The following is a 461,373-nucleotide window of genomic DNA, read 5'->3' as shown; positions in this document are numbered from 1 at the left end:
GGCGGCTGAGCAGCCACGCCGCCGGCACCAGCGCGGCGAACCCCAAGGCGCGCTTGAGCACGGCACGGCGGCCGGGTTGCGGGCGGTCGAGGCTGGCCATGGCCAAGACCTGGGGTAACCCGCTGAAACGCTGGCGTAAGGTTTGGGCTTTTTGCCAGGTCTGTTCATGCTGGGGATGGCTATCGCGCCACTGCTGCAACGCAGCATGATCCCGTTCGGTCGCCGCGCCGGATTCGAGCAGCGCCAGCCACTGGGCGGCGGCGCGCGCAACGTCAGGGTTCACAGGTCCACCAGCAAGAGATGTTCGTAGGCCTGGGCCATGTAGCGTTTCACGGTGCGCTCGCAGACGCGGAGGCGCTCGGCGATATCGCGATACCCCAACCCTTCCAGCTGGCTCAATAGAAAGGCGCGGCGTACAGACACCGGCAGGCCATCGAGCAACTCATCCAGGGCCTGCAGGGTTTCCAGCACCAGCCAACGCTGTTCGGGCGACGGCACACTGGCCTCGGGCAGGCTGGCCAGGGCATTCAGGTAGGCCTGTTCGAGGCTGCGCCGCTGGTGGAAATTCACCAGCAAGCGCTTGCCGACGGTGACCAGGTACGCCCGCGGTTCCTGCATCTGCGCAAGCGGCTGGGCACTGGCCAGCACCCGCAAGAACGTATCCTGGCTCAGGTCTGCCGCATCCCAGGCATTACCCAGGCGCCGCCGCAGCCAGTTTTCCAGCCAGCTGCGATGGTCATGGTACAGGCTCGACAGGGTCAGCTCGGGGGCGTGGGTCGTGACAACGGCATCATTCATGGCAAGCAACCTGCGCGGCGCGAGTGAGTCTCAAATGAGATTCATTCTATTTAATATCCTGCCGCGACACCATGATCTTTTCAACATTGCGTCTAAGCGGATACCTCTGCGTCGAACACCTGCCCGCGCCCTACCACACTGGCAGGCGCCAACACTGCCCCCGGTGCCAGCACTGCATTGGCGCCAATCCGGCTCTGGTCGCCGAGCAACGCGCCAAATTTGTCGCAACCGGTGCGTTGCAATACCCCGTCAACCCGCACCAACACTTCCTTGTCCACGCGCTCATTGCGGTAGTTGGCGACGATGCTGCCCGCCTCCAGGTTGATACCGTGGCCCAGCACCGAGTCGCCGACAAAGTTGAAGTGCGCCAGCTTGCTGCCACTGAACATAAACGTGGTTTTCAACTCCGCCCCCGGGCCGATGATGCAGTGCGCGTCCACCCAGCAACCACCGCGCAGCAAAGCGCCGCTGGCGATAAAACACTCGGCACCGATGATCAATGGCCCCTTCAACAACGCGCCGGGCTCGACCGTGGCGTTACGGTGGACGGCGATTTCATTCTCGATGAGGTAGTCGTCGGCAGGCAGTTGCGCGAGCAACTGGCGAACCACCGCCGGGGCCTGGCTGACCAGCGCCCAGGGGGCCAGGTCAACCCAGGGCGCCAGCGGGGATTGGGAGATGTCGGCGATGTAGTCGGTCAGTCGGATCACTGTCGAACCCTCTGGAGTTCAGGGAAATTGAAAACGCTAGCATGCCGGCGCGCGCAAACGCACCTTTACTATTTGTCTTGTTATGGATATTTTATCCATAAATGCACACGAGGCCCGCCCCCATGCAATTGCCTACCTACCCTGATGTCATCGCCGCCGCCGAACGCCTAGAAGGGGTTGCGCACCGGACACCGGTTTTCACCTCACGTACCCTCGACGCCGAAACGGGCGCACAGGTATTTATCAAATGCGAGAACCTGCAACGCGCCGGTTCGTTCAAGTTTCGCGGTGCTTTCAATGCGCTGTCGCAGTTTGACGCATTGCAGCGCAAGGCAGGGGTGGTGGCCTTTTCATCCGGCAACCATGCCCAGGGCATCGCTCTGGCAGCGCGTTTGCTGGACATACCGGCGACCATCGTGATGCCCACCGATGCACCCGCCGCCAAGGTCGCGGCCACCCGCGAATACGGCGCCAGCGTGGTGCTGTATGACCGGTTCACCCAAGACCGCGAGCAAATCGGCCGCACCCTGGCCAGTGAACACGGCATGACCCTGATTCCCCCCTACGATCACCCCCACATCCTCGCCGGGCAAGGCACCGCCGCCAAGGAACTGCTTGAGTTCACCGGCCCCCTTGATGCCTTGTTCGTCGGCCTCGGCGGCGGTGGCATGCTCTCGGGCACGGCGCTCTCCACCCGTGCACTGGCGCCGCAGTGCCAGCTGTTTGGCGTCGAGCCCGAGGCCGGCAATGACGGCCAGCAGTCGCTGCGTACCGGCAGCATTGTGCATATCGACACCCCGGTAACCATTGCCGACGGCGCCCAGACCCAGCACTTGGGCAGCTACACCTTCCCGATCATCCGCGACCTGGTCACCGATATCCTCACCGTGTCGGATGCCGAGTTGGTGGCCACAATGCAGTTCTTCATGCAACGCATGAAGCTGGTGGTGGAGCCGACCGGCTGCCTGGGCCTGGCGGCGTTGCGTCGACTGGGCCAGCACTTCAAGGGCCAACGTGTGGGAATTATCGTCACCGGCGGCAATGTGGATATCGACAAGTACACCACCCTGCTCAGCGAGGCCTCATGAACGTCATCCACACCCCCACGGCAGCCACGCCCGCCGGCCATTACGCCCAGGCAATCGGCCACGCAGGCACGTTGTATATCTCCGGGCAGCTACCGGTGAGCGCAGATGGGCGGCATAACCCGTCGGCGCCGTTTGCCGAGCAAGCCCGGCTGGCGCTGGCGAATCTGCTGGCGATTCTAACGGCCGCCGGCGGCACGCCGGAGGATCTGGTGAAGGTCACCGTGTATGTGGTCGGCGTTCAGCACTGGCCAGCATTCGACCAGGTCTATGCGGCCGCGCTGGGCGAGCATCGCCCTGCCCGCGCGGTGGTGCCAGTGCCCGAGCTGCACCACGGTTATCAGGTGGAGATTGAAGCCGTGGCGCGTTATTTGGCGTAGGTGTAGACCGCCGCGCGCGACACGCCCAAGTGCGACGCCACAGTTTCCATCGCCCGGCGCACGTCCATGCAGCCCGAGTCTTTGAGTTCTTGCAGCAGCACCCGCCGATCCGCGGTCTTGAGCGCACGCGGCGTGGTGGCCAGGCGCGCGGCGAACTGATCGATGCGCGCGCGGATGGCGTCCGCGCCGGAGGGGTCCAGCGACTCACCAGGCGTGTCGCCGCTAAGCGAACCGAATTGCTCCAGCAGGCCCTGCAGGCCACGAAACAAGGAGAGGTCGACGTTCATGCACAAGGCGGCGACGTACTGGCCGCTGGCGTCCTTGATGCCGATTGAGGTGCTCTTGACCTGGCGCCCATCGGCGAACTGGTTCTGGTAATTGGCAATCACCTGCGGGTAGTCCGGGTCGGCGATGCGCGCCAGGCCCAGCTCGGTGGCAGGGTCACCGGGCTGGCGGCCCGAGAGGTTGTTGTGGATGGCCAGGATCGCGTGCTGCGGGTCGCGTAAATCGTGCAGCACCACTTCGCAGAACGGGCTGAAGGTTTTGCTCAAGCCTTCGGCGATCTGTTCGAGCTGGCTGATCAGGTGGGTTTCTTCGGGAGAGGTGTTTTTCATGCAAGACAACATATCCAGTCCTGGACAGGGCGTCAATTTTCGCCCTGCCCCTCATTGTGGAGCCCGCACCATGGACACCCCAGCCGTACTGATTGACGTGGTAAAAATGCAGCGCAATATCCAGCGCATGCAACAACGTGCCGACGACTTGGGCGTGTGCCTGCGCCCCCATGTCAAAACCCACAAGTGTGCCCAGGTCGTAGCCGCGCAAACCGCTGCGGGTGCGCGTGGCATCACGGTTTCGACGCTGAAGGAAGCCGAGTACTTCTTCGACCTGGGCATCCTCGACATCCTCTACGCCGTGGCCATGGCCCCGCATAAATTACCCCAGGCCCTCGCGCTGCGCCGCCGCGGCTGCGCGTTGACGCTGGTCACCGACAGCCTCGCCGGCGCCCAGGCCATCGTCGAGTTTGGCCGCCTGCAAGGCGAGACCTTTGCGGTGATGATCGAGATCGACTGCGACGGGCACCGTTCTGGGGTCAAGCCCCATGATCCGGTGCTGCTGGAGATCGCCCGCCGGCTGGGCGACAACCTCACCGGCGTGTTGACCCATGCCGGCGAAAGCTACGGCCTGGACACCCCCGAAGCCTTGCAGGCCATCGCCGAACAGGAGCGCGCGCGCTGCGTCGAGGCGGCTGAGCGTATTCGCGCCGCCGGCCTGCCCTGCGCCCACGTGAGTGTCGGCTCCACGCCCACCGCGCTGTCGGCGGTGAGCCTGGAAGGTGTCACCGAATTGCGCGCCGGCGTGTATGTCTTCTTCGACCTGGTGATGCACAACATCGGCGTCTGCCAAACCGATGAACTGGCCTTGAGCGTGCTGACCAGCGTGATCGGCCACCAGGCGGAAAAAGGCTGGATCATCACCGACGCCGGTTGGATGGCCATGAGCCGCGATCGCGGCACCCAGTCACAAAAGCAGGACTTCGGTTATGGCCAGGTGTGTGATGAACAGGGTGCAGTGATCGATGGGTTGTTGCTCCGCAGCGCCAACCAGGAGCATGGCGTGGCGCGCTTCAATCAACCCGGCGTGGATGTGGTCGCGCAATTCCCCCTCGGCACTCGCCTGCGGATTCTGCCCAACCATGCCTGTGCAACGGGGGCACAGTTCGGCAGCTACAACGCTGTTTTGCCAACCGATGACGTGCAGGTATGGGAGCGGTTACGCGGCTGGTAACCGACGTTGCAACGCCAGCGAAACAATCGCTGGCACGTTCTTGAACGTCAAGCATCCTGCAGGATCAGGTCGGCCCCCTTCTCTGCCACCATCAACACCGCCGCATGGGTATTACCCGAGGTCACGTTGGGGAAGATCGACGCATCGACAATGCGCAGCCCCACCAGCCCATGCACCTTGAGGCGCTTGTCCACCACCGACACTTGCGGGTCCGAGCCCATGGCGCAGGAGCCGCACAGGTGGTAGATGGAGCCGCTGTTTTCACGGAAGTATTGCAGCATCTGCTCATCGGTCTGCACCGCTGCGCCCGGCAATACCTCGGCCACGGTGACCCCTTTGAGGGCCGGGGCCTGCATGATCTTGCGCATCAGCCGGCTGCCCTGGATCACCTCGTCGATGTCCTTTTCGGTGCTCAGGTAGTTGGGGTCGATCAGCGCGGCATCACGCGGGTTTTTCGAGGCGATGCGCACCGTGCCACGGCTGGTGGGGCGGCACGGGTTGAAGCACAGCAGGAAGCCGGAATACGGCTCGGGCTTGAGGCTGGCCTTGTTGTTTTTCGGGATCTGGTACGACAGCGGGTTGAAGTACAGCTGCAGGTTCGGATCGGTTTGTTCAGCATTGCCGCGAAAGAACCCGCCGGCCTGGTTGACGCTCATGGCCAGCGCGCCCTTGCGGGTCAGCAGGTACTTGAGGCCGAGTTTCAACTGGCCGAACAACGAGCTGAGTTCGTCATTCAAGGTCGGGATATTGGCCTTGTAGTAGTAGCTGGCGCACAGGTGGTCCTGCAGGTTCTCGCCCACTGCCGGCAAGTGCTTGACCAGCGGGATGTTGTGTTCGGCCAGCAGTTGCTGGTCGGCCACACCGGACAGTTGCAGCAGCTTCGGCGTATCCACCGCGCCAGTGCACAGGATCACTTCCTTGCGCGCCGTGAATGTACGGGCCACGCCATGCTGGGTCACGGCAATGCCGGTGGCGCGTTGCTGGTCATCGAACAGCACGCGGTCGACCAGGGCATGCAGCTCCACGGTCAGGTTCGGCCGCCCCAGCGCCGGGTGCAAGTGCGCAAAGCTGCTGGAGCAACGTTCGCCATTGCGGGTGTTGACGTCGTACAGGCCGGCGCCCTCGAAATTCGGGCCGTTGAAGTCGTCGCTATGGGCGTAGCCCAGCTGTTCACAGCCCTTGAGGAACACATCGCAGATCGGGTGGGTCTGGCCCTTCATCGGCGTGATGCTGATGGGGCCGCTGCCGCCGTGGTACTCGGTGTCGCCCAGGGGGTGGTTTTCCAGCTTGCGAAAGTACGGCAGCACATCGGCGAAGCCCCAGCCGTCGTTGCCATTGGCCGCCCAGTCATTGAAGTCATGGGCCTGGCCGCGCACGTAGATCATCGCGTTGATCGAGCCCGAGCCGCCCTGCACCTTGCCCCGAGGCGCGTAGATTTCGCGCCCCGCCAGCTGCTTTTGCGGCTGGCTGTAATACATCCAGTTGAAGGTCGGGTTGTAATACATCTTGGCGAAACCGACCGGAATCTTGAACCACCAGGAGCTGTCCTTGCCGCCGGCTTCCAGCAGCAATACCGAGTACTCGCCCGAGGCGGACAACCGGTTGGCCAAGATGCAGCCTGCGGCGCCAGCGCCAGCGATGATGTAGTCGTATGTCATTCACGGTTACCGCGTAAGTCGTTTTTATTAGCCCTTGGCGGGCGAAGTGTCTTTGACATCAGCCGGGGTCGGCGCCATTTGCAGGTGCAGGCGCTCACCGGTGTAGGGCGTGTGCTTGCGCACCACGTCCATGTTCAGCTCCACCCCAAGGCCCGGCTCGGTGGACGGAATGATGTAGCCATCCTCCCACTGCAACGGTTTGGTCAGCACTTCGGCGTGGAAGCCGCCCCAGGTCATGATGCTTTCCTGGATCAGGAAGTTCGGCGTGCAGGTGGCCAGTTGGAAACTCGCCGCCGCGCCAATCGGGCCGTTGTACAAGTGCGGCGCGATTTGCGCGTAGTAGGCCTCGGCCATGCTGGCGATTTTCTTCGCCTCCAGCAGCCCGCCGCAGCGCGCCACGTTCATCTGCAGAATCGATGCGCCGCCGGCCTGCAGCAGCTTGAAGAACTCGTACTTGGTGGTCAGCCGCTCACCGGTGGCAATCGGGATGCTGGTCTTGGCCGCGACCTGGGCCATGGCGTCTTCCTGACCCGGCGGCACCGGCTCTTCGAACCACAACGGGTCGTATTTTTCCAGGCGCCTGGCCAGGCGGATCGCCGACGACGGCACCATCTGCCCGTGGGTGCCGAACAGCAGGTCACACTTGTCGCCCACCGCCTCGCGGATCTTGCGGCAAAAGGTTTCGCAGCGTTCCAGTACTTCCAGGGAGATCTGGTGGCCGGAATACGCGGTGTACGGCCCCGCGGGGTCGAATTTCACGGCGGTGAAGCCTTTGTTCATGTTCTCGACGGCGCACTCGGCGGCCAGGTCCGGGTCGTCGTAGTCGTACTCGCCGTTACTGTTGACCGGGTACAGGTAGGTGTAGGAGCGCAGACGCTCGTTGACCTTGCCGCCGAGCAGCTCATAGACCGGCTTGTTGGCGGCCTTGCCGATGATGTCCCAACAGGCCATTTCCAGGCCGCTGACCACGCCCATCATGGTCAGGTCCGGGCGTTGGGTGAAACCGCTGGAATAAGCCTGGCGGAAAAACCGCTCGATATGGTGCGGGTCATGGTTGAGCAGGTAGCGCTCAAACACATCCTCAATAATCGGCAGCATGGCCTTGGGGCCGAAGGTGGCGGCGTAGATCTCGCCGACACCTTCGATGCCGCAGTCGGTCTTGAGCTTGACGAACAGCCAGTACATGCCACCGATGTGCGGCGGCGGGACGGCAACGATATGAGTTTCGAGGGCGACGATTTTCATCTCAGGCACCTGTCTGGTTGAATTTTTTACGCTGGATTCGGGCGCGCAAGGTCAGCGCCGCGAGGGTGCCGAGCACGCCGATAAAGGCGATGTAGCCGAAATACAGGTTGTAGCCGGCCTTGCCTGGGTAGGTCTCGGTCAGGTAGCCGTTGATCAGCGGGATAAACGTGTCGGGCAGGTAGCCCACCACCGAAACAATCCCGATCGCCAGCCCGGTGATGCGCAGCGGGATGTCGCAGCTGTCGAGAATGGCCCAGTACAGGCCGCGAATCGCGTAGGTCATCAGGCCGATAAAGATCACCGTGCCAATCAGCAAGCCCAGGCTGTTGAACGCCGGGAACACGATCAGCCCGGCCATGGCCAAGGTCACCAGGGCCAGCGCGACAATCAGCACCGAGATATTCGAGAACTTGTCCCCCAGCCAGCCACCGCCGATGCCGCCGATAGGGCGCATCCACAGCTTGATGGTGGTGATGGTGCCGGCCATTACGGCGGTCATGCCGCTGCCTTGCAGGTAGTCGGAGAAGCTGTAGGTCGCCCAGAACATGTGATAACCGCAGAACACAATCGCGGTGACCAGCCACAGCTCGGGGATTTTCACCAAAATCGCGAGGTCGGCGAACAGGTTGAACCTACCCTTCTCCACCGCTGCCGTCTCGGCCATGGATTTGGGGTCTTTCAACAGCACCAGCACGCAGCCGATGGCAATGCAGGTGAAGGAGTACAGATAGACCACCTGTTTGAAGCCTTCGGCTGCGGTTTGGCTGCGGGTTTCGGTGGCGTAGGCGAACAGGCCCAGGGCCACGGTGGCCAGCAAGGCTTCCACCAGACCACGGCCGCCATCGAGGATGCCGAAAAACCGCCCCTGCTCGCGGTGATGGGCAATCATCTTCACGCGCTTGAGCACCGAAGCCCAGAACGTCAGGCCGGTGGTGAGGCCCCAGCAACCGAAGATGATCATCAGGCCGGTCATCGACGGCACGTTGGAGTACCACAGGCCCAACGCACCGGTGGCGACCAGCGAGAAAAAGATCAGGAAACGCGGCGGCAAACGGTCGGCCAGCCAGCCGCTGGGCAGGTAGCTAAGCAAGAAAATCGTGCCGAGCATGGAGTACAGGTAGCCCAGCTCGCTGTGGTTGATCTGGAACACGTCCAGCATGGTGGTCTGGTAGACCTGGCGCAGGTAGAGGATCGGGTAGATCGCCCCGGCGGCCAGCACCAGCAGCATCAATTGAAAGTAGCGACTGGCGGTGTCGCTGTTTGCCGCAGGCACGGCAACGGAAACCTGGGCAACGGGTGCAGGCTTGGACATCTTGAAGACCTCGGGCACCCACTGTGCAGGCGCCCTGATAATTGTTTTTATTGATGGTGCACGGGTGTTCGTAGATCAGTACTTCATGACCACCAGGCGGGTCTGGGTGAACTCAAGCATCCCGTGCTTACCGTCATCGCCGCCCAGCCCTGAGCGTTTCCAGCCGGCGTGGAAGCCCTGGTACGGGTCCGCCGGGGTGCGATTGACGTACAACTCACCGGCTTCGATGGCATTCGCGACTTTCATCGCCGTGCGGTAGTTCTCGGTGTACAGCACCGACGACAGGCCGAACTGATGGTCGTTGGCCATCGCCAGCGCCTCCTCGATGTCGCGGTACTTGAGCACCGGCAACACCGGGCCGAAGATTTCTTCCTGGATGATTTCCATGTCCTGGCGGCAGCCACTGAGCAGGGTCGGCGGGTAGAAATGCCCGGGGCCGTCGGGCAACACGCCGCCTGTTTCCAGTACAGCACCGGCGGCGACGGCGCGCTCGACCATGGCGTGGATGTTGCGTTGCGAGCTGGCGTTGACCAGTGGGCCCATCAGGCTTTCGTCGTTGGACCGGTCGCCGAACTTCACTGCGCTGATCTTGGCTTTCAGCAGGGCCAGGAACGCGTCGTAGACACTTTCGTGCACGTACACCCGCTCCACCGCCGTGCACAGCTGGCCGCAATGGGTGGTCTTGGAGGCGACGATAGCGCTGGCGGCTTGCTCCAAATCTGCATCAGCCTCGATGATCGCCGGGGTCTTGCCACCCAGTTCCAAGGATGGCTTGGCGATATTGGCCTTGCAGTAATCCAGCACGATGCGCCCGGCATTCACACTGCCGGTGAGGGTAATCAGGCCGACGGCCTTGTGGGTGCATACGCTGGCGGCGGTGGCGTGGTCCATGGTGAGGATGTTGATTACGCCCGCCGGGATGCCCGCTTTGACCACTGCCTTGGCAATTTCAAACGCCGACAACGGCGTGTTGTTGCTCGGGCGCACCACCACGGTGTTACCGGCGATCAAGGCCGGGGCGATCTTGCGCAGCAGGGTGTAGACCGGGTAGTTGAACGGGATCAGGCAGGCCACGACGCCAATCGGCTCGCGCTGCAGGAACAGGTTTTCGTCCGGGGTATCGCTGGGAATGATCTCGCCTTCGATGCGGCGTGCCCATTCGGCGTGGTAACGGGTGATCTGCGCGGCGTAGCGTGCTTCGTTGCTGGCATCGCTGCGGCTTTTGCCGGACTCGCTGGCCAGGGCCGTACCGATGGCTTCAGCGCAGGTGTCGAGTGCATCGGCAAAGGCCCGCAGGTGCTCGGCGCGCTCGATACTGGTGAGTTTGCCCCAGGTTTTCTGGGCGCTGGCAGCGGCGTCGACGGCGGCAATCGCCTCGGCAGGCGTGGCCGCGCTGACGTGGCCCACCAGGGTTTCGGTGGCCGGGTTGTAGACGGCGATCAGCGCATCGCTGGCCGGTTCGACAAAAAGACCGTTGTAAAAATTGCGCTCGAGTTGCATGTGGTTTGCCCAACGTTGTTGTTATCCGAGTGACATGCAGTCTTGTCATCGGCCAGCCGTTGGACAAACGATTTATTGCGTGGGGTAACGTGCAAAAAACGCAGGTTAGTCGGTTTTTCCCCTTACAAACCGCGCTTGCGCAGCCACTGCAGGAAGCCCTTCTTCACCGGCACCACCGGTGCCTCCTGGGTCAAGACCTGCGCGGCGTGCATGCGGAAATCCAACAGCGCTTTCATGGCCTCGCCGATGTCGTGGCGCGCATCCAGGCACGGCTTCAAGTATTCCTTCTCGATGCGGTACAGGGTGCAATAGGTCTTGGCGGAAAAATCCGCCAACGTGGCTTCGTCGGACAGAATCCCCGCCTCGCCAATCACCTCGCCCGGCCCCATGCGGCCGGCCTCGAACTTGTGGCCGCCCTTGGTCAGCATCACCGACACCACGCCGGACTCGACGATGAACAAATGATCGCTGACCTCGCCGGCCGGCAGGATCATCTCGCCGGCACGGTAGCTGTGCAGGGTCATGTTCTGGCTGAAGGTGTCTTTTTCTTCCTGGCGCAGGGTGGAGAAGATCGACGAGCGTTCCAGCAACGCCCGCGCTGCGGACATGGCTGGCGGCGCAGCGCTTTCGGTGGCCGACAACACCCCCACGCCTGCCGCCTGCAAGTGCCGGAAGGCTAAATCGTAAAGCTGGTTGCGCACCTCGCGCTTGAGGGCCATGGCGGGCACAAACCCGCTGATTTCATATTCCACGCCGCCGCTGCCCGAGGTCTTGAACGCCACGCTCGGTGCCGGTTTGGCCAGCAGTGGCCGGCAACCCTGCATGGCGCGTTCGAGCGCTTCGATCACGGTTTGCGGGCGTGCATGGGGGCTGACTTGCAGACTGACCGCCAGGCCGAACATGTCCGCCGGGCGCGAGAAGTTGATGATCTTGGCCTTGGCCGCCAAGGAATTGGGGATCACCGCCATGCTGCCCTGGGAAGTTTGCAGGCGTGTGGCGCGCCAGTCGATGTCGGTAACGCGGCCTTCGGTGCCGTCGATGGAGATCCAGTCATCCAGCTGATAAGGCTTGGTGGTGTTGAGCACGATCCCGGAAAACACGTCGCTGAGGGTACTTTGCAACGCCAGGCCGACGATGATCGCAACCGCGCCGGAGGTGGCGAGTACGCCCTTGACCGGCAGGTCGAGCACGTAGGCCAGGGCGGCGATGATTGCGATCAGGAAAATCACCGCGCCCATCAGGTCCTGCAACAGCCGCCCCGTGTGCCCGACCCGCTGCATCATCAGTGCACCGAGCAACACCGTAAGGGTACGCGCCGCGAACAGCCACCAGCCGATCTGCAAGGCCGTGGCGGCCAAGTGCAAGGCAGTGTTGTCGGCATACGGCGCGAGCTGCATGGGGTTCATGCCGTCGTTGAACAGCACGGCACTGAACACCGCAAAGATCACCAACCGCGCCGCCAGCTTCCAGTTGGCGAGGTTGGCGGAAATAAGGCGCCACACGGCGATGTCGATAAAGATCAGCGCCAGGGCGCACAACATCGGGTGATCAGCGATAAATGAGGGCATCCAGGCGACTCCAGGGCGAATGCCGAGAAGATCGCATGAATTGAGAACACTGGAAACAACCTGCAGTGAGTATAGGTTTGACCAATGCGCTTATGTGGCGAGCGGGCTTGCCCGCGTTGGGCTGCGCAGCGGCCCCAGTAAAGGCACCTGTTGTTTTCCTGAAAGAACTCAGTGCCTGGTTTTGGGACTGCTGCGCAGCCCAACGCGGGCAAGCCCGCTCGCCACAAAAGCTTTTTTGCCACAGGGTTTTGTGGCGAGCCGTCAGGCGTGCATCTGGCCGAACTTGCCGGACTGGAAGTCGGCAAACGCCTGATGAATCTCCTGCTCGGTGTTCATCACGAACGGGCCGTGGCCGACGATGGGCTCGTCGATCGGTTCGCCGCTGAGCAGCAACACCTTGGCGTCGTCGTTGGACTCCAGGGTGAGTTGGCTGCCATCACGCTCGAACAGCGCCAATTGCCCAGGCCGTGCAACCTCTTCGCCGTTGACCAGCACCGCGCCTTGCAGGATGACCAGCGCGGTGTTGCGGCCGGCGTGCAGGTCCAGGGTCACGGGCTTGCTGGCGTTGAGGCGCAGGTCCCACAGGTCTATCGGCGTGAAAGTGCGCGCGGGCCCCTGGGCGCCGGCGAATTCACCGGCGATCAAGCGCAAGTGCCCGGCGTCGTTGGCCAGCGGCAGCACGGGGATGTCCGCATCGAGGAGGGTCTGGTAGCCCGCATCGGCCATTTTTTCCTTGGCCGGCAGGTTGACCCACAGTTGCACCATCTCCAGCGCGCCACCTTTGCGGGCAAAGGCTTCGGAGTGGAATTCCTCGTGCAGGATGCCCTTGGCGGCGGTCATCCATTGCACATCGCCCGGGCCGATTTTGCCGCCACCGCCAGTGGAATCGCGGTGTTCGACTTCGCCGGCGTAGACGATGGTCACGGTTTCAAAACCTCGATGGGGGTGCTGGCCGACACCGCGACGCTGATCTGTCGGGGTGAAATCGGCCGGGCCGGCGTGGTCCAGCAACAGGAACGGGCTGATGTGCTTGCCCAGGTTGTCGTAGGAAAACAGCGTGCGCACCGGGAAACCGTCGCCGACCCAATGGCCGCGAGGGCTGGTGTAAATGCCGATGAGTTTTTTCATGGTGGTCCTCCAAAGTGCATACACCTTAAAACCCAGATCAATTTAGCGCTAGACAGCAAAAACAGCCTTGAGCGTCCCACTGATGGGACGGTATACAGGCTCATCGCTACAAAAACAGCGTTAATGATAATGACTCGTAGTAGTATCCACCCTCTCCCGCTCAACCCTCCGAGGGCTGCAATGCCGTTTGCCCCTGCGCCTGCCGCGCCGCGCGTACTGGTGGTGGATGACCACCGCAAAATTCGCGAACCCCTGGCCACTTACCTGCGCCGCCATACCTTTGAGGTACGCACCGCCGAAGATGCTGCCGGCATGTGGCAATTGCTCAAGACCCAGGCGTTCGACGTGGTGGTGCTCGACGTGCTGCTGCCAGATGGCGATGGCTTTGAGTTGTGCAACCAGTTGCATCGGCGCAGCAACACCCCGGTGATCCTGCTGACCGCCCGCGACACCGCCGCCGACCGCGTACGTGGCCTGGACCTGGGCGCCGACGACTACGTCACCAAACCCTTTGAGCCGCGCGAACTGGTGGCGCGCATCAACAGTGTGTTGCGCCGCCAAGGGCGCAACACCGGGCCCGCCGCCCCCAGCGGTGGCCCGCAGGCTTACCGGTTTGCCGGCTGGCATTTCAGCGTGAGCAGCGCCACGCTACGTCGCGACGCCAGCCCGGCGATCCAGCTGAGCACGGTGGAAAGCCGCTTGCTGCAAGTGTTCCTCGCCCACCCCAACACCCTGCTGCCCCGCGAGCGCCTGATCGACCTTACCGCCGCCGCCGACAGTGATGTGAGCGACCGCGCCATCGACCGCCAGGTCAGCCGCCTGCGCCGCAAACTGGCCCAGGGCGATGCCAGCCTGGACCTGCTGCGCACCGTCTGGGGCGGCGGTTACCTGCTGGCCGCCGAGGTCAGCGCATGCACACCCTGAGCCGCCTGTGGCCGCGTACCCTGGCCCGCCAGTTGAGCCTGTTGCTGCTACTGGCGCTGCTCGCGTCAAACGCCATCGCCATGCTGTTCCTGCAACGCACCGGCAGCCTGATCCACCCGTTGTCGCGCAGTTTCAGCCTGGAACGCCTGAGCATCGCCCATCACACCGCGCTGGACCTGACCCCAACCGAAACCGCCCACTTGCTGGCCGCCATGAGCACTGATGGTGCGCACTTCTGGGTGGCGCCGACGCCAGACGTGGCGCCGTTTGAGCCGCGCGCGGAGGAGCGCCGCCTGGCCAGTGAATTGCGCAGCCGATTGCAGTTGGATAACAACGCCGCTGTCGGCGTGCAGTTGGAACGCATCAGCGGCGCCGACGCCCGCACCCATGTGTTCAGCCCCGCCGGCTGGGCACCGTTGCGCCTGCGCAGCAGCATCGCCCTGCCGGGCGGGATGTACCTGAACGCCGTGCAATTTCCCGCCGGCGCCTACGAATGGGGCCGCGTGTTGGCGTACAGCCTGCCCGTGACCACCCTGCCGGTGCTGCTGATCGTGATGTTTTTCATCGCCCGCGTGGTGCGCCCGGTCAAAACCCTGGCCCAGGCCACCGAACGCGTGAGCCGCGGTGAATGGATCGCCCCGCTGCCCGAGCGCGGCCCACAGGAGGCGCGCGACCTCACCGCAGCGTTCAACACCATGCAGGCCAACCTCGCCCGGCATGTGGAGGGCCGTACGCGGATGCTCGCGGCGGTCAGCCATGACCTGAACACGCCGATCACCGAATTGCGCCTGCAAGTGGAGTTGCTGGAGCCCGGCGCGGCCCGCGACGACATGCTCGAAAGCCTCGCCGAGTTGAGTGCGATGGTGCGCGAAACCCTGAATTTCGTGCGTGATGACGCCGTGCAGGAAGCCACCGCCACGGTGTCCCTGAGCGGCCTGCTGGATGATCTGGCCAAACGTTACCAGCGTCTGCAACAGCCCGTGGCCTGGGCCGGTGCGCCGCCGCTGATGCTGACGTGCCGCCCGCTGGCACTCAAACGCGCGCTGACCAACCTGATCGACAACGCCCTGCACCACGGCGGCGACACCCACCTGAACCTGTCGCACGAGGACGACGGCTGGCTGCGCGTGGAGATTCTCGACCACGGCCAAGGCCTGCCCGAGGACTGGCTGAGCAAAGTCTTCGAACCCTTTGTACAACGCGGCGTCAATGACGGCGGCGTGGGGTTGGGCCTGGCGATTGCACGTTCGTGCATCCAGGCCCATGGCGGCGAGCTGGTGTTGGAGAATCGCCCGCCGGCCGGCCTGTGCGCGGTGGTGCGCTTGCCCGCCGCGCTTTAGAAGTTGAGCGTGGCGCCCATCCACAGCGTGCGTCCGTAGTTCACCGTGCCGTAGGTTTCATCGTCCAGGCGCTTGTCGGTGAGGTTGTTGAGGGAGGCGTTGAGGGTCAGCGAATCGGTCACATCAAAGGAGCCGCCGAGGTCGGCGGTGGTGTAGCCCGGGGCGGGCTCGTCGGTGAGGGTATTGCCGGTTTCTTCGCCGTAGTAACTCAGCGACGCCCAGGCCTGGGTGCGGTCATTGAGGGTCCATTCGGTGCGCACATTGGCTTTTTGCTCGGGCGTGAGGGCCAGGGGCGCGCCTTTGTTGGCACCGCTTTTCTGCTCGGAATCGGTGTAGGTGTAGTTGGCCTTGAGCAGCACGCTGGGGTTGATGTCCCATTGGCCGTTCAGCTCCACGCCCTGGATGATCGCTTTGTCGACATTGACCCGCTCCATGATGATGTAGTTGTTCCAGCGCTGGTCGGTGGTGACCGTCGAAAGCTTGTCCTGGAAGTCGTTGTAGAACAGCGTCACGCCGCCCGACAGGTTGTCGCGGTTGCTCCACAACGCCGACATTTCATAGTTGGTGCTGGTTTCGGGCTTGAGGTCGGGGTTGCCGAACATCACGAAGCGATTGCGCCGCAGGTAGGCGTAGTCCTCGACCACCGCGCGCAGCTCCGGCGCCTTGAAGCCACGGGCGATGCCGCCCTTGAGCGTCCACTGCTCGGTGGCCCGCCACACCCCGTAGACCCGCGGGCTCAGGTGGGCGCCATACTCTTCGTGTTCATCCAGGCGCAGGCCGGTGGTCAGGGCGAAGCTGTCGGTGACCGACCATTCGTTTTCGGCGAACAGGGCTTTTTGCACCACCGAGAATTTATAGTCGACGCGATCCCCCAGGCCCTGGTTCCAGTCAGTCAGCTCGCTTTCATTCCATTGCAGGCCCACGGTGCTGACGTTATGCGCGGTGGGCACCACCAGCTTGGCGTCGAATACGGTGTTCTTGATCTCGGGTTTGCGCCCGTAGATATCGGTTTGCGCAGGCGTGGCCTTACCTTCGCGGCTGGAGGTTTCCTGGGACAGCGCGATGTCCGAGGTGGCCCAGCCCCAACGCCCCTGGTGCGACAGCGACCAGTGATCGCGGTTGTTTTCCTGCTCACGGGTAGCCCAGTTGGCGCTGATGCCGTCGCCATTCTTGAGCCGCGTGGCACCGGCTTCCAGCAGGATGTCGTGGTCGATCGTCGGAGTGAAAGCCAGGCGCGCAGTGAGGTCGCGGTGGTCGGCCTTGCTGAAACCATTGGTCTGTTCGAGGTCGTTGTCCGCCTGGCGATCCAGGTAACGGCCCCATACCTGCAAGCCGAGGAAGTCTTCCTTGAGCGGGCCGCTGAGGTAGAACTGGGTCTGGCGCGCGTTGCCCTGGTCGCTGTGCTGCCGCGCCGAGTAGTCATAGCCAATAGAGCCGCCCCAGGTCGGCGAAACCTTGCGCGTGATCACGTTGATCACCCCGCCAATGGCGTCCGAGCCGTACAGCGACGACATCGGCCCGCGCACCACTTCAATCCGCTCGATGGCGGCGGCCGGCGGCACAAAGCTCTGCTCGTAACCGCTGTTGCCGTTGACCCGTGATTCCCGCGCGCTCTGGCGTTTGCCGTCAACCATGATCAAGGTGTAATCGGCCGGCATGCCACGGATCGAGATGTCGGTTTCATTCGCGCCGCCGTTAACCGTCACGCCTTCCACATCGCGCACTGCATCGCCGAGGTCGCGGTAGGACTTGCGCCGCAGCGTCTCGCCATCAATCACCGTGACCGAGGCCGGGGCATCTTCCACACTTTGGGCAAAACCGGACGCCGTCACCACGACGTCATCGAGCGCCAAAGGCTCGTCGGCATGGGCGTTGAAGCTACCGGCCACCAGCAGGGCCAGGGGTGTGAAGCGAAAAGCAGGAAGCATGGGCGTGGACCTTAGGATTCGTCTCAAAAGAGAATCGTAATCATCCAGCCCCGAATAACTTGGACAAAGTGTGACAACTCAAGCCGCCGGCGCCAGGACCACGCGCCGCTCGCGCAACAGGTGAAACGCCACGAAGGCGGTCAGCGCAAAACACGCCTGAAGGGTGATCATGGGCGTAGCACTGCCGTCACGTAGATGGCTCAGCAGCACACCGCTGCAGGTCGCGCCAAACATCTGCGCAAAGCCCATCAACCCCGCCGCCAGGCCAGCGCGGTGCGCATTGGGCATCACCCCGCCGGTGACCGCCCCCGGCAATACCAGGCCGCCGCCGAGGGTAACCAGGGCCACCGGAATGTCCAGGCCGAGTACCGACAGACCGAACAGCCGGTAAATGACCAGCGCAGAAATGCCGCCGATCGCCACCAGCATCACGCCCATCGCCACGATCCGCTGCGGCCCCAGGCGCAGGATATTGCGCCGGGTGTAGGTGGAACCGACGATCAGCATCGACACAATCACGCCAAAATTGACGCCGTACTCAAGGCTGCTGAAGCCCAGTAGGTTGATAAACACCGCCGATGAACCGGCGATCACCGCAAACATGGCGCCATAGGTGCACGCCAGGGCCACGGCGAACGCACGGTACTGGCGGCCCTTGAGCAAATCCAGGTATTGCCCGCCGAGGGTGCGCCAGTGGCCGGCCTTAGGGTCGAGGTAGCCGTTGCTCTCGCGAAAAAACAGCAGCGCCAGCAGCAACACCACGCAGCCGATAGACAACGCGAGGAGGATGGGCGCACGCCAGCCCAGCAGCTTGATCAGCAGCCCTCCCACCATCGGCGCCACCACAATGGCGTAGAGCATGCCGATCATGGTCAACGCCAGGGCCGGCCCCGCTTCGGCCTTCCACACATCACGCACCACAGTGCGCGCCAATACCAGCGCAGCGCAGGCGCCCAGGCCTTGCAGCACACGCGCGGCGATGAATTGCTGGATGTCGTTGACCAGCAGCATCGACAAGGTCGCCAGCACATATAACGCCAGGCCGCCGAGCAGCACCGGGCGGCGGCCGATACGGTCCGACAGCGGCCCGAACAGCAACTGCCCCAGGCCAAAGGCGGCCACAAACGCCGACAATGCCATCAACGCTGAACCCGCCGGCGCCAATAGTGCCTGCTCGATGGCACCCAGGCCGGGAATGATCAATTGGGTCGAGACTTCACCGAGTGCCGTGAGGGCCACCAGTAGCAACAGCAAATTTCTCGAGGGGGCCGGGGCGTTCGACATGGGGATTATCCGGGGGCTGGATTAATTTATATTTCGACCATAATATGAGCGAAAAATTATGTCCATAATTTTTTGCCTAATGGTTACCCCCGGAGCCCGCCATGCACCCTCTTCCCCTGCGTCTTCTCACGCCCCTGGCGCTATTGATCGTCCTCAACGGTTGCAACAGCCAGGCCGACACCGCCGCCCAAGTGCCGCAGCCACGCCCGGTCCTCGCGGCCAAGGTCGAATCCGCCGGTACCCAGCAAAGCGCCTACACCGGCGTGGTCGCAGCCCGCACCGAAAGCGACCTGGGCTTCCGAGTCAGCGGCAAGGTCATCGAACGCAAAGTCGACCCCGGCCAGCACGTCTCCCGTGGTGACACCCTGCTGATACTCGACATCGGCGACTTCGAACTGGCGCTGCGCTCGGCAAAAAACCGCGTCAACGCCGCCCAGGCCCAACTGCGCCAGCGCCGAGACGATGAAAACCGCTATCAACGCCTGGCCAACACCGGCGCGGTGTCGCGGCAGATCTTCGATCAGTCGGCGACCAACCTGCGCGTCGCCGAAGCGGAACTGGCCTCAGCCCAATCGGATGCCAGCCAGATCGAAAACCGCCGTACCTACTCGGTGCTCAAGGCCGATGGCGACGGCATCATCACCGACGTGCGGGTCGACCGTGGCCAGGTGGTCGCCGAAGGGCAGATCGTCGCGCGCCTGGCCCATGACGGCGCCCGCGAAGCCATCGTCAACCTACCGGAAAACCAGCGCGACCAGGCCTCGCAGAAAGCCCTGGCCTTCCCCTTCGGCGCCTCCGACCAGGCGGTGACGGCCAGCCTGCGCGAATTGTCCGCCAGCGCCGACCCCACCACCCGCACCTACCGCGCCCGCTATGTATTGCACGGCGCGGTCGACCGCTTCGCCCTCGGCTCGACCATCACCGTGCGCCTGCAAGGCAACGGCCAGGCCCAGCAAACCCGCGTGCCCATCGGCGCCTTGCAGGATGCCGGGCAAGGCACCGGCGTGTGGCTGATCGGCGCCGACGACAAGGTCAGCTTCGCCCCAGTCAAGGTCGCCAGCCTGGGCCAGGAAGATGCCCTGCTCGACAGCGGCGTAACGCCCGGCCAAACCATCGTCGCCCTTGGTGCGCACCTGCTGCACAGCGGTGACGCGGTACGCCTGCTGCCCGCCCAGGTGCTGGCCCTCAACCGCAAACAGGACAACTGAGCATGCGCGGGATCAACCTCTCCGAACTGGCGGTCAAGCACCGCGCGGTCACGCTGTTTCTGATCATTGCGATCCTCGCCGCCGGGATCTTCTCGTTCGGTAAATTGGGCCGCGCCGAAGACCCGTCGTTTACCGTCAAGGTCATGACCATCACCGCCGCCTGGCCCGGCGCCACCGCCGAGGAAATGCAGGAACAAGTCGCCGACCGCCTGGAAAAACGCCTGCAGGAACTGGACTACTACGACCGCGTCGAAACCATCGCCCAGCCGGGTTTTGTGTCGATGCGCATGACCTACAAGGAGTCCACGCGCCCCAGCGAAATCCAGGACCTGTTCTACCAGACCCGCAAAAAGCTCAGCGATGAAGCGGCAAAACTGCCCAATGGCGTGATCGGGCCGTTCTTCAATGACGAATATTCCGATGTGTACTTTGCCCTGTACGCCCTCGAAGCCGAGCACCTGCCCCATCGGCAACAAGTACAGATGGCCGAGGAACTGCGCCAGGGCCTGCTCAACCTGCCGGGGGTGAAGAAGGTCAATATCCTTGGCGAGCAGGCGCAACGGATCTTTGTCGAGTTTTCCTACGAGCGCTTGGCAACCTTGGGTATCAAGCCCGACCAGATCTTCGCCGCCCTCGCCGCGCAGAACGCCGTGGCGCCGTCGGGTTTTGTCGAAACGGCCGGCGCGCGTGCTTATATTCGTATCGACGGCGCCTTTGACAGCCTGGCGCTGATCGAAAACGTGCCGTTGGAAGTCAACGGCCGCGTGCTGCGGATCGCCGATGTGGCTACGGTCAGCCGTGGTTATGAAGACCCGCCCAGCTACCGTATCCGCCATCAGGGCGACCCGGCGCTGATGCTTGGCGTGATCATGGAGAAACACTGGAACGGCCTGGAGCTGGACAAGAGCCTCAAGGCCCAGGAAGCCCGGATCCAGGCAGACCTGCCGCTGGGGGTGAACTTCGCCAAAGTCTCCGACCAGGCCAAAAACATCAGCCTGGCGGTGAATGAATTCATGCTCAAATTCTTCGTCGCCCTGGCAGTGGTGATGGTGATCAGCCTGTTGGCCCTGGGCTTTCGCGTGGGCCTGGTGGTGGCGGCCGCGGTGCCGCTGACCTTGTCGGTGGTGTTTGTGATCATGCTGCTGACCGGGCGTGAGTTCGACCGCATCACCCTCGGCGCGCTGATCATTTCCCTTGGCCTGCTGGTCGATGACGCGATCATCGCCATCGAGATGATGGTGGTAAAACTCGAAGAAGGCTTTGACCGGATCCACGCCGCCACCTTCGCCTGGAGTTCCACGGCCGCGCCGATGCTGACCGGCACGCTGGTGACCATCATCGGCTTTCTGCCGGTGGGTTTTGCGCGCTCGGGCGCTGGCGAATACGCCGGTAATATCTTCTGGATCGTGGGCTTTGCGCTGATCGCCTCCTGGCTGGTGGCGGTGGTGTTCACGCCGTACCTGGGAGTGAAACTGCTGCCAGCTATCAAGCCGGTACCCGGCGGCCACGATGCGATCTATGCCGGGCGTTACTACCAGAAATTGCGCAGCCTGGTGGAAGCCTGTGTCCGTCGCCGCTGGCTGGTCACCGGGCTGGTGGTGGCGGCGTTTGTGCTGTGTGTAGTGGGCATGGGCGTGGTGAAGAAGCAGTTTTTTCCCAACTCCGACCGCTCCGAGCTGATCCTTGAGGTGTATATGCCGCCCGGCAGCGCCTTCAAAAGCACCGAGGCGGTGGCTGCGCAACTGGAAAAAGCCCTGCTGCAAGAGCCGCAGACCGCCATGGTCGACACCTATGTGGGCGGTGGCGCACCACGCTTTTTCCTGTCGTTGAACCCCGAGCTGCCCGACCCGGCGTTTGCCAAGTTGATCGTACAGACTCCGGATTCCCACGCCCGCGACGCACTCAAGCTACGCATGGGTGAGCGGATCGCCGCAGGTGAATTCCCTTCGGCGCGGGTCCGCGTGACGCAACTGCTGTTCGGCCCGCCAGTGCCATTCCCGGTGGTGTTCCGCGTCTCCGGGCCGAATGTGGATGTGTTGCGCGGGTTGTCCGAGGACGTGCGCCAGGTGGTCGCGGCCAACAAGCTGACCAAGGACGCCTTCCTCGATTGGGGCGAACGCACCAGCGGCTACCGCCTGGTACTCGATCAGGACCGCCTGCGCCTGCTGGGATTTACCCCCAACGAGGTCAAATCCCAGCTCAACGCCCTGCTCAGCGGCAACCCGATCACCGAAGTGCGCGAGGGTAACCGCACCGTGTCGGTAGTCGCCCGTGCCCAAGGCAACCAGCGCGAGAACCTCGGCAACCTCAACAACATGACCCTCACCAACAGCGCTGGCACTTCAGTGCCGCTGGCCCAGGTCGGGCATTTCCAGGCGGTGATGGAGGAACCGATCCTCAAGCGCCGCAACCGCGCGAGCACCGTGGAAGTGCGCGCCGACATCGTTGACGGCGTGCAACCGCCCGACGTGGAAATGGCCGTATACAAAGACCTGCAACCGCTGATCGCCAAGCTGCCCGCCGGTTATCAGATCGACATCGGCGGCCCGGTGGAAGAAAGCGCCAAGGCCAACGTGGCCCTGGCGGCGCTGTTCCCGATCATGATCCTGCTGACCCTCACGGTGATCATGTTCCAAGTGCGCTCCTTTGGCGTGATGTTCATGGTCTTCGCCACCGCGCCGTTGGGCCTGATTGGCGCGGTGCCGACGCTGCTGCTGTTCAACCAGCCGTTCGGCTTTAACGCGATTTTGGGGCTGATCGGCATTGGCGGGATTCTGATGCGCAACACGCTGATCTTTACCGACCAGATCCGCCAGAACCAGGACCACGGCATGGCGATCCGTGAGGCGATCATCGAAGCCACCGTACGCCGCGCCCGCCCGGTGATATTGACGGCGTTGGCGGCGGCGCTGGCGTTTATCCCGCTGACGCTGTCGGTGTTCTGGTCATCCCTGGCGTATGTGCTGATTGGCGGGGTGCTGGTGGGCACGCTGTTGACGCTGCTGTTCCTGCCGGCGCTGTGCAGTCTGGTGCTTGGGCGGGAGAAGACAAAAGCTGTCGATGAATCCCACGTAACGGCCGGATAAGCACTACAGATATCGCCTGAAAACCTCTGCAAAGTCCTTCGCCTGATCACACAGCGCGAGGGATTGCAGATGGTTTTTCTGGCGGGTGTTTGGGTTGATGGGGCTGGCTCTTGATCGTCGCGACGGGCCAAACCATTGGCTTGCTGGTGCGCGCGGCCATGGCTTCGAAGACCCGAGACGTCGAATCAGTTTTTGGCGATTTCAAGCGCTGCTTGAACAGCTATGAAACCTGGGCGGAGAGCTATTACGACAGAGAACAAACTAAAGGCGTGGAGCTTTCCCATTACGACCCCAGAGGCTTCTTCGCCGACATTTATCGCTTAGCCAACGAGGCCTGAAAAGACGATCTCCAAAAAGCCAGCCACGAAGACCAATCAACATGGTGAGCCCCCCCCCACCTCACTGCTCCCCACTCCCCGTGGCGAGCGAGCTTGCTCGCGTTGGGCTGCGAAGCGGCCCCAGTCGGGACACTGCGGTGCTTCAGGAAGATTGGCGGTGTCTGATTTGGGGCTGCTGCGCAGCACAACGCGAGCAAGCTCGCTCGCCACAAGAAGCTCAGTGGCAAGCTCACTCGCGCTAATCAAATCACCGCTTCGACAACTCCATAATCATCCGGATCAACAAGTAAATCCGCGGCGCCACACTGCCCTCCCCACTCCATGTGGCGAGCGAGCTTGCTCGCGTTGGGCTGCGAAGCGGCCCCAATAGGGACAATGCAGTGTTTCAGGTAGATTGGCGGCGCCAGGCCTGGGGCTGCTGCGCAGCCCAACGCGAGCAAGCTCGCTCGCCACAAGAAGCTCAGTGGCAAGCTCACTCGCGCTAATCAAATCACCGCGTCGACAACTCCATAATCATCCGGCTCAACAAGTAAATCCGTGGCGCTACACTGCCCTCCCCACTCCCCGTGGCGAGCGAGCTTGCTCGCGTTGGGCTGCGAAGCGGCCCCAATAGGAACAATGCAGTGTTTCAGGTAGATTGGCGGCGCCAGGTTTGGGGCTGCTGCGCAGCCCAACGCGAGCAAGCTCGCTCGCCACAAGAAGCTCAGTCGCAAGCTCACTCGCGCTAATCAAATCACCGCTTCGACAACTCCATAATCATCCGGCTCAACAAGTAAATCCGCGGCGCTACACTGCCCTCCCCACTCCATGTGGCGAGCGAGCTTGCTCGCGTTGGGCTGCGAAGCGGCCCCAATAGGGACAATGCAGTGTTTCAGGTAGATTGGCGGCGCCAGGCCTGGGGCTGCTGCGCAGCCCAACGCGAGCAAGCTCGCTCGCCACAAGAAGCTCAGTCGCAAGCTCACCCGCACCAATCAAATCACCGCGTCGACAACTCCATAATCATCCGGCTCAACAAGTAAATCCGTGGCGCTACACTGCCCTCCCCACTCCATGTGGCGAGCGAGCTCACTCGCACCAATCAAATCACCGCGTCGACAACTCCTTAATCATCCGGCTCAACAAGTAAATCCGCGGCGCTACACTGGCCTCCCCACTCCATGTGGCGAGCGAGCTTGCTCGCGTTGGGCTGCGAAGCGGCCCCAGTCGGGACACTGCGGTGTTTCAGGAAGATTGGCGGTGTCTGATTTGGGGCTGCTGCGCAGCCCAGCGCGAGCAAGCTCGCTCGCCACAAGAAGCTCAGTCGCAAGCTCACTCGCACCAATCAAATCACCGCGTCGACAACTCCATAATCATCCGGCTCAACAAGTAAATCCGTGGCGCCACACTCTCCACCTCGGCATACTCCTCTGGGGTATGAATGTTCCCGCCGACAATCCCAAACCCGTCCAGCGTCGGCGTGCCCACCCCGGCTGACAAGCTGGCATCCGCCGCCCCGCCGCTGCCTTCAATGGTGAGTTTTTTGCCCAGTTCGCCATAAATCCCCTGGGCAATCGCCACCAGTTTGTCAGACTCCGGCGTCTGCGGCATGGGCGGCAGACCACGTTGCAGGCTGGTCTTCACTTCGGTTTCGGGGATCAGTTTGTTGGCCGATACCCGCGCCAGGTCTTTTTCGATGCGATCGAACTCTTCCGGCAATGCCGCGCGCACGTCCGCCTTGGCGGTGGCCTGGTCGGGGATCACGTTAGTGCGGTCGCCGGACTTGATCACGGTGAAGTTGATGGTGGTTTTCTTTTCTTCGTCGCCCAATTTGCCCAGTTGCAGGATCTGGTGCGCGGCCTCCATGGCGGCGTTGCGTCCCAGTTCCGGGGCGACGCCGGCATGGGCGGCCTTGCCTTTGACTTCGACCACCGCCGTGGCGCTGCCTTTACGCCACACCACCAAGCCGTCTGCCGGGCGGCCAGGTTCCAGGTTGAGGGTCACGTCGTGGGCCTTGGCGGTGTTGCGGATCAATTCGGAGGCGGCGTCGGAGCCGGTTTCTTCACTGGCGTCGAGCAGGAAGGTGATTTGCGCGTAGTCGTTGAAGCCCTGGTTCTTCAGGACTTTGAGCGCGTAGATGCCGGCAACGATACCGCCCTTGTCATCCATCACGCCGGGGCCGTAAGCGCGGCCGTCCTTGATGTGGAATGGGCGCTCGGCGGCCGAGCCTTCCTTGAACACGGTGTCCATGTGCGCCATCAGCAGGATCCTGGCCTTGCCGGTGCCCTTGAGGGTGGCGATCACATGGCTGTTGTTGGCGGCCTTGTCGGGCACCAGCTCAATCGTGAAGCCAAGTTGTTTGAGTTCATCGACGGCGATGTCGCGCACTTGGGTCAGGCCCGGCTCGTAGCCGGAACCCGAGTCAATGTTCACCAGGCGCTCCAGCAGTTTAAGGGCCTCGGCCTTGTACTGCTCGGACTGCGCCTGGATCTGTTTATGCGGTTCGGCGCTGTAGGCCGGCATGGCGAAGGACAAGGCCAGCGTTGCGGCCAGGAGCGTGCGTGGAAAGTTGAAGAGCATGAACCGATCCTTGTTTTTTGTTAGCGGGGACCGCCACACCCTACCCCACTAGACCGATCGCAACCAGCTCCCCTGTACCGAACTGACGCGGTTACGCCCGCTGCTCTTGGCTTCGTACAGCGCCTGGTCGGCGTCGTTGAGCCAACTGGTGGAATCGGCATGGTCGGGTTGATACGGCGCCAGGCCAATGCTCAGGCTGGCGCGCAAGGTCGGGTCCTGGGCATAGGCCAGCGCGTTGAAGCGGTTGCGCAAGGCGTCCATCACTTCCGCCGCGCGGTTGAGGGGCATGCCCGGCAGGATCACGCAGAACTCATCGCCGCCATAACGCCCGGCCAGGTCGGTGGCGCGCAAGTTCTGGCGCAGCACTTTGCTGAGTTGGCGCAAGACGATATCCCCGGTGACATGCCCGTAGGTGTCGTTGATGGTCTTGAAGTGGTCGATGTCGATCAACGCAATCGCCGCGCCCTGTTGCTCGCGACGGCAGCGCTGGAACTCGATCTCCAGGTGGTCTTTCCAGGCACCATGATTGAGCAGGCCGGACAGGCTGTCGGTGCGGCTCAGGGCCAGCAGTTCACGTTTGTGGCGGGCCAATGTCACGGCCTGGCGGTAGCAGATCCAGCCGAGGGCCAGCGGATACAGCATCAGGATCGGCAGGCACGCATACAGCTGGGCCTGGGTGGTCACGGCAATAAACGCCGGCGCGAATATCAGCAGCGCGGCGCCGATGCCCAGTGCCTGCGCCACCCAGCCTGCAAGCATGAACCGAGGACCGCCGATGGCCACGTTATTCATGGTCATCATCGACAATGTGGTCACGCCGGGCAGCGGGTTGAAATGCATGGCACCGACCCAGAACCCGCCGCAAAACGAATCGAACAGCAAGTGGCGCCGCTCGCTGCGCAGTGCGTGGGCGCTGCGCTGCGACATGCGAAAGGCCAGGTGCGGCCAGACAAATGCGTTGATCAGCATCCAGGCCCACACCCACCAGGCCGGGTTCAAGGGGTACATGGCGAACACCACGCACACAAAGCCGAGCGTCAGCCCCAGCGTGCGGGATTTGTACAGCCGTGAGGCGAGTTGAAGTCCGTTTCCTTCTGCAGCTGACATGGTGGGATGACATCCTGAAGGAATGCCTGGAGTCTATCAGGGCACCGGCAAATCGCCACTACCACTCATAAGCCCACAACCCTCAGTGCGAGAACCCGCGCGCCAGCATCAGCGCCACGCCCAACAGCAATACAGCGGTGGCCCGCTGCAACAACACGCGACGCTTGGGGTTCTCCAGCAGGTGCTTGATGCGTTGCCCGAAGTAGCAATACAAGCAGCCACTGGCAAATTGCAGCAGCAGAAAAGTCAGCCCAAGAATGGCGATATCCGCCATCGAACTGTGCTCCCCTGCCCCGGCGAACTGCGGGAATACGGCGCTGAACATGATGATGGTCTTGGGGTTGGAAAACCCGGTCAACAGACCTTTGCCGAACAGGCTGCGCGCGCCCTCCACCGCGCTGGCTTGGTCCAGCGACATGCCACTGCTGGTCCACTGTTTGTAGGCCAGGTACAGGATATAGGCCACACCGACGAACTGGATAGCCTGGGTAATCGCCAGGTTGCCCTTGATCAATTCCGAGAAGCCCACGGCAAACACCAGGATCGAAATCAGGTACGACACACTGGCGCCGAGCTGCGCCGGGATCGAGCTGCGCAAGCCGGCCTTCAGGCCCAGGCTCAACAGCAGCAGGGTCATGGGGCCGGGGCTGAAGGTCATGGTGAGGCAAAACAGCAGGAAGTAGAGAAACGAGGAAAGCGTCAATGCGCTGGTCATGGCCTTGGACCTTGATGAGAAGGCCTGCAGTCTAGGCAAGCGCCATTGCACAGGGCAGGTAAAGTGAGGCTTAATCCGGCCAGACTTTACCGGTAAAATCACCGGCAAACACAGGGAAGGTTTATGTTTGTATCCGCCATCGCCTTTGCGCCAGGCACCCCCAAGGTGCAGCAGATTGTCGACGCATTCAGCCAGGCCATCGAAAACGGCGAATGGGCGCCCGGCAGCAAGTTACCGTCGGTGCGTGAGTTGACCGCGGTATTGGGCGTGAGCAAATTTACCCTCAATGAAGCGCTGGACCGCCTGCGCGGACGCAACCTGCTCACGTCCAGCCAGGGTCGTGGGTACTTCGTGGCGATGCATAGCGTGCGGCCCGCCTCGTCGGCGTGGGTCGAGTTGCTGCCCCAGGACTTGCTCAGCGTGTTGCGCCGGCCACTGGCCACGGTCTATGGCGACCTGCGCCCCGGCGGTGGCCACCTGCCGGAGCAGTGGCTGGATACGGACGCGATTCGCCAGGCCATGCGCAGCGTGGTGCGCGCGTCCGCGTTGCGCATCGCCGGGTTAGGTACGCCAGCGGGGTTGTTGCCGTTGCGTCAGGCCTTGCAGCAGAAGCTGCATGCCGACGGCCTGTCGGTACCGGTGGAACAGATCATCACCACCCCCAACACCGTGCAGGGCCTGGACATGCTCATGCGCCTGCTCGTCAGGCCCGGCGACAGCGTGCTGCTGGACACGCCGTGCTACTTCAACTTCCACGCCAACCTGGCGTTGCACGGGGTCAAGGTGGTGACGCTGGAGCGCCGCCCCGACGGCTTCGACTTCACCGCCCTCGAACAGCTGCTGAGCGAACACCGGCCCAGCCTGTACCTCACCACCAGCGTGCTGCAGAACCCCACCGGCCATTCTTTCAGCCCCAGCCAGGCGTTTCGTCTGCTGCAACTGACCCGCCAGTACCACTGCCATATCGTCGAGGATGACCTCTACGGCGACCTGCACCCCAACCCACCGCCGCGCCTCGCCGCGCTTGCTGGCCTGGAGCAGGTTACCTACCTGTCGGGGTTCTCGAAAATCCTCAGCGCCAACGCCCGCGTCAGCTACGTGGTGGCCGCGCCGCAATTGGCGGCCAACCTGACCAATATGAAATTGATGAGCGGCGGCGTGACCTCGGAGCTGTTCGAGCAGATCGTGTACCGCATGCTCAGTGAAGGCAGCTACGCCCGGCACCGCAAGCGCATGGTCCAGCGCTTGCTGGAAGCCGGTGCGCGCGTCGAACAATGGCTCAAGCGCTGCGGCTGCGAACTGCCGATGGGCTATGAAGGCGGGATGTTTATCTGGGCGCGCCTGCCACCGGCGGTGAACGGTGAGCAACTGGCCCAGGCTGCGCTCACGCAAGGCATGGTGCTGGCGCCGGGTACGTTGTTTGGCTATGACCCGGCGCACCGCGACTGGATGCGTTTCAATGTGGCCCACAGTGATGAGCCACAGGTGCAGCGGGTGTTCGAAGGGTTGCTCAGGGCCTCGCGCGCCCCTTGAGCACGTTGCGTTTATCGACGATGCGCCAACGAGCGCACACAACGATCCCCCAGGCTCTGCACGCCTTGCACCAACACCACCAGCACAATCACCGTGACCACCATGATCTGGTTATTGAAGCGTTGATAACCGTAGCGAATCGCCAGGTCGCCCAGCCCACCGCCGCCGATTACCCCCGCCATCGACGAGAAGCCGATCAACATCACCAGGGTCAAGGTCACCCCGGCCACCAGCGCCGGCAACGCTTCGGGCAGCAACACCTTGGTAATCACGTGGCGGATATCACCGCCCATGGCCACGATGGCTTCGATGCGCCCCTTGTCCACTTCATCCAGGGCGGTCTCGACAATGCGCGCAAAAAACGGAAACGCGCCGATGGTGATCGGCACCACTGCGGCGGTGCTGCCCAAGGTGGTGCCGACAATCAGGCGCGTCAGCGGTATCAGCGCGATCAGCATCACCACAAACGGCAACGAGCGCCCGAGGTTGATCACCCCACCCACCGCCCGGTTGAGGCGCGGCAACGGCAACAGGCCGTCGCGCCGGCTGATAAACAGCAGGACGCCCAGGGGCAAGCCGATCAACAAGGTAAACAGCCCGGCCAGCAACACCATGTACAGGGTTTCGCCGGTGGCGTTGAGCAGCAGTTGCAGGATGTCATTCCAATCGGTCTTCATACCGCCCTCACCACGGCTAGGTTGGGTGTCAACGAACGGCCCAGGCGTGACGACGGGTCTGCCTGCAGTTGCACCAGGCTGCCGCTTTCGACCACGCGGCCATCGGCCAGGGACACGGCACTGTCACAGATCGCCTTGACCACCTCCAGCTCGTGGGTGATCAGCACTATGGTCACACCGAGCTGGCGGTTGATGTCGCGCAGCAGTTCCAGGATCGACGCGGTGGTTTCCGGGTCGAGGGCACTGGTGGCTTCATCCGACAGCAGATACGCCGGGCGCGCCGCCAAGGCGCGGGCGATGCCTACACGCTGTTTCTGCCCGCCGGACAGCTGCGAGGGAAACGCCTGGGCCTTGTCGCTCAGCCCCACCAGTGCAAGCAGCTCGGCCACTCGCGCGGCGCGTTCGGCCTTGGGCACCTTGGCGATCTCCAGCGGCACCGCGACGTTATCCGCCACGTTGCGCGAGTGCAGCAGGTTGAAGCCCTGGAAGATCATGCCGATGCGCTGGCGTTGCTGGCGCAGGGCCTTGTCACTCAACAGGGTCAGGTCCTGGCCGTCCATCAGGATACGACCGCGGGTAGGTCGCTCCAGCAGGTTGAGGCAGCGCAGCAAAGTACTCTTGCCCGCCCCGCTGCGCCCGACAATGCCGAAGATCGAACCTTCGGCAATCTGCAACGACACGTTATCCAGCGCCGGCGGCTGGCCGTCGGCGTAGGTTTTACTGACGCCCTCGACGACGATCATTCGGCCGCCACCGGGATCACCGAACCGGCGTATTTCTCACTGATGAACTTGGCCACCGCCGGTGAACGCAGGTCTTTGGCCAGTTGCTGCACGCGTGGGTCTTCGAGCAATTTGGGCGTGGTCACCAGGATGTTCGCGTACGGGTTGCCCTTGGCCTGCTCCAGGCCGAGGGCATCCTTGGCCGGTTCCAACCCCGCTTCCAGGGCGAAATTGCCATTGATCACCGCCAGGTCTACATCATCCAGCGCGCGGGGAATCTGTGGCGATTCAATCTCAAGAATCTTCAGGTGCTTGGGGTTTTCCGCGATGTCCTTGGGCGTGGCCTGGTCCTTGGACGCGTCGTTGAAGCCCGGCTTGAGTTTGATCAAGCCATTGGCTTGCAGCAGGTACAGCGCGCGGCTGAGGTTGGTGACGTTATTCGGTACGGCGACGGTGCCTTTGTCCGGCACCTGGGCCAGGCTGGTATGGCGGCGGGAATAGATGCCCAGCGGCTCGATATGCACGGTGGCGGCCACCGCAAACTTCTGGCCGAGCGCCTGTTCCTGCGAGTTGAGGTACGGCAAGTGCTGGAAGTAATTGGCGTCGACATCGCCATGGGCCAGCAACTCGTTGGAGTTCACGCCGCTGGGGATCTCGATGATTTTAAGCTTCAGGCTTGGGTCGAGCTTTTGTACGAACTCAAGAATCTGCGCGTGGGGAATCGGGTCGGCGGCGACGCGCAAGGCCTCGGCGGCCGACACATTGAACGTGGCCAGCAACACTGCCAGGGTCAGTGCGGATTGCTTCAACATGGGGTGATCTCCTGATCAGGCGGACAGTGCTTGGGGAAGAATGGCGTCGGCGTAGAAACGTTGCGCGACATCAGGGTGGGAGCGCAGGCGGCCCTTGAGGTAGTTCCAGCCCACATCGCGCAGCAACGGGTTGCGCGGGTCGCTGGTGGGGCCATGGGCATCGCGCAGCAGTTCGGAGGCCAATTCATACACCGGCACCACCGCGTCCAGCTGCGCGCCGAGGAAAAACGCCAGGGATAAACGCTCGCTGCCCACCGGCGGCGACACCACCCGGTGTACGGTGGCCCGCAGGTAACCGTTGCTGGCCAGTTCCAGCAGTTCGCCGATATTCACCACCAGGGTATCGGGCCGTGGCGAGGCATCGATCCAGCGGCCGTCCTCCACTTCCACCTGCAAGCCGGCCTGCTGGTCTTGCAACAGGAAGCTGAGGAAGCCGGAATCCTTGTGCGCGCCCACGCCCTGGCGGCTTTGCTGGGCATGGCGACCGGGGTAGCGGATCAACTTGATGTGTTCATTGGGTTTGTCGCCGTACAGCGCATCAAACGCCGTTTCCGGCAGGGACAAGGCCTGGGCGAACGCACGCAACAGGCGCAGGGCCATTTGCGTCATCGCCTGCTGCCAGCCGAGCACCAGCGGTTTCAACTCGGGCAAGGCCGCTGGCCATTGGTTGGGGCCCTGCAGGCGGGCCCAAGCGGCCGGGTGTTGTTCCACGGTCAAGGGCGCGCGCTCGGCGCCGACGTCGAACTGTTCGCGCAGGTCGGGCTGGCCACGGGTGATCTCCGAAGCCGCGCGGTTGTAACCGCGAAAATGCGGCGAGTTGAGCATGCCCACCGCCAGTTTGTCCGCCTCAGGCAGGGCAAAAAACCCGCGCGCCTGCTGCTGCACCTGGCTCAACAGCGCCGGGTCGATACCATGCCCGGTCAGGTAGAAAAACCCGATGTGCCGGGCGGCCAGCCTGAGTTCATCGAGAAACTGCTGGCGCTGCTGCGGGCTGCCGTCCAGCTGCGACAGGTCCAGCAGCGGCAAGGTGGTGATGGATTGCACGTGGGACATCGGCGGTTCGCTCCATGAACAAGCGTCTTCAGAAGCATCCAAGCTAAACGATCTTAAAAACCATTAATAAATATCTTTTTAGCATTAGCTTAGGCAGGTCGAGACACCTCAATCGACGGTTTTTTGCTTCGGCGTGTATCTCCTTATCGCCAGATACACTGCAATACAAAGGGCACAAGGCAAGCGCCGCGACAGTCGCTAGACTGCGCCCCAATGAGCATTTAACGAGGGAGTCAGCATGGATCATGTCGATCACATCCTGATCGTCGATGACGACCGGGAGATCCGCGAACTGGTGGGCAATTACCTGAAAAAAAACGGCATGCGCACCACCGTGGTCGCCGACGGCCGCCAGATGCGCAGCTTCCTCGACACCACCCCGGTCGACCTGATCGTGCTGGACATCATGATGCCTGGCGACGACGGCCTGCAGCTGTGCCGCGAACTGCGGGTGGGCAAGCACAAGGCCACGCCGGTGTTGATGCTGACCGCGCGCAACGACGAAACCGACCGCATCATCGGCCTGGAAATGGGCGCCGACGATTACCTGGTCAAGCCCTTCGCCGCTCGCGAACTGCTGGCGCGCATCAACGCGGTATTGCGCCGTACGCGGATGCTGCCGCCAAACCTGGTGGTCAGTGAAACCGGGCGCCTGATCCGTTTCGGGCGCTGGCGCCTGGACACCACCGCGCGTCATCTACTCGACGAAGACAACACCCTGGTCGCCCTCAGCGGCGCGGAATACCGCCTGCTGCGGGTGTTCCTCGACCACCCCCAGCGCGTGCTCAACCGCGACCAGTTACTCAACCTGACCCAGGGCCGCGACGCCGACTTGTTCGACCGTTCCATCGACCTGCTGGTGAGCCGCCTGCGCCAGCGCCTGCTGGATGACGCCCGCGAACCGGCCTATATCAAGACCGTGCGCAGCGAGGGTTATGTGTTCTCCCTGGCCGTGGAAATCCTCGAGGCCGATCAATGACCGTTCGGTTCGGCTGGCCACGCACCCTGGCGTCGCAGTTGTCGCTGATCTTTCTGATCAGCCTGGTGTGCGCCCATGGCTTGTCCTTCAGCGCGCAGTTCTACGAACGCTACACCAGCGCGCGCAGCACTATGTTGGGCAACCTGGAAAACGATGTCGCCACTTCCGTAGCAATCCTCGACCGCCTGCCAGCCAACGAGCGCGCCAGCTGGCTGCCGCGTATCGACCGGCAGAACTACCGTTACCTGCTCAACGCCGGCGAGCCCGGCCAGCCCTTGCGCAGTGACGACATGCCCATGGCCGCCACCTCGATTGTCGATGCGCTGGGCGAACACTACAGCCTGAGCTTTCGCGAGATTCCCGGTGGGCAGAAGCATTTCCAGGCGCACCTGACCCTGGCCGATGGCAGCCCGATCACCCTCGACCTGCGCCCCGCCGCCATGCCTGTCGCCTACTGGCTGCCGGTGGTGCTGGTACTGCAACTCGCGCTGCTGCTGGGTTGCACGTGGTTCGCCGTGCGCCTGGCCATCCGCCCGCTGACCCGCCTGGCGCGCGCCGTGGAAACCCTGGACCCTAACGCCCATCCCACGCCGCTGGATGAGCAGGGCCCCACCGAAGTGGCCCACGCCGCCGCCGCCTTCAACGCCATGCAACAGCGCATCGCCGAATACCTCAAGGAGCGCATGCAGATCCTCGCGGCGATTTCCCACGACCTGCAAACCCCTATCACGCGGATGAAGCTGCGCGCCGAATTCATGGAAGATTCAGTCGATCGCGACAAACTCTGGAGCGACCTCGGCGAGATGGAACACCTGGTACGCGAAGGCGTGGCCTATGCCCGCAGCGTGCACGGCGCCACCGAAGCCAGCCACCGCATCGACCTCGACGCGTTCCTCGACAGCCTGGTGTTCGATTACCAGGACATGCAAAAACAGGTCAGCCTCAGCGGCAAAAGCGCCGTGGTCCTCGTCACTCGTCCCCATGCACTGCGCCGGGTGCTGGTCAACCTGGTGGACAATGCCTTGAAATTCGCCGGCGCAGCCCAGGTGGAAGTCGGCTCGACGGCCAATGGCGAGCTGTCGATCAAGGTGCTGGATAACGGCCCGGGCATCGCCGAGGATGAACTGGAGCAGGTGCTGCAACCGTTTTACCGGGTAGAAAGCTCACGCAACCGCGGCACCGGCGGCACCGGGCTGGGGTTGGCGATTGCCCAGCAACTGGCCGTAGCGATTGGTGGCTCGCTGACCTTGAGCAACCGCCCGGAAGGTGGGTTGTGTGCGCAGATCAAAATCAGCCTGTGATGCCGAGCACAATCTAAATGTGGGAGGGGGCTTGCTCCCGATGAGGGTGTGTCAGTTGATCAATCTGTCACTGATCCACCGCCATCGCGGGCAAGCCCCCTCCCACCTTTGAATTGCGCCCAACTTCAATGATCAGTTCGCCGCCGTAGACGGCTCCAACTGCCGCTGCGCCAACCAGATTTCTTCCTGCAACCACTGGCTGAACACCTGCAACTGCGGCAGATCGGTCTGCTCCGGCCGGGTCACCAGCCAATATGATTGGTGGCCCTCTACATGCACGTTGAGCACCTGGGTCAACTGCCCGGACGCCAGCTCCGACGCGACCATATGCCAGTCGGCAATGGTAATGCCCAACCCATCGGTGGCCGCGCGAATGGCCAGGTCCAGCAGGTCGAACTCATAGCCGCCCTGGGTATCCACCCCGTGGATGCGTGCGGCATCCAGCCAGTGTTTCCACGTGAGGTAACGCTGATCCTCGCTGGCCAGCACATGCAGCAAGGTCATGCGATTGAGGTCCACGCCGTCATCGCTGCACTCGCGGGCATACAGTGACGGCGCGCACACGGCGATATGCCGCTCCTGCACCAGCAGTGAACTGTCCAGGCCATCCCACTCACCGTTGCCAAAACGGATCGCGCAATCGAGGGTGCTGGTCTGCGCCAAGCTGTCCTGCAAACAAGTGGTGATGCTCAGTTCCAGCTCGGGATGGGCCTCGCGCAGGCGCCCCAGGCGCGGCATCAGCCAGCGGCTGGTAAAAGTTGGCGGGGCGTTGACGTGCAAGCGGTTGGAATGGGTTTTCTGCTGGATGCTGCGCACCGTCAGCTCGATCTTGTCGAACGACTGATGCAACGCGCGCAGCAACACCCGGCCGGCACTGGTCAGTTCCAGGTGATGGTGACGGCGCTCCAGCAGGTTCTCGCCCAGCTGTTCTTCCAGTTGCCGCACCTGGCGGCTCACCGCGCTCTGGGTCACATTCAACAGTTCTGCAGCGCGGGTAAAACTGCCGGTGCTGCCGGCCACTTCGAAGGCCTTGAGGGCATTGAGACCGGGCATTTTGCGTTTCATGGGAGGCACTCGAAGGCGGCTGACGAGGTGCCAAGCATCCCACGAGCCAGCGGTTTTTTCCTAGCCAACATGATTTTTTGTATCGGGCTGCAACGATGTATGCCTCACCGGCGCGTCTATCTCGACAGCTTTCCCTGCCCCCGCTGACTAACATGCGTTTAACGAACGTTTAAGCGCTGAATTTATCGTTTGTCGATCGCGGCAACGATGACAAAAACTGCGGCCATCTCTAATAAAAACAACATGAGAGCAGCCCCATGTCCGATTCCAACGTTCTAACGACCCTGGACGGTAACGCGCCGCACACCGCCGTCGATGCGCTGTGCAAGCAGGTGCAAATTGGCGAGATCAACCGCCGTCAATTCCTGCGCACCGCCACTCTCCTTGGCATCACTGTGGCCAGCGCCTCCAGCTTCATCGGCTCGGCCGTGTTCGGCAGTGCTGCCCAGGCCGCCGACGGTACCCCGGCACGTCAGGGCGGCAGCCTGCGATTTGCCTGCGCCATCCAGGAAATCCAGGACCCGATGCTGATCACCTGGATCGAAGCCTCTAACCTGTTGCGCAATTCCCTCGAATACCTCACCTGGGTCGATGCCGACAACATCACCCACCCATACCTGGCCGAAAGCTGGAGCCCGTCCGAGGACCTCACCACCTGGACCTTCAACCTGCGCCAGGACGTGAAGTGGAGCAACGGCGACAGCTTCAACGCCGACGACGTGCAACACAATATCCAACGCTGGATCGCCGCCGACTCCAAGTCGGTCAACCGCACCGCGTTCCAGGACATCAAGGCCTTCGAAAAAGTCAGCGACTACCAGTTCCACCTGCAACTCAAGCGGCCGATCCTGGCGATTCCGGAGATGCTCAACGCGTTCACCTGCGCCCTGGTCCATCGCAGCTTCAAGGCCGGCGATGACTGGGCGAAAAACCCGTTGGCCACCGGCCCGTTCAAGCTGGTGTCGTTTGCGGTGAACAAGCAGGCGACCTTCTCCAAGCGCGCCGATTACTGGGGCAATCCCGCCAACCTCGATGAGCTGCGCTACATCGACATGGGCACCGACGTGTCCACCCACCTCGCCGCCCTGCAAGCCGGGCAAGTCGACGTGCTCTACCGCGTCACCGTGGCCGAGCTGGACCTGGCCAAGCGCCTGCCCGGTGCGCAATTGCTCAGCTGCAAATCCGCGCAGACCGTGGTGATGCGCATGGCCTGCGACCAGAAGCCCTTCACCGACGTGCGCGTGCGTAAAGCCGTGGTGCTCTGCGCCGACAACGCGCAGATGCTCAAGGTCGCCTATCGCGGCATGGGCACCCTGGGTGAAGACCACCACGTGGCGCCGTCCCATCCCGAGTATTTCCCACTGCCCAAGCGCGAGCGCGATGTGGCGGCAGCGAAAAAACTCTTGGTCGAAGCCGGCTTCCCCAATGGCCTGGACATCGACCTGATCGTCGGCAACACCCAGGGCCGTTATGAGCAGGACTGCGCACAGATCCTGCAACAGAACTGCCTGGAAGCCGGCATCCGCATCAATCTCAAAGTGGTGCCCGCCGCGCAGTACTGGCCGATCTGGGACAAGGCCGCCTTTAGCCTCACCTATTGGGCCCATCGCCCGCTGGGGGTGATGTCCCTGGAGCTGGCCTATCGCGGCGGCGGCGCCTGGAATGAAAGCCACTACAGCGACCCGGCCTTCGATGCCGCCCTGGACAAAGCCATGGGCATCATCGACCCCAAGCAACGTGCGCAGGCCATGCACAGCGTCGAGCAGATCCTGCAGGACGCGTGCGTGATCGTGCAGCCGTTCTGGGGCGACAAGTTCACCGCCGTGAGCAAAAAGGTCCAGGGCTTCCAAGTGCACCCTTCCGACTTCTACCCCATGGGCAATGTCTGGCTGAGCGCCTGATTCCCAGACGCTACACCCCCTTCCCTGTCGGAGCATGCACCTGATGGTTCATTTTCTATCGCGAAAATTGCTGATGCTGTTGGCGACCCTGCTGTCGGTGTCGCTGATTGTGTTCCTGGCCCTGGAACTGAACATCGAGGACGTCGCAATCAACGTCCTCGGCCCCTACTCCGCCGCCGACCAGCGCGCGGCGTGGTTGCTGGAACACGGCTACAACCAACCGTTCGTGTGGCGCTACCTGGTGTGGCTCAAGGACTTTGTCAGCGGCGACTGGGGCACCTCGGTCTACTTCCGTGAGCCGGTGCTCAAGCTGTTGCTGCCCAACCTCTGGCAAACCCTGACCCTGGCCGGCCTGGCCTTGCTGGTGATGGTCCCGGTAGCGCTGACGTTGGGCATTCTCGCCGGGATTCGCCAGGGCTCGCCGGTCGACCGGCTGGTGTCGTTCCTGTCGATCGTCACCACCTCGATCCCGGACTTCGCCAGCGCAGTATTTGTCTCGGCGATCTTTGTGTTCTGGCTCAACTGGCTGCCCGGCGTGAGCAGCATGAGCGACGGTTTCAGCGCGGTACAACTGGTGCTGCCGCTGATGGTGCTGTGCCTGTTCGGCATCGGCTACCTGGCGCGCATCACCCGCGCGTCCATGGTCGAAGTGATGCAGGCACCGTACATCCGCACCGCCCGGCTCAAGGGCGCCTCGACCACGCGCATCGTGCTGCGCCATGCCCTGCGCAACGTGCTGATCGCGCCGGTCACGGTGATCATGCTGTACATCCCCTGGCTGCTGTCGAACGTGATCGTGGTCGAGGTGTTTTTCGCCTACAAGGGCTTCGGCTCGATGCTCTATACCGCGTCGCTCAACCATGACGTCTACCTGATCGAAGCCTGCGCGATGATCAGCGGCGTGGTGGTGGGCGTCAGCAAGATCTTCTCAGACCTGGCCTACACCTGGCTCAACCCGCGCATCACCCTGCGCAGTCTCGGCGGAGGCCGCCAATGAACCTGCTCAAATCCTTCAAGCACCCGTTGGCCCTGCTCGGCCTGTTGCTGGTTGGCGGCTGGCTGCTGATCGCCGTGTGCGCGCCGTGGCTGGCGCCCCATGACCCGCTGGAAAGCTTTACCCCGCTGCTCACGCCGATGACCGCCGGCGATGACGGCGCGAGCTTCCTGCTGGGCACCGACATGATTGGCCGCGACATTCTTTCGCGGCTGATCTGGGGCACACGCACCGTGCTGTTCTGGTCGGTGCTCGCGACCCTCACGGCGTTTGCCGTGGGCATCGCCATGGGCCTCTGCGCCGGTTACTTCGGCGGCTGGGTGGATGCGGCGCTGTCCTACCTGGCGGACACCGTGCTGTCGTTCCCGGTGCTGGTGCTGTACATCGTGATCATCATCGCCCTCGGCGCCTCGGCGCTGAATATCCTGATTGCGGTGACGTTCACCAGTGCCCCGGCGATCTTCCGCATCATGCGCGCGCTGACCATCGATATCCGCTCGCGCGACTACGTGCTCAGCGCCGTCACCCAGGGCGAAGGCGCGCTGCGCATCATGCTGGTGGAAATCCTGCCCAATTGCGGCGGGCCGCTGATCGTCGATTTCTGCCTGCGCATCGGCTACACCGCGATCATGATCGGCGCCCTCGGCTTCCTCGGCCTCGGCCTGCCGCCACCGACCCCGGACTGGGGCGGCATGATCAACGACGGCCGCGCCATGGCGATTACTTTCCCGCACCTGGTCATTTTCCCGTGCATCGCCATTTCCACCCTGATGCTCGGCCTGAGCCTGCTCGCCGACGGGCTGGATGAACACGCGCAGCAAGGCGCAAGGAGTTGAGCATGAGCAGCCATCAAACGGTGTTGCGGGTCGAGAATCTGTCCGTCGAACTGCCCAAGGGCGCGGACCGCAGCCATGCGGTGCAGGGCATCAGCCTGGACGTGCGCAAGGGCGAAATCCTCTGCGTGATCGGCGAGTCGGGCTCGGGCAAATCGGTGTTGTCGGCCGCGATCATGGGCGATTACGCCAAGGGCCTGCGGCATGCCGGTGGGGTCATCGACTTTCTTGGCGATGACATCTGCACCCTGGATGACACCCGCCTACGCGCACTGCGCGGCAACCGCATCGCGATGATTTTCCAAGAGCCCATGGCGGCGCTGAACCCGGCGATCCGCATCGGCCGGCAAGTCGAAGAAATCTTCGACATCCACGCGCCGCAAATGCCCGCCGCCGAACGTCGCGAACGCATGCTCGCGCTGCTGGCCTCCACCCATCTGCCGGACCCGCCGCGCATCGCCAACAGCTTCCCGCATCAACTCTCCGGTGGCCAATGCCAGCGGGTAGTGATCGCCATGGCCCTGGCGATGAACCCGGACCTGTTGATCGCCGACGAACCTACCACGGCCCTCGACGTGACCAACCAGGCCCAGGTGCTGCAACTGGTGCGCGACCTGCGCGGGCGCGGTCAGCACGGCATTCTGTTTATCACCCACGACTTCGGCGTGGTCGCGCAAATTGCCGACCGCATTGCTGTGATGGAAGGCGGCCGCCTGGTGGAAATCGGCACACGCGACCAGGTGTTGAACGCCCCCGCCCACGCCTATACGCGCAAGCTGATTGCGGCGGTGCCGGCCCTGCATCCCGAACTGCACGTGCCAAGCGCCGACGGCGATATGGCCCTGCGCATCGAGCACCTGACTAAAACCTACAACGTCGGCGGCAGCTCGGTAGCTGCGCTGCGAGATGTGTCGCTGAACCTGCCACGGGGCAAGACCCTGGCGATTGTCGGCGAGTCCGGCTCGGGCAAAAGCACCCTGGTCAAGGCCGCGATCCGCCTGGTGGACAGCGACAGCGGGCATGTGTGGGTCGGCGATACGGATTTTCTCGCCCTGCGCGGTGGCGCATTGGCGGCCAACCGGCGGCGCATCCAGATGATTTTCCAGGACCCGTACGGCTCGCTGAACCCCCGCCATCGGGTGGGCGACATCATCGCCCGCGCCGCGCAATTACGCGGGTTGTCCGCCAAGGATGCCTGGGCCGAGGCCGGTGATTTGCTCGAGCAAGTGGGGCTCAAGCGCGATGCCTTGCAGCGCAAGCCTCGGCAGTTCTCCGGCGGCCAGCGCCAGCGCATCGGCATTGCCCGCGCCCTGGCGATGCGCCCGGAAGTGCTGATCGCCGATGAAAGCGTGTCGGCGCTGGATGTGTCGGTGCAAAAACAGGTGCTGGAATTGCTCGCCGAGCTGCAACAGCAGTTGAACCTGAGCATCCTGTTTATCACCCACGACCTGCGCGTGGCAGCGCAGATCAGCGACCACATCGCGGTGATGCGCCAGGGCGAAGTGGTGGAATACGGCAGCGCCGAACAGGTGCTGCTGCGCCCACAGAATGCCTACACCCAGGCGCTGCTGGCGGCCGCCCCGGGTGCATCCGAACTGCCCGCCGGCGGGCCACCGCTGCGGCTGATCCGCCCCGCCGCGCACTGAGTTCGAACCTTTACCCCGCGTCGCAGCATTCGCTGCGGCAACGGGCTGCTGTTGCCTAAAAAAACTAAAAAGAGAGTAAAACCATGCGACCAACGATGCGCTACTTCACCCTCATCCCCGTGCTCGGCGCCCTGGCGGCACCGGCCATGGCCGTACAAGTCACCGACAACCTCGACCTCGGCGGCGCCATCCGGGCGCGCTGGGACTACGACCCGGACCGCGATATCCAGAAGTTCGGCCTCGACACCGTGTTCCTCAGCGCCAAGTACAACTCCGACAGCTGGATCGGCGAGGCGCAGTACCGTTTCTACGGGCGCTCCTACCCGTACCAGTACACCAAGAATTACGGCGATATCCAGTTCGCCAAATTCGCCTGGGTGGGCTACAAGTTCAACCCCGAGCAGCAGGTGCAAGTGGGCCTGAACACCGTGCCGTTCGGCCTGCAGCCGTACTTCGGCAGCACCTTCTACGAAACCCTGGGCAATGTGATCGGCCTGGAAGACGTGCAACAGGTCGGCGCCAAATACGTGCAGCAGAGCGGCGACTGGAATCTCCAGGCCGGCTACTACCTGCGCCCCGCCTGGCAAGGCAAGGGCACCAGCAAGGGCGTGACCTACTCCAGCGTGGTCTCCGGCGCCGACAGCTACGTGGCCGACGGCAGCGACAACCAGGAACGCAACACCGTGGTGTTGCGTGTGGCCAAGGCCTTGGACCTGGGCGACTGGAAATCCGAAGTGGGCGTTTCCGGCCTCACCTCCACCCTGGAAAACAAAGACACCGGCAACGACGGCCGGCGCAACGCGGTGGCCATCCACTATCTGGGCAAAAACGGCCCGTGGGGCGTGCAATTGCAAGCGGCGCGCCAACAAATGTCACCGCGCAACGCCGGCACCGACGAAGTCGTGACCCTGGGCGGCTACGACGGCACGTTCAACGTCGCCAGCCGTGGCAACCTGTATGTCGCGGACTTGAGCTACGACGTCGGCGGCAAATACCTGTGGGACCAGGTCAGCGGTGTGAAGCTGTATGCCAACTACAGCGCGTTTGATAAATCCGCGGATGAGTTCAAGACTTCGCAGCGGGTGATCCTCGGTACGTCGTTTTCGTTGAGCAAATTGTGGATCGCCACGGAGTGGTTGATTGGCAAGAACGACCCGTATATCGGCGGTAGCAGCTATACCCAGAGCTTGGCGGCTGGGGGGAGTAACCAGTGGGAGAATCAGCTGTATATGAATATTGGGTATTACTTCTAACTTAGCGGCGTTTGCACTGACGCCATCGGGGCGGTGCGACGATTCGACAAGCCCCCTCCCACACTTTGACCGCGCCGCCTATCAAATGTGGGAGGGGGCTTGCCCCCGATGAGGCCAGCAAATCCCTACAAAAATAAAGTATGGAACCCACCCATGCGCCACCTCCCCGCCCTCAACATGCTCCGCGTCTTCGAAGAAGTCGCCCGCCACCGCAGCTTCAGCCGCGCCGCCGTGACCCTCAACGTCACCCAAGGCGCCGTCAGCCGACAGATCAAGCAGCTCGAAGACTACCTCGGCGTTGCCCTCTTCATCCGCACCCCGCAAGGCCTGTCCCTGACCGAAGCCGGCTTCGCCCTTTCACCACACCTGAGCGATGCCTTTGACCATATCGAGCGGGCCCTGCACGCCGTACGCGTGCCCAACCTGCGCCAGCGCCTGCGCATCGTGGCGCCGCCGACCTGGGCCACGCGTTGGCTGTCCGCGCATTTGCGCCACTTTTGTGAGCGCTACCCGGATATCAACCTCAGCGTCACCCACCAGAACAGCCACGCGAGCCTCACGGAAATCGACTGCCAAATTCGCTTCGGCCTGGAGCCGGCGGCGCAGTGCAGCAGTGAGTTGCTGGTGATGGAACGCCACATCGCCGTGGCCAGCCCCGAGCTGTTCACGCACGGCCAACCGCCGGATCTGCGGCGCTTCCCCTTGCTGCATATCCTGCACGACGGCAAACGCTTGAAAGTTTGGGAAAACTGGTTGGCGGCGATGGGTCGGGATGATGTTGAAGCGGACCAGGGCCTGGAGTTCAGCACCCTCGACCAGGTGATCCACACCGCCCTGGCGGGCGGTGGGCTGGCCGTGATCGACCGGCAGATGATCGAGCGCGAGTTGGCCAATGGCAGCCTGCTGCCGATCACTCCCGTGGAAGTGATCGGCCCCTATGGCTATTGGCTGGATGTGGCGACGGACAAACAGGGTTTATCCAAGGTTCGGCTGTTTACCCAATGGCTGAGCCAACGGGTTACAGCCCACCCATCAACAGGTACTTGATCTCCAGGTAATCCTCCAGGCCGTACTTGGAACCTTCACGGCCCAGGCCCGACTCCTTGATGCCGCCAAAGGGCGCGACTTCGGTGGAGATGATCCCTTCATTAATACCGACCATGCCCGCCTCCAACCCTTCGGCCATGCGCCACACACGGCCGATATCGCGACTGTAGAAGTAGGCGGACAGGCCGAACGGGGTGTCATTGGCGCGTTGCAGCACTTCGGCTTCATCGCTGAAGCGGAAACAGGCGGCCACCGGGCCGAAGGTTTCTTCCTGCGCGATGAGCATGTCGCCATTGGCTTCGGTGAGGATGGTTGGTTCAAAGAAGGTGCCGCCGAGCGCGTGGCGACGACCGCCGCACAGCAGCTTGGCGCCCTTCTCCAAGGCGTCGCCGACGTGGGCTTCGACCTTGGCCAGCGCGGCGGCGTTGATCAGCGGGCCTTGTTCGGTGTCGCCGTGCAACGCGCTGCCGACGCGCATGGCGCTGACCGCTTCGGCCAGCTTACGGGTGAACGCCTCGTACACGCCGTCCTGAATATAGAAACGGTTGACGCACACGCAGGTCTGCCCGGTGTTGCGGAACTTGGAGGCCATGGCACCTTTGACGGCCGCGTCGAGGTCGGCGTCGTCGAACACAATGAACGGCGCATTGCCGCCCAGTTCCAGGGAGACTTTTTTCAGCGTGTCCGCCGCCTGGCGCATCAGCAGCTTGCCGGTGCGCGTGGAGCCGGTAAACGACAGCTTGCGCACCACACTGGAGGCTTGCAGCGCGCCGCCGATGGCCACGGCGTCACCGGAGACGATATTGAACACGCCGGCAGGAATGCCGGCCTGCTCGGCCAGCACCGCCAGGGCAAAGGCCGACAGCGGGGTTTCTTCCGAAGGTTTGAGGATCATGGTGCAGCCCGCCGCCAGGGCCGGGCCGACCTTGCGGGTGACCATGGCCAGCGGGAAATTCCACGGCGTGATGGCGGCGACCACGCCAATCGCTTCCTTGACCACGATGACGCGCGCATCGGCCTTGTGGCTGGGGATCACGTCGCCATAGGCGCGTTTGGCTTCTTCTGCGAACCACTCCAGAAAGCTTGCGGCGTAGACCACTTCGCCCATGGCTTCGGCCAGGGGTTTGCCCTGCTCCAGGCTGAGCAATTGGGCCAGGTCCTGCTGGTGACTGAGCATCAGCTCGCTCCAGCGCTTGAGGCGCTGGCTGCGTTCCTTGGCGGTGAGTTTGCGCCAGGCTGGCAAGGCCCGGTTGGCGGCGTCGATGGCCTGCTGGGTCGCTTCGGCAGCGGCGCGCTGCACCTCAACGATCAGCGCGCCATTGGCCGGGTTGTACACCGGGTAGGTCGGCCCACCGCTGGTCCATTGACCATCGATGTAGTTGCCAGTACGGATCAGCGCGTTCATGCCACGGCCTCGGTCAAGGTGAAACGGTCCTGGCCCGGGCGGGCCTCACGCAGGATGCGCTTGCCGGCGGTGTAGTCGTTGATCACGTCGCACGGCGTGTAGTTGCGTTCCAGTTCGTGCAGCTCTTCGGCGTCGAGATGGGTGTCGAGGGCCGCCAGCGCGCTGTCAAATTGCGCGGTGGTGTCGGCGCCCACCAGCATCACGTCGACGCCGGGGTGGTTGGCGACCCAGGCCTGGGCGATCTGCGCGTTGGACACGCCACGGGCCCGCGCCACGCGCTGTACCGAATGGGCAATATCGAACGAAGCCCGGTCGCTGTACATCTGCTGGGTAAAGAAGTCGGTCTGGTTGCGCGTCGACTGCACTTCGCCGGTGAGCAAACCCCGCGCCAGCGGGCTGAACACCGAGACGCCGAGGCCCTGGTCGCGGCAGAACGGGATCATCTCGCGCTCTTCTTCGCGGTAGGCGCAGTTCAGTTGCAGCTGCATATTGATCGGCTTGACCCAGCCATTGCGCTCGCAGGCCATGAGGATCCTGGCCAACTGGCCGGTGAGCATGGTCGACACGCCGATGTAGCGCGCCTTGCCGGAACGCACGATGTCGTTCATCGCGCTCATGGTTTCTTCGACCGGGGTGTTCACATCGAAGTAATGCAGCATGAACACGTCGACGTAATCCATCCCCAGGCGGCTCAGGGAGGCGTCGATGCTGTCGAGGATGTGCTTGCGCGAATGGCCGCTGGCGTTGATACCGCTGCGGGTGCCGTAGCCGACCTTGGTGGTGACCACAATGTCTTCACGCCGCGCCACGCGCTTGAGGATGCGCCCGACCACTTCTTCGCCGACGCCTGCGGAGTAGAAGTCGGCCAGGTCGATAAAGTTGACGCCGTTGTCCAGGGCGTGGGCAACGATAGGCTCGCTTTGCTTTTCGTCGAAGATCCACGGTTTCCAGTCCGGGGTGCCCATGTTCATGGTGCCCAGGCACAGGCGCGAGACTTGCAGGCCGGAGTTGCCCAATCGTGTGTATTGCATGGGGATGCCCTCAGGCCTTTGGCGTGTAGAAAGGGTTGCTGATGTGGTTGACCACATCCGCCAGTTGCGTGGTGTACGGCGTGCCGGTCAGGGCGGCGCGGATCGCGGTGCGGCAGGCGTTGTAGTTGTTGAGGTACACGGCGTCGAGGTCATCGCAGGCCGGGTTGACCCAGTTGGCGGTGACGATGGCCCACTCGTCTTCGGCTTCCGGCGGCAGGGTGCCGTCCAGCAGCGCTTCGAGCACGGCCTTGGCGATGCCGGCCTGGGAGGCGCCCCAGGTGGCGTTGCCGTGCAGGTCGCTGCCGATGGCCGCCTTGTTCACGTAGAGGGTCATGGGTTTGACCGGGATATTCGGCTGGGCAATCACCATGAACGGGCAATGGCCCTGGCTTGGGGAGGCCAGGCTGTTGGCGAATGCCTGCCCGGCCGGGCCATTGCGCGGGCCGATCAGGATGTTGATATGGGCCGCGTTGACGCCCGGGCCTTCGAAGCCTTCGCCGATGTACAGATCCAGTGTTTTCATTGCGCAAACGCTCGTTGTTGTTGTGGGGAGCTGGTTGGCGAATTTTTAGCACTGGCGGTGAAAGGGGCCGTAACCATTAAAAGTCATGGGGCTGTGAGTTTTGCTCATGGCGCCTGCGACGCTGGATGCCCTTCTTGTGCGTTGACCATCGTTATCACACACCATATAGTGTGCCCACAAACAGAACAGACCACTACATAGTGTGCAGTATCGGTATTTACCGACCACACTATGCGCAGTATTTCAATGCCTAGTAGCCTGCAAATCGCATATTTTTGGACGGGTTCACACACCGTCAGAACAGACCAGGAAGGAGTATTTCAATGCTGAGTTGGGATGAAGTCGACAACGAAGACACCGGTGCAGCGGTGATCAGGGGCGCCAACGCCGGCCACGCTACCGAAGCCAACATGGACCGCCTCGACGGTGCCGGCGCCGCTGCCGCCCTGGAAGCGCGCAACGTGACCGCCAACGACTCCGCCGCGATCATCCGCGCCAAGGCTGCGCTGGACAAACTCGACGTCGCCGAAGGCCTCGCCGAACTCGAAGGCTCCGCCGCCCGCGTCGCCGTTGACGAAAAGCGCATGATCAACTGCCGCGCCGACCTCAACCAACTCGTGCCCTTCAAGTACGACTGGGCCTGGCAAAAGTACCTCGACGGCTGCGCCAACCACTGGATGCCGCAAGAGGTCAACATGACCGCCGACATCGCCCTATGGAAAAACCCCGAAGGCCTCACCGACGACGAACGCCGCATCGTCATGCGTAACCTGGGCTTCTTCTCCACTGCGGACTCGTTGGTCGCGAACAACCTGGTCCTGGCCGTGTACCGCCTGATCACCAACCCGGAGTGCCGCCAGTACATCCTGCGCCAGGCCTTCGAAGAAGCGATCCACACCCACGCCTACCAGTACTGCATCGAATCGCTGGCCATGGATGAAGGCGAAATCTTCAACATGTACCACGAGATTCCATCGGTCGCCAAAAAGGCCGCATGGGGTCTGAAATACACCCGCTCGATCTCCGATCCGAAGTTCGAAACCGGCACCGTCGAGACTGATAAAGAGCTGCTGCGCAACCTGGTCGCCTACTACTGCGTGCTGGAAGGCATCTTCTTCTACTGCGGCTTCACCCAGATCCTCTCCATGGGCCGCCGCAACAAAATGACCGGCGTCGCCGAGCAGTTCCAGTACATCCTGCGCGATGAGTCGATGCACCTGAACTTCGGTATCGACGTGATCAACCAGATCAAAATCGAAAACCCACATTTGTGGGATGCCGAGATGAAGGAAGAAGCGACCCAGATGATTCTGCAGGGGACTCAGCTGGAGATTGAATATGCGCGCGATACCATGCCGCGCGGTGTTCTCGGCATGAATGCGGCGATGATGGAGGACTACCTCAAGTTCATCGCGAACCGTCGTTTGTCGCAGATTGGCTTGAAGGAAGAGTACCCAGGGACGACTAACCCGTTCCCGTGGATGAGCGAGATCATGGACTTGAAGAAAGAGAAAAACTTCTTCGAAACCCGTGTGATCGAATACCAGACCGGCGGCGCGCTGAGCTGGGATTAATCCAACACTGCCTTAAAAATGTGGGAGGGGGCTTGCCCCCGATAGCGGTGCATCAAACACAGGTGTGCTAACTGACACTTGGCTATCGGGGGCAAGCCCCCTCCCACATTGGTTATCGGTGATCCATCGACTTTACAATCACTCTCTTATGCCCAATCAAACCATCAAGACCCCCTGCGTCGGCCTGTGCTCCACCGTTTACGGGGACTTGGTCTGCCGGGGCTGCAAGCGTTATCACCATGAAGTGATCCAGTGGAATGGCTACAACGCCGAAGAAAAACAAGCAGTGTGGCTACGCTTGGAACAGCTGTTGGTACAGGTGATGGCCAGCAAGCTCGAAGTGTTCGACCCCCAGCGCCTGCGCCAGCAACTGGAAGACCGCAAGATCCGCTTTATGGCTCACCAGTCAGCGTATTGCTGGGCTTACCAGCTGATTGCCCGCGGGGCGCGGGTGATTTCCAAGCTGGACGCCTATGGGCTGGCGTTGCTGCCGGAATTCCGCGAGCGCAACCTCACGGAGTTGCGTGATGCGATAGACCGGGAATTTTTCCTGCTGTCCGAGGCGCATTACGAACGGTATATCGCGCCGGGTTTTCTCAAGGAAGCCTTTGGGCCGGCGCTGATCGCCACCTTCTAGCCTTGCCGTCAGCTATGCACCGGCAAGGCCAACCCGAACAGCACAAAAAAACCACCGCAGACTTTATTGAATCGACGCCCGGTTCGGGCCAACCACGGCCTGACTCGGTGAGCGGCGCTGGCCACCAGGTACTCAACGACAAATTCCACCACGGCATAGGTCAGCGCAATCGCGGCGGTCTGCGCGATGAGGTTTCTGTGTGGGTCCAGGAACGGCGGAATAAACGCGGTGAACAGCAGCAGCGCCTTGGGGTTGGATATCGCCGAGACCAACCCTTGGCGAAACAGCGACCCACTGCGCAGGCTGTTGGTAACGGGCGCCTCCAAACTCACCGGAGCCGCGCGCCACAACCCGAACCCCAGCCAGATCAGATACAGCCCGCCCACCACTTTCAAGACCATGAACCCGGTGGCCGACGCCTGGATCAGCGCGCCCAGGCCCAACGCGCAAAAACACAGCACCAGCGCAAACCCGAGCACCCCGCCGGAGATGGTGAACAGCGTTTTGCGCGACCCGTGCAGGGCGCCATGGGTGAGCACCAATAATGCATTGGGGCCTGGCACGACAGCGATGCCCAAGCAGGTAATGACGTAGAGCAACCAGGTGTCGAAGGGCATGATCAAGTCCGGCAGGCGTAGGTTCAGGCGAGGATTTTGCGAGTGAACAAGCTTTATGAAAAGCGCATAATTCACGGTATAGCCATTCGATAAACGAATAGAGGTCACCCCGATGCCTGCCAGCAATTTGCAGATTGATTGGCTCAAATGCTTCGTGGCCGTGGTGGATGCCGGTTCGCTGTCGGGCGCGGCCCATGAGGTCAACCGCTCGCAGTCCGCCGTCAGCATGCAAATGAAAAAGCTCGAGGCCGCCCTCGGCCGACCGTTGTTGAGCCGTGGCCCTCGGCACCTGCAACTGACGGCGGATGGCCAGACACTGCTGGGCTACGCCCGGCGCCTGCTGGCCCTGCACGCCGAGACACAGGCGGCGTTTCACGGCGAAGAACTGACCGGGCGCATCCGCCTTGGCGTGGCTGAGGACTATGCGGCGATGTACCTCACACCGGTACTCAAGCGTTTCTCGCCGCGCTACGCCGGTGTGGAAATAGAACTGACCTGCGAGCAATCGACCGCGCTGATCCCACGTGTACGCAGTGGCGACCTTGATCTGGCGCTGGTGTCGCGGGACAGCCCGCAAAGCGGCACTTTTCTGTTCAAGGAGCCGATGGTGTGGGTTGGCTCGCCCCAGTTCGAACTGTGGCGCCGCGACCCGCTGCCGATTGCCGTGTACGAAAGTGCCAGCCTGGCGCGGCGTTATGCGGTGAATTCGCTGAGCCAAAAAGGCCGCGAATTCAAGGTGGTCTACAATAGCTCCAGCCTTGCCGGCCAGGTAGCCGCCGTTGAAGGTGGGCTGGCGATTGCGGCGATCACCCAATGCACCGTGCAGGCCTCGCTGCAGGTGCTGAGCAGCGAACACGGCCTGGGCAGCATTGAGCCCATGGAGGTTTCAATCCTGCGCAGCCGCGCCTCGCGCGGGTCGGAGGCGGTCGATAGCCTGCATGCATTCATCATCGCCGCGCTGCGCCAGCCGGCGTAGCCGCTGCGGCTACCCAACGTCCGAGGCAAGGCAGGGCTTAAAGCCGGTTGCACGGGATGGCCCCATGCATCTATTTGGGTTCCCCCCCCACTGGCGACAATTGTGTTTAAAATGCCGCCCGCTCAACGACCGACGCTCAACGATGACCCCAGACGCACTTGCCACCCTGCACGCCCACCTGCTCACCGCCCTGGCCAACCCGCCAGCCGAAACCCGGCGCCTGTTCCACGGCCGTGGCCGCTGCTGGCCGGGCCTGGAGCAGTTGACCGTGGATTGGTTGCAAGGTGTGCTGCTGGTGGCGCTGTTCAAGGAGCCAGAGCCGGCGCACTTGGACGCCTTGAAGCAATTGCTGCAAGCAGAGTTCGCGGCTTATACCGTCGCCCTGCAACACCGCTACCTGCCGCAAAGCACCACCGAATGGCTGGTGGGCAACCCCGTCGATGAGCTGACCATCACTGAAGGTGGCCTGCGTTACCTGATCGACCTGGGTAAAAAACAGAATAGCGGGCTGTTCCTCGACATGCGCTATGGCCGCAACTGGGTACGCGAGCAGGCCAAGGGCCAGCGGGTGCTCAACCTGTTTGCCTACACGTGCGGGTTTTCCGTGGCCGCCCTCGAAGGCGGCGCCGAACACGTGGTGAACCTGGATATGGCCCGTGGCGCGCTGAGCCGTGGTCGCGACAACCATCGCCTGAACGGCCATGACCTGAGCAAAGTCGCGTTTCTGGGCCATGACCTGTTCAAATCCTGGGCCAAGGTGACCAACAGCGGCCCTTACGACCTGGTGATCATCGACCCGCCGTCCTTCCAGAAAGGCAGCTTCCTGCTGACCAAGGACTATCAGCGCGTGCTGCGCCGCCTGCCGGATTTGCTCACGCCACACGGCACGGTCCTGGCCTGCATGAACGACCCGGCCTTGGGCGAAGACTTCCTGATCGACGGTGTCACCCGTGAAGCGCCGGGCCTGCGTTTTGTCGAACGCTTACAAAACCCGCCCGAATTTCCTGATATTGACGCACAAAGTGGCCTAAAGGCGTTGGTGTTCCGCCAGGGCTGATGCCGAAACCTCCTACGCTTGCTACGCTAAGCAATACACCGGGGCGGTGAACCTTATCCCCCCCTTCCCGGTCGATACCTGCATTCCCCGGCCAGACTCGACGGTGTCACACCGTCGGCTGCCCTGTTTCACTTTTGGAGAACCGCCCGTGATATCGACCCTGCATGTAGCCAGACTCAAAGCCTGGGGCGCCCACGGCTTTACCGCCACCGGCGTGGTATTGGCCTTCCTGGCCACTCTGGCGCTGCTGGAGAACTCACCCAAGGCCTGCCTGCTGTGGCTGGGCCTGGCGCTGGTGGTGGATGGCGTCGATGGTTCACTGGCGCGACGGGTCAATGTCAGCACGGTACTGCCCAGCTTTGACGGCTCGGTGCTGGACCTGGTGATCGACTACCTCACCTACGTGTTTATTCCGGCGCTGTTTATCTATCGCTATATCGACCTGCCGGACTTCACCCACCTGTTCACGGTGTCGGTGATCCTGGTGTCGTCGTTGTTCTGTTTCTGCAATGTGAACATGAAGAGCAAGGACAATTACTTTGTCGGCTTCCCCGCCGCCTGGAATGTGGTGGCCTTGTGCGTCTACATCATCCAGCCGGATGCCTGGGTGACGTTGCTGACGGTGATCGGCCTGGCGCTGCTGACCGTGACGCCGATGAAGTTTCTGCATCCGTTCCGGGTGAAGCGGTTTATGCCGATCAATATCACCGTCACCACCATCTGGTTGCTGTGCAGCTTTCTGATGGTGGTGGATTATCCCAACACCAATCCATGGACGTTTGGGTTGTGGTCGCTGATGTCGGCGTACTTTTTGGGGATTTGTATCTGGCGTACGGCGCTGGAGTGGCTGGACAAACGTCACGGTTAAACGCGGTAATAATGTGGGAGCGGGCTTGCTCGCGAAGGCGGTGAATCAGTCAATGTATTAGCTGGCTGACACACCGCTATCGGGGGCAAGCCCCCTCCCACATTTGGATCTGGGTACATCAGGCAGGTAAGATGGCAGCCCTTCGCACAGCGCCCTGCCAAAAATAAGCCCTGCCCATGCCCTTCGAACTCAGTGTTGACCTGACCACCCTCGCCATCCTCGCAGTGGTTGCCTTTATCGCCGGTTTCATCGACGCCATCGCCGGCGGCGGCGGCCTGCTCACCACCCCGGCGCTGCTCACCGCCGGCATGCCGCCGCATCTGGTATTGGGCACCAACAAGCTCAGCTCCACCTTCGGCTCGGCCACCGCCAGTTTTACCTTCTACCGTCGCAAGCTGTTCCACCCACGCCAGTGGGTGCATGCCATCGTCGGTACCTTGATCGGTGCTCTCACGGGTGCGGTGGTCGCCCACTACCTGCCCGCCGAAACCCTGAACAAGATGCTCCCGGTGATCGTCTTCGCGTGCGGTGTGTACTTGCTGTTCGGCGGCACGCCCAAGGCGCCGTTGGACGCCGATGCGCCGATCAAGAAGAAATGGCAGGCCACCCAGGGCTTCGGCCTGGGCTTCTACGACGGCGTCGCCGGGCCCGGCACCGGCGCGTTCTGGACCGTCAGCACGATGCTGCTGCACCCCATCGACCTGGTGAAGGCCAGCGGCGTGGCGCGCAGCATGAACTTCGTCAGCAACGCAGCGGCGCTGACGGTGTTTATCATCAATGGCTCGGTGGACTGGATCGTCGGCCTGGCCATGGGCGTTTCGGTGATGTGTGGCGCGTTCTTTGGCGCTCGCAGCGCAATCAGCGGCGGCGCCAAGTTCATTCGCCCGGTGTTTATCACCGTGGTCCTCGGCCTGACCGTGCGCCTAGCCTGGCAGCACTGGTTCAGCGTGGCCTAAGCGGCGGGCCACGTAGAGGTCGATCAGGTACCGCGCAATCGAGCGTGACGCCGGCAACGGCGGCAGGTCGTGGATGTTGAACCACTGCGCGTCTTCGATCTCGTCGGCCTGGGGCACGATGTCGCCACCGGCGTACTCGGCATGGAACCCCAGCATCATCGAATGGGGGAACGGCCAGCACTGGCTGCCCATGTACTGGATGTTCTTGACCTCCACCTGCACCTCTTCGCGCACCTCGCGGATCAGGCAGTCTTCCGCCGACTCGCCCGGTTCGGCAAAGCCGGCCAAGGTGCTATAGACCCCGGTCACAAAGCGCGGCGATCGCGCCAGCAGGATCTCGTCGCCACGGGTCACCAGCACGATCATGCTCGGCGAAATCCGTGGGTAGCTGCGCAGGTCGCAGGCCTGGCAGAACATCGCGCGCTCGCGTGGCACCTGGACCATGGCCTGGCCGCAACTGCCGCAGAACCGGTGCTCCCGCGCCCAGGTGCCGATCTGTGCGGCGTAGCCGAGCACTTTGTACAGGGTGTGATCACCTTGCAGCATAAAGCCGCGCAGGCCCTGCCAGCTGCACCCTGGCACCTCGGTCGCCGAGTTCAACTCCAGCAGGTACACCGGCTCGCCATCGAGGTGGCCGATGCCATGTTCGGCGAACACCGCCAGGTCCTGGCGCTTGAGCCATTCCCTGGGGAACAACGGGCCGTTGTCATCATGCAAAAAGCCCTCGCGGCTGCGGGCGACGGCCCAGCCGCCTGGGGCGTCGTTGTCCAGCAGCGTTGTGGTAATCCAGCCTGGGGTCATGTCAGTCAATCCACGAAGTCGGGTTTCTGCTTACTCATATGGGCCGCGATGGCCACGCGCAGGTCGTTGGATTGCAACATAGCCGAGTTCCAGGTGGCAACGTATTCCAAGCCATCATTGACCGTATGGTCACGCATGTAGCTGATCATGGCCTTGGTGCCGGTTACGGCAATCGGCGACTTAGCGGCGATTTCGTGGGCGATTTCCATCACACCGGCCAACAGGCTGTCCTGATCGGGGTACACGCGATTGACCAGGCCGATGCTGTGCGCCTCCGTAGCACCGAACTGGCGACCGGTGTAGGCCAGCTCACGCAACATGCCGTCGCCGATGATGCGCGGCAGGCGTTGCAGGGTGCCGACGTCGGCGGCCATGCCGATGTCGATTTCCTTGATCGAGAACTGTGCCCCCTCGGCGGCGTAGCGCATGTCACAGGCGCTGATCAGGTCGATGGCGCCCCCAATGCAGTAACCCTGGATCGCCGCCAATACCGGCTTGCGGCAGTTGTCCACGGCGTTGAACGAGGCTTGCAGCTCAAGGATCTTACGGCGCAGCAGGCGCGCGTTGCGGCCCACGTCCTTGCCGAATTCGTTGGCCACCGAGGCCAGCATCATCAGGTCGATACCCGAGGAGAAATGCTTGCCGGCCCCGCTCAGCACCACCGCGCGTACCGCGTCGGTGTCTTCGACCCATTGGAAGATGTCGATGATTTCGGTCCAGAACACCGCGTTCATCGCGTTGATCTTTTCCGGGCGGTTGATCTGCACATGGGCAACGTTGCCGGTGAGTTCGACGACGAAAGCTTGGTATTCGGACATGGCAGTGATCCCTGACTGGCGAGTGATAAGGCCCGAACTATAACAAGGGTGCACCACGGCGCATCGGCCAAAAGCGGGACTGGCAAAGGTAATGAAATGTTGTGAACGCGCAGTTCATGCGGCGCCGATACATTTCACCCGGGAGGTGCACTTTATCGGCTATACAATCAGGGTCATTGCCTGGAGCCACGTATGCCGACCACCTTGCGTTCATCCCTGCTGTTGGCCCTGGTGGTCGTATTGACCGGCATTGGCGCGGGCTTGGGCGGCATGCTCCTGGCCTTGCTGCTGCATGGCATCCAGCATTTGGCGTACGGTTACAGCCTGGATAGCCTGGTCAGCCATGAGAGCTTTTTGTGGGGCGTGACGGCGGCCGCGCCGGAGCGCCGCCTGGCCGTGCTGGTGGTGTGCGGGTTGGTAGCAGGCCTGGGTTGGTGGGCGGTGTATCGCTATGGGCGGCCATTGGTGAGCATCAAGCAGGCGGTGTCGGAAAAAATCCCGATCATGCCACCCAAGACCACCCTCGCCCACGCCTTGCTGCAGATTATTACCGTGGCGCTGGGTTCGCCGCTGGGGCGCGAAGTGGCGCCACGGGAAGTCGGGGCGCTGGTCGGCAGTTGGTTGTCGCAGCGGGCACGCCTGGCGCCGGACATGCACCGCCTGATCGTCGCCTGCGGCGCGGGTGCCGGGTTGGCCGCCGTGTATAACGTGCCGTTGGGTGGCGCGGTGTTTGTGTTGGAAGTGCTGGTGGGTGCATTCAGTTGGCCGGCGGCGATCATCGCCTTGGCGACTTCAGCGATTGGCGCGGCGGTGGCGTGGATCGGGCTGGGCGCCGAGTCGCAATATGGCGTGCCGCATTTTTTGCTGAGCCCGGCGCTGATCACCTGGGCCGTCGTCTGTGGGCCGCTATTTGGCCTAGCCGCCTACGGGTTCACGCGTCTTACCGGCCACGCCCGCGCGCATGCCGCACGCGGCTGGCGCCTGCCGGTGCTGGCGCTGATCAACTTTACCATCATCGGCGGGCTGGCAATGCTGCTGCCGCAGATCCTCGGCAATGGCAAAGGCCCGGCGCAACTGGGTTTCGATAATCAACTGACGATCGGCCTGGCCGCGCTGTTGCTGCTGGTCAAGGTGCTGATCACCACCAGCAGCCTGCGCGCCGGGGCCGAGGGTGGCCTGCTCACGCCGGGCCTGGCCAATGGCGCACTGTTGGCGATTATCCTCGGCGGCGCCTGGAGCCTGGTGTGGCCCGGCGTGCCGCTGGGGGCGTTTGCGATCATCGGCGCAGCGGCCTTTCTCGCGGCCAGCATGAGCATGCCACTGACGGCCATTGTGCTGGTGGCGGAATTCACCCGTATCGAGCATGACTTTCTGGTGCCGATCATTCTGGCCGTGGTCGGTTCGGTGTGCGTGAAAGAGCTGCTGCAACGCTGGGAAACTGCTGGAAAAAAACCCGTCTAGGCGCCATCCTTCGCGCTTTAAGCCGCCCTGTCAGCGGCGCTCGACGTTTGAAGGATATGCCCATGCACGCCCAGCCCCTCGCCCCTGCCGATTTCGAATTCATCGAAGAAACCCTGCTCAAGTACGGCGACGACCATTCAGTGCTGAACCTGGCCGAACTCGACGGCTACTTCACCGCGCTGGTGTCCAGCCCGGAACAAGTGGATGTGGCCGAGTGGTTCCCGGCGATCTGGGGCGGGCAGAACCCGGAGTGGGACAACATGGACGAGGCCCAGCGTTTCCTCGAACTGTGCGTACGCCATATCAACACCCTGGCGGGCCAACTGGCGACGGATGCTCAGGGTTTCAAGGCGCGCTTCGATGACACCGAACACCAGGGCCACGTGGTCACCCTCGCCGAGGAATGGTGCTTCGGCTATATCCGTGGCGCGGCCATCGGCAACTGGCCAGCGCTGCCGGCCGCCCAGGCCGCGCTGCTGGAGAAAATCTCCTGGTGCGCCGAGCAGGACAATTTCGAATTGCCTGCCGACCTGGATGTAGCGGCCCACCAGCAACGCGTCAGCGAAATCGAACCGGCGGCGCGGGCGCTGCATGATTATTGGCTGGCCTTGCGCTAAGCCTCGACAAGCACCGCTGCTTTGGCCGATTATTCGGGTCCGCCCCGTCGGCCACTCCGTGCCACCTTGCCTTGAATCAGGAGCCTTGTACCTTGAGTTCGCAGAAAACCGTGACCGTTACACCGCCCAATTTCCCCCTCAATGGCAAGGTCGCGCCCCCCGGTTCCAAATCCATTACCAACCGCGCCCTGCTGCTGGCAGCCTTGGCCAAGGGCACCAGCCGCCTGAGCGGCGCGTTGAAGAGCGATGACACGCGCCATATGTCGGTGGCCCTGCGCCAGATGGGCGTGACCATCGACGAGCCGGATGACACCACCTTTGTGGTCACCGGCTCCGGCAAATTGCAGTTGCCGACGCAGCCGCTGTTCCTCGGCAATGCCGGTACGGCCATGCGTTTTCTCACCGCCGCCGTCGCCACCGTGCAGGGCACCGTGGTGCTGGATGGCGACGGCTATATGCAAAAACGCCCAATCGGCCCTCTGCTGGCGACCCTGCGCGAGAACGGTATTGCCGTCGACAGCCCGACCGGTTGCCCGCCGGTAACCGTGCACGGCGTAGGCACAGTGGCGGCCAAGCGTTTCGAGATCGACGGCGGCCTGTCCAGCCAATACGTCTCGGCCCTGCTGATGCTGGCTGCGTTCGGCGAAGCACCGATTGAAGTGGCGCTGACCGGCAAGGACATCGGCGCCCGCGGTTATGTGGACCTGACCCTGGACTGCATGCGCGCGTTCGGCGCACAGGTCGACGTGGTCGACGACACCACCTGGCGCGTCGCCCCTACCGGCTACACCGCGCATGATTACCTGATCGAGCCGGATGCCTCCGCCGCCACCTACCTGTGGGCCGCCGAAGTGCTGACCGGTGGGCGCATCGACATCGGTGTGGCTGCAGAGGCATTCACCCAGCCGGACGCCAAGGCCCAGGCCGTGATTGCCCAGTTCCCGAACATGCAGGCCACAGTGGTTGGCTCGCAAATGCAGGACGCCATCCCGACCCTGGCCGTGCTGGCCGCGTTCAACAACACCCCGGTGCGCTTCACCGAGCTGGCCAACCTGCGGGTCAAGGAATGTGACCGCGTGCAGGCGCTGCATGATGGCCTGAATGAAATCCGTCCGGGCCTGGCGACGATTGAAGGCGATGACTTGCTGGTAGCCGCCGACCCGGCGCTGGCCGGTACTGCGTGCAACGCGCTGATCGACACCCACGCCGACCACCGCATCGCCATGTGCTTTGCCCTGGCGGGGCTGAAAGTCGCCGGCATCCGCATTCAAGACCCGGACTGCGTGGCCAAGACCTATCCTGAGTACTGGAAGGCCTTGGGCAGTCTCGGCGTGCAACTGAGCTACTGAGGCAAACGCGTCGGAATGGGGAGGCAATGCACATGACAATTCGCCAACCCTGCCCACCCGGCGCGTGTGTCTGTGACCGCGAACAACTGCTGGAAAACCCCGGTGCCGACCTGCGCATCCTGCACCTCACGCGTCAGGAAGAGAAACGCCTGATCGAGCGCCTCGAAGACCTGCAAAGCCTGCAAGACCTCGAACGCATGCAACAGCGCATGTACGAGTTATTGGGCATTCGCGTGCATGTCGCGCCGGGCCACACCGAGGTCAAGAGCATGCGCGGGATCCAGATCGTCATCGACGACCTGCCGGGCATGTGCCGCAAAACCCGCCAAGCGATTCCGGCAGCGATTCGCCGGGGCATGGAAAAACGCCCGGAAATTGCCTACCGCCTGCTGGATGCCCACGACCTGTTTCGCGAAGGCTGAATCAACCGGCGACCGCCTCGGCCTGGAACAGGCCCCGCCCTACGGCATTGGCCTTGTCCAAATGCGCCTGCGCGCTGCCGTCTTCCGACTCCAGCAACAACTCCGACGTCAGCACCTGCGCCCCGCAGTAATCAAAGATGCCGTAATCGATCTGCGTGCGCATCGCCTTGGCGTAACCATGCCGATCAAACGCGCTGGCGTCGGCGGCGCCCAGGGCCAGCAGATGCACTTGCAAGTGCCGCAGTTTCTTCACCACCGGCGTGTCCGGGCCATAGTCAATCGCCCAGCCGTTGACGAACACCCTGTCGACCCAGCCTTTGAGCAGGCCCGGCAGCGACCACCAGTAGATCGGAAACGCCAGCACCACTGCATCGGCGCGGTCGATGCGCGCCTGTTCGGCCAGCACATCGGCCGGCGGCGTGGCACGGCTGCGGTGCACCCGCTGGTCAGCGGCGGTGTAGCGCGGGTCGAACCCTTCGGCGGCGAGGTCGGCGATCTCATAGGTGTGGCCGCCAGCACTGAGGCCGGCGCCGACTTGTGCGGCCACGGCATGGGTGAGCGAGTGAGGGTCGTGATGAGCAACAACGATAAGGGCGTGCATGACATTGACTCCATTTGCGCTTAATATACTTTTAGTAAGTTAAGCCACTAAGTTACTTTTGGTATATAAGCATGTCAAGCCCTGACTCCCCTGCCCCACGTCGGCGTTTATCCCGTGAAGATCGCCTGCGCCAGCTGCTTGATGTGGCCTGGCAACTGGTGCGTGATGAAGGCACCGAGGCCCTGACCCTCGGCCGCCTGGCGGAACTGGCCGGAGTGACCAAACCGGTGGTCTATGACCATTTTGTCACCCGCGCGGGTTTGCTCGCCGCCCTGTATGAGGACTTCGACGCGCGCCAGAACCAGGTGTTTAGCGAGGCCATCGAGGCCAGCCACGCCACCTTGCAGGACCGCGCGTGGGTGATCGCCTCGTCCTATGTTGATTGTGTGTTGCTGCAGGGGCGCGAGATTCCAGGGGTGATCGCCGCACTCAGCAGTTCACCGGAACTGGAAACCCTCAAGCGCGAATACGAGGCGATTTTCCTCGACAAGTGCCGCGACGCACTCTCGCCGTTTGCGCCGGGTGGCAACGTGTCCCAGGCCGGGTTGCGCGGCATGCTGGGGGCGGCGGAAGCCTTGTCCCAGGCGGCGGCCAGTGGTGAGGTCAGCCGTGAAGAGGCGCAGCAGGAGTTGCTGGCGACCATCCTGGCGATGGTCAATCGCGGGGGCGCTTGAGCCAGGGCGCAGCGCTCCCTTTTTTTGGGGCTACTGTGCAGCGCTCTTTTTTTGGGGCTGCTGCGCAGCCCAACGCGAGCAAGCTCCCTCGCCACAGGGTTGTGCAGTCAGCGTAGGTGTTCGTTCACGAACAACTGCACCTTGCGCGTCAGTTGATCCAAGTGGCGATCGCGCTGTTTCTCCGCATCCACCATCGCCCGCTTGCCATGCTTTTGCAGCAGGTAGGTGTGAATCTGCCGCACTTCCAGCGAGCTATAGATAGCCGCCACGTCCAGCACGCCCATCAGGCCATCGGTGGCATAATCGCGGGTATTCATCAGCACCTGGGTGCCCCGCGCGCCGCGCACCTGAAAGCCCATGGCTGCAAACACCGGCACTTTCTCCACGGCGCACGCCAGTTCGGCGTGGGGGTAACGCGCCAGTACGTCCTGCAGCATCCCGCGTGCGATGCCCTGGCGGCGATGCCCGGCCTGTACCGCCATGAAGGCGATGCCGCAGGCTTCGGGGTCGTCTTTAACCGGCAGGTACAGGCAAAAGCCCAGCACTTGATCGTCAACCGTCGCCACGACCAGCTCGACCGCAATGCCTTTCGAGCCGCCGAGGGCTTCCAGGTACAGGTGCACCTCAAAGCCAATGGCGTACTGGTAGATGTTGTAGAGCAGGTTGCTTGGCTGCAGGGCCACGCTGCTGATGTCGGTGAGGTTGTCCACCACCATCTGCAGGATCTGCGCGTTGATCGGCTCGGGGCACGGTGTGGTGTAGCGGGTAAGGCTGAACATGCAAATTCCTGGGGTTTCGCGTCAAGGCGGCGGGGATTGTACCTGCTCCGTGCACACCTCGCGCAAACAGCCACGCCACCTCGGCTTGATCCTCGACGCCTCGGCATTGGGTTTGAGCCTGCTGGCCACCGTGATGGCATGGGGCCGCATCCACGGGATGAGTGCAGCGCAGAACACCCGTTGAGGCAAAAAAACAAAAAAGGCGTTGCACCAGACCGGGTTACATCGCGCATCATGGGCGCTTTCAAGCTCAAGGGTAACGTCCATGCGCGTTCTGTCATTGATGATGGGTCTTACGACGCTGGCCGCCAGTACGGTGTTCTGCGCCAGCGCGATGGCGAATGAAGAAACTCAGCTGGTGCAACAGATCAATGCGTACCGCAGCCAAGTGCAGCGCTGTGGTAACCAGGGTTCCCAGGAACTGCCGCCGCTGGCCAGCGACACGCGGCTGGTGCTGCCGGCGACGAATGTCGGCGATTTGCAGCAGGCGCTCGCCCGGGCCGCCTATCCGATGGTCAACGTGCAGGCCATCAGCCTGTCAGGCCCCAAGGACGCCCAGGCGGCCATGAAGGCGGTGCGCGAGAGTTTCTGTCGCGTGGTGCTCGACCCGCAATTTGTCGATATCGGCGTGAGCAATAGTGGCCAGGACTGGCGTATCGTGCTCGCCCGCCCCCTGCTGTCGAGTGGCCTGGGAGATTGGCAAACCGAAGGCAGGCAACTGCTTACGCTGATCAACGCCGCCCGTTCGCAACCGCGCCAGTGCGGCACCCAGGCCTTTACCGCGACCACGCCGCTGTCGTGGAACGACGACCTGGCCGGCGCCGCCAACAGCCACACGCGCAATATGGCCAATGGCAACTTCTTCGACCACCTCGACCACGACGGCCGCACCCCCGGTGACCGTGCCGAACTGGCCGGGTATATCGCGAAAAACATCGGCGAAAACATTGCCGCCGGCCTGGATACGCCGCGCAAAGTGGTCGACGGCTGGCTCGCCAGCCCGGGCCATTGCGCCAACCTGATGAACCCGCAATTTCGCGAAGTGGGCGCAGCCTATGCCATGGACCCGAAGAGCGACGCAGGGATTTACTGGACCGGTTTATTCGGCAGCCAATAGGGTTTGGGCAAGTGCCCAATCCTGCGGCTGGGAAGCCCTCCAAATGAATGGAGCATCAAATTGCCATCTAGGCAATAATTGCGCTGAACTGGCAGCGTCCAAGCAGGTCTTTAGCTGTGCGCCAGGCATTTTCCGAGCGTGTTGAAGACCCTGCCACACAAGGTGTACCCGCAATGATGAATTGGCTGCAAAGCAGCAGCGATATGGCTGAACGGGTGCGCTTGCATGACTGGGCCGCAACCCCGCTGGGGCCATTGGACCAATGGCCCGACGTGTTGAAAACCACCGTCGCCCTGTGCTTTGCCTCAAGCTTTCCCCAGGCGATTGTCTGGGGCCCGCACTTGACCACGCTGTACAACGACGCGTTTATTCCGATCCTGGGTAACAAGCCGAGTGCGCTGGGCCGTCCATTCAGCGAGATATGGAGCGAGGCATGGGAGCACATCAGCCCCATCGCCGATGCAGCCTTCCAGGGCCATGCCACCTATATCGAAAACTTCCCGTTAGTGATCGAACGCGGGCTGGTGCCGGAACAGGCCTACTTCACCTTTTGCTACAGCCCGATCCGCGACGCTGAGGGCCGGGTGGTTGGCCTGCTCGACACCGTGTCCGAAACCACCGCAACCGTATTTCTGGCGCGCCGCCTGAGCGTGCTGGATGCTATCGGTCACGCCGTGGCCAACGCCGCCGATGCCGAAGCGATCATGACCAGCACCACCCAACTGCTGGCCGAACACCTGCAGGTGAGCAATTGCGCGTATGCCGACATGGACGCCGATGAAGACGGCTTCACCATTCGCGACAATTGGACCGCGCCCGGTTCACCGAGCATCATCGGCCGCTACAGCCTGGCGGCGTTCGGCACCACGGCGGTGAACTGCCTGCGTGCCGGCGAACCGCTGGTGATCCACGACAACCTACGCGAGCTGCCGCCCGACGAATCGGCGACCTTCCAGGCCTTGGGCGTGACTGCCACCATTTGCATGCCCTTGATCAAAAATGGCCGCCTCACCGCCTTGATGGCTGTGCACGACAAAAGCGCGCGCCTCTGGTCGCCTTACGACCTGGCGTTGCTGCGGGAGGTCACCGAACGCTCCTGGGCACACATCGAGCGGGTGCGCGCCGATGCGGATGTGCGTGAGGGTCTGGCGGCGTATGCCGAGCTGAACACCACACTCGAACAACGGGTAGAGGAGCGCACCCTCGCGCTGGCCCAGGCCGAAGCGGCGCTGCGCCAGTCACAAAAGCTCGAAGCCATCGGCCAATTGACCGGCGGCGTAGCCCATGACTTCAACAACCTGCTGACCATCATTCGCTCCTCGGTGGACTTCCTGCGCCAGCCCGGCCTGTCGGAAGAACGCCGCCAGCGCTATATGGGCGCGGTGTCCGACACGGTTGAACGGGCGAGCAAACTGACCAGCCAATTGCTCGCGTTTGCCCGCCGCCAGCCCTTGAGCCCGGAAGTCTTCGACGTGGGCCAGCGCGTGCAGAATATCGGCGAGATGCTCGAGAGTGTCACCGGCGCGCGCATTCGTGTGCAGGTCGAGTTGCCGCCGCAGCCGTGTTTTGCGCGGGTCGACTCCAGCCAGTTTGAAACCGCGCTGATCAACATCGCCCTCAACGCCAGGGACGCGATGGACGGCCAGGGCACATTGGCCCTGCGCGTCGCCGGCGACCGCACGCTACCGCGTATCCGAGGGGATGCAGGGTCGCACCAGCCCTATATCGTGGTGTCGCTTGCCGATACCGGGCCCGGCATCGCAGCGGATACTGTCGAGCGGATTTTCGAGCCGTTCTTCACCACCAAGGCCGTGGGCAAAGGCACCGGCCTGGGCCTGTCGCAGGTATTCGGCTTTGCCAAGCAGTCCGGTGGCAATATCGACGTGGCCAGCACCCTCGGCCAAGGCAGCGTGTTTACCCTGTACCTGCCACAGGTGGAAGCCCAGGCCGCTGCGCCCGCAAGCCTGCAGGAAACGCCGACGCCCACCCATGACACCAGCCAGTGCCGCGTGTTGATCGTCGAGGACAATCTGGAAGTAGGACGTTTCGCCAGCCAGATCCTGCAAGACCTGGGTTACCAGACCACCTGGGCAACCGACGCCGAACAAGCGCTGGCGCTGGCCGGTAAGGATGCAATGGCGTTCGATGTGGTGTTCTCGGACGTGGTCATGCCCGGCATCACCGGCGTCGCCATGGCCAAGCTGCTGCGCCAGCGGCGCGCGGATCTGCCGGTGGTACTCACCTCAGGCTACAGCGACGAGCTGGCGGAAGACGGCTACGAAGGTTTCGAATTCCTGGCCAAGCCCTATTCCGCCGACCAGGTGTCACGGGTGTTGATCAAGGCCATGCTCAAGGACTGAGCAGCGCCCTACTCCGCCACCGCTACCTGGTTGCGGCCCAACGCCTTGGCGCGGTACAGGGCTTTATCGGCAGTGTTCATCAGCGCATGCAGGTCTTGGTCGAGGGCATGGGTGGAGGCCACGCCGAGGCTGGCGGTCAGGCCGTGCACCGGCTCGGACACCAACCCGGAAATCGCCTTGATCAACTGCTCGGCGATCGCCCTGGCGGCTTCCAGCGAGGTATTGGGCAACAGCACCGCGAACTCCTCGCCTCCCAGGCGACCATACACGTCGGCCTTGCGGAACGACGTGCTGATCACCCCGCCAATCTGGCGCAGCACCTGGTCGCCAGCCTGATGGCCGTAGGTGTCGTTGATTTGCTTGAAGTGGTCCATGTCCAGCATCAGCGCACACAGCGGCTGCTGGTTGTGCCGGCATTGCGCGTACAACACCTGGGCATGTTCGAAAAATGCGCGGCGGTTCATCAGCCCGGTGAGTTCGTCGGTCTGTGCGGCGCGGGTGGAGATGTTGTGCGCACGCTCCATTTGCCGCGTCAGGCGAAAGGCCTTTTCCAGTGCATCGGACAACTTGCGCGTGGCGCTGACCACAAAGGTCGAGAACACCAGCACCGCAATAGCCACGCCCACTTGCATCGACGATGGCTGAAACAGCAGCCACAGTGTGCAGGGCAGCAATACCAAGGCCATGGAAGCCAGCGTCAGGTAGCGATACGCCGAGTAACACGACACCGCGCTCACCGACATGCCCACCGTGAACAACATGACCAACGCCTGGGACAAGCGATCATCCGTGGGCATCACCGCGAACGCGCCGAGGCCCCAGATACCGGCAGACAGCATCAGCGTGACGCAATAGCGGCGCTCCCAGCGATCCGGCGTTCGCTCGGCGTTGGGGCAACGGAACCATTCCATGAACATCTTGATGCGCAACAGAGACGAACCCGCCAATGCTACCAGCCACACCAGGATGACCTCATGGTCAAACCGGTCCCAACACAGCCAGCAAAGCATCACGGCGGCCAGGTAACTGCCGAAAATGGCCGCAAATGATTGCCGAAACAACTGGTGCAGACGGTCGGTCCGCACCTGCTCCTCGATAAAACAATCCTGGTCCTGCCCACGCCCAAGGCCATTCATGAAATTCGCCCGATTCAACCGCTACGACAAAGGCGCCATTGTGGCACCCTGCCAGTAGCGTGGACAACAAAATCCAGCATGCTTGAGCCTTTAAAGACCCTCCGGTCGCAGAATCAGCACCCCAAGCGGCGGCAGATTCAACGACAGCGACACCGCTTGTCCATGGCGTGGCTCATCACTGGTAAACACGGCGCCACCGTTGCCGTAATTGGAGCCCGCATAGTCATCGGCATCGCTGTTGAGCACCTCGCTCCAGCGCCCGGCAAAGGGCACGCCCACGGCATACGCCGCACGCGGCACCGGGGTGAAGTTGGCCACCACCAGCACCGGTTTGCCGTCCTTGCTCCAACGCAGCCAGGCATAGACGCTGTTGATCGCATCGTCGCCGATCAGCCACTGGAAGCCCTGGGGCGCATCGTCCTGCTCGTGCAGGGCCGGTTCCTCGCGGTACAGGCGGTTCAAGTCGCCGACCAATTTTTGCACACCTTTGTGTTCGGCATATTGCAGCAGGTACCAGTCCAATTGCTGGTCGTGGTTCCACTCGCGCCACTGGCCGAATTCGCAGCCCATGAACAGCAGTTTCTTACCGGGGTGCATCCACATGAACGTCAGGTAGGCGCGCAGGTTGGCAAATTTCTGCCAGCGGTCGCCAGGCATCTTGTCGATCAGCGAGTGTTTACCGTGCACCACTTCATCGTGGGAGATCGGCAGGATGAACCGCTCGGACCAGGCGTACACCAGGCCGAAACTCAGCTCGTTGTGGTGATGGGCGCGGTACACCGGGTCTTGCTGGATGTAGTGCAGCGAATCGTGCATCCAGCCCATGTTCCATTTGTAGTTGAAGCCCAGGCCGCCCTGTTGGGTGGGCTGGCTGACGCCCGGCCAGGCCGTGGATTCTTCGGCGATCACCAGCGCGCCGGGCGCTTCCAGGGCGACCACGTCGTTCAAATGGCGCAGGAAGTCGATGGCTTCGAGGTTTTCGCGGCCACCATGGCGATTGGGCACCCACTCACCGGCTTTGCGCGAGTAATCGCGGTAGAGCATCGACGCCACCGCATCCACGCGCAGGCCGTCGATGTGGAAGTGCTTGAGCCAGTGCAATGCCGACGCCAGCATAAAGCCATGCACTTCGGTGCGGCCCAGGTTGTAGATCAGGGTGTCCCAATCCTGGTGGAAGCCTTCCAGCGGGTTGGCGTATTCGTACAGCGCGGTGCCGTCGAACTGCGCCAGGCCATGGGTGTCCGTAGGAAAATGCGCCGGCACCCAGTCGAGGATCACGCCGATATCGGCCTGGTGCAGAGCATTGACGAAATAGGCAAAATCTTCCGGCGAGCCAAAGCGCGCAGTCGGTGCGAACTGTGACAGCGCCTGGTAGCCCCAGGAGCCACCGAACGGGTGTTCCATGATCGGCATCAGCTCGACGTGGGTGAACCCCAGCTGCTGCACATACGGCACCAACCGCTCGGCCAGCTCGCGCCAGGTATATTGGCGTGCCACCTCGCCCGCCTCGTCCAGCTCGCACTGCCAGGAGCCCACGTGCAGCTCGTAGATCGACAGCGGTGCCGTGGGCTTCTGGCGTTCGACCCGCGACTGCATCCATTCATGGTCCTGCCAGTCCACCTGCAACGGCTCGGCGACTTTCGATGCGGTGTCGGGCGGCAATTGGGTGGCCAGCGCCATCGGGTCGGCCTTGAGCGGCAGAATCCCATTGGCACCGAGAATTTCATATTTGTAGGCTGCACCTGGTTGCAGGCGTGGGATAAAGATCTCCCACACGCCGGAAGGATGCCGCAGGCGCATCGGATGGCGGCGGCCGTCCCAGATATTGAAGTCGCCCACCACCGACACGCGCCGCGCGTTGGGCGCCCACACGGCAAAGCGCACGCCGTCTATGCCATCGACGCTGGTCACCTGGGCACCCAGGCAACTGCTGAGGTCGCGGTGATTGCCTTCGGCAAACAGGTACAGGTCCATTTCACCCAGCAGCAGTTGCTGGAAGCTGTAAGGGTCTTCGGTGATCTGCTCACCGCCGGCCCACTGGATTTTCAGCAGATACGCCTGACGCGTGGCGAACTGCCCGACAAACAACCCCGGCACCTGAGTCGCATCGAGGCTGCCGATCTGTTCGCCGCTGTCGCGGGCCAACACCTGGACGCTCAAGGCCTCTGGCAGGAACGCGCGGATAAACTGGCCGCCCTGCTCGTCATCGTGCGGCCCGAGAATCGAAAACGGGTCGTGGTGTTCGGCGCGTACCAGCGCTTCGACGTCCTTGGACGCCGGCAATGCAGTCAACTTCGGCTGCAGCGGTTCTTTATGTGTAAAGCTCATGACGTCTCCCCACCGCGTGCAGTTTTCGAAAAAGGTATAAGCCCACTGAGCAAGCCGTGCAGCCCTTGCAAGGGCACCGGCAGCCAGGTCGGGCGGTTTTCTGCTTCATAAGCCACTTCATACGCGGCCTTCTCCAGGCTGAACAACGTCAGCGCCGCGTCCTGGCCTTTGGCATCCTGCCAGTCATGCGCAAGTGTAGACGTAGCTGCCTGATAAGCCTGGATAAATGCCTCGCGCGCTTCCTTCAGGTAACGATCGGTGACGCGTTTGCGCGCCACATCGGCCTCCGGTGAGTGATCCACCCCCTGCACATTCAGCGCCATCGCCGCCGCGTAATCGAAGGAGCGCAACACACCACTCACGTCTTTATACGGGCTGTGCTTGCCGCGTCGTTCATGCAGCGGACGCGCCGGCTCGCCTTCAAAGTCGATCAAATAAGCATCGCCCTTCACCACCAGTACCTGGCCGAGGTGCAAGTCACCGTGCACGCGAATACGCAAGCCGCCGACCGTGGCTTTGGCCAGCGCCTGCACATGGCTGGCGATGGCTTTTTTCTGCGCCAGCAATTCACTGACCCGCGCCTGATCGGCAGGGTTCAATTGGCTTTGATGCAGCTCGATTAATTGCAGCGCGCGGTTGATCTGCGCGCCGATATCCTTGGCCCAGGCCTGGGTGTCCTTGGCTGTAGTGACCTCGGGCTTGAAGTCTTTATTGGCCGTGGGCGCACCCAGCACCCCATGCATTTCGCCCAGGCGCTGCCCGAGCAAGCCAGCGAAATCCGCCAGTTCGCCTAGGGCGTTGTAATGCTGTTCCTGTTCGGAGATGGCCTCGGCCAGTTCGTCACGGATCGCGCGCTCGAGGTTGTTCTGGGTCCAGCTCCAGGCGTCGCCCTGGTTGCTCAAGTAGCCTTGGGCGATCATCAACAGGTTGTCTTGGTCATCGGCGTCGCGACGCACCATCGAACCCAGCAACGGCGAGATATTCGGGTAATCGGCAGCGGTAAGGTAGGCGCTCATTTCCAGCTCCGGGTGCACCCCGGCACCGACTTTGCGGATCAGCTTGAGCACCAGGCTCTCGCCCACTACCACCGAGCTGTTGGACTGCTCGGCCGACAAGTAGCGCACCGGCGACTCGTCCGTCAGTTGCAACTTGGCCAAGTGCTGGGTGCCTTCAAAGCGTAAATCGCCGTCACTGGAGTTCAGTACAGTGCCGGCTTGCATGCCCTGGATCACCGCGCGAATAAAGTGTTCAAGGCTGAAAGCATCCGTCACCAACCCCACCTGACGCACCCGCCGCACCCGGGCGAGCGCCAGTTGCTGCGGCAAGGCGCTGGTGAACTGATCCTCACCGAGGAAGCCGAACGGCAGCTGATAACGGCTGACCTGGCCACCGGCAGTCACCTCAAGCTCACTGAGCAACACCGGGTGCTGCGGGTCGCCAAAACGCACGCCGTACGCAATGCGCACGCTGTCGATGGCCGTGTCCTTGCCGGCAAACCAACGCCGCTTGGGCAGCCAGGCCGGCAGCGAGGTCTTTTCCAGGGAGGTGCGGCAGGGTTCATCGAGCAATTCTTCCATGCGTTTCTTCAGCACCAGGGTGGTGAAGTCCGGCATGCTTTGCGCGGGTTCCACATGCCAGCTCGGCATCTGGTTTTCCGCTGCCAGTACAAACCAATAGAAGCCATACGGCGCCAGGGTCAGCAGGAAATTCAGCTGGCCTATCGGCGGGAACGCATTACCGCCGAGCATTTCCACCGGCACCATACCGGCGAAGGCCGACAGGTCCAGCTCGGCAGCCTGGGCACTGCGCGACACGTTGGCCACGCACAGAATGATTTCGTTACGCCCGTCTTCACCGGTGAATTCGCGGGTATAGGCCAAGATGCGACGGTTGCTCGGCGAGAGCATTTTCAGGCTGCCGCGGCCAAACGCCTTGGACTGCTTGCGCACCGCGAGCATGCGCCGGGTCCAGTTGAGCAGCGAGTGCGGGTCCTGGGCCTGGGTTTCGACGTTGACCGACTGATAGCCGTATTGCGGGTCCATGATCGGCGGCAGCACCAGGCTCGCCGGGTCGGCGCGGGAGAAGCCGCCGTTACGGTCGATGGACCATTGCATCGGCGTGCGCACGCCGTCGCGGTCGCCGAGGTAGATGTTGTCACCCATGCCGATTTCATCGCCGTAATACAGGGTCGGCGTGCCGGGCATCGACAGCAGCAGGCTGTTGAGCAGCTCGATGCGCCGACGGTCGCGTTCCATCAACGGCGCCAGGCGCCGGCGAATCCCGAGGTTGATCCGCGCGCGACGGTCAGCGGCGTAGTAATTCCACAGGTAGTCGCGCTCTTTGTCGGTGACCATCTCGAGGGTCAGCTCATCGTGGTTGCGCAGGAAAATCGCCCACTGGCAATTGGCGGGAATCTCCGGGGTCTGGCGCAGAATGTCGGTGATCGGGAAACGATCTTCCTGGGCCAGCGCCATGTACATGCGCGGCATCAGCGGGAAGTGGAAGGCCATGTGGCATTCATCGCCGTCATCACCCTTTTTGTCGCCGAAATACAACTGCGTGTCTTCCGGCCACTGGTTGGCTTCGGCCAGGAGCATGCGGTCGGGGTAATGCGCATCGATCTCGGCACGGATCTGCTTGAGCACGTCGTGGGTTTCAGGAAGGTTTTCGTTATTGGTGCCGTCGCGCTCGATCAGGTAGGGGATGGCGTCCAGGCGCAGGCCGTCGATGCCCATGTCGAGCCAGTAGCGCATCACCGACAGCACGGCCTTCATGACCTGCGGGTTGTCAAAATTCAGGTCTGGCTGGTGGGAGTAAAAACGGTGCCAGAAGTACTGGCCGGCCACTGGGTCCCAGGTCCAGTTGGACTTCTCGGTGTCGAGGAAGATGATGCGGGTGCCGTCGTATTTCTGGTCGTCATCAGACCACACGTAGAAATCCCGCGCCGCCGAGCCCGGCTTGGCCTTGCGCGCGCGCTGGAACCATGGATGCTGGTCGGAAGTGTGGTTGATCACCAGTTCGGTAATCACCCGCAGCCCGCGCTGATGGGCCGCGGCGATAAACCGCTTGGCGTCGGCCATGGTGCCGTAGTCGCTGTGCACGCCGCGGTATTCGGCGATGTCATAGCCGTCGTCGCGGCGGGGCGAGGGGTAAAACGGCAGCAGCCAGATGGTGTTTACGCCGAGGTCGGCGATGTAGTCGAGCTTGGCGATCAGCCCGGGAAAGTCACCGATGCCGTCGTTATTGGAGTCGAAATAGGATTTGACGTGAACCTGGTAGATCACCGCGTCCTTGTACCAGAGCGGGTCTTTGATAAAGGTGGCAGCCTTGGGTTTCTTCGCCATTGGAAACTCCTGAAATTCTGAAATTTTTTGTGGCTGGATGCGGTCAATGTGGGAGCGGGCTTGCTCGCGAATGCGGTGTGTCAGTGAATGCACGTGCGACTGATCTACCGCATTCGCGAGCAAGCCCGCTCCCACATTTTTGATCTGTGCCAGGCTCAGGAAACGCTGATGCGCCAGATACCAAAGGGCATCTGCGGGTCCAGGCGGGTCCACTGGGTCTTGCCGTACCAGGTCCAGCGATGGCCATTCATCAGGTCTTCACCCTGGGTTTGGGCATCGTCGGGCAGACCCAACTCCCACAGCGGCAGTTCGAAATTGGCCTCCTGGGCGTTGAACGGGTCAAGGTTGATCGCCACCAGGATAAAGTTGCTGCCATCCTCGCTGCGCTTGCCGAAATACAGGATGTTGTCGTTCCAGGCGTTGTAGAGCGTGAGGCCCAGGTGCGTCTGCAAGGCCGGGTTCTGCCGGCGGATGCGGTTGAGCTGGGCGATCTCGGCGATGATGTTGCCGGGTGCGGTGAAGTCCCGAGGACGGATCTCGTACTTCTCCGAATCCAGGTACTCCTCCTTGCCCGGCACCGGTGCGGCCTCGCACAGTTCGAAGCCCGAATACATGCCCCATAGGCCAGAGCCCATGGTGGCCAGCGCGGCGCGGATCAAAAAGCCCGGGCGGCCGGATTCGTGCAGGAACGCCGGGTTGATATCCGGCGTATTGACGAAGAAATTCGGCCGGTAGCATTCGCGCCACGGCGACTGGTTCAACTGCGCGAAGTACTCACTCAACTCAGCCTTGGTGTTGCGCCAGGTGAAGTAGGTGTAGCTCTGCGAATAGCCGACCTTACCCAGGCGCGCCATCATCGCCGGCGTAGTGAACGCCTCGGCGAGGAAGATGACCTCGGGGTATTTCGAGCGCACATCGCTGATCAGCCATTGCCAAAACGGCAGTGGCTTGGTGTGGGGGTTGTCGACGCGAAAGGTCTTCACGCCCTCTTCCACCCAGCCCACCACGATGTCGCGCAGCTCGGTCCACAGGCTCGGGATCGCGTCGGCGGCGTAGAAGTCGACGTTGACGATGTCCTGGTATTTTTTCGGCGGGTTTTCCGCGTATTTGATCGTGCCGTCCGGGCGCCAGTTGAACCAACCCGGGTGCTGCTTGAGCCACGGGTGGTCCTGGGAACACTGGATGGCAAAGTCCAGCGCGATTTCCAGGCCGTGGTCGGCGGCGGCGGCGACCAGGCGACGGAAGTCTTCGCGGCTGCCCAATTGCGAGTGGATCGCCTCGTGGCCGCCCTCCTCGCTGCCGATGGCGTAGGGGCTGCCAGGGTCATCGGGGCCGGCGGTCAGCGAGTTGTTCTTGCCTTTGCGGTGGCTGCGGCCAATCGGGTGGATCGGCGGGAAGTACAGCACGTCGAAGCCCATGTCGTGGATCATCGACAGGCGTGAGTGCACATCGTTGAAGGTGCCGTGCCGCGCGGGATCGTCGGTGATCGAGCGGGGAAACAGCTCGTACCAGCTGGCAAACTGCGCAGCCTCACGCTCCACATCGATGGGGTACACGGTGCTGATGCTCAAATAGGCGCGATGGTCGGCCTGGGTCATCAGGTGTGCACTGTCTTCGTGCAGAAACTGTGCGACCTGCTCGGTTTCCAGCAGACCGGAAAGCTCGTGGTGCAACAGCATCAGACGGTCGCGCAGCTCATTGTCACTGCGCTCGGCGGCCTGCAGCACCAGGCTGCGGCCTTCTTGCAGTTCCAGGCTGACTGGAACACCGGCCTCGTGCTTTTTACGCAATTCGTAGCAGAAGCTGGCGAAGGTATCGATCCAGGCCTCAATGCAGTATTCATGCGGGCCTTGGCTGGTGACGGTAAACGCGCCTTCCCAGCCGTTGTTGCCGACGTCGGCCATGACCACGCTGTGCCAGCTTTCTTCGTGCAGCGCGCGCCAACGAATCAGCACGGCAAGCTTATCGTGGCCGTCGGCAAAGACTTTGCTGGTGACCTTGACCCGCTGGCCAACCACGGCCTTGACGGCAAATTCGCCGCCGTCGATCACGGGTGCGGTACTTTCGATTGCGATCCTGGGCAGCAACAATGCCTGGGACAGCGGTAAGAGAGATTCTTCTGGAGCCAGTGTTTCAGCAGTCATCGAGCATCTTCCCCTTACGCCCTGTGGACGCTCTTTGCTTGATCCGAATTCTGAGACGGCGACGCTCTCCCTGAGCAGGGCCGTATAAGGTCCGAGCCTGCCCCGGCAAGAAAAGTTCAGGTGGATGTGCCGCCATCGGGCGGGGAATCTATTCGCCCTGGCAAGTGTCCACCGATAGAGCAAAGCACAAAGGAGGCCACACCGATGAATATCCCGATCCCGGCTGAAACGCCTGACCCGAATATCGACAACCCCACCCTGCCGCCCACCGAGCCCACTCCAATTCCGGAAAAGGAACCGCCAGAGAACGAGCCGCCGCCGGTTGAAGAACCGCCGACGACCATGCCACCGGTGATCGTCAGTCCTTCTCAAAGCGCTTGACGATCTTCGGCATCACGCTGAACACCGCCAAGGCCAGCAACGTACTCAGTACCGCTGTCGATTCCCGGCCCAGCCCGGCCGAGACCCCAATCGCAGCGGTCATCCACAAGCCGGCTGCGGTGGTCAGGCCTTTGACATGGCCCTCTTCATCATCCTTGCCCTTGATGATGGTACCGGCACCCAGGAAGCCGATCCCGGCAATCACGCCCTGCACCACCCGACTCATGGCATCCGCCTGGTTACCGGACATCTGCGGCACCATCACGAACAGTGCAGCCCCCAAGGCCACCAGCATATGCGTGCGGACTCCGGCGGCCTTGCCTTTGCTCTCGCGTTCAAACCCCAGGATGCCGCCCAGGATCGCCGCGATCAGCAGGCGCACGGTGATCTGCGTAAGCTGCTTTGCGTCGCCGATATCCGCAAATTCGGCCTGCAGGGTTTGCCACACTTCATGCCACCAGGCGTCCATGGATCGCGTCCTTTGTCATTATTGGTAAAGGATGGACAGCGGCGACCGCCAGTCAGTTGCCTGGAACCCCTGCACATCGGTGCCGCCTAACGTTCATAGCCCATGAACAAGGAGAACGGCATGCCCATACGTATCGAAAACCAGCTGTGCTATTTCATGCTCGATGACAATGGCCAGGAACAGAGCGTGCCGGCGACCCGGGTCAATATCGTGACCGACATCGACAAATCCATGTCCTACGTGGAGCTGGCAGCAGAGCGCATCTATATCACCGAAGCCGAGGCCGACGCCCTGACAGTCGCCGGGGCCCACGATGGGCGCCAACATGTAAAGGCCGAAGAACCTGGTTCGCTGATCTAATTGATCTGTGTCAGCCTATCCAAGATAAGCCTGCACCCCATACGCCACGGGGTGCAGCAGATTGTCGCAGGACCTCGGCTACATCCCATCTGATCCGTTCTTTATCGCCATACCTGAGTCTGTTATGCAAACAGCCTGAGACGCATAGTTCATCCGCCTGATGGAGGCTGATGAGTGAACGACCATGAGCGAAAGAATCCCAACCGTGGAAACCTTTGTCCCCATTCACCCAAAGACGGTGAAGGCCAAATCCAGTGACAACCTGATTCATACCCGCAGTTTTACCGGCCTGTTCCGCACCTTGCGCGTGGGCGGTGCAGCCTTTCTGTTCCTGGCCTTTTTCGGCACTGTGTGGCTGGATTGGGGCGGACGCCAAGCCGTGCTGTGGGACCTGGCTGAAAGTAAATTCCACATCTTTGGCGCCACCTTCTGGCCCCAGGATTTCATCCTGCTGTCGGCGCTGCTGATCATTTGCGCCTTTGGCCTATTCGCCATCACCGTGTTTGCAGGCCGGGTATGGTGCGGCTATACCTGCCCGCAAAGTTCGTTCACCTGGCTGTTCATGTGGTGTGAAAAAGTCACCGAAGGCGAACGCAACGCACGTATCAAACTGCAAGCGGCGCCCTGGAGCCTGAACAAACTGGCGCGGCGTTCGGCCAAGCACACCTTGTGGCTGGGCATCAGCGTGCTCACGGGGCTGACCTTTGTGGGCTACTTCACCCCCATCCGCCCGCTGGCCAGCGAACTGCTGACCTGGCAAATGGGCGGGGTGAGCCTGTTCTGGGTGGTGTTTTTCACCGGCGCCACCTATATCAATGCCGGCTGGCTACGGGAAGCGGTGTGCATGCACATGTGCCCGTACGCGCGCTTTCAAAGTGTGATGTTCGACAAAGACACCCTGACCATCTCCTACGACACGACACGAGGCGAACACCGTGGCCCGCGCAAGCGCGAGGCCAAGCCCGCCGAGGTCGGCCTGGGTGATTGCATCGACTGCCAACTGTGCGTGCAGGTGTGCCCCACGGGTATCGACATCCGCGATGGCCTGCAAATGGAATGCATCGGCTGCGCGGCGTGTATCGACGCCTGCGATTCGATCATGGACAAAATGGGCTATGCCCGTGGCCTGGTGAGCTATACCAGCGAGCATCAACTGCAAGGCGGCAAAACCCACCTGCTGCGGCCGCGCCTGATCGGCTACAGTGCGGTGCTGCTGGTGATGATCGCCGCGCTGGTCGTGGCATTGGTGCAGCGGCCGATGGTGTCGCTGGATGTGACCAAGGACCGTGGCATGTTCCGCGAGAACGCCCAGGGCCAGATCGAGAACATCTACAGCCTCAAGGTCATCAATAAAACCCAGCAGCACCAGGATTACCGCCTGGAACTGGTGGACGCCGAAGGCTTCCAGCTGCAGGGCAAGACTGCGATCAGCCTGGCACCCGGGGAGATCAGCGATGTGCCGGTGTCCGTGGCATTGCTGGCCGATAAACCGACAAGCAGCTCGCAGACCCTGCGTTTCAAGGTCACGGATGTCGATGAGCCGTGGGTCTACAGCGCTGCGGATAGCCGCTTTGTGGCACCGCTGAACCGCTGAATCCGACGCTAGGGCACTCCAGAGGTGGGAGCGGGCTTGCTCGCGACAGCGGCCTGTCAGGTAACACATGTATATCTGATATACCGCTTTCGCGAGCAAGCCCGCTCCCACCTTTTTACTCGGTGTTCATTTTCAAAAAATTGCTTAAGGCCACCATGAAACGCTACGAAAAATTCGCCGACGACATCGCAGAACTGATCCGCTCCGGCGTGCTCGGCCCCGGCCAGCGCGTACCGTCCGTGCGCTATGCCAGCCAGACTTACGGGGTCAGCCCATCCACGGTGTTCCAGGCGTACTACCTGTTGGAGCGACGCGGGCTGATTCGCGCACGGCCGCGCTCCGGTTACTTCGTCAACACGCACGCGCCGAGCCCGTTTTCCGAGCCGGTGGTGAGCGAGCATGTGCATGAGTCCACCGAAGTCGACGTGAGCGAGCTGGTGTTCTCGGTGCTCGACTCGATCAAAGACCCGAATACCGTACCGTTCGGCTCGGCCTTCCCCAGCCCGATGCTATTTCCGCTGCCACGCCTGGCGCGCTCCCTGGCCAGCGCCAGCCGCGTAATGGACCCGCGCCTGGTGGTCACCGATATGTCGCCAGGCAACCCACAACTGCGCAGGCAGATTGCCCTGCGCTACATGGTTGGCGGCCTGATGCTGCCCATGGAAGAACTGCTGATCACCAATGGCGCCCTGGAGGCGCTGAACCTGTGCCTGCAGGCCGTCACCGAACCCGGTGACCTGGTGGCCATCGAAGCCCCGGCGTTCTACGCCTGCCTGCAAGTGCTGGAGCGCCTGAAGCTCAAGGCCGTGGAAATTCCGGTACACCCGCGCGATGGCATCGATCTCAACGCCCTCGCGCAAACCCTGGAGCGCTACCCGATCAAGGCTTGCTGGACCATGACCAGCTTCCAGAACCCCATGGGTGCCACCCTGCCGGAGGAGAAGAAGCAGGCATTGGTGGAGCTGCTGCGCAGCCATCAAGTGCCCTTGATCGAAGACGACGTGTACGCCGAGCTGTACTACGGCCAGCACGCGCCGAAACCGGCCAAGGCCTTCGACACCGAAGGCCTGGTGATGCACTGCGGTTCCTTCGCCAAAAGCCTGGCACCCGGCTATCGCGTGGGCTGGGTGGCGGCCGGGCGTTATGCGCAGAAGGTTGAACGCCTGAAGCTGATGACTTCGCTATGCCCCTCGATGCCGGCCCAGGCGGCGATTGCCGACTACCTGCAGCACGGCGGCTACGACCGCCACCTGCGCAAATTACGCTATGCGCTGGAGGAACAGCAAAGCGCCATGCTGGCCGCGATCGCGCGTTACTTCCCGGCGCAGACGCGGGTGAGCCAGCCGGCGGGCGGGTATTTCCTGTGGCTGGAATTACCGGAGCAGACCGACTCGTTGAAGCTGTTCCAGATGGCCCTGGCGCAAGGTATCAGCATCGCACCGGGGCCGATTTTCTCAGCCACGCAGCGTTTCAGGAACTGCATCCGCCTGAACTACGGCAGCCCGTGGACCGAGGCGTCGGAAAAGGCCATGGAAACGTTGGGAAGGATCGTGCGCTCGTTCTGAGTGGGAACCGAATCGCCGTGGGGACCACATAGGAGGGTGCGCTTTTCGCACATCAAAAAAGCGTCTTTCCATGTTCCATGTTGAGGTTTCCCATGTCTATGTCCTTACCCGTAGGGCTCCAGCCGCTGCCAGTGCCCCCCAACTACATGCCTGCGGAAGAACGCAGCCAGGTGCTGGAAATGACGGGCCCCATAGGCCGCCCTGCCGGCGACCATCGTTCGGCAGACAGAATTATCGAACAGAGCCCTGTGGCCACGCGGTTCCTGCAAAGCCGCGATCATTACGAAGTGGGTGACAACCTGAAGCGCCAAGTCGGTGACTGGACCGATGCCAACCCCGACCCGGAGGCCAGGGCCAATGCAGCCTACGACCTGGACAAGGTGCTACGGTTCATCGACAACGTCGACGAGCGTAGCTTGAATGGCAGCGACAGCCACAATGGGCGAATCGATGGTTTCCGCGATACCGGCCACAGCAGCCTCGACAACTCGGAAGCCCGGCTGCTTTCGCGGTTTGCTCAGAACGGCTACGAGGTGCTACGCCGTCTTTAGGCGTTAAGTCAAGGCGCCTCAGCGCCCGCCGCCCAAATCGACAAAGGTGCCCGTGGCGTAGGAAGCCTTGTCCGACAACAGCCAGATAATCGCCTCGGCCACCTCATCCGGGCGGCCGCCACGGGCCATCGGGATGCCGGATTCAAGTTTGCTGACCCGGTCGGGGTCGCCGCTCAGGGCATGGAAGTCGGTGAAGATGTAACCTGGGCGCACCGCGTTGACGCGAATACCCTCGCCCGCGACTTCTTTCGACAAGCCCAACGTAAAGGTGTCGACTGCGCCCTTGGAGGCGGCGTAGTCGACGTATTCACCCGGCGACCCCAGGCGCGCGGCCACCGAAGACACATTGACGATGCTGCCACCCTGCCCGCCATGCTTGGGCGACATGCGCAACACCGCGTGCTTGGCACACAGGATCGGGCCCAACACGTTGGTCTTGAGGATTTTCAGGATACGAAATTCAGACATTTCATCGACCCGCGATTTATGCCCCACGGTCCCTGCGTTGTTCACCAGCGCCGTGACACGCCCAAGCTCCGCGTCCACGCGACTGAACAGGGCAATCACTTCATCTTCGCTGCTGACATCCGCTCGCACGGCAATCGCCTGGGCACCCAAGGCGCGCACCTGTTCGAGTACGGCATGCGCCGCTTGCTCATCGGACTGGTAGTTGATGCAGATGCGATAGCCTTCGCGCGCGGCCAGCAATGCGGTCTCGGCGCCAATTCCGCGGCTGCCCCCGGTGATGATCACAACTTTGTCCATGCGTGCGGTCTCCTGATCCAATCGGGTGATAAGGCTTGGATCCAATACTAACCGTCACGCACGGCTTTTGTCAGGCGCCAACGCCTCTTCGGCACGCTGGATATCGGCCATGAAACCCTCGGCCGGCAGCGGATGGCCGAGCAGGAAACCTTGCAGGGAGTTACAGCCCAGCCGCGTCAGGAAACTTTGCTGCACATCGGTTTCCACACCTTCGGCGACAATCCGCAGCCCCAAGGCCTGGCCCAGGGCGACTATGGCCGACACAATCGCCGCGTCATCGCTGTCGTGCTCGAGGTCGCGTACAAACCCACGGTCGATCTTCAATTCGTTGGCGGGCAGGCGCTTGAGGTACATCAGGCTGGAATAGCCGGTGCCGAAGTCGTCGATGGACAGGTCGACGCCCATGTCCGACAACTGCTGCAACACGGTCATGCTTGCATCAGCGTCACTCATGGCGGTGGTTTCGGTGATTTCCAGGGTCAGGCTATTGGCCGGCAACTGGTGCCGCTCCAGCGCCGAGGCCACGCTTTTGACCAGCCCGGCGTGGCAGAACTGCAATGCCGACAGGTTGACCGCAATGCGCCAGTCTTCGTAGCCTTGGGCATACCACACGCGCATCTGGCGGCAGGCTTCGTTGAGCACCCATTCGCCGATGGGAATGATCAAACCGGTTTTTTCCGCCAGTTCAATAAACGTCGCCGGCAGCAGCAGGCCCTGTTGCGGATGTTCCCAGCGCAGCAAGGCTTCGGCACCCACCGGGATACCGCTGAGCGCGTCGAACTTGGGCTGGTAGTAAAGACGGAACTGTTGTTGCTCAACGGCGTTGCGCAGGTCTTGCAGCAACTGCAATTGCTTGCGCGCGTTGGTATTCATCGACACATCAAAGAAGCTGTAACCGTTCTTGCCCATGCCCTTGGCGTGGTACATCGCGGCATCGGCGTTCATCAGCAATTCCTGGGGGTTGCCGCCGTTGCCCGGGTACATGGCAATGCCGACACTGGCGGAGATTTTCAGCTCATGCTCGGCCACCTGGAACGCCCGATTAATCAGCACCACCTGGCGCTCGGCGAGGCCGAGGGCGTCATCCGGCTGGTTCAATTGCACCAGCAATACAAACTCATCCCCACCAATGCGGGCCAGGGTGTCGTGCCCACGCAGGTCTTCCCGCAGGCGCAGGCCGACCTCACGCAACAATTGGTCACCCATATGGTGGCCAAAGGCATCATTGACCGGTTTGAAGCCGTCCAGGTCGATAAACATCAAGGCGAAACAACCGCCCTGCTCCGTCACCGCCTGCATGGCCTGCTGGATACGGTCAGCGAGCAACGTGCGATTGGGCAGGCCAGTGAGCATGTCATGCAAGGCCAGGTGGGTCAGCTCCTGGTTGGCCAGGGTCAGGGAGTCGGCGAGCACGGCGGTGCGCGCTTCCAGGCGCGCGTCGAGCAGCGAGGTCAACAGCGCGATGGCCAGCACGGCCAGGGTGGTGACCAACACCAGGTTATCCAGGCCTTTGCCGCTGAGCCCCGACAAGGCCGCGCCACAAAAACTTTCATCAGCAAACTGTGCCGCGGCCATGCCGGTGTAGTGCATGCCGACGATGGCAAAGCCCATCACTACCGCCGCGCCGCCGCGCACCAGGCGCACATAGGGTGTGCTGCGGCGCAGGTTGAACGCAATCCATAACGCGGCGCCGGAGGCGACTACGGCAATCAGCAACGAGGCGCCAAACAAGGTCGGATCGTAGTCGATGCCCGGCGTCATGCGCATCGCGGCCATGCCGGTGTAATGCATGCTGGCGATGCCGGCCCCCATGACCAAGGCGCCAAAGGCCAACTGCCAGGCAGGCAAACGCGGCTGGCTGACCAGCCACAATGCAAAGCCGCTGGACAACACCGCAATCAGCAATGAGAGCGCGGTAATGCCGACATCAAAACCAAGGGCAAATGGCAAGCGCAGCGCGAGCATGCCGATGAAGTGCATCGACCACACACCGATGCCCATGGCGATGGCCCCGCCGGCGATCCATAAATAGACGGCACGGCCCTTGGCGGTCGAGATACGGCCAGAGAGGTCCAGCGCGGTGTAGGACGCGAGGATCGCGACGCACAGGGAAATCGCGAGCAGAGAGGGGGAATAACTACCGATGAGCATGGGGCTTCTCGTGCACAACGGGTCTGGAACGCCCGTGCAAAGTGGCAAAGCGGGCGATTGTAGCGAGAATAATAATTGGGTAGTTGATTAATTATCAGACGGCCATTATTGGCAATTTGACGTCAATTGCTTGGCTTTCGAGGGATAACAATCTGGGAGGGGCTTGCGCCCGATAGCGGTGTATCAGCCAATGAACGCCTGGCTGAAAGACTGCTATCGGGGGCAAGCCCGCTCCCACACTGGGCTTGAAAATCCGGGTGAGTTCAGTCTTTTTCGGCGACAGGCGTTTGCCCATCCCACCCGCCGCCCAGCGCGGCGATCAGTTGCACACTCGCCACCAGCCGCGTCTGCAACAAGGTCAACACCGTCCGCTCATTGCTCAACGCTGTCGCCTGCACCGTGACCACATCCAGATAAGCGATCAACCCGGCCTTATACTGGTTCTGGGTCAAGCGCAGTGATTCCCGCGCCGCATCCAGGGCCTCGTTACTGACCACCGCCTCGTCTTCCAGCACCTTGAGCTGAACCATGTAGTTTTCCACTTCACGGAACCCATCCAGCACCGTCTGCCGATACTTCGCCACCGTTTCATCGTAGGAAGCCACGCTGCGATCAACCTCTGCCGAACGCTGGCCGCCGTCAAACAGCGTCATCGCCAGTTTCGGCCCCACCGACCAGAACCGGTTCGGCAAGCTGATCCAGTCGGCATAGGTACTGCTGGAATAGCCACCGGCCAGGCTCAGGCTCAGGTCCGGGTAGTAAGCGGCCTTGGCCACCCCAATATTCGCGTTGGCGGCGATCACCGAGCGCTCGGCCGAGGCGATATCCGGGCGGCGCTCCAACAATTGCGACGGCAGGCTCACGGGAATCTGCGGCAGGGCCGGAATGTCCTTGCTCACCGCCAGGTTGAAGTTGGCCGGCGCCTCGCCGATCAACACGGCAATCGCATTTTCCAGTTGGGCACGCTGCCAGATCAGGTCGATCAGGCTCGCCTGGGTGGTCTTCAGCTGGGTCTGCGCCTGGGCGACCGCGTCCTTGCCGGAGACACCGGCGCGGTACTGGTTCTCGGTCATTTGCAGGGAGCGCTGATAGGTTTCCAGGGTGGCTTGCAGCAAGCGCGTCTGTTCATCCATCACCCGCAGTTGCAGGTAGCTTTGCACCAGTTCCGACTGTTGGCTTAAACGCATCGCGGCCAGGTCGGCCGAGCTGGCTTCGGCGCTCGCCTCGTTGGCCTCCAGGCCGCGGCGCAGCTTGCCCCAGATATCCGCTTCCCAGCTCACGCCCAATTGCGCGTTAAGGGTGTCGCGGATACCGCTGCTGGAACTGCTAAGGCTGGCGCTACTGCTGCCGGTACCCTGGCTGGCGCGGGTTTTACCGGCGCTCAGGTCCACCGTGGGGTAAAACGCCCCGCGCGAGCTGCGCACCAGCGCCTGGGCCTGGCGAAAGCGCGCCTCGGCCTGGGCCACGGTCTGGTTGGACGTGTTCAGGCGCACCACCAGGTCATTGAGCTGACGGTCGCCGTACAACTCCCACCAGGCGCCGCGGGCCAGCGAATCGCTCGGCGTGGCCTGGCGCCAGCCCTGGGCCTCCTTGAATTGCGCCGGCTCAGTGACTTCCGGGCGCTTGTAGTCGGGGCCGACGGCGCAGGCGCTGAGCAGCACGCCGCAGAGCACCAGGCTTACAACACGGGAACCACGGGGCATGCTCATGGCCAATTTGGTTAAGGTTGAATCGGTCATAGCGCAGTGTCCAGGGCAGCATCGGTACGCACGCCGCGCCAGGCATTGAAGCGATGGCGCGCGCGGTCGAGATAGAGGTAGACCACCGGGGTGGTGTAAAGGGTCAGGACCTGGCTGAACACCAGGCCGCCAATGATGGTCAGGCCCAGGGGGTGACGCATTTCCGCGCCATCGCCCGTACCGAGCAGCAAGGGCAAGGCACCGAGGATGGCCGCCAACGTGGTCATCAAGATCGGCCGCAAACGCAACAGGCAGGCACTGCGAATCGATTCCAAGGGGCCCAAACCGTCGTTGCGTTCCAGTTGCAAGGCCAGGTCAATCATCAAGATCGCGTTTTTCTTCACCACGCCGATCAACAGGAACAGGCCCAGCAAGGAGATCAGGCTGAATTCACCGCCCGTGAGGTAGATGGCGAGCATGGCGCCGACACCCGCCGAGGGCAGCGTCGAAAGGATCGTCAGCGGGTGAATGTAGCTTTCATACAGAATGCCCAACACCAGATACACCGCCACCAGCGCGCCAAGGATCATGAACGGCTGGCCCTTCTGCGTCGCCGCGAAGGCATCGGCGGTCCCGGCCATCTTGGCGATCACGTCTTCGGGCAGCCCGACCTTGGCAATTGCCCGCTCGATAGCGGCCGTGCCCTGCTCCACCGTCACGCCAGGGGCCATGTCAAAGGCGATGTTTTCCGAAGCGAACTGGCCTTCATGGCTGACGCGGTCATCCGCCAGGCTATTTTCGTAATGGGCGATGGTCGACAGCGGCACCCGCGCGCCGGTAGAGGTGATCACCTGCATCTGGTTGAGGGTGATCGGGTCCTGGGCGTATTTGGGGTTGACCTCCATCACCACCTGGTACTGGTTGAGGCTGTCGTAGATCGTCGAAATCTGCCGCTGGCTGTAGGCGTTGTTCAACACCGCCGTGACCATGTCCATGTCGATGCCCAGGCGTTTGGCCTGGTCGCGGTCGACAATCAGCGTGACCTGGGCGGCACCGCGGCCTTCGCGGGCGTCAATGGCGGTGAGTTCCGGCAACTCACGCAAGGCGCTCACCACTTTCGGGTACCACAGGCGCAACGCAGCCAGGTCGCCACTTTGCAGGATGTAGGAATACTGTGCGCTGGTCTGGTCACGGCTGCCGCCGAATTGCAGGTCCTGGTCGGCCATCAGGAACAGGCGCCCGCCCGGCACCAACGGCACATCCTTGCGCAGACGCTCGATCACCGCTTGCGCCGAAATCTTGCGCTCGCTGATAGGCTTGAGGCGCACCAGCATCACCGCGTTGTTGGTGCCATTGTTGCCGCCGATAAAGCCGGCCACACTGAGCACCGCCGGGTCCTTGAGCACGGCCTTGCGGAAGGTTTCCATCTTCGGCTGCATCACACTGAAGGACAGCCCGTCATCCCCGCGCACGAAGCCGATCAATTGACCAGTGTCCTGCTGCGGCATAAATGTTTTCGGCACCACCACATACAACGCCACGTTGACACCGATGGTCAGCAACAGGCTTAGCAGCGTCAGGCGGCGATGGCGCAGCACCCAATCCAGGCTGGTGGCATAACCGGCCACCATGCGGTCGTTGATCTTCTGGCTCCAGCGCTGCAAGCCGGTCATTTGCCCTTTGACATGGGGCTTGAGCCAACGCGCGCACAGCATTGGAGTCAACGTCAGCGACACGATCAGCGACACAATGATCGCCGCCGACAAGGTGATGGAAAACTCACGGAACAGGTTGGTGACGATCCCGCCCATAAACAGGATGGAGAGGAACACCGCCACCAGCGACACGTTCATCGACAGCAAGGTAAAGCCGACCTCCTCGGCCCCCAGGTACGCCGCCTTCATCGGTGGCACGCCTTCGTCGATATGCCGGGAGATGTTCTCCAGCACCACGATGGCATCGTCCACCACCAGGCCGGTGGCCAGGATCAGCGCCATCAATGAGAAGTTGTTCAGCGAAAAACCGTACAGGTACATCACCGCAAAGGTGCCCACCAGCGATACCGGCACCGCCAGGGTCGGAATCAACGAAGCGCGGAAGTTGCCTAGGAACAGGTAGACCACCAGGATCACCAGCCCCACCGCGATCAACAGGGTCATCTCGGCTTCGTGCAGGGTGGCGGTGATCACCGGCGAGCGGTCCATGGCCAGGCTGAGTTTGACGCTCGACGGCAGCACCGCCTGCAACGCCGGCAACTGCGCCTTGATCTGCTTGACGGTCTCGATGATGTTGGCGCCCGACTGGCGGTTGATCACCAGCAACACTGCCGAATCATTGTTGAAGAAGCCACTGTTGTAGCGGTCTTCCACGCCGTCGCTGATCTTCGCCACATCGCCCAGGCGCAGGGCCGCGCCGTTCTGGTAGCGAATCAGCAGCGGTTCGTAGTCCTTGGCCTTTTCCAGCTGGTCGTTGGCCTGGATCTGCCAGTTGCGCTCGCTGTCTTCCAGGGAACCCTTGGGCCGGCGCTGGTTGGCATTGGCGATGGTGTTGCGCACATCGTCCAGGGCCACGCCGTACTGGTCGAGGGCCTTGGGTTCCAGCTCGATGCGCACGGCCGGCAGGGAGCTGCCGCCGATCTGCACTTCGCCCACGCCCGGCACCTGGGACAGGCTTTGCGAAAGGATGGTCGAGGCCAGGTCGTACAATTGGCCCTTTTGCAACACGTCCGAGGTCAGTGACAGCACCATGATCGGCGCCTGGGACGGGTTGATCTTCTTGTAGGTGGGCATGCTGCGCATGCCACTGGGCAGCAGGTTGCGCGAGGCATTGATGGCCGCTTGCACTTCCCGCGCCGCGCCGTTGATATCGCGGCCGGAATCGAACGCCAGGATGACCCGCGTAGAACCCTGGCTCGACGAGCTGCTCATGGTGGTGATGCCGGAAATCGCGCCGAACGAACGTTCCAGCGGCGTCGCCACCGTGGACGCCATCACCTCGGGGCTGGCGCCGGGCAAGCTGGCCGACACCACGATCACCGGGAAGTCGATCTGCGGCAATGGCGATACCGGCAGCAGGTTGAAGCTGACACCTCCCAACAGCATGATCGCCAGGCTCAGCAGCATGGTGGCTACCGGCCGGCGAATGAACGGTCCGGACAGGTTCATGACTCAACCGGCTCCAGGCTTTGTGGCTCTTTGCGCCAGCGACGACCAAGGCGGTCGAAGTACAGGTAGATCACCGGCGTGGTGAACAGGGTCAATACCTGGCTCACCAGCAACCCACCGACCATCACCAGGCCCAGGGGCTGGCGCAATTCCGCGCCGGAACCGGTGGCCAGCATCAACGGTACCGCACCGAACAGCGCGGCCAGGGTGGTCATCAGGATCGGCCGGAAGCGCAACAGCGCCGCCTGGTAGATGGCGGTCTGCGGGTCGAGGCCCTGGTTGCGCTCGGCGTCGAGGGCGAAGTCGATCATCATGATCGCGTTCTTCTTGACGATACCGATCAGCAAGATAATGCCGATGATCGCGATCATCCCCAGGTCATTGCCACTGAGCAGCAAGGCCAGCAACGCCCCCACTGCTGCCGACGGCAAGGTCGAGAGAATGGTGATCGGGTGGATATAGCTCTCGTAGAGCACGCCCAGCACGATGTACATGGTGACCACCGCCGCCAGGATCAGCAGCAAGGTACTCGACAGCGACGCCTCGAAGGCCTGGGCCGCGCCCTGGAACTGAGTCTGTACGCCCACCGGCATGCCGATGTCTTTCTGCGCCTGGTTGATCAGCTCCACGCCTTTGCCCAGCGCCACGCCCGGGGCCAGGTTGAACGACATCATCACCGCCGGGAACTGGCCAATATGCGCAATCGCCAACTGGGCCTGGCGCTGCTCCACATGAGCCAGGCTGGACAGGCGCACTTGGCCGCCATCGGTGGTTTTTACATGGATCTGGTTCAGCGCCGCCGGGCCCAGGGTTTCCCCGGACTGGGCCTGCAAGACCACGCGGTACTGGCTGGCCTGGGTATAGATGGTAGAAATCTGCCGCTGGCCGAAGGCGTCGTAGAGCGCGTCGGTGATGGTCGACACACTTACACCCAGGCGCGAGGCCGCGTCACGGTCGATCACCAGGTACACCTGCAGGCCTTTGTCCTGCAGGTCGCTGGCGACATCGGTGAGTTCCGGCATCTGGCTCAGGGTGTGCACCAGCTTGTCGCTCCACAGCGCCAGCAGGTCGGCATCCGGCGAAGACATGCTGAATTGGTACTGGGTGCGGCTGACCCGGTCCTCGATGGTCAAGTCCTGCACCGGCTGCATGAACAGGCGGATACCCACCAGCTTGTCGATATTCGGTTGCAGGCGGGTGATCACCTGGGCCGCGCTCAGATCGCGCTGACCGTGGGGCTTGAGGTTGATCAGCAAGCGGCCGCTGTTGAGGGTGGCGTTATCGCCGTCCACCCCAATGTAGGACGACAGGCTTTCCACCGCCGGGTCGGCGAGGATGATCTTGGCCAACTCCTGTTGGCGCTGGCTCATGGCCGCGAAGGAGATCGACTGCGGCGCTTCGGAAATACCCTGGATCACCCCGGTGTCCTGCACCGGGAAAAAGCCCTTGGGCACCGCCAGGTACAGCAGCACCGTGAGGCCCAGGGTGGCGATGGCCACCAGCAGGGTCAGCGGTTGGTGCCGGAGTACCCATTGCAACATGCTGCCATACCGCGCGATCAACCAATCGATCCACGCACCGCTGGCCTTGTAGAAGCGGCTTTGCTCCTCGTCCTTGGGCTCACGCTTGAGCAAGCGCGCGCACATCATCGGCGTGAGGGTCAGGGACACCACCAGGGAAATCAGGATCGCCACCGCCAGGGTAATGGCGAATTCGCGGAACAGCCGCCCCACTACGTCGGCCATAAATAGCAGCGGGATCAATACGGCAATCAGCGACAGGGTCAGGGAAATCAGGGTGAAGCCGATCTGCTTGGCGCCCTTGAGCGCCGCCGCCAGCGGCGTCTCGCCTTCCTCGATGTAACGCGAGATGTTTTCCAGCATCACGATGGCATCGTCCACCACGAAACCGGTGGCGATGGTCAGGGCCATCAGGGTCAGGTTATTGATCGAGAAGCCGGCCAGGTACATCACGCCGAAGGTGCCCACCAGCGACAGCGGCACAGCGATCGACGGAATAAGGGTCGCACTGACCCGGCGCAGGAACAGGAAGGTGACCATCACCACCAGGGCGATGGCGATCAGCAATTCGTACTGTACGTCTTTTACCGAGGCGCGAATGGTCTGGGTGCGGTCGGTCAGCACCGTGACGTCAAGGCCGGCCGGCAGGTTATCGGTGATGCTCGGCAGCAGCGCCTTGATGCGGTCGACCACTTCAATCACGTTGGCGCCCGGCTGGCGCTGGATATTCAGCAGCACGGCCTGGTTTTCATTGGCCCAGGCGGCAAGGCGTTCGTTTTCGGCGCCGTCGACGATCTGCGCCACATCTTTAAGGCGCAACGGCGCGCCATTGTTATAGGCCAGGATCAGTTCGGCGTATTGCTGGGGCGAGACCAACTGGTCGTTGGCGTCGAGCATCGACACGCGAGTTGGGCCGTCGAAGTTGCCCTTGGGCTGGTTGACGTTGGACGCAGCGATCAGGGTGCGCACGTCCGAGAGGTTCAAGCCATTGGCGGCCAGGGCCTCGGGGTTGACCTTGATGCGCACGGCCTGGCGCTGGCCGCCGGCGATGCTGACCATGCCGACGCCGCTGATCTGCGCAATTTTTTGCGCCATGCGCGTGTCGACCAGGTCATTCAACTTGGGCAGCAGCATGGTCTTGGAGGTGATCGCCAGGGTCAGCACCGGGGTGTCCGCCGGGTTGACCTTGTTGTACACCGGCGGTGCCGGCAAATCCTTGGGCAGCAGGTTGGTGGCGGCATTGATCGCGGCCTGCACCTGTTGCTCGGCGACATCCATATTGATGTCGAGGTTGAAACGCAGGGTCAGCACCGACGCACCGCCGGAGCTGGTGGAGGCCATCTGGGTCAAGCCGGGCATTTGCCCGAACTGGCGCTCCAGCGGCGCAGTGACCGCGCTGGTCATCACATCGGGGCTGGCGCCGGGGTACAGCGTCATCACCCGGATCGTCGGGTAATCCACCTGCGGCAAGGCCGATACCGGTAGCAAGCGATACGCAATGATGCCGGCCAATACGATGGCCAGCATGCTCAGCGTGGTAGCGACCGGGCGGAGGATAAACAGCCGCGACAGGTTCATGAACCGACCTTTTGCGCCTTGCCGGCGGTGGTGCCGGTCTCCCCTTTAGCCGCCGGCTTGCCCTGCAGGTGTTCGGTCGGGGTGGTCGGCACTTCGGTGCTGTCGTTGACCACTTCGATCTCGCTGCCGTCCTTGAGGCGGTCGGTGCCTTCCAGCACTACGCGGTCGCCAGCCTTGAGGCCCTCTTTGATGACGGTGTTGTCGCCATCGGTGTCGCCCACCACCAGGGGTTGGACCTTGACCTTCTTGTCGCCGTCGAGCACATAGACAAAGGTGCCGGTGTTGCCGAACTGGATCGCCGCCGACGGCGCCAGCACCACGTTATGCAGGGTATCGGCCAGCAGGTGCACATTGACGAACTGGTTGGGGAACAGCGCCTGATCCTTGTTATCGAAGCGCGCCTTGAATTTCAGGGTGCCGGTGGTCACGTCGATCTGGTTGTCCAGGCTTTGCAGCACGCCCGCGGCTTGCTGCTTCACGTCGCCACGGTCCCAGGCTTCCACGGGCAGTTTGTTGCCGGCGTGATAACGGCTGAGCACAGTGTCCAGGGTATTTTCCGGCAGGGTGAAGGCCACGCTGATCGGCTGGGTCTGAGTGATTACGGCCAAAAACGTAGTGTCATTGGCTGCTACCAGGTTGCCCACGTCGACCTGACGCAGACCAACCCGGCCGCTGATCGGCGCGCGGATCTTGGTGAATTCGAGGTTGAGCTTGGCGTCATCCACCGCGCCCTGATTGGTCTTGACCGTGCCCTGGTATTGCAGCACCAGCGCTTCGGCGGTGTCCAGGGTCTGCTTGGCGATACTGTCCTGGGCGTACAGGCCACGGTAACGCTGTACATCGACCTGGGCGTTTTTCAGTTGCGCCTGGTTTTGCATCAGCGTGCCCTGGGCCTGGAGCAAGGCGTTCTGGTAGCTGCGCGGGTCGATTTCCGCCAGCAGGTCGCCGGCCTTGACCATTTGCCCCTCTTCAAAGGCGATTTTCACCAGCTCACCGCCCACCCGGCTGCGCACATTGATGGTGTTGAGCGCCGTCACCGTGCCCAAGGCCTTGTAGTACACCGGAAAGTCCCCCAACACTGCCGGCGCCACGCGCACCGGCACCGGGCCGGTGGAACCGCCGAAGCCCGGGCGCATCATCCCCGACTTGCCGGCATGCCCGGCTGGCGTCTGCGCGGCACCCTCTTTGTGGCTGCCGGGCCAGAATTTCCAGCACAGGCCGGCGATAACCAGCAGCACAAGCAGGCCGAACAGCCAGCGGCGGGACTTACGGGGGGAGGATTGCATGGATTGATCAACCATTGGGCGCGAGAGCTTCTTCTTTGGGAGGCTGAAAGATAAGCACTGGAGCGCATTAAGAAAAGCGCCTTTACCGGCTATTTACCTTGGGCTTACAACTTTTAACTGTTGGCGTTTAGTGTATCGGCTATTTCGCTAAGCACCTGAAGCGCAAATGAAAACGGCCTGGACTAGGCCAGGCCGCAATCATGTAGCAAGCGTGTTACTGCAAAACGACAGTAACGCGCAGAAACAGTTACTTCAAAACAGCCAGGGCTGCTTCGTAGTTTGGCTCCTGGCCAATTTCCGCCACCAGCTCGCTGTGCAGCACGTTGTTGTTTTCGTCCAGTACCACCACGGCGCGGGCGGTCAGGCCTTGCAGCGGGCCGTCAGCCAGGGAAACACCGTAGTCGACAGCGAAGTCGGCGTTGCGGAAGTCCGACAGGCTCAGCACGTTGTCCAGGCCTTCGGTACCGCAGAAACGCTTCTGGGCAAACGGCAGGTCGGAGGAGATGCACAGCACCACGGTGTTGCTGACATCGTTGGCCTGGGCGTTGAATTTACGCACCGAGGTGGCGCAGGTCGGGGTGTCGACGCTTGGGAAGATGTTCAGTACCTTGCGCTTGCCGGCGAACGTTTCCAGGGTTGCTTCAGACAGGTCGACGGCGACCAGGCTGAATTCTGGGGCGGTGGAACCGGTTTTCGGCAATTCGCCTTCAACCTGGACAGGGTTACCACGAAGGGTGACTTGAGCCATGAACGGAATCCTTATGCTGGGTTTTGGTTAAACGAATTCGAGAGGCCGAAGTTAACCACAAAGTGCCGTGGCTACCTACCGCCAGACACAAATTGTCATGTCGCCGGGTTGTGGTTTAATTGCGCGCTTTGCGCCTGCCCTTGAAGGAAACCGTTGTTGATGAATCAGCCCGCCACCAAAGTCCTGGTCATTGGTTACGTCTGGCCGGAGCCGCGTTCCTCGGCCGCGGGCGGGCATATGATGCAGATTCTCGAGAGCTTTCTTACGCAAGGTTGGGACATTACGTTCAGCAGCCCTGCCGCACTCGGCGAGCACAAGGCCGACTTGCTCACCCTGGGCATCGCCGAATGCGCCATCGAGTTGAATAACAGCAGTTTTGATGACTTTATCCGCGAACTGGCCCCGGATATCGTGCTGTTCGACCGTTTCATGATGGAAGAGCAATTCGGCTGGCGCGTGGAAAAATGCTGCCCCGACGCCTTGCGAGTGCTGGAAACCTCCGACCTGCAAAGCCTGCGTGACGCGCGCCACCAGCGCCTCAAGGACCACCTCAAGGCTGACAGCGAGGATTTCACCGCGCTGTTCGCCCCGGCGCTGGAAGAAGAATTCCAGCGGATGGCCGACACCGACCTGGCCAAGCGCGAAATCGCGGCGATTTATCGCTGTGATATCAGCCTGATGATCTCCGACGTGGAAATCCGCCTGCTGACTGAACAGTTCAAGGTGCCCACCGCGCTGCTGCACTGGTGCCCGCTGATGATGGCGCCGCCGGCCGAGGCCTTCGCGCCGTTTGAAGACCGCGCGCACTTCCTCAGCATCGGCAACTTCCGCCACGCACCCAACTGGGATGCGGTGCTGTGGATGAAGAACAGCGTCTGGCCGCTGATTCGCCAGCAACTGCCGGGCGCCCAACTGCATATCTATGGGGCCTACACCCCGCCCAAGGCCACGGCCTTGCATAACCCGGCGCAGGGTTTTCATGTGATGAACTGGGCCGAGGATGCCCTGCAGGTGATGACCGCCGCACGTATCTGCCTGGCGCCCCTGCGGTTTGGCGCGGGCATCAAGGGCAAACTGGCCGACGCGATGCTGTGTGGCACGCCGAATATCACCACGCCGATCGGCGCCGAGGCCATGGGCGATGCGCAGCCCTGGCCGGGTGTCATCGAACAGAGCGCCCCGGCCCTGGCAACGGCGGCCGTGGCGTTGTACCAGGACCGCGAACGCTGGACCCAGGCTCAGGAAGATGGCCGCCAGTTGCTGGCCCGTCGTTATGACCAAAGCGTCCACGGACCGGCGCTGGTAGCCTGCCTGGACCATTGCCGCAGCCGCCTCGCCGCGCATCGTCGGGATAACTTCACCGGCAGCATGCTGCGCCACCATGCGCATAAAAGTACTCAATACATGTCCCAGTGGATCGAGGCGAAAAACCGCACGGTATAAACACCGAGGCTGGCGAGGTTGTGCGCAAGGGGGCATTATCCTACGCAGCAACCACAATAAAGCGACGGCAGCATGACCCGAGCAACGCGTATCACCGACCCTTCCTACGAGCTGATGGACGATCACAACGGTCTGTCCATCATCTATCGCCAACACGGCTTCCCCTGCCCGCTGGTGCGCTGGCATTTCCACAAGGAATACGAGCTGCACCTGATCGTCGCCAGCTCCGGCAAGGTATTTATCGGCGACTACATCGGTAATTTCTACCCCGAAAGCCTGTTCCTCACCGGGCCCAACCTGCCCCACAACTGGATCAGCCAGGTCGAGGAAGACGAGGTGGTGCCCAAGCGCGACATGTTGGTGAACTTCACCGACGAACTGTTCGAAGGCGGCAGCCATATTTTCGCCGAACTCAAGAGCCTCACGCCCTTACTGGAACGCGCGCAGTACGGCATCGAATTCCGCTGCAAAAAGACCATCGCCCAGGCCATGACCTTGATGCAGCGCATCGAGGACGCCCAAGGCATGGCGCGCCTGGGACACTTTTTTATCTTGCTGGAAGTGCTCAGCGCGTGTGAGGACTACCAACTGTTGTCCGGCGTGAACACGCCGCAGGTGGCCGACGAACATAGCGTCGACCGCACCAACCGCGCAGTGGACTATATCTTCGCGCACTACGCGCGGGAATTGCCGCTGGAGGAAGTCGCGGAACACTTGGGAATGAAGCCGACGTACTTTTCCCGTGTGTTCAAACAAGCCACAGGCCGCACGTTTATCGAGTTCGTCAATCGCTTGCGCATCAGCAAATCCTGCGAGTTGCTGGCCGATGGGGACAAGGCGGTAACCGATGTGTGTTTTGAGTCGGGGTTCAACAATATCTCCAACTTCAACCGGCGCTTCCAGCAACTCAAGGGGATGACCCCGTCCCACTATCGCCGCCTGGCGGTACAGCGCTTGACTGAGCAGAACATGGTGTAGATAGGCGCCTGCTATTTACCCCCATGCCTTAAAGCCTTCACCGCCACGCGCCCATAGCCACCCGCCACTACCCGCCACTACCCGCCTAATAGCTTGTAACACCAGGCGAGGAACTTCCGTGGGCGCTTAACCAATCAATCAACGATTTAACAACCCACCACTACGCAAGTCGACCCCAACCGCATCGAGGCTTTTTGATCGTCAGGCGCTGAGGGCATTGATTTCAACCTCCCTTAGAGCAAAACAACCACGACTTACTTACCAACGGATGCCGCCTCCATGAGTGACGAGTCATTACGCAGTAGCGTTCTCAATCCTTATGTCGCCCCCGCCTATCTCCCCTCCGAACAGACGATTATCAAGCCCGCACGGATCAAGCGTGCCAGTGCAGTGGTGAGCCTGGAAACCCAAAAGCTGGCAACTGAACTGATCAGAGCCGGCGACAAGGCGCTTTCATTCAAGTACAGCGTTGCGCTGAAGGATCGAGCCCTTTTCGGTCAAGGGCAAAGGCAAGGCAGGCCGGCCGCCAGGACCATTTCCGATATCCCGGCCTTCTCGACGTTCGGCATGGCCTGGGCCGAGCTGACGCATGCGATTCAAAACGAGCCATTCGCAAGCTTCGCCAGCAAACACAAGATCGACACTTCAACCCTGCGGTTGAATACTGAGTCGGGATGGCAGCTCGAATGCATTGCAGACGGCAAACGTGCGACCTTTTCTAAATACGATCCCGGCTGGTGGCAGGCGACCGCAGCGGTGACCGCCGCCGCTCAAGCACTCACGCCGACGCTCAAACTGAACATTGACTATACCGACGCAAACCATGCACCTGCGGATGTGATCGGCGACTTCTACGCTGCAAGCACCAACGGTTCAATCGGCGAAAATTTATACTCAATCTTCCAGCAGAACAAAAACCAAACGTTCGAAGCGCTGCGCGAACCTGACGCCACAGCACCAGAGTTCAACCGCCCGGCCTATAGATACGTCCGCCAACGACAGCAGGAGGCGATAGCCGATCTTTCTGTTCAAATCGCAAAAAACCCGAAACTGTTTGCACCCTCTCAACCCTCGCCCATCCCAGGCACGCCTAACCCCCCCTCCCCGGCCATCAACCCGATGGCGGCGATTGCACGCCGCCAGTTTGCCGGTGAGCCCACGCTGCACACGGTGATTGCTCGATTGCTCGGCGATAAGCTCAAAGCAAGCGCCCCGGGGCTGGACATCGACGTCAACCGACTCGCCATTGCAACACCCGACCCGGATCACCCGGGGCAATTCAAGCAAACGCACTTGATGACACTTGCCTGGGATTACCTCACAGGTGGCGACGCCCCAGTTTTCGGCACCACCCATAGAGTGCTGGATACCCGCCCTGATTTACTCGAACGAACGGGCAACCCTGCTGGCGTTCCGTTGCCCCTCGACCTATCAGCCCTCAGCACCGCCATACGTGCGCTTCCCGGCCAATTGAACGCGGCCTTGGACACTGACTCGCGGGCCTATTGGAGCCAACCCGCCTTCAGCACCCCAAGCGATGCCGGCACTGTCTTCCCAGGCAGTCACCGCGCATTGGTCAGCCATATTCTGCGCAGTAACCTGCAACAAGCCGGCCTGAAACAACCCGGGCTGGACGACGAGCAGCGCAAAACCGTGGACATGCTCGTGAGACACCCTCAAGGTTCGACGCGCCCCGCACCCCTTGGCCCCAAGACATCCGGCGCCAGCGTGTATGCCTTGCCCGGCGCCTCGCCGGACCTGCTGATTCATCGCGGTTTGTCGCAACCCGACCGCGAGATTCTCTTGCGGGTGGAGCCCAGCGGGAACATCACCCCCTACAGTTCCTGGGATCAACTGCCCAACGAAAAGCGCCACCTGGAAGCGCTGACCGGCAATATGTTCGACGCTCAGGCCGACATCGTGATCAAACAGCATCAAGGCAACAGCCTGGTCAACGCCCCACCCCTGATTGGCGCACAGCCCTCGCCGCAAGCAAAAACCACGCTGCCCGATTGGCTGGGTACAGCCGGCGAAGCCGAACGTTTTGTGATGCATGAGCTCAGTCTCGGCCTGGCCAGCTTCACTCAACTGAACAAGGGGCGCGGGTACAACAGCGACATCCCGGACATCCGCACGTTTGCGCAGGCGCAATTCGACAGGTTGCCCGAAAGCCAAAAACTGACGCAGTACGCTGCCAAGGACTTGGAGGTGGTCTTCAAGGTGCCCTACGGGACGCTGAGTTCCGGCGGTATCGACCGCCAGACCATGAGCCTGACCGACATGCTCCTCAACAATCTGTCGGGCCTGCCGGATGGCCAGATAGAAGTCTTCTTCAAGACCGGGCTCAAGGAGAACGGCGTAGAAATAAAAACCAGGGTACCCGCGCTAGAGAAAGAGCTGGTGCTCAAGGCCCTGGTCGACAACCTTGATATCGGCAAGACCTACCCCGCGTTGCTGAAGGAAAAACTGCTCGATAACCGCGCAAAAAAATCCGAGCGCCAGGCGCTGTTTGCCCAACAAGTGCCTATCGAAACACAGATGAAAGCACTGGAACTGAGCATCAAGGGCGAAGCCGGTTTCAACCCCACAGGGTTCCGCTACGTGCAGGAGATCCTCAAGCCGGGCGCCGGCCCCAGGACCGTCGACGGCAAGGACATCACCCTCCGGCCGCTGGCCTTCGATAACCAGGCCAATGGCAAAATCGATGTGGTTGAAGGCGCCTACCTGATCGAGCCCAAGGACAGTAGCACCGGCCCGCATATTCTCTATCGCCCGCTGATTGCCGATGCGCCGCTGCTGCAGTTTGCGTCGCGCCAGGCACTGCTGGAAGCCATACAGAAAAAGGGCAAGCTGCAAAACGACACCCTTGCCTGGCTGCCCGACGAAAACACGCGGCAACTCTATAGCGGCAATGGCTTCAAGCACCCCAACCTGGTGTTATTCGGCTTTAACCTTGGGTCTGTGCCCCTCAATGAGACCATCCCCCTGGCGCAGGACAGCCGTCTGCAGCAGACGCTGCAAGCCGGGACATTGATGGAGCACCTGTACGAAGACAACGCCCGGAACCTGATAAGCCTGGCTGAACACCACTCCACATCCGACGCAAAAAGCCGCTGGGCGTCCCTCAAACACGGTGGTTTCCTGCTGCTCAATGCGCTGCTGCCAGCGCTGCGTGGCCCCGCCGCCACACTTGGACTGCTGCTGCAGGCGCCGGGCACCCTCAAGGACATCGAGGCCCTGGGCGGCGATAACACCACGGACAAAGAGGCAGCCCTGACTGACCTGCTGCTCAACCTGGCGACCTTATTGGTGCATTTCAAGCCACGCTCATCGAGCGGCGCCACTAAGATGGCAAACGCCGGTTCGGTATTGGTCGAGAATACTGCGCCCTTCGCCACACCCCCGAAAAACCGCATCGTGCTGGGCGGTCCGGCGGAGATCAAACCGCTGGCTGGCGACATTCAAGCCTTTGTCGACACTTACAACGGCAAACAACGACTCAATATCATGGGTCATGGCGAGAAACCTATCGGTGAGCAGCCGGCACACATCTATGGCGAAGGCGGCAAGCAGTACACCGCTGAAGATATTGACCAGGAGTTGTTGGCGCGCGGCATAGACATTCGAAGTTATCCCGAGGTGCGGTTATTGGCCTGTTATTCCAGTAACGGCGGAGAGCAGTCCCTCGCAGCGAAACTCAACGCACTGACTGGCGTGCGCGTAAAAGGGTTCGAGCAGGAAATCATTACCGACTACGAAGGCATTGACGACGAAGATCCCTACAAGCTCTACGCCAGCGCATTGGCGCATTACCGCAAACAATACGCCGGCCTCAGTGACGCTGACATCCACCTCCTGGCCGAAAGACAACTGGACCGCAAACTTGCCGGGCGTGACATCAACTTCAACATCTTGAAAGACAACGGTACGCAAATTGAACTGAATATAGGCAGCGCGGAAAAACCGGTCTTCTATAGAACCCAGGTTGATTACCAACCGCGCACCTATGGGCCGCCAAAGATCAAACCGGTGTCCGCAAAACCGGTTGAAGTGCTGATGGGTTACTCCCACACGGCTGAAGATGCGCACTCGGTATTGTCGACTCGCAGCCTCACGGATTGTTCTGCACTTGCAGTGCTCAGCGACCTCAAGGACGGTGTCTACCAAAAACGCACCCTGATGCACCTGACCGGCAGCAATCTGGAATACGGTTTATTCGATAATGATACCTACCAACTGCTGGATGAGCTGGATCGGTCGTTGGCCAATGGTGGCAAGGTCATATTCGTTGGCGGTGTGGAGTCCCAATCCACAGCGGGCATGGGAAGTGTCCTGGATCAAAGCTACCAAGGTAAGAAACCGCTGCTGGACCTCCTGAGAAAACCGGGTGTGGACACCGTAATCGCCAGCTCACTGGGCGTTGATATCAACCCGGACGGAACCTTCAAGTTGATAGAGGGGACCGGCAAGGGCACCTTCAGCCAACCCATGATCGAGGCCGTCTTCGACTTCGCAGAGTAATCCGGGCAACCGCCTCCCCCGCGTCGGTTTTTGCAAACGGTGCGGGAACGGTGCGGATTCAGCAGTGCAAAAAAGTATCAGTCCAAGTGCGCCCAAGGATTTGTCTTATGTCTATTTGAAGGCTGTAATCAACGCACACTCTTCCTGACTGTTCGTAGGAAGACACAACAACAATAACTGTCCTTCTGTAGCCCCCTGGGCGCGGAAATGGAGTGCGCGATGAAGTTCACAGCAAAAACTCTGCTTGCCTCTACCTGCATGACAGCATGCATGACCCTCAGCGCCGTCAGCTTTGGCGCGCAAACCCTGACCATTGCCACCGTCAACAACAGCGACATGATCCGCATGCAAAAGCTCTCGAAAACCTTCGAGACCGAGCATCCGGAGATCAAGCTGAACTGGGTGGTGCTCGAAGAAAACGTGCTGCGCCAACGCCTGACCACCGACATCGCCACCCAGGGTGGGCAGTTCGATGTGTTGACCATTGGCATGTACGAAGCTGCACTGTGGGGCGCCAAAGGCTGGCTGGAGCCGATGAAAGATCTACCCGCTTCCTACGACCTTGATGATGTATTCCCGTCGGTACGTGATGGTTTGTCCGTCAAGGGTTCGCTGTACGCCCTGCCGTTCTACGCCGAAAGCTCGATCACCTATTACCGCACCGACCTGTTCAAGGACGCCGGGCTGACCATGCCCGAGCACCCGACCTGGAGCCAGATCGGCGAATTCGCGGCCAAACTCACCGACAAAAGCAAAGAGCAATACGGCCTGTGCCTGCGCGGCAAAGCCGGTTGGGGTGAGAACATGGCGCTGATCACCACCTTGGCCAACGGTTATGGTGCGCGCTGGTTCGATGAAAAATGGCAGCCTGAGTTCACCGGCCCTGAGTGGAAGGACGCGCTGAACTTCTACGTCGACAACATGAAGAAATCCGGCCCGCCGGGTGCTTCCAGCAACGGTTTCAACGAAAACCTGGCGCTGTTCAACAGCGGCAAGTGCGCGATCTGGGTCGACGCCAGCGTGGCCGGCTCGTTCGTCACCGACAAGACCCAAAGCAAAGTGGCTGACCACGTTGGCTTCACCTTTGCCCCGCACGAAAAAACCGACAAGGGCACTTCGTGGTTGTACTCCTGGTCCCTGGCGATCCCTACCAGTTCCAAGGCCAAGGATGCCGCCAAGGTATTCACCAGTTGGGCCACCTCCAAGGAATACAGCCAGCTCGTGGCCAAGACCGACGGCATTGCCAACGTACCGCCAGGCACGCGCAAGTCGACCTACAGCGACGAGTACATGAAGGCCGCGCCTTTCGCCAAGGTGACCCTGGAATCGCTGAAAGTCGCGGACCCGACCAAGCCAACCCTCAAGCCGGTGCCGTATATCGGCATCCAGTTGGTGACCATTCCTGAGTTCCAGGCGATTGGCACCCAGGTTGGCAAGTTCTTCTCCGGCGCGCTGACTGGCCAGCAAACCGTGGAGGCCGCATTGACCGCCGCGCAGACCACCACCGAGCGTGAAATGAAGCGGGCCGGTTACCCCAAATAAAGCGGGTACACCCCTTTAAATGTGGGAACTGCTTTATGTGGGAGCTGGCTTGCCTGCGATGCAGGCGGCGCGGTCTGTCAGGCAGACGGCGCTGATGCCATCGCAGGCAAGCCAGCTCCCACACTGACCGCGTTCCACCCCAGATTCTGTATGCATCTGACTGGCCATGATCACTATGAATACACCCTCCAAAAACCGCCTGGCCAACCCCGGCTGGTTTCTCGTCAGCCCCTCGGTGGCCTTGCTGCTGCTGTGGATGATCGTGCCGCTGGGCATGACCCTGTACTTTTCATTGATCCGCTACAACCTGCTCTACCCTGGCGAAAACCAATTCGTGGGGCTGGAAAACTTCACCTACTTCATCACCGATTCGGGCTTCCTGCCCGGCGCCACCAACACCTTGTTACTGGTGGGCAGCGTATTGCTGATCAGCGTGGTGTTTGGCGTGTTGATCAGTGCCCTGCTGGAAGCCAGTGAGTTCTTCGGCCGTGGCCTGGTGCGGGTGTTGCTGATTTCGCCGTTCTTCATCATGCCCACCGTCGGTGCGCTGATCTGGAAGAACCTGATTTTCCACCCGGTGTCAGGGATTCTGGCCGCCGTGTGGAAGTTATTCGGCGCCGAGCCGGTGGACTGGCTGGCGCACTACCCGCTGCTGTCGATCATCATCATTGTGTCGTGGCAATGGCTACCCTTTGCCATTCTGCTGCTGATGACCGCCATGCAGTCCCTCGACCAGGAACAAAAGGAAGCCGCACGCCTGGACGGTGCCGGCGCCATCGCGATCTTCTGGCACCTGACCCTGCCCCACCTGGCCCGCCCGATAGCCGTGGTGGTGATGATCGAAACGATCTTCCTGCTTTCGGTGTTCGCCGAAATCTTCACCACCACCAACGGGGGCCCCGGTTACGCGTCCACCAACCTCGCCTACCTGATCTACAACCAGGCGCTGGTGCAGTTCGACGTAGGCATGGCCTCGGCCGGCGGCTTGATTGCCGTGGTCATCGCCAATATCGCGGCGATCATCCTGGTGCGGATGATCGGCAAAAACCTGACTGACAAGCCTTGAGGGCCGCGCCATGACGCTTCAACAATCCCGCCGCCTGCAAAGCCTGTTGCTCGGCACGTTGGCCTGGGCCATCTCGATCCTGATTTTCTTCCCGATCTTCTGGATGGTGCTGACCAGCTTCAAGACCGAAATCGACGCGTTCGCCACGCCGCCGCAGTTCATCTTCACGCCGACGCTGGAGAACTACCTGCACATCAACGAACGCAGCAACTATTTCAGCTACGCCTGGAACTCGGTGCTGATTTCCTTCAGCGCCACGGCCCTTTGCCTGCTGATCTCGGTACCGGCCGCCTACTCCATGGCGTTCTACGAAACCCAGCGTACCAAGGGCACCCTGCTGTGGATGCTGTCCACCAAGATGCTGCCACCGGTGGGCGTACTGATGCCGATCTACCTGCTGGCCAAGAGCTTTGGCCTGCTGGATACGCGCATTGCGCTGATCATCATCTACACGCTGATCAACCTGCCGATTGTGGTGTGGATGGTTTACACCTACTTCAAGGACATCCCCAAGGACATCCTCGAAGCGGCGCGCCTGGACGGCGCGACCCTGTGGCAGGAAATGGTCCGCGTGCTGCTGCCCATCGCCAAGGGCGGCCTGGCGTCCACGGTGTTGCTGTCGCTGATCCTGTGCTGGAACGAGGCGTTCTGGTCGCTGAACCTGACCTCGTCCAACGCCGCGCCTCTGACCGCGCTGATCGCCTCCTACTCCAGCCCCGAAGGCTTGTTCTGGGCCAAATTGTCTGCCGTGTCGACCCTGGCCTGCGCGCCGATCCTGATCTTCGGCTGGATCAGCCAGAAGCAGCTGGTGCGTGGTTTGTCCTTCGGCGCCGTTAAATAATAATTCCAAGCGGAGGGCCCATCATGGCCAACCTGAAAATCAAGAATTTGCAAAAAGGCTTCGAAGGTTTCTCGATCATCAAGGGCATCGACCTGGAAGTGAACGACAAGGAGTTCGTGGTGTTTGTCGGCCCCTCGGGCTGCGGTAAATCCACCCTGCTGCGCCTGATCGCCGGCCTCGAAGAAGTCACCGAAGGCACCATCGAACTGGATGGCCGCGACATCACCGAAGTCACCCCGGCCAAGCGCGACCTGGCCATGGTATTCCAGACCTACGCGCTGTACCCGCACATGAGCGTGCGCAAAAACATGTCGTTCGCCCTCGATTTGGCCGGCGTCGACAAGAAGCTGGTCGAGAGCAAAGTCAGCGAAGCTGCGCGCATCCTGGAGCTGGGCCCGTTGCTGGAGCGCAAGCCCAAGCAGCTGTCCGGCGGCCAGCGCCAGCGCGTGGCCATCGGCCGGGCGATTGTGCGCAACCCGAAGATCTTCCTGTTCGACGAGCCGCTGTCCAACCTCGACGCGGCCCTGCGCGTGCAGATGCGCCTGGAGCTGGCACGCCTGCATAAAGAATTGCAGGCGACCATGATCTACGTGACCCACGACCAGGTTGAAGCCATGACCCTGGCCGACAAGGTGGTGGTGTTGAACAGTGGCCGTATCGAACAGGTCGGCTCGCCGCTGGAGCTGTACCACCAGCCGGCCAACCTGTTTGTGGCGGGCTTTCTCGGCACGCCGAAGATGGGTTTTCTCAAAGGCAAGGTCACGCGTATCGAGAGCCAGGGCTGTGAAGTGCAGCTGGACGCGGGCACGACCATCAGCCTGCCGTTAAGCGGCGCGACCTTGAGCGTGGGCAGCGCAGTGACCCTGGGCATTCGCCCGGAGCACCTGGAAATCGCCGCGCCGGGCCAAACCAGCCTGACCGTCACCGCCGACGTCGGCGAGCGCCTGGGCAGCGACACCTTCTGCCACGTGATCACCGCCAATGGCGAGCCGCTGACCATGCGCATTCGTGGCGACATGGCCAGCCAATACGGCGAGACCCTGCACCTGCACCTGGACCCGGCACACTGCCATCTGTTCGACACCGACGGCGTGACCGTGGCCCGACCACTGCGCGCTGCCGCCTGATTTCGCGAGATTTGTGATGAAACTGAATAAACAGAACCTCAGCCAATTGGCGCCGGAAGTGAAAATCCCGGCCTACGCGATTGCCAACACCACGCAAGGTATCGCCCATATCGGCGTCGGCGGTTTCCACCGCGCGCACCAGGCGTATTACACCGATGCGCTGATGAATACCGGCGAGGGCCTGGACTGGAGCATCTGCGGCGTTGGCCTGCGTGCCGAAGACCGCAAGGCCCGCGACGACCTGGCCAGCCAGGATTACCTGTTCACCCTGTATGAGCTGGGCGACACCGACGACACCGAAGTGCGCGTGATCGGCGCCATCAGCGACATGCTGCTGGCCGAAGACGGCGCCCAGGCATTGATCGACAAACTCGCCAGCCCCGAGATCCGCATCGTTTCGCTGACCATCACCGAAGGCGGCTACTGCATCGACGACAGCAACGGCGAGTTCATGGCCCACCTGCCGCAGATCCAGCATGACCTGGCAAACCCAAGCACCCCGAAAACCGTGTTCGGTTTTATCTGCGCCGCGCTGACCAAGCGCCGTGCTGCCGGCACCCCGGCATTCACCGTGATGTCCTGCGATAACCTGCCGCACAACGGCGCCGTCACACGCAAGGCCTTGCTGGCGTTCGCCGCCCTGCACAATGTCGAGCTGCATGACTGGATCAAGGCCAACGTGAGCTTTCCGAATGCCATGGTCGACCGCATCACGCCGATGACCAGCACCGCCCACCGCCTGCAACTGCATGACGAGCACGGCATCGACGATGCCTGGCCGGTGGTGTGCGAACCCTTTGTGCAATGGGTGCTGGAAGACAAGTTCGTCAACGGTCGCCCGGCCTGGGAAAAGGTCGGCGTGCAATTCACCGATGACGTAACGCCCTATGAAGAGATGAAAATCGGCTTGCTCAACGGCAGCCACCTGGCCTTGACCTACCTGGGCTTCCTCAAGGGTTACCGCTTCGTTCACGACACCATGAATGATCCGGTGTTTGTCGCCTACATGCGTGCGTACATGGACCTGGACGTAACGCCCAACCTGGCGCCCGTGCCGGGTATCGACCTGACGGACTACAAGCAGACCCTGGTGGATCGCTTCTCCAACCAGGCCATTGCCGACCAGCTGGAGCGCGTGTGCTCGGATGGTTCGTCGAAGTTTCCCAAGTTCACCGTGCCGACCATCAACCGCCTGATTGCCGATGGGCGTGAGACCGAGCGTGCGGCACTGGTGGTTGCAGCCTGGGCCTTGTATCTGAAGGGTGTGGATGAAAATGGCGTGAGCTACAAGATCCCTGACCCGCGTGCGGAGTTCTGCCAGGGGCTGGTGAGCGACGATGCGTTGATCAGCAAGCGCCTGTTGGGTGTGGAAGAGATTTTCGGCACGGCTATTCCCAACTCGCCTGAGTTTGTGGCAGCGTTTGAGCGGTGTTTTGTGAGTTTGCGCGATAACGGCGTCACCGCAACCCTACAACAACTCCTGAAGAAACCGGCTTAAAAAAATGTGGGAGGGGGCTTGCCCCCGATAGCGGTGTGTCAGCCAAAGATGCATCAACTGACACTCCCTCATCGGGGGCAAGCCCCCTCCCACATTTGACCGGGTTACCAATCCAACAATAATACTGCTGAGCACACCATCATGACCCAGCAAAACCTCTACCTCGGCATCGACTGCGGCACTCAAGGCACCAAAGCCATCGTCCTCGACGCCTCCAGCGGCAAGGTGCTGGGCCTGGGCGCTGCCAGCCACACGCTGCTCAGCGGCGCCAATGGCCGTCGCGAGCAACACACCCAGGAATGGCTGGATGCCTTTACCGAAGCCACCCACCGCGCCCTGCAACAGGCCGGCGTGGACGGCCAGGACATCCTCGGCATCGGCGTTTCCGGCCAGCAGCACGGCCTGGTCCTGCTCGATGACCAGGGCCAGGTGCTGCGCCCGGCCAAGCTGTGGTGCGACACCGAAACCGCGCCAGAGAACGAGCGCCTGCTGCAACACCTGGGCGGCGAAAGCGGCTCCCTGGAACGCTTGGGAGTGGCCATTGCGCCGGGCTACACCGTGTCCAAACTGCTCTGGACCCGCGAGCAACACCCGGAAATCTTTGCCCGCATCGCGCATATCCTGCTGCCCCACGACTACCTCAACTACTGGCTGACCGGGCGTGCCGTGGCGGAATACGGGGATGCCTCGGGCACCGGTTACTTCAATGTGCGCAGCCGCGAATGGGACGTGGCGCTGCTTCAACACATCGACCCCAGCGGTCGCCTGGAAGCCGCACTGCCGGAGCTGATCGAGGCCGACCAGGCCGTGGGCACGATCCTGCCGGCCATCGCCGAACGCCTGGGTATCAACCCCAATGCCCGCGTGTCCAGCGGCGGCGGCGACAATATGATGGGCGCCATCGGCACCGGCAATATCGCCCCGGGCGTGATCACCATGAGCCTGGGTTCGTCCGGCACCGTGTACGCGTTTGCCGACCAACCGAATGTGAGCCCGCAGGCCTCGGTCGCCACCTTCTGCTCCTCCAGCGGCGGTTGGCTGCCGTTGATCTGCACCATGAATCTGACCAACGCCACCGGGGTCATCCGCGAGCTGTTCGAGCTGGACTTGAACGCATTCAACGCCCTGGTCGACCAGGCCCCGATTGGCGCCGACGGCGTGAGCATGCTGCCGTTCCTCAACGGTGAACGCGTGCCCGCCCTGCCCCATGCCACCGGTAGCCTGCATGGCCTGACCATGACCAACCTGACCCGCGCCAACCTGTGCCGCGCCGTGGTCGAAGGCACCACCTTCGGCCTGCGTTACGGCCTCGACCTGCTGCGCCAGACCGGTCTGCAAAGCCTGCGCATCCGCTTGATCGGCGGCGGCTCGAAAAGCCCGGTGTGGCGGCAGATGGTCGCCGATATCATGAACACCGAAGTGGTCTGTACCGAACAAAGCGAAGCCGCCGCCCTGGGCGCGGCGATCCAGGCGGCGTGGAGCCAGTCCGGCGAATCCCTGGCCAGCCTGTGCGACAAATGCGTGAGTGTCGACCCGACCAGCCGTACCCTGCCGGTGGCCGCGCATGTCGCGGCCTACCAACAGGCTTACGAGCGCTATCAACAGCTAGTGGCAACCCTTTAAGAGCGAACGACTATGTATTTGGTGTGTGGTGAAGCGCTGTTTGATTTTTTCAGCGAGGAGGATGCCAGCGGGCAGGCTTCCAAAGTCACTTACAAGGCGATTGCCGGCGGTTCACCGTTCAATGTCGCGGTGGGTTTGCGCCGCCTCGGCATCGAGGCCGGGCTGTTTGGCGGGCTGTCGACTGATTTTCTCGGGCGGCGCCTGCTGCAAGTGCTCAGGGATGAAGGCGTGAGCGAACAGTTCCTGGTGGAATTTGCGGCGCCCACCACCTTGTCGATGGTCGCGGTGGGCGCCGACGGCTCACCGCAATACAACTTTCGTGGCGAAGGCTGCGCCGACCGGCTGCTGGAAGTCGCGCACCTGCCGGTGCTCGGCGATGACGTGCGCGGGCTGCATATCGGCTCGTTCTCCCTGGTGGTGCAACCGATTGGCGACAGCCTGCTGAGCCTGGTCAAGCGCGAAAGCGGCAAGCGCCTGATCAGCCTCGACCCCAACGTGCGCCTGAACCCGCAGCCGGATATCCAGCTGTGGCGTGACCGCGTGGCGGAGTTGGTCGAGCATGCCGACCTGATCAAGGTCAGCGATGAAGACCTGCACCTGCTCTACCCCGACCAGTCCCCAGAGAGCGTGCTGCAGGGTTGGCTGCAGCACCGTTGCCAGCTGGTGTTCCTCACCCGTGGCGGCGACGGCGCCAGCGTGTTCAGCCGCCAGCATGGCAGTTGGTCGGCACCGGCGGTAAAGGTGGTGATGGCCGATACCGTCGGCGCCGGCGATACCTTCCAGGCCGCGCTGATTGCCTGGCTGACCGAGCAGCAGCTGGATTCAGTCGCGGGGCTGCAACAGCTCAGCCGCGCGCAGATCGACAGCATGCTCGGCTTCGCCATCCGCGCGGCGGCGTTGACCTGCACCAAGACCGGGCCGGATCTGCCGTATCGTCAGCAACTGGGCTGAACACACCCGCGCCAGCCCGACTGTATAGCCGGGCATCTGCAGGTTTCAGCAGCAATCCCGGGGGCGGTCGTAGCAAGGAAGTTTACCCGCCCTGATTTACCCGGAAACCTTCTCGCCTACGGCAACGTGGCGACCACTGCATCGTCGGTGCCAGCGCTGTCTTCGGCGCCTCCTGCCACGTAGGCGCCATTCGCCGATATCGCTGTCAGCCCGCTTTCCTGACCTCCGGCGAATTGTGGGATAGCCACGGTTCCCCCCGCAGACGTCCAGGTGGCCGCCTGGGAGTGCTCACCCGCATTTTCGCTGGTGAGTGCGACGGTGTCGTTATCGCTCAACCCCACAAAGCGTATATGCGTGCCGCCCGGGATCTCCGCGATCAACTGGGTGGTGCCGGTCGAGGGTGTCCAAAATGCCAGTTGGGTCTGACCGTTATTGTCCTGATAAGACACAACGGCATGGCCGTTATTGTTCAACCCCTTGCTGCTGATTTGCGGTGTACCTGGCACCCCACTGATGGTGCTCAGTTGAATCGGCGCGGCGCTCGGGCTTGACCAGTACACAACGTGAGACACATCCGGAGCCGTGAAGTGGCAGGTGCCGAGCATCTGCACGGCATTGTTGAGACTGCTGACGGAACAGTGCGTGCTGCCGGCCGGAACGGGCAACGTCGTAGTGACCAAGGCGCCCAGCAGCCCGGTCTTTTGCACGATTTTTCCGACCAGGTTGCCGGTCGCGGGGTCCGGGCAGTTGATAGCGGTGCTCGGTACACCGCTTATAAGCGTGTTGTTAACGCTGACGGGAAGGCAGGCGTCATGCAAAGCGGATAATTGCAGCGGAACCGGACTCCCCGGAAACCACAACACAGCTGTCGCAACATGGGTCCCGCTAAAGCTCCCCCCTGCAAACACACCACTGTGGTTATAGGCGCTGATAAGCGTATACGTCTCAGGTAACAATCCCGTACCAAAAATCGACACAGCCGGCAACGCCACCGGAGCGGTGCCCGGCGCTGCGCTGTTCCACACCACCGCGGTGGATCGGTTGTCCGCCGTTTTGCACACCCCGCCAATTTGCCCACTGTTGTTGATCACCTGAGGGGCGCAGCTTTGGCCACTGACCAAGGGGGTTAACGGAGTTTCAACGCCGGGCGTGAGTGCCACCCAGGCCACAGATGGCCCCGATGAGTTACCGGGTTTGCAGTTCCCCACCACAATCCCCGCGTTGTTCACACCACGGGAAAGACATTGCGCACCGGCGGCTGTCCCCTCCCCGGTAAACGTGGCTGCGCTGGCCGGCCCCGTATAGGCGATCGAAGCCAGCATGGAGAAAGCGAGGCAACTTTTAATCAAGGTATTCATGGCTGTTCAGTCCCTGAAGCATAGATTTCATGGCCGGCAAATGCAGTTTCTCAGGCGCGGGTATACATAAGCTATGGCACAAATTTCAGCGCTGACAACTGTCAAAGTTGACAGGTTGTGCGCTGCGAAATAAAGGCGTATTGGGAGTACTACAGGCGTAGCAAACGGCAATTGCCATCTGCCAACTCGAGAGGAACCTTCCATGAAAAATGCAACGATCTGCTTATTGTGGTGCGTGGTGCTGGCGACATTGGCGGCACACGCTGAGAGCGCGAATGCAGATGGGTCAGACGATGGCGTTTACAACACGTACTTCGCTGTATTCGACTCGCAAATATTTATTGACGTGTTGCTCAAGGGCCCTTTACTTGGACTGCAGCCAACAATTGGAGAAGTCGGGATATATGGCGATATAGAGGCGGGCATCGAGAAAGACGACTTTTAACGACTTCCGCAGATGAAGCGTTGGTCGGTAAACCCAAGGCTATGCGCAGTTATTTGTACACAAACAGGACCGACTCATGGGCACAGAACGCGCTTGGGGTTACTGGGCCGTTTTAGCTGTCGGCATCCTCTCACTTCCTTACATAAATCCGCCTACGGCGCTCGCCGCCTGCACACTGACGCCTGGGCCGGGTGATGACACTTTTACCTGCGACAGCGGCAACAGCGCGGGCCTTACCGATCTGTTGGGCAACAACCGCCTGAACCTGCCGGCGGGTGGCACCGGCACTATCAATGGCAACGTCACTTTCGGCGCCGGCGTGGATGTCATCCAGATCGATTCCGGCCTGGTCACCGGCACCGTGCAGCAAGGCAATGGCATCGACACCTTCACCATCAGCGGCGGCCAGATCCAGGCCCTGGCCCAGGGCGACGGCCGCGACACGTTCCTGATGACGGGCGGCACCATTGTCGGCGCCTTCGAGGACGGCGACACCGCGCGGCAAACCGGCGGCAGCATCGGCCGGGTCGATATGAAACTCGACAACAACCTCTATGACCTGTCCGGCGGCACGATCCTTGGCAACCTGGTGACCGGTTTTGGCACCGACACCATCATCGTTTCCGGTGGTTTCATCGGCGGTAATATCAGCACCAGTGGTGGCGATGACAGCATCAGCGTCAGTGGCGGTGTGATCAATGGCGAGATTCGCGCCAGTATCGGCAATGACACCTTCAAGTGGACCCATGGCGGCCAGATCAACTCGGCGGTGCTGATGGGCGACGGCAACGACACAGCCGTGCTCAGCGGCCTGGGCGAAAGCCTGTTGAGTACCACCGCGTCGATCGACGGCGGGCTGGGCAACGACCAACTGAGCTTCGACAACAGCACCTCAAGCACGGCCGCGCGCTATATCGGCTGGGAAACCGTCAACCTCAATAACCACTCGCGCCTCGACCTGGCCGGGGATTTTTTCCTCGGTGACAGCGCCAGCAATACCGGCACGTTCAACATTGATGGCAGCAGCACGCTGGCCGTGAACCAAGGCAATCTGCGCGCTTATACGGCAGGCCAACTGACGACGCTGAACAACGCCGGCACCATCGACATGACCACCGGCAGCGCCAGTGCCAGCGACGTGCTCAGCGTGCATGGCAACTACGTGGGCAATAACGGCCAAGTGTGGCTGCAATCGGTACTCGGCGACGACACCTCCGCGGCCGACAAACTGGTGGTGGCCGGTGGCACGCTGACCGGCCACAGCCAGCTGGCCGTGAGCAACCTCGGCGGTGCAGGCGGTTTTACCCAGGGCAGCGGGATTGAAGTGGTGCAGGCGCTCAATGGCGCCGTCAGCAACGCTGATGCGTTTTCGTTGCGTGGCTCAGTGTCGGCGGGAGCCTATGAATACTTGCTGTTCAAAGGCGGCGTCACCGCCGGTACGGAGAACAACTGGTACTTGCGCTCATCGGTGGTGGCCGTGCAATCGCCGGCCGTACCGCCGGAGCCACCAACACCGCCGGTGGTGGTGCCGGTGCCTCCGATCCCGCCGACGGCACCGGTGGTTGACCCCGATGAACCGCCGGTGGAGCCGCCCACCTCGCAGCCAGTGGCCCCAATCGCACCACCGGCGCCGCCGCCCAGCCAGGTCGCGGCGGCCGCTTCACCGCAGTCTGCCGTCGGTAGCCCGGTGCTGCCGACCGCCATTGCCGGCGACGCGCCGATCCCGCTGTATCGCCTCGAAGTGCCGGTGTACTCAGTGGTCATCCCCGCCGCACAGCTGATGACAGTGCAGGCACTCGGCACCTTTCATGACCGCCAGGGAGAACAAAGCCTGCTGAGTGAAACCGGGGCGGCACCGGCCGGCTGGGGTCGGGTGTACGGCAGCGATTTCAACAAGCGCTGGTCGGGCACGGTGCAGCCGAGTTTCGACGGTTCACTCACGGGTTATCAGGTCGGCCATGACCTGTACGCCGCGCAAACCCTTGGCGGGCAGCTTCAGCGCGTTGGCCTGTTCGTCGGCCAGAGCCGCCTGCAGGGTGACGTCAAAGGCTTCGCCATGGGCTTTGCGGACAACCGCGCAGGGCGGGTAAAACTCGAAGGCGATAACCTCGGCGCCTATTGGACCCTCACCGACCCCGGCGGCGCGTATGTAGACCTGGTCGCCATGGGCACCCGACTCGACGGCCACAACACTTCCGTGCGTGGGGTGAAGCTCGATACCCAGGGGCACGCGTTGACGCTGTCCGCCGAAGCCGGCTACCGCATTACCGTTTCCGAACAGTGGGTGGTCGAACCCCAGGCTCAGGTGATCTATCAGAAGGTCGACCTGAATGACCAGAACGATGGCATTTCCACGGTTGCCTTCGATTCCCAGGACTACTGGACCGGCCGCCTCGGCGCCCGCATCAAGGGCCATTACCGGCTGCGCACCACGCCGATTGAACCCTACCTGCGGGCCAACGTCTGGCGCACTTTCGGCGGCACCGATACGGTGACCTACGCAGGCACCGACCGCATCAAAAGCGACCACGCCGCCAGCAGCGCCGCGCTCGGGGCGGGAGTGGTGGCGAGGCTGTCGTCATCGGTGAGCGTGTACCTGTCGGCCGACTACAACACCCACCTGGACGGCAACACGTTGGAGGGTGTGAGCGGCAATGCCGGCGTGCGCATGAGTTGGTGAAGATGAAGGTTTTGTCAGCCAGGCCGAAATTAATCGATGGTTAATCCCCCAAGCCGACAGTGAACCTGTACTCATTGACGGAGAATCACCATGAAATTGCGCACTGTGATGCTGTGCGGCGCATTCGCGCTGGCAGCCCTGTCGGGCCTGGCCCAGGCCGATGAGCAAAGCGCTGTAGTCAAACCCGTGCCCTACCAGTACGGCATGCCGATGAACATCGCCAAGGTCCTGGCCATGAATGAAACCCCCACAAACGACTGCAAAGTCATCAAGGCAGATATCAAGTTCCTCGACAAGGCCGGCAAAGTGGAGGACGTGAGCTATCGGAAAATGTCCGAAGCCTGCGACTTCCAGAACTGAGCCGGTGCAGCACCCACGACAAGCCCGCCTATAACGGAGTAGTCTTGCGGGCTTGTCCTACGGCTGAAAGGATTCACCATGCAGTTGAGCTTCCGCCCCCTCGCCACCTTTACCGCCCTGCTGTGCTTCGCCCTCGCCCTGGTCTGGGGATTGCGCCCCGACCTGCTGCTTTGGCTGTGGAGTGTCGAATACTCAAGCGCCACCGGGTTGGTTTCACGCCGCAACGCCGCGCTGTTCCTGGGCATCGGTATCATGTTCTACCGCGCTCGCCATACACCGCCCAGCGATACACGTCGCGCCATGACCACCGGGTTCATTGTTGGGTGCCTGGTGTTGGCCGTACTGGGATTCAGCGAATGGATCAATGGTAATGCCGGCCCTGGGATCCTGCTGGCCGTGGCAACAGAAACCGTATTGGGCCTGGCGTTTATCCAGGCCCACAGGTCTTCGGTCATCCACCCTCAAGCGTCTACCTAGTAGACGCCGCGCCCCGCCGCTCTTTGCAGGACGGGTGTGTGGGCATGCTTGAGGTCTTCGCGCAACCCGGCGATCAGGTTGCAAATGGCTCGACTGCTGTCGAGTTTGTCAGCGTTTATACCTTTGACTTCCAAATCCACCCGGTCACGGTCACGGTCGTCATAGACCTTGATCGTCAGCGAAGCATCTTCGGCTTTGGTGCATTCGCACCGTTTAGGCAGGAAACTTCCTTCAATAATACTGCGAAGTTCTAATTCCGAAAGCATGGTCAACCTCTCCTTTCTTGAGACTGCCAACAGGTTATTGTGTGTCTGGCGAGCCCTTGCCCGCCACGCCTTACCGACCCTGGCAGACGCTTACAAAACCCAGCGTACTCGGCAAAATCCAGTTCTGTTGTAACCATTCCTCATAAGCGCGTAGCGCCGTTATATAAGTAAAATCGCCATGTTCAAATTTTCGGCGAATGGCGTCGATTAATCGTTTAACCCGGCAGCTGGTATCAAACAGCGCCCTGCGCAGCGACTCTTTCGGCAACATGTCGCAAACTATCAAAGTTGATATTGGCACCCGAATTCACCGCCACCAGGGTCTGCCCCTGTACACCTCGGCCAGCTACATACTTGCGGATGCCCGCCACCGCCAGCGCACCGGAAGGCTCGGTGATCGAACGCGTATCGTCGTAGATCAGCTTGATGGCGCTGCACAGCTCGTCGTTGCTCACCGTGATCACTTCATCCACCCACTCCCGGCAGATCTCAAAGCCATAGGCGCCGATCTGCGCCACCGCCGTGCCATCGGCAAAGCCGTCGACACTCGGCAGCACCACGCGCTCACCGGCACGCAGCGCGGCCAATAGGCAACTGGAGCCTTCGGGCTCGACGCCGATGATGCGTATTTCGGGCCGCAGGTATTTGACGTAGGCGGCGATCCCGGCGATCAGGCCGCCACCGCCCACCGGCACGAAGATCGCGTCCAGCGGGCCCTGCTGTTGGCGCAGGATTTCCATGGCCACGGTGCCTTGGCCGGCGATCACCTCCGGGTCATCGAAAGGCGACACGAAGGTACAGCCGGATGCTTCGGCCAACTGCAGCGCGTGGGCCAGGGCAAACGGAAAGCTCGCACCGTGCAACACCGCTTCGGCGCCGCGCGAACGCACGCCGAGTACTTTCAACTCCGGCGTGGTGCTGGGCATCACGATGCGCGCGGCAATCCCCAATTCCCGCGCGGCCAGTGCCACGCCCTGGGCATGGTTGCCGGCGGAGGCCGTCACCACGCCGCGGCTTTTCTGCTCATCCGACAGTTGCACCAGCTTGTTGTAGGCGCCGCGGATCTTGAAGGAAAAGGTCGGTTGCAGGTCTTCACGCTTGAGCAACACCTGGTTACCTAGTAACGCCGACAACGCCGGGGCGGCTTGCAGGGGCGTGCGCACCGCCAGGTCGTAGACCGGCGCGGCGAGGATCTTTTTCACATAGTGTTCAAGTAAACCGGTGTCAGCGGTATCAGCAACGGGGTGGGCGTTCATCGGTGTCTCCTGGCTTTTTTGTACAGGGCCCTGGAGACGGAAAAACAAAACCCGCCTCTAAGGCGGGTTTGGGTGCAGCCGTGTGCTATCCCGCCAAATGAGGAATGGCGGTAATAATGCTTGGCTGGCTGCGGAAGGCTTGAAATGTCATGAGACGAAATTAACCGGCGGTTGCTGGGCAAGTCAATGGCCCAACGCCATTTAGCCGCTGGGGGTTTACGATGGATATACGAAACGTATACGCTTTGTATATCAACCCAGCACAGTGAACCCCATGGGCATCGTCAAGATTACCGACCAACTGCACGAACAACTCCGCCTGGCCAGTGCCGCCATGGATCGCTCCATCAACGCCCAGGCCGAGTTCTGGATCAAGATCGGCCTGCTTGCCGAATTGAACCCCAACCTGCCCTACAACGAGCTGATCAACAAACTGCTGCTCGACAAACCCGACCTGATCCGGGGGCGCAGTTGATGATCAAGACCGCCGCCCAACTGGCTGTAATGCGTGAATCCGGGCGCCTGCTGGCCCAAGTGTTCAGCATGCTCGACGGCTTTGTCGCCGCCGGCCGCTCCACCCTGGAGCTGGACAGCGCCGTCGAAGCGTTTATCCGCAATGACTTGAAGGCCCGCCCCGCCAGCCTCGGGCAATACGACTACCCGTTCAGCATCAACACGTCGATCAACGAAGTGGTGTGCCATGGCATGCCCAGCGCCAAGGACGTATTGAAGGACGGCGACATCATCAACATCGACATCACCCTGGAAAAAGGCGGCTACATCGCCGACTCCAGCAAGATGTACATGATCGGCACCGTCGCGCCCAAGGCCCGGCGCCTGGTGGAAATGACCTTTGAAGCCATGTGGGCCGGCATCCGCCAGGTCAAGCCCGGCGCGCGCCTGGGGGACATCGGCCACGCCATCCAGAGCCACGCGCAGGCCAACGGCTACAGCGTGGTGCGTGACTACTGCGGCCATGGCATCGGCAAACAGATGCATGAGGAACCGCAGGTGCTGCACTTCGGCCGCCCCGGCACCGGCCTGGAACTGCGTGAAGGCATGGTGTTTACCATCGAGCCGATGCTCAATCAGGGCGGCGCCAAGGTGCGCAGCCTCAAGGATGGCTGGACGGTGGTGACCAAGGACAACAGCCTGTCGGCACAGTGGGAACATACCGTGGCGGTGACGGCGGATGGGTTTGAAGTGCTGACGTTGCAAGCTTGACTCAGTGCTCTGTGGGAGGGGGCTTGCCCCCGAAAGCGGTGAGTCAGTTACAGATAAGCTGACTGACACCCCGCCTTCGGGGGCAAGCCCCCTCCCACATTGGATCGGCTCAGGCCCGGTGTCACACGACGTTGGCACCGCCGGCTATTCGCTTGAGCCCCAACACCATCAAACCCGCCCCCGCCCCCATCGCCAGCAGAAACAACGGGTACGACACCCACCACGGCGTACCCGCCGTCATCATGCTGAACTCCGACATGCCGCCAATGCTGGCAATCAGGTTGAGCGGCAGGAACACCACGTTGATCAACGTGAGTTTGCGCAGCAGGTTGTTCATGCTGTTATTCATCAGGTTGCCGCGCGCGTCGATCAGCCCGGAGAACACGTTGGAATAGATCTCGGCCTGTTTGTAGCACTGGTGGTTCTCGATGATCAGGTCATCGATCAGGCCGAGGATCTCCACGCCGAACTGCTCCTTTTCGGCGTGGTTGCGCAGCCGCGACAGCACGGCGCCGTTGCTGTGCAGGGCGTTGATGTAATAGATCAGGCTTTCGCTGAGGCTGAACATCTGCATCAGGTGATGGTTGCTCATGGACGCATTGAACTGTTGCTGCAACTCCCGCGCGACCAGCTTGATCACCTTGAGGTGGCCCAGGTAGTGGTGGATGTTATTGAGCAGCAGGTCGAGCAGCACATCCAGCGGAGTGTGCAGTGGCCGGCGCTGACCGAGGCCGGTCAGCGGGGTTTCATCGGTGGCGATCACCAACAGGCGCCCGGGTGAAAACAGCAGGCCGCAGGACGACACCTCGAACACCAGGTTGCCGCCGCCGGAATAGTTCTCCGGGCGCTTCCAGATCAGGAACAGGTTGTCGGGGTGGAATTCGATACGCGAGACTTCATCCGGGTCGAGCGCCGAGGCCAGCGCGTGTTCATCCAGCTTGTGGTGGTCGCGCAGCCACTCACGTTCGGCCAGGTCGGGGTTGTTGAACAGCATGATCGGGGCATCCAGATTGCCGCCATTGCGCAGTTTCCCATCGATCAGTTCAAAGCGCTGGATCATCGCGGCTCACCAGACCTGGCCTTGGCGCTTCAATTCCAGGCGCCGTACAAACTCCTCCAGCACCAGGCCATACAGGTCGTCCTGCAAGTAGGCATCTTCGATGCCCGCATCCAGGTTCGGGTTGTCGTTGACCTCGATCACCACCACCTTGTCACCACTTTGCTTGAGGTCCACGCCATACAGGCCGTCGCCGATCAGGTTGGCGGTCTTCACCGCCAATTCCACCACCGCCTTGGGCGCCTCATGCACCGCCAGCGTGCGGCACTCGCCGTTAATGGCCTGGCCGATGGCCTTGTGGTTGTAGATCTGCCAATGGCCCTTGGACATGAAGTATTGGCAGGCAAAGATCGGCTTGCGGTTGAGCACGCCGATGCGCCAGTCGTACTCGGTGTAGAAGAATTCCTGGGCCAGCAACAGCACCGAATGCTCGAACAGTTCGGCGGTGGCCTTGAGCAATGCCGCCTGGCTTTCGACCTTGATCACGCCCCGGGAGAAACACCCATCGGGGATCTTCAGCACCAACGGGAAGCCCAGACGCTCGCCGACCCGTTCGAAATCCTGCGGTCGCTCCTTGTAGAGGATTTCGGTGGCGGGCATGCCCAGTTGGTGACTTTTAAGCAAGTCGGTGAGGTAGACCTTGTTGGTGCAGCGCAGGATCGACGCCGGGTCGTCCATCACCACCAGGCCTTCGCTCTCGGCTTTCTTGGCGAAGCGGTAGGTATGGTTGTCGACGCTTGTAGTCTCGCGGATCAGCAAGGCGTCGTATTCGGCCAGGCGCGCGTAGTCCTTGCGCTCGATCAGCTCCACATCGATGCCCAGGCCCTTGCCCACCCGGATGAAATTTTCCAGGGCGCGGGGGTTGGACGGCGGCAGTTGCTCAGAGGGGTCATGCAAAATCTCCAGGTCGTAGCGGGCCAGGCGGCGTGAGCGTGGCTGGCGCCAGATCTTGCGGCTGAAGTTATCCAGGGCGTGGGCGAATTGATCTTCCTGGTCGTCACGCAACTTCTGCAACACGCCGGCCTTGACCCCTTCGATATGCCAGCCGTTATTCTTTCTAAACTCAACTAACAGGATCGGGCAGGCGAAGGTTTCAAACAACTGACGGGCCAAATCCTGCAACGGTTCAATATTGGTTCGACCAAAATACAGGGTCAGGGTAAAGCCTTCGGTATTACTGTAAAGATGGTGACTCAAGGCTTTATCGAGGGTTTTGTCGAGGTTATCCAGGGCCAGGCCATACAGCGACTTCCGGGTTAACTCGCTGATGGTGCGCACCGAGGGAATCACCTTGTGCCCGCGCGCTTCGGCCAGTAACGAACAGTAGTAGCCGTGCCCCAGGTACTTGTAGCTGCGGCACAGGTTGATCACCTGCACGCGCTTGCCAGACTCGTTCTGGCGGCTCTGCTCGAGGTATTCCTGGGCGGTGAGGATGTCTTCGCTGGGAAAGTAGGAGGCCCAATCTTCCTTGCGTTCAACAATGATCAACACTTGACTGGCGCCTTTGGGCGGCGTTGAAAAATAACTGCGGTCAGTTATTGTCGCCGCAAGAGTTTGCTCGGATACTTCACGCCAATGACCTTGTACCGCCGACATAATATTTGATCCGCTTTAGAGAACTCGACCTTTTCTATTAAGCACGATCATGTAGAGAAGTCCCGTTTCGTTACGCAACTTTTACGGCGGTTATATGGCTCTTTTCTTTCGCGTTGCATTACCCGACGACGTGCCGGCCTTATGCGCATTGGAGCAGCAATGTTTCAGCGGCGACCGCCTGTCCCGGCGCAGCTTCCATTGGATGATCCGCCGCGCCCACGGCCAACTGCTGGTGGCGCAAAGCGACGGGCAATTGCTCGGCTATGGGTTGGTGTTATTGCGCAAGGGCAACTCACTGGCGCGGTTATATTCCCTCGCCATCGCCGAGCACGCCCGAGGGCTGGGCGTGGGCACGCAGTTGCTGGCGCGCATCGAAACCTACGCGGCGGAGCACGCCTGCAGCCACTTGCGCCTGGAAGTGCGCACCGACAACCCCGCTGCGCTCAGCCTGTATGAACGCAACGGCTACCGGCGCTTTGCCAGGGTCGATGATTACTACGAAGACCACACCTCCGCGCTGCGGCTGGAGAAAGCCCTCTGTGGCTAGCGAGGCTTTTTGTGGTTGTGGCTAGTGGGCTTATGTGGCGAGCGGGCTTGCCCGCGTTGGAGTGCGCAGCGCTCCCAGGATTTTGGGGCCGCTGCGCAGCCCAACGCGGGCAAGCCCGCTCGCCACAACAAGCCCACTAGCACAACAAGCCCACTAGCCACAACCACAAGAGCCCGCCGGCCCCTCACGCCACCTGCTTGATCCCTGCCTTGGCCTCCAGCTCGCGCACCAGCGGCAACACACGTTTGCCGAAGTATTCGACTTCTTCCTGGAAGTGCAGGAAGCCCGCCAGCACCAGGTCCACGCCCACGGCCTTGAGTGCGACGATGCGCTCGGCGATCTGCTGCGGGGTGCCGATCAGGTTGGTTTTGAAGCCGTCGTTGTACTGCACCAGGTCTTCAAAGCTGGACTTGGCCCAGTTGCCCTCGCCTTCGGGGGAGGCCTTGCCGGCCTGTTTAGCGGCGTCGCCAAACGCGTTCACCGCTTCCGGGTCGGCCTTGTCGATGATTTCTGCCAGCACCGCACGGGCTTCTTCTTCGGTGTCGCGGGCGATCACAAAAGCGTTGACGCCGACTTTGACCGAGTGGTTATTCGCCGCGGCCTTGGCGCGAATGTCATCGACCTGGGCCTTGATGCCTTCGGGCGTGTTGCCGTTGGTGAAGTACCAGTCCGACACGCGCGCGGCCATGTCGCGTGCGGCGCGTGAGCTGCCGCCCTGGAAGACTTCTGGCTGCCCCAGCGGCTTGGGCTTGAGGGTGTAATTGTTGAAGCGATAGAAGTCACCTTTGAAGGTGAAGTCATCCTGAGTCCAGATGCCTTTGAGGGCACGGATAAATTCCTCGGAACGGCGATAACGCTCATCGTGTTCCAGCCAGTGTTCGCCGATGGCCTGGAATTCACCCTTGAACCAGCCACTGACGATATTCACCGCGATGCGGCCATTGGTGAGCTGGTCGATGGTCGCCAATTGCTTGGCCGCCAACGCCGGCTGCCACGGGCCGGGCAGGATCGCGGCGATCACTTTGAGGGTGGTGGTCGCGGCCAGCAGCGCATGGCTGAACGCCACGGACTCATGCTGGTTCTCGGCGCCGTAGCCGGCGGTGAAACGGATTTGCGTCAGGCCGTATTCGAAGCCGGCAGCTTCGGCCAGTTGCGCCAGTTTGCGGTTGTAGTCGATGCCCCAATGGGTGCGCTGCTCGATCTTGCTGACCACCAGCCCACCGCTGACGTTGGGCACCCAATAGGCAAATTTCACGGCTTGCTGACTCATCGAACGGTACCTCGTACAAAAGGGATGTACCGAGGGGTTGAGCAGCAAGCGTGCCAGCCCCGGGCAAACGCCCAGCCCAGCGGCGCCGCAGCGGAAAAACCCGGCAGGGCTGGGGTAAATTGGCCTGTTGAGGATTGCGCCGATTTGTCGGTTCACTGTTGCTGGCGCAACAGCAAGTACGCCCAACCCCCTGTAAACATTGGCCCTGACACCCGGCACGGACTGTGCAATTGCCTTTTGCATTGACCACTGCCCCGGAGCCATCCCCATGACCGAACACCATGTCATCAACCCACTGTCCATCGGCGTCGACTACCCCACCTTGGCCGCGCGTTTCCGCCCGATTTTCCAGCGCATCGCCGCGGGTGCCGTAGAGCGTGAACATAACCGCACCCTGCCCCACGCGCCGATCCAGTGGCTCAAGGAAGCCGGCTTCGGCGCGGTGCGGGTGCCGGTGGAATATGGCGGCGGCGGCGCGTCCCTGCCGCAGCTGTTCGAATTGCTGATCGAACTGGCCGAAGCCGATTCCAACGTGCCCCAGGCCCTGCGCGGGCACTTCGCGTTTGCCGAGGACCGCCTGAACGCGCCACCAAGCGCTGGCCGCGACCTGTGGTTCAAACGCTTTGTAGACGGCGATATCGTCGGCTGTGCCTGGACCGAAATCGGCAATGTGGCCATCGGCGACGTGGTCACCCAGGTCAGCCCGAACGGCGACAACTGGGCACTCAATGGCGAAAAGTTCTACAGCACCGGCAGCATTTTCGCCGACTGGATCGACGTGTACGCCCAGCGCAGCGACACCGGTGGCGATGTGATCGCTGCCACCCGCGCGCGCCAGCCCGGCGTGGTGCACAGTGATGACTGGGACGGTTTCGGCCAGCGCACCACCGGCAGCGGCACCTCGCGCTTTACCGATGCGGTGGTGGAGGCGGAAAACGTGATCGACTTCGCCACCCGCTTCAAATACCAGACGGCGTTCTACCAGTTGGTGCTGCTGGCCAGCCTGGCCGGTATCGGGCGTGCGGCGCTGCGCGATGTGGCCCATCAGGTGCGCAGTCGCAAGCGCATCTACAGCCATGGCAATGCGCCCCATGTCAGCCAGGACGCACAGGTGCAGCAGGTGGTGGGCGAAGTGGCGGCGCTGGTGTATGCCGCCGAAGCCAGCGCGCTGAAAGCCGCAGTGCCAGCACAGCGTGCGTACCTGGCGCGGTTTGCTGGGGATGACGCGGCCGAGCGCGAAGCCAATGTGGCGGCCGAGATTGAATCGGCGACGGCACAGGTGGTGGTGTCGGAGTTGATCCAGCGGGCTACCAGCGAATTGTTCAACGCGCTGGGGGCTTCGGATGTACGCCAGGGCAAGGCCCTGGACCGGCATTGGCGCAACGCGCGCACGGTGTCGTCGCACAACCCGGTGATCTACAAGGCGCGGATTGTGGGGGATTGGGTGATCAACGCGACCGAGCCGCCGTTTGTGTGGCAGATCGGTAACGGGCCGGCGAAAGGCTAGAGCCTATCACTGCTCAAAATGTGGGAGGGGGCTTGCCCCCTCCCACATTTAAATTGGGTACGGGCTTAGAACGCGAGTTTATAGCCGACGGCCATCAACATCACCGCCAGACACGGGCGCAATACGCCGTCCGGGATCTTGCCGGTCATGTGGCTGCCGATATAAATCCCCGGCAGCGAACCCATCAGCAAAAAGCCCAGCAGGTGCCAGTCCATATTGCCCATACCGGCGTGGCCCAAGCCCGCGACCAGCGTTAGAGGCACGGCATGGGCGATCTCGGTGCCCACCAGCCGGCGCGTGGCCAGGAACGGATACAGGATAAACAGCGCCACGGTACCGAGGGCGCCGGCGCCGATGGAGGTCAGCGCCACCATGGTGCCGAGGATCGCACCGGTGACAACGGTGAGCGCGTTGAGGTTGCGCGGGTGCATGTGGTAGCTATCGCCGGCATGGCGTTGAGCGAAGGCCAACAGGCTTTTCTTGAACAGAATCGCCAGGGCCGTCAGCAACAGTACGACACCGAGGGCTTGTTTGATCACCGCGTTCATCACGCTGGGGTCAGTGTGCAAGGTGGCCAGGAACCACAAGGTCAGCAGCACCGCGGGCACGCTACCGAGGGTGAGCCAGCCGGTGATGGTCCAGTCGATGTTCTTGTTCTTGCTGTGTACCAGCACCCCACCGGACTTGGTGATGGCCGCGTACAGCAGGTCGGTGCCCACCGCCGTGGCCGGGTTGATGCCAAACCACAACAGGATGGGGGTCATCAACGAACCACCGCCCACCCCGGTCATGCCCACGATAAAACCAACGATCAGGCCTGCAATCACGAAACCAAAATTACCCACTTCCATTGACGCTACCTGCGGCCTTATAAATTTCTGGCCGCAGGATAGCGATTTTTCTTATAACGACTTATATCAATATGATCTGACTTTAGATCTTTTTTTACTAAATCAATTTTTTTTGCCAACCACTGCATCCAATTGCGATGCCCATGGGTAGTACCTGCAGCAACCCTGCTGTTTCATCTAATGGAGAAACACCCATGAACGCTAAAGCCCTGCTCTGCTTCACCGGTTTGCTCATTGCCAGCCCCGCCGCCTTCGCCCAGGCCGGTTTGCCCGACAGCATCAAGGTGCCGGACGGCCATAAAGTCGCGATGGAAACCACAGGCGTCGGCGAAATCACCTACGAGTGCCGTGACAAAGCCAACGCCGCCGGCCAGACCGAATGGACCTTCATCGGCCCCAAGGCCGTGCTGAACGACCGCAGCGGCAAACAGGTGGGCACCTATTTCGGCCCACCGGCCACCTGGCAGGCCAAGGACGGTTCGAAAATCACCGGCACCCAGCTGGCCGTAGCGCCGTCGAGCCCCGGTAACCTGCCGTATCAATTGGTCAAGGCCAACCCGGCCGAAGGCAAAGGCGCGATGAGCGGTGTGAGTTATATTCAGCGGGTTGCCCTCAAAGGCGGCGTGGCGCCGAGCAGCGCGTGCACCACGGCCAACAAGGGCGCGCAGGAAGTGGTGAAATACCAGGCCGACTACATTTTCTGGGCGGCCAACTGAGTAAACCCGGCTACGCTGCCCTGTGGCGAGCACGTGCGCTTGCCACAGGGTCCGGCCATTGAGGGAAGTGTGTGTTCGATTACGAAGCCTGTCTGCTGGCCTGTGCCCGTGGCGATCAACGCGCGTTGCGCCAACTGTATGAGCAGGACAGCAGCCACTTGCTCGGCGTCGCCTTGCGCATTGCGCGGGACAAGGCCCTGGCCGAAGACATCGTGCATGACGCGTTTATCAAGGTCTGGCGCGGCGCCGGCAGTTTCGACCCCAGCCGCGGCTCGGCGCGGGGCTGGGTGTACAGCGTCACCCGGCACCTGGCCCTCAATGCCGTGCGCAACCATTACCGCGAAGTGCCGCTGGGCGAGGAACACGAACAGCTTGCCGCCGCCGACACCGTTGAATTCACCGCGCGTTCCGGGCAGATCCACACCTGCCTGGGGCAACTCGACCCGGCCCGTCGCACGTGCATCCTGCATGCCTATGTCGACGGCTATTCCCATCAAGAAATCGCGCAGAAAACGGGCACCCCGCTGGGGACCGTCAAAGCCTGGATCAAACGTAGCCTCGCCGCGCTGCGGGAGTGCATGGCATGAGTAACCCACTGGACGAACTGGCCAGCGAATATGTGCTGGGCACCCTGCCCGCCGAGAGCCGCGCCGAGGTCGAACAACGCCTCCCGCACGACGCCGAGTTGCGCGCCGCCGTCGACGCCTGGGAACAGCGCCTGCTGCCCCTCACCGCCCTGGCCGAACCGGTGCCGCCGTCGGCGCAACTATGGCGACGCATCGAACGCCACATCGGCAGCGCGAGCACGCCCTGGTGGGATCTGCTCGCGGTATGGCGCGGCCTGGCCGCTGCCGGGCTGGCGGCGAGTGTGGTATTGGCCACGCTGCTGCTGACCCGCCTACCTGCCGAGCCGAGTTTTGTGGTGGTGCTGGTGGCCCCGCAAACCCAGGCGCCGGGTTGGGTGATCCAGGCCAGCAACAATCAGCAGATCCAGTTGATCCCCTTGGGCGTGATGGAAGTACCGGCAGACAAGGCCCTGCAATTCTGGACCAAGGGCGATGGCTGGCAAGGCCCGGTCTCCCTGGGCCTGGTCACGCCTGGGCAAACCCTCTCGGTGCCGCTGGACAAGCTGCCACCGCTGTCGCCGAACCAACTGTTCGAACTGACCCTGGAAGACCCGCGCGGCTCGCCGACCGGCAAGCCTACCGGGCCGATCCAGGCGATCGGCCGCGCGGTCAAGGTGCTCTGATCAGCCGGCGCTGGGCAGCCAAACGCGGAACCGCGCACCGCCGAGTGGCGAGGCCAAGGCCGTCAAGGTGCCGCCCTGGGCCTCCAGGGCGCGGCGGCTGATCGCCAGGCCCAGGCCGAAACCGCCGGTGGCGCGGTCGCGGCTACGGTCGAGGCGGTAGAAGGGTTCGAAAATGCGTTCGCGCTGGTCCAGCGGAATGCCGATGCCGTCGTCATCCACCCAGATTTCACAGCCCTTGGGGCATACCTTGACGCCGACCTGGATGCGCTTGTCGCAGTAACGCGTGGCGTTGCGCAGCAGGTTCTGCAAGGCGCGGGCGGTGAGACGCGGGTCGAGGCTGAAACGCTCCACGGCGCAATCGAGTGCCACATCGATGACGATCTCGGGGTTTTCCAGCTCGTCATCGACGCTGCCCAGCACGCTGTCGATAAATTCGTCGAGTACCACCTCGACGCGCTCCGGCAGTTGCGCCGGGTTTTGCAGGCGACTGTAGGAGAGCAACTCCAGCACCAACTCATCCAGCTCGCGAATATGCGCCACCAGGCTTTGCAGGCGTTCGCGGCTGGCCTGGGGCAAGTCTTCGGACAGCGCCAGCGCCAGGCCGAAGTCGAGGCGCGTGAGCGGCGTGCGCAGTTCGTGGGAGACCGCGTTGAGCAGGTCGCGCTGCTGGTTGAGCAGGTGTTCGATATCGCCGGCCATGGTGTCGAATACCGCCGCCAGGCTGCCAATATTCGAGCTGGGCGGGATGCGCGTGCGCTCGGCAAGGTTGCCCTTGCCCAATTGCGCGGCGGTGCTTTTGAGGCGTTCCAGGTCACGCCAATGCGGGCGCAACCACATCAGCAGACAGGCCAGCAGCGCGGCGCCGATCAGCACATTCATTGACCAGTACAACAGGTTCATATCGAGCGGGTCCGGCGGAATGGTCAGCTTGACCACGAACTGCTGGTTGATCGGCGAACTGACTTCCTCCATCCAGCCCCACTCCCCCAGGCGAATCACCGACTTGCCCTGCTCCAGCTGCAGCGCTTCTGCGGGGGTATAGCTGGCGTCCTGGCGCAGCAACAGCTGCACTTTCAGCGGCGCAAAGTCTTGCCCCAACTGCTCGGTAACCTGCGACCAACGCTCCACCGGCGCCCGCAGGTATTGCTTGACGATCAGCTTCTGCATGCCTCGGGATTGCTCGAGGTTGTAATCCAGGTAACGATGTTCGAACAGTTGGATCACCAGCTTGGGAATCAGGAAGATCGCCGCGCTGTAAGTGACGATGGTGATCAGGTAGAGGCGTAGCAGCACACGAAACATGGCTCAGCATTCCCACTCGGAACGGCTGAACAGGTAGCCCTTGCCCCACACGGTCTTGATCTTGCGCGCCTCACCGGCGTGGTCATCGAACTTGCGGCGCAGCTTGGAGATGGCCACGTCCACCGAGCGGTCGGTGCCGTTGAACTCGATGCCGCGCAGGCGCTGCAGGATCTGGTCGCGGCTGAGCACCTCGCCGGCATGCCGGGCCAACACCACCAACAGGTTGTATTCGCCGCTGGACAGTTCCACCGCTTGGCCGCGCCAGGTCACGGTGCGCTCCGACAGGTCGATGCACAGGTTGCCCATCAGGATCTGGTCGTTGGCCGCCTGCGGCTCGGACAAACTGCTACGGCGCAGCAAGGTGCGCACACGGGCCAGCAGCACGCGTGGCTCGCAGGGTTTGGTCACGTAGTCGTCGGCGCCCATTTCCAGGCCCAGCACCTGGTCATGGCTGTCGTCGCGGGCGGTCAGCATCAGGATCGGCAGGCCCGCCGAGTCGGCGCGCAGCAGACGGCACACTTGCAGGCCGTCGAGGCCAGGCAGCATCAGGTCGAGGATCACCAGGTCCGGCGGGTTGAGGCGCGCACGTTCACGTACATGGTCACCACGGCTGAGCACGCTGACGTGGTAGCCATTGCGTTCCAGGTAGCTGGCAATCAGCTCGGAGAGCGCGGCGTCGTCTTCCACCAGAAGGATGTTGGGCATGGAGGTGTTTCCAAAAAATACAGTGATGTGTCTTACACAAATCCCACATGGGATCTTCAGTGTTTGCAGGATTGTGCAAGGATATACGCCCGCGCCGCCCCGCGCGCCGCCCCTTACATTTCTTCACACACCACCTACACAGCTTCACAGCACCACGGCGCAGGTGACCTTAGGATGCGTCAGTCAATATTGGGATAAGAGCATGTCGAAGAAACTGTTGGCGCCGTTTTGCCTGTTGGCCCTCGCACTGGCACTGAGCGCGTGTGACAAGTCCGCAGCCGAGGCGCCGGAAATGCCCCTGGCCAAGGTGCGCATCGAAACCCTGCAAGCCAAACCCCTGTCCATCACCAGCGAACTGAGTGGGCGCATCGCCGCGCCGCGCATCGCCGAGGTCCGCGCCCGGGTGGCCGGCGTGGTGATGCAGCGCGTGTTCAAGGAAGGCCATGATGTGAAACAGGGCGACGTGTTGTTTCGCATTGACCCAGCGCCCTTCAAGGCCGACCTCGACAGCGCCCAGGCCAACCTCAGCAAGGCCGAGGCCAATGCGTTTCAGGCACGCCTGCAAGAGCAGCGCTACAGCCAACTGGTAGAAGGCAACGCCATCAGTGGCCAGGACTACGACAACGCGCGCGCCGCCGTGCGCCAGACCAACGCCGAAGTCGCCGCCAATAAAGCCGCCGTCGAACGCGCCAGGCTGAACCTGGGCTATGCCACCGTGACCGCGCCGATCGCCGGGCGCATCGGCCGTGCGCTGGTCACCGAAGGCGCACTGGTGGGCCAGAACGAAGCCACGCCGCTGGCGATCATCCAGCAGCTGGACCCGATCCACGCCGACCTCACCCAGTCCACCCGCGAGTTGAACGACCTGCGCCGCGCCTTCCGCGCCGGCAGCTTGAAGCAGGTCGGCCAGGACCAGGCCAAGGCCACGCTGATCCAGGACGACGGCAGCCTGTACCCGCTGCCGGGCAAATTGTTGTTCGCCGAAATCAGCGTGGACCCCGGCACCGGGCAGATCATCCTGCGCAGTGAATTCCCCAACCCGGACCTCGACCTGCTGCCTGGCAGCTTTGTGCGCGTACGCCTCGAGCAGGCCGTGGATAAACACGGCATCAGCGTGCCGCAACGCGCCATCACCCGTGACAGCGCGGGCATCCCGATGGTGCTGCTGTTGAATGACGAGCAGGTGGTGAGCCAGCAACCGGTGGAGCTGGGTGCGGTGATCGAGGATCGCTGGATCGTCAGCAGCGGCCTCAAGCCCGGTGACCGCATTGTGGTCGAAGGCCTGCAACACGCGCGCCCCGGCGAAAAAGTCCAAGTAGAGGAATAAACCCGCCATGCCGCAGTTCTTTATTGACCGCCCGATCTTCGCCTGGGTGGTGGCCTTGTTTATCCTGCTGGCCGGCGCGCTCGCCATCCCCCAATTGCCGGTGGCCCAGTACCCCAACGTCGCGCCGCCGAAGGTGGAAATCTACGCGGTGTACCCTGGCGCCTCGGCGCAAACCCTGGATGAAAGCGTGGTCAGCCTTATCGAGCAGGAGCTCAACGGCGCCGACCACCTGCTGTACTTCGAATCCCAGAGCAGCCTCGGCTCGGCCACCATTACCGCCACGTTCCAACCGGGCACCGACCCGGAAATGGCCCAGGTGGACGTGCAGAACCGGCTTAAAGCCGTGGAGCCGCGCCTGCCCCAGGCCGTGACGCAGCAAGGCTTGCAGGTGGAGAAGGTGTCCGCCGGCTTCCTGCTGCTGGTGACCCTGACCTCCAACGACGGCAAGCTCGATGACGTGGCGCTCAGCGATTACCTGGCGCGCAACGTGATGAACGAGCTCAAGCGCCTGGACGGCGTGGGCAAGGCCCAGCTCTACGGCGCCGAACGCGCCATGCGCATCTGGATCGACCCGCAGAAGCTGATCGGCTTCAACCTGACCCCGGCCGACGTGAATGCCGCGATCAGCGCGCAGAACGCCCAGGTATCGGCGGGCAGCATCGGTGATCTGCCCGGCACTAAAACCCAGGAAATTACCGCGGCGATCCTGGTCAAGGGCCAGCTTTCGACGCCGGCGGAGTTCGCCGACATCGTGCTCAAGGCCAACCCGGACGGCTCCACCGTACGCGTCGGCGATGTGGCGCGGGTGGAAATCGGCAGCCAGGAATACCAGTTTTCCACGCGCCTGAACGGCAAGCCGTCCACCGCCGTCAGCGTGCAACTGGCACCGGGGGCGAATGCGCTGAACACCGCGACCCTGGTGCGGGCGAAGATGGATGAGCTGTCGCGCTACTTCCCGGCCAATGTGGAATACAAGATCCCGTACGACACCTCGCCGTTCGTCAAAGTCTCGATCACCAAGGTGGTCTACACCTTGCTGGAGGCCATGGCGCTGGTGTTTGCGGTGATGTTCCTGTTCTTGCAGAACGTGCGCTACACCTTGATCCCGACCCTGGTGGTGCCAATTGCGCTGATGGGCACTTTCGCCACCATGTTGTTGCTGGGCTTTTCGATCAACGTGCTGACCATGTTCGGTATGGTGCTGGCCATCGGTATCCTGGTGGACGATGCGATTGTGGTGGTGGAGAACGTCGAGCGCATCATGGTCACCGAAGGCCTGTCGCCCAAGGAGGCGACGAAGAAGGCCATGGGCCAGATCACCGGGGCCATCGTCGGCATCACGCTGGTGCTGGTGGCGGTGTTTCTGCCGATGGCGTTCATGAAAGGGTCGGTGGGGGTGATCTACCAGCAGTTCTCGCTGTCGATGGCCACCTCGATTCTGTTCTCGGCGTTTCTCGCCCTGACCTTGACCCCGGCGCTGTGCGCGACCTTGCTCAAGCCGGTTGCCAAGGACGAACACCACGCCAAGGGCGGCTTTTTCGGCTGGTTCAACCGGCGCTTTGATCAGTTTACCGACCGCTACGAAAGCTGGGTGGCCTACGCCCTTAAGCGCAGCGGGCGCTACCTGCTGATCTACCTGGTGTTGCTGGTGGGCCTGGGGCTGATGTTCAGCCGCCTGCCCTCCTCGTTCCTGCCGGTGGAAGACCAGGGTTACACCATCACCGATATCCAGTTGCCACCGGGCGCGAGCAAGAACCGCACGGTGCAGGTGGCCGAGCAGATCGAAGCCCATAACGCCGGCGAACCCGGGGTGGGCGATACCACCATGATCATGGGTTTCAGCTTCTCCGGTTCGGGGCAGAACGCGGCGCTGGCGTTTACTACACTCAAGGACTGGTCGACGCGCAGCAGCGACGATTCGGCCTCGGCGATTGCCGACCGTGCCAACGCCGCGTTCAGCGAGCTGAAAGACGCGATTGCCTACGCGATCCTGCCGCCCCCGGTGGATGGCCTTGGCACCTCCAGCGGGTTCGAGTTCCGCCTGCAGGACCGCGGTGGCGTCGGCCATGCCGCGTTGATGGCCGCGCGCACCGAACTGCTGGCCGCCGCCGAGAAAAGCCCGATTCTCGCCAACGTGCGTGAAAGCGCCCTGGCCGAAGCGCCGCAAGTACAACTTGAGGTGGATCGCAAGCAGGCCAACGCACTGGGCGTGTCCTTCGCCGATGTCGGCAATGTGCTGTCGTCGGCGATTGGCTCGGCCTATATCAACGACTTCCCCAACCAGGGCCGCATGCAACGGGTGGTGGTACAGGCCGAAGGTGACCAGCGTAGCCAGGTGGCGGACTTGATGAAGATCAACGTGCGCAACAACGCCGGGAAGATGGTGCCGCTGTCGGCGTTTGTCGAAGCCAAGTGGACCCAGGGCCCGGCGCAGTTGACGCGCTACAACGGCTACCCGGCCATCGCCATCAGCGGCGAAGCGGCGCCGGGGCATAGCACCGGCGAGGCCATGGAAGAGATCCAGCGCCTGGTCAACCTGTTGCCGGCAGGCCTGGGCCAGGAATGGACGGGTTTGTCGCTGCAAGAGCGCCTGTCCGGCGCCCAGGCCCCGTTGCTGCTGGGGTTGTCGTTGCTGATCGTGTTCCTGTGCCTGGCGGCGCTGTATGAAAGCTGGTCGATCCCGACCTCGGTGTTGCTGGTGGTGCCGCTGGGTGTGCTTGGCGCCGTATTGGCGGTGACCTTGCGCGGCATGCCCAACGATGTGTTCTTCAAGGTGGGCTTGATCACCATCATCGGTTTGTCGGCGAAGAACGCGATCCTGATCATCGAGTTTGCCAAGGACCTGGTCGACCAGGGCGAAGACCTGCTCGACGCCACCCTGAAAGCCGCGCGGTTACGGCTGCGGCCGATCATCATGACCTCACTCGCGTTTATCCTCGGCGTGGTGCCCTTGGCGATCGCCACGGGTGCCAGCTCGGCCAGCCAGCAGGCAATCGGTACCGGGGTGATCGGCGGCATGATCACCGCAACCCTGGCGGTGGTATTCGTGCCAGTGTTCTTTGTGGTGGTCATGAAGCTCGTAAGCAAACGCAACTAAACGCCGACGCTTAAGCCACAGGCCTGTTGTGGCCAACGGGCTTGCTGTGGCGAGCGGGCTTGCCCGCGTTGGGCTGCGCAGCAGCCCCAAAAAAGCCCAACTCCATTGTCTCAGCCAAAAACACGGCAACCCTGTTCAGGGCCGCTTCGCAGCCCAACGCGGGCAAGCCCGCTCGCCACAAGAATGGGTTATGGTGCTCACAACCGCCCTTACTGTGAGCCGCCATACCCTTCCTCGCCTGTCCGGCCTTGCCGTAGGCATCCTGGTGCCGGCCGAAACGCTTCAGTGAGCAGGCTTGTGTGGCCAACGGGCTTGCTGTGGCGAGCGGGCTTGCCCGCGTTGGGCTGCGCAGCAGCCCCAAAAAAGCCCAACGCCATTGTCTCAGCCAAAAACACAGCAACCCTGTTCAGGGCCGCTTCGCAGCCCAACGCGGGCAAGCCCGCTCGCCACAAGAATGGGTTATGGTGCTTACAACCGCCCTTACTGTGAGCCGCCATGCCCTTCCTCGCCCGCACTCACCCTCGCCTGTCCGCCGCCGCCGTGTTCGGCCTTGCCGTAGGCATCCTGGTGCCGGCCGAATCGCTCATCAGCAAAATTCTCATCGGCTGGAACGCCGGGGTCTGGACGTATCTGGTGCTGATGCTGTGGCTGACCATTCGGGCCAAGGCCGAAGACGTCAAGCGCATCGCCGAGATCGAGGACGAGAACGCCGGCCTGGTGCTGTTCATGGTGTGCATCGCCGCCATTGCCAGCCTGGCCACCATCACCTTCGAACTGGTCGGCAGCAAAGACCTGGCCACCTCCGAACGCCTGCTGCACTACGGCTTTACCGGGTTGACGGTGATCGGTTCATGGCTGTTGATCGGGGTGATTTTCAGCGTGCACTACGCCCGTCTCTACTACACCTGGCAAGGCAAGGAGCCGGCGCTGCGCTTTGCCGAAGGGCTGCTGACCCCCAATTATTGGGACTTCCTGTATTTCTCCTTCACCATCGGCGTGGCGGTGCAGACCTCGGATGTCGGCGTCGCCACCCGTGGCTTGCGCAAAGTGGTGCTGGGGCAATCGTTGATCGGGTTTCTGTTCAATACGGCGATCCTGGGCTTCTCGATCAATATTGCCGCAGGCCTGTTCGGCTAGGGCCACATCGACCTTACGTCTGTCTTTGTCCTACAACTCCTTGACGACTTTCCTACTTTGATGGTTTCCTGAAACCGGTTTCAGTCATTCCAATAAAAATAGAAGGTCGATGACCGTGAACAACTTCTCTGCCGCCCAGCGCAGCCGTGTGACCATGCTTGACGTGGCCCAGCGCGCCGGGGTTTCCAAGGCCAGCGTGTCGCGCTTTATCGGCGACGACCGTGCATTGTTGTCCGATGCCATCGCCCTGCGCATCGAGCAGGCCATCGAACAACTCGGCTACCGCCCCAACCAGATGGCCCGCGGCCTGAAACGTGGGCGCACGCGCCTGATCGGCATGCTGGTGGCCGATATCCGCAACCCCTATTCCATTGCCGTGATGCACGGTGTCGAAACCGCTTGCCGCCAGCACGGCTACAGCCTGGTGGTGTGCAACACCGACCGCGATGACGAACAGGAGCGCCAGCATCTCGCGGCGCTGCGTTCGTACAACATCGAAGGGCTGATCGTAAACACCCTCGGCCATCACCTTGACCAGTTGCTGGAACTGCAACGGGAAATGCCCCTGGTGCTGGTGGACCGCAAGGTCGAACCGCTGCACAGCGACCTGGTGGGCCTGGATAACCCCGCCGCAGTGCGCATGGCCGTGGAGCATCTGCAACAGCAGGGTTATCGCGATGTGTTGCTGGTGAGTGAAGCCACCGATGGCACCAGCTCACGCCTGGAGCGCCTGCACAGCTTCAAGGCCGAGATCTCCGCCCGCCCTGAGTTGACCGGCGCAGTGTTGGAACTGGATGACCAGTTGCACACCCATCTACACGCCTTTCTCGCCAAACCCGGCCCCAAGGCCTTGTTCTGTGCCAACGGCATCGCCGCGCTGGCCTGCACCCGCGCGCTCAAGGCCCTGGGCTGCGCACTCTTTGCCGACGTCGGCCTGATCGCCCTGGATGACCTGGACTGGTACCCACTGGTGGGCAATGGCATCACCGCCCTCGCCCAGCCGACCGAGGCCATCGGCGCCAGTGCATTCGACTGTTTACTCAAGCGCCTGCGTGGCGACGCTGCCCCCACGCGCACCCTGGATTTCTTGCCAGAGCTGATTATTCGCGGTTCGACTCAACCCATCTAAATTTTTTGCACAAAAATGAAACCGGTTTCAGAGGTAAACAACAATGCACAAATACCCCGTTTCCATCAGCCTCTCCAGCTACGGCGCCGACCTGGTACGCCAGCAGGGCCAACTGAGTTTTGTCCAGGTGCTGGCCGCCGCCGGTGCCCGGCGCATTGAATGGCGTGAAGAACTGCTGACCACCGAACAGCCCGCCGAGCTGGCCCACGCGGCCGCCGAGCAAGGCCTGGAATCGGTGTTCTCTTCGCCGCTGGAGTTGTGGGTCGCTGGCCGCGCGCAACCGAATGCCGAACTCAGCGCCACCCTCGACCGCGCCCAGGCCTTTGGCGCGCGCTGGCTGAAAGTCTCCCTGGGCTACTTCACCGACACCAACGACCTTGAGAGCCTGCACGCCCTGCTCCAGCGCCACCCGGTCAGACTGCTGGTCGAAAATGACCAGACCCTGCACGGCGGGCGGATCGAGCCGATGCAGCGTTTCTTCACTGAAGTTGAACGCCTGGGCTTGCCTGTGAAGATGACCTTCGATATCGGCAACTGGCACTGGCAGGACCAATCCGCCCTGACCGCCGCGCGCCTGCTGGGCCGGCATGTGGATTACCTGCACTGCAAGGCCGTGGCCCGCCGCCCGGACGGCAAGCTGGTGGCACTGCCGCCCGGCGCCACCGACCTGCATGTGTGGGAACAACTGCTCAAGCACATGACCCAAGGCATTACCCGCGCCGTGGAATTCCCGCTGCAAGGCGCCGACCTGGTCGCGGTCACCGCGCAGCAGGTCGCCACCCTCACCAGCCTTGGCCAACCCCATGGGGAGCACGCACATGTCTGAGATCGATATCCTCTCATTTGGCGAAACCATGGCGATGTTTGTCGCCGAGCAGACCGGCGACCTGGCCCAGGTGGCGCAGTTTCACAAACGCATCGCCGGGGCCGACAGCAATGTTGCCATCGGCCTGTCGCGCCTGGGCTTCAACGTGGCGTGGTTGAGCCGCGTCGGCAATGATTCCCTCGGGCGCTTTGTGGTCGACACGCTGCAAAAAGAAGGCCTGGATTGCCGGCATGTGGCGGTCGATCCGCTGCATCCCACCGGTTTCCAATTCAAGTCCCGCGAAGACGCCGGCGCCGATCCCCAGGTGGAATACTTTCGCAAGGGCTCGGCGGCCAGCCATTTGTCCGTCGCCGCCATCAGCCCCGCACTGTTGCAGGCGCGCCACCTGCACGCCACCGGCATTCCGCCGGCGCTGTCCGCGGCTACGCATGAATTGTCTGTCGAGCTGATGACGCAAATGCGCAAGGCCGGGCGCAGTGTGTCGTTCGACCCCAACCTGCGCCCGTCGCTGTGGGCCAGCCAGGCGCAGATGGTCCGCGAGATCAACAGCCTCGCAGGCCTGGCCGACTGGGTCTTGCCAGGCCTGGGCGAAGGCCGCCTGCTCACAGGTTTCGACGACCCGGCGGATATCGCCGCATTTTACCTCGACAGGGGCGCTGAAGCCGTGGCGATCAAGCTGGGCGCCGACGGTGCCTACTTCCGTACCCACATGGACCAGGGCTTTGTCGCCGCCGTGCGGGTGGACAAGGTGGTCGATACCGTAGGCGCCGGCGATGGCTTTGCCGTCGGCATGATCAGCGCCCTGCTGGAGAACCTCAGCTTCGCCGAAGCGGTACAACGCGCCAACTGGGTCGGCAGCCGTGCCGTGCAAAGTCGTGGCGATATGGAAGGCCTGCCCACTCGCGCGGAGTTACCCACCCGATCCGTCGCATGACCCACACCCTGTTGCCACAACTACAACAAGCTCAGGAGCAACCCCATGGAAACCGTGAAACTCGCCACCCGCCGTTGGTGGTACATCATGCCCATCGTCTTTATCACCTACAGCCTGGCGTACCTGGACCGCGCCAACTATGGCTTTGCTGCCGCCTCCGGGATGGCTGAAGACCTGATGATCACGCCGGGCATGTCGTCATTGCTCGGCGCGCTGTTCTTCCTCGGTTACTTTTTCTTCCAGGTACCGGGCGCCATCTACGCGCAAAAACGCAGCGTGAAGAAGCTGATTTTTGTCAGCCTGATCCTCTGGGGTGGCCTGGCCACCCTGACCGGCGTGGTGTCCAACGCCTACATGCTGATTGTGATTCGCTTCATGCTCGGCGTGGTGGAAGCGGCCGTGATGCCGGCGATGCTGGTGTACCTGTGCCACTGGTTTACCCGCGCCGAACGCTCGCGCGCCAATACCTTCCTGATCCTCGGCAACCCGGTGACCATGCTGTGGATGTCGGTAGTGTCGGGCTACCTGGTGCAGCATTTCAGCTGGCGCTGGATGTTTATCATTGAAGGCCTGCCGGCGGTGCTCTGGGCGTTTATCTGGTGGAAGTTGGCCGATGAGCGTCCCAAGGATGCCAAATGGCTGAGCGATGGCGAGAAACAGGCGCTGGAAACCGCGCTGGCCGCCGAGCAGGTTGGTATCAAGGCGGTGAAAAATTACGCCGAGGCGTTTCGCTCGCCGAAAGTGATCATCCTGGCGCTGCAGTTCTTTTGCTGGAGCATCGGCGTGTATGGCTTTGTGCTGTGGTTGCCGTCGATCCTCAAGAAAGGCTTGCAGATGGACATGGTCGAGGCCGGCTGGTTGTCGGCGTTGCCTTACCTGGCAGCGGTGATCGGCATGCTGGTGGTGAGCTGGGGCTCGGACAAGCTGCAAAAGCGCAAACGTTTCGTGTGGCCGCCGCTGCTGATTGCCTCCATCGCCTTCTATGCGTCCTACGTGCTGGGCGCCGAACACTTCTGGTGGTCCTACACCCTACTGGTGATTGCCGGGGCCTGCATGTACGCGCCCTACGGCCCGTTTTTTGCGATCGTGCCGGAAATCCTCCCGGCCAACGTGGCCGGTGGCGCCATGGCGCTGATCAACAGCATGGGCGCCCTCGGTTCGTTCGGCGGCTCGTACCTGGTGGGTTACCTCAATAGCAGCACTGGTTCGCCCGGCGCCTCTTATCTGCTGATGAGCGGTGCGCTGATGCTTTCGGTGGTACTGACAATTTTCCTCAAGCCCGGCGCCAGCGACCGTGAACGCGCGCCGCAGCCAACCCTCGATTTAAAGGTGAACACCCGATGAAAAAGTCTGTGGTTTTGTACAAAAAACTCTCCGCGCCACTGATGGCCCGCCTGCATGAAAAGGCCGAGGTCACGCTGATCGAGGCGCTGGATGAAAACGGCCTGGCGAAACTGCGCGAGGCCTTGCCCGGCGCCCACGGCCTGCTGGGTGCCAGCCTGCGTCTGGATGCGCAGTTGCTGGACCTAGCGCCGCAGTTGGAAGCGGTGGCCAGCGTGTCGGTGGGCGTCGACAACTACGACATCGACTACCTGACCCAACGCGGCATCCTGCTCAGCAACACCCCCGACGTGCTGACTGAAACCACCGCCGATACCGGCTTCGCGCTGATCCTGGCCACCGCCCGGCGGGTAGTGGAGCTGGCCACGCTGGTCCGCGCCGGCAACTGGAACCAGAACATCGGCCCGCTGCATTTTGGCAGCGACGTGCATGGCAAGACCCTGGGCATCATCGGCATGGGCCGCATCGGCGAAGCGTTGGCCCAGCGTGGGCATTTCGGCTTCGGCATGCCTGTGATCTACCACAGCCACTCGCCCAAACCGCTGGTCGAGAAGCGGTTTGGCGCGCAGTACCGCAGCCTCGATGACTTGCTGCAACAGGCCGATTTTGTCTGCCTGACCCTGCCATTGACCGCCGAAACCGAAAAGCTGATCGGCGCCGAAGAATTTGCGCGGATGGGCCCGGAGACGATCTTTATCAATATCTCGCGGGGCAAGGTGGTGGACGAAGCGGCACTGGTGGAGGCCCTGGAAAAACGCACCATCCGCGCGGCGGGGCTGGACGTGTTCGAAAAGGAACCGCTGGATCACAACTCCGCCCTGCTGCGCCTGAACAATGTGGTGGCCACGCCGCATATAGGCTCGGCGACACATGAGACGCGGGAGGCGATGGCTAAGTGTGCGGTGGATAATCTGCTACAGGCACTGGCCGGGGAGAAGCCCAAGAACTTGGTGAATCCCACTGCCTGGAAGCAGTAAACCCTGACACCATAAAAACCAATGTGGGAGCGGGCTTGCTCGCGAATGCGGTGTGTCAGTCGAAAGATGTATTGACTGATCCGCCGCATTCGCGAGCAAGCCCGCTCCCACAGTTTTGACCGTATTTCAGATCAGATCACAAAGCGCGCCACCATCCCATTCAAGTCCACCGCCAGGCGCGACAGCTCATGGCTGGCCGCGCTGGTCTGGTTGGCGCCTGCCGCCGACTGCGTGGCCAGGTCGCGGATGTTGACCAGGTTGCGGTCCACTTCGCGGGAGACTTGGGCCTGTTCTTCCGAGGCGCTGGCGATCACCAGGTTGCGTTCGTTGATCAGGCTGATGGACTGGGTAATTTGCTCCAGGGCCACACCGGCGGCGCGCGCCATTTCCAGGGTGTTCTGGGTGCGTTGGTTGCTCTGCTGCATGGACTGCACGGCTTCGCCGGTGCCGTTCTGGATGCCGGCCACCATTTTCTCGATTTCCTGGGTCGACTGCGCCGTGCGATGGGCCAAGGCGCGCACTTCGTCCGCCACCACTGCAAAGCCACGCCCGGCTTCACCGGCGCGCGCCGCTTCGATGGCGGCGTTGAGTGCCAGCAGGTTGGTCTGCTCGGCAATCGCGCGGATCACGTCCAGCACCTTGCCGATATCCCGGCCCTGGGAAGCCAGGCCTTCGATCAGCACCGCGGTATTTTGCACGTCCTGGGTCATGGTCTGAATCGCGCCGACCGTCTCCACCACCCGGTCGCGGCCTTCGCGCGCCGCCTGGTTGGACTGGCCGGACGCCTCGGAGGTGGACACCGCATTGCGCGCCACTTCTTCCACCGCAGCGGTCATCTCGTTGACCGCCGTGGCGGCCTGGTCGATTTCATTATTCTGCTGCTGCAAACCCCGCGAGGCTTCTTCGGTGACCGCGCTCAACTCTTCGGCCGCTGAGGCCAGTTGCGTGGCTGAGCCGGCGATGTGCTGGATGGTCTGGCGCAGGTTGGCTTGCATGGCCGACAACGCGTTGATCAGGCGCGCGGGCTCATCCTTGCCGTGATCTTCTATGACGTTGGTCAGGTTACCGCCGGCGATGGTTTCGGCCACTTCCACGGCCTTGCGCAACGGTGTGACGATGCTGCGGGTCAGCAGCCAGGCCAACAGCACGGTCAGCAATGCAGCCGCCACCGAGACGGCAATGACGCCGGTGATGGCGCCGTCGTAACTGCGCCCCGCTTCGTCATCGGCGCTCTTGGCGTCCGCCGCATTGATAGCGATCAGCTTGTTCAACTGCTCGCCCATCTGGTCGGTGCCGTCTTTGATGCGGCTGTTGATCAAGGCGCGCATCTCATCGACCTTGCCTTGCTTGGACAACGACAGCATCTCGGCCTGGGCCTGGGTGTAGTTGTCCAGGGTCGCGACGAACGTTTTGTACAGCGCCGCCTCCTCCGGACCTGCCGGCAACGCGGCATAACCGGCCTGGGCGGTCTTCACTTTGTCGGCCAGCACGCCCATGCGCACTTCGGCTTCCTGCAAGCCCGCAGGCTCGCGGTTGACCAATACACGAAATGACAGGATGCGCAGGCGCAGCACGTTCTCGGTGATGTTACTCAGGTAGGTGACGCTCGGTAGCTGGTTTGCGCTCATGTCCACCGACGACTGGCGGATCTGCGTCATGCGGTTGACCGCAAATACCCCCAACACAACCACTAACAACGCAATGAAGGCGAAACCCAGAAACGCGCGTGGGGCAATATTCAGATGACGAAGGGACATAGGGGGGTGCTCTCAGATGGAGTGTTTGCGAGCGTCCCTGCTGCGAAACGATCCGTCAGCGTCAACGCGCTGCTCAGACCTTGGTCACCACTGTTGTAATTGGTATGTGGGCCTATAGGAGGTATCGGCCGGGTCCGGGTTTTTATGCAGGGCTTTATAAATATTTTTTTACACTTCTGACGACTGGCTGTTTCTGGCATCCTGCGCCTCCATTTTCTGACCCGAGCCCTCATTTTGTCTGACGCTCAAGCCCCCCGCCCGCGCTATAAATCCGACCTGATCTACGGCCTGGAAGACCGCCCGCACTTCACCGCGGCGATTTTTGCCGCGCTGCAGCATGTGCTGGCGAGTTTTGTCGGCATCATCACCCCCACCCTGATCGTCGGCGGCGTGCTCGGCCTGGAAAGCGAAGTGCCCTACCTGGTGAGCATGGCGTTGTTTGTGTCGGGGCTCGGCACCTTCGTGCAGGCGCGTAAGTTCGGCCCCATCGGGTCGGGCCTGTTGTGCCTGCAAGGCACCAGCTTTTCTTTTATCAGCGTGATCCTGAGCGCGGGTTTCATGGTCAAGGCCCGGGGCGGCGGCACCGATGAAATCCTCTCGACGATCTTTGGCATCTGCTTTTTTGCGGCATTCATCGAAGTGGTGCTGAGCCAGTTCATCGGCAAGCTGCGCAAGCTGATCACCCCGGTGGTGACCGGCACCATCATTACCCTGATGGGCCTGTCGCTGATCAAGGTGGCAGTCACCGACATGGCCGGCGGCTTTGGTGCCAGCGATCTCGGCGCAGCCAGCAATATGGGGCTGGCCGCACTGGTGCTGCTGACCATCGTGGTACTCAACCGCTTCAACAACCCGTTCCTGCGCCTGGGTTCGATCGTGATCGGCCTGAGCCTGGGTTTTGTGGTGGCCTGGTGGATGGGCCGCGTCGACATGGCCGCCCTGCCCCACGTGCCGTTGATCAGTGTGCCGGTGCCGTTCAAGTACGGTTTTTCGTTCGACTGGGTGGCGTTTATCCCGGTGGCGGTGATCTTTCTGATTTCACCCCTGGAAGCCGCCGGCGACCTGACCGCCAACTCGATGATTTCCCAGCAGCCAGTCAAGGGCCCGCTGTATATCAAGCGCATCAAGTCGGGGCTGTTGGCCGACGGCCTCAACTCGGCCATGGCCGCCACCTTCAACAGCCTGCCGATGGTGACCTTCGCCCAGAACAACGGCGTGATCCAACTGACCGGCGTGGCCAGCCGCTACGTGGCTTACTTTATTGCCGGCCTGCTGGTGCTGCTGGGGCTGTTCCCGATGATCGGCGCGGTGCTGCAATTGATGCCCAAGCCCGTGCTGGGCGGCGCCACCCTGATCATGTTCGGCACGGTGGCGGTGGCGGGTATCAAGATCCTTGCCGAAGCCGGGCTGCATCGGCGCAATGTGCTGATCGTGGCGATCTCCCTGGGCATGGGCCTGGGCGTCGCTGCCGTGCCGGAGGTACTGCGCGATCTGCCCAAAGCGCTGCATAACATCTTCGAGTCGCCGATCACCGTGGGCGCATTCTGTGCAATCGTGCTGAACATTTTCCTGCCGGAAGAGTTCATAGAGCTGGAAGAAGATGAATTTGATCCGGAGTCCTCTACCCTCAAAGTGATGCAGGACCCGGACGTCACGAAAAAATAGGAGCACCGATCGATGCGCAAGCTCATGGTTCTATCGTTTTTGCTGCTGACCTTGAGCGCCTGCGCCCTGCTCCCCAACCGCGACCCGGTGACTATCAACGTGGTCGGCATCGAGCCGCTGCAAAGCCAGGACCTGGAAGTGCGTTTCGCCGTAAAGCTGCGGGTGCAGAACCCGAATGAAACGGCAATCGACTACAACGGCGTGGCCCTGGACCTGGAGGTCAATGGGCGGCCGTTGGCGTCGGGGGTGAGTGACCAGACCGGAAGCATCCCACGCTTTTCCGAGACGGTGCTGATGGTGCCGGTGAGCGTTTCGGCGTTTTCCGTGTTGCGCCAGACACTGGGCCTGAGCCAGACCCAGAGTTTGAACAACCTGCCGTATGTGCTGCGCGGCAAGCTGGCGGGTGGGTTGTTTGGCACTATGCGCTTTGTCGACCGCGGAACCCTGGACCTGCCTAATACAGCGACCTGGTAGACGGTTACTCCTCTGTATCAAGCAGGCTTGTGTGGCGAGCGGGCTTGTGTGGCGAGCGGGCTTGCCCGCGTTGGGCTGCGTAGCAGCCCCCAACAAGTACACCACGTTTTCCAGGTACACCGCAGCGCCTGGTTTTAGGGCTGCTGCGCAGCCCAACGCGGGCAAGCCCGCTCGCCACAACTGCACTTCATCTTTCACGGTGTTTCAGTCAGTGATGTAGCGCACGCCCGGCTTGGCGCGCTCATCCACCGTCAGCTCGAAGATGTCCGGCCGCGCATAATGCCCCACCACGTCATAGTCATACCGCGCGCGCACCAGGTCGTCGGTGTTGATCTGCGCGGTCAGCAGCCCGGCGTCATTCAGCAGCGGCCCGGCCAGGATGTCGCCCATGGGGCCGACGATCACGCTGCCACCGGCAATCAACGGGCGGTTCGCAGGCCAGTTGACCACCTCTACACCCAACGCCTCGGGCGACGCCTGCACCTGGCAGGCGCTGACCACAAAACAGCGCCCCTCATGGGCCACATGGCGCATGCTCACCTGCCACATCTCGCGCTCATCCACGGTCGGCGCGCACCACACTTCCACGCCTTTGGCGTACATCGCGGTGCGCAGCAGCGGCATCATGTTTTCCCAGCACACCGCGCCGCCAATACGCCCTACGGCGGCATCCACCACCGGCAAGGTCGAACCGTCACCTTTACCCCAGATCAACCGTTCGGTGCCGGTGGGCATCAACTTGCGATGCTTGGCCACCAGGCCGCCGAGCGGTTCGAAATACACCATCGTGCAATACAGGGTGCTGCCGCTGCGCTCGATCACACCGAGTACCAGGCTGGCCCCGGTGCGCGCCGACAGGCCGGCCAGGGCTTCGGTCTCCACGCCCGGCACGTCGATGGCATTGGCAAAATACCGCGCAAAGGCTTCGCGGCCTTCGGGCAGGCGGTAGCCCAACTGGGTACCGAAGCCTTCACCTTTGGGGTAGCCACCCAGCAGCGCTTCGGGCATCACCACCAGTTGCGCACCACTGCGCGTGATCTGGTCTTCATAGGCAAGGATTTGCGCCAGGGTGTCGGCCTTGCCGCCTGGCAGAGCGCCAATTTGCAGGGCGGCTACGGTAGAAATGGGCATCACGATCACTCCGAATCAGGGGGGTTGCCCATTCTCGCGCCAGCCTCGATCATGAATAAAGCCCACTTCAGTACTGAATGATATGAGCCAAACAAATATCGACCAGGTCGACCTGAACCTGCTGAAAACCTTCGAAGCCCTACATGACGAGTCCAGCGCCAGCCGCGCGGCGCTGCGCCTGGGCGTCACGCAGTCGGCCGTGAGTGCAGGCCTGCGGCGCTTACGCGAGGTATACGGCGACCCCTTGTTCGTGCGCACGGGCCGGGGCCTGGCGCCGACGCTGCGGGCCAATCAACTGAAACCGGTGATCAGCGAAGCGCTGGAGCGCTGCCGGCAAAGCTTGGCGATGGTCAACCCGGATAACCAGCAGTACCAGGGCCGGTCCGTGGTGCTGGGTTTATCGGATGATTTCGAGATTGCCTACGGCCGCCGGCTGATCGCTGCAATCGCCCGGCGTGCACCCAGGCTGCGAGTGATTTTCCGCCAGACCCACAGCCAGATCGTCGCCGGCGCCCTGCTCGACCGCAGCCTGGACCTGGCGATTACCGCTGGCGGCTTGGCACAGGGCCGGTTGAGTCGACAGGTGCTGGGCGAAGGCGATTATCGCTGCCTGCTGGACTCGGAGCAGACCAGCATCAGCCTGGACGAGTTCGTGAGGCGCGAGCATATATTGGTGTCATCCGGCGGGTTCATCGGGATTACCGATGAAGGCTTGGCGGCACACGGGTTGAACCGCCATGTGTGCGCGTCGACCAGCCACTTTGCCGCGCTGCCGTTTTTGCTCAAGGGCAGCCAGGCCGTGGCGACCATTCCCGGGCATGCCGCCCAGGCCATCGCCGCCATGACCGGCCTGCGCGTGCTGGCGTGCCCACTGGCATTGCCACGCTACCCAGTGGAGCTGGGCTGGCGCACCCAGGCCCAGCTTGACCCGATGTTGTTGAAGGTGCGCGAGGCGCTTGTCGAAAGTTTTACTTCGCCGCTGCCATCAGTTTGTTGACTTCACTGCGCACCATGTTGGAAAACTCTGGCGGCGACATGCCGTCGAGTTCCGCGCGGACCCACTCGGCCCACTTGCCCTTGCGCTTGGCACGCTCGCCGAACAACCGCGCGGCTTCGCCCTTGGCTTTGCCCAGGTTGGTCTGCCACAGGTCGTAGAGACGCGACTTTTCATCTTCCAGCTCGGCGCGTTCGGCGAGGGTCTTATCGGCCAGATTGAAGCTCATGTTGAATTACCTGCTACACAAATAGGTGACATCTTACACGCTAGGTCAAAAATTCCTGATTCGGATTTTGCTCGCAACCGCCCCTGTGGCAAAAAAACTGCAACTTTTTCCGCCGCCCGCCACTCCATTGTTCACTGTCACATTCACCCGCAAGGAGTCACACCATGGCCCGCAAAACTGCCGCCCAAGCCGTCGAAGATCAAATCAAGGATCAAGCTTTCAGCGAACTCACCGCGCTGATCGAAGAGTCGGACAAACTGCTCAAAAGCAGCGCCTCCCTGGTGGGCGAGGAAGGCGAAACCTTGCGTGAGCAAGTCGCCATCAAGCTCAAGCAAGCGCTGGATTCCGTGTCCAACGTGCGCGAACGCAGCAAGCCGGTCGTGGATGCCACCGAAACCTACATCGGTGGTCACCCATGGCAGACCGTGGCCATTTCCGCAGGCTTCGGCCTGGTGGTTGGCCTGCTGCTGGGTCGCCGTAACTGATACGCCGGGGCTGCGCCGCTCGCGCAGCCCCGCTTACCCAGCCAGTTCCTGCAACTGCTGAAGATCCTTGGCTTCAATCTCAATCCCGACTTCCTGCGACTTCGCCCGTGTGCGATGACGTCGATCCCCCGGCAACCGCCGCAACCCCGCCGCATGCATCTGCCGCACCAGCTCCTGGCTGCGCTCGGCGAAGCTTTGGCCAGCGGTTTTGCTCGGGTCAATGAGGATCAGCAATTGCCCGGTCCAGGGGGTACGAGCACCTGGGTGATCAGCCCAGTTGAATTCGAAGGAAAAGTTACCGCCAGTCAAGGCCGCCGCCAGCAATTCGACCATCATCGACAAGGCCGAGCCCTTATGCCCGCCAAACGGCAGCAGCGCACCGCCTTCCAGCACGGCCTTGGGGTCGGTGGTGGGCTGGCCCAGGCTATCCACGCCCATGCCGGGCGGCAGGCGCTCGCCCTTGCGCGCGGCAATCTGTACGTCGCCGTGGGCAATCGCGCTGGTGGCCAGGTCAAAGACAATCGGTGCGCCATCGGCACGTGGCGCGGCGAAGGCAATCGGGTTGGTGCCAAACAGCGGTCGGTCGGCGCCATGGGGCACCACGCAGGTCATGCTGTTGACCACGCTCAGGGCCACCAGGCCTTCCTCGGCGAACGGTTCGACATCCGGCCACAGCGCAGCAAAGTGATGGGAGTTATGGATCGCCAACAGCGCAATGCCGGCACTGCGGGCCTTGTCCACCAGCAGCGCGCGGGCGGCGGCCAGCGCCGGCTGGGCGAACCCATTGCCGGCATCCACCCGCACAAAACCCGACGCTACATCAGTTACCACCGGCACGGCCTTGCCGTTGACCCAGCCGCTGGCCAGGGTGCTGAGGTAACCGGGGATACGGAAGATCCCATGGCTATGGGCGCCGTCGCGTTCGGCACTGGCGCAATTGTGCGCGAGGATCGCGGCCACCTCGGGCGAGGTGCCGTGTTTCACGAACACCGTTTGCAACAACCCCACCAGGTCGTTGTAACAGATGAGCGCTGTAGCACGTTCAGCTATCGGGGACTGGGCAGACATCTGTAGCTCCGATTTTATAATTGGGAGAGGCAACAAGAATCCAGACCGTCGATTAAACAACGCCGCCCGTGCCTGCTGTCAACGGGTGCTTGTCAGTACGCGCCAGTTATCTACCGCAATCCTTGCTTGGCCGGCACCTAACGTGGGGCCTTCTAACCGCCGCAACGCAGGAGAACGCAACATGGCGCACGTCACCCCACCCTATTACTTTGAAGAATTCCTTCGCCCGGTCAGCCGTAGGGTGCCCACCCCACGGGAGCGGGAGCTTGGCTTCACGGTGAAGGATCTTGAATGGCTGAACACGGTGTACCACGCCACTGACTCGGCACGCAGTGACTCGACGGTTCGCGACCACCCCATGCGAGTAGAAAGGTTACTGGTCAACCTTAACGGCAAGCCCGCCCTTCCCCTGGCGGGCACCTTCATGATGAGCCCCACGCCCGACGACGCAAAAGCCGTGCTCTATACCCCTTACGGCGGCCTGGAGCTATTCGGCAGCCACGCCGACTTGCTCGATGCAGTGCGCAAGCGCCTCACACGTGCAACCCCGCGCGCTGAGTTGCTGCAATTTCTGTCAGTGGCCGAACGTCACGCGTTGGGGCCAAATGCTCAGCTGACGCTGACCACCACGGTTATCCAGGGTTCGGTAATGGAGGACCAGGAACAAGCCATCCTGGCTGGCCAACAGAAAAACGTCGAGATGATGCTTGACGAGTTGCGCCTACTCCCCAGCCTGAACGCGATGCTCGACACCTTGCTCGGCATCATGGCCCGCTCGTATTTCCCTGGCCTGGACCAAGCCGGCACGCGCGTGAACTTCTTTCGCCGCACTGCGGCTGGCGAGGACGGCCACTGGGTTGCCTCTGAAACACTGCGCGACGCACTGTTGGGGTTCTATGTCCAGCAAGCCTGGCCAACGGACCAGACACGGCGGTTTTTCAACGCCGCCCATGACACCCGCGCTTTCACCAAGAAACAACTGGCCCAGGATCAGCAACACTGGAACAGTCTGGTCGAGCAAACCAGCGGTGCGCTGTCGAAGTTGTTGATCAGCCTGCTGCAGACCTACTGGAATGAAGACGCCGCCGTTGGCCAATCGCGCCTGCAGTTTTTCGCCGAGGTGATGCGGGACAAATTCCGCGCCGACCTGCTGTTCAAACACCAGCAAACCATCGTGTCCGCTGATGAAAGCCAGACATTGCGCGGCACGATCCTGCCGGACCAAGCCGCGCGTATAGCCTTGAACAAGCACTTCAGCGTAGAAAAGGTGCGGGTTGATACAACCTTTCAGCACCCTGTCGACCTGGCCAGCACCCTGATGATCAGTCACTCCCAGGCCTATCTCTATACCCAAGCGCGCGGCTTGCAGGTGCTCGCCAACTTGAGCGACCTCAATGACACCCTGCTCAGCATGCTCAAAACTGCCGGCTATGAAGATGAGCTGCTCAATTTCCTGTCCCTGGATGAGCGCAGTGTGTTTGTGGGCATGGACCAGATACAGGTGACCGGCAAGCCTGTGGTCGGCGATGTGTTTCAGGAAATGCTCGAAGACATCATCACCAAGCAGTCCGACAACCTCGAGTATGCATTGGGACTGTATCGGCGCAGCGAGGGTGGTATCGACCTGGGTGCACTGCTCGAAAGCGCCTTGGATGTACGCAGCATGCTCGACAGTCGGCTGCTGGATCGCCAGGCAGACGGCCGCTGGAGCGTTCACCCGATCGCCAGCAGCAATGGCGGTTCCACTACAGTCCAGGCAGAAAAAGCTAACCTGCACCTGCAGCGCCTGCAGGTAGTCGAGGCGGCTTTGGCGCTGGACCGCAGCCAGTCTCCGACGTTTGCCAAAATCGGCCTGCACACGCTGCCGGTCACGCTGCTGGAGAATAACCGGGCAGGCCTGAGCCACGGAATGCTGCAGGGGCTGGCCGGTGAAATGCAGCTGAGGCAACTCAACAAAAGTCTGCCAGCCAACGCGCTGGCGCTGCTGGACAGCATGCTCCACGCCGACGGCATGACCCGGCAGAAACGCCACGGCCTGAACGGGTTTATACCGGACGCGTTTGGCCTGAGCCTGTTCGTGGGTCCGCAGACTACCGCCCACGCCCTTGCCAATTGCTTTGTGGTGACCGAACGTGGCGGCACCGACCCCGTCCATTCAGGCGCGGCGCTACTGTGGACGCCCCGTCGCGGCTATGAATTTTTTGCCTCGATCAAGGCCTTGCGCGACGCCCTCGAGCAACGCCTGCAGGGCCCTCAGCAGCGCCTACCGCTGATGGAGAACCTGCCGCCCTCCCAACGTGTGCCGCACCAGGCTTGCCGACTAGGGCCATTGCGCCGCATCGATGGCCACTTGCTGGACGGCCGTCAGCAGACCTACAGCGACTTCATACGTGACCAAATTGACTTCCTGCGCTCGATGGGACTGAGCAAAAAACGCTTTGCGGCCTGCATGGATGGCTTGATCCAGCGTTCGCCCCCAACCAACCTGCCCAGGGCGATAGCCATCGCGCAGGCCACCGTCCACCAGCAAGCATTGCCGGTATGGCTGGGCATGGCACGGCCGCACGAGCAGATCCTGCACGCCGAATTGCTTGAGCAGTACCGCATCAACGCACCCGACGAGCGCGACTACCTGCACAGCATCACCACCCTGCGCGAGCAGGCCTTCAGCAGCCTCTCGACGCTGCTCAATGCACGTTTTCCAGGCCAGGTGATCAACCCGGACAACGTACTGATACCTGGCCGTATCCACCTGGCGGGCAACACACTGACCCTGACGGACTTCGCCCTGCGCCACTGGCCCGAGCTACGCGCCGACGATATCCGGCCACACTCGCGAACGGCCACGCCGTTGCCGGCAGCACTGGACGGCAGTGCCGTGGTGCAACTGGTTCGCCAGCTGGACTTGAACAGCCTTTACCAGCAACAACTGACCACCCACCTCAAAGGCGACAGCGAGGATACCCGCGAGCGTCGCCGGTTGTTCTATCGGCAGTTGCCCTGGCAATTGCTGCAATATGCCCATCAACTCACACTCGATGATCAGCTGTCGGCGGCGGCCTGGGGTTTGATCCGGCAAGTCTTTGATATGCCGGATGCCGTCGCGCGTGCCGCAGTGGCTGATGCTACGGCGAGCATTCGCGCCCTTGAGCTGATAGCCACCCCAGGCGCAACGCCGGCCAAGGCGCTGGGCTGTTATGTCATCGCGCAAACCGATGCCACCGGCCCGCTTGTCCTGTATGCGCCCTATAGCCCGCGCCACCTGTTGACGGAATACGCGAGTGAAGCCGCGTTGCTCAATGCGTTCACCGCCGCCGGCGCATTGCAGGATTGGGTGACAGGGCAAATGGCGGCGCCTGATCAAGCCACCTATCGCAATTTACTCAGCCAGCCAGGCGGCCGAGGCGCCTCGGAGATCCGCCTCGGCACCGCCCCGATCGCCGGCAACCTGCTCACACAGCTGTTTGCGGACAATAGCGAGATGTTGCTGCGGATGCTCACGTGTCAGTTCTCGCAAACGGGCAAGGCACATTGGGATGCAATCACCAGCCTACTTGCCGAAGCGACCCCTAAAGGGTTGAAGTTCATGGCCGGTAAACTCGCCTACCCGCTGGTGGTGTGGCGCAGCTTTAAGCTGTTTAAAACCTCCGCCGAAGACCTGCAGCAACACCGCTGGCAACACGCGCTCAAAACCTTTGCCCAGGGGGTGGCCGAGCTGGCCTCTTTGCGCAAGGAATTGGAGCATCTGGTGCCGCCCCCAGCGCCTGCATCAACGCATGAAGTCACGCTGGAGCAATGGCTCAAAGCCCCTCCACCCGCCGCACCGACGCTGGCTGAGCTGGACCTGACCGCCCCTGGACGCACCCGGCTGCAGGCGTTTGAGGCCCACGATACGGCCCTGGCGGACCTCACGCTCAGCACGCTGCCCCACCTTTACCAGGAGAAAACCGGCAGCCGCCATTTTGTGCCATTGGCCGGCAAGGTTTACCCGGTAAAAAAAGCCGGCAAGCACTGGCGCCTGAGCCAGGGCGGATTAAACGGCCCTTATATACAAAGCAATGCCCAGGGCCAGTGGACGCTGGACCTTGACCGGCATCACCCACGCTACGGCGGAACCTTGGGGCGCTACGCAGGCAAGGTGCAAACCTGGGCCGCTGAACGCGAAGCCATCAATATCGAAGCGGTGGGCATGCCAGCGATTGCCGCGCTATCCAGCTGGAAAGCACAGTGCATCAATGAAGCACTCAACGTCGCGACCTACTATGCGGTTACCTGCAAACGCAACCTGCGCCACTTCGCGACCCGCCGCGAACCCCGCAGCCGTGTCGGGCAGTTTTTCACTGAGATGTTCGGTGTCGCCACATTGACGTCCGATCAAGTGCACAGGGTCGAGCGGCTTATCGACGCGGTACTCGATGAGTTGACCAACCACACATTGACCGGCGCTGACTCGCAGCGTTTTGTCTGCGGCACCCATCGCTACAGCCCGCGGGACACATTTGCCTTCGTGATACCCGACGATCCGGACCACAAGATCTACTTGCTGGATCGGTTCTTCGATCCGGGCCTGGACGTGTATCAAAACCGCATGAACACGCCGTTCAACATATCGGCCCATGCACGCGCGACCACCTTGATTCACGAGATCTCACACGTGAAATCCTTGACCGAGGACCTGGCCTACCTGGACAGCATGCGACCGTTCCAGGACCTGATCAATATCAACATCCAAGGCGCCGCGCGCTTGCAGACCGACCTCGCCAACCTGCGTAAAACCGCGCTATCGATACTGACGCCTGCCACACAGCTGTTCGCGACATGGGACCAATTCGTACAAGACTGGGAGGACTTCGGCAGCGACCAGGGCACCTCGGCGCAAAAGAAAAAAGTCCTGGGAATCACCGGCGGCCAGACCCTCCAAGAGGCGCGGAACATCTTCATGACCGATGAAAATAAACGTATCGACACGATCCTGGCCAATGCCGACTCCGTTACCTACCTGATCAGCCAACTCGGCCGGGCACTGGATGCGGGCGCCTGAAGCGCGGTGGTTGCACACAACCCGACTAAGGATTTCTTAAGCATTTTCGTATTCAATTGTAAGAACATCCTGGGATTTTCAGAGGTGGCATAAACGAGAATAAATTCCAATTGATGTGCAATCGCCATGATGGCTGTTCTCGCCGTCCACCTCGGGAGGTTAGAATGTACGAAATCAGGATGAGTTAATGAGCGAAAAGTCCATTTCAGAAGCCGAATATGACGCCATCACCGACGCCGCCGCGCATTGGTGCATGCGCCTGCACGCGGGTGATTGCACCACGGGTGAACGTCAGGCTTTTGCGCAATGGCATGATTCCGACCCGCTGCACGCCTTTGAATATGCAGCGATGCTGGAAATCTGGGACGTCGCCGACCACCTGCCACGCAGCGAAACTACGCCAGTGGTGGTGCCGTTCAAACCTCGCAGCCGGCTGCGCAACTATGCGGTAGCGGCGGCGATCTGCCTGACTGCATTGCCGCTGGCGGCTTTTACCGGCTGGGAAGCCGGTTGGCTGCCAAGCTCCTATGAGCGCTACCAGGCTACCAATAGTTTGCGCCAGGTCACCCTTGGTGATGGCAGCCAGGTGGAACTCAACCTGGGTACCGAATTGGTCTACAGCAATTACAAGGACCAGCGCCGGGTCACATTGAAAAAAGGCGAGGCGTTCTTCAAGGTGACCCACGACAGCGTGCATCCGTTTGTGGTGCGTGCTGGCACCGGCCAGGTGCGGGTCACGGGCACCCAGTTCAATGTGTGGAAGTATGAAGACCAAGTGCGAGTGATGTTGCTCGAAGGCTCGGTGCAGATTTCCAGCGACCAAGTGCACGGCAGCGTACCCCTCACCCCTGGCATGCAGGCCAGCTATCAACAGGGCGACGCCACGCCGCGCGTGCGCGAGATCGCGGCCAATGACCCGGCCCTGGCCTGGCGCCAGGGCAAGCTGATCCTCGACAACCTGGCCCTGGCCGAGGCCTTGCCGCTGATCAACCGCTACCTGAGCAAACCGGTCATGCTGGCAGACGCCAACACCGGGGCGATCCGCATCGGCGGCATCTACAACCTCGCCGAGGTCAACAACCTCGTCTCCTCCCTGCCCAAGGTTTTGCCGGTCTACCTGACCCAGAACCAGGAGGGCAACCCCGTACTCAATTCCATCCCGCGTAAAACGCCAAAAGGCTGAGCCTTGCCCGCAGGCCGGGGTTCACTCGCGCCTGCAGTGTCCATTTTTGAAACACCCACCCGCCCTGAACCGCCCGCCCCGAGCGGATTCATAGTTTTGTCACGCCGGGTGTTACAACGCTGATACAGCCGGGTGAAACGTTTGTGGTACGGCCGGTTGCGCAGGCCTGGACGGCAGGTGTATCAGCCATGAAACAACGCTTACATCACTTTGCCCATCTATAACCACAACCCATTGAATAACAAAGATAAATAAAAAGCGGCACGCCTTCTGCTCTATCCCTTACAGCGCTGTTTAGGGTCAGCGTGAAGAATAAGGAATGCCGCCGTGATCACACTCACTCAAGGTTCGATAAACGTACTGCTGATCAGCTGTGTACTCAGCGCTGGCATCAGTGCCCCGAGCTTTGCCGGTGACGGCGTGATCGTGACAGGCCGCAACGTACAGGCTCACATGTACGGGCGTGCCGCCTTCGGTAAAGACCCCTACCCCACCACTGCCAACGCCAACCCCAGCAAAGACATCATCGGTGCCACCGGTGAACTCAGCGATATGGACATCGGCGGTATCAGCAGCGGCTCAAGCATCGTCCGCGCCATTCAGTCCAACGGTACCTTGACTGGCCTGCACGCTACCCAGAACAGCATGTCGACCCTGGGTTCCGGCACCGCCGCCGCCCACGGCAGCGGCAGCAGCATGGGCGGGCAGATCAGCGACTCGATCCAGCGTGGCATGGCGCCCCTGAACAACATCGGCAGCATGATGGGGGGCAAATGATGAATCGCTCACTGCTAATCCTCGCCCTGCTGGCCAGCACCTCGGCATTCGCCGACGACACCGCCATGATCAACAACAGCGGCAAACAGTACGGCGGCGTCCTGTCGATCAACCAGGCAGGTGGCGACCAGAACCAAATGTCCAACAGCCGTGCCATCGCGCTCGGTGGCCAGGCCACCAACCTCAATATCCAAAGGCTCGACGGCAAGGTCGACCCGTCCCTGAACGCCAAGGCGGCGATCCAGGGCAACTCTTTTACCAATGGCAACGGTGTACTGGGCATCAACCAGTCGGCCGGGGCCAATAACCAACAAATCAACGCCGTGCGGATCAGCATCAACCCTGGCCCGCAAAGCATCGATGACAGCGTCTTGTTGCAACAGAACACGACGCAGTTGACCGACTCAGGGCTCACCCCCACCACTGGCAGCCGCCAGGTCGTTACCAGCGACCAGGCCTTCACCGGCAGCCGAGGAGTGATTCAGGTGAACCAGAGTGCCGGGGTGGGGAACCGAGTGGCTAACACCCTGGGCATCACTATCAAGTAAACGCTTGGTAGCACTAGTTAGACCGTACCAACACTTAACCAACTAATTAGAAGCAAGGAGAAACACCATGAAACCTCAAATGGCTCTGAAACCAATGGTTTTCGCTCTCGCCGCACTCATGGCTGCTGCTGCTCAAGCAGGTGGTGGCTGGCACCCTGCGCCTCAACCAACCGGGGTTGTCGCCTCTGTCGTCACCGATGTACAAAACAGCGGCGGCAATAAGTTCGATGACACCAAAACCGAAAACAATGCCTCTGCCGATAACTCGGTAAACGGCAACAGCGGTAACACCGGTGTTAACGTTCAGTCGGGCAGTGGTAACCAAGCAGACAACTCCGGTGCTATCTCCAGTGCCAAAGGTGACTTTGCAACCGTATTCGCGGTCGTCGATGTCAATCAAAACAGCGCGCTGAACAACTTCGTCAACAAAGGCACCCAAAACAACGCGTCTGCGGATAACGCCCTTAACGGTAACTCCGGCAACCTGGGTTACAACGGCCAGGCCGGTCAAGGCAACCAAGGTAAAAACAACCTTGCAATTACCACCGCTGATGGCAAAAACATCGCAGCGGCTGCCAACACCGAGCAAAACTCGCTCGCCAACAGCTACCTGAACACTGCTGCTACCAGCAACGGGTATGGCCATGGCAGCAAAGCTCAATACGTGTCCAACAACTCCAGCCTCGACAACTCGGTTAACCGCAACTCCGGTAACGTGGGTGTGAACCTGCAATCCGGCTCGGGCAACCAAGGCAGCAACAGCCTGTCGATCGGTCAAGGTTGCACCGTCTGCGCCAGCGGCGTGCGCTTCTGATCCAACGGGGCCTTGGCAACAAGGCCCTTCTTTCAGTGTCCAACAGGTCATTCGATCATGCGCCTCGCGACCCTCACCCTCCTGATGTTACTCACCGGCCCCGCGTGGGCAGGCACCATGGCGATCTCGGCCATGCCTGGCGGTGCAGTAATCTTCAAGAAGGTCGAGAGCATCCGTGAGCGCCGGTTCGCCAACCTGGTGGAACAGAAAACCGATTTCAGCTGCGGTGCTGCGGCACTCGCCACCATCCTGCGCCAAGCCTACTGGCTGGACGTCGACGAAGAACACATCATCAAAGGCATGCTGGTCACCGCTGACCAGGACCTGGTACGCACCCAGGGTTTTTCCATGCTGGACATGAAGCGCTACCTCGAAAGCATCGGCATGCGTGCCCGGGGCTACAAAATCGCGCCAGACACCCTGGTTACGGTAAAAATCCCCGTAGTAGTGCTGCTGGAAATTCGTGGCTACAAGCACTTCGTGGTGATGCAGCGCGCCGACAAGGACTGGGTCTACATTGGCGACCCGGTACTGGGCCACAAGCGCTATTCGCGTGACGACTTCGTCAAAGGCTGGAATGGCATCGTTTTCGCCGTGCTGGGTGAAGGTTACGACAAGGCCAACGTCTTGCTCGACCCGCCCACTCCGCTGACCGCCAAGAACCAGTTGAATGAGTTCAGGCCTGTAGGCGATGCCGAGCTGATGGACTTCGGTTTTATCCAGAGCGACTTCTTCTAGAAGCGCAATAAGGGGCAGGACGCTCCAGGAGCAGAAGATGAACACTTCCCGTTGGCTGACGGTCATGTGTCTGGCAGCCTCAATGCCCGCTTATGCTTCATCGGGGTTCAAACCCATCGAACTCAAGGATTCGGAAATGGCCGACTTGCGCGGCCGTTATGTCATGCCGGGGCGAATCATCAGCTTCGGCATTGTCATGAGCAGCACCTGGACCAATGCCATCGGTGACACCATTACCGGCAAGGCCAGCATGCAGATCGACTCATCGACCATCACCCCACAGTTCTACGTGCAAACCACTGGGTCGGCCGGTACCGGCACCAACCAGAACACCGGTACCGGCAACGTCACCGGCGGCGCCGGCCTCGGTAGCGGCCAGGGCGTAACACAAAGCGTGCGCACGGCCGGCGATGGCAACACCGCCTACAACAACGTTGGGATCAACGTGACCAACGGATTTGCCCCGGCCAATATCGTCGAATCGGGCAAAGTGCTGGTGGCTGGCGGCGTGGTCACCGGCGACAGCCCGGCCGGCCAGGTCAGCGTATCCGCCAACAACGGCGGCTTGCAGATGGCGATCCAGGCCAACCACAACCAGGGCAACAGCCTGCAACAGATCGGTGGCGGCACGGTACTGCAGGGCACGGTGTTAACCGGCAACACCAATTTCGTCAACAACATGACCCAGCTCAACGTCGTGATGAATAACAACGGTTTGAACAACGGCGCGTTGAACTGCAATTTGGACCAACTCAAAGGCCTACGCACCCTCGGATATTGAACTACGCTGACCACCGGCACTTACGCATTAGAAAAGGACGGCTTATTTCATGCATCGATCGTTATCACTTCGCGCGGTGGTCTGTTTAAGTACGCTCTTGCCCGCATCCATGTTGTATGCCGCGCCAGACGCCGATATCGAAACCCTCAAACAGGAACTCCTGGAACTCAAGCAGCGCTACGAAGTACAACAAAAAGCCCTGGCAGTTCTTGAGCAGCGTGTGCGCCAAGTAGAAGATCAACCGGCGACACCGGCCCCGAAACGCCTGGCCAAATCCCCGGCAGACTTCCAAAAAGCCAGCGGCGCTACGGTTGCAGGTACGGGCGCTGCTGCAGCCTCCGGCGGCGCGGGCGGTGGCGGCGGCAGTTCTTATGGCCAGTCGCTCAAAGACGACTCCGCTCCGGCGCAGAGCGTGAGCAACTTGTATAACGAAGCCAGCGGCTTTTTCGGCAATGGCAAATTCAGCTTTGAAACCGGCGTGACCTACGCCCGTTACGACGCCCGCCAACTGACCCTCAACGGGTTCCTGGCGCTGGACTCGATTTTCCTCGGCAATATCAACCTGGACCGGATCAAGTCCGACAACTGGACCCTGGACCTGACCGGGCGCTATAACGTCGATAACCGTTGGCAGTTCGACGTGAACGTGCCCGTGGTGTATCGCGAGTCGACCTACCAGTCCGCCGGCGCCGGCAACAACGGCACCGCAACCTCGGAAGCCTCAGTCACCCGCGACCCGACCATCGGCGACGTCAACTTCGGCGTGGCCTACAAGTTCCTCGACGAAACCCCGACCCTGCCGGATGCCGTGGTGTCGGTGCGGGTCAAGGCACCGACGGGCAAAGAGCCGTTTGGCATCAAGCTGATCGGGTCACCCAACAACGACAACCTGTTCGTGCCGGAAAGCCTGCCTACGGGCAACGGTGTCTGGTCGATCACGCCGGGGATCTCCCTGGTCAAGACGTTCGACCCGGCGGTGCTGTTTGGCTCGCTGTCCTACACCCACAACTTCGAAGAGTCGTTTGACGACATCAGCAGCGACGTCAACCAGAAAGTCGGCGGCAAAGTCAGCCTGGGTGACAGCTTCCAGCTCGGCGTCGGCGTGGCCTTCGCGCTGAACGAGAAGATGAGTATGTCGTTCTCGGTGTCCGACCTCATACAGCGCAAAAGCAAGCTCAAGCCTAACGGCGGTGACTGGCAATCGGTGGTTTCCAGCGATGCCAACGCCGGCTACTTCAACGTGGGGATGACCATTGCCGCGTCGGAAAACCTGACCATCGTGCCGAACCTGGCGATTGGCATGACGGATGATGCGCCGGACTTTACGTTCAGCCTGAAATTCCCTTACTACTTTTAACTGGAATGGCGGCGCATTTTTGTGGCGAGGGAGCTTGCTTGCGTTGGGGTGCGAAGTAGTCGGATTTTTTAGGGCTGCTTCGCAGCCCAACGCGGGCAAGCCCGCTCGCCACAGCGAGTCCGCTCGGCACAAGCCAGATCGTCACAGGGGGCCAGATCGCTACAGGAGGCGGCAGAGGGAGTACTTTTGGCACAAGGAAAAGCCCCGCAACGATAAGGGTCGTTGCGGGGCTTTTCGGTTTACCCGCCCTAGCGGATCTGGTGTTTGTGCAGCAACCGGTAGAACGTGGGCCGGGAAACCCCCAGCACGCGGGCCGCGACACTCAGGTTGTCGCTGTGCCGGTTGAGCACATCGCACAACGCCTGGCGTTCGGCGCGGTGCTTATAGTCTTCCAGTGTAGCCATGGGTGGCGAAATTGCCTGTTCGCCTTGCAAGCCCAGATCAACGGCCTCTATCTGGCGCCCTTCGGCGAGCACCAGGCCCCGGCGCACACGGTTGGCCAACTCGCGCACATTGCCCGGCCAGGGGTGCTGCCCCATCGCCACCAATGCATCTTCGCTGAAACTGCGCGGGCGTCGGCCGGTTTCCTGGCTGTAGAAGCGTGAAAAGTGGTTGGCGAGCATTGCCACGTCGCCATGACGATCGCGCAAGGGCGCGGTCATCACTTGCAGGACATTGAGCCGGTAATACAAATCCTCGCGGAAGGTGCCCTTCTCCACGGCAGCCTCGAGGTCAACGTGAGTGGCCGCCAATACCCGTACGTCCACCGGAATCGGCTGGCTGCCGCCGACCCGCTCGACCTGTTTCTCCTGAAGAAAACGCAGCAGATTGGCTTGCAGTTCCATCGGCAAATCGCCGATTTCATCCAGGAACAGCGTGCCGCCATTGGCCGCCTCGATACGCCCGACCTTGCGCTGATGGGCGCCGGTAAACGCGCCCTTCTCATGGCCGAACAATTCGGATTGGATCAAGTGTTCCGGGATCGCCCCGCAATTGATCGCGACAAACGGCTTGGCGTGGCGCTGGGACTGGCGGTGCAGGGTCTTGGCCACCAGCTCTTTACCGGTACCGCTGTCCCCACGAATCAGCACCGGGGATTCGGTTGGCGCCAACTTGGATAACAATTTACGCAATTCGCGGATCGGTCGACTGTCACCCAGCAGCTCATGCTCGGGTTCATCCACCGGCGTGTGGCCCTTGCCGCGCAGCCGCGCCATGCCGAAAGCACGGCCGAGGGTGACCTGCACGCGAGAGACGTCGAAGGGCAAGGTGTGGAAGTCGAAAAACCATTCACAGACGAAATCGCCGACGTTCTGCAGGCGCAGCACGTCCTGGCTGAGTACCGCGATCCATTCGGTGCCGCTGCGGCCGATCAGCTCCTTGACCGCTTCGGGGCGCTCCAGGTGGTAGGGCTGCAAACGCAACAAGCCAACGTCGCAGGTGCGTTCACCCACCGTCTCCAGGGCACAGCTGTCCACTTCCCACCCTGCGGTGCGCAAGCCGGGCAATAGCCCGTGGCAGTCGTCACAGGGGTCGACCACAAGCAAACGACGCTGCACGGGTGTAACAATCATGACTATTCCTTGGCGTCAAAATTGTTAAAGTTATTAATAAACAATGCTTTGTGACGCCTGGCGCTAACACTAGCAAGATCTTGACACAGCGCTTGTACCGTTTCGCTATAAGTGCGGGCAAAAAGCCACCAACCCACGCTTTCGGCAAAAAAGTTGCACCGCGCGGAAACTTTCATTCAGCTTTCAAAACAGCCGCTTACATGACTTTAATCAGGGAAAGTTAAAATTTCTGGCTCTAACATGTGACCCGTACCCGGTCATCGTGCATCAGTACAAGTAACCCGCCGCATGGTCAGCCCAACCACCGGCACTCACTTGAATGGGCAATAGAGAGAAGACTCACATGAACGCCCCGCTCCGCATCAACGAAGCTCTTTTGATCGCAGACCGTGCTTTCCAACCCTTTCAGTGCGTGGCCTGGCACGATGGCAATGGCGCCCTCAGCCTGAGCGTCATCGACCGCACCAATACCCGTATCGGCAGCAAACAACTGTCGTCGAGTGCCTATACCGACCCGGCGCAGTTGGAAGACTTGCTGTTGCAAGCCCGCGCCGAGCTCGATAAAGATGGCTACCAGTTGCAGTCCTGGGCAATGCCAAAGTAAACCCACGCGACAACTTCCGATCACTGCAAGAGTGATCGGAAGTTAAGCGTTAGAACCTGGGTTTTATCGCGCGGCGAGAATAAACCGTTCGATGGCTTCTGCGGCACCGTCGTCAACATTGCTACCAGTAACCACAGTAGCCTGGCGCTTGACGGTTTCTTCCGCCTGCCCCATGGCAATCGACAGTCCGGCCACGTGAAACATCGCGGGGTCATTGCCGCCATCGCCGATGGCCGCCGTCTGCTCCATAGGCACGCCCAGGTGCGCAGCGATGGTCTTCAACGCCTCGCCCTTGTTGGCCAGCATGGCCGTCACATCCAGATAGACCGGTTGCGAACGCGACACCTGGGCCAGCCCGTGCACCTTGGGCTGCAACTGCGCCTCCAGCTCCATCAGCAACTGCGTGTTGTTGCTGGCGGCGACGATCTTGTCGACCCGGTCCAGGTACGGCTCGAAACTCTCCACCACCACCGGCCCATAGCCGAGGCCATCGGCTTCGCGCTGCAGCATCGGCCCTGGCGGATCACGGCGCAGCCAATCACCGTCGGCAAACACCCACACTTCCACGTCCGGCTCGGCTGAAAACAGCGCCAGGGTCACCAGCGCCGCTTCCGCGGGCAGATGGTGGGCGACCAGAATGCTGCCGTCCGGGTTGATCAGCGTGCCACCATTAAAGCCCGCCACCGGCACATCGATACCAAACGTCTCGATCAAGTGCAGCATGGCCTTGGGTGGCCGCCCGCTGGCCAGGCTGAAAAACACCCCAGCGTCGCGCAAGGCACTGACCGCGTCGGCCGTACGCTGGCTGAGGCGGTGGTCCGGGTGCAGCAAGGTGCCGTCCACGTCACTGAGGATAAAACGGATGGGATGAATCGCTGCATCACTCATCCGAGGCTATGCCAGGTACGGCCATCGCGGGCCAGCAATGCATCGGCCGCTGCCGGGCCGTCTTCGCCGGCCTTGTAGGCCTGGATCCCATCGTCCTGCTTCCACGCGTCCAGGAACGGCTGCACCGCACGCCAGCCGTTCTCGATGTTGTCGGCACGCTGGAACAGGGTCTGGTCGCCAGTCATGCAGTCGTAGATCAGGGTTTCGTAGCCAGTCGAAGGCTGCATCTCGAAGAAGTCCTTATAGGCGAAACCCAGCTGGATGTTGGCCATGTCCAGGGTCGGCCCGGGCTTTTTCGCCAGCAGGTCGAACCACATGCCTTCGTTCGGCTGGATCTGGATCTTCAGGTAGGTAGGCTTGAGCTCATCAACTTCAGTGTCGCGGAACTGTGCATACGGCGCCGGCTTGAAGCAGATCACGATTTCGGTGTCGCGAACGCTCATGCGCTTACCGGTACGCAGGTAGAACGGCACGCCAACCCAGCGCCAGTTGTCGATCATCACTTTAAGTGCGACAAACGTCTCGGTGCTGCTATCCGGTGCGACATTCGCCTCCTCGCGATAACCCGGCAGCTGCTTGCCGCCGATTTCCCCGGAGGTGTACTGGCCACGTACCGAGTTTGCGCGGGCGTCCTCCAGGGACCATGGACGTACGGCGCCGATGACCTTGGCCTTTTCACCGCGCACGGCGTCAGCCCCAAAGGCCGCTGGCGGCTCCATGGCCACCATCGCCAGCAGCTGGAACAGGTGGTTGGGCACCATGTCCCGCAGGGTGCCGGTTTTTTCGAAGAAGTTGCCCCGCGTTTCCACGCCAACGGTTTCGGCGGCGGTGATTTGCACATGATCGATGTAATGGTTGTTCCAGAACGCCTCGAACAGCACGTTGGAGAAACGGCTGATGAGGATGTTCTGCACCGTTTCCTTGCCCAGGTAATGGTCGATGCGATAGATCTGCTTCTCGCTCATCACCTTGAGCAGGCTGGCGTTCAACGCTTCAGCGGTGGCCAGGTCGGAACCAAAGGGCTTTTCGATCACCACGCGACGGAAACTGTCGTCGGTTTCCGTCAGCAGGCCGGCACTGCCCAGGCGCTGCACCACATCGCTGAAGAAACGCGGTGCGGTAGCCAGGTAGAACACCGCATTGCCGGTGCCACTGTCGGCGATCTTCTTACCGATATCGGCGTAGGTGCTGTCGTCGAGGAAATCCCCCTCGACGTAGCTGATGCCCTTGGCCAATTGCGCCCACAAGGCCGGGTCCAACGCGTTGTCGGCGTTGCCCTTGACCTTGCTGGCGGCTTCGGTGCGAATGAAATCCTCGAGTTTCTTGGCGAAGTCGGCGTCGCTGATGGCGTTGTGATCAACGCCGACAATACGCAAGCCGTCGCCCAGCAGCCCATCACGACTGAGGTTGTACAACGCCGGCATCAGCAGGCGTTTGACCAGGTCACCATGGGCACCAAACAGAAACAGGGTGGTGGGTGGAGCGGGTTCGGCCTTGGATTTCTTGCCGTTGGCGGTCATTTTTTGGAAGTCTCCACGTGGCCACCGAAGCCGAAGCGCATGGCCGACAGCATCTTGTCACCGTAAGTGCTCTGCTGGCGCGAGCGGAAGCGGGCGAACAACGAGGTGGACAGTACCGGCACCGGCACCGCCTGTTCCATGGCGGCTTCAATGGTCCAGCGGCCTTCACCGCTGTCGGCCACGGAGCCGGAGTAGCCGTCGAGTTTCGGGTCGGTCGCCAAGGCATCGGCGGTCAAGTCCAGCAACCAGGACGACACCACGCTGCCACGGCGCCAGACTTCGGCGATATCGGCAACGTTCAGGTCGAAACGCTGGTCTTCCGGCAGGTTTTCCGAATTCTTGGTCTTGAGGATGTCAAAACCTTCGGCAAACGCCTGCATCATCCCGTATTCGATGCCGTTGTGGATCATCTTGACGAAATGCCCGGCGCCCGCTGGGCCGGCGTGGATGTAGCCCTGCTCGGCGCGCTTGTCAGCCGAGGCAGAACGGTCCTTGGTCCGCGGGATGTTGCCAAGGCCCGGGGCCAGGCTGGCGAAGATCGGGTCCAGGCGCTGTACGGTCTCGGTGTCGCCGCCGATCATCATGCAGTAGCCACGCTCCAGCCCCCAGACGCCGCCGGAGGTGCCGACGTCGACATAGTGCAGGCCCTTTTCCGCCAGGGCCTTGCCGCGACGTACATCGTCCTTATAGTTGGTGTTGCCGCCGTCGATGATCACGTCACCGTCTTCCAGCAGCTCGCTCAACTCATTGATGGTGTTTTCAGTGGGGTCGCCTGCCGGCAGCATCACCCACACGGCGCGAGGCTTTTGCAGCCCGGCGACCAGGGCTTTCAAGTCGGCAACGCCGGTGGCGCCCTCCTCGCTCAAGCCTTTGACAAATGCTTCGTTACGGTCGTAAACAACGGTGGAATGCCCATTGAGCATCAGGCGCCGTGCAATATTCCCGCCCATGCGGCCTAGTCCGATAATCCCCAGTTGCATGTGCTGATGCTCCTAACTACTAAATAAATGTGTGCATAGTTTATAGCGCAATGAGGCTAATGAGGGTTAGTCCAGAGCCGATCGTGGTAGTTTCATGACAAAAAAGTGGCCATCGTTTCACCATCACGGTACAAAAAGTCACACGACCATCAAAAATAAAAAAGTTCCATTGCTCGCAAAAAGAATTCAGAATTGTCCTGACTGCTGCCGAGAACCTCGACTCAAGCGTTCTGGCACACCGCGACACACCGGCTATTTGCGAGGTAAGCAATGAGCACTGCACAGATGACCCGCCCCCCACAGACCCTCTACGTCACTATGCGTCGCGACGAGTTGCGCCAGTTGAAAGACGAACGCGATCAATTGCAGCAGGAGGTCATGCGTCTACGTGCCCACATCATTCAAGCTCAGCTGGACCAGCCTTCCGGTGCGCAACCGGCACTCTGCTGAGCCCGGTAATCACTTTGTAAGATAACCGCTACAAAAATCTCACAAAGTTTTCACATGCCCCTCCCGATACTCCCGCCCCCAAGGGCCACCTACTTCAAGGGTGGCCTCTGTTGCGTGCAGCCCTGCGCGTCAACTGAAGAATTATCGGGTTGGAGCGCTGGATGGCAATGTTCAAACGCAGCACTAAGTCTGCGAAAGGCTTTGATTGGGCCGGTCTTGGCTGGTTGTTCCTGTTTTTCTGGTACTTCTCGGGCATTACCCAACTGCTGATCCAACTCAGCGGCACCTCCGGCTTCAGTGGTTTTCGCCAAGCGTTCTTCATGAGCGCGATCTGGCTCGCACCTCTCCTTGTATTCCCGCGCCGTACGCGCTTGCTCGCTGCCATTATCGGCGTGGTGCTGTGGGCCTGTTCCATGGCCAGCCTGGGTTATTTCTTCGTCTATCAGCAGGAATTTTCCCAAAGCGTCATCTTCATCATGTTCGAATCGAACATCTCTGAAGCCGGCGAATACCTCACCCAGTACTTCGCCTGGTGGATCGTGCTGGCGTTCATTGCCCACACCGCCGTCGCCATTTTCCTATGGACCCGAGTACGCCCGGTTTACCTGCCCCGTGCCCAGGCGCTGGTGGCGGCGACGGCGATCCTGGTGGCCATCATTGGTTACCCGCTGGTCAAGCAGATCGCCCGCAGTGACACCCTGGAAGATGCCATCGATCGTTTTGAAGCGCGCATCGAGCCGGCCGTGCCATGGCAGATGATTGTCGGCTACCACCGCTACACCCAACAACTGGACAACATGCAGGGCATGCTCGACAGCGCCAGCCAGATCCCGCCCTTGACCAACCTCAAGGACACCATGGCCGGCCAGCCCTCGACGCTGGTGCTGGTCATCGGCGAGTCCACCAACCGCCAGCGCATGAGCCTCTACGGTTACCCGCGCAACACCACGCCGGAACTGGACAAACTGCGCGACCAACTGGCGGTGTTCGACAACGTGATCACCCCGCGCCCCTACACCATCGAGGCGCTGCAGCAGGTGCTGACGTTCGCCGACGAGGAAAACCCCGACCTGTACCTGAAGACGCCGTCGATTGTCAGCGTGATGAAACAGGCGGGCTACAAGACCTACTGGATCACCAACCAGCAGACCATGACCAAGCGCAACACCATGCTTACGACCTTTTCCGAACAGGCCGACGAACAGGTGTACCTGAACAACAACCGCAACCAGAATGCCCGCCAATACGACGGCGACGTGCTGGAGCCGTTCTCCAAGGCCCTGGCCGATCCGGCCGAACGCAAATTCATTGTGGTGCACTTGCTCGGCACCCACATGAGCTACCAGTACCGCTACCCGCCGACATTCGACAAATTCACCGACCGCCAGGGCGTGCCCGCCGGCATCAGCGACGACCAACTGCCGGTCTACAACAGCTACGACAATGCGGTGCTGTACAACGACTTCGTGGTGTCGAGCCTGATCAAGGACTACGCCAAGACCGACCCCAATGGGTTCCTGCTGTACCTGTCGGACCACGGCGAGGACGTGTTCGACTCGGCCGGCCACGCCACCCTGGGGCGCAACGAAGGCAAGCCCACGGCGCCGATGTACACCATCCCGTTCATGGCCTATGCCTCGCCGAAATGGCGTGAGACCCACGACTGGAGCTTCGCTGGCGACTTGCAACGCCCCTACACCAGCTCGCAGTTGATTCACACCTGGGCCGACCTGGCCGGGCTGAGCTTCAACGAACTGGACCGCAGCAAGAGCCTGGTGAGCGACAGCTTCAAGCCACGCCCGCAATTGATCGGCAACCCCTACATGCGCCAGCAGAAGGCCCTGATCGACTTCAGTATGCTCACGCCGAAAAAGGCCAACCCGTTGAACGTGGTGCTTCAGGAACCACCGGCTCAGTAATAGGCCGGCAGCCATCACGACAGGTCCTCCCCTTTCCGGGGAGGGCCAGCGTCGAGCACCTTGCGCCCTCGCTTAACATCAATCGCCAATTTGATAAAAAATATTACCGGCGCGTCAGTCTTTATAACTGCATTTACCGGGGTAACCCGCGCGCCGTCACGCGTGCACTGATTTTATAGATCCAAGCGCCCCGCCGAAGTTAACGGAATATTTAACTTGGGGTCATCATCACGTTAATTCCCACTTAATAAGATCGCTCCATAGTTGCGCCATGAATCTGATCAAGGAGCGACTGGATACCGATCACTCTTAATGGGAATACTGCCATGAAACTCTCTACCGTACTGCTTGCCAGCCTGATGACACTGACCTCCGCCGCCGCTTTCGCAGAGGGCGGCGCGGAGCGTTCAAAACAGTTCTACAAGAGCTTCGCCTTCGAACAGAGCCAGATCCACAGCACTAACGAACGCATTGCTGCCGCCGACGGCAAAGACAGCAAAAAGGTAACGGCGGAACAAGCCACTACTGAGCAACAACCGAAAGGCTGATTTAACCGTACTACCCTCTGCCATTCCGCTCCGATGGCCAAGGTGAACTTGGCGCCATTTAATGGCGCCTTTTTTTTGCCTGTTATTTATTAAAGCGGTTTGTTCCAGAACAACATGCCACCGAACTCCGGATCAAACTTGGAATCATCAAAACCAAACTTCCGATAGGCCGACTGGGCCACGGCATTGCCTTCGAGCACTTCCAGCGTGATCTTGCAGCAACCCCGCTGCCGGGCGATTTCCTCGACCTTCTGCAGCATTTTCTGGCTCAGCCCCAGGCCACGAAACGAACTCATCACCACGACGTCATGCACGTTGACCAAAGGTCGGCAGGCAAAGGTGGAAAAACCCTCGAAGCAGTTCACCAGGCCCGCCGGTTCACCGCCTACAAAAGCCAGCACACTGAAGGCATGCGCACGCTTAGCCAGTTCGGCCGGCAATTGTTCCAGCAGATCTGCCGGCAGGCTATGACCCCCACCCATCGGGTCTTCGGCGTAATGGTTAAGCACCCGGCCAATGGCTTCGGCGTGCACTGGGTTGGTGTAGCTGGCTTGCAGCACCAGGATATCTGGGGTGTCCATTTCCTTCCTCGATCACGGCAACAAGGGAATCGGCTCCCTTTGAGGTGCACGATTGTAAGCGGGGAGCAGGCGTGGGATGAAGGAGATAAACTACAAATATCTGCCTGAAAACGCGAAAGGAATGCTGCGATTTTGTGTAGACCTGCCTCAGCCAAAGCGTTGCCGCTGCATCTCTTGCAGCCGGCTCAGGGTGCGGCGGAAGGGAAACTCGAGGTAGCCCTCGGTATACAGGCTGTCCAACGGCACCCGGGCCTCGATATACAGCGGCACCTTACGGTCATAACACTCGTCCACCAGCGCGATGAACCGCCGCACGCTGTCATCGTGTACCGACAGTTGCGGCAACTCGCGATCACCCGCCACCACACGCTCGGCACCGTCTTCAGTGCCACGGGCAATTCGGCCCGGACGTTTCTGCGCGCTCAGGTTGGGCACTTCGCCCAGCAGGATGGCGTTGAAACGATCACACAACAGCATGAAATCCATCGCCGCCAGGGGCTGCTCGCACAAGTCGGCGTAACGACACCACAGCACGCTGTCACTCGACTGCACCGTCACAATGCAGCGGTGGCCGACACTCACGGGCCCCGGGCGCAGCACTTGCCCTTCGGCCAACTGCCGGAACACGTGCGCGAGCGCGTCGGGCTGGTTCACCCAATAGCGCTGAATGCCAACACCTGGGTGCAAGCGATGGTCCGCTCCGCCGTCCACCGCCACCACCTGCATGTGCTGTTTGAGCGCAGCGATGCCCGGTAGAAAGCGCTCGCGGTTGAAGCCGTCGGCATACAACTGATCCGGCGGCTGGTTGGAGGTGCACACCATGACGACGCCTTCCTCGAACATCACCTGGAACAGGCGGCCGAGGATGATCGCGTCGCCAATGTCATTCACGAACAACTCGTCAAAGCACAGCACGCGCACGTCCCGGCTGAGTTCGCGCGCCAGGGCCTGCAACGGGTCATGGGTGCCGGTGAGCTGGAACAAGCGCTGATGCACCCACCCCATGAAGTGATGAAAGTGCTGACGCCGCGCCGGCACCCGCAGGCTCTGGTAGAACTGGTCCATCAACCAGGTTTTGCCGCGCCCCACCGGCCCCCATAGATAGACGCCATTGATCGGCGAACGCCGCTGATGCAAGGCTTCATGGCAGGCCTGCAGGGCCGCCACCGCCTGGCGCTGGGCGTCGTCGGCGAAAAAACCCTGCTGGGCGATGGCGTGTCGGTAGGCACTGAGAGGCGAGTCGAAAGTCATGCCCGCCAGTATGACCTACAGGGAAATATCCAGCCGCGAAATCTTGCCCTGCGCGTTCAGGCGAAAGGTGTAGCGCAGCTCCAGCGGGCTGCCGGGAAAATTGCCGGAGACGGCGTTGCTGACCAGCACCTTGCCGGTGCGATGCTGCACCTTCAGCACTTCGACCCGGGGCTGATAGCGGCGCCCGGTGTCCTCCATCCAGCGTGCAATGGCGGCGGTGCCGACCTGGTGTTCGCCTTCATCGAATACATGGGCATCGTCGGCGAAACAGTGGGCAATTGCCGAGGTGTCGCGGGTATTCGCTGCGGCAATATAGGCGACGATGGCCGGGGCCAATTCTGGGTGGTTACCGGACATGGCACAGCTCCTTTTTAGTGATGTATAGCGCCATGCTAAGCCAGGGTTGTGTCAGTTTTTGTCAGGAGTAAACGGCCCGGTTTCATTTTGCTCCATCAACTTGCGCCAGCCCCGCAGCCAGTCACTGCGCCGCCCCGGATAGCGTTCGCCGAGGGTTTCGGCAGTGGCTACGCGGTCGGTGCGAAAAGTGCGATACGCGCCGCGCAATTCACACCAGGCTACGATCACCCGCACCTCATTGAGAAACCCCAGGGCCAGGGGCCAGATCAGGCGCTGGCTCTGGACCTGGCTGGCGTCGGCGTAGTCGATATGCAACTTGGCCTGGGTACGAATGGCTTGGCGAAACACATCCAGCGGCACGCAGTTTTCCGGGTAGCCAAAGCCCGGCGGGCCGGGCAGCAACGTCGGGTTGCGCAGGGCTTCCTGGGCCGCCGGATCCAGCACATCGGCGATCTTGGCCAGGGCGTTGGCCGCCGCTCGGCTGAGCACATCATCGCCACGTTGATCCACATAACGCAGGCCCAACACGATGGCCTCGGTTTCTTCGGCATTCAGCATCAAGGGCGGTAAAAACAACCCACTGCGCAGCACATACCCTACCCCCGCCTCGCCGAAAATCGGCGCGCCCAGGGCCGTCAACTCGGCGATGTCGCGATACAGCGTGCGCGCTCGGACACCTCCAATTGTGCCGCCAGCACGGCGGCGGTCACCGGGCGTTTCTTGCCCCGCAGGGCCTGTAACAAGGTCAAAAGACGAGTGGTACGCGACACGTGGATCCCGCCAAAAATGAAAAGTCTCGCAGCTTAGCAGAGCCCCTTGTCAGAAAACGTCAGCAGTAAAAAAGCCCCTTGACCGAATAGATTACCAAGATCATATTAAATACATGTTGATAAACATGTAATAGCCATCACAGCCTCAGGAGTCCTCGTATGCACAATAAAGTCTTTGGCCGCCGCAGCGGTCTGCAGGTATCGGAATTGGCCTTGGGTACCGGTAATTTCGGCACGGGCTGGGGCCATGGCGCCGAGCGCGATGAAGCCAAGGCGATTTTCGACGGCTACCTGCAAGCTGGCGGCAACTTTCTCGATACCGCCAACGGCTACCAGTTCGGCCAGGCCGAACAGCTGCTGGGGGAATTTATCGCCACCGAGCGCGACAACCTGGTCGTGGCCACCAAGTACACCCTGCGCACCCAACCTTCCGATGAAGGCACGATCAGGCTGGGCAACAACCGCAAGAACCTGGTGCGCGCCGTCGAAGAAAGCCTCAAACGCTTGAACACCGACCGCATCGACCTGCTCTGGGCGCATATGAGCGACAACGTCACGCCCATGGAAGAGATCCTGCGCGGCTTTGACGACCTGGTCCGCGCCGGCAAGATCCACTACGCCGGCCTGTCCAACTTCCCCGCCTGGCGCATTGCCCGCGCCGACTTGCTGGCCGAAGTGCGCAACTTCGCGCCGATCATCGGCATCCAGGTGGAATACAGCCTGGTCGAACGCAGCGCCGACCGCGAGCTGTTGCCGATGGCCGAGGCGTTGGGCCTGGGCGCTACGCTGTGGTCGCCATTGGGCGGCGGCTTTCTCACCGGCAAGTACCGCGAAACCCAAGGCGACAACCGCGCCAACAAGATGGGCATCCTGGTGCACGCGGAGAAGAGTGCGCGTGAAACCGCGGTGCTTGACGCACTGCTGGCTGTCGCTGGTGAAGTTGACGCCACGCCCACCCACGTCGCCATCGCCTGGCTACGGGAAAAGGCACGCCGCTCCACCACCGCGCTGGTGCCGATCCTCGGCTCGCGTACCCGTGCGCAACTGGACAACACCCTCGGCGCTTTGAATGTGCAGCTATCGGCCGAGCAAGTCACCCGCCTCGACACCGCCAGCGCCATTCCGCTGGGCGTGCCTCACGGGATTATTGCCGAGCGTTTCCCCCTCGATAACGGTTCAGACACCCCTCGCCCGCCGGTTATCTGAGGCGAAAAAAAACGGCCTGGTGAACAGGCCGTTTTTTTATTCAACGATGCCGCTTAAGCAAGGCTTTTGCTGACCACCTCAAACACATCACTCGACAGCTCACCGGAAGCACGAATGCGCTCCAGCTCGCCCTTCATCAGCGCCTGACGTGCGCTGTCGTATTTGCGCCAGCGGGTCAGCGGCGCCAACTGGCGCGAAGCGATTTGTGGGTTGAAGCCGTTCAACTGGATCACCAGGTCCGCCAGGAAGCGATAGCCCGAACCATCCGCCGCATGGAAGTTGATCAGGTTCTGCCCGGCAAACGCACCAATCAATGCGCGCACCTTGTTTGGGTTCTTGATGTTGAACGCTGGGTGTTCCATCAACGCCTGGACCCGCGCCAGGCCGCCCGGCAACGTGCTGCCAGCCTGCACGCTGAACCACTGGTCCATGACCAATGGGTTGTCCTTGAAGTTCTCGGCAAACACCGCCAACGCCTGGGCCTTTTCTGCCTCGAACGGCGAATTCACCAACACGGCCAACGCGGTCAGGCGCTCGGTCATGTTGTCGCTGGTGTCAAACTGATCGAGGGTGGCCGCCAAGACTTCCGACTTGCCGCTGAGCATCAGGTACGACAGCGCAATGTTCTGCAGGGCACGCCGGGCGAAATGCTCGGCGGCGGCGACATACGGCGTCTGCTTGGACAGCTCGCGATTGGCCTGGTAACGCAGCCACAAGCCTTCGAACAGGTGGTCGGCCAGCTGCTTGCGGGCAAACTCGCGGGCGGCGTGGATGGCGTCTACATCCGCCACTTCGCTGATTTCGGTCAGGTAGGCTTCGCTCGGCAACGAGAGCATCTCGGCAACCATCGCCTGGTCCAGGCTGTCGTCGCTCAACACCGTGCGCAGCGCGTCGATCAGGCGCTGGTCCAATTTGAGCGGCTGGCCCGCCTGATGCTGGCCAATCAGCTCCTGCAACACCTGCACCGACAGTTGCTGGCCGGCATCCCAACGGTTGAAACCGTCGCTGTCATGCTGCATGAGGAACATCAGTTGGTCGCGGCTGTACGGGAAGCTCAGTTTCACCGGTGCCGAGAAGCCACGCAGCAACGAAGGCAAAGGCTGTTCGGCGATGTCGACAAAGGTAAAGGTCTGTTCGGCCTGGGTCACCGAGATCACCCGGGACGTAGCGCCAGCAGCCGCCTCACCGGCCAGGCGCAAGGCGATACCGGCGCCCTGCCCGTCCAGCAGGCCCAATGCCACCGGAATCACGAACGGCAGTTTTTCCACCTTGTCCGGGGTCTCAGGGCAGCTCTGGCGGAAGGTCAGGCTGTAGGTTTTGGCCGCAGCGTCGTAGGACTCACTCACCGCCAGGCGTGGCGTACCTGCCTGGCTGTACCAGCGTTTGAATTGGGTCAAGTCGGCGCCGTTGGCGTCTTCCATGGCCTTGATGAAATCATCACAGGTCACGGCCTGGCCGTCATGACGTTCGAAGTACAGGTCGCTGCCTTTACGGAAGCCTTCGGCGCCCAGCAAGGTGTGGATCATGCCGACCACTTCCGAGCCCTTTTCGTACACGGTGAGGGTGTAGAAGTTGGAGATCTCGATGAAGCTGTCCGGGCGTACCGCATGGGCCATGGGGCCGGCGTCTTCGGCGAACTGGTGGGTCCGCAGGTAGGCCACGTCCTGGATGCGCTTGACCGTGGCCGAGTTCATGTCGGCGGAGAAACCCGAATCACGGAACACCGTGAAGCCTTCCTTCAGCGACAGCTGGAACCAGTCGCGGCAGGTCACGCGGTTGCCCGACCAGTTGTGGAAGTATTCGTGGGCGACAATCGCCTCGACCCGCTGGTGCGCGGCGTCGGTGGCCGTTTCGGCACGGGCCAGCACGGCACTGGAGTTGAAGATATTGAGGCCCTTGTTCTCCATCGCGCCCATGTTGAAGTCGTTCACCGCGACGATCATGAAGATGTCGAGGTCGTACTCGCGGCCATAGGTTTGTTCATCCCAGCGCATGGATTTTTTCAGGCTGGTCATGGCGTGCTGGCACTTGTCGATGTTTTCCGGCTCGACGTAGATGCGCAGCGCCACTTCACGCTGGGTCATGGTGGTGAAACTGTCTTCAACGCACCACAAATCACCGGCGACCAAGGCGAACAGGTAGGCGGGCTTCTTGAACGGGTCTTCCCAGGTCGCCCAGTGGCGGCCGTCTTCACCCGGGCCGCTGGCGATCGGGTTGCCGTTGGACAGCAGCACCGGGTAGCTGTGCTGCTCGGCGATCACCGTGGTGGTGAACGTGCTCATCACGTCCGGGCGGTCGAGGTAGTAGGTGATCTTGCGGAAACCCTCGGCCTCGCACTGGGTGCAGAACATGCCGCTGGATTTGTACAGGCCTTCCAGGGCGGTGTTGGTTTCCGGGTGGATGCGCACGCTGGTGTCGACCGTGAAGGTCGCGCTGGTCGGGTGCAGCGTCAGGTGGCTGTCGGTCAACTGGTAGTCAGCCTCGCTCAGCTCACGGTCGCCGAGGTTGACGGTGAGCAACTCCAGTTGCTGCCCATCCAGCACCAGCGGCGGCAAGCCGGCGCCGCGCTCGGGGTTACGGCGCATCACCAGCTGCGCGTGGACCAGGCTGTGGTCCTCGAACAACTCGAAGGTCAGGTGCGTTTCCTCGATCAGGTAGTCCGGCGCCTGATAGTCCTTCAGGTAAATCATCTTCGGTTGTTCGGTGCGCATGGTGGCATCCTTCTACTGATGCACGGCGAGCTGGTAGGCCGTGTATTTACGAATATTGATAACGCCGGTGTCGAAGATCAGGTATTGGCCCTTGACCCCCAGCAGCGTACCTTCGGCAATCGGGTTCTTGTCCAGGTTGAAGCTGACGATCTTGGCCGGATACTGCTCTACCGGGTAGCGAATCTCAATCGGCTCGAGGTCGGTCACCGCTTGGATGGCTTGTAGGCCAAAGCGTTCCTGCAAGGCACTTATGCCTTCGGCGCAGGACGCAAACAACTCATCGCGCACCTGCTTGAGGTCCACCGCCGTTGCGTCGCCCTTGAGCAGTGCGCGCCAATTGGTCTTATCGGCAACCTGGCTGCGGAACACATCTTCGACGAAACCGGATTGCTGGCGCGTGGCCACGCGCATGATCGGCAACGCCTGGCTCGCGCCCTGGTCGAGCCAACGGGTTGGCAACTGGGTAGCGCGAGTGATGCCGACCTTGATCCCTGACGAGTTGGCCAGGTACACCACGTGGTCGGTCATGCAGAATTGTTCGCCCCACCCCGGATCACGGCAGGTGCCGGCGTCGTAATGGCAACGCTCGGGGCTCATGATGCACAGGTCACACTGGGCCAGCTTGGTCATGCAGGGGTAGCAATAGCCCTGGCTGAAGCTGGTCTTGGTCTTGCGGCCGCAATGGCTGCAATGGATGGCACCGAGGTACTCCAGGCGAATGTGGGTGCCGATCAGCGGGTTGACTGGCACCTCGGTTTCGCCCAGACGAAACGCATATTGAACGGTCGGCTCACCAAGTTGCGCCGACATTTTGCTGACTGCACCGCGACCGATTTCAATCAATGGATCGCATCCGACTTGAACAGGATGTTCGGTACTGGTTCGGACTTCGACGCGCATTCCTGCGGGCCCATGTAGCCGGTGCGCTGGTCTTCCGGCAGGTTCTGGATTTCCCAGGCGATCACCGCCTGCAACGACAGCTCGCGCTGCTCGGCGCTGAGCTTGCGGCCATCGGACCACTTGCCGATTTCCACGGCGAGCTTGAGGCTCTCGTAGATGTCCGGGGTAATGTTTTCAATCATTTCAGCAAAAGAGGACATTAGGCTCTTCCTTATCAAATAGACGATTTGCGACGGTTATACACACCGCCCAGCAAACCGGTCAGGCAACCGATTACCAGGCCGCCCACATGGGCCGCATTGGCGATTTCGCCGAAACCGATCATCGAGACCAGCCCCGACATGCACAGCACCAGCCATATCAGCATCATCGCCAGCACCCCACGGGGCAGGCGATAGGCCGGGTTGGGCGAGATCAATTGAAAGATCCAGCAATGCCCGAGCAGGCCATACAGCACGCCGGACAAGCCGCCGAACAGGCCCGGGCCGCCATAGGCGTACTGAGCGTAGTTGGAGACCAGGCTGAACAACAGGGTAAGCCCGAGCAGGTTGATGCTGCCCTGGCGCGCTTCGATGCGCCGGCCCAACTCCCAGTACCACATGCCGTTCATGGCCAGGTGCAGGATGCCGAAGTGGATCAGCATCGGCGTGACCAAGCGCCACCCCTGGCCCGAGGCCAACATGTCGGCAAACGGCGTGAACTGGATGTACTCGCCCATCACCCGGAACGGCAGAAACGTCAGCCAGCTCATGGCTTGCAGGTTTTCACCGAGCAAGGTCACCGCGCCGACGAGCATGCTCGCCAGCAGTACCAGTGCCGTTACCGGGCTATGGCGCACTTGCTGGGCAAAGCTTGGGCGCTTGACCGGCGCCTGCTCGGGAATGTCCAGTTGCTGGTCCGGGTCACCCGCGGGAAAACGCTGGTACAACACGCGCACGTCGTCGCTGATGGTCTCGGGCACCCACAGCACTTGCTCGCCAGCTTCCTCGCTGACGCGATGGGGCACTTGCATACGTTGCAGCAATTTGACGAAGCCGCCCAAGTCGACGCTCAGGGGCAAGCGCAGTACAGCCACGGCACTCATTGGATTACCTCAGGTCGCTCAACGTCGACCCATACGAATTTACGCGGATCCAGTTGGGTTTCCTGGTCCAGGCGGTACGCCACCAACTTGCCGTACAGCACTGCGCTGTAGTCCAGGCAGGCCAGGTTCGGGCGGATCGGCGCCGGTTTGCCGCTGCGCCAATAATGGCCGACGAACAGCAAAGGCTCGTCGACGCCATAGCGCAGCAGGGAGTTCTTTTCGGTGGACGACAACGGCGTGCGCGCCACCGGCTCGGGCAAGGCGTCGGGCTGGAACACGATGTCGCCGTAGGTTTTCGGGTCGTCTTCCCAGAACTTGGTCCGGAAGAACGAGCGGGTCAAGCCGTCGCCTCCCGTCAGCGTGAGGCCATCCGGCAGGCGCATATCGGTGCCGCGCAGCAGGCGGTCGAACGCGTTGCAGGCAAAACTGCCCGGCACGGCGGCGGCCTGCAGGAAGTGCTGATCGATGCAGCCGTCCGGGAAGGTGGCGCGCAACGGCTGGATAAAACCGTCATCCCAGCACGCGTGCACCACGCGGAAACGCCCGGCATCCACAAACAGCGGCATGTCATAGAACCAGCCGAGGAAGTCGTGCCAGTCGGCCGGGTGGTGTTCGAACTGGGTCAGGGTCTCGTGGATCAACCGCTCATGCCGTGGGGTATGTTCACGCACGAACTGTTTGCCACTGCCGGGCGGTGCCGGCGTGGCCCAGCCCAACGCATTGAACTCATGGTTGCCCATGATGCACAGCGCCTGGCCGGCCTCGGCCATGTCGTGGACGATATGCAGCGCCTCGCGAATGCGTGGGCCACGGTCGATGATATCGCCGAGGAACACCGCCATGCGCGATGGGTGGCGCCAGGTGCCGCCCAGCTTGTGGTAGCCCAACTGGTCGAGCAAGTGCTCAAGGGTATGAGCGCAACCGTGCACGTCACCAATCAGGTCGTAGCTACGCGCGGGATCGAGCATCAGTCGCCTCCACCCCCCAAGCGGCTGCCCCAGCCCAGCTTGGTGCGGCACACTTCGTAGTAGTTGTGGTCCAGCGGGTGGATCAACCGCAACTTCTGTGCCTTCTTGCTCACGGTGATGGTGTCACCGGGGGCGCAAGTGAAATGGTTCTGCCCGTCACAGGACACCTGCGGGTAGATCTGCATGTCTTTGGACACCACGATTTTCAGCTCACTGTTGCCATCGACCACAATCGGCCGGCTGGACAACATATGGGGGTACATCGGCACGATCACAATGGCATCCAGCTTGGGATGCATGATCGGCCCACCGGCAGACAGCGCGTACGCCGTGGAACCGGTAGGCGTGGCGACGATCAGGCCGTCGGCCTTCTGGCTGCACACGAACTGGCCGTCGATATACAGCTCGAACTCGATCATCCGCGTGGATTTACCGGGGTGCAGCACCACGTCATTGAGGGCGTCACCCTGGCCGATGGCTTCACCGTGGCGGCGCACTTCGGCCTGCAGCAGGAAGCGGTTTTCTACCAGGTAGTGGCCGTCGAGCACCTTGGCCACTTCGACTTCCAGCTCATCCGGGCGGATATCCGTGAGGAAACCCAGGCTGCCACGGTTGATCCCCAATACCGGCACGTTATGTCGCGCCAGGGCGCGGGCCGCGCCGAGCAGGCTGCCGTCGCCGCCGACCACAATGACCATGTCACATACTTCGCCGAGCATCTTGCGCGACGAGGTCTGCAGGCCGTGGCCGGGGAGAATCTCGGCGATGGTGTCTTCGAGGATCACATGCAGGTGGCGTTCCAGCAGGAACTTTTTCAGCCGGCGGACGGTGTCCAACACCTGGGTACTGCCCAGGCGACCGATAATGCCGATATTGCGAAATTGCTCCATGGGGCTCCTGCGGGATTTGGGGTGTGGCAAAAAAGAACGATTATGGGCGAAAGGCCGCGTCAGGCAAAACCCTTTGTCGCCGCGCAGCCTTGATGACAATGGTTCTCAGCCACCCGTACCACGCGTAAAAGGCTATGCTCGGACCATGACTGTGTTCCCGGATTTGCACACCCTACCCCGCCAATTGCGTCACCCTGAGGTGCGCGACCTGGCGTGGGTGATGCTTGCCCCGCCGATGCTCGCGCAAACGCCCTGGCCCCAGCGTCACCCGCTGGCCGGCAGTGATTGGGTGCAGGCGCCGCACCTTCTTGAGCACTGGCTGCGCACACTCGACCACGACAGCAGCGCCCTGCAACACTGGCTGAGCCAGTCACGCACTCGCCGCCTGGGCCTTTACTACGAACGCTTGTGGCAATTTGCCGTGCAGCATGCGCCCGGCGTGGAACTGCTGGCAGCCAACCTGCCGATCCGCCGCGCCGGGCATACCCTCGGCGAGCTGGACATGCTGCTGCGTGACAGCGATGGCGTGCACCACCTGGAACTGGCGATCAAGCTCTACCTCGGCCCGCAGGCCGGCAACGGCCAGGACACCGCCCAGTGGCTTGGCCCCGGCTGCCATGACCGGCTGGACCGCAAGCTGGCGCACCTGGCCCAGCATCAACTGCCGATATCCGCACGGCCGGAAAGCCGTGAAGCGTTGGCGGCGCTGGATATTCAGCAATTCGATGCGCATTTGTGGCTCGGTGGCTACCTGCTCTACCCCTGGCCAGGCCAGGCCGTACCACCCGAGGGCGCCCACCCGCAGCATTTACGCGGGCGTTGGTTGCACCAGCGCGATTGGCCGGACTTCGTACGCGCCAGCGCGCCGGGCCGCTGGCAGCCCCTGCCCCGGCATGCCTGGCTCGCGCCCGCGCATTACCTGGCGGACGACGTATGGAGTGAGGAACACATGCAAGGCTGGCTCACGGACCTCGACCCGATGGCACCGGCGCAGCTATTGGTGCGGATGGTTCAAGTCGGCGATGACTGGGAAGAAGCCGAGCGGCTGTTTCTGGTGGCGGATCTTTGGCCGAATGTGCCGGGGGCGGGCTGATGGTTTTGTGGGGTTGGTAAGGGCCTCATCGGGGGCAAGCCCCCTCCCACATTTGGAATGCATTGCAAAATGTGGGAGGGGGCTTGCCCCCGATAGCGAGGGTCCAGGCTCTACAATTTATCGATATGCCGATAATCCAATTGCAACTGCGCCGCCAGTTCGTGAGCGCGCCCTAACCGGATCGGCCCACGCTCAATATCCACCAACATCCCCGGGCACCCGAGCAGCGGCAAACCGCTGATGTCCTTGAGCCGGCCATCGGTAATCACTAGCAACCGCTGCTGCTCGGCCGGACAGCGCTTGCGCCGCGCCGCCAGCCACTGCCCGGCTTCGCTAAGCGCCGCGAGCAACGGCGTACCGCCGCCCGCCCCCAGCTGTTGCAGCCAACCTGCCAGGCTTTTCGCCGCTTTCAAGCCCTGCACCTGCCACGTCGGCGACTGCCCACTGGCCGTCAGCAATGCCATGCGCGCCCGCTGTCGATAAGCGTCATCAAACACCTGGGCCAATAACCCTTTGGCATCGGTCAAGGCACGATGGCGCCGGGTGGAGGCCGACGCGTCGACAATCACCAGCCATAACTCATGGGCCGATTGGCGGCGCAGTTGGTAGCGCAAATCCTCGCGGGACTGCGGCCGCCCACCAAGCAAGGTACCCGGCCAATTGATCGCGCCCTGCCTGGCACTGCGCGCCTTGCCCTGCCGCCCCCTGTCCAATCGCCCGGCCTTGGGGCGGGCATCCACCCCCGTGTCAGGTCGGGGGTGGATGCCTAGGGCTTTTTTGGCCAGGCGGGCACGTCTCGGCGAGCGCCCGTGGGCAGCGGCGGCGCAGGCATATCGCCCCATTGGCCTTGGCCGGGCGAGGTGTCCGACGGTTTGGGTGCCTGGCCTTCAGGTGGCGTACCGGCGGGCGGGGTTTGCGCCTGGCGACGGTGGCGCAAGGCAAACTCCGCGACGGCGTCTATATCGTCCTCGGTGATGGCGCTTGCCCCGCGCCATGCGGCATGCGCCCTGGCGCCGCGCAGCCAGACCAGGTCTGCACGCAAGCCATCAACCCCGGCGGCAAAGCAGCGCTCGGTGATCTGTGCCAGTGCCTGGTCATCCAGCACAATGCTCTCCAACCGCGCTCGCGCCTGGGTGCAGCGCTCACGCAGGGCCGCCTGCTGCTCGGCCCACTGCGTGCAGAACGCAGCCGGGTCGCTGTCGAAATCCAGGCGCCGACGGATAATCTGCCCACGCTCGGCCGGCAACGTCTGCCCGCTCAGCGCCACGTTGAAGCCGAAGCGGTCAAGCAACTGCGGGCGCAACTCGCCCTCCTCCGGGTTCATGGTGCCGATCAGCACAAAGCGCGCCGAATGCCGATGGGAGATGCCGTCGCGTTCGATCAGGTTGGTGCCGCTGGCGGCCACGTCCAGCAGCAGATCCACCAAATGGTCCGCCAGCAAGTTGACCTCATCCACATACAGCACGCCGCCATCCGCCTTGGCCAGCACGCCCGGGGAAAACTGCGCGCGGCCTTCGCCGAGTGCGGCGTCCAGGTCCAACGTACCGACCAGGCGCTCTTCGGTGGCACCCAACGGCAAGGTGACAAACTGCCCGCTGGCCAACAAATCGGCCAGGCCGCGCGCCAAAGTGGATTTGGCCATGCCGCGTGGGCCTTCGATCAGCACACCGCCGATCTTCGGGTCGATGGCGGTAAGGCACAGCGCCAGTTTCAGGTCGTCGGCGCCGACCACGGCGGACAGCGGAAAATGGGGAATGTCAGTCATTCAGGTTCTCTTCAAATTCTGCGGTGCAGATAAACACCCTTTAGTGAACGGCTTTTCGTGGCGAGCGGGCTTCTAGTGGCGAGCGGGCTTGCCCGCGCTGGGCTGCGCAGCGGCCCCTATAAGTGAAACCTATGCGTCCTGAAAAAACGCGCTGTGCAATTTTGGGGCTGCTGCGCAGCCCAACGCGGGCAAGCCCGCTCGCCACGGCAAGCCGGGGTCCGGCGCCTCTAGTCTTCTTCTATATCCAGCAACAGGTTTTCCAACGCCTCGCGGTACGCCCCCGGCTCCTGCCACAGGCCACGCTGCTGGGCTTCGAGCATGCGCTCGGCCATGTCGCGCAGTGCCGCGGGGTTGTGCTGCTGCACAAAAGCGCGGGTGTCGGGGTCGAGCAGGTAGGCGTCGGCGAGCAAAGCGTATTGATGATCGTCGATCAGCGCGGTGGTGGCGTCGAATGCGAACAGATTATCCACGGTCGCGGCCATTTCGAACGCACCTTTATAGCCATGGCGCTTCACGCCGTCGATCCACTTGGGGTTGGCGGCGCGGGAACGGATCACCCGGTTCAGCTCTTCCTTCAAGGTGCGGATCTTCGGCAGGTCGGGCTGGCTGTGGTCGCCATGGTAGCTGGCGGCCTTGTCGCCGCTCAGGGTTTCCACGGCAGCGAGCATGCCGCCCTGGAATTGGTAGTAGTCGTTCGAGTCGAGCAGGTCGTGCTCGCGATTGTCCTGGTTCTGCAACACCGCCTGCACTTGGCTCAGGCGCTGGGCGAATTGCTCACGGGCGGCGGTGCCTTCATCGGCACCGCCATAGGCGTAGCCGCCCCAGTTCAGGTAAACCTCGGCCAAGTCTTCGCGGCTTTGCCACAGGCGCCCGTCAATCGCGCCCTGCACACCCGCCCCATAAGCACCGGGCTTGGCGCCGAAAATGCGCCAACCGGCCTGTTTCGCCGCCGTGTCTTCATCCAGGCCAGACTTGCGCAGCGCCTCGCGCTCGCTACGCACCTTGGCGGCCAGCGGGTTCATGTCGTCCGGCTCATCCAGCGCCGCCACCGCCTGCACCGCCGCATCGAACAGGCGGATCAGGTTGGCGAAGGCATCGCGGAAGAACCCGGACACGCGCAACGTCACATCTACGCGCGGGCGGTCGAGCAAACTGACGGGCAGGATTTCAAAATCATCCACCCGTTGGCTACCGGTGGCCCACACCGGGCGCACGCCCATCAGCGCCATGGCCTGGGCGATATCGTCACCGCCGGTGCGCATGGTGGCCGTGCCCCATACCGACAGGCCAAGCTGGCGCAGGTGGTCGCCGTGGTCCTGCAGGTGACGCTCAAGGATCAGGTTGGCCGACTGGAAGCCAATGCGCCAAGCCGTGGTGGTCGGTAGGTTACGCACGTCGACGCTGAAGAAATTTCGGCCGGTGGGCAACACGTCCAAACGCCCACGGCTCGGCGCGCCACTTGGCCCCGCTGGCACGAAGCGACCACCCAAGGCATCCAGCAAACCGCGCATTTCCGCCGGGCCGCAGGCATCCAGGCGCGGCGCCACGACGATGCGCAGGCTTTCGATCACCGCCTTCACCGCCTCCCAGCCAGGCTCTTCCAACTGTTCCAGCGGCCCTTCCAGCGCCTGCTCGATCAAACGCGCGGCATACAATTCCAGGCGCTCGCGGGTATCACCGGCAGTGCGCCACAATTGCGCGTCGATCTTCTGCAATACCGCCGGACGGCGCCCGGTCCACGGCTCGGCCAACGCGCAATCGAGCGGGTCAAAGCCCAGCTCGAAGGCCTTGGCCAACACGCGCAGCAGGCTCGATTGCGGGCCACGGCCATCGCCACGCGGGATGCGCAACAAGGCCAGCAACGTGTCGATGCGCAAGCGGCCCTCCGGCGATTCGCCAAAGATATGCAAGCCGTCGCGGATCTGCGATTCCTTCAAGTCACACAGGTAGGTATCCAGGCGCGGCAGCCACACGGCGGCATCGGCGTCGTTATCCAGCTCAAGCTCCTGGTCGATGCGGGTTTCGCGCACCAGCTTGAGGATGTCTTTCTGCAGCTCAAGAGCGCGGCGCGGGTCGAGCAGTTGCGCCTCGTAGTACTCGTCCGCCAACAACTCGAGGTCGCGCAGCGGGCCGTAGGTTTCGGCGCGGGTCAGCGGCGGCATCAAGTGATCGATGATCACCGCCTGGGTACGACGCTTGGCCTGGGCGCCCTCGCCCGGGTCGTTGACAATGAACGGGTAGATATTCGGCAGCGGCCCGAGCAGCGCATCCGGCCAGCAGTTTTCCGACAAGCCCACGCCTTTGCCCGGCAGCCATTCCAGGTTGCCGTGCTTGCCCACATGGATCACGCCATGGGCGCCGTAGGTATGCCGCAACCAGAAATAGAACGCCAGGTACGCGTGGGGCGGCACCAGGTCCGGGTCGTGGTACACCGCGCTGGCGTCGACCTGATAACCCCGTGCCGGCTGGATGCCGACAAAGGTCAGGCCCAGGCGCAGGCCGGCGATCATCATGCGCCCGTCGCGAAACATCGGGTCGTTATGGGGTGCGCCCCAACGTTCCAGCACGGCTTGCTGGTTGGCGGGCGGCAGGCGCTTGAACATCGCCTCATAGTCGTCCAACGCCATGCTTTGATGGCAGGGGCGCAGGTCGAGGCTGTCGAGGTCGTTGGTCACGCCGCCGAGCAGATCATGGATCAGCGCGGTGCCGCTTTGCGGCAGCGTATCCGGCAGCGGGTAACCTTCGGCCTGCAGGGCACGCAGGATATTCAGCGCGGCGGCCGGCGTGTCCAGGCCCACGCCGTTGCCGATGCGACCGTCGCGAGTCGGGTAGTTGGCGAGGATCAGGGCGATGCGTTTGTCGGCATTCGGCACCCGCGCCAACTCGACCCAGCGGCGCGCCAGCTCGGCGACAAAATCCATACGCTCGGGCGCGGCGCGGTAGCACACCACGTCCGACTGGCTGCGCTCGCTGCGCCAGGCCAGGTCCTTGAAGCTGATCGGCCGACTGATAATGCGCCCGTCCAACTCCGGCAAGGCAATGTGCATCGCCAGGTCGCGCGGGCCCAGGCCCTGCTCACTGGCCTCCCAGCCGGGTTGGTTGTCTTGGGCGCAGATCGCCTGAATCACCGGGATATTGCGACGAAACGGGCGCAGGTGCGGCGCTTCGGGGCTGGATTGGGCAAAGCCGGTGGTATTCAGAATCACCGCCGCGCCTACTTCGTCCAGCAGGTCCTCGACCACCGCCAGGCAGCCGGGCTCCTTCAAGCTGGCCACCGCCATCGGCAACGGGTTGAGGCCCGCCGCCTGCAAACGTTGGCAGAACACGTCAATAAAACCGGTGTTGGCCGCCTGCAAGTGGGAGCGGTAGAACAGCACCGCCGCCACCGGCCACTCGGCGCGCCAATCCGCCTGCCAGTCAGGCAGGCTCGCATTGGCTGTATGCGGGTGATAAATCGCAGTGCGCGGCAGTGTCTGCGGCTCGGCCCAGGCATAGTCGCGGCCCAGATAGCCACTTGCGAGGCAGCGATAAAAATCCAGAGCATTGCCCAGGCCACCCTGGCGCAGGTAGTGCCACAGACGGTCGCGCGCCTCGACACCCACGGTACTCAGGCCGCTGAGTTCCGGGTCGGGGCGGTCATCGCCCGGCACCAGGATCAGCTGCACGCCGCGCTCGGCCAATTCCACCAACCGCTCGATACCGTAACGCCAATAACCGATGCCGCCATGCAGCGAAATCAGGATGACCTTGGCGTGGCGCAGCACCTCGTCGACGTACAAGTCGACCGAGGCGTGGTTCTGCACCTGCATCGGGTTGGCCAGGCGGAAACTGGGGTAATCCTCGGGCAACTGCTGCGCCGCTTCGGCCAGCAGTGCCAGGCTGGAATCACCGCTGCAGAGGATCACCAGCTCGGCGGGAGTTTGTCCAAGGTCGGCAATATTGTCGTCCGAGACAAAACCACCGGGCTGAGTCCTGAGCAGGTGCATGGGTTAAACGCTGAGGGCAGCGCGCAATTGCGCTTCAAGGCCTGCCGCGTCCAGCTCCTGGCCGATCAGCACCAGCCGCGTGATGCGGGCTTCGTCAGCGCCCCAGGCACGGTCGAAGTGCTTGTCGAAGCGCGTGCCCACGCCCTGGATCAGCAGGCGCATCGGCTTGTTCGGGATGGCAGCGAAGCCTTTGACGCGCAGGATGCCGTGTTGCACCACCAGTTGGGTCAAGGCGTCGAGCAGCAGCGCTTCGTCGGCTTGGGGCAGGTCAATGGAGATGGAATCGAAGGCGTCGTGGTCGTGGTCGTGGTCGTCTTCACCTTCGTGGTGATGATCGTGATGGCTGTGGCGACCGTCGATATGCTCCTCGGAGCCGGCGCCCAGGCCGATCAGCACGTCCAGCGGCAGGCGACCGCTGCTGGCTTCGATGATCTTCACCGCAGGCGGCAGTTCTTCAGCGACTTCCAGACGCACGCGGGCCAGGTCTTCGGCGCTGATCAGGTCGGATTTATTCAGGATCACCAGGTCGGCGCTGGCCAGTTGGTCGGCGAACAGTTCGTGCAGCGGCGATTCGTGATCCAGGTTCGGGTCGAGCTTGCGCTGGGCATCCACCTGGTCCGGGAACGCGGCGAAGGTGCCGGCGGCCACGGCCGGGCTGTCGACTACGGTGATCACCGCATCAACCGTGCAGGCGCTGCGGATTTCCGGCCACTGGAAGGCTTGCACCAAGGGTTTTGGCAGGGCCAGGCCGGAGGTTTCGATGAGGATATGGTCGAGGTCACCACGGCGGGCAACCAGCTCGCGCATCACCGGGAAGAACTCTTCCTGCACGGTGCAGCACAGGCAGCCGTTGGCCAGCTCGTACACGCGGCCGTTGGCTTCTTCCTCGGTGCAGCCAATGGAGCATTGCTTGAGGATTTCACCGTCGATGCCCAACTCGCCGAATTCGTTGACGATCACGGCAATGCGACGGCCCTGGGCGTTGTCGAGCATGTGGCGCAGCAACGTGGTCTTGCCCGAGCCGAGGAAGCCGGTAACGATGGTGACGGGGAGTTTGGCCAGTGTTTTCATCGGATGCCCTTTGGGGCGGGCATACGGGACGATAGGCCCTGCGGCGGCGCGCAGAAGCGGATTTCGTCACCGGATCACCCCGCCCGGTTAAAGTAGAAAATCGGTTGCGAGGCAGGTCTCCTGGCTTGGGGCTTACGGGTCTTGCGACCGGCGCTGGCTGCGCCTTCCCGCCGTATCGGCAGTGGCGTGGCAGTCAACTGAACCCTTCACAGTTGCGGGGGCAGCCGCGGCTTGAACCGCGTTCCCTTCTTAGCTCCGGCCTGGGCCGAAGAACCTCGAAGGTGCAAGGCTACAGGGGCACGCTGCATTTGACTACCGTCGCCCGCCCATGCTCTCCTACACATCTTGTTTCGGGTGCCCCTCACGGGGTGAAACGGGAAACCGGTGAGCCATGGTCTATGGTAAGTCCGGTGCTGCCCCCGCAACGGTAAGCGAGCGAAGCGTCATGGCCACTGTGCACGTGCATGGGAAGGCGATGCTTTCAGGACTCTAACCAGAATCCCCTCGCAAGCCCGGAGACCGGCCCGAAAAATTCAGATAACAAACCCGCGGTGGGCGGGCGCTGTTCAGAACCCTGCGTGCCTGGCTCGCGGGGTTTTCATGCGCCTGTGCACCCTGACACTCGTAAGGGACGCGCCATGTCGATCATCAGCAGCACTTCGCACACCGCCAGCAGCACCTCAACCCTGAGCCAGCGCCTGACCGCCGCCATCGGTGCGTCGATCCTCGGTGCGTGCCTGGTGTATTTCGCCGGTTTCTCGCATATCGAGGCGGTGCACAACGCCGCTCACGATACCCGCCACAGCGCCGCGTTCCCGTGCCACTGAGGCCTGCCGACATGATCAAGCGTATTGCCCAAACCGCAGGCTTCACCGGCCTGTTGGCCGCCCTGCTGCTGACTCTGCTGCAAAGTTTCTGGGTCGCCCCGTTGATCCTGCAGGCGGAAACCTTTGAAAACGCCCCGGCCGCCACCGAAGTGGCCCATGCACACGCCGCTGGCGCCGCCGAGCACAGCCATGACGCCGAGGCCTGGGAGCCGCAAGACGGCTGGCAGCGCGTGCTGTCCACCACCGGTGGCAACCTGGTGGTCGCCGTCGGCTTTGCCCTGATGCTGGCGGGCCTCTACACCCTGCGCACCCCGACCCGCACCGCCCAAGGCCTGCTGTGGGGCCTGGCCGGCTACGCCACCTTCGTGCTGGCGCCCACCCTGGGCCTGCCGCCGGAGTTGCCGGGCACCGCCGCTGCCGACCTGGCGCAACGCCAGATCTGGTGGATCGGTACCGCCGCCTCTACCGCCGTCGGCATTGCGCTGCTGGTGTTCGGCCGCAACTGGCTGCTCAAAGTGCTGGGCGTGGCGATCCTGGCCGTGCCCCACGTGATCGGTGCGCCACAACCGGAAGTGCATTCGATGCTGGCCCCGGAAGCACTGGAAGCGCAGTTCAAGATCGCGTCGCAGCTGACCAACGTGGTGTTCTGGCTGGCCCTGGGCCTGATCAGCGCCTGGCTGTTCCGCCGCAACCGCGACGACCACTACTCGGCATGACCCTGGTGGTCGGCCTGGGCTGCCAGCGGGGCTGCGAAGTGCACACCCTGCTGGCGCTGTTTGACCGCGCCCTGGCCGAAGGTGGGATCGACCGCCAGCGCATTACCGCGCTGGCGAGCGTCGATCTGAAGCAGGATGAGCCGGGGCTGCTCGCGCTGGCCGAGCGCCTGCAGCTGCCCTTGCAGTGCTTCAGCGTCGAGCAATTAGCCGTGTATGAAAGCCGCTTGAGCCATAAATCGGCCGTCGCATTCACCCATACTGGCTGCTACGGCATCGCCGAAAGCGCCGCCTTGGCCCTCGCCGAAAACCTCGCCGACGCCCCTGCCCGCCTGCTGATCACTCGCCAAAAAAACGCCCAGGCCACCTTTGCGTTGGCCTGCGCCGGCTAAAACCTCGATAATCGCCCTTTGCGAACATGAGCAGTCTTCATGCTCGCCCGTTTTTCGACAGGAATTTTGCATGACCGTCTACTTCATCGGCGCCGGCCCCGGCGACCCGGAATTGATCACCGTCAAAGGCCAGCGGCTGGTCCGTAGTTGCCCGGTGATCATCTATGCCGGCTCGCTGGTGCCGGCGGCGGTACTGGAGGGGCATCAGGCTGAACAGGTGGTCAACAGCGCAGCGCTGCACCTGGAACAGATTATTGACCTGATCAAGGCGGCGCACGCAAAAGGCCAGGACGTGGCCCGCGTGCACTCCGGCGACCCGAGCCTGTACGGCGCGATTGGCGAGCAGATCCGCCTGCTACGTGAGCTGGGTATCCCGTTCCAGATCATCCCCGGCGTTACGGCGGTGGCCGCGTGCGCAGCGTTGCTGGAGGCCGAACTGACGTTGCCGGATATCGCCCAGAGCGTGATCCTGACCCGCTATGCCGACAAAACCAGCATGCCCGCCGGCGAGGCCTTCGACAGCCTGGCGCAGCACGGCACGACCATGGCGATTCACCTGGGGGTCAACCATCTGGAGAAGATCGTCGCCGAACTGCTGCCGCACTATGGCGCAGATTGCCCGATTGCCGTGGTGCACCGCGCAACTTGGCCGGATCAGGATTGGGCGATTGGCACCCTCAGCGATATCGCTGAAAAAGTCGCGGCCAAAGGTTTCAAGCGCACGGCGCTGATTGTGGTGGGACGGGTGTTGGCCAGTGACAATTTCAGTGAATCATCGCTGTATCGGGCTGGGCATGCGCATCTCTATCGCCCATGAGTTTTTACTTTATAAAAACTAGACAAGACACTGATTTAATTGACTAAATACAAAACAAAATGTGGGAGGGGGCTTGCCCCCGATGGCGATGTATCAGGCTACTCATGAGGCGACTGACACACCGCTATCGGGGGCAAGCCCCCTCCCACAGTTGATCTGCTTTGTTAGGAAGATAGCGTAACCATTTGAAATACAAGCATAAAAAACGGCGCTCACGGGGCGCCGTTTTTTTGTTCGCAGTGAACGCCTTACTCAGTAGTAAGCGTTTTCTTTCTGCGTGTGGTCGGTCACGTCACGCACACCCTTAAGCTCCGGAATACGCTCCAGCAGGGTGCGCTCGATACCTTCGCGCAGGGTCACGTCCGCCTGGCCGCAGCCCTGGCAGCCGCCACCGAACTTCAACACGGCGATGCCGTCTTCAACCACGTCGATCAAGCTGACCTGGCCGCCGTGGCTGGCCAGCCCCGGGTTGATTTCGGTTTGCAGGTAGTAGTTGATGCGCTCGTTCACCGGGCTGTCGGCGTTGACGTTCGGCACCTTGGCGTTGGGCGCCTTGATGGTCAACTGGCCGCCCATACGGTCGGTGGCGTAGTCGACCACGGCGTCGTCAAGGAAGGCTTCGCTGAAGGCATCGATGTAGGCGGTGAAGCTTTTCAGCCCCAGGGCGGTGTCTTCAGGTTTCTCTTCCCCAGGCTTGCAGTAGGCAATGCAAGTCTCGGCGTATTGGGTGCCGGGCTGGGTGATAAAGACGCGGATACCGATACCTGGGGTGTTCTGCTTGGACAGCAGGTCAGCCAGGTAATCGTGGGCGGCGTCGGTAATGGTTATGGCAGTCATGGAAACTCCTCACAGGCTTGCCGGCAGTTTACGCCAAATTATTACCGAGGTACAAAGTCCTAGTGTTTTTGTCGGGATAGTTTTTGGCCGCGTGGAGTGCTGAGTACATATCCGTTATTTAGGCAATGGCGGATACGCACTCAACAACCCACTCACAAATTCTCATACCGATTCATGTCCAACACCCCCTCTTCCACCGGCGTGGTTTCACGAATGTACTGCGACAAATCGTGGAAATACTGCCAGAACAACGGGTGGCTGCGGCGTACGCCCCAGCGGTTGACAATCGCCTCAAAACGCTTGGCATCCTTGGCCCGCTCCATTTCGGCAACAAACTGCGGCACGTCCCCGGCCGGGATATTGAACATGAAATTCGGATAGCTACTGAGCACCCCAGGATAAATAGTCACGGTATCCAGCCCCGGCTGATAGCGATAAGCCTCGCCCAGCAGGAACGCCACATTACTGTGCGCACGGTTGCGCAACATGCTGTAGACCACCCGTTTGCCGTCGGCGGTTTCAATGCGCAGCATCGTGGCCTCGGGCAACTGCTCGATAACCTTGAGCCCGGCTGCCGGGCGAGATGTCAGGCGGCTCAGCGCTTGCTCGGCATCCTGCAACGCCGGATCGATACCATCCCGCGAGCAAAAAGCCCCGGAGCAGCGGTTGATCGGGTCGGGGCTGGCGTTCAGGTCGCCGTAACGGCTGAGCAACTGGTTGGCAAAGTCGCGCTTGGGATCCTTTTCATCCAGGTGCAAGCCGGTGGGCTTGTCGTCGTCAATGGCTTCATAGTCCAGCCACAGCTTGATCTTGCCACTGTTCTGGTACCAGTCGTCCATAAAGTCGTCGCGGCTGTCGGCCGGCATCAGCCGCAGGAAATTCTGCTCGGCGCCATTGCGGATCAGGTCGAAATACAAGCGCGTCTGAGCCTGGTGCGACACATTGCCGAACACATCAAAGTTCACCGCCAGTTGATAGTAGGTGCGCTCCAACAACGGATAGTCGAACAGCCACATCGTCTGTGGCACTTCGCCGATCAAGCCTTTGCTCACCGCCGCGCTGTCGAAGTGGCGGAAGATCGTCAGCAGCGCATTGTCATTGCCCGCCCACAGGCTCGACCAGCTTGGCGGCGGCAGGTCGGCGTAGCTGTCACGGCGCAAGGCCTCGTATTCATTGCGTTTATCCCGGTATTTGAGCCACAGGCTGAGCACACTGCCGACATCGTCGATCTGCCCCGGCATCGCCAGCAGTGGCGTGGCCTGGCCTCGATAGCGGGCATCGTTGACATACAGGTCGTGGTCCGGGTCTTGGAACAGGGTCCAGAAATTGTCGCGAATCACGTCCGTGGCGATCTGCCCACGGCACACCGGCCCGCGAATAAAAGTGCGCACGAAGTATTCGGCGTTATCCAGCATGAACTGGTAGCGCGCCTTGGCCGGGATCGCTTCGAAGGTCTCGAATGGGTTGGCGCGGCGCCCGGGACCGTAGCCCGGCAAGGCATTGACCTGCCAGTCAGCGGCGTAGAACAGCTGTTTGATCCGTGCCATTTTCGCCGCGCTGAACGGGTAAGTGATGTGGGTTTTGTGCACGATCACGCCCTGTACCGGCCACAAGCGGTAGTAAACCTGGGTACCCGGGTCATCGTTGGGGCGGCGCGTGGCGATCAGGTCGATGGGCTGGCCACTCGGCGTGCGCGAACGCACCCATTGGAAGAAATGCCCCGGTTCGCCATTCTCGAAATAGATATGGGCCAGAAACAAATGCTCGAACAACCAGCGTGCCACCAGGCTTTCACGGGCGCCCGGCTGGTTGAACAGGTTTTCCCACTGCTGCACCTGCAAGGCTTCCTTGGCGCTGGGCGCCAGGCCCTGCTCATCAATCGGCGCCCCGGAGGCCAGCCAGCGTTGCAGCGTCTGGTATTGCTGGTCGGTCAGGCCGGTGACCGCCAGCGGCATGCCTTCCTTGGGATGAGCGCCGGCGTAGGCGTTGAACTCGCCGGGCGTGGCGCACATGTTTTCACGGTTCAGGCCCAATACGATCTCGTCGGGCAACTTGGCGTTGGGCTGCAGCGGCGCGTTGTGGCCCAGCTCCAGCATGCGCGCCATCAGCGCCGCCTGGCTGCCCTGGGCGTCCAGCACGGAATAGAAGCCTTTCTGCTGCCAGGCCTGCTTGCCGAAAGCGTCATAGAATAACCGGGTGGTGGGTGTGGCCTGGCTGCGTTCGCCGTCGTAGACCGGTACTTTAGTGGCACCGCGCGCCGCCCCCTCGGCACTGCCCAGGTTGAGCTGGCAGGCGGAGTCGTAGCAGGCATGGCAGGCCACACACTTTTCGGTGAAGATCGGTTGGATGTCGCGGGTGTATGAAATGGAACCTTCTGCCAGAGCGGTACTGGCGACCAATGCCAGGACGGCGCTGACGATAAGACGAAGTGACATGTATCCGGTCCCGATTCAATGCGTGCGCTGAAAAATTGCCGACGATTCTACCGATGTCGACACGCCATCAACATGAACGATATTCATGCAAAACCTGGCCATGCTCCAAAACCACACAGGTTTGCTATGATCCACGCCCTCCGTAATACCTGACCAGAGTAGTCCCATGTCCGATCGTAGCGCTCGTCTGCAAGCCCTCCAACAAGCCCTCAAGGAACGCATCCTGATCCTCGACGGCGGTATGGGCACGATGATCCAGAGCTACAAACTGGAAGAGGAAGACTACCGTGGCAAACGCTTCGCCGACTGGCCAAGCGACGTCAAGGGCAACAACGACCTCTTGGTCATCACCCGCCCGGACGTGATCGGCGGCATCGAGAAGGCCTACCTGGATGCCGGCGCCGACATTCTCGAAACCAACACCTTCAACGCCACCCGCATCTCCATGGCCGACTATGGCATGGAAGAACTGGCCTACGAGCTGAACGTAGAAGGCGCACGCCTGGCGCGCAAGATTGCCGACGCCAAGACCGCCGAGAACCCGGCCAAGCCGCGTTTCGTTGCCGGTGTACTCGGCCCGACCAGCCGCACCTGCTCGCTGTCGCCAGACGTGAACAACCCCGGCTACCGCAACGTCACCTTCGATGAGCTGGTGGAAAACTACACCGAGGCCACCAAAGGCCTGATCGAGGGCGGCGCCGACCTGATCCTGATCGAAACCATCTTCGACACCCTCAACGCCAAGGCGGCGATCTTTGCCGTGCAGGGCGTGTTCGAAGAGCTGAACCTCGAACTGCCGATCATGATTTCCGGCACCATCACCGACGCCTCCGGCCGCACCCTGTCGGGCCAGACCACCGAAGCGTTCTGGAACTCCGTGGCCCACGCCAAGCCGATTTCCGTAGGCCTCAACTGCGCCCTGGGCGCCAGCGAACTGCGCCCTTACCTGGAAGAGTTGTCCAACAAGGCCAACACCCACGTCTCGGCGCACCCCAATGCCGGCCTGCCCAACGAGTTCGGCGAGTACGACGAACTGCCGTCGGAAACCGCCAAAGTCATCGAAGAATTCGCCCAGAGCGGCTTCCTCAACATCGTCGGCGGCTGCTGCGGCACCACGCCGGGGCATATCGAAGCCATCGCCAAGGCCGTGGCCGGTTACGCACCGCGGGTGATCCCGGACATTCCCAAGGCTTGCCGCCTGTCGGGCCTGGAGCCGTTCACCATCGATCGCAGCTCGTTGTTCGTCAACGTCGGCGAGCGCACCAACATCACCGGTTCCGCACGCTTTGCCCGGCTGATCCGCGAAGACAACTACACCGAGGCCCTGGAAGTCGCCCTGCAGCAGGTGGAAGCCGGCGCCCAGGTGATCGACATCAACATGGACGAGGGCATGCTCGATTCGAAGAAGGCCATGGTCACCTTCCTCAATCTGATTGCCGGCGAGCCGGACATCTCCCGCGTGCCGATCATGATCGACTCCTCCAAGTGGGACGTGATCGAAGCCGGCCTCAAATGCATCCAGGGCAAGGGCATCGTCAACTCCATCAGCATGAAGGAAGGCGTAGAACAGTTCATTCACCACGCCAAACTGTGCAAGCGCTACGGCGCCGCCGTGGTGGTGATGGCCTTCGACGAAGCCGGCCAGGCCGACACCGAAGCGCGCAAGAAAGAAATCTGCAAACGCTCCTACGACATCCTGGTGAATGAAGTTGGCTTCCCGCCGGAAGACATCATCTTCGACCCGAACATTTTCGCGGTGGCCACCGGCATTGAAGAGCACAACAACTATGCCGTCGACTTTATCAACGCCTGTGCCTATATCCGCGATGAACTGCCGTATGCGCTGACCTCCGGCGGCGTGTCCAACGTGTCGTTCTCGTTCCGTGGCAACAACCCGGTGCGCGAGGCGATCCACTCGGTGTTCCTGCTGTATGCGATCCGCAACGGCCTGACCATGGGTATCGTTAACGCCGGCCAGCTGGAGATCTACGACCAGATCCCGGCCGAGCTGCGTGATGCGGTGGAAGACGTGGTGCTCAACCGCACCCCGGAAGGCACCGACGCCCTCCTCGCCATCGCCGACAAGTACAAGGGCGATGGCAGCGTCAAGGAAGCCGAAACCGAAGAGTGGCGTGGCTGGGACGTCAACAAGCGCCTGGAACACGCACTGGTCAAGGGCATTACCACACATATCGTTGAAGACACCGAAGAGTCCCGGCAGTCGTTCGCGCGCCCGATCGAAGTGATCGAAGGCCCGTTGATGTCCGGCATGAACATCGTCGGCGACCTGTTCGGCGCCGGCAAGATGTTCCTGCCCCAAGTGGTGAAGTCCGCGCGGGTAATGAAGCAGGCCGTGGCCCACTTGATTCCGTTTATCGAGCTGGAAAAAGGCGACAAACCGGAGGCCAAGGGCAAGATCCTGATGGCCACGGTGAAAGGCGACGTGCACGACATCGGCAAGAACATCGTCGGCGTGGTACTGGGGTGCAACGGCTATGACATCGTTGACCTGGGCGTAATGGTACCTGCGGAGAAAATCCTGCAGGTGGCCAAGGAACAGAAGTGCGACATCATTGGCTTGTCTGGCCTGATCACACCGTCCCTGGATGAGATGGTGCACGTGGCCCGCGAGATGCAGCGCCAGGACTTCCACCTGCCGCTGATGATCGGTGGCGCCACCACCTCCAAGGCGCACACGGCGGTGAAGATCGAGCCCAAGTACAGCAACGACGCGGTGATCTACGTGACCGACGCCTCGCGTGCGGTGGGTGTAGCCACGCAGTTGCTGTCGAAGGAATTGAAGGCCGGTTTCGTCGAGAAAACCCGCCTGGAATACATCGACGTGCGTGAACGTACCGCCAACCGCAGTGCGCGCACCGAGCGCCTGAGCTACCCGGCGGCCATCGCCAAGAAGCCGCAGTTCGACTGGAGCACTTACACGCCGGTCAAACCGACGTTTACCGGCTCCAAGGTGCTGGACAATATCGACCTCAAGGTGCTGGCCGAGTACATCGACTGGACGCCGTTCTTTATCTCCTGGGACCTGGCCGGCAAGTTCCCGCGCATCCTTGAAGATGAAGTGGTCGGTGAAGCCGCCACCGCGCTGTACGCCGATGCCCAGGAAATGCTCGCCAAGCTGATCGACGAAAAACTCATCAGCGCCCGCGCCGTGTTCGGCTTCTGGCCGACCAACCAGGTGCTGGACGATGACCTGGAAGTGTACGGCGACGACGGCCAGCCGATTGCCAAGCTGCACCACCTGCGCCAGCAGATCATCAAGACCGACGGCAAGCCGAACTTCTCCCTGGCCGACTTCGTTGCACCTAAAGACAGCGGCGTGACCGATTACATCGGTGGTTTCATCACCACCGCCGGCATCGGCGCCGAAGAAGTCGCCAAGGCCTATCAGGATGCGGGCGACGACTACAACTCGATCATGGTCAAGGCCCTGGCCGACCGCCTGGCCGAAGCCTGCGCCGAGTGGCTGCACCAGCAGGTGCGTAAAGAGCACTGGGGCTACGCCAAGGACGAACAGTTGGACAACGAGGCGCTGATCAAAGAGCAGTACAGCGGCATCCGCCCTGCCCCGGGCTACCCGGCCTGCCCGGATCACACCGAAAAAGCCCAGCTGTTCCAACTGCTCGACCCCGAGGCGCGCGAAATGCACGCCGGCCGCAGCGGCGTGTTCCTCACTGAGCACTATGCGATGTTCCCGGCGGCGGCGGTCAGCGGCTGGTACTTCGCCCACCCGCAGGCGCAGTACTTTGCCGTAGGCAAGGTCGACAAGGACCAGGTCAACAGCTACACCGCGCGCAAAGGCCAGGATCTGGCCGTGACCGAGCGCTGGCTGGCGCCGAACCTGGGCTACGACAACTAAGCCGCGCTGGATTGTCTATGCTGTCCCTCACACACCTGGTGTCGAGGGACCCATGGACGATCAAAAGCCGCCGACCTTCTGGCAGATGCTCCACAGCGTGATGGCCGCCGCGTTTGGCGTACAGAGTGGCAAGAATCGCGCCCGCGACTTCACCCATGGCAAGCCCAGCCACTTTGTGATCCTGGGCATTTTGTTTACCGCCGTGTTCGCGCTGACGCTGTTTGGCATCGTCCTGCTGGTGTTGCACCTAGCCGGCGTGTGAACCCAATCAAAAATGTGGGAGCGCGCTTGCTCGCGAATGCGGTGTGTCAGCGAAAAAATTATCGACTGACACACCGCATTCGCGAGCAAGCGCGCTCCCACATTTGGGTCCTTATCTAACTTGAGATCGCATGTTGCCTACTGGTGGCTGACCCAGAACACGGCGGTTCCCACCACCAGAATTATCAAGAACAGAATCGCCCAGGCATCCACGGTACTGTCGGGTTTACGGGCTTTGGTCGGATTGCTCATGGCATCGCCTCTTATCGGTTTTATAGGTGATTGCACTCAAACACGCTCACAGTAAAGTCGACGATTGCCCGCATGACAAATGTGGGTATCGCGATAACCGTTCTCATTAGTCAATTTGGTTATTTGCATATACTCAAACATCACTTTTGCGCATAAACGCAAACTGGTATCGTGCGCCGGCTCCGTTGGGAGTGCGCGGCCGTGCGCGCAGATTTGCCGAGAACAGGACCTATATGTACGTATACGACGAATACGATCAGCGCATCATCGAGGACCGCGTCAAGCAGTTCCGTGATCAGACCCGACGCTACCTAGCAGGTGAACTGAGCGAAGAAGAGTTCCGCCCTCTGCGCCTGCAAAATGGCCTTTATGTTCAGCGCTTTGCGCCGATGCTGCGGGTGGCCGTGCCCTATGGCCAACTGACTTCGCGCCAGATGCGCATGATGGCCAAGATTGCCCGCGACTTCGACAAAGGCTATGCCCACATCAGTACCCGCCAGAACGTGCAGTTCAACTGGCCGGCCCTGGAAGATGTGCCGGACATCCTGGCTGAACTGGCGACCGTGCAGATGCACGCCATTCAGACCAGCGGTAACTGCCTGCGCAACGTGACCACCGACCAATTCGCCGGTGTTGCCGCCGACGAGTTGATCGACCCACGCCCCTGGTGTGAAATCGTGCGTCAGTGGACCACCTTCCACCCCGAATTCGCCTACCTGCCGCGCAAGTTCAAGATCGCCATCAATGGCTCGACCTCGGACCGCGCCGCCATCGAAGTGCACGATATCGGCCTGGAGCCGGTGTACAACGCGGCCGGCGAGCTGGGCTTCCGCGTCCTGGTGGGTGGCGGCCTGGGCCGTACCCCAGTGGTTGGCGCGTTCATCAACGAGTTCCTGCCGTGGCAGGACCTGTTGAGCTACCTCGACGCCATCCTGCGGGTCTACAACCGCTATGGCCGTCGTGACAACAAGTACAAGGCCCGGATCAAGATCCTGGTCAAGGCGCTGACCCCTGAGGTATTCGCGCAGAAAGTCGACGCCGAGATGGAACACCTGCGCGGCGGCCAGACCACCCTGACCGAAGCCGAAGTACACCGCGTGGCCAAGCACTTCGTCGACCCTGAGTACAAGGCCCTGGCCAACCAGGACGCCGAGCTCGCAGCGCTGGATAAAGAGCACCCGGGCTTTGCCCGCTGGCGTGGCCGCAACACCCTGGCGCACAAGAAGCCGGGTTATGTCGCCGTGACCCTGTCGCTGAAACCCACCGGTGTGGCACCGGGCGATATCACCGACAAGCAGCTGGACGCCGTCGCCGACCTGGCCGACCGCTACAGCTATGGCCAATTGCGCACTTCCCACGAGCAGAACATCATCCTCGCGGACGTTGAGCAGAGCCAACTGTTCACCCTGTGGGGCGAGCTGCGCGAAGGCGGTTTCGCCACGCCGAACATCGGCCTGTTGACCGACATCATCTGCTGCCCGGGCGGCGATTTCTGCTCCCTGGCCAACGCCAAGTCGATCCCGATTGCCGAATCGATCCAGCGCCGTTTCGACGACCTGGACTACCTGTTCGACATCGGCGAGCTGGACCTGAACATCTCCGGTTGCATGAACGCCTGTGGTCACCACCACGTCGGCCACATCGGCATCCTGGGCGTGGACAAGAAAGGCGAAGAATTCTACCAAGTGTCCCTGGGTGGCAGCGCCAGCCGCGATGCGAGCCTGGGCAAGATCCTCGGCCCGTCCTTCGCCCAGGAAGCCATGCCCGAGGTGATCGGCAAGCTGATCGACGTGTACATCGAACAGCGCACCGAAGATGAGCGTTTCATCGACACCTACCAGCGCATCGGCATTGACCTGTTCAAGGAGCGCGTCTATGCAGCGAATCATTAAGAACAACGAAGTCCTCGACGAAACCTGGCACCTGCTGCCCAAGGACGCGAGCTTCGACGGCATCTCCAACTGCGACGACCTGATCGTGCCGCTGAACCTGTGGCGCGAACATGGCCACGCCCTCAAGGCCCGCGACGGCGGCCTGGGCGTGTGGCTGGACGCCGATGAGGAAGCCGAGGAAATCGGCGAAGACGTGGAGCACTTCCAGGTTATCGCGCTGAACTTCCCGGCCTTCACCGACGGCCGCAACTACTCCAACGCGCGCCTGCTGCGTGACCGTTACGGTTACAAAGGCGAGCTGCGCGCGATTGGTGATGTGTTGCGCGACCAGTTGTTCTACCTGCGCCGCTGCGGGTTCGATGCCTTCGCCCTGCGCGCCGACAAAGACCCGTACGAAGCGCTGGAAAGCCTCAAGGACTTCTCGGTGACGTACCAGGCTGCAACGGATGAACCGCTGCCACTGTTCCGCCGCCGCTAAGACCGAATCTGCAGAACAAAGCAAAACCACCTGTGGGAGGGGGCTTGCCCCCGATAGCAAAGTGTCAGTCAACGGTTACATGACTGACTCACCGCTATCGGGGGCAAGCCCCCTCCCACATTTGGATCTGCTTACTGTCGACCAATCTTGATCGACGCCAGCACCTGCTTCTGCTCCATGGAGCACGGTACCCCTTCCGGTTGCGCCCGCACCGCCTCGATCACGCCGAGCAATTGCGCCTTGCTGTGGGCCAGTTGCGCCTGCATCCCTTCGATCTGCACCACCTTACGCTCCAGCGCCTCGATCAACGCTTCGCGCTTGTGCTCACCCGGCGCGGGCATCAATGCCTTGAGTTCCTGCAAAGTAAACCCGGCCTGCTGCGCGCTCTGAATCAATTGCAAGGTTTGCAAGGCTTCCGCCGGGTAACGCCGATAGCCATTGGCCTGACGCCCAACTTGGTTGATCAGCCCTTCAGCCTCATAAAAACGAATACGCGACGCCGCCAGCCCACTCTGTTTTGCCAGCTCACCAATGTTCATCCCGACACCTGCTTGACATTAAAGTTAACTTTAAGCTTAGCCTGAGGCCTCCCCCGTTCAGGAGTCAACCCATGTCACCCTTTGAAGCCTTGCAACTGCCCAACGGCCAAGTCATCGCCAACCGTATCGCCAAGGCGGCGATGGAAGAAAATATGGCTGATGCCAACCAGGCGCCGTCCCGCGAGTTGAAGCAGCTGTACAAGGCTTGGGCAGACGGTGAACCCGGCCTGCTGATCACCGGCAACGTCATGGTTGACCGCCGCGCCATGACCGGCCCAGGCGGCGTGGCCCTGGAAGACGAACAGCACCTGGCCAGCTTCCGCGAATGGGCCGACGTAGCCCGGGCCAAGGGCGTGCACTTCTGGGTGCAGCTCAGCCATCCGGGGCGCCAGACCATGGCCAACCTGGGTCAGCAGGCACTGGCACCGTCTGCCATCGCGCTGGACCTGGGCGGTTTTTCCAAGATGTTCGCCAAGCCGACGGCCATGACCGAAGACAACATCCAGGAGGTGATCAAGCGTTTCGCCACCAGCGCGCGCCTGGCCGAGAAAGCCGGATTTACCGGCGTGCAGATCCACGGCGCCCACGGCTATTTGCTCAGCCAGTTTCTCTCGCCTTTGAGCAACCACCGCACCGACCGCTGGGGTGGCACCCTGGAAAACCGTGCACGCCTGCTGCTGGAAGTGATTCACGCCGTGCGCGCCAGCGTCAGCCCGTCGTTTTGCGTGGCGGTAAAACTCAATTCGGCCGACTTCCAGCGCGGCGGCTTCGATGAAGCAGATGCCCATGCGGTGGTGGAAATGCTCAACCCGCTGCCCATCGACCTGTTGGAATTGTCCGGCGGCAGCTACGAAGCCCCGGCCATGCAAGGCGAAGCGCGGGACGGCCGCACCCTGGCCCGTGAGGCGTACTTCCTGGAATTCGCCGCACACATGGCCAGCGTCGCCGCCATGCCCGTGATGGTCACCGGTGGCATCCGCCGCCTGCCCATCGTGCAACAGGTGCTGGACAGCGGCATCGCCATAGCCGGCATCGCCACCGCCCTGACCCTGGAGCCACAACTGATCAAGCATTGGCGCGAGGGCCGCGACCTCAACCCGCAACTCAAGCCCATCGACTGGAAGCGCAAACCCCTGGCGTCCCTCGCCACCCTGGCCGTGGTGCGTGACCAGATGCGCCGCCTGAGCCGTGGCCGCCTGCCCAATGCCAACGCCTCCCCCTGGCTGGCGTTGGTGCGCGACCAATGGTTTATCGCGCGGCGCACCCGGCAATACCGCGCGGCCATGACGCAATCTTCATGATTTAAGGCGGAGCATTCGCCGTGATCGAACTGTCCCCTATTGATCAGCAGTTTTTAACCTCACTGACGATTGGAGTTCTTCATGGCGAAAATCAACCTGGCCCAGCAGCTGGCGACCACCCTTGAACAGGCGGGTATCAAGCGCATCTGGGGCCTGACCGGCGACAGCCTCAACGGCCTGACTGATGCGTTGCGCAGCATGGACAGCATCGAATGGATGCACGTGCGCCACGAAGAAGTCGCCGCCTTCGCCGCCGGCGCCGAAGCGGCCGCCACCGGTGAGCTGACCGTGTGCGCCGGCAGTTGCGGGCCGGGCAACCTGCACTTGATCAATGGTCTGTTCGACTGCCACCGCAACCATGTGCCGGTGCTGGCGATTGCTGCACAGATTCCGTCGTCCGAGATTGGCCTCAACTACTTCCAGGAAACCCATCCCCAGGAACTGTTCAAGGAGTGCAGCCACTTTATCGAGTTGGTGACCAACCCCGAGCAGATGCCCCAGGTGCTGCATCGCGCCATGCGCTCGGCGATCCTCAATCGCGGCGTGGCGGTGGTGGTGATTCCGGGGGATGTGTCGCTGCTCGAAGTGGAAGACAAACTCAAGCCGTGGCCAGCCCTGCACGCGCCGCGCACGTTGCCGGCGGAACCAGACCTGCAACGCCTCACCGAGATCCTGCAAAGCAGCCAGAAAGTCACCCTGCTGTGCGGCAGCGGTTGCGCCGGCGCCCATGATCAAGTGGTGGCCCTGGCCGACACGCTGGGCGCGCCCGTGGTACACGCCCTGCGCGGCAAGGAGCACGTGGAGTGGGACAACCCGTTCGATGTGGGCATGACCGGCCTGATCGGTTTCAGCTCCGGCTACCACGCCATGCTCGACTGCGACACGTTGATCATGCTCGGCACCGACTTCCCCTATCGCCAGTTCTACCCCACTGACGCCAAGATCATCCAGGTCGACCGCAACCCCCAGGCCTTGGGCCGCCGCGCCACGCTGGACCTGGGCATCGCTGCGGATGTGAGTGAAACCATCGACGCCCTGCTGCCGCGCCTGACGCGCAAGACCGATCGCAGCTTTCTCGACACATCGCTCAAGCATTACACCAAAGCCCGCCAGGGGCTGGATGACTTGGCGCAGCCGTCCAAGGCCAACCGCCCTATCCACCCGCAATACGTGGCGCGCTTGCTCAGCGAACTGGCGAGCGACGATGCCATCTTTACCGCCGACGTCGGTTCACCGACCGTGTGGGCCGCGCGTTACTTGAAGATGAACGGTAAGCGCCGCCTGATTGGCTCGTTCAACCACGGCTCCATGGCCAACGCCATGCCCCAGGCCATCGGCGCACAGGCAGCGTTCCCCGAGCGGCAGGTAATCTCGATGTCCGGCGACGGTGGCTTCGCCATGCTGATGGGGGATTTCATCTCGTTGGCGCAGCTGAAGCTGCCGGTCAAAGTCATCGTGTTCGATAACTCATCCCTGGGTTTTGTCGCCATGGAAATGAAGGCAGCGGGCTATCTGGACGCCGGCACCGAGCTGAAAAATCCGGACTTCGCCGCCATGTCCAACGCCATGGGTATCCTCGGCATTCGCGTGGAGCAATCCGAAGACCTCGAACCGGCCCTGCGCCGCGCCCTGGCCCATGATGGCCCGGTGCTTGTGGATGTGGTCACGGCCACTCAGGAACTGGTGATGCCGCCGAGCATCAAGCTGGAACAGGCCAAGGGCTTCAGCCTGTACATGCTCAAGGCGGTGATGAGCGGGCGTGGGGATGAAGTGATTGAGCTAGCGCGCACTAACTGGTTGCGCTGATCTGAAACTGTGGGAGGGGAGCAAGCCCCTCCCACGGTTGTTTTGATTGTCAGATCAGCCGTGTTGTTTTTCTACCCACTTGCTGTAGGCATCAATAAAAGCCTGCAAGAACGGCTTGGTCTTTTCCGAGACTTTTCCCGACTCGTCAAACACGCTGCCGGCGCCGCCCAGGTAGGCTTCCGGTTGCTGCATGCACGGTACATCGAGGAACACCAGCGACTGGCGCAGGTGATGATTGGCGCCAAAACCGCCAATGGCGCCCGGCGACACACTGATGATCGCCCCCGGCTTGCCACTCCAGGCGCTTTGCCCATAGGGGCGGGAACCCACGTCAATCGCATTCTTCAACGGCGCGGGCACGGAGCGGTTGTATTCGGGGGTCACGAACAACACCGCGTCGGATGAACTCACCTGTTGACGGAAAGTACTGTAGGCTGCCGGCGGTGTCGCACCGTCGATGTCTTCGTTGTAGAGCGGTAAATCGCCAATTTCCACAATGTTCAACTTCAGGTTGGCAGGGGCCAGTTCGGCCAATGCCAGCGCGACTTTGCGGTTGATCGAGTCTTTTCTCAAGCTGCCAACCAGGACGGCAATCGTGTAGACCTTGCTCATTGAGGTTTCCCGACGTCTGACTAAAGGAGCTTGTAGTTATAGAGGCTTCACGGCGCGATCACCAGAAGGTTGTGATAATTCGCCGGGCGCTTGTTTCGTTGTTCAATGCGTAGGAATCGTCTGAAAACATCAGCGAATTTTATTTTTCCCCATAGGTAAACTACCCCGCTCTATGACGGTCTACAGAACCGCAAATCGAGTGTTTATCTCCAGAGGTTCTAAACAGATGGCAGCAGTACTAGTCGGACAGTTTCATGCCAGAGACGCAGAAGGACGCGTGTACTCGGTGCATGAATTCCAGGAATCCAACCCGGCGCAAGGCGACCTGGCTGGCTCGGCCCCTACCACCACCTACAAGCTGGCCATTGGCGACCGTGTAGAAAAACTGGAAGGCGATGAGTTCAAACTGATCCAGTCGGGCACCATTCTCGTGCGCGAATCGCAAACTACCCTCGCGTCATAAGTTCGATCCCCCGAACGTACCTGCTCAGTCCTGGCCATTGACGGCATCGACTGGGCCGGGCGATCAGGGCTTGCGCAGCTCCGTCACTTCCAGCGCCTCACCCTCCACCTGCTTGAGCGTCACCAGCACCCGCCCCCGCTCGCCCTCCACCGCATACATCAAGCGCTTGTAGCCTGGCGAATTGTTTGCGGGATACGCAACTACCTGCCTGACCATTGTCATGCCCAGCACGGCACCGACCTGCTCGCCCACCTGCTCCTGGGAACGGATAAACGTTTCGAGCGCGAGGTTTTCCGGCGTGGTTTCGTCGTGATTGCTGAAGAGATAAGCAGCCACGCACCCTACGGTCACCAGGACCAGGAGTTGCTTGGCCGTTACCCCGAGGAAGCTCGAGGGCATAGGCATGTGGGACCGGACCTGTTTTTGTTGTAATGGTCGTCAGTGATCAGTCGAGCCATTCTAATGCGGTCTGGGCCGAACACCAGATCACCGCGCAGTCTTTTTTGCGCTGGCCGGCCTGTGCCATTGAAACCCCACCGCACTGCACATAGACTCCGGCGATGCGTTTACGTCATATCGAAGTGATTCAGGCCATCTTGCAGACCGGACACCTCGGCACGGCCGCCGAATGGTTGCAACTCCCCGTGGGCGATGTAGAGGCAGCGCTCAAGGACGCCGAGCAGCAATTGGGCTTCATGCTGTTCGCCAGCGTGCGGGGGCGCTTGCAAGCCACCCGCGAGACCCTGGAGCTGCAGGCCGAAATCGCCCATGTGTATGAAGCGCTGGAACCCGTGCAGCGCCTGGCCAGCCGCTTGAAACACCACCACGCCCCAACCCTGCGCGCCCTGTGCACGCCGCCCCTGGCCAATCAGTTGTTGCCGCAAAGCATTGCGTTGCTGCGTCGGCGCTTTCAGGACACGCCCTGCAACCTGTCGAGCCAGCCGACCCGGGACATCGTCAGGAGCCTGCTGCTGCGCGACGCCGACGTGGGCCTGAGCCTGCACGACCCGGAACACGCGCAAATCCACAGCCGCGTGCTGGCCCAAGGCAAACTGCAACTGCTCGCCCCCCACGGCTGGCTCAAGCCCAAGCAGAAGTACATTGCGCTGCAGGACCTGGCCGGCCAGTCGATGATCGGCCTTGAAGGCCAAGACCCGCTCAGCCGCCAGTTGGACGCCAAGCTGCAAGCCTTGCGCCCGCTGCCGGTGGTGCAGACGCGGGTGCAGACCTACCAGATGATGCGCAGCATGGTGGAAGCAGGAGAAGGCCTGGCGATTGTCGACCCGTTCACCGCTTACGGCGCGCGCGAGGCGGGGTTGGATGCGTGCCCGGTGTCGCCGCCGATAGCTGTGAGCCTGTATGCGCTGACGCTCAAGGAGGCCACGGCCTCACCGGCACTGAATGCGCTGCTGGAAATCGTTGCGCAGAAGGCTGAAGGCCTGATTCTTATGTAGCAGCGACATTGAACAGTCGGTACCAGAAAATCGCCACTTCACGGGTTTGCGGGTCGATGCCGCGATAGCGCAGGTGGTCGATCCCGCCCATCACATAGCCGCAACGTTCATACAAGCGGCAGGCCCCGAGGTTGTTGTTCTGGGTTTCGAGCATCATGCCCGGCAGGTTTTTCTTGCGGCTCCAGAACTGCGCCACATCCAGCAAGGCCTTGGCCACCCCGTGCCGACGCGCGGGCAAGACCACCGCCAACTCGTCGACATGGGCAAAACCGTTCCAATTGGTACTGACCACGATATGCCCGACCGCACGATCATCCAGGTAGGCCATGAAGATTGCACTGTCCGGCGCGTCGCGAAAACTGGCGAACTCTTCGGGGTCGATGCCGTAGCACTTGCGGTACGGCACGATGCGCTCCACGGGCCACTGATCGACGCGCTTGCCCATCTGCGGCTCACCGTAGGCGCTGACCTCAAAGCTGAAGTCATTGCCCCACACGTAGGCATCGAAGCCTTCGTCGGCGACGCGAACACTGAGCCCCGGATACTTCGGGTTCATTACAGCTTGCATAAACATTTTTAACCCTTGATGCAGTCGACGGTGTAACAACGACCACTGCCGTCATCTTCGTGTTGCAACCCATGCACATCGGCGACAAAACCGGGAAAACTGCTATCGAACGTCCGGGCAAAGGCCAGGTAGTCAATAATCGATCGCGTCGACTCGGTGAAACGCTCACCCGGCATGATCAGCGGAATGCCGGGCGGGTAAGGCACCAGCATCACCGCGGCGATACGCCCCGGCAAGGCATCGATGGACACGGCCTCCACTTCGCCCTTGACCAGTTGGTCGTAGGCATCTGCCGGTTTCATCGCGATTTCCGGCAACACCGTGTACATCCGCTTGAGGTGCTTGGCGGTCGCGTTGCTACGGTAACAGCTATGCAACTGATCGCACAGGTCGCGCAAACCCAGGCCCTGATAACGCAGTGGGCCTTGGGCAAACACCGATGGCAAACAACTGGCCAGGCTGACATTGGCGTCGTAATTGCGTTTGAACTCCAGCAACTCGGTGAGCAAGGTACTCCATTTGCCTTTGGTGATGCCCATGGAAAACAGCACGAGGAAGGAATACAGCCCGGTCTTTTCCACCACCAGCCCACGCTCCCAAAGGAATTTGCTGACCACTGCCGCAGGGATTCCGCAATCGCTCAAGGCGCCCCCGGCGTTCAAGCCGGGCATCACCAAGGTCACTTTGATGGGATCCAGCAGCACGTAATCCTCGGCGACGTCGCCAAAGCCGTGCCAGTCATCCTCGGGTTGCAGCAGCCAATCCGCCGTCGCCACCCGGTCGATACCGGCCACCGACGGCGGCTGCCAGATGGAAAACCACCAGTCTTCGGCAGCAATGTGCTGGCGCAGGTTGGCCAGGGCGCGGCGAAAACTCAGGGCCTCGTCGAACATTTCCTGCAACAGCGAGCGCCCCGCCGGGCCTTCCATCATCGCCGAGGCCACGTCCAATGACGCAATGATGCTGTACTGCGGCGAGGTGGAGATATGCATCATGAACGCTTCGTTGAAACGGTCGCGGTCCAACTGGCGCGCGCCGCCGTCCTGCACGTGAATCATCGAGGCCTGGCTGAACGCCGCCAGCAGCTTGTGGGTGGAATGGGTGGTGAACACCAACGGGCTGTCCGGGGTGCGCGAGGTGCCCATGCCGTAGCGCCCGGCAAAGAACTCATGAAACGCCGCATAGGCATACCAGGCCTCGTCAAAGTGCAACACCTCGACACTATTGCCCAATTGCTGCTTGATCAGCTCGGCGTTGTAACACAAGCCGTCGTAAGTGGAGTTGGTGACCACCGCCAGCTTGACCTTGGGCGGACGGCCACGGGCCAGCGGGCTGGCATCGATCTTGGCGCGGATCGACTCGGGGCTGAACTCGCTCAGCGGTATAGGGCCGATGATCCCCAGTTCGTTGCGCTCCGGGCACAGGTACAGCGGGATCGCGCCGGTCATGATGATCGAGTGCAACACCGACTTGTGGCAATTGCGGTCGACCAGCACCAGGTCATCGCGCCCCACCATGGAGTGCCACACAATCTTGTTGGCGGTGGATGTGCCGTTGATCACGAAGAAGGTATGGTCGGCGCCGAAATTGCGCGCGGCGCGGGCCTCGGCTTCGGCCAGGGGCCCGGTGTGATCGAGCAATGAACCCAGTTCGGGCACCGATACGGACAAATCCGAGCGCAGCGTATTTTCCCCGAAGAACTGATGAAACGCCTGCCCTACCGGACTTTTGCGGTAGGCCACGCCACCACCATGGCCGGGGGTATGCCAGGAATAGTTGGAGTCGGCGGTGTGTTGCACCAGGGCTTTGAAAAAAGGCGGCAACAGGCCATCCAGGTAGCTGCGCGCCGCACGGGCCACTTGCCGGGCCAAAAACGGCACCGTGTCTTCGAACAGGTACAGGATGCCGCGCAGTTGGTTGAGTTCGCTCATGGCATCGGCTGGCGCGTTTTCCAGGGTCACTTGTTCGCCCAAAGCGAAGATCGGCAGGTTTGGCGCCCGCAGCCGCGCCAGGCGGATCAGTTCGACCATGTTTTGCAGCAAGTGGGTGTTTTCGCCGGCGCCTTCGGCGGCAATCAGCATGCACGCGAGGCCATGATGGGTGGAGGCCACCAGCCGGCCTTCGGCGTAGTCCACCGCGGAAAAGATACTGAAGCCCTCCTGTTCCAGCTCTTTGGCGATGCCTCGGACCCGGTCACCGGCAACGGTGTCGGCCTTGATGTCACGGTGCACGATCAGAACGGGGAACTTCAGGTCTTTGTACATGAGTGCTTGTAGTCCTGAGGGCTATGCACTCAAGGGTAGAAGCTGGGACGGGATGTGGCGAATGAAGATTTTGCCGACGATGGAGATCAACTGTGGGAGCGGGCTTGCTCGCGAATGCGGTAGTTCAGTCGACTCATCCAGTGACTGGTATACCGCATTCGCGAGCAAGCCCGCTCCCACATTTTTGACCGTATTCAGTCAGGGGTTATTGCTGGGTCAGCTGGGACCACAACGCCGGTGCGCCCGCCGACTTCGCAATCGCTTCCAACCGCGCTGCGTGCTCGGCCAGGTCCTGCTCACTGGCGCGGATGATCGTGGTGGGCGTGCGGTCTGCCGGCAGGCGACGGATTTCCGAGGGACGGTTGCCCGAACCCTCTGCCGAGCCGCTGCCGTCGGAGGCATTACCCGCCAGCGACAGGCTGGTCTGCCCACCGGTCATGGTCAGGTAGACGTCGGCGAGAATCTCGGAGTCGAGCAAGGCGCCGTGCAGTTCACGGCCGGAGTTGTCGACGCCATACCGTTTGCACAACGCATCGAGGCTGTTGCGCTGGCCGGGGTGACGCTCCCTGGCCATCATCAAGGTGTCGAGAATCGAGCAGTGCTGGGAAATATCCGCGCGTTCCGTTTGCCCCATCAGGGCAAATTCGTTGTTGATGAAACCAACGTCGAACGCCGCGTTATGGATGATCAACTGGGCGCCGTTGATGAATTCAAAAAATTCATCGGCGACCTCGGCGAAGCGCGGCTTGCCCTTGAGGAACTCGTCGGTGATACCGTGGACGCCGATGGCACCTTCGTCACTGTCACGGTCCGGCTGCAGGTAGACGTGGAAGTGCCGCCCGGTAAGGCGCCGACCCATCAGCTCAACACAGCCGATTTCAATGATCCGGTGGCCGTCGGTCACCGGCATGCCGGTGGTTTCGGTATCGAGTACAACAGATCGGATGGCCATCAGGGTTCAGCTCTCAACGGTGGTATACAAAGGGCGTGATCTTAACACGTGACGGGCATCAGCTCTGCTTGTAGCCGCGCACTTCGTCCACGCCACGGTTGGCAAGCTGGTCGGCGCGTTCGTTACCCGGATGGCCGATGTGCCCGCGTACCCACTTCCAGGTGATGTCATGGCGATTGCATTGCTCGTCGAGCAATTGCCACAGGTCGGCATTTTTAACCGGTTCCTTGGCAGCGGTCTTCCAGCCGCGCTTCTTCCAGTTGACCATCCACTCGTTGATGCCCTTCATCACGTATTGCGAGTCGGTCACCAACAGCACATTGCAACGCCGCTTGAGTTCTTCCAGGCCGCGAATGGCGCCCATCAGCTCCATACGGTTGTTGGTGGTATTGGCTTCGCCACCCCACAACTCCTTCTCCACGCCCTTGCACACCAGCAATGCGCCCCAGCCGCCAGGGCCTGGGTTGCCTTTGCAGGCGCCATCGGTGAAGAGTTCTACGCTATCGGTCATCGGTTGCTCGGTCTGAATTCAAAAGAGGTTTTACGGTTCGCTTTGCTTGCGATTGACCTTGGCCATCGGCATCGGTACCAGCTTGCCCATAGGCTCACGGCGTACCTGGCGCACGGGGCGCAGGCCAACCACGATCTTGCGCGCGACCAATAAATAGAAGCCGCCACCCGACAGTTGCCAGGCACCCGCGCGGCGTTCCCAGCCGGCCAGGCGGCCTTGCCACTTGGTCGAGGCAAGCGGCGGACGATAGCACCCGAAGCGGCGTTTCTCCAGCGCGAAGCCCAGCAGGTTCAACCAGTCGCCCACTCGTGAGGGCGAGATGCAACGCGCCTGGCGCAGGCCGTCATGGGCGAACACGTGGCGCAGGCCCCAACTGCTCCAGGGGTTGATGCCGATAATCAGCAAATGCCCCCCCGGGCGCACACTGCTCGCCGCTTCGCGCAGCAAACCGTGAGGTGACAGGCAGAAATCCAGGCCATGCTGCAACACCACCACATCGGCGGCGTGCTCGCTCAGCGGCCAGGCCTGCTCCTCACAGACAATTTCCACCCCTGGCAACGGCGCGCCCAGGCGCACATTGCGCTGCACCTGCGGCGCGGCGGGCGGGGTCTGGGCCGACGGGCCGTAGTGCACCAGGTAACCGCCGAAGAACCGCCCCAGCTCGTCTTCGAGCATGCGCCGTTCTTCATCCAGCAAAAATTGCCCAATCGGCCCGGACAGCCATTCGCGGGCCGCACTGATCAGGGCCAGCCACTCAGGATCGGCCTGGGCGAACGCTTTATCAGTCATTGCATTCTCCAACTCGCCTAGACGTTCTAAGATGCACCAATGTGTTCAGCTTGGCGAATCGAAGAATGATACAGATCAGTGCCCTGCCCGCCTTCACCGATAACTACATCTGGTTGTTACAGGACCCGCACACCCAACGCTGCGTCGTGGTCGACCCTGGCGACGCCGCGCCCGTGCTGGCCTGGCTCAAACAGAACCCACAGTGGGCCTTGAGCGACATCCTGGTCACCCACCATCACCACGACCATGTCGGCGGTGTCGAACAGCTCAAAAGCCTGACTGGTGCCACCGTCTACGGCCCGGCCAATGAAAACATCCCGGCGCGGGACGTGGCCTTGCAAGATAACGACCGCATCAACGTGCTGGGCTGGGACTTCGATGTCTACGCCGTGCCCGGCCACACCTTGGGCCATATCGCCTTTTATCACCCGGGCGTGCTTTTGTGTGGCGACACCCTGTTCGCCGCCGGCTGCGGCCGTTTGTTCGAAGGCACCCCGCAACAGATGCACACCTCACTGGAGCGCTTGGCCGCCCTGCCCGCCGAGACACTGGTGTATTGCACCCACGAATACACACAAAGCAACCTCAAGTTTGCCCAGGCCGTGGAACCGGACAATGCCGATATCGCCGAACGGGTGGAACACGTCCAGCAATTGCGGGCCCGCGGCGAGATGACTTTACCCTCCAACCTGGCCCTGGAAAAACGTACTAACCCTTTTCTGCGCACCGCTGAAACATCCGTTAAAGAAAAAGCGGACGAACGGAATGGCCGCGACAACCGCTCTGGGGCCGAGGTGTTTGCTAGCTTGAGGGCGTGGAAAGATAAGTTCTAAGCGCACGCAATCTGATACGTAATTTCTGAATGGTTGACCGCAACCCAAGCGCTTTCTAGAATCGCCCGACATTTTTGCCCGGAACTTACTTCCAGCCAATGTCGTCATCTATTCGTAAATCCATTTCTTCAGACGCATTGACCCGCCTGGCTCAAGCTGTGGCGGTGGCTGTGTCCGCCACACTGGCGGGCTGCCAATCAAGCAATTTCACCGCACAATCCACCGTGCAACCCAAGCCTAACCTCAGCGCCAAGATCAAACAGAAACCGGTTATCTGGCTGTCGGAAAAGCCAGCTCCCGAAGTACCCCAGGATGTCTGGGAACGCATGCGACGGGGCTTCCAAATGCAGGAAGGCCTGGGCGTCAACCCGCGCATCGAGCAACAGCGCTTATGGTTCGCCAGCAACCCATCCTTCCTGGAGAACGCCGGTGAACGCGGCAGTCTCTATATTCATTACATCGTCGAACGCCTTGAAGAACGCAACATGCCCCTGGAGCTGGCGCTGCTGCCAGTGATTGAAAGTGCCTACAACCCGATGGCCTATTCGCGCAGCGATGCGGTCGGCCTGTGGCAATTCATCCCCTCCACCGGGCGCTACTTCAACCTGCGCCAGACCCGTGCCTACGACGGCCGCCGCGACATCACCGCCTCCACCACCGCCGCCCTGGACTATCTGACCCGTCTGCACGATATGTTCAACGGCGACTGGCTGCTGGCCCTGGCGGCCTATAACGCCGGCGAAGGCACGGTCAGCCGCGCCATCGAGCGCAACGAGAAGCTCGGCTTGCCTACCGACTACTGGAACCTGCCCCTGCCCCAGGAAACCAAGGACTACGTGCCCAAGTTCCTGGCGCTGTCCCAGGTGGTGCTGGCTCCCGAGGCCTATGGCGTGAACCTGAGCCCGATCGCCAACACACCGTATTTCGAAGTGGTTGAAGTCAAGCAAAGCATGGACCTGTCACGGGTTGCCGCGCTGGCCGAAATCGACGAAGACGAGCTGTTCCAGCTCAACCCGGCGCTCAAGCAACGCACCACCCTGGACGGCCCCCAGCATTTGTTGGTGCCCAGCTCCAAGGCGCAACTGTTGACCAGCACGCTTTCGACGATGAAGCCGGAAGAATTGCTGGCCATGCGCCCGAAAAAGCAGGTATTCGACGAAGTCGAGACGGCGCGAGTGGCCGGGCGCACCCGCAACTACAAGGTGCGCAGTGGCGACAACCTTACGTTGATCGCCAAGGCGAACAAGGTGGATGTGCATGACCTGCAGCGCTGGAACAAGCTCAACGGCCAGGCCCTCAAGGTCGGCCAGACCCTGGTGATGCAGGACACGCGCAAGCTGGTGGCCAAGGCCGACAGCAAGAAGCCGGTGCAATACAAGGTCAAGAAAGGCGACTCGCTGTACATCGTCGCCAAGCGTTTCAATGTCGAGATGCAACATCTCAAGCGCTGGAACCCGCGCACTGGCCAGGCGCTGAAGCCGGGGCAGATGCTGGTGGTTTCAGGGCCGCGTTAAAGCCTCAAGAGCACCGCCAAGCTAATTGTGGGAGGGGGCTTGCCCCCGATAGCAGTCTGTCAGCCACCCGATTCATTGGCTGATACACCGCTATCGGGGGCAGGCCCCCTCCCACATTGGATCTGCGCTGGTTCCGAGCGGCTTTTTCCAACCGGAACAAGCTGTTACTGTACCGATCATAAAGCCCAAGCCGCCTGGATCGGATCTCTGACTTGAAGCGTCCCCTCCTTCTACTAATAAGTCTGGCCTTGAGCTTTGGTGCGAACGCGACGATTACCGAAAGCCACGGTTACACGCAGTTCGGCACGCTCAAGTACCCGGCCAAATTCACCCACTTCGACTGGGTAAACCCTGCAGCGCCGAAAGGCGGGACCTTGCGGGTCATGGCATTTGGCACCTTCGATACGCTCAACCCCTACACCTTCAAGGGCTCAAGCCCGGTTTCCACGCCCAATTTCCTGCAATACGGCGTCAACGAGCTGAACGAGCCGTTGATGGTCGGCACCGGCCAGTACGCGCCGTCCGGCGATGAGCCGACGTCCAGCTACGGGTTGATCGCCCAGTCGGTGGAATACAGCGAGGACCGCAGCTGGGTGGTGTTCAACCTGCGCCCCGAAGCACGCTTTCACGATGGCAAGCCGATTACGGCCTATGACGTGGCGTTTTCCTATCGCACCCTGCTGACCGAAGGCCACCCGCAATACCGCACCAACCTGCAGGAAGTGGCGCGGGTCGACATCCTCAACCGCCATCGCATCCGTTTTGTCTTCAAGCGCGCCGGCAACCCGTTGCTGATCTTGCGCCTGGGCGAGCTGCCGGTGTTGCCCCAGCATTACTGGAAAGACCGCGACTTCAAGGCCACCACTTTCGAGCCGCCCCTGGGTAGCGGGCCCTACCGCATCAGCAAGGTCACCCCGGGCCGGCAACTGGTGTTCGAGCGGGTCAAGGACTACTGGGGCAAGGACCTGCCGGTCAACCAGGGCTTCTATAACTACAACAAGGTCGAGGTGGAGTTCTACCGCGACAGCGACGTGGCGTTCGAAGCCTTCAAGGCCGGCGAGTTCGATATCTATATCGAGCACCAGGCCAAAAACTGGGCCAATGGCTACAACTTCCCGGCGGTCAACCGTGGCGACGTGATCAAGGCGCAGATCGCCCACCAGATCCCGACCCAGAGCCAGGGCCTGTTCATGAACAGCCGCCGGCCGACCTTCAGCCAGACCAAGGTGCGCGAAGCCCTGGGGTTGATGTTCGACTTCGAATGGACCAACCGCACCCTGTTCAGCAGCGCCTATAAACGTACCTTGAGCTACTACCCCAACAGCGAATTTTCGGCGACCGGCGTACCCACCGGGCACGAATGGCTGATGCTCTCGCCGTATCGCGATCAACTGCCCGCCAACCTGTTCACCCAGCCGTTCAGCCTGCCCCAGACCGACGGGCGCGGCATCCCCCGCGACACCATGCGCCGTGCCCTGGGCCTGTTGGGCGACGCCGGTTGGAAGTTGTCGGGCCAACGCCTGCTGAACAAGGATGGGCAACCGCTGCGCTTCGAGATCCTGCTGGTCAACCCGAACCTGGAGCGCATCCTGCAGCCCTACGTCGAGAACCTGATCAGCATCGGCATCGACGCGCGCCTGCGTACCGTCGACCGCGCGCAGTACAAACAGCGCCTGGATCAGTTCGACTTCGACATTATCCTGATCACCCTCAACCAGACCTTGAGCCCCGGCCTTGAGCAGTGGCAGTACTTCCACTCCAGCCAGGCCGCGATCAAGGGCAGCAAGAACTACGCAGGCATCAACAACCCCGTCGTCGATCACCTGCTGGAACAACTGCTGGCCGCGCAGACCCGCGAAGAGCAACTGGCCGCCGGCCGCGCCCTCGACCGGGTGCTGCTGTGGCAGCACTACAGCATTCCCAACTGGTACCTCAACTATCATCGCCTGGCGTACCGCAACCGGTTCGCCTTTGTCACCACGCCGCCCTACAGCCTGGGCCTGAGCGCATGGTGGCTGAAAGCTTCGGAGAAAGCCCAATGATGTGTTTGCGCCAAGCACTGATCGCCAGCCTGTTGCTGTGTTCCGCGGCCCAGGCCGCGCCGCAACATGCGTTGACGCTGTACAACGAACCGCCGAAATACCCCGCCGACTTCAAGCACTTCGACTACGTCAATCCGAAGGCCCCCAAGGGCGGGACTTTCCGCGAATCGAGCATGGGCGGCTTCGACAGCCTCAACCCGTTTATCAGCAAGGGCGTGCCGGCCGACAACGTCAGCCTGATCTACGACACCCTGGCCATGCAAAGCCTGGATGAACCGATCACCGAATACGGGCTGGTCGCCGGCAAGATCGAAAAGGCCCCGGACAACAGCTGGGTACGCTTCTACCTGCGCCCCGAGGCGCGTTTCCATGACGGCCACCCGATCCGTGCCGAAGACGTGGTGTTCACCTTCCAGGAACTGATCAAGGAAGGCTCGCCGATCTACCGCACCTATTACGCCGACGTCGACGAAGTGGTCGCCGAAGACCCTTTGCGGGTGCTGTTCAAGTTCAAACGCACCAATAACCGCGAATTACCGTTGATCCTCGGGCAACTGCCGGTATTGCCCAAGCACTGGTGGGCCACGCGGGACTTTGCCAAGGGCAACCTCGAAGTGCCGCTGGGCAGCGGACCGTACAAGGTCGCCGAGGTCAAGGCCGGGCGCATGATCCGCTATGAGCGGGTCAAGGATTACTGGGCCAAGGACTTGCCGATCACCCAGGGTTTCTACAACTTCGACAACCGCATCACCGACTACTACCGCGACAGCACCGTGTCGCTGGAAGCCTTGAAGGCCGGGCAGTTCGACTATTGGCTGGAGTTCAGCGCGAAGAACTGGGCCAACGCCTACAACATTCCTGCGGTTGCCGAAGGCCGGCTGATCAAGGAAGAAATCCCCAACGGCAACCCCACCGGCATGCAGGGTTTCGTGTTCAACACGCGCAAGCAAATGTTCCAGGATGTGCGCGTGCGCAAGGCCATCAGCCTGTTGCTGGATTTCGAGTGGAGCAACAAACAGCTGTTCAACGGTGCCTACACGCGCACCCGCAGTTACTTCGAAAACTCGGAAATGGCCGCCACCGGCCTGCCCGGCCCGGATGAGCTGAAGATCCTCGAACCGCTGCGCGACAAGATCCCCGCCGAGGTCTTCACCCAGGCCTTTGCACCGGCCAAAACCGACGGCAGCGGCATGATCCGCACCCAACAACGCGAGGCCTACCAACTGTTGCAGGAGGCCGGCTGGCGCATCGTCGACGACAAAATGGTCGATACCACCGGCAAGCCGGTAACCATCGAGTTCCTGCTGGCCCAGACCGAATTCGAACGCATCCTGCTGCCCTTCAAGCGCAACCTGGCCGACCTCGGCATCGACCTGGTAATCCGCCGGGTCGACGTCTCGCAGTTCGTCAACCGCCTGCGTTCGCGCGACTTCGACATGCTGGTGGGCAGCTTCCCGCAATCCACCTCGCCGGGTAACGAGCAGCGCGAATTCTGGAAGTCCTCCAGCGCCGACAAACCCGGCAGCCGCAACTACATGGGGCTCAAGGACCCGGCCGTGGACCAACTGGTGGAAGAGTTGATCGACGCCGACTCGCGCCAAAGCCTGGTGGCGCATGCCAAGGCCCTGGACCGGGTGCTGCAATTTGGCTACTACGTGATCCCCAACTGGCACATCAAGACCTTCCGCGTGGCGTACTGGGACCATCTCGGCCACCCGAAAACCCCGCCGCGCTATGACGTCGGCACCGCCACCTGGTGGGCCAAGCCAGACGCCAAGCCGGCGGTCCCACTCGATACCACCCAGACCGCCGATCCGGCGAGCGGAGGCGATTAAATGCTGGCCTATATTGTTCGCCGCCTGTTGCTGATCATCCCCACGCTGTTCGGCATCCTGCTGATCAACTTCATCATCATCCAGGCCGCCCCCGGTGGTCCGGTGGAACAGATGATCGCCAAGCTCGAAGGCTTTGAAGGCGCCACCAGCCGCATTGCCGGCGGCGGTGCCGAGGTGTCGGTGGCCGGCTCCAGCAGCTACCGTGGCGCCCAGGGCCTGGACCCGGCGCTGATCAAGGAAATCGAGAAGATGTACGGCTTCGACAAATCGGCGCCGGAACGCTTGTGGATCATGGTCAAGAACTACGCCCGCCTGGACTTTGGCGACAGCTTCTTCCGCGACGCCAAGGTCATCGACCTGATCAAGGAAAAGATGCCGGTGTCCATCTCCCTCGGGTTATGGAGCACGCTGATCATGTACCTGGTGTCGATCCCACTGGGGATCGCCAAGGCCACCCGGCACGGCAGCCATTTTGATGTGTGGACCAGTTCGGCGATCATCGTCGGCTATGCAATCCCGGCGTTCCTGTTTGCGATCCTGCTGATCGTGGTGTTTGCCGGGGGCAGTTATTTCGACTGGTTCCCCTTGCGCGGGCTGACCTCCAACAACTTCGATGAACTGAGCTGGGGCGGCAAGATCCTCGACTACTTCTGGCACCTGGCGCTGCCGATCACCGCGCTGGTGATCGGCAACTTCGCGACCATGACCCTGCTGACCAAAAACAGCTTTCTCGACGAGATCAACAAGCAGTACGTGGTCACCGCCAAGGCCAAGGGCCTGACCAACCACCGCGTGCTCTACGGCCATGTATTCCGCAATGCGATGCTGCTGGTGATCGCCGGTTTCCCCTCAGCGTTCATTGGGATTTTCTTCACCGGCTCGCTGCTGGTGGAAGTGATCTTCTCCCTCGACGGCCTGGGCCTGATGAGTTTTGAAGCGGCGATCAACCGTGACTATCCGGTAGTCTTCGGCACCCTGTTTATCTTCACCCTGCTGGGGCTGATCGTGAAACTGATCGGCGACCTCACCTACACCCTGGTCGATCCGCGTATCGACTTCGCCAGCCGGGAGCATTGAGATGAACCTGTCCCCCCTCAATCGCCGTCGGTTCGAGCGTTTCAAGGCCAACAAGCGTGGCTGGTGGTCGCTGTGGCTGTTCCTGATCCTGTTCGGGCTCAGCCTGGGCGCGGAGCTGATCGCCAACGACAAACCGCTGGCCGTGCATTACGACGGCGACTGGTATTTCCCGGCGCTCAAGCGCTACCCGGAGACCACCTTTGGCGGCGAATTCCCGCTGGAGGCCAACTACAAGAGCCCGTATATCCAAGAGTTGCTCAAGGCCAAGGACGCCTGGACGCTGTGGGCGCCGATTCCGTTCAGCTACCAGAGCATCAACTACGACCTGAAAGTGCCGGCCCCTGCGCCGCCGTCCAGCGTCAACCTGCTGGGCACCGATGACCAGGGCCGCGATGTGCTCGCGCGGGTGATCTATGGCTTTCGCGTGTCGGTGCTATTTGCCCTGACCCTCACCGTGCTCAGCTCGATCATCGGCGTGATCGCCGGTGCCTTGCAGGGTTTCTATGGCGGCTGGGTCGACCTGGCCGGGCAACGCTTCCTGGAGATCTGGTCCGGGTTGCCGGTGCTGTACCTGTTGATCATCCTCGCCAGCTTCGTGCAGCCCAACTTCTGGTGGCTGCTGGGGATCATGCTGTTGTTCTCGTGGATGAGCCTGGTGGACGTGGTGCGCGCCGAGTTCCTGCGCGGGCGTAACCTGGAGTACGTGCGCGCGGCACGGGCGCTGGGCATGCAGAACGGCGCGATCATGTTCCGCCACATTCTGCCCAACGCCATGGTCTCGACCATGACGTTCATGCCGTTCATTCTCACCGGCGCCATCGGCACCCTCACCGCCCTGGACTTCCTTGGCTTCGGCCTGCCCGCCGGTTCGCCGTCCCTCGGTGAGCTGGTGGCCCAAGGCAAATCCAACCTGCAGGCGCCATGGCTGGGCATGAGTGCCTTCGCCGTGCTGGCGATCATGTTGAGTTTGCTGGTGTTTATCGGCGAGTCCGCTCGCGATGCCTTCGACCCGAGGAAATGAGATGAATCAGGACAATCTGATCGAAATCCGCGACCTCAGTGTCGAGTTCGTCACTGGCGAACACCAGCACCGCGTGGTCAACAACATCAGCTTCGATATCAAGCGCGGTGAAACCATCGCGCTGGTGGGTGAAAGCGGCTCCGGCAAATCGGTGACGGCCCATTCCATCCTGCGCCTGCTGCCCTACCCGCTGGCGCGGCACCCGAGCGGCACCATCGAATATGCCGGGCAAGACCTGCTGACCCTCAAGGAAAAAACCCTGCGGCATATTCGCGGCAACCGCATCGCGATGATCTTCCAGGAGCCGATGACCTCGTTGAACCCGCTGCACTCCATCGAAAAGCAGATCAATGAAGTGCTCGGCCTGCACAAAGGGCTCACCGGCAAGGTTGCCACCCAGCGCACCCTGGAGCTGCTGGAACTGGTGGGCATCCCCGAACCGCACAAACGCCTCAAGGCCCTGCCCCATGAGCTGTCCGGTGGCCAACGCCAGCGCGTGATGATCGCCATGGCCCTGGCCAACGAGCCGGAGTTGCTGATTGCGGATGAGCCAACCACCGCCCTCGACGTGACGGTGCAGTTGAAGATTCTGGAGCTGCTCAAGGAGCTGCAGGCGCGTTTGGGCATGGCACTGCTGCTGATCAGCCATGACCTCAACCTGGTGCGCCGCATCGCCCATCGGGTGTGCGTGATGCAGCAGGGTTGCATCGTTGAACAGGCCGAGTGCGAGACGCTGTTCCAGTCGCCCCAGCACCCTTATACCCAGGAATTGCTGGCGGCGGAGCCCAGCGGTGGGCCGGCCGGCAACGCGGTGGGGCCGCCGTTGCTGGAAGTCGATGACTTGAAGGTGTGGTTCCCGATCAAGAAGGGCTTTTTGCGCAACACCGTGGATTACGTCAAGGCGGTGGATGGCATCAATTTCAGCCTGCCCCAGGGCCAGACCCTGGGCATCGTCGGCGAAAGCGGCTCGGGGAAATCTACCCTGGGCCTGGCGATTCTGCGTTTGATCGCCAGCAAGGGTGGGATTCGCTTCGAGGGCCAGCAGTTGGACAAGCTGACCCAGCAGCAAGTACGCCCGCTGCGCCGGGAAATGCAGGTGGTGTTCCAGGACCCCTTCGGCAGCTTGAGCCCGCGCATGTGCGTCAGCGAGATCGTCGGCGAAGGCCTGCGCATTCACAAGATGGGCACCCCGGCCGAACAGGAAGCGGCGATTATTGCCGCGCTCAAGGAAGTCGGCCTGGACCCGGAATCACGCCATCGCTACCCCCACGAGTTCTCCGGCGGCCAGCGCCAACGCATCGCCATCGCCCGCGCGCTGGTGCTCAAGCCACGGCTGATCCTGCTCGACGAACCGACCTCCGCGCTGGACCGCACGGTGCAACGCCAGGTGGTGGAGTTGCTGCGCAGCCTGCAGGCCAAGTACAACCTCACCTACCTGTTTATCAGCCATGACCTGGCGGTGGTGAAGGCCTTGAGTCACCAGTTGATGGTGGTCAAGCACGGCCAGGTGGTGGAGCAAGGCGATGCCAAGGCGATTTTTGCTGACCCGCAGCATGCTTATACGCGGCAGTTGCTGGAGGCGGCGTTCTTGGTCCCCGCCTGACCTAACACGGTCAACAGGTGGGAGAGGGCTCGCCCCTCCCACCCTTGGCTCTGCCCGCTCAAGCCTGCCTGGGAGTAAACCAATATCATTTGCGCGGACCCTTTCCCTTTGCTTTAATCGCGACCAATTCTTATTTACGCCAATTCTTTTGCGCGGGATGGCTATTGTGTCGACCTCTTTCACCCACCTCTACGGCACCCACCACAGCTGGCTGCTCGGCCTGCTGCGCCGGCGCCTGAATGACCGCTGGGATGCCGCCGACCTGGCCCACGACACCTTTATCCGAACCCTCACCCGGCCCCCGATCGACACCGACCAAGTACGCCAACGTTCCTACCTCGCCACCATTGCCCGCGGCCTGTGCATCGACCACTGGCGCCGCCGGCAGTTGGAAAAAGCCTGGCTCGAGAGCCTGGCCCTGCGCCCACAGGACGTGCAACCGTCGCCGGAACAGCGCGCCATCATCGTCGAAACCCTCTACGAAGTAGACGCCATGCTCGCCCGCTTGCCCAAAAAGGTCAGCGAGGCCTTCCTGCTGGCCCAACTGCACGGCATGCCCTACAAAGAGGTCGCCGCGCAACTGGGCGTGGGTGAACGCATGGTCAAGAAGTACATGGCCCAGGCCCTGCTTCACTGCGCAATCCTGGAAGCCGAACTCGACGGGATGCTGGTGCAATGAAGCCGTCGGGCCAGCTCAGCCATGCCAGCCTGGAACAGGCCGCGCACTGGTACGTGCGCCTGCAGGATCAAGGCAGCGCCCAGGAGCAGCAACGCTGGCAGGCCTGGCTCGCGCAGAACCCCGACCACCTGGCCGCCTGGCAGTATGTGGAGCGAGTCAGCCAGCGTTTCGCGCCGTTGATGGAGCACACCCACGGCGCCGGCCGTGCCTTGCGCAGTTCGCGGCGCCAGACCCTCAAGACGTTGCTGGTGCTGTGCACCGGGTCGACGCTGGCCTGGGGCAGTTGGCGCCACACCGCCCTGCCCCGGCTGGTGGGCGGCTGGAGCGCCGACTACGCCACCGCCAGCGGCGAAACCCGCGACGCGCTGCTGGCCGATGGCAGCCACGTATGGCTTAACGCCCTGAGCGCGCTGGACGTGCGTTTTGATGCCGCGCAACGTTTGCTGCACCTGCGTTTTGGCGAAGTACTGATCGACACGGCCAAGGATGCCAGTCGCCCATTCCTGGTGGACACCGACCACGGCCGCCTGCAGGCCCTGGGGACCCGCTTCAGCGTGGTGCACGAAGACGAGCGCACGCGTCTCAATGTGTTTGAAGGCCGGGTACAGGTCAGTACGCGCAACCAGCAAGTGCGCATCATCGAGACAGGTCAACAAGTGGTGTTCACCGGCGACGGCTTCAAACCGACCGCCCCGGCCTCTCCCGCCCGCGAAGCCTGGAGCCGTGGCGTGCTGTTGGCCGACAACCTGCCGCTGGGCCAACTGGTGGCCGAACTGAACCGCTATCGCCCCGGCCACCTGGGCTGTGACCCGGGCGTGGCGCAACTGCCGGTGATGGGTTCCTTCCCGCTGATGGACAGCGACCACGCCTTGCACCTGCTGCAAGCCGCGCTGCCGATTCGGGTGGATCGGTTGATGCCCTGGTGGGTCACCGTAGGCCCGCGCTAAAAAACTTCCAGCCGCCGGTTCCCTTTTTCAACACTCGTTCGGTTAACCCTGCAGACGCTTTTATTTCGCCGATCGATTTGATCCAAAGGGAAACTTCATGCCGCAACCTGCTCGCTTCGCGCTGCGCCCACTCGCGCTGGCCACCTCGCTGTTTTGCCTCGGCGCACCTACGGCGCAGGCTGCCGAGGCACCTTCGACCCAGGAAACCAGCCGCAGCTACCACATTGCCGCCGGCTCCCTGGTCAGCGTGCTGAACAGCTTTGCCGAACAGTCAGGGGTGTTCATTGCCGGGCATAACAGCCTCGCCGCCGGCAAAACCAGCCCCGGCCTGAATGGAAACTACACCCCGGCCGGCGGCTTGCAGCGCCTGTTGCAGGGCAGCGGCCTGCAGGCCCAGCCCCAAGGCAACAACGGCTACGTACTGGAACTCATCCCGGCCAACACCGGCGCCCTGGAGCTGGGAGCCACCACCATTTCCGGCCAGGACCTGGGCGCCACCACCGAAGACACCCATTCCTACACGACGGGCTCCATGGCCTCGGCCACCGGCCTGCCGCTGTCGATGCGCGAAACCCCACAATCGGTCACCGTGATCACCCGCCAGCAGATGGACGACCAGGGCTCCAATAGCATCGCCGACACCCTGCGCCGCGCGCCCGGCGTCAGCGTGCAGAATTACGACAGCGAGCGTTGGGAGTTTTCCAGCCGTGGCCTGCCCATCACCAACTTCCAGTACGACGGTGTGAACTCCACCTACGACGGCGTGTACGACTACGGCACCACCAGCACCGACATGGCGGTATACGATCACCTGGAAATCATCAAGGGCTCGGCGGGCCTGTTGAGCGGCTCCGGCGACCCGTCGGCCACGGTCAACCTGATCCGCAAAAAGCCCACCAAGGACTTCAAGGCCTCGGTCACCCAGACCTTCGGCTCATGGGACAACTACCGCACCGAGGGTGATATCTCCGGCCCCTTGACCGAGTCGGGGAATGTGCGCGGGCGCTTTGTCGGCGTGTACCAGGACCGCCAGTCGTACCTGGACCACTACCAGAACACCAAGGATATTGCCTACGGCATCCTCGAAGCCGACCTGACACCCGACACCCTGCTGACCTTCGGCATCGACCAGCAGAACACCCGCTCACGCGGCGCCAGCTGGACCGGTTTCCCGATGTACTTCAGTGACGGCTCGCGCACGCATTTCTCGCGTTCGTTCAACCCGGCCGCCGACTGGAGCCGTCGCGACTTCCAGAACCAGACACTCTTCGTCTCGCTCAAGCAAACACTCGCGAATGACTGGTCGCTCAAGGTCAGCCTCGACCGCAAGCGCAGCCAACATGACACCCTGCTGGGCTCCGCCAGTGGCGGCAACCCGGACCCGGTCAGCGGCGAAGGCATGTACATGTTCATGGGTAAATACAAGGGCGACCAGGTGCAGAACACCCTGGATGTCAACATCAGCGGGCCGTTCAGCCTGTTCGGCCGCGAGCATGAATTGATCATGGGCTTTATGGCCACCCGCTCGAAGCAGGACGTGCCGGTGTACGGCTCGATCTACCCTGGCGTGGGCGGCAGCATCTTCGACTGGCAGGGCGAATACGCCAAGCCGGACATCCCCCGCACCGGCCAGAACGACATCGTGCAACGCCAGACGGGGGCCTACCTGGCCACGCGTCTGAAACCCACCGATGACCTGTCGGTGATCCTCGGCGCGCGGGTGAGTACTTTCAGCGGCTCCGACACTACCGATTTCTACGACCCGACCACCACCGACAATCGCACCACCTATCACCAAAGTGGGGTGGTCACGCCTTACGCCGGAATCGTCTACGACCTCAATGACACCTGGTCGGTCTACACCAGTTACACCCAGATCTACCAACCCCAAACCAGCAAGGACGCCGACCGCAAGCTGCTTGACCCGGTCGAAGGCCAAACCTATGAGGCCGGGCTCAAGGCCGCGTTCTACGATGGGCGCCTGAATGCCAGTGTTGCCGCGTTCCGCATCGAACAGGACAACGTGGCCGAGTATGTCTCGGGCTTCGAAACCGACTCGGTGTATCGCCCCATCGCTGGCGCCACCACCAAAGGCTTTGAGGCCGAACTGTCGGGCGAAGTGCTGGACGGTTGGAACCTGTCGGCCGGCTACACCTACCAACACACCCGTGACGCCGATGATGGCTACGTGTACAGCTCCGTACTGAAAACCACCACGCCGCAGCAGGTGGTGCGTCTGTTCACCTCCTATCGCCTGCCGGGTGCACTGGAGAACGTCACCGTGGGTGGCGGGGTGAACTGGCAGAGCGAATTCTTCGCCAATGTGTTCCAGCCCGACCCGAACGACACGGTCAACTTCGGCAACGACGCGCGTATCACCCAGGACAGCTACTACCTGGTGGACCTGATGGCGCGCTACCGCTTCAACGATCACCTGAGCACCACGCTCAACGTGAAAAACCTGTTCGATAAAAAGTACTACACCGGCCTGAACAACTTCAGCACCGGGTTCTACGGCGAACCCCGCAGCCTGCAGTTGGCGACCAGATGGGACTTCTAAGCTGACGGGCGTGGCGCTGTGTGCAATGATCGTCCCTCGTTCTGCCAAGGGATGGACCCACCGCCATGTCAATGCACAACACCGCATCCCCCTCGCCGCGCTTCTGGCGCGACGAGCGCCTGCCGTTCATTGAAGCGCGCACCATCGAAGACGGGCGCAAGGTCACTTACACCCGGCATGCCCACGAGCATTTTTCCATCGGTGCAATCACCGCCGGACGCAGCTATTACCACTACGGCGCCGAGACCTTCCAGATCGGCGCCGGCACTGTGGTGTTGATGAACCCCGGCGATGTGCATGCCTGTAACCCCATCGAAAACGAGCATTGGTCCTACCACATGCTCTACCTCGATACGCCGTGGCTGACCGACTTGCAGTACCAACTGGGCTTCAGCACCGACCAGGGTTACCGCCCGTTCAACACGCCCTACACCCAGGACAAGGCGCTCTACAGCGGCTTGCTGGCGTTGTACCGGTTACTGGTGGATGAGCAGGCCGATCTGCTGCAGAAACAGAGCGCGCTGGTGCTTTACTTCAGCGAGGTCCAGCAGCGCCTGAACCCATCGCCGACCCCGCCGCGTGAGGTCAACCACAAGCTTGAGCGCGCCGCCGACTACATCCGCGAACACTGCACCGAGGCCCTGAAGCTGGAGGATATCTGCCTGGCCGCCGAGCTATCGCCGTCGTATCTGATTCGCGCATTCAAGCGGTATTGCGGGCTGACGCCGCATGCCTTCCTGGTCAACCAGCGCATCCAGTTTGCCCGCAGCCAATTGCGCAATGGCGAGTTGATCGCGGATGTGGCCCTGGCCGCCGGCTTTGCCGACCAGGCGCATTTCCAGCGTGCCTTCAAGCTGCATTTTGCCGCCACGCCCGGGCAATACCGTGACCGGCTCAAGCCATCAGCAAATAACCCACACTGGCCACCAGCAACGCGGCCATTGAACGGTTGAACAGCCGCACGCCTTGAGGGTTGCCCAGGTAACGGCGCAGAAAGGTGCCGGCGTAGGCCCAACACGCCACCGACAGGTAGCAGATCACCAGGTAGAGGCCTGCAAACAGCCATACCTGCCCGGCGTCGCCATCGGCTACAAACAAGCCCATCCCCGCCACGCAAGCCAGCCAGGCCTTGGGGTTGAGCCACTGCATGATCGCGCCGTAGAGCATCGACGGTGCCGTGGCCGTGCCCTCGGCGTCCAGGCGGCCGTCGTCGACGGCCAGTTTCCAGGCCATGTAGAGTAAAAAAGCCACCCCGCCCCACTGGATCAACTGGGTCAATAGCGGCCAGCGCAGCAGCACTTCATGCAAGCCCAGGCCGATCAGCACCAGCAGCAAGGTGAAGCCGACGGCGGCGCCGAACACGTGTTTCTGGCTGGCGACAAAGCCGAAGCGCGCACCTGAACTCAGCGCCACCACATTCACCGGTCCCGGCGTAATGGACGTGGCCAAGGCGAAGGCGGCCATGGAAATGATCAAGCTCATTGCAGTTCCTTTTTATGATGCTGCGTAAAGAGGCTTGAACGGTATAAGACCCATCCAAAACGGTATTGAACAAAATCACCCTGGGCCCACAAACCTGGCTGGCGCCGGTGCTAGAGTTCACGACCAACTGTTCGATTGATCACTGCAAAAAGGAATCGCCATGTCACGTCGCCTCTTGGCAGTTGCCTGCCTGATGCTGTCCTTCACTGCGGCCCAGGCCGCTGAACGCTGGGAAACCCTGCCACCGACGCCTGCCCCGGTGGCTGGCGCAAAAACCGGCTACGCCGCCGTCAACGGCATCAAGGTCTACTACACCCAAACCGGCCATGGCTCGCCGGTGGTGCTGCTGCATGGCGGGTTGTCCAACTCCGACTACTGGGGCAACCAGGTCAAGGCCTTGTCGGCCAAGCACACGGTGATCACCCTCGACAGCCGTGGCCACGGGCGCAGTTCGCGCAACGAAAAACCCTACGGCTACGACCTGATGGCCGATGACGTGGTGGCCGTGCTCGACAGCCTGAAAATCCCCCGCGCCGATATTGTCGGCTGGAGCGACGGCGCCATCATCGGCATCGACCTGGCCCTGCGTCACCCGGACCGTATCGGCAAGGTTTTCGCCTTCGCCGCCAACACCCAGACCGCCGGCGTGAAGGACGCCGTGGAAAAAAATCCGACCTTCGCCGCCTTTATCGAACGCGCCGGCAAGGAGTACGCCAAGCTGTCGCCGACGCCCAAGGAGTACGACGCGTTTGTGGAGCAGATCAGCCATATGTGGGCCAGCCAACCGAACTGGACGGATGCGCAACTGGCGAGCATCAAGACGCCGATCCTGATTGCCGATGGCGACCATGACGAAGCGATCAAGCGCGAGCACACCGAGTACATGGCCGCGACGATTCCCGGTGCCGGCCTGCTGATTTTGCCCAACACCAGCCACTTTGCCTTCCTGCAAGACCCGGCGTTGTTCAATGCCGCCGTATTGGGCTTCCTCGATAGCAAATAGACCCTGTACCCTGTCGGCGCGCCGCTATGGCGCGCCTTCAGTTTCCAGCCAGGTCAGGATGCCAATGCCCAACCCGATTCCACGCCGGCGCGACGCCGTCGTCACCCGCGACGCCATTTTGTTGTCCGCGCGCAAAGCGTTTGCCCAGGCGGGCTATGACGCCGCCGGGCTGAGTGAAATCGCGGCGGGTGCGGGGGTGACCGTGATGTTGATCAACCGCTACTTCGACTCCAAGGAGCAGCTGTTCACCGAAGTGATCGCCAAGACCCTGGCCAAAACCGATCCGCAGGTAGTGATCGACTTGCTCAAGCCGCTGCTCCATCAAGGGGGGGACGGCGCTCCCGGCCCTACTTGACGAACAATTCGCGGTCCCGCGCCTTCACATGGCCGGGGCGGTAATAGGCGTCGAACCAGGGTTTTTCCCCCGGCGCCGGCGGTTTGGCCAGGCGCAGGGTTTGCAGCGCGCCGGGTTGGCTGGCGTTGACGCGAAAGTGGAAATGGTCGAACAGGCGCAACGCCTCGATGGCATACACCACGGCGATCTTGCGGTCTTCGATACGGATCAGGTGGTCGCCGTTGTTCTTCTCCCCGCCCCCGGCCAGGTTGGATGAGCCGGTGTACACCGTAGGGTTGGCGCCGTTGAAATCGGTGACGACAAACTTGTTGTGCACCATGTTCCCGGCATTGCCCGACCACTCGGCCTTGAACGGCGCCGGTGCGTTGCTGGCCAGGTAGGCGAACGGCAGCAACCCCACCGAGCCGTCCGGCTTGCGCACTGCCAGCTTGCCGGCGCGCTGCGCCACACCGTAGGAGAACAATGCGCGTTGCATCAACTCATCCAGTGCGGTGCGCACTTTGCCGTTGATCAGGTTGAGGAACACGATCGAGTACAACACGGAACTGGTGGCCTGCTCGATGCTGGTCGCGATGGGGTCCAGGGACAGCGCGCTGTCGGCATGCGGCGCAAAGCACAGCGACACCTTGGAGCCGGGCTCGTCGCGCACCACCCACCATTGCTGCGAAAGCGGATTTTTGCGAAACGCCGCGGGCGCGGTCCAGTAGGCGTCGAACACTTCGCCGAATTTACCGGCCACGCTTTCATCGTCAAACAGCAGCACGTTATTGGCCTGGATATACAGACCGCGCAGGGCAAAGTTGGTGGAGCCGCCCAGCACCCGGATCGCCTTGCCGTCACGGCGCACGATCAACACTTTGTTGTGCTGCTGGCTGGAGAAATGCAGGCGCTTGACCTGCGCGCCGGCGGCGCTCAAGCGCGCGGCACTGAGGCTTTCGCAACTGTCGGCGACGCCCTGCTCGCCATGGTCGTCGATGATCGTGCGCAGGCGTGGGCCGAGCTGCTCCAGGCGGCGCAGAATATCGGGTTCCTTGCTTTCGTAGATCAACGCATCAAGGGTCAGCCCGGGGTCGCTGGCGACTTGCTCCAGCACCTGCAAAATCAATTGCCGCGCCTCGAAACCCAGCCAATGGTAGTTGCGTTCAAAGGGCGCCATGTCCAGGTCCAGGTAGGCCCTGGGGGCTGAGCGCGCTGGCGGCAGGATGCGCGTTTCATTGTCGAAGCGATCGCCGTAGGCCTGGGACGACGCAAAGCCACGAGTAAAGCCGATATTCACAAAGCCACTGATGGTTTGCGCTTCGAGGGACACCTGCGCCTCCACGCTGACGCCCTTGCGCAGCGTGCCATCGACCTGCATATAGCAGGCAGTGACACGGTAACGGAACAGCCCCGGCAGGATCTCGCTGGGCACATGGATCCAGCGGAATTTCTGGAACGGCGCCTCGGTGGAGGGAAAGGTACGCGGCCGCTCTGGCGTGGGTGGGTAGTCAAAGTGCAGGCGGTTGTGCAGTACGCCCCAGTGGTCGGCACCGGGGTAGCGCACCTCGATGCTGAAGCCGACGAAATCGGCGGTGGCCAGGTCCGGCGCAAGGTCAAATGCCAGCAAGGCGGCCCCCTCTCCGCGATACAGCTTGAAGGTCAGCCCTTGAAACGTGGTCTTGCTCTCGAAATCGGCGCTCAAGCGATATCCCTTCTGCCGGCAGGCGGTGTGTTGAGTCTAGCGCCTGCGCCGCATCAAGCCACTGGTGCTTGCGTCACGATAGCTTCGATACCTAGCAGACGGCTGTGTTCGGCCGAGGATTTTGACCAGCGCTATCGCCTGGCGATGCTGCCTTAGCGCTGGGCCGGGATGCGGATTTCACCGGCGCGGCATTGGCTTTTCACACTGCGCGGGCAGCCGGTAAACGCCAGGTCCTTGGTCAGGCATACACGCACCTCCGACAGCACTTGGCCTTTGCAGATCACCGCCAGGCCATGGTTGCCCATACGCGGGTTGCTTTGGCGAAATAACGCCTCGATCTCGCTGGCCGGCAACGATGGCGGCGTGTTGAACGGCTGCAATTGCGTCGGGATGGCAACCACGCCCAGCGCCGTGTCGGTTTTCTCCAGATAAGCCAGCGGCTCAAGCCCCGTGCAGGTGCCGTGCTTGGCCCACTCATGCTTGAGCAGTGAGCGCGTCGGGAACAGCGCCGCGCCTTTGTCCAGTTCTTCGCGAGACAAGCGCGACTGCGGCGCACACGACGCCGGCCACCCGCCCTTCGCGTATTGCGGCCACAAGCCGTGCAACACAAAGCCGTAGCCCTTGCCTGAACACTGCTCGTTGTCCGGGTGCGTCAGGCAAAACGTTGGCGACCACGACAGCGACAACAGGTAAAAATCAAATTCCCCTGGTGTGCCCTGGCTACGTGGGGCCGCCATTGCGCTGGTGGCCAGCGCCAGCCACATCACCATCCAGTATTTCATCCGGCTACTTTCCTTGAACTGACTACGCAGGCAGGTTGGGGTTACGTTGCAGCACCTTGTCGAGGATGCGATCGGTCTTCAGCGCCTCGATCGCCAGTGAAGGATGCTCGGCCTCACCGCGAATATGCGCGTTCATGGCCAACACATGATGCCACTGGATATGCGTGTGGCACGGCACTTCCAGCACTTCGTCGGTGTCGGCTTCCAGGCGCAACGGTTGGTCTTCGAACACCGAAAACTGGATGCGCCCGTGGCTGCCGATCAGCTCGACCCGATCTTCCCGACGGTCCGCGACAAAATTCCAGCAGCCCATGCCCAGCGCGCCCGAACTGAAGGTCCAGCAGGCCGTCACCGCGTCTTCAGCCGCATACTTCCCGGCCTGGCGCGCGGTAAAACCCGACACTTCGACAATATCCCCGGCCAGGTACTGGAACAGGTCAAAACCATGGCTGGCGAGGTCGGCAAAGTAGCCACCGCCGGCGATGGCCGGGTCGGTGCGCCAATTGGCGGCGCTGGCATCCTCGGCGGCCGGTGGTTTGCACAGGGTCCAGGTGAGGTGGCGCAACTTGCCGATGCGCCCGGCCTGCAGCCACTCGCGCACTTGCTGGAAGCGCGGCAGCGAGCGCCGGTAATAGGAGACAAACAGGTGCAGCCCGGCGCGTTCGAAGGTGCGCTGCATCAGCGCGCTCTGCTCGGCATTCAGCGACATGGGCTTCTCGACGCAGCAATGCTTGCCGGCGGCCGCCACCATCAGGCTGTATTCCAGGTGGCTGGCGGGCGGTGTCGCGATGTACACCGCGTCCACCTCGGGGTCGTTGATCAGCGCCTGGGCGTCGGTATAGAAACGCGCGATGCCGTGGCGCGCCGCATAATCGCGCACGGCTTCCTCGCGGCGCCCCATCACGGCCACCAGGGCCGAGCCTGGCGCTTTGTAGAAAGCGGGTCCACTCTTCAATTCAGTGACACTGCCACAACCGATCATGCCCCAGCGTACGGTGCTCATCTGTTTTCCTCGTACATTTTGGTCAGTCGGGCAGTATCCACATCCCCACTCCATCGCGCCACACCCACTTAGCATGACAATTGCATTACACTTTTATGACAATCATCCCGCTGCGGGGGCACAGACGATGAAAATACGCGCAACGGTCATTTGCGAACACGAGGGGCATATCCTCTTCGTGCGCAAGGCCAGGTCAAAATGGGCATTGCCAGGCGGCAAGGTCGAACGCGACGAGCGCCCGGTCGGCGCGGCCGAACGCGAGCTGGAAGAAGAAACCGGGTTGAACGTGGACGGCATGCTCTACTTGCAGGAGCTCAAGGCGCGCGACACCGTGCACCATGTGTTCGAGGCCTCGGTGGTGAATATTGCCGATGCACGGCCTTGCAACGAGATCGTCGATTGCCGCTGGCATGCCTACGGCGCCGTAGACGAACTGGACACCACCGACGCCACCCGCCACATCGTCAAATCCTTTCTACGGCGCCTGTAACTGCGCGCTCTGCCCACTTTCGACCAACCCGCGTTTTACCAAGCCATTCTCTTTCTGCCGTTCGACAAAGGACCTGACGAACGCGGCAGCGGCTGCATGTGCCACCGGAACCGCCATGGCTTGGCGGATCGTCATGAAGTCATCGTCGACCAGGCGCCATTGCCCGGTGACTCGCGTGTGCAAAAAGTCCCGCACCCCTGCCGCGGCGTCCAGGCCCTGCTCGATAAACCAGTCCACCGCCGCTGCCGACGTCGGCGCGCGCACCAGCTCGGCGTGTTGCACCGTGCGGCTCAGGTACAGGTCATAGGCGGCGCCCTGGCCCACGGCAATGCGCTTGCCGGGCGCGTCCAGTTGCGCCACCTGGGTCAGCGGCGAATCCGCCGGCACCAGGTAGGTGCCCTTGATCGCCACGTAGGGCGCGCTGAAGGCAATCTCCTGCTCGCGTACCGGCTCAATCGCCAGGAACGCCACACGCCAAACGTCTTCAGCCAGCGCGGAAAACACCTTGCCTGCCGCCTCGAAGGTGACCAACTCCAGCGCCACACCCAACTCCTGCGCCAGCGCCGTGGCCAACACCACGGAAACACCCTCGGGCTGCCCACCCGCACCGCGTTGCGCGAGCACCGGGTTGCCGAAGTTGATGGCCGCGCGCAGCACACCCTCCGGGGCGAGTTGTTGCAGTACCTGAGGGTCAATCATCGAGCGCTCCTTGACGGGTCCGTTGCACGGTCTTGCGGATCAAAAACGGCAATACGCCGCCGTGCATAAGGTACCCAAGCTGTTGTAGCGAGTCGAGGCGCAGGGCGCATGCAGTGAGCTCCGCCCCCTGTGGCGAGGAAGCTTGCTCCCGTTGGGCTGCGCAGCAGCCCCAGTGAATGCTACAGCGTACTGCCAGACAGAATCAGGTCGCAGGTTTTGGGGCCGCTTCGCAGCCCAACGGGAGCAAGCTCCCTCGCCACAGGGGCGGGGCGGCATTTGTGTACTCAGCCCCTCGCCGCAGCGCAAAAAACTCAAGACCGCGGCTTCCCCCCCACCGCCCTGGCCTGCCCTCGCGTATACAACGCCTCCACCAATTTCTGCCGCTCCTCCTGTGGCAACCCGCTGGCAAACTGTGCCAACGTCGTATCCACCAACGCTCGCAGCGCCGCATCCGCCTCGCGGGCCTTGGCCAACTCGGCCACCAATACATCGCGGTCCAGGGTCGGCGCCTCCAGTTGCTTGATCACCCCCAGGCGCGCTTCACGCCCGGCCATGACTAACGGCTGGCTGTCCGCTCGGTTATGCCGCAGCAATTGGCGCAGTTCTCTACGACGCTCGGGCGGTAGCTTGACCATGGCCTGGCGCAGCCCATGCTGGTTGACCACCGCTTCGGCCGGCGCGGCACTGGTCTTCCAGTGATAAAGACCGCCTCCCACCCCGCCGATCAAAAACACATTGAGCAGTACCGAAACAAGCAACCACGGCTTCAGGGGTTGGGCAATCATTGCTCGGTTTCCTCGGCGTTGACGGTAAAGACGACTTCGGCGTCGCCCTGATCGAAGACGCTGGGCAGCACTTCGGATGACAACATCGGCAGCGGCACGCTCATGGACGCCACCAGCGTGCCGGTGACGACCCCGGCAATGCCCACGCCCACCAGGCCGGCGGGCGATAACCAGCTGGCATAGCGTGACCAGAATGAACGTGGGAAGGATTGACGTACCTGGCGGATCAAGGCCGCATCCGCCAAAGTCGGTTGATGGCTGTTCAACTGGCCGTCGAGCCAGCGCGCGTCGGACATGGCGTCGCGCACGTGCACATCACCGCTGTCGAGCAACGCCTGGGCGGCGACCTGTTCAGCGGCAGGCCAGCGATGCAGCTCGGCCCCGTAGGCGTCGGCCAGGTAAGCAAAACGTTCGGGTGTCATGGTTTTCCCCTTCCTGGGCGGGCAAGCCCGGGTGTGTCGGCAAGTTGGCTGCGCAACTGGCGTCGGGCCCGCGACAGCAGGCTCTCCAGTGCCTCGACGCTGATATTCATCAGGGCCGCGGCGTCGATATTCGACAGCTCCTGGTAGTACTGCAGCACGATGGCTTCGCGCTGGCGTTCGGGCAAGGCCGCCAACGCGGCGGCCATGCGATCACTGCGGTCCTGGCTGTCTAACTGCTCTTCGGCGCCGGGCGAGGTGTCCACCAGCGCGGCCGCCTCCTCGTCTGTCAGCGGGCGCGCCTTGCGCCGGCGCAAGCGGTCGTGGCACAGGTTGAGCACGACCCGGTGCAACCAGGTGTCGAATCGCGCCTCGCCGCTTCGCCAGTGGGCCGCCTGGCGCCAGATGCGCAGGAAACTTTCCTGGGCCACGTCCTTGGCCTCGTCGGCATCGCCCAATAGCCGACTGGCAAGCGCGAGCAGACGCGGGAGCTTGCGCGTGACCATTTCATTGACGGCGGCAGGTTCGTTATTGCCGATACGGGCCAACAGCTCAACGTCCGGATCAGTCTCTTTCAATCGGGCAACTCTCGGCTAAAGGTCAGGTTTCAGCGGTTCCAATGCCCTTCGCGCCAGTACCAGTTCGGACCATGGGCTTCCCAGTGGCCCGGCTCCCAACGCGCATTGCGCATCACCGGCTGCCAGTGGCCGGGTACCCAGGCGTAGCCACGTCCTTCCCAGCGCCAATGCCCACGGTCCCAGGCGTAGCCGGGGCGCTCGGCGGGGATCATCTCCACGCGCTGCGGTGGCGGCGCCTGCTGGATGATGATTTCGGTCTGGGCAAATGCCGGGGTGCTGACAAACGCAACAAGGGCCAGCGGAGCTAGCAAGGCAAAACGCAATGTGGCCAGAGGTTTCATGGCAACTCCTTCATGCAACGAGCGAAAGTGCAGGTTGCTGATGGGTTGAACGGCGCGTGTAGAAAAACCCGTCGCAGGCTGCGCAGATTTTTTCCAACCGAACTCGGGAGCAGTATTGCTCAGGGGATGGCGGGGCTTGATGAAATGTTTGAAAGCATCGCGACGGATTCAGCCCGGTGCCCGCGTTGAAGGATTAACGCAGGTAAACCCAAGAGGAAACACTATGTACCGTCGCCTTACCATGCTGGTTGCCGCCTTGCTGATCGTCAGCCTCAGCGGTTGTGTGATCCTGCCGGAACACCGCCATTGCTGCTGGCGTTACTACGGTGCGCTCGACACACCCACCCCCACCGTCAACGGCTAACCTACCGCCGCAAACCCACGGCGCCCGGCCTTGATCTCGGTGCGCAGTTCGCCGATCAGGTTTGAGATGGAACGGATGCTGTCCAAACCCTCGGGGGACACGCAGGTCAGCAGCAAATCGACGCGACCGGAAACCGGCTCGAACACCTTGATGCGCAACGAGCCGTCGCCGTTCACGGTGCAATCGCATGCAAGCGGCAGGAACCCCGAGGCCATGATGCGGTTGAATTCGACGATGGACATCATGATCAGCACCCTCCCCTGCGCCTCACCCAGTTGTGGTGATGCACCCAGCGTAGATGAGCTTTTGCGCGGGCTCGGACTATTACTCGAAAGTGCCAACCACGCCTCATTTCGCCGCAAAAACGCCGATTGGCTGACGCCAGAAAACCCACCGAACGACCTCCCGTCTGCTGCCCAGGCTGGGGCTTGACTCCGCACGCCGATCAAAAGAGGCTCTCGGCTATTCGCCATTTTCCCGAACATCCCCATGAGCATCGTGCCCCCGAGCCAGCCCGACAGTGACGTGTACAAAACCCTGCTGGAGTCGACCAAGGCCATCCCCTGGCGTATCGACTGGCAGACCATGACCTTCAGCTATATCGGCCCGCAGATCGAGGCGTTACTGGGCTGGACCCCGCAAAGCTGGGTCACGGTGGACGACTGGGTCGAACGCATGCACCCGGATGACCGCGAATACGTGGTGAATTTCTGCGTGTCGCAATCCCGCGCGGGCGTGGACCACGAGGCCGATTACCGCGCACTGACGGTGACGGGCGACTACGTGTGGATTCGTGACGTGGTGCACGTGGTGCGCAAGGACGGTGAAGTCGAGGCGCTGATTGGCTTTATGTTCGATATCAGCGAGCGCAAGAAAACCGAAGAACACCTGGTGCGTCTGCAAAAACAACTTGAGGAATATTCCTACCAGGATGGCCTCACCGGCATCGCCAACCGGCGCATGTTCGACACCGTGCTGGAACGCGAATGGGCCAGTGCGCAGCGCAGCCAGTTGCCATTGTCGCTGATCATCCTCGATATCGACTTTTTCAAGCAGTACAACGACCACTACGGGCACATAAAAGGCGACGAATGCCTGCGCCAGGTAGCTCGCACCTTGTCGCAGGCGGCCAACCGGCCACGGGATTTCATTGCGCGTATCGGCGGTGAGGAGTTTGTGTGGTTGCTGCCGGAAACCGATGCGGCGTCAGCCCGGCAAGTGGCGCGACGCTGCCTGCATCTGATCCGCCAGCAGCAGATCGAGCATGGTTTTTCGGCGGTTTCGAACCTGCTGACCTTGAGCCTGGGCGTGGGTACGCGAACCGTCACCCCCGACCAGCCCATGCTGGAATTTGTCGAAGCGGTCGACAAGTTGCTGTACCAGGCCAAACGCAATGGGCGGATGCGCGCGGAGTTTGCCGGGGATGAAGTTTGACGTCGGGGTCAAATCGCGGGCAAAAAAAATCCCAAGTAGCTGATGGAAACTTGGGATTTAAAAATGCATAAACCGTGGGAGGTGAACGCCCGGCAATAATACCCAGTGTAAAAAGGCGGAACAAGATTATTTTAATCCTTTCGTCGGATTAAAAGCGCTGTAAGTCATTCAATAACCACACATTTTTAAAGGTAGTGAGAGTTATAAATGCCACTTTTTGGTGCAACTAAGCGCATATATCCATTGATAAAAAGTGGTTATTGACCGATCTCTTCCGACAGTTCGCACCTCTATCGCGAAGTTCGAGACCGCCCCTAAGGCTCCCCATGTTGCTGCCGCCGGAACTGCCCCGGCGCCAGCCCATGGGCCTTGCGAAAACACCGGGAAAAGTACGCTTCATCGGTAAACCCGCAGCGATGCGCGATGACACCGATCATCTGCGTGCTGTTGAGCAACAGCGTACGCGCCAGTTGCATGCGCCGGTCGAGTACCAGTTGGGAAAAGGGTTTGCCGGTTTCCTTGCGCAACAGGTGGGTCAGGTAGTTGGGGGACAGGAAGGCCGCGGCCGCGGTGTCCGTGAGGTTAAGGGTCGGCTCGTGCACATGCTCGCGGATATGCGCCTGCACCCGCGCCAAGGCATCCTTGCGCCCGCGTCGGGTGGCATTGTTGGCGGCGAAGGCCTGCAACGGCTCGGCGTAGTGCTCACACACCAGGCCGATCAACTGAAACAGGTAACCCTTGAGGCGCTCGCGGGCGCCGAAGGTGCGGTGGGCGTCGAGCTCGCGCATATGCGCGAGCCAGGTTTTCACTTCGTCGAACGCCGCGTCGTCGAGGATGAAATCCAGCTGTTCCTGGAAGCGAAACGGCGACAACTCCGGCGCCTGGCCGATGGGAATGTCTTCCAGGTCCAGGGGGTCGCAGGTCAGTTGTGGCAGGAAAAACGCCTGGCTGAAATTGATCAGCATGAAGTCGCCATCCTCGGGATGGGGAATCACATGCAGCCGATGGGGCAGGATAAACGCCAGGGCTTTGCGCGGAAACGGCCGTACGGCGCCACCGATATGCTGCACGGTGTCGCCGCCGAGGTTGATCTGGATCTGGAAGTACTCATGGCGATGGGGGCTGGTCAGCGCCGCCCTTCCGCGCTTGTCGCGGATATAGAAGTCGGGGCGGTCGCTGCGTTGTTCCATGCCGTACGTGGTGACGCGGGTGCCTGGCATAGCGCTCTCTCGGGTGGCCTGGGCCTGAATCGAAAGGCACCACTGTAGCCTCAAGCCTGGCTGAGGGTAAAACTCAACTCGCCGACGCCGTCGATGCCGGCGCTAAGCACATCGCCCGGTTGCAGCGCACCGACGCCGGCGGGGGTGCCGGTGAAGATCAGGTCGCCGGGTTTGAGCGCCACCGATCGGGAGGCGTAGCTGATCACTTCGCTGACATTCCAGATCAGGTCGGCCAGGTCACCGACCTGGCGTTGTTCGCCGTTGACCTTGAGCCAGATTTTCCCGCGTGCGGGGTGCCCGATGGCGCTCACCGGTTGCAGTGCGGTGGTCGGCGCTGACTCATCGAACGCCTTGGCCCAGTCCCACGGGCGTGAGAGCTTTTTCGCCTCGGCCTGCAGGTCGCGACGGGTCAGGTCGATACCGACGCCATAACCCCAGACGTGGGACAACGCGTCTTCAACACTGATATCCACCCCGCCTTTGCCAATGGCTACCACCAGTTCGACTTCATGGTGCAGGTCGGCGGTCAGCGGTGGGTAGGCGATCACACCCGAGGCCGGGACCACGGCGTCTGCCGGTTTCATAAAGAAGAACGGTGGCTCGCGGTCAGGGTCGTGGCCCATTTCCCGGGCGTGCTCGCTGTAGTTACGGCCCACGCAAAACACCCGGCGCAGGGGGAAACGCGCAGCACCGCCCTGTACTGCCAGGGACGGTGTTGGCGCGGGGGTGAATACATAATCGGTCATGGCCTGTGCCTCTTGGTTTACCTGGCGCCAGTATGGCCAGGGCCCGCGGGGTGAAGTTGGACAGGCTTACGCAGATTTTGCACTGGGCGGTGCTTGCAGCTGCGGGGCCCGCGTCAACAGGCGATACAGCGGCAGGCTCGCCGCCTGGATCAGCAACATGCGGATCACCTGCATCGCCGTCACCAGGGTGACCGCCAGGCCCAACGCCTCGGCAGTCAGGCTCATTTCCGGCGCACTGCCGGGCATCATGCCCAGGGCCAGGGACAGCCATGGCAGACCCAGCCAGGTGCCCAACCCCAAAGCCGCCAGCGCCGTGGCCAGCACCGACCCCGCCAGCAACAGCAACACCTTCGCCAGAAAACCCGGCGCGCGGCGTAGGAAACTACGGTCAAACGCGACACCCAAAGCGCAGCCGATCAACAACTGGCCAGTGCCACTCAGCCAACCGGGCATGCTCATCGACAGGTTATTGCAACCCACGCCCACCGCGCAGATCAGCAACGGCCCAAACGTCCAGGGATTGGGCAGCTTGCAGTGTTTAAAGGCCAATGCGGCGAGCCAGCCCATCGCCAGGATAAAGACCAGCCACGGCCAGATCACCGGCAACGCAGGATGCGGCACCCCGTGGGGCACCCCGAAGGTGACGACGGCGGGTACTGTCAGCAGAATCAACAGCAGGCGGATGCTATGGGCGGCGGCGATAAACCCCGCGTCGGCCTGACGCTGGCGGCCCAGATGGACCATCTCCGAAGAGTTGGCCGGCATCATGGCGAAGAACGCCGTGCCCAGCGGCACGCCCCAGCGATGCAGGATCAGCACCGACCCCAGCGCCAGCACCAACGTGAGCAACACCGCCAGCACGATCAACCCCAGATGCGCCGCCACTTGCTGCATCACTGGCAACGTGAAGTGGCAGCCGATGGCGACCGCCACTATCACCTGCCCGGCTTGACGGCCGTAGGGAATTTCCGGCACCAGGCCGCCAGCGCAGCGGGTCAGCAACACCGCGACCAAGGCTCCGATCACCCACGGCAGCGGCCACCCGGCCCAACTCGCCAGGCTGCCGCCCAAGGCACCGACTATCAGGGTTATAAGCCAGTATTGGCGAAGATTGAGCATCATGTTGGACCCGGCATGGAGAAGGATGGCGCAAGGTTATAGACTTGCCTTCATCACAGAAAATATCCATTTGTGAAGCAAGCCATCACTCTTTGTTATGCGAGCCGATATGAACCTGAAAGCGCTGGAATATTGCGTCGAGATCGCCCGCCAAGGCAGCTTCACCAAGGCCGCGCAGGCGCTGCATGTGGCGCAACCGGCGCTGAGCATGGCCGTCAGCCGCTTGGAGGATGAGTTGGGCGTGGCGTTGTTCAACCGTGCCACCCGGCAGATCAGCGTGACCGCCGAAGGCCAGCTGTTCCTGGCCCGCGCCGAAGCCTGCCTGCAGGGCCTGGCCGGGGCCCGCCGTGAGTTGCAGGACTTGACCCAATTGCACAGCGGCGAAATCCGCATCGGCGTGCCGCCCATGTATGGCATCCGGCATATCCCGGAGCTGTTGATGCAGTTTCGCGCGCGCTACCCGGGCATTGCCATGCATGTGGTGGAAGGCAGCGCCGATGACATCAGCGAGCGCTTGGCCACACGGCAGATCGATGTGGCGTTGCTGGAGTCGCGACGGGTGGACCCGGGCTGGGAGTCGGTGTTGCTCGGCAGTGATGAGATGGTGTTGTGCGTCAACGTCCAGCACCCGCTGGCACGCCTGCGGTCAATCCCGGCTGAACGCTTGAAGGGTGAGGCGATGCTGGTGTTCGACAACACCTTTTTGCAGCGCCACCTGCTGGACGCCTTTTGCAGCCATGCTCGGGTGAGTTTCAACATCGCCCTGGAAAGCAACTTCGTGCCCCTGGTGATCGCCGCGACCCGCAGCGGCATGGGGGTTTCCACCCTGCTGCGTTCGGTGCAGGAGCAGGAACCCGGGCTGGTGGGTGTGTCGTTCGAGCCCGCGCAGTTCATGCACTTCAACCTGTGCTGGCGCGCCAGTGAATACCTGTCCCAAGCCAACCGACGGTTTATTGAAACGGCGCGAGTGTATTTCCAGGAAGACGCCAGCTCGCCGCTTACGCGTTAAGCCACTCGCCCGATCATTTACGCGCTACTTTGTAGCGCAGGCAATCCTGGTAGAAGCCCTGGCGAATCGCCTCGGGTTTCAGGCGTGAACGACTGTCATAGGTCTGCTCGGTGATGCCCATGGCCATCATGCGCATCCACGATTTGTTGAACTTGATGGTCTGGATCTTCTGCCGCGCGGCGTACAGCGACACCCCCGACAGCTTCAACTCCTGGGCCCTGGCGGCCGTACCGGCGCCCCAACTGCACATGTACTTGTCACCCTCGCGCAGCTCCCGTGCCTGCACAGCAGCTGCGCCGCCGGCCAGGGAACAGGCGATCAGCATGATTCCAACAGTGCGCATTTGCTTCCTCACCTAACCACCTGAAAATAAAAGCGATTCTGGCGAGGATTTGGTTACAGGGGGGCCATTAAATTGCCTTCTTACGCACAACATCCGCCACAAATAACTGAAGCCCCCCGCAAGAAGCTGAAGCCCCCCCCGCACAAAACTGTGGCGAGCGAGCTTGCTCGCGTTGGGGCGCGAAGCGGCCCCTCTTCAAGACAATCGTGTTCTTCAGGTAAACCGCGATCCCTGGTTTTGGGGCCGCTACGCAGCCCAACGCGAGCAAGCTCGCGCGCCACAACAAGCTTGCTTGCCACATTGACTGCGCTGGCTAGGACAAACCAGATCAGCGATCACCACTGATAGGTCGCACTCGCCTGCACGGTGCGCTGTGAGCCATACCAGCACCACGAGTAGGAATAGCACGACGCGACATACTCTTTATTCGCCAGGTTAGTGGCGTTGAGCGCCAGGCGCAGGTTGTCCTTGAGGTTGGCGATATTCGCAATGTCGTAATGCACCGCCGCATCGAACAAGGTGTAGCCCGGCACCTTCAGGGTGTTGGCGGTATCGCCCCAGGACGAACCGACATAACGCGCGCCCGCACCGGCACCGAAGCCCTTGAGGTGGCCGTCGTGGAAGGTGTAGTCGGCCCACGCCGAGGCGGTGTGGCGCGGCACACCATAGGTGGTGGTGCCTTCGGCCGGCACAGGCGCGCCGACACCAAGGTCCGTGACAGGCGCATACCGCACGGTGCTGTTGGACTTGCTGACGCGGTTATCCAGGTAAGCGTATGCCGCGGTTATATCCAGGTTGTCGTTGAGGCTGGCCTTGCCTTCCAGCTCAAAGCCACGGGATTGCTGTTCGCCATCCTGGATGCTGCAACGGCCGCTGCCGCACAGGTGGGTTGGGTCCGGGTCCATGGTCGGAACGTTGGTCTGGCGCAGGTCGAAAAGCGCCGCGGTAATAAAGCTGTTGCTACCCGGCGGCTGGTACTTGATGCCGATCTCATACTGCTTGCCTTCCGTCGGTTTAAACACTGAACCGCCGAACCCGGTGCCCGACTGCGGGTTGAACGACTCCGAGTAGCTGGCATACGGTGCCAGGCCATTGTCGAACAGATAAACCAGCCCTACGCGGCCGGTAAACGCCTTGCTGTCCAGGGACGACTGGCTCTTGACCCCGGTCCTGAGGGTTTTGGTGGTGCTGTCGGTGCTGGCCCAGTCGTAACGACCGCCCAGCAACAGCACCCATTTGTCCCATTTCATTTGCTCTTGCAGGTACACACCGGTTTGCTCGCTGCGCGAGGTGGCGTCGGTGGCGAACGCCGGCGTGACCACCGGGGCACCGTAGACCGGATCGAAGATATCCAGGCTCGGCCCAGTGCCGAACCCCTGCTTGGTATCGGTGCTGGTGTTCTGGTAATCGAGCCCCATCAACAAGGTGTGCTGCAGCGGGCCGGTGTCGAACTTGGCTTGCACCTGGTTATCCAGGGTGTAGGCATCCATGTCGACATCTGCGGCGATGGTGGACCGGTTGGAGGTACGGTAATCCGCCTGCAAGTTGCTGTTGTAGATGCTGCGGTACACCCCTTCTGCCCGCAGGTAACGCGCGTTCTGGCGCACGGTCCACACATCGTTGAAGTGATGTTCAAACGCGTAGCCGATGGAGTAATACTCGCGGTCGCTTTTCTCGAAGCTCTTTTCGCCGTCGTAGAAATCCACGTCGATATTGCGCCCGGTCGGGCTATGCAACACCGAACCCCACGCGGGTACCGAGCCGTAGGACGCACCCTTGGGGTCCTTCTGGAAATGCCCGAGCAGGGTCAGCGAAGTGTCTTCGTCCGGGCGCCAGGTGAACGCGCTGGATAATGACTGGCGACGGGTCTCGGTGTGTTCGACCTGGCCGTCGGCATCATCGAAAAGGCCGGCGACTCGGTAGGAATAAACGCCCTGATCGTCGATTGGGCCGCTCATGTCGAAGGTGGTGCGCTTCTTGTTGAAGGTACCGTATTCGACGCCCACTTCATGAAACGGCGTGTCCAGCGGGCGCTTGGTGACCATGTTGATCACCCCGCTCGGCGTGCCTTGCCCATAAAGCACCGAGGCCGGGCCGCGCAGCACTTCGACGCGCTCCAGGTCGAACGCATCTTTTTGCGGCAAGGCGTCACGGCTCGATGGCATGCGCAGGCCGTCGAGGTAGGTGGCCGGAGCGAAGCCGCGAATGGTCAATTGGTCCAGGCGCGAAGCGGTGGCGCCACGGGTTTCCGGGACTACGGCGGCGCTGTAGCGCAGGATCTGGTTGAGGCTCTCGGCGTTCTGCGCGCGCATCTGGTCTTTGGTGACGATGGAGATCGACTGCGGCGTCTCGATCAGCGCAGTATCGGTCTTGGTGCCCGACAGGCTGCGGGTGGCCACGTAGCCGGACACCGGCCCGGTCGGGCTTTCGCTCCGGTAGGCGCCGCTGATGGTGGTGGCCTGCAACTCCATGGCGCCGCCGTTATCCGGAAGCGCTTCCAGACGGTAGCGGTCCGCCGAGATTTTCAACGCTTGCAGGCCGCTGCCCGCGAGCAACTGCGTCAGCGCCACGTCGGTGTCGTATTGCCCACTCAGGCCATTGCTGTGTTTGCCGCGTGTGAGGCTTGCGTCGAATGCCAGCACCAGGCCCGCCTGCTCCGCCAGGCTATTGAGCGCCTGGCTCAAGTCACCGGCCGCAATCGAAAAGCCGCGCACCGTGCTGCTGTCTGCAGCGACGGCGGGTTGGACAGCCAGCAACGGCACGGCGGCAAAAGCTATCGCCACTGACAAGGCCAGTGGGTGCAAGGGACGAGCAAGGCGCGACATGGGAAATCCTGCGTAATAGAGGTTCTATTAACCATGACGGCCACCTCGGAAAATCGGGCAAGGATGCGAGGCGTTTTTATTTGAGAATCTTTTTGGCGGGTTACCACAATCAGCTACGTCGCTATTTTGTGTGGCCCTTGGGGCGCCCCTTTCGCGGATTTTTCCCTTTGCTGGTAAGCACTTTCTGATTTTTCCAACCGTTCATCCAGCCGCTTTTGGCTGCGGCAGACTCCGACACCTTGCCCCCTGTCGAGACGTCACGGATGACTCACACCGCCCACATTGCCTTTATCGAACATGAACTGGATGGCTTCCATCAGAGCCTGGCGGTGTATCGCCAGCAGATGAAGAGCTGGTATGGGCGTGCACTGGATTCGGTCAGCCACGCTGCGGATTTACCGTCGTTGCTGGGGATGGATCGGGTGTTGCGGGTGGGGGCTTCGCAGACCTCGGTGAGCATCACTGATCCGGACGTTCTCGGCAGTGTGGTCATGTGCCAGCTGGGCGGCGAGCTGAAGATCGAAAGCCAGTTCGAGTCTGTGTACGACGTGCCGATTGGCGACATTCCGGTGGAGGTGATCGGCCTGGATGACGGCAGTACGACCGTTGTGATGTTGGATGAGCACGGCAAGGGTTCGCACCCCTGTGCCGCTGGCAAGCGCTATCAGGTGCGCGTGCAGGGCGGCGTCTCGGCGCAACAGGTGGATGCACTGTTTGCCTCCTACGCCGGGCTGACGTCGGACCTTGAACAATGGCTCCGGGAGCAGTGGCAAGGTTTCAGGCCGCATTGGACAGCCTCTACCGCCAGCGCCATCGGCAGCGGTGTGCTGGCCGGCAGCTGGGCAGCGATCCGCGATGTGTGGGACAGCATCAAGCTGGTCCAGGCCATTCTTGAAGACCCGTTGAAATACGCCGAACAGTTGGGCGCCGAGGCGGCCAGGCTGGCGAAAATCGCCACTGATGCACCCAAGGTCATGGAACAGGCGATGTTGCTGGCCAGTGATGAGGCGGCGCTGTTCCTGATGATGCGCACGGCGATGCTGTGGCTGGACGCCCTGCCGCCCAGCGACATCGCCGAGGCCGCCGCCGGGTTTGTGGTGTCGTTGTTGGTTGACCTGGTGATCGCTGTGGTGCTGGCGATTGCACTGCCGGCGGCGGGCGTGGCCTACCTGAGCTTGCGGTTGGTCAAATACGGCAAGCAGATCATGGCGATGGCCATCGGCTTTGTTGAGAGCCTGTTCGCGATTCTTACCAGGTTCATGCAGGCGGTGGATCGCTACAAGGCCGTGGCGGTTCGCGGAGTGGTGGGTGGGCTGAAGCAAGGCACGATGCAGATGCGTTGGCGTGCGCGGCAGAACGCGGTTTTGAAGCAGAAAGAGCACGTTGATGACGTGCCCGTGTCGGCGAAAAACCCGAAGGGGGATGCGGCAGCTTCTGCGGATAAGACTGCGACCAATGGTTGCCCGGTGTCGATGGTTACCGGGGAGGAATTGCTGACGCTGACCGATGGGACGCTGGATGGGGTGCTGCCGTTTGAGTGGACCCGGGTGTATCGCACCAGTGCGGTGGAAGTGGATTGCGGGTTGGGGTTTGGGTGGAGTCATTCGCTGGCGCAGCGGCTTGCTGTTTCTGGCGAATCGGTGGTGTGGACGGACCACGAAAATCGGTCGACCACCCTGCCCTTGCCTACCGTTTCTCGACCGGCAATCACCAATAGCCTGGCTGAAGCGGCGATCTACCTGAGTGATTTGCCCGATGAGCTGATCCTAGCGCAGGCCACGCGTTTCTATCATTTTCGCGATGGCGTGCTGGTCTCGATCAGCGATGCGTATGACAACCGGCTGCGGATTTTTCGGGACTACTCCGGGCGTATTGAGCGTTTGGATAACGGTGTCGGGCGCTCGCTGTTTTTGCGCTATGCGTCGGGTCGCATCGTCGCGGTGGACTATCAGGTTCAGCGCGCCAAGGGCCATGAACCCTTTGAATGGGTTACCGAGTTTTGCATTGTTTCCTACGCCTATGACGACGCTGGCCGGCTGACCTCGGCGACCAATGCTGTAGGTGAATGTGAGGTTTATCGGTACGACGATCAGCACGTCATATTGGAACGTGGGCTGGCCGGTGGGGCGAGCTTCTTTTGGGAGTGGGAACGCGCGGGTAAGGCGGCACGCTGTGTCCGGCACTGGGCCAGCTTTTCGCAGATGGACACGCGCTATGCCTGGGACGACAACGGCCGCGTCACCGTGCATAACGCCGATGGTAGCCAGGAGGTCTATGTCCACGATGACCGCGCACGGCTGGTGCAGCGCATCGATGCGGATGGTGCCGAGCATTTCAAATCCTATGACGACAAAGGCCGGCTGACGGTTGAGCAAGACCCGCTGGGGGCGGTGACGGCGTATCAATACGACGAAGCCGGACGTCTGGTGGCGCTGTTTCCGGGGGATGACGAGCCGACTTCCTACGAGCATGACAATGGTTTCGTACGGGTCGTGCGGCGTGGAAAAGCAGTCTGGAAATATGAGCGCAATGACCACGGCGACATTACGCGTAAGACCGATCCCGACGGCCACATTACCGACTACAGCTACGACAAATATGGACAACTGATTGGGGTTTGGTATCCCGACGGCAGTTGCCATCGGCTGGTGTGGAATGAGCGTGGGCAGCTCATTGAAGAACAGCTGCCAAATGGTGGGATCAAGCGTTATCGCTATGACGATCTTGGGCGGCAAGTGGCGCGGGAGGATGAGCATGGCGCGCTGACCCAGTATCAGTGGAACAGCGTGGGTCGCTTGACTCGCTTGGTGTTACCAGGCGGCGCGGCGCGGGAATACAGCTACAACCCCTACGGAAAAATCACCGCTGAACGTGATGAACTCGGGCACGTCACCCGCTACGAATACGCCGATGGGCTGCACCTGATCAGCCGCCGTATCAACGCCGATGGCAGCCAGGTCAAATACCGCTATGACAATGTTCGGTTGCTGCTGACCGAAATTGAAAATGAAGTCGGCGAGACTTACACACTCGACTACCACCCCAACGGCCTGATCCAGCAGGAAACCGGGTTCGACGGCCAGCGTACGGCTTACGCTTACGACCTCAACGGCAACCTGCTGGAGAAAACTGAATACGGCGACGACGGCAGTCAGCTAATCACCCGCTACGCGCGCGATCACGCCGGCCGCCTCGTACGAAAAACCCTACCAGACGACACCCTTGTCGATTACGCCTACGACCGCCAAGGCAACCTCCTTAGCGTCGAGGACGGCCACTGGGCGCTGTCCTACGAGTACGACGCCCAAAACCGCCTCACCGCCGAGCACCAAGGCTGGGGCACCTTGCGCTATGGCTACGACGCCTGCGGCCAACTGCAAAACCTACGGCTGCCGGACAATAACCGTCTGGTGTTCAACCATTGCAAAGGCGGCCACCTCGCCACTGTCGAACTGAATGGCACAGTACTGACGTCCCACCTGTTCAAAGCCGGCCAGGAACAGCAACGCCAACAAGGCCAACTTCTCAGCCACTACCACTACGACGACCAACAGCGCCTGCACGCCCACGCCGTCACCCAACAGCAACACACCCTCTACCAGCGCCAATACGACTACGACAAATCCGGCAACCTCACCCGCCTGCTCGACACCCGCAAAGGCGAACACCACTACCACTACGACCCCCTCTCGCGCCTCACCCGCGCCGACCACTCCCAAGACATCCAGGAACGCTTCGCCCACGACCCCGCCGGCAACCTGCTGATGCAAGACCGCCCCGGTCCCGACATCGTCGCCGGCAACCGCCTGACCATCCAGGGCGACCGCCACTACGACTACGACGCCTTCGGCAACCTCATCCGCGAACGACGTGGCAAAGGCCACGCGCTAATCACCGAATACCGCTACGACAGCCAACACCGCCTGATCGGCCTCACCCAACCCAACGGGCAAACCGCCAGCTACCGCTACGACCCATTCGGGCGGCGCATTGGCAAAACGGTGGATGCCATCACCACCGAGTTTTTCTGGCAAGGCGACAAGCTGATTGCCGAACACCACGCGGGTCGCCATCGCAGCTATATCTACGAGCCCGACAGCTTCCGCCCACTGACACTCCTAGAAGGCTACGGCCCAAAGGAAACCAAACCCTACCACTACCAACTCGACCACCTGGGCACGCCCCAGGAACTCACAAACCCCGACGGCGAAATCGTCTGGTCCGCGCACTACCGCGCCTACGGCGAAATCACCCGCCTCGACGTGGGCAAAGTCGACAACCCGCTGCGCTTTCAGGGCCAGTACTTCGACCCGGAAAGCGGGCTGCACTACAACCGCCATCGCTACTACAATCCGGATATTGGTCGCTACCTGACACCGGACCCGGTGAAGCTGGCCGGTGGGATTAACGCGTACCAGTACGTGCCTAATCCTACGGGGTGGGTGGATCCGTTAGGGTTTTCCTGCGTCCGCGGTAACTGCCCAGGGCAACAAAATAAGCCGCAAAAGCGACATGGGGAATCCCCTCCGGATATAGGAGAGGCGATTCACTCATCAACTTATGAGCAAGCTTTGAACAAAGCGCTTGTATGGTTATTAGAATATGACTTCCGAGCAGAGAAACCAAAACTAGGTAAATTCGGGAACCGTAAAGGAGAACCCATAGGTATGCAAACCGCCGACAACAAAACCGGCTATCGTGTTGAACACGATGAAAAGAGTGGTGCACATATCAACGTATGGACACATAGAAAACACGGCCCTCATTACACATTTGAAGGCGACCACAAAATAGTATTCCAGATAACTAAAAGGTTTGCAAAAAAATGACCTATCTCGATGAAGAACTAATTGAAGACTTTAAAAAAATAAACACACCAATAGTTATTTTACCCAAGGAAAGACACAATTCAATTGTACAAAAAATAAACGACAACATTCCTTTTTCTGGAAGTCAGATTGCATGGAGCTTATTGGAAAAAAGCACGTACCTCGGTGCAACAACTTCGCAACCCGCCCTGAAATCACTTGATAAAAAAATCAAGCTGATTGCTGAAGGTGATGTGCTTTTGGTTGGCGATTCCACCGACAACGCCTACTCGATAAACGTTAAAGACCTTTTCTTGGCGCTTCGAATATTTTCGACAATACCGCAACACACCTACATAACTCAGGAAGATCAGAGCTGGATAGCGTGCATATCATTTGAGGGTGATATTTATTTTGCAATCTTATGAACCCAGCCTAAATCTCGAAACATTGACAACTAAATATTTAGCACAGGTAAAAAAAGCGACAGACCTGCTCGAGCAATCATTTGGAAGCAAAAATATTCTGAGATTATGGCGCGCAAAAAAATCCCGCGAAGAGGCTCAGTCACCGACTGACGTAACTTATGAGCCACATGGAATTGATTGCAGTGTTTACCTATCCGAAGTACGTGTCGCGTGAAACTTCATTCACCGATTGGAAATGGGATGGCGCTATTGAGTGGAACCGTCCCCAGAATTGATGACATTCTGGATGTAGAGGTCGACCTGGATGAAATCTTTTCCTGGGGACGAAATATCACAGCCTCATCTGGTAGAACCCCAAGCATCTCGGTTGCAAACGGCATCACTCAAATAACAGCTGAACTGATCCAAGGTACAGACGAAGAATGCACAGCATTACAATTCGGTGATTCAATACTTATTATTGAATTGGACACGCCAATAGCGGAAAAAACCGGGTTCGTTGACGTGATAACAACCAAAGTCCGCCTGCATCCAACAAACATTTAACCCCCCTCACCCCCACGCCACCACCAACAACCCCACCCCCAACACCAAACACAACGGCGAATAAAACCACGTATCCAACCTCGCAAACCGCGACCCGCTGACCTTCTTGAAAAACCCCACCAACTCCGAATCGCCAATCGCCCTGGCAAACATCACCACGGCAATCGCGCTGATCCCCCATTGCAACGCGCCATGGGACACTGCCGAAAAGTACAACCCTGCCCGCAGGCACACCAGCAGCGCAATCGCGACCAGGCCCATGGCCACGAGGAAGGTGCCCAACGCCGAGGGTTTGAACGCCGGGCGTGGCCCGCTGGCGAATTCGCCGGGCAGTTGGGGGATGGCGGCGAGGCTGCCGAGTTTGCCGCCGGCGGCCCAGTACAGGTGCACCATGCTGATGCAGGTAAACACCCCGACGATCCATCGTGCGATGACAAAGCTCATGGCTGGTTCTCCCTGAAAAGGTGCGAAACAGGATAGTCGCCCTGAGATTTTTTGCAGGCATTTCGTCGGCGGCTGATGGTAAAGTGCCGCCCCATGAAAATCGCCCGTGCCGACCGCTCGCTCATTGCCTGGATGCTTTATTGCTGCGTCCTGTTCAATGTGTTCGCTTGCAGTATTGGACATGGGCAGATGGTGGGGATGCAGCTCAACGGCATCGGCGGGCAGTTCTGTACCGTGGACCCGCGCACCCAGGCGCCCACACCGTCCAACTCCAGCGACGAGAACCTGCCCACCCTGGCCAAAGCGTTCGGCTGCCCGCTGTGCTCCACCGGCGGCATGGGCCCGGCGCTCAATTCCAGCCTGAATGTGGCGGTACTGCCGCAACCGCATGCACCGCCACCGGCAGTTGTCGCCGCCGCTGACATCCCCGCCCGGCTCACCTGGCCCACGGCCCATCCACGTGCGCCGCCCGCTTTTGCCTGATCCCTGCGCTTTTTGATCTGCACCGACCACCGTTTCCGCGAGGAAGTACGGCGGCCGTGCGTTGTTTCAAGCCAAGTTTTTCAGGATTCAACCATGAAACATTTACCCCTGTTGGCGGGCCTGTTCGGCTGCCTGCCTGTCTGCACCTGGGCCATCGAACTGGCCCCCACCACCATTGATGGCGAGCAAACTGCCGAGCCGGGCCTGGCCCTTGACCAATCCAGTGGTGTGGCGTCGCGGTTGGGATTGAGCGTGCGGGAAACCCCAGCGTCGGTGGCCATCGCCAATCGCAACGATATCGAGCGCCATGGCGCCAAGACATTTCGTGATGCGGCCAACACGCTGCCCGGCGTCAACGCCAGCGCGCCGCCGGGTTTTGGTGGGTTTGTGTCGTATCGCGGATTTACCAGCAGCCAGATCACCCAGATGTTCAACGGAATCAACGTTGCCACGGGGTTGGCCCGGCCGGTGGACGCCTGGATTTATGACCGGGTGGAACTGGTGGGCGGCCCCTCCTCCCTGATCAACGGCGCCGGCTCCGTCGGCGGCTCGCTCAACTACGTCACCAAGCTGGCCACCCGCGAGGAACAGGCCGCCGAAGGTCAACTCACCTATGGCAGTTATGACACGGCCGGCATGGCCTTTGGCGTCAACCACGCCCTGACCGAGCCCGGTGCCGACGTGCAGCATTACGCGCGCCTGGATGTAAGCCGCAATACCAACCACAGCTACATCGACCGCGACCAGCGCGACGCCTGGAGCCTGGCGTTTTCCCTGCTCAGCGACCTCACCCCCAACCTGTCCCATACCCTGGCGCTGGAATACCAGGATGAGCATGAAGACAGCCCCTATTGGGGCACGCCGGTGCTCAACCCCAAGGCCGGCGAGCTGAAGATCGACACGCACAACCGTTTCAACAACTACAACGTCGCCGATGGCCGCTACGAGCAACGCACGATCTGGGCGCGCTCGATCATCGACTATCGCCTTAATGACAGCACCACCCTGAAAAACACCCTGTACCACCTCGACAGCCAGCGCGATTACCGCAACCTGGAAACCTACCAGTACAACGCCAACAACAGCGCGGTGAACCGCTCTACCGCCTACCAGGTGCGCCATCAGGGTGAGCAGAACGGCAATCAGTTCGAGCTGCGCCATGACGCCAGCCTCTTCGGCCTGTCGACCACGTGGTCGGGTGGCTTCGAGTACAAGGTCAACAGCACCACCAACACCCCGCTGAATGTGCCAGGCAACAGCACGGTGGACCCGAACAGCTTCGACCCCGGCCACTTTTACGACATCCCGCGAACCCGGGAAAACTTCGGCAAGGACAAGACCAACGAGGTCACCACCAAAGCCTTGTTTGTGGAGAACCGCCTGGGCCTCACGGATAAATTGGCGTTGCTGACCGGGTTGCGTTACGACGCCATCGACCTGGATGTGACCAACCATCGCGTAGTCACCGCCACCAACCCACGCCACTTCAAGCGCAGCTGGGAACCCGTGACCGGCCGCGTGGGCCTGACGTACCAGCTCATCCCCTCGGCCAATGTGTATGTGCAATACAGCACGGCCGCCGAGCAACCGAGCAGCACTACCCAGGTGTTCGATGTCTCGACCGGCAAGCAATGGGAAGTGGGCAGCAAGCTCGATTATCTGGACGGCCGCGGCTCGGCCACGGTGGCTGCCTACAAAATCGAGCGCAAGGACTTTGCCGTCACCGATCCATTGGACCCCACCAGCAGTATTCCGGTGGGCGCGCAGTCGTCCAAGGGTATCGAATTGGCCAGTTCATTGCGCATCACCCCAAGGCTGTTGGCGGAGGGTAACTTCGCCTGGGTGGATGCCGAATACGATGAGTTCAACGAGAAAATCGCCAGCGGCGCCGTAGTCTCGCGCAAGGGCAATACGCCGACCAATGTCCCCCAGCGCGTGGGCAACCTGTGGCTGACCTATGATTTTGCCGAGGATTGGCAAGGCGGCGTGGACGCGCGGTATGTGGCGCAGGTGTATGCGGACAATGCCAATACTCAGACGGTAACGGCCTACACGCTGTTCGGAACATTCCTGCGCTATAAGGTTGACGCGCATACCTCGGTCACCGCTCGGGTACGCAACTTGACGAACGAGGTGTATGCCGAGTTTGCGCATGTGTCGCCAGCGTATTACCTGGGTTCTCCGAGAACATTCGAGGTGGCCGTGCAAACCCGGTTCTAGACCTGGAATGCAATAAAATGTGGGATGGGCGATGCGACGATTCGACTTGCTCCCGATGGCGGTGTGTCAGTTGACAAATTTTTATCTGACCCACCGCTATCGGGAGCAAGCTCCCTCCCACACTACTTCAAGCTCGCCTCAACCTTCTGCGCCACGTCCTCGGTCAACCAGGCTTTCCACACCTGCGGGTGTTCCTTGAGGAACGCCTGCGCCACATCCCGTGGCGCGGTGTGGTTCTCGCTCATGGTGGCCAAGGCTTTGTTCAGCGGCTCGATCGGAAACTCGACCTTCTCGAAGAACTCGGCGATCTGCGGGTGCGCCTTCTGGAACGGCGTGGACACCCCGATACTCAACTTGGAAGCCAGGGAACGGGTGGGCTTGGGATTCGGGTTGTCCGCGTCCGTGAGTGTTTTCCACGCTTCGGCATCAAAGGGTGGTTCCTCCAGTTGGATCAGCTTGTAACGGCCCATCAACGGAGTCGGCGACCAGTAATAGAACAACACTGGCTTGCCGCGACGGATGGATGAGGCGATTTCGGCATCCAGTGCCGCACCGGAGCCGCTGCGGAAATTCACGTAGCTGTCGTCCAGGCCGTAGGCCTTGAGCTTCTGCTTGTTGACCACTTCCGAGGTCCAGCCGATGGGGCTGTTGAGGAAACGCCCCTTGCCTGGAGATTCCGGGTCCTTGAACACGTCCTTGTAACGCGCCAAATCCTTCACGCTCTTGAGTTCCGGGGCCAGTGGCTTGATGCCTTTGGCCGGGTCACCCTTGACCACGTACTCCGGCACCCACCAGCCCTCGGTGGCGCCCTTGACCGTGTCGCCCAGGCCCACCACCTTGCCTTCGGCCTCGGCCTTGACCCACACCGGGCTGCGGCCGGCCCATTCCTCGCCGATCACCTGGATATCGTTCTTGGCCAGGGCGGTTTCCAGGGTGATGGTGGTGCCAGGCAAGGTGTCGGTGGGCAGGTCGTAGCCCTTCTCGACAATCACCCGCAAGACTTCGGTGATCAAGCTGCCGCTTTCCCAGTTCAAATCGGCGAAATGTATCGGGGCCTCGGCGGCCGAAGCCGGCAACGGCGCCACCGATAGCCCCAGGGTCGTCAGGGACACGGCCAACAGCGTTCTCAAACGTTTCATGCCTGCGCACCTCGCAATATCGCGGCCAATAGCGGACGGCTTTGCTGCGTGTGCGCGAAGCCTCTGAATAGTTAAGTCAACTCAACTGTAGTAGAGGTTCCGGGAGATAAAAATGTATCGGGTGTTTATGCATCACTCGCTGGCCTTGAAGGTTACCAATTCACCCTTGCGCCACTTGGCGGCCTTGCCGGTCACGGCCTTGAGGGTCTTGGTCAGGCCTTCCTGCAGTTGCTGATTGGCGGCGAACACCAGCATCACGCTGTGGCCTTCCTTAAACACAATGCCCTGGCCCTCGGTCGAGGAAACAAACGCGTAGTCGCCCAAGCCATACACCGTCAACTTGATGTCACGGAACTTCAATTCAAACTTGCCGCCTTCCCGGCTGGGCAATACCGCCGCACGAAAATGATCACCCACTTTGAGTTCAAGGCGGGGTTTATCATCAACCACCAACGCGGCCTCGGTATCGATTTCGGCAATGTAGATGCCTTCCGGCGTCTGCTCTGTGACGTAAACAAAACGGGACTGAAACAGTTTTACCAACTTTGCGCGCAAATCACCCAGCACGAACAACGCGTGCATATCCAGATTACTGACTGCCAAGGAAACGCCCCCACATCGAAAAAGGCGCCACCCGCCAACGCGGGCAGCACAAAAAACCGGCCATCACGGCACGAGCACACAGCGTATTTCTGAAAAAAAAACTGAAGGAGATCCCACTGTCGCGCCATAAGACTAGTACAGGTGTACGCGATGGACCTTGTGCAAGGTCATCAGGCATCACAGGAGATCACAGGTTCAACGGTCCGAGAATACGGGCCGACCAACTTCAGAGAATAACCCAATTAAAAATGCAGTTTTCCGACATCAACACAAAAACAAATACACGCTCATGGAACCAGGCGTCGGCTGCCGACGACAATACTAAAACAGCTACACAGGTCAAAACTACTCAAAACGCTACAGATGGGTCAACCGGATAGATCGAAAGGAGCAGGCCATGCAACGACCGCACTACCACGCTATGCCTTCGCACACTCGCTCATCAATTCAGCACGAGGCTCAATACTACCCTTTGCAGGGCAACGATGGGTGCCAGGATTCGGTTCTTTACCAAGTCGTACCTGCCGGCAGAAACTTTTTCCATATTCGTGAAGTGCTCAGCGGCCGAATCAAAGGCTTTCGCAGTGACCACATCCAGGCCTGTGAATTGGCAAAAAAACTCGAAGCCAGCCTGCATGAACCTCACGGTGGAATCGTTTCGTCACCCCGATAACTTTACTGCGCCGCCGACCCGCAACAACTGCCATACTGGCCCGTCCACTGAAGTTTGTGCCTTTGGCCCAGGTTTCTACCAGTGCAGTTATCTCCAAGGGAAGGCTCTACGTGACGGAATTTGATATCGGCGAATTTTTCATCCATGGCGACGCAAGAGAGGTTGAAGGCGAATTCCAGGCAGTTATCGTGATGCGGGCCAAGCCACCGCTGAACACCATCACCACGCACCAAGTGGAAAAAGATCGCTGGTTCAAAACTGTCGAAGCCGCCGCCATCGCCGGAAAAGAGGCCGCCCAGGCCCTTAAAAGCGCCGTGGATGCAGGCGCACTGAACGCCTGAAGACTTCCAACAGAACTATGCCGCGTCACAAGCCTCCCATGCATAACGCCCACACCCTTGCATGGAGAACGATATGGACGCGCCAATCCCTACCCTGGAAACCCTGTTCGAACAATTGGGCCTGGATTCATCCCCGGAAGCCATCGATGCGTTTATTGTCGCGCATCCTCTGCCGGAAGACGTGAAGCTGATCGATGCGCCCTTCTGGTCACCCCAGCAAGCCCAGTTCCTCAAGGAAGAGCTTCGCGACGACGCGGACTGGGCAATGGCGGTGGATGAGCTGAACCAACGCCTGCATCAGCCGCACTGAGCCCCCATCAATGCAGGCTGTCTGAACGCTCCAGACGCAACAGTGCCTGCCAGGCAGCCCTGCATTCCTCAGCCTCATCGCGGCTGGCGAACGCAGTGCCGCGCTGCTCACCGTTGAGCAGCACCACCCAACAGGCTCGCTGGCCCAATGCACGCAGGGTTGGTGGGACGCCACTGCCAATCATCACGGCGACATCGACTTTGGTTTGCATGGAGCTTCTCCGTAACATTAGTTAGCTGGCTAACAATGTTGGCCATGCTACGGTTTTCCTCCAGTTAGAAAAAGCTATCCCCGGAATAGCTCCATTGCATAAACGGCAATAATCCCTAGCGCCCGCCCTTGGCCCCTTCCGGTTTATAGCCCAGGCGCAACCCGCCCCAATGCCGGCCGTTGACCATGATCGGCACCGACAGGTCGTGCATCAGCTCGCCGGTGTCACGGGTATAGGTCTGCAACAAGACCGCTTGCTGATGGCTGCCGCAGCGGATGCCGGTACGGTCTTCGAATTTACGTTTGGTACGGTTTTGAACCGCGTCCACTTGGGCGTCGCCGGTCAGCGCCTGGGAAAACGCCTTGTTGTGCGTAGGCACATAGCCTTGGGGCGTGCAGGCGATGGCGAACACCAGGCCTTCGTGGCGTGGCAGCAACGCTTCCTGAATGGCCGGCAACACTTGGTCGGTGTAGCCGTCGAAACGGCTGTGGAATTTGCTTGGGTGGGTGTTGGGGATCGGCGTATAGCTGCGGTTGAACAAGTCATCCAGGCTGATGCGGTTTTGCTGCACATCGGCCTCGAATTGCGCAGCGATCCGGCTCGCGCCTTCGCGCGCCAGGTCGTAGACGCGCTGGTGATAGTCATCCAAGCCGACTTCCGCCAGACGCTCGCTGATGGTTTCGGCCTGCCCTTCCATCTGTACGGCAGCCTCGGCCAACTGGCGGGTTTGCTGGTCGCTCACGGCCAGGTCGCTGCGCATTTGCTCCACCGCATGGAACAGGCTGTCGAGCTGGGCACGGTTGGTGTCGGTGCCCTGGGCGATTTCATTGACCTGGCCTTCCACATCCGCAGCCAGGCTGGCGATGCTTTGCAGTTGCTCGCCGGCATGCTCAACCTGCTCGACGCCGGTGTGCAGGTCGGCCGAGAGCTGGCGAATCTGCTCCACTACCTGGGCGGTGCGTTGCTGGATATCAGCGACCATCACGCCGACTTCATCGGTAGCCGTGGCCGTGCGGCCCGCCAACCCACGCACTTCATCTGCCACCACGGCAAACCCACGCCCGTGTTCACCGGCGCGCGCCGCTTCAATGGCAGCGTTAAGCGCCAGCAGGTTGGTCTGGCTGGCGATGGACTGAATCACCAGGGTCACCCGCTGGATTTCCTCGCTGCGCTGGCTCAAGGCTTCGATCAGCTCGCGACTGGCATTCGCACGCTGGCTGAGCTGATGCATACGGCTGATCGACTGCGCCAGCACTTCCCGGCCTTCGGTACTGCGCCGATGCGCCTGGCTGGCCGCTTGCAGGGCCTCACGGCTGAGTTGCGAGGTGATCTTCTCGGTGCCGATCATCACCTCGGCACTGCTGACAATCTGCTTGGCCGCGCCCAGTTGTGACTGCAGGCGCGCCGCCAGTTGCTTGACCGAGAAGGCCACGCCGGCAGCAGAGAGCGCATTGTGGCTGGTGGTGTAGGACAGATCGCGAGTCAGCTCGCCAATCGCATCACTGGCCTCGGCCGGTGCAATGCGCGGGGCGCGGTGTTTAAGGTTGGGCAGCCAGATCACCAGCAAGGCCAGCGGCAGGCAGAGGTATATCGGCAGGCTGGCAAACGCCAGGCCCAGCAGTACCAGCACCAGGGCGATGCTCTGCATGAGCGGCGTCAGCCAGCCGGGCAACCCGCGCACCACCGGTTGCGGTGGCACTGCTGCGCCCATCAGAGATCCGTCTCCAGCCATCTTCGTCACCCCACTGCTTGTCATTATTGTCGCTGCATTAAACGCCACTATCGGGCCATTATCCATGGGCCTTTAGTGGGGTGGCTTGCAGCAGATCAATAGACGGGGTGTAACGGGGCATATCCCTGGGGCGCCGAATGCGCGGCGCCCCAGCTTCAGCGCATCAGGCTTGGCGCTGGTGCTTGTCGATCTGCTCGTGGCGCTCTTGCGCTTCGATGCAGTATTTGGTGGTCGGGCTGATCAGCAGGCGCTTGAGGCCGATAGGCTCGCCGCTGTCGTCGCACCAGCCAAAGGAGTCTTCCTTGATGCGTTCCAGTGCACGTTCGAGCTGCGGCAGCATGCGCTGGTCGCGGTCGATGGCGTTCACCAGCCAGGTACGCTCTTCTTCAACGGAAGCGGCGTCGGCCGGGTCAGCCGGGGTGTCCAGGCTTTCAATGGCGATACGGTTCTGTTCAATGCGCTCATGGTGTTCCACTTTCATGTCTTGCAGCAGCTGCTCAAAAAAAGCGTGCTGTTCGGCATTCATGTAGTCATCCGCCGGCATGGCCAGCAACTTTTCCTTTGTCATTGATTTCTCTATAAAAAATACGTGCATTAAGGCGAATAAGGGAGCGTTCCGGCCGACCTCTGCAGGTCTCGGAAAGGCGCCGTCCATTCCAAGCGCCACCCGGCACTCAATTTACGAGGGGCGGCAGTCTAAGGCCGACTTGAGGGCGCAGCAACTGAAAAGACAGGCATTTTTTCCGATATAACCCCAAAAGGCACCAGGACGGGCTTGGCGAATGGTTATCGGAGTGCGTTTATAGCAAGAAATTCAAGTTTGTGGAGCTATATAGAAGACAAACGGTTGGATCTGCCGGGTGATTATCAAATGTGGGAGGGGGCTTGCCCCCGATGACGGTATCTCAGCCAACAGATTTATCAACTGACCTGCCGTCATCGGGGGCGAGCCCCCTCCCACATTTAGACCTGCACCAGGCTCAAGTTCATTCAGCGCTTGAGTTTGCGCTTGTTACGGTATTGGTCGATCACCACAGCGACCACGATGATCAAACCCTTGATGATGTCCTGGATATACGCATCCACGCCTACAAAGGTAAACCCGCTGGCCATCACCCCGAGGATCAGCGCGCCGATCACGGTGCCGGTGATGCGCCCTACTCCGCCTGCCAGGCTGGTGCCACCGATCACCGCGGCGGCAATCGCATCCAGTTCATAGGACATGCCCATGCCCGCCTGGCCGGTCGCAGCGCGGGCCGAAGCCACCACACCGGCCAGGCCTGCGAGCAAACCGGCGATGCTGTAGACGATGATCAGGTGACGCTTGACGTTGATCCCCGAGGTGCGCGCCGCCTGCATGTTGCCGCCGATGGCGTAGGTGTACTTGCCGTACTTGGTGTAGCGCAGGGCAATGTGGAAGATCACCGCCACCACCAGGAAGATGATCACTGGCATCGCGCCATGGCCGATGGCCGTGTAGGAATCCGAGAGCATGCTCACCGGCTGGCCTTCGGTGTAGTAACGCGCCAGGCCACGGGCCGAGACCATCATGCCCAGGGTCGCAATGAACGGTGGGATACCGGTGACGGCAATGATGCTGCCGTTGATCGCCCCCGCCAGCAGCCCGACACCCAGGCCCATCGCCACCGGAATCCACACCGGCAAGTCGGTCAGGGACGGGAACACCGCGCGGGAAAAGTCGGAGGTCTGCGCCAAACTGGCGGCGATCATCGCCGACAGCGCCAGCACCGAGCCCGAGGACAAGTCAATCCCGGTGGTGATGATCACCTGGGTCACGCCGATGGCCAGCAGGCCGATGATCGACACTTGCAGGATCATCAGCACCAGGCGCTGGGAGTTCATCAGGAAACTCTGGTCGCGCACGATCCAGCCGAACACCTCAAACACCAGGCCGATGCCGATCAGCACCAGGAAGATGCTCAGCTCGGTCGGCAGTCGCCGCCGGTTCTTGACCGGGGCCGTGGCAGGCTTGTTGTCTGTTATTGCGTTCATAGCCAATCACCTTCTTATTCTGTGCAATTCTTCAGTGGACCGCGGTCATACCCGAGGCCAACTGCATGACTTTTTCCTGGGTCGCATCCGCGCGGTCCAGGGTGCCCATCAATTCGCCCTCGTGCATCACCATCACCCGGTCGCTCATGCCCAGCACTTCGGGCAGCTCCGAGGAAATCATGATTACCGCCATGCCCTCGCTGGCGAGGAAGGAGATCAACCGGTAAATCTCGGCCTTGGCGCCGACGTCGATGCCACGGGTCGGCTCATCGAGAATCAGCAAGCGTGGGTTGGTCATCAGCCAGCGCGCCAGCAAGGCCTTTTGCTGATTGCCGCCGGACAAGGTGTCGATGCACTGCTCCAGCGACGGCGTCTTCACCCGCAGCTTCTTGCACATGTCTTCGCACAGCGCGCGCAGGGCTTTCTGCTGGATAAAACCGTTGCCCGAATAATGCGGCAGCACCGCCATCTCCATGTTCTCCAGCACCGACAGGCACGGGAACAGGCCACTGAGCTTGCGGTCCTCGGTCAGCAGCGCAAAGCCTTTCTCGATGGCCATGTGCGGGTCGCTGATGCGCACCGGCTTGCCGTCGAGGCTGATTTGCCCGCCGTCGCTTGGGGTGATGCCAAAAATCGTTTCCGCCACATTGGTGCGGCCGGAGCCCATCAAGCCGGCGATGCCGAGGATCTCTCCGGCATGCAGGTCGAAGGACACGTCCTTGAACACCCCGTCCAGGCGCAGGTCGCGCACCGACAGCAACAGCTCGCCGATGGGCGTCTCACGCACCGGGAACAGCTGGCTCAGCTCACGGCCGACCATCATCGAGATCAGGCTGTCGCTGTTCATGCTGTCGGCGCGTTGCAGGCCGATGTAGTGACCGTCGCGGAACACCGCCACTTCATCGGCGATGGCAAACACTTCGTTCATTTTGTGCGTGATGTAGACGATGCCTTTGCCCTGGGACTTGAGGTCGGCAATGATCGAAAACAGGTGGGCCACTTCCTTCTCGGTAATGGCGGAAGTCGGTTCATCCATGATCAGGATGTCGGAGTCGTAGGACACCGCCTTGGCAATCTCGACCATCTGCCGCTCGGCAATGCTCAGGTTGCCCACGTGCTCTTCCGGGTCGAGGTTGATGCGCAGGCGCGCCAGCAACTCGGCGGTGCAGCGGTGCATTTCGCGGTGGTTGACCATGTGCAGGCTGTTGAGCTGCTCGCGGCCGATCCAGATATTTTCGGCGATGCTCATGTGCGGCATCAGGTTGAGTTCCTGGTGGATCATCGCGATCCCGGCCTTTTGCGCCGCCAGGGGTGTTTCAAACACGATCGGCTTGCCCCGCAGGCGGATTTCACCGGCGTCCGGCTGATAGATGCCGGCGATGATTTTCATCAGCGTCGACTTGCCCGCACCGTTCTCACCCATCAGCGCCAGCACGGTGCCGGGGCGCACCCGCAGCTGCACGTCGGCCAGGGCCACGACGCCGGGAAAGCCTTTGCTGATGTTGACGATTTCCAGCAGGTAGGGTTCGTCCAGCGGCAACGGCTGGACACCGGGGGGCTGCGACACAGCGGCATGAGCGAGCATAGGGAGGTACTCCATCGGCAAGGCGGGCACGACCGCCCTGCCGGTTTATTGTTGTTATGTAGGGGCTACTTGAAGTCTTTGACGTTGTCCGGCGTGATCAGCTGGAACGGGATCACCACGTTCTGCTCGATGGGCTCGTTCTTGGCCATCTTGCGCGCAGTTTCCACCGACTTGTCCGCCTGGCCCTTGGCATCCTGGAACGCCGACACGGTCATGTCACCCTTGGTGATCGCGTTCAAGCCGTCCGGCGTGCCGTCGACACCGGCAATCAATACGCCTTTTTTGCCTGCCGACTTCAGCGCCATGGCGGCACCGATGGCCATTTCGTCGTTATTCGACAGTACCGCCTGGAAGTCGCGGCCCTGGGTCAGCCAGTCGTTGACCAGGGTCATGCCCTTGTCACGCAGCCAGATACCGGTCTGTTCCTGTTCAACCTTGATGCCGGGGTACTTGGTCAGGACTTCCTTCACACCTTTGGTGCGGTTGGTGGTGGAGTTGTTCGCCAGGTCACCCAGCAGGATCACGATGTTGCCCTTGCCACCGAGTTTTTCGGCGATGTACTGCATTTGCAGCTTGCCGGCCTCGACGTCATCGGAGGTCACGGCGGCGACGCCTGGGGCCAGGGTTGGGCTATCCGGGCGGCGGTTGACGAACACCAGCGGGATTTTCGCGGCGGTGGCGGCCTTGATGATGTTGGCCGTCGAGGCGGTGTCCACCGGGTTGACGATGATCGCGTCGACCTTCTGGCTGATAAAGTTCTCGACCTGGCTAAGTTGCTTCACCACGTCGGCGCGGGCGTCTTCGAACTGCAGCTGCACGCCGTCACCCTTGGGGTAGGACTTGGCTTGCTTGTCCATGTCCTCGCGCAGGTAGGTCAGGAAGGTGTCATCGAAGGCGGACATACTCACGCCTATCTTCAGGTCGGCAGCCGCGGCAACTCCGCTGGCGAGCAGCATGGACAGGGCCAGCGCGGTAAAACGGATCGGGGTCTTCATGAACGGTCTGTCTCCACTTTCTTGTTGGTTTTTTGGACGTTGCGTTTATCAGAGCTCGGCGGGCAGTCGGACGACCGGGGCGCCAGGGATGCAGCAGACCAGCGCGCCGTGATTTTCGACGCACAGCACATTAAGGAAGGAGAAGTAGAACGGCCGGGCGCGGGGCAGACCGCGTGGCGTGTGGGCAGGGCGTAAAACTCGCAGTACAGCGTTGAAGATTTTCATCTGACGGTACCTGGTTGTTTTTGATCTTGTTTTTGTTGAGTCGCCGGGATCGAGTCCAAGACGTACTTTATGCAACCTGGAAAAGACTTTATTGGAAAATAATTTCCATATCAACCTGTTTTAGAATTTTATTCTATTTTTGTTGAAACCACTTGCTGGCGCTCGGCGCTGAGGCGTGCGGCGTCCAATATACGGGTGGTTTCCAGCGCGTCATAGGCATCCACCGGCAATGGCCCCTGCCCTTGCACAGCGGTTTGCAACTGGCGGTAGAACTGTGTCCAGCAGCCCTTCTCCGACGGCACGCGTTCGCGTTCCGGACCTTGCTCGAACCAGCCCCAGCGGCGATGCTCCTCGGCGCCCCAGTGCTCACCTTCGGTTTTCGGCGACTTGCCGGCCATCAGCGCCTCTTCCTGGCCATCCAGCCCGTCCACGGTGTAGCAGCCCAAACTGCCACTTACGCGAAAACGCGGGGCCTGGCTGTTTTGCAGGGCATTGCCCCATAGATGGGAAATCACCCCGTTGGCGTGGGTCAGGGAAACGAAGAAACCGTGGTCCAGCGTAGGGTGTTCTCTGCTGTAGTGCAGCTGCGCAAACACCCGGTCCACCGGGCCAAACAGTTGCAGCGCCTGGTCCACCAAGTGGCTACCCAAGTCGCGCAGCCACCCGCCGCCACTGGCATTGCCCACGGCCTGCGGGCTATAGCGCTCCACGCGGGATTCGAAACGGCTGATACTGCCCAGGGCGCCGGCATCGATGAGTTTGCGCAGGGTCAGGTAATCCGAGTCCCAGCGCCGGTTCTGGTAAACGCTCAGCAGCACCTCATGGCGCTCGGCGGCAGTGATCAGCGCCTGGGCCTGTTCAGCATTGGCGGCAAAGGGTTTGTCGCTGACCACGGCGACGCCATGTTCGATGGCTTCCAGCACCAGGGCCGGGCGGCCTTTGAGGGTGGTGGAGATGACCAACGCGTCAACGCCGGCTTCGACGATCTGGCCGATGGAATCGAAGGCCTTGAGACCTGGGTGGTCGGTTGCCAATTGCTGGCGACGCTCGGGGGAACGGGTGACGACACCGACGAACGTGGCGCCGGGCAGTGTTGCAATCAGCGGCGCATGAAAAAAGCGCCCTCCATGGCCGTAGCCGACTAGTCCGATTCGCATGATTAGATTCCCTCTTGAATTGGAAATCGGATCAAAGGTGGGAGCTGGCTTGCCTGCGATAGCGGTGTATCAGGCAACGAATCTGCCACTGACAGACCGCAATCGCAGGCAAGCCAGCTCCCACATTGACCGTATTTCGTCAGTGGAGCTGTGACTTAGCCGTAGAAGTGCGGACGCTCCGGCAGGCTGACTTTCACAATCTGCTCACTCGCCTGCGCTTCAATACACGCATCCGCCGCCACCGCCGCCGCAAACCCATCCCACGCCGACGGCCCACCGACTTGCCCGGCGCGCACGCTATCAATGAAGGCTTGCAACTCCACGTCATAGGCACCGATAAAGCGATCCTTCCAGTCCATCAGGATGGCATTGGACAACTTCGCCTCGCTGCGCAATTGCACCTGCGAAGGTTCCGGCAATTTGGCGATACCGGTCTCCCCCACCACTTCGCACTGGATGTCGTAGCCGTACTGACAGTTCACAAACACTTCCACGTCGATACGCGTGCCCTTGGCGGTTTCCAGCAGCACGATTTGCGGGTCGCGCAGGTGCGCCAAGGCCTTGCTGGTCTTGCGCGGGAATACCACCTGCACCGACACGTAATCGTCGTTGAGCAACCAGCGCAGCACGTCCAGCTCGTGGATCAGCGTGTCAGTGATCGCCATGTCGGTCTTGTAGTTCTCGCCCACCGTCGGGTTACGGTGCGCGCAATGCAGCATCAACGGTTCGCCGATCTGGCCGCTGTCGATCACGGCCTTGAGGGCGCGGTAGCCTTCGTCGTACGGGCGCATGAAGCCCACTTGCACCAGGCGCTTGCCGTGCGCCACTTCGGCCTCGACGATCTTGCGGCAGCCTTCGGCGGTGACGGCCAAGGGCTTTTCGCAGAACACCGGTTTGCCGGCGGCGATGGCCGCCAGCACGAATTCTTCGTGGCTCGGGCCCCAGGAGGTCACGAGCACCGCCTCGACCTGCGGCGAATTGATCAGCGCATGGCCGTCCGGGTACACCTCGGCGTCCAGCGTCAAATCAGCCACCACCTTGGCCGCTTGCTCAAGGTTAATGTCGGTGACCGCCACCACCTGACTGTTGAGCAGGGTCTGGCTGCAACGACGAATATGGTCACGGCCGATGGCACCGGTACCGATCACTCCAAGCTTCAACGACATACAAACACTCCTCTTGTTATTAGTACTGCCGGGCCTTCGCCAGGTGTTCATTGAGTTTTTTTGCCGCGGCGTTCGTGCGTTCGCTGGTGGACACCTGCGCCACGCCCACCCGCCACCACGACAGGTAGCCGTGGATCATGGTCTTGGGCAATACCTTGATATCGATCAGGGTGGACACGCTTTGCGTGCGCGCATCCGCCAGGGCGGCTTCCAACTGCTCCACGGTGCTGACCTTGTAGGTCTTGCAGCCATAGGCCGCCGCGCTCATGGCAAAATCCACCGGCACCAGGCCGCCGTCGAGCTTGCCGCTCTCGGGGTTGCGGTAGCGGAATTCGGTGCCGAAGCTGTCCATGCCATTGCCGATCTGCAGGTTGTTGATGCAGCCGAACGCCATGTTATCGAGGAGCACCACGTTGATCTTGCGCCGTTCCTGAATCGAGGTGGCCAGCTCCGAGTGCAGCATCATGTAGGAGCCATCGCCGACCAGGGCGTACACCTCTTTGCTCGGCTCGGCCAGCTTTACGCCGAGTGCGGCGTTGATCTCGTAACCCATGCACGAATAACCGTATTCGACGTGGTAGGTGTTCACGCCCTTGCTGCGCCAGGCGCGCTGCAAGTCGCCGGGCAGGCTGCCGGCGGCCGCGACGATAATTGCGTCGTCGGCCAGGCTTGCATTGAGCACACCGAGCACGCGGCTTTGGGTAAGGCAGGAGCCGGTCAACTCGATAAATTCGCGCAGTACCGCACGGTCCAGGTGGTCGTCGACCTCGGGGACGAAGCCATCACCCGCATATTCCACCTGATGCACGCGATCCACCTCGGCCTCCAGCTGTGCCTTGGCATACGCGATCTGCTCGCCCCAGCCGGAACGGTAATCGCCCAAGGCGTCGGCCAACGCTTCGAGGGCGACCTGAGCGTCGGCCAGTACCTGCACAGCGTCCAGCTTCAAGGCGTCGGCAGGGCTGATATTGAGGTTGAGGAACTTCACGTCGGCGTGTTTGAACAGCGATTTCGACGAGGTGGTGAAGTCGGTATAGCGGGTGCCGATACCAATGATCAGATCCGCCTCCGGCGCCAACAGGTTGGCCGCCAGGCAGCCGGTTTCGCCAATACCGCCGAGGTTCAGCGGGTGGCTTGAAACTACCGCGCTCTTGCCCGCCTGGGTTTCGGCGAAGGGAATATCAAAGCGCTCGGCAAAGGCCTGCAACGCGGCATTCGCACCGGAATACTTGACCCCGCCACCACAGATAATCAGCGGTTTGCGCTTGCCTCGGAAGGCGGCCAGCGCGTCGCCGATCATCGCCGCCGTGGCCGGGCGACGATCGATGCGGTGCACACGCTTTTGCAGGAAATAGTCGGGGTAGTCCCAGGCCTCGGCCTGCACGTCCTGAGGCAAGGCCAGGGTCACCGCACCGGTTTCCGCAGGGTCGGTGAGCACGCGCATGGCGTGGATCGCCGCCGTCATCAACTGTTCGGGGCGGTTGATGCGGTCCCAGTATTTGCTCACCGAACGGAACGCGTCGTTGGTGCTGATGCTCAGGTCGTGGAACTGCTCGATCTGCTGCAGCACCGGGTCGGGCTGGCGGCTGGCGTAGACGTCGCCCGGCAACAGCAGCAACGGGATACGGTTGGCCGTGGCAGTCGCGGCGGCGGTGAGCATATTCGCCGCCCCCGGGCCTACCGAGGCCGTGCACGCATAGATCTTGCGGCGCAGGTGCTGCTTGGCAAACCCGATGGCGGCGTGGGCCATGCCCTGCTCGTTGCGGCCCTGGTGCACCACCAGGTCACCACTGTCCTGCTCCAGGGCCTGGCCCAGGCCCAGCACGTTACCGTGGCCGAAAATGGTGAAGACTCCGGCGACAAACTTGCTCTGCACGCCGTCGACTTCGATGTATTGGTTATCCAGAAACTTCACCAGGGCCTGGGCCATGGTCAATCGTGTTGTGGTCATGTTCGCACCTTGTATGAATGCAAATCTGTCGATCAACAGTGATCCAATGTGGGAGCGGGCTTGCTCGCGAATGCGCTGTGTCAGATACAAATTCTTCAACTGATACAGCGCATTCGCGAGCAAGCCCGCCCCCACACTTTGGCCGGCGTCAGGTCCGGGGGGCTTGCAAATGGGCGATGCTTGCGCCGATGGCCTGCTGGATATCGGCCAGTTCATGCACGCTGGTCGCAAATGGCTCGAACGACAAGTAGCCGCTGTAACCGCTGCTGAGCAAGGTGTCGATCTGCGCGGCATTGCCGAGGATATCGCCCTCGCCCACCAGCACGCGGTGGCCGTCGCGGATCGAATTGAGCGGCGCCTCGGCATCCTCCACGCCGGAGATATGCACCAGCCCGGTCAGTTCGGGGAAGAACTCATGCTCGTTGGCCAGGTGGTGGTGGAAGGTGTCGTGCACCACGCGGAACACATCCAGGCCACCGATGGACTTGATCGCGTCCACCGCCACGCGTTTGCGGCGCAGGGCCGACTCTTCGAAGCCCAGGGGTTCGACGAACCCGAGAATCCCATGCTCGCGCAGGATCGGCGCCAGCTCGCTCAACGCTGTGCGTAAACCGGCGGCACGCTGGGCGTCGTTGCGGGTGTCGCCGGGTTCGTTGAGTGGGCACATCACCAGGCCCTGGGCCCCGCATTCACGGGCGTACGTCGCCAGTTCGAGCGCCTGGGCGCGGCGTTCGTCGTTCCACACATCAAAGGGGTACAGCGCGTTGATCGACAGCACCGTGATGCTCTGCTCAGCGCACAATTCACGCACGCGGCTGGCCGGGGTGCCGTACTCGATTTCGCGATTCTTGAGGTCGTTGCGGATCTCAATGGCATCGCACTTGAGCGCGGCCGCCAACTGGATGAAATCCGGCAGGGACAGGTTGGGCGCGACCATGCGGTTCAGGGCAAAGCGTAGAGGCGACTTCATTATTGTTGTTCTCCGTCCAAACCGGTTAAAGGTCCAGCAGCCAGCTGTGCTGCGGGTCGTTGTGGAAATGCCAGGCACGTTTGGGGCCGGCCATCACGTTCAGGTAGTAGGACTCGTAGCCATAGGGCACGCTGACCGGGTGATACCCCTTGGGCACCACCACCAGGTCGCTGTTTTCCACGGCCATGGCCTGGTCGATGCTGCGATCGTCGGTGTACACCCGTTGGAACACAAAGCCCTGGGGTGGGTTGATCTGGTGGTAGTAGGTTTCTTCCAGGAAGCTCTGGTGCGGCAGGTCGTCGGTGTCGTGCTTGTGCGGCGGGTAGCTCGACGAATGCCCGGACGGCGTGCGCACTTCCACCACCAACAGCGAGTGGGCCGGTGAAGTGTCCGGCAGGATGTCGCACACGTAGCGGGTGTTGGCGCCTTTGCCGCGCACGCTGCGCTTGCAGTCCTCGGGGCGGATCAGGCGAGGCGTGTACCCTTCGGCACCCGGCGCGGCGCAGACGGCAATCTGCACATCGCTCAAAGCGCTGACCTGGGCATCGGTACCGGGCGGCAGGTACGCAGCGAACGGCGATTTTTCTTCGAACACCGACTGGCGATCCCCGAGGTTCTGCCAGTTGAAACCTTCACCCTGGATATTCACCCGGCCGCTGAGCAGCACCAGGCACAGTTCTTGGTCACCGGCGCTGACCGGCAAGGTCTCGCCCAGGCTCAGGCGGTAGGCTTTGAACCCTACGTACTCCAGACGGCCTTCTTCCAGGGCAACCATGGTTTGCCCGCGTTTGCTGCTTTTAACCAACAGGCTCATCACTTAGTCCTCTCACTGAGAAGCGCGCGCAGGGTGTCATACCCCTTTTTCGCGTAGATATAGCTGGGCGCCACCGCCGGGTCCTGCTCGGCTTCCACCACCAGCCACCCTTCGTACTTGGCGGCCAACAGTTCATCGAGCAACGGCGCAAAGTCGATATCACCGTCGCCGGGCACAGTGAAGGTGCCGTTGACGATGCAGTCCGGGAAGCTCCACATCTGGTTGCGCGCCAGTTGCACCACCGGCTTGCGCACGTCCTTGAAATGCACGTGGCATACACGCTCGATGTGTTTGCGCAGCACCTCCAGAGGCTCACCGCCGCCCATGTAGCAGTGGCCCGAATCGAACAGCAAGCCGACTTCCGGGCCGGTACGGCGCATCAGTTGGTCGATGTCTTCCGGGGCTTCGACGTAAGCGCCCATATGGTGGTGGTAGGCCAGGCGCACGCCCTGGGACAGGGTGAATCGCGCCAGTTCAGTGAGTTTGTCGGCGTAGTCCTGCCAGGCCTGCTCACTGTGGAAACGCGGGCGTTCGATCAGACGGATGCGTGAGCCCTGGATCGAATCGGCAACTTCGCCGTACACCAGCACCTTGGCGCCGTTCTGCTTCAGCAGCTCGACGTGACCGGCGATGGCCTCGATTTCCTCCGCGACCGAGCGCCGCGCCAAGCGGCTGGAATACCAGCCGGACACCAGCGCCAGGTCATACGGGCGCAGCACGTCGCCGACGCCCTTGGCATCCTTGGGGAATTTGCCGTTGAGTTCAAAACCTTCGTAGCCGATCTCCTTGCCCTCGCTCAAGGCAGTGCTCAAGGGCGTTTCACCGCCCAGGGCCGGCAGGTCGTCGTTGCTCCAGGAGATCGGGTTGATGCCAATTCGGATTGCGGGCATGGCTGCACCTTTATTATTTTCAGGTATTACTGAGATCTGCTTTCTGCTTTCTGCTTTATGTGGGAGGGGGCTTGCCCCCGATAGCGGAGTGTCAGGCAACACTTCTGTAACTGAACTACCGCTATCGGGGGCAAGCCCCCTCCCACATTTGAATGTATTTCACATTAAGAAGCGTGTTTAGGTTCGAGCACTGCGCCAGGCGTTGATCAGCTGTTCGAACGTGGCCTGCACCTGCTGAATCAGGGTTTCATCATCAATTTCCCCCGCCATCCATGCCTTGCTCGGCGCCTGGAAAATCGTGCGGCCCACGGCAAACCCACGGCAGGTGGTGCTTTGACTGGCTTGCTGGAAGCCATCGGCAAGAAATTCGGCCGACGCATTCAGGCCCAACAGCACCACGCCACGGCAGTACGGATCACGTTCATGGATCAGTTCGTCGAGCTTTTTCCAATCCTCGGCCGACTGCGCTTCGATCTTCCACCACGCCGGGTAGATGCCCAGGTTGTACAGGCGCTTGAGGCTGCGGTAGAGCACATCGGGGTAAGTCGACGGGTGATCCTTGGGCGGGATGACTTCCAGCAGCAACTCATGGCCGCTGACCAGGGACGCCTCGTACACCGCCTTGAGCTGCGCTTCCTGCTCCAGGCGCAGCATCGGCTCGTCGTCGGGGTGGTATTGCACCAGGCACTTGATGATTTGCTCCTGGGGCCAGGCGATCAGGTTGCTGCCGATCGAACGACCATGCTCGAACGCCAGCGGACGTGAGTTCTGCACTTCTACCGGGCGCGCGATCCACCAACCACGACCGCTGGCGGCGTTGAGCGCGTCCTGGCCGAAGCGTTGGTCGGCCAACAAGCCCACGTCAGCCTCGACGCCCTGCTCGGCCAACTTGGTTTCCACGCGCTCGATGGCCTGGATAAACAGCTGCTTGATATCACTGATGCGTGCCGGGTCCTGGCCGCCTTTTTGCGCCAGGTCCACCAGTTGCCAGCGGTGGTCGAAGGCGAACACGAACAACTGCTTCCAGGCCTTGCGCGGCACGCTGACACGGTGCAGGCGTTGCAGGGTCAGGTCCTGGTCGGGCCGGGTAATCGGCACCGGGCTGTTGAACAGGTAATCCAGTTCGGCAGGGGTCGGCATCGCCGGTGCGCAGGCGTGGCGCGACACCACCAGGCCGCCGCAGGCATTGGCCAGCTGGCTGCAACGCTCATCGCTGGCATCGTTCAGCCAGCCACTGAGGAAGCCCGACATAAAGGCATCGCCAGCGCCCAGCACGTTGAGCACTTCAACCCGTACACCGGGGTAGATCGCGCCGTCTTCCAGGCGCGCAGGGATGGCGCCGTGGATCACCGTGCAGCCCTGCGGGCCGAGCTTGACTACCAGGGTCGCCGGGGTCAGTTCGCGCACGGTGCGCAGCGCGGTGAGCAGGTCTTCACTGCCGCCGGCGATCAAAAATTCTTCCTCGGTGCCAACGATCAGGTCAAACCGCGGCAGGATTTTCTGCACGTGCTGGCTGACATTCTGGTCGGCCACAAACCGCGTCTCGCCATCGGCCTTGCCCGCCAGGCCCCACAGCACCGGGCGGTAGTCAATATCGAGGACACGCTTGACGTTGTGCTTGGCCGCGTAATCCAGGGCCTGGATGCTGGCCTTGTACACGCTGTCGGTGGAGAAATGCGTGCCGGTGATCAGCAAGGCCTTACTGGAGGCAATATAGGCTTCGTTGATGTCTTCGGCGCGCAGGGCCATGTCGGCGCAGTTTTCGCGGTAGAACACCAGCGGGAAGGTTTCGCGGTCCTTGAGGCCCAGCAGCACCAGCGCGGTGAGGCGTTCCGGGTCGACCTTGATGCCGCTGACATCGCAGCCTTCACGGGCCAGGGACTCCACCAGGAAGCGACCCATATGGTCGTCCCCTACCCGGCTCAACATCGCCGAACGCAGGCCCAGGCGGGCCGTGCCGAAGGCGATGTTGGCGGAGGAACCGCCGAGGTATTTGGCGAAGCTGGACACGTCCTCAAGCCGCGCACCTACTTGCTGCGCGTAGAGATCGACGCCCAGGCGCCCCAGGCAAATCAGATCCAATTGACGCCCACTGGCAAAACGAGTCTGGCCCATGCTGGCTCCTGTTATTTTTATCAGCCTGCGTTGTGCCGCCGTGGCGACGGCAAACGCTCTTGGTGGGAGCAGACTAGAACGTCCGGCGGCCGCAATCAATATTTATTCCATAATTATTTTTAGTGGAATATTTTTTCCAATAAGCCAGCATAATGGCATGCCAGCCGCCGTGCATCGTTTCAGCAGGCCACGCGGGCCGTGATGCCGGGGTATTTTTTTGCGCCTACCCTGTAGACTTGCCCTACCCATCAGCGCATCAGAAGAACAACGCCAGAAGGATTGCCCATGTCCCGCACCGATCCCGAGACCACCCTGGAAGACACAGTCGCCAGCCCTCCGATCAATGCCGAACGTCTGTTGCAGCTGATTACCGACGAATACGAGAGCCTGCCGCGCCAGCTCAAACGCATCGCCAGCTACATGAGCCAGCAAAGCGACCGGATCATGGTGGACCGCATCAGCGATATCGCCCGCGAGTGTGAAGTGCACCCGTCGGCCATCGTGCGCTTTTCCCAGCGTTTCGGTTTCAGCGGCTTCAGTGAGATGCAGGCGCTGTTCCGCGAGGCCTACACCCACAAGACCACGCCGGTGCAGAACTACCAGCAGCGCATTCGCAGCATGATCGCCAACAAGTCGCAGAAGGCCAGCGGCGGTGACCTGGCGCGCGAATGCGTGAATGCCACCCTGTCCGGCATCGAACGGCTGGGGCTGGAGCTGGATGATGTGGCGTTCGACAAGGCCGTGGACCTGGTGGTCAACGCCGACAACATCTACGTGGTCGGCGTGCGCCGCTCCTTTGCCGTGGCCGATTACCTGGTCTACAACCTGCAGCACACCAACAAGCGTATCCACCTGATCTCGGGCCTGGGCGGCAGTTATCGCGAGCAGATGCGCAGCGTGCGCGCCAATGACCTGGTGATTGCGATCAGCTTTACGCCCTACGGCAAAGAGACGCAGCATTGTCTGCGCATCGCCCAACATCATCAGGCCAAGACCCTGATCATCACCGACAGCAACCTGTCGCCCCTGGCCAAACGGGCAAACGCGGTGCTATTGGTGAATGAAGGCTCATCGTTTGCGTTCCGCTCGTTGAGCGCCACCTTGTGCCTGTGCCAAGCGCTGTTTATTGCGGTGGCGTACCGGTTGGAATTGAAGGTGGATGAGATTCATGAGCAGGTCGGGTTTGATGACTGAGCCTGTGGCGAGCGGGCTTGTTGTAGCAAGTGAGCTTGTTGTGGCAAGTGGGCTTGTTGTGTCAAGTGAGCTTGTTGTGGCGAGCGGGCTTGCCCGCGTTGGGGGCGCGAAGCGGCCCTAAAACCAGCCGCCGCGTCCTACCTGGAGTAACGCGGTGGCCTTATTGGGGCCGCTTCGCAGCCCAACGCGGGCAAGCCCGCTAACCACAATAAGTCTGCTAACCACAATGAGCATGCTGACCACTACAAGCCTGCTGGCCGCGGTGAAGCCAGTTAAGCCACCATCAACAATTGCGTGAGCACTCGGCCATGAAAACGGATCTGCGCCAGCGTCAACGCGGTGTAGCCGATGATCACCGCCGGCGGCAGGCGCGCGTTGACGCAAAACTTGCCCAACCCTTGCAGGGTCAAGCCGACGGCCGCGGCGCGGGTGCAGAAATCCTCTTCTGCCACACCCGCTGGTAACCACAGCACAAAATGCAATCCGGCCTGTTGGCCGCTGACGGCCCAGCGTCCGCCGAGGCATTCGAGCAGCGTATCGCGCCGCGCCTGGTAAGCCTGGCGCGAGGCGCGCAAGTGGCGCACAAAGGCGCCGCTGCCGAGAAATTCGATCAAGCCCAACTGATCGGTGACGCCCACCGAATGCCCGGTCAGTTGCAGGGTGCGCATTAACGGTCGGCGCAAAGCGGTGGGTACCACCATGAACCCCACGCGCAAACCGGGAAACAGGTTCTTGTTGAAGCTGCCGCAGTAGATCACCCGGTCGCCGCCATCCAGGGATTTAAGGGCCGCCAGGGGCGCGCTGTTGTAGTTGTATTCGCTGTCGTAGTCGTCTTCCACCACCCAGGCATCGGCGCGTGAGGCCCAGTCCAGCAGCGCCAGGCGGCGCGATACCGACAAGGTCATGCCCAGCGGCGCCTGGTGCGCCGGGGTGACGTAGGCCAGCCGCGCGCGCTCGGGCAGTTGCGCGGTCTCGAGCCCCTCGGCCGTCACGGCAATCGCCTGCACCTGCGCGCCCGCCAACGCGAACAGACGCCGCGCCGGTGGGTAACCGGGGTCCTCGACACAGGCAATATCGCCGGGTGTGAGCAGCGTGCGCGCGATCAGGTCGAGGGCATGGCGAATGCCCGTGGTGACGATCACTTCATCCGCTTCGCAGTGCATGCCGCGATGGCTGCGCAAGTATTCGGCGATCTGCGCGCGCAGCTCAGGCAAGCCCGCCGGGTGCGCCGCCTCGAGCGCACCGGGGCCGACCGCGAGCAGGCCACGGGAGATACACCGGGCCCAGGTTTTCAAGTCGAACAGGCTGGCATCCGGGCGCCGCGCAACGAAGGGCACGTGGCTCTGCACGCCCGTTTGCGGGCGGTCCACTTGCACCTCGCGGCGCGGCTTGGGATGAGGGAGTGCGGCGGCGATAAATTGCTCGGGGATCACCGCACACACCCGCGTGCCCGACCCCGCCACCCGCTGCACATACCCTTCGCTGTGCAGCCGCTCGAACGCCGCTTCCAGCGTGCCACGGGACACCTGCCAGCGCTCGGCCAGGCTGCGGGTCGACGGCAAGCGGCTGCCCGCCGGCAACTGCCGGGTCAGAATAGCCGCGCGCAAGGCCTCGTAGGCACCCTGCTGCTTGCCTGTGTGCAAGCTGTCGGGACGTGGCAGGTCCAGGGCAGAAGCGGCTTTTCCTCGGCTCATAGTGGTCCAATCTTTATTGGGTTAAATGGCTCTAAGGATTAAACCACAAAGCCAATAGAGTGCGGGCTCTACCCTTGCGAAGAAACTTCCCATGACTCAACGCACCCTCTCCTCCGGGTTCTGGCTGGTGCTGCTGACCGTGCTGATCGGCCTGCCGCGCATCACCCTGGACATGCACCTGCCAGCCCTGCCCGCCATGGCCGACTACTTCCAGAGCAGTGACAGCCAGCTGCAACTGACCCTCACGCTGTACACCCTCGGCTCGGCGATCTCCCTGCTGGTCAGCGGCCCGTTGACCGACCGTTTCGGCCGGCGCCCGGTGCTGTTGGCCGGGCTGTTGCTGTATGTGCTGACCACCGTCGCCTGCGCCCTGGCCAACAGCCTTGGCGTGCTGATCGTCGCCCGCCTGTTCCAGGCGTTGGGCGGCTGCTGCACCACGGTGATTGGCCGCGTGATCGTGCGCGATTATTTCGACCGCCACGAACAGGCGCGTCTGCTGGGCCTGATCTCCATGGCCATGGCCATATCGCCCATGGCGGCCCCCGTGCTGGGTAGCCTGATGCTGCCGTTTATCAACTGGCGCGGCCTGTTTGCGTTGCTCGGCGTGATCGGCGCGGTGCTGTACCTGGTGGTGTACCGCCGCCTGCCGGAGACCCGCCCGCCGGAAGTCGCCGCTGCGCCGCCGAACAACCTGCTGCGCATCTACGGCCAATTGCTGCGTGACCGCCATTTCCTGCGCTATTCCCTGGCGATCGGCTGCGTGTACAGCACCTATTTTCCGTTTATCAGTGAGTCTTCGGCGCTGCTGCAACGCGGTTTTCACCTCTCTGCCACGGCCTATGCACTGGTGTTCGCCGCGACGATCAGCGGCTACATGCTGGGCGCCAACCTGTTTCGTCGGTGGGTGTTGCGCTTCGAGCCCGATCGCCTGATCAGCGCCGCCATCGCCCTCAATGTGTTCGGCAGCGTGATCCTCGCGGTTGCCACTACCACCTGGCCAGAGCAATGGCTGGCGATTGTGCTGCCGATGGTGGTGATCATGGTGTCGGTGGGGATGGTGATTCCGGCGTGCCAGCTGTCGGTGTTGCAGCCTTACGGTGCGATTGCCGGGACGGCGTCGGGGTTGTTCTTTTTTACCCAGATGTTCCTCACGGCGGTGAGCAGTTGGGCGACCGGGTTGTTGTCTGACGGCACGTCGCAACCCTTGGTGATCATGACTTCAGTGGCCTGTGCACTGCTGGTGAGCAGCTGGCTGACGCTCCAAAAAACAAAATGTGGGAGGGAGCTTGCTCCCGATGGCGGTGTATCAGTCGCCGGCAATACCGACTGACCTACCGCTATCGGGAACAAGCTCCCTCCCACAGGGGACCGAGCCAGGCTCAGGTTTAATGCATGAAGATCGCAATCAGGATGATCACAGGGATAGGCACACCGAGGAACCAAAGCAGTAATGAGCGCATAGTGTTCTCCTTGAATTAACGGACAAAGTGTTCGGTTTCGACATACACCACCGCATCCCGGCGGCGGCCGCCAAAGGTTGCAGCGAAGCTGGCAAAGAAGGCGCCAATCAACAGCGCAACGAAGGTCCACAGCGAGGCATAAGCGGCAGCTTTGGCGGCAGTGTCGGCGGCTTGCTTGGCTTTGAGCTTGGCGTCTTCGATGGCTTTGCGCGCATCACCATAAACCTTGTCGACACGCGCTTCGGCATCGGCCTGGCTGAGGTTGGTGCGCTGGCTGATCAACTGGGCCAGGTAGGCGCGGTCTTCAGCGGCGAGTTGGCCGTCGTTGCTCACGGTGCGGGCAAAGATGCGCGCCACCACCGCGTGGGCCGCATCATCACTGACAGCGGCTGGGCGGTCGTCGCGGAACAGGCTGTCGACGTAGTAGCCGAAGTCATCGCCCTTCACGCCCTGCGCAGCAGTGCCGGCAGCCTGGGCCACGCCCGAGGCCACGCTGGCACCCGCCTGCACGCCACCACCCACCACACTGCTGACCGAACCGACCACCAGGGTCGCCGTCACCAGCGTTGCCACGGCCCAGGCCAGGAAGCCATGGGCGGTGTCGCGAAAGTACACCTCATCGCCATGCATGTTTGCCCACTTCACCCGCAAGCGGCCGGCGATATAACCGCCCAACCCGGCGGCGACAATCTGGGTAAACGCCAGCCAGATAATCGTGGAAATGCCAAGGCCCTTGGCGCTGATGCCGCTGTTGGCCCACGGCGATACCGCCGAAAAGCCCAGGCCGAAGCCCAGCAATACCAGGATCAACGACAGTGCCGCCGCAGCCGCGGCCCCGGCAAAGATCGCCCCCCAGGAAACCCCGGAGTGCGTGCTCGATTCTTGTAGCGTGGATGACGATGTGATCATTGTTGTTATGCTCCCGGCAGGAAAAATGATGTTACAACTCTCAAAAGGGACAGTGCAGGCAACGTGCCAGCCGGGATTAAATTTAAAAACGTTATATTTCAACGAGTTAAGTAAATTGAACTTAGTCGAACCATGCAAGTTGCAAGAAATGCCGGTTAAGGGCGGGCGTTATGCAAGCCCCTCCCACACGGCCACTGCCCGGCATGAAACTTGTGTCAGTTTTGCCAACATGAAGTTTAATTTAGGAAGCGTTCAGGCAAACCTTGGCAAAATGTGTCCACTTCTAGTGTGAATCGCTCACCAGGTAATCCTATGACCCGTATTTTGACCATCGAGGATGACGCCGTAACAGCCCGCGAGATTGTCGCGGAGCTGAGTAGCCATGGACTGGAGGTAGATTGGGTGGACAACGGCCGCGAAGGCCTGGTGCGTGCAGTGAGTGGGGATTACGACCTGATCACCCTTGACCGCATGCTGCCGGAACTCGATGGCCTGGCCATCGTCACCACCCTGCGCACCATCGGCGTGTCGACGCCGATCCTGATGATCAGCGCCCTCTCCGATGTGGACGAACGCGTGCGCGGCCTGCGTGCCGGGGGGGATGACTACCTGACCAAGCCCTTTGCCTCCGACGAAATGGCGGCACGCGTGGAGGTGCTGCTGCGGCGTAAAAGCACGGTCAAGGAATTCGAAACCGCACTGCGCGTGGCCGACCTGGAACTGAACCTGATCAGCCGCGAAGCCAGCCGCGCCGAGCAGCCGCTGAGCCTGCTGCCCACCGAATACAAACTGCTGGAATTCCTGATGCGCAACACCGGGCAGATTCTGTCGCGGATGATGATCTTCGAGGAAGTCTGGGGCTACCACTTCGACCCGGGCACCAACCTGATCGACGTGCACATCGGCCGTCTGCGCAAGAAAATCGACCCGCCGGGCCTCACGCCGCTGATCCGCACGGTACGAGGTTCCGGCTATGTCATTGCTGAACCCCTCTAAGGGCTGGCGCTCTTCCAGCAGCCGCTTGCTGGCGCTGTACAGTTCATTGTTCGTGGCCTGGAGCTGCATCCTCATGGGGGTGCTGTACTACGAAGTCTCGGGTTACCTGGGTGACCTGTCGCGCCACTCCCTGATGCAGCGCCAGCACCTGTTCCAGCGTTTCGACGGCGAAGAACTGGTGGAAGCGCTGACCACCAGCATGACCTTCGACATGAAGGGCGTCGACGCCTACGGCCTGTTCGATGAGCAATTTCGCCCTCTAAGCGGGCCGATCCGCGCGATCCCGCCCGACCTGCCCCTGGACGGCAAGATCCACGCACTGGCCAATTGCGTCGATTCCGACGACCCCAAACTGCCCAAGGACAGCTGCGACGCCGTGGCCACCCACACCGACGACGGCCGCTGGCTGGTGCTGGTGCGCGCCAATGGTTCGTTGTTTGGCGTGACGCGGATCATCTGGCATGCGCTGCTGTGGGCGCTGTCCCTGACCATTATCCCGGGCGCCGCCGGTTGGCATCTGCTGCGCCGACGCCCGCTGCGGCGGATTCGTGGGATCCAGGCCAGCGCCGAGGCGATTGTCGCCGGCGACCTCACCCACCGCTTGCCACTGTCCAACCGGCGAGACGAACTGGACATGCTCGCGGCCATCGTCAACGCCATGCTCGACCGTATCGAGAAGCTGATGAACGAGGTCAAGGGCGTGTGCGATAACATTGCCCACGACCTGCGCACCCCACTGACGCGCCTGCGCGCGCAGCTGTATCGCATCCGCCAGGAGGCTGAGGAAGATTCCGGCTACGCGGTAAAACTCGACGACGCGATTGCCGAAACCGACACCCTGATGGCGCGCTTCCGTGGCTTGTTGCGCATCTCCGAGCTGGAAGACCACCAGCGCCGTTCCGGCTTCCTGGTGATGGACCCGCTGCCGCTGCTGCGCGAGTTGCATGACTTCTACCTGCCCCTGGCGGAAGAAGGTGAATTGCAATTGCGCCTGGAAGCCCCGGAATCCTTGCCATGGATCACCGGCGACCGCGCCCTGTTGTTCGAAGCCTTGGCCAACCTGCTGAGCAACTCGATCAAGTTCTCCCCGCCGGGCGGCGAAGTGATTTTGCGCGGGCTCAATGATGCCGGCAGTACGCGCATCGAAGTGCACGACTCCGGGCCGGGCATCCCGGCGGCGGAACGTGATGCGGTGTTCCAGCGTTTCTATCGCGTGGATGAAGGCGACCAGCAAGGCGGCTTCGGCTTGGGCTTGTCGATTGTGGCGGCGATCATCAACTTGCATGGGTTCAAGCTGGAGGTGGGTAGCAGTGAACAAGGGGGGGCCAGGTTGATTCTGGAATGCCGCCAGCAGCTGATGCCCGAGGCCTGATCCAGGAGACTGTGAGGTCAAAATGTGGGAGGGGGCTTGCCCCCGATGACAGTGTGTCAGTTAGCATTTCACTAACTGACCCACCGCTATCGGGGGCAAGCCCCCTCCCACATTTGGTTTTGCATCGGCTGGTAGATCAAGCCGGGAAGTTGGCCCGCAACGCCTCAAGCCCACCGCTGTACACACCGGCAAACAGCTCTTCCACCGCCTGCTCCGTGGTCCCCGCCGCCGGGGTGAACACACCCGACCACGTCACCTTGGCCGACGACTCGCTCAACGGCTCAACCTGCAACGTCGCCAGGTACGCACTCACCGGAAACGGCGATTCCTCGATGGTATAGCTGTAGCTACGGCCGACGTTATCAAAGCTCTGCAGACGCTCCACCACCACGCCACCGTCGGCGGTTTGCAGGTGACGCACGCGGCCGCCATCGCTGGGCTCGCTCTTGACGATAAGCGGCAGCCAATCCGGCAGGCTGTTGAAGCCGCCGACCAATTTCCAGACCTGATCGGCCGGTACCGGGATTTCAATCACAGAAGACGCTGTTGCCACGATACATACTCCAGAAGATAAACAAGCATTCAGATCGCCATGCTGTCGACGACACCGCCGTCGACCCGCAGCGCGGCACCGGTGGTGGCAGACGACAAGGGTGAAGCAATGTACGCCACCAGGTTGGCCACTTCATCCACATTCGCCGCGCGCTGGATGATCGAGGTGGGCCGCGCATTGCGCACAAACACATCGGCTTCATCCCGTGCACTGCGCCCGGACTTGGCGGTGGCGTCCTTGAGCATCTGCTCCAGGCCGTCGGTAAAGGTCGGCCCCGGCAGGATCGCATTGACGGTAACGCCAGTGCCCGCCAAACGCTTGGCCAGGCCGTGGGACACCGCCAGGTTGGCGCTTTTGGTCACGCCGTAGTTGATCATGTCGGCCGGCGTCGCCACCCCGGATTCCGACGACAGGAAAATCACCCGCCCCCAGCCCTGCGCCACCATGCCGGGTGTGTAAAACCGCGCCAGGCGCACACCCGAGATCACATTGACCTCGTAGAAGCGCGTCCATTCGCTGTCGGGCGCTTCAAAGAAATCCACATCGTTGAAGATGCCCAGGTTGTTGACCAGGATATCGGCGCGCGGTTCGGCGGCGAACAACGTCTCTGCGCCCTGTGCCGTACCGAGGTCCGCCACCAGGCCGCGCAGGTCGGCGCCGGGCACCGCCTGGCGAATGCTTGCCAGCGCGTCATCCACCTTGCCCGCTTCACGCCCGATCACCACCACGGTAGCCCCGGACTGCGCCAGGGCCTGGCTGATGCCCAGGCCGATACCGGCGGTGCTGCCGCTGACGATGGCTACTTTGCCGCTTACATCGATTTTCATCGGTAGAACTCCTGAAGTTAACGCGGCAGAGGTGCGCGGTCCGAAATCAAACGGGCATCACGCAGGGCCTGCCAAAAGGCCGCCGGAATGTTCTCTGACAACGCCGCGACGTCTTCGGCAATCCGCCCCGGACGACTGGCACCGGGAATTACAGCAGCCACCGCCGGATGTGCCAGGGAAAATTGCAGCGCCGCGGCTTTCACGCTCACGCCGAACGCCTGGGCAATCGCCTTGATCTGCTCGACCTTGCTGATGATCGCCGGGCTGGCGGGCTGGTATTCAAAGTGTGCGCCGCCGGCCAGGATGCCCGAGCTATAAGGGCCGCCCACCACGATCTCGACGTTCTGCGCCAGGGCCGCCGCCATCAACCGCTGCAACGCACGCTCGTGATCCAGCAGCGTGTAGCGGCCGGCCAGCAGGAAGCCGTCGGGCTGGGCTTCGCTCAGGTCCAGGGTCAGCTCGCACGGTTCAACGCGGTTTACGCCCAGGCCCCAGGCCTTGATCACGCCTTCTTCACGCAGGCGGGTCAGCACCTTGAATGCACCGGTGCGGGCCTGGTTGAAGTACTCCAGCCATTGGTCGCCGTAGAAGTCCTGGGCGATGTCGTGAATCCACACGATGTCCAGGTGGTCGGTTTGCAGGCGCTCAAGGCTGTCTTCGATGGAGCGCAAGGTGGCGTCGGCGCTGTAGTCGTTGAGCATCTTGTTCGGGCGGCCGTGTTCGAACACACCGCTTTTTTCGCCAAGGTCGCGGGCGCTCGCTTCGACTTCATCGAGAATCACCCGGCCAACTTTGGTGCTGAGCACGTAGTCATCGCGGTTGTAGCCTGAAAGGGCCTGGCCCAGGCGGATTTCCGACAGGCCGGAGCCATAGAACGGCGCGGTGTCGAAGTAGCGCACGCCGTGGTTCCAGGCGGCCTCGACAGTGGCCTGGGCTTCTTCTTCAGGGATGGCGCGGAACATGTTCCCCAGTGGTGCGGTGCCAAAGCCCAGAACGCCGGGCAGTTTGTCTTTCAAGCTCATGATGGATCCTCATTCGGTGCGGGGTCTCGGTGACCGTTGAGCAGATCCTAGATTGCAGAGATCGGACCGTCCAAGACATACTGCGACCAACTTGAGTCTCTACAGGTCTTAAACATGCTTGACCTCCGCCAACTGCGCTACTTCGAAGTGGTCGCCGAAGAAGAACACGTCGGCCGCGCGGCCGAGCGTCTGCACATTTCCCAATCGCCCTTGAGCCGGCAGATCGCCCAGCTTGAGGAACGCCTGGGCCTGACCCTGTTCGAACGCAGCCAGCAGCGCATCCGCCTGACCCGCGACGGCCAGACCTTCCTGGCCGAAACCAAGGCCCTGCTGACCCACGCCAACCGCCTTGAGTCCCTGGGCAAACGCCTGGGCCGGGGCGAAGAAGGTGGGCTGTGCATCGGCTATATCGAAAACGCCATGCATGCCGGCGTGTTGCCGAATGCCTTGCGCGTACTGCGCGATGACCGGCCTGGCGTGCATATCAAGCTGTACAACCTGCCCTCCCTCGAACAGCTGGAAGGCCTGCGCCAACGCAGCCTGGACGTCGCATTGGTGGCTGAACCACCGGCCGCCGACGACCCGGACCTGACCGCGCAGCAAGTGCTGGACGACCCGATGTTGCTGGCCCTGCCGGAACATCACCCGTTGGCCCAGCAGAAAGAATTACTGCCCGTGCACCTGGCCGAGCAGCAGTGGATCGGTGTGCAGCGCAAACCTGGCGCCAGCCCCGCCGATGACTTTGTCGCCGCCTGCATCCGCGCCGGGTTCACCCCGCAGATCCCCATGGAAGCCAGCGAACCGTTCACCGCCCTGGGCCTGGTGGCCTCCGGGTTGGGCGTGGCGATGGTGCAAAAAGGCCTGAGCCGCAATGCACCGCCTGGCGTGGTGTTGCGCGAGCTGCCGTGGCTGACCTACACCACGCCGCTGTGGGCGGCGTGGCATCGGGTCAACCTGCGGCCGCTGGTGGAAACGTTCAGGAAGGTGCTGACCGATCCCCAGGCTTGAGCCATCGCTCGTGGATACGCGTGGAGTTGACGAACAGCGCAATCCCGATAAACACCAGGGTGATGGCTATGCCCTGCTCGCTGCGCAGCTGTTCGTCAAAAAACAGGTACGAGGTCAGCAACCCGGACACCGGCACCATCAGCGACAGTGGGGCAACCGCCGACGCCGGGTATTTCTTCATCAGGTTGTTCCAGATCCGGTACCCCACGAGGGTGGTGACGTAACACTGGAACACAATCGAGAAGCCCGCCCCCCAGGTAAAGTCGGTGATCAGGTTGTACAACGGTTCGGCGCCCTCGAACCATAGGGTCATCAACAACAGCACCGGGATGGAAAACAGGCTGGACCACACGATAAACGCCACCATGTCCTCGGGTTTGCGCACCTTGACGATCAGGTTGCACAGCGACCACGAAAACGCCGCCAACAGCACCAGCACGATTCCTACGGTGGTCGAGACTGCGTCCGACAGCTGCAGCATGACCAGCAACCCCACCGCGCAGAAGGTCATGCCCGCGCCCTGTATCCGATTGATCGGCTCGTCCAGGAACCAGCGGCTCATCAGGATGGTGAAAAACGCACTGAATTGCAGGAACACCGAGGACATGCCCGCCGACAGTCCGTGGTACATGGCCACATTCACCACGCCCCAGAGCCCGGCGCCAAACAGCACGCCGTAGGCAATCAACGTGGCATAGGACACCTCGGGCGGGCGCTTGATAAACAACACCAAGGGCACCGCGCAGAAGGTGAACCGCAACAACGTCAACACAAACGGGTCGAGGGACTGCAACCCCAGGCCGATCACCGAAAAGTTGGCGCCCCAGATGGTCGTGACGGCCAGGCCGGAAAAAAGGTCTATTTTGCTCAATCTCATGGCGCGCCCCTTATGCCAGTGTCTTGGGCGCAATGCCGTAGTACACGAAGTTGTCGAAATCTTCGTGGCGGTAGGTGTCGTGGCGTTCGTAGTAGTTGTAAACCACCGAGAGCTTTTGCTCGGTAACCGTTGGCTCGCTGTCGTGCAAGGTCTTGCGCCCCTGCATGATCAGCAGCGAGCCTTTTTTCGCGTAGATTTTCCGGTGCTCGGTCCAGGGCTCTTTCTGGCTCGGGTGCGCGCGTTCTATCTGCATGCGCAGGGGCGCTTCCTGGTTAGTGGTGAGAAACAGCAACACCGTGATGCCATTGGTGTCGTAATGCAGCCCGAGGGTGCCGCCGCCCGGGGGGTAGGCCTTGATATTGATATCCGACAGCGGGTACGGCGACACCACCGTGTCGGTATGCGTAACCAGGCTCACCAGTGGCACCAGGCTGTGATAAATCGCCGGCAATTCCGGCAGGTACCAACGGATATCATCGCCCTTGAAGATATGGTGGTTGTAGGCGCCGCCCAGATCGGAAACAGCATCGGTGCCGAGGCTCTGGTGGTTGACCAAATCGACCCCTTGCTCGCTGATGATGATGTTGACCCGTTCCGCCAGGGCGTCACACAGGTCATCTGGCACCAGGCCGTCGATCACGGTCGCGAGGTTATAAAAGAAGTCATGCCGGTGTTTGTTGATGTCGAACATTTCCATACTCCCTGTAGTAAAAAGCAGACGCCAGACCGGCGCCTGTCCAAACGGGAGCGGAATTTACTAAAACGTTTAACTGCCCGTAACTGACCGTACGGACAGTTGAAAAGGCCTGGGGAAAGTGTAAGGAAAAAGCACGTCGTCCTTTTCCGGGGTGATGAGCGCTGAATAAACCGTCTGATTAAACCAGCTCGCGCAAGCGGTACCACAACATCCCCAACGCCAGCAGCGGCGAGCGCAACGCCTTGCCGCCGGGGAAGGTCATGTGTGGCACTTGGCTGAAAATATCCAGGCCCGGACTCTGGCCTGCGTGAATGCCTTCGGCTAACAGCTTTGCACACCAATGGGTCACGTTGAGCCCATGGCCGGAATAGCCCTGGGCATAGAACACGTTCGGGTACTGCTTCAATCGTCCCACCTGGGGGAAACGGTTGGCGGTGATGCCGATCTTGCCGCCCCACTGGAACTCGATGGCCGTGTTGGCCAACTGCGGAAACACCTTGAGCATTTTCGGCTGCATATAGGCGGCGATGTCCTGCGGATCACGCCCCGAATAATGGCAGGCGCCGCCGAACAGCAGGCGACGGTCAGCGGAAAGCCGGTAGTAATCCAGCCCGACTTTCTGGTCACACAGCGCCAGGTTCTGCGGGATCAATCCGTTGGCCAGCGCAACCGACAACGGCTCGGTGGCGATGATGTAGCTGCCCGCCGGCAGCACCTTGCCGCTCAAGCGCGGCTCCAGCTCATCGAGGTGCGCATTGCACGCCAGCACCAGGTTAGCCGCGCGCACGCTGCCGTTGGCGCAGCGCACCTGCACGGTGTCGCCGTGGATCAGCTCCAGCACCTCGGTGTGTTCAAAGATCCGCACCCCGAGGCCCTCGGCCACCTGCGCCTCGCCCAGCACCAGGTTAAGCGGGTGCAAGTGCCCGGAGCCCATGTCCACCAGCCCGCCGGCATACACTGTGGAACCCACCACCTGCTGCATGTCCTGCGGGCCTACCAGGCGGGTTTCGTGGGCATAGCCCATGCGTGCCAGGCCCTCCTGCTCGGCCTTGAAGGCGGCGAACTGCGCCGGGGTGTTGGCCAGTTCCGCAAAGCCCCATTGCAGGTCACAGTCGATGGCGTGCATGCGAATGCGTTCGCCCACCAGCGCCACCGAGTCGATACCGGCGCGCTCCAGGTAGCTCACGCCCTCCTCGCCCACATACTTGGCAAAGCCGGAAACGTCATGCCCGATCCCCCGGATCAACTGCCCACCGTTGCGCCCGCTGGCGCCCCAACCGATGCGCCGAGCCTCCAGCAGGATCACCGAGAGCCCGCGCTGGGCCAGTTCGATGGCGGTATTCACGCCGGTGAAGCCGCCACCGATCACACACACGTCGGCGCTCAGGTCGGTGCCCAGGGGCGCGCGCTGCGGCATGGGATTGGCCGAGGCGCGGTAGTAGGACTGGGCGTGGTCGAGGCTCATTTGTTGGTCTTCACTTTGCTCCAGGCGCGGGTCATCAGGCGCATGGTCGCCGGGGTCGGCGTGGTGGAAATATACAGTTTGTCGAGCACCTCCTGGGACGGGTACACCTCAGGATTGTTCACCAGCTCCGGGTCCATGAAGGCCTTGGCCGCCGGGTTGGCGTTGGCGTAGCCCACCGAGGCGCTGACCTTGGCGATCACCTCGGGGTCGAGCAGGTAGTTGATGAACGCATGGGCTTCTTTCGGGTTGCCGGCGTCGGCGGGAATCGCCAGCAGGTCGAACCACAAGTTGGAACCTTCCTTGGGAATCGAATAGGCGATGTTCACGCCGTTCTTGGCTTCCTTGGCGCGGTTGGCGGCCTGGAACACATCGCCGGAATACCCGAACGCCACACAGATATCACCGTTGGCCAGGTCCGAGATGTACTTGGAGGAATGGAAATAGGTGATATACGGGCGCAGGGTCAGCAGCTTGGCTTCGGCCTGTTTGTAGTCCTCGGGGTTTTCGCTGCGCGGGTCCTTGCCCATGTAGTTGAGGATTGCCGGGAACAGCTCATCCGCCGAGTCGAGGAACGCCACGCCGCACCCGCTGAGCTTCTTGATGTTCTGCGGCTCGAACAGCACCGCCCACGAATCGATATGGTCGATACCCAGCACCTGCTTAACCTTGTCGACGTTGTAGCCGATGCCATTGGTGCCCCACAGGTACGGCACCGAGTGCGCGTTGCCCGGGTCGTTTTTCTCCAGCAGCTTGAGCAGCTTGGGGTCCAGGTTCTTGAAGTTGGGCAACTGCGCGCGGTCGAGCTTGAGGAATGCGCCGGCCTTCACCTGCCGCGCCAAAAAGTGGTTGGACGGCACCACCACGTCATACCCGGTGCGCCCCGCCAGCAACTTGCCCTCCAGGGTTTCGTTGGAGTCGAACACGTCGTAGATCACTTTGATGCCGGTCTTGGCCTGGAAATCGGCCAAGGTGGTCTCGCCAATGTAGTCGGTCCAGTTGTAGACGCTGACCGTCGGCGCGGCCTGGCTGGCACTGCTGAACGCCGCCACCAGGGCCAGCGGGAGAAGCTTGTTGACGAGACGCATATCGACACCCCTTTATGATTTTTTTTAGACACTCAACAGCAGGAACTCACGCTCCCAGGAACTGATCACCCGCTTGAAATTCTCATGCTCGGCGCGCTTGACCGCGACGTAGCCGCGCACAAACTTGTCGCCCAGGTACTGCTTGACCGTGTCGCAGTCCTCCATCCGCGCCAGCGCGTCTTCGAGGGTGAACGGCAAGCGCAGGTTGCGCCGCTCGTAGGCGCGGCCTTCCACCGCAGCGCTGGGTTCGATCTGTTCGATCATTCCGAGGTAGCCACACAGCAGACTAGCGGCAATCGCCAGGTAGGGATTGGCATCGGCACCCGGCAGGCGGTTTTCCACGCGCATCGCATCGGGGCTCGACGTGGGCACGCGCAGGCCAACGGTGCGGTTCTCTTCGCCCCACTCCACGTTGACCGGGGCCGAGGTGTCCGGCAAAAAGCGCCGGAACGAATTCACGTTGGGCGCGAACATCGGCAACAGCTTGGGGATGTACTTCTGCAGGCCGCCGATGTGGTGCAAAAACAGTTGGCTCATGTGGCCGTCGGCATCGACAAACACTGGTTTGCCAGTGGCGATGTCCACCACGCTCTGGTGCAGGTGCATGGCGCTGCCCGGTTCGTCGGCCACCGGCTTGGCCATGAAGGTGGCGGCCACGTTGTGCTTGAGCGCGGCTTCACGCAGGGTGCGCTTGAACACGGTGATCTGGTCGGCGAGGTCGAGGGCGTCGCCGTGGCGGAAGTTGATCTCCATCTGCGCCGGGCCGTCTTCGTGGATCAGCGTGTCGAGGTCCAGGCCCTGGAGTTCACACCAGTCGTAGACGTCTTCGAACAGCGGGTCGAACTCGTTGGCCGCGTCGATGGAAAACGACTGGCGCCCGGTTTCGGCGCGACCGGAGCGGCCCACCGGGGTCTTCAACGGCAGGTCCGGGTCTTCGCAGCGTTGGGTCAGGTAGAACTCCATTTCCGGCGCGACAATCGGCTGCCAGCCCTGGTCGGTGTAAAGCTGCAGGACTTTTTTCAGCACGTTGCGCGGCGACAGTTCGATCGGGTTGCCCTGCTTGTCGAAGGTGTCGTGGATGACGATGGCGGTGGGCTCGATGGCCCACGGCACCACATAGGTAGCGTTGGAGACCGGGCGGCAGATCATGTCGATGTCGGCCGGGTCGAGCAGGTCGTAGTAGATATCGTCGTCGACAAAGTCCCCGGTTACCGTTTGCAGCAGCACACTTTCCGGCAGGCGCATGCCTCGCTCATGCAGGAACTTGTTGGTGGGCGCAATCTTGCCGCGTGCGATGCCAGTCAAGTCACTGATCACGCATTCGACTTCGGTAATCTTGTGTTCTTTCAGCCAGGCGGACAGCTGATCGAAGGGGGCGTTCATAAGGACCTCGTCATGGGTTGGATGCCACGCCGGCTTGTACTGGCGGCGCATTGAGGTCTATCTTGGGCCAGCCTTCACACGGCATCTATCCACTTTGCACGCAGCACAACGCACCAATAGAGTGCGCACGGATCACCCATGACACAGGCAACCGCTTTGCGCGTACAGGCCTTCACCACCGGTGATGTGGCCGCTCAATGCAGTGCGACACCCGGCTGGGTGCAGCAGTACCAACAGATGTCCCCAGGGCATTTTGCCGGGCAGATCCGTTACCTCGACCTGCAAGGCGTGGAGGTGTACGAAGAGTGCATGAACACCCGCGTGGAGCAGCACTTCAACGCGCCGCCAGGGTCGCTGGCATTCTGTTTCGATGGCAGCGACAACGCGCTGTACATGCTCAATGGCGAAAGCCGCAACACCTGGATCACCCCGGAAAACTACCGAGAAGTGGCGGTGGTGTTCGGCCCACAGTTCTTGCAGCGTCATGGGCTGGACATGGCGAAGCTGGAAGGTTTGTTCATGGCGCCACTGAGCTGCCAGCAGAACGCGCTGTTCACCCGCTGGCTCAGCGGCACGCTGACACGCTTGTCCACGGTGCTCGCCCCCGCCTCCCTCACTCAGCAACTGCTCGACGACTGCTTGTTCATCCTCGATAACGCCTGCGTGTGCCTGGACCGCAGCGCCTTGCAGCGCCGCAGCGCAGAGCGCCGGTTGATGGCACGCGTGGGCGAATGGTCGGCGGATGCCCCGGATGAAACCGTCAACCTGCTGGAACTGGCGCAGATCGCCGGCGTGCCGTTGCGCCAGTTGCAGCAGGGCTTCAAGACCTACACCGGGATGAGCCCGGCGCAGTGGTTACGCTTGCGGCGGTTGAATGGGGCGCGGCGGGAATTGCTAAGGGGGGCGGATACCACCGTGGCCGAGGTGGCGATGAACTGGTCGTTCTGGCACTTGGGGCGGTTTTCCAATAGCTATCGGGCGTTGTTCAAGGAACTGCCGAGCGAAACCCTGAAACGCTCGCTTTGAAATGTATTCAAAGGTGGGACGACTGAGACGCGATGTCTCAATGTGCGAATCATTCTCGAATACTTGTAAAAGTGCGCGCTTATGCCTAGCTTATGCGCCCCCCGCCCTGCGCTTTAAGGCCCTGCCCCCATGGTTTTGCGTTTTCGTCCCGTCGTCACCTCACGTTTCGCCCTCGGCCTGCTGCTCAGCGGCGGTATCGGCAACAGCCTTGCGGCGGAGATCGAATTGCCTGCGGTGAAGGTCCAGGGCCAGGACGAATCCGGCTACCGCGCAGATACTGCGTCGGTGAGCGGCCTCGATGAAGCGCCGCTGCTGGACACCCCGGCCTCGATCACGGTGCTCAACGCCGCGCTGATCAAGGACCAGCAAGCGCGCCTGCTCAGCGAAGTGCTGCGCAACGACGCCTCGGTGGGCGACAGCTACGCGCCCATTGGCTACTACGAAAACTTTGTGCTGCGCGGCTTCTCGCTGAATGCGGCCAGCAGCTACAAGATCAACGGGCGCACCATCACCGGCGAGCAGAACGTGGCCCTGGAAAACAAGGAGCAAGTTGAAGTGCTCAAGGGCCTGGCGGGCTTGCAAAGCGGGATTTCCGAGCCCAGCGGCGTGATCAACTACGTGACCAAGCGCCCGCAGGACGTGCGCTCGGTAACCGTGTCCAGCGACGATCGAGGCAGCGGTTATATCGCCACCGACGTCGGCGGCTGGTTTGGCAGCGAGCAGCAATTCGGCCTGCGTGCCAACGTGGCCCATGAAGACCTCAATTCCTATGTGGAACACGCCAATGGCCAACGCGATTTCGTGTCCCTGGCCTTCGACTGGAACATCAGCCCCGACGCCGTGCTGCAACTGGATGCGGAATACCAGGACAAGAGACAGCGCTCGGTACCCGGTTACCAACTGCTCGGTGGCACCGAACTGCCCCATGACGCCTCGCCGAAAAAGTTGCTGGGGCACCAGAGCGGTTCCAAGCAGGTGGGCATCGACTCGCTGAACCTCAACGGCAAGTTCGAATACCGCTTCAGCGACCAGTGGAAAGGCAGCGTCAGCGCGGCGCGCAGCAAGGTGGTGATTGACGATTACAGTTCGTTTGCCTGGGGCTGCTATGGCTCCAGCAGTTGTACCGCGAAGGTGCCGAACTACTTCAGCCCCGAGGGCAATTACGACGTCTACGACTACCGCAGCCCCGACGACACACGCCGCGACGATGAAGTGCAGGCCGCCATGACCGGGCTGTTCAACACTGGCAGCCTTGGCCATGAGCTGACCTTCGGCACCAGCGCGTTCCGCCGTGTGATCGACAAGCGCGAGTCAGTCAACGATTACATCGGCACCACAGATATCGACACGGATGCACCGACGTTCACGCCCACCGATAAGCCGTTGAACGACAGCCATCGCAACCTCGACAGCCGCCAGTACGGCCTGTTCGTCAGCGACCGCATCCGCTTCAACGACCAGTGGCAAACCCTGTTGGGTGGCCGCGAAGTGCGCCTGGATGAAAAAGCCTTCGACGGCACCACTGGCAACCAGACACGCCACACCCAGCAATACGTGTTCCTGCCCCAAGCCGCGTTGATCTACAAGCCGATTGAAAACATCTCGTTGTACACCAGCTACAGCAAAGGCCTGTCCCTGGGCGGCACGGCGCCGTGGTTCGCGGAAAACAACGATGACACCCTGGCCCCGACCACCTCCCGTCAAATTGAAGCCGGGGTGAAATACGACTGGCGCCGCATCAGCTTCGCCGCCGCCGTGTTCCAGACCCGCCAGGCGTACCAATACGCCAAGCCGGACGCCGCCGGCGACTTCACCTACGTGCAACAGGGTGAGCAGAAGAACACCGGGCTGGAGTTGTCGGCCAACGGTTGGGCCACCGAGCGCCTGCAGATCGCCACCAGCGTGGCGGCAATACGCGCACGGGTCACCGGCAGCGGCACGCCGGAATACGAAGGCCACCAAGCGATCAACGTGCCCAAGTTACGTGCCAGCGTGTACGCCGACTACGCCCTGCCGTGGGTAAACGGCCTGGCGGTGCTGGGCGGCGTGCAATACAGCGCCAAGAAGTACGCCAATCGCACGGGAAATGTGGAGGTGGGGGATTATGCGGTGGTCAACGTCGGCAGCCGCTACACCACCAAAGTGGACGGCTACGAAACGGTGTTTCGCCTGAGCGTCGACAACCTGTTCGACAAGCGCTACTGGCGCGACGCGGGCGAGTACATGGGCGATGACTATCTGTTCCAGGGCGCGCCACTGACGGCGCGCCTGAGTGCTTCGGTCAACTTCTGACGCTTACCACAAGAAAGCCGCTTACTTGGGCATCTTGCGGAAACCGACCGCCAGGCGGTTCCAGCTGTTGATGGTGGCGATTGCCACGCTCAGGTCGACCTGCTCCTGGGCGCTGAACTCGGCGGCCAGGGCGTTGAAGTCTTCGTCCGGGGCGTGGGTGTGGCTGAGCAAGGTCAGGCTTTCGGCCCAGGCCAACGCGGCGCGTTCACGCGGGGTGAAGAATGGCGTTTCACGCCAGGCTGACACGGTGTACAGGCGGCGTTCGGTCTCACCGCCCTTGCGGGCGTCGGCGGTGTGCATGTCGAGGCAGAACGCGCAGCCGTTGATTTGCGAGACGCGCAGGCGAACCAGTTCCAGCAGGGGTAGCTCGATGGAGAGTTTGCCGACGGCGGCTTCCAGGGCGAGCATGGCTTTCATGGCGTCTGGGGAGGCGGTGTAGAAGTCGGTACGGGCTTGCATGGTGGTGCTCCAGAGTGGTTGGGGGTGGTGGCTAGGTTAGTCACCGGGGGGGGCTGGAGGAATATCCAATTTGGGGGAAGAATGGGTGACCAATGTGGGGGGGGGGGACGGGGTTGGGTACATATCCGTTGCTGCGGTAACGGCGGCTATTGGTTCCGCTCTTACAGCGGGTCACTTTTGGAAAAGAGCCCCAAAAGTAACCAAAAGGGCTCTTGCCCCAACACTCGGCACCTCGCTTAGGCTCGGTGTGCCCTCACTCCGGCTTGAATCCGTGGGCCGCCGCCATGGGCCATCCTTGGCCCATCGCGGCTAACCCGGCGTCCTGCCGGGTTACCCACGGATTCAAGCCTGCGTTCGGCCAGCGTGTTTAACGGGGCGCCTAAGATCAAGATCAAGATCACGATCAACAGCGCAGATCAAAAGACCGCTGACTTCGTCAGCGAAAAGGATGTAAGGGCCACAGCAAAAACAAAGCAAAGCAACAGCGCTTTTGATCTACACCACTCAGGTCGGCTACTAGGCCGCCGTGCTCTGCTTTTGATCTGCTTTGGCTTTTGATCTTGATCTGAGGCGCCCCGTTAACCACGCTGGCCGAACGCAGGCTTTGGAGCGTGGGTAACCCGGCAGGACGCCGGGTTAGCCGCGATGGGCCAAGGATGGCCCATGGCGGCGGCCCACGGTCCAAAGCCGGAGTGAGGGCACACCGAGCCTAAGCGAGGTGCCGAGTGGTGGGGCGAAGCGTTTTTGGTTACTTTTTGCGCTCTTCAAAAAGTGACCCGCTGTAAGAGCGGAACCAATATCAGCCCCCACCCAAATAACGGATATGTACTCAGCGGCCGCCGCCTCCCCCACCCACAGCCATATGCTCCGAAATCCTGGCCCGCAACCACCGCTCCGCCGGATCATTGTCATGCACCCCACTCCACACCATCGACAACTCCGCCGCATCAATCGCAAACGGCGGGTCCTCAGCCCGTAACGTCGTCCCCTCAGTCAACGCACACGCCGCATAATCCGGCACCGTCGCAATAATCTGCGTGCCCGCCAAAAGCGCCCGCAACCCACTGAACTGCGGCACCGCCAACACCACCCGCCGAGCCCGGCCAATACGCGCCAGGTCCAGGTCGATATTGCCACTCAGATCCCCGGAAAACGACACCATCGCATGGGGCCGCTCGCAATAATCATCCAAGCTCAGCGGCGCCAAACCGTCATCCCCACGTAGCACCTTGCACGGAATATCCCGCAGCTTCTTGCGCTTGGCATTCGCCGGCAAATCAGTCGTGTAGCTCACCCCCACCGTAATCTCACCGCTGGCCAGCAACGACGACATCAGCAAGTAATTGGCCCGCCGTACCACCACGACAATCCCCGGCGCCTCTTCCCGCAATCGGCTGAGCAAGGGCGGGAACAAGCCGAACTCAGCGTCGTCGGACAAACCGATACGAAACACCGCACAACTGGTCGAAGGGTCGAAATCCTTGGCGCGGCTGACTGCGCCAGAAATGGTGTCCATAGCCGGTTGCAGCTCCTTGAGTATCGCCATGGCGCGTGGCGTGGGCTCCATGCCCCGCCCGTTGCGCAGCAGCAACGGGTCGTCGAACAAATCTCGCAAGCGCCCCAATGCCGCGCTCACCGCCGGTTGGCCCATGAAGAGTTTTTCGGCCACCCGGGTCAGGTTCTTCTCGAACATCAACGCTTCGAAAATCACCAGCAGGTTCATGTCGACGCGGCGCAGGTCGTTGCGATTCATGGTGATATCCAAACGGTTAGCAGTTCATAAGATAAGCACGCAAAACGCCACTTAGATTGCATGCCTGTGCTGTCTTTTTTGACGATTTTCGCCGCTGCACCTGGCGAAATTAACAACGATTAACTCGTCAGCCAAGCGGTCGGGTGACAAGAATGCAGGCGTCTACACTGCATCCATTCACCGGGAACGCTCCCATCGACTGCGGATAACCGTCATGGCCCGAATTGAGTACTGTACTCCCCGCTTATCCGCTACCGGCGGCCTATGCCCTCGGCGCGAGCGTATCGCCAAGCAATTGATCCTCGCCAACCTCGGCGAAAGCCTGGCCATTGCCGACCTGGCCCAGGCCTGCGCGCTGTCGCGCAGCCACTTTTCCCGCGCTTTCAAGTGCACCACCGGGCTGTCGCCCCAGGAATGGATCCGCCAGCAGCGTATCCGGCGCGCCAAGGAGCTGATTACCCAGTCCTCCTTGAGCCTGACGCAAATCAGCCTGGAGTGCGGCTTCTGCGACCAGGCGCACTTCTGCCATATGTTCACGCGCAGCGAGGGTGTCAACCCGATGACCTGGCGAAATCACCAATTGCGTCACAAGCCTCAAGAGATCGCTGCCTAGTGGTCCGCACGTACCTGGAATATGCTGGCCGCTTACTTTACCCAGAGCACGGCCACCCATGAGTGACCAACGCGATCAGGCCGTGCATTTTGGCCCCTACCGCATCCACCCGCACCAGCGCCTGGTGTTGGAAGCCGGCCGCCCTCTGCGTTTGGGGCGGCGGGCGGTGGATATCCTGCTGATCCTGCTGGAGCAGGCCGGCAATGTCGTGAGCAAGCAGGAACTGATCGCCCGGGTCTGGCCCAAAAGCGTGGTCGAGGACGGCAACCTGCGGGTGCATATGGCGGCGTTGCGCAAGGCACTGGGCGATGGCCAGGCCGGGCAGCGCTATATCGTGACGGTGGCCCAGCGCGGCTACAGTTTTGTGGCGCCCCTGAGCATCGAACCGATGACAATGCCCACCGAAGGCGAACCCCAACGCCCGTGCCACAACCTGCCGCTGCGGCGCACCCGCATGATCGGCCGCCAGTCGCTGATCGACAGCCTGGTGCAGCACTTGCCCGAGCAGCGCTTTATCACCCTGACCGGCGCCGGCGGCATCGGCAAGACCACCGTCGCGCTGCGCGTGGCGGAATTGCTGATCGGCCACTACCGCGACGGAATTCGCCTGCTGGACCTGGCGCCCCTCAGCGCACCGTCGATGATCCTGCCTAACCTCGCCGCCCTGCTCGACCTGACCCACACCGAGCACGAACCGCTCGCCGAATTTGCACGCCGCTTGCAGGAGCGCCAGGTGCTGCTGGTGATCGACAACTGCGAACACCTGCTGGACGATATCGCGCTGATCAGCGAAACCCTGCTGCGCCATGCCCCCAAAGTGCACATCCTGGCCACCAGCCGCGAAGCCCTGCGCGCCGAGGGTGAATATGTGCAACGCCTGGAGCCCCTGGCCTGCCCGCCCGCCAGCGGCAACCGCGCCCAGGCCCTGGGCTACCCGGCCCTGCAATTGCTGATCGAGCGGGCCATGTCCCATCAAGACAGCTTTGAACTCAGTGAAGCCGAACTGCCCCTGGCGATTGATATCTGCCAGCGCCTCGACGGCATTCCGCTCGCCATCGAACTGGTGGCGGCGCAGATCGAGCGCTTCGGCCTGCCCAGGCTGCTGGTGCAGATGGAAGACAACTTCCGCCTGCTCACCCGTGGCCGGCGCAGCGCCCTGCCGCGCCATCAAACCTTGCGCGCCACACTGGACTGGAGCTTCGACCTGCTCACCGGTTGCGAACAGATTTGCCTGCGCCGACTGGCGGTGTTCCGGGGCGGCTTCAGCCTGGCCAGTGCGGCGGCGGTGATTGCTGGTGAGCAAATCGCGCCCGCCGAGGTGTTGGGGTCGATCACCCAACTGGTGGCCAAGTCCTTGCTGAATGTGGAGCCCGGTGATGACGAAATGGTCTACCGCCTGCTGGACATCACCCGCACCTACGCCCTGGAAAAACTCAGTATTGCCGACGAGCTTGGCGCCACCCGCGAACGCCACGCCAACCGCTGCCTGACCTTGATGAACCAGGCACAGGACGATTGGGAGCAAACGGCGACGCAAATCTGGATCGACCGCTATGCACCGCTGCGTGAAGACATCCGCGCCGCCCTCGACTGGGGCCTGGGCGAGCACGGTGTGCACCTGCTGGGTATTCGTCTTACCGTCAGCGCCATGCCGTTGTGGCAGGAACTGTCATTACTGCGCGAGCACGGCCTGTACGTGGGTAAGGCCTTGGCGCGGCTCGAGCAATCCAATGCGCCGAGCCAGCGCTTGCACATGGCCTTGCAACTGGCGCACGGCAGCTTTTGCTATCACACCCAAGGCGGTACGCCACAGACCGTCGATGCCTTTGCCTGCGCGCAGCGCCTGGCGGAGGCCGGCAAGGACCTGGCCGGGCAGTTGCGCGCGGTATCGGGGCAGATGGCGGTCAGCCTGTGCGATGGCAACTATCGCGAGGCCCTGGTGCAAAGCCTGCATTTCGATCAACTGCATTTTGATCCGTCAGCCCCCCAGGCCGAGCCGTTGCTGGCGCTTAGCGCCCAACGCCTGCGCGTACTCGCGCAGCACTTTGCGGGCCACCAGGCGCTGGCGCAGCAGAATGCCGAGCAGGTGATCCAGCGCATGGCCCAGAGCGGCCATCTCAACCGCTTTACCCATGGTTTTGGCGTGCAGTACGACCAGAGCGTGGCCTCGTTGACCATCCTCGCGCGTATCCTCTGGTTGCGCGGCTTCCCCGAGCGCGCGGCGCGCACAGCTGAACAGGCCCTGACGCTGGCGTTGCAGATCAACCACGGTACGTCGATCTGCTACACCCTGGCCCTGGCCGGGGTGGTGATCGCCCACTACAACGGCGATAGCCTCGCAGCACGCGATCAGTTGGACCTGCTGTTGCAGCAGGCACAAAAACATTCGGTGCAGTTGTTCCACACCTGGGCGCGCTGCTACGAGGGCACCACACCCATTACCGAGGTGCAGGGGCTCGGCTTGGTCGAGGACATCCTGGTGACTTTCAACGCCCACGCGGTAGACGACGCCTTGTTCGAACGCGCCAGGAACGGCGCGGCCGGCTGGTGCACCCCGGAGATTCTGCGGGTGCGCGCCGAGAGCCTGGCCGATACCGGCGCCGCCGAAACGTTGCTGCTTGAAGCCCTGGGCCTGGCGCACCAACAAGGCGCGCTGGCCTGGGAGCTGCGTTGCGCAATGTCGTTGGCGCGACGGTGGCAGACCCAAGGCCGCGTGCAGCCGGCCCGCGACTTGCTGGCAAGCGTCTATGGGCGGTTTACCGAAGGGTTTGCCACCCAGGATCTAGTCCGCGTACGCAGCCTGCTCGACGAGTTGCAGGACAAACGCCCGGCCTGAAAACGGCCCCAGGTAATGCCCATAACCCTGTTGCAAACGCGCCACCTGCAGGGGGTCGCGCAGTTGCGCCAAGGCATAGCTGCGCAGGCAATTGAGCAAGCGATAGCGCGGGTAGCCGGGGCCGGGTTCAAGGGTCAGCAGCGACGTGTCGACCAGGCGTGCGAGCAAGTAGGACAGGTCGGCGTGTTCCAGCTCGGTGCCGGCCACCAGTTGACTCAAGGTGGGCAAGCTCACCGCCATCTTGAACAAGCCCAGTTGCAGGAACAGCCAGCGCTCCGGCAGGCTCAGGCGTTCGTAGGTCCAGTCCAGGGCGGCAGTCAGGGATTGGTGGCGCTCCACGGCCGTGCGCCGGCCACGGGTCAGTACCTGCAAGCCACGGCGCAACTGCGTCTGCACGCCGCGCACGCCAAGGGCGTCGACTTGGGCGGCAGCGAGCTCGAGGGCCAGGGGAATGCCGTCGAGACGCCGGCAGATATCCCGCAGCGGTGCCAGGTCCTGAGGGCGCAAGACGAACCCCTGCTGGCCGGCACACACCCGCGCCACGAATAACTGCACCGCCGGGTTGCCCATCGCCTGTTCAACACTGCCCAACGCCGCCGGTGCGGGCAGCGCCAGTGGAGGTACGCGCATCACCCATTCGCCAGGGGCATGCAGGGCTTCGCGGCTGCTGACCAGCACGCTGACCCGGGGCGCCTGCTCGCGTAACACCCGCAGCAGATGCCGACAGGCGCCAAGCAGTCGGTCGGCGCCGTCGAGTACCAGTAATAGTTGCCTGCCGGCCAATTGGCGACACAGTTCGGTGGCGCTGCCGCTGGGCTCCAGCTGCAGCGCGGTGGCCAGGTGGCGCAACATCGTCAGCGGCGCTTCGACAGTAGCCAGGTCGACCCACCACACGCCGTCGCGATAGCGCGGCAACACCCGCTCGGCCAGCGCCAGGGCCAAGGTGCTCTTGCCCACGCCGGCGCAACCGGTGAGGGTCATCAACTGTTGCCCGGACAAGCGCCGCACCAATACGCCCAACAGTTCTTCGCGACCGATCACCGGGCTGAGCCGCGCGGCCAGGTTGTGCTGCGCGGTAGCGGCCTGGAGCACGCCCTGCACAGGCGCCGCGAAGCAGTAGCCGCGCAAGGGGTCATTGAGAATCAAGCGCTGCCCGTCGAGGGCACGGCGCAGTGCGGCGATGTGCACTCGCAGGTTGTTCTCTTCCACCACGCTGCGGGGCCAGACCCGCTCGATCAACTCGGCCTTGCTGAAAAACTGCCCGGGCGCCTCCAACAACACCGCGAGGATATCCAGCGCACGGCCGCCCAAGGGCACCGGCCAGCCAGCCTTGCTGACCAGCCGCTGTTGCCGGTGAAAGACATAGCCGCCGAAGCGCACCGTGCCATCAGCGTCAATCGCCTGAGGGTTGTTCATGACTGTTATCGCGCTGGAACGCCCGACCTTGGGCGTTCGCGCATCCTTTTCCATGGGCTCGACGTTATCTTGCCACCTACCGATGACAGGACAATGCTGGCACAGGGAGCGACACGGACAATCGGGTGCGCGAGACGGACATTCTGTCGTTAACTGAACTGCTGTCGGTATTGGGTAGGGTTGAGGCCGAGTTTTTCGCTGAACAGAAAGCGCATATGCCGCACGCTGCCGAACCCGGCATGGAAGGCCACGGTCTTGAGCGGCAAGTCGGTGGTTTCCAGCAGTTGCCGGGCGCGGTCGATGCGCGCGCCTTGCAGGAAGGCCATGGGCGTCATTTGCACGTCCTTGGCAAACAACCGCGCAAAGTGGCGCGCACTCATGCCGGCCAACCCGGCCATGGACTCAATGGTAAATGGCTGCTCCAGATGCGCCAGCACATGATTCTGCACACGGGTGATTGCCGTTTCCTGGGGCGCCACGGCGGCGGTCATCGGGCTGAACTGGGCCTGGCCGCCCTGGCGCTTCATCACCACCAGCAGCACCTTGGCCACCTCCACAGCGACTTCCTTGCCATGGTCCTGGGCCACGACCGACAGCGCCAGGTCGATACCGGCGGTCACCCCGCCGGAGGTGATCAAGCGCCCGTCCTGCAGGTAGATGCGATCGGTTTCGACGATAGCCTGGGGGAATGCCTTGATCAGCCGATCGGTGTAGTGCCAGTGGGTGGTCACGCGGTGATTGTCCAACAGCCCTGCGTGCCCCAGCACAAAGGCACCGGTACAGATCGAGCCAAAGCGCCGCGCCCGTGGCGCCGCAGCCTTGAGCCAGGGCAGCAACGCGGGGTGGCACTCGTTATAGGCGCCCGGCCCGCCGGGCACCAGCAGCAGGTCATAAGCGCCCTGGGCTTGCTCCAGCAACAGGTCCGCCTGCACCACTACGCCATTAGACGCGCGTAATGGCCCGGGCTCGGTGCCGATGGTGAGGATCTGGTAATGCGCCGCTGCCGGCAGATAGCGGTTGGCAATCGAAAACACCTCAAGCGGCCCAGCCATGTCGAGCAGCAAGAAGTCCGGAAACAGCGCCATGGCCACGGTTTTCATAAAACGGGAAGTCCATCGAGAAGGAATGCGGAGAGCATTATGGCACGTTCATTACTGTCAACTCTAAAGGGACAGTTATTCAGATTTTAGCTTCTTAATGAATTATTCGATAACCATTAATCTTCTTCTCAACGCAGGAGCCCTGCATGTCGCAGCCCGCTCTCACTTGAGGACACCACCATGCTGACCCTTCGCAAAGCTTCCGAACGCGGCGCCGCCAATCACGGTTGGTTGAAGTCGTTCCACACCTTCTCGTTCGCCAACTACTGGAACCCCGAAGAACAGGGTTTTTCCGACCTGCTGGTGATCAACGATGACCGCGTTGCGGCCGGCAAAGGCTTCGGCCAGCACCCGCACCGCGACATGGAGATTTTCTCCTATGTGCTCGAAGGTGCCCTGGAACACAAGGACACCCTGGGCACCGGCTCGGTGATCCGACCTGGCGACGTGCAACTGATGAGCGCCGGCAGCGGCGTGGCCCACAGTGAGTTCAACCACAGCCAGAACCGTGGCGTGCACTTCCTGCAAATCTGGATCGTACCCGCCGTGGCCGGTGCCGAACCGCGCTATCAACAAGAGCACTTCAGCGAGGCGCAGAAACGCGGGCGCTTGCAGTTGATCATCTCGCCGGACGGTGCCGACGGCTCCCTTAGCGTACGCCAGGATGCACGGGTGTATGCCGGGCTGTTCAATGCTGACGAAACCGCAAGCCTGGACCTGCCACCGGATCGCCACGTGTACATCCACGTGGCCCGGGGCAGCGTTGAGATCAACGGCCAACGCTTGCAGGAAGGCGACGGCGCCCGAGTGCGTGATGAGCGCCAGATTCGCCTGAGCCAGGGCGAGGACGCCGAAGTGCTGGTGTTCGACCTGCGCCCTCAGGAAGTGCCGCAGATGCCATGACCGGCGTTGCGATGGCCTGCCATAACGGGCCATCGCTGGCATCGATAGTCACCATCAGCGCAATGAAGTTCTCTTAAAAAATGCAACGCGTAACATCAAACCCATACCAGCAACAACCCAACTAAAACACTCGGAGCACACCATCATGAAACGCCAAATCTTGCTTAGCCTCGCTTTCTCGGTACTCGCTGCAAACGCATTTGCTCACCCTGTAGTCGCTGAAGGCGGTGCGGATCGCCTGATGGAAAGTCGTGTAGCTGAAGGCGGGTCGGATCGCCTGCTGGAACGCCGCGTTGCCGAAGGTGGTTCGGATCGCCTGTTGGAACGCCGTGTAGCTGAAGGTGGTTCGGATCGCCTGTTGGAACGCCGTGTAGCTGAAGGTGGTGCAGATCGCCTGCAGGAACGTGGCCTGGCTGAAGGCGGTGCTGATCGTCTGCAGGAACGTGGCCTGGCTGAAGGCGGTGCTGATCGTCTGCAGGAACGTGGCCTGGCTGAAGGTGGTGCGGATCGTCTGCAGGAACGTGGCTTGGCTGAAGGTGGTGCGGACCGTCTGCACAGCAACAACGCTTGACCCCGTGCTGTTCGCGGGGCACCCCAAACCGGCCTGATCAGCCGGTTTTTTTTCGCCTTGGTTTTTAAGTTCACAGTAAGAAACCCGCCAGGGCCACCCTTACGTTCTTTGCCAGCATTGCCTGACCTGGATCGGCTCGCAGGGCACCCGGCCCAGATTCCGCCCTCCTGTAGGCGACTCCCGCGCCTTAAATGGACAAGGCTTAAACCCTGCCCAGCGCAAAAAACCTTTTGCGCTAAAATACTTACCGAGCATTAAGAATTTGCACTAGCCTATGTGTAAGTTCACGTAAAGCCCCTCGCAACAAGCGCTTACTTCCTTGCCCGCACACAAAAATAACGTGATGAATGTTAAAATTTGTCACGTTTGGCCGTAATCAATTCGATTAGTATCTAAATGCTAGCAGCGATTGAACTGACGGCCTTGCATGCCGGAATAGGGAGTAGGGTTATGCATTTTTCCAATGTCCTCGCTATTGCAAGGACTCCCTCCAAATCGGAGGACTTTCGGGAGCTGATAGTTCGCACTGTAGCGGATAATTTAAAAGTCGATACACGGTGCTACGGGCAACTAAGCGACACCCAGGAAAATCACGGACATTACCGTGCCATCATTATAGAAATCGATACACCCTCTGCCAGCAATCAAACCCTGGACATAATAAGAAAGACCCGGAACGAAAATCCGGGCTGCAGTATATTTGTCGTGGTGACCTTTGCCTCTACTTTGAGCAAGACTAAATATTACCTGGCCGGTGCGGATTACTGCGTCAAGGTGGTAGACACTTCCCCCGAACAGAAATTAAGCCAATTTGATGCCTTTCTCAGTGAGAGCGCCCGCCTGAACCACCGCGAACTGGTACTCGACCAAGACCATATGTGTATTTATGGCGACGGCAAAAAGTTGGAAATATCCTTCGTCGAGATGAAAGTACTCGAGGCACTCATCGAACAGAGACTACTTAGTCATAATGAAATCGCGAGTGTCATGGGGCTTAACACCAAATACTACGATTCCAGGGCGTTGGAAAAGTCTATCAGCCGCCTGCGCAGCAAAATCAAAGCGCACTACGGTGACAATATCATCCAGAACATCCGTGGCTACGGCTATAAGCTCAGCCGGGGCCTTATTTGCGTCAACCATTTCCAACCCGTCAAGGAGAGGTCGAACCGTGAATAGCAGAATAAAATCCCGTGCCGACACTGAGGGCGCCAAGTTCATCAGGCAGGCCATCCTCTCGCGCAGTCATACCTTATGGGGCAATGAGTTCAGCATCGTGGGCACCGCCCCTGGCGAACAGCCCGACAACGCCTACTGCGAGGCGCTGCGCCATATCAGCCGCCGGCACACGCCGACACAGGCCGCCAGCCACACGTTCCTGCGCATCGACCAGACCGCCCTGATGAGCGAAGCCACCCTTACGCAGCTGACACAGGCAGCCCGGGACCTGGAAAAACACCAACAACACCTCACACTCAGCATCGACAACCCACTGGACGCACTTCCCGGGCCAGTGGAGCGCAGGGCAATGGTGCGCCAGCTGTATAAACTCAAAGACCAGAGTGGTATCAAGCTGGCCTACAACAATTACACACTCGATACAAAGCCATGCGATCTATTGATTGACCTGACACTGTACGACTACATAAAAATGCCCTTCCCCGACTCGGCCCTCAGGCTGAGCCTGAACACACGCTCCGACCTGTTCGATCGGCTCTATGACCGTATGCTGGAGCTGATCAATGTCACTAGAGTTTGCTTCATCGCCGACCATATAGAGTTTTCCGACAGCGCAATGCTCGCTAGAAACTTGCCGTTCGAATACTTTCAGGGCGGCTATTACTCGCCCGCAGACCGCTTATAAACTTGCACCTTCCCGATCTCGGTGGACACGATGAGCTCATTCAAGAAATACGCCTTTGCCCCGACACTTCCGGCGATCGCATTGCAGGACTTCAGGCCCAGCGCAGAGTTATTCCACTATGACGCAAACCCTTCGATCCTGCATTCCATCACCTTGCCCTACCAACCCTTTGACGCTACCTGGCAAGATTCAAGAACCTCCCTACCCAAGGATCAACACAGCGCCGCCAATACCCATACTCGCCCTCCGGAAATAGCCACGCAGACCACCCAGCTGTACCCACAGGATTTCTGGCTGCTGACCCAGCATGACCGAACACTGGTCAAGGGCGGCTTGCGCATTTCGTTGACGACCATTGAGTCTGCCCTGATTAAAAAGATGCTTCACCATGAGGAGCGCGTGGTCAGCAAGGAAGAGTTGATTCGTAATATCGGGCGCGAGCCGGAACAATATCGCGGCTTGGAGATGTGCCTCAGTCGCCTGCAGGAAAAGTTCAAGCGAGCCAACCACGGCGAGCGCCTGTTTCGTGCAGTAAGAAACCGTGGTTATTGCCTCACGCAAAAAATCAGGAAGCCGCTCGATCCCCCCCAAGCACGTCGATAAAACAATAAATAATTATAACCTTATCACTCACCCTGCCTATTACCGCCCTCTTCTATCTGCCTTTTTATAACACCTCAACAACAATAAGATCGTGACCTTGTTATAACTCGTCAGCCAACCTCCCCTGCCGCTCATTACTATCAATGGGTACGCGTTTGCGCGTGCCTGTCGTTTGAGTGCGGTTATACCGCGACCTGATTAATCACGTGCGTGGTCACCACCGGGAGCAGAACTATGCTGAATAATACTAGAATGCATCGCAACCTGACCCCCAAGGGTTTGACGTTCTGGGGCCAGTGGACACTCGCATCAGGTTTGGTCGTTACCCTGTTGTTTATGTTGGTATTGTTCAAGACCGGGCAACTTGAGTATAACTACCGGGTGTTGGCCGCCTTCACCATACTGGCCTCTCTTCCGGCCTACAGTTTGTGCGATGTCTACAGTAAAAAAGATGATTATGGCGTAGGCTTGGGCCGGTTGTTCATGGGCTGGCTGCTGACCGTGGGTATCCTGTTCGCCGTGGGCGTGGCCTGTAATGCCAGTGCCTTGTTTCCGTTGGAAATACTGTTGCTGTGGGCCGCCGTCAGTTACCCGCTATTGGCGCTGTGTTACATCCCCCTGCATAGCCTGTCCCGCTACTACCATCGCCAGCTTCACGAACGGCATAAGTCATTGATTGTGGGCACCGGCAAACTCGCCGTCGACCTGGCCAGAACCCTCTCACGCCAGAAGCGTTCGCCCCTGGTCGGGCTGGTCGGTAGCCACACCGAAGCCGCCCAGGACGCACAACCGCAGATTCTCGGCGAGCTGCACCAATTGCCGCAATTAATCCGCCAGCACGGCATACGCCGGCTTTACATCACCCATTCCCTCCAGGAAGCCACACACATTGAGGCGTTGTACCTCAACCTGCTGGAGATCAGCGTGGATGTGATCTGGGTGCCCGACCTCAATAACATGATGTTGCTCAACCATTGCGTGGCCGAAGTTGACGGGCTGCCGGCGATCTTCCTTAACGAAAGCCCGCTGACCAGCCGCCCCACCGCTGCACTGAGCAAAGCCCTGCTGGACAAGAGCCTGGCCCTGCTGGCGATCATCGTACTGAGCCCGTTGCTGCTGCTGTTCGCCCTGCTGATCAAGCTCACCTCCCCTGGGCCGGTGATCTTCAAGCAGGACCGTCATGGCTGGAATGGCCAGGTGATCAAGGTATGGAAATTCCGCTCAATGCGCCTGCATGACGACAGTGAGGTGCGCCAGGCCAGCCGCAACGACTCGCGCATCACGCCGGTGGGCCGGTTTATCCGACGCACCTCTATCGACGAGCTGCCGCAGCTGTTCAACGTGCTGCAAGGGCATATGGCGCTGGTCGGCCCACGGCCGCACGCGATTGCACACAATGATTACTACTCGGGGAAAATCCGCGCCTACATGGCCCGCCATCGGATCAAGCCGGGGATTACCGGCCTGGCCCAGGTCAATGGCTGCCGAGGCGAAACCGAGACTCTGGAGAAGATGCAGCAACGCGTGGATATCGACCTGCGCTACATCAACACCTGGTCGCTGTGGCTGGATATCAAGATTCTGCTGAAGACGCCGTTTACGCTGCTGTCCAAGGACATCTACTGACCCTGGAGCCCTCGTACTTATGTGGCGAGCGGGCTTGCCCGCGTTGGGCTGCGCAGCAGCCCTGAAAACCACACCTCGGTTAATCAGCATGCACTACGGTTTAGCTTATTGGGGCTGCTTCGCAGCCCAACGCGGGCAAGCCCGCTCGCCACAACCGCGCTGTGCAAGTTCTAGAGCATGATTTACTCGGTGATCTTGCCGAGGTTGTTGTAGAACAGCGCGTGTCAGCGGTGCTGCTGTCCAAGGACATCTACTGACCCTGGAGCACTCCTGCTTATGTGGCGAGCGGGCTTGCCCGCGTTGGGCTGCGCAGCAGCCCTGAAAACCACACCTCGGTTAATCAGCATGCACTAAGGTTGAGCTTATTGGGGCTGCTTCGCAGCCCAACGCGGGCAAGCCCGCTCGCCACAACGGCGCTGTGCAAGTTCCAGGGCATGATTTACTCGGTGATCTTGCCGAGGTTGTTGTAGAACAGCGCGTGTCAGCGGTGCTGCTGTCCAAGGACATCTACTGACCCTGGAGCACTCCTGCTTATGTGGCGAGCGGGCTTGCCCGCGTTGGGCTGCGCAGCAGCCCTGAAACCCACACCTCGGTTAATCCGCAGACACTACGGTTGAGCTTATTGGGGCTGCTTCGCAGCCCAACGCGGGCAAGCCCGCTCGCCACAACGGCGCTGTGCAAGTTCCAGGGCATGATTTACTCGGTGATCTTGCCGAGGTTGTTGTAGAACATCGCGTGTCAGCGGTGCTGCTGTCCAAGGACATCTACTGACCCTGGAGCCCTCCTGCTTATGTGGCGAGCGGGCTTGCCCGCGTTGGGCTGCGCAGCAGCCCTGAAACCCACACCTCGGTTAATCCGCAGACACTACGGTTGAGCTTATTGGGGCTGCTTCGCAGCCCAACGCGGGCGAGCCCGCTCGCCACAACGGCGCTGTGCAAGTTCCAGGGCATGATTTACTCGGTGATCTTGCCGAGGTTGTTGTAGAACAGCGCAGTGTCACGCCCATCCGTCATCGAATGCAGTGAATACGCACGGTTCAACCGCGCCCCGCCATCGCGTGTCAGCGGTGCCCACACCAGGTTGGCACGGCGCATGGTCGACAGGCTCATCAGCTCGTCAAACGGAATGGACAGGTAGAGGCCTTTGTCGAAGCTGCCTTCGCCATACTGTTCGGTGGACGCGGTGGTGCGGGTGATCCAGGCGCCGATACGCACGCCATTGCTGAACTCGCGCGACAGGTCCAGGGTTGCGCCCCAATCCCTGGCCAGGTAGCGGCCGACACTCAACGCGCCCTGCAGGTTGAACGGCAAATCGGTATAGCCCGTGATATGCCCGGTGACCGTGCGGTAGTCGCGCAGGCTGAAATCCTGCTCGAAACCGCGCTGGCGCACATAGTTCAGGTCGGCACCCAGCGCCCAGCGCTGGCCCATCGGGCGGTACAGCAACTCACTGCCGACGCCGGCGTACATCGACTCCAGCAAACCACCGTAGACCATGCCGTACAGGTCCTGGTCCAGTTGCTCCGCATGGTTGAGCTGAAAGGTCGGCAGGGTCACATCGGAGGCGGTCATGTACTGGCGCAGATCGGTGCGCACCCGTGGCAAACCACTGGGCGCATCGTAGGTAAACCCGTCGTAGTTGTTCAGCAGGTTGACGCTGAGCAGGCCACTCCACCAAGTGTTACGGGTAAAGCGGTACTCCGCGTCGAGGTCGGCGGAAACCTGGTAGAGCAAACCGTCCGGCCCGCCGACATTCTGCTTGTAGCCGAGCCCCAGGCCATAGCTGAAGGGTTTGCGCGGCGGGGTATAGAGCACGGTCTGGGTGTTGGCGCTGGCGCGATTGACCTCGGTTTGACGGTGCAGGTTCTGCAGGTCTTCGCGGTTGTTGAGCACCTCGCGGAAGGTCTTGCGCGGCACGCTGGTTTCCTCGATGGGCATCGCATAACGCTCGCTGACCAGGGTGAACCAGTCAATCTGGTCATTGACGCTGGCGTCCAGGATACGGCTGGCGCGCCCCACGGCCTTGGCACTGTAGAAATAGCGCTGCTGTTCGCCATACACCAGTAACTCCGGCCCGCGTTGGGCGATGCGTTGCACGTTGTAGCCGGCGTTGTCGTGCAGGCGCCGGGACACGGCGGCCCAATCCACCTGATCCATCGGTGTGGTTGGCGCCGCGGCCGGCAACTTGGGCGCCGGCGGGTCATAGGTTTTAACCGGTGCCTTACGGCTGACAAAATTGGTGTGCAGGGTGATCCCGAACATGGCGGTGTTGCCACGCTCCCAGGCGGCACTCACGTCGATGGAATCCGCCAGTTTGTAGACCAGGCCGAGGTTGACCGGCGAGTCCTGGCGTTGGTTGTTATCACGCGGTTCGCTCTGGTAGTCGTTGCCTTCGTATTCCAGCTTGACGCTCAATGGCGCCCACGGCGTCTGGTAGGCGATCCCGCCGAACAACGCGGGTCGCCCGCGAAAGTAGCCGTTGGAGAAACTGCCGGAGCCTTCGGCGGTGGGGCGCTCGTTGAACCGATCATCCAACGCGCCCAGCGGGTTGCCGAAATCACCGCGACTGCCCAGGTAACCCCAGGCGATGCCGGCACTGAAATCCACATCCCCATAGCGCTTGTTGGCCACCAGGTATTCGCTGGAAAACAGCCCGGTGCCACCCAGGTCCATAAACCCCAGTGCCACCTCCGGCAGCCAATGGTTTTCCTGATACAGGCGCACTTTCGCGTCGACGGCCTTGTCCTTGTAGCTCTGGCCACCGCTGAACGACTCGGCGCCATACGGGCGGTTGGTGATCGCGGTGTAGCGGAACGTGCCTTCCAGCCAGTCCAGCGGTTGCGCGGAGAAACTGTAGCGGCTGTAGGGCTCGGTGCGGTTGGCATTCACACTCAGTTCGCCAACCGGCGCCATGCGCGCGGTGGGGGTTTGCAGCAGCCCGACGCCACCAAAATCGCTCTGGGTGTAACGGGGATCGCCGTGTACGACGCCACAAGGCACCAGCAGCACGGCCGCAATACATAATTTCAAGGCGTGACCTCGGCCAGGGGTTGGGTGGCAAGAAACTCGGCCAGTTGCGGGTTCAGCTCCGGGGTGGGCGGGTCCAGGTCGTCGCTGCGGATCGGCACCAGCAGCGTGCTGCCGGGCGCGGGCGGCGCGCCGTTTTCGCGGTTCCACGCGGCAATGCCCAAGCGTGTGACGTGCCCGTCGGGCTGAATCAGCCAGAGGTAATCGCTGTCGGCATCGGCCAGTGCTGGGCAGGCGTCAAGGTAACTGCGGGCCGTCTGCAGCGGCTGGAATACCAGGCTGCATGCAGCACTGACCGCGCCCAATACGCGCACGCGGTCCGGCCGTGGTGGGTAGATCAGGCGGTCGCCGTCGTTGACCACCGGGTTGGGCGCAAAGCCGACTTCCACCGCCACCGGGTCGAGCACCGCCATCTGGCGGCCGGTCACCGGCAAGGCCAGCACCTGTTGATACAGTTGCGCCGCCGCACGCGCGCGGCTTTCGCGCCCGGCGGCCAAGGCGGCACGGTGCAGTGTGTCCAGATCGAACAGCACGCCGGCCTTGAGCCGGGCCTGACGCTCCAACAGCGGTTGGCGCAGCCAGGCCGCGCCCAACCAATAGCCCTCGGCATCCGGTTGCGCTGCACTGATCACGTCGAGCAAACGGGCGCCGGCCTGCAACGGGACCGTGCCCGGCATGCGCACCTGGCCGCTCACCGTCATCGCGGCGGCCTGGCATATATGGACGCAGCTCCACAGCAGCATCAGCGCGGCGATTTTTCCAACAGTCATGGGGCATCCTTGCGCGTGGGTTGCAACCGAGTGATGGTCAGGGTCAGGCTGGGCGTGAGGTGCTGCTCGCTCTGCACGATAAAACCGTCCACGGGGTCGACCCAGTAACGGTTGCGCGCCTTAAAGCCGGCGGCTTCGACGTCTTCATCGAGCCGCAGCAAGGTGTAGGGCTGGTCGAGAATGTCGACGGTTTCAAGGCCCTTGCGGGTGATGTAGCTGGAGACCTCGATGCCCAGGCGATAGCCGTCCACCACGTCGATCTGCCGGGTGCTGCGATAGCCATCCGGCACGCGGTGCAGCCCTTGCTGGAATGGCGAGCGGCCCTGCCAGCGCGTGCCATCCAGGTCGGCGCCGAGGCCGACGGTGCGCACTACCAGGCCATCGCGCAGCAGTAGCACCTGCTTGCCGGAGGCGACCCAGAACTGCAAGTCACCACGCTGGCGAATCAGCGCCATCACCCCTTCGCTGGACACCGTGGTGACCTTGATCTGGGCAAACGGCACCGAATCCACCTGGGCCTGGGTCAACTCCAAGGGCGCCGGCCCGGCCACGGCCGCCTTGAAGGTATCCAGAGAAGCGGTCATCAACGGATTGCAGCCACTCAACAGCCACGCCAACCCTGCGTAAATCACGATTTTCACAGGTTCCACCTTATCGGCTGCTGGCTTCGCTCAAGTTGTTCTGGGTCGACGCGCCGATCCCGATGATCGAAGCGGACGGCACCAACTGGCTGATAAAGCGGTTCCAGCGCGTGATATTCGCGGGGCCGACAAACACCACGTCCTGGGGTTGCACATCAAAGCGCGTGGCCAGGGCCATGGCCGAGGGGGATTGGGCTTGCAGCTGGAACACCTTGGCCGGTTCCACATCGATATTCTGCGCACCACGAATCACGTAGATGGCATCGGCATTGGAGGTGTTCTGGTTGACCCCGCCCACCGAACCCAACACGTCGGAGAGGTTCATGCTGCGGGTCTTGAAACTCAGGGCACGGGGTTGCATGACCTCGCCCATCACATAGATACGCTTGCGGTCGTTGTAGGCCAGGTACAACTGGTCGCCGTCCTTGAGGTAGATGTCGTTCAAGCGCGATGCCTCGAGGTTGAGCGTGTCGAGGTCAAGGCTGTAGCGCTTGCCGCCACGGGTGAGCGTGAGGTTCGACAGGTCGGCGTTGATCGGGTCGATGCCGGCGGCGCCAAGCGCCTCGGTCACGTTCATGGCGATGGTGGTGATCGGCACAGGGCCGGCCTTGATTACCGCGCCGGTGATCACCACTTTCTGGCTGGCGAAGCGCAACACACTGATATCCACCTGGGGGCTGTCGATGTATTGGCGCAGCTTGTCGGTGATCTCACTGCGCAGCGCTTCAATCGATCGGCCCTTGGCGACCACCTCGCCCACATACGGGTAAAACAGGTTGCCCTCGGGGCTCACCAGACGACCATTGGCGTCGATCTGCTGTTGCGGGCCGGACGGGGCGGTGAGTTCGGGGTGGTCCCACACCGTGATATACAACGCATCATTGGCGCCGATCAGATAGGGCCCGGGTTTATAACTCAATAGTTCCGCCGGGATGGAATAAGGCACACGCGTGGCGGCGTCCATTGCCAATAACTTTGGGGTAATTGGAATTAAGTCCACGCGACTGTTTTCGGCGCCGCCGCCTTCGGTCAACGCGGCAGTATCCATATATTGACCCGGCGCAAACATACAGCCTTGCAACACGGCAGCGGCCACGGCTGCCATAGAAAAAATACGCATCATAGTGTTAGGACACTCGCGATAAATCGACAAGAAAAAAAGACCACTTGGGCGGGGATTCCAAGCGGCCTTAAAAGCGGAAGGTTGACAACTTAGTTGCTGGTACCCGTGGTACCGGTAGTGCCGGTGGTACCCGTAGTGGTGCCGCCATTGGAGCTGCCGCCACTATTGGAAGCAGCGGCAACACCGGCAACAAGGGCACTGGCGACCAGCAGGGTTTCGCCTACCGTCACAGAACCCGCCACGGTGGTATCGAGCCACAACGGCAACTCGGCGGCCGACGCCGATGTGCTCAAGACACTGAACACAATAATAGCCAGTGGTAATCTCATCTCAGACTCCTTATCGTCAGTGAGTAGGCAAACCGATAGTGCCATTCAACTAAACAGCGCACCAGACGGATAACTTATAACCCGCTTAGTTGAAAATAACGTTTTCCCGGCGAAGCGCCCGGCCCTCACCGCATTGAACCCATCGACGTTATTTAAAATGTTATTAATTGTCGGAAACTTCAGGCCCTGCCGTACTTGTCTTCAAACCGTACAATGTCGTCCTCGCCCAGATAAGAGCCTGATTGCACTTCAATCAATTCCAGCGCGATCACGCCGGGGTTTTCCAGGGCGTGCACCTGGCCGATGGGGATATAGGTCGACTGGTTTTCCGACACCAGGTAAGTCTGCTCGCCATTGGTAACCCGCGCCGTGCCGCTGACCACGATCCAATGCTCGGCACGATGGTGATGCATCTGCACCGACAACTTGGCCCCCGGCTTCACCGTGATGCGCTTGACCTGGTAGCGCTGGCCGTTGTCCACCGAGTCGTACATGCCCCACGGCCGGTAAACTTCGCGGTGGTTGAGGTGTTCATGACGCCCGGCTTGCTTGAGTTGGTCGACGATGCCCTTGACCTGCTGTACCTGGTCCTTGTGCGCGACCAGCACCGCGTCCTTGGTTTCGACAATGATCAAGTCCTGCACCCCCACCGTGGCCACCAGCCGGCTGTCGGCGTGTACGTAGGTGTTTTGCGTGTCCAGTGCCAGCCCATCACCGCGTATCACGTTGCCGCTGCCATCTTTTTCGCTGGCCTCCCACAGGGCCGACCAGGAACCGATATCACTCCAGCCCGCCTGCAACGGCACCATCACCGCGTCGTCGGTTTTTTCCATCACGGCGTAGTCGATGGAATCGTCCGGGCACGCGGCGAAGGTAGCGGCGTGCACGCGGGTAAACGGCAGGTCCTGGCTCCCTCCTTCCAACGCCACGCGGCAGGCTTCGAGGATAGCCGGCTGGTAGCGTTCCAGCTCTTCCAGGTAACGGCTGGCGCGGAACATGAACATGCCACTGTTCCAGTAATACGCACCGCTGGCCACATACTGCGCAGCAGTAGCGGCATCCGGCTTTTCGACAAAGCGCTTGACCCGGTAAGCGCCCTCGCCCACCGCCGCGCCCTGCTCGATATAGCCGTAGCCGGTGTGGGCGCTGGTAGGGGTGATGCCGAAGGTCACCAGTTTGCCGTCAAGCGCCTGCGGCAGCGCCACTTCCAGGCTGGCATGAAACGCCGGAATATCCTCGATCAGGTGGTCCGCCGCCAACACCAGCAGGATCGGATCGTGGGACTCAGCCACCGCCTTGCACGCTGCCAACGCAATGGCCGGCGCGGTGTTACGCCCAGTCGGTTCAAGCAGGATGCTCGCGTGCTCCATGCCCAACTGGCGTAATTGCTCGGCCACCAGGAAACGGTGCTGTTCATTGCAGATCAACTGCGGCAAGGCGACGTTGGCCCCCGTTAGCCGCGTGATGGTCTGTTGCAGCATCGACAGCTGCGCATCGGTCAGACGCAGGAACTGCTTCGGGTTCAACTGCCGCGAGAGCGGCCACAGGCGCGACCCCGAACCTCCCGCCATGATCACCGGTAATAACATGAGAACATCCTCGGGAGAGAGATTCAGAAATAGGCACGGGTGTGTTCATGCACCCGCGAGCTGAAGCGCAGTTCGTCCTGGGGCCACCAGCGGTATTGCTGATGCTGCTCCGTGGGCGGCTGCAGGGTTTCGTCATCGGCCAGTTCCAGGCAGTAGCTGAGCACCACGTAATGGGTGTCCGGCCCGGACCCTGCGTTGGCAAACACGCTGTCATCGTAAAAGTGCTCGAACACCCCCAGAAGCCGCGCCTGGGCCCGCTCAAAGCTGCGCCCCAGTTCGTCATGGGTGATGCGCCGGAATGCGCTGTCCAGGCGTTCGTTTTTCTGGATACGCCCGCCGGGCACGAACCAGAAGCCATAGGCCGGCCGGTTGACCCGCAGGCCCAGCAAGGCATCGCCCCGGCTGTTTGTTACTACCAAGTCGATCGCCACCAGTGGCGTCGACGCGACGACCGTCGTGAAGGTCGGTGAATCAAGCCACATACCCGTCAAACCTGTGCCAGAAAACGTTGCAGAATGCGTTCCTTGTCGAGGAACTCCTTGGCGTAGTTCAACGCCACTTCATTGCGCGGCGGCAATGCCAACACCCGCTCGATCCCCGCGTTCAGGGCCGCGACCGACTCCGGCTCAATCAACACCGCAATGCCCGGGTGTTCCTCGCACAGGCGGCCGAGGGTGGTGCCGGGGTCGGCGGTGATGATGGCGTTGCCGCCCACCGCCAGGATATTGGTGAGCTTGGAGGGCAATACCGCGTCGGCCACCCCGCGTTTCTGGATCACCAGGTGCGCGTCGGCCGAGGCCAGCAGTGCCGGTAAAGCGTCATAGGCTTGCAACGGCGCAAACAGCACATTGCGCAGGCCGGCATGCTCTACACGCTCGAGCAAGCGCGCCTTGCCGGTGCCCTGCCCGACGATCAGAAATACCAGGTCCGCACGCTCGGCATGGGCCTGTGCGGCCTCGAGGATCAGCTCCAGGCCCTGCTTTTCACCAATGTTGCCGGCGTACAACAACACCCGTGTGCCGGGGGCTACGCCGAGGCGCTCCAACAGTGCGCGACTGCGCGATACCTGGCGAAAACGCGCGGTCTCCGACCAGTTCGGAAAGAACACCAGCCGCTTGCCAAGAACCCCTTTGCCACGGGCCTTGTCGAGCATGCCGGTGGAAATCGTCGAGACCCGGTCAAAGCGCCGCAACAGCCAGCGCTCGATGCCAAACGCCACGCGGCGCAACAGCGAACCGCCACCGATACCGAGGCCGAACATCGCATCCACCTCGTAATCCTGGATATGCAGCACCGAGCGCGCACCACTGAGCTTGGCCAGCAACAGCGCCTGGGGCGCACAAAACAACGTGGGCACCACCAGGATCACCAGGTCCGGCTTCCAGCGCAGTTGCGCCAATACCGCCAGCATCGAGCTGGCAGAGAAGCTCGCCAGGTGCAACAAACGCGTCAACCCGGTGGGCTGGCGCGGCACATACAGCGGGCAACGAATCACCGTCACGCCGGCATCCTGCTCGGTGCAAAAACGCCACGCCGAATAGCCCTCGCCCACCTGCCACTGCGGGTAATACGGCGGGGCCGTCACCACGCGCACTTCATGGCCCTGGCCCGCCATCCAGCGCGCCTGCTCACCGCTGTACTTGCCGATGCCAGTGAGTTCCGGGCTGTAGTTGATGCCATACAGAAGGATCTTCATCACTGGCCCCGAGGCTGTTCGAGGGCGGCGAGATAGGCGTTATAGGCATCGCGCAGGCCTTCCTCAAGCGGCACATAGGCTTCCCAGCCCAGGGCATTGATGCGGCTCACATCCAGTAGCTTGCGCGGCGCGCCGTCGGGTTTACCGGCATCGAAGCGCAAGCGCCCGTTGAAACCGGTGACCCGCACCAGCGCCTGGGCCAGCTCGGCGATAGTGCAATCGACCCCCGTGCCGACGTTCAAGTGCGAGCACATCGGCTGGGTCTGCTCGCGATAGCGCTCCTGGCTGATTTCCATCACATGCACGCTGGCCGCCGCCATGTCATCCACGTGCAGGAACTCACGCCGGGGCCGTCCGCTGCCCCAGATCACCACCTCGTCGTCACCGCGCTGCGTCGCCTCGTGAAAGCGGCGCAGCAAGGCCGCGATCACATGGCTGTTTTCCGGGTGATAGTTATCGCCAGGCCCGTACAGGTTGGTGGGCATCACGCTGCGATAATCACGGCCGTGCTGGCGGTTGTAGCTCTCGCACAACTTGATGCCAGCGATCTTGGCCACCGCATAGGGTTCGTTCGTCGGCTCCAGCGCGCCGTCCAACAACACTGCCTCGATCATCGGCTGCGGCGCATGCACCGGGTAGATACACGATGAGCCGAGAAACAACAGCTTCTGCACGTCGTGGCTATGGGCGGCATGGATCACATTGGCCTGGATCATCAGGTTCTGGTAGATGAAGTCGGCCGGGTAAGTCGCGTTGGCGTGAATCCCGCCGACCTTGGCCGCCGCCAGGTACACCTGGCCCACCCGGTGCCTGGCGAAGTACGCCTGCACCGCCGCCGGGTCGAGCAGGTCCAGTTCATCGCGGCCGGCCGTGAGAATCTGCGTATACCCCAGCGCCCACAACCGCCGCACAATCGCGGAACCCACCATGCCACGATGGCCGGCGACAAAGATCCGTGCATCAAGATCGCGTGCCATGCTCAGTTCTCCACGGCGATCGGCGCGTCATGCCCGTGCAGGCGCAACAAGGCGTGGCGCTGGGCGACTTTCAGGTCTTCGCGCACCATCTCCGCACACATTTGCTGTGCACTGATCTCAGGCACCCAGCCGAGGATGCGCTTGGCCTTGGCCGGGTCGCCAAGCAAGGTTTCCACCTCCGCCGGGCGGAAGTAGCGCGGGTCGACGCGCACAATCACATCCCCCACCAGGATGCCCGGCGCCAGGTCGCCGTCTACCTGCTCGACCACCGCCACTTCGTCCACGCCCGCGCCTTCGAAGCGCAAGCGCACCCCCAGTTCCGCCGCCGACCAGCAAATGAACTCACGCACCGAATACTGCACGCCGGTGGCGATCACAAAGTCCTCGGGCACCTCCTGTTGCAGCATCATCCACTGCATGCGCACGTAGTCCTTGGCGTGACCCCAGTCGCGCAGCGCGTCCATGTTGCCCATGTACAAGCACTGTTCCAGGCCCAGGGCGATATTGGTCAGCGCGCGGGTGATCTTGCGGGTCACGAAGGTTTCACCACGCCGCGGCGACTCGTGGTTGAACAGGATGCCGTTACACGCGTACAGCCCATAGGCCTCGCGAAAATTTACGGTGATCCAGTAGGCATACAGCTTGGCCACCGCATAGGGCGAGCGCGGGTAGAACGGCGTGGTTTCTTTCTGCGGGGTTTCCTGCACCAGCCCGTACAGCTCGGAGGTCGAGGCCTGGTAGAAGCGGGTCTTTTTTTCCAGGCCGAGCAGGCGAATCGCCTCGAGGATGCGCAAGGTGCCCAGGGCATCCACATCGGCGGTGTATTCCGGCGAGTCAAAGCTCACGGCGACGTGGGACTGGGCGCCGAGGTTATAGATTTCGTCGGGCTGGATCTGCTGGATGATGCGTGTCAGGTTCGACGAGTCCGCCAGGTCGCCATAGTGCAGGATCAGGTTTTTATGCAGGGCTTGAGGGTCCTGGTAAATATGATCGATGCGCTGGGTATTGAACGACGACGAACGTCGCTTGAGGCCGTGCACGGTATAGCCTTTTTCCAGCAATAGTTCCGCCAGGTACGAGCCATCCTGACCGGTGATTCCGGTGATGAGCGCAACTTTGTTCATGTCAGTCTCCCAATTGATAGGCGAGCGAAGGCCGACACCCAAACTTGGGTGTTTGTTAAAACGCTCGGTTACTTCGGTGTGGGCAGGTTCAAGTTATGCCCGGTCAACTTTGAAAGTTCCCGGACAATGGCTTCCTTATCGTTTAAATGCGCAATTGCGGTTTCCAGCTCCAGTACCTTGGCGCCCACCAGGAAGCGGTACCAATAGCCCTGGAGCAGGTGATAGACCAGGCCGCTGCGGCCATCGAGAAACCCCAGCTGGATGATGTAGCGCCAGAGGAAATAGGCGGTGGAACTCAGGGTGAACGGCACACGGTTGTACAAACGGTTCTTGACCAGGCGCTTGACCTTGGCCTGCAACGAACTCTGCCCCGTATGCAGTTCATCGCGAATCGCAAACAGCCCCAGCCGCGCGTTAAGCACTTCGATCGCTTCGCGGGTGGCGTACCCGTTGTGTTTATGGGTGAAGAAGGTCAAGTCGTGCAGGTTATGGTCGGCAAACCCGCCTTCCAGGGTGATGGTGCGGCCCTCCGCCACCGAGATGTGCTCGTCCATCCAGCGGTCTTCCATGCGCCCCAGCCCCGTGCGCCACAGCCGCAGCATTCGCAATGGGTAACGGCCGCCGTGGCGCACCCAGCGGCCCATGAAAATATGCTTGCGCTTGAAGTTGATGCCGCTGATATCGTCGGCCAGGCCCGGCAGCCGAGCATTGATTTCGGCAGCCAGGTCGGCCTCGATGATTTCGTCGGCGTCCAGGCGCATCGTCCAGTTGCCGGTAATCGGCAAATGGTCCAGGGCCCACTGGAACTGCTTCGCCTGGTTGACGAACGCGTGCTGCACCACCAGCGCACCGTGGCGCCGGGCGATGTCACAGGTGTCGTCGCTGGAGAACGAGTCCACCACCAGCACTTCATCGCTGAAGGCGCGCACCGAGTCGATCGCCCGGGCGATGTGCAGGCTTTCGTTGTAGGTGAGGATGATCACGCTGACGGTTTCACGCTTCATCTCAACCACCGTGCAGTTGCAGGACTTCGGTGGTCAGCCGGCGCGGTGAACGCGCGGCGCGGAAGTGGCTTTCCAGGGGCAGGCCCACGGCGATCATCATGATCAACCGCTCGCTGGCCGCAATGGCGCCAATGCTGCGGATCTTGTTTTCGACTGAATTGAGCACCGCCAGGTTCAGCGGGCAGGCGCCCAGGCCATTGGCATGGCAGGCCAACAGCAGGCCCATGGAAAACAGCGCGCCGTCCACATACAGCTGGTTGCGCTGGCCGGCGCCGCCCCAGGCGGTGACTTCCGAGGTGACCACGAACAGGTTGTCCACCGACTGCGCAAACCCACGCGAGCCGCCTTGCAGGTCGAGCAATTGCGCGATCACCGCGCGGTCCTGATACACGTGCACCCGCGACGACTGGCGGTTGCACTGCGACGGTGACGACTGCGCCAGTTCCACCAGCGAGGTCAGCAAGTGGCGGTCGATCTTGCCGGCCTGGAACATGCGGCAACTGGAGCGCGATTGCAGGAACGCCTTGGCGTCGAGCCCACCGTTGCCCAGCCACGGCGCGGCGCGCTTGATGCCGCCCGTGCCGAGAGTGCCGTCGCGCTTGAGGTGCTCCACGTAGGCGTCGAGGTAAAATACAAAATCATCGCTGATGCCCAAGGTACGGTGCAGGTCGAGGTAGCCCTGGAAAGCACCCAGGGCCATCTCCAGCGGCAGCGCCGAATAGCTGCGGTCGTACTCGTTGAGCATATGGATGATGGCGTTGATCTTGTCCTTGCCGAACAGTGGCTTGGGCTCCTTGAGGGACAGGCCTTTTTCCACGGTGTGGGTTTCGATCAGGATCTTGTAGAACAGCTTCTTGTTGCGGCTTTCCAACGGCGAATAGCCGTTGTGGCGAATAAACCTGAGCATGTCGCGAAAGAACTCGCTGACGAAATACATCAACTTCCATGCCTTATCCATCATGCGTTTCACCTGTTTCATAGTGCGATGTCTCGAGGTTTTAAAGGGCGGCATGGCGCACCGACGCAGATCATCCAGGCCGCCAGGTCCGAGGTGACCACCGAACGCGCGCCGACCACACAGCCCTCCTCCAGCACGCAACCGGGATGGATAAAGGCCTCGGCGGCCACCCATACGTGGTCCTTGATCACGATCTCCCGCGTCACCAACGGCCGCAGCAGGCTGCGAGTGTCGTGGGTGCCGGTGCACAGGAAGCTGCGTTGGCTGATGGTGACTTTGGAGCCCAGGGTGATCCTGGCCATGGCGTACACGTCGACCCCATCGGCGATGGCGGTGTAGTCACCTACCTGCAGGTTCCATGGCGCCCAGATGCTGCACGTGGGCGCAATCCGGCAGCCCACGCCGACCTTGGCGCCAAAGCAGCGCAGCAGCCAACGCCGCCAGCCATGCAGCATCCAGCGCGGCGTGGGGCGAAACAGCAGTTGATAGACCAGGCTCCACAACAGGCGGCGCGCCTTGTCGCTGCGGGGCAAGGTGTCGACATACTTGAGTTGGGCGAAATCGCTCATGGCTGCAGCGCCGCCAGCTGGTCCAGCAGGTAGCGCTCGCCCACCTGCTGCAGCGCCTGGCGCCGGGCGCGCACCGCCACCCAGTCGATAGGCGCGGCGATCAGGGCCTGCACCTGGTCGGCGTTATCCGCCGGCAGGAAGCGCTGGGACAGTTGCAACTTTTCCAGCAGGTTGCGCACGCGGGCGTTCAGCGAGGCCTTGGTGCCTGGCAGGCCCACGGCAATGAACGGCTTTTCGAAAATGATCGCGAACACCGTGGCATGGAACGAGTTGGTCACCACGTAGGCGCTGTCCTTGAGCAGCTTGAGCCAATCCTGCGGGCCGACCTGCACGGTCTGCCCGATCTGCCGCCAGCGCCGATGCGCGTTGTAGGGCGAGACAATCGGCCCGGCCACATGGTGCGACAGCGCCTGGGCCACTTCGCGCACGCCCACGCCGGTACGCAGCGCGTAGCAGAACACATGGCCGGTGCGGGTCTGAGTGGCTGTGGCGAGCAGCGCCGAATAGTCGCGGTGCAACAGCGTCGGGTCGGGGACGCACTGGGCCGCCAGCCCTGCCACCTGCTGCACGATGCCCACGCCACTTTCCTCGCGTACGCTGATCGCCGCTAACTGCTTGAGCAGGCCCTCGGCTTCGGCATGGTATTCGGGCTCCAGGTATTCCTTGCCGAAACTGGCGGCGTAGGAGATGCGTCGAATCGCCTTGTCGCAGTCAAACGCCAGGAAATACGCAGGGTCCAGGCCGGTCTGGCCCGACGGGTTCCAGATCTGGTCACTGCCCGCCACCAGCAACTGCTGGCCGGCGACAGCCTGGTTGAGCTGGTCGGCGTGGGCGTAACGCGGTTCCTGGATATTCAGGAAGCGTGCCTTGAACGCCTGGAACTGGCGCGACTGGGCATTCGGCCCGAGTACCCGGGTTTTCAACGCCAGGGCCTTGAGGTACAGCGCCTTGAGGTTGGCCTTGAGCTGGCGCGGGTTGAACAGTTGGCGGATCTCGCTGCCATCCTCCACGTAGGCCGGGTGGTAGTTGATCAGGCTTACCTGCAAGCCCTGCTGCTGCAGCCAGCGCTGCAAGGCATAGGCTTGCAGTACGGCGCCGAAGTTCTCGCTGAAGTGGTAGGTCAGTATCCCGGCCCTGACGGGGCGTGCCGATGCGCTCATGATCCAGCCTGTCTTGATAAGAAATGTGTAAGAGGGGCCGCCTGGCGTGCAGGCGCGGCTTTGTTGAGCAAACCGATGAACATCGACCACACCAGCAAATAGCTGCCATCAAAGGTGGTGAAGAACTGGTAGCTGGTCTTGAACGAGAAAATCAGCAGGATCGCCACCACCGCCAGCGACACCGGGTTGCGCGGCAAGCCGCTGAACAGCAGGCCGAACAGCCCCACACCGATGACCCCCAGCTTGGCGGTCACGCCCCAGTAGCCGTTCTCGATATCGAACTTGGAGTTCTCGAACCAACGCTCGTCATTGGTCGGCACGCCAGGGGTCAGCTGCTTGGCCAGGCCATTGCCGAGGAACACGGTGGCGGGGTTGTCGAGAAACGACTCCTTGGCATGGGCGATCTCGAATGCACGGGTCACGTCCTCGCCCTTCTCCTCGAACAGGTAGGTGGCAAAGCGCGACACCGCCAAGGGGCTGGCATAGAACGTCAGCGTGCCCAGCGCGCCGATGGCCACCACCAGCACTGCGAGCGACTTGAGCTTGCGCTGGGTGATCGCCGACAGCAGGATCATCACCGCCATGGCTGCGAGGATGGTCTTGGAGCCCGCCGCCAACAGCGTCACCGCAAGAATCAGCATCAAGCCGATCTTGCGCTGGCAGCAGGCATAGAAAAACAGCAACACCGCCGAGCTGGTGGGGAACAACATGATCCGCCCCACTTCGTCGCTGGACTTGGAGGCGGCGTTGGTCAGGTCGATACCCACTCCGTAGAGGCTGACCTGCAACAACTGGCCGAGCGCAAAAACATAGATGGCCCGCTCAAGGATGCGCCGATAATTGCGGCTGTGAGCACGGGCGATTTTTTCGACATGGGCGAGCACATGGCTGTACCCGGCCAACAGCAGCACAAAATACAAAAACGGAATGCCCGAACGCAGGAACTGATACAGCGAAATTTTCGCGCCGCTGCTCACCAGCACCTGCAGCACACTCGACGCCACCACCAGCGCCAGCAACGGCAGCGCCCTGGTCAACCCGCGCAGCCCATACACCACAAACGGCAGCAACAACAGCAGCGCCAACGGCTGCGACAGGTTGTTGCTCAGCGCCAGGGGCAAGGCAAAAAACGTCAGCGGCAAGTAGAGCGTGAGGCGCGCCTGGGACAACATCATGGGCCCACCTCGCTGACACGGATCAACCGCAGGTACACCAGCACCACCAGTTCCGGCAACGCCAGCAACAGTGATGCGCCCAGCAACGGGTCGATCAGTGCCTTGCACGCCAGCCACAGCAGCAAGGCCGCCAGGCTGCTCAAGGCGTAGATCAGCGACGTACCGGTGTGGCGGTTGGTGGAAATCAACATCGCCGCCAGGATGAACCAGGCCACATTCAGGATCGTATGGGCGCCGATCAGTGCCAATGACAGGCGGTCGACCTGCACCAGGCCATGGCTCCACAGCGTGATGACCTGCGGCCCGCCCCAGATACCGGCGGCATACACCAGCACGCACAGGCTCAGCACCAACGAGCTGGCGCGCTGGGTAAACCGTCGCGCCTGCTCGAACTCGCCGCGCCCGGCCAGCCGCGAGATTTCCGGCGTGAGGGCGTTGCTGCAGGTGATGCCCAGTTGGATGATCAGCCGCATCAGCGTGCGCGCCATGGTGTAACCCACCACCACCGCCGGGCCGGCAATCTGGTTGAGCACTTGCAGGCCGCCTTGCAAGGTAATCGCTTGCGCCAGCGGGATCGCTGCACTGCCCACCGCCGGTTTCCAGATAGCGCGAAACTCAGCCCACGACGCCGCCGCCAGCCCCAATAACGGCCAGGGTGAAATGCGCCGTACGAACAGGGTCACCAGCAGCAGGAACAGCACCTGGCTGAAGAACATCCCTTGGGCCAATTGCAGCTCGGAACCACCGAGCAGCAGCACGCCGATGGACAACACGATGTCCAGGGTCCTGCGGTTGGCCATGATAAAGACCCCGCCGACGGTCCGGTCGATGGTACGGAACCAGGCGTCAATCGGCCCACCCAACAGGCGCGTACACAAATAGCCGGACATGAACAGCACCACCAGGCTGGCCTGCTCGGGCGCCAGAGTCTTGAGCTTGAGCAATGCCACCCAATCGAGCCACTGGCCCAACGTCAGGGCGAACACCAGCACCAGCGCAACCACGGCCAGGGTAAAGGCCAGCGCGGTCTGCACACTGCGCCGCGCACCCGCCACATCACCCTGGCTGGCGCGCAAGGTGGCGCTGGTGGCAGAGGCCTGGGCCACCCCCAGGTCGAGCAGGCTGAGCATCGACGGGATGCCGGTGAGTACCAGCCAATCGGCATAGCGCCCTGTGCCCCAGGCATGCAAAAAGAACGGTACCAGCACCAGTTGCGCGGCCAGCGTCACCAGTTGGGTGTAGCCATAGCTCAGCACGTTGAGGCGAAAACGGCGCGCCAACGACCGGGGCATTTCAAGCACCTTATCCATGGGTCATCAGGCCTTGTCGGACTGGTAGGCGTAGCTGTAATAGCCGTAGTCGCCATAGCCATAACTGGCGGACCGGCGTTTCTCCACGCCATTGAAAATCGCGCCCTTGAGCTCGATGCCGTTCTGATAAAAGCGCCGCAGGGTCAGCTCGATTTCCTTCGCCGAGTTCACGCCAAAACGTGTAACCAACAAGCTGGTGCCGGCCTGACGCCCGACAATCGCCGCGTCGGTCACTGCCAGCAACGGCGGTGTGTCGATGATCACCAGGTCATAACGCTCGCTGACCTCTTCCAGCAACGCGGCAAAATTGGGGTGCATCAGCAGTTCCGACGGGTTGGGCGGAATCTGCCCGCGGCCGATGAAATCGAAGCGCTCCACCGCGGTCGGGTGAATCGCTTCCTGCAGGTCGCAGCGCTTGACCAGCAGGTCGGACAGCCCGGCTTCCACCGCCTGGCCGAGCATCTTGTGCAGGTAGCCCTTGCGCATATCGGCATCGATCAGCAGCACGCGCTGGCCCGACTGCGCGACGATGGCCGCCAGGTTGGCCGAGACAAACGTCTTGCCCACCTCGGGACTCGGGCCGGTGATCATCAGCCGGTTGTTCTTCGACTCGAGCATGGCGAAATGCAGGCTGGTGCGCAGGCTGCGCATGGCCTCCATCACCAGGTCATGGGGGTGATTGATGGCCAACAGCGTCGGTGCGCTGGAGCGAGATTTGGCAGCGTTGATCTCCTCGGACTTTTGCAACAGGCTGAACGGAATCGACGCATACACCGGCAGGCCGAGTTTCTCGATGTCATCCGGGGTTTCCACGCCACGGTTGAGCAGGCTGCGCACCAGCACCAGGCCCACCGAAAACATGCCACCGAGCAGCATCGCCAGCAGCACCACAATCACCTTGCGCGGCTCCACCGGTTTACTCAGGTTGGCGTCGGCGCTGTCGATCAGGCGCACGTTGCCCACGGTGCCCGCACGCATCACGTCCAGCTCCTGGGAACGGTTGAGCAACTGGGTGTAGATCTCGGTGCCCACCTGCACGTCGCGGGTCAGGCTGAGCAACTCCTGCTGGGTGCTCGGCAGGCCCTCGACACGCTTGGTCATCTGCGCCTGCTTGGCATTCAATTCAGCCAGTTTTGCCAGTAATGCACGGTAAGCCGGGTGCTGGGGCGTGAACTTGCGATCCATCTCGGCCTGTTGCAGCTTGAGTTCGGAGATACCCGTGTCCAAGGCCACCACCTGGTCGAGCACCGCCTTGGCTTCCAGGCTGATGTCGATGGATTTGCTGCGGGTCTGAAAGCGGTTCAGGGCGTTCTCGGCCTTTTCCAGGTCGCGCCGCACCTGGGGCAACTGGTCGTTGAGGAACGACAGGCTCTGCGCTGCTTCGGCCGAGGTGCGGTCGACGTTCTGCTTTACATAGAGGTTGGAAATTTCCGTCAGCGTGCGCACCGCCAGGGCCGGTCGCGTGCTTTCCAGGGAAAGGCTGATGATCCCCGACTCCTTGCCGCGCTCGATCACGGTGAGCAGGTCCTGATAGTCCGCCACTGCATCCAGGCGCGGCTTGCGCACGATCTTGAAATGCGCGCCAGGGTTGGCCCGCAGCTCCTTGATCAACACCTCGACGCCGTTCGCGGCAAATGGCTCGCCAACATGGCCCGCAGCGATCTGCTGGCCATCTTCGTCAAACAAACCGTAAGCCTGGCCCTCGCCCGCCACCAGCACCAGAGAGGTACCGAGCAGCGCAGCCGGCAGATTCAATGTGCTTAACACCAGGCGCTCGCCACCCGCCGACCATCGACTGAAACCCAGCAGCGGCGGCGCGATATCGCCGCTGTGTTCAGGCACGTAACGCCGCGCGAGGAAGCCACCGATCAACGGAAAATGCTGTGGGGTAATGGTGATATCCAGCGCCAGGGTATCGACGGTCTTGCCGATAATGGTGCGTGACTTGATCAGTTCGATCTCGGTCACCGCCGGCGACTCCTTGCCCAGCAGGCTGCTGACGTCGGAGAAGCCGAGCATGTCATTCTTCTTCGGTTCCACCTGGATCAACGCATTCGCCTGGAACACCGGCGCCGCCAGGATCGCGTAGGCCGCGCCGATCAGCATGCAGGTGCCAGTAACCCCTGCGATCAGCCATTTGTGATCGATCAGCGTGCCGAGCATGCCGAGCACATCGATCTCGTCACGGTGGGGGGTGTCCGGGGAAGCGTTCTGGGGTGAATACATAAATCGCGTCTTCGTCCTTGCAATCATTTAAAGAGGGAGCGTCAGCGCGCCAGGCGCTGGGCCCAGGCCTGTGCGGCCTGTTCGATCAATGCATAGGCCTGCACAAAGGCAGGCTTGCCCTGGCGATAGGGGTCCGTGATTTCGCGGTCGTGCTGCCACTTGCCCAACAGGAACACCTTGCCCCGCGCCTCGGGAGCCAGGTTGAGCACGCCGTCGATGTGCCGCTGCTCCATCACCAGGATCAGGTCAGCCTCGCTCACGGCGCCGGCGTCGAGTTGCCGCGCCTTGTGCGCGCGGGGCGCATGCCCGTGTTCCAGCAGTACCTGCCCGGCCGTCGGCTCCAGCGGATGGTCACGCAGGGCGGCCAAGCCGGCCGAACTCACCTGGATCCCGGAGGGCGCCAGTGCGGCGCCCAGCAAGTACTCCGCCGTAGGGCTGCGGCAAATATTGCCGATGCAGACAATCAGTATCTTTCTGAACAAGGCAACCTCCCACGCACCGCACACTTATTCATCGGCAAAAGGGACGACCTTATTTAAGTTTCTACAACTAACGACGGGGCGATTATGACCACAGCCGATAAACATCGACCATCTATCGCGTAGGACAAAAAATAACAGCGACGGTATTAACCGACTAAAAATAACATTCGAGTACTTTTCCACCTTCGCATAATAAAGTGCCACTTGAATGCAACAACGAAGGCACGGCCATGAACATGTCAAAGTTATTGGTAGAGCGTATTGGCCTATTTCCTTCTTCAGGAAATATTCATGTCGAGGTGAATAATTCGACCCGTGTTGTCGAGCGCATAAATGTGCTGTATGCCGACAACTCCCTGGACAGCGACGAGTCCTGCTCAGGGCTGTCCATGGTCTTCGCCGATTGGCGCTTCAAATTGCAGGTCAGCGATGCATTGTCGGTGTGCCTGTGCGTGGAAAGTCGCGGCGACCGCCAATTCATGCAGGTCAAGACCGCCGAACTGCTGGCGAATATCTCCGGCGCCGAGGAACGCCCATGAGCCTGTTGGGCGACGTGCGACGCGGCTATGCGCTAAGAAAGCTGACGGGGATGTTCGAAGGCTTTGGCGAACCGGCCTCGGGTGCGCAGTACCAGCGCAACACCCAGGCCATTGGCCGTTGGCTGGACCAGCTGCAGGGCAGCTCTGCCCTGCAAATCACCCATGCGTTGTTCAAGCAGATGCAGGGCGCGCACCGCCGGGGTGATGTGCGGCGTTTCAATGCGCAGACGCTGTTGCTGGAGTTGATGGTCGAAAGCAACCTGGCGCTGGACCTGGCGACTTACTCAGCCTTCCTGTGTGCCGCGTCCAACCGCCAGGAGGGCTCCTGATGCGCCTGTTCGGCACCGGACAGGCTCACCGCGACACGATTGAGCAGCCCTTCGGCGTTGTACTTGGGCACCAGTGCGCAGGCGAGCAAGAGCACCAGGCCGCCGCCAATGAATGCCGGGGGCACCTTGACCTCGGCGGGTTCGATTCGCCATAAAAACGTAATGGCCGCCAGTACACCCAGTGTCGCCCCGGCCAATGCTTCATTCAGTGGGTGGATATAAGGCGCGACACAATAGGCACTGAACCACGCACCGATCAATACACCCGCCAATGCCGCCGGCCAACGCAGCGCCGAGTTGAACTGACGCGCGACCAGACTCAACCCCACCGTTAACATCAGGCACGTGTTCATCGCATGTCCACTAAGTACGGCGATGTCCACGTATTGAAACGCTACGCCCCAGCCTTTGAATAACAACTTGCTGAACGCAACAATCGAATAAGTAATACCGACGGTCATGACCCACGCGCGCAATGCCCAAGGGTTGGAATACCTTAGCCATACGGCAATGATGATCGCGGCCGGAATCATCACGGTAATACCGCCATAGTGCGCAAGTTCTGCCCGCATAGTGCCCCACCCTGACGCGCCCGTTTCGGCGCCCATCAGACCTCAGGCCAGGGCAAATTACAACGTTATCGACGGTCAGGCTTCAGCCCTGGGCCACGCGCCGCAGATTGGTCGCCGCCGGCCGTACGTTCGGGGTCTCCACCGCCACACCGAGCAGGCCCAGCAGGCGTGCGCGGATAGCCTGGAACCCCTCCTGGCCGGTGTCCCGTGCTCGGGGCAGATCAATGCGCAGTTGCTCGGCGATCTTGCCATCGGCCAACACGATCACGCGGTCGGCCAGCAGGATCGCCTCATCCACATCGTGGGTCACCAACAACACCGCCAGGGTGTGCTTGCGCCACAGTTCAATGATCAGTCGGTGCATCTTGATGCGGGTCAAGGCGTCGAGGGCGGCGAAAGGCTCGTCCAACAGCAGCAGCTTGGGCTCGCGCACCAGGCCGCGAGCCAGGGCCACGCGCTGCGCCTCGCCGCCGGAAAGGGTTGCCGGGTAAGCGTCCAGGCGGTGCGCCAGGCCGACTTCGGTCAAGGCTTGCACCGCGCGGTTTTTCGCGTCGGGAACCCGCAGGCCGAGAATCACGTTTTTCCAGGCGCGCTTCCACGGCATCAGGCGCGGCTCCTGAAACACCGCTGCCCGCGCCGTGGGCACGCGCAGTTGGCCGCTGTCGATGCTGTCCAACCCAGCCAGGCTGCGCAGCAAGGTGGTCTTGCCCGAACCGCTGGCCCCGAGCAAGGCCACGAACTCGCCGGGGGCGATGTCCAGGTCCAGGCCATCGATGACCCGTTGTTGGCCAAACTGGCGCACCACGTTACGCAGCTGCACCGGCGCTTCACTCATAGGCATATCAGTTCCTCACAAAAGATGGGCGCCAGGCCAGGGCGAAGCGTTCGAGGGTGCGGATCAGGCCGTCGATCAACAGGCCGAGCACGCTGTAGATCAGCAGGCAGATCACGATGACGTCGGTGCGCATAAAGTCGCGCGCATCACTGGCCAGGAAGCCAATGCCGGCGGTGGTGTTGATCTGCTCGACAAACACCAGGGCCAACCACGAGATGCCCAGGGCATAGCGCAGGCCGACAAAAAACGATGGCAATGAACCCGGCAGGATCACATGCCAGATCAGCTCGCGGCGGTTGAGGCCGAGGGTGTTGGCCGCCTCGATCAGCTTGGGGTCTATATTGCGGATGCCGGCGAACAGGTTGAGGTACACCGGGAAGGTGGTGCCGGTCACGATCAGCGCGATCTTGGTGAACTCGCCGATGCCGAACCACAGGATAAACAGCGGCACCAGGGCCAGGGACGGGATGGTGCGCAGCATCTGCATCGGCGAATCGAGGATCACCTCGCCGCGCCTCGACAGGCCGCTGATCAACGCCGCCACCACGCCGAGGCTGACGCCGATACTCAAGCCGAACAACGCGCGTTGCAGGGACACCAGCAGGTGCTTGCCCAGCTCCCCGGACACGATCATCGCCCACAAGGTGCCGCCGATCTGCGAAGGCGCGGCGATCACCCGTGAAGGAATCCAGCCCAGTTGCGAAGCCAGCTCCCACAGCAGCAACAGGACGATGGGGCTGGCCAGCCGCAGCAGCACGTCCGGGGTGCGCCAGTTGCGCACCGCGCTCGGGCGGCTCTCGGCTTTATTGATGGAGAACGTCTCGGACATCAGGCTTCCTTTCTCAAAAGACACGGCCGGGAGCGCCGTTATGGTTTGATGCTAAGCGCATAAAAAACCGCAGTGAAAGTCTTTATAGGAATAACCTAATGCATTCAACATGCAAATTACTGATACACAGGCAAATACATGATTCTACTTTTTAATAATTAGGTTAGAACCAATCGGCATTTTACAGGCCCTGGCCCTGCCCCTACTTTGGACGCGAATAACCGACCCCTTGCCCGGCGGAGGTGTTAACCGCGAACACGATAAGGACAGACCATGAGCATTGAATTCATCGGCTACATCGGCGGCCACCACGCTTCCGAGATCCACCCGCGCAGCGGCCCTACCCTGCAACCGGACTACGTGGAAACCGTGGCCCGCGCCCACGAAGAAGCCGGTTTCGACCGCGCCCTGGTGGCCTTCCACTCCAACAGCCCGGACAGCACGCTGATCGCCTCCCATGCCGCCAGCGTGACCCGGAAGCTGCAGTTTCTGATCGCCCACCGCCCAGGTTTTGCCCAGCCCACCCTGGCTGCACGTCAGTTTGCCACCCTGGATGTGTTCAACGGCGGGCGCACCGCCGTGCATATCATCACCGGCGGCGATGACCGTGAACTGCGCGCCGATGGCAGCCATATCGGCAAGGACGAACGCTATGCGCGTACCGACGAATACCTGAGCGTGGTGCGCCAGGAATGGGCCAGTGAACAGCCGTTCGATTTTGCCGGCACCTACTACCAGGTCGAAGGCGCGCACTCCACGGTGAAGTCGCCGCAGCAGCCGCATATCCCGCTGTACTTCGGTGGCTCTTCCAAGGCTGCGATTGAAGTGGCGGGCAAACACGCCGACGTGTATGCGCTGTGGGGCGAAACCTATGAGCAGGTACGCGAAATCGTGACCCAGGTGCGCGCCGAGGCGGCCAAGCACGGGCGCACGATTCGCTTCAGTTTGTCGCTGCGGCCGATTCTCGCCGAGACCGAAGAACTGGCGTGGGCGCGCGCGGACAGCATCCTGCAGCAAGCCACCGCGCTGGCCGAGAAGAACGGTTTTGTACGGCGTGAACCGCCGAATGAAGGCTCACGCCGGTTGCTGGCGGCGGCGGCGCAGGGCTCGCGGTTGGACAAGCGTTTATGGACCGGGATTGCCGGTTTGCTGGGCGCGCAAGGTAACTCGACATCGCTGGTGGGCACGGCCGAGCAAGTGGCTGAAGCGCTGGTGGATTATTACGATCTGGGGATTACCACCTTCCTGATCCGTGGCTTTGATCCGCTCAATGATGCGATCGATTACGGCAAGAAGCTGATTCCGCTCACCCGCCAGTTGATCGCAGAGCGCGAGCAGGCCAAACAAGTGGCCTAAAGAACACTGCAAAACAATTGTGGGAGGGGCGGTGCGACGATTCGACTTGCCCCCGATGGCGGTGGATCAGTCATAGGTATTGTGACTGACAGTCCGCTGTCGGGGGCAAGTCGAATCGTCGCACCGCCCCTCCCACATTTTGATCTTCATTTGGTCCTGGATCAGTTTTTGTAGTCGCTATCACTGCGCTCCAACTGCCGGATCAACGCATTCCAATGCCGCGCTACGCCGGGGCCTTCACCGCTGCTGTGCGCCTTAGCCTGTTCTTCCACTTTCGCCACCACCTCGTGTGGCGGAAACACCAACTCCGCATTCCCCGCCGCCTGCGCCGCGATCTGGATATTGCACGCGCGCTCCAGGCCTTGCAGTTGCTGGAAGGCATGCTCGACGCTGATACCTGCGGTCAGCAAGCCATGGTTACGCAGGATCATCACGCTCTTGTCACCCAGGTCCGCCACCAGCCGCTCACGCTCGTCCAGGTCGAGGGCGATGCCTTCATAACCGTGGTACGCCACGCGCCCGGAAAAGGCGATCGAGTGCTGGGAGATCGGCAGCAAGCCGTCCTTCTGCGCCGACACCGCAATGCCGTCACGCGTATGGGTGTGCAACACCGCTTGCAGGTCATGACGCGCACCGTGGATGGCGCTGTGGATCACGTAGCCGGCGTAGTTGATACCCAGGCCGGTAGGGTCGTCGACGATGGTGCCGTCGAGGTCGACCTTGACCAGGTTGGAGGCGTTGATTTCATCGAACAACAAGCCAAAGGCGTTGATCAGGAAATGCTCTTCCGGGCCCGGCACGCGGGCGGAAAAGTGCGTGTAGATATGGTCGGTCCACTTGTACAAGGCCGCCAGGCGATAAGCGGCGGCCAATTTGACGCGCACTTCCCATTCTTCTGGAGTAACGCGCTGGCGAACATTGTTGGAAACGCTGGAGATCGAGGTGACGCTGCTCATGGCAAAACTTCCTGGATGGCCTTAAGGACTTCCAGGTAAGCCTAGGGGATGCAAAAAAATAATAAAAAGCACATTTTAATCTAAGCTAATTATTATATTTTTTTATATCAGAAACAGCCCTTATGCCGCGTTGCGAATCTTGTGCAGCGAATCCGCCACCAGTTTGCCAAACGCATCCACCGGCCCCTGCAGGTTGCCGAGGAAATGCGGGTAGATCAGCCACAGGTCCATCACCGGCTTGAAGTCCTTGAGCGGCATCACCGCCAGTTGCTCGCGATGGGCGCTACGTTCCAGCAACGGGCGTGGTACCAGGCCCAGGCCCAGGCCGTCCGCCACCAGGCCCAATTGCAACTCGGTGCCGAAGGTTTCCAGGTTGACCCGCAACGCCAGGCCCTGGTCCGACAACGTGCGTTGCAGGCCAGCGCGGAAGCCGCAGCCATCCGGGTTGAGGATCCAGCCGCTCTGGTACACGTCGGCCAGCTTGCAGGGCTTTTTCGGCAGTTGAGCCTTGGCGCAGACCACCACCAATTCCATCTTGCCAATGGACTCGCCCACTACGTTATCCGGGAATATCTTGCCCGCTGGGAACAACGCCACCGCGGCATCCAGCTCACCGCGCTCGATCTTGCCCACCAACTGGCTGCCCCAGCCGGTGGCGACCTGGGCGCGCAAGTCGGCGTATTCAGTACGCAGGTGCTTGAGCGCATCCAGCAACACCACATCACCAATAGTTTGCGGCACACCCAGGCGCAACAGGCCGGTGGGCGGTGCATCGGTGGCCACCAGCTCGCGCAGGGCATCCATCTCACGCAGGATCAACCGGCATTGCTCATAAACGCGCGTGCCGATCAGCGTAGGCTTGAGCGGTTTGGTGTTGCGGTCGAACAGCTCCACTCCCAGCGCCTGCTCGAAGTTCTGCACGCGGCGGGTAATGGCCGGCTGGGTCAGTTGCAACGACTCGGCGGCATGGCTGATGGACTGGCAACGAATCACTTCGACAAAGGCATCGATATCGTCAATTTTCATTTGGGCCGCACATAGAGAACAGTCATTAAGATGTGTGCGAAGCATAGTTGCAGGAACGCTGTCTGGATAGCCCGCGCTGCGATCGATAACGTCTAACGCTATGCAGACCGGTTCTAAATTACCTTCAGCTATAAGCTAATCATTAAAAAATAGCATATTAACTATAAACATTATGCTTAGATAAACCCATCAACTGCGACCACACGATGGAAGTGCCATGACCCAGGCCCGACACCCCGAGAGACTCAGAGCCTTTATAGGCGCCCTGGCGGAATTGATTGACGGCAACCCGCGTGAAGGCGACCTGTTGCACCGTGGCGGCAAGCTTCTGGCGCAACTGGTCAGCCATGATGACTGGCTCCCCGATGAATTTGCCCAGCCCAACCCCGAGCGCTACCAGCAATTTCTACTGCATGCCGATTCGCGCCAGCGCTTCAGCATCGTCAGCTTTGTGTGGGGGCCGGGGCAAAGCACGCCGATTCATGACCACCGGGTGTGGGGGCTGATCGGCATGTTGCGCGGCGCGGAGTTTTCCCAAGGCTTCGAGCGCGCGCCCGACGGCAGCCTGGTGGCTGAAGGCAAGCCCATCGAGTTGGTGCCGGGCCAAGTCGAGGCGGTGTCGCCCAAGGTCGGCGATATCCATCAGGTGAGCAATGCCCACAGCGACCAGGTGTCCATCAGCATCCATGTCTACGGCGCCAATATCGGTGCCGTGCGCCGCGCGGTGTACCAGCCCGATGGCAGCGAGAAACTGTTTATTTCCGGTTATTCCAACGCCTTCCTCCCGAATATCTGGGATTTGTCCAAAGAAAAGAGCCCTGCCCTATGAGCACCGTATCGACCCGAAGCTTCGCCCAGATTCGCCAGGCCCTGTTGGACCGTGCAGAAGTCGCCCTGGTAGACGTGCGCGAAGAAGCACCGTTTGCCGAATCGCACCCATTGTTTGCCGCGAATATCCCGTTGTCCAAACTGGAGCTGGAGGTGTATTCACGCATTCCACGGCGGGATACCCAGGTCACTGTGTACGACAACGGCGAGGGGCTCGCTCAGCGTGCGGCCGACCGCTTGCAAGCCTTGGGTTACACCGACGTCGCCCTGCTGGAAGATGGCTTGGCAGGTTGGCGCAACGCCGGTGGCGAGCTGTTTATCGATGTGAATGTGCCGAGCAAGGCGTTTGGCGAGTTGGTCGAGAGCGAGCGTCACACGCCGTCCCTGGCCGCCGAAGAGGTGCAGGCACTGCTCGACAGCCAGGCCGATGTGGTGGTGCTCGACGCCCGCCGCTTCGACGAATACCAGACCATGAGTATCCCCACCGGTATCAGCGTGCCCGGTGCCGAGCTGGTGTTGCGCGCCCGCGAGTTGGCGCCCGACCCGGCCACGCGCATCATCGTCAACTGCGCCGGACGCACCCGCAGCATTATCGGCACCCAATCGCTGATCAACGCCGGCGTGGCTAACCCGGTATCGGCCCTGCGTAACGGCACCATCGGCTGGACATTGGCCGGGCAAAAACTCGCCCATGGCCAGTCGCGCCGCTTTGCCCCGACCTCGGAAGAACATCGCCAAGTCGCCGCCGCAGATGCACGCCGCGTCGCCGACAAGGCCCGCGTCGGCCGCGCAACGCTCACTGACCTGCAGCGCTGGCAGCAGGAAACGAACCGCACCACCTACCTGTTCGATGTGCGCACCCCAGAGGAATTCGATGCCGGCCACCTGCCTGGGGCACGCTCCACCCCGGGCGGTCAGTTGGTGCAGGAAACCGACCATGTCGCCAGCGTGCGCGGTGCGCGCCTGGTGCTGGCGGATGACGACGGTGTGCGCGCAAATATGTCGGCCTCCTGGCTGGCCCAGTTGGGCTGGGACGTGCACGTGCTGGACGACCTGCAAGCCACGCACTTCAGCGAAAAAGGCGCCTGGGTTGCCCCGGTGCCCGCCCCGCCCCAGGCCGAACTGATCAGCCCGCACACCCTCGCCGAATGGCAGGCCCATGGCGACACCGTGGTGCTGGATTTCACCGCCAGCGCCAACTACGTAAAACGCCATATCCCCGGCGCCTGGTGGGCCCTGCGTGCGCAACTGCCCGCGGCCCTGGCCAAGGTGCCGGCCGCCCAACGCTACGTGCTGACCTGTGGCAGCAGCCAATTGGCACGCCTGGCGGTGGCTGAAGTTGAAGCCATCACCGGCAAACAAGTGTTCCTGCTGCAAGACGGCACGGCCGGCTGGATCAACGCGCAACTGCCGCTGGAAGAAGGTGAAACCCACCTCGCCTCCCCGCGCATCGACCGCTACCGCCGGCCCTACGAGGGCACCGATAACCCCAAGGAAGCCATGCAGGCGTACCTGGATTGGGAATTCGGCCTGGTCGACCAACTGGCCCGCGACGGCACCCATGGTTTCTATGTGATCTGATCCATGACCTACCTGCACCCACCCTGGGTGCAGGCCCCACATCCGACCCCTCTCCAGGCGGAGGCTGAACCCACACACGAGAGGACACCCGCATGCCCCTGCAAATCACCCGCCTGGAACCCACCCTCGGCGCCGAAATCGCCGGCATCGACCTGCGCGAACCACTGACCCCAGCCTTGCGCGACCAGCTGCGCAACCTGCTGCTGAAGCACAAAGTGCTGTTCTTTCGCGAGCAGGACATCAACACCGAACAGCAGATCGCCTTCGCCAAGGAATTCGGAGAGCTGTATGTGCACCCCACCACTCAACAGAACGACCCTACGCGCCCGCAGGCCCATCTGATCGAAGCCCAGGACGAGCGCAAGCTCTACGGCCCGCGCATCAGCGGGCGCTGGCACACCGACACCAGTTGGTTGCTGCAACCCACCCTCGGCGCCGTGCTGCGTGCGGTGGATTTGCCGGAAGTCGGCGGCGATACGCTGTGGGCCGACACCGGCGCCGTGTACCGCGCGCTGCCGGATGAGCTGCGCGCCGAAATCGATGACCTCCATGTGGTCCACGACTTCAAGAAGTCCCTGGACAAGGTTGGCTACGACTACCCGATCCTCGCCCACCCGCTGGTGCGCACCCACCCGGAAACCGGGGAAGACGGCCTGTTCATCAACTTCTCGCAGAACCCCTCGGTGATCGGCTGGACACCCCAGCAAAGCAAGCAACTGATCGACCGTCTGCTGCTGGAATTCAACAAGCCGGAACACCAGGTGCGCTTCAAATGGCGGCCGGGTTCCGTGGCGTTCTGGGACAACCGCTCGACCCTGCACTACCCCGTCTACAACTACGGCGACTACCCGCGCCGTATGGAACGGGTACTGATTGCCTACGACGATATTCCGCATCGGGTCAGGGCTGCCAACGCGGCCTGAGCACTTTCTCAAAGTTCAACACTGATCCCACTGTGGGTTGCGATCCCCTGTGGGAGGGGGCTTGCCCCCGATGGCGGTGCATCAGTCACAACACCTGTGGCTGACACTCTGCTATCGGGGGCAAGCCCCCTCCCACAGGGGGTCGCAACCACAGGCGGGGTAGCGGCGTTTTATCGTCTTCAGGAATCTGCTCCATGCCCCCATTTCGCATTCAATACTGCGCAGCCGCGCTGAGCCTGCTCGCCGTTACCGTCCCGGCCCAAGCCGAAGACAGCGACAAAACCCTGGGTACCGTGGTGGTCACCGGCAACCGTGGCAACCAGGCCCGCACTGTCGCTGACAGCCCCTCGCCCATCGACGTGATCAGCGCCGAACAGTTGCAAGCCAGCGGCAAGGTCGGCCTCAAGGAGTTGCTCGCGCGCCTGCTGCCGTCGTTCAACCTGCCAGCGATCAACGGCGGCGGCACTTCATGGTCGGTGCGCGGGGTGACCATGCGCGGGCTGTCGGGGGACCAGGTGCTGGTGCTGGTGAATGGCAAGCGCCGCCACAACACCGCGCTGATCAATAACCTGGCACGCATCGGCACGGCGGCGGTGCCGGTCAACCTGGACCTGATCCCGGTATCCGCCATCGACCATATCGAAGTGCTGCGCGACGGCGCCTCCGCGCAATATGGCTCGGATGCGATTGCCGGGGTGATCAACATCATCCTCAAGGAAAACGACAGCGGCGGCAGCGCCGAAACCTCCTTCGGCCGCTACGGCGCAGGTGACGGTGACACCGTGCACCAGACCGTCAACTACGGCCTGGCACTGCCCAACGACGGTTTCGCCAACCTGGCGCTGGACAGCAAGGAGCAGGAACCTTTCAACCGCACCGGCAGCGCCACCGGCCGGCTCTATGGCACCGCCGCCAACCCCGACAGCCGCGACCAAAGTGTCAACCGCCACGGCTGGAACCCTAGCTACGGCCTGGGCCGGGAGAAGGTCACCAACGCCAGCTACAACCTCGAATTACCGTTGCAGGACGACCTCAAGTTCTACTCGTTCTCCACCGCCAGCTACATGGAAACCACCAAGGTCACCGGCAACTACCGCCCCAACGAAATCACCTCGCTGGCCGGCGATCCGAACACGCCCTACCCCGACGGCATTCACGCCCAACGACGCAACCGCACCAAGGACTTCCAGGTGGCGGGCGGCTTCAAGGGGCTCGTCGGCGGCTGGGACTACGACATCAGCTCCACCTGGGGCGAAGACGATTCCACCCTCAACGCCAACAACACGTTGAACCCGTCACTCGGCCCCAGCAGCCCGACCTCCTTCAACCTGGCCTCGCAGATCTTTGACCAGTGGACCAACAACCTCGACCTCAGCCGCAGCTTCGACATCGGCCTGGACCATCCGCTGCAAACCGCGTTCGGCTTTGAGTACCGCTGGGAGAAATACCAGATCGAGGCCGGTGACTATGCCTCCTATACGCCCGGCAATTATGTACTGCCCAGCGGTCCGTTCGCCGGGCAAACACCCCTGCCCGGCCTGGCCTCCTACAACGGCACCAGCACCGCGGATGCCGGCGAGATCAGCCGCAGCAACGTCGCCAGTTACCTCGACCTGGGCCTGGACGTGACCGACCGCTGGTACGTCGGCGCTGCTGCGCGCTACGAGCGCTACACCCAGGACATCGGCAGCACCTGGAGCGGCAAGTTGTCGACGCGTTTCAAGCTCACCCCCGAATTCGCCCTGCGCGGCACCATCAACAATGGCTTTCGCGCGCCGTCGTTGGCGCAGACGATTTATGCCTCGTCCACCTTCACCTCCGGCGGCGTGATCAACGGCCAGCAGGTGTCGGTGCCGGTCAAGGTGCTGCCGGTGGACACCGCCGAAGCCCAGGCCCTGGGCGCGGAAAAACTCAAGCCCGAGAAGTCGCTGAACTACAGCTTCGGCTTCACCTACGAACCCACGCAGAATTACCGGCTGACCACCGACCTGTACCAGATCGGCATCCGTGACCGCATCGTTTCCACCAGCCTGCTCGGCGGGCCGGCGGTGTCGCAGATCCTGGTCGCCAACGGCCTGTCGCCGGGGCTGTACGCGCAGTACTACACCAACGCCGTCGACACCCGCACCCGTGGCGTCGACATCATCAACGAGTACCGCCAGCAGTTGGACCAATACGGCCAAGTGCGCTGGAGCCTGGCCTACAACTGGAACCAGACCAAGATCGAAAAGCTCCAAGACACCCCACCCGCGCTCGCCAGCCTGGGCTCCAACTACCAGATCTTCGACCGGCGCCTGCAAAAGGACCTGACCGTCGCCACGCCACAATCCAAGCTGATCCTGGCGGCCAACTGGAAGGTGACGGCCTACACCCTCAACCTGGCCCTGACCCGCTTCGGCAGCTACATCGAGGGCGACAACAACCCGATCAACGACCGCAAATTCAGTGCCAAATGGATCAGCGATGTCGATGCGGCCTACGACATCACCAAGCACTTTACCGTGGCCCTGGGCGCCAACAACCTGTTCAACGTGTACCCGGATAAAAAGGGCATCAAGGACTGGGCCGGTGGCTATGAGTACGGGCAATTCTCGCCGTTCGGCTTCGGTGGTGCGTATTACTACACGCGCCTGGCGTACAACTTTTGAGGCCTGGGTGATGACCGAGTTGAAGTGCGATGTATTGATCGTCGGCGGCGGTCTGGCCGGCACCTGGGCCGCCATCGCCGCCGCCCGCGAAGGCGTCAAGGTGATCCTGGTGGACAAGGGTTACTGCGGCACCAGTGGCGTGACCGCCACCGCCGGCCCTGGCCATTGGTGGGTACCGCCCGAAGACCGCGCGGCCGCCATCGACAAACGCCTGGGCAGCGCGTATGGCCTGGCCGATGCGCGTTGGATGGCCCGCGCCATCGACACCACCTGGACCAGCCTGCCAGGGCTGCGCGACTATTACGCGTTCCCGCAGAACGACCAGGGCGTGACTCAGTATCGCGGCCTGCGCGGCCCGGAATACCTGCGCGGCCTGCGCCGTCGGGTACTCGACATCGGCGTGACCATTCTCGATCACCACCCCGCCCTGGAACTGCTGCGTGACGACCACGGCACAGTCGTCGGTGCACGGGGTTGGCGGCGCCAGGCCGGGGGCAACTGGTTGATCCGCGCCGGCGCGGTGGTGCTGGCCACCGGTGGTTGTGCGTTCCTGTCGCGCCTGCTGGGCAACCACACCAACACCGGCGACGGCTACCTGATGGCAGCCGAAGCCGGCGCTGAGCTGTCGGGCATGGAGTTTTCCAACTACTACTGCATTGCCGCCGCCGGCAGCAGCATGACCCGCTCGATGGTGTACAGCTTTGGCGAGTACTTCGACGCGGCGGACCGCCCGCTGGGGATCGCCACCGGCCCTGCGTTTACCGAGGACCTGGCCCGGGCGCTGCTCAATGGCCCGGTGTATTGCCGCCTCAACCGGGTGCCGGCGGATATCCGCGCGCAACTGCCGAGCATCCAGCCCAACCTGATGCTGCCGTTCGCTCGGCGCGGGGTTGACCCGTATCGCGAGCGGTTTGGCGTGACCTTGCACCCCGAGGGCACCATCCGCGGTGTCGGCGGTTTACGGCTGATCGACGACGATTGCCAGACCAGCGTGCCCGGCGTATTCGCCGCAGGTGATGCCGCCAGCCGCGAACCGATTGCCGGCGCCACCTCCGGCGGCGGCGCGCAGAACTCGGCGTGGGCGCTGTCCACCGGACAATGGGCCGGGCGTGGCGCCGCGCAGCTGGCACGCCAGAAAATAGCGTATCACGGCGTAGTGCGTGGCTTTGACGGCGCAGCGAGCGATGGCGCCGGGCTGATTCAACGCATCCAGGCCGAAGTCCACCCGCTGGACAAAAACCTGTTTCGCTCAGGCAACCAATTGGAACATTCGCTGCGTGAGCTGGACAACATCTGGGACCAGGTCAGCGCCGGCACACCCGCCGCCGACAACCCTCTGCGCGCCCGCGAAACCGCCGCCATGGCCGCCACCGCCCGCTGGTGCTACACCGCCGCCGCCCTGCGCAAGGAGAGTCGCGGCATGCATCAACGCAGCGACACACCGGTGCAGAGCCCGCGGTATGACGGGCATTTGCGGCTGTCCGGCGTGGCGCAGGTCCAAGCGCGCTTCGATCCACTTGTGTCCAGCCAATGAACGTCCCCTGTGGCAAGGGAGCTTGCTCCCGTTGGGCGGCGCAGCAGCCCCAAAAAAGCGGGAGCGCTGCGCACTCCAACGCGAACAAGCTCGCTCGCCACAGGTCATTTACCCGAGGTTCTCAACCATGCTCGAACTGATCTACTCCGACCGGTGCAACGGCTGCGGCCAGTGCGTCGCCGTGTGCCCCACCAATGTGCTGGCGCTGGATGCCCACGGCACGCTGCGCATCGCCCAGCAACAGGCCTGCCAAACTTGTTTTATGTGCGAACTGTATTGCAGCAGCGACGCTTTGTACGTCGACCCGGACGCTGAGCAACTGCGCCACCCTGACCCGGTGGCAGTACGGGAGGCGGGTTTACTCGGGCAGTACCGGCGGGATTCTGGCTGGGATGAATGGGCAGATGATCCGCGCCATCAGAATGAGCATTGGCGGATGGATGGGATATTTGCGTTGGCCCGAAGCTTCGGGAGGAGCATCAAATGATGGGTGCCTCACTTCAGACCTGGCTGTCCAAATACGGAGATCGAAACACCTCAAAATGCAGATTGCTCTTTTCTTTTGGAAAGCAAATATCTGCATCATCTTCCGAGACTAAATACATGTAGTAGTCATAGCCGAAATGAAACTCACAAACCGGCGATTTCAGTTTGCACCCCAAATTTCTCACGCTGTCCGCTGCTTTCCAAAATCCCCCGTTATGTTTATCTACGTCAGGGGTAATGTACTTAAGTTTGGCAGGCGCCTTACTGTTCAGATAAATCGGCTGTCCGTGTGATCGCTCGTTGATTTTAATGTACCTGAGCCGCTTCGCCCATTCGGTATGTATGCAGCTCCAACCCCACGGATCAATCCAACCAATCGGGTTAGGCGCATAGCGATAAAGGTTGAACCCTCCCATCAACCCAATCGGATCCGGCGTCGTAAACCGCCCCACCTCCGGGTCATAAAACCGGAAAGTGTTGTAGTGCAGTTCCGTCTCCCGATCCAGGTACTGCCCTTGAAACCGCAGGTTCTGTTCTTCAACAACGTGCGGTTCCCGCACCTCTTCAGTCGTGTTACCCCACACCTGATACCGCGCCCGCCATACGGATTGCCTTTGTCCGCGCCGGTTTGGCGCATGCCGATGCCCACCACCGCACCGACAACCGCGCCCAACACATCCGCCAGCATCGAGCTGTGCAAGAGCGCATCGCCCTCGCGAGCAGCCCAAGGCGTGTCAGTCATGTGCAACGATCCCTGTTGGAAAAGCCCAGGATCAAATCACGTGGCTGTGCCCTTGCTCAGGTGAGCCTTTCCGAGTCATTCGTAGGAAAGCTCCGATGACCCACCAACCAAATGCAATTAGCGAATAATCAACCAGAACATAATCAATTATTTTAATAATTAACATATAACCAAAAAGAACTTCACAGCGAGTTTTTATGGGAATAACGTTAACCCCTCACCGACCCCTTCTCCAGGCGGAGGTAGCCGAACCTTTTTTCGATCCTCCTGGAGCTTGCATCCCATGGTCTTTACCACTCCGTTCAAACGCCTGCTCCTGGGTACCGCCCTGGCCCTTGGCCTGATCAGCACTGCACACGCCGCCGACCTGCAACCGCTGCGGGTGGCCAACCAGAAGTCCACGATCAAGGCGCTGCTGGAAGTCTCTGGCGAAACCAAGAACGTGCCCTATGAAATCCAGTGGTCGGAGTTCCCGTCCGCCTCGCCCCTGGGCGAAGCGTTGAATGCCGGGGCCGTGGACATCGGGGCGCTGGGTGATGCGCCGTACGTATTCGCGCTGGGTGCCGGCGCGTCGCTCAAGGTGGTCAGCATCATCCATGCCGAAGGGCGTAACACCACCGCCGTGCTGGTGCCCAAGGATTCGCCGATCAAGACCGTGGCCGACCTCAAGGGCAAGAAAATCGTCACCGGGCGCGGTTCCATCGGGCATTACCTGGCGATCAAGGCCCTGGCCAGCGCCGGCCTCACCACCAAGGATGTGCAGTTCATTTTCCTGCTGCCCAGCGAATCGCGCCTGGTGCTGGATAACGGCACCGCCGACGCCTGGGCCACCTGGGACCCGTACACCACCGTGGTCACCTCGCAAAGCCAGGCACGTGTGTTGATCAGCGGCAACAAGCTGCTCAGCAACCACCTGTACCTGGCGGCCACCAGCCAGGCCATCGCCGACAAGCGCCCGCAACTGGACGATTTTGTCGCACGCCTGGACCGCGCCTACGCCTGGGCCAACACCCACCCCAACGAATACGCCGCCGCCCAGGCCAAGATCACTGGCCTGCCCCTCGCTGTGCATGAGGAAGTGGCCAAGGACACCCACCTGACGCCCGTGGCCATCGACGACGCCGTTATCAGCGGCTTGCAAGCCACGGCCGACACCTATCAAAAAGAAGGCCTGCTGACCAAACACATCGACGTGTCGCAAGGTTTCGACAAGAGCTTCAACGCCAAGCGTGTCCCACTTTCCCAAGCGTCTCGCTAAAGGAGCAGAACATGAGCAAGCAACGTCAATTGAAACCCCGCCATTTGAAACTTGGCGCCATGGTCCACGGTGTGGGCCACGGCTGGGGCGAATGGCGCCACCCGAACGCGCAACCGAATGCCAGCACCAACTTTGCGTTCTACAAGCAGCAGACTGAACTGGCTGAAGCGGCCAAGTTCGACTTCGTGTTTATCGCCGACAGCCTGCATATCCACGCCAAGTCCAGCCCGCATTACCTTAACCGTTTTGAGCCGCTGACCATCCTTTCCGCCCTCGCGGCGCTGACCACGCATATCGGCCTGGTCGCCACCGTGACCGTCAGCTACACCGAACCCTACCAGGTGGCGCGCCAGTTCTCGTCCCTGGACCATATCAGCGGCGGCCGTGCCGGCTGGAACGTGGTCACCTCGTGGCTCAGCGGCACCGCCGATAACTTCGGCAAGGCCGAACACCCGCCACACGCCGTGCGCTACCGCATCGCCAAGGAGCACCTGAATGTGGTCAAGGGCCTGTGGGATTCCTGGGAAGACGACGCCTTTGCCTACAACAAGCAGAGCGGCGAGTTCTTCACCCCGAGCAAGCTGCATGCACTGAATCACAAGGGCGAGTTTTTCTCGGTCAAGGGCCCGCTGAACATCGCGCGTTCGCGCCAGGGCCAGCCGGTGATTTTCCAGGCGGGCACCTCGGAGGCCGGGCGTAACTTCGCCGCCGAGAACTCCGATGCAATCTTTGTGCATGTGGAAAGCATCGAGGAGGGCCTGGCCTACACCCAGGACCTGAAACGCCGCGCCAAAGGCTTTGGGCGTGACGTCGACAGCCTGTCGATCCTGCCGGGTATCCGCCCGATTGTCGGCCGCGACGAGGCCGAAGTGGAAAGCCGGTATCAGCAGGCCGTGGACCTGGTCACCGTGGAAGACGCCATCGTCGCCCTCGGCCGCCCGTTCAACGACCATGATTTCAGCCAATACCCGTTGGACGCACCGTTTCCGGAACTCGGCGACCTCGGCGCCAACAGCCAGAAAGGCGGCTCCGACCGTATCAAGCAACTGGCCAAGGACGAAGGCCTGACCCTACGCGAAGTGGCCTTGCGTTTCTCGCGGCCCAAGCGTGATTTTGTCGGCACCCCGGAGCAGGTCGCCGATGCGATCCAGACCTGGTTCGAAAGCGGCGCCAGCGATGGTTTCATCATCAATTCAGTGCTGCCGGATGGCTTGCAGTACTTCACTGAACTGGTGGTGCCGGTGTTGCAACAGCGCGGCCTGTTCCGCGCCGAATACACTGGCCACACCCTACGCGACAACCTGGGCCTGGACGCACCGGCCAACCGTTACAGCGTCGAGGTTGAAGAACCCCAGGAGGCGCTGGCATGAGCGACTCCCTCAACCGTGAGTTGGCTGCTCTGCACGCCGAGCGTGTAGCCACGTGGGCGCCGGCGGCGCTGCAGATCAATATCGACCAGCGCCAGCGCCTGGTGGATGAGGCCCGGCCGGACGCCTACGTGCAGGTCGGCGATGAGCTGGATCCGTTCACCCTGCTTAACGTGGAAGGCGGCGAACTGACCCGCGAGCTGCTGCTGGCCGACGGGCCGGCGGTGCTGATCTTCTTCCGCTTTGCCGGTTGCCCGGCGTGCAATATCGCCCTGCCCTATTACCAACGCCAGCTCTTCCCACGCCTGCGTGAGTTGGGCGTGCCGCTGGTGGCGGTCAGCCCGCAAGTGCCTGAGCGCCTGGTGGAAATCAAGACCCGCCACAACCTGCAACTGCTGGTGGCCAGCGACCCGGATAACAACCTCGGGCGGCGCCTGGGCATCCTCTACAGCTTCGATGAGGCGTCGCGTAATGCGGCGTTGGCCAAGGGCAATCACATCGGCGAAACCACCGGTACCGGTACCTGGGAATTGCCGCAGCCGACGGTGGTGGTGATCGCCCAGGACGGCACTGTGGCATTTGTGGAGGTCAGCCCGGACTGGTTGGTGCGTACTGAAGCCGAGCCGGTGTTGCAGGTGGTTGAGCGCTTAGTGGGTGAGCAGCCTGTACGCATCGCTATCTAAGACCACACCCCCAGATTTTGACCGAGTACATTGATCATGACTTCATCGTCTCAACCGTCTCTACGCTCCGTGGAAGTCGCCAACTTCGAAGCTTTACTCGAACGCCTGACCACTGAACTGGCGAGCACCGCGCACCTGTACGACGAGAGCGGCGCCTTCCCCCACGCCAACTTCCAATTGTTGCACCAACACGGCCTGGTCGCCCTCACCGTGCCCAAGACCCTGGGCGGCGGCGGTGCCAGCCTGCCCCAGGCGCGCAAGGCGATCAGTGCGATTGCCAAGGGGGAACCCTCCAGCGCACTGATCCTGGTGATGCAGTACCTGCAACACACGCGCCTGCAAGACAGCAAGACCTGGCCGCAACACCTGCGTACCCAGGTGGCCGAAGACGCCGTGCGCAACGGCGCGCTGATCAATGCGCTGCGCGTCGAACCCGACCTTGGCACGCCGGCGCGTGGCGGCCTGCCGGCGACCACCGCCGTGCGTACCGTTGATGGCTGGCGCATCAGTGGGCGCAAGATCTACTCCACCGGCAGCCATGGCCTGAGCTGGTTCAGCGTGTGGGCGCGCAGTGACGACGCCGACCCGTTGGTAGGCGCCTGGCTGGTGCCCAAGGACAGCCCCGGCGTGAGCATCATCGACACCTGGGACCACCTGGGCATGCGCGCCACCTGCAGCCATGAAGTGGTGCTCGACAATGTGCTGGTACCGCTGGACCACGCCGTCAGCGTCAGCCCCTGGAGCGCGCCGTCGCCGGAGCTGGATGGCGAGGGGTTCCTATGGATGTCGGTGTTGCTGGCTTCGGTGTATGACGCCGTGGCCCAGGCCGCGCGGGACTGGCTGGTGAACTGGCTGGAACAACGCCAGCCGTCCAACCTCGGTGCCGCGCTGGCCACATTGCCGCGCTTCCAGGAAACCGTCGGCCATATCGACACCCTGCTGTTTGCCAACCGCAGCCTGCTCGACGCCGCCGCCGAGGGCCACACCCCGGCCGCCAACGCGGCGCAGTTGAAGTACCTGGTCACCAACAACGCTATCCGCGCCGTAGAGCTGGCCATCGAGGCGTCCGGCAACCCCGGTCTGTCGCGCCACAGCCCATTGCAACGGCATTACCGCGACGTGCTGTGTAGCCGCGTGCATACCCCGCAGAACGACGCCGTGCTGCAAGGCGTCGGCAAAGCCGTCTTCGCTCAACGCCAGAAGGAACGCACATGAGTCAGGTGATTATTGCCAGCCAGTTGGACGAGGACTACAACGACGTCATTCGTCAGCGCCTTGCCGCGATTGACCCCGACGCCCAGGTGATCGGCGTGCCCGCAGGTGTGCCGAGCGACCTGCCGCCCCAGGCGAATATCCTGTTGCTGCGCCCGATCAACGTGCGTGGCTATACCGCTCCCGACACCCCGCCACCCGGCTGGCCCTACGGCGCGCAGTGGGTGCACCTGGTGTCGTCGGGCATCGACTTTTACCCGCAATGGCTGTTCAACGGCCCGCCAGTCACCACCTCCCGAGGCAGCGCTGCCGACAATCTGGCCGAGTTCGCCCTGGCGGCGATCTTTGCAGCCTCCAAGCATTTGCCGGATATTTGGGTGAAGGACGCGCAGTGGAACTTCACCGCCTTGCGCCCGCTCAAGGGCACCACGCTGGGCATCCTCGGTTTTGGTGCGATTGGCGAAAGCCTGGCGCAAAAAGCCCTGGCACTGGGCCTCAACGTGGTCGCGCTGCGCCACAGCCAGGCGCCGTTCGGCGCGGGTGTGGAAGCGGCCAAGGATATCCACGACCTGTTCTCCCGCGCCGATCACCTGGTAGTGGCGGCACCGTTGACCGAGGCCACGCGGCATATCATCAACCGCGATGTGCTGGGCAGCGCCAAGCCGGGGCTGCACTTGATCAATATCGCGCGCGGCGGTTTGCTCGATCAGGAGGCACTGTTGGAGGCGCTGGATAATGGCCAGATCGGGTTGGCGTCATTGGACGTGACCGAGCCGGAACCGTTGCCGGATGGGCATCCGTTGTACACCCATCCAAGGGTGAGGCTGTCGCCGCATACGTCGGCTATTTCGACGAATAGCAAGCAGGAGATTGCCGATACATTCCTGGCGAACCTCGAGCGGTATGTTGCCGGGCAGGAGTTGGCGAACCTGGCGAATAAATAAGGTCGAACAAGGTTCAATATCTGGGAGGGGGCTTGCCCCCGATAGCGGTGGGTCAGTCAATATCCCTGGAGACTGACACACTGCAATCGGGGGCAAGCCCCCTCCCACATTTGATTTGTGCAGGCCTGAAAATATAATCAGACTTGTGCATTTTACGCACCAACAAGATGCATATTATTAATACTTAACATATAACAAAACGGACTTTTACGAACGCCTTTCATATCCATATCGTTACCACCAGCACCGACCCCTGACCAGGTGGAGGCCTTGCCAACCACCACATTCTCAGGGGATTACCATGAGCCATACCCTCGCGCCCAACCGTCTCACCCTCGCCGTGTCACTCGCCCTGTTCGGCGCCTATGCCCAGGCCGACGACGCCGCCCTGCCGGTCGTCAACGTCACCGCCGAGCACCGCAGCGAAGACCTGCAGAAAACCCCGCTGGCGATTTCCGCGTTTGACGAAAAAACCCTCGACGACAAGCAGATCCGCAGCGTGCGCGACCTCTCCGGCCAGGTGCCGAACCTGACCCTCAGCCGCCAGTCGATCTCCTACAGTGCACAGACCTACGGCATTCGCGGCATCGGCGAAACCGACCCGATCCAGGAAGCCGCCGTGGCCGTGTATGCCGACGACCTGTACATCCCCCGGGCGATTTCCTCGATGCTGGATTTCAACGATGTGGAGCGCGTCGAAGTGCTGCGCGGCCCACAAGGCACGCTGTACGGACGCAACAGCAGCGCCGGCGCGATCCGCGTGATCACCCGCGATCCCAACCAGGAAACCCGCGGCTTCGTCGAACTCGGCGCAGGCAATTACAACGCGCAGAACGGCCGCTTCCTGATCAGCGGCCCGCTGGTGGACAACGCCTTGTTCGGCAGTTTTTCGGCGATACGCCTGACCCGCGACGGCACCGTGTCCAACCCTACGCGGGACAAGGACGTGAACAACGTGGATATCCAGTCCTATCGCGGCAAGCTGCGCTACAAGCCGGAGGACTCGCCATGGGATGTGCAACTGACGCTGGCCGGCACCTTTGACCGCGGCGATACCACCAGTTATTCACCGTTTGATGCCAATGGGCGCTTTGACAAGTTCAAGAGCTACAGCAGCCTCGACCCGAAAAACCGCCTCGACCAGGGCAGCTCGGTGCTGCGGGCGATCTACGCGGTTGACGACCATTTGAACTTCAAGTCGGTCACCGCCTGGTCGTCCTTCAATCAGCCGGTGGACTACGACAACTCAGGCCAGGCCGCGCTGATCCAGAACAACCTGATCCTCTACAAGCAGAACTACGCCACCCAGGAATTCCAGCTCAACGGCGACTACGATAACTTCAGCTTCAGCACCGGCCTGTACCTGTACCGCGAGCGGTTCGACGCCGACCGCGACAACCTCACCTACTCCATCGCGCGCAACCGCGTGATCGGCCAGGGCCAATACAGCACCACCAACACCGAAAGCTACGCGCTGTATGGCCAGGGCACTTACAAAGTCACCCCGCAACTGTCGCTGATCGCCGGCTTGCGCTTTACCCGCGAGCACAAGAACTTCGAGTTCACCAACTATGCGATCAACACCGACCGGCAGATCACTGGCACCAACTTCACGGCTGAATCGAGCAAATCCTGGCAGTCCACCAGCCCGAAAATCGGCTTCGAATACGCCTGGACGCCGCACCTGAACCAGTACGCTTATGTCGCCAAGGGTTTCAAGGCTGGCGGCTATGACAACCGCGCCCCCACGGCCGCTGCCGCCGAGCAGGCGTTCTCACCGGAAGACGTGACCACCTGGGAGACCGGCTTCAAGGGTGACTTCTTCGACCAACGCCTGCGCGCCAACGTGGCGTTGTTCTACAACGACTACAAAGAACTGCAGACCAACGCCTACGACCCGGCGCTGGGGGTGAGCCTGCGCACCAACGTCGGCCAGGCCCACACTTACGGCGTCGAGTTGGAAACGATCACCGCGCTGACCCAGGCCCTGCAACTGACCGCCAACCTCGGCTACCTCGAGAGCCAGTACGACGACTTCCAGAACGCCAGCGGCGCCGGGGTAGACGCCAATGGCAAGCAACTGGTGTTCTCGCCGCGCTGGAACGCCAGCGTCGGGGTCAACTACACCATCCCTGCCGGGTTGCCAGGTACGTGGCTGGCAGGCACCGATGCGCAGTTCCAGACCAAGTCCTATGCCAACGCGCTGAACGACGATATCCAGGAAGTGCCGCAGCAAACCTTCTGGAATGCCAACACCCGCTATATCAGTGGCGACGGCCACTGGACCACCACCCTGGCGGTGAAAAACCTGCTGGACCGCGCCTACCCGCAGTCCGTTGGCTACGTGCCGTCCAGCGGCGCACGCTACTACTCGGTCAACGACCCGCGCACGCTGTTGCTGTCGGTGCGCTACGATCTCTGACCACCCCAACCAACCTGTGGGAGCGGGCTTGCTCGCGAATGCGGTACATCAGATATACATGTGTTAACTGACACACCGCATTCGCGAGCAAGCCCGCTCCCACATTGGATCGTGGGGCGTTATTTGATGCGGTAGTGGAAAGTGTTGCGCACCGCCGGCACGGCCACGGGCTTGCCGTCAACGATCCTTGGCTGGTAGCGGAAGGTATTCGCCGCCGCCAATGAAGGCCGCATAAACAGCGGGTGACAACCGTCCAGCACCTTGGGGTTTTCCACGCGGCCCTGGGGGTTGACGGTGTACTCCACCGAGCAGTCGCCTTCGATGTTCTTGTCCAGGGCGCGCTCGGGATAGTCCGGTGCTTCCTTGCTCAGGGGTTGGTATTGGCGGCTGTCGAACGCCGGCGCCGGTGCAGGCGTGGCGACGCGGGGTTTTTCTGCGGCCAGTCGTGCCTGGTCCAGGCGTTGCTGCTCCAGCTCGCGGTTGCGTTGCTCAGTGGCCAGGCGCTGCTGTTGCTGTTCGATTTTCTTGTCTTCGACGCGTTTGCGCGCCAACGCGGCCTTCTCGAGTTTTTGCGCCTGGATCTGCGGGTCGACCGTGGGTTTCGCCGGCACGGGAACAGGCACGACCACCGGTTCAGGCGGCACCGGCGCAACGGGCTCAGGCACAGGCGCTGGCGCTGGCGCCGGGGGCAACATCACCAGTTGGGTATGCATCACCCGCGGCGCCTCCACCACCGGTTTCTGCGCCGACCAGCCGAGCATCAACGCCGCCAACACACCCACGTGCAAGGCTACCGCCAGGCTCGCGGCGAAGCTGTTTCTCCAGAATCCGGACGTCTGCCGGGGCGCTATCGCAAGGGTTGGACTGTGCATGATCATCGCCGTCATTGCGGGGCCTCGGTCACCAGCCCGAGGTTACTGACACCGCCTTTCTGCAACACCGCCATGGCGGCCACCACACGACCGTAGCCGGCGTTATCGTCAGCGCGGATATACACCTGCGTGTCACTGCGCGCCGCCACCACCTGCATGACCTTGGCGCCCATTTCATCCAGGCTCACGGCGCTGTCGGTCTGGTGCTGGGTGTCGAGCTCACCGCCGAGGTTCCAGTAGTAACCGCCATCGGCCTTCACCGACAGCGTGAGGATCTGTTGGCGGGTATCGGTGGCCAGGGCCTCGGCGGCGACCTTGGGCAGTTCGATCTTCACGCCTTGGGTCAGCATCGGCGCGGTGACCATGAAGATCACCAGCAGCACCAGCATCACGTCGATATACGGCACCACGTTCATTTCGGCCTTGGGCCCGTGCTTGCGTTGCGGCCTTACTAACATGGGATCGCTCCGGTTCAGGCGGCTACGGCCAGGTTGATCGGCGTACCGCGCAGGGTGCGGTGCAGGCGCACTTGCAGCTCATTGCCAAAGGCGTAGTAGCGGGTGAGCAAGGTCTGGCTGCGCGCCGCAAAGCGGTTGTAGGCGATCACCGCCGGGATGGCCGCAAACAGGCCGATGGCCGTGGCGATCAAGGCTTCAGCGATGCCCGGCGCCACCGTGGACAGCGTGGCCTGTTGCACCTGGGACAAGCCCAGGAACGAATTCATGATGCCCCACACCGTGCCGAACAGGCCGATATACGGGCTGACCGAACCCACGGTCGCGAGAAATTGCAGGCCCTTTTCCAACTCCAGTTCCTGCTCGGTGATCGCCACCTGCAGCGCGCGCTCGACACCTTCAAGCACTGCCGGATCATGGCTGTGCAGGTGCTGGTATTCCTGGACCCCGGCGATAAACACCGGGGCAATGCCGCCCTCGCCTGCCTGTACGGTTTCTCGGCACAACAGGGGTAAATCCGACGCGGCACGAAAGCGCTGGGTAAAGGTGTTCATCTGGCGCTCCAGGCGGCGCAATACGCCGCCGCGCTGGATGATCAGGTACCAACTGAGCAATGACGCCAGCAGCAAGGTGACCATCACGGCCTTGACCAACAGGCTGGCGTCGCTGATAAGGCCCCAGATCGTCATATGTTCCATCGTCGCGTGCATGGTGATGTCCTATTCGATTAAAAAGTAATGACCGGGTGATGACGGTTCAGGGCAATTTCAGTGCACGGGTCACGTCGGCCCAGGGCACAAACTTGAAGTTCTGGGTTTGCTCAGGCATGCGCTTGCGCCCGTCCTGCACCACCAGCATGCCCTGGCTCCACGGGCCGCCGAGGTTGATGGCCGTCACTTCCAGGCCATCGGTTTCCGAAGCACCATCGATGCCGGCGGCGGCGTTCAGGCCAACACGGAAAGCACCATGGACGGCAAACGGTGGCTCGGCATCCACCACCAGGTAGCTGTCGTTGCCTTGGCTGGAAATCACCAGGTAGTCGCGCTTATCGCTTTGGTACAGCGCCAGGCCTTCCACATCCGCATGCAACTGCGGGCCAACCTTGATCACGCTGGTGAGCGTGGCCGGTTGCTCGGCGCGGGCGTCCACCGCCCACACGCCGACGTCTTCCTCGCCAAGAAACAGGCGCTGGCGCTGGTCGTCGGCCACACAGCCTTCGGGCTGGCTGTCGACTTTGAACTGGCGCACCAACTCGCCCTGCACATGCCCGTCCGGCGCGCTGAGGCGGTATTGCAAAAAGGTGCCGTCCTTGCCGTTGGCAATCGCGTAGATCTCACCGCTGGCCGGCTGGAACAGGCAGATGCCGTAGATTTCCTTGAGCGGCGTGGGGACTTCACCGGCTTCACGCAGCTCGCCGCTCTGGCGGTCGATGCTGAACAGGCTCAGGCTGTTGTGATCGCGATTGCTCGCCACGGCCAGGTCGACGGTGTGCTGGCCGAGCTTGAAGCTGGGGCGCACATCCACATTGTTCAGGCGACCGACTGCCAGCTCCTGCAACAACTTGCCGTCGAGGTCGTAGGCCAGCAGGCCCTGCTTTTTATTGGTGCCGAGCACACGGCTCTTGGCCGGGGTTTCAGGGTGAATCCAGATCGCCGGGTCATCCGCCGCATCGCCCTGGCGGCCCACCGGATCGGTTTGACGCACGGCGGCCACTTCCGCCAGCACCGGTTCGGCGGCGACCGGCTTGGCCTGCCAGTCGAGTCTGGCCTGGTACAGCTTGCCGCTGTCATCATCACGCACCAGCACTTGGCGACCATTGACCGCCAGTTGTTCGGGCTCTTTCAGGCCAGGCAGGCTCAGGCTCGATTGCTCGACCCAACGCTCGCCGGTGTGCTGGAACAGGTGCAATTGCGCGGTCTTGGGGTCCAGCGCAACCACCCCACCCGGCACCAGTGCCATGGCCCCGGCTTCGCGCTTGGGGTTGTCGAACAGCGCCACCGGCGTGCGTTTCACCTCGGCTTCCGGGTGCGCCGGGTAGGCCCACCAGCCGACGTTTTCTTCATTCACCAGCAACTGGTGCGTGGCGTCGTCCACCTGGCAGAACTGTGCCGACGGCGGCAGCGGCAGGCCGCGTACGCGCTGGGGCTCACTCAATAATGTGGCGCCATTGCCCACCAGCCATTGCTCGCCCTTGCCCTCTTCGCCCACCAGGAACACAAACAGGTTGGCCGCCGTGTCGCGGTACAGGCACAGGCCATTCACCGGGTAGTCGCGGGTGGGCAGGTACAAGGGTTTGCCGAAGCTTTTGTTGGCGCTATCCAGGCTGACCAGCAACGCCTGTTGGCGGTCGTTATCGAGGCTGGCGACCAGTACCTGGGCACCGGCGGCGCGGGTGTCGAGACTGCTGAAGTTGCCGTTGAAACGCGCCAGTTCGGCACCCTTGTTGTCGAGCAACTGCAGCCCGTTGCGGGTGCCGGCGGCCAGGCGTTCGCTGCCGTTGGGCAGGAAGACCACGGCTTCGGCGCTCAGGCTAGGAGCCCAAGGGGTCAGGGCCAGGTCGGCGGCGAATGCGTTGCCGCCGGTAGCCAGGGCGATCAGCAGATACAGCTTGGAAATTCTCATGAACGAACAAATCCTTCGAGAACAATAGAGATCCATGTGGGAGGGGGCTTGCCCCCGATAGCAGTGGGTCAGCTACAGATTTATCAGCTGACGCTCCCTCATCGGGGGCAAGCCCCCTCCCACATTTCGACCGAGGTGTGGGTTAGAAATGGGTGAAGGTCAGGCCCACTTTGTAGGTGGGGCCGTACTCTTCGTATTGGCCGTTGTAGCTACGGTGGCCGGTGTAGACGAAGTACGACTCATCGGTGAGGTTCTGGGCCTCGAAGCTGACTTGCAGGTTCTTGGTCAGCGAGTAGCGCGCGCTGAAGTCGACAAAGGTCTGCGCGTCCACGTGCAGGTCATGGGCTTTGTCGTTGATCGAGGCCAGCTCGTAGAGGTAGGCCGATTTGTAGTTGGCCGACAGGCGCAGGCTGAGCTTGTCGTTTTCCCAACCGAGCATCAGGTTGCCGACGGTGTCCGACTGGTTGGGCAGGCTGATGTTGCGTTTGCGATGGGTGCCACTGGCGGCGTCGAAACCTTCGATATCCGCGCTGGAACGGCTGAAGGTGCTGTTGGCACCGATCAGCAAACCGTTCCACGGTGCCGGCAGCCAGTCGAATTTCTGCGAGTAGGCCAATTCCAGGCCGTAGAGCTTGGCGCTATCGCCGTTGGCGTAGGTGTGGGCCTCGGCGAAGTTGGTCCAGGCGCCGGTACCGGCGAGGTCAGTGTTGTAGACGAAGTTCTTGATGTCTTTGTAGAACACAAACGCCGAAACCGTACCGGCGCGGCCCATGAAGTGCTCGATGCCCAGGTCCAGGTTGCTCGACTCCAGGGGCTTGAGGTCCGGGTTGCCGAAGGTGGCTTCGTCATCATCGATCACAAAGCCCGGGGCCAGTTGGCCAAAGGTCGGGCGGACCACGGATTTGGTCCAGGCGGCGCGCACCTGGGTGTTCTTGTCGATCTGGTAGCGCGCATGCAGGCCCGGCAGCCAGTGGTGGTAACGACGCTTGGTCTCGGTGGGGCTGAATACGCCGTCGGTGGCGCCGGTACCCTTGGCTTCGAACTCGGTGCCTTCGTAGCGCATCCCGGCAATGAAGCGCCAGTCGTCGATATCAATGGTGTTCATCAGGTAGCCAGCGTTGATGTCTTCGCGGATCGTAAAGTCGTTGACCCGCGATTCGGTCTCGTCATAGAAGTCCGCCGGGTTGAGGCTACCGATCAGCTGCTTGATGGCGCTGGGGCTGATGCCCGGGCCGTAGTTGCCAAGGCGATAGTCGACGCTGCCCTTCTGGAATTGGGTGAGGTTGAGTTGGTCGGCGGTAAAGCCCAGGGTGTCGAAGTCTTCGTAGACCCAGGCTTCGAGGTCGTTGTCCTTGTTACGACGGCTGACCTTGCCACCGAATTTGACCTGGGACGCATAGCCGCTCAGGTCGTAGTCGCGGGCCAGGTCCAGGCGCAGGTTTTTCTCGGTGTCCTTGGTGTTCTGTTTTTCCCAGTCGACCTTGTCGAGGGTGAAGTTGCTGGCGTCGTAGAAGCCGGCGCCGATGATCGGGCGTGGCTTGTCCTTATCGTAGAAACCACTGTTGGCAAAGTCGCCGCCGTCGAAGGTGGCCCCGGCGATATGCGCCGGGCTGTCTTCGCTGGACTGGCTGTAGCCGGCCTGGCCGCTCAGGGTCCAGAGGCCGAGCATGCGCTCGCCGCCGAACACGTAGGACTGGATTTCCTGGGTTTCCTCGCGGTTTTTCAGCTTGCGCTTGGCTTCGGCGTCGCCCAGTTCGCCGGCGGCTAGCGGGTCGGCAAATTCGATGCTGGTGGAGTTGCGGGTTTCGGTGTCTTTGTAACGACTGTAAAGGGTGCGCAGGTAATAGCTGCTGAGGTCATCGGGTTTGTAGTCGAAGTTCAGGCCGCCACCGGCGCGTTCGCGGCTGATGTCGTAGTCGCGTTGTTCGAATTCGTTGAGTTTGGCACCGTCGGTGAAGTCCCAGGCGCCGCCGGTTTCGACGTTGTCGGAGCCGAAGTCGCGCTTCTGCCAGCTCAGGGCGGCGGCCACGCCGAAGTTGTCGATGCCGTCACCGAGGCTGAAACGGTTGCTGGCGGCGCCGGAGAATTTGGGGCTGGTCTGGCGGGTGTTCTTGTCATAGCTGGCTTCGGTGCTGCCGGTGTAGAACAGGCCTTTGTGGTCGAAGGCCGACAGGCTTTGCACGTCGACGGTACCGCCGAGGGAGTTGGCGTCCATGTCCGGGGTGAGGGTCTTGATCACCGACAGCGACTGCACCAGCTCCGAAGGCAATACATCGAGGGCCACGGCGCGGCGCGCGCTTTCCGGGGCGGGCACCAGGGTGCCGTTGATGGTCACGCTGTTGAGGTCCGGGCCGAGGCCGCGCACGCTGACAAAGCGCCCTTCGCCCTGGTCGCGCTCCACGCTGATGCCGGGCAGGCGCTGCACAGCTTCGGCGACGTTTTCATCCGGCAACTGGGCCACGCCGTCGGCATGCACCACGCTCTTGATGCTGTCGGAGCTGCGCTGCTCTTTAAGCGCCTGGTCGATGGCGGCGGCCTGGCCGACCACTTCCACATGCTCGGTATTGGCCGCCTCAGCCGCCTGGAGCCGCTCGCTGGCCATCGCCAGGGCCAAGGCAGTAAGCGTGAAGCTGACGAGCCCGGTGCGCTTGTACATGCAATCCTCCCCAAAGAATCCGTTGGCGCCAGGCAAGAGGCCCGGCAACTGGGAGGGCAAGCTAGGGGTGGGGGATGACGGTTCTGTGACAGGGGTTGGCGTCGAGGCCCGTAAACCGGGGGTTTTATCGGGTTATCAACCCGGAATGAGCTGAAATGACCTGCGCAGATCAACTGTGGGAGGGGGCTTGCCCCCGATAGCGGTGGGTCAGTTGGCCTGTCTGCTGGCTGATACACCGCTATCGGGGGCAAGCCCCTTCCCATATTTTTTGATCCGCCGCGCGGGTGAGCTGAGCTGATTCGACCCTCCCCCACCGTCACGCAACCGTCACATCCATCTGCTGTGCTGGCGCCCACGACTGAATCATCCAAGGACTCGCGGCCATGTTTTCCGTGCTCAAACCCCATCGCTGGAAACTCGCCTTGTTGCTGATCGCCGCCAACGCCGGGCTGATCCTGCACCTGGCCTGCGGCGAGCTTAAAAGCTTCAGCGAATGGGTGTGGCTGGACATCTTCGGCGAAGGCGGCTCGGCCCTGCTCGCCCTGGTCTGGCTGGGCCTGGTGCTGAAAAGCCGCCCCGCCGGGCGCGTCACCAATTACCTGGCGCTGGGCCTGTCGTGCATCTTCTTTTCCTGGTGGATCGACAGCCTCGACGAATTTATCCGCCTGCCCGATAGCATCACCTGGGACCATTGGCTGGAGTCCGGGCCGATGCCGGTGGGTATGATCCTGCTGACCATCGGCATCTACCACTGGCACCGCGAGCAGTTGGCGATCAGCGCGCAGATGGAAAAACGCGAACGGTTGTTCCGCGAGCATCGGCTGTTCGACAAACTCACGCCCCTGGCCGGTGCCGATTACCTCAAGCGCCAGTTGGCCGACAGCCTGCACGACAGCCGCGAGAGACAACAACCGCTGTCGTTGGTGGCCCTGGACCTGGACAACTTCGCCGCCATCAACCAGGCCTACGGGCATACCGAGGGTGACGCGGTACTCCAGGCCCTCAGCCATCTGCTGTTGCTCAACCTGCGCCGCCAGGACCTGCTGTGCCGCTTGGCGGGCGACCGCTTTGTGGTGCTGCTGCCCAATACCGGCGAGCACCAGGCCCAAGGGCTCGCGCTGGAGTTGCAGCAGGCGGTACGCGGCCTGGCGCACAAAACCCGCCTGCACGGTGAGCGCCTGCAACTGGCCGCAACCACCGCTGTGGTAATGGCCCTGGACGAAGCGCCCCACGACTTGCTCAAGCGCCTCAACCTGGGGCTGGCCAGGGCCAAGCAACCGCTGGCGAAAAGCGCCTGAGATGGCCGTGAAAACAGCTTGGTATGAGGCGGATACGCGCTTCATCCCCGGGCACTACCAGCCCGCCACACTGATCGACCTGGCGTTGTCCCGCGACATCGACAGCCATCGCCTGCTGCGCGGCACCGGGTTGTTCCACGAAGACATCCTGGCCGGTAACGCGCGGTTGAGCCCGCAGCAGTTTCTGGCGCTGATCGGCAACAGCCGCAAGTTACTCGACGCCGACGACAGCAGTTTTCTATTCGGCCAGCGCTTGTTACCGGGCTATTACGGCGCAGCCAGCCATGCCCTGGGGCATGCGCAAAACCTGCACCAGGCCCTGGAAATCCTCATCGAGCAACAGGTGCTGCTCAGCCCGCTGGTGACCCTGCAATTGGAGCTGGATGAGCACCACGCCTACCTGTACTGGCTGGACAACTGCGGAGCCGGGGAACACTGGCGCTTTCTGCTGGAAGCAAGCATGACCTCGCTGATTGCCATGAGCCAATGGCTCAGTGGCGAGCGCCTGCCTTGGGTGTGCAGTTTCAGCCATGCCGAGCCGCGTTATGTCGAACAGTACTGGGTGCACCTGGGTGAAGGCACACGCTTCGAGCGCCCGCTGGACATGCTCTGTATCCCCCGCGAATACCTGACTCGCGCCTGGCCTGGCGCCTCGGCCACGGCCGGCCAGGTCGCGCGTCGACAAGCCCGCGAGCAGATCGACCAGTTGGGCTTTACCGGTAGCTTTCTCGACTGCCTCTACGACTACCTGCACGCCCAGGTGCGCCAGCCCCCCAGCCTTGAACAGGCTGCCCAGGCCTTCGCCATGAGCCCGGCGACCTTCAAGCGCAAGCTGCACAAGCACGACACCGGTTATCAGCAACAGGTCGACCGGGTACGCAAGCAGGTGGCGTTGCACCTGTATCAGGTCAAGGGCTACAGCAATGAGGCAGTGGCGGCGTACCTGAACTTCAACGATGCGGCAAACTTCCGGCGCTCGTTCAAGCGTTGGACCGGCAGCACGCCGAACCTGATCCGCCAGCTATTCAACAGCCGCTAGCCAGTTGCTCGCGCAAAAAATCTACCAGCGCCTGCACCGGCCTTGAGCTTTGCCGGTGCTGGGGATACACCGCCGACAGGGTCAGGTCTTCGGGCGCAAAGTCATCCAGCACACTGACCAGGCGCCCGTCCTTCAAGGCGTCGCCGACGATAAAGGTCGGCAAATAGGTAACCCCCAGGCCGGCAATGGCAGTGTCGCGCAGCAAGTCACCGTTGTTGACCCGCATGCGCCCACACACGTTCAGCGCTTGCAGCTTGCCTTTGAAACGCCATTGCACCTGACGGCCATGGCCATAGGGCAGGCAGTCGTGCTCGGCGAGGTCATCGGGCTTCTGCGGGGTGCCGCGCCGGGCCAGGTAGTCGGGGCTGGCGCAGTACACACGCGGGATGCTCGCGATGCGGCGGGCAATCAGGGTGGAATCTTCCAGGGTGCCGATGCGCAGTACCAAATCATAGCCTTCGCCGATCAGGTCTACGGGGCGGTCGCTGAGGTCGACTTCTACCGCGACCTGGGGATTGCGCTGCAGAAACAGCGGCAACAGGCAGCCCAGGTGAGCCATGGCAAATGACAGTGGCGCGCTGAGGCGAATGGTGCCACGCGGCTCGCTGTTCTGGCCGGCGATGCCCTGCTCCACTTGCTCCACTTCACTGAGCAGACGCAAGGCGGATTCGTAGTAACTCTGCCCCAGGGGCGTTACGTCCAAGCGGCGTGTGGACCGGTTGAGCAGGCGCACGCCGAGGCGGTCTTCCAGCTGGATCAGGCGGCGGCTGACAAACTGCTTGGACAGGCCCAGCTGTTCGGCGGCGGCGGTGAAGCTGCCGGATTCCATGACCTGGCAGAACAGGCGCATGTCTTCGAAGGGGTTCATTGTCGCTTCTCGGTGGACATTTTGATGGTTTATAACCGCATGGTCGCAGCACTACAAATCAAATGTGGGAGGGGGCTTGCCCCCTCCCACACTGATTACCTACAGGCTGGAGGGCAGCTTATTTGGCCGTGAATGCGGAGTAGCTGTTCATCAGGTTGCGGTAGTTAGGGATGCGCGGCGACAGCAGGTTGGCCAGGCCTTCCATGTCGTTGCGCCAGTCCACTTGCAGCTCGCACGCTACGGAGAACCAGTTCACCAGTTGTGCGCCGGCAGCGGTCATACGTGCCCAGGCAGCCTGTTGCACGGTTTCGTTGAAAGTACCTGAAGCGTCGGTGACGACGAACACCTCGAAGCCTTCGTCCAGGGCGCACAGGGTCGGGAACGCTACGCACACATCCGTCACCACACCGGCGATGATGATCTGCTTGCGGCCGGTCGCCTTGACGGCCTTGACGAAGTCTTCGTTGTCCCACGCGTTGATCTGGCCGGGGCGGGCAATGTACGGCGCGTCCGGGAACAGGGCCTTGAGTTCTGGAACCAGTGGGCCGTTGGGGCCACCTTCAAAACTGGTGGTCAGGATGGTTGGCAGGTTGAAGAACTTGGCAACATCGGCCAGGGCCAGCACGTTGTTCTTGAACTCGTTCGGGGAGAAATCCTGCACCAGGGAGATCAAGCCAGTCTGGTGATCGACCAACAGAACGACGGCGTCATCTTTGTTCAAACGATTGTAAGCCATGGGGTTATCTCCTAACGGGGGTTTGGGTAATCAGAACGCAAAGCACGAGCAGCCGAATGCACCCCAGAACCCCTGGAAGTCGCTGACGGGCGCGCTGGAAAGCCGGGCTTTCTCGTGGCTGTGGGAGTGCACGCCGCACGGGCCGCTGCACTGGTGAACTTGCGCTTGCAGTGGCGACGTCGGACGCCAGTGACCCGGCACTTTCACCACCGGCGACCAGTCCGGCAGCACCGGCACGCGTGGTGGTGCGAAATCTTCGAAGTCGCCGGCGCCGTACACCACCTTGCCGCCGACTACGGTGAGTACCGATTCGATCCATTTGATGGCTTCTTCATCGACGCTGAAAAAGTCCGCCGACAGCGCGGCGACATCCGCCAATTGGCCGACCTTGATCTGGCCTTTCTTGCCCTGCTCGGACGAGAACCAGGCGCTGCCATGGGTGAACAGCTCCAACGCGGTGAGGCGCGGCAGGCCTTCGGCGTGCAACTCCAGGCCACCCACGGTGCGCCCGCTGACCATCCAGTACAGCGAGGTCCACGGGTTGTAGCTGGACACTCGGGTGGCATCGGTGCCCGCGCCTACCGGTACGCCTTCAGCGAGCATGCGCTTGATCGGGGGCGTGGCCTCAGCCGCCTTGGCACCGTAGCGCTCAACGAAGTACTCGCCCTGGAACGCCATGCGGTCCTGGATCGCAATACCGCCGCCAAGGGCACGCACGCGCTCGATGTTTTTCGGAGTGATGGTTTCGGCGTGGTCGAAGAACCACGGCAAGCCATTGAAGGGGATGTCGCGGTTGACCTTCTCGAACACGTCGAGCATGCGCGAGATGGATTCGTCATAGGTGGCGTGCAGGCGGAACGGCCAGCGCTGCTCCACCAAGTGGCGCACCACCGGTTCCAGTTCCTGCTCCATGGTCAGCGGCAGGTCGGGGCGCGGCTCAAGGAAGTCTTCGAAGTCGGCGGCCGAAAACACCAGCATCTCGCCGGCGCCGTTGTGGCGCAGGTAGTCATCGCCCTGATGCAGGGTGACGCTGCCGGTCCAGTTCTTGAAGTCGCTGAGCTCTTCCTTGGGCTTCTGGGTGAACAGGTTGTAGGCGATGCGTACTGTCAGCTGTTGGTCCTTGGCCAGTTGCTCGATCACCGCGTAGTCATCGGGGTAGTTCTGGAAACCACCGCCGGCGTCGATCGCACTGGTGAGGCCCAGGCGATTGAGTTCGCGCATGAACTGGCGGGTTGAGTTGACCTGATATTCCAGGGGCAGTTTCGGGCCCTTGGCGAGCGTGGAATACAGGATCATCGCGTTGGGCCGCGCCACCAGCATGCCGGTGGGGTTGCCGTTGCTGTCACGCACGATCTCGCCACCCGGCGGGTTCGGCGTGTCCTTGGTGTAGCCGGCCACGCGCAGGGCGGCGCGGTTGAGCAAGGCGCGGTCATACAGGTGCAGCACGAACACCGGGGTGTCAGGCGCGGCCTGGTTGAGCTCTTCCAGGGTCGGCATGCGTTTTTCGGCAAACTGGAATTCGTTCCAGCCACCGACCACGCGCACCCATTGCGGCGTGGGGGTACGGTCGGCCTGGTCCTTGAGCATACGCAGGGCATCGGCCAGGGACGGTACGCCTTCCCAGCGCAGTTCGAGGTTGTAGTTCAGCCCGCCACGGATCAGGTGCAGGTGCGAGTCGTTGAGGCCGGGGATCACGGTGCGGCCCTTGAGGTCGATGACCTGGGTACCACTGCCACGCAGGGCCATGGCTTCACCGTCGGTACCGACGGCCACGAACCGCCCCTGGCTGATGGCGACGGCGGTTGCGCGCGGGTTTTCACGGTCCACAGTGTGGAATTGGCCATTGAACAGAATCAGATCGGCGTTCATAGGGTTTCCTTTACAGAGGCTTCAAGCCAGGGAGCGAACAGGCGGGTGGCCGCCGGCATCAGCAGGTAGACCACCAGCAACACGATGGTCACGGTGACCAGGAAGGTGGCGACCACGTAATTGGACAGGAACGGGTGCAGGCGCAGGATCGGCCCCCACACGATCGGTACCAGCAGGGTCAGCGGCAGGATTACACACAGGGTGACCACCGCCTGCTTCCAGCGCGGCGGCTTCGCGGCGTGTTCAGTTTCGGGGTTGAACCAGAATTCGTTGACTGCGCCGATTTCGGTGTTGTCGCCGTCGGCCAGCATGGGGGTGGCTTCGGTGATCAGGGTTTTGCGCTCGGGGGAGTCGAGCCAGGTTTCCAGGTCATCGGTGGAGCGGTAGCGCAATATGCAGGTGAACAGGGCCAGGCCCGCCTGTTTGCTGCGTACCACGTCAACACCGAGGTGGCCCGGGCGCTCGCCGGCGATGCGCACGATGCGGCGTAGCCAGGCTTCGTAGTCGGCCTCCCGGCCGGCTTTGATCAGGTGTTTGACCACCAGGGTGACGACTTCGTCAGGCCCTGTCTTGGGTGCTGGTTCCATGGGGTGCCCCTCTGCCTTGAAGTTTCAGCGATGCAGGGAGTTTGCCGCGATGGGGGGAGGGAAAATTGGATGTACGTGCTGTTTGGCGGTTTGTCGGTTTGTCGGTTTGTCGGTTTGTCGGTGTACATATCCGTTGCTGCGGTAACGGCGGCTATTGGTTCCGCTCTTACAGCGGGTCACTTTTGGAAAAGAGCCCCAAAAGTAACCAAAAGGGCTCTTGCCCCAACACTCGGCACCTCGCCTAGGCTCGGTGTGCCCTCACTCCGGCTTGAATCCGTGGGCCGCCGCCATGGGCCATCCCTGGCCCATCGCGGCTAACCCGGCGTCCTGCCGGGTTACCCACGGATTCAAGCCTGCGTTCGGCCAGCGTGTTTAACGGGGCGCCTAAGATCAAGATCAAGATCAACAGCGCAGATCAAAAGACCGCTGACTTCGTCAGCGAAAAGGATGTAAGGGCCACAGCAAAAACACAGCAGAGCAACAGCGCTTTTGATCTAACCACTCAGGTCGGCTACTAGGCCGCCGTGCTCTGCTTTTGATCTGCTTTGGCTTTTGATTTTGATCTGAAATCGCCCCGTCAACCACGCTGGCCGGAATTCGACAGTGATTTGGGGGGTAAACCGGCAGGGATGCCGGTTTAGCCGCCCCGCGCCATGGATGGCGCGTGGCGGCGGCCCCCCAAATCACTGTCGGATTATGGGCACACCGAGCCTAAGCGAGGTGCCGAGTGGTGGGGCGAGGACCTTTTGGTTACTTTTGGGTCCTTCCAAAAGTGACCCGCTGTAAGAGCGGAACCAATATCAGCCGTTACCCAAATAACGGATATACACCCACTCACCCGGGCAACGGAATCACCCGCAACGCCCGCACCGACTTATAAGAAAAACTCGAATAAATCTCCTTAACGCACGGCAACGTCTGCAACACCTCCCGCGCAAACTCCCCAAACGACTCCAGGTCTTTGGCCACCACCTCCAGCAGAAAGTCATAGCGCCCCGACACGTTATGGCACGCCACAACCTCAGGAATCTCCAGCAACCGCTGCTCAAACGCCCGAGCGATTTCCTGGGTATGGCTGTCCATCATGATGCTGACAAACGCTGTCACCCCATACCCCAGCGCCTTGGGCGAGAGTATCGCCTGATATCCGCTGATCACCCCGCTCTCTTCCAGATTACGCACCCGGCGCCAGCACGGTGAAGTGGTCAGGGACACCCGGTCGGCCAGCTCGGCAACCGTTAAACGGGCGTTACCCTGCAACGCGTTTAAAAGCGCTTTGTCAGTGCGATCCAAACTCACGGGCATATCTTGCCTCTGATTATTGTTTTCATAGCAAATCCATCCAACAATCCCGAACTTATCAGCAAAAATTGCAAAATTCATCCGTGGTTATGAGCATAGCATTGTAGGAAATAAGGAGAGTCCTACATGAACAATAAACACAATACATTCGGCTTCTCTACCCGTGCCATCCACCACGGCTACGATCCCAAGGACCACCACGGCGCACTTGTGCCGCCAATCTACCTGTCGGCCACCTTCGCCTTCCCCACCGCCGAATACGGCGCCGCCTGTTTTGCCGGTGCTGCCGACGGCCACTTCTACACGCGGATATCCAACCCCACCCTGGCGCTGCTCGAATCGCGCATGGCCACCCTGGAAAACGGCGAGGCGGCGGTGGCATTCAGCTCCGGCATGGGCGCGATTGCCGCGACGTTCTGGACGCTGCTGCGCCCGGGCGATGAAGTGATCGTCAGCCAGACCCTCTACGGCTGCACGTTCGCCCTGCTGCATCACGGCATCGGCGAGTTCGGGGTCAAGGTGCGGCATGTCGACCTCACCGACCTCGCGGCCTTGCAAGCCGCGCTCGGCCCCGCCACCCGCATGATCTACTGCGAAAGCCCCGCCAACCCCAACCTGCAAATGGTCGATATCAGCGCCGTGGCCGCCCTCGCCCACCAGCGCCCCAACGTCACCGTGGTAGTCGATAACACCTACTGCACGCCCTACCTGCAACGCCCCCTCGACCTGGGCGCCGATGTGGTGGTGCACTCGGCCACCAAGTACCTCAGCGGCCACGGCGATATCACCGCCGGCATCGCCGTGAGCAGCCAGGCCCTGGCCCAACGCATTCGCCTGCAAGGCCTCAAGGATTTGACCGGCGCCGTGATGTCGCCCCAGGACGCGGCCCTGCTGATGCGCGGCCTCAAGACCCTGGCCCTGCGCATGGACCGCCATTGCAGCAACGCTCAAGCGGTGGCCGAAGCGTTGCAGGCTCACCCGGCCGTGGCGTGGGTGACCTACCCGGGACTGCGCTCTTTCCCACAATACGAATTGGCGATGCGGCAGATGAAACTGCCCGGCGGCATGATTGCCTTTGAACTCAAAGGTGGCATCGAAACCGGCCGGCGCTTCATGAACGCCCTGAACCTGTTTACCCGCGCGGTCAGCCTGGGCGACGCCGAGTCACTGGCCCAACACCCGGCGAGCATGACTCACTCCACCTACACCCCGGAAGAACGCGCGCACCACGGCATCAGCGAAGGGCTGGTGCGCTTGTCGGTGGGCCTGGAGGACGTGGCCGACCTGCTGGCGGATGTGCAGCAGGCACTGGCCAAAAGTACCCGTACGCGTCAACGTCAGAGTGCATTGACAGCACATGCCGGGCGATAGGCCTTAAGCCTGACGTTATTTCCTACAACTGTGGCCGGACCAGTCCGACCACTTTCATCGATTTTTTCCAAATTGGATCCCCATCGCGCCGCCAGGGTGTACTAGCATAAGTCCCTGCACCCGAAACTCATGGACGAATTGATGAACTCACACCTGTTCCCACATATAGGCAAGGTCATCGCCAGCACCGGCAGTCGCCATTTCCCACGCATGCTGCATGACCTCATCCTCACCCAATTGGCAGTGGACGCCACCCATATCACCCAACTACGGGTCAATTGCGAAGGCCACACCCAGCGCAAGATCAGCCCGGTCTACACCGATTCCATGGCGGCCCTGGGCGAGGAACAGCCCGCCGCGCAATTGCACCTTACCCACCACAAGGACGACATGCGCTACGTGCTGTCGGTGTACCGCTCGCACCAGTCCAAAAGCTTTTCGCCCCAGGAGCGCAGCCTGCTGCAGGACTTCTCCACCTTGCTGTTGCCCATGGTGGAAAAACACATCACGGCGATCCAGCCTTGCCGCCAGGACAGCCCTCCGGTGCCCACAGAAAACCAGGGCATAGAAACCTTGCGCCGGCGTATTGAAGAGCGCCTGGTGCAATCCGGGTTGACCTTGTCCAACCGTGAGCTGGAGGTGTGCGTGGGCCTGCTGGCCGGGCGTACCGCGCCGGAGTTGGCAGAGCAGTTGGCGTTGAAGGTCAACACCATTGAGAGCTACCTGAAACGTGCAGCAATCAAGCTGGGGATCAGCGGGCGGCATTCGTTGTTGCGGTGGATGTATTCGACTGAGGACGGTGCCTCCACGCTCCTCTGAGAAACCGCTCCCACAGTGCGGATTGCATGCCCACTGTGGGAGTGGGCTGGCACGCCCGTTAAGACGTCGGGCGTAGGCACCCGCCACCCAGCGTTGATGCTTCAATAATTTTCAGACGTGCGCTGTAGCAGTATCGCTACTGAAATAAAGAGTCTTCCCACAACATCTTTTTCGTGTACCGCCCACTCAGTGCGTATAGATATTCCGCAACTATCGGAATGCGCTCCAGAGGGTCAGTCATGAATATCCAGCAAATATCTCCACCCCCCCTGTCGCCCTTACCGTCCGCCACACCTGTAGAGGCGCTGGTGCCGCCTGCGCCCCATCAAGCCGTTGCTGTCAGCCCACCGTCAGAAAAGCGCAATGCCGACCTTCGCGCCGCAGGTGATGCGCAGGTGGCAACGTCGTTCGCGAAAACATTAAGCAGTGGCCCCGCTAAAGACTGGGTTCAACAGCCCCGCGTTGACATCCATCCGGACTCCACATTGGGCCGCTGGTATCTGCAGTTGGATGACGCGTTTATGGACCCGGGGTTTCGCGAGTGGCTTCAAGAGCAGCAGCTTGAAGAGACCACATTGACGTTCATCCCTTCCCAAGGGCAGGTCAGAGGCTATGTAAACGGTCAGTTGAAAACGTTTTGCGCATCCGACGATTCGGGATGGGCCGATATTTCCCGCACGCTGATGTCAATCCTCAAGCGATTCGCCCCCGAACCGGGTCAGGAAGTGCGATTCCCCTGGTACGGACGAGAGGGTCAGATACCGGCGCCTATCGTTGCGCAATTTTATGGCGAACCCATAAACCCAACCCCGGCACAGGCGGCAACGCGCGTCAGGCAGATAAGAGAAAACCCAAGCTTCAGGATGCCTGACAGCTATTTGTCGGCGCGCTCCGAGGAAGCCCTGTCCACGCAGGCGCAGACGCTGGGGGATGACGCGAACCGACACGCCATGATTACAGCACTCAAGTCCCAGGTTGACGACGTGAATGGGCGCGTTGATCTCGACAAGGTCCAGATCCCCATCGACCCCCGCTCTGCGCTGTTCAAAAGCACGCAGCGCAGTAGGATGAGCCTCGCCCAATTGCTGCAAAGCGATGGAACCAAGGTGCCGACCAACAGTGAACAAGCATTCGGCCTGGCGATGGCGCTGTCTTTCGATCTGGCCCACCGAGCGCCCGGGGCAGCGTCTGGTGGGGTCAGGCCAATGGCGGGTTTACTGGGCGCTACTGCGCTTCGCAGGATGAATACCCAGGTAAAACAGTGGATGACGCAACACGCGAGTCAACCCACGACCTCACAGACCAGCCCTGTAGCCGCCACGTTGTTGAGCCGGTTGCTTGGCAATCTTCCAGAGAGCACCCGGATCGCCATCCGGGACAATCCGTCCGTGGCGTTGGACCAGTTGATTCGATCACCCGAAGCCCTGGAGTTGGGCAAGAAAATACAAGCGGCACTCAAGATAATCGACACACCTACCAGCGCAATTGAAAGCGTGAGTGCGGCACTTGTCCAGGAACTTGATCCAGGGGTCGGCAAGTCGCCGTTCAATCTTGCAGGTTATGACCTGTACAGCATCGAGAATGCCGGCGCCTCGCATGCCGAGATTGTCAGGCGCTTTACCCTGCACCTTGAAGGCAAGGTTGGAGTTGAAGGCGCACCTATCGCAGCGCGCTTATTGTTAGCCACCGCTGCCCCAGAGTTTCTGGTTAAAAACGTGCCGCCGCATCTTGTCTATGGCTCTCATACCTGGGCAAATTTTGCCATAGAGGCTTCACGCATAGAGCAGCAAGTTCCCGGTGCGCTAGCGAACATGACGTTTAGCCAAGTGATGGCCTTTGGTTCCGCCCCTTCTGTCTCACTGGAAAGCGACGACCAGCTCAACTCGGCTGTACGCTTGCCGGTTATTGCCTGGGGCATTGCGAATGGGGTAATCAAACCTAATGCAGGTCATGCTTATACGCCCAGCGTGTTCACGCTCGCACTGACGGCATTGAACAAACAGCAAAAAGAGCTTGAATGGGCAAGCAAAATCTTGAACTCGCCCGCGCCCACTCGAGAAGAGATAGCGCTGGCCGAACTGAAGCGGGTATTTCCCAACATCGACCCAACCTTGGAGGTTCTGGAGCGTCCGTGGGTCAAGCACACACCTGTCTCTTTACTGGACATATACATGACCGGCCCTATCGACCCAAAGGGCTGGGAGTCGAACGACAAATACAACCTCCCATTCGACCAGATAAGTTCGCGCCTTGCACAACTCGAGCCGGACATAAAAACCAAGTTCGCTGAAAAATTTCAGACTTACCGGCAGTCTCATGAACATGCCATCGCCATTCAGTTCAAGTATCAGTTGTCTTTGTTACCCTGGACTGAGCAGGACAGTATAAAAAATGCACGTATCAGCTTTCATGAGCTGCACCGCCCTTACACCAAGGGAAAGAAAATCCATCTTTTCGGACGACCTGTTTTCAAACCCGAAAAATACAGTGACGAGGAATCTGAAAAACTAAAAGGCAGGCATGCGCTGCTCATGCGCGTAGAAAAGAAAAATGGAGGCGTTGACTACTATAACTACCTGCCGGGCCAGGCAACATTGACCCCGGCTGAAGGCTTCCCCAACACCTTGCCGGAAAACCCTAAAAAACAGTGGAGCCCAAATTTCAATCCCGCCGGCATTCGGCTTGATATAGATGACAGCGTTTATTATGCCGAGCCGAAAAAAACGCAAAAAACCGAGTCCAACGTCTTATTTTCCCATGTTGGAGAGATTAGTGATGTGCCTGAAAAACCTGAGGATAGCGACACGCTACCCGGCACCTATTTTTCCGATAGGGCCGGGGCATTAGGTCTCATCCCGGGTGAGTTTTTCACCCGTGACTATGACGCGCTTGAGCTGACCGCCAAAGGCGTCACCGAACTGGAAAAAGGTAAAGCCTTTGACGCCAAACTTAAAAGGCTATTCCTCAGTATTATCCCTTTTTACGACGGCATTCAACATGCGATCAAAGGTAATGTATCAGGTGCAGTTTTTGATATTGGTTTCGACGCGCTGGGTTTTATCATTCCCGGCGCAATGGCTGGCCGTAAAGCGTACAAGGCCGGACGCGGTGGATTCAACATCATTAAAAGCGGCCTTATCGCCGGTGCCGGGGAATCCGTGGGTATTATCGACGTACATAACATTACCAAAAACCTAAACAAGGCTGCGAACGCCGGCTATAAAGACATCCAATATCTTACAAAAAATTCCAACGCCGTATTATCACGATTAAAAGGCAAGCATGATCACTATCGTGTCAGCCAGGTATACAAAGAAAATGCCATCGCCAAAGGTTTTTTCCTCTCAGAGACTGATGCGCGATGGCACCCCACGGTCGCGATACTAAAAAAAGGAAGTTGGTATGCGTACAACACCGTCACTAAGGTGCCCTACGGTGTTCAGCTCCTGCAATTTGGTTCACTGGATGCACCCTGAACTTACTGACACCTCCAGCTCTACCTGAAAGTCATTCAGCCTCGCGCAGTATTACTGTGTAACAAAGGAGCATGCCGAACGTTCCATCGTTATAACTGTCGACGGAACGTCCCTCGCCACTTTTGCCACTTAAAACCTGAAAGAAACGGATAGCTTTCCTATGTAAATTACTCATAAGGCAAGACTATGACTCGTATAAGCTCTATTTTCAGCGACGCAACTGGCACCTTAAAACGCGCAGATTCTCCGCCCCCATCAAAAGCCCTGGCGACTGCCGGATCCAGCGCTTCAAGTTCCCCGCCAAGCACGAGCAGTCGGGCATTCGATCAAAGAGCTGTCGACAAAAACGTTGAAAGTTTCGGCACGAAAGGGCAGGCAAGTGGTCAGAAAACTTCGACCGATACTGCCGACACAGCTATCGACCCACAATTAGCTGAATACAAAGCAAAACAACAACGGGAGTGGCAAGCCCGTCAAGACGCAAGTGTCCGTGACAAGTTGTTTGATCAACCCGTTTCCGGTCGCGTAAACGGAGCCGAAGTTGAGCATTTTTCTTCAAAAAAGCTGCAAGACAACTCAGAAGCACTGGTCAAAGCCGACGCAGAAGTGAAGACTGCGCAGACCCCCTTCAGCTTCAAAAATGCCTATAAAACCGCACTCGTCAACGGGTCGGTCACGCTGCCTGTTACGATCATCGCGTTCGTCACCATCAACATTCTTAATCAGGGTACAAAAAACCTTATCAACCCGGAATCGCCTGGGGCAACAGAGCAAAGTCTTGCTGAAGGGCGGTTGGTCGAACAGAGCCAACGTGACGTTTTTCAGGCCTTGAATACATTGGGCACTCTGCGCGGTGCTCCCCTCGTAAAACCAAGCCTGCAATGGCTGGCGCAGACGAATGATGAGCGCTTGGATAGCCTTGAGGAGATGGTTGATCACGTTGAGCAGGAGATTGGAGCCCTGGCAAAAGAACTCGATATTCCCTTTCAGCTTGCGTCAACCGGTGCCCCGGAAGACGACATCGAGAGTCGCGTCTTAGGTATCGATTCCAGGCTGGCAGTGCTTTCAGCATTGTTCCTCGAAATGAAAAACAAACTGGTAACCAAAGCTGCGTAATCACCTGCATGTGCCTGAGTTCTTATGCCCCTGAAGCAAAAGGAACGCGCAGGAGCCGGCATGCTGGCGCCTGCAACTCAGTCCCGCGCCAGCGCCTCAATCGGATCCAACCGCGCCGCATTCCTTGCCGGCACAAAGCCAAACACAATGCCGATCAGCGTCGAACAGGCAAACGCGGTGACTATCGAGCCGACCGAAAACACCATTTCCCATTCCTTCACAAACACCGAAAACAGAAAGCCCAACGCGTAAGACAACGAGATCCCGATCAGCCCGCCGATCAGGCACACCATCACCGCCTCCACCAGAAATTGCTGGCGAATATCCGATTGCCGCGCGCCCACTGCCATGCGAATACCGATTTCGCGGGTGCGCTCGGTGACCGACACCAGCATGATATTCATCACCCCGATGCCGCCCACCAGCAAGGAAATCACCGCAATCAGCGACAACAGCAACGCCAGGGAGCGGCTGGTTTTCTGCACCGTCTGCATGATGCTGTCGAGGTTGTTGGTGAAGAAATCCTTGGTGCCGTGGCGTTGCAGCATGAGCTTATTGACGTTCTCTTCCACCACCTTGCTCGGCTGGCCGTCCTTGATGCGCACGGTAATGCTGTCCAGATGGCGCTGGCCCAACAGGCGCCCCGCCGCCGTTTCATACGGCACCCATACGTTCAACGCTTTGCTGGCGGCGAACATGTTTTTATTCTCGGCGGTTACCCCGATTACCGTGCACGGCAGGTTACCGACCAGGATCACCTGGCCGAGCGGGTCGATATTCGGCCCGAACAGACGATGGCGGGTGTTGTGGTCGATCACCACCACTTGGGCCTGGCGCCGTGCATCGCTGTCGCTGAAAGAAATCCCAGCTTCGAGCTTCAGGCCCTTGACCTTGAAGTAACGGTCGCTGACCCCGTTGACCTGCGCATCCAGGTCGATATTGCCAAAGCGCAGCAACAGGTTACGGCCCACCACCGGAGTGGCGCTGTCGACGTAATACAGCTGGTTCAACGCGTCCACATCCGACGGCATCAGCGTCTCGATGGCCGACGCGCGACTGTCACCAAAGCTGGTGCCGGAAAAGATATCGATGGTGTTGCTGCCAATCGCCTGGATGTCCTTGAGCACATAACGCTTGGCGCCCTCGCCGATGGCCGAGATCGACACCACCGAGGTGATGCCGATGACGATACCGAGCATGGTCAGCAAGGTCCGCATGCGATGGGACACCAGCGCGACCCAGGCCATGTTGAAGGCTTCCTTGAACAACCCCAGGCTCGCCACCAGGCGCCGCGCGCCGCTGCGTTTGGGCTCTATCGGCGCGTCGCTGGGCAGTTCCAGGCCGATACTCTGATTGGCCTTGTCACTGACGATCTCGCCATCACACACCTCGACAATGCGCTGGGCATTCGCCGCCACCTTGGGGTCGTGGGTGACGATAATCACTGTGTGCCCGGCGGCGTGCAGCTCCGCGAGGATGCGCATCACCTCCTTGCCGCTGTGGGTGTCGAGGGCGCCGGTGGGTTCGTCGGCAAGGATCACTTCGCCGCCATTCATCAAGGCGCGGGCGATACTCACCCGTTGCTGCTGGCCACCGGAGAGCTGGCTCGGCCGGTGCGTGGTATGCCCGGCCAGGCCCAGGCGCGTGAGCAATTCCCCGGCGCGGCTATGGCGCTGGGTTTGCGGCGTGCCGGCGTAGATCGCCGGCATTTCCACGTTGTGCAACGCACTCAAGTGCGCGAGCAAATGGTAGCGTTGGAAGATAAAACCGAAGTAATCGCGGCGCAGTTCGGCCAGTTGTTCATCGCCCAACGAACGGGTTTCGATGCCGTTGATCTTGTAGCTGCCGGCCGTGGCGTAGTCCAGGCCGCCGAGGATATTCATCAGGGTGGATTTGCCCGACCCGGACGCGCCGATGATCGCGACCATCTCCCCGGCCTGAATGGTCAGGTCGATGCCCTTCAGCGCAATGAACTCACGCTCGCCGGCGATAAAACTGCGGGTGATGCCCTTGAGTTCCAACAGTGGCTGGCTCATGGCTCAGTTCCCCGCCACGGCGGGCGACGCATCGCCGATCACGACTTTATCGCCTTCGGCCAGGCCTTCCAGGATCTGCACCTTGACGTTGTTATTGATACCGGTCTTCACCTCGCGAGACACCGCCCGGCCCTTGGCATCCAGCACCCGCAGCGGGTAACTGCCATCGTTGTTGCGCGCACCCAGCGCCGCCACCGGCACCATCAGCGCCGCCTGGGCGGTGTCGAGCACGATACGCACCTGGGCGGTCATGGCGATGCGCAGGCGATGATCCGGGTTGGCCACATCGAACAACGCGTTGTAGAACACCGCGCTGTTCTGCTTGGGTGTACCGGCGGTCTGGGTTTCGAGGAAGTTCTGCGGCGCCGGTTCGGTGCCACGCAGCTTGGCGTAGTAGCGCTTGTCGGCCTCGCCGAGGATGGTGAAATACACCTGCTGGCCGGGGCTGATATGGATCACATCGGCCTCGGAAACCTGCGCCTTGACGGTCATGGTGTCCAGGTCCGCCAGCTTGAGCAGCACCGGCGCCAGCTGGTTGGCGATCACGGTCTGGCCTTCCTGGGTGACGATACCCACCACATCGCCGTCGATGGGCGCGACGATGCGGGTGTAGGCCAGGTTGATCTTGGCGGTGTCGATCTGGATATGCGCGCTTTTGATCTGCGCATCCAGGGACAGCAGGTTGGCTTGTTGCACCTGGAAGGTGGATTCGGCGTCTTCGAAATCCTGGCGCGAGACCGATTCATCAACCTGCAGGCCCTTGTAGCGGTCATACACGGACTTGGCCTGCCGGAGTTGGGCCGCCGTGGCGCGGCGCTGGGCCTGCAGGTTTTCTTCGTCGACCTGGGCTTTGCGCAGGGTGTTTTGCAGGATCAGCGGGTCGATTTCAGCTAGCCATTGGCCTTTTTTTACTTTGTCGCCGACTTTTACCTTCAGCGACTTGAGCTGGCCGGAGACTTGGGCACCGACGTCGACTTGTTTGATGCCTTCGAGGACGCCGGTGGCCAGGACGGCGTTTTCGATATCACCGCGCTCGGTGGTGGCGGTGAGGTATTGGGGGGCGTCGGCGGGGGCCTGTATTGCGTAGACCGCCAGGCCGATGGCGATGGTCAACGCCGCCAGGATGCTGATTTTTTTGAATTTTGACTTTGGCATAGGAGTACATATCCGTTTTTTCGGTAACGGCTGAAATGGGTTCCGCTCTTACAGCGGGTCACTTTTGAAAAGCGCAAAAGTAACCAAAACGCTCTTGCCCCAACACTCGGCACCTCGCTTAGGCTCGGTGTGCCCTCACTCCGGCTTGAATCCGTGGGCCGCCGCCATGGGCCATCCCTGGCCCATCGCGGCTAACCCGGCGTCCTGCCGGGTTACCCACGGATTCAAGCCTGCGTTCGGCCAGCGTGTTTAACGGGGCGCCTGAGATCAAGATCAAGATCACGATCAACAGCGCAGATCAAAAGACCGCTGACTTCGTCTGCGAAAAGGATGTAAGGGCCACAGCAAAAACACAGCAGAGCAACAGCGCTTTTGATCTAACCACTCAGGTCGGCTACTAGGCCGCCGTGCTCTGCTCTTGATCTGCTTTTGACCTTGATCTGAGGCGCCCCGTAAACCACGCTGGCCGAACGCAGGCTTTGGAGCGTGGGTAACCCGGCAGGACGCCGGGTTAGCCGCGATGGGCCAAGGATGGCCCATGGCGGCGGCCCACGGTCCAAAGCCGGAGTGAGGGCACACCGAGCCTAGGCGAGGTGCCGAGTGGTGGGGCGAGGACCTTTTGGTTACTTTTGGGTCCTTCCAAAAGTGACCCGCTGTAAGAGCGGAACCATAAGCCGCCGTTACCGCAGCAACGGATATACACCCAATCACGACACCACCTCCCCAACCACCACACCCTCCAACCACCACTGCGCCAGCCCCACGACATTGGGCGCCTTGAGCAACGTAAAGTGATTCCCCAAGCCATACCAAACCTGCAACCCACTCCCCTGCTTCCCCCACCCGTCAACCATCAACCCCTGCTCCCGCTGATTACCCGAAGCATCCAAGGCCGGGTCCTGCGCCAACACCAGCCGCACCACCCCCTCAAACCGCCGCCCAGGCTGATACCGGGTGCGCAACGCAGCCGCATAGGTCCGCGAAGGCCCCGCCATCGCCTCCACCCCCGCCCGTGCTGGCAACAACCCAACCCCCACCATCCCCGCATGCAACCATTGCCGCTGCGCCACCTCATCACGCCCGGCAAACTCCACCAGATCGATGCCCAGCGACTTACCCGCCGCCAACTGCATCGCCTCGATCAACCGCACCAACGCCGCCGTGGTCGTATACGGCCTGCCCCCCCCCCAGGGGCCTCACTGTCGATCACCGTCAACGACGCCACCTCGCGCCCCGCCGCCTGCAACCGCAGCGCAAGTTCCAGCGCCACCCAGCCGCCAAACGAATGCCCGACCAGATGCACCGGCCCGTGGGGGCACTCGTGTTCCAGTGCCGCCAGATAACACCCCGCCGCAGCTTCTACCGCGCTATGCGGCACCGCCTCGCCATCCAACCCGCGCGGCTGAAAACCGAACAGCGGCCAGTCACGCCCCAGCGCCTCACTCAAGCCCACAAACCCGGTGACGCTATCCCCAGCCCCCGGCACACAGAACACCGGCGCAACCCCTGGCCGGCCGCTCTGGATGCGCAACAACGGCTGATGCCGCGCCTCACTCACTGGCGCACTCAACAGCAGGGCTGCCGTCATCGCCTGGCCCAACGCCTGGATATGCGGCGCCTGCATCATGCTCTGGTGGTCGCCGGGCACATCCACCTGGCGCAGTTGACCGGGTGCCAGGGCGTCGTCCCAACCCAGGGTCGCGCTGCGTCGCGACAGCTCGGTTGGCCGCTCCAGGGCGCTGAACAGATGCACCGGTATCGGCAGCGGGAACAGACTGTAGTGCGCCAGCGCATGCCCATGCCCGACTTCCCGCTGGAGAAAACTCACGAGGTCCGCGTCCGTCGCCGCCGCCATTTGCGCGTATAGCAAACCTTGATCGCGACAGCGTTGCAGCAGGCCCGCAAAGTCCAGCTGTCCAATGCCCGCCTCCAATTGCCCAAGGCTCGCCAACTCATGTGCACCTCCCTGTGCTGTCCAATACGCCGTGCACTGCAGCAGCAAATGCCGCTTGAGCGCATCCGGCCCGCTCCAGCGCGCCTTGCCCTGGTCGGTCAGGCGCGGCACGTAGCTGTCGATCAAGCCGAGGAACGCCACCGGCTCATCCAAGCCCAATAATTGCATCGCCACTTCATAGGCCAACACGCCGCCAAACGACCAGCCCGCGACCCGATACGGGCCATGGGGCTGGATGTCGCGAATCAGTCCGACCATGCGCGCCGCCAGGCCTTCCATGCTGTGCAGATGGGCCTCGCCGAGCGCCACGCCGGGCAGGCCGTAGATCGGATAGTCACCGGGCAGGTGCTGACCCAGCGCCGGGAAGTACACATCCATGCCACTGAATTCGTGCACCAGGAACAACGCTGGCTGCGCGCCGCTGCTGCGTACCGTGATCACCGCTGTGTCACGCAGCGGCGCCGCCGTGCGCTGGCGCAGCAGCGTGGCGATGGACGCCACGCTGGCATGCTGGAACAGCTCAGCCAAGGACACCGACAACCCTGCCTCGTCCAGCAGGTTGACCAGACGGATCGCCAGCAATGAATGCCCGCCCAGTTCGAAGAAGCTGTCATGCCGCCCCACCTGTTCCAGTTTCAGCACCTCGGCCCACAGCCGCGCCAGGCTGTGCTCCAGCGCATCCTCAGGTGCCTCGAAGTCGCGGCTGATCAACGCCTCCAATGCCGGCGCCGGCAATGCTTTGCGGTCGACCTTGCCATTCGCCGTCAGCGGCAGCTGCGCCAGCGGCACATAAGCCGCGGGCAACATGTAGTCCGGCAGTTGCGCGTGCAGGTGCGCACGCACGCTGGCGGTGTCGGCAGGCCCGGTGAAATAGGCCACCAGGCGCTTGTCCCCCGGTACATCCTCGCGCGCCAGCACCACCACCTCCTGGATACCGGCGAAGGTGGCCAGGCGCGCTTCAATCTCGCCCAACTCGATGCGGAAACCCCGGATCTTCACCTGGTCGTCATTGCGCCCGATGCACTCCAGCAAGCCGTCCGCCGTCCAGCGGCCGAGGTCGCCGGTGCGGTACATCAAGTGGCCCGGAGTGAAGGGGTCATGCACGAACTTTTCCGCGGTCAGTTCCGGGCGGTTCAAATACCCCTTGGCCACCCCATCGCCGCCAATGCAGATTTCTCCGATCACGCCCACGGGCACGGGCTGCAACTGCGCATCCAGCACATGCACCTGCGTGTTGGAAATCGGCCGGCCGATAGGCACGCTGTCCGCCGCATCGGCAAGCATGCGCACTTCATAGGTGGTGGCGTAGGTGGTGGTTTCGGTCGGTCCGTAGCAATGCACCAGGCGCAACGCCGGTGCCCGGGCCAGCAGGGTGCGGAACGCCGCCGGGTCGGCGCGCTCGCCGCCGCACAAGAGCATGCGCAAGCCGGCCAGGGCGTCGGGAATCATCTGCACGTATTGGTTGAACAGCGCCGTGGTCACGAACAGCACCGTTGCGCCCTGCAATGCCACACCAAACGCGGCCGGGTCGAGCAAGGTGGCGTGGTCGATCACCTGCACCTGGCCACCGTTGAGCAACGGACCCCACACATCCATGGTGCTGGCGTCGAACGCCGGGTTAGAGGCGAAGGCCACGCGGTCGGCGGCATTGAAGTCGGCGTAGCCGTTGTTGAGCACCAGGCGCGTGATGCCGCGATGGGGCACCAATACGCCCTTGGGCGTGCCGGTGGAGCCGGAGGTGTACATGATGTACGCCACGCTGTCCGAGGATTGCGACAGGTCCGGGTTGTGGCTCGGTTGCGGGTCGGGGGCCAGGCTATCCAGGTCCAGGCGGTGCAGCGGGTGGTCGCTGGGCGCATCGCTACGGGTCAGCAGCCACGCGGCGCCGCTGTCTTGTAGCATGAACGCCTGGCGCTCGGCGGGCGCGTGGCGGTCCAGCGGGACATAGGCGGCGGCGCATTTGAGGATCGCCAACTGGCTGATCAACAAGTCGAGGCAGCGCGGCAAGTGGATCGCCACGTGGTCACCGGGCTGCACACCCAGGCCCAGCAGGTGATGGGCCAAGCGGTTGGCGCGGGTGTTGAGTTCGCCGTAGCTCAGGGCCTGTTCGCCATGTACCGCCGCCACCGCGTCAGGCCGTGCCTGGGCCTGGGCTTCGAACAGGCGCTGTACCGTGTGTTCACGTGGGAACGGGCGGCGCGTGGCGTTCAAATCCAACAACTGCTGGCGTTCGGCGGCAGGTAGGATCGGCAGGTGGCTGACGGCGACCTCCGGGTGGTGTTCCAGCGCCTGCACCAGCTGTTCAATGGCGATCTGCAGGTAGTCGCACAAGCGCCGCGCCCCCTGCCCCGTGGCTTTCAAGGCGAACCCATCCCCCAGGTCGTCCACGCTCATCGACACGCCATAGTTGCTGTGTTCCTCGGCCTTGAGCAGTTCAATCCCCTGCCACGCCTCGGCCACCCCGGCGGATTGCGGCGCACTGTGGCGGTAGTTGAACAACACGTTGAACAACGGCGTTGCCGCCGGTACCCCGCTGCACCGCTGGGCCAGCGCCAACGATGCATGCTCATGCCCCAGCAGTTGGGTGAGACGCGCATGGGTGGCAACCACGGCCTCACGGACCGAGTGTTCACCCAGGTCGATGCGCAGCGGCAAAGTGTTGATGAACACGCCCATGGAACGCTCCGCGCCCTCGCCGCCTTGCAGCCGACCGAGCATCACGGTGCCAAACACCACCTGCTCGCGCCCGGAGACCTTGCCCAGTACATGGGCCCACGCCAGGTGCATCAGGCTCGCGGCGCTCACACCGCACTGGCGTGCCTGGCGACGCAGGCGTTGGCTCAACGCGGCGTCAATTGCCCGCTGCGCGGTTTCCTCGACTCCCAACGGTTGCACGTGCGTCGGCTCGTCGATCTCAGCCAGCATCTGGCGGAAGAACGCTTCGTGGTCATCCACCCCCAAGCGGGTCTGGGCCACATAGTTGCGATACGGCACCGGCGCGCCCAAGGTGTGTTGCGTACCGAGCAAAAAGGCTTGCATCTCGTGCTGCAAAATCTCCAGCGCCACGTGGTCCATGATCAGGTGGTGAAACAACAACGTGGCGACCACACCCTGCGGCTCCTCGGCGTACACCAGGCGCATCAACGGCGCCTGCGCCAGGTCCAGGCGCTGCGCCAGCGGCCCCGTTTCGATACGCAATGAGGCTTCGCGCCACACTACTTGCACCGGTTCTTCGAGGCCGTCCCAATGGAACGAGGAACGCAAAATGTCATGCCGTTGGATCACGGCCTGCAACGCCTGGGCAAACCGGTCCAGGCGTTGGCGGCTGTCAAAGGCAAACCGGGCCTGCAACACATAGGCGTCAGCGCCCTGCTCGGCACGATGGTGATACAGCATGCCGGCCTGCAACGGTGCCAGCGGATAGATATCCTGCACATTCGCCGCGCCACCGGGGATGCACGCCATGAGACGGTCGAGGGTCAGCGGGGCCAACTCGATCAGCGGCAACCTCGCCACTTCGCGCGCATCACCCAGCGCCGCCGCGAAGGCGCACAGGGTCGGCTGGCCGAACAGGACCTTGACGTCCGCCGACAGCCCGAGCCGACGCAGGTGCCCCATCAGGCTGACGGCCAGCAGCGAGTGCCCGCCCAGTTCAAAGAAATGGTCGTGACGCCCCACCCGCTCCACATTGAGCAACTCGGCCCACAGGCTGGCCAAGGTGATTTCCGTATCGCCCTGGGGCGCTTCGTACGCGCGCGCCGTCAGCGCATCAGCACCCGGCGCGGGCAACGCCTTACGGTCGAGTTTGCCGTTGGGGCTCAGGGGCAGCGCGTCGAGGTGCACGAACACCGCCGGCACCATGAACTCCGGCAGGGAGTGCAGCAAATGCGCGCGCAGCACCTCATTGTCACTGCGCACGCCGGTGTAGTACGCCACCAGGCGCTCGTCACGGGCGATCACCGCCGCCTCGTGGATGGCCGGGTAATCGGTCAGCCGCGCCTGGATCTCTCCCAGCTCGATGCGCAAGCCACGGATCTTCACCTGGTCGTCATTGCGCCCCAGGTATTCGATGTTGCCGTCGGCCAAGTAGCGCCCAACGTCACCGGTGCGGTACATCCGCCCCTGGGTAAACGGGTCCTGGAGGAAACGCTCGGCCGTCAGCTCGGGCCGGTTCAAATAGCCCCGCGCCACTTGCACACCGCCGATAAACAACTCGCCAACCACGCCCAAGGGCACCGGCTGCAATTGCCCATCCAACAGGTACATGCGCGTATTCGCAATCGGCTTGCCGATGGGGGTGTTGTCCGGCGTTACCGCGCCCGCACAGTTCCACGCGGTCACGTCCACCGCCGCTTCGGTGGGGCCATACAAGTTGTGCAACTGGCTGCCGGGCAACTGCTGCTTGAAGCGCCGCACCAGGCTGCCGGGCAAGGCTTCGCCGCTGCAGATCACACGCACCAGCCCGGCGGCCTGGCTCACATCGCCGTGGGCGAGGAACACATCCAGCATCGACGGCACAAAGTGCAACGTGGTGATCTGCTGCGCTTCGATCACCTCGCACAGGTACGCCGGGTCTTTGTGCCCACCCGGGCGCGCCATCACCAGGCGTGCGCCGGTGAACAACGGCCAGAAGAACTCCCATACCGACACGTCGAAGCTGAACGGGGTTTTCTGCAGCACCCGGTCATGGGCGCCGAGGCCATATTCGTCCTGCATCCACAGCAGGCGGTTGACCACGCCGGCGTGGTCGTTGATCACGCCCTTGGGTTGGCCAGTGGAGCCGGAGGTGTAGATCACATAGGCGCTCACCGCCGGTACTTCCGGGTTGGCTTGCGATTGCTGTTGCCAGCAGGGCTGGTCCAGGTCGACCACCGCCACCGCGCCCAACAGCCCACGCGTGGCCCCTTGCGCCAGCACCGCGACCGGCGCGCTGTCAGCCAGCATGTAGGCGAGCCGCTCCAGCGGGTACGCCGGGTCGAGCGGCACATAGGCGGCGCCGGCCTTGAGGATCGCGTACAGGCCGATCACCATCTCCAGGCTGCGCTCCACGCAGATCGCCACCCGGGCATCCGGCTGCACGCCCAGCGCCAGCAGGTGATGGGCCAGCTGGTTGGCCCGCGCATTCAGCTCGGCGTAGGTCAGCTGCTGCGCACCGGCCGTGACGGCAATGGCGTGTGGCGTGCGCGCCACCTGCGCTTCGAACAACCCATGCAGGGTCTGGTCGAGGTTGTAAGGCACCTGCGTAGCATTGAAACCGAACAGCAGCTGCTGACGCTCGTGCTCATCCACCAGCGGCACGTGCTCCAGCACCGCCTGGTCGTTATCGACCATGGCCTGCAGCAGCCGGGTGAAGTAACCGGCATAACGCCGCACCGTCGACTCATCGAACAACGCCACCGCGTATTCCAGCGCACCGATAATCGTGCCCTGCACTTCGCCCAGGTCCAGCGACAGGTCAAACTTGGCAAAGTGGCTGTCCTGCACGATGCCTTCCAGGGCCAGGTCACCCAGGGCCAGGGTCGCGGCGCCGCTGTCCTGCCAGGTCAGCAGGGTCTGGAACAGCGGGCTATGGGCCAGGCTACGCAACGGCCGGGTGATTTCCACCACCTGCTCGAACGGCAGGTCCTGGTGGGCCTGGGCTGCCAGCGTCTGGGCCTTGACCCGCGCCAACAATGCCTCAGTGCTCGGCGCGCCCGAGGTGTCGATACGCACCGCCAGGGTGTTGACGAACAGGCCGATCAGTCCTTCCACCTCGCTGCGCGTGCGGTTGGCCACTGGCGAGCCGATCACCAGGTCGTGCTGCCCGGACAAGCGCGACAACAACGACGCCCAGGCACTCATCAAGGTCATGTACAGCGTGGTGCCATGGCGCTGGCTCAAGGCCTTGAGCCCGGCCGTGAGGCGTTCATCCAGCTGCACCTTGACGCTGTTGCCGGCGTAGTCCTGCTGCGCCGGGCGCGGGCGGTCGGTGGGCAGCGTGAGCACCGCCGGTGCGCCGGCCAGGGCCTGCTGCCAATAGGTGCTTTGACGGTGCAGTACCTCACCGCTGAGCCACAGGCGCTGCCATACGGCAAAGTCGCCGTACTGGATCGCCAGCGGCGGCAATGGGTCAGGCTGGCCGTGACTGAACGCCTGGTACAGCGCGGTCAGTTCACGGGTAAGCACACCCATGGACCAGCCATCGGAAACGATATGGTGCAGGGTCAACAGCAGCACATGGTGATCGTCGGCCATCACCACCAAGCGCCCGCGCAGCAGCGGGCCGCGCTCCAGGTCGAACGGCGCTGAGGCTTCACCGTGGATCAACGCATCCAGTGCCTGCTGGGGTTGCGGGTGGCGACGCAGGTCTTGCACCTGCAGGGGCAGCATCTGTTCGGCCGGCACGGTCAGGACCTGGGCCCCATCCCCGTGCTGGACGAAGCGACTGCGCAGGGTGGCATGCCGCGCGACGATCCGCGCCAACCCGCGTTGCAGCACCTCCACATGCAAGTGCCCGCGCAAACGCAGGCCGATGGGAATGTTGTAGGCGGTGTTGGCACCTTCCATCAGTGCCAGGAACCACAGCCGCTGCTGGGCGAAGGACAGCGGCACCTCGGCATCGCGGCCGGCCGGCAGGATATCCGGCAAGGTACTGCGACCCGATTGCGCGAGTACCTCGGCCACCGCGACGAGTTCGGCATTGGCGAACAGATCACCGAGCAACAGCTCCACCCCCAGGCGCTGACGCACCTGGGACACCATGCGCATGGCCAGCAACGAATGCCCGCCCAGCTCGAAGAAATGATCGCGGCGCCCGACCCGTTCCACCTGCAGCACATCGGCCCAGATCTGCGCCAACAGTGTTTCGATCTCGCCCTGGGGCGCTTCGTACTCGCGGGTGAATACGGCAGCCATGTCCGGGGCCGGCAAGGCCTTGCGGTCGAGTTTGCCGTTGGCGGTCAGCGGCAGCGCAGCCAACCGCATAAAGGCGGCCGGGACCATATAGTCCGGCAGGTGCGCCACCAGGTGGGCACGAATATCGCCAACCTCCAACGGGTCCATCTGAGGGTTCTCGGTGAAATACGCCACCAGCCGCTCATCACGCACCAGCACCACGGCTTCGAGAAGCCCCGGCAACCGGTTGAGCTGGGCTTCAATCTCGCCCAGCTCGATGCGCATGCCACGGATTTTCACCTGGTCATCGTTGCGCCCCAGGTACTCTAGCGTGCCGTCGGGTAACAGGCGCGCCAGGTCGCCGGTGCGGTACATGCGGCCGTGGTTGAACGGGTCGTGCAAGAAGCGCTCGGCCGTCAGCTCCGGGCGGTTCAGGTAACCGCGCGCCACGCCCTTGCCGCCCACATACAGCTCACCGGCTACCCCCAGCGGCACCAGCCGTTGCTGTGCATCCAGCAGGTACACGGTGGCATTGGCGACCGGCTTGCCGATATGCAACGGCTGGCCGGCCTCGACCTTGCCCGAGGTGGCGACCACCGTGGCCTCGGTGGGGCCGTAGTTGTTGATCAGCTCGAAACGCTGGTTGCGCGAGAACTGGCGCAGGCGATCGCCGCCGACCAGCAAGGTGCGCAGGGTCGGGTGTTCGATCTGCTGGCTGAAGGCGTACTCGGCCACCGGGGTCGGCAGGAAGCACACATCCAGCGGCTGCGCGCACCACCAGGCCAGCAGCGCGTCGACATCTTCGGCGCCGTCATGGGCCGGCGGCAGGTGCAAGGTCGCGCCCACACACAATGCCGGCCAGATTTCCCAGGCCATCGCATCAAAACCAAATCCTGCGACGCTGGCGGTGTGGCGCCCCGCGCGCAGGTCAAAGGCGTTGCAATGCCAGTCCACCAGGTTGGCCACGCTGTGGTGTTCCACCATCACCCCTTTGGGTAGGCCGGTGGAACCGGAGGTGTAGATTACATAAGCGAGGTTCGCCGGGGTCACGGCCACTGTGGGGTTGCTCGCTGAATGGTGTTGCCAGGTGTAGCGGTCGAGGTCTATCACCGGTACATCCAGCGCCGGCAGGCGCGCCAGCAAGGCGTGCTGGGTCAACACCGCCACCGGCGCGCTGTCGGTGAGCAGGTAGCTCAGGCGCTCGGCCGGGTGGGACGGGTCAACCGGCACATAACAGGCGCCGGCCTTGAGGGTTGCCAGCAACCCGGCCAGGGTGTCCAGGCCACGGCGAGCGACCACCGCCACGCGGTCGTCGGGTTTGACGCCCAGGGCCAGCAGATGATGAGCCAGCAGGTTGGCTTGCTGGTTCAGCTCGGCATAAGTCATCTGCCGGCCCTGCTGCACGGCGGCAATGGCATCGGGCGTCAGCGCCGCCTGGGCTTCGATGCGCCCGTGCAAGGTGGTGCCTTGGGGGAAATCCGCCTGGGTTGCGTTGAACTGTTGCAGCAATTGTTGCTGCTCAGCGGCGGGCAGCACCGACACCTGGTTGAGCGCGGTGTCGGGCGCCTGCTCCAGCGCGGCCAGCAGGTTTTCCAGGGCAGTGCGCAGGTAGGCGCAGACACGCTGCGGGTCTACCTGGGTGCTGGCCAACAGGCTCAAGGCAAACCCTTCGCCAAGGTCGTCGACACTCAGGGTCAACGGGTAGTTGGTGCGTTCCTCGGCACTCAGCGCGGCGATCCCCTGCCAGGCCGACACCGCCTCGGCACTCGCCGCCGGAGCACTGTGACGATAATTGAGCAAGGCGCTGAACAACGGCGTCGGCGCCACCACGCCGCTGCAGCGTTGGGCCAGGGCCAGCGGCGCGTGCTCGTGGCGCAGCAAGGTGGTCAGGCGCGCATGGGTGGCCTTGACCCCGTCGCGCACCGCTTCAGCGCCTACATCCACACGAAACGGCAGCGTGTTGATGAAGATGCCCAGCGCCCGGTCCGTGTCATGGCTGCCCTGCAGGCGGCCCATCAGTACGGTGCCGAACACCACCTGCTCCTTGCCGGCCAGCACGCCCAGCACCTGGGCCCAGCCCAGATGGAACAGGCTCGCGGCACTCACGCCCAACTGCCGCGCCTGCGCCCGCAAGCGTTGCGACAATGCCGACGGCAGCGCCAGGTGCGCCTCGGCGATGCCCCGCGCATCGCCCTGCACATCGTGCAGGCCGAACGGCAAGGTCGGCTCGCTGATATCGCCGAGCATCTGGCGGAAGAACCCTTCGTGTTCCTGCTCACTGATGCCCAACCGCGCCTGCGCCACATAGTTGCGAAACGGCACCGCCTGACCCAGCGCCGCGGCGTGGCCGAGCAGGCACGCCTGCATTTCATGGCACACCACTTCCAGGGCGCTGTGATCGAGGGCCATATGGTGGAACAGCAAGGTGGCGACGATACGCTGATTCACCGGATCGAAGGCGCGCACCAGGCGCAGCAGCGGCGCCTGGGAGACGTCCAGGCGATAATGGCGGGCGTCGAACAACGCGTGCAACTGCGCGGCGATATCGCCGTCGGCCGGGTCCAGTTCAAGGGCCTGCACCGGCAGACGCGCCTGGCGCCATACCACTTGCTGCGGCTGCTGAAGCCCATCCCAGACCACGCCGGTACGCAGGATATCGTGGCGGTCCATCACGGTTTGCAATGCCTGGGCAAAGGCCTCGAAGCGCTCCAGGCTGTCGAACCCGAACTGCGACTGCATCACGTACGGGTCGCCCTGCTCGGCGCTGACGTGGTGGAACAAAATGCCTTCCTGCAACGGCGCCAACGGGTAAATATCCTGGATATTCGCCACGCCGCCGTCGACAGTGGCGACGATGCGCTCGATCTCCTCCTGGCTCAGGTTCGACAGGGTCAACATCGCCGGCAGGATGTGCTGCGCGCCCGCCGGGATGCCATTGGCCGGCACATCGATGTTGCCGGCCTTGGTCGGCGAATACTCACCGGCCTTGATCCGCTCGATCAGCGCGGGTTTGTGTTCACGCAACGCGGCGATGATCAACGGGTCACTCAAGGCCTGTTTGTTGCCTTGCACCGACAACTGCTCGCCCTTGAGCGCCAGTTGAATGTCTTTGCTTTTCAGGGTTGCCAACAGCTCAAAAAGGCTCACAGGACGATCTCCATTCGTTCGGTCAGCGCGGCGTAGCCAGCCAGGGTCGGCTGTTCAAATAACGCACGCACATCGGCTTCCATGCCTTCCTGGCGCAAGCGCCCGATCAAGCTCACGGCGAGCAGCGAATGCCCGCCCAGTTCAAAGAAATTATCCTGGCGCCCGACCCGCTCCACGTTGAGCAGCTCGGCCCAGAGCCGGGCCAGGAGGATTTCGGTGTCGCCTTGGGGGGCCTCGTACTCGCGCACCACCAGCGCGTCCATACCCGGCGCCGGTAACGCCTTGCGATCCAGCTTGCCGTTGGGGCTCAGGGGCAAGGCGGCGAGGTGCACGAACAGCGCGGGCACCATAAAGTCCGGCAGCTGCTGCAAGAGGTGGGCGCGCAGGTGTTCAATCTCGCTGTGCACGCCGGTGTAGTAAGCGACCAGGCGGTCTTCGCGGGCGACCACCGCGGCTTCGTTGACGTGGGCATGTTCCAGCAGGCGCGCCTGGATTTCTCCCAGTTCGATGCGCAAACCGCGGATCTTCACCTGGTCATCGTTGCGGCCCAGGTACTCGATATTGCCGTCGGGCAAATAGCGGCCGACGTCACCCGTGCGGTACAGGCGCCCGCCGCTGAACGGGTCGTGGAGGAAGCGCTCGGCGGTCAGCTCCGGTCGGTTGAGGTAACCCCGCGCCACTTGCACGCCGCCGATAAACAACTCGCCAACCACGCCCAGAGGCACGGGCTGCAACTGCGCGTCCAACAGGTACATGCGCGTATTGGCAATCGGCTTGCCGATCGGTGTGTTGTCCGGCACGTCGGGGCGCGCGCAGTTCCAGGCGGTCACGTCGACCGCCGCTTCGGTCGGGCCGTACAGGTTGTACAGGCCGATATCCGGCAATTGCTGCTTGAAGCGCCGCACCAGGCTGCCCGGCAGCGCTTCGCCGCTGCACATTACCCGTTGCAGGCCCGCCGCCTGGCCGACATCGCCATGGGCCAGGAACACCTCGAGCATCGACGGCACAAAGTGCAGCGTGGTGATCTGCTCGGCCTCGATCACGTCGCACAGATACGCGGGATCTTTATGCCCCCCGGGACGCGCCATGACCAGGCGCGCACCCGTGAACAGCGGCCAGAAGAACTCCCACACCGACACGTCAAAGCTGAACGGGGTTTTCTGCAACACCGCATCATCGGCCTTGAGGCCGTAGGCGTCCTGCATCCACAACAGGCGGTTGACCACCCCGGCATGCTCGTTGATCACACCTTTGGGCTGGCCGGTGGAGCCGGAGGTATAGATCACGTAGGCCTGGTGCCGGGCGTTAAGGCCCGGTACCTGGGGGTTGGTCGCCGGTTGGTGCTGCCAGGTGCTGTGGTCGAGGTCGATCACCGGCACCGCGCCCAATAACGGTCGGGTGGCGCCTTGTGCCAGCACCACCACCGGCGCGCTGTCCTGCAGCATGTAGGCAATGCGCTCCTGCGGGTAGGCCGGGTCCAGCGGCACATAACCACCGCCAGCCTTGAGGATGGCAAACAAGCCAACGACCATATCCAGGCCCCGTTCGAGGCAGATCCCCACGCGTGCATCCGGCCCTACGCCCAGTTCGCGCAGGTGATGGGCCAAGCGGTTGGCGCGCTGGTTGAGCGCCGCGTAAGTCAGGACGAGTTCACCAGCCTTGACCGCCACGGCATCCGGCGTGCGTTCGACCTGGGCCTCGAACAGCCCGTGCAAGGTCTGGTCGAGGTTGTAGGCCACCGCCGTCGAGTTGAACCCCACCAGCAGCTTGTGGCGTTCCTCCTCGCCGAGGATCGGCAAGCGGTTGAGTGCCTGTTGCGGCGCCTGCTCCAAGGCCTCGACCAGGCCGGCCAGGGCGACCTGCATGTAACCGCACACCCGCTGCGCGTCGATAGGCGCCAGGGCGGCGATGTCATAGCCATCGCCCAAGTCGTCGACGTTCAGGGTCAGCGGGTAGTTGGTGCGCCCGTCGTTGGCCAGGGTCTGCATACCTTGCCAGGCCTGCTGCGCGTCATGGGAGCGGGTCGCCGCGCCGCGATGGCGATAGTTGAGCATCGAACTGAACAGCGGCGCCGGTGCCGCCACGCCACTGCAACGTTGGGCCAGGGCCAGAGACGCATGCTCATGCCCCAGCAACGCCGTGAGCCGGCCATGGGTGGCGTGCACAGCGGCGCGCGCACCTTGGCCGTCAATGTCCAGGCGCAACGGCAAGGTATTGATAAACACCCCGAGGGCACGGTCGGCGCCCTCGCCGCCTTGCATCCGGCCCACCAGTACGGTGCCGAACACCACGCTGCTGCGCCCCGACGTGGCGGCCAGCACCTGAGCCCAGGCCAGGTGAAACAGGCTGGCGGTGCTCACACCGAGCAAGCGGGCCTGGGCCCGCAGGCGGCGGTTGAGGTCGCTGTCCAGGCGCAGGCGGTGCTCTTCGATCGAAGTGCCATCCCCGCGTACATCCTGCAGGCCGAAGGGCAAGGTCGGCTCATCGATATCAGCGAGCATCGCGCGGAAGAACGCTTCGTGCTCCTGCTCGCTCACGCCCAGACGCGCCTGGGCCACGTAGTTGCGGTAGGGCATCGGCGCCGCCGTGGGCAGCGCGTGGCCCAGCAGGTAACCCTGCATCTCGCGCAACACCACGTCGAAGGCGGTGTGGTCGAGGGCGATATGGTGATAGAGCAACACCACGACCACCCGTTGGTTGGCCGGGTCGTCGGCATACATCAAACGGATCAGCGGCGCCTGGCTGAGATCCAGGCGATAGCGTCGAGGGTCGAAACGCTCGTGCAGGCCGGCCAGCACATCACCTTGCAGGTGCAGTTGCTGCACGCTCAGCTCGGCGTTGCGCCACACCACTTGCAGCGGCTGCGCGAGCCCTTCCCAGACCACGCCGGTGCGCAGGATATCGTGGCGATTGATCACCTGTTGCAGCGCGCAGGCGAAGGCCTCCAAGCGCTCCAGGCTGTCGAACGCCAGGTGCGATTGCAGCAGGTACGGGTCACCCTGCTCGGCGGTGATGTGGTGGTAGAGGATGCCCTCCTGCAAGGGTGCCAGCGGGTAGATGTCCTGCACATTGGCAGCGCCACCGGGCACGCCGGCCACGACCTGATCAATCGTGGCCTGGTCCAACGTCACCAGCGGCAGCATGGCCGGGGTGATGCGCGGGCAATCGGCGCCAATACGGTTTTGCGGCACATGCACTTCGCGGCCACTGCCCACGGCGGCAGCCAGGGCGGCCAGGGTCGGCTGGCTGAACAACACGCGCACATCGGCGCTGAGGCCGACCTGGCGCATGCGTTCGATCAGGCTCACAGCCAATAACGAGTGGCCACCCAATTCGAAGAAGTGGTCATGGCGACCCACCTGTTCTACCTGCAACACCTCGGCCCAGATACCCGCCAGGGTGGTTTCGACCGCGCCTTGTGGGGCCGCATAGGCACGGCTCAACAAGGCCTCGTGATCAGGTTGCGGCAAGGCCTTGCGGTCCAGTTTGCCGTTGGTAGTCAGGGGCAAGGCGTCGAGTTGCACATAGGCCACCGGCACCAGCGCTTCGGGAAGCTGCGCTTGCAGTTGCGCACGCAGGGTTTCGATCTGCAGCGGCTGCTGCGCGGTGAACCAGGCGATCAGGCGGCCTTCGCGCACCAGCACCACCGCCTCGCCGACACCGTGCAGGGCGGCCAGGCGGCTTTCGATTTCGCCCAGTTCAACCCGCACACCGCGCACTTTGACCTGGTCGTCGTTACGCCCCAGGTACTCGATATTGCCATCGGGCAGCCAGCGCACCAGGTCGCCGGTGCGGTACATGCGCCCGCCGTTGAAGGGGTCTTGCAGGAAGCGCTCAGCGCTCAGCTCGGGGCGGTTCAGGTAGCCGCGCGCCACGCCGCTGCCGCCCACATACAGCTCGCCCGCCACACCCACCGGCACTGGCCGCAAGTGCGCGTCCAGCACATACACGCTGGCATTCGCGATAGGCCGGCCAATATGCAGTGCCTGCCCGGCACGTACGCGGCCGGAGGTGGCGACCACCGTGGCCTCGGTAGGCCCGTAGTTGTTGACCAGCGCAAAACGCCGCTCCTGGGTGAACTGGCGCAGGCGATCGCCGCCGATCAACAGGATGCGCAAGGTCGGGTGGTGCAGGTTCTGGCTAAAGGCGTATTCGGCCACCGGCGTCGGCAGGAAGCTCACATCCAACGGCTGCGCCAGCCACCAGGCCAACAATTCGTCGAGGTGTTCATTGCCCACCCCGGCAGGCGGCAGGTGCAGGGTGGCACCGCTGCACAGGGCCGGCCACACCTCCCAGGCCATCGCATCAAAACCAAAGCCGGCAACACTGCTGGTTTGGCTGCGGGCATCCACGCCGAAGGCTTCGCAATGCCAATGCACCAGGTTTTCCACACTGCGGTGTTCCACCATGACGCCCTTGGGCTGGCCGGTGGAGCCCGAGGTGTAGATCACGTAGGCCAGGTGCGCCGGGGTCAGCGCGCGCAGTTGCGGATTGCTCACGGGGTGGCGCTGCCAGGCCGGGTCGTGCAGATCCACCGTGGTGATCGCCCCCAACACAGCCTGTGTGGCGGCCTCGGCCAACACCGCCACCGGGGCGCTGTCCTGCAACAGGTAGGCGATGCGCTCGGCGGGGTAAGCCGGGTCGATAGGCACATAACCCGCGCCGGCCTTGAGAATACCCAACAGCCCCACCAGCATCTGCGGGCCGCGTCGGCAGCACAGCGCAACGCGGTCATCCGGCTGCACGCCGAGTGCCAGCAGGTGATGGGCCAGTTGGTTGGCGCGTCTGTTGAGTTGCTGATAGGTCAACGATTCGCCGTCTTGCACCACCGCAACCGCCTCGGGTTGGCGTTCGGCCTGCACCTCGAAAGCGCCATGCACGGTCTGGCCCTGGGGGAAGTCCTGGGCGGTGGCATTGAATTCGCGCAGCAGGGTGGCGTACTCCGCCGTCGGCAGCAGTTGCAGTCTGTTGAGCGGGGTGGCGGGCGCGCTTTCCAACGCCGTGACCAACTGCTCCACGGCCTGGTGCATATAGCCGCACAGGCGTTCGGCGCCGATCTGCGGCAGCGCCAATACGTGGAGGCCGAAGCCTGTGCCCAGGTCATCCACGCTCAAGGTCAAGGGGTAGTTACTGCGCTCTTCACCGCCGAGCAAGTGCACGCCTTCCCAGATACCCTGACCGTCGCGGGCCATTGCAGCGGGTGCGCTGTGACGGTAATTGAGCAAGGCGCTGAACAGCGGCACCGCCGCCGGCACGCCACTGCAGCGCTGGGCCAGCGCCAGGGACGCGTGTTCGTGGCCGAGCAATGCGCTCAGGCGCGCATGGGTCGCCTTGACTGCCACGGCAGCGCCAACCGCCACATCGACCCGCAGCGGCAAGGTGTTGATAAACATCCCCAAGGCACGGTCGGCGCCCTCGCCGGCCTGCATACGGCCCATCAACACAGTGCCGAACACCACCTCGTCACGCCCGCAGACCAAGCCCAGCACCTGCGCCCAGGCCAGGTGCATCAGGCTCGCCGCGCTGACGCCCAACAGCCGGGCCTGATCGCGTACCCGCAGGGCCAGTGCCGCGTCCACGGCCTGCGCGGCTTCCTCGATGTCGCGTCCGTCGCCCTGCACGTCCTGCACGCCAAAGGGCAAGGTGGGTTCATCGACAGCGCCAAGCAGCTCGCGGAAGAACGCTTCGTGCTCCTGCTCGCTCACGCCCAGACGGGCCTGGGCCACGTAGTTGCGAAACGGCGCCGCTGCCGGCAACGCCTGCGCCGGGTTGAACAGGATGGCGTGCATCTCCTGGCCGACCACGTCCATGGCGGTGTGGTCGAGTGCCAGGTGATGGAACAGCAGGATCGCCGCCACGCGCTGATTGGCCGGGTCCTGGGCATACACCATGCGTAGCAGCGGCGCCTGGGTGATGTCCAGGCGGTAATGCCGCGCATCGAAACGCCCGTGCAGTTGCTCGATGATGTCGCCGTCGCCCGGGTCCAGGGAGATCTCCTGCACCACCAGTTGTGCGTCGCGCCACACCACTTGCACCGGGCCGTCCAGGCCTTCCCAGACCACACTGGTGCGCAGGATATCGTGACGCACCACCACCTGTTGCAACGCGCCCATGAAGCCGTGCAACCGCTCGAGGCTGTCGAAGGCCATGCGCGATTGCAGCAGGTACGGGTCGCCCTGCGCGGCGCTGATATGGTGGTAGAGAATGCCTTCCTGCAAGGGCGCCAGCGGGTAGATATCCTGCACATTGGCGGCACCACCCGGCACGCTGGCGACGATACGATCAATGGCCGGCTGGTCGAGTTGCACCAGCGTCAGCATCGACGGGGTGATACGCGTACAGCCCGGCGCGATGCCATTGGCCGGCACGATCACCTCCCGGCCACTGCCCACCGCGGCAGCCAGTGCCGCCAGGCTGGGTTGGTTGAACAGCACGCGCACATCGGCGCTGAGGCCCACTTGGCGCATGCGTTCGATCAGGCTGACCGCCAGCAACGAGTGCCCGCCCAGTTCAAAGAAATGATCATGGCGCCCTACGCGTTCAAGCTTGAGCAGGTCTTGCCAGATCTGCGCCAACTGGGTCTCTACCTCGCCTTCCGGCGCCTCATAGCCACGGCTGAGCAACGCACTCTGGTCCGGCGCAGGCAGGCCCTTGCGGTCCAGCTTGCCATTGGCGGTGAGGGGCAGCAGCTCCAGCCAGACATAGGCCGACGGCACCATATAGTCCGGCAATTGGCCTTGCAGATGGGCGCGCAGCGCTTCAATCGGCAACGCGGCGTCTGCCGTGTAGTACGCCACCAGGCGTTTGTCGCCCGGCTCGTCTTCACGCACCAGTACCACCGCGTCCTTCACCCCGGCGAAGGTCGCCAGGCAGCTTTCGATTTCGCCGGGTTCGATACGGAAGCCACGGATCTTCACTTGCAGGTCATTACGCCCCTGGTACAACAAGGTGCCGTCAGCCCGCCAACTGGCCAGGTCGCCGCTGCGGTACAGCAGGCCCGCGCCGAAGGGGTTCGGGATAAACTTCTCAGCGGTCAGTTGCGGTTGGTTCAAATACCCCCTGGCCACGCCCGCGCCACCGATATACAGCTCGCCCACCACGCCCAGTGCTACCGGCTGCCGGCGTGCGTCGAGCACGTAGGCCTGGGCGTTCGCGATCGGTTGCCCAATCGGGATACTGCCCTCACCCACCGCCGTGATCTCAAAGGTGGTGGAAAACGTGGTGGCTTCGGTCGGCCCGTAGCCGTTGAGCAGGTGTTGCGGCTTGCCGTGCTTGAGCACCCGGCCGATCACCTGCGGGTCGAGGACATCGCCGCCGACGATCAGGTAGCGCAACTGACGGAACACCGGCAGCAGCGCATCGGCGTACTGGTGGAACAGCCCGGCGGTCATCCACATCACGCTCACGGCCTGCTCCTGCAACAGCGCACCGAAGGCAGCCTGGGACAACAGCTCCGCCTGTTCGACCACCACCACACAGCCGCCGTTGAGCAACGGCGCCCATACCTCGAGGGTGCTGGCGTCAAAGGCCGGGTTGGAGGCGAAGGCCACGCGGTCGCGCCCGTTGAAATCGGCATAGCCGTTGTTGAGCACCAGCCGCGAGATCGCGCGGTGCGGCACTTGCACACCCTTGGGCGCGCCGGTGGAGCCGGAGGTGTAGAGGATGTACGCGACCGATTCGGCAGACGCCTCCAGCTCGGGATTGCGTGGCGACAACGCCTGCAGGTTGAGGTCGGCCAGGCTACTGAGCACGCGATGCGCGCCGCTGTCCTGCACAATAAAGGCCTGGCGCTCGAGCGGCGCGTTGACGTCCAGCGGCACATACACCGCCGCGCACTTGAGGATCGCCAACTGGCAGATGAGCAAATCGAGACTGCGCGGCAGTGCGATGCCCACGCTTTCCCCCGGCTGCACGCCCTGGTTGAGCAGGTGATGGGCCAGGCGGTTGGCGCGGCGGTTGAGGTCGCGGTAACTCAGGGACAATTGCCCCTGCACCGCCGCCACCGCTTCCGGGTGGGCCAACGCCTGGGCTTCGAACAGCTGATGCACGGTGAGGTGCGCCGGGTAGTCACGGGCGGTCGCATTGAACTCCACCAGCAGTTGCTGGCGTTCAGTGGCCGGCACAATCGACACGGCCGCCAGCGGCGTGGTCGGTGCCTGTTGCAGCGCGCTCACCAGCTGGCGCAACGCGGTCAGCATGTAGTCGCCGATGCGCTGCACCTCCAGGCTGGCCTTGCCTTGCACGGTCAGGGCAAAACCTGTACCCAGGTCGTCGACATTGAGTACCAGCGGGTAATTGCTGCGTTCTTCGGAGCTGAGGATCTCAATCCCGGCGGCCGCAAACGGGCGTGCCCCCGGTGCTTCGCCGGGGGCGCTGTGACGGTAGTTGAGCAGCGTGCTGAACAGCGGCAGCGAACCGGGCACGCCACTGCAACGCTGGGCCAGCGACAACGAAGCGTGCTCATGCCCAAGCAATTGTGCGAGCCGTGCATGGGTGGCGCGCACTCCGGCTTGTACCCCGACGGCGCCGAGGCTGACCCGCAGCGGTAACGTATTGATGAACATCCCCAACGCCCGGTCGGCGCCCGCGCCGCCCTGCATGCGGCCCAGCAGTACGGTGCCGAACACCACCTCCTGCTGGCCCGACACTTGCCCCAGCACCTGGGCCCACGCCAGGTGCACCAGGCTCGCGCTGCTCACCCCCAGTTGCCGGGCCTGCTCGCGCAGGCCGAGGCTAAGTGCCGGTTCCAGCGGCAGGTGCGCCTCGACAATGCCGCTGCCGTCGCCATTCACGTCGTGCAAGCCGAAGGCCAGGGTCGGTTCATCGATATCGCCGAGCATCTGGCTGAAAAATGCTTCGTGCTGCGCCTGGCTGACCCCAAGTCGCGCCTGGGCCACGTAGTGACGGTACTGCACCGCATCGGCCAGTTGTGCGCCGTTGCCGGAAAGGCTGGCGCTCATCTCTTCCACCAGCACTTGCAGGGCGGTGTGATCCAGCAGGATATGGTGCAGCAGTAGGATGCCGACCAGGCGGCCCTGATCCTGCGTATAAGCAAAATGCATCAAGGACGCGCGGGACAGGTCGAGGCGATAGTGGCGTGGGTCGAAGCGTTGCTGCAGTTGCGCCAGCCCCCCTTGCGTCTCAATGCATTCGACGGCCAGCGGCGCCTGGCGGCAGACCACCTGCACCGGCTCGCTGAGACCTTCCCAGAGGATTGCGGTACGTAGGATGTCATTGCGCTCGATCACACTGTGCAGCGCCTGGATGAACGCGTCCACCGCCGCTTGATCCTGAAAGCCGAACTGCACCTGCAGCACGTACGGGTCGCCCTCTTCAGTGGCCAGGTGATGGTACAGAATGCCCGCCTGCAGGGGCGCCAGGCCGTAGATGTCCTGCACATTACTGATGCCGCCGGGCACGCTGCGGATGATGTGGTCGAGGCCGGCCTGGTCCAGCTCCACCAGCGGCACCATGTCCGGGGTGATGTGCTGGCTGGCCGGGGTGATCAGGTTGGCCGGGGCCTGCACCTGTTGCTGCCCACCCACCGCAGCGGCCAGCGCGGCCAGGGTCGGCTGGCCGAATAGCACGCGCACATCGGCGCCGAGGTCGACCTGGCGCATGCGTTCAATCAGCTTGACCGCCAACAGCGAATGGCCGCCCAACTCGAAAAAGTTGTCGTCGCGGCCGGCCCGGTCGAGTTTGAGCAGGTCTTGCCAGATCACGGCGATGGCGCTTTCCACCGCACCGCGTGGCGCCGTATAACCGCGTCGGGCCAGGGCGTCGGCATCGGGCGCGGGCAAGGCCTTGCGGTCGAGCTTGCCATTGGCGGTGAGGGGGAACCGCTCCAGCAACACAAAGGCGCTGGGCACCATATGCTCGGCCAGGCTCAGCAGCAGGTGCTCGCGCAGGGCGGCAACGCTGGGTTCACCTTCGGCAATCACGTAGGCGACCAGGCGTTTGTCGCCCGGCTCGTCTTCACGGGCGATGACCACGGCATCCCGTACGCCCTCGGCGGTGGCCAGGTGTGCTTCGATTTCACCCAGCTCGATGCGGAAACCGCGAACCTTCACCTGGTCATCGTTACGCCCCAGGTACTCCACGCTTCCGTCATCCAGCATGCGGCCAAGGTCGCCGGTCTTGTACATGCGCAGGCCGGTGGCCGGGTCGGCCAGGAAGCGCTCAGCGGTCAGCGCCTCGCGATGCAGGTAACCACGCGCCACACCGGCGCCGCCCACGTACAACTCGCCCACCACGCCAAACGGCAGCGGCTGGCGTTGCGCGTCCAGCACATACAATTGCAGGTCGGGAATGCGCACGCCAATCGGGCTGGCGCCGAGGTGCTGTGCATCCGCTGCCTGCAACGCGCGGTAAGTCACATGCACGGTGGTTTCGGTGATGCCGTACATATTCACCAATTGGGTGCCGGCGTTCAGCGCTCGGGCGTACCACGGCTTGAGCATCGCCGGCTCCAGGGCTTCACCGCCAAAGATCACCTGGCGCAGGGAGTGGGCCTGGGCGCTCTGGCCCTGGGCGGCAATCAACTGGCGAAAGGCACTCGGCGTCTGGTTGAGGATGCTCACCCCCGCCTCGCAGAGCAGCGCGTAGCACTCATCCGGCGCACGGCTGACCAGTTGCGGCACGATCAGCAACTGGCCGCCGTGCATCAGCGCGCCCCAGATTTCCCACACCGAGAAGTCGAACGCGAAAGAATGGAACAACGCCCATACATCATTGCTGTTGAAGCCGAACCAGTGTGCGGTGGCCGTGAACAGGCGAGCCACCTGGCGATGTTCGATCATCACGCCCTTGGGCTGGCCGGTGGAACCGGAGGTGTAGATCACATAGGCCAGGCTTGCGGGGCTCACCACAACCCGAGGGTTGACGATGGACTCGCCGCGCAGGCCATTGAGGTCGATCTGCGCCAGGTCGCCGACCAGGTGACGGGTATTGGCTTGCACCAGCACCGCCAGGGGCTCGCTGTCGGCCAGGGTGTAGGCGATGCGCTCCGCCGGATACGCCGGGTCGACCGGTACGTAGCCCGCACCGGCCTTGAGGATGCCCAGCAGGCCGATGATCATCTCCGGGCCACGCTCCACGCAGATCGCCACGCGATCATCGGGGCGAACGCCCTGGGCCAGCAAGCGGTGGGCAACCTGGTTGGCGCGTTCGTTGAGCTGGCGATAGCTGAGGCGCTGGTGGTCGAAACGCAACGCGATGGCGTCGGGCTGGGCGGCCGCGTGGGTCTCGACTTGCTGGTGGATCAGGGCAGTGTCGGCGTAGGTGTGCGGGCTTTGATTGAGGCTATGCAGCAGGGTCTGGCGCTCGGTGTCGGACAGGATATTCAGGCCGCTCAGCGGCATATCCGGTCGTCTTTCAAGGGCATCGGCCAGGCTTTCCAGCGCCGTATGCAGGTAGCCCGCCACGCGCCGTGCGCCAATGGCCGCGGGCACCATGACCGTGAGGGCGAAATCCTCGCCCAGGTCATCCACGTTCACCGTCAGCGGGTAGTTGGTGCGTTCCTCGGCGCCCAGGACCTGGATGCCCTCGGCGACCTCGATCACCTCGGCCATATCCCCTGCGGCGCTGTGCCGGTAATTGAGTATGGCGCTGAACAGCGGCGTCGGCGCGGCCACGCCACTGCAACGCTGGGCCAGCGCCAGGGAGGCATGCTCGTGCTGGAGCAAGGAGGTGAGGCGCTCATGGGTGGCCTTGACCCCGGCACGCACGCCCTGCTCGCCCACGTCCACGCGCAGCGGCAAGGTGTTGATGAACATGCCCAGGGCCCGCTCACCGCCTGCACCGGCGCCCATGCGCCCGAGCATCACCGAACCGAACACCACCGCCTCGCGACCGGACACCACGCCCAACACCCGAGCCATGGCCAGGTGCAGCATGCTCGCCACGCTCACCCCCAACGGCCGCGCCAGGCTGCGCAAGCGGCGGCTGAGGGCGCTGTCGACGGGCAGGCGCGCCTCGTCGATGCCCTGGCCGTCGCCCTGCACATCCTGCAAACCGAACGGCAAGGTCGGCGCATCGATATCCGCCAGCATTTGGCGAAAAAACTGTTCATGGGCGGCTTCGCCGACACCCTGGCGTACCTGGGCGATATAGCCGCGAAACGGCAGCGGCTCAGCAGCCTGGGCCTGCTCGCCCGCCAGGTACAGCTGGATTTCGTGACGCACCACGTCGAGGGCGGTGTGGTCGAGGATGGTGTGATGGAACAACAGCATCGCCACCACACGCTGATTGGCCGGGTCGTCGGCAAAGACCAGGCGCAGCAGCGGCGCCTGGCCCAGGTCCATGCGGTAGGTGCGCGCATCACAGCGCGCGAGCAATTGCGCCAGGACCTCGCCGCCGTCGCAGCGCGCCTCTTCACACGTCAGGCTGGCCTTGCGCCAAACCACTTGCAGTGGCTCGTCAAGACGCTCCCAGGCCATCGAGGTGCGCAGGATATCGTGGCGGTCGATCACCCACTGCAACGCCTCGGCGAAGGCATCAAAACGCGCGCGGTTGTCGAACACAAACCGCGCGTGCAGCACGTAGGGGTCGCCCTGCTGCGCCGAGAGGTGGTGGTACAGCATGCCCTCCTGCAGCGGCGCCAGGGGGTAGATATCCTGCACATTCGCCGCCCCGCCAGGGATGGCCGCGACGATACGGTCAATGGCCGCCTGGTCGAGGTTGACCAGCGGCAGCATGTCCGGCGTGATGCGATAAGCCGGGCTCAGCCAGTCACCGCCATGCTCGGCTACCAGCGCCAGCAACCGGGCTTTATGCGCGACCAGTTGGTCCCACACGGCGTCATCCAACGCCTCATCGCCCCCCAGGACAATCAGGTCGCCCTCCTCCATTTGCAGTCGGACCGCATGGGTGGAAATCGCTGCCAATAATTCGCTGAACTGCATGGGGGTAACCTGCCTGATAAGTCACGGTGGAGAAGAAAGTCCGTTTTCAGCTGCCGCTCTGGATCGTGTGCTGAGTGCCCCGGGTAAAAACCCGGGCGCAGCCGAAGGCCTGGAGGGGCTTCCGGCAGGCTTGGAAAATTAAGGGATTTGGCGCGCGGGGGGTGACATGGGAAGCGGGGACAAGCGGGAATCAGTCAGAGTTCAATCGAGTTTGCCGCGCACAGAGGCTGTCGCTCCCGACGGGAGCGAGCGAGGGGCCTAGGTATTCTTCAACTTGAGGTGACGTGCATACCAGGGCCGTCTGGGCACCCGTTTGAACAAAGTCTGCAACGCGTCATCGTCGGCGCCAAAGGTAATGCGCAAGGCCAGCTTCATGGTCTCCGGGTCCATCTCCATCGACCGCCCCATCTGCAACCCCGGCGTGGTGCTGCAGCCATGGGTGTCCGGCCCCAGCCACGGGTCATCCACCTCGACCCAGCGCCCCGGCGCGAACCACGGCACGCCATTGACTTCCAGGCGGCTGACTTCGCCCGGGTGGAAGCGCTCGTGGGCACGGAACCAGTCTTCGACACGGTCGTCGATCCAACCGTGGAAGTGCCAGAACACCGGGTTTACGTGGGAGGAGAATGGGTCGCCGAGAAAGTCGTTTTCCGGCCCGAACCAACGCCCGGCAAAATCCGCAGGGTCCCGGGCCAGCGGTGCCGGGGCGCCATTGGCCGGGTCGCGTGCCACCGAGGCCCAGCGCATGTGCAGCCAATCATGCAGGCCCAGTTCCACCTCGGAACCGAACTGGCCCAGCGTCATGCGCGACAGGTAGGCCGGGTCGCGGTACTGCGACTCCCACACCTCGAAGTTGCTGCTATAGGTTTCTGCACTTTTGATATCGCTGACCCACTGGGTAAACGTGTCATCCCCACTGGACACCCATGTCGGCGGCACCGAAAAACCGTCGTGGTTGTCGAAGTAACGGATAAACCCCAGGCGATCGCGTACCAGCTCGGGTTGAGGCAACGGAAAGCGCTGCCAGGAAGGCAACGCTTGCAAGGAACGCGCAGTGCCCAACATGTGCCGGTGCATGAAAAAGAAGTCGACCCCAGAACCGTTGCGATCCTTGCGCGGCCCGCGCGCGTCGCGTTCGTGTGCCCTGGGGCCGGGCTGCCAGCCAATCCCGCGCAGGGCTTCGCGCTTGTCTTCAGGCAGTTTGTGCCAACGATCCCGGGAGGCGTGCCATAGCTGGTGAAACAGGCGATGTTCCGGCGAAATCAGCCAGGCTTCCAGCGCCGGGTTGAGCAGCGCCCGCTCACGCGCTTCAGGGAACATCCGCTTGATCGCCACGAAGCGATTCTCGATTTCGGGCAGGCCCAGCGGCCGGTCAAGGCGTAATACGCGCCCGCTGAGGGAGACCGTGCCGGCATTGCCGAAGGCCGCCCACACCTCATCAAGAACCAGGACAAATTCATAGCAAACCGTGCCGCTGCGGCTATCCACCAACCGCCAGCTCAGGTGCCCCTGCTTGACATCCGCCAGTTCGCCCAACACCTCATAACGCGGCGCGGCGTCGCTGCGCAGTGCAGTGGCGCTGTCGAGGAAGCCGCGCACACCGCGCCCGCGTGCGGCGACATCCAGCAGCAGTTCCAGCCCCTCGACCGCAAGGTCGTCCAGCCCCGCATCTTGCCCCTCGAAACGAACGGCCCAGACCCCGCGCAACGCATTGGCCAATTGTTGCCCGGCCTTGTCCGGCAACTCCACCGAGGCCTCGCCGGGCGTGATGGGCGCGTCCGGCTGCGTCAATTGCCGATGGGCGTAATAGGCCGCCGGCACCGCCGCGCCGGTCAGTGCCAGGCCCGCGATGAAACCTCGTCGAGAAATCGTCATTGCCCTACCTGTGTCAGCCATGGAGCAGGCTTTATCAGAGCTAGAACGAGCCTGCGCCGGCGAAATTTACCCGGCTAAATTTCTGCCCTCCCGGTTCGTTCTTCCCAGATAGCAAAGGCCTCGCCTGAACCCTGCCCCCTTACGGAAAGCGACACTGAGATGGCAATGACCACACCACGTTCGAAAAAAGCTCTTCTGATCGGCCTGCCCCTGGCCCTGGCCATTGCGGCCGGCGGCGGCTTCCTGGGGTGGAAATACCTGTTCGATAACGCCGGTTATCCGCTCAAGGTGATGAAGGAGGCCAATGAAATGCAGGATCGCATCATTTCCTTCGACAGCCATATCACCCTGCCCCTGCGTTTCGGCGGCGAGGGTGACGAAGCGGACAAGGACGGCCTGGACAAATTCGACTTGGTCAAAGCCCAGCGTGGGCGGTTGTCGGGGGCGGCCCTGACGATCTTCGGCTGGCCGGAAATGTGGAATGGCCCCAATGCCCCGCATAAGCCAACGCCCGCGTTTGTCGACCAGTCACGCCAACAGCAGGAAGTGCGCTACAAGGCGATCACCAATATGGTGCGGGACTTCCCCAACCAGGTAGGGATCGCCTACACCCCGCAGGACTACCGACGCCTGCACGGTGAAGGCAAGTTCGCGGTATTCATCAGCATGCTCAACGCCTACCCACTGGGGGAAGACATCACCCAGCTGGACCTGTGGACAGCCCGTGGCATGCGCATGTTCGGTTTCAGTTATGTGGGCAACAACCCGTGGGCCGACTCCTCACGGCCGCTGCCATTTTTCAATGACACCCCCGACGCGTTCAATGGCCTGTCGGACCTGGGCAAGCGCGCCGTGCACCGGCTCAACGACTTGGGGGTGATTATCGATGTCTCGCAGATGTCGACCAAGGCCCTTGAACAAGTGGCCCAGCTCAGCCGCACGCCGATGGTTGCGTCGAATTCGGTGCCGCGCGCGCTGGTGGATATTCCTCGCAACCTCAGCGACAAGGAAATGCAGCTGATCAAGAACAGCGGCGGCGTGGTACAGATCGTGGCGTTTTCGGCCTATCTACGCCCATTGAGCCAGACCACACAGAACAAGCTCAACCGCTTGCGCGCCAAATTCGACCTGCAACCGCTGCCCAACCTGCATGTCGCGCTCATGCCCGGCGACCCGATTATCGCCGCGTGGCCCGAGCAGAAGTTCGGCCAATACGCCAGCGCGCTGTACGACATCCTCGAGGAAGAACCCCAAGCCAGCGTCAAGGACCTGGGCGAGGCAATCGATTATGCCGTGAAGAAAATCGGCATCGACCATGTCGGCATTGCCTCCGACTTCAACGACGGTGGCGGCCTGAAAGGCTTCAAGGATGTCAGCGAGATACGCAACGTGACGGCCGAACTGATTACGCGCGGCTACTCCGAAGCGGATATCGCCAAGCTGTGGGGCGGCAACTTCCTCAGGGTCTGGGACGAGGTGCAAAAAGCCGCCCAGCCTGTCGCTCAAACCACGCCTTGAACCCATAGCGAAACCCAGCCATGACCGATCGTCGTACCTTCCTGAAAACCGCCGGCGTGCTGGCCGCCAGTTTGCCCTTGGCTCATCACCTGGTGCCCAGCGCAGCGGCCGCCGCACCCGCGGCGCCGACAGATAAATGGAGCGCGCTGCGCAGCCAGTTCACCCTGGACCCGGATTATGCCCATTTCGCCAACTTCCTGATCGCCTCACACCCCAAGTCTGTCGAGGATGCGATCAACTACTACCGCGCCGAACTGGATCGAAACCCGGCCAAATGGCTGGATTGGGATAGCCAGATCGAATGGAAGCGCGAACACGAAGTACGCGAGTGGGCGGCGCGCTACCTGGACGTCAAGCCAGCCCAGATTGCCCTGACCGGCAGCACCACCGAAGGCCTGGTGATGATTTACGGCGGACTGCGCGTCAATGCCGACCAGGAAATCCTGACCACCGGGCACGAGCACTTCTCGACACGCAACACCTTGAACTTTCGCGTCAAACGCGAAGGCACCCAAGTGCGCAAGATCACCTTGTTCAAGGACCCACGCCAGGTGTCCAGCGATGAAGTATTGGGCACCATCGAGCGCAATATTCGCCCGCAGACCCGCGTGCTGGGGATGACCTGGGTACAGTCGGGCAGCGGCGTCAAGCTGCCGGTGAAGGAGATTGGCGAACTGGTACGCGAACACAATCGCCAGCGCGACGAGAAAGACCGGATTATCTACGTGATCGACGGCGTGCATGGGTTTGGCGTGGAAGACATGAACTTCGCCGACTTCAACTGCGACTACTTTATCGCCGGCACCCATAAGTGGATGTTCGGCCCACGCGGCACCGGCATCATCTGCGCAGCCTCGGAGCAGATGAACGACCTGATACCGACCTTCCCGACGTTCTCGGAAAACAACAGTTTCGGCACCACCATGACCCCGGGCGGCTACCACGCCTTCGAGCATCGGTGGGCACTGGGCAAGGCTTTCGAGCTGCACCTCGCGCTGGGCAAGGCCGATGTGCAGGCGCGCATCCACCAGCTCAACACCTACCTCAAGCAACGCTTGCAGGAACACCCGGGCATCGAACTGGTAACCCCGCAGAGCCCGCAATACTCGTCCGGCTTCACCTTCTTCCGAATCAAGGGCCAGGACTGCGACGCGGTCGCTGCCTACCTGAATCAAAACCGCATTGTGGTCGATGCCGTGGACCGCGATGTCGGCCCGGTGGTGCGCACCGCGCCCGGCCTGCTCAACACCGAGCAGGAGATTGACCGCGCCGTGGCCGTGCTGACGAAAAAATACTGAATCCTTTCCTGACACTGACGAAAAGGCTGTAAACCATGTCTCGAACCGCATTTTATCGCCTGTCCCTGGGCGTCATGCTTGCCGGCCTCGCCGCCGGCAGCGCCCACGCTGCCGCACCGGTGCCTGGCAAGGTGTTCAAGGATTGCAAGGATGGCTGCCCGGAGCTGGTGGTATTACCGGCTGGCAGTTTTGTCATGGGCACGCCCGACGATGAGCTGGGCCGCCAACCGGACGAAGGCCCCCTGCATACCGTGACCTTCGCCAAACCTTTTGCCATCAGCCGTTTCCAGGTCCAGGCCAGCGAGTGGGATGCCTATATCCGCCAGAGCGGGGTCAAGATTGCCGATGGCGACACCCGCCCTGGGCGCGCCTGCACCGCCAGTAAACCCACGTATACCCAGGGGCCCAAGCAACCGGCGGTGTGCATGGACTTCCAGGATGTGCAGAACTACGTCGCCTGGCTGTCGAAAAAGACCGGCCAGCACTATCGGATGCTCAGCGAAGCCGAACGCGAATACGCCGCGCGCGCAGGCAGCACCGGACCGTTCCCATTCCCCATGGACCCGGACACCGAATACGGCATCAGCCAGCACGCCAATACCTACGGCCCCAAGGACGGCTACAGCTTCACCTCCCCCGCCGGCAGCTACGCCCCCAACGCGTTCGGGGTCTACGACATGCATGGCAATGTCTACGAGTGGGTTGCCGACTGCTGGCATGACAGTTACGTCGGCGCGCCGACCGATGGCAGTGCCTGGCAGGACAAGAACTGCGAAACCCGCCACATCCGCGGCAATGACTGGGGCGAGGCCCCGATTTTCTCGCGCTCGGGCAATCGCAACGACCGTCCGGCCACCACCCGCGGTGACTGGCTGGGGTTCCGCGTCGCTCGCGAGCTCTGAAGCCGTGACCCGCGCTAAATAACCCGCACCACCACTCGTTCTTAGGTTAACCGCCTCGATACCCATCGAGGCGTGCACTGTGCGCCCGGCCATCCGTCCATCGCTGATAAATGCCGCGCCCTGCACTGCCCTTTGCTCACCCCCTGCCTGAAACGGGAGACTTGAATGTCCAGCAAACCTCGCGGCGCCGTCAGCGAACTCTTCGGCCTGCTCAAACCTTTCTGGCCCCTGGTCACGCTGTCCATCGCCCTGGGCATGGTCGGCGGCCTCAGTGTCACGGCCCTGCTGGCGACCATCAACACCGCCCTGCACTCACAAAGCGGGCTGACCCAAAACGTGGTGCTGCTGTTTGCCGGCCTATGCCTGCTGGCACTGACCAGCTCGATCTTTTCCGATATCGGCACCAATTACGTTGGCCAGCACATCATCGCCAAGCTGCGCCGCGAACTGGGAGAAAAGGTGCTCGCCGCCCCCATCGACCAGATCGAACGCTACCGCAGCCATCGCCTGATCCCGGTGCTGACCCATGACGTCGACACCATCAGCGACTTTGCCTTTGCTTTCGCGCCGCTGGCCATTTCCCTGACGGTGACCTTGGGTTGCCTGGGTTACCTGGCCATGCTGTCGTGGCCGATGTTCCTGATGATGCTGGTGGCCATCGTGATCGGCACCGTCGTGCAATTCATCGCCCGCTCCCGCGGCATGCAAGGCTTCGAGTCGGCGCGGGAAGCCGAGGATGAATTGCAGAAAAACTACAGCGCCATCGCCGAAGGCGCCAAGGAACTGCGCATCCACCGTCCACGCCGCCAGCGCATGTTCGTCAAGGGGATCCAGGACACCGCCAACCGCATCTGCGCCACCCAGGTCCGCTCGATCAATACTTTTGTGATCGCCAAGGCCTTTGGCTCAATGCTGTTCTTTGTGGTCATCGGGCTGGCTCTGGCGATGCAGACGTTCTGGCCCACCGGCGATCAGACCGTGATGAGCGGCTTTGTGCTGGTGCTGCTGTACATGAAAGGCCCACTGGAGCTGCTGATCGGTACCCTGCCGATTGTCAGCAAGGCACAGATCGCTTTCCGCCGCATCGCTGAACTGTCCAAGCAGTTCTCCTCCCCCGAGCCGCACCTGCTGCTGAGTGATTCAGGGGTCGCGCCGACCGCCGTGCACACCTTGCAGTTGAACAACGTCAGCTACACCTTCCCACGCGTCGAAGGCTTCGAGCCGTTCCACCTGGGGCCGGTGAACCTGCGCATCCGCGAAGGTGACATCACCTTCATCGTCGGCGAGAACGGCTGCGGCAAGACCACCCTGATCAAACTGTTGCTGGGTCTCTACGCCCCGCAAAACGGCAGCATAGAACTCAACGGCCAAGCAATCGTGGCGGCGAACCGCGATGACTATCGCCAATTATTCACCACGATTTTTGCCGACTACTACCTGTTCGACGATGTAATCCAGGGCGACACCCCCATCCCGGCCGATGCTGATCGCTACCTCAAGCGCCTGGAAATCGGGCACAAGGTGACGATTACCGACGGCGTGTTCAGCACCACCGACCTGTCCACCGGCCAGCGCAAGCGCCTGGCCCTGGTCAATGCCTGGCTGGAAGAGCGCCCGGTGCTGGTGTTCGACGAGTGGGCGGCGGACCAGGACCCGACCTTCCGGCGGATTTTCTATACCGAACTGCTGCCAGACCTCAAGCGCCTGGGCAAGACCATCATCGTGATCTCCCACGACGACCGTTACTTCGATGTCGCCGACCAGATCGTGCGCATGGAAGCCGGGCGCGTCGCCACCGAGCTGCAAACCGCCTGACAACACCGCGCTAAAACCGGAAAGAAATGTTTTTTTCCGGTTTTAGCGCGGACCTGCGTCTTATTGGTACTTAATACGAATCACTATCATTAAATAACGCCACTTAAGAGCCCACGATGTCAGCCACTCACAACTTCTCACCCCTCACCAAGGCCCTCATGATGCGCCGCGTGTTCCAGCCGCGCCTGCTGAGCGCCACCCTTGTTCTGGCGCTGCCCTTCGCCGCACACGTCCAGGCACAGACCTTTAACTTCAATGTGCCGGCACAGCCCCTGGCCAGCGCACTGCAGGCATTTGGCCAACAAGCCAATCTGCAAGTGCTGTACAGCCCGGATGACGTGCAGAACCTGCGCAGCGTTGCGGTCACCGGCGCATTGAGCCCCCAGGCCGGTATCGAGCAACTGCTGGGGAGCAGTCGCCTCGCCTACACCCTGGAAGGCAACACCTTGACTCTGAGCAGCCGTGGCGCAACCGGTGCGCTGGAACTGGGTACCACGCGTATTTCCGGCCAGGGCCTGGGCGTCGTGAGTGAAAACACCGGCTCCTACACCACCGGCGCCAGCACGACAGCGACCAAACTGAACCTGAGCCTGAAGGAAACCCCTCAGACCGTCAGTGTCATGACCCGCCAGCGCATCGACGACCAGAACCTGAGCAGCATCGGCTCGGTGCTGGAGCAGACCCCGGGCATCAACGTACAAAGCCCGGGCAGCGACCGGCTGTATGTGTTCTCCCGCGGCCTGGCCATCGATAACTATCAGTATGACGGCATGCCCACCACCTCGTTCGCGTTCAGCCAGGCATTGCCCCAGGCGCTCGCAGACATGGCGATCTACGACCATATCGAAGTGCTGCGCGGAGCCTCGGGCCTGCTGTCGGGTACCGGCGATCCTTCCGGCACCGTCAACCTGGTTCGCAAGAAGCCGACGTCGACCTTCCAGGGCTACGTCAGTGCCGGCCTGGGTTCCTGGGACTTGTACCGCACCGAGGTGGACGTGTCCGGCCCGCTGACCCCGACCGGCAACGTGCGCGGGCGCGCTGTCGCGGCCTACCAGCAGGCCAATAGCTTCACCGATCACCTGCAGCAAGAAAAAACCATCCTCTACGGCGTGACGGAATTCGACCTGAGCGACAGCACTTTGCTGACGGTCGGCGCCGAATACCTCTACAACAACCCACGTGGTTTCTCCACCACGGGTTTGCCGATGCTGGACAACAAGGGCCAGCAACTGAACCTGTCGCGCAGCGACAACCCTGCCAGCCGCGACAGCACCAACCGCCAGGAATCGGTTAACGCCTTCGCGTCGATCGAGCAGAAGCTGGACCACGACTGGAGCCTGAAGGTCTCGGCCAACTCCCTGTACGGCACCCGCGAGTACGATTCGATCATCGTTGGCACCACCACCGGTTTCGTCAACTCGCAGACCGGCGCCGGCCTTGGCTACACCGCGACCAAGGGCGACAACACCCAGGAACAACAAGGCCTGGACGTGATGCTCTCCGGCCCCTTCCAATTATTGGGTCGCGAACATGAGCTCGTGGTGGGTTTCAACTACCAGAGCTACGAAAACCGCCGCAACGGCTTCGGCAACCTGCTGGCCAACGGCACCAGCAACAACGGCGTCAGCGGCAAGCCGGTGAACATCTACACCTGGGACAACTACGCGCCCTACGCGGCCTACAACTTCAACCGTGAAGACGACAACATCGACCAATGGCAGAACGGCGTCTACCTGGCAACCCGCCTGAAGCCGACCGATGACCTCTCGGTGATCCTCGGTACCCGCGTCACCAATTACCGCTACGACGCCATGCTGCATTACAACGTGGCGAGCCTGAAACCCTTCGAAACCGACGACACCGTAAGGGTCAACGGCAAGGTCACGCCCTACGCCGGTGTGGTTTATGACCTGACCCCCAACCACTCGATCTATGCCAGCTACACCAGCATCTTCAAGCCACAGCCTTACCGCGACACCAGTGGTCACCTGCTGGACCCGCGTGAAGGCAACAACTACGAGATCGGCCTCAAGAGCGACTACTACGACGGCCGCCTGAACACCGCCATCGCGTTGTTCGAGGTTGACCTGGAAAACGATGCGATCGCCAACGGTACGGTGACCGGCAACGACAACCTGACCGCCTACGAGGCGAAAAAGACCAAGACCCGCGGCATCGATATGGAAGTCAGCGGCGAACTGCTGCCGGATTGGAACCTGAATGCCAGCTATAGCCACAGCGTGGTCAAGGACGCCGACAACGAGCGTGTGAAAACCACCATCCCGGCCGATCTGGTCAAGGTCTGGACCACCTACCGCCTGCCTGGCGAGCTGGACCGCGTAACCGTCGGTGGTGGCGTGAACTGGCAGAGCGGCATCCACATGACCGTGGACAGCTGGAGGTTGCCTGCCCCGGCCAAGGTCAAGCAAGGTGATTATGCAACTGCGAGCCTGATGGCACGTTATCAGATGACGTCGCAATGGTCCGCCACCGCCACCGTCAACAACCTGTTCGACAAGAAGTACATCAGCTCGCTGGACGAGAACTTCTACAGTGGCTCCTACGGTGCACCGCGCAACTTCATGCTGACGACCAAGTACCAGTTCTAAGAGACAACCCCGCAGCAAAAAAAATGGCGAACCTCAGGTTCGCCATTTTTTTATCCTCAAGCCCCAATTAGCGACACAGCAGAGGCGGACTGAACCGGCGAAGGCCTTTTGGTGGGCCTGTCCCCCAGCAGCGTACGCCAAGAAGCTGGCTATCTAGTCTTCTGCCTCAAGCCCTAGCGCGCCGCAGCCACCGCCCAGTCCAGGGCCCGCCGATAAATATCATCCACCGACGCCACAATACCGCCCATACGCAAGAAGTCGTGGGACAACCCCCGCTCCACCGTCAACGTTACGGGTGTCTCGCCCTGCGCCAGGGCTTCGGCGTAGGCCACGCCCTCATCGAACAGTGGGTCGTATTCCGCCAGGCTCACATACGCCGGCGCCTGGGCCTCGACCAGCGATGCCTGCAACGGCGAAGCCCGCCAGTCCTGGCGTGCAGCGGTGTCGCCATAGTGCTGGTAGAACCACTCCAGCGTCTCGCTCTCCAGCAGGTAGCCTTCGGCATAGGTACGGTGCGAGGCACGCTCGGTGGTCATATCGGTAACCGGATAGAACAGCAGCTGCGCCACCGGCGTGAGGGCAATATCGGCGGGATGGTTCGCCGCCGTGATGGCCAGAACGGCTGCCAGCGTGGCACCCGCACTGTCCCCCGCCACCACCAGGCGATGCGGGTCCAGGTGCAGGTGTTCGGCTTGCGCCTGCAACGCCGATACGCTGTCGAGCGCGTCGTGTACCGCCGTGGGGAACGGGTATTCCGGCGCCAATCGATAGGCCGGCGCCAACACCGCGAACTCACCGCTCAAGGCCAGGCGGCGGCACACCGAGTCATGCGAGTCCAGGCTGCCCACGACGTAGCCGCCGCCATGGAAGTACAGGATCGTCGGCAACACCTGCGCGGCCGTCGACGCCAGTCGATAGAGGCGCCCTTGCAGCATTGCCCCGTCGCGGGTCGGCAGTTGTACCGGGCGCACCTCAATGTCACCCGGCGGGTTGGGATCGAGGATCTGCGAGGTACGCTCGAAGTCGCTGCGGCCTTGGGCCAGCGGCAGCGCGTGCAGGGGCTGGCTTTTTCCGGTCAGCCGGCCGAACTCCGCCAGTTCCAGGAAAGCAGACAGGTCAGGATGTACAGACATGGTGGTTTTCCAATTCAAGAAAGACAAAACGGGCGATACCCATAGGTATCGCCCGTGTGTTCAACCCGCGACGGGGCTAAGGGACGGTAGGTGCTGCTGCACCTGCTGCAGCAACTCGGAGTGTTTGACAATGGTGTAGTGGTCGGCAGCCAAACGCTCGCTGAGTGCCACGTTCAAGCCTGCTTCGAACGCACGCACCGAGCTGGCCGGCAAATCGGCACGCCACCAGCACTGCGCCTGGCTGGCCGTCGCCGGCAATGCTGGCTGGCGACGGGACAAGGCCTTGAGCCGCAGCCCGACCTGGAACGCCCTGGCAGACTCTTCGCTGCCAAAGGTGGCGGTGCCTTGCGCGCCCTTGGCGAGGTCGGCAAACAGCGCCGTCAACGTCAGCAGATCCGGCTCGGCCTGTGGCAACAAACGTTCAAGGAAGGCTGCATCAGTATGCACCCCAAGAGTCTGGCGCAGGAACGCCGGCATGCCCTCGCGCCAGTCAGCATCCTCCAGCAACGGCATGGGCGCCGGAATGAAGCTGTCCACCAAGCCCAGGAACGCAACACGCTGGCCTTGTTTCTCCAGCTCATTGGCCACCAGTACCGCCAGGGTCCCCCCCAGCGACCAGCCCAACAGCCGGTACGGCCCTTGTGCCTGTTTCTGACGGATGTACTGGGCGTAATCAATGGCCATGGACGCCAGGGAGTCATCTTCCCAGTTGCGGTCCAGCAGCATCCGACATTGCAAACCATACACGCTGCACTGGCCTTCTAATTGCCGGGCCAGCGGCTCGTAATCGAACACCGTGCCAAAGCCGGCATGCAGACAGAACAACGGCGCCGCGCCACTGACATGGCCGTTGAGCAGCAGCAATGGGTCCAAGTCGGCTTCCTGCAACGCATCGAAACCTGACAGTTGGGCGATGGTCGGCTTGGCCAGCATGTCGCGCAATTTCAGTTCGAAACCCTGGATCGCCAGGCTGCGCACCTTGCTCAACACCTTGAGCGTGCGCAGCGAGTCGCCGCCCATTTCGAAGAAGTTGTCGGTCACACCGACCGCCTCAAGCTCCAGCACTTCCTGCCAGATGGCTGCCAAACGCCGCTCCAGTTCGTTGCGCGGCGCCACATATTGCTGCCCCTTGAAGTCCGGGTCCGGCAGGGCCTGGCGGTCGACTTTGCCGCTCGGGTTCAACGGCAACGCCGGCAATACCAGCAACTGTGCGGGCACCATGTAGTCCGGCAACTGACTGTGCAGCGCCTGGCGCAACTGCTCGGCCAGGCCGGGCTGAGGGCCGGCTACGACATAGCCGATCAACTGCTTGCCCGCCGAACTGTCCCGCGCCACCACCACGGCGTCACGCACCTCTGGCAGTGTGCGCAGCCGCGCCTCGATTTCCCCCAACTCAATGCGGAAACCGCGAATTTTCACCTGGTGATCCAGGCGTCCGAGGTAATCGAACACACCGTCGGCGCGACGGCGCACCAGGTCGCCGGAGCGATACAAACGCCCACCCACCTCGAAGGGGCTGGCGACAAAACGCTCGGCAGTCAGCCCTGGACGCTGGTGATAACCGCGCGCCAGCCCTTCACCGCCGATATACAACTCACCAGCGACACCGTCTGGCAACGGGTTGAGTTGATCGTCGAGCACGTACAGCGATCGATTACCGACTTGCACGCCAATCGGTGCATACGCAGCATCGCAGGCCTGCTCGGCGTCGGCCGTCCACAACAACGGCGTGACCACGGTTTCAGTCGGCCCATAGCCGTTGGTGATCCAGGTCGGGCGCAAGGTGCGCTTGACCAGTTCGAAAGTCTCGTTGGCCACGGCGTCGCCGCCGAAGCAATACACCCGCACCGCCGGCGGCGTGTCCTGGCCCTGGGCATAATCGGCCAGTTGCTTGAGGTAGGCCGGGGGGAAGCAGGCAATGTTGATCGACTGTTCATGCAGAACCTGCCAGGTTTCTTCTGCGGTCCACAGGTTGTCGTCGCGCAGCACCAGGCAACCACCGGCCAGCAAGGTGGTGAGCCAACGCTCCTGGGCACCGTCAAAGGCGAACGACATGAACAGTAATTCGCGGGTGGCCGTGTCCATCACATAGCGTTGGGCAATGGCCTGGCAATGCATGTTCAACGGGCCACGCGCGACCGCCACACCTTTGGGTTTACCGGTGGAGCCGGAGGTGTAGATCAGGTAGGCCAGGTGGTCGGGGTCAATCGACAGGCCCAGGGGGGTGTGCGCATAACCCGACAGATCGAGGTGATCGATATCCAGCACCTGCACCGCTGCGGTCACCGGCAGGCGCTCAAGCAACGCCTCGCGGGTGACCAGCACGGCCATGCTGGAGTCCTCGACGATCCATTGCAGGCGCTCCTTGGGGTAGTCAATGTCCATCGGCACATACACGCCGCCGGCCTTGTGCACCGCATACAGGGTGATGATCATTTCGACCGAGCGGTTCAATGCCACGCCCACCCGAACCTCCGGCCCCACACCCCGCTCACGCAGCAGGTGGGCCATACGGTTGGCGTGCTGCTCCAGTGCCAGGTAACTGAGCTGGCGGTCAGCACAGATCACCGCCGGCGCATCCGGTTGCCGGTGTACATGGGCTTCGATCCGTTCCAGCAACGAGGCGGCCGTTGGCTGCGGCGCTTGCAGCACGTTGCTGCGCTGCAAATGCTCGCGCTGTGGTGCGGTGAGCATGCACAACTGCCCCACGGTGCTGTCGTTGGCATCAAGCATGGCCAGCAACAAGGCCTCAAAACTGCCGCGAATACGCTGTACCGATTCGTCGCTGAAGCGGTTACGCAAGTACAGGAACTCGATCACCAGCGATTCCGTGAGGTTCACCGCCAGGTCCATCGCGTAGTTGGTGACATCCCGGCCGGTAGCGGCGCCAAATTGCAGCGTGCCCTGCTCCATCTCCTGCAGGCGATCATCGACCGGGTAGTTTTCGAACACGATGATGCTGTCAAACATCGCCCGGCCACTTTGCCCGGCCCAACGCTGGATTTCCGCCAGGGATGCGTGCTCGTAGTCCCGCGCATCCAGGTTGAACGCTTGCAACTGCGCCAACCACTCGGTGAGCGGCTGCTGCGGTTGCGGCGTCTGCACAATCGGCAGGGTGTTGATGAAGAGCCCCAGTATCTGGTCGGCCTGAGGCAGGCTGGCGGGTCGCCCGGCCACGGTGGCACCGAAACACACCGTGGCTTGCCCGGTATAGCGCTGCAACAGCAGCAGCCAGGCCGCCTGGATCAGGGTGTTGGGGGTCACGCGCCAGCGTTGCGCGCGCTCACGCAGGCGCAGGGTCCGGGCTTGGTCCCAGTTCAGGTAAATGGCTTCATGCCCACCGGGCTGGGTGGCGGGACGCGGGTAGACATTCCCGGCCAGCTCGGTGGGCCCGGTGACGCCCTGGAGTTTTTCCCGCCAAAACGCTTCCAGCGCCGTCGAGCCCTGGCGTTGCAGCCACGCAATGTAATCCTGGTAGCGACTCTGGCGGTTGCTGGCCTGTCCGTTGTAGGCCTGGAACACCTCGCCCAGCAGGCGCGAGCTGCTCCAGCCGTCCATCAGGATATGATGGCGAGTCCAGATCAGGTGGCAGCGATTTTCGTCCAGCCACACCAGCGTCACCCGCATCAGCGGCGCCTGGAGCATGTCAAAGCCCTGTCGGCAATCGGCACTGATCAGCTCGGCCAGGTCATCCGGGCCGACCTCGCGCTGGCGCCAGTCCACAATGTGCACCGCCGACGGTGCTTGCCGGCTGACGATCTGCAACGGTTGCGCCAACTCGTTGGCCGTCCAGAACCCGGTGCGCAGGATATCGTGGCATTGCTGCACCTGGTCCCAGGCCGCAGCCAAGCGTTTTACATCCAAGCCCTGCACCGGCACACAGGTCTGGTTGATATACAAATCGCCCTCGCCCGCCTCCAGGCTGTGATACAGCATGCCTTGCTGCATTGGCGACAACGGGTACATATCCAGCACGTTGCGCGCCGGCAGCGGCAACGCGTCGAGCTGCGCCTGGGTGACGCCGGCCAGGGGGAAATCAGCCGGTGTCAGGCCGACCACATCGGGCGCTACGCAGTGCTCGACCAGGGCTTGCAGCTCACGCGCGTAGTCATCGGCCAATGCCTGGATAACTTCGCTGTCGAACATCGCTGCGCTGAAGGTCCAACCCACATTCAATACACCGCCGTACACCTGGCCGTTGAGGCTCAACAGATTACCCAGCGGTGCTTCGCTGTCGCGTTCGCTGCCTGCCGCCTCGCTGGAAGGTACGAACAACGCGCCTTGATCCTGATCGAAGCTCGCGTCGAATTGCCCCAAATAGTTGAATGTCACACAAGGCAAGGCTTGGTTGCGCAGGCGTTGCTGATCAGCGTCCACCCCCAGATAACGCAGGGCGCCAAACCCAAGGCCTTTGTTAGGCACCGCACGCAGTTCCTCCTTGATCGACTGGATGCTCTGCGCCACGGTCACGCCCGGTGTAAGGCAGACCGGGTATTTGTTGGTAAACCAGCCGACGGTGCGGGTCAGGTCCAACTCATCGAACAGGTCCTCGCGGCCATGCCCTTCGAGCATCAGGCCCAGGCTGGAACGGCCGGTCCACCGGCAGATGACGCGGCTCAAGGCGGCCAGCAGCAACTCGTTGATCTGGGTGCGGTAGGCGGCGGGCGCCTGCTGCAGCAACTGCCGAGTCACCGACGCGTCGAGGCGCGTGGTCACCGTCACCGCTTCGCGCATCAGCGCCACCGGAACGTTGCGACGCCCGGGCAGGTCACTGTGCACCGGGCTTAAGCGGGCCTGCCAATAGTCGCTTTCCTGACGCAGTTCGGCCTGCCCGGCAAGTGCATGCAAGCGGTCACTCCAGGCTTTGAACGGACTGGCCTTGGCCGGCAGACGCAGGGGCTGGCCGTTGTGCAACTGCTCATAGGCCAGCTGCAAGTCTTCAAAAAGAATGCGCCAGGACACACCGTCGACGACCAGGTGATGCACCGCCAACAGCAATCGTTGCCCGCCCTGCGGCAGCGTCAGCAACACGCCGCGCAGCAACGGGCCTTGGCTCAGGTCGAGGCTGCACTGGGCGCGCTGGTAAATCTCCAGGCACTGGGCGTCAGTCTCGGCTGTTTCGCACCAGAGCAATGGCTCACGCCCTTGCAGCACGCGATGCTCGGCGGTCCAGCCGTGGGGCCCGGGGTGAAAACTCAGGCGCAAGGCGTCATGGTGGCTGACCAGCGCCTGCAACACCTGCTCCAGCAGCGCCGGTTGCAGGGGCCGCTGGGGCTCCAGCAGCACCGATTGGTTCCAGTGATGACGTTGCGGGATCGGCGTCTCAAAAAACATCTGCTGGATCGGCAACAGGCGTAATGCACCGCTGACCGGCCCCTGATCGATCACCATGGCACCGTCACCCGTCTGGGCGACGCTGGCCAGGCTCTGCACGGTCTGGTGCTCGAACAGGTCGCGCGGGGTAAAACGAATACCCGCCTGGCGGGCCCGGCTGACCACCTGAATCGAGATGATGGAATCGCCACCCAGTTCGAAGAAGTTGTCCTGGCCGCCGATGTGTTCACGCTTGAGCACATCCTGCCAGACCTGCGCGATGCGCTGCGCCAGTTCGCCCTGGGGGGCCTGGTACTGTTGGGCATGATCGGGGCTGGCAGGCGCCGGCAGCGCCCTGCGGTCAAGCTTGCCATTGGCGGTCAACGGCAGTTGCTCGAGCACTTGCACGTGGCTCGGCAGCATGTAGGCCGGCAAGCGTTCACGCAACTGCGCCAGCAGGTTCGCTACCGGCACGGCGGACACCACGTAAGCCCACAACTGCGCGCCGCTGTCGGCCATGCCGACCACCACCGCCGCATCCTCGACCCCGGGCAGGCTGCGCAGGCTGGCCGTGACTTCGCCGGGCTCAACACGGTAACCACGGATTTTCACTTGATCGTCGATGCGGCCCTGGTAGTCGAACACACCGTCCTGTACCCGCACCTGATCACCACTGCGGTACAGCCGCGCACCGCTCCGAGAGGACGGGTCCGGTACAAACCGCTCAGCCGTCAGCGCCGGCTGCCCCAGATAACCCTGGGCCAGGCCAGCACCGCCGATATAGAGCTGGCCACTGCCGCCGTTGCCGACGCCTTGCAGGCTCGCATCGAGTACCTGCACGCTGGTATTGGCCAACGGCACGCCGAGCGGAACCGTGTCGCCCTGCTCGGGCACGGCTGCCGCCAGCACGCCGACGGTGGTTTCCGTCGGGCCGTAATGGTTCATCAGTTGGCAATCGGGCGCCAACTGGCGCAGGCGATCGCGCAAGCCTGGCGAACAGGCCTCACCGCCCAGGATCAGTACTTTCGCTGGGAGCACCGCCGCCGGGTTGTCGGCGCTGAGTAATGCGGTGAGGTGCGAAGGTACGATTTTCATTACATCCACCCTGTGGGTGGCCATGTACGCGGCCATGGCGTTGGCGTCCATGGCCAGTTGTGCGCCGATCAGATGCAGGGTCCGACCCGAGCACAGCGCACCGAACAACACGGTATGCCCGAGGTCTGCGGCCACCGTGGAGATCATCGCCATACGGCTGCCGCTATCGGGCGGCAGGCGCTGCAACAGCGCCTGCACATAGTTGGCTAACGCGCCGTGGCTGACCATCACGCCCTTCGCGGCACCGGTGGAGCCAGACGTATAGATCACATAGGCGATCTGCTCCGGCAACGTCACCGTACAAGGCACCGACGGCATTTCCTGCTGGGGCTGCTGATCGATGTCGATCACGGTAAACGCGGCATCCAGAGAGCCCAGCGTGCCGCTTGCCACCACCACCTGTGCACCACTGTCGCGAAGCACATCGTTCAAGCGTTGGGGCGCGGTATCCGCCGCCAGCGGCAGGTACGTGGCACCGGCCTTGAACACGCCTAGCATGGCCACCACCATACCCACCGAGCGTTCCAGGACCACACCGACCCGTGCGTGGGGACGCACACCTACCAGGTGCAAGCGACGGCTCAGTTGCTCTGCGGCCGCCTCCAACTGACGGTAAGTCAGGGCCGCCCCCTCGTCCACCACCGCCAGCGCTTCGGGGTTCTCGGCAACCTGGCGAGCGAACAGCGCCAGCACATCCTGCTCAACAAACGCCACCGGCTCACCAACCCCCCACTGCCGGACCTGGTGCTGATCCTTGGCGTCAATCACCGGCAGTGCTTCGATACGTTGCCGAGGGTTCTCGACCACTGCCGCCAGAAGGCGCTGCCACTGACCCGCCAAGGCCTCGATCAGCGCAGCATCGAACAGCTCGCGGCTGTAGATGAAGTTGGCATCAATGCCTGCAGCGTGCTCAAACGTATTGAGGGTCAGGTCGAACTTGGCACTGTGTACCTGCGTCGCCAGGTTTTCCACCGTGAGCCCACCGCCCAACGCGCGCGCCTGGCTGGGGGCGTCATGCTGATGGTTGAACATCACCTGGAACAGTGGCGAATGACTGAGGCTGCGCTCCGGCTGCAAGGCATCTACCAGTTGTTCGAACGGCAAATCCTGGAAGGTTTGCGCCTTCAGGGCGGTGTCACGCATCTGCGCCAGCAACTGGCTGAAGGTGTCTTCGCCGCGCACGTCGGCCTTGAGTACCTGAGTGTTGACGAAAAAGCCGATCAGCCCTGCGGTTTCCGCCCGAGTGCGGTTGGCCACCGGCACACCGATACGCACATCCGCCAGCCCGCTCAAACGGTGCAGCAATGCCTGGAAACTCGCCAACAACAGGACGAAGAGTGTCACGCCCTCGCGAGCCGCCAGGGCCTTGAGTTGCTCCGACAAGGCCGGGGCCAGCGCAATCCGTGCCTGCCCACCCTCATGACTGCGCGGGCCCAGCGCTACGCGCTGCCCCGGAAGGCGCAAAGGCTGTGGTGTGTCGCCCAGGTGCCCTAGCCAATACGCCAGTTGCCGGTCACGTTCACCATTGTCCATCCAATGGCGTTGCCAGGCGGCGTAATCCGAATACTGAATGGGCAGCTCCGACGATGGCAGTGGCAGCCCACGACTGAGCGCCGTATAAGCCGCCAGCACCTCGTCGACCATCACCCCCATCGACCATGCGTCGGAAACGATGTGATGCTGCGTCACCACCAATACGCAGTCGCCTACCGCCAACTGCAGCAGCCTGGCCCGGACCAGCGGCCCGGTTGCCAGGTCGAACGGCTGCGCCAGTTGCTCCTCGACGGCGTGCGCCAACACCTCGGGATCGTCGCCAGCCAGCACCTGCACCGTCAACTCCAGCGAAGCTGGCGGCTGAATCACCGGTTCGACCTGACCATCGGCCGCCTCGACAAATACCGTGCGCAAGCTCTCATGGCGGGCGATCAGTGCATCGAAGCTGCATTGCAACGCCTCGACGTCCAGCGCTCCGCGCAAGCGAATCGCCAGGGGGATGGTGTAGGCACAACTGTGCGGGTCCATTTTCCACAGGAACCACTGGCGTTGCTGAGCATAGGACAGCAGGCGCGGCTCGTCCTCAGCACGCCGAAACACTGGGGCAATCCCATACAGGTTGATCCCCTTCTGCTTCAGCAGGACGGCCAACGCTTTCCTTTCTGGCACGGAAAGCGCGCCTACAGACTCTATTAACTTTTGCACGCCAGGTACCTCGTCAGGAAATCAGTTTCTCAAGCTCTTCAGCAGATAGACGTTTGAGAGCCCCCAACGATTTAGTCAGCTCATCCTCCAGGCTTTCATGCCCTGACTGCAGCCCACGCACATGTTCACAGAAGGCCCCCAGGTGCGGGGTTTCGAACAACAACTTGAGCGGCACTTCCACACCTTGTAGCTGGCGCAGTTGCATCACCACCTGGGTGGCCATCAACGAGTGACCGCCGAGCTGGAAGAAGTTGTCGTCCAGGCCGACCTCGGTCAGCCCCAGCACTGCTTGCCAAACCCCCGCAATCGCTTGTTCGAACTCATCCCGTGGGGCTTGGAACACCGCGCGTGACAGCGCTGCATCCGGCGCCGGCAATAACTTGCGGTCCAATTTTCCGTTGGCACTCAGCGGCATCTGGTCCAACACCAGCAGATGCGTCGGCACCATGAATTCCGGCAAGTGGCTGCGCAGCGAACTCCGGATATCCTCGAGTACCACTGCCCCTTCACACACCAGGTACCCCACCAACATCTGCTGGGCCCCGGTGCCTGCCGCCACCACTACCGCCTCAAGGACCTGCGGATGCGCGAGCAGGCCAGCTTCGATTTCGCCCAGTTCGATACGCAGGCCGCGAATTTTCACCTGGTGGTCGATACGTCCCGCGTATTCGATCTCCCCTGCCCGGCCGAACCGCGCCAGGTCACCGGTGCGGTACATCCGCTGGCCGGCCACGAACGGGTCCACCACAAAGCGCTCGGCAGTCAAGGCTGGACGCTGGTGATAACCACGTGCCAACCCTTCGCCCGCCAGGTACAGCTCACCCACGACGCCTACCGGCAGCGGTTGCAGATTGCCGTCCAGCACGTAGGTGTGCAGGTTGGCGATCGGGTGCCCGATCGGCACGCTATGGCGGTCGTCGTCCTGGCAAGTCCAGTGCGTCACATCGATCGCCGCTTCGGTAGGGCCGTACAGGTTGTACAAGCCGGCGTGGGGCAACTGTTTGAATACCTGCTGCGCCGCTTCGGCCGGCAGCGCCTCGCCACTGCAGACGATGCGGGTCAATGAGCGACATGCCTGGACATTCGGGTCCTGCAAGAACACCTGCAGCATCGATGGCACAAAGTGCAAGGTGCTGATCTGTTCGCGGCTGATCACCTCGATCAATTGCGCCGGATCGCGATGCGCACCAGGGGCGGCCATGACCAGGCGAGCGCCGGCCAACAGTGGCCAGAAAAACTCCCAGACCGACACGTCGAAACTGAACGGCGTTTTTTGCAGCACGTTGTCCGCAGCCGTCAAGCCATAAGCGTCTTGCATCCAGCACAGCCGGTTGGTCAAGGCGCTGTGACGGTTACCCGCGCCCTTGGGTTGGCCGGTAGAACCGGAGGTGTAGATCACGTAGGCAAGGTTTTCACCTGCCACCGCGACCTGAGGATTGTGTTCGGCACTGCCGGCCAATGCCAACTGATCCAGCAACAGCCGTTGCACACCGTCGACCTGGGGCAGATCGTCGGTCAATGCCGAATGACTGAGCAGCCAGCGAATACCACTGTCGGCCTGCATATACGCCAGGCGCTCGGTCGGGTAGTCCGGGTCGAGAGGTACATAGGCCCCGCCCGCCTTGAGCACGGCCAGCAACGCCACGACCATCTCCACCGAACGCTCCAACGCAATGCCCACCAACACATCTGGCCCCACGCCCAGCCCGACCAAATGGTGGGCCAACCGGTTGGCACGGCGGTTGAGTTCGCGGTAACTCAGTTGCTGTTCGCCCGCCGTCAACGCCACCTCGTCAGGCGTGCGCTCCACCTGTGCCTCGATCAGCTGTTGAACGCTGGACTGCAACGGATAGAGGGTTTGCGTGGCGTTCCACTGGTGCATCTGTTGGGCATATTCTGCCGGGTTCAACAGCATCAACTCGCCCACGCAACGCTCACTGGAGCCGCTGCAGATCGCCTCGATCAAACGTCGCAGATGGTCGGCCAGCGCCTGTATGACGGGCGCGTCGAATTCGGCTTCGGCATATTTGAAGGTCAGTGCCAGTTGCGCCCCCGCATCCACCAACAAGGTCAACGGGAAACTGGTCTGCTCATGCCCCAGCACCTCACCAAAGCGCAAACCTTGGGGAGCACCGGCCGCCAGGGCCTCGGACACCGGATAGTTCTCAAACACCAGCAGGTTGTCAAACAACGCCTCGCCACTGCGCCCGGCCCACCGCTGGATCTCGTACAACGGCGTGTGTTCCTGCTCGCGCAGGCTCAGGTTGAGCGCCTGCAACCCCTGCAACCACTGGCCGATGGGCTGGTCCGCCAGGGGTTGGCTGATCACCGGCAAGGTGTTGATGAACAGGCCGATCTGCCCTTCGATACCGCGCAGCTCTGCCGGACGCCCGGAAACCGTCGCGCCGAACGCCACGGTTTGCTGACCGGTATAGCGTTGCAACAGCAGCGACCAGGCCGCCTGCACCAGGGTGTTGAAGGTGATTTTCTGCTGGCGGGCAAAGCTATTGAGGCCTTGAGTGACCAACTGATCGAGCAGGACACGATGCTCGCCACGCCCCGTCCCACGGGTGGCCGGCAACGACCGCGGGATGGCGGCGGCCAGCAGGGTCGGCCCGGACAACGCTTGCGTCTGCTGTTTCCAGAACGCTTCGCTGGCCTGCATGTCTCGGGCCTGCAGCCAGGCAATGTAGTCCCGGTAGCGCCCGTTGTGGGTCGGCACAAAAGTACCGGCATAACGCTGCAGGACCTCCCCCAACAACTGGGCGTTGCTCCACCCGTCCATGAGGATATGGTGGCTGGTGTAGATCAGGTGATGACGCTGCTCGGCGGTGCGTACCAGCGCCAGGCGCAGCAGCGGTGCCGTGTCGAGGGCAAAGCCTGCGGCCTTCTCCTGCTCGGCAAAATGCTTGAGCCGCGCCGGTTGATCGGATGTACCGCGCAGGTCATGGGTGCTGAACGGCAGCACAACCTGATCAAACACCACCTGCACCGGCGTGCTCAGGTCACCCTGCCAGTAGAACCCGCTGCGCAGCACGTCATGCGCTTGCAGGGTGGCTTGCCAGGCAGCCCGGAACGTTTCGACATCCAGGCCCTCGATGTCCACGCGTAACTGGTTGATGTAGTCGCCCGAATCGGCTTCAAACAGGCCGTGGAACAACATGCCTTGTTGCATCGGCGACAACGGATAAAGGTCGCTGACCTGCCTGCGCTCCACCGGTAACTGGTCCAATTGCGCCTGGTCCAGGCCGCTGAGTGGGAAGTCCGACGGTGTGAAGCTGCTATGTTCGGCATCGCTGCAATGCTCGATCAGTTCCAGCAGTTGCGCGGTCAAGGCATCCGCCAGGTGCTGCACCGTGTGGGGCGCGAACATTTCGTTGCTGAAGGTCCACTCCAGCGTCAACTCGCCGCCATACACCTGGCCGTTGATGCTCAACCAGTTGCCCAGTGGCGCATCGTCACCTTGCTCGGCACCGGCACTTTCCTTGGCGGGCACGAACAAGGCCGTGTCATCGTCAAAGCTGCCGTCGAACTGCCCCAGGTAGTTGAACGTGATACGCGGCACCGGCAACCGCGCCAATGCCGCCTGTTGGTCAGGCGTGCCAAGGTAACGCAGGATGCCGAAATCCAGGCCTTTGTTGGGGATGGCCCGCAGTTGCTCCTTGATCGCCTTGATCGACACACCGAGTTCGGCGTGCGGCGTCAATCGCGCCGGGAACGCGCTGGTCAACCAGCCGACAGTGCGCGTCAGGTCGACATCGTCGAACAGATCTTCACGGCCGTGCCCCTCCAACTGTACCCACGCTTCGGCGCCGCCGGTCCAGTTACAGATGACGCGGGCCAAAGCGGTGAGCAGCAGGTCATTGACCTGGGTGCGGTAAGTGGCCGGTGCCTGTTGCAGCAAGCGACTGGTGGCCTGGCGATCCAGGCGGGTGCTTACGCTGGCGGCGTGCTGTTTTTGCAGGCTGGCGTCGGGGTGTTCGCAAGGCAGCGCAGGGTCAGCGCCGACGGGCAGGTTCAGCCAATAAGCGGCAGCGGCTGCACCGGCCGTCGTCAGGTGATGGCCACCCAGACGTTGGGTCCAGGTTTTCAGCGAGCTGGTCTTGGCCGGCAACGCTGCAGCCCCTTGGCGATAGGCTGTTTGCAGGTCTTCAAAGAGAATCCGCCAGGACACGCCGTCCACCACCAGGTGATGCACGATCAACAGCAGGCGCTGCGTCCCATCCGCGAGATCGAACAGTACGCCGCGCACCAGCGGTCCGTTTGCAATGTCCAGGCTGCGTTGCGCGCGTTCACACGCGGCCAGCAACGCGGCATTGTCGCTCACCGCTTCGTGCCAGAGCATTCCAGAGCCGGCCCCGGGCGTACGGTAGCTGGCACGCCAACCCTGCGGGCCGCCGTCGACGAAGCTCAGGCGCAGGGCGTCGTGGTGGCAGACCAGCGCGGTCAACGCCTGTTCGAGCCCTTGCACCTCCAAGTGCTCACGCGGTTGCAACAACACCGACTGGTTCCAGTGGTGACGGTCAGCCACGGCGGACTGGAAAAACATCTGCTGGATCGGCAGCAGGGCCAGCTCACCGCTAACCGGCCCCTGATCGATTCTATTGGCCGACGCCCCCTGCCGCGCAACACTGGCAAGACCCTGGACGGTCTGGTGCTGGAATAACTCTTTGGGGGTAAAGTCGATGCCCGCCTGGCGGGCCCGGCTCACCACTTGAATCGAGATGATCGAATCCCCTCCCAACTCGAAGAAGTTGTCCTGGCGACCCACCTGCGTACGCTTGAGCACCGCCTGCCAGATCTCGGCGATTTGCTCCTCGAGCGCGCCTTGCGGCGCACTGTAGGCAGCATCCGCGTGGGCCGCATCCGGCAGCGGCAACGCCTTGCGATCCAACTTGCCATTGGGCATCAGCGGTAACGCCGCTAGCAACAGGACCTGGGTCGGCACCATGTAGGCGGGCAATACTTCGGTGAGCCGTGCCTTGATCTGCTCGGGCAAGCCACTGTTGCCGGCAGCGTCGGCGTGGGCGACGACATAGGCAACCAACTGCGTGCCCTGGATGACCTCCTGGGCCAGCACGACCGCCTCGCGAACCGCGTCCAGCTCACCCAGGCGCGCCTCGATTTCACCGAGTTCAATTCGCAAGCCGCGCAGTTTGAGCTGGTGGTCGAGACGACCGATATAGTCCAGCACACCGTCAGCGCGATAGCGCACACGGTCGCCGCTGCGGTACAGGCGCGAACCCTGGCTGTCGAACGGGTTGGGCACAAAGCGTTCGGCGGTCAGTGCCGCACGGTTGAAGTAACCGCGCGCCAGGCAGTCGCCAGCGATGTACAACTCGCCAGCGCCCCCCACCGGGCATACCGCCAACCCGTCGTTGAGCACGTAGGTGCGGACATTGTCCAGGGGCCGGCCGATGGCAACGATGTCCTGGGTAGCCTGGGGTGTTGCAATGAAGCTGCAACTGTCGATGGTCGCTTCGGTGGGCCCGTACAAGTTGATCAGCGTGCCCTGCCACAGCGCGTTCAATTGCGTGACCAGGCTGGCTTTCAGCGCCTCACCGCCGGCCAGTAGGTAGCTGAGCGAACGCAACTGGGCAGCATCCGCCTGCGGGAGTACCCCTTGCAGCAACGACGGCGCCAGTTGCAGTACACTGATCCGTTCGGCGGCCACCAGTGACCAGAGCCCGGCCCAGTCCTGGCTCAGGCTCGGCGGGGCCATGACCAGTTGCGCATCGCCCATCAACGGCAGCCAGAACTCCCAGACCGACGCGTCAAAACTGAAAGCGGTCTTTTGCAGCACACGGTCGTCGGCCGTCAGCGGCAAATAACCACGCATCCACTGCATATGGTTGCTCAGCCCACGATGGCGAATCGCGACGCCCTTGGGCTGCCCGGTCGAGCCGGAGGTATAGATCACGTAGGCCAGGTGTTCCGGGTCGAGGGCAACATCGGGAACGCCAGGGTCGGTCGCGGGTGCTGCGTCGGATTCGTCCAACAACTGCAGTTGCACATGCTCCAGCGCCGGCAATATCGGCACCACAGGTGCATGGGTAAGCAACAGGCCGATGCCGCTGTCGGCAATCATGTAGGCCAGGCGTTGCTGCGGATAGTCCGGGTCCAGCGGCACATAGGCACCGCCCGCACGATGCACCGCCAACAGCGCAACGACCATTTCCACGCTGCGCTCGAACGCGACACCAACCAGCACATCCGGGCCTACGCCCTGCTCTATCAGGTGCGCGGCCAGACGGTTGGCCCGCGCGTTCAACTCGGCGCAGTTCAAGCTGCGTGGCCCGAAATGCAGCGCCACTGCTGCCGGATCGCGCTGGGCGACCCATTGATGCACAAACGGTACGCCTGGGCGATCGACGTGCGTGTGGTTCCACTGCGTGAGCATGCGCTGTTCTTCGTCACGCCCGAGCAACGGCAGGTCATCGATGCGCACCTGCGGCGTTGCGGCGAAGGCCTCGAGCAGGTTGCGCCAGTGCGCCGCCATCCCCTGGATGGTAGCGGCGTCGAACAGGTCCACGGCGTACGTCATCGACGCCCACAAGCGTTGCTCGTCCTCGAAGGTATCCAGGTTCAAGTCGAACGGCGAGGTGTGGTTGTCCCAGGTCAGGGCTTCGATGCCCAACCCCATGTCCGCTCCTTGACCCGCTTGAACCGGGCCTTGCACCTGATGGTTGAACATCACCTGGAACAGCGGGTTATGGCTCAAACTGCGTTCAGGTTGCAAGGCTTCGACCAGTTGCTCGTACGGCAGGTCCTGATAGTCCTGGGCCTGCAGCGCCGTGCGTTTGACCTGCTGCAACAGTTCACTCAGGGTATCGGTGCCGATCACGTCGGCCTTGAGTACCTGGGTGTTGACGAAAAAGCCGATCAGGCGCTCACATTCGGCACGGTTACGGCTTGCCACCGGTACGCCTACGCGGATGTCCGCCTGGCCGCTGTAGCGGTACAACAACACCTGGAACGAGGCCAGCAGCAGCATGAACAGCGTGACCCCCTCGCGCCGGCAGGCTTGCTTGAGCGCAGCCGTCAGGGCCGGTTCGATGTCGATATCGCAGCGCTGGCCGCGATAGCTGCTGATAGCCGGTCGCGGTCGATCATGGGGCAACTGCAGCAGGCTCTGTTCACCGCCCAATTGCTCGGTCCAGTACGCCAATTGCCGCTCGCGCTCGCCCGCTTCCATCCAGCAGCGCTGCCAAATGGCGTAGTCGGCATACTGGATCGGCAACACCGGCAGGCTGACCTGATGGCCCTGGCTGTAGCCCTGATACAACTCGACCAGTTCGCGCACCATGATTTGCATCGACCAACCGTCAGACACAATGTGGTGCTGGGCGATCACCAGCACCTGCTCCTCGGCCCCCAGTTGCAACAATTTGACCCGTAGCAACGGTCCGGCGAGCAGGTCGAACGGCTGCTCCAGCGTCGCATCGATGAACGCCTTGATCTGCACCGACTGCGGCGTGCCGTCCGATGTTGCAGCGTGCTTCTCGATCACCAGCGGCTGGGCCGGCTGTACCACTTGTACCGCTTCGCCATCGACGGTTTCGAACACCGTACGCAGCGCCTCGTGGCGCACCACCAGTGTGCTCAGCGCGCGCTCCAACGCCGCGATATCCAGGGCTCCGCGCAGATGCAACGCAGCCGGAATGTGGTAGGCACTGCTGCCAGGCTCCAACTGCCACAGGAACCACTGGCGTTGCTGGGCGTAGGACAATGGCAGGCGCGGCTGATCGTGGCGGCTGACCGGGATCGGCAACTGCGCCAAGGTAATGCCTTTGCTGCCGAGTTTTTCCAGGAACAGTCGACGCTGGGCCGCTGGCAACTTGATAAACCGCTGAACCAGCGAGGTGTTGTCCAATGCAGCCATGTCAGTTGTTCTCCAGTTCAGCGAGGAAGTCGTGCATATCGCTCAGGTCTTGATCCAAATGGGTATTGAGGCTGCCGGCGACAAGCTCGGCATACGCTTCGAGGGATGAGGCTTTGAAAATCAGCTCCAGCGCCAGACTGCCACCCAGCTCAAGCTGGGCCTGTGCCGTGGCCTGGGTAGCGAGCAGGGAGTGGCCGCCCAACTCAAAGAAGTTGTCGTCGAGGCCCACCTGGTCGCGCTTCAACACGCTCTGCCAGATGCCGGCCAGCGTGCACTGCAACTCGGTGACCGGGGCCACATAACGCAGGCGCCCATGTTCCAGGTCTGGCAATGGCAGAGCCTTGCGGTCGATCTTGCCGTTGGGGTTGAGTGGGAAGCGCTCCAGCAACACCCACTGGGACGGCACCATGTAGCCGGGCAACGTCAACTCCAGCGCGGCCTTGAGCACCTTGCCCAGTACCCCCGCCTGCTGGCCTGGCGCCTCGGGTACCACATAACCCACCAGCACCTTGCCGTGATCGCCGTCCTGGGCCACCACCAATGCATCGCTGACGCCCGCCTGATCCTTGAGGCGTGCTTCGACCTCACCCAGTTCGATACGGAACCCGCGAATCTTCACCTGATGGTCGATACGCCCGAGGCAATCGATGACGCCGGAGGGGCGCTGCCGAACCAGGTCGCCGGAACGGTAGAGGCGCGCGCCGCAGGTACTGGCCGGGTCCGGCACAAAGCGTTCGGCGGTCATGGCTGGGCGGTTGAGGTAACCGCGTGCCACGCCGTAGCCGCCCAGGTACAACTCGCCGGGCACGCCATCCGGCAACAGGTTGAGTTGCAGGTCGCGTACTTGCAGGCTGCGCTCGCCAATGCGCGTGCCGATCGGTGCGTAAGCCGCTTCACAATAATCATCACTGCCGGCCTTCCAGATCAGCGGGGTCACCACGGTTTCCGTCGGCCCGTAGCCGTTGATGATGAATTGCGGCTTGAGGGCGCGACGCGCCAGCTCAAAGCTGGCCTGCGGCACTGCATCCCCGCCGAAGCAATAAATGCGCACAGCCGGCGGGTTGCCGACCTTTTGCGCATGTTCCGCCAAGTGCTGCAGGTACACGGGGGGGAACGCGGCGACGGTCACGCCATGACGGTGCAAGGCGTCAAAGGTTTGCTCCGGCGTCCACAGCACTTCATCGCGCAGCAACACACGGCCGCCGTGGGTCAAGGTGGTCAACCAGCGCTCATGGGCACCGTCGAAGGCAAACGACATGAACAGTAATTCGCAATCGACCGAGGTCATGCCGTAGCGCTCACCGATGCTTGTGCAATGCATTGCCAGCGGTCCGTGGGTAACGGCGACGCCTTTCGGCTGGCCCGTGGAGCCCGAGGTGTAGATCACATAAGCGAGGTTTTCCGCGTGCAACGCCACCACCGGCTCGGTGGTTGAAAACGGCGCCAGGTCGAGTCGGTCGATTTCCAGCACGTGGGCCCGGGTCGATGGGCGCATCTGTGCGGTCAGGGTGGAATCGGTCAGCAACAATGCCGCTGCGCAATCACTCATCAAATAGGCCAGGCGCTCCGCTGGATGGGTGATATCCAGCGGCACATAGGCGCCACCCGCCTTGAGTACTGCAAGCAATGTCACCAGCAGGTGCTCACTGCGCGGCAAGGCCACCGCCACTCGCACTTCCGGGCCCACGCCCTGGGCGATCAGGGCATGAGCCAACTGATTGGCCCGGCGGTCGAGGCTGGCAAAGTCGAGGCTGCGGTCGTCCTGGATCACCGCCGTATGTGTCGGTGAATGCTGGGCAATCTGCGCGATTCGCTGGTGCACCCACAGCGCCGGCAGCGTTTCCGGCATTGAGTTGGCCGCCACCGCCGCAGCCTCCTGTGCCGGGCTCATCAGTGCAATGTTCGCCAGGCAGGTGTCCGCATGCTCTACCAGCTGCGCCAGCACATTGAGCAGGTGCCCCGCCAGGCGCTCGATGGCCTGAGCGCTGAACTGGGTAGTGGCGTAGTCGAAGTTGAGAATCAGCGTGTGCCCCGCTTCCACCGCCAAGGCCAGGGGATAGTGGGTTTGTTCATGGCTGAGCACTTCGCCAAACGTCAGCCCGGTGGCAGCACTTTGTTGCAGGGCTTCGGCCACTGGATAGTTTTCGAATACCAGCAGTGTGTCGAACAGTGCCTCTCCGCCCAGGCCGGCCAGGCGCTGGACCTCGAACAGCGGCGTGTGCTCGTGCTCGCGTACCGCCAGGTTGATGGCTTGCACCTGCTGCAACCACTGGCCGACGGTCATCTGCGCGCTCGGTTCGGCGATGATCGGCAACGTGTTGATGAACAGGCCAATCTGTTGCTCCGCACCGGGCACCTGGGCCGGGCGCCCGGCCTGTGTCGCACCGAAGGCCACAGCGGACTGGCCGGTATAGCGTTGCAACAGCAACAGCCAGGCCGCTTGCACCAAGGTATTGACCGTAACCTTCTGAGCCCGCGCGAAAGCCGCCAGCTGTTGGCTGGCGGCGCCATCCAATTCACGCATGTGTGCATTGCGGCCAGGTTCGCTATCGAGGCTGCCGAACAAGGCCAGCGCCGGCGCCAGGCGGCTCGGAGCCTCCAGGGCGTGCAGTTGTTGCTGCCAGAAGTGCTCGCTGGCGCCGACGTCCTGCGCCAGCAGCCAGCCGATGTAATCGTGATAACGCCCGGCCGGTGCTGCCACCACCAGGCCCTGATACCGTTGCAGCACCTCACCGAGCAAGCGCGAATAGCTCCAGCCGTCCATCAGGATATGGTGGTTGGAATAGATAAAGTGCCAGGTATCGTCTGCGGTTTGCACCAGCACCAGGCGCAGCAACGGCGCCTGGGCCAACTCGAAGCCACGCTGGCGCTCACTGAGCGCCAGGGCGTCCAACGCGGTCGGCACGTCAGTGCGGTCGCGCCAGTCATGCTCGACAAACGGCAGCGCAGGTAGCCGGTGTACCCATTGCAGCGGGCGTGCCAACTCGCTTTGCCAGATAAACCCGGAACGCAGGATGTCATGGGCCTGCACCGTCGCCTGCCAGGCCGCCTTGAAGCGCGCCACGTCCAAGCCGTGCACATCAACGCGCATCTGGTTGATGTAGTCACCGCCGTCCTGCTGGTACAGCGAGTGGAACAACATGCCTTGCTGCATCGGCGAAAGCGGATAGAGGTCGTCCAGTTCGGCCAGCGGCAGTCCAAGCCCGTCGAGTTGTGCCTGGGTCAAGCCGGCCAGCGGCACATCCGAAGGCGTCAACCCAAGCACGCCAGCCTCGCAGCAATGCTCCACCAACGCTTGCAACTCACGGCCGTACGCCTGCGCCAACTCAGTCATCAGCGCTGCGTCGAAGACTTCAGCGCTGAAGGTCCAGCCCAGGGCCAACTCGCCGTTATAGACCTGGCCGTTGAGCGTCAACAAGCTGCCCAGGGCCGCCTCGTCGTTCTGGTCGCTGCCGGCACTTTCGCCTGCGGGCACGAACAGCGCCTGGTCGTCGTCAAAATTGCCATCGAGCTGGCCAAGGTAGTTGAAGGTGATTGCCGCCGGTGCGCCTTGCAGCGCCGCGCGGCAATCGGCATCCCCCAGGTAACGCAATACGCCGTAGCCGATGCCTTTGTTGGGCACCGCGCGCAGTTGCTCCTTGATGGCCTTGAGCGACTCGCCCGGCAGTTGCGCCGGGGTCAGGCGCACCGGGAACAAGCTGGTGAACCACCCCACGGTACGGGTCAGGTCGATGCCGTTGAACAGCTCCTGACGGCCATGGCCCTCCAGTTGCACCACCGTGCTGGCGTGCCCGGTCCAGCGACACATGACGCGCGCCAGTGCGGTCAGCAACAGGTCGTTGACCTGGGTGCGATAGGCAGCCGGTGCGTCCTGCAACAAGCGCCGGGTTACGGCTTTATCCAAGCGACTGTATACGGTCACGGCGTGACGATTGAGCTGCCCGCCTGCCAGGTTCGCACCGGGCAATGTCTGCGCTTCCATGGCCTGCTGTGCTTGCCAGAACCCCAGCTCGTCGCGCAACGTCGGGCTGACACCGTACTGCGCCAACTGCTGCCCCCAGGCCTGTAAGGCACTGGTCTTGAGCGGCAGTTTGATGGGCTGGCCAGCCACCAATTGTCGATAAACCGTTTGCAGGTCCTCGAACAGGATGCGCCAGGACACCCCATCCACCACCAAGTGATGAACCGCCAGGAACAGCTTCTGCTGGCCGTCTACCAAGGTTGCCAGCACCCCACGCAACAGCGGTCCTTCAGCCAGGTCAAGGCTGCGCTGGGCCTTGTCGCACAGGGCTTGCCAACCTTCCTGGGTGCAGCCTTCGGCGTGCCATAGCACGTCCGGCTGCACACTCTGCTCCGGGTAGTGCGCCTGCCAATGACTGCCCTGCACGAACCTCAGGCGCAAGGCATCGTGATGGCCGACCAGTGCTTGCAGGGCCTGCTCCAGGCGCTGCGGCTCGAGCGGTTGGCGGCACAGCAGCATCACCGACTGGTTCCAGTGGTGACGCTGGCTCTGCACTTCCTCGAAAAATACCTGCTGCACGGGCAACAGCAACTGTTCGCCACGGACCACGCCCTGGTCGATAGACTGCACACTGTCACCCTGCACCGCGACACGGGCCACGCCCTGTACGGTCTGGTGCAGGAACAGGTCCTTGGGCTTGAAATGAATGCCCGCCTGCCGCGCCCGGCTCACCACCTGGATCGAGATGATCGAGTCGCCACCCAGCTCGAAGAAGTTGTCTTGCACCCCGACCCGCTCGAGCCTGAGCACTTTCGCCCAGATCTCGGCCAGTTGCTGTTCCATGGCATTCTGCGGTGCCAGGTAGTGATCTTCGACAGGTTTAAGCTGCGGCTCCGGCAGGGCCTGGCGATCCAGTTTGCCACTGGGCAATACCGGCAACGCCTCCAACACAACCCAGTGCGCCGGCTGCATGTAATCCGGCAGGCTGTCGGCGAGTTGCACCTTGATCGCGTCCAGGGCGTGCTCACTGTCGAGCACCAGGTAAGCCACCAGTTGCTGCGCCGCCGACGTGCGCACCACGGCTTCGCGCACGCTGGCATACGTGTGCAGGCGCGCCTCGATCTCGCCCAGTTCAATACGCAAACCGCGAATCTTCACTTGGTGGTCGATACGCCCGATGTAATCGAATACCCCGGCCGCGTCACGGCGCACCAGATCACCGGTGCGGTACAGGCGAGCACCGGTGGTGCTGAAAGGGTCCGGGACAAACTGCTGCGCGGTCAGCCCGGGACGGCCCAGGTAGCCACGCGCCAGGCCTTCACCGCCAATATACAGCTCGCCGATACCAGCGTACGGCAGCAAATTGGCGTTGGTATCCAGTACACAGGCCGAACGCGCACCCACCGGCTCACCGATGGCAGCATAGGTGCCCTGGGCCATTCGTTGCGCCTCACAGGCCCAGATCAACGGGCTGATGACCGCTTCGGTGGGGCCGTAGGCGTTGAACAGCCGCTCGGGACGAATCACCTTCAATGCCGCCAATTGGCCGGCACCCCAGGCCTCGCCGCCGAGGATGCACACGCGCACATCGACACCGGCCTGCGTTGGGTCCGCGTGCTGGGCCATCGCATTCAAATAGCTCGGCGGCAGGTCGAGGATGCTGATGTGGTGCTGGCGAATCTGGTTCAACAAGTGTTCGAACGACCATTGCCCCACGTCGCCCAGCACCAGGCGCGCGCCGTGGATCAACGGCATGAAGATTTGCTCGGCGGCCGCGTCAAAGCTGATGGAGGCGAAATGCAGCTGGCAATCGTCACGGGTCACCGCATAGCGTTCACCTGCCGCGCGGCAATGCATGCTCAGGGCTGCGTGCTCGATGCCCACGCCTTTGGGCTGCCCGGTGGAGCCTGAGGTGTAAATGATGTAGGCGAGCCCTTCCCCGCGCATGCCGTTCGGTACCGCAGCACCGACCTGCTCGTCACTGCCGTCCAGCAGCACGTGCTGCACACCGGCAACCACCGGCAGCCGTTCAACCACATCGGCCTGGCTGAGCAGTACCGTGATGCGGCTGTCGGCAATCATGTAGGCGAGGCGTTCAGCGGGGTATGCCAGGTCCAGCGGCACATAGGCGGCACCGGCCTTGAAGATCGCCAGCAGGCCCACCACCAGCTCGACACCCCGCGGCAATGCAAGGCCCACCGGCGTTTCGCTGCCGACGCCGGCTTCGAGCAGACGCTGGGCCAGATGGTTGGCTCGTGCATCCAGCTGGCGATAGCTCAGGTGCTGATCACCCGCGATCACCGCGATCGCGTCAGGCGCCAGCAGGGCTTGCCGTTCAAACAGGCTGATCACACTGGCGCCTTCACCCGCCGGCCGCTGCCCATGGCTGATCAGCGCACGTTGCTCGGCGGGCGTGTGCAAGGCCAATTGACCAATCGCCTGATGCGGATCGGCAACCATCGCCGCCAGCAATTGGTGCCAATGCTGAGCCAGGGTGTGCAGGGTCGTGGCGTCGAACAGGTCAGCCGCATAAATGAACGAGGCGCGCAGCCCGTGATCAGTCTCCAAAGTTTCCAGGGTCAGGTCGAACTGTGCCATGCCCCCGGCCAACACCACTTCCTCGGCCTTGAGCCCGGGCAGGCTGTCACTGCCCGCCGCGCCGACGGTGTTGAGGTGGTTGTACATCACCTGAAACAACGGGTTGTGTTGCAGGCTGCGTTGCGGGTTCAGCGCCTCCACCAGCTTGTCGAACGGCAGGTCCTGATGGGCCTGGGCCGCCAAGGCGGTGGTCTTGCTCTGCTGCAGAACCTCCAGCACCGACAACTGCGGGTCCAGTTGCAGGCGTAGCACCAAGGTGTTGACGAAAAAGCCCACAACGCCTTCCAGTTCCTGAGCGTTACGGTTGCTGACCGGCACGCCGATGCGCACGTCATCGCTGCTCGAATAGCGCTGCAGCAGCACACCGAATGAGGCAACAAACAGCTGGAAAAGCGTCAGCTGGCTGCGCTGAGCCAGGCCGCGCACGCCCGACGCCAACAGCGGATCAAGCGTGAAATCCACGCGGCCCTCGCGGTAGCCCTGGCCGTCGCGACGCGGGTGATCGGTGGCCAGTTCCAGCACCGGATGCTCGGTGCCCAATTGCCCACGCCAGTAGTCCAGTTGGCGCTGCATTTCGCCCGTGGCCAGCCAGTCGCGCTGCCATTGCGCATAGTCACTGTATTGCACCGCCAACGCTGACAGTTGCGGGGCCTGGCCGGCGTGGAACGCCGCATACAGCGCGGCGAACTCACGCCCCAGCACGCCCATGGACGCGCCATCGGAAATGATGTGATGCAACGTCACCACCAGCAGATGCTGTTGTGGCTCGAGCTGGAACACCTTGACCCGCATCAACGGGCCGTCGGCCAGGTCAAACAACGCGTGCGTCTCGGCCAGCACCGCAGGCTCCACCGAACCCGCCAGCGACTGCCATTGCACCGCAACCCGTGATTGCGCCTCTACCTGCTGGCACAACACATCGCCGTCAAGCACGAAGCGAGTACGAAATGCCTCATGACGGGCAGCCAGCGCCGCGAACGTTTGCTCCAGCGCCCGACGGTCCAGCTCGCCCTGCAGCTTGACGATGATCGGCGTGTGATAGGCAACGCTGTCGGGCTCCAGGGTCCAGAACAGCCACTGGCGCTGCTGCGCAAACGAGGCCAGCCGAGGTTGCTGGCCGGTCAGGCGCGTGAGCGCCGGACGCGTGCCGACAGGATCAGCCAGCGCCACCGCGGCACAAAACTCACCGAAGCTGGCGGTTTCGAACACCGTGCGCAGGGCCACATCAGTACCCAGCACACGTCGAGCTCGGGAGATGATTTGGGTGGCCAGCAGGGAATGACCACCCAGGCTGAAGAAGTTGTCTTGCAGGCCCACCTGCTCGACCTTCAGCACCTGGGCCCAGACGCTGGCCAGGCGTTTTTGCAGGTCGGTAACCGGCGCCTCGTACAGCACGCGTGGCAGGTCGTGCTGCAGCGCGGCCAGCGCCTGCAAGTCGAGCTTGCCATTGAGGGTCAGCGGCAGAGCATCAAGGCAGACAAACGTGGCGGGCACCATGTAGTCCGGCAGTTCGGCACTCAGCGCGTGGCGCAGCTCTTCGTTGCTGCAAGCGTGATCGAGGACCACGTACGCGACGATGTGCGGGTTGTTCGCCTCGCCGGCCACAAGCGTAACCGCCTCGCGCACTGCCGCATGCTGGCGCAGGCAGGCGTTGATCTCACCCAATTCGATCCGGTAGCCGCGCACTTTGACTTGATGGTCGACCCGGCCCTTGAATTCGATCGTGCCGTCAGCACGGCTGCGAACCAGGTCGCCGGTGCGATACAAGCGCTCCCCAGCCACACCGAACGGGTGCGGTACAAAGCGCTCGGCGGTCATGGCTGCACGCCCGAGGTAGCCACGGGCCAGGCCTGCACCGCCCAGGTATAACTCGGCGCAGGCACCGACCATTGCCGGTTGCAGGCCATCTTCCAGCACCCATGCTGTGGTATTGGGCAGCGGCCGTCCCAGGGACGCCATCGCCTGCTCAGGCAGCTCATCTGCCGTGGTCAGTACGCCAACCGTGGTCTCGGTCGGCCCGTAGTGATTGACCACGCGACACTCTCCACCCAACGCACGGATGCGTTCCAGTAATGCCGGGGAAGCTGCCTCGCCGCCCATGACCAGGCACTGGCGTGGCAACCCGCTGGCAGCTGGGTTGTCACTGAGCAATGCCTCCATATGGGACGGCACGATCTTCAACACATCGATTTGCTGTTCGGCCATGTAGGCACCAAACCGCTCTGCATCCAGGGTCAGGTCAAGGCCCAGCACATGCAGGGCGCAACCGGAACATAGCGCGCCAAACAAGGTGGTATGCCCCAGGTCGGCGGACAAGGTCGAGACCACTGCCATGCTGCGCGCATCGGCCAACGGCAAGGTGTGCAGGATGCCTTGTACGTAGTTGACCAGGGAGCGATGGCTGAGACTCACACCTTTGGCCGTACCCGTGGAGCCGGAGGTGTAGATCACGTAAGCCAGGTGATCGGGGTTCAGCGCCAGGTCCGGGTTGCTGGCGGGAAGCTCATCGTGAGCATCGATGAGCACCGACTGGACACCCGCCAGCACCGGCAGGCGTTCGCTGACGTCCGCCTGGGTCACGAGCAACCGGATACCACTGTCCTGCGCCATGTGTACCAGGCGCTGGGGCGGGAAGTCCGGGTCCAGCGGCACATACGCCCCGCCCGCCTTGAGCACCGCCAGCATGCCCACCACCATCTGCAGCGAGCGTTCGACGGCAATCCCCACCGGCACATCCGGCCCCACGCCCAACGCGATCAAACGGTGCGCAAGGCGGTTGGCCTGCGCGTTCAACTCGCGGTAGCTCAACGCATGGCCGCTGAACACCAGGGCGGTGGCGTCGGGCACGCTGGCGGCCTGGCGCTCGATCAGATGATGGATGCATAGCTGCGAATCACCCTCGACGAGCGGCTCATTGCCCTGCCCCACTGCCTGCTGCGCCTGCCCGGCCGTCAGTAGCGGCAAGTCGCCGATACGCGCCTTGGGATCTCTCACCAACGCAGCCAGCAGCGCTTGCCAGTAATCGGCCAGGCGCTCGATGGTTTGCGCGGTGAACAGGTCGCTGGCATAGGTGAAAGCGGCGCATAACTGCCCGCCACGCTCGAAGGTATCCAGGGTCAAATCGAAGCGCGTGGTACGGCTGGCCCATTGCACCTGGCTCAATTGCAAATCAGCACTGACGGTCAGGGTTTCCAGGTCGGCGACTTGCGGTTGGTGGTTGTACATCACCTGGAACAGCGGGTGATGACTCGCATCACGGGCCAGGTTCAAGCCCTCCACCAATTGCTCGAACGGCAGGTCCTGATGCGCTTGAGCCCCCAATGCGGCAGCCTTGACTTGCTGGATCAACTGGTCAGCTGGCACCTGCGCATCGAATTGCATCCGCAGCACTTGGGTGTTGACGAAAAAGCCGATCAACCCCTCTATTTCACTGCGGTTGCGGTTGGCGATCGGCACGCCGATACGGATGTCGTCCTGGCCACAATAACGGTGCAACAGGGTGCCGAATGCCCCCAGCAGCAACATGAATAGCGTGACTTCCTGTTGACGTGCGCTGTGACGCAAGCCGTCGGCCAGATCCTTGGCAATCACCCACTCATGTCGTGCACCACGCTGGCTGGGCCGAGCAGGACGCGGGTGGTCGGTAGGCATGTTCAGTACCGGGTGCTCCTCACCCAGCACTCCACGCCAATAGTCGAGCTGACGCTGTTGCTCGCCCGCCTCCAGCCAACGGCGCTGCCAAAGGGCGTAGTCGGAATACTGGATCGGCAAGGGTTCAAGACGCGGCGCCAGGCCCGCATCGATCGCACCGTACAGCTGCGTGAACTCCTCGATCAGCACGCCCATGGACCAACCATCAGAAACGATATGGTGCAATGTCAGCAGCAGCACGTGCTCCTGCTCGGCCAGCTTGATCACTTGCACCCGCAGCAAGGGCCCCTGGCTCAAGTCGAAAGGTTCCAAGGCCACGCGCTCGGCCTCACCCTGCACCCAGGCCTCCCGCGCGTCGGCAGCCCGGGACGAAATATCCGTGTGAGTGATGTGCAACGGCTGCTGGCAAGGCACTTGCCGGGCCTGGTCATCCGCGTCCTGGACAAACACCGTACGCAGCGTTTCATGGCGCTCGACCAGCGCCATAAAGGCCTGCTCCAGGGCCGGGCTGTTCAGCCGCCCGACCAGGCGCACCGCGCTGGGCAAGTTATAGGCGCCACTGGCCGGGTCCAACTGCCAAAGAAACCACATCCGTTGCTGGGCGTAGGACAGCGCCTGGCGATCCTCAGCCTCCACACCTGCCGGAATCGGAAACCGCGAAAAATCCACCCCTTCTTTCTGCAAGGCCTGCAGGAACATCTGGCGTTTTTCCAGGGGCAACCCGATAAACCGGCGAGCAAGTTTCAGGGAGTCTTCAGCATTCATTTGTTGGGATCCGGAGCAATAGGCAGGAAGCACAAAGGCACGTCGTCCCTATAAAACGAATCGCGGAGGGAAAAATTAGCGCAGGGATGCTGGCGTGGGGGAGGTGTCATCAAGGGTTACATCAAAGCCGGGAAAGGCTTCTCCAACCGAGCTAGCATTGACGAACACCACTTTTTGCAACTACATTTAGTTACACGCAGGGAACGCCGTGTCCAAAAATGAAAAGCTGCTCGCCAAACTGCTCAATGAGCAAATGGCATTTACCTGGCCCGAGCTCGTCACACTGCTCCGCTGGCTTGGCTATACACAGATCGAGGGGGCTGGAAGCCGCGTCAAATTCGACATCGGCGACCCCAGTGCAATGATCACCTTGCACAGGCCCCACCCCGGCAACGAACTGAAACACTACATTCGGCGCCAGATCATCGAACAATTGAAATCAGGAGGATGGGTTCAGTGGACAACCAACTGAAACATAAAGGCTACATCGGCTCTATCGAGGCCAGCGTCGAGGACAACTGCCTGTTCGGCAAGATCCTGTTCATCAAGGCGTTGGTGAGCTACGAAGGGAAAACCGTTGCCGAACTCGACGCGGCGTTCCGGGAGGCGGTGGAAGATTATCTCGCTACCTGCCAGAGCCTTGGGCAAACGCCGGAGAAACCTTGCAAAGGTTCTTTCAATGTCCGAGTGGGCCACGACCTGCACCTGGCGGCAGCGCTGGTGGCGATCCGCAAAAAGGTGACCCTCAACGAACTGACCCGCCAAGCGCTGGATGAATTTCTGCAGCACCACAGCAGCGATGCGTCCCCGGCGATCGGCTGATCAGCCCAACCGCCGATACCCCAACACTGCTGAACCCAGCACCACCGCCCCCGCGGCCAACGCCACCCAGAAGCCGCTGGTGGCGCCAAAATGGTCGATCATCCAGCCCGAGCTGGCGGCACCGATGGCCACGCCAATGCTGAGGCCGGTGATCAGCCAGGTCATGCCTTCGGTGAGGCGGCTGGGCGGCACGATTCGTTCCACCAGGGCCATGGACACGATCAAGGTAGGCGCGAAGAACAAGCCGGAGATGAAGATTGCCGCCGCCAGGCCCGGAATGTTGCTCACCAGCAGCAACGGCAAGGTGGTCAGCGCCGTCGCCACGCCGCAGAACAGGAACTGCCGGGGCAACGGCGCCTTGAGTTTGAGTGTGCCAAATGCCAACCCCGCGAGGCACGAACCGATGGCATACACCGACAGCACGATACTCGCCGCCGCAGGCTGCCCCTGATGCTGGGCGAACGCCACGCTGACCACGTCCACCACACCGACAATCACGCCCATGTCCAACAGCAGGATCATCAGGATCAGCACCGCAGGCGAGGCGATCAGCCAGCGGCCGTGATGATCATGGTGCGCGTGCACTGGCGGTTCAGTCGCACGCTGCAGCACAAAGGTGGTTACGCCCACCGCCAGCAGCAACGCCGCCACCAAGGGGCCGGCTTCCGGGAACAGCACCACGCTCAGTCCGACTGAAATCGGCGGGCCGATGATAAAGCACACTTCATCCAACACCGACTCCAGGGCAAACGCGGTTTGCAGCCTGGGCTGGCCCCGGTACAGCTCGGTCCAGCGCGCACGTACCATGGCCGACATATTCGGTATGCAGCCGGCCAGGGCGGCGAACAGGAACAACGTCCAGCTCGGCGCCTGCAAGCGGGTGCACAGCAACAGCATCAGCAATGCCCCGCCGCCGATCAACGCCGCAATCGGCAGCACGCGGCCCTGGCCGTAGCGGTCGACCAGCCGCGACACCTGCGGCGCGCAAAACGCCGTGGCCAGCGCAAACACCGCCGCCACCGAGCCAGCCAGGCCATAGCCGCCATGCACTTGCGACAACATGGTGATCAGGCCAATGCCGGTCATCGACACCGGCATCCGCGCCAACATGCCTGCCAGCACAAACGCCCGGGCGCCGGGGGCCTGGAACAACTCTGCGTAAGGGTTTGCCATGCTCACACCAACCGCTTGATCTGCTTGTGCCGCCACACCAACCGGTAATACGCGGTCTGCAACGCCAGCATCGCCAGGTACGTCAGCGGAAACGCCATCCACACCCCTTCCAGGCCGAAATGCGCGTTGAGCAGATACGCCATCGGTAGTTCCACGCACAGCACGCAGAATATCGAGATAGCCACCGGCATCAGCACCACGCCACTGGCGCGCATGATGCCGCCGATCACGGCCTGGAAGCCAAATACCAGGATGCTCCACAACATGATGTGCAACAGGTGTTCGGCGTTGACCCGCGCCACGTCGTCGGTGATGAACAGGCCAAGCAACCAGTGCGATAACACATAGCCCAACACAATCAGGCCACCGGTCAGGCAGGTGTTGATCAGCAACCCGGTACGCAGGATCGGCCCGATGCGTTCCAGCCGCCCGGCGCCAATCGCCTGGGCACCGAGAATCGAGGCCGTGATGGCAATCGACAGTGCGGGGAATTGCACATAGTTGACGATCTGGGTCACCGCGCCGTACGCCGCCGTGGCCTGGGAACCATGGCCATTGACCAGGGCCAGGATGACCAGCTCCGACAGCGACAGCACCACCATCTGCAAGCCGGTGGGCAAGCCGATACGCAGGACTTTGCCGAGGATCACGCGGTCCAGGCGCAAGGCCGCGAGCAGCTCACGGTCGGGCGCCATCACATGGTTTTTATGCCGCAGGCGCAGGATCAGAAACAGCATGGCCGACGCGTTACCCACCAAGCCTGCATACACCGCGCTCTGGATGCCCAGGGGCGGCAGGCCAACCCAGCCACGGATCAGCGCCGGGGTCAGCAGCAGGCCCACCAGGGTCGAGACCATCAGTGCCAGCAACGGCGAGATCGTGTCGCTGACCCCGCGCAGCAACTGGGTATAGAGAATGAACACCAGCAGCAGCGGCATGATCAGCATCATCATCTGGGCATAACCCACCGCATCGTCGAGTACATCCAACGGCGTGCCCAGCGCCTGCAACGCCGGGCGTGCGAACAGGCTGCCCAACACTGCCGCAATCAGGCCCACCAGCGCGCCGAGGGTCAGGGTGGCGCCGGTAATCGACTTGACCATTGCGGTTTCCTGGGCGCCCCAGGCCTGGCCGATCAATACCGAGGCGCCCGCCCCCAGGCCGATCACCAAGGCAATAAAGAAAAACACGATGGGGAACATCCCCGACACCGCCGCCAGCGCCTGGGTACCGAGCATTTGCCCGACATAGATACCATTGAGCGTGCCGGAAAAACTCTGCAGGAAGTTGGACAGCACCATCGGTGCCAGGAAGATCAGGTAGACCTGCCACAGCGGGCGTTGCAAAGGGCTTTGCATGAAGAACGGGGCCTCGAAGAGCTAAAGCGTCCGAGGTTTATACCGTAATTGGATCCTATCTTCCTGCGCTTTATCAGTGCAGGGGCTCAACCACCAGGCGGCCATCGTGCAGCGTTGCCCACAAGTGCTGGACCTCACCGCGCAACACGCACTCGGCAATCGCCGGCTCCAGCTCGACCCGCAAGCGCCGGTTCAATGCGCGCGCACCAAAACGCACGTCGTGCTGGCGACATAGCCACGCCCGCGCCTGCGCATCCACCGTCAAAGCGCATTGTTGCGCCGCCAGGCGTCTGTTGAGCTTGGCCAACTCCACGTCCAGCAAGGCCTCCAGCCACTGGGCGTCGATGGGCTCGAACAGCAGGATGCGGTCGATGCGGTTGAGGAACTCCGGTTCGAAGTGCCCGTGCAATGCTTCTTCCAGCACCGCCGCCTCGCCTCGGGCAAATACCCGCAGCAGGCGCCGCCAGCCCCGGGCAAAACGTTGGCGATGCCGACGCGCCTGGTGCGCGCCGATATTGCTGGTCATGAAGATCAGGCTGTTACGAAAGTCCAGGGTGCGCGTGCCGCCGGCCAGGGTCAGTTGGCCGTTTTCAAGGATGCCGAGCAGGCTGCGCACCACCTCATGGCTGGCCTTTTCCAGTTCATCGAACAACACAATCCCGGGCGTGCTGTAGGTGCCCTGGATCAACTCGCTGTTGAACAGGCTGATGCCTTCCTTGCTGCCCACATAGCCAGGCGGCGCACCGGTGAGTGCAGCGGCGTAATGCTCCTGAGCCAGGGTGTGCATGTCGATACGGCAGAAACCGTCGGCACGCCCGTGCAGTGCCTGGGCCAGCAGGCGCACGATTTCGGTCTTGCCCACCCCGGTCGGGCCCATGAACAGGTTGACGCTCAGGGGCCGGTCACGCTCGCCGATATCCGCCTTGACCACCTTGAGCAGGCCTTCCACCTGGGCCAGCGCCGCGTCCTGGCCGACAATTCGGCTGCGCAACAAGGCCATCACCTGGGCCGGGTCAAAGGTAAAACGCATGCCCTACCCCGCCGTTTTTTCTTTACCAGCGTGGGGCAGTTGCCCCACCGGGCACTCGGCCACGCCCACGGTACTGCGGGTGATTTTCTCGACATTTTCCTGGGCCTTTTGCGCGTCCAGCACCCAGGTGCGGTAGAACTCAAACGGGCAATCCGCCACGCCCTTGTCGCCATCGCCCGAGGCATGCATGCCGGTGTAACCCCGGTGCAGCAACTTGAACAGATGGTTCTGCGACTGGTCGTTAGCCCGCGCATCGCGAATCTGCAAAACCGAAAGCTGCGCGTACTGAATGCCCATTTCCTCCTCGCCGCACTCGCCGAGCGTGCGCCCGTCAAAGCCAATAATCGCCGAGTGGCCGAAGTACGAATACACCCCGTCGAAGCCCGCCGCGTTGGCCACGGCCACATAACAGTTATTCGCCCAGGCCATACTCTTGGACATCTGCACCTGCTGTTCCTTGGCCGGGTACATATAGCCCTGGCAGCGCACGATCAACTCCGCGCCCTTCATCGCGCAATCGCGCCAGATCTCCGGGTAGTTGCCGTCATCGCAGATGATCAGGCTGATCTTCATGCCCTTGGGCCCGTCGCACACATAGGTGCGATCACCGGGATACCAGCCCTCGATGGGGCACCAGGGGATGCACTTGCGATAGCGCTGCACGATTTCGCCGAGGTTATTGATCAGCACCAAGGTGTTGTAGGGCGCCTTGTGCGGATGCTCCTCATGGCGCTCGCCGGTCAGGGAAAACACGCCCCAGGTATTTGCCTGACGGCAGGCGGCGGAGAAAATCGCGGTTTCTTCACCGGGGATGCTCGCGGCGGTGGCCATCATCTCGGCATGGTCGTACATGATGCCCATGGTGCTGTATTCCGGGAACACCACCAGGTCCATGCCGGGCAGGCCCTGCTTCATGCCGACAATGATGTCGGCAATCTTCTTCGCGTTATCGATAACCTCGGCCTTGCTGTGCAGGCGCGGCATCTTGTAGTTCACTACCGCGACACCGACGGTGTCCGGGCTGCTGGAAATGTCGCCATGACGCATAACAACGCTCCTGGTCTAGTGGCTGATCATCCACGGGCGTGGCCCGGTCTTGGTCTTCAGGCCCAACGGGTTGGCCTTGCTCGGCAGCACCTTCTTGCTGGTGCCGCAACAGCTGCAACCGGCCGGGTGCCTGCGGCTTTCCTGGTATTCGCCGACAGTTTGCGGCGCGTGGGCGCTGCGTTCATTGCCGGCGATGGCCTTGCGTTGGTTGGCCGACAGCGTTTGCAGCGCCGGGGCCGATACCAGCAGTTGCCCACCCGCGCCCGCGCAGTACGGGCATTGGCTGGGTTCGTTGCGCTGGGCGATCGGCCGTAGCAGGGTGAAGGTGCCGCACGCCTCGCAGGCGTATTCGTAGGTCGGCATGGCTACAGGTCCGGGGCGATGGGCAGGTCGATGCTGCCGTCGAGGAATTTGGTCGGGCCGTTGCCGTTGGGGTTGATATCGAACTCGAAGATTTCCGTGGGCAGCCACAAGGTGGCGCAGGCATTCGGGATATCCACCACGCCGCTGATATGCCCCTGCACCGGCGCCGAGCCGAGCAGCGCGTAGCCCTGGGCAGGCGAGTAGCCAAACTTGGTCAGGTAGTTGATCGCATTCAGGCACGCCTGGCGGTAGGCGACATTGACGTCCAGGTAGTGCTGCTGGCCCTGCTCGTCCACCGAGATACCTTCGAAGATCAGGTAGTTTTTGTAGTTCGGCGTGATCGGGCTGGGCTTGAACACCGGGTTCTTGATGCCGTACTTGGCCATACCCCCCTTGATCAGCTCGACCTTCATATGCACCCAGCCGGCCATTTCGATGGCGCCGCAAAAGGTGATTTCGCCGTCGCCCTGGCTGAAGTGCAGGTCGCCTACCGACAGCCCGGCGCCGTTGACATAGACCGGGAAGAAAATCTTCGAACCCCGCGACAAATCCTTGATATCGCAGTTACCGCCGTGTTCGCGCGGCGGCACGGTGCGTGCGCCGGTGGCGGCCGCGTCGTCGCGGGCCTGGCCCTGCATCTTGCCCATGTGGGCGGTAGCGGCCAGCGGTGCATTCGCCAGTGGCGGTACGCGGGTGGGGTTGGTGTCGATCAGTTCCTGCTCGCGGCGGTTCCAGTCGGCGAGCATCACCGGGTCGGGCAGGCAGCCGATCAGGCCGGGATGGATCAGGCCGGCGAAATTCACCCCTGGGATATGCCGCGAGCTGGTGAACATGCCCTTGAAATCCCAAATGGCTTTTTGCGCGCTGGGGAAGTGATCGGTGAGGAAACCGCCGCCATTCTGGCGCGAGAAAAACCCGTTGAAGCCCCACTGGGAATCGGCCTTGGCGCCGATATCGAGCAAGTCCACCACCAGCAAGTCACCCGGCTCGGCGCCGTGCACACCCACCGGGCCCGACAGGTAATGCACGGTGGACAGGTCCACATCGCGCACATCACTGGCGTCGTCATTGTTCTTGATCGCGCCGGCGGTCCAGTCGTAGGTTTCGAGGATAAAGTCGTCGCCCGGCTTCACCCAGCAGGCCATCGGGATATCCGGGTGCCAGCGGTTATGGATCTGCTCGTTCTCGGTGACGGGTTGGTTGAGGTCGACTTTGATCAGCGTTTCGGTCATGGGCTGGCTCCTGGACGGATGACGTGGTGCGTTCGATCCAGTCTCGTGGAGCCAGGTAAAACGGGGAATACGTTGGATGACGTATAAATCTCGCAGGTGCAACACAAAACAAATGTGGGAGGGGGCTTGCCCCCGATAGCGCTGGGTCAGTCACGGTATAAGTGGCTGAACGACTGCTATCTGGGGCAAGCCCCCTCCCACATTTTGAGCGGTGTTACATCTAGACGGACAGGTAGCGGCTTATGGTCGCCTCATCCACCCGATCCCGGGTCTCTTCAATCACGAAGCGGCCCTTCTCGATCACCAGGAAGCGGTCGGCGATCTCCAGGGTGAACGACAACACCTGCTCGGACACCACGATGGTCAAGTCGCGCAGGTTGCGGATCTCTTTGAGCGTGCGCGCAATGTCCTTGATGATCGACGGCTGGATGCCCTCCGTCGGCTCATCGAGTAACAACACCTTGGGGTTGGTCGCCAACGCCCGGGCAATCGCCAGCTGCTGTTGCTGCCCGCCAGAGAGGTTGCCACCCTTGCGCGACTGCATGTCATAGAGCACCGGAAACAACGCATACAAGTCCTCCGGCACTTTGCCCCGCGCCGACGCGGGCAACCCGGTCTGGATATTCTCCAACACACTCATGCTCGGGAAAATCATGCGGCCCTGGGGCACATAGGCGATCCCGCGCGCTACCCGTTCGTGGGTTTCCAGCGCCGACACATTGTGCCCATCGACGCTGACCTGGCCTTTCCACTGCGGCAGGATGCCCATCAGGCTCTTGAACAAGGTGGTCTTGCCCATGCCATTGCGGCCCATTACCGCGACGATCTCGCGCTTGGCCACGTTCAGGTCCAGGTCGTGGAGGATCTGGCTCTGCCCATAGCCGCAGGACAACTGGTTGATCTTGAACATGCCGGACTCCTCAGTGGCCCAAATACACTTCGATGACTTTAGGGTTGCTTTGCACCGACTCCATGCTGCCCTCGGCCAGCACCTTGCCCTGGTGCAGCACCGTGACTTTGTGGGCGATGCTTTTGACGAACTCCATATCGTGCTCGATCACCAACACCGAACGGCCCTGGCTGATGCGGTTGAGCAGCTCGGCGGTTTGCGCGCGCTCGTTGACGCTCATGCCCGCCACCGGTTCATCGAGCATCAGCAACTCCGGGTCTTGCATCAACAGCATGCCGATTTCCAGCCACTGCTTCTGCCCGTGGGACAGCAGGTCGGCCTGTTGTTGCAGCAAGTCGCCGAGGAAGATCTCCCGTGCTACCTCCTCCACCCGCGCGATTACCTCGGCGTTGCGCTTGAAGAACAGCGCGCCCCATACCTTGCGCCCGGCCGGGTAGGACATCTCCAGGTTCTCGAACACCGTGAGGTTCTCGTAGATCGACGGGTTCTGGAATTTTCGCCCAACACCGGCGCGGACGATGTTGTACTCGCGCATTTTGGTCAGTTCCTTGCCGTCGAACTGGATGCTGCCGCTGGTGGCGCGGGTCTTGCCGCAGATCAGGTCGAGCACCGTGGTCTTGCCGGCGCCGTTGGGGCCGATGACCACGCGCACTTCATTGCGGTCGATATACAGATTGAGGTTGTCGACCGCCTTGAAGCCGTCGAACGATACGGTGAGGCCCTCGATGGCCAACACCGGTTTGTTCATTTCAAAGCCGACAGCGGTCATGGCTGGGTCTCCAGGATCTTGGTTTTCGCCTTGGCTTTCACCGGTGCTGCCGCTAGGGGCTTACGCCGTAACAGCTTCGCCAGCGCCTGGCGCCCGTGGCTTTCCCACAAACCGGCGAGGCCGTTGGGGAAATACATCACCACCGCGATAAACAGCCCGCCCATCAGGTACAGCCACAACTCGGGGAAGGACTCGGAAAAGTAGGTCTTGCCGTAGTTCACCAGCAGCGCGCCATACACCGCGCCCAGCAGCGACATACGCCCGCCCACCGCAGCGAAAATCACCATTTCGATCGACGGCACGATGCCCACGAACGACGGCGACATAAAGCCCACCTGCAAGGCAAACATGGCCCCGCCAATCGCGGAAAACGCCGCCGCCACGCAGAACACGAAGATCTTGAAGCTGGCCACGTCGTAGCCGGAAAACCGCACGCGCTCTTCCTTGTCGCGCATGGCCATCAACAGCCGACCGAGCTTGGACGCGAGGATGAAGCGGCCGATAAAGATGCACCCGAACAGCAAGCCGGCGTTGATGAAGTACAGGATCAGCTTGGCACTGTCGGTCCGCAGGTCCCAACCGAGCAGGGTCTTGAGGTCAGTGATGCCGTTGACCCCGCCGGTGAGGCCTTGCTGGCCGACAATCAGCACGGTGAGGATCAGCGCAATCGCCTGGGTCACGATGGAGAAATACACATCGCCCACGCGTCGCTTGAACAGCGCCATGCCGATGATAAACGCCAGCAACACCGGCACGGCGATCACTGCCACCAGGGTAAAGCTGAAACTGTGAAACGGCTGCCATAGCCACGGCAGTTCGGTGATCTGGTTCCAGTCCATGAAGTCCGGGATACCGGGGGTGGACTGGATCTTGGTGCTCTCCGGGTCCGAGGCCTCAAGCTTGAGGAACATCGCCATGCAGTAGCCGCCGACGCCAAAGAACACGCCCTGCCCCAGGCTGAGAATGCCGCCATAGCCCCAGCACAGCACCAGGCCGACCGCCACAAACGCGTAGGTCAGGTATTTGCCGACCATGTTCAAGCGGAATGCGTCCAGCGTGAGGGGGAACACCACAAGGATCAACAGCGCCAGCAGCACGATGCCGATCAGGTTTTGCTGGCCGCCCAGCAGCTTGTCTAAAGCCTTCATCCGCTCGCCTCTACTTGCGCACTTTGATGGAGAACAACCCTTGCGGGCGCAGCATCAGGATCAGAATCACCGACGACAAGGTAAGCACCTTGGCCATCGAGCCACTGAGGAAAAACTCCGACAACGATTGGGTCTGGGCGATCACGAACGCCGAGGCGATGGTGCCGAACAGGCTTTGCGCGCCGCCGAAGACCACTACCAGGAAGGTGTCGACGATGTACTGCGAGCCCGCCGTGGGGCCAGTGGAGCCGATGGTGGTGAACGCCGCGCCGGCCACACCGGCCACGCCGCAGCCAAGGGCGAAGGTCATGCGGTCGACCTTGCGGGTATTGATGCCCACTGCACGACTCATCAGGCGATTCTGCACCGTGGCGCGCACCTGCAGGCCCCAGCGCGAGCGGTAGAGCATCAGGAAGATCGCGCCAGTCAGCAGCAGGGTCAGGCCCATCATGAACAGGCCGTTGCGCGGGATTTCGATGGCGTCGGTGAAGTTCACCGAGCCCATCAGCCAGGCCGGCGGTTCGGCGCTGACTTCACGGGCGCCAAATACCGAGCGGAAGGTTTGCTGCATCACCAGGGACAGGCCCCAGGTGGCGAGCAAGGTGTCCAGCGGGCGCTTGTACAAACGGCTGATCATCGCCCACTCCACCAGCCAGCCGATGGCACCGGCGACCAGGAATGACAAGGCGATGGCGAAGAAGAAGTAATAGGGCTGGAAGCCCGGCGCGAAGTGCGCGGTAAGGCTGGAACACACGTAGGTGGTGTAGGCGCCGATGGTCAGGAACTCACCGTGGGCCATGTTGATCACGCCCATCTGGCCAAAGATGATCGCCAACCCCAATGCCATCAGCAACAGCACGCAGAACACGGACAAGCCGTTGAACCCCTGCATTGCCGCGATGGCTCCAAATTCCGATAGCCATTCCATGATGATGGTCTCCTACAGAGAGATGAAATGCAGGCTTCTGCTGTTGCCTTGCTTTTGCTTTATGTGGGAGGGGGCTTGCCCCCGATAGCGGTGGGCCAGTTAACGGATGCATTGCTGATGTACCGTCATCGGGGGCAAGCCCCCTCCCACATTTTGAAACTCAGTGTGCCCAGGGGTTATTGGTAACCCTTTGGAAACGGGTTCGGCTCGATCAGATCCGACTCGTAGATCACCTTGAACTGACCGTTGGGCAGCACTTCGCCGATCCGCGACTTGCTCCATAGGTGGTGGTTTTCGTGGATCTTCACGTAACCTTCCGGCGCGGTTTTCAGTTCGATGCCAGGGCTTGCCGCCACGACTTTATCCACGTCGAAACTGCCGGCCTTCTCCACCGCAGCTTTCCACAGCCAAGGACCGAGGTAGGCCGCCTGGGTCACGTCGCCGATCACTGCATCTTTGCCGTACTTGGCCTTGAATGCTTCGACGAAGGCTTTGTTGTTGGGGTTGTCCAGGCTCTGGAAGTACTTCATCGAGGCGTAGAAACCGGCCATGTTTTCGCCGCCGATGCCGAGCAATTCGTCTTCGGTCACCGACAAGGTCAGCAGGGTCTGCTTGGCCGAGTTCACACCGGCCGCGTTGAGTTGTTTGTAGAAGGCCACATTCGAGCCACCGACCACTGCCGCGAACACCACATCAGGCTTTTTCAGCTTGACCTTGTTGATCAGCGAGCCGAATTGGGTGTTGCCCAGCGGGTAGTAGTCTTCGCCGACGACCGTGCCATGCAGGACGTTTTCAATGTGCTTGCGCGCGATCTTCATCGAGGTACGCGGCCAGATGTAGTCGGAGCCGACCAGGTAGAAGGTTTTCGCGCCCTTGGTCTTGGCGATCCAGTCGAGGCTGGCGAGGATCTGCTGGGTCGCTTCCTGCCCGGTGTAGATCACGTTTTTCGACTGTTCCAGGCCTTCATAAAAGGTCGGGTAGTAAAGCAAACCATTTTCTTTTTCGAAGATCGGCAGCACGGCTTTGCGCGACGCCGAGGTCCAGCAGCCGAACACGGCGGCGACCTTGTCGTTGACCAGCAGCTTCTTGGCTTTTTCAGCGAAGGTTGGCCAGTCGGACGCGCCGTCTTCCTGGATCACCTTGATCTGCCGGCCGAGGATCCCGCCCGCAGCGTTGATCTGTTCGATGGCCAGGCGTTCGGCCTGGATCGAGCCGGTTTCGGAGATCGCCATGGTGCCGGTGGCCGAGTGCAACTGGCCGACGGTCACTTCTGTGGGGGTCACGGCCAGGCCTTCGTTATCGGCCAGCACGCCCTGGCTGAACAGCGCGGCCGCCAACAAGGACAAGGCCAACAGCGGTTTGGAGCGGATCAATCGTGGTTCCATGGGGCGACTCCTCTGCAATGAGGGGCTCAGCATGGCGGCAGTGGGCCAACGCGGGTATACGCAGCCTGACGTAACGGCGTACGTCATTTGACGTATGCCGTTGCGCACCATTTTCGCGCAGGATCGCGCTCCCCCAGACACTGGAGATCCAATGTGGGAGGGGGCTTGCCCCCGATGAGGGAGTGTCAGTTGATAAATGTTTAACTGACCCACCGCCATCGGGGGCAAGCCCCCTCCCACATTTGGATCCTCAGTGTGTTCAAGGGCATGGAACTTGCTCAGCCAACCTTGTCCTCTTCCGGAGTTCTCCACCGTGCACCCCACCCCCGGCACCCAGCGCATCGTCAAGATCCGCCGCGACTACAACACCTGGGTCGCCGACGAGACTATGGAAGACTACGCCCTGCGCTACACCCCCAAGTCGTTTCGCAAATGGTCGGAGCTGCGCATCGCCAACACCGCCCTCGGCGCGGTGTCGTTTCTCGCACTGGAGGCCATCGGCGGCGTGCTGGCCTTGAGTTACGGCTTTACCAACACCTTCTGGGCGATCCTCACCATCAGCCTGGTGATCTTCCTCACCGGCCTGCCCATCAGCTATTACGCGGCACGCTACGGCGTCGACATGGACCTGCTGACCCGAGGCGCCGGCTTCGGCTATATCGGCTCCACCATCACCTCGTTGATCTATGCCAGCTTCACCTTCCTGTTCTTCGCCCTGGAAGCGGCCATCATGGCCCTGGCCCTGGAGCTGTATTTCCATATCCCGCTGGCCATCGCCTATGTGATCTGCTCGCTGCTGGTGATCCCGCTGGTGGCCTATGGCGTGACCCTGATCAGCCGCCTGCAACTGTGGACACAACCGGTCTGGCTGCTGTTGCTGGTGTTGCCCTACGGCTTTGTGTGGTGGAAAAACCCGGACGCCTTCAGCGACTGGACCAGCTTTGTCGGGCGCAGCGGCGATGGCGGCGGCTTCAACCTGCTGGCGTTCTGCGCCGCTTGCACCGTGGCGCTGTCACTGGTGACGCAGATCGGCGAACAGGTCGACTACCTGCGCTTCCTGCCGGAAAAAACCGCTGCCAACCGCAAGCGCTGGTGGGCTGCCCTGCTCTGCGCCGGCCCGGGCTGGATCATTCCCGGCGCGCTGAAGATGTTCGCCGGTGCGTTCCTCGCGTTTCTCGCCCTGCAACATGAAATACCCATGGAGCGCGCAGCCGAGCCGACGCAGATGTACCTGGTCGCGTTCCGCTACGTGTTCAGCTCGCCGGAATGGGCCCTCGGCGCCATGGTGCTGTTTGTGTTCATCTCGCAGATGAAGATCAACCTCACCAACGCCTACGCAGGCTCCCTGGCCTGGTCGAACTTCTTCGCCCGCGTCACCCACAGCCACCCCGGCCGCGTGGTGTGGCTGGTGTTCAACGTGGCCATCGCGCTGATGCTGATGGAGCTGGGCGTGTTCGATGTGATCGACCAGGTGCTGGGGCTGTACGCCAACATCGCGATTGCCTGGATCGGCACATTGGTGGCCGACCTGGTGATCAACAAGCCATTGGGCCTGTCGCCCAGACACATCGAATTCAAGCGCGCGCATCTCTACGACATCAACCCGGTGGGCGTCGGCGCGATGCTGATTGCCTCGTTGCTGTCGATCCTCGCGCACTTCGGTTTGTTTGGCAGCCTGGCCCAGGCGGCGCCGCCCTTCGTGGCGCTGGGGACCGCGCTGGTGATGGCGCCGTTGCTGGCTTGGCTGACCAAAGGCAAGTACTACATCGCACGCACCAGCGACCTGCAGTTGATTCACCCGATAGCGCCTGCCACCCACGCCGTTTGCGGGCTGTGCAGCAACCCCTTCGAAACGGCGGACATGGCGTTCTGCCCGGCCTACAGCACGCCGATCTGCTCGCTGTGTTGTTCATTGGACGCGCGCTGCGGCGATCGCTGCAAACCCCATGCGCGCCTGGTCACCCAGTTCGAAGGCGTGTTGCGCTGGCTGCTGCCCAACACCTTGATGCCGCGCCTGCATACGCGTCTGGCCCACTACCTTGGATTGCTGCTGGTGCTGGAGTTGCTGCTCGCCAGTGCGCTGGCCTTGATCTACGTGCAGGCGGCCCAAGGGTTGCCGCACTCCGAGACCTTGTACCAGGCGTTTTTCAAGGCCTTCCTGACCCTCTCGGTACTGGCCGCCGTGCTCGCCTGGTGGGTGGTGCTGACCCGCGAAAGCCGCCGCGTGGCCCAGGAAGAATCGGACCGCCAGACCCTGTTGCTGATGCAGGAAATCGACGCCCACAGCCTCACCGACCAAGCCCTGCAACAGGCCAAGGAGGCCTCGGAAGCCGCCAACGCTGCCAAGAGCCGCTATGTCACCGGGCTGTCCCACGAACTGCGCACGCCACTCAATAGCATCCTCGGCTTCACCCAGATCCTGCAGCGCGACAACGCCATGCCCGAGCAGCACCAGGACGCCCTGGCGACCATCCTGCGCAGCGGCTCGCACTTGGTGTCGCTGATCGACGGTCTGCTGGATGTGGCCAAGATCGAGGCCGGCAAGCTGCGCCTGGAACTCACCGAAATTCCCTTCCCCGAATTGCTCCACGACCTCGAACAAATGTTCACGCCCCAGGCCCAGGACAAGGGCCTGCGCTTTCGCCTGGACTGCGCGGGCAAGATCCCGGCGGTGGTGCGCGGCGATGAAAAACGCGTGCGGCAGATCCTGATCAACCTGCTCGGCAACGCGGTGAATTTCACCGACAGCGGCGAGGTGTGCCTGCGGGTGAGCTACATGCGCGAGACCGCCAATTTCGAAATCATCGACACCGGCATCGGCATTGACCCGGGGCAGATCGAACGGATTTTCCAGCCCTTTGAGCGCGGCGACCTGATGCGCCAGGACAAGGGCGTGGGCCTGGGGTTGACCATCACGCGCATGCTGACCGCCTTGATGGGCGGCGAGTTACGCGTCACCAGCGAACTCGACAAAGGCACCTGCTTCCAGGTGCGCCTGTTCCTGTCCCAGGTGCGCGCACCGCAGGCGGTGGTACATGTGGAGCACGACATCATCGGCTACCAGGGCGCGCGCCGACGCATCCTGGTGGTGGATGACCATGTGGACCATCGCAAGGTGCTCAGCGGTATGCTCACGCCGCTGGGCTTTGAGGTGGTGCAGGCCAGCAATGGCCAGGATGCGATCCGCCAGGTCGCACTGCTGTCGCCGGATCTGATTCTGATGGACCTGTCGATGCCGACCCTGGACGGCTATGAAACCAGCCGCTTGATCCGCCGCAATGCGCTGTCCACGGCACCGATCATCGTGATTTCCGCCAACGCTTTTACCGACGACCGCGAACGCAGCATTGCCGCCGCCTGCAACGACTACCTGGCCAAGCCAGTGCGCACCCCGGAACTGCTCGGGCGCCTGCAACAACACCTGGACCTGCATTGGCTGCGCCGCACCAAGACCTTCACTGCGCCACCGCCGCCGAGCGTGCTGCCCAGCCCTGAGGACCTGGCCGAACTCGCCGAACTGAGTGCCATCGGCTATGTACGCGGCCTGCACGCCAAACTCGACACGATCCTTGAACAACGCCCCGACACCGCACCTTTCATCAGCAAGGTGCGCGGACTGCTCAAGGGTTTTCGCCTGGATGAACTCAACCGAACCCTTAAGGAGGCCGAAGATGAATGCACTCACCCGCAGCACTGAACCCGGCGTGGTGCTGATCGTCGATGACACACCGGACAACCTGGCCATGCTCTCCGACGCCCTCGACGACGCCGGCTACATGGTGTTGGTGGCCCTCGACGGCCTCAGCGCGCTCAACCGCGTGCAACGCCGCCGCCCGGACCTGATCCTGCTGGACGCGATGATGCCTGGCCTGGATGGCTTCGAAACCTGCCGCCGGCTCAAGGCGCAGCCGGCCAGCGCGGATATCCCGGTGGTGTTCATGACCGGGCTGACCGACAGCAAGCATGTGGTGCAGGGGTTCGAGGTGGGCGGCAGCGATTACGTGACCAAGCCGATCCAGACGGATGAGGTGCTGGCGCGGGTGGCGGCGCATTTGCGCACATCGCGGATTCTGTTATCGGCGCGGGCGGGGCAGCAGTCGAGTGTGCTGACCCTTGAAGATGCGCCGGCGCAACGGCTGCTGTCGGCCAGGTTCCAGTTGACCGAGCGCGAGGTGGAGGTGCTGCGCTGGGTGGCGTGTGGCAAGACCAATCGGGATATAGGGGACATTTTGGGGTTGAGCCCAAGGACGGTGAACAAGCATTTGGAGCATGTGTATGTGAAGTTGGGGGTGGAAACCCGAACAGCGGCCACGTCCGTCGCGTTGGCCGCCATCTGACCGCATGATGTATGGAGATCCAAATGTGGGAGGGGCGGTGGAATCGGTCGATTGAGCGTTGATTAAACCGGAACAATTGGCAGCGCACGTTTGTGCGCTGTCTTGCTGTAGGCGCCCTCGACAATTGCCCTCACCCGCTCGCTCACCGGCTCGCCCATCAAGTACGCGTCGATCTCCGCGTACGAGCAACCATAGGCATGCTCATCCAGTTTTCCCGGCACCAGCTCTTCCAGGTCGGCGGTGGGGTGCTTGTGCACCAGGTTGGCCGGCGCACCGAGGGCGCTGGCCAGCAGGCGTACCTGGGTCTTGGTCAGGCCCGACAGCGGGGCCAGGTCGCAGGCGCCGTCGCCGAATTTAGTGAAGAAACCCATCAGCGCTTCGGCGCCATGGTCGGTGCCGACCACCAGGCCACCGTGCAGGTTGGCCACGGCGTATTGCGCGAGCATGCGCGTGCGCGCCTTGACGTTGCCTTTGATGAAATCGACATGTGCGGCGCTGGCTTCGGTAGCGGTCAGGCTGGCCATCAGGCCGTCGACACTGGCGGCGATGTTGAGGCTGTCGATATGGTCCGGGGTGATGAAGTTCAGCGAGGCCTGCGCGTCAGCTTCATCCGCTTGAGTCTTGTACGGCAGGCGCATGGCGATAAAGCGCGCGGCATAGCCTTCGCTGCGCAATTGCTCGACCGCCAATTGGCACAGGCGGCCAGCCGTGAGGGAATCCACACCGCCACTGATGCCCAGAACCAGGGCCTTGCAGCCGGACTGCCGCAAGGTTCTCTTGATGAAGTCGATGCGCCGTTGAATCTCCTGGGGCTCGCCGCCCTCGACCAATGCGCGGTTGATATTCAGTTCCTGTGCGATACGGTCTTGAATCTGCATGTCACACCTCTTTGTTGCCTACATTGACCTGTGGGAGCGGGCTTGCTCGCGAAGACGGCGTGTCAGCCAACCGACTTAGTGCTGGCCCACCGCGTTCGGGAGCAAGCCCCCTCCCACAGAGAACACTTGCGCTGCGTACTGCAAAAACGACGGGTCTTCGCAGACGTTCTTGATCGGGTCATCCGAGAATTTGACCACCGGCTCACCGTGTACCCGCACCAGTTTCATCACGATGCTCAGCGGCTCCACGCCTTCCACATCGCAGGCCAGGCTGGTGCCCATGCCGAAACCAAACTTGGCCTTGCCACGCACGTGCCGCAGGATCGGCAGGCATTTTTCGAAGTTCAGGCCATCGGAGAACATCAGGTCCTTGGTCATCGGGTCGATGCCCAGTTGTTTGTAGCGGGCCAGCACTTTGTCGGCCCAGGCGATGGGGTCGCCGGAGTCCTGACGCAGGCCATCGTAGAGTTTGGCGAAGTACAGGTCGAAATCCTTGAGGAAAAAGTCGGTGCTGATGCAATCGGTCAGGGCGATACCCAGGCGACCCCGATATTCCCGCACCCAGTGTTCCAGCGCGGCGTTCTGGCTTTCGCGCAGGCGGCCCAGTTGCTGGTGCACCATCAGCCATTGGTGGGCCATGGTGCCGATCAGCGGCAAGTCGAATTCGTAGGCCAGGTGCGCGTTGCTGGTGCCGACGAACTGGCCGGGGAAGTCGCGGCGCATGATGTCCACCACTTCGCGTTGGGCCTTGAACGACAGGCGCCGGCGCGTTGAAAAGTCGGAAACGCGCAGGTCGGCCAGCTCGTCGCGGCTGAGGTTTTTCTCCAGCCAGTCGAACTTCTGGTAGAGCTTGCGGGTGACGTCCTCAAGCGTCACGTCGGGGTATTTTTCGCGGTTGCGCAACTCGCTGACCAAGGCCAGTACCGGCTGCTCGAACATGATGCAGTGCAGCATCGGGCCGACCACGCGGATGTTCAGTTGGCCGTCGACTTCACTGATGTGGATATAACGCAGGTTGAAGCGGAACAGGCCGAGGAAGCGCTCGTAATCAGGCGTCAGGTATTCGCGAAAACGCGGGTTGAACAGAAAGCGCAGCTCGCCTTCACGCATTTGCAGGCCGGCGAGTTTCTCCAACTCGGCACGCAACTCGGGGATCAGGTGAGTGAGTTTCTCCCGGGAGCGGACGATGAAGTTGTACTCCACATCCACGTTGGGGTACTGGTGCAACACCGCTTGCATCATGGTGAAGGTGTAGTAATCAGTATCGAGCAAGCCCTGGATCACCGGGGTTTCGTAGTCGTAGGCACTTTCCATGGTGGTTCTCCTTAACGCGTGGCCATCGCGGCCAGTTCTTCGCGGGTGCGGCTGATGGCGGCACCGGCCTTGTGCAACTCATTCACGGCCTGCACGCCGCCCTCCTCGCTGATACCCCGGCATGCCGGCAGGTGCAGCAGCACTTCCAGACCGGCCTTGAGCAGCTGTAACGCGGTGGTCTTGACGCAGTAATCCAGGGCCAGGCCGCCAACGATCACACGGGTTACGCCGTGGGCCTTGAGGTACTCGATGACGCCGGTGGAGAGTTTGTCGTGCAGGTCGTGGTAGCAGGCACCGTAGGGGTGCAAGTCGGGCTCGACGCCTTTCCAGATGAAGTAGTCGTAGTCATAGGGCGTGGGCAATTCGTCCAACAGCGTAAAACCTTCAGTGCCCGGCACGCAGTGGCTGACCCAGGTGACATCGGCATGGGCCAGACCGGTGGGTTGCAGCATCTCGCTGTGTTGCGTGACCACCCACGGTGCGTGCGGGGTGTGGGCATCCTTGCTGCCGACGCGATGGCCGGCGAGGCTGGCCATGTAGTTGAGTTCGGCGCCGATCTGGTCACCACCGGCCACCGGCAACTCGTTGGGGCACAGCGGCGTAAAGCTCTTCTGGGCATCGACGTCGAAAGAAGCAATGGCAGTTTTCGCAAGGGTCATGGTGGTTCTCCGGTGGCCTGGAAACAAAAGTACACGTCATGTACTTTCATTGCAAGAAACATTTGTTTATCTATGCTGAAGCCAGTACATGACATATTTGTTCGATCCGTTAGACTGTGCCCCACTGCTGTTCAGAAGGACGTCACATGCCCCTAAGCCCCTACCTCCATACTGTCGACTTGTGCGCACTGTTCTACTGTCGCGTCTCGGGCGAACTGAAACTGTTGCTGAATAAACGTGACGCTGAGCCGTTCGCCGGGCACTGGGCGCTGCCGGGCGTGGTGGTGAATGGCGACGTGCAAGATCTGAGCCTCAAGGATGCCGTGGAACGCTTGCGCGCCAGCAACAAGGTCGGCCTGCCCCTGGCCTGGAGCGAGCAAGTGGGCACGGTGGGTGATGCGTTTCGCGACCCACGTTGCTGGTCGTCGTCCACCTTTTACCTGGCGATCGTGGCAGACGAGGTGCGCCTGGGTGAGCATCAGGGTTGGTTTGCGCTGAAGGCGCTGGCGGATGGCAGTATCAAGTTGCCGTTCGACCACAACAGCATTGTGGCGGCGGTGCAGGAACGCCTGCTGTCCAAATCGCTGTACAGCAGTTTGCCGCTGTTGTTCCTGGGCGATGAATTCAGCGCGCCGGAAGCGACCACGATCTTTTCCCTGGTGCTGGAGCGGCCGGTGCTCAAGACCAGCATTCGCCAGCGGTTGTTGAAGCTGACTGAGGCGGGGTATTTGCGCGAGACCGGGCGCAAGAAGAACGGTGAAGGCGGCCGGCCCCAGGCGACCGTGCAGAACCTGAAGCCTGGAGCGGTGTATTTCTTTGATCGCAGTTTTGCCGAGTAGCCCTTATTCCAGGAAAAACAACGCCCCTCCCACATTTTTAATCAGTGATCGGCTTAGTTCATCCAGTTGCCGCCGTCGACGTTGTAGGTCTGGGCCACCACATAATCAGCCTCCTTCGAAGCCAGAAAGATCGCCATCCCGGTCAAATCCTCCGCCGTGCCCATCCGCCCAAAGGGCACCTCGGCCCCTACCCGCCTCTTCTTCTCGCCGGGCTGCAGGCCTTCGTGTTTGGCAAAAAGAGCATCCACCCCATCCCAATGCTCGCCATCCACCACGCCCGGCGCGATGGCATTCACGTTGATTCCCTGCTTGATCAGGTTCAGCCCCGCCGATTGCGTCAGGCTGATCACCGCCGCCTTGGTCGCGCAGTAGATCGCCACCAATGGCTCGCCGCGCCGCCCGGCCTGGCTGGCCATGTTGATGATCTTGCCGCCATGGCCCTGGCTGATCATCTGCCGCGCCGCCGCCTGCAGGGTGAACAGCGTGCCGGCGACGTTGATCGAGAACAGCCGCTCATAACTGTCGCGAGTGATATCGACAATCGGCGCCAGGTCGAACAGCGCGGCGTTGTTGACCAGGATATCCAGCTTGCCGGCATGAGCCACCACGGCGGCAATCGCGCTGTCGATAGAGGCCTGGTCGGTGACGTCCATCGCCACCGCGTAAGCCTGGGGGCCGAGTTCTGCCGCCGTGGCCTGGGCGCGTTGCAGGTTGATATCAGCGATGGCAACGCTGGCGCCTTCGGCGATATACGCCTGGGCAAACGCGCGACCGATACCGCGCGCCGATCCGGTGATCAGCGCGCTTTTACCTTCGAGTCGGTTCATGGAAAGGTCCTGTTCATTTAGGGTAGCCGGCGCGTTTCATTTCGCGCTCGGTGGTGGACTGGGCTTCACGCAACGCCTGATCAACCGTCATGCCGCCGGTGAGCGCCGCCGAGAACAGCTTGCCTACCGAGGTACCAATGGCCTGGAACTCAGGGATGGTCACGTACTGGATGCCCACATACGGCACGGGTTTGACCGACGGGTGTGCGGGGTCGGCGTGCTTCATCATTTCCAGGGTCACCTGGGCAAACGGTGCAGCCTCCAAGTACGCCGCGTTGTAGGTGGATTGGCGCGTGCCTGGCGGTACGTTGGTGATGCCTTCTTTATCGGCGACCAGTTGGATGTAGTCCTTGGAGGTCGCCCAGGTGATAAAGGCCTTGGCGGCGTCCTTGTGCTTGGAGGTGGCCGGGATCGCCAGGGACCAGGCGTACAGCCATGAGGAGCCCTTGTCCGTGACCTCGGTGGGGGCGGCGGCAAAGCCTACGCTGTCGGCGACCTTGCTCTGGGTTTTGTCGGTGGTGAAGGAGCCGGCGACACTGGCATCGACCCAGATCGCACATTTACCGCTATTGAACAGCGCCAGGGTTTCATTGAAACCGTTACTGGACACGCCCGGCGGGCCATATTGCTTGAGGGTGTTGACGTAGAAGTTGGCCGCTGCGGTCCACTCGGGGCTGGTCAGCTCGGGCTCCCACTGCTCATCGAACCAGCGCGCGCCAAAGGCGTTGGCCATGGTGCTCAGCAACGCGACGTTCTCACCCCAGCCGGCCTTGCCGCGCAGGCACATGCCGTACTGGCCCTTGTCCTTGGCGGTGAGTTTGGCGGCGAAATCGCCGAGTTGGCTCCAGGTCGGGTGCGCGGGCATGCTCAGGCCGGCCTGCTGGAACAAGTCGGTGCGGTAGTAGGTGACGGTGCTTTCGCCGTAGAACGGCAACGCATACAGGCTATTATTCACCGACAGGCCCTGGCGCACCGCCGGGAAGATGTCGTCGACGTCGTAGCCAGCCGGCAACTGGGTGAGCGGTTCCAGCCAGTGCTTGGCGCCCCATAACGGGGTTTCGTAAGTGCCGATGGTGAGCACATCAAACTGGCCGCCCTGAGTGGCGATATCGGTGGTGAGGCGCTGGCGCAGCACGTTTTCTTCCAGTACCACCCAGTTGAGCTTGATGTCCGGGTGCTGTGCTTCAAACACCTTGGACAGGCGCTGCATGCGGATCATGTCGCTGTTGTTGACCGTGGCGATGGTCACCGTGTCGGCAGCGTGGCTGGGCATGGCCAACGCCAGAGCGGACAGCAGGAACAATGCGTGAGGAAGCTTGAGCATGGCGGTTTCCACCTGTTGTTTTTGTTGTTGAGCGCCGATTACAGCAGCTTGGTCAGGGCCTCACAAACGAACGGCGCATGCTCGACCGATACTTTTTTAACCGCGGCCCCAGGAGCAAAAAAGTATCAGTGCCGGGCGGAACCGGGGGTAGCGCCGGCCTACCCGAGACGCGTATTTTGGCGTGACCCACTGTACAAGAGGCAGCCTCAATGCCCGTCGACCGCGCCACCCTGTTCGAGCATCGCCCCGCCGAGCTGGAGGTGATCCTGCCGGAACCGGACCACTGCTTTCGCTGGTTCGAACACGACTATCCGTTTGATCTGGCGCGCTGGAACCACCACCCCGAATTCGAAATCCACCTGATCCGCCAGGGCAGCGGCAAATTGGTGGCGGGCGACTATATCGGCGCGTTTAGTGCCGGGCATGTCGCGCTGATCGGCCCCGACCTGCCCCACGACTGGATCGGCGAACTGGCCCCCGGCGAATACCTCGCCGGTCGCGATGTGGTGCTGCAATTCGACGGCGCCGCCCTGCTCGCCCTGCGCAAGACCCTGCCGGAGCTCGGCGATTTGCACGCGTTGTTCGAACAGGCACGACGTGGCCTGGAGTTCAGCGGCGAAACGGCTGTGCAGGCGGCGCGCCTGATGGAAGCCATCGGCAGCGCCCACGGCCTGCAGCGGCTGATCCTGTTCCTGCAACTGCTGGACACCCTGAAAAACGCCACACCGCCGCAGGTAAAAGCGCTGGCCAGCCCCTGCTACGCACCGACCCTGGATGCACGCAGCGCCGAACGCATTAACAAGGCCTTCGACTACTTGATGCGCGAACTCACCGGCGACGTGCGCCTGTCGGTGATCGCGCAACAGTTGGACATGAGCGAACCGGGCTTCTCACGCTTCTTCAAGCGCAACACCGGCCACGGGTTTATCGACCTGATGCGCAAGTTCCGCGTGCAGCGCGCCTGCCGCTTGTTATTGCAAAGCGAGATGTCGGTGGCGGATATCTGTTTTGAAGTGGGCTACGCCAACCTGTCCAATTTCAACCGGCATTTTCGCATCGAGATGAACCAGACGCCCAGCGAGTATCGTCGGGAAACGGCGATGCACCTGTTCAAGCGCATCGAGAAAATGACACCCAGTCAATTTTGACCAAAAGGTCGACTAATCGCCGTTTTTTCTATTCTGTTCAACCCCTTGAACAAAGTTGGTACGCCACGTGCAAACGTTTGCGAAACGAACTTGGTAGCCAAGTTCACTGTTACCCGAAGAATCGGGTTCAAACCGCGTACGAATAGGGATTTTCAATGCACTCCACCTCAAGGCCTCGCATTTGCTTTGGTGTTTCCTTGCTACTGGCCGCCGTTACGGGAGTACTCAGTGCACCCATTTTGGCGCAGCAAAAGCCTGCCGATGACTCAGCTCAGGGCGAAACGCTTAGCCCTGAAACCAAGCCCCCTGAAGCCAACCCCGGGAAAAAAGGCGTGTACCTGTCAGACTGGTTCAACCAGGACCTGACGTTGATCGGCAGCAAAGACATCAGCTTCGGCCCCAAACCCGCCGATGACGTGTACCTGGAGTACGAATACTTCGGCCGCAAGGGTCCGTTCGAACTGTACGGCTACATCGACGTGCCCAAGATCCTCGGCATCGGCAACAGTAATGACAAAGGCGTGTGGGACCATGGTTCGCCGCTGTTCATGGAGCATGAGCCGCGTATTTCCATCGACTACCTGGCCGGTCGCAGCCTGGCCATCGGCCCCTTCAAGGAATGGTATGTGGCGTTTGACTGGATCTACGACCACGGCAGCAACCAGGCCAACCGCGCCAACACCCTGTACAGCGGCTTCGGCACCGATATCGACACCCACTCGCGGGTCAACCTGTCGGCCAACTTCTACGGGCGCTACCAGTGGGAAAACTACGGCGCCAGCAATGAATACTCATGGGACGGCTACCGCGCGCAAATGAAGTACATCGTGCCCATCAGCAGCTTCGACAATGGCGCCTCGCTGACCTATATCGGCTTCACCAACCACGATTTCGGCTCAAGCCTGCACAAGGACAACCCGGCACGCACCGCCAACTCCACGGTGGCCACCAACGTGCTGCTGTACTCGTTTACCCACCTGCGCTTCACCCTGGTCGGCCGTTACTTTCATAACGGCGGCAACTGGGAGGATGGCAGTGAGTTGAACTTCGGCGAGGGCAACTTCCGCGCCCGTTCCGACGGCTGGGGTTACTACGCCGGCGTGGGCTACCAATTCTGATCAAGGAGTATGAGATGAAAACGTTTACCCGTGTCTCACTGGCCGTGGGCCTGGCCCTGCTGCCCCACGTAGTGCTGGCGGATACTCCAGCGCCGATCAAGCCCAAGGTGATGCTGATCACCATGTTCGCCCCCGAGGCGCAAACCTGGATCGACCGCCTGGAGCTCAAGCAGGAAGTGCGCGTGCCGGGCCTGTCCGCCGACTACCCGGTGATCCGTTGCAACACCCAGGATGTGTGCCTGCTGGTCACCGGCATGGGCCAGACCAATGCCGCCGCGTCCACCCTGGCCCTGGCGTTGTCGCCCAAGTTCGACCTGCGCCAAAGCTACTTCCTGATCGCCGGGATTGCCGGTATCAGCCCCAAGCACGGCACCATCGGTACTGCCGCCTGGGCCCATTACCTGGTGGAATTCGGCACCCAGTGGGAGCTGGATTCGCGCGACGCGCCCAAGGATTGGCCGACCGGCTATATCGGCATCAACACCAAGGGGCCCAACGAGAAACCGCCGCTGGACTACAAGACCGAAGTGTTCGAGCTGAACCCCAAGCTGCAAGCCAAGGCGTTTGCCTTGTCGCAGACAGTCGAGCTGACGGAAAGCAAGGAGTCCAGCGCCTGGCGCAAACACTACCCGGCCGCACCGGCCAACCAGCCGCCGCAAGTCACCCGCTGCGACACCCTGGCGGGCAATACCTGGTTCTCCGGCACGCGCCTGAGCGAGCGCGCCGAAGTCTGGACCAAGCTGCTCACGGACAACAAAGGCGAATATTGCACCACCCAGCAGGAAGACAACTCCACCTACGAGGCGCTGCTGCGCGCCAGCCGTGAAGGCCTGGTGGACATCCAGCGCCTGGCCGTGGTGCGCGCCGGTTCCGATTTCGACCGGCCGTACCCCGGCTACAGCGAAGTCGACAACCTGCTCAAATACGCCGACCAGGGCGGTTTTGTACCGGCGCTGGAGAACCTGTACCGCACGGGGAACCCGCTGGTACAGGCGATTCTCAAGAACTGGTCGGCCTGGGAAAAAGGCGTTCCAGAAGCCTAGTGAAGATCAAATGTGGGAGGGGGCGTGTTCCCGATGCGGTATATCAGTCAGCCCATCTGTAACTGATCCACCGCCATCGGGAGCAAGCCCCCTCCTACATTAGAGATGTGTCAGGGCAGGAAAATGATCTTGTCCGCACTGCCCTGATTCACTTCTTCAAAGCACTGCACGCCATCGGCCAGCGCCACTGCGCGCAGGCCGGTGGGCAGCGGCAGCAAGCCTTCATCAAAGAAGCGGCCGAACTGCTCCAGCATGACCGCGCACTGCTCGCAGTTGTAAAGCAACGAATTGATCCCCACCACCGAGCCGCCCTTGCGGTACAGGGCCAGGGCCGGCAATTGCACGTGGCCGTCCACCGGTGCGGCAATGATCGCGATACGACCGAACGGCGCCAGGCCGGCCACGGCCGCGGGGAGCCAGAACCCGGTGGTATCGAAGATCACATCGGCACCGCCCTTGAATACTGCATTCACCTGCGCGCCGAGTTCTTCCGGCGCGGCCAGGGCAATCGCGTCGAAACCCTGCGCCTGCAGCACCTCGACCTGATCCGCCCGGCGTACCGCCGCCAGCACCTCAGCGCCGCGAATTTTCGCCAAGGCCAACGTCGCGCTGCCTACGGCGCCATTGGCGCCAATCACCAGCAACCGCGTGCCTTTGCCCACACCGCTGCGCTCCAGCGCGTCCCAGGCGGTGGTGTACGGCACGCCGAGGCTGGCGGCTTGGGCGAAACTCAGGTGGCTGGGTTTATGCGCCACGCCCTTGGCCGACACGGTGAGGTACTGCGCGTGGGAGCCGTCGGCGAAAAACCCCAGGTCGCGCCCGGTGCCCCAGACTTCCTGGCCCACCAGCGCCTGCGGGCCCTGCACCACCACCCCGGCAAAGTCCCGGCCGGGAATGCGCGGCAAGGTGGTATAGGGGAAGCGGCCGAGCAGGTTTTTTACGTCGCTGGGGTTGAGGCCTGCGGCCTTGATCTGTACCAGCACCTCATTGGCCGCCGGCACTGGGGTGGCGACGTCGACGAAACGCAGGGCATTGAGGTCGCCGGTGGCGGAAAATTGCAGGGCTTTCATGGGCAGTATCCATCGAAGGGAAAGAAGATCACGACAACCAACCACTGACCAGCTGCCGCCCCATGGGCCACAGCTTCTCGCCCAGCAACATGCCCATCAGGCCCACCAGGGCGATAGCCGGCGGCGCGGGCGAGCGGAAATCCAGGGCGCCATAGATCACGCCGACAAACAGGCCGATGGCCAGGGAGATCAGATAATTCATGGGGTGGGCGCCTGATTGATTGATGCGCTCAGTGTAGGAAGCCCGACCCTGAAGCATCGGCCAAGTGCTTCAGGATTTCGGCCAACCCACATACTGCGACGGCGCCATCCCCAGTTCGCGACGGAACATGTCGCTGAAACTGCTCGGCGAGTAGCCCAGGGAGCGCGCAATGGCGCTGATCGGTTCGCCTTGGATCAACTCTGCCACCGCCGTGGCCAGTTGCACCTGCCGGCGCCATTCGGCGAAGCCCATGCCCAGATGGTTCTGGAACAACCGCGCCAAGGTGCGCACGCTGGCACCCGCCGCTTCGGCATGCTGCTCGAACGGGATCTCCAGCGACGGCGCGGCCATCACCGCCTGGCACGCGTTGATCAGGCGCCGGTCGGCCGCCACCGGCATGCCGATGCGGATCTGCGAGCGGCGCGCTCGTTGCAGTTCCAGCAATGCCAGGCCGACCACAGCGTCGTAGTACGCCGCGTCGCCGCTGTCGCCCTGCTCCACCAGCGTCACGATCAGCTCGCGCAGCAACCCACCGACCTCAATGACTTGCACCTGGCTGTCCAGCGTCGCCGCCAGCGCCGGGCGCAGGTAGATATTGCGCATCTGCAAATCCGACACCACGCGAATTCCATGCTCCACCCCCGGCGGCAGCCACACCGCTCGCTGGGGTGGCACCACCAGGGCTTCGCGGGGTGTTTCGACCCACATCACACCGCTCATCGCATAGAGCAACTGGCCCCAGTCATGGCTGTGGGGCTCCACATACAAGCCACGCGGGTAGGTACGCGCGAGCGGTTGTACGGGGACGGCGTGATCACTGAGGTCAGGGGGCGCAGCCAGGGCCATGGGGTGCACATCAGGCAAGGGTGAGCCACCATGGTAATGACGACCGTCCGACAATCCGAGTGAATTTTTGCCGCCCAGGGGGATCACTAGCTTTAGACCACCAGGATCGATGGGCCAATGAATAACGCAAAACTGTTCGTGATCGACTACACCCTACAGGGCGAACCCAAGTCGTTCATCATCCGCCTGGAGAAGCTCGACGCTGCTGAAGCCTGGCATTGGGCAAGCTGCGACGCCGGCGTGGGCCGTATCGGCCGTTTCGCCCGTGAACAGGTGAAGAAGACCAGCCAGGAACAGGCCGAAAGGTACGGCATTACCAACGTGCAATGGCGTCGCTCGGATGCGCGCGCCCAAGCTTGATCAAGGAGCGATACCGGTGAATTTACCAGCGCAAGTCAATGGCAAGGCGCGCATTGACTACACCCAGGACACCCTGTTCGGGCCACTGGCCAAGCACGCGGAGTGCCACGTGAGCTTGCAGCATAAGCCTGGTTGGCTGGTGCTGAAGGTGTTCCAGCCACTGCCGGATGATTTGCATCACGCGCAAACCGTGGTGTTTGCGCTGGAGGGGCGACGCACAAGCGGTGTAGTCAAAGATCGACAGCGCATGTCCGATCACAGTCTGCGGCTGGAATTGGAAACCCAATAACCCAAGCCAAACAGATGAAATGTGGGAGGGGCGGTGCGACGATTCGACTTGCGCCCTCCCACACTGTCAACCGCGTTTAACCATGAGCCGACTTGGCGCACTCACAGCCCGTGGCCGCCGCGCAGGGCTCACCGTGCGCGTGGTGCTCCGCACAGCCCTGACAGCAATAACCTTTACCGTCCTTCATCACCGCATCAACACCCAGCACACATTTGCAATGTGGGCAGGCACAGGTTTTATCTGGCATGGTCAGACTCCTTCTTCATGGTCGTCCCGGTGCGGCGGGCGCCAGCACCTTAAGCAGTGACTGTCGCCCATCGTCGATGGTTCACCCCATCAGTCGGTGCGCGTATTGCTGCGGTACATGAACACCAGCGCCAGGGCCAGACAGGCCATTGCCACGATCCGACCACTCGACAGTTCTATGGCCGGGTTGCCCAGCCAGCCGAAGTTGTCGATCAGCATGCCCATGCCCAATTGGCCCGTGATCACCGCAACGGTGGCCACCGCAGTGCCGACGACCGGTACCGCGCCGACCATCACCATCATGTATACCACGCCAAACAGGGCGCCGGTCAGCTGCCACTTCGGCACCTCCAGCAAGCTCACGGCCTGGGCCGGTTCAAAGAAGAAAATAAGCAGCGCGGTGACCAGGGCGCCGACCGCAAAGGTCACCAAGCTGCTGCGCAACACGCCCACCGTCTGGCCCAGGCGACCGTTGATTGCCGCTTGCACACTCAGGACCGCGCCTGCGGCAACCACCACCACCAATAACAGAATCAGATTCATCGCCTTAACCTCGTGCAATTAGAACAAGTGCCGCCACAATCAACGCCAGGGCAATCCAGCGCTCGCCATTCACGCGTTTGCGCGCCGTGCCGAACCAGCCGAAATGGTCGATCAGCACGCTCTTGCCCACCTGGCCCGACAGAATCGCGATCATGGTCATCGCAATACCGATATGCGGCGTGGCCAGGGTCAGCACCACCACATACATTGGCCCCAGGAAGCCACCGATCAACTGCCAGCGTGGCAGGTCGGTCAATGCCGGGCCCTTTTGCGGGCCGCTGAACAGCAGCAGCAAAAACAGGATCGCCGTGCCGACGCCAAAAATGCTCAGCGTCGCCCACAAATGCCCGACCTGCGCCCCTAGAGGCCCGAGCAAACCGGCTTCCACCGACAGGCCCATGCCGGCCAGAATCACCAGCGGCAGCAACAACAACCGTAGTAGGTTTTTTTTCGGCGTAGCCTGCGCTACACCCTCGATGGAACTGGCCTGCATACATCACCTGCGCGTTAGGAAAGGAACATGGCGCGCATTATCCGGTGGCTGTCCTGTGCGATAAATGGGAGCATACGGATAACACCTTTGCGCATTACGCACAGCACGGAGCCACGATGCAGGGTTTGAATGAACTGGGTTTCAAGGCACTACGCCTGTTCG

General features: G+C 62.0%; 362 protein-coding genes, 6 pseudogenes and 2 riboswitches (2 of these 370 cut by a window edge). Of the genes and pseudogenes, 174 read left to right on the top strand and 194 right to left on the bottom strand.

Going from position 1 to position 461,373, the window contains the following annotated elements; genetic code table 11:
• The 3 genes from CXQ82_RS13440 to CXQ82_RS13430 form a co-directional block, all read right to left on the bottom strand.
• Positions 1 to 283, bottom strand: the 5' end (the start) of a protein-coding gene (locus CXQ82_RS13440; protein ID WP_101269680.1) for a FecR domain-containing protein. Its footprint begins 626 nt before the window's first position; only the first 283 of its 909 coding nucleotides appear in the window; the start codon lies at positions 281 to 283; the stop codon falls past the left edge of the window.
• Positions 280 to 798 carry a sigma-70 family RNA polymerase sigma factor gene (locus CXQ82_RS13435; RefSeq protein WP_101269676.1) on the bottom strand — a complete coding sequence of 173 codons (519 nt, stop codon included), beginning with the start codon at positions 796 to 798 and terminating at the stop codon, positions 280 to 282. The genes CXQ82_RS13440 and CXQ82_RS13435 overlap by 4 nt, the downstream gene beginning before the upstream one ends.
• A 92-nt stretch (positions 799 to 890) precedes the next feature.
• Positions 891 to 1,508 carry an LpxA family transferase gene (locus CXQ82_RS13430; protein WP_101269674.1) on the bottom strand — a complete coding sequence of 206 codons (618 nt, stop codon included), beginning with the start codon at positions 1,506 to 1,508 and terminating at the stop codon, positions 891 to 893.
• Between the two features lie 122 nt (positions 1,509 to 1,630).
• Between CXQ82_RS13430 and CXQ82_RS13425 the strand changes: the two genes are divergently transcribed.
• Positions 1,631 to 2,596 carry a threo-3-hydroxy-L-aspartate ammonia-lyase gene (locus tag CXQ82_RS13425; RefSeq protein ID WP_101269672.1) on the top strand — a complete coding sequence of 322 codons (966 nt, stop codon included), beginning with the start codon at positions 1,631 to 1,633 and terminating at the stop codon, positions 2,594 to 2,596.
• Positions 2,593 to 2,973, top strand: coding sequence for a RidA family protein (locus CXQ82_RS13420; RefSeq protein WP_101269670.1), 381 nt, complete (start codon positions 2,593 to 2,595; stop codon positions 2,971 to 2,973). Before CXQ82_RS13425 ends, CXQ82_RS13420 begins: the two co-directional genes overlap by 4 nt.
• On the opposite strand, the gene CXQ82_RS13415 is transcribed toward CXQ82_RS13420, so the two are convergent.
• Entirely contained in the window at positions 2,961 to 3,587 is a 627-nt protein-coding gene (locus tag CXQ82_RS13415) for a transcriptional regulator (RefSeq protein WP_101269667.1), read from the bottom strand. The genes CXQ82_RS13420 and CXQ82_RS13415 overlap by 13 nt on opposite strands.
• Positions 3,588 to 3,657: 70 nt before the next feature.
• Here CXQ82_RS13415 and CXQ82_RS13410 point away from each other — a divergent pair, with 70 nt between their 5' ends.
• The gene (locus tag CXQ82_RS13410; RefSeq protein WP_101269663.1) at positions 3,658 to 4,761 is read left to right on the top strand and encodes an alanine racemase; all 1,104 of its coding nucleotides are present in this window, start codon (positions 3,658 to 3,660) and stop codon (positions 4,759 to 4,761) included.
• 47 nt (positions 4,762 to 4,808) lie between these two features.
• On the opposite strand, the gene CXQ82_RS13405 is transcribed toward CXQ82_RS13410, so the two are convergent.
• The 6 genes from CXQ82_RS13405 to CXQ82_RS13380 all read right to left on the bottom strand — a co-directional run bounded on the left by CXQ82_RS13405 (position 4,809) and on the right by CXQ82_RS13380 (position 13,172).
• Complete coding sequence (locus CXQ82_RS13405) at positions 4,809 to 6,419, bottom strand: GMC family oxidoreductase (protein ID WP_101269661.1); 1,611 nt, start codon at positions 6,417 to 6,419, stop codon at positions 4,809 to 4,811.
• Between the two features lie 27 nt (positions 6,420 to 6,446).
• Positions 6,447 to 7,664: a mandelate racemase/muconate lactonizing enzyme family protein gene (locus tag CXQ82_RS13400; RefSeq protein ID WP_101269659.1), complete on the bottom strand. Its 1,218-nt coding sequence runs from the start codon at positions 7,662 to 7,664 to the stop codon at positions 6,447 to 6,449.
• A 1-nt stretch (position 7,665) separates the two neighbouring features.
• The gene (locus tag CXQ82_RS13395) at positions 7,666 to 8,976 is read right to left on the bottom strand and encodes a nitrate/nitrite transporter (RefSeq protein ID WP_101269657.1); all 1,311 of its coding nucleotides are present in this window, start codon (positions 8,974 to 8,976) and stop codon (positions 7,666 to 7,668) included.
• Positions 8,977 to 9,051: 75 nt separating this feature from the next.
• A complete protein-coding gene (gene aldA / locus CXQ82_RS13390; protein WP_101269655.1) occupies positions 9,052 to 10,476 on the bottom strand; it encodes an aldehyde dehydrogenase in 1,425 nt (474 codons plus the stop codon).
• A gap of 122 nt (positions 10,477 to 10,598) precedes the next feature.
• Positions 10,599 to 12,044, bottom strand: a complete 1,446-nt coding sequence (locus tag CXQ82_RS13385; protein ID WP_101269652.1) for a mechanosensitive ion channel family protein — start codon at positions 12,042 to 12,044, stop codon at positions 10,599 to 10,601.
• Between the two features lie 261 nt (positions 12,045 to 12,305).
• Positions 12,306 to 13,172, bottom strand: coding sequence for a pirin family protein (locus CXQ82_RS13380; protein ID WP_101269649.1), 867 nt, complete (start codon positions 13,170 to 13,172; stop codon positions 12,306 to 12,308).
• A 180-nt stretch (positions 13,173 to 13,352) separates the two neighbouring features.
• Between CXQ82_RS13380 and CXQ82_RS13375 the strand changes: the two genes are divergently transcribed.
• Together CXQ82_RS13375 and CXQ82_RS13370 are read left to right on the top strand one after the other, a co-directional pair.
• Positions 13,353 to 14,096, top strand: coding sequence for a response regulator (locus CXQ82_RS13375; protein ID WP_101269647.1), 744 nt, complete (start codon positions 13,353 to 13,355; stop codon positions 14,094 to 14,096).
• A gap of 20 nt (positions 14,097 to 14,116) precedes the next feature.
• Positions 14,117 to 15,436 (top strand): ATP-binding protein, encoded by a 1,320-nt coding sequence (locus CXQ82_RS13370; RefSeq protein ID WP_177409957.1) that lies wholly within the window; start codon positions 14,117 to 14,119, stop codon positions 15,434 to 15,436.
• Here the strand turns inward: CXQ82_RS13370 and CXQ82_RS13365 are convergent.
• Together CXQ82_RS13365 and CXQ82_RS13360 are read right to left on the bottom strand one after the other, a co-directional pair.
• Positions 15,433 to 17,364, bottom strand: a complete 1,932-nt coding sequence (locus CXQ82_RS13365; RefSeq protein WP_101269642.1) for a TonB-dependent receptor domain-containing protein — start codon at positions 17,362 to 17,364, stop codon at positions 15,433 to 15,435. The two genes, CXQ82_RS13370 and CXQ82_RS13365, sit on opposite strands and share 4 nt — an antisense overlap.
• Before the next feature lie 78 nt (positions 17,365 to 17,442).
• Positions 17,443 to 18,648: a Bcr/CflA family efflux MFS transporter gene (locus CXQ82_RS13360; RefSeq protein ID WP_101269640.1), complete on the bottom strand. Its 1,206-nt coding sequence runs from the start codon at positions 18,646 to 18,648 to the stop codon at positions 17,443 to 17,445.
• A 101-nt stretch (positions 18,649 to 18,749) separates the two neighbouring features.
• Here CXQ82_RS13360 and CXQ82_RS13355 point away from each other — a divergent pair, with 101 nt between their 5' ends.
• The 3 genes from CXQ82_RS13355 (at position 18,750) to CXQ82_RS13345 (ending at position 23,280) form a co-directional block, all read left to right on the top strand.
• Entirely contained in the window at positions 18,750 to 19,856 is a 1,107-nt protein-coding gene (locus CXQ82_RS13355; protein WP_101269638.1) for an efflux RND transporter periplasmic adaptor subunit, read from the top strand.
• Positions 19,857 to 19,858: 2 nt separating this feature from the next.
• Positions 19,859 to 22,942, top strand: coding sequence for an efflux RND transporter permease subunit (locus CXQ82_RS13350; RefSeq protein WP_101269635.1), 3,084 nt, complete (start codon positions 19,859 to 19,861; stop codon positions 22,940 to 22,942).
• Between the two features lie 110 nt (positions 22,943 to 23,052).
• On the top strand, positions 23,053 to 23,280 hold the full coding sequence (locus tag CXQ82_RS13345) for a hypothetical protein (RefSeq protein WP_101269634.1): 228 nt from the start codon (positions 23,053 to 23,055) through the stop codon (positions 23,278 to 23,280).
• A 1,326-nt stretch (positions 23,281 to 24,606) separates the two neighbouring features.
• Here the strand turns inward: CXQ82_RS13345 and CXQ82_RS13320 are convergent.
• The 3 genes from CXQ82_RS13320 to CXQ82_RS13310 form a co-directional block, all read right to left on the bottom strand.
• On the bottom strand, positions 24,607 to 25,836 hold the full coding sequence (locus CXQ82_RS13320; RefSeq protein WP_101269625.1) for a M20/M25/M40 family metallo-hydrolase: 1,230 nt from the start codon (positions 25,834 to 25,836) through the stop codon (positions 24,607 to 24,609).
• Positions 25,837 to 25,884: 48 nt separating this feature from the next.
• Positions 25,885 to 26,943 carry a diguanylate cyclase gene (locus CXQ82_RS13315; RefSeq protein ID WP_101269623.1) on the bottom strand — a complete coding sequence of 353 codons (1,059 nt, stop codon included), beginning with the start codon at positions 26,941 to 26,943 and terminating at the stop codon, positions 25,885 to 25,887.
• 82 nt (positions 26,944 to 27,025) lie between these two features.
• On the bottom strand, positions 27,026 to 27,658 hold the full coding sequence (locus tag CXQ82_RS13310) for a LysE family translocator (protein ID WP_101269621.1): 633 nt from the start codon (positions 27,656 to 27,658) through the stop codon (positions 27,026 to 27,028).
• A 123-nt stretch (positions 27,659 to 27,781) separates the two neighbouring features.
• Here CXQ82_RS13310 and CXQ82_RS13305 point away from each other — a divergent pair, with 123 nt between their 5' ends.
• Entirely contained in the window at positions 27,782 to 29,191 is a 1,410-nt protein-coding gene (locus CXQ82_RS13305) for a PLP-dependent aminotransferase family protein (protein ID WP_101269619.1), read from the top strand.
• A gap of 11 nt (positions 29,192 to 29,202) precedes the next feature.
• On the opposite strand, the gene CXQ82_RS13300 is transcribed toward CXQ82_RS13305, so the two are convergent.
• From CXQ82_RS13300 to CXQ82_RS13285, 4 genes are read right to left on the bottom strand one after another with little or no spacing between them, the layout of a single operon-like run.
• Positions 29,203 to 29,868 carry a methionine ABC transporter permease gene (locus CXQ82_RS13300; protein ID WP_101269617.1) on the bottom strand — a complete coding sequence of 222 codons (666 nt, stop codon included), beginning with the start codon at positions 29,866 to 29,868 and terminating at the stop codon, positions 29,203 to 29,205.
• On the bottom strand, positions 29,865 to 30,611 hold the full coding sequence (locus CXQ82_RS13295; RefSeq protein WP_101269615.1) for a methionine ABC transporter ATP-binding protein: 747 nt from the start codon (positions 30,609 to 30,611) through the stop codon (positions 29,865 to 29,867). Before CXQ82_RS13295 ends, CXQ82_RS13300 begins: the two co-directional genes overlap by 4 nt.
• Complete coding sequence (locus tag CXQ82_RS13290) at positions 30,608 to 31,402, bottom strand: MetQ/NlpA family ABC transporter substrate-binding protein (RefSeq protein ID WP_101269613.1); 795 nt, start codon at positions 31,400 to 31,402, stop codon at positions 30,608 to 30,610. The genes CXQ82_RS13295 and CXQ82_RS13290 overlap by 4 nt, the downstream gene beginning before the upstream one ends.
• A gap of 15 nt (positions 31,403 to 31,417) precedes the next feature.
• A complete protein-coding gene (locus CXQ82_RS13285; RefSeq protein ID WP_101269611.1) occupies positions 31,418 to 32,455 on the bottom strand; it encodes an isopenicillin N synthase family oxygenase in 1,038 nt (345 codons plus the stop codon).
• Between the two features lie 238 nt (positions 32,456 to 32,693).
• On the opposite strand from CXQ82_RS13285, the gene CXQ82_RS13280 reads away from it, so the two are divergent.
• Both CXQ82_RS13280 and CXQ82_RS13275 read left to right on the top strand, forming a co-directional pair.
• Entirely contained in the window at positions 32,694 to 33,434 is a 741-nt protein-coding gene (locus CXQ82_RS13280) for a response regulator (RefSeq protein WP_101269609.1), read from the top strand.
• Positions 33,431 to 34,735, top strand: coding sequence for an ATP-binding protein (locus tag CXQ82_RS13275; RefSeq protein ID WP_101269607.1), 1,305 nt, complete (start codon positions 33,431 to 33,433; stop codon positions 34,733 to 34,735). Before CXQ82_RS13280 ends, CXQ82_RS13275 begins: the two co-directional genes overlap by 4 nt.
• Before the next feature lie 132 nt (positions 34,736 to 34,867).
• On the opposite strand, the gene CXQ82_RS13270 is transcribed toward CXQ82_RS13275, so the two are convergent.
• Positions 34,868 to 35,800, bottom strand: a complete 933-nt coding sequence (locus CXQ82_RS13270) for a LysR substrate-binding domain-containing protein (protein WP_101269605.1) — start codon at positions 35,798 to 35,800, stop codon at positions 34,868 to 34,870.
• A gap of 257 nt (positions 35,801 to 36,057) precedes the next feature.
• Between CXQ82_RS13270 and CXQ82_RS13265 the strand changes: the two genes are divergently transcribed.
• The 6 genes from CXQ82_RS13265 to CXQ82_RS13240 all read left to right on the top strand — a co-directional run bounded on the left by CXQ82_RS13265 (position 36,058) and on the right by CXQ82_RS13240 (position 43,474).
• Positions 36,058 to 37,701, top strand: coding sequence for an ABC transporter substrate-binding protein (locus CXQ82_RS13265; protein ID WP_101269603.1), 1,644 nt, complete (start codon positions 36,058 to 36,060; stop codon positions 37,699 to 37,701).
• 43 nt (positions 37,702 to 37,744) lie between these two features.
• Positions 37,745 to 38,698 carry an ABC transporter permease gene (locus CXQ82_RS13260; RefSeq protein WP_101273780.1) on the top strand — a complete coding sequence of 318 codons (954 nt, stop codon included), beginning with the start codon at positions 37,745 to 37,747 and terminating at the stop codon, positions 38,696 to 38,698.
• The gene (locus CXQ82_RS13255; protein WP_101269601.1) at positions 38,695 to 39,531 is read left to right on the top strand and encodes an ABC transporter permease; all 837 of its coding nucleotides are present in this window, start codon (positions 38,695 to 38,697) and stop codon (positions 39,529 to 39,531) included. The genes CXQ82_RS13260 and CXQ82_RS13255 overlap by 4 nt, the downstream gene beginning before the upstream one ends.
• Before the next feature lie 2 nt (positions 39,532 to 39,533).
• Positions 39,534 to 41,174 (top strand): ABC transporter ATP-binding protein, encoded by a 1,641-nt coding sequence (locus CXQ82_RS13250; RefSeq protein ID WP_101269599.1) that lies wholly within the window; start codon positions 39,534 to 39,536, stop codon positions 41,172 to 41,174.
• Between the two features lie 83 nt (positions 41,175 to 41,257).
• A complete protein-coding gene (locus CXQ82_RS13245) occupies positions 41,258 to 42,427 on the top strand; it encodes a hypothetical protein (RefSeq protein ID WP_101269597.1) in 1,170 nt (389 codons plus the stop codon).
• Positions 42,428 to 42,580: 153 nt separating this feature from the next.
• Positions 42,581 to 43,474: a LysR substrate-binding domain-containing protein gene (locus CXQ82_RS13240; RefSeq protein WP_101269595.1), complete on the top strand. Its 894-nt coding sequence runs from the start codon at positions 42,581 to 42,583 to the stop codon at positions 43,472 to 43,474.
• On the opposite strand, the gene CXQ82_RS13235 is transcribed toward CXQ82_RS13240, so the two are convergent.
• From CXQ82_RS13235 to fae, 3 genes are read right to left on the bottom strand one after another with little or no spacing between them, the layout of a single operon-like run.
• Positions 43,446 to 44,879 carry an NAD-dependent succinate-semialdehyde dehydrogenase gene (locus tag CXQ82_RS13235; protein WP_101269593.1) on the bottom strand — a complete coding sequence of 478 codons (1,434 nt, stop codon included), beginning with the start codon at positions 44,877 to 44,879 and terminating at the stop codon, positions 43,446 to 43,448. The genes CXQ82_RS13240 and CXQ82_RS13235 overlap by 29 nt on opposite strands.
• Positions 44,876 to 45,910: an aldo/keto reductase gene (locus CXQ82_RS13230; protein WP_101269591.1), complete on the bottom strand. Its 1,035-nt coding sequence runs from the start codon at positions 45,908 to 45,910 to the stop codon at positions 44,876 to 44,878. Before CXQ82_RS13230 ends, CXQ82_RS13235 begins: the two co-directional genes overlap by 4 nt.
• 10 nt (positions 45,911 to 45,920) lie before the next feature.
• Positions 45,921 to 46,433, bottom strand: a complete 513-nt coding sequence (gene fae, locus CXQ82_RS13225; protein WP_101269588.1) for a formaldehyde-activating enzyme — start codon at positions 46,431 to 46,433, stop codon at positions 45,921 to 45,923.
• A gap of 323 nt (positions 46,434 to 46,756) precedes the next feature.
• Here fae and CXQ82_RS13220 point away from each other — a divergent pair, with 323 nt between their 5' ends.
• Complete coding sequence (locus tag CXQ82_RS13220) at positions 46,757 to 48,007, top strand: ribonucleotide-diphosphate reductase subunit beta (protein ID WP_101269586.1); 1,251 nt, start codon at positions 46,757 to 46,759, stop codon at positions 48,005 to 48,007.
• Between the two features lie 148 nt (positions 48,008 to 48,155).
• Positions 48,156 to 48,644: a DUF1289 domain-containing protein gene (locus tag CXQ82_RS13215; RefSeq protein WP_101269583.1), complete on the top strand. Its 489-nt coding sequence runs from the start codon at positions 48,156 to 48,158 to the stop codon at positions 48,642 to 48,644.
• Between the two features lie 8 nt (positions 48,645 to 48,652).
• Here the strand turns inward: CXQ82_RS13215 and CXQ82_RS13210 are convergent, their stop codons facing one another.
• Positions 48,653 to 49,261, bottom strand: coding sequence for a LysE family translocator (locus CXQ82_RS13210; RefSeq protein ID WP_101269580.1), 609 nt, complete (start codon positions 49,259 to 49,261; stop codon positions 48,653 to 48,655).
• Positions 49,262 to 49,373: 112 nt separating this feature from the next.
• Between CXQ82_RS13210 and CXQ82_RS13205 the strand changes: the two genes are divergently transcribed.
• The 4 genes from CXQ82_RS13205 to CXQ82_RS13190 all read left to right on the top strand — a co-directional run bounded on the left by CXQ82_RS13205 (position 49,374) and on the right by CXQ82_RS13190 (position 53,118).
• Positions 49,374 to 50,237, top strand: coding sequence for a LysR family transcriptional regulator (locus CXQ82_RS13205; protein WP_101269578.1), 864 nt, complete (start codon positions 49,374 to 49,376; stop codon positions 50,235 to 50,237).
• Between the two features lie 142 nt (positions 50,238 to 50,379).
• Positions 50,380 to 51,294: a class I SAM-dependent methyltransferase gene (locus CXQ82_RS13200; protein ID WP_101269576.1), complete on the top strand. Its 915-nt coding sequence runs from the start codon at positions 50,380 to 50,382 to the stop codon at positions 51,292 to 51,294.
• 148 nt (positions 51,295 to 51,442) lie between these two features.
• Positions 51,443 to 52,162, top strand: coding sequence for a phosphatidylcholine synthase (pcsA, locus tag CXQ82_RS13195; protein ID WP_101269574.1), 720 nt, complete (start codon positions 51,443 to 51,445; stop codon positions 52,160 to 52,162).
• A 176-nt stretch (positions 52,163 to 52,338) separates the two neighbouring features.
• Complete coding sequence (locus CXQ82_RS13190) at positions 52,339 to 53,118, top strand: TSUP family transporter (protein ID WP_101269572.1); 780 nt, start codon at positions 52,339 to 52,341, stop codon at positions 53,116 to 53,118.
• Here CXQ82_RS13190 and nudC read toward each other — a convergent pair.
• Positions 53,086 to 53,919: an NAD(+) diphosphatase gene (nudC, locus tag CXQ82_RS13185; protein ID WP_101269569.1), complete on the bottom strand. Its 834-nt coding sequence runs from the start codon at positions 53,917 to 53,919 to the stop codon at positions 53,086 to 53,088. The genes CXQ82_RS13190 and nudC overlap by 33 nt on opposite strands.
• A gap of 5 nt (positions 53,920 to 53,924) precedes the next feature.
• A complete protein-coding gene (locus CXQ82_RS13180) occupies positions 53,925 to 54,737 on the bottom strand; it encodes a crotonase/enoyl-CoA hydratase family protein (RefSeq protein ID WP_101269567.1) in 813 nt (270 codons plus the stop codon).
• Positions 54,738 to 54,929: 192 nt separating this feature from the next.
• Between CXQ82_RS13180 and CXQ82_RS13175 the strand changes: the two genes are divergently transcribed.
• The 4 genes from CXQ82_RS13175 to CXQ82_RS13160 all read left to right on the top strand — a co-directional run bounded on the left by CXQ82_RS13175 (position 54,930) and on the right by CXQ82_RS13160 (position 58,586).
• Positions 54,930 to 56,198, top strand: coding sequence for a chloride channel protein (locus CXQ82_RS13175; RefSeq protein ID WP_101269565.1), 1,269 nt, complete (start codon positions 54,930 to 54,932; stop codon positions 56,196 to 56,198).
• A gap of 62 nt (positions 56,199 to 56,260) precedes the next feature.
• On the top strand, positions 56,261 to 56,815 hold the full coding sequence (locus CXQ82_RS13170; protein WP_101269563.1) for a UPF0149 family protein: 555 nt from the start codon (positions 56,261 to 56,263) through the stop codon (positions 56,813 to 56,815).
• Between the two features lie 92 nt (positions 56,816 to 56,907).
• Positions 56,908 to 58,164 (top strand): 3-phosphoshikimate 1-carboxyvinyltransferase, encoded by a 1,257-nt coding sequence (aroA, locus tag CXQ82_RS13165; protein ID WP_101269561.1) that lies wholly within the window; start codon positions 56,908 to 56,910, stop codon positions 58,162 to 58,164.
• A gap of 32 nt (positions 58,165 to 58,196) precedes the next feature.
• On the top strand, positions 58,197 to 58,586 hold the full coding sequence (locus CXQ82_RS13160; protein WP_101273779.1) for a hypothetical protein: 390 nt from the start codon (positions 58,197 to 58,199) through the stop codon (positions 58,584 to 58,586).
• A 1-nt stretch (position 58,587) separates the two neighbouring features.
• Here the strand turns inward: CXQ82_RS13160 and CXQ82_RS13155 are convergent, their stop codons facing one another.
• Positions 58,588 to 59,187: an NAD(P)H-dependent oxidoreductase gene (locus tag CXQ82_RS13155; protein ID WP_101269559.1), complete on the bottom strand. Its 600-nt coding sequence runs from the start codon at positions 59,185 to 59,187 to the stop codon at positions 58,588 to 58,590.
• A 71-nt stretch (positions 59,188 to 59,258) separates the two neighbouring features.
• On the opposite strand from CXQ82_RS13155, the gene CXQ82_RS13150 reads away from it, so the two are divergent.
• Positions 59,259 to 59,861, top strand: coding sequence for a TetR/AcrR family transcriptional regulator (locus tag CXQ82_RS13150; protein ID WP_101269557.1), 603 nt, complete (start codon positions 59,259 to 59,261; stop codon positions 59,859 to 59,861).
• A gap of 107 nt (positions 59,862 to 59,968) precedes the next feature.
• Here the strand turns inward: CXQ82_RS13150 and CXQ82_RS13145 are convergent, their stop codons facing one another.
• Positions 59,969 to 60,640 carry a GNAT family N-acetyltransferase gene (locus tag CXQ82_RS13145; RefSeq protein WP_101269555.1) on the bottom strand — a complete coding sequence of 224 codons (672 nt, stop codon included), beginning with the start codon at positions 60,638 to 60,640 and terminating at the stop codon, positions 59,969 to 59,971.
• Between the two features lie 49 nt (positions 60,641 to 60,689).
• On the opposite strand from CXQ82_RS13145, the gene CXQ82_RS31580 reads away from it, so the two are divergent.
• From CXQ82_RS31580 to CXQ82_RS13135, 3 genes are all read left to right on the top strand, one after another.
• A complete protein-coding gene (locus CXQ82_RS31580) occupies positions 60,690 to 60,824 on the top strand; it encodes a hypothetical protein (RefSeq protein WP_256581918.1) in 135 nt (44 codons plus the stop codon).
• An 81-nt stretch (positions 60,825 to 60,905) separates the two neighbouring features.
• Complete coding sequence (locus CXQ82_RS13140) at positions 60,906 to 61,757, top strand: CAP domain-containing protein (protein WP_101269553.1); 852 nt, start codon at positions 60,906 to 60,908, stop codon at positions 61,755 to 61,757.
• 173 nt (positions 61,758 to 61,930) lie between these two features.
• A complete protein-coding gene (locus CXQ82_RS13135; RefSeq protein WP_101269551.1) occupies positions 61,931 to 64,117 on the top strand; it encodes a GAF domain-containing protein in 2,187 nt (728 codons plus the stop codon).
• 8 nt (positions 64,118 to 64,125) lie between these two features.
• Here the strand turns inward: CXQ82_RS13135 and CXQ82_RS13130 are convergent, their stop codons facing one another.
• The 4 genes from CXQ82_RS13130 to CXQ82_RS13115 form a co-directional block, all read right to left on the bottom strand.
• Complete coding sequence (locus CXQ82_RS13130) at positions 64,126 to 65,253, bottom strand: diguanylate cyclase (protein ID WP_101269549.1); 1,128 nt, start codon at positions 65,251 to 65,253, stop codon at positions 64,126 to 64,128.
• A gap of 90 nt (positions 65,254 to 65,343) precedes the next feature.
• Complete coding sequence (gene glgB, locus CXQ82_RS13125) at positions 65,344 to 67,581, bottom strand: 1,4-alpha-glucan branching protein GlgB (RefSeq protein WP_101269547.1); 2,238 nt, start codon at positions 67,579 to 67,581, stop codon at positions 65,344 to 65,346.
• Entirely contained in the window at positions 67,578 to 70,925 is a 3,348-nt protein-coding gene (treS, locus tag CXQ82_RS13120; protein ID WP_101269545.1) for a maltose alpha-D-glucosyltransferase, read from the bottom strand. Before treS ends, glgB begins: the two co-directional genes overlap by 4 nt.
• 155 nt (positions 70,926 to 71,080) lie before the next feature.
• The gene (locus tag CXQ82_RS13115; RefSeq protein WP_101269543.1) at positions 71,081 to 73,069 is read right to left on the bottom strand and encodes an alpha-1,4-glucan--maltose-1-phosphate maltosyltransferase; all 1,989 of its coding nucleotides are present in this window, start codon (positions 73,067 to 73,069) and stop codon (positions 71,081 to 71,083) included.
• A gap of 204 nt (positions 73,070 to 73,273) precedes the next feature.
• Between CXQ82_RS13115 and CXQ82_RS31430 the strand changes: the two genes are divergently transcribed.
• Positions 73,274 to 73,450 carry a hypothetical protein gene (locus CXQ82_RS31430; RefSeq protein WP_177409904.1) on the top strand — a complete coding sequence of 59 codons (177 nt, stop codon included), beginning with the start codon at positions 73,274 to 73,276 and terminating at the stop codon, positions 73,448 to 73,450.
• Here the strand turns inward: CXQ82_RS31430 and CXQ82_RS13110 are convergent.
• Positions 73,428 to 73,919 (bottom strand): MgtC/SapB family protein, encoded by a 492-nt coding sequence (locus CXQ82_RS13110; RefSeq protein ID WP_012723945.1) that lies wholly within the window; start codon positions 73,917 to 73,919, stop codon positions 73,428 to 73,430. The two genes, CXQ82_RS31430 and CXQ82_RS13110, sit on opposite strands and share 23 nt — an antisense overlap.
• A gap of 120 nt (positions 73,920 to 74,039) precedes the next feature.
• On the opposite strand from CXQ82_RS13110, the gene CXQ82_RS13105 reads away from it, so the two are divergent.
• The 4 genes from CXQ82_RS13105 to CXQ82_RS13090 all read left to right on the top strand — a co-directional run bounded on the left by CXQ82_RS13105 (position 74,040) and on the right by CXQ82_RS13090 (position 77,989).
• Positions 74,040 to 74,279, top strand: coding sequence for a DUF3203 family protein (locus CXQ82_RS13105; RefSeq protein WP_065906641.1), 240 nt, complete (start codon positions 74,040 to 74,042; stop codon positions 74,277 to 74,279).
• A gap of 184 nt (positions 74,280 to 74,463) precedes the next feature.
• On the top strand, positions 74,464 to 75,873 hold the full coding sequence (gene ccoG, locus CXQ82_RS13100; protein ID WP_101269541.1) for a cytochrome c oxidase accessory protein CcoG: 1,410 nt from the start codon (positions 74,464 to 74,466) through the stop codon (positions 75,871 to 75,873).
• Positions 75,874 to 76,028: 155 nt separating this feature from the next.
• Positions 76,029 to 77,438 (top strand): GntR family transcriptional regulator MpaR, encoded by a 1,410-nt coding sequence (gene mapR, locus CXQ82_RS13095; RefSeq protein WP_101273778.1) that lies wholly within the window; start codon positions 76,029 to 76,031, stop codon positions 77,436 to 77,438.
• Between the two features lie 92 nt (positions 77,439 to 77,530).
• Positions 77,531 to 77,989 (top strand): hypothetical protein, encoded by a 459-nt coding sequence (locus CXQ82_RS13090; RefSeq protein WP_256581916.1) that lies wholly within the window; start codon positions 77,531 to 77,533, stop codon positions 77,987 to 77,989.
• Positions 77,990 to 78,007: 18 nt separating this feature from the next.
• On the opposite strand, the gene CXQ82_RS13085 is transcribed toward CXQ82_RS13090, so the two are convergent.
• From CXQ82_RS13085 to tpx, 7 genes are all read right to left on the bottom strand, one after another.
• Complete coding sequence (locus CXQ82_RS13085; RefSeq protein ID WP_101269539.1) at positions 78,008 to 78,754, bottom strand: SDR family oxidoreductase; 747 nt, start codon at positions 78,752 to 78,754, stop codon at positions 78,008 to 78,010.
• 54 nt (positions 78,755 to 78,808) lie between these two features.
• On the bottom strand, positions 78,809 to 80,905 hold the full coding sequence (locus CXQ82_RS13080) for a bifunctional diguanylate cyclase/phosphodiesterase (RefSeq protein WP_101269536.1): 2,097 nt from the start codon (positions 80,903 to 80,905) through the stop codon (positions 78,809 to 78,811).
• Between the two features lie 263 nt (positions 80,906 to 81,168).
• Positions 81,169 to 82,644 carry an efflux transporter outer membrane subunit gene (locus CXQ82_RS13075; protein WP_101269534.1) on the bottom strand — a complete coding sequence of 492 codons (1,476 nt, stop codon included), beginning with the start codon at positions 82,642 to 82,644 and terminating at the stop codon, positions 81,169 to 81,171.
• A complete protein-coding gene (locus CXQ82_RS13070; RefSeq protein WP_101269532.1) occupies positions 82,641 to 85,748 on the bottom strand; it encodes an efflux RND transporter permease subunit in 3,108 nt (1,035 codons plus the stop codon). Before CXQ82_RS13070 ends, CXQ82_RS13075 begins: the two co-directional genes overlap by 4 nt.
• Positions 85,745 to 88,846, bottom strand: coding sequence for an MdtB/MuxB family multidrug efflux RND transporter permease subunit (locus CXQ82_RS13065; RefSeq protein WP_101269529.1), 3,102 nt, complete (start codon positions 88,844 to 88,846; stop codon positions 85,745 to 85,747). The genes CXQ82_RS13070 and CXQ82_RS13065 overlap by 4 nt, the downstream gene beginning before the upstream one ends.
• The gene (locus CXQ82_RS13060) at positions 88,843 to 90,147 is read right to left on the bottom strand and encodes an MdtA/MuxA family multidrug efflux RND transporter periplasmic adaptor subunit (RefSeq protein WP_101269527.1); all 1,305 of its coding nucleotides are present in this window, start codon (positions 90,145 to 90,147) and stop codon (positions 88,843 to 88,845) included. Before CXQ82_RS13060 ends, CXQ82_RS13065 begins: the two co-directional genes overlap by 4 nt.
• 232 nt (positions 90,148 to 90,379) lie before the next feature.
• Entirely contained in the window at positions 90,380 to 90,880 is a 501-nt protein-coding gene (tpx, locus tag CXQ82_RS13055) for a thiol peroxidase (protein ID WP_101269525.1), read from the bottom strand.
• Between the two features lie 159 nt (positions 90,881 to 91,039).
• On the opposite strand from tpx, the gene CXQ82_RS13050 reads away from it, so the two are divergent.
• From CXQ82_RS13050 to CXQ82_RS13005, 10 genes are all read left to right on the top strand, one after another.
• Positions 91,040 to 92,323 (top strand): glycosyltransferase, encoded by a 1,284-nt coding sequence (locus tag CXQ82_RS13050; protein WP_101269523.1) that lies wholly within the window; start codon positions 91,040 to 91,042, stop codon positions 92,321 to 92,323.
• Between the two features lie 72 nt (positions 92,324 to 92,395).
• Positions 92,396 to 93,301 (top strand): AraC family transcriptional regulator, encoded by a 906-nt coding sequence (locus tag CXQ82_RS13045; protein WP_101269521.1) that lies wholly within the window; start codon positions 92,396 to 92,398, stop codon positions 93,299 to 93,301.
• Positions 93,302 to 93,580: 279 nt separating this feature from the next.
• Positions 93,581 to 97,822: a dermonecrotic toxin domain-containing protein gene (locus tag CXQ82_RS13040; protein WP_101269519.1), complete on the top strand. Its 4,242-nt coding sequence runs from the start codon at positions 93,581 to 93,583 to the stop codon at positions 97,820 to 97,822.
• Positions 97,823 to 98,041: 219 nt separating this feature from the next.
• Entirely contained in the window at positions 98,042 to 99,364 is a 1,323-nt protein-coding gene (locus CXQ82_RS13035) for a sugar ABC transporter substrate-binding protein (RefSeq protein WP_101269517.1), read from the top strand.
• 175 nt (positions 99,365 to 99,539) lie between these two features.
• On the top strand, positions 99,540 to 100,430 hold the full coding sequence (locus tag CXQ82_RS13030) for a carbohydrate ABC transporter permease (protein WP_101269515.1): 891 nt from the start codon (positions 99,540 to 99,542) through the stop codon (positions 100,428 to 100,430).
• Between the two features lie 10 nt (positions 100,431 to 100,440).
• Positions 100,441 to 101,271 carry a carbohydrate ABC transporter permease gene (locus CXQ82_RS13025; protein ID WP_101269513.1) on the top strand — a complete coding sequence of 277 codons (831 nt, stop codon included), beginning with the start codon at positions 100,441 to 100,443 and terminating at the stop codon, positions 101,269 to 101,271.
• Between the two features lie 23 nt (positions 101,272 to 101,294).
• The gene (locus CXQ82_RS13020; RefSeq protein ID WP_101269511.1) at positions 101,295 to 102,398 is read left to right on the top strand and encodes an ABC transporter ATP-binding protein; all 1,104 of its coding nucleotides are present in this window, start codon (positions 101,295 to 101,297) and stop codon (positions 102,396 to 102,398) included.
• 16 nt (positions 102,399 to 102,414) lie between these two features.
• Positions 102,415 to 103,896: a mannitol dehydrogenase family protein gene (locus tag CXQ82_RS13015; RefSeq protein WP_101269509.1), complete on the top strand. Its 1,482-nt coding sequence runs from the start codon at positions 102,415 to 102,417 to the stop codon at positions 103,894 to 103,896.
• Between the two features lie 141 nt (positions 103,897 to 104,037).
• Positions 104,038 to 105,519 carry a xylulokinase gene (gene xylB / locus CXQ82_RS13010; protein WP_101269507.1) on the top strand — a complete coding sequence of 494 codons (1,482 nt, stop codon included), beginning with the start codon at positions 104,038 to 104,040 and terminating at the stop codon, positions 105,517 to 105,519.
• A 12-nt stretch (positions 105,520 to 105,531) separates the two neighbouring features.
• Complete coding sequence (locus CXQ82_RS13005; protein WP_101269505.1) at positions 105,532 to 106,470, top strand: carbohydrate kinase; 939 nt, start codon at positions 105,532 to 105,534, stop codon at positions 106,468 to 106,470.
• Positions 106,471 to 106,586: 116 nt separating this feature from the next.
• Here CXQ82_RS13005 and CXQ82_RS13000 read toward each other — a convergent pair whose 3' ends face one another.
• Positions 106,587 to 107,828, bottom strand: coding sequence for a hypothetical protein (locus CXQ82_RS13000; protein WP_101269503.1), 1,242 nt, complete (start codon positions 107,826 to 107,828; stop codon positions 106,587 to 106,589).
• Between the two features lie 202 nt (positions 107,829 to 108,030).
• Here CXQ82_RS13000 and CXQ82_RS12995 point away from each other — a divergent pair, with 202 nt between their 5' ends.
• The 4 genes from CXQ82_RS12995 to CXQ82_RS12980 all read left to right on the top strand — a co-directional run bounded on the left by CXQ82_RS12995 (position 108,031) and on the right by CXQ82_RS12980 (position 111,790).
• Entirely contained in the window at positions 108,031 to 108,273 is a 243-nt protein-coding gene (locus tag CXQ82_RS12995; protein ID WP_101269501.1) for a hypothetical protein, read from the top strand.
• Between the two features lie 76 nt (positions 108,274 to 108,349).
• Positions 108,350 to 110,953 (top strand): autotransporter outer membrane beta-barrel domain-containing protein, encoded by a 2,604-nt coding sequence (locus CXQ82_RS12990; protein WP_101269499.1) that lies wholly within the window; start codon positions 108,350 to 108,352, stop codon positions 110,951 to 110,953.
• Between the two features lie 90 nt (positions 110,954 to 111,043).
• Complete coding sequence (locus CXQ82_RS12985; RefSeq protein WP_101269497.1) at positions 111,044 to 111,313, top strand: DUF2790 domain-containing protein; 270 nt, start codon at positions 111,044 to 111,046, stop codon at positions 111,311 to 111,313.
• A gap of 78 nt (positions 111,314 to 111,391) precedes the next feature.
• Positions 111,392 to 111,790: a hypothetical protein gene (locus tag CXQ82_RS12980; RefSeq protein WP_101269495.1), complete on the top strand. Its 399-nt coding sequence runs from the start codon at positions 111,392 to 111,394 to the stop codon at positions 111,788 to 111,790.
• Here CXQ82_RS12980 and CXQ82_RS12975 read toward each other — a convergent pair.
• On the bottom strand, positions 111,787 to 112,056 hold the full coding sequence (locus CXQ82_RS12975; RefSeq protein ID WP_101269493.1) for a DUF1652 domain-containing protein: 270 nt from the start codon (positions 112,054 to 112,056) through the stop codon (positions 111,787 to 111,789). The genes CXQ82_RS12980 and CXQ82_RS12975 overlap by 4 nt on opposite strands.
• 257 nt (positions 112,057 to 112,313) lie before the next feature.
• Positions 112,314 to 113,312, bottom strand: a pseudogene (gene ilvA / locus CXQ82_RS12970) (threonine ammonia-lyase, biosynthetic); the annotation flags it as partial.
• Between the two features lie 274 nt (positions 113,313 to 113,586).
• On the opposite strand from ilvA, the gene CXQ82_RS12965 reads away from it, so the two are divergent.
• Both CXQ82_RS12965 and map read left to right on the top strand, forming a co-directional pair.
• Positions 113,587 to 113,787: a ParD-like family protein gene (locus CXQ82_RS12965; RefSeq protein WP_025855286.1), complete on the top strand. Its 201-nt coding sequence runs from the start codon at positions 113,587 to 113,589 to the stop codon at positions 113,785 to 113,787.
• On the top strand, positions 113,787 to 114,536 hold the full coding sequence (gene map / locus CXQ82_RS12960; protein WP_101269489.1) for a type I methionyl aminopeptidase: 750 nt from the start codon (positions 113,787 to 113,789) through the stop codon (positions 114,534 to 114,536). Before CXQ82_RS12965 ends, map begins: the two co-directional genes overlap by 1 nt.
• A 121-nt stretch (positions 114,537 to 114,657) precedes the next feature.
• Here the strand turns inward: map and CXQ82_RS12955 are convergent, their stop codons facing one another.
• Together CXQ82_RS12955 and CXQ82_RS12950 are read right to left on the bottom strand one after the other, a co-directional pair.
• Entirely contained in the window at positions 114,658 to 115,596 is a 939-nt protein-coding gene (locus CXQ82_RS12955; protein WP_101269487.1) for a magnesium transporter CorA family protein, read from the bottom strand.
• Between the two features lie 6 nt (positions 115,597 to 115,602).
• Positions 115,603 to 117,189 carry a RimK family protein gene (locus CXQ82_RS12950; RefSeq protein WP_101269485.1) on the bottom strand — a complete coding sequence of 529 codons (1,587 nt, stop codon included), beginning with the start codon at positions 117,187 to 117,189 and terminating at the stop codon, positions 115,603 to 115,605.
• 94 nt (positions 117,190 to 117,283) lie between these two features.
• Between CXQ82_RS12950 and CXQ82_RS12945 the strand changes: the two are divergent.
• Positions 117,284 to 117,727 (top strand): annotated as a pseudogene (locus CXQ82_RS12945) (GNAT family N-acetyltransferase); the annotation flags it as partial.
• A 193-nt stretch (positions 117,728 to 117,920) separates the two neighbouring features.
• Here CXQ82_RS12945 and sfnG read toward each other — a convergent pair.
• Positions 117,921 to 119,006, bottom strand: coding sequence for a dimethylsulfone monooxygenase SfnG (sfnG, locus tag CXQ82_RS12940; protein ID WP_012723918.1), 1,086 nt, complete (start codon positions 119,004 to 119,006; stop codon positions 117,921 to 117,923).
• A 268-nt stretch (positions 119,007 to 119,274) separates the two neighbouring features.
• Between sfnG and CXQ82_RS12935 the strand changes: the two genes are divergently transcribed.
• On the top strand, positions 119,275 to 120,513 hold the full coding sequence (locus tag CXQ82_RS12935; protein ID WP_101269481.1) for an acyl-CoA dehydrogenase family protein: 1,239 nt from the start codon (positions 119,275 to 119,277) through the stop codon (positions 120,511 to 120,513).
• A gap of 65 nt (positions 120,514 to 120,578) precedes the next feature.
• Here CXQ82_RS12935 and CXQ82_RS12930 read toward each other — a convergent pair whose 3' ends face one another.
• Positions 120,579 to 121,364: a sulfite exporter TauE/SafE family protein gene (locus CXQ82_RS12930; protein WP_101269479.1), complete on the bottom strand. Its 786-nt coding sequence runs from the start codon at positions 121,362 to 121,364 to the stop codon at positions 120,579 to 120,581.
• Positions 121,365 to 121,558: 194 nt separating this feature from the next.
• Between CXQ82_RS12930 and CXQ82_RS12925 the strand changes: the two genes are divergently transcribed.
• From CXQ82_RS12925 to CXQ82_RS12915, 3 genes are all read left to right on the top strand, one after another.
• The gene (locus tag CXQ82_RS12925) at positions 121,559 to 122,080 is read left to right on the top strand and encodes a DUF3455 domain-containing protein (RefSeq protein ID WP_101269476.1); all 522 of its coding nucleotides are present in this window, start codon (positions 121,559 to 121,561) and stop codon (positions 122,078 to 122,080) included.
• Positions 122,081 to 122,151: 71 nt separating this feature from the next.
• Positions 122,152 to 122,667, top strand: coding sequence for a sigma-70 family RNA polymerase sigma factor (locus CXQ82_RS12920; protein WP_101269474.1), 516 nt, complete (start codon positions 122,152 to 122,154; stop codon positions 122,665 to 122,667).
• A complete protein-coding gene (locus CXQ82_RS12915; RefSeq protein ID WP_101269472.1) occupies positions 122,664 to 123,329 on the top strand; it encodes an anti-sigma factor domain-containing protein in 666 nt (221 codons plus the stop codon). The genes CXQ82_RS12920 and CXQ82_RS12915 overlap by 4 nt, the downstream gene beginning before the upstream one ends.
• Here CXQ82_RS12915 and CXQ82_RS12910 read toward each other — a convergent pair whose 3' ends face one another.
• Positions 123,330 to 124,631 (bottom strand): ATP-binding protein, encoded by a 1,302-nt coding sequence (locus CXQ82_RS12910; RefSeq protein ID WP_101269469.1) that lies wholly within the window; start codon positions 124,629 to 124,631, stop codon positions 123,330 to 123,332.
• Positions 124,632 to 124,634: 3 nt separating this feature from the next.
• Positions 124,635 to 125,336, bottom strand: coding sequence for a response regulator transcription factor (locus CXQ82_RS12905; RefSeq protein WP_101269467.1), 702 nt, complete (start codon positions 125,334 to 125,336; stop codon positions 124,635 to 124,637).
• Positions 125,337 to 125,538: 202 nt separating this feature from the next.
• Here CXQ82_RS12905 and CXQ82_RS12900 point away from each other — a divergent pair, with 202 nt between their 5' ends.
• From CXQ82_RS12900 to CXQ82_RS12860, 8 genes are all read left to right on the top strand, one after another.
• A complete protein-coding gene (locus CXQ82_RS12900) occupies positions 125,539 to 126,663 on the top strand; it encodes an efflux RND transporter periplasmic adaptor subunit (RefSeq protein WP_101269465.1) in 1,125 nt (374 codons plus the stop codon).
• 7 nt (positions 126,664 to 126,670) lie between these two features.
• Entirely contained in the window at positions 126,671 to 129,760 is a 3,090-nt protein-coding gene (locus tag CXQ82_RS12895) for an efflux RND transporter permease subunit (RefSeq protein ID WP_101269463.1), read from the top strand.
• 495 nt (positions 129,761 to 130,255) lie between these two features.
• Positions 130,256 to 130,897 (top strand): DUF1345 domain-containing protein, encoded by a 642-nt coding sequence (locus tag CXQ82_RS12885; RefSeq protein WP_101269458.1) that lies wholly within the window; start codon positions 130,256 to 130,258, stop codon positions 130,895 to 130,897.
• Positions 130,898 to 131,012: 115 nt separating this feature from the next.
• A complete protein-coding gene (locus CXQ82_RS12880) occupies positions 131,013 to 132,026 on the top strand; it encodes a LacI family DNA-binding transcriptional regulator (protein WP_101273776.1) in 1,014 nt (337 codons plus the stop codon).
• A 43-nt stretch (positions 132,027 to 132,069) separates the two neighbouring features.
• On the top strand, positions 132,070 to 132,852 hold the full coding sequence (locus tag CXQ82_RS12875; RefSeq protein WP_101269456.1) for a sugar phosphate isomerase/epimerase: 783 nt from the start codon (positions 132,070 to 132,072) through the stop codon (positions 132,850 to 132,852).
• Entirely contained in the window at positions 132,845 to 133,786 is a 942-nt protein-coding gene (locus tag CXQ82_RS12870) for a sugar kinase (protein ID WP_101269454.1), read from the top strand. Before CXQ82_RS12875 ends, CXQ82_RS12870 begins: the two co-directional genes overlap by 8 nt.
• Before the next feature lie 45 nt (positions 133,787 to 133,831).
• Entirely contained in the window at positions 133,832 to 135,130 is a 1,299-nt protein-coding gene (locus CXQ82_RS12865; RefSeq protein ID WP_101269452.1) for an MFS transporter, read from the top strand.
• A complete protein-coding gene (locus tag CXQ82_RS12860) occupies positions 135,127 to 136,104 on the top strand; it encodes a D-glycerate dehydrogenase (protein ID WP_101269450.1) in 978 nt (325 codons plus the stop codon). Before CXQ82_RS12865 ends, CXQ82_RS12860 begins: the two co-directional genes overlap by 4 nt.
• Positions 136,105 to 136,235: 131 nt before the next feature.
• On the opposite strand, the gene CXQ82_RS12855 is transcribed toward CXQ82_RS12860, so the two are convergent.
• Positions 136,236 to 137,861 (bottom strand): methyl-accepting chemotaxis protein, encoded by a 1,626-nt coding sequence (locus tag CXQ82_RS12855; RefSeq protein ID WP_101269448.1) that lies wholly within the window; start codon positions 137,859 to 137,861, stop codon positions 136,236 to 136,238.
• Between the two features lie 234 nt (positions 137,862 to 138,095).
• Here CXQ82_RS12855 and CXQ82_RS12850 point away from each other — a divergent pair, with 234 nt between their 5' ends.
• Positions 138,096 to 139,526 (top strand): nucleobase:cation symporter-2 family protein, encoded by a 1,431-nt coding sequence (locus CXQ82_RS12850; protein WP_101269446.1) that lies wholly within the window; start codon positions 138,096 to 138,098, stop codon positions 139,524 to 139,526.
• 12 nt (positions 139,527 to 139,538) lie between these two features.
• Positions 139,539 to 140,000, top strand: coding sequence for an LEA type 2 family protein (locus tag CXQ82_RS12845; protein WP_101269444.1), 462 nt, complete (start codon positions 139,539 to 139,541; stop codon positions 139,998 to 140,000).
• Between the two features lie 204 nt (positions 140,001 to 140,204).
• On the opposite strand, the gene CXQ82_RS12840 is transcribed toward CXQ82_RS12845, so the two are convergent.
• Positions 140,205 to 141,131, bottom strand: a complete 927-nt coding sequence (locus tag CXQ82_RS12840) for a carbon-nitrogen hydrolase family protein (RefSeq protein WP_101269442.1) — start codon at positions 141,129 to 141,131, stop codon at positions 140,205 to 140,207.
• Positions 141,132 to 141,213: 82 nt separating this feature from the next.
• Between CXQ82_RS12840 and CXQ82_RS12835 the strand changes: the two genes are divergently transcribed.
• Entirely contained in the window at positions 141,214 to 142,128 is a 915-nt protein-coding gene (locus CXQ82_RS12835) for a LysR family transcriptional regulator (protein ID WP_101269440.1), read from the top strand.
• Here the strand turns inward: CXQ82_RS12835 and CXQ82_RS12830 are convergent.
• Positions 142,100 to 142,354, bottom strand: a complete 255-nt coding sequence (locus tag CXQ82_RS12830) for a hypothetical protein (protein ID WP_101269438.1) — start codon at positions 142,352 to 142,354, stop codon at positions 142,100 to 142,102. The genes CXQ82_RS12835 and CXQ82_RS12830 overlap by 29 nt on opposite strands.
• 164 nt (positions 142,355 to 142,518) lie before the next feature.
• Between CXQ82_RS12830 and CXQ82_RS12825 the strand changes: the two genes are divergently transcribed.
• Entirely contained in the window at positions 142,519 to 142,839 is a 321-nt protein-coding gene (locus CXQ82_RS12825; RefSeq protein ID WP_016979401.1) for a YqjD family protein, read from the top strand.
• Positions 142,840 to 142,872: 33 nt separating this feature from the next.
• Here the strand turns inward: CXQ82_RS12825 and CXQ82_RS12820 are convergent, their stop codons facing one another.
• On the bottom strand, positions 142,873 to 143,907 hold the full coding sequence (locus tag CXQ82_RS12820) for an Ldh family oxidoreductase (RefSeq protein WP_101269436.1): 1,035 nt from the start codon (positions 143,905 to 143,907) through the stop codon (positions 142,873 to 142,875).
• A 181-nt stretch (positions 143,908 to 144,088) separates the two neighbouring features.
• Here CXQ82_RS12820 and CXQ82_RS12815 point away from each other — a divergent pair, with 181 nt between their 5' ends.
• From CXQ82_RS12815 to CXQ82_RS12780, 8 genes are all read left to right on the top strand, one after another.
• The gene (locus CXQ82_RS12815) at positions 144,089 to 148,948 is read left to right on the top strand and encodes a dermonecrotic toxin domain-containing protein (RefSeq protein WP_101269434.1); all 4,860 of its coding nucleotides are present in this window, start codon (positions 144,089 to 144,091) and stop codon (positions 148,946 to 148,948) included.
• 187 nt (positions 148,949 to 149,135) lie between these two features.
• Positions 149,136 to 150,131, top strand: coding sequence for a FecR family protein (locus CXQ82_RS12810; RefSeq protein ID WP_101269432.1), 996 nt, complete (start codon positions 149,136 to 149,138; stop codon positions 150,129 to 150,131).
• 327 nt (positions 150,132 to 150,458) lie between these two features.
• Positions 150,459 to 150,908, top strand: a complete 450-nt coding sequence (locus CXQ82_RS12805) for a hypothetical protein (RefSeq protein ID WP_101269430.1) — start codon at positions 150,459 to 150,461, stop codon at positions 150,906 to 150,908.
• Positions 150,908 to 151,456 (top strand): adhesin, encoded by a 549-nt coding sequence (locus tag CXQ82_RS12800; protein WP_101273775.1) that lies wholly within the window; start codon positions 150,908 to 150,910, stop codon positions 151,454 to 151,456. Before CXQ82_RS12805 ends, CXQ82_RS12800 begins: the two co-directional genes overlap by 1 nt.
• A gap of 67 nt (positions 151,457 to 151,523) precedes the next feature.
• Positions 151,524 to 152,270: a hypothetical protein gene (locus CXQ82_RS12795; protein ID WP_101269428.1), complete on the top strand. Its 747-nt coding sequence runs from the start codon at positions 151,524 to 151,526 to the stop codon at positions 152,268 to 152,270.
• 57 nt (positions 152,271 to 152,327) lie between these two features.
• A complete protein-coding gene (locus CXQ82_RS12790) occupies positions 152,328 to 153,008 on the top strand; it encodes a C39 family peptidase (RefSeq protein WP_101269426.1) in 681 nt (226 codons plus the stop codon).
• A 37-nt stretch (positions 153,009 to 153,045) separates the two neighbouring features.
• A complete protein-coding gene (locus CXQ82_RS12785) occupies positions 153,046 to 153,789 on the top strand; it encodes a hypothetical protein (RefSeq protein ID WP_101269424.1) in 744 nt (247 codons plus the stop codon).
• 49 nt (positions 153,790 to 153,838) lie between these two features.
• The gene (locus CXQ82_RS12780) at positions 153,839 to 155,146 is read left to right on the top strand and encodes a hypothetical protein (protein WP_101269422.1); all 1,308 of its coding nucleotides are present in this window, start codon (positions 153,839 to 153,841) and stop codon (positions 155,144 to 155,146) included.
• A gap of 248 nt (positions 155,147 to 155,394) precedes the next feature.
• Here the strand turns inward: CXQ82_RS12780 and CXQ82_RS12770 are convergent, their stop codons facing one another.
• Positions 155,395 to 156,720, bottom strand: a complete 1,326-nt coding sequence (locus CXQ82_RS12770; protein WP_101269420.1) for a sigma-54 dependent transcriptional regulator — start codon at positions 156,718 to 156,720, stop codon at positions 155,395 to 155,397.
• Between the two features lie 343 nt (positions 156,721 to 157,063).
• Here CXQ82_RS12770 and CXQ82_RS12765 point away from each other — a divergent pair, with 343 nt between their 5' ends.
• Entirely contained in the window at positions 157,064 to 157,324 is a 261-nt protein-coding gene (locus tag CXQ82_RS12765; protein WP_025857279.1) for a hypothetical protein, read from the top strand.
• A 63-nt stretch (positions 157,325 to 157,387) separates the two neighbouring features.
• On the opposite strand, the gene CXQ82_RS12760 is transcribed toward CXQ82_RS12765, so the two are convergent.
• From CXQ82_RS12760 to gnd, 3 genes are read right to left on the bottom strand one after another with little or no spacing between them, the layout of a single operon-like run.
• On the bottom strand, positions 157,388 to 158,212 hold the full coding sequence (locus CXQ82_RS12760) for an HAD family hydrolase (RefSeq protein ID WP_101269418.1): 825 nt from the start codon (positions 158,210 to 158,212) through the stop codon (positions 157,388 to 157,390).
• A complete protein-coding gene (gene zwf / locus CXQ82_RS12755) occupies positions 158,209 to 159,732 on the bottom strand; it encodes a glucose-6-phosphate dehydrogenase (protein ID WP_101269416.1) in 1,524 nt (507 codons plus the stop codon). The genes CXQ82_RS12760 and zwf overlap by 4 nt, the downstream gene beginning before the upstream one ends.
• Complete coding sequence (gene gnd, locus CXQ82_RS12750) at positions 159,729 to 160,712, bottom strand: phosphogluconate dehydrogenase (NAD(+)-dependent, decarboxylating) (protein WP_101269414.1); 984 nt, start codon at positions 160,710 to 160,712, stop codon at positions 159,729 to 159,731. The genes zwf and gnd overlap by 4 nt, the downstream gene beginning before the upstream one ends.
• A 270-nt stretch (positions 160,713 to 160,982) precedes the next feature.
• Between gnd and CXQ82_RS31425 the strand changes: the two genes are divergently transcribed.
• From CXQ82_RS31425 to CXQ82_RS12740, 3 genes are all read left to right on the top strand, one after another.
• A complete protein-coding gene (locus CXQ82_RS31425; RefSeq protein ID WP_256581910.1) occupies positions 160,983 to 161,162 on the top strand; it encodes a DUF6026 family protein in 180 nt (59 codons plus the stop codon).
• A gap of 161 nt (positions 161,163 to 161,323) precedes the next feature.
• Positions 161,324 to 163,081, top strand: a complete 1,758-nt coding sequence (locus CXQ82_RS12745; protein WP_101269412.1) for a phosphoethanolamine transferase CptA — start codon at positions 161,324 to 161,326, stop codon at positions 163,079 to 163,081.
• Between the two features lie 326 nt (positions 163,082 to 163,407).
• The gene (locus CXQ82_RS12740) at positions 163,408 to 163,629 is read left to right on the top strand and encodes a hypothetical protein (RefSeq protein WP_101269410.1); all 222 of its coding nucleotides are present in this window, start codon (positions 163,408 to 163,410) and stop codon (positions 163,627 to 163,629) included.
• Between the two features lie 89 nt (positions 163,630 to 163,718).
• Here the strand turns inward: CXQ82_RS12740 and CXQ82_RS12735 are convergent, their stop codons facing one another.
• From CXQ82_RS12735 to CXQ82_RS12720, 4 genes and pseudogenes are all read right to left on the bottom strand, one after another.
• Positions 163,719 to 164,210, bottom strand: a complete 492-nt coding sequence (locus CXQ82_RS12735; RefSeq protein WP_101269408.1) for a GNAT family N-acetyltransferase — start codon at positions 164,208 to 164,210, stop codon at positions 163,719 to 163,721.
• A gap of 147 nt (positions 164,211 to 164,357) precedes the next feature.
• Positions 164,358 to 165,461, bottom strand: a complete 1,104-nt coding sequence (gene zapE / locus CXQ82_RS12730; protein WP_101269405.1) for a cell division protein ZapE — start codon at positions 165,459 to 165,461, stop codon at positions 164,358 to 164,360.
• Positions 165,462 to 165,476: 15 nt separating this feature from the next.
• On the bottom strand, positions 165,477 to 165,818 hold the full coding sequence (locus CXQ82_RS12725) for a nuclear transport factor 2 family protein (protein WP_101269403.1): 342 nt from the start codon (positions 165,816 to 165,818) through the stop codon (positions 165,477 to 165,479).
• 51 nt (positions 165,819 to 165,869) lie between these two features.
• Positions 165,870 to 166,588 (bottom strand): annotated as a pseudogene (locus CXQ82_RS12720) (helix-turn-helix transcriptional regulator).
• Between the two features lie 159 nt (positions 166,589 to 166,747).
• Here CXQ82_RS12720 and CXQ82_RS12715 point away from each other — a divergent pair.
• The gene (locus CXQ82_RS12715) at positions 166,748 to 167,794 is read left to right on the top strand and encodes an aldo/keto reductase (protein WP_101269401.1); all 1,047 of its coding nucleotides are present in this window, start codon (positions 166,748 to 166,750) and stop codon (positions 167,792 to 167,794) included.
• Positions 167,795 to 167,847: 53 nt separating this feature from the next.
• Here CXQ82_RS12715 and pepN read toward each other — a convergent pair whose 3' ends face one another.
• The 6 genes from pepN to CXQ82_RS12685 are packed head-to-tail and all read right to left on the bottom strand — an operon-like array spanning position 167,848 to position 174,347.
• Entirely contained in the window at positions 167,848 to 170,505 is a 2,658-nt protein-coding gene (pepN, locus tag CXQ82_RS12710) for an aminopeptidase N (protein WP_101269399.1), read from the bottom strand.
• 12 nt (positions 170,506 to 170,517) lie between these two features.
• Positions 170,518 to 171,348 (bottom strand): DUF2797 domain-containing protein, encoded by an 831-nt coding sequence (locus CXQ82_RS12705; protein WP_101269397.1) that lies wholly within the window; start codon positions 171,346 to 171,348, stop codon positions 170,518 to 170,520.
• On the bottom strand, positions 171,345 to 171,605 hold the full coding sequence (locus CXQ82_RS12700; protein WP_101269395.1) for a YeaC family protein: 261 nt from the start codon (positions 171,603 to 171,605) through the stop codon (positions 171,345 to 171,347). The genes CXQ82_RS12705 and CXQ82_RS12700 overlap by 4 nt, the downstream gene beginning before the upstream one ends.
• Positions 171,606 to 171,619: 14 nt before the next feature.
• Positions 171,620 to 172,489, bottom strand: a complete 870-nt coding sequence (locus CXQ82_RS12695) for a rhomboid family intramembrane serine protease (protein ID WP_101269393.1) — start codon at positions 172,487 to 172,489, stop codon at positions 171,620 to 171,622.
• Positions 172,486 to 173,460 carry a metallophosphoesterase gene (locus CXQ82_RS12690; protein ID WP_371917359.1) on the bottom strand — a complete coding sequence of 325 codons (975 nt, stop codon included), beginning with the start codon at positions 173,458 to 173,460 and terminating at the stop codon, positions 172,486 to 172,488. The genes CXQ82_RS12695 and CXQ82_RS12690 overlap by 4 nt, the downstream gene beginning before the upstream one ends.
• Positions 173,457 to 174,347: an NAD(+) kinase gene (locus CXQ82_RS12685; RefSeq protein ID WP_003217892.1), complete on the bottom strand. Its 891-nt coding sequence runs from the start codon at positions 174,345 to 174,347 to the stop codon at positions 173,457 to 173,459. The genes CXQ82_RS12690 and CXQ82_RS12685 overlap by 4 nt, the downstream gene beginning before the upstream one ends.
• A gap of 145 nt (positions 174,348 to 174,492) precedes the next feature.
• Here CXQ82_RS12685 and CXQ82_RS12680 point away from each other — a divergent pair, with 145 nt between their 5' ends.
• Positions 174,493 to 175,440 carry a DUF1853 family protein gene (locus CXQ82_RS12680; RefSeq protein WP_101269387.1) on the top strand — a complete coding sequence of 316 codons (948 nt, stop codon included), beginning with the start codon at positions 174,493 to 174,495 and terminating at the stop codon, positions 175,438 to 175,440.
• 110 nt (positions 175,441 to 175,550) lie between these two features.
• On the opposite strand, the gene CXQ82_RS12675 is transcribed toward CXQ82_RS12680, so the two are convergent.
• The 4 genes from CXQ82_RS12675 to cobW all read right to left on the bottom strand — a co-directional run bounded on the left by CXQ82_RS12675 (position 175,551) and on the right by cobW (position 182,262).
• Positions 175,551 to 176,153: a VWA domain-containing protein gene (locus tag CXQ82_RS12675; RefSeq protein ID WP_101269385.1), complete on the bottom strand. Its 603-nt coding sequence runs from the start codon at positions 176,151 to 176,153 to the stop codon at positions 175,551 to 175,553.
• 53 nt (positions 176,154 to 176,206) lie between these two features.
• Positions 176,207 to 177,205: an ATP-binding protein gene (locus tag CXQ82_RS12670; RefSeq protein ID WP_101269383.1), complete on the bottom strand. Its 999-nt coding sequence runs from the start codon at positions 177,203 to 177,205 to the stop codon at positions 176,207 to 176,209.
• Between the two features lie 227 nt (positions 177,206 to 177,432).
• A complete protein-coding gene (cobN, locus tag CXQ82_RS12665) occupies positions 177,433 to 181,191 on the bottom strand; it encodes a cobaltochelatase subunit CobN (RefSeq protein WP_101269381.1) in 3,759 nt (1,252 codons plus the stop codon).
• A 3-nt stretch (positions 181,192 to 181,194) separates the two neighbouring features.
• A complete protein-coding gene (gene cobW, locus CXQ82_RS12660) occupies positions 181,195 to 182,262 on the bottom strand; it encodes a cobalamin biosynthesis protein CobW (RefSeq protein ID WP_101269379.1) in 1,068 nt (355 codons plus the stop codon).
• Between the two features lie 92 nt (positions 182,263 to 182,354).
• Positions 182,355 to 182,555: riboswitch (cobalamin riboswitch) on the bottom strand.
• A gap of 42 nt (positions 182,556 to 182,597) precedes the next feature.
• A riboswitch (cobalamin riboswitch) is annotated at positions 182,598 to 182,805 on the top strand.
• A 95-nt stretch (positions 182,806 to 182,900) separates the two neighbouring features.
• Between cobW and CXQ82_RS12655 the strand changes: the two genes are divergently transcribed.
• From CXQ82_RS12655 to cobM, 4 genes are all read left to right on the top strand, one after another.
• Complete coding sequence (locus tag CXQ82_RS12655; protein ID WP_078742010.1) at positions 182,901 to 183,089, top strand: CbtB-domain containing protein; 189 nt, start codon at positions 182,901 to 182,903, stop codon at positions 183,087 to 183,089.
• An 11-nt stretch (positions 183,090 to 183,100) separates the two neighbouring features.
• On the top strand, positions 183,101 to 183,805 hold the full coding sequence (locus tag CXQ82_RS12650) for a CbtA family protein (RefSeq protein WP_101269377.1): 705 nt from the start codon (positions 183,101 to 183,103) through the stop codon (positions 183,803 to 183,805).
• Positions 183,802 to 184,194 (top strand): cobalamin biosynthesis protein, encoded by a 393-nt coding sequence (locus CXQ82_RS12645; RefSeq protein WP_101269375.1) that lies wholly within the window; start codon positions 183,802 to 183,804, stop codon positions 184,192 to 184,194. Before CXQ82_RS12650 ends, CXQ82_RS12645 begins: the two co-directional genes overlap by 4 nt.
• 70 nt (positions 184,195 to 184,264) lie before the next feature.
• Positions 184,265 to 185,011 carry a precorrin-4 C(11)-methyltransferase gene (gene cobM, locus CXQ82_RS12640; protein WP_101269373.1) on the top strand — a complete coding sequence of 249 codons (747 nt, stop codon included), beginning with the start codon at positions 184,265 to 184,267 and terminating at the stop codon, positions 185,009 to 185,011.
• 252 nt (positions 185,012 to 185,263) lie between these two features.
• Here cobM and nfuA read toward each other — a convergent pair whose 3' ends face one another.
• Both nfuA and CXQ82_RS12630 read right to left on the bottom strand, forming a co-directional pair.
• Positions 185,264 to 185,848 (bottom strand): Fe-S biogenesis protein NfuA, encoded by a 585-nt coding sequence (gene nfuA / locus CXQ82_RS12635; RefSeq protein ID WP_003173594.1) that lies wholly within the window; start codon positions 185,846 to 185,848, stop codon positions 185,264 to 185,266.
• A gap of 152 nt (positions 185,849 to 186,000) precedes the next feature.
• Entirely contained in the window at positions 186,001 to 188,283 is a 2,283-nt protein-coding gene (locus tag CXQ82_RS12630; RefSeq protein ID WP_101269371.1) for a fatty acid cis/trans isomerase, read from the bottom strand.
• Positions 188,284 to 188,449: 166 nt separating this feature from the next.
• On the opposite strand from CXQ82_RS12630, the gene metH reads away from it, so the two are divergent.
• The 4 genes from metH to CXQ82_RS12610 all read left to right on the top strand — a co-directional run bounded on the left by metH (position 188,450) and on the right by CXQ82_RS12610 (position 195,043).
• A complete protein-coding gene (gene metH, locus CXQ82_RS12625) occupies positions 188,450 to 192,160 on the top strand; it encodes a methionine synthase (protein WP_101269369.1) in 3,711 nt (1,236 codons plus the stop codon).
• A gap of 52 nt (positions 192,161 to 192,212) precedes the next feature.
• Positions 192,213 to 192,422: a DUF2970 domain-containing protein gene (locus tag CXQ82_RS12620; protein ID WP_101269367.1), complete on the top strand. Its 210-nt coding sequence runs from the start codon at positions 192,213 to 192,215 to the stop codon at positions 192,420 to 192,422.
• Between the two features lie 484 nt (positions 192,423 to 192,906).
• Positions 192,907 to 194,565: a nitrite/sulfite reductase gene (locus CXQ82_RS12615; RefSeq protein WP_101269365.1), complete on the top strand. Its 1,659-nt coding sequence runs from the start codon at positions 192,907 to 192,909 to the stop codon at positions 194,563 to 194,565.
• Positions 194,549 to 195,043 carry a DUF934 domain-containing protein gene (locus tag CXQ82_RS12610; RefSeq protein WP_101269363.1) on the top strand — a complete coding sequence of 165 codons (495 nt, stop codon included), beginning with the start codon at positions 194,549 to 194,551 and terminating at the stop codon, positions 195,041 to 195,043. Before CXQ82_RS12615 ends, CXQ82_RS12610 begins: the two co-directional genes overlap by 17 nt.
• Positions 195,044 to 195,174: 131 nt before the next feature.
• Here CXQ82_RS12610 and CXQ82_RS12605 read toward each other — a convergent pair whose 3' ends face one another.
• Positions 195,175 to 195,582, bottom strand: a complete 408-nt coding sequence (locus tag CXQ82_RS12605) for a MerR family transcriptional regulator (protein ID WP_101269361.1) — start codon at positions 195,580 to 195,582, stop codon at positions 195,175 to 195,177.
• Positions 195,583 to 195,653: 71 nt separating this feature from the next.
• On the opposite strand from CXQ82_RS12605, the gene CXQ82_RS12600 reads away from it, so the two are divergent.
• Together CXQ82_RS12600 and poxB are read left to right on the top strand one after the other, a co-directional pair.
• Positions 195,654 to 196,883 carry an NADH:flavin oxidoreductase/NADH oxidase family protein gene (locus tag CXQ82_RS12600; RefSeq protein WP_101269359.1) on the top strand — a complete coding sequence of 410 codons (1,230 nt, stop codon included), beginning with the start codon at positions 195,654 to 195,656 and terminating at the stop codon, positions 196,881 to 196,883.
• 81 nt (positions 196,884 to 196,964) lie between these two features.
• Positions 196,965 to 198,689 carry a ubiquinone-dependent pyruvate dehydrogenase gene (poxB, locus tag CXQ82_RS12595; RefSeq protein ID WP_101269357.1) on the top strand — a complete coding sequence of 575 codons (1,725 nt, stop codon included), beginning with the start codon at positions 196,965 to 196,967 and terminating at the stop codon, positions 198,687 to 198,689.
• A 54-nt stretch (positions 198,690 to 198,743) separates the two neighbouring features.
• Here poxB and CXQ82_RS12590 read toward each other — a convergent pair whose 3' ends face one another.
• Positions 198,744 to 199,301, bottom strand: a complete 558-nt coding sequence (locus CXQ82_RS12590) for an NADPH-dependent FMN reductase (protein WP_101269354.1) — start codon at positions 199,299 to 199,301, stop codon at positions 198,744 to 198,746.
• A gap of 226 nt (positions 199,302 to 199,527) precedes the next feature.
• Between CXQ82_RS12590 and CXQ82_RS12585 the strand changes: the two genes are divergently transcribed.
• Positions 199,528 to 199,764 (top strand): hypothetical protein, encoded by a 237-nt coding sequence (locus CXQ82_RS12585; protein WP_016979714.1) that lies wholly within the window; start codon positions 199,528 to 199,530, stop codon positions 199,762 to 199,764.
• 63 nt (positions 199,765 to 199,827) lie between these two features.
• Here the strand turns inward: CXQ82_RS12585 and CXQ82_RS12580 are convergent, their stop codons facing one another.
• A complete protein-coding gene (locus CXQ82_RS12580; protein WP_101269352.1) occupies positions 199,828 to 200,169 on the bottom strand; it encodes a hypothetical protein in 342 nt (113 codons plus the stop codon).
• A 155-nt stretch (positions 200,170 to 200,324) separates the two neighbouring features.
• On the opposite strand from CXQ82_RS12580, the gene CXQ82_RS12575 reads away from it, so the two are divergent.
• Positions 200,325 to 201,218, top strand: coding sequence for a LysR substrate-binding domain-containing protein (locus tag CXQ82_RS12575; RefSeq protein WP_101269350.1), 894 nt, complete (start codon positions 200,325 to 200,327; stop codon positions 201,216 to 201,218).
• On the opposite strand, the gene CXQ82_RS12570 is transcribed toward CXQ82_RS12575, so the two are convergent.
• The 5 genes from CXQ82_RS12570 to CXQ82_RS12550 form a co-directional block, all read right to left on the bottom strand.
• Positions 201,211 to 201,786, bottom strand: a complete 576-nt coding sequence (locus CXQ82_RS12570) for a GNAT family N-acetyltransferase (protein WP_101273774.1) — start codon at positions 201,784 to 201,786, stop codon at positions 201,211 to 201,213. The genes CXQ82_RS12575 and CXQ82_RS12570 overlap by 8 nt on opposite strands.
• Before the next feature lie 8 nt (positions 201,787 to 201,794).
• Positions 201,795 to 204,050, bottom strand: coding sequence for an Orn/Lys/Arg decarboxylase N-terminal domain-containing protein (locus tag CXQ82_RS12565; RefSeq protein WP_101269348.1), 2,256 nt, complete (start codon positions 204,048 to 204,050; stop codon positions 201,795 to 201,797).
• A 205-nt stretch (positions 204,051 to 204,255) separates the two neighbouring features.
• Positions 204,256 to 204,996 carry a DNA polymerase III subunit epsilon gene (dnaQ, locus tag CXQ82_RS12560; RefSeq protein ID WP_177409955.1) on the bottom strand — a complete coding sequence of 247 codons (741 nt, stop codon included), beginning with the start codon at positions 204,994 to 204,996 and terminating at the stop codon, positions 204,256 to 204,258.
• A 64-nt stretch (positions 204,997 to 205,060) separates the two neighbouring features.
• A complete protein-coding gene (rnhA, locus tag CXQ82_RS12555) occupies positions 205,061 to 205,513 on the bottom strand; it encodes a ribonuclease HI (RefSeq protein ID WP_003173571.1) in 453 nt (150 codons plus the stop codon).
• Positions 205,514 to 205,543: 30 nt separating this feature from the next.
• A complete protein-coding gene (locus CXQ82_RS12550; protein ID WP_101269344.1) occupies positions 205,544 to 206,302 on the bottom strand; it encodes a class I SAM-dependent methyltransferase in 759 nt (252 codons plus the stop codon).
• 65 nt (positions 206,303 to 206,367) lie between these two features.
• Here CXQ82_RS12550 and gloB point away from each other — a divergent pair, with 65 nt between their 5' ends.
• From gloB to CXQ82_RS12495, 11 genes are all read left to right on the top strand, one after another.
• Positions 206,368 to 207,135, top strand: a complete 768-nt coding sequence (gloB, locus tag CXQ82_RS12545; RefSeq protein ID WP_101269343.1) for a hydroxyacylglutathione hydrolase — start codon at positions 206,368 to 206,370, stop codon at positions 207,133 to 207,135.
• 98 nt (positions 207,136 to 207,233) lie between these two features.
• On the top strand, positions 207,234 to 208,649 hold the full coding sequence (locus CXQ82_RS12540) for a transglycosylase SLT domain-containing protein (RefSeq protein WP_101269341.1): 1,416 nt from the start codon (positions 207,234 to 207,236) through the stop codon (positions 208,647 to 208,649).
• 212 nt (positions 208,650 to 208,861) lie between these two features.
• Complete coding sequence (locus tag CXQ82_RS12535) at positions 208,862 to 210,691, top strand: extracellular solute-binding protein (protein WP_101269339.1); 1,830 nt, start codon at positions 208,862 to 208,864, stop codon at positions 210,689 to 210,691.
• Complete coding sequence (locus tag CXQ82_RS12530) at positions 210,688 to 212,526, top strand: extracellular solute-binding protein (RefSeq protein ID WP_101269337.1); 1,839 nt, start codon at positions 210,688 to 210,690, stop codon at positions 212,524 to 212,526. Before CXQ82_RS12535 ends, CXQ82_RS12530 begins: the two co-directional genes overlap by 4 nt.
• A complete protein-coding gene (locus tag CXQ82_RS12525) occupies positions 212,527 to 213,603 on the top strand; it encodes a microcin C ABC transporter permease YejB (protein ID WP_101269335.1) in 1,077 nt (358 codons plus the stop codon). It abuts the gene before it with no gap.
• Position 213,604: 1 nt separating this feature from the next.
• Positions 213,605 to 214,624 (top strand): ABC transporter permease, encoded by a 1,020-nt coding sequence (locus tag CXQ82_RS12520; protein WP_053134921.1) that lies wholly within the window; start codon positions 213,605 to 213,607, stop codon positions 214,622 to 214,624.
• Position 214,625: 1 nt separating this feature from the next.
• Positions 214,626 to 216,227, top strand: a complete 1,602-nt coding sequence (locus CXQ82_RS12515) for an ABC transporter ATP-binding protein (RefSeq protein ID WP_101269333.1) — start codon at positions 214,626 to 214,628, stop codon at positions 216,225 to 216,227.
• Positions 216,228 to 216,384: 157 nt separating this feature from the next.
• Positions 216,385 to 216,906 (top strand): sigma-70 family RNA polymerase sigma factor, encoded by a 522-nt coding sequence (locus CXQ82_RS12510; RefSeq protein ID WP_101269332.1) that lies wholly within the window; start codon positions 216,385 to 216,387, stop codon positions 216,904 to 216,906.
• A complete protein-coding gene (locus CXQ82_RS12505) occupies positions 216,903 to 217,853 on the top strand; it encodes a FecR domain-containing protein (protein ID WP_101269330.1) in 951 nt (316 codons plus the stop codon). The genes CXQ82_RS12510 and CXQ82_RS12505 overlap by 4 nt, the downstream gene beginning before the upstream one ends.
• Before the next feature lie 97 nt (positions 217,854 to 217,950).
• Complete coding sequence (locus CXQ82_RS12500; RefSeq protein ID WP_101269328.1) at positions 217,951 to 220,413, top strand: TonB-dependent receptor; 2,463 nt, start codon at positions 217,951 to 217,953, stop codon at positions 220,411 to 220,413.
• 65 nt (positions 220,414 to 220,478) lie between these two features.
• Positions 220,479 to 221,366 (top strand): AraC family transcriptional regulator, encoded by an 888-nt coding sequence (locus tag CXQ82_RS12495; RefSeq protein WP_101269326.1) that lies wholly within the window; start codon positions 220,479 to 220,481, stop codon positions 221,364 to 221,366.
• On the opposite strand, the gene CXQ82_RS12490 is transcribed toward CXQ82_RS12495, so the two are convergent.
• Positions 221,308 to 221,895, bottom strand: coding sequence for a LysE family translocator (locus CXQ82_RS12490; RefSeq protein ID WP_101269324.1), 588 nt, complete (start codon positions 221,893 to 221,895; stop codon positions 221,308 to 221,310). The two genes, CXQ82_RS12495 and CXQ82_RS12490, sit on opposite strands and share 59 nt — an antisense overlap.
• 160 nt (positions 221,896 to 222,055) lie before the next feature.
• Here CXQ82_RS12490 and CXQ82_RS12485 point away from each other — a divergent pair, with 160 nt between their 5' ends.
• Together CXQ82_RS12485 and CXQ82_RS12480 are read left to right on the top strand one after the other, a co-directional pair.
• A complete protein-coding gene (locus tag CXQ82_RS12485; protein WP_101269321.1) occupies positions 222,056 to 222,898 on the top strand; it encodes an alpha/beta fold hydrolase in 843 nt (280 codons plus the stop codon).
• Between the two features lie 64 nt (positions 222,899 to 222,962).
• Positions 222,963 to 223,253 carry a TetR/AcrR family transcriptional regulator gene (locus tag CXQ82_RS12480; RefSeq protein WP_101269319.1) on the top strand — a complete coding sequence of 97 codons (291 nt, stop codon included), beginning with the start codon at positions 222,963 to 222,965 and terminating at the stop codon, positions 223,251 to 223,253.
• On the opposite strand, the gene CXQ82_RS12475 is transcribed toward CXQ82_RS12480, so the two are convergent.
• The 3 genes from CXQ82_RS12475 to CXQ82_RS12465 all read right to left on the bottom strand — a co-directional run bounded on the left by CXQ82_RS12475 (position 223,246) and on the right by CXQ82_RS12465 (position 226,719).
• Positions 223,246 to 224,934: a phospholipase D-like domain-containing protein gene (locus CXQ82_RS12475; protein ID WP_101269316.1), complete on the bottom strand. Its 1,689-nt coding sequence runs from the start codon at positions 224,932 to 224,934 to the stop codon at positions 223,246 to 223,248. The two genes, CXQ82_RS12480 and CXQ82_RS12475, sit on opposite strands and share 8 nt — an antisense overlap.
• 152 nt (positions 224,935 to 225,086) lie before the next feature.
• The gene (locus CXQ82_RS12470; RefSeq protein WP_101269314.1) at positions 225,087 to 225,716 is read right to left on the bottom strand and encodes a ribonuclease T2; all 630 of its coding nucleotides are present in this window, start codon (positions 225,714 to 225,716) and stop codon (positions 225,087 to 225,089) included.
• A gap of 22 nt (positions 225,717 to 225,738) precedes the next feature.
• A complete protein-coding gene (locus CXQ82_RS12465) occupies positions 225,739 to 226,719 on the bottom strand; it encodes a Gfo/Idh/MocA family protein (RefSeq protein WP_101269312.1) in 981 nt (326 codons plus the stop codon).
• Between the two features lie 127 nt (positions 226,720 to 226,846).
• Here CXQ82_RS12465 and CXQ82_RS12460 point away from each other — a divergent pair, with 127 nt between their 5' ends.
• Positions 226,847 to 227,209, top strand: a complete 363-nt coding sequence (locus CXQ82_RS12460) for an NUDIX hydrolase (protein WP_101269310.1) — start codon at positions 226,847 to 226,849, stop codon at positions 227,207 to 227,209.
• On the opposite strand, the gene CXQ82_RS12455 is transcribed toward CXQ82_RS12460, so the two are convergent.
• The 5 genes from CXQ82_RS12455 to CXQ82_RS12435 all read right to left on the bottom strand — a co-directional run bounded on the left by CXQ82_RS12455 (position 227,195) and on the right by CXQ82_RS12435 (position 230,031).
• On the bottom strand, positions 227,195 to 227,908 hold the full coding sequence (locus tag CXQ82_RS12455; protein ID WP_101269308.1) for a transporter substrate-binding domain-containing protein: 714 nt from the start codon (positions 227,906 to 227,908) through the stop codon (positions 227,195 to 227,197). The genes CXQ82_RS12460 and CXQ82_RS12455 overlap by 15 nt on opposite strands.
• Before the next feature lie 311 nt (positions 227,909 to 228,219).
• Positions 228,220 to 228,693 (bottom strand): periplasmic heavy metal sensor, encoded by a 474-nt coding sequence (locus tag CXQ82_RS12450; RefSeq protein WP_101269306.1) that lies wholly within the window; start codon positions 228,691 to 228,693, stop codon positions 228,220 to 228,222.
• The gene (locus CXQ82_RS12445) at positions 228,690 to 229,115 is read right to left on the bottom strand and encodes a hypothetical protein (protein ID WP_101269304.1); all 426 of its coding nucleotides are present in this window, start codon (positions 229,113 to 229,115) and stop codon (positions 228,690 to 228,692) included. The genes CXQ82_RS12450 and CXQ82_RS12445 overlap by 4 nt, the downstream gene beginning before the upstream one ends.
• Positions 229,112 to 229,690 (bottom strand): RNA polymerase sigma factor, encoded by a 579-nt coding sequence (locus CXQ82_RS12440; protein ID WP_101269302.1) that lies wholly within the window; start codon positions 229,688 to 229,690, stop codon positions 229,112 to 229,114. The genes CXQ82_RS12445 and CXQ82_RS12440 overlap by 4 nt, the downstream gene beginning before the upstream one ends.
• Positions 229,691 to 229,719: 29 nt before the next feature.
• On the bottom strand, positions 229,720 to 230,031 hold the full coding sequence (locus tag CXQ82_RS12435; RefSeq protein WP_101269300.1) for a YXWGXW repeat-containing protein: 312 nt from the start codon (positions 230,029 to 230,031) through the stop codon (positions 229,720 to 229,722).
• A 223-nt stretch (positions 230,032 to 230,254) separates the two neighbouring features.
• On the opposite strand from CXQ82_RS12435, the gene CXQ82_RS31420 reads away from it, so the two are divergent.
• Positions 230,255 to 230,395, top strand: coding sequence for a hypothetical protein (locus CXQ82_RS31420; protein WP_177409901.1), 141 nt, complete (start codon positions 230,255 to 230,257; stop codon positions 230,393 to 230,395).
• Here the strand turns inward: CXQ82_RS31420 and CXQ82_RS12430 are convergent.
• The gene (locus tag CXQ82_RS12430) at positions 230,392 to 230,640 is read right to left on the bottom strand and encodes a DUF1652 domain-containing protein (RefSeq protein ID WP_101273773.1); all 249 of its coding nucleotides are present in this window, start codon (positions 230,638 to 230,640) and stop codon (positions 230,392 to 230,394) included. The genes CXQ82_RS31420 and CXQ82_RS12430 overlap by 4 nt on opposite strands.
• Positions 230,641 to 230,884: 244 nt before the next feature.
• On the opposite strand from CXQ82_RS12430, the gene CXQ82_RS12425 reads away from it, so the two are divergent.
• A complete protein-coding gene (locus CXQ82_RS12425) occupies positions 230,885 to 231,829 on the top strand; it encodes a diguanylate cyclase (protein WP_101269298.1) in 945 nt (314 codons plus the stop codon).
• Between the two features lie 314 nt (positions 231,830 to 232,143).
• Here CXQ82_RS12425 and CXQ82_RS12420 read toward each other — a convergent pair whose 3' ends face one another.
• From CXQ82_RS12420 to CXQ82_RS12410, 3 genes are all read right to left on the bottom strand, one after another.
• Positions 232,144 to 233,049: a response regulator transcription factor gene (locus tag CXQ82_RS12420; protein WP_101269296.1), complete on the bottom strand. Its 906-nt coding sequence runs from the start codon at positions 233,047 to 233,049 to the stop codon at positions 232,144 to 232,146.
• 50 nt (positions 233,050 to 233,099) lie between these two features.
• Complete coding sequence (locus CXQ82_RS12415; RefSeq protein ID WP_101269293.1) at positions 233,100 to 233,795, bottom strand: fumarylacetoacetate hydrolase family protein; 696 nt, start codon at positions 233,793 to 233,795, stop codon at positions 233,100 to 233,102.
• Positions 233,796 to 233,861: 66 nt separating this feature from the next.
• A complete protein-coding gene (locus CXQ82_RS12410; RefSeq protein WP_101273772.1) occupies positions 233,862 to 234,914 on the bottom strand; it encodes an AbrB family transcriptional regulator in 1,053 nt (350 codons plus the stop codon).
• A 109-nt stretch (positions 234,915 to 235,023) separates the two neighbouring features.
• Here CXQ82_RS12410 and CXQ82_RS12405 point away from each other — a divergent pair, with 109 nt between their 5' ends.
• Complete coding sequence (locus CXQ82_RS12405) at positions 235,024 to 235,923, top strand: LysR family transcriptional regulator (RefSeq protein ID WP_101269291.1); 900 nt, start codon at positions 235,024 to 235,026, stop codon at positions 235,921 to 235,923.
• A 13-nt stretch (positions 235,924 to 235,936) separates the two neighbouring features.
• On the opposite strand, the gene CXQ82_RS12400 is transcribed toward CXQ82_RS12405, so the two are convergent.
• Both CXQ82_RS12400 and CXQ82_RS12395 read right to left on the bottom strand, forming a co-directional pair.
• The gene (locus tag CXQ82_RS12400) at positions 235,937 to 236,266 is read right to left on the bottom strand and encodes a hypothetical protein (protein ID WP_101269289.1); all 330 of its coding nucleotides are present in this window, start codon (positions 236,264 to 236,266) and stop codon (positions 235,937 to 235,939) included.
• A gap of 335 nt (positions 236,267 to 236,601) precedes the next feature.
• Positions 236,602 to 239,091: a TonB-dependent siderophore receptor gene (locus CXQ82_RS12395; protein WP_101269287.1), complete on the bottom strand. Its 2,490-nt coding sequence runs from the start codon at positions 239,089 to 239,091 to the stop codon at positions 236,602 to 236,604.
• A gap of 263 nt (positions 239,092 to 239,354) precedes the next feature.
• Between CXQ82_RS12395 and CXQ82_RS12390 the strand changes: the two genes are divergently transcribed.
• From CXQ82_RS12390 to CXQ82_RS12375, 4 genes are read left to right on the top strand one after another with little or no spacing between them, the layout of a single operon-like run.
• Positions 239,355 to 243,920 (top strand): RHS repeat-associated core domain-containing protein, encoded by a 4,566-nt coding sequence (locus CXQ82_RS12390; protein ID WP_101269285.1) that lies wholly within the window; start codon positions 239,355 to 239,357, stop codon positions 243,918 to 243,920.
• Positions 243,917 to 244,327 carry a hypothetical protein gene (locus CXQ82_RS12385; RefSeq protein WP_101269283.1) on the top strand — a complete coding sequence of 137 codons (411 nt, stop codon included), beginning with the start codon at positions 243,917 to 243,919 and terminating at the stop codon, positions 244,325 to 244,327. The genes CXQ82_RS12390 and CXQ82_RS12385 overlap by 4 nt, the downstream gene beginning before the upstream one ends.
• The gene (locus tag CXQ82_RS31915) at positions 244,302 to 244,541 is read left to right on the top strand and encodes a hypothetical protein (RefSeq protein WP_371917358.1); all 240 of its coding nucleotides are present in this window, start codon (positions 244,302 to 244,304) and stop codon (positions 244,539 to 244,541) included. The genes CXQ82_RS12385 and CXQ82_RS31915 overlap by 26 nt, the downstream gene beginning before the upstream one ends.
• Positions 244,538 to 244,873 carry a hypothetical protein gene (locus CXQ82_RS12375; RefSeq protein WP_157832156.1) on the top strand — a complete coding sequence of 112 codons (336 nt, stop codon included), beginning with the start codon at positions 244,538 to 244,540 and terminating at the stop codon, positions 244,871 to 244,873. The genes CXQ82_RS31915 and CXQ82_RS12375 overlap by 4 nt, the downstream gene beginning before the upstream one ends.
• 6 nt (positions 244,874 to 244,879) lie before the next feature.
• Here CXQ82_RS12375 and CXQ82_RS12370 read toward each other — a convergent pair whose 3' ends face one another.
• Positions 244,880 to 245,317, bottom strand: coding sequence for a DUF3995 domain-containing protein (locus CXQ82_RS12370; RefSeq protein ID WP_101269279.1), 438 nt, complete (start codon positions 245,315 to 245,317; stop codon positions 244,880 to 244,882).
• 93 nt (positions 245,318 to 245,410) lie between these two features.
• Between CXQ82_RS12370 and CXQ82_RS12365 the strand changes: the two genes are divergently transcribed.
• Both CXQ82_RS12365 and CXQ82_RS12360 read left to right on the top strand, forming a co-directional pair.
• On the top strand, positions 245,411 to 245,800 hold the full coding sequence (locus CXQ82_RS12365) for a DUF2946 domain-containing protein (protein ID WP_101269277.1): 390 nt from the start codon (positions 245,411 to 245,413) through the stop codon (positions 245,798 to 245,800).
• 93 nt (positions 245,801 to 245,893) lie between these two features.
• Positions 245,894 to 248,020: a TonB-dependent siderophore receptor gene (locus CXQ82_RS12360; protein WP_101269275.1), complete on the top strand. Its 2,127-nt coding sequence runs from the start codon at positions 245,894 to 245,896 to the stop codon at positions 248,018 to 248,020.
• Positions 248,021 to 248,142: 122 nt separating this feature from the next.
• Here the strand turns inward: CXQ82_RS12360 and CXQ82_RS12355 are convergent, their stop codons facing one another.
• Positions 248,143 to 249,159 (bottom strand): ABC transporter substrate-binding protein, encoded by a 1,017-nt coding sequence (locus tag CXQ82_RS12355; RefSeq protein WP_101269273.1) that lies wholly within the window; start codon positions 249,157 to 249,159, stop codon positions 248,143 to 248,145.
• Positions 249,160 to 249,291: 132 nt separating this feature from the next.
• Positions 249,292 to 249,741, bottom strand: a complete 450-nt coding sequence (locus CXQ82_RS12350) for a hypothetical protein (RefSeq protein WP_177409954.1) — start codon at positions 249,739 to 249,741, stop codon at positions 249,292 to 249,294.
• Positions 249,742 to 250,159: 418 nt separating this feature from the next.
• On the opposite strand from CXQ82_RS12350, the gene CXQ82_RS12345 reads away from it, so the two are divergent.
• From CXQ82_RS12345 to CXQ82_RS12335, 3 genes are all read left to right on the top strand, one after another.
• Entirely contained in the window at positions 250,160 to 250,435 is a 276-nt protein-coding gene (locus CXQ82_RS12345; protein WP_163034650.1) for a hypothetical protein, read from the top strand.
• A gap of 110 nt (positions 250,436 to 250,545) precedes the next feature.
• The gene (locus tag CXQ82_RS12340; protein WP_101269268.1) at positions 250,546 to 250,776 is read left to right on the top strand and encodes a hypothetical protein; all 231 of its coding nucleotides are present in this window, start codon (positions 250,546 to 250,548) and stop codon (positions 250,774 to 250,776) included.
• A 73-nt stretch (positions 250,777 to 250,849) separates the two neighbouring features.
• Complete coding sequence (locus tag CXQ82_RS12335; protein ID WP_101269266.1) at positions 250,850 to 251,086, top strand: DUF2789 domain-containing protein; 237 nt, start codon at positions 250,850 to 250,852, stop codon at positions 251,084 to 251,086.
• Between the two features lie 7 nt (positions 251,087 to 251,093).
• Here CXQ82_RS12335 and CXQ82_RS12330 read toward each other — a convergent pair whose 3' ends face one another.
• From CXQ82_RS12330 to iolC, 14 genes are all read right to left on the bottom strand, one after another.
• Positions 251,094 to 251,297 (bottom strand): hypothetical protein, encoded by a 204-nt coding sequence (locus tag CXQ82_RS12330; protein ID WP_101269264.1) that lies wholly within the window; start codon positions 251,295 to 251,297, stop codon positions 251,094 to 251,096.
• A gap of 115 nt (positions 251,298 to 251,412) precedes the next feature.
• Positions 251,413 to 252,645: a methyl-accepting chemotaxis protein gene (locus CXQ82_RS12325; RefSeq protein WP_371917357.1), complete on the bottom strand. Its 1,233-nt coding sequence runs from the start codon at positions 252,643 to 252,645 to the stop codon at positions 251,413 to 251,415.
• Positions 252,646 to 253,192: 547 nt separating this feature from the next.
• Complete coding sequence (locus CXQ82_RS12320; protein WP_010564800.1) at positions 253,193 to 253,597, bottom strand: TraR/DksA C4-type zinc finger protein; 405 nt, start codon at positions 253,595 to 253,597, stop codon at positions 253,193 to 253,195.
• A 422-nt stretch (positions 253,598 to 254,019) separates the two neighbouring features.
• Positions 254,020 to 255,042: an ABC transporter permease gene (locus tag CXQ82_RS12315; RefSeq protein WP_094952516.1), complete on the bottom strand. Its 1,023-nt coding sequence runs from the start codon at positions 255,040 to 255,042 to the stop codon at positions 254,020 to 254,022.
• Between the two features lie 31 nt (positions 255,043 to 255,073).
• On the bottom strand, positions 255,074 to 256,627 hold the full coding sequence (locus tag CXQ82_RS12310; protein ID WP_101269259.1) for a sugar ABC transporter ATP-binding protein: 1,554 nt from the start codon (positions 256,625 to 256,627) through the stop codon (positions 255,074 to 255,076).
• A 65-nt stretch (positions 256,628 to 256,692) separates the two neighbouring features.
• Positions 256,693 to 257,622 (bottom strand): sugar ABC transporter substrate-binding protein, encoded by a 930-nt coding sequence (locus CXQ82_RS12305; protein WP_101269257.1) that lies wholly within the window; start codon positions 257,620 to 257,622, stop codon positions 256,693 to 256,695.
• A gap of 48 nt (positions 257,623 to 257,670) precedes the next feature.
• A complete protein-coding gene (locus CXQ82_RS31415) occupies positions 257,671 to 257,847 on the bottom strand; it encodes a hypothetical protein (RefSeq protein WP_163034651.1) in 177 nt (58 codons plus the stop codon).
• 128 nt (positions 257,848 to 257,975) lie between these two features.
• On the bottom strand, positions 257,976 to 259,004 hold the full coding sequence (locus tag CXQ82_RS12300) for a Gfo/Idh/MocA family oxidoreductase (RefSeq protein WP_101269255.1): 1,029 nt from the start codon (positions 259,002 to 259,004) through the stop codon (positions 257,976 to 257,978).
• A 155-nt stretch (positions 259,005 to 259,159) separates the two neighbouring features.
• Complete coding sequence (locus CXQ82_RS12295) at positions 259,160 to 260,170, bottom strand: Gfo/Idh/MocA family protein (protein WP_101269253.1); 1,011 nt, start codon at positions 260,168 to 260,170, stop codon at positions 259,160 to 259,162.
• A gap of 19 nt (positions 260,171 to 260,189) precedes the next feature.
• Positions 260,190 to 262,121 (bottom strand): 3D-(3,5/4)-trihydroxycyclohexane-1,2-dione acylhydrolase (decyclizing), encoded by a 1,932-nt coding sequence (gene iolD / locus CXQ82_RS12290; RefSeq protein ID WP_101269251.1) that lies wholly within the window; start codon positions 262,119 to 262,121, stop codon positions 260,190 to 260,192.
• 148 nt (positions 262,122 to 262,269) lie between these two features.
• A complete protein-coding gene (locus CXQ82_RS12285; protein ID WP_101269249.1) occupies positions 262,270 to 263,091 on the bottom strand; it encodes a TIM barrel protein in 822 nt (273 codons plus the stop codon).
• A gap of 25 nt (positions 263,092 to 263,116) precedes the next feature.
• A complete protein-coding gene (gene iolB, locus CXQ82_RS12280) occupies positions 263,117 to 263,905 on the bottom strand; it encodes a 5-deoxy-glucuronate isomerase (protein WP_101269247.1) in 789 nt (262 codons plus the stop codon).
• Positions 263,905 to 264,795, bottom strand: a complete 891-nt coding sequence (gene iolE / locus CXQ82_RS12275; protein WP_101269245.1) for a myo-inosose-2 dehydratase — start codon at positions 264,793 to 264,795, stop codon at positions 263,905 to 263,907. The genes iolB and iolE overlap by 1 nt, the downstream gene beginning before the upstream one ends.
• Before the next feature lie 177 nt (positions 264,796 to 264,972).
• Positions 264,973 to 266,910 carry a 5-dehydro-2-deoxygluconokinase gene (gene iolC, locus CXQ82_RS12270; protein WP_101269243.1) on the bottom strand — a complete coding sequence of 646 codons (1,938 nt, stop codon included), beginning with the start codon at positions 266,908 to 266,910 and terminating at the stop codon, positions 264,973 to 264,975.
• Here iolC and CXQ82_RS31250 point away from each other — a divergent pair.
• Positions 266,909 to 267,112 carry a hypothetical protein gene (locus CXQ82_RS31250; RefSeq protein ID WP_133250602.1) on the top strand — a complete coding sequence of 68 codons (204 nt, stop codon included), beginning with the start codon at positions 266,909 to 266,911 and terminating at the stop codon, positions 267,110 to 267,112. The genes iolC and CXQ82_RS31250 overlap by 2 nt on opposite strands.
• 83 nt (positions 267,113 to 267,195) lie before the next feature.
• The gene (locus CXQ82_RS12265) at positions 267,196 to 268,104 is read left to right on the top strand and encodes a MurR/RpiR family transcriptional regulator (protein ID WP_017735816.1); all 909 of its coding nucleotides are present in this window, start codon (positions 267,196 to 267,198) and stop codon (positions 268,102 to 268,104) included.
• 272 nt (positions 268,105 to 268,376) lie between these two features.
• On the opposite strand, the gene CXQ82_RS12260 is transcribed toward CXQ82_RS12265, so the two are convergent.
• A complete protein-coding gene (locus tag CXQ82_RS12260) occupies positions 268,377 to 269,798 on the bottom strand; it encodes a PLP-dependent aminotransferase family protein (protein WP_101269241.1) in 1,422 nt (473 codons plus the stop codon).
• Between the two features lie 91 nt (positions 269,799 to 269,889).
• Here CXQ82_RS12260 and CXQ82_RS12255 point away from each other — a divergent pair, with 91 nt between their 5' ends.
• Positions 269,890 to 271,128: a multidrug effflux MFS transporter gene (locus CXQ82_RS12255; RefSeq protein WP_101269239.1), complete on the top strand. Its 1,239-nt coding sequence runs from the start codon at positions 269,890 to 269,892 to the stop codon at positions 271,126 to 271,128.
• A 145-nt stretch (positions 271,129 to 271,273) separates the two neighbouring features.
• Here CXQ82_RS12255 and CXQ82_RS12250 read toward each other — a convergent pair whose 3' ends face one another.
• Positions 271,274 to 272,167, bottom strand: a complete 894-nt coding sequence (locus tag CXQ82_RS12250) for a hypothetical protein (protein WP_101269237.1) — start codon at positions 272,165 to 272,167, stop codon at positions 271,274 to 271,276.
• A gap of 312 nt (positions 272,168 to 272,479) precedes the next feature.
• Between CXQ82_RS12250 and CXQ82_RS12245 the strand changes: the two genes are divergently transcribed.
• Together CXQ82_RS12245 and CXQ82_RS12240 are read left to right on the top strand one after the other, a co-directional pair.
• Positions 272,480 to 273,163 carry a response regulator transcription factor gene (locus CXQ82_RS12245; protein ID WP_101269235.1) on the top strand — a complete coding sequence of 228 codons (684 nt, stop codon included), beginning with the start codon at positions 272,480 to 272,482 and terminating at the stop codon, positions 273,161 to 273,163.
• Positions 273,141 to 274,535 (top strand): HAMP domain-containing sensor histidine kinase, encoded by a 1,395-nt coding sequence (locus CXQ82_RS12240; protein ID WP_101269233.1) that lies wholly within the window; start codon positions 273,141 to 273,143, stop codon positions 274,533 to 274,535. Before CXQ82_RS12245 ends, CXQ82_RS12240 begins: the two co-directional genes overlap by 23 nt.
• A 136-nt stretch (positions 274,536 to 274,671) precedes the next feature.
• Here the strand turns inward: CXQ82_RS12240 and CXQ82_RS12235 are convergent, their stop codons facing one another.
• The 3 genes from CXQ82_RS12235 to CXQ82_RS12225 are packed head-to-tail and all read right to left on the bottom strand — an operon-like array spanning position 274,672 to position 276,937.
• Positions 274,672 to 275,088 carry an SRPBCC family protein gene (locus CXQ82_RS12235; RefSeq protein ID WP_101269231.1) on the bottom strand — a complete coding sequence of 139 codons (417 nt, stop codon included), beginning with the start codon at positions 275,086 to 275,088 and terminating at the stop codon, positions 274,672 to 274,674.
• Between the two features lie 29 nt (positions 275,089 to 275,117).
• Positions 275,118 to 275,915: an SDR family NAD(P)-dependent oxidoreductase gene (locus CXQ82_RS12230; protein WP_101269229.1), complete on the bottom strand. Its 798-nt coding sequence runs from the start codon at positions 275,913 to 275,915 to the stop codon at positions 275,118 to 275,120.
• Between the two features lie 17 nt (positions 275,916 to 275,932).
• A complete protein-coding gene (locus CXQ82_RS12225) occupies positions 275,933 to 276,937 on the bottom strand; it encodes an aldo/keto reductase (RefSeq protein WP_101269227.1) in 1,005 nt (334 codons plus the stop codon).
• A gap of 114 nt (positions 276,938 to 277,051) precedes the next feature.
• Between CXQ82_RS12225 and CXQ82_RS12220 the strand changes: the two genes are divergently transcribed.
• Positions 277,052 to 277,945, top strand: a complete 894-nt coding sequence (locus CXQ82_RS12220; RefSeq protein WP_101269225.1) for a LysR substrate-binding domain-containing protein — start codon at positions 277,052 to 277,054, stop codon at positions 277,943 to 277,945.
• Here the strand turns inward: CXQ82_RS12220 and CXQ82_RS12215 are convergent.
• The 5 genes from CXQ82_RS12215 to CXQ82_RS12195 form a co-directional block, all read right to left on the bottom strand.
• Positions 277,914 to 278,822 (bottom strand): EamA family transporter, encoded by a 909-nt coding sequence (locus CXQ82_RS12215; protein WP_101269224.1) that lies wholly within the window; start codon positions 278,820 to 278,822, stop codon positions 277,914 to 277,916. The two genes, CXQ82_RS12220 and CXQ82_RS12215, sit on opposite strands and share 32 nt — an antisense overlap.
• 10 nt (positions 278,823 to 278,832) lie before the next feature.
• Entirely contained in the window at positions 278,833 to 279,513 is a 681-nt protein-coding gene (locus CXQ82_RS12210; protein ID WP_101269222.1) for a hypothetical protein, read from the bottom strand.
• A 184-nt stretch (positions 279,514 to 279,697) separates the two neighbouring features.
• Entirely contained in the window at positions 279,698 to 280,984 is a 1,287-nt protein-coding gene (locus CXQ82_RS12205; protein WP_101269220.1) for an FAD-binding oxidoreductase, read from the bottom strand.
• Positions 280,981 to 282,069, bottom strand: coding sequence for a polyamine ABC transporter substrate-binding protein (locus CXQ82_RS12200; protein ID WP_101269218.1), 1,089 nt, complete (start codon positions 282,067 to 282,069; stop codon positions 280,981 to 280,983). The genes CXQ82_RS12205 and CXQ82_RS12200 overlap by 4 nt, the downstream gene beginning before the upstream one ends.
• A 24-nt stretch (positions 282,070 to 282,093) precedes the next feature.
• Positions 282,094 to 283,452, bottom strand: a complete 1,359-nt coding sequence (locus CXQ82_RS12195) for a glutamine synthetase family protein (protein WP_101273770.1) — start codon at positions 283,450 to 283,452, stop codon at positions 282,094 to 282,096.
• 138 nt (positions 283,453 to 283,590) lie between these two features.
• On the opposite strand from CXQ82_RS12195, the gene CXQ82_RS12190 reads away from it, so the two are divergent.
• Both CXQ82_RS12190 and CXQ82_RS12185 read left to right on the top strand, forming a co-directional pair.
• On the top strand, positions 283,591 to 284,478 hold the full coding sequence (locus CXQ82_RS12190) for a helix-turn-helix domain-containing protein (protein WP_101269216.1): 888 nt from the start codon (positions 283,591 to 283,593) through the stop codon (positions 284,476 to 284,478).
• A gap of 129 nt (positions 284,479 to 284,607) precedes the next feature.
• Positions 284,608 to 286,770, top strand: a complete 2,163-nt coding sequence (locus CXQ82_RS12185; RefSeq protein WP_101269213.1) for a TonB-dependent siderophore receptor — start codon at positions 284,608 to 284,610, stop codon at positions 286,768 to 286,770.
• Between the two features lie 21 nt (positions 286,771 to 286,791).
• Here CXQ82_RS12185 and CXQ82_RS12180 read toward each other — a convergent pair whose 3' ends face one another.
• Positions 286,792 to 287,229, bottom strand: coding sequence for a carboxymuconolactone decarboxylase family protein (locus tag CXQ82_RS12180; RefSeq protein WP_101269210.1), 438 nt, complete (start codon positions 287,227 to 287,229; stop codon positions 286,792 to 286,794).
• A gap of 829 nt (positions 287,230 to 288,058) precedes the next feature.
• Positions 288,059 to 288,982 carry a LysR family transcriptional regulator gene (locus tag CXQ82_RS12170; RefSeq protein WP_101269208.1) on the bottom strand — a complete coding sequence of 308 codons (924 nt, stop codon included), beginning with the start codon at positions 288,980 to 288,982 and terminating at the stop codon, positions 288,059 to 288,061.
• 214 nt (positions 288,983 to 289,196) lie between these two features.
• On the opposite strand from CXQ82_RS12170, the gene CXQ82_RS12165 reads away from it, so the two are divergent.
• Entirely contained in the window at positions 289,197 to 289,595 is a 399-nt protein-coding gene (locus tag CXQ82_RS12165; RefSeq protein WP_101269206.1) for a helix-turn-helix domain-containing protein, read from the top strand.
• 58 nt (positions 289,596 to 289,653) lie between these two features.
• Complete coding sequence (locus tag CXQ82_RS12160; RefSeq protein ID WP_101269204.1) at positions 289,654 to 292,431, top strand: winged helix-turn-helix domain-containing protein; 2,778 nt, start codon at positions 289,654 to 289,656, stop codon at positions 292,429 to 292,431.
• Here the strand turns inward: CXQ82_RS12160 and CXQ82_RS12155 are convergent.
• Both CXQ82_RS12155 and CXQ82_RS12150 read right to left on the bottom strand, forming a co-directional pair.
• Positions 292,378 to 293,901: a winged helix-turn-helix domain-containing protein gene (locus CXQ82_RS12155; RefSeq protein WP_101269201.1), complete on the bottom strand. Its 1,524-nt coding sequence runs from the start codon at positions 293,899 to 293,901 to the stop codon at positions 292,378 to 292,380. The two genes, CXQ82_RS12160 and CXQ82_RS12155, sit on opposite strands and share 54 nt — an antisense overlap.
• Before the next feature lie 95 nt (positions 293,902 to 293,996).
• The gene (locus CXQ82_RS12150) at positions 293,997 to 294,947 is read right to left on the bottom strand and encodes a GlxA family transcriptional regulator (RefSeq protein WP_101269197.1); all 951 of its coding nucleotides are present in this window, start codon (positions 294,945 to 294,947) and stop codon (positions 293,997 to 293,999) included.
• Positions 294,948 to 295,127: 180 nt separating this feature from the next.
• On the opposite strand from CXQ82_RS12150, the gene CXQ82_RS12145 reads away from it, so the two are divergent.
• The 6 genes from CXQ82_RS12145 (at position 295,128) to CXQ82_RS12120 (ending at position 300,514) form a co-directional block, all read left to right on the top strand.
• The gene (locus CXQ82_RS12145) at positions 295,128 to 295,850 is read left to right on the top strand and encodes a pirin family protein (RefSeq protein WP_101269195.1); all 723 of its coding nucleotides are present in this window, start codon (positions 295,128 to 295,130) and stop codon (positions 295,848 to 295,850) included.
• A gap of 145 nt (positions 295,851 to 295,995) precedes the next feature.
• Positions 295,996 to 296,421, top strand: coding sequence for a hypothetical protein (locus CXQ82_RS31575; RefSeq protein WP_101269193.1), 426 nt, complete (start codon positions 295,996 to 295,998; stop codon positions 296,419 to 296,421).
• A 450-nt stretch (positions 296,422 to 296,871) separates the two neighbouring features.
• Complete coding sequence (locus CXQ82_RS12135) at positions 296,872 to 297,600, top strand: winged helix-turn-helix domain-containing protein (RefSeq protein WP_101269191.1); 729 nt, start codon at positions 296,872 to 296,874, stop codon at positions 297,598 to 297,600.
• The gene (locus CXQ82_RS12130) at positions 297,593 to 298,285 is read left to right on the top strand and encodes an EAL domain-containing protein (RefSeq protein WP_101269190.1); all 693 of its coding nucleotides are present in this window, start codon (positions 297,593 to 297,595) and stop codon (positions 298,283 to 298,285) included. Before CXQ82_RS12135 ends, CXQ82_RS12130 begins: the two co-directional genes overlap by 8 nt.
• Positions 298,286 to 298,315: 30 nt before the next feature.
• Complete coding sequence (locus tag CXQ82_RS12125) at positions 298,316 to 298,888, top strand: helix-turn-helix domain-containing protein (protein WP_101269188.1); 573 nt, start codon at positions 298,316 to 298,318, stop codon at positions 298,886 to 298,888.
• 234 nt (positions 298,889 to 299,122) lie between these two features.
• A complete protein-coding gene (locus CXQ82_RS12120; RefSeq protein ID WP_101269186.1) occupies positions 299,123 to 300,514 on the top strand; it encodes an undecaprenyl-phosphate glucose phosphotransferase in 1,392 nt (463 codons plus the stop codon).
• Between the two features lie 953 nt (positions 300,515 to 301,467).
• Here CXQ82_RS12120 and CXQ82_RS12115 read toward each other — a convergent pair.
• The 18 genes from CXQ82_RS12115 to CXQ82_RS12030 form a co-directional block, all read right to left on the bottom strand.
• Entirely contained in the window at positions 301,468 to 303,543 is a 2,076-nt protein-coding gene (locus tag CXQ82_RS12115; RefSeq protein WP_101269184.1) for a YjbH domain-containing protein, read from the bottom strand.
• Entirely contained in the window at positions 303,540 to 304,283 is a 744-nt protein-coding gene (locus tag CXQ82_RS12110) for a capsule biosynthesis GfcC family protein (RefSeq protein ID WP_371917356.1), read from the bottom strand. The genes CXQ82_RS12115 and CXQ82_RS12110 overlap by 4 nt, the downstream gene beginning before the upstream one ends.
• A gap of 23 nt (positions 304,284 to 304,306) precedes the next feature.
• Positions 304,307 to 304,894, bottom strand: coding sequence for a YjbF family lipoprotein (locus CXQ82_RS12105; RefSeq protein ID WP_157832200.1), 588 nt, complete (start codon positions 304,892 to 304,894; stop codon positions 304,307 to 304,309).
• A gap of 67 nt (positions 304,895 to 304,961) precedes the next feature.
• Positions 304,962 to 306,074 (bottom strand): polysaccharide biosynthesis/export family protein, encoded by a 1,113-nt coding sequence (locus CXQ82_RS12100; protein ID WP_101269178.1) that lies wholly within the window; start codon positions 306,072 to 306,074, stop codon positions 304,962 to 304,964.
• 89 nt (positions 306,075 to 306,163) lie between these two features.
• The gene (locus tag CXQ82_RS12095; protein WP_101269175.1) at positions 306,164 to 306,403 is read right to left on the bottom strand and encodes a hypothetical protein; all 240 of its coding nucleotides are present in this window, start codon (positions 306,401 to 306,403) and stop codon (positions 306,164 to 306,166) included.
• Between the two features lie 179 nt (positions 306,404 to 306,582).
• On the bottom strand, positions 306,583 to 307,992 hold the full coding sequence (locus CXQ82_RS12090) for a mannose-1-phosphate guanylyltransferase/mannose-6-phosphate isomerase (RefSeq protein ID WP_101269173.1): 1,410 nt from the start codon (positions 307,990 to 307,992) through the stop codon (positions 306,583 to 306,585).
• A 23-nt stretch (positions 307,993 to 308,015) separates the two neighbouring features.
• Positions 308,016 to 308,474: a GDP-mannose mannosyl hydrolase gene (locus tag CXQ82_RS12085; RefSeq protein ID WP_101269171.1), complete on the bottom strand. Its 459-nt coding sequence runs from the start codon at positions 308,472 to 308,474 to the stop codon at positions 308,016 to 308,018.
• A gap of 5 nt (positions 308,475 to 308,479) precedes the next feature.
• Positions 308,480 to 309,688 carry a glycosyltransferase WbuB gene (locus tag CXQ82_RS12080; protein ID WP_101269169.1) on the bottom strand — a complete coding sequence of 403 codons (1,209 nt, stop codon included), beginning with the start codon at positions 309,686 to 309,688 and terminating at the stop codon, positions 308,480 to 308,482.
• Positions 309,688 to 310,665 (bottom strand): GDP-L-fucose synthase, encoded by a 978-nt coding sequence (locus tag CXQ82_RS12075; protein WP_101269165.1) that lies wholly within the window; start codon positions 310,663 to 310,665, stop codon positions 309,688 to 309,690. Before CXQ82_RS12075 ends, CXQ82_RS12080 begins: the two co-directional genes overlap by 1 nt.
• A 2-nt stretch (positions 310,666 to 310,667) precedes the next feature.
• Positions 310,668 to 311,789, bottom strand: coding sequence for a GDP-mannose 4,6-dehydratase (gene gmd, locus CXQ82_RS12070; RefSeq protein WP_101269163.1), 1,122 nt, complete (start codon positions 311,787 to 311,789; stop codon positions 310,668 to 310,670).
• A gap of 68 nt (positions 311,790 to 311,857) precedes the next feature.
• A complete protein-coding gene (locus CXQ82_RS12065) occupies positions 311,858 to 312,793 on the bottom strand; it encodes a glycosyltransferase family 2 protein (RefSeq protein WP_101269161.1) in 936 nt (311 codons plus the stop codon).
• A gap of 1 nt (position 312,794) precedes the next feature.
• A complete protein-coding gene (locus CXQ82_RS12060; RefSeq protein WP_157832155.1) occupies positions 312,795 to 313,754 on the bottom strand; it encodes a nitroreductase family protein in 960 nt (319 codons plus the stop codon).
• A 14-nt stretch (positions 313,755 to 313,768) separates the two neighbouring features.
• On the bottom strand, positions 313,769 to 314,320 hold the full coding sequence (locus CXQ82_RS12055; protein ID WP_101269157.1) for a putative colanic acid biosynthesis acetyltransferase: 552 nt from the start codon (positions 314,318 to 314,320) through the stop codon (positions 313,769 to 313,771).
• On the bottom strand, positions 314,317 to 315,480 hold the full coding sequence (locus CXQ82_RS12050) for a polysaccharide pyruvyl transferase family protein (RefSeq protein WP_101269155.1): 1,164 nt from the start codon (positions 315,478 to 315,480) through the stop codon (positions 314,317 to 314,319). Before CXQ82_RS12050 ends, CXQ82_RS12055 begins: the two co-directional genes overlap by 4 nt.
• Positions 315,477 to 316,655 carry an O-antigen ligase family protein gene (locus tag CXQ82_RS12045; RefSeq protein WP_101269153.1) on the bottom strand — a complete coding sequence of 393 codons (1,179 nt, stop codon included), beginning with the start codon at positions 316,653 to 316,655 and terminating at the stop codon, positions 315,477 to 315,479. Before CXQ82_RS12045 ends, CXQ82_RS12050 begins: the two co-directional genes overlap by 4 nt.
• The gene (locus CXQ82_RS12040) at positions 316,652 to 317,947 is read right to left on the bottom strand and encodes a lipopolysaccharide biosynthesis protein (protein WP_157832154.1); all 1,296 of its coding nucleotides are present in this window, start codon (positions 317,945 to 317,947) and stop codon (positions 316,652 to 316,654) included. Before CXQ82_RS12040 ends, CXQ82_RS12045 begins: the two co-directional genes overlap by 4 nt.
• Before the next feature lie 24 nt (positions 317,948 to 317,971).
• Entirely contained in the window at positions 317,972 to 320,191 is a 2,220-nt protein-coding gene (locus CXQ82_RS12035; RefSeq protein WP_101269147.1) for a polysaccharide biosynthesis tyrosine autokinase, read from the bottom strand.
• A 41-nt stretch (positions 320,192 to 320,232) separates the two neighbouring features.
• Positions 320,233 to 320,673 (bottom strand): low molecular weight protein-tyrosine-phosphatase, encoded by a 441-nt coding sequence (locus tag CXQ82_RS12030; protein WP_101269145.1) that lies wholly within the window; start codon positions 320,671 to 320,673, stop codon positions 320,233 to 320,235.
• Between the two features lie 299 nt (positions 320,674 to 320,972).
• On the opposite strand from CXQ82_RS12030, the gene CXQ82_RS12025 reads away from it, so the two are divergent.
• A complete protein-coding gene (locus tag CXQ82_RS12025) occupies positions 320,973 to 321,212 on the top strand; it encodes a phosphomannomutase (protein ID WP_256581898.1) in 240 nt (79 codons plus the stop codon).
• The gene (locus CXQ82_RS12020; RefSeq protein ID WP_101269141.1) at positions 321,209 to 321,541 is read left to right on the top strand and encodes a hypothetical protein; all 333 of its coding nucleotides are present in this window, start codon (positions 321,209 to 321,211) and stop codon (positions 321,539 to 321,541) included. The genes CXQ82_RS12025 and CXQ82_RS12020 overlap by 4 nt, the downstream gene beginning before the upstream one ends.
• Here CXQ82_RS12020 and CXQ82_RS12015 read toward each other — a convergent pair.
• The 3 genes from CXQ82_RS12015 to CXQ82_RS12005 form a co-directional block, all read right to left on the bottom strand.
• On the bottom strand, positions 321,493 to 322,113 hold the full coding sequence (locus CXQ82_RS12015) for a hypothetical protein (protein WP_256581897.1): 621 nt from the start codon (positions 322,111 to 322,113) through the stop codon (positions 321,493 to 321,495). The two genes, CXQ82_RS12020 and CXQ82_RS12015, sit on opposite strands and share 49 nt — an antisense overlap.
• Positions 322,114 to 322,195: 82 nt before the next feature.
• The gene (locus CXQ82_RS12010) at positions 322,196 to 322,954 is read right to left on the bottom strand and encodes an ABC transporter ATP-binding protein (RefSeq protein WP_101269140.1); all 759 of its coding nucleotides are present in this window, start codon (positions 322,952 to 322,954) and stop codon (positions 322,196 to 322,198) included.
• A gap of 1 nt (position 322,955) precedes the next feature.
• Entirely contained in the window at positions 322,956 to 323,777 is an 822-nt protein-coding gene (locus tag CXQ82_RS12005) for an ABC transporter permease (protein WP_101269138.1), read from the bottom strand.
• Between the two features lie 273 nt (positions 323,778 to 324,050).
• Between CXQ82_RS12005 and CXQ82_RS12000 the strand changes: the two genes are divergently transcribed.
• Positions 324,051 to 325,133, top strand: coding sequence for an LLM class flavin-dependent oxidoreductase (locus CXQ82_RS12000; protein ID WP_101269136.1), 1,083 nt, complete (start codon positions 324,051 to 324,053; stop codon positions 325,131 to 325,133).
• Positions 325,134 to 325,294: 161 nt separating this feature from the next.
• Here the strand turns inward: CXQ82_RS12000 and CXQ82_RS11995 are convergent, their stop codons facing one another.
• Both CXQ82_RS11995 and CXQ82_RS11990 read right to left on the bottom strand, forming a co-directional pair.
• The gene (locus tag CXQ82_RS11995) at positions 325,295 to 326,089 is read right to left on the bottom strand and encodes a class II aldolase/adducin family protein (RefSeq protein WP_101269134.1); all 795 of its coding nucleotides are present in this window, start codon (positions 326,087 to 326,089) and stop codon (positions 325,295 to 325,297) included.
• 120 nt (positions 326,090 to 326,209) lie between these two features.
• A complete protein-coding gene (locus CXQ82_RS11990; protein WP_101269132.1) occupies positions 326,210 to 327,115 on the bottom strand; it encodes a LysR family transcriptional regulator in 906 nt (301 codons plus the stop codon).
• Between the two features lie 217 nt (positions 327,116 to 327,332).
• On the opposite strand from CXQ82_RS11990, the gene CXQ82_RS11985 reads away from it, so the two are divergent.
• From CXQ82_RS11985 to CXQ82_RS11960, 6 genes are all read left to right on the top strand, one after another.
• Positions 327,333 to 327,944 carry a cysteine dioxygenase gene (locus CXQ82_RS11985; RefSeq protein WP_101269130.1) on the top strand — a complete coding sequence of 204 codons (612 nt, stop codon included), beginning with the start codon at positions 327,333 to 327,335 and terminating at the stop codon, positions 327,942 to 327,944.
• The gene (locus CXQ82_RS11980) at positions 327,941 to 329,524 is read left to right on the top strand and encodes a rhodanese-related sulfurtransferase (RefSeq protein ID WP_101269128.1); all 1,584 of its coding nucleotides are present in this window, start codon (positions 327,941 to 327,943) and stop codon (positions 329,522 to 329,524) included. The genes CXQ82_RS11985 and CXQ82_RS11980 overlap by 4 nt, the downstream gene beginning before the upstream one ends.
• 92 nt (positions 329,525 to 329,616) lie before the next feature.
• The gene (locus CXQ82_RS11975) at positions 329,617 to 330,447 is read left to right on the top strand and encodes a TauD/TfdA family dioxygenase (RefSeq protein ID WP_101269126.1); all 831 of its coding nucleotides are present in this window, start codon (positions 329,617 to 329,619) and stop codon (positions 330,445 to 330,447) included.
• A gap of 194 nt (positions 330,448 to 330,641) precedes the next feature.
• Complete coding sequence (locus CXQ82_RS11970; RefSeq protein WP_101269124.1) at positions 330,642 to 333,095, top strand: TonB-dependent siderophore receptor; 2,454 nt, start codon at positions 330,642 to 330,644, stop codon at positions 333,093 to 333,095.
• Positions 333,096 to 333,105: 10 nt separating this feature from the next.
• On the top strand, positions 333,106 to 334,629 hold the full coding sequence (locus tag CXQ82_RS11965) for an FAD-dependent oxidoreductase (protein ID WP_101269122.1): 1,524 nt from the start codon (positions 333,106 to 333,108) through the stop codon (positions 334,627 to 334,629).
• A gap of 127 nt (positions 334,630 to 334,756) precedes the next feature.
• Positions 334,757 to 335,116, top strand: coding sequence for a ferredoxin family protein (locus CXQ82_RS11960; protein ID WP_101269120.1), 360 nt, complete (start codon positions 334,757 to 334,759; stop codon positions 335,114 to 335,116).
• 13 nt (positions 335,117 to 335,129) lie between these two features.
• On the opposite strand, the pseudogene CXQ82_RS31910 reads toward CXQ82_RS11960, so the two are convergent.
• Positions 335,130 to 335,432 (bottom strand): annotated as a pseudogene (locus CXQ82_RS31910) (toxin C-terminal domain-containing protein); the annotation flags it as partial.
• A gap of 27 nt (positions 335,433 to 335,459) precedes the next feature.
• Positions 335,460 to 335,723, bottom strand: a pseudogene (locus CXQ82_RS31905) (RHS repeat-associated core domain-containing protein); the annotation flags it as partial.
• Positions 335,724 to 336,140: 417 nt separating this feature from the next.
• Here CXQ82_RS31905 and CXQ82_RS11950 point away from each other — a divergent pair.
• The 6 genes from CXQ82_RS11950 (at position 336,141) to CXQ82_RS11925 (ending at position 343,743) form a co-directional block, all read left to right on the top strand.
• Positions 336,141 to 337,115 carry an ABC transporter substrate-binding protein gene (locus CXQ82_RS11950; RefSeq protein WP_101269118.1) on the top strand — a complete coding sequence of 325 codons (975 nt, stop codon included), beginning with the start codon at positions 336,141 to 336,143 and terminating at the stop codon, positions 337,113 to 337,115.
• Between the two features lie 11 nt (positions 337,116 to 337,126).
• Positions 337,127 to 338,485, top strand: a complete 1,359-nt coding sequence (locus CXQ82_RS11945; RefSeq protein ID WP_101269115.1) for an LLM class flavin-dependent oxidoreductase — start codon at positions 337,127 to 337,129, stop codon at positions 338,483 to 338,485.
• A complete protein-coding gene (locus tag CXQ82_RS11940) occupies positions 338,482 to 339,165 on the top strand; it encodes a peroxiredoxin-like family protein (protein WP_101269111.1) in 684 nt (227 codons plus the stop codon). Before CXQ82_RS11945 ends, CXQ82_RS11940 begins: the two co-directional genes overlap by 4 nt.
• A 36-nt stretch (positions 339,166 to 339,201) precedes the next feature.
• Positions 339,202 to 340,380 carry an acyl-CoA dehydrogenase family protein gene (locus CXQ82_RS11935; RefSeq protein WP_101269109.1) on the top strand — a complete coding sequence of 393 codons (1,179 nt, stop codon included), beginning with the start codon at positions 339,202 to 339,204 and terminating at the stop codon, positions 340,378 to 340,380.
• Entirely contained in the window at positions 340,377 to 341,321 is a 945-nt protein-coding gene (locus CXQ82_RS11930; RefSeq protein WP_101269107.1) for a D-isomer specific 2-hydroxyacid dehydrogenase family protein, read from the top strand. The genes CXQ82_RS11935 and CXQ82_RS11930 overlap by 4 nt, the downstream gene beginning before the upstream one ends.
• Positions 341,322 to 341,622: 301 nt before the next feature.
• Positions 341,623 to 343,743 carry a TonB-dependent receptor gene (locus CXQ82_RS11925; protein WP_101269105.1) on the top strand — a complete coding sequence of 707 codons (2,121 nt, stop codon included), beginning with the start codon at positions 341,623 to 341,625 and terminating at the stop codon, positions 343,741 to 343,743.
• Between the two features lie 119 nt (positions 343,744 to 343,862).
• Here CXQ82_RS11925 and CXQ82_RS11920 read toward each other — a convergent pair whose 3' ends face one another.
• From CXQ82_RS11920 to CXQ82_RS11900, 5 genes are all read right to left on the bottom strand, one after another.
• Positions 343,863 to 344,630 carry an energy transducer TonB gene (locus tag CXQ82_RS11920; protein ID WP_101269103.1) on the bottom strand — a complete coding sequence of 256 codons (768 nt, stop codon included), beginning with the start codon at positions 344,628 to 344,630 and terminating at the stop codon, positions 343,863 to 343,865.
• A complete protein-coding gene (gene tolR / locus CXQ82_RS11915; protein ID WP_032889397.1) occupies positions 344,627 to 345,073 on the bottom strand; it encodes a protein TolR in 447 nt (148 codons plus the stop codon). Before tolR ends, CXQ82_RS11920 begins: the two co-directional genes overlap by 4 nt.
• Before the next feature lie 14 nt (positions 345,074 to 345,087).
• Positions 345,088 to 345,780: a protein TolQ gene (tolQ, locus tag CXQ82_RS11910; protein ID WP_101269101.1), complete on the bottom strand. Its 693-nt coding sequence runs from the start codon at positions 345,778 to 345,780 to the stop codon at positions 345,088 to 345,090.
• Positions 345,781 to 345,826: 46 nt separating this feature from the next.
• Positions 345,827 to 347,692 (bottom strand): phytase, encoded by a 1,866-nt coding sequence (locus CXQ82_RS11905; protein WP_101269099.1) that lies wholly within the window; start codon positions 347,690 to 347,692, stop codon positions 345,827 to 345,829.
• Positions 347,693 to 347,834: 142 nt separating this feature from the next.
• Positions 347,835 to 350,348 (bottom strand): TonB-dependent receptor, encoded by a 2,514-nt coding sequence (locus CXQ82_RS11900; RefSeq protein WP_101269096.1) that lies wholly within the window; start codon positions 350,346 to 350,348, stop codon positions 347,835 to 347,837.
• A gap of 383 nt (positions 350,349 to 350,731) precedes the next feature.
• Between CXQ82_RS11900 and CXQ82_RS11895 the strand changes: the two genes are divergently transcribed.
• Together CXQ82_RS11895 and CXQ82_RS11890 are read left to right on the top strand one after the other, a co-directional pair.
• The gene (locus tag CXQ82_RS11895) at positions 350,732 to 351,646 is read left to right on the top strand and encodes a GGDEF domain-containing protein (RefSeq protein ID WP_101269094.1); all 915 of its coding nucleotides are present in this window, start codon (positions 350,732 to 350,734) and stop codon (positions 351,644 to 351,646) included.
• A gap of 1 nt (position 351,647) precedes the next feature.
• Positions 351,648 to 352,685: an AraC family transcriptional regulator gene (locus tag CXQ82_RS11890; RefSeq protein WP_101269091.1), complete on the top strand. Its 1,038-nt coding sequence runs from the start codon at positions 351,648 to 351,650 to the stop codon at positions 352,683 to 352,685.
• On the opposite strand, the gene CXQ82_RS11885 is transcribed toward CXQ82_RS11890, so the two are convergent.
• The 5 genes from CXQ82_RS11885 to CXQ82_RS11860 form a co-directional block, all read right to left on the bottom strand.
• Positions 352,672 to 353,553: a LysR family transcriptional regulator gene (locus CXQ82_RS11885; protein ID WP_101269089.1), complete on the bottom strand. Its 882-nt coding sequence runs from the start codon at positions 353,551 to 353,553 to the stop codon at positions 352,672 to 352,674. The two genes, CXQ82_RS11890 and CXQ82_RS11885, sit on opposite strands and share 14 nt — an antisense overlap.
• A 118-nt stretch (positions 353,554 to 353,671) precedes the next feature.
• Complete coding sequence (gene ycaC / locus CXQ82_RS11880; protein ID WP_101269087.1) at positions 353,672 to 354,289, bottom strand: isochorismate family cysteine hydrolase YcaC; 618 nt, start codon at positions 354,287 to 354,289, stop codon at positions 353,672 to 353,674.
• 30 nt (positions 354,290 to 354,319) lie between these two features.
• Positions 354,320 to 356,158, bottom strand: a complete 1,839-nt coding sequence (locus tag CXQ82_RS11875) for an amidohydrolase (RefSeq protein ID WP_101269083.1) — start codon at positions 356,156 to 356,158, stop codon at positions 354,320 to 354,322.
• Positions 356,155 to 356,745 (bottom strand): antibiotic biosynthesis monooxygenase, encoded by a 591-nt coding sequence (locus CXQ82_RS11870; protein ID WP_101269081.1) that lies wholly within the window; start codon positions 356,743 to 356,745, stop codon positions 356,155 to 356,157. Before CXQ82_RS11870 ends, CXQ82_RS11875 begins: the two co-directional genes overlap by 4 nt.
• An 834-nt stretch (positions 356,746 to 357,579) precedes the next feature.
• Entirely contained in the window at positions 357,580 to 358,050 is a 471-nt protein-coding gene (locus CXQ82_RS11860) for an Lrp/AsnC family transcriptional regulator (RefSeq protein WP_101269078.1), read from the bottom strand.
• 123 nt (positions 358,051 to 358,173) lie between these two features.
• On the opposite strand from CXQ82_RS11860, the gene CXQ82_RS11855 reads away from it, so the two are divergent.
• The 4 genes from CXQ82_RS11855 to CXQ82_RS11840 all read left to right on the top strand — a co-directional run bounded on the left by CXQ82_RS11855 (position 358,174) and on the right by CXQ82_RS11840 (position 364,829).
• The gene (locus CXQ82_RS11855; RefSeq protein ID WP_101269076.1) at positions 358,174 to 359,418 is read left to right on the top strand and encodes a methionine gamma-lyase; all 1,245 of its coding nucleotides are present in this window, start codon (positions 358,174 to 358,176) and stop codon (positions 359,416 to 359,418) included.
• Between the two features lie 141 nt (positions 359,419 to 359,559).
• A complete protein-coding gene (locus tag CXQ82_RS11850; protein ID WP_101269074.1) occupies positions 359,560 to 360,237 on the top strand; it encodes a helix-turn-helix transcriptional regulator in 678 nt (225 codons plus the stop codon).
• Positions 360,238 to 360,476: 239 nt separating this feature from the next.
• Entirely contained in the window at positions 360,477 to 363,713 is a 3,237-nt protein-coding gene (locus tag CXQ82_RS11845) for a hypothetical protein (protein ID WP_157832152.1), read from the top strand.
• Positions 363,714 to 363,899: 186 nt separating this feature from the next.
• On the top strand, positions 363,900 to 364,829 hold the full coding sequence (locus CXQ82_RS11840) for a hypothetical protein (RefSeq protein WP_101269069.1): 930 nt from the start codon (positions 363,900 to 363,902) through the stop codon (positions 364,827 to 364,829).
• A gap of 77 nt (positions 364,830 to 364,906) precedes the next feature.
• Here CXQ82_RS11840 and CXQ82_RS11835 read toward each other — a convergent pair whose 3' ends face one another.
• The 6 genes from CXQ82_RS11835 to CXQ82_RS11810 all read right to left on the bottom strand — a co-directional run bounded on the left by CXQ82_RS11835 (position 364,907) and on the right by CXQ82_RS11810 (position 394,771).
• Entirely contained in the window at positions 364,907 to 366,865 is a 1,959-nt protein-coding gene (locus CXQ82_RS11835; protein ID WP_101269066.1) for a MacB family efflux pump subunit, read from the bottom strand.
• A 3-nt stretch (positions 366,866 to 366,868) separates the two neighbouring features.
• Positions 366,869 to 368,020: a macrolide transporter subunit MacA gene (gene macA, locus CXQ82_RS11830; protein ID WP_101269064.1), complete on the bottom strand. Its 1,152-nt coding sequence runs from the start codon at positions 368,018 to 368,020 to the stop codon at positions 366,869 to 366,871.
• 707 nt (positions 368,021 to 368,727) lie between these two features.
• Positions 368,728 to 369,171, bottom strand: coding sequence for a hypothetical protein (locus CXQ82_RS31900; protein ID WP_371917343.1), 444 nt, complete (start codon positions 369,169 to 369,171; stop codon positions 368,728 to 368,730).
• Positions 369,162 to 379,994: an amino acid adenylation domain-containing protein gene (locus CXQ82_RS11820; RefSeq protein ID WP_371917342.1), complete on the bottom strand. Its 10,833-nt coding sequence runs from the start codon at positions 379,992 to 379,994 to the stop codon at positions 369,162 to 369,164. Before CXQ82_RS11820 ends, CXQ82_RS31900 begins: the two co-directional genes overlap by 10 nt.
• A complete protein-coding gene (locus tag CXQ82_RS11815; RefSeq protein ID WP_101269062.1) occupies positions 379,991 to 392,896 on the bottom strand; it encodes a non-ribosomal peptide synthetase in 12,906 nt (4,301 codons plus the stop codon). The genes CXQ82_RS11820 and CXQ82_RS11815 overlap by 4 nt, the downstream gene beginning before the upstream one ends.
• A 258-nt stretch (positions 392,897 to 393,154) precedes the next feature.
• Positions 393,155 to 394,771, bottom strand: coding sequence for a PvdJ/PvdD/PvdP-like protein (locus CXQ82_RS11810; protein ID WP_101269061.1), 1,617 nt, complete (start codon positions 394,769 to 394,771; stop codon positions 393,155 to 393,157).
• Positions 394,772 to 394,936: 165 nt separating this feature from the next.
• Here CXQ82_RS11810 and pvdM point away from each other — a divergent pair, with 165 nt between their 5' ends.
• From pvdM to CXQ82_RS11785, 5 genes are all read left to right on the top strand, one after another.
• Positions 394,937 to 396,289, top strand: a complete 1,353-nt coding sequence (gene pvdM / locus CXQ82_RS11805; protein ID WP_101269059.1) for a pyoverdine-tailoring dipeptidase-like protein PvdM — start codon at positions 394,937 to 394,939, stop codon at positions 396,287 to 396,289.
• Between the two features lie 20 nt (positions 396,290 to 396,309).
• The gene (locus tag CXQ82_RS11800; protein ID WP_101269057.1) at positions 396,310 to 397,587 is read left to right on the top strand and encodes an aminotransferase class V-fold PLP-dependent enzyme; all 1,278 of its coding nucleotides are present in this window, start codon (positions 396,310 to 396,312) and stop codon (positions 397,585 to 397,587) included.
• A 74-nt stretch (positions 397,588 to 397,661) separates the two neighbouring features.
• The gene (locus tag CXQ82_RS11795; RefSeq protein ID WP_256581935.1) at positions 397,662 to 398,489 is read left to right on the top strand and encodes a formylglycine-generating enzyme family protein; all 828 of its coding nucleotides are present in this window, start codon (positions 397,662 to 397,664) and stop codon (positions 398,487 to 398,489) included.
• Between the two features lie 165 nt (positions 398,490 to 398,654).
• The gene (locus CXQ82_RS11790; RefSeq protein WP_101269053.1) at positions 398,655 to 400,304 is read left to right on the top strand and encodes a cyclic peptide export ABC transporter; all 1,650 of its coding nucleotides are present in this window, start codon (positions 398,655 to 398,657) and stop codon (positions 400,302 to 400,304) included.
• A gap of 116 nt (positions 400,305 to 400,420) precedes the next feature.
• Positions 400,421 to 402,913: a TonB-dependent receptor gene (locus tag CXQ82_RS11785; RefSeq protein ID WP_256581895.1), complete on the top strand. Its 2,493-nt coding sequence runs from the start codon at positions 400,421 to 400,423 to the stop codon at positions 402,911 to 402,913.
• Between the two features lie 173 nt (positions 402,914 to 403,086).
• Here the strand turns inward: CXQ82_RS11785 and CXQ82_RS11780 are convergent, their stop codons facing one another.
• The 4 genes and pseudogenes from CXQ82_RS11780 to CXQ82_RS11765 all read right to left on the bottom strand — a co-directional run bounded on the left by CXQ82_RS11780 (position 403,087) and on the right by CXQ82_RS11765 (position 431,510).
• Positions 403,087 to 404,046, bottom strand: a complete 960-nt coding sequence (locus CXQ82_RS11780) for an alpha/beta hydrolase (protein WP_101269051.1) — start codon at positions 404,044 to 404,046, stop codon at positions 403,087 to 403,089.
• 60 nt (positions 404,047 to 404,106) lie between these two features.
• Positions 404,107 to 412,524: pseudogene (locus CXQ82_RS11775) on the bottom strand (amino acid adenylation domain-containing protein); the annotation flags it as partial.
• A gap of 142 nt (positions 412,525 to 412,666) precedes the next feature.
• On the bottom strand, positions 412,667 to 420,535 hold the full coding sequence (locus CXQ82_RS11770; protein ID WP_101269047.1) for a non-ribosomal peptide synthetase: 7,869 nt from the start codon (positions 420,533 to 420,535) through the stop codon (positions 412,667 to 412,669).
• A 1-nt stretch (position 420,536) separates the two neighbouring features.
• Positions 420,537 to 431,510 (bottom strand): non-ribosomal peptide synthetase, encoded by a 10,974-nt coding sequence (locus tag CXQ82_RS11765; protein WP_101269045.1) that lies wholly within the window; start codon positions 431,508 to 431,510, stop codon positions 420,537 to 420,539.
• A 208-nt stretch (positions 431,511 to 431,718) separates the two neighbouring features.
• Here CXQ82_RS11765 and CXQ82_RS11760 point away from each other — a divergent pair, with 208 nt between their 5' ends.
• Positions 431,719 to 431,982, top strand: coding sequence for a type II toxin-antitoxin system HicA family toxin (locus CXQ82_RS11760; RefSeq protein WP_101269043.1), 264 nt, complete (start codon positions 431,719 to 431,721; stop codon positions 431,980 to 431,982).
• A complete protein-coding gene (locus tag CXQ82_RS11755; RefSeq protein ID WP_101269041.1) occupies positions 431,967 to 432,332 on the top strand; it encodes a type II toxin-antitoxin system HicB family antitoxin in 366 nt (121 codons plus the stop codon). The genes CXQ82_RS11760 and CXQ82_RS11755 overlap by 16 nt, the downstream gene beginning before the upstream one ends.
• On the opposite strand, the gene CXQ82_RS11750 is transcribed toward CXQ82_RS11755, so the two are convergent.
• The 11 genes from CXQ82_RS11750 to urtA form a co-directional block, all read right to left on the bottom strand.
• Positions 432,333 to 433,505: an MFS transporter gene (locus CXQ82_RS11750; RefSeq protein WP_101269040.1), complete on the bottom strand. Its 1,173-nt coding sequence runs from the start codon at positions 433,503 to 433,505 to the stop codon at positions 432,333 to 432,335.
• A 2-nt stretch (positions 433,506 to 433,507) separates the two neighbouring features.
• The gene (locus CXQ82_RS11745) at positions 433,508 to 434,863 is read right to left on the bottom strand and encodes an MATE family efflux transporter (RefSeq protein WP_101269038.1); all 1,356 of its coding nucleotides are present in this window, start codon (positions 434,861 to 434,863) and stop codon (positions 433,508 to 433,510) included.
• 73 nt (positions 434,864 to 434,936) lie between these two features.
• The gene (locus CXQ82_RS11740) at positions 434,937 to 435,893 is read right to left on the bottom strand and encodes an AAA family ATPase (protein ID WP_101269036.1); all 957 of its coding nucleotides are present in this window, start codon (positions 435,891 to 435,893) and stop codon (positions 434,937 to 434,939) included.
• Positions 435,894 to 435,896: 3 nt separating this feature from the next.
• Entirely contained in the window at positions 435,897 to 436,940 is a 1,044-nt protein-coding gene (locus tag CXQ82_RS11735; protein ID WP_101269034.1) for an aliphatic amidase, read from the bottom strand.
• A 15-nt stretch (positions 436,941 to 436,955) separates the two neighbouring features.
• On the bottom strand, positions 436,956 to 437,303 hold the full coding sequence (locus CXQ82_RS11730) for a zinc ribbon domain-containing protein (protein WP_101269032.1): 348 nt from the start codon (positions 437,301 to 437,303) through the stop codon (positions 436,956 to 436,958).
• A gap of 2 nt (positions 437,304 to 437,305) precedes the next feature.
• Positions 437,306 to 438,535 (bottom strand): formamidase, encoded by a 1,230-nt coding sequence (gene fmdA, locus CXQ82_RS11725; RefSeq protein WP_101269030.1) that lies wholly within the window; start codon positions 438,533 to 438,535, stop codon positions 437,306 to 437,308.
• 220 nt (positions 438,536 to 438,755) lie between these two features.
• Positions 438,756 to 439,445 carry an urea ABC transporter ATP-binding subunit UrtE gene (gene urtE / locus CXQ82_RS11720; RefSeq protein ID WP_101269028.1) on the bottom strand — a complete coding sequence of 230 codons (690 nt, stop codon included), beginning with the start codon at positions 439,443 to 439,445 and terminating at the stop codon, positions 438,756 to 438,758.
• Between the two features lie 10 nt (positions 439,446 to 439,455).
• Positions 439,456 to 440,214 carry an urea ABC transporter ATP-binding protein UrtD gene (gene urtD / locus CXQ82_RS11715; RefSeq protein WP_101269026.1) on the bottom strand — a complete coding sequence of 253 codons (759 nt, stop codon included), beginning with the start codon at positions 440,212 to 440,214 and terminating at the stop codon, positions 439,456 to 439,458.
• Complete coding sequence (gene urtC / locus CXQ82_RS11710) at positions 440,211 to 441,362, bottom strand: urea ABC transporter permease subunit UrtC (RefSeq protein ID WP_101269024.1); 1,152 nt, start codon at positions 441,360 to 441,362, stop codon at positions 440,211 to 440,213. Before urtC ends, urtD begins: the two co-directional genes overlap by 4 nt.
• Positions 441,363 to 441,372: 10 nt before the next feature.
• Positions 441,373 to 442,290, bottom strand: a complete 918-nt coding sequence (gene urtB / locus CXQ82_RS11705) for an urea ABC transporter permease subunit UrtB (protein WP_177409899.1) — start codon at positions 442,288 to 442,290, stop codon at positions 441,373 to 441,375.
• A 176-nt stretch (positions 442,291 to 442,466) separates the two neighbouring features.
• A complete protein-coding gene (gene urtA / locus CXQ82_RS11700; RefSeq protein WP_101269020.1) occupies positions 442,467 to 443,675 on the bottom strand; it encodes an urea ABC transporter substrate-binding protein in 1,209 nt (402 codons plus the stop codon).
• A 313-nt stretch (positions 443,676 to 443,988) separates the two neighbouring features.
• On the opposite strand from urtA, the gene CXQ82_RS11695 reads away from it, so the two are divergent.
• Both CXQ82_RS11695 and CXQ82_RS11690 read left to right on the top strand, forming a co-directional pair.
• Positions 443,989 to 447,372 (top strand): ATP-binding protein, encoded by a 3,384-nt coding sequence (locus tag CXQ82_RS11695; RefSeq protein WP_101269018.1) that lies wholly within the window; start codon positions 443,989 to 443,991, stop codon positions 447,370 to 447,372.
• A complete protein-coding gene (locus CXQ82_RS11690; RefSeq protein ID WP_101269016.1) occupies positions 447,347 to 448,012 on the top strand; it encodes a response regulator in 666 nt (221 codons plus the stop codon). The genes CXQ82_RS11695 and CXQ82_RS11690 overlap by 26 nt, the downstream gene beginning before the upstream one ends.
• Before the next feature lie 62 nt (positions 448,013 to 448,074).
• On the opposite strand, the gene nadE is transcribed toward CXQ82_RS11690, so the two are convergent.
• The 3 genes from nadE to CXQ82_RS11675 all read right to left on the bottom strand — a co-directional run bounded on the left by nadE (position 448,075) and on the right by CXQ82_RS11675 (position 450,863).
• The gene (gene nadE / locus CXQ82_RS11685) at positions 448,075 to 448,890 is read right to left on the bottom strand and encodes an ammonia-dependent NAD(+) synthetase (protein WP_101269013.1); all 816 of its coding nucleotides are present in this window, start codon (positions 448,888 to 448,890) and stop codon (positions 448,075 to 448,077) included.
• Between the two features lie 75 nt (positions 448,891 to 448,965).
• On the bottom strand, positions 448,966 to 450,204 hold the full coding sequence (gene pncB / locus CXQ82_RS11680; RefSeq protein ID WP_101269011.1) for a nicotinate phosphoribosyltransferase: 1,239 nt from the start codon (positions 450,202 to 450,204) through the stop codon (positions 448,966 to 448,968).
• 11 nt (positions 450,205 to 450,215) lie between these two features.
• Entirely contained in the window at positions 450,216 to 450,863 is a 648-nt protein-coding gene (locus CXQ82_RS11675; RefSeq protein WP_101269009.1) for a nicotinamidase, read from the bottom strand.
• A gap of 146 nt (positions 450,864 to 451,009) precedes the next feature.
• Between CXQ82_RS11675 and CXQ82_RS11670 the strand changes: the two genes are divergently transcribed.
• Positions 451,010 to 451,702, top strand: a complete 693-nt coding sequence (locus CXQ82_RS11670; RefSeq protein WP_101269007.1) for an NUDIX hydrolase — start codon at positions 451,010 to 451,012, stop codon at positions 451,700 to 451,702.
• Between the two features lie 53 nt (positions 451,703 to 451,755).
• Here the strand turns inward: CXQ82_RS11670 and CXQ82_RS11665 are convergent, their stop codons facing one another.
• Together CXQ82_RS11665 and CXQ82_RS11660 are read right to left on the bottom strand one after the other, a co-directional pair.
• Positions 451,756 to 452,529, bottom strand: a complete 774-nt coding sequence (locus CXQ82_RS11665) for an L-iditol 2-dehydrogenase (protein WP_101269005.1) — start codon at positions 452,527 to 452,529, stop codon at positions 451,756 to 451,758.
• A 13-nt stretch (positions 452,530 to 452,542) separates the two neighbouring features.
• Positions 452,543 to 453,853 (bottom strand): sugar ABC transporter substrate-binding protein, encoded by a 1,311-nt coding sequence (locus tag CXQ82_RS11660; protein ID WP_101269002.1) that lies wholly within the window; start codon positions 453,851 to 453,853, stop codon positions 452,543 to 452,545.
• A 209-nt stretch (positions 453,854 to 454,062) separates the two neighbouring features.
• Between CXQ82_RS11660 and CXQ82_RS11655 the strand changes: the two genes are divergently transcribed.
• The 3 genes from CXQ82_RS11655 to CXQ82_RS11645 all read left to right on the top strand — a co-directional run bounded on the left by CXQ82_RS11655 (position 454,063) and on the right by CXQ82_RS11645 (position 457,162).
• Positions 454,063 to 455,001, top strand: a complete 939-nt coding sequence (locus CXQ82_RS11655) for an AraC family transcriptional regulator (RefSeq protein ID WP_101269000.1) — start codon at positions 454,063 to 454,065, stop codon at positions 454,999 to 455,001.
• 155 nt (positions 455,002 to 455,156) lie between these two features.
• Entirely contained in the window at positions 455,157 to 456,119 is a 963-nt protein-coding gene (locus CXQ82_RS11650; RefSeq protein WP_101268997.1) for a nucleoside-specific channel-forming protein Tsx, read from the top strand.
• A gap of 14 nt (positions 456,120 to 456,133) precedes the next feature.
• Positions 456,134 to 457,162 (top strand): purine nucleoside permease, encoded by a 1,029-nt coding sequence (locus tag CXQ82_RS11645; protein ID WP_101268994.1) that lies wholly within the window; start codon positions 456,134 to 456,136, stop codon positions 457,160 to 457,162.
• Between the two features lie 110 nt (positions 457,163 to 457,272).
• On the opposite strand, the gene CXQ82_RS11640 is transcribed toward CXQ82_RS11645, so the two are convergent.
• The 3 genes from CXQ82_RS11640 to CXQ82_RS11630 form a co-directional block, all read right to left on the bottom strand.
• Positions 457,273 to 458,232 (bottom strand): zinc-binding alcohol dehydrogenase family protein, encoded by a 960-nt coding sequence (locus CXQ82_RS11640; RefSeq protein ID WP_101268992.1) that lies wholly within the window; start codon positions 458,230 to 458,232, stop codon positions 457,273 to 457,275.
• Between the two features lie 28 nt (positions 458,233 to 458,260).
• On the bottom strand, positions 458,261 to 458,434 hold the full coding sequence (locus CXQ82_RS11635; protein WP_010564275.1) for a DUF1427 family protein: 174 nt from the start codon (positions 458,432 to 458,434) through the stop codon (positions 458,261 to 458,263).
• 69 nt (positions 458,435 to 458,503) lie between these two features.
• Positions 458,504 to 459,280 (bottom strand): helix-turn-helix transcriptional regulator, encoded by a 777-nt coding sequence (locus CXQ82_RS11630; protein ID WP_101268990.1) that lies wholly within the window; start codon positions 459,278 to 459,280, stop codon positions 458,504 to 458,506.
• A gap of 117 nt (positions 459,281 to 459,397) precedes the next feature.
• On the opposite strand from CXQ82_RS11630, the gene CXQ82_RS11625 reads away from it, so the two are divergent.
• Positions 459,398 to 459,640 carry a DUF6555 family protein gene (locus tag CXQ82_RS11625; protein ID WP_101268988.1) on the top strand — a complete coding sequence of 81 codons (243 nt, stop codon included), beginning with the start codon at positions 459,398 to 459,400 and terminating at the stop codon, positions 459,638 to 459,640.
• A gap of 16 nt (positions 459,641 to 459,656) precedes the next feature.
• Positions 459,657 to 459,929 (top strand): hypothetical protein, encoded by a 273-nt coding sequence (locus CXQ82_RS11620; protein ID WP_101268986.1) that lies wholly within the window; start codon positions 459,657 to 459,659, stop codon positions 459,927 to 459,929.
• A gap of 76 nt (positions 459,930 to 460,005) precedes the next feature.
• Here the strand turns inward: CXQ82_RS11620 and CXQ82_RS11615 are convergent, their stop codons facing one another.
• The 3 genes from CXQ82_RS11615 to CXQ82_RS11605 all read right to left on the bottom strand — a co-directional run bounded on the left by CXQ82_RS11615 (position 460,006) and on the right by CXQ82_RS11605 (position 461,211).
• A complete protein-coding gene (locus tag CXQ82_RS11615; RefSeq protein WP_101268984.1) occupies positions 460,006 to 460,176 on the bottom strand; it encodes a metallothionein in 171 nt (56 codons plus the stop codon).
• Positions 460,177 to 460,265: 89 nt separating this feature from the next.
• On the bottom strand, positions 460,266 to 460,718 hold the full coding sequence (locus CXQ82_RS11610) for a DMT family transporter (RefSeq protein WP_101268982.1): 453 nt from the start codon (positions 460,716 to 460,718) through the stop codon (positions 460,266 to 460,268).
• Between the two features lie 4 nt (positions 460,719 to 460,722).
• On the bottom strand, positions 460,723 to 461,211 hold the full coding sequence (locus CXQ82_RS11605) for a DMT family transporter (RefSeq protein ID WP_101268980.1): 489 nt from the start codon (positions 461,209 to 461,211) through the stop codon (positions 460,723 to 460,725).
• Between the two features lie 116 nt (positions 461,212 to 461,327).
• On the opposite strand from CXQ82_RS11605, the gene CXQ82_RS11600 reads away from it, so the two are divergent.
• A protein-coding gene (locus tag CXQ82_RS11600) for a LysR family transcriptional regulator (RefSeq protein WP_101268978.1) crosses the window boundary here: on the top strand, positions 461,328 to 461,373 show its start. Its footprint extends 887 nt past the window's final position; 46 of the gene's 933 nt are visible here — the first part of the coding sequence; the start codon lies at positions 461,328 to 461,330; its stop codon lies off the right edge, out of view.

This window comes from Pseudomonas sp. S09G 359 (assembly GCF_002843605.1).
GTDB lineage: Bacteria > Pseudomonadota > Gammaproteobacteria > Pseudomonadales > Pseudomonadaceae > Aquipseudomonas.
This window is presented reverse-complemented; position numbering and strand designations above follow the sequence as displayed.

Excerpts from the sequence above, each read along its gene's own strand:
- CXQ82_RS13435 (WP_101269676.1), bottom strand. The coding sequence starts at position 798 with ATGAATGATGCCGTTGTCACGACCCACGCCCCCGAGCTGACCCTGTCG.
- CXQ82_RS13425 (WP_101269672.1), top strand. The coding sequence starts at position 1,631 with ATGCAATTGCCTACCTACCCTGATGTCATCGCCGCCGCCGAACGCCTA.
- CXQ82_RS13420 (WP_101269670.1), top strand. The coding sequence starts at position 2,593 with ATGAACGTCATCCACACCCCCACGGCAGCCACGCCCGCCGGCCATTAC.
- CXQ82_RS13415 (WP_101269667.1), bottom strand. The coding sequence starts at position 3,587 with ATGAAAAACACCTCTCCCGAAGAAACCCACCTGATCAGCCAGCTCGAA.
- CXQ82_RS13410 (WP_101269663.1), top strand. The coding sequence starts at position 3,658 with ATGGACACCCCAGCCGTACTGATTGACGTGGTAAAAATGCAGCGCAAT.
- CXQ82_RS13405 (WP_101269661.1), bottom strand. The coding sequence starts at position 6,419 with ATGACATACGACTACATCATCGCTGGCGCTGGCGCCGCAGGCTGCATC.
- CXQ82_RS13400 (WP_101269659.1), bottom strand. The coding sequence starts at position 7,664 with ATGAAAATCGTCGCCCTCGAAACTCATATCGTTGCCGTCCCGCCGCCG.
- CXQ82_RS13395 (WP_101269657.1), bottom strand. The coding sequence starts at position 8,976 with ATGTCCAAGCCTGCACCCGTTGCCCAGGTTTCCGTTGCCGTGCCTGCG.
- aldA (WP_101269655.1), bottom strand. The coding sequence starts at position 10,476 with ATGCAACTCGAGCGCAATTTTTACAACGGTCTTTTTGTCGAACCGGCC.
- CXQ82_RS13385 (WP_101269652.1), bottom strand. The coding sequence starts at position 12,044 with ATGCCCTCATTTATCGCTGATCACCCGATGTTGTGCGCCCTGGCGCTG.
- CXQ82_RS13380 (WP_101269649.1), bottom strand. The coding sequence starts at position 13,172 with ATGAAAAAACTCATCGGCATTTACACCAGCCCTCGCGGCCATTGGGTC.
- CXQ82_RS13375 (WP_101269647.1), top strand. The coding sequence starts at position 13,353 with ATGCCGTTTGCCCCTGCGCCTGCCGCGCCGCGCGTACTGGTGGTGGAT.
- CXQ82_RS13365 (WP_101269642.1), bottom strand. The coding sequence starts at position 17,364 with ATGCTTCCTGCTTTTCGCTTCACACCCCTGGCCCTGCTGGTGGCCGGT.
- CXQ82_RS13360 (WP_101269640.1), bottom strand. The coding sequence starts at position 18,648 with ATGTCGAACGCCCCGGCCCCCTCGAGAAATTTGCTGTTGCTACTGGTG.
- CXQ82_RS13355 (WP_101269638.1), top strand. The coding sequence starts at position 18,750 with ATGCACCCTCTTCCCCTGCGTCTTCTCACGCCCCTGGCGCTATTGATC.
- CXQ82_RS13350 (WP_101269635.1), top strand. The coding sequence starts at position 19,859 with ATGCGCGGGATCAACCTCTCCGAACTGGCGGTCAAGCACCGCGCGGTC.
- CXQ82_RS13320 (WP_101269625.1), bottom strand. The coding sequence starts at position 25,836 with ATGCTCTTCAACTTTCCACGCACGCTCCTGGCCGCAACGCTGGCCTTG.
- CXQ82_RS13315 (WP_101269623.1), bottom strand. The coding sequence starts at position 26,943 with ATGTCAGCTGCAGAAGGAAACGGACTTCAACTCGCCTCACGGCTGTAC.
- CXQ82_RS13310 (WP_101269621.1), bottom strand. The coding sequence starts at position 27,658 with ATGACCAGCGCATTGACGCTTTCCTCGTTTCTCTACTTCCTGCTGTTT.
- CXQ82_RS13305 (WP_101269619.1), top strand. The coding sequence starts at position 27,782 with ATGTTTGTATCCGCCATCGCCTTTGCGCCAGGCACCCCCAAGGTGCAG.
- CXQ82_RS13300 (WP_101269617.1), bottom strand. The coding sequence starts at position 29,868 with ATGAAGACCGATTGGAATGACATCCTGCAACTGCTGCTCAACGCCACC.
- CXQ82_RS13295 (WP_101269615.1), bottom strand. The coding sequence starts at position 30,611 with ATGATCGTCGTCGAGGGCGTCAGTAAAACCTACGCCGACGGCCAGCCG.
- CXQ82_RS13290 (WP_101269613.1), bottom strand. The coding sequence starts at position 31,402 with ATGTTGAAGCAATCCGCACTGACCCTGGCAGTGTTGCTGGCCACGTTC.
- CXQ82_RS13285 (WP_101269611.1), bottom strand. The coding sequence starts at position 32,455 with ATGTCCCACGTGCAATCCATCACCACCTTGCCGCTGCTGGACCTGTCG.
- CXQ82_RS13280 (WP_101269609.1), top strand. The coding sequence starts at position 32,694 with ATGGATCATGTCGATCACATCCTGATCGTCGATGACGACCGGGAGATC.
- CXQ82_RS13275 (WP_101269607.1), top strand. The coding sequence starts at position 33,431 with ATGACCGTTCGGTTCGGCTGGCCACGCACCCTGGCGTCGCAGTTGTCG.
- CXQ82_RS13270 (WP_101269605.1), bottom strand. The coding sequence starts at position 35,800 with ATGAAACGCAAAATGCCCGGTCTCAATGCCCTCAAGGCCTTCGAAGTG.
- CXQ82_RS13265 (WP_101269603.1), top strand. The coding sequence starts at position 36,058 with ATGTCCGATTCCAACGTTCTAACGACCCTGGACGGTAACGCGCCGCAC.
- CXQ82_RS13260 (WP_101273780.1), top strand. The coding sequence starts at position 37,745 with ATGGTTCATTTTCTATCGCGAAAATTGCTGATGCTGTTGGCGACCCTG.
- CXQ82_RS13255 (WP_101269601.1), top strand. The coding sequence starts at position 38,695 with ATGAACCTGCTCAAATCCTTCAAGCACCCGTTGGCCCTGCTCGGCCTG.
- CXQ82_RS13250 (WP_101269599.1), top strand. The coding sequence starts at position 39,534 with ATGAGCAGCCATCAAACGGTGTTGCGGGTCGAGAATCTGTCCGTCGAA.
- CXQ82_RS13245 (WP_101269597.1), top strand. The coding sequence starts at position 41,258 with ATGCGACCAACGATGCGCTACTTCACCCTCATCCCCGTGCTCGGCGCC.
- CXQ82_RS13240 (WP_101269595.1), top strand. The coding sequence starts at position 42,581 with ATGCGCCACCTCCCCGCCCTCAACATGCTCCGCGTCTTCGAAGAAGTC.
- CXQ82_RS13235 (WP_101269593.1), bottom strand. The coding sequence starts at position 44,879 with ATGAACGCGCTGATCCGTACTGGCAACTACATCGATGGTCAATGGACC.
- CXQ82_RS13230 (WP_101269591.1), bottom strand. The coding sequence starts at position 45,910 with ATGCAATACACACGATTGGGCAACTCCGGCCTGCAAGTCTCGCGCCTG.
- fae (WP_101269588.1), bottom strand. The coding sequence starts at position 46,433 with ATGAAAACACTGGATCTGTACATCGGCGAAGGCTTCGAAGGCCCGGGC.
- CXQ82_RS13220 (WP_101269586.1), top strand. The coding sequence starts at position 46,757 with ATGCTGAGTTGGGATGAAGTCGACAACGAAGACACCGGTGCAGCGGTG.
- CXQ82_RS13215 (WP_101269583.1), top strand. The coding sequence starts at position 48,156 with ATGCCCAATCAAACCATCAAGACCCCCTGCGTCGGCCTGTGCTCCACC.
- CXQ82_RS13210 (WP_101269580.1), bottom strand. The coding sequence starts at position 49,261 with ATGCCCTTCGACACCTGGTTGCTCTACGTCATTACCTGCTTGGGCATC.
- CXQ82_RS13205 (WP_101269578.1), top strand. The coding sequence starts at position 49,374 with ATGCCTGCCAGCAATTTGCAGATTGATTGGCTCAAATGCTTCGTGGCC.
- CXQ82_RS13200 (WP_101269576.1), top strand. The coding sequence starts at position 50,380 with ATGACCCCAGACGCACTTGCCACCCTGCACGCCCACCTGCTCACCGCC.
- CXQ82_RS13190 (WP_101269572.1), top strand. The coding sequence starts at position 52,339 with ATGCCCTTCGAACTCAGTGTTGACCTGACCACCCTCGCCATCCTCGCA.
- nudC (WP_101269569.1), bottom strand. The coding sequence starts at position 53,919 with ATGACCCCAGGCTGGATTACCACAACGCTGCTGGACAACGACGCCCCA.
- CXQ82_RS13180 (WP_101269567.1), bottom strand. The coding sequence starts at position 54,737 with ATGTCCGAATACCAAGCTTTCGTCGTCGAACTCACCGGCAACGTTGCC.
- CXQ82_RS13175 (WP_101269565.1), top strand. The coding sequence starts at position 54,930 with ATGCCGACCACCTTGCGTTCATCCCTGCTGTTGGCCCTGGTGGTCGTA.
- CXQ82_RS13170 (WP_101269563.1), top strand. The coding sequence starts at position 56,261 with ATGCACGCCCAGCCCCTCGCCCCTGCCGATTTCGAATTCATCGAAGAA.
- CXQ82_RS13160 (WP_101273779.1), top strand. The coding sequence starts at position 58,197 with ATGACAATTCGCCAACCCTGCCCACCCGGCGCGTGTGTCTGTGACCGC.
- CXQ82_RS13155 (WP_101269559.1), bottom strand. The coding sequence starts at position 59,187 with ATGCACGCCCTTATCGTTGTTGCTCATCACGACCCTCACTCGCTCACC.
- CXQ82_RS13150 (WP_101269557.1), top strand. The coding sequence starts at position 59,259 with ATGTCAAGCCCTGACTCCCCTGCCCCACGTCGGCGTTTATCCCGTGAA.
- CXQ82_RS13145 (WP_101269555.1), bottom strand. The coding sequence starts at position 60,640 with ATGTTCAGCCTTACCCGCTACACCACACCGTGCCCCGAGCCGATCAAC.
- CXQ82_RS13140 (WP_101269553.1), top strand. The coding sequence starts at position 60,906 with ATGCGCGTTCTGTCATTGATGATGGGTCTTACGACGCTGGCCGCCAGT.
- CXQ82_RS13135 (WP_101269551.1), top strand. The coding sequence starts at position 61,931 with ATGATGAATTGGCTGCAAAGCAGCAGCGATATGGCTGAACGGGTGCGC.
- CXQ82_RS13130 (WP_101269549.1), bottom strand. The coding sequence starts at position 65,253 with ATGAATGGCCTTGGGCGTGGGCAGGACCAGGATTGTTTTATCGAGGAG.
- glgB (WP_101269547.1), bottom strand. The coding sequence starts at position 67,581 with ATGAGCTTTACACATAAAGAACCGCTGCAGCCGAAGTTGACTGCATTG.
- treS (WP_101269545.1), bottom strand. The coding sequence starts at position 70,925 with ATGGCGAAGAAACCCAAGGCTGCCACCTTTATCAAAGACCCGCTCTGG.
- CXQ82_RS13115 (WP_101269543.1), bottom strand. The coding sequence starts at position 73,069 with ATGACTGCTGAAACACTGGCTCCAGAAGAATCTCTCTTACCGCTGTCC.
- CXQ82_RS31430 (WP_177409904.1), top strand. The coding sequence starts at position 73,274 with ATGAATATCCCGATCCCGGCTGAAACGCCTGACCCGAATATCGACAAC.
- CXQ82_RS13110 (WP_012723945.1), bottom strand. The coding sequence starts at position 73,919 with ATGGACGCCTGGTGGCATGAAGTGTGGCAAACCCTGCAGGCCGAATTT.
- CXQ82_RS13105 (WP_065906641.1), top strand. The coding sequence starts at position 74,040 with ATGCCCATACGTATCGAAAACCAGCTGTGCTATTTCATGCTCGATGAC.
- ccoG (WP_101269541.1), top strand. The coding sequence starts at position 74,464 with ATGAGCGAAAGAATCCCAACCGTGGAAACCTTTGTCCCCATTCACCCA.
- mapR (WP_101273778.1), top strand. The coding sequence starts at position 76,029 with ATGAAACGCTACGAAAAATTCGCCGACGACATCGCAGAACTGATCCGC.
- CXQ82_RS13090 (WP_256581916.1), top strand. The coding sequence starts at position 77,531 with ATGTCTATGTCCTTACCCGTAGGGCTCCAGCCGCTGCCAGTGCCCCCC.
- CXQ82_RS13085 (WP_101269539.1), bottom strand. The coding sequence starts at position 78,754 with ATGGACAAAGTTGTGATCATCACCGGGGGCAGCCGCGGAATTGGCGCC.
- CXQ82_RS13080 (WP_101269536.1), bottom strand. The coding sequence starts at position 80,905 with ATGCTCATCGGTAGTTATTCCCCCTCTCTGCTCGCGATTTCCCTGTGC.
- CXQ82_RS13075 (WP_101269534.1), bottom strand. The coding sequence starts at position 82,644 with ATGACCGATTCAACCTTAACCAAATTGGCCATGAGCATGCCCCGTGGT.
- CXQ82_RS13070 (WP_101269532.1), bottom strand. The coding sequence starts at position 85,748 with ATGAACCTGTCCGGACCGTTCATTCGCCGGCCGGTAGCCACCATGCTG.
- CXQ82_RS13065 (WP_101269529.1), bottom strand. The coding sequence starts at position 88,846 with ATGAACCTGTCGCGGCTGTTTATCCTCCGCCCGGTCGCTACCACGCTG.
- CXQ82_RS13060 (WP_101269527.1), bottom strand. The coding sequence starts at position 90,147 with ATGGTTGATCAATCCATGCAATCCTCCCCCCGTAAGTCCCGCCGCTGG.
- tpx (WP_101269525.1), bottom strand. The coding sequence starts at position 90,880 with ATGGCTCAAGTCACCCTTCGTGGTAACCCTGTCCAGGTTGAAGGCGAA.
- CXQ82_RS13050 (WP_101269523.1), top strand. The coding sequence starts at position 91,040 with ATGAATCAGCCCGCCACCAAAGTCCTGGTCATTGGTTACGTCTGGCCG.
- CXQ82_RS13045 (WP_101269521.1), top strand. The coding sequence starts at position 92,396 with ATGACCCGAGCAACGCGTATCACCGACCCTTCCTACGAGCTGATGGAC.
- CXQ82_RS13040 (WP_101269519.1), top strand. The coding sequence starts at position 93,581 with ATGAGTGACGAGTCATTACGCAGTAGCGTTCTCAATCCTTATGTCGCC.
- CXQ82_RS13035 (WP_101269517.1), top strand. The coding sequence starts at position 98,042 with ATGAAGTTCACAGCAAAAACTCTGCTTGCCTCTACCTGCATGACAGCA.
- CXQ82_RS13030 (WP_101269515.1), top strand. The coding sequence starts at position 99,540 with ATGAATACACCCTCCAAAAACCGCCTGGCCAACCCCGGCTGGTTTCTC.
- CXQ82_RS13025 (WP_101269513.1), top strand. The coding sequence starts at position 100,441 with ATGACGCTTCAACAATCCCGCCGCCTGCAAAGCCTGTTGCTCGGCACG.
- CXQ82_RS13020 (WP_101269511.1), top strand. The coding sequence starts at position 101,295 with ATGGCCAACCTGAAAATCAAGAATTTGCAAAAAGGCTTCGAAGGTTTC.
- CXQ82_RS13015 (WP_101269509.1), top strand. The coding sequence starts at position 102,415 with ATGAAACTGAATAAACAGAACCTCAGCCAATTGGCGCCGGAAGTGAAA.
- xylB (WP_101269507.1), top strand. The coding sequence starts at position 104,038 with ATGACCCAGCAAAACCTCTACCTCGGCATCGACTGCGGCACTCAAGGC.
- CXQ82_RS13005 (WP_101269505.1), top strand. The coding sequence starts at position 105,532 with ATGTATTTGGTGTGTGGTGAAGCGCTGTTTGATTTTTTCAGCGAGGAG.
- CXQ82_RS13000 (WP_101269503.1), bottom strand. The coding sequence starts at position 107,828 with ATGAATACCTTGATTAAAAGTTGCCTCGCTTTCTCCATGCTGGCTTCG.
- CXQ82_RS12995 (WP_101269501.1), top strand. The coding sequence starts at position 108,031 with ATGAAAAATGCAACGATCTGCTTATTGTGGTGCGTGGTGCTGGCGACA.
- CXQ82_RS12990 (WP_101269499.1), top strand. The coding sequence starts at position 108,350 with ATGGGCACAGAACGCGCTTGGGGTTACTGGGCCGTTTTAGCTGTCGGC.
- CXQ82_RS12985 (WP_101269497.1), top strand. The coding sequence starts at position 111,044 with ATGAAATTGCGCACTGTGATGCTGTGCGGCGCATTCGCGCTGGCAGCC.
- CXQ82_RS12980 (WP_101269495.1), top strand. The coding sequence starts at position 111,392 with ATGCAGTTGAGCTTCCGCCCCCTCGCCACCTTTACCGCCCTGCTGTGC.
- CXQ82_RS12975 (WP_101269493.1), bottom strand. The coding sequence starts at position 112,056 with ATGCTTTCGGAATTAGAACTTCGCAGTATTATTGAAGGAAGTTTCCTG.
- CXQ82_RS12965 (WP_025855286.1), top strand. The coding sequence starts at position 113,587 with ATGGGCATCGTCAAGATTACCGACCAACTGCACGAACAACTCCGCCTG.
- map (WP_101269489.1), top strand. The coding sequence starts at position 113,787 with ATGATCAAGACCGCCGCCCAACTGGCTGTAATGCGTGAATCCGGGCGC.
- CXQ82_RS12955 (WP_101269487.1), bottom strand. The coding sequence starts at position 115,596 with ATGATCCAGCGCTTTGAACTGATCGATGGGAAACTGCGCAATGGCGGC.
- CXQ82_RS12950 (WP_101269485.1), bottom strand. The coding sequence starts at position 117,189 with ATGTCGGCGGTACAAGGTCATTGGCGTGAAGTATCCGAGCAAACTCTT.
- sfnG (WP_012723918.1), bottom strand. The coding sequence starts at position 119,006 with ATGAGTCAGCAAGCCGTGAAATTTGCCTATTGGGTGCCCAACGTCAGC.
- CXQ82_RS12935 (WP_101269481.1), top strand. The coding sequence starts at position 119,275 with ATGACCGAACACCATGTCATCAACCCACTGTCCATCGGCGTCGACTAC.
- CXQ82_RS12930 (WP_101269479.1), bottom strand. The coding sequence starts at position 121,364 with ATGGAAGTGGGTAATTTTGGTTTCGTGATTGCAGGCCTGATCGTTGGT.
- CXQ82_RS12925 (WP_101269476.1), top strand. The coding sequence starts at position 121,559 with ATGAACGCTAAAGCCCTGCTCTGCTTCACCGGTTTGCTCATTGCCAGC.
- CXQ82_RS12915 (WP_101269472.1), top strand. The coding sequence starts at position 122,664 with ATGAGTAACCCACTGGACGAACTGGCCAGCGAATATGTGCTGGGCACC.
- CXQ82_RS12910 (WP_101269469.1), bottom strand. The coding sequence starts at position 124,631 with ATGTTTCGTGTGCTGCTACGCCTCTACCTGATCACCATCGTCACTTAC.
- CXQ82_RS12905 (WP_101269467.1), bottom strand. The coding sequence starts at position 125,336 with ATGCCCAACATCCTTCTGGTGGAAGACGACGCCGCGCTCTCCGAGCTG.
- CXQ82_RS12900 (WP_101269465.1), top strand. The coding sequence starts at position 125,539 with ATGTCGAAGAAACTGTTGGCGCCGTTTTGCCTGTTGGCCCTCGCACTG.
- CXQ82_RS12895 (WP_101269463.1), top strand. The coding sequence starts at position 126,671 with ATGCCGCAGTTCTTTATTGACCGCCCGATCTTCGCCTGGGTGGTGGCC.
- CXQ82_RS12885 (WP_101269458.1), top strand. The coding sequence starts at position 130,256 with ATGCCCTTCCTCGCCCGCACTCACCCTCGCCTGTCCGCCGCCGCCGTG.
- CXQ82_RS12875 (WP_101269456.1), top strand. The coding sequence starts at position 132,070 with ATGCACAAATACCCCGTTTCCATCAGCCTCTCCAGCTACGGCGCCGAC.
- CXQ82_RS12870 (WP_101269454.1), top strand. The coding sequence starts at position 132,845 with ATGTCTGAGATCGATATCCTCTCATTTGGCGAAACCATGGCGATGTTT.
- CXQ82_RS12865 (WP_101269452.1), top strand. The coding sequence starts at position 133,832 with ATGGAAACCGTGAAACTCGCCACCCGCCGTTGGTGGTACATCATGCCC.
- CXQ82_RS12860 (WP_101269450.1), top strand. The coding sequence starts at position 135,127 with ATGAAAAAGTCTGTGGTTTTGTACAAAAAACTCTCCGCGCCACTGATG.
- CXQ82_RS12855 (WP_101269448.1), bottom strand. The coding sequence starts at position 137,861 with ATGTCCCTTCGTCATCTGAATATTGCCCCACGCGCGTTTCTGGGTTTC.
- CXQ82_RS12845 (WP_101269444.1), top strand. The coding sequence starts at position 139,539 with ATGCGCAAGCTCATGGTTCTATCGTTTTTGCTGCTGACCTTGAGCGCC.
- CXQ82_RS12840 (WP_101269442.1), bottom strand. The coding sequence starts at position 141,131 with ATGCCCATTTCTACCGTAGCCGCCCTGCAAATTGGCGCTCTGCCAGGC.
- CXQ82_RS12835 (WP_101269440.1), top strand. The coding sequence starts at position 141,214 with ATGAGCCAAACAAATATCGACCAGGTCGACCTGAACCTGCTGAAAACC.
- CXQ82_RS12830 (WP_101269438.1), bottom strand. The coding sequence starts at position 142,354 with ATGAGCTTCAATCTGGCCGATAAGACCCTCGCCGAACGCGCCGAGCTG.
- CXQ82_RS12825 (WP_016979401.1), top strand. The coding sequence starts at position 142,519 with ATGGCCCGCAAAACTGCCGCCCAAGCCGTCGAAGATCAAATCAAGGAT.
- CXQ82_RS12820 (WP_101269436.1), bottom strand. The coding sequence starts at position 143,907 with ATGTCTGCCCAGTCCCCGATAGCTGAACGTGCTACAGCGCTCATCTGT.
- CXQ82_RS12815 (WP_101269434.1), top strand. The coding sequence starts at position 144,089 with ATGGCGCACGTCACCCCACCCTATTACTTTGAAGAATTCCTTCGCCCG.
- CXQ82_RS12810 (WP_101269432.1), top strand. The coding sequence starts at position 149,136 with ATGAGCGAAAAGTCCATTTCAGAAGCCGAATATGACGCCATCACCGAC.
- CXQ82_RS12800 (WP_101273775.1), top strand. The coding sequence starts at position 150,908 with ATGAATCGCTCACTGCTAATCCTCGCCCTGCTGGCCAGCACCTCGGCA.
- CXQ82_RS12795 (WP_101269428.1), top strand. The coding sequence starts at position 151,524 with ATGAAACCTCAAATGGCTCTGAAACCAATGGTTTTCGCTCTCGCCGCA.
- CXQ82_RS12790 (WP_101269426.1), top strand. The coding sequence starts at position 152,328 with ATGCGCCTCGCGACCCTCACCCTCCTGATGTTACTCACCGGCCCCGCG.
- CXQ82_RS12785 (WP_101269424.1), top strand. The coding sequence starts at position 153,046 with ATGAACACTTCCCGTTGGCTGACGGTCATGTGTCTGGCAGCCTCAATG.
- CXQ82_RS12780 (WP_101269422.1), top strand. The coding sequence starts at position 153,839 with ATGCATCGATCGTTATCACTTCGCGCGGTGGTCTGTTTAAGTACGCTC.
- CXQ82_RS12770 (WP_101269420.1), bottom strand. The coding sequence starts at position 156,720 with ATGATTGTTACACCCGTGCAGCGTCGTTTGCTTGTGGTCGACCCCTGT.
- CXQ82_RS12765 (WP_025857279.1), top strand. The coding sequence starts at position 157,064 with ATGAACGCCCCGCTCCGCATCAACGAAGCTCTTTTGATCGCAGACCGT.
- CXQ82_RS12760 (WP_101269418.1), bottom strand. The coding sequence starts at position 158,212 with ATGAGTGATGCAGCGATTCATCCCATCCGTTTTATCCTCAGTGACGTG.
- zwf (WP_101269416.1), bottom strand. The coding sequence starts at position 159,732 with ATGACCGCCAACGGCAAGAAATCCAAGGCCGAACCCGCTCCACCCACC.
- gnd (WP_101269414.1), bottom strand. The coding sequence starts at position 160,712 with ATGCAACTGGGGATTATCGGACTAGGCCGCATGGGCGGGAATATTGCA.
- CXQ82_RS31425 (WP_256581910.1), top strand. The coding sequence starts at position 160,983 with ATGAGCACTGCACAGATGACCCGCCCCCCACAGACCCTCTACGTCACT.
- CXQ82_RS12745 (WP_101269412.1), top strand. The coding sequence starts at position 161,324 with ATGGCAATGTTCAAACGCAGCACTAAGTCTGCGAAAGGCTTTGATTGG.
- CXQ82_RS12740 (WP_101269410.1), top strand. The coding sequence starts at position 163,408 with ATGAAACTCTCTACCGTACTGCTTGCCAGCCTGATGACACTGACCTCC.
- CXQ82_RS12735 (WP_101269408.1), bottom strand. The coding sequence starts at position 164,210 with ATGGACACCCCAGATATCCTGGTGCTGCAAGCCAGCTACACCAACCCA.
- zapE (WP_101269405.1), bottom strand. The coding sequence starts at position 165,461 with ATGACTTTCGACTCGCCTCTCAGTGCCTACCGACACGCCATCGCCCAG.
- CXQ82_RS12725 (WP_101269403.1), bottom strand. The coding sequence starts at position 165,818 with ATGTCCGGTAACCACCCAGAATTGGCCCCGGCCATCGTCGCCTATATT.
- CXQ82_RS12715 (WP_101269401.1), top strand. The coding sequence starts at position 166,748 with ATGCACAATAAAGTCTTTGGCCGCCGCAGCGGTCTGCAGGTATCGGAA.
- pepN (WP_101269399.1), bottom strand. The coding sequence starts at position 170,505 with ATGCGCACCGAACAACCGAAGATGATTTACCTGAAGGACTATCAGGCG.
- CXQ82_RS12700 (WP_101269395.1), bottom strand. The coding sequence starts at position 171,605 with ATGTCCTCTTTTGCTGAAATGATTGAAAACATTACCCCGGACATCTAC.
- CXQ82_RS12695 (WP_101269393.1), bottom strand. The coding sequence starts at position 172,489 with ATGAGTGCCGTGGCTGTACTGCGCTTGCCCCTGAGCGTCGACTTGGGC.
- CXQ82_RS12685 (WP_003217892.1), bottom strand. The coding sequence starts at position 174,347 with ATGGAGCAATTTCGCAATATCGGCATTATCGGTCGCCTGGGCAGTACC.
- CXQ82_RS12680 (WP_101269387.1), top strand. The coding sequence starts at position 174,493 with ATGACTGTGTTCCCGGATTTGCACACCCTACCCCGCCAATTGCGTCAC.
- CXQ82_RS12670 (WP_101269383.1), bottom strand. The coding sequence starts at position 177,205 with ATGACTGACATTCCCCATTTTCCGCTGTCCGCCGTGGTCGGCGCCGAC.
- cobN (WP_101269381.1), bottom strand. The coding sequence starts at position 181,191 with ATGCACCTGCTCAGGACTCAGCCCGGTGGTTTTGTCTCGGACGACAAT.
- cobW (WP_101269379.1), bottom strand. The coding sequence starts at position 182,262 with ATGAAAACACTGGCCAAACTCCCCGTCACCATCGTTACCGGCTTCCTC.
- CXQ82_RS12655 (WP_078742010.1), top strand. The coding sequence starts at position 182,901 with ATGTCGATCATCAGCAGCACTTCGCACACCGCCAGCAGCACCTCAACC.
- CXQ82_RS12650 (WP_101269377.1), top strand. The coding sequence starts at position 183,101 with ATGATCAAGCGTATTGCCCAAACCGCAGGCTTCACCGGCCTGTTGGCC.
- CXQ82_RS12645 (WP_101269375.1), top strand. The coding sequence starts at position 183,802 with ATGACCCTGGTGGTCGGCCTGGGCTGCCAGCGGGGCTGCGAAGTGCAC.
- cobM (WP_101269373.1), top strand. The coding sequence starts at position 184,265 with ATGACCGTCTACTTCATCGGCGCCGGCCCCGGCGACCCGGAATTGATC.
- nfuA (WP_003173594.1), bottom strand. The coding sequence starts at position 185,848 with ATGACTGCCATAACCATTACCGACGCCGCCCACGATTACCTGGCTGAC.
- CXQ82_RS12630 (WP_101269371.1), bottom strand. The coding sequence starts at position 188,283 with ATGTCACTTCGTCTTATCGTCAGCGCCGTCCTGGCATTGGTCGCCAGT.
- metH (WP_101269369.1), top strand. The coding sequence starts at position 188,450 with ATGTCCGATCGTAGCGCTCGTCTGCAAGCCCTCCAACAAGCCCTCAAG.
- CXQ82_RS12620 (WP_101269367.1), top strand. The coding sequence starts at position 192,213 with ATGGACGATCAAAAGCCGCCGACCTTCTGGCAGATGCTCCACAGCGTG.
- CXQ82_RS12615 (WP_101269365.1), top strand. The coding sequence starts at position 192,907 with ATGTACGTATACGACGAATACGATCAGCGCATCATCGAGGACCGCGTC.
- CXQ82_RS12610 (WP_101269363.1), top strand. The coding sequence starts at position 194,549 with ATGCAGCGAATCATTAAGAACAACGAAGTCCTCGACGAAACCTGGCAC.
- CXQ82_RS12605 (WP_101269361.1), bottom strand. The coding sequence starts at position 195,582 with ATGAACATTGGTGAGCTGGCAAAACAGAGTGGGCTGGCGGCGTCGCGT.
- CXQ82_RS12600 (WP_101269359.1), top strand. The coding sequence starts at position 195,654 with ATGTCACCCTTTGAAGCCTTGCAACTGCCCAACGGCCAAGTCATCGCC.
- poxB (WP_101269357.1), top strand. The coding sequence starts at position 196,965 with ATGGCGAAAATCAACCTGGCCCAGCAGCTGGCGACCACCCTTGAACAG.
- CXQ82_RS12590 (WP_101269354.1), bottom strand. The coding sequence starts at position 199,301 with ATGAGCAAGGTCTACACGATTGCCGTCCTGGTTGGCAGCTTGAGAAAA.
- CXQ82_RS12585 (WP_016979714.1), top strand. The coding sequence starts at position 199,528 with ATGGCAGCAGTACTAGTCGGACAGTTTCATGCCAGAGACGCAGAAGGA.
- CXQ82_RS12580 (WP_101269352.1), bottom strand. The coding sequence starts at position 200,169 with ATGCCTATGCCCTCGAGCTTCCTCGGGGTAACGGCCAAGCAACTCCTG.
- CXQ82_RS12575 (WP_101269350.1), top strand. The coding sequence starts at position 200,325 with ATGCGTTTACGTCATATCGAAGTGATTCAGGCCATCTTGCAGACCGGA.
- CXQ82_RS12570 (WP_101273774.1), bottom strand. The coding sequence starts at position 201,786 with ATGCAAGCTGTAATGAACCCGAAGTATCCGGGGCTCAGTGTTCGCGTC.
- CXQ82_RS12565 (WP_101269348.1), bottom strand. The coding sequence starts at position 204,050 with ATGTACAAAGACCTGAAGTTCCCCGTTCTGATCGTGCACCGTGACATC.
- rnhA (WP_003173571.1), bottom strand. The coding sequence starts at position 205,513 with ATGACCGATAGCGTAGAACTCTTCACCGATGGCGCCTGCAAAGGCAAC.
- CXQ82_RS12550 (WP_101269344.1), bottom strand. The coding sequence starts at position 206,302 with ATGACTGATAAAGCGTTCGCCCAGGCCGATCCTGAGTGGCTGGCCCTG.
- gloB (WP_101269343.1), top strand. The coding sequence starts at position 206,368 with ATGATACAGATCAGTGCCCTGCCCGCCTTCACCGATAACTACATCTGG.
- CXQ82_RS12540 (WP_101269341.1), top strand. The coding sequence starts at position 207,234 with ATGTCGTCATCTATTCGTAAATCCATTTCTTCAGACGCATTGACCCGC.
- CXQ82_RS12530 (WP_101269337.1), top strand. The coding sequence starts at position 210,688 with ATGATGTGTTTGCGCCAAGCACTGATCGCCAGCCTGTTGCTGTGTTCC.
- CXQ82_RS12525 (WP_101269335.1), top strand. The coding sequence starts at position 212,527 with ATGCTGGCCTATATTGTTCGCCGCCTGTTGCTGATCATCCCCACGCTG.
- CXQ82_RS12520 (WP_053134921.1), top strand. The coding sequence starts at position 213,605 with ATGAACCTGTCCCCCCTCAATCGCCGTCGGTTCGAGCGTTTCAAGGCC.
- CXQ82_RS12515 (WP_101269333.1), top strand. The coding sequence starts at position 214,626 with ATGAATCAGGACAATCTGATCGAAATCCGCGACCTCAGTGTCGAGTTC.
- CXQ82_RS12510 (WP_101269332.1), top strand. The coding sequence starts at position 216,385 with ATGGCTATTGTGTCGACCTCTTTCACCCACCTCTACGGCACCCACCAC.
- CXQ82_RS12505 (WP_101269330.1), top strand. The coding sequence starts at position 216,903 with ATGAAGCCGTCGGGCCAGCTCAGCCATGCCAGCCTGGAACAGGCCGCG.
- CXQ82_RS12500 (WP_101269328.1), top strand. The coding sequence starts at position 217,951 with ATGCCGCAACCTGCTCGCTTCGCGCTGCGCCCACTCGCGCTGGCCACC.
- CXQ82_RS12495 (WP_101269326.1), top strand. The coding sequence starts at position 220,479 with ATGTCAATGCACAACACCGCATCCCCCTCGCCGCGCTTCTGGCGCGAC.
- CXQ82_RS12490 (WP_101269324.1), bottom strand. The coding sequence starts at position 221,895 with ATGAGCTTGATCATTTCCATGGCCGCCTTCGCCTTGGCCACGTCCATT.
- CXQ82_RS12485 (WP_101269321.1), top strand. The coding sequence starts at position 222,056 with ATGTCACGTCGCCTCTTGGCAGTTGCCTGCCTGATGCTGTCCTTCACT.
- CXQ82_RS12480 (WP_101269319.1), top strand. The coding sequence starts at position 222,963 with ATGCCCAACCCGATTCCACGCCGGCGCGACGCCGTCGTCACCCGCGAC.
- CXQ82_RS12470 (WP_101269314.1), bottom strand. The coding sequence starts at position 225,716 with ATGAAATACTGGATGGTGATGTGGCTGGCGCTGGCCACCAGCGCAATG.
- CXQ82_RS12465 (WP_101269312.1), bottom strand. The coding sequence starts at position 226,719 with ATGAGCACCGTACGCTGGGGCATGATCGGTTGTGGCAGTGTCACTGAA.
- CXQ82_RS12460 (WP_101269310.1), top strand. The coding sequence starts at position 226,847 with ATGAAAATACGCGCAACGGTCATTTGCGAACACGAGGGGCATATCCTC.
- CXQ82_RS12455 (WP_101269308.1), bottom strand. The coding sequence starts at position 227,908 with ATGATTGACCCTCAGGTACTGCAACAACTCGCCCCGGAGGGTGTGCTG.
- CXQ82_RS12450 (WP_101269306.1), bottom strand. The coding sequence starts at position 228,693 with ATGATTGCCCAACCCCTGAAGCCGTGGTTGCTTGTTTCGGTACTGCTC.
- CXQ82_RS12445 (WP_101269304.1), bottom strand. The coding sequence starts at position 229,115 with ATGACACCCGAACGTTTTGCTTACCTGGCCGACGCCTACGGGGCCGAG.
- CXQ82_RS12435 (WP_101269300.1), bottom strand. The coding sequence starts at position 230,031 with ATGAAACCTCTGGCCACATTGCGTTTTGCCTTGCTAGCTCCGCTGGCC.
- CXQ82_RS31420 (WP_177409901.1), top strand. The coding sequence starts at position 230,255 with ATGTACCGTCGCCTTACCATGCTGGTTGCCGCCTTGCTGATCGTCAGC.
- CXQ82_RS12430 (WP_101273773.1), bottom strand. The coding sequence starts at position 230,640 with ATGATGTCCATCGTCGAATTCAACCGCATCATGGCCTCGGGGTTCCTG.
- CXQ82_RS12425 (WP_101269298.1), top strand. The coding sequence starts at position 230,885 with ATGAGCATCGTGCCCCCGAGCCAGCCCGACAGTGACGTGTACAAAACC.
- CXQ82_RS12420 (WP_101269296.1), bottom strand. The coding sequence starts at position 233,049 with ATGCCAGGCACCCGCGTCACCACGTACGGCATGGAACAACGCAGCGAC.
- CXQ82_RS12415 (WP_101269293.1), bottom strand. The coding sequence starts at position 233,795 with ATGACCGATTATGTATTCACCCCCGCGCCAACACCGTCCCTGGCAGTA.
- CXQ82_RS12410 (WP_101273772.1), bottom strand. The coding sequence starts at position 234,914 with ATGCTCAATCTTCGCCAATACTGGCTTATAACCCTGATAGTCGGTGCC.
- CXQ82_RS12405 (WP_101269291.1), top strand. The coding sequence starts at position 235,024 with ATGAACCTGAAAGCGCTGGAATATTGCGTCGAGATCGCCCGCCAAGGC.
- CXQ82_RS12400 (WP_101269289.1), bottom strand. The coding sequence starts at position 236,266 with ATGCGCACTGTTGGAATCATGCTGATCGCCTGTTCCCTGGCCGGCGGC.
- CXQ82_RS12395 (WP_101269287.1), bottom strand. The coding sequence starts at position 239,091 with ATGTCGCGCCTTGCTCGTCCCTTGCACCCACTGGCCTTGTCAGTGGCG.
- CXQ82_RS12390 (WP_101269285.1), top strand. The coding sequence starts at position 239,355 with ATGACTCACACCGCCCACATTGCCTTTATCGAACATGAACTGGATGGC.
- CXQ82_RS12385 (WP_101269283.1), top strand. The coding sequence starts at position 243,917 with ATGACCTATCTCGATGAAGAACTAATTGAAGACTTTAAAAAAATAAAC.
- CXQ82_RS12370 (WP_101269279.1), bottom strand. The coding sequence starts at position 245,317 with ATGAGCTTTGTCATCGCACGATGGATCGTCGGGGTGTTTACCTGCATC.
- CXQ82_RS12365 (WP_101269277.1), top strand. The coding sequence starts at position 245,411 with ATGAAAATCGCCCGTGCCGACCGCTCGCTCATTGCCTGGATGCTTTAT.
- CXQ82_RS12360 (WP_101269275.1), top strand. The coding sequence starts at position 245,894 with ATGAAACATTTACCCCTGTTGGCGGGCCTGTTCGGCTGCCTGCCTGTC.
- CXQ82_RS12355 (WP_101269273.1), bottom strand. The coding sequence starts at position 249,159 with ATGAAACGTTTGAGAACGCTGTTGGCCGTGTCCCTGACGACCCTGGGG.
- CXQ82_RS12350 (WP_177409954.1), bottom strand. The coding sequence starts at position 249,741 with ATGCACGCGTTGTTCGTGCTGGGTGATTTGCGCGCAAAGTTGGTAAAA.
- CXQ82_RS12345 (WP_163034650.1), top strand. The coding sequence starts at position 250,160 with ATGCAACGACCGCACTACCACGCTATGCCTTCGCACACTCGCTCATCA.
- CXQ82_RS12335 (WP_101269266.1), top strand. The coding sequence starts at position 250,850 with ATGGACGCGCCAATCCCTACCCTGGAAACCCTGTTCGAACAATTGGGC.
- CXQ82_RS12330 (WP_101269264.1), bottom strand. The coding sequence starts at position 251,297 with ATGCAAACCAAAGTCGATGTCGCCGTGATGATTGGCAGTGGCGTCCCA.
- CXQ82_RS12325 (WP_371917357.1), bottom strand. The coding sequence starts at position 252,645 with ATGATCGGCACCGAGAAGATCACCTCGCAACTCAGCCGTGAGGCCCTG.
- CXQ82_RS12320 (WP_010564800.1), bottom strand. The coding sequence starts at position 253,597 with ATGACAAAGGAAAAGTTGCTGGCCATGCCGGCGGATGACTACATGAAT.
- CXQ82_RS12315 (WP_094952516.1), bottom strand. The coding sequence starts at position 255,042 with ATGAACGCAATAACAGACAACAAGCCTGCCACGGCCCCGGTCAAGAAC.
- CXQ82_RS12310 (WP_101269259.1), bottom strand. The coding sequence starts at position 256,627 with ATGCTCGCTCATGCCGCTGTGTCGCAGCCCCCCGGTGTCCAGCCGTTG.
- CXQ82_RS12305 (WP_101269257.1), bottom strand. The coding sequence starts at position 257,622 with ATGAAGACCCCGATCCGTTTTACCGCGCTGGCCCTGTCCATGCTGCTC.
- CXQ82_RS31415 (WP_163034651.1), bottom strand. The coding sequence starts at position 257,847 with ATGAAAATCTTCAACGCTGTACTGCGAGTTTTACGCCCTGCCCACACG.
- CXQ82_RS12300 (WP_101269255.1), bottom strand. The coding sequence starts at position 259,004 with ATGCGAATCGGACTAGTCGGCTACGGCCATGGAGGGCGCTTTTTTCAT.
- CXQ82_RS12295 (WP_101269253.1), bottom strand. The coding sequence starts at position 260,170 with ATGTCGTTGAAGCTTGGAGTGATCGGTACCGGTGCCATCGGCCGTGAC.
- iolD (WP_101269251.1), bottom strand. The coding sequence starts at position 262,121 with ATGACCACAACACGATTGACCATGGCCCAGGCCCTGGTGAAGTTTCTG.
- CXQ82_RS12285 (WP_101269249.1), bottom strand. The coding sequence starts at position 263,091 with ATGAAGTCGCCTCTACGCTTTGCCCTGAACCGCATGGTCGCGCCCAAC.
- iolB (WP_101269247.1), bottom strand. The coding sequence starts at position 263,905 with ATGAGCCTGTTGGTTAAAAGCAGCAAACGCGGGCAAACCATGGTTGCC.
- iolE (WP_101269245.1), bottom strand. The coding sequence starts at position 264,795 with ATGCCCGCAATCCGAATTGGCATCAACCCGATCTCCTGGAGCAACGAC.
- CXQ82_RS31250 (WP_133250602.1), top strand. The coding sequence starts at position 266,909 with ATGCTGGCTCCTGTTATTTTTATCAGCCTGCGTTGTGCCGCCGTGGCG.
- iolC (WP_101269243.1), bottom strand. The coding sequence starts at position 266,910 with ATGGGCCAGACTCGTTTTGCCAGTGGGCGTCAATTGGATCTGATTTGC.
- CXQ82_RS12265 (WP_017735816.1), top strand. The coding sequence starts at position 267,196 with ATGTCCCGCACCGATCCCGAGACCACCCTGGAAGACACAGTCGCCAGC.
- CXQ82_RS12260 (WP_101269241.1), bottom strand. The coding sequence starts at position 269,798 with ATGAGCCGAGGAAAAGCCGCTTCTGCCCTGGACCTGCCACGTCCCGAC.
- CXQ82_RS12255 (WP_101269239.1), top strand. The coding sequence starts at position 269,890 with ATGACTCAACGCACCCTCTCCTCCGGGTTCTGGCTGGTGCTGCTGACC.
- CXQ82_RS12250 (WP_101269237.1), bottom strand. The coding sequence starts at position 272,167 with ATGATCACATCGTCATCCACGCTACAAGAATCGAGCACGCACTCCGGG.
- CXQ82_RS12245 (WP_101269235.1), top strand. The coding sequence starts at position 272,480 with ATGACCCGTATTTTGACCATCGAGGATGACGCCGTAACAGCCCGCGAG.
- CXQ82_RS12240 (WP_101269233.1), top strand. The coding sequence starts at position 273,141 with ATGTCATTGCTGAACCCCTCTAAGGGCTGGCGCTCTTCCAGCAGCCGC.
- CXQ82_RS12230 (WP_101269229.1), bottom strand. The coding sequence starts at position 275,915 with ATGAAAATCGATGTAAGCGGCAAAGTAGCCATCGTCAGCGGCAGCACC.
- CXQ82_RS12225 (WP_101269227.1), bottom strand. The coding sequence starts at position 276,937 with ATGAGCTTGAAAGACAAACTGCCCGGCGTTCTGGGCTTTGGCACCGCA.
- CXQ82_RS12220 (WP_101269225.1), top strand. The coding sequence starts at position 277,052 with ATGCTTGACCTCCGCCAACTGCGCTACTTCGAAGTGGTCGCCGAAGAA.
- CXQ82_RS12215 (WP_101269224.1), bottom strand. The coding sequence starts at position 278,822 with ATGAGATTGAGCAAAATAGACCTTTTTTCCGGCCTGGCCGTCACGACC.
- CXQ82_RS12210 (WP_101269222.1), bottom strand. The coding sequence starts at position 279,513 with ATGTTCGACATCAACAAACACCGGCATGACTTCTTTTATAACCTCGCG.
- CXQ82_RS12205 (WP_101269220.1), bottom strand. The coding sequence starts at position 280,984 with ATGAGCCTCGACCACGCCCAGTCCTACTACCGCGCCTCGGCCAATCCC.
- CXQ82_RS12200 (WP_101269218.1), bottom strand. The coding sequence starts at position 282,069 with ATGCGTCTCGTCAACAAGCTTCTCCCGCTGGCCCTGGTGGCGGCGTTC.
- CXQ82_RS12195 (WP_101273770.1), bottom strand. The coding sequence starts at position 283,452 with ATGAACGCCCCCTTCGATCAGCTGTCCGCCTGGCTGAAAGAACACAAG.
- CXQ82_RS12190 (WP_101269216.1), top strand. The coding sequence starts at position 283,591 with ATGACACAGGCAACCGCTTTGCGCGTACAGGCCTTCACCACCGGTGAT.
- CXQ82_RS12185 (WP_101269213.1), top strand. The coding sequence starts at position 284,608 with ATGGTTTTGCGTTTTCGTCCCGTCGTCACCTCACGTTTCGCCCTCGGC.
- CXQ82_RS12180 (WP_101269210.1), bottom strand. The coding sequence starts at position 287,229 with ATGCAAGCCCGTACCGACTTCTACACCGCCTCCCCAGACGCCATGAAA.
- CXQ82_RS12170 (WP_101269208.1), bottom strand. The coding sequence starts at position 288,982 with ATGAATCGCAACGACCTGCGCCGCGTCGACATGAACCTGCTGGTGATT.
- CXQ82_RS12165 (WP_101269206.1), top strand. The coding sequence starts at position 289,197 with ATGGCCCGAATTGAGTACTGTACTCCCCGCTTATCCGCTACCGGCGGC.
- CXQ82_RS12160 (WP_101269204.1), top strand. The coding sequence starts at position 289,654 with ATGAGTGACCAACGCGATCAGGCCGTGCATTTTGGCCCCTACCGCATC.
- CXQ82_RS12155 (WP_101269201.1), bottom strand. The coding sequence starts at position 293,901 with ATGGAAAAGGATGCGCGAACGCCCAAGGTCGGGCGTTCCAGCGCGATA.
- CXQ82_RS12150 (WP_101269197.1), bottom strand. The coding sequence starts at position 294,947 with ATGAAAACCGTGGCCATGGCGCTGTTTCCGGACTTCTTGCTGCTCGAC.
- CXQ82_RS12145 (WP_101269195.1), top strand. The coding sequence starts at position 295,128 with ATGCTGACCCTTCGCAAAGCTTCCGAACGCGGCGCCGCCAATCACGGT.
- CXQ82_RS31575 (WP_101269193.1), top strand. The coding sequence starts at position 295,996 with ATGAAACGCCAAATCTTGCTTAGCCTCGCTTTCTCGGTACTCGCTGCA.
- CXQ82_RS12135 (WP_101269191.1), top strand. The coding sequence starts at position 296,872 with ATGCATTTTTCCAATGTCCTCGCTATTGCAAGGACTCCCTCCAAATCG.
- CXQ82_RS12125 (WP_101269188.1), top strand. The coding sequence starts at position 298,316 with ATGAGCTCATTCAAGAAATACGCCTTTGCCCCGACACTTCCGGCGATC.
- CXQ82_RS12120 (WP_101269186.1), top strand. The coding sequence starts at position 299,123 with ATGCTGAATAATACTAGAATGCATCGCAACCTGACCCCCAAGGGTTTG.
- CXQ82_RS12110 (WP_371917356.1), bottom strand. The coding sequence starts at position 304,283 with ATGCTGCTGTGGAGCTGCGTCCATATATGCCAGGCCGCCGCGATGACG.
- CXQ82_RS12105 (WP_157832200.1), bottom strand. The coding sequence starts at position 304,894 with ATGACCGCTTCTCTGGATACCTTCAAGGCGGCCGTGGCCGGGCCGGCG.
- CXQ82_RS12100 (WP_101269178.1), bottom strand. The coding sequence starts at position 306,074 with ATGATGCGTATTTTTTCTATGGCAGCCGTGGCCGCTGCCGTGTTGCAA.
- CXQ82_RS12095 (WP_101269175.1), bottom strand. The coding sequence starts at position 306,403 with ATGAGATTACCACTGGCTATTATTGTGTTCAGTGTCTTGAGCACATCG.
- CXQ82_RS12090 (WP_101269173.1), bottom strand. The coding sequence starts at position 307,992 with ATGTTATTACCGGTGATCATGGCGGGAGGTTCGGGGTCGCGCCTGTGG.
- CXQ82_RS12085 (WP_101269171.1), bottom strand. The coding sequence starts at position 308,474 with ATGTGGCTTGATTCACCGACCTTCACGACGGTCGTCGCGTCGACGCCA.
- CXQ82_RS12080 (WP_101269169.1), bottom strand. The coding sequence starts at position 309,688 with ATGAAGATCCTTCTGTATGGCATCAACTACAGCCCGGAACTCACTGGC.
- CXQ82_RS12075 (WP_101269165.1), bottom strand. The coding sequence starts at position 310,665 with ATGGCACGCGATCTTGATGCACGGATCTTTGTCGCCGGCCATCGTGGC.
- gmd (WP_101269163.1), bottom strand. The coding sequence starts at position 311,789 with ATGAACAAAGTTGCGCTCATCACCGGAATCACCGGTCAGGATGGCTCG.
- CXQ82_RS12065 (WP_101269161.1), bottom strand. The coding sequence starts at position 312,793 with ATGAAGCGTGAAACCGTCAGCGTGATCATCCTCACCTACAACGAAAGC.
- CXQ82_RS12060 (WP_157832155.1), bottom strand. The coding sequence starts at position 313,754 with ATGATGGATAAGGCATGGAAGTTGATGTATTTCGTCAGCGAGTTCTTT.
- CXQ82_RS12055 (WP_101269157.1), bottom strand. The coding sequence starts at position 314,320 with ATGAGCGATTTCGCCCAACTCAAGTATGTCGACACCTTGCCCCGCAGC.
- CXQ82_RS12050 (WP_101269155.1), bottom strand. The coding sequence starts at position 315,480 with ATGAGCGCATCGGCACGCCCCGTCAGGGCCGGGATACTGACCTACCAC.
- CXQ82_RS12045 (WP_101269153.1), bottom strand. The coding sequence starts at position 316,655 with ATGATGTTGTCCCAGGCGCGCCTCACGCTCTACTTGCCGCTGACGTTT.
- CXQ82_RS12040 (WP_157832154.1), bottom strand. The coding sequence starts at position 317,947 with ATGCCCCGGTCGTTGGCGCGCCGTTTTCGCCTCAACGTGCTGAGCTAT.
- CXQ82_RS12035 (WP_101269147.1), bottom strand. The coding sequence starts at position 320,191 with ATGTATTCACCCCAGAACGCTTCCCCGGACACCCCCCACCGTGACGAG.
- CXQ82_RS12020 (WP_101269141.1), top strand. The coding sequence starts at position 321,209 with ATGAGCCTGTTGGGCGACGTGCGACGCGGCTATGCGCTAAGAAAGCTG.
- CXQ82_RS12015 (WP_256581897.1), bottom strand. The coding sequence starts at position 322,113 with ATGCGGGCAGAACTTGCGCACTATGGCGGTATTACCGTGATGATTCCG.
- CXQ82_RS12010 (WP_101269140.1), bottom strand. The coding sequence starts at position 322,954 with ATGCCTATGAGTGAAGCGCCGGTGCAGCTGCGTAACGTGGTGCGCCAG.
- CXQ82_RS12005 (WP_101269138.1), bottom strand. The coding sequence starts at position 323,777 with ATGTCCGAGACGTTCTCCATCAATAAAGCCGAGAGCCGCCCGAGCGCG.
- CXQ82_RS12000 (WP_101269136.1), top strand. The coding sequence starts at position 324,051 with ATGAGCATTGAATTCATCGGCTACATCGGCGGCCACCACGCTTCCGAG.
- CXQ82_RS11995 (WP_101269134.1), bottom strand. The coding sequence starts at position 326,089 with ATGAGCAGCGTCACCTCGATCTCCAGCGTTTCCAACAATGTTCGCCAG.
- CXQ82_RS11990 (WP_101269132.1), bottom strand. The coding sequence starts at position 327,115 with ATGAAAATTGACGATATCGATGCCTTTGTCGAAGTGATTCGTTGCCAG.
- CXQ82_RS11985 (WP_101269130.1), top strand. The coding sequence starts at position 327,333 with ATGACCCAGGCCCGACACCCCGAGAGACTCAGAGCCTTTATAGGCGCC.
- CXQ82_RS11980 (WP_101269128.1), top strand. The coding sequence starts at position 327,941 with ATGAGCACCGTATCGACCCGAAGCTTCGCCCAGATTCGCCAGGCCCTG.
- CXQ82_RS11975 (WP_101269126.1), top strand. The coding sequence starts at position 329,617 with ATGCCCCTGCAAATCACCCGCCTGGAACCCACCCTCGGCGCCGAAATC.
- CXQ82_RS11970 (WP_101269124.1), top strand. The coding sequence starts at position 330,642 with ATGCCCCCATTTCGCATTCAATACTGCGCAGCCGCGCTGAGCCTGCTC.
- CXQ82_RS11965 (WP_101269122.1), top strand. The coding sequence starts at position 333,106 with ATGACCGAGTTGAAGTGCGATGTATTGATCGTCGGCGGCGGTCTGGCC.
- CXQ82_RS11960 (WP_101269120.1), top strand. The coding sequence starts at position 334,757 with ATGCTCGAACTGATCTACTCCGACCGGTGCAACGGCTGCGGCCAGTGC.
- CXQ82_RS11950 (WP_101269118.1), top strand. The coding sequence starts at position 336,141 with ATGGTCTTTACCACTCCGTTCAAACGCCTGCTCCTGGGTACCGCCCTG.
- CXQ82_RS11945 (WP_101269115.1), top strand. The coding sequence starts at position 337,127 with ATGAGCAAGCAACGTCAATTGAAACCCCGCCATTTGAAACTTGGCGCC.
- CXQ82_RS11940 (WP_101269111.1), top strand. The coding sequence starts at position 338,482 with ATGAGCGACTCCCTCAACCGTGAGTTGGCTGCTCTGCACGCCGAGCGT.
- CXQ82_RS11935 (WP_101269109.1), top strand. The coding sequence starts at position 339,202 with ATGACTTCATCGTCTCAACCGTCTCTACGCTCCGTGGAAGTCGCCAAC.
- CXQ82_RS11930 (WP_101269107.1), top strand. The coding sequence starts at position 340,377 with ATGAGTCAGGTGATTATTGCCAGCCAGTTGGACGAGGACTACAACGAC.
- CXQ82_RS11925 (WP_101269105.1), top strand. The coding sequence starts at position 341,623 with ATGAGCCATACCCTCGCGCCCAACCGTCTCACCCTCGCCGTGTCACTC.
- CXQ82_RS11920 (WP_101269103.1), bottom strand. The coding sequence starts at position 344,630 with ATGACGGCGATGATCATGCACAGTCCAACCCTTGCGATAGCGCCCCGG.
- tolR (WP_032889397.1), bottom strand. The coding sequence starts at position 345,073 with ATGTTAGTAAGGCCGCAACGCAAGCACGGGCCCAAGGCCGAAATGAAC.
- tolQ (WP_101269101.1), bottom strand. The coding sequence starts at position 345,780 with ATGCACGCGACGATGGAACATATGACGATCTGGGGCCTTATCAGCGAC.
- CXQ82_RS11905 (WP_101269099.1), bottom strand. The coding sequence starts at position 347,692 with ATGAGAATTTCCAAGCTGTATCTGCTGATCGCCCTGGCTACCGGCGGC.
- CXQ82_RS11900 (WP_101269096.1), bottom strand. The coding sequence starts at position 350,348 with ATGTACAAGCGCACCGGGCTCGTCAGCTTCACGCTTACTGCCTTGGCC.
- CXQ82_RS11895 (WP_101269094.1), top strand. The coding sequence starts at position 350,732 with ATGTTTTCCGTGCTCAAACCCCATCGCTGGAAACTCGCCTTGTTGCTG.
- CXQ82_RS11890 (WP_101269091.1), top strand. The coding sequence starts at position 351,648 with ATGGCCGTGAAAACAGCTTGGTATGAGGCGGATACGCGCTTCATCCCC.
- CXQ82_RS11885 (WP_101269089.1), bottom strand. The coding sequence starts at position 353,553 with ATGAACCCCTTCGAAGACATGCGCCTGTTCTGCCAGGTCATGGAATCC.
- ycaC (WP_101269087.1), bottom strand. The coding sequence starts at position 354,289 with ATGGCTTACAATCGTTTGAACAAAGATGACGCCGTCGTTCTGTTGGTC.
- CXQ82_RS11875 (WP_101269083.1), bottom strand. The coding sequence starts at position 356,158 with ATGAACGCCGATCTGATTCTGTTCAATGGCCAATTCCACACTGTGGAC.
- CXQ82_RS11870 (WP_101269081.1), bottom strand. The coding sequence starts at position 356,745 with ATGGAACCAGCACCCAAGACAGGGCCTGACGAAGTCGTCACCCTGGTG.
- CXQ82_RS11860 (WP_101269078.1), bottom strand. The coding sequence starts at position 358,050 with ATGCCCGTGAGTTTGGATCGCACTGACAAAGCGCTTTTAAACGCGTTG.
- CXQ82_RS11855 (WP_101269076.1), top strand. The coding sequence starts at position 358,174 with ATGAACAATAAACACAATACATTCGGCTTCTCTACCCGTGCCATCCAC.
- CXQ82_RS11850 (WP_101269074.1), top strand. The coding sequence starts at position 359,560 with ATGAACTCACACCTGTTCCCACATATAGGCAAGGTCATCGCCAGCACC.
- CXQ82_RS11845 (WP_157832152.1), top strand. The coding sequence starts at position 360,477 with ATGAATATCCAGCAAATATCTCCACCCCCCCTGTCGCCCTTACCGTCC.
- CXQ82_RS11840 (WP_101269069.1), top strand. The coding sequence starts at position 363,900 with ATGACTCGTATAAGCTCTATTTTCAGCGACGCAACTGGCACCTTAAAA.
- CXQ82_RS11835 (WP_101269066.1), bottom strand. The coding sequence starts at position 366,865 with ATGAGCCAGCCACTGTTGGAACTCAAGGGCATCACCCGCAGTTTTATC.
- macA (WP_101269064.1), bottom strand. The coding sequence starts at position 368,020 with ATGCCAAAGTCAAAATTCAAAAAAATCAGCATCCTGGCGGCGTTGACC.
- CXQ82_RS11815 (WP_101269062.1), bottom strand. The coding sequence starts at position 392,896 with ATGCAGTTCAGCGAATTATTGGCAGCGATTTCCACCCATGCGGTCCGA.
- CXQ82_RS11810 (WP_101269061.1), bottom strand. The coding sequence starts at position 394,771 with ATGACGATTTCTCGACGAGGTTTCATCGCGGGCCTGGCACTGACCGGC.
- pvdM (WP_101269059.1), top strand. The coding sequence starts at position 394,937 with ATGACCACACCACGTTCGAAAAAAGCTCTTCTGATCGGCCTGCCCCTG.
- CXQ82_RS11800 (WP_101269057.1), top strand. The coding sequence starts at position 396,310 with ATGACCGATCGTCGTACCTTCCTGAAAACCGCCGGCGTGCTGGCCGCC.
- CXQ82_RS11795 (WP_256581935.1), top strand. The coding sequence starts at position 397,662 with ATGCTTGCCGGCCTCGCCGCCGGCAGCGCCCACGCTGCCGCACCGGTG.
- CXQ82_RS11790 (WP_101269053.1), top strand. The coding sequence starts at position 398,655 with ATGTCCAGCAAACCTCGCGGCGCCGTCAGCGAACTCTTCGGCCTGCTC.
- CXQ82_RS11785 (WP_256581895.1), top strand. The coding sequence starts at position 400,421 with ATGTCAGCCACTCACAACTTCTCACCCCTCACCAAGGCCCTCATGATG.
- CXQ82_RS11780 (WP_101269051.1), bottom strand. The coding sequence starts at position 404,046 with ATGTCTGTACATCCTGACCTGTCTGCTTTCCTGGAACTGGCGGAGTTC.
- CXQ82_RS11770 (WP_101269047.1), bottom strand. The coding sequence starts at position 420,535 with ATGGCTGCATTGGACAACACCTCGCTGGTTCAGCGGTTTATCAAGTTG.
- CXQ82_RS11765 (WP_101269045.1), bottom strand. The coding sequence starts at position 431,510 with ATGAATGCTGAAGACTCCCTGAAACTTGCTCGCCGGTTTATCGGGTTG.
- CXQ82_RS11750 (WP_101269040.1), bottom strand. The coding sequence starts at position 433,505 with ATGGCAAACCCTTACGCAGAGTTGTTCCAGGCCCCCGGCGCCCGGGCG.
- CXQ82_RS11745 (WP_101269038.1), bottom strand. The coding sequence starts at position 434,863 with ATGCAAAGCCCTTTGCAACGCCCGCTGTGGCAGGTCTACCTGATCTTC.
- CXQ82_RS11740 (WP_101269036.1), bottom strand. The coding sequence starts at position 435,893 with ATGCGTTTTACCTTTGACCCGGCCCAGGTGATGGCCTTGTTGCGCAGC.
- CXQ82_RS11735 (WP_101269034.1), bottom strand. The coding sequence starts at position 436,940 with ATGCGTCATGGCGACATTTCCAGCAGCCCGGACACCGTCGGTGTCGCG.
- CXQ82_RS11730 (WP_101269032.1), bottom strand. The coding sequence starts at position 437,303 with ATGCCGACCTACGAATACGCCTGCGAGGCGTGCGGCACCTTCACCCTG.
- fmdA (WP_101269030.1), bottom strand. The coding sequence starts at position 438,535 with ATGACCGAAACGCTGATCAAAGTCGACCTCAACCAACCCGTCACCGAG.
- urtE (WP_101269028.1), bottom strand. The coding sequence starts at position 439,445 with ATGTTCAAGATCAACCAGTTGTCCTGCGGCTATGGGCAGAGCCAGATC.
- urtD (WP_101269026.1), bottom strand. The coding sequence starts at position 440,214 with ATGACCGCTGTCGGCTTTGAAATGAACAAACCGGTGTTGGCCATCGAG.
- urtC (WP_101269024.1), bottom strand. The coding sequence starts at position 441,362 with ATGAAGGCTTTAGACAAGCTGCTGGGCGGCCAGCAAAACCTGATCGGC.
- urtB (WP_177409899.1), bottom strand. The coding sequence starts at position 442,290 with ATGGAATGGCTATCGGAATTTGGAGCCATCGCGGCAATGCAGGGGTTC.
- urtA (WP_101269020.1), bottom strand. The coding sequence starts at position 443,675 with ATGGAACCACGATTGATCCGCTCCAAACCGCTGTTGGCCTTGTCCTTG.
- CXQ82_RS11690 (WP_101269016.1), top strand. The coding sequence starts at position 447,347 with ATGAATGCACTCACCCGCAGCACTGAACCCGGCGTGGTGCTGATCGTC.
- nadE (WP_101269013.1), bottom strand. The coding sequence starts at position 448,890 with ATGCAGATTCAAGACCGTATCGCACAGGAACTGAATATCAACCGCGCA.
- pncB (WP_101269011.1), bottom strand. The coding sequence starts at position 450,204 with ATGGAAAGTGCCTACGACTACGAAACCCCGGTGATCCAGGGCTTGCTC.
- CXQ82_RS11675 (WP_101269009.1), bottom strand. The coding sequence starts at position 450,863 with ATGACCCTTGCGAAAACTGCCATTGCTTCTTTCGACGTCGATGCCCAG.
- CXQ82_RS11670 (WP_101269007.1), top strand. The coding sequence starts at position 451,010 with ATGCCCCTAAGCCCCTACCTCCATACTGTCGACTTGTGCGCACTGTTC.
- CXQ82_RS11665 (WP_101269005.1), bottom strand. The coding sequence starts at position 452,529 with ATGAACCGACTCGAAGGTAAAAGCGCGCTGATCACCGGATCGGCGCGC.
- CXQ82_RS11660 (WP_101269002.1), bottom strand. The coding sequence starts at position 453,853 with ATGCTCAAGCTTCCTCACGCATTGTTCCTGCTGTCCGCTCTGGCGTTG.
- CXQ82_RS11655 (WP_101269000.1), top strand. The coding sequence starts at position 454,063 with ATGCCCGTCGACCGCGCCACCCTGTTCGAGCATCGCCCCGCCGAGCTG.
- CXQ82_RS11650 (WP_101268997.1), top strand. The coding sequence starts at position 455,157 with ATGCACTCCACCTCAAGGCCTCGCATTTGCTTTGGTGTTTCCTTGCTA.
- CXQ82_RS11645 (WP_101268994.1), top strand. The coding sequence starts at position 456,134 with ATGAAAACGTTTACCCGTGTCTCACTGGCCGTGGGCCTGGCCCTGCTG.
- CXQ82_RS11640 (WP_101268992.1), bottom strand. The coding sequence starts at position 458,232 with ATGAAAGCCCTGCAATTTTCCGCCACCGGCGACCTCAATGCCCTGCGT.
- CXQ82_RS11635 (WP_010564275.1), bottom strand. The coding sequence starts at position 458,434 with ATGAATTATCTGATCTCCCTGGCCATCGGCCTGTTTGTCGGCGTGATC.
- CXQ82_RS11630 (WP_101268990.1), bottom strand. The coding sequence starts at position 459,280 with ATGGCCCTGGCTGCGCCCCCTGACCTCAGTGATCACGCCGTCCCCGTA.
- CXQ82_RS11625 (WP_101268988.1), top strand. The coding sequence starts at position 459,398 with ATGAATAACGCAAAACTGTTCGTGATCGACTACACCCTACAGGGCGAA.
- CXQ82_RS11615 (WP_101268984.1), bottom strand. The coding sequence starts at position 460,176 with ATGCCAGATAAAACCTGTGCCTGCCCACATTGCAAATGTGTGCTGGGT.
- CXQ82_RS11610 (WP_101268982.1), bottom strand. The coding sequence starts at position 460,718 with ATGAATCTGATTCTGTTATTGGTGGTGGTGGTTGCCGCAGGCGCGGTC.
- CXQ82_RS11605 (WP_101268980.1), bottom strand. The coding sequence starts at position 461,211 with ATGCAGGCCAGTTCCATCGAGGGTGTAGCGCAGGCTACGCCGAAAAAA.